Consider the following 457,602-nt stretch of genomic DNA (forward strand, 5'->3'; position numbering starts at 1 on the left):
ATAGTGGACGATCACTACCGCCAGCGTCAGCGGCAACACCACGGTCAGCCAGGCCAGCGCGGCGTCGCGCGGGCGTCCGGTATCGAATGCGTGCTCGGCCCGGTCGCCCAGCACGCGCACGATATCGAAAATCGGATTGTTCCGACCCAAGGCGCGGAACTGTTCGGCAATCAGCGCCAGAAGAATGGAAACGAAAGTCATCGGGTGACGATTAATCGGTGTGCGGCGAAGTGCCGCGGCGGTCCCTTGGCGGTATAGCCAGACGATAGCATAGCGCCCCGGTGGCTTTGCAATACTCGTGTAAGCACTGGTAAGCAAAAAGCTAAAAGCGGTAAAAATACAAAACGCCCGCCGAAGCGGGCGTCAATGCCACGAGGTAGGAAACGGATGAGCCGGTCAGGACAGATCGAAGACCAGCACCTCGGCCCCGCTGCCTTGCGACAGGTTCACGGTTTCCACGTCTTCCAGCTTCGCAGCGTCGCCAGCCTCGAGCACCTGGCCGTTCACGCTGATACGCCCACGTGCCACGTGGACATAGGCGCGACGGCCCGGCGCCAACGACAGCGTGGCAGCTTCATCGCCATCGAACAGGCCAGCGTACAGGCGCACATCCTGATGGATCACCACCGAGCCTTCGGCGCCGTCCGGGCTACCCACCAGGCGCAGGCGACCGCGCTTGTCGGCGGCTTCGAAGCGCTTCTCCTCGTAGCCGGGTTCGATGCCGGTCTCGTTCGGCATGATCCAGATCTGCAGGAAATGCGTCGTATCGTGCGCCGCGTGGTTGTATTCCGAATGACGCACGCCCGTGCCGGCGCTCATGCGCTGCACATCGCCCGGACGGATCACGCTGCCGTTGCCCATGCTGTCCTTGTGGGCCAGCTCGCCTTCAAGCACATAGCTGATGATCTCCATGTCCCGGTGCCCATGGGTGCCGAAGCCCATGCCCGGCGCCACGCGGTCCTCGTTGATCACGCGCAGCGACCTGAACTGGACATGGCGTGGGTCGTAGTAATCAGCAAATGAGAAGCTGTGGTACGACTTGAGCCAGCCATGGTCCGCATACCCACGTTCTTCAGATTTACGGATTTCAATCATTTTGATGGCCCTCCTTGTGGCCTGGCTATCGACCCAGGTGGCTAGATCCATATGGGTCGTGGCGTTTCGATGCTAGGCAGTTTAGGGCAGCGGGAGTATATTGGCGGGCACAGCATTAGAAGCAGTCGTTCAGAAAATCTGAATATGCCCCTATCCTTGGAATCCCTCGAAGTCCTTGACGCCATCGAGCGCAAGGGCAGCTTTGCCGCCGCCGCCCACGAGATGGGCAAGGTGCCCTCCGCCCTGACGTATGTCGTCCGCAAGCTCGAGGAAGATCTCGACGTGCTGCTGTTCGACCGGCGCCGCCATCGCGCCGAGCTGACACCAGCTGGCCGGGCGCTGCTTGACGAGGGCCGCCACCTGCTGCGCGCGGCCGACGACCTGGAGCGACGCATCAAGCGGCTGGCCACCGGCTGGGAAGCCAGCCTGAACATCACCGTCGACGACCTCGTCAATTTCCGCGCCCTGCTGCCCGTGATCCAGGATTTCTACGCCGAGAACACTGCCACGCGCCTGCGCTTTTCCAAAGAGGTGCTGGGCGGCGCCTGGGATGCGCTGGTCAGCAATCGCGCGGACCTGATCATCGGCGGTGCCTACGAGGCGCCAAGCACGCAGGGCTTCCAGGTGCGTGCCCTTGGTGCCATGCCATTTGTGTTCGCGGTGGCCGCGCACCATCCGCTGGCCGCCGTCGAAGGGCCACTCACGACGATCGAGATTGCCAAGCACCGCATCGTGGCCGTGGGCGATACGTCGCGCAACCTGCCCGCGCGCACCCACGGTGTGCTGGCCGGCCAGGATGTGCTGGTGGTGCCCACCATGCGCGACAAGCTCGAAGCGCAGATCCGCGGTCTGGGCTGCGGCTGGCTGCCCGCGCCGCTGGCCCAACCGCATATCGAGAGCGGCGTGCTGCAGGCCCGGGAGACCGTGGAGGTACGCGCCCCCGGAAACTTCAAGGTAGCCTGGCGGACGAACACACGCGGCAAGGCGCTGCAGTGGTGGACGAACAAACTCGAGGACCCTCGGCTGGCACAGGCGCTATTGCTTCAGCCGCCGCACTCTCCGCTAGATCAGACCGACTGAAACAGACCGACTGCCACAGAGCGACTGAATCCCGCAGTTCCATGTCACAACGCTACCGGGGCCGCTTCGCGCCCTCCCCCACTGGCCCGCTCCATCTGGGCTCCCTGGTTACCGCGCTGGCGAGTTGGCTGGACGCGCGCGCCCATGGCGGCGACTGGCTGGTGCGGATCGAGGACATCGACTACCCGCGCTGCGTCAGGGACGCCGACAATGACATCCTGCGCACACTCGACGCACTTGGCCTGCACCCCGATGAACCGCCGGTCTGGCAAAGCCGTCGCGAAGGCCTCTACGCGGAGGCGCTGCGCCAGCTCGACGCCGCCGGCTATCTCTATCCGTGCGGCTGCACGCGCAAGGAAATCGCCGATTCGCTCGTGCACGTGCGTGAACGGCATCAGACACTCGGCTACCCGGGCACTTGCCGCAATGGCCTGCATGGCAAGCTGCCACGTGCCTGGCGCGTGCGCGTGCCAGATGGCCCGGCGGCAACGATCTGCTTTGACGACCGCTGGCAAGGCCGCCAATGCCAGAACCTGGAAACGGAACTCGGGGATTTCGTACTGAGACGGGCCGATGGGCTATGGGCCTATCAGCTTGCGGTTGTGGTCGATGACGCCGCGCAGGGCATCACGCATATCGTGCGTGGAGCGGACCTGCTGGATTCGACACCGCGACAGATCCACCTCGAGCATTTGCTGGGCTTGCCGACGCCGGACTATCTGCACGTGCCGGTGGTGGTCAACGCAGTCGGAGAGAAATTGAGCAAGCAGAGCGGCGCGCAAGCGCTCGATGCTTCGGCGCCGCTCGATGCGCTCCGCACTGCGGGAACGCATCTTGGCATCGTGAACCAGGAGACGACCGTGGCCGCCTGGCTGGCGACCGCTACCGGTCAGTGGCTGGAACGGCTACGCGCCGTTCAGGACTTGCGCGGCACGCCGCCGAGCAGCGCGGCCACGGGGCGCTTGGGCGCCTGACGTCCACGCGTCAGCGCGGCGGCCAGTTGTTCCTCGGTCTTCGGTGCCGGCGTGTAGCTGCCCGACGGCTCGTACGGACGCGAGAAGAACGGATCGTCCGACGGACGGAACGCCTGGCGACCATTCGGCTCGGTACGGCGGCGGCGCTGCTGCTCCTCGCCCTCGCCATTGTCGCGAACGCGGCGAACTTCCGTACGCGCGCGGCGACGATCGCTGTCTTCCTGACGCGCACGCTCGCCGGTCGGATCGAAGCCGTCCAGCGAGCCGCGTGGAATGCTGCGCTTGATCAGCTTCTCGATGTCGGCCAGCAGACGGTCGTCATTGCCCGGCACGAAGATCGAAAGCGCGTCGCCGCTGGCGCCAGCACGGCCTGTGCGGCCGATGCGGTGCACGTAGTCTTCGGCACTGAACGGCAGGTCGAAGTTGATCACGCAGGGCATGGCGGGAATGTCCAAACCACGGGCCGCCACATCGGTGGCCACCAGCGCGTCGATCGTGCCATTCTTGAAACCGTCGAGCGTCTGCATACGCTCGGTCTGCGTCTTGTCGCCGTGAATCGCGGCGGCGTTGATGCCCTCGCGCTCCAGATGACGCGCCAGACGCGAGCAACCAATCTTGCTATTGACGAAAACGATGCACTGGCGCGACTGTTGTTCGTTGGCGCGCTGCTTGAGCAGATGCACCACGGCGGCCTGCTTGTGGCCATCCTGCACCTGATACACCACCTGACGCACGTTCTCGTTGGTCGAGTTGCTGCGCGCCACTTCGATCGTCACCGGCTGCTTCAGGTAGCTGGAGGCCAGCTTCTTGATTTCGGGCGAGAACGTGGCCGAGAACAGCAGCGTCTGGCGCTGCGCCGGCAGCAGGTTAATGATGCGCTGCAGGTCGGGCAGGAAGCCCATGTCGAGCATGCGGTCGGCTTCGTCGAGCACCAGCATCTGCACCTGCGACAGGTTCACCGACTTCTGCTGCACGTGATCGAGCAGACGGCCCGGCGTGGCCACGAGGATTTCCACGCCACGGCGCAGCGCATCGGTCTGCGGGTTCATGTCGACGCCACCGAAGACCACCGTGCTGCGCAGATCAGTGTGCTTGGCATACCGGGCGACGTTGTCGTAGACCTGATCGGCCAGTTCGCGCGTCGGCGTCAGCATCAGCGCGCGCACCGGGTGACGCGCCGGAGAGGCACTCGCGTTGGCGAGCGGCAGCAGACGCTGAATGATCGGTAGCGCGAAACCAGCGGTCTTGCCGGTGCCCGTCTGCGCGGCGCCCATCACATCCTTGCCCAGCAACACCACGGGAATCGCCTGCGCCTGAATCGGCGTCGGCTTGGTGTAACCCTGTTCGGTCAAGGCGCGCAGAATGCGCGGATCCAGCCCGAAGCTTTCGAACGTCTGCTCTGCTGCTGGGGCCTGGTCTTGTGTGGTTGTCATCGTCATGGTTGAGGTGTCTGTGCAGGGCGCGAAGCCGTCGCAATCGGACACGCGTCTGGAACTGAGACCGGACAAAGGGTGAATTGCCCGGAAAATCAAAGACTTGGATTCTACCATTACTGCCCGGGCGCGGTCATCCCGGACGCTAGCCAGTATCGGCGCCTGCGATGTCAACAACATGTCACATCCACGCGCGACGATGTTGCCCCGGCTCAAGCGCCGACCATACAACCCAGACAAAGCGTTCCACCACGGACTCCACCATGACCACCACCCCGCTCGCCGAGCCCAGCGATCTGACCCGACGCAGGTTCCTGCGCACTTCCCGGCGCTTTCTGGGCCTGGGCGCCAGTCTGGCGCTGGTGGGACCGGCGGTGCTCGCGGCCCCGGCCGTGGTGTCGAGCGGACGCCCGAACACGCCCGACGGCATCCAGCTTGGCGATCCGTCGGATGACGGGCTGGTGGTCTGGGCACGCGCCGAGCGTCAGTCGCGCATGGTGGTCGAATACGCCGCCGAGCCGGGTTTCCGCAATCCGATGCGCATTTCGGGCCCGCTGGCGACCAGTGAAGCCGACTTCACCGCCCGCACCGTGCTGACCGGCCTGCTGCCGGGTCAGCAATACCACGTGCGCGTCGCATTCGAGAACCCCGAGCAACGCCGTGGCATGGGCGCCTGGACGGAGGGTTCGTTCCGCACCCCGTCCCAGCAGGCCGATCGCCCGATCCGCTTCGTCTGGTCGGGCGATACGGTCGGCCAGGGCTGGGGCATCAACCCCGACCTCGGCGGGATGCGCATCTATGAAGCGATGCGCCAGCGCAACCCGGACTTCTTCATCCACAGCGGCGACACAATCTACGCGGACAGCCCGATCACGGCCGAGCAGAAAGCCGAGGATGGCCGCATCTGGCGCAACCTGGTGACGGAGGAAGTCAGCAAGGTCGCCGAGACGCTGAAGGAGTTCCGCGGCCGTCATCGCTACAACATGATGGACACCAACGTGCGCCGCTTTGCGAGCCAGGTCCCGCAAATCTGGCAGTGGGACGACCACGAGATCACCAACAACTGGTCAGACTCGAAGGATCTCTCCGGCGACGCGCGCTACACGGAAAAAGACGTGCGCGTGCTGGTGGCGCGCGGCAGCCGCGCCTTCCTGGAAAACGCGCCGATGCGCTGGCACCGCCAGGGGCTGGCCGAGCGCGTGCATCGCAAGATCGGCTACGGACCACTGCTCGACGTGTTCGTGCTCGACATGCGCAGTTTCCGCGGTCCAAATGGATATAACCGCGAGACGACCGAAAGCGCGGCCACGGCATTCCTCGGCAATGCGCAACTCGAATGGCTGGTGGCGGAACTGATGGCATCGCAGGCCACCTGGAAGGTCATCGCCGCTGATATGCCGATCGGCCTCGGCGTGCCCGATGGCAAGGACGCACAGGGGCGTCCGCGCTGGGAAGCCATCGCCAACGGCGACGGTCCGGCGCTGGGACGCGAACTGGAAACCGCCCGACTGCTCACGCGCATCCGACAGGCTGGCATCAAGAACGTGGTGTGGGTGACGGCGGACGTGCACTACTGCGCCGCCCACCACTACTCGCCGGAACGCGCGGTGTACAAGGATTTCGATCCGTTCTGGGAATTCGTGGCCGGCCCGCTCAATGCAGGCAGCTTCGGCCCGAACCCGCTCGACAACACGTTCGGGCCGCATGTCGCATTCCAGAAGGCACCCACCGCGCAGAACATGTCGCCGTTTGCCGGCTATCAGTTCTTCGGCGAGGTCAACATCGACCCCGCCTCGCGCGCGCTGACCGTCGATCTGCGTGACCTGAACGGCGTGTCCCAGTATTCGCAGATGCTGCAGGCGCAGGCCTGAGCGTCCTCGCGAAGCCGCCGACCGAAACACCGGGCGGCGGTGTCAATCACCGGTATCAATCGCCGCTATCAATCGCTCTTGATACCGTTGTCCTGAATGACCTTGCCCCACTTCGCGTAGTCATTGCGCATACGCGTGGCGAACTGGTCGGAAGGCAGGTACGAGGCCACAGTGCCGGCGCCCAGCATCTTCTGCTCGACGGTCGGATCGGCCAGCGCCCCCTTGAGCGCGGCCGACAGCTTCGCCACGATCTCCTTGGACGTGCCGGCCGGCGCCAGCAAGCCACCCCACGACGCGGCATCGAATCCCGGGAAGCCCTGCTCCGCCACGGTCTTCACCTCGGGCGCGAAGCTCACGCGCTTGCTCGACCCCACCGCGATTGCACGCAGCTTGCCCGCCTTGATGTGCGGCAGCGCGGCAATCATGTCCGAGAACATCATCGGCACTTGTCCCGCCAGCACATCGGACATGGCCGGCGCGCTGCCCTTGTACGGCACGTGCTGCACGTCGAAGTGACCGAGGTTCTTCAGAAGCTCCGTCGACAGATGGCCGAAGCTGCCATTGCCCGCGCTGGTGTAGTTCATCTGGCCGGGGTTGGCCTTGGCCTTTGCGATGTACTGCTGCAGGTTGGTCACATCGGGCAGCGCGTGCGGATTGACCACCATCACGATCGGCAGCTCATATGCGTTACCGATAGGCGCGAAGTCCTTGAAGATGTCGTAGCCCTTGCGCGGCAGCAGATACGGCGCCAGCAGCGTCGGCGTGGCCAGCATCACGATCGTGTAGCCATCAGGCGTGGCCTTGGCCACGGTCTCGGTGCCGATGGTGCCTGATGCGCCCGGACGATTGTCGATGACGATCGGCTGCTTGAGCGTCTCGCTCATCTTCTGGCCGATGATGCGCGCAGCGGTATCGGTGGGACCACCGGCCGGGAACGGCACAACCAGCCGGATCGGCTTGTCCGGGTAGTTTGCCTGGGCCTGCGCCGTGGCAGGAACGAACGGCAGCAGTGCCGCCACGGCGAGCGTGGACAGCGCCAGGCGGCGATGGGTACGTTGATGACGGTGACTACGGTATTGCACGTTGCTTCCTCCAATTGCTGCCGGCGAACAGGACACGCCGGCCTGCTTTTTCGTTTTTGAGAATCCGTTTCAGAGCTTCATGACGCCGGGCCGGAACAACCGCGCGTCCATCAGGCGCAGGTCATCGGCCACGGCGACCGGCGTGGCGCATTGATCGAGCACGTCGCGTTGCAGGTCCACGCCGGGGGCGATCTCGACCAGCGTCAGGCGAGCATCGCCCTGCGCGTCAGCGCGCATTTCGAACACGGCACGTTCGGTGATGTAGAGCACAGGCACACCGAGCGACGCCACATACGGGCCGTTGAAGCTCAGGTGCGATACCTCGGGCACGATCTTCTTCACACGACCCTCGCGCGCGATCCGCAACTGGTCCTGCTCGACCCGTACCTCGAGGCCGCCGGCTGTCAGCGTGCCCATGAACACCACGGCGCGTGCGCTCTGGGTGATGTTGATAAAGCCGCCAACGCCAGCGATCAACGCGCCCTCGCCTTCCCCGAACTTGCTCACGTTGACGTTGCCGTGCCCGTCGAGTTCGGCCAGACCGAGAATCGCAAGGTCGATGCCGCCGCCTTCGTAGAAGTCGAACTGCGCGGGCTGGTCGACCACCGCTTCGGGATAGGCCGACGCGCCGAAGCTCAGTCCATCCGCCGGCGTGCCGCCGATCGGACCGGCTTCCACGGTCAGCGTGAAACCGCCCAGGCCGGCCTGATGCGCCAGCGCGCCAACCGCGGCGGGCATCCCGACACCCAGGTTCACCACGCGCGGTTTGCGTGCCGCAAGCTCCATGACGGCGCGCCGCTGCACAATCGTGCGCGCATCGAGTTGCGCCGACGCATCTGGCAACACCTCGGCTTCCTTCGCCCGCTCCGCGGCCTCGGCGGCTTCACCGCGCCACGGCCTGACATAGGCTTCGTTGTAGGCCTCGGCAAACGTCATCAGGTGATGCCCTGGCTGTTCACTGACCACCACGTAGTCCACCAGAATGCCCGGCACGTGGATGGCCTGCAGGGTCTCGTGGTAGTCGACCACCGACTCCACCTGGGCGATCACGATGCCGCCCGAGTTGTGCGCGGCTTGCGCCATCGCCAGCAGTTCGTGGTGGAAGGCCTCGCGATGCGTGCTGAGATTGCCGCGCGTGTCGGACGCCGTGCAGCGGATCAGCGCGCAATCGATGCGGAAGCTCGGATAGAACAGATATTCGTCGCCACGGAAGTCGACCGCCTCTACCCAGTTCGCCGTACCGGCGGCAATGGCATCGCGGGCACGCTGGTTGACCGCGCCACCGTGGTAACGCGCGTCCTTCTCGACACGAGGATCGACGAACGTATGCAGACCGATCTTGGTCAGTACGCCGGGCTTGCCGCCTGCGATGGCCCGATAGAGGTGCGTGAGCACGCCCTGTGGCAGGTTGAAGCCTTCGCACTGCTCGGTCATCGCCAGCGTGGCCAGCCGCGTGGCGGAGCGCCAGTGACCGCCGACGACCGCGCGGGTCATGCCGACGTTACCGAAATGGTTCACACCACGGGCGCCCCGGTCGCCCTGCCCGGCCGAATACACCAGCGTCAGGTCTCGTGGCAGGGCCTCGCGCAAGAAGCGCTGCTCGAGCGCCTCGGTCACCCCTTCGGCGTGCCCCGCCCCGACAAACCCGGCGCTAGCCACGGTCCAGCCGCTCTGCACGAGCGCGGCCGCCTGCGCGGTGGTGATCACCTTCATCGCTGTCTCCTGGTTCTTCTGGTTTTTTCTGGCGTTTCCGGACTGTCCTGCCATCGTGGTTTTCGCCGAACCACGTTTTGCGAACATTTGTTCGGAAAACGCATATCATACGGATCGGCAGCCCGGACGCAAGCCCGGTTTGACCCTCGGATACCTTTCATTGATTTCCACGCCAATGCCTGACGACCACGCTCCGGAGATCCCGAAGAAGGAAGAACTGCTCGACTCGCTGACCAAGGGGCTTGCCCTGTTGCGGCTGTACGCCAGCGGCGTGGAGCGTCTGACGATGCAGGAGGTGGCGGACGAACTCGACGTCACCCGCGCGGCCGCGCGCCGGCTGCTGCTGACGCTGGCGCACAACGGCTACCTGGCCCAGGAAGGCCGGCAGTTCGCCCTGACACCAAAAGTGATGGATCTGGGCTACGCGTACTTTGCGTCGATGAACCTGCCGCAACTGGCCCGGCCCTACTTGCAGGCACTCTGCGCCGAAGTCGGCGAAAGCTGCTCGGTCGGGATGCTCGACCAGGAATCCGTGGTGCTGGTCGCGCGCGAGGAACCCAGCCAGCTACTGCGCGTGGACATGGCGATCGGGCGCCGGATGCCGGCATATGCACACTCGCTCGGCCGCGTGCTGCTGGCGGGGCTCGACGCCGAAGCGCTCGACGCCTATCTCGCGCAAGCTGAACTCAGGCAACTGACGCCATTCACGATCAGTTCGCGCCCCGCGCTGGCGCGCAAGCTCGAAGCGGTGCGCGCCGACGGCTTCTGCACGTTGATCAGTGAATTGGCGGATGGCTTCGCCGGCATCTCGGTGCCGCTGCATGACCAGACCGGCAAGACCGCGGCTGGCCTCGGTTTGAGCATGGTGCTGGGCAGCCGCGATCAGGCTTATCTCGAGAAACACTACCTGCCGCCTCTGCGACGCACGGCGGCGCAGATCGAGTCCATCCTGAAAGCACGCTGACGGCACACTGCCCACGCGCAAACGCCCCGAAAGGAAAAAGCCCCGCTGGCCGGGGAGGTCGCGGGGCTGAAGTGGTAGCGGGGCAAGGATCCAGTCGCCCCAAGGGCTATCTTGGTGGAAGACCTGCGGCTCGGCATCACCCGAATGTGGGGAAAAGCGTGGGGTAACGCACCTAACTTCCGCGAAAAATCATGCGTGCGGCAGATCCTGGAACGGAGCGAACCGTTCGACCGCCGACGTGAACGCCGCCAGCACCGGATGCCGCGCTGGGTCGACCTTTCCGGGCAACATGGCCTGCGTGAACGTCCAGACCACGGCAGCAGTCAGCCCTACCTGATCGAGCGCGCGGGCGTCGGCCGGCACCGGCATCTTGGCGATCTCCTGCTCCAGCAGTTCAAACGCGGCCGCGCGCTGGCCGTCGATCCGTTCCAGCCAGGGCTCATGCTGCTTGGCCTCGGGCCGAAGGTTGTGCTCGTAGACGTTCTGGACAACCTTTTCGCAGGCCGCCAACGCCAGGCCAATCGTGCGCAGCGCGTGCTGGCGATCCGCCAGACCCGCGGGCATCAGGCTGCGGCCAGCCAGCGTTTCCGCGTAGTCGATGATCAGCGTCGAATCCATCAGCACAACGCCGTTATCGCAAACCAGCGACGGCGCCTTGACCACCGGGTTGATCGCGCGGAACTGGTCGAAGGTACGGAATACCGAAACCGATTCATGCGTGAACGGCAGGTCGAGCAGGCGCAGCGCGATGGCGACGCGGCGTACGTAGGGAGAATCGAGCATCCCGATCAGTCTCATTTCCTTGGCTCCGGTGGCTGGGTGACGCGGAGATTTCCGCGCCGGGACGCATACGATAGCGCAGCCCAGACGCACATGCAGCGTGCCGCACGTGACAGCCCATGACCGCGTCACTCAAGTAACCTAATGATCATTTCGATCACTTCAATGATTGAACTAGTCAAAAAATCGCATTTCCCCTACACTCCGCACCTGAATTGATCGATTCAATCAATTCATTGATCAAAACACACAGGCTGCCGCGCACCCCAGGCGCGGCTGGAGACGAACATGCAGATTCATATCAAGCGCGCCATCGAGCGCGTGCCGGGCGGCATGATGATCGTGCCGTTGCTGATCGGTTCACTGGTTGCCACCTTCGCGCCTGACGGCCCGAAGTTCTTCGGGTCATTCACTAACGCGCTGTTCACCGGCGCTCTGCCGATCCTGGCGGTGTTCTATGTCTGCATGGGCGCCAGCATCAACATCAAGGCCACCCCATACATCGTCAAGAAAGGCGGCGTGCTGTTCGCCACCAAGGTAGGCACGGCGATGCTGCTGGGCGTGATCCTCGGCCACTTCCTCGGCGAGTCGCCGATCAGCGCGGGCATGTTCGCCGGCCTCTCCACGCTGGCCGTGGTGGCCGCGATGAACGACACCAACGGCGGCTTGTACATGGCGCTGATGGGTCAGTACGGCCGGCCCGAGGACGTCGGCGCCTACTCGATCATGTCGCTGGAATCGGGTCCGTTCCTGACCATGGTGACGCTGGGCGTGGCTGGTCTTTCGGCATTCCCCTGGCCGACACTGGTTGGCAGTATCCTGCCGCTGATGCTGGGCATGCTGCTCGGTAACCTCGATCGCGAGATGCGCGACTTCCTCAGCAAGGCCGTTCCCGTGATGATTCCGTTCTTCGCGCTGGCGCTGGGCGCGGGCCTCGATCTGCACAAGGTCTGGCAGGCCGGCATGCTCGGCCTCGGCCTGGGTGTGGCAGTGGTGGTGGTCACCGGCTTCGCGCTGTATATCGCGGACCGCCTGAGCGGCGGCACGGGTGTGGCGGGCGTTGCGGCGGCAAGCACCGCGGGCAATGCCGCGGCGGTACCCACGCTGGTGGCGGCAGCCAACCCCGCCTATACCGAAGCAGCCAAGAGCGCCACGATCCTGGTGGCCGCATGTGTGGTCGTGACCGCCGTGCTGACGCCGCTGGTCACCGCATTCGTGGCACGCCGGGTAGCCAATCGCACCAGCGCGGCCGTGGCCAGGACCACCGCATGACCTGGCTGATCATCGCCGACGACCTGTCCGGCGCCGCTGACTGCGCAATCGGCTTTGCCGCGCACGGCGCGCGCGCGGTGGTCACACTCGACGTGGCCGATTCCGTCGGCATCGCCGATGCAGAAATCGTGGCGGCTGATGTCGATAGCCGCCGCATGACGCCCGAAGATGCCACCACGAGCAACATCGACGCCTGGCATCGCGGCGACGGCCGGCACCGGCGGCTGTACAAGAAAATCGACTCGACCCTGCGCGGTAACTGGGCCGCCGAAACGGTGGCATTGCAACCGCTGGCGGGGCTGGCGATCATCGCGCCAGCGTTCCCCGCGACAGGGCGCACCACACGCGGCGGCCGTATGTTCGTCAACGGCCAGCCATTGGAAGACACCGACATCTGGCGCCTGGAAGGCCTGAACGGTCACGCTGACATGGTGGCGCTGCTCGCCGCGCGCGGACTGGCCACGGCGCTACTGCCGCTCGACGTCGTTCGGGCAGGCGCGCCGGCCGTGCTCGCCGAGTTGCGTGCGCGACAGGCGGACGGCATCGCGGCCGTTGTCTGCGACGCCGAAACCGAACAGGATCTCGTGACCCTGGCCGACGCCTCGAATCAGCTCGACACGCCGGCGTACTGGGTCGGCTCCGGCGGACTGGCGCGCTCGCTGTCCACCGTGGCGCAGGTCACGCGCGCGGAGACGACATCTCCGGTCACGTATCACCAGGGACCGGTGCTGACGATGGTCGGCAGCATGTCGGGCATTTCCGGCAAGCAAGCCGCCTACCTGTGCGAGCGGGCGCGAATGGAAGCCCTGGTCGTGGCGCCGCAGACGCTACGCGATGGCCCGGGCCATCCTGCATGGACCACCACGCGGCAATCGATCACGAACTGCCTGAGCGCCGGCCGCGACCTGCTGCTCAGCATCGGCCGCGACGATGCATTCGACCCGGCCGAAGGGCCGCGGCTGTCGACCGCGCTCGCGCAACTGGCTCTGCCCTCCTTCGAACATGTTGGCGGATTGATCGCCACCGGCGGCGAAACCGCGCGCGCCATGCTCGGCGCGGCCGGTATTGCGGCGCTGGCATTGCGGCACGAGGTCGAACCCGGCGTGCCGCTGTCCGACACCATTGAATCCCTCCCTGGCGCGCCGGCGCGCCGCGTGGCCACCAAGGCCGGTGCATTCGGCACCGAAGCTGCGTTGTGGCTGGCGTGGCAAGCCATGCGCCAGAACTGAACCGCCCCACGAAACGGGATAAAGACAAACATGAGCGACTACATTCCTGTCATCGGCATCACGATGGGTGATGCCACGGGCATCGGGCCCGAAGTCATCGTCAAGAGCCTGGCCCACGAAACCGTCTACGCCCAATGCCGCCCGCTGGTTATCGGCGATGCGCGCCGTCTCGAGCAGGCAGGCAGGCTCGTCAACTCGGCACTCAAGATCCGCGCGATCCAGTCGCCCGAGGAAGCACGCTTCGAGCCGGGCACGATCGATTGCATCGACCTGGGCCTGATCCCCGAAGACCTGCCGTTCGGCAAACTGTCTGCCGTGGCGGGCGACGCGGCGTTCCGCTACATCGAGCGCGCGGTCAGACTGGCGCAGGAAGAAAAGATCGATGCGATCTGCACCGCGCCGCTGAACAAGGAAGCCCTGCACGCGGGCGGCCACAAGTTTCCGGGCCACACCGAGATGCTGGCGCACCTGACCGGCACGCCCGAAGTCTCGATGATGCTCGTCGCGCCGAAGCTGCGCGTGATTCACGTCACCACGCACATCGGCCTGCTTGATGCCATCCGCAAGATCGAACCCGGTCTGGTACAGCGCACGATCGAGCGCGGCCAGGTGACGCTGCAGCGCGCGGGCATCGCTGCCCCGCGCATCGGCGTCTGCGGCATCAACCCGCACGCTGGCGAGAACGGCCTGTTCGGTCACGGCGAGGAAGAGCAGAAGATCATTCCGGCCGTGGAAGCGCTGCGCGCGCGCGGCTGGGACGTGGAAGGCCCGCTGCCGGCCGATACACTGTTCTACCGCGCCGGCCGTGGCGATTTCGACCTCGTGGTGGCCATGTATCACGATCAGGGCCATGGCCCGGTCAAGGTGCTTGGCCTGGAAGCCGGCGTGAACATCACCGTGGGCCTGCCAGTCATCCGCACGTCGGTGGACCACGGCACCGCGTTCGACATCGCCGGCAAGGGCATCGCCGACGAACGCAGCCTGCTGGAAGCATTGCGCCAGGGCGCGGAGCTGGCTACCCGCCGCGCGTGAGCAGGACGGCGGCCCTGCCGCCCTGCCACACAGCTTGAGCCAGCCACCGCTGCGGTAAGATCGGGGATCGTTTTCGATCCCCTTTTCTCTTTTCCCATCCATGAAAGCCGCCGACCGCCGCCGCGCCATCCTCGAACTCGTACTGTCCGGCGAGGATGCCAACGTTGAACGGTTGACCAGCAACCTCGGCGTATCCGAAGCAACGGTGCGCCGCGACCTCACCGCGCTGGCACGCGAAGGGCGCATCGTACGCACCTACGGCGGTGCCGCACCGCTGATGCAGATCGGCGGACACGAACCCGAGGCTTCGCTCGAGGAACGCAAGGCACTGCAACGCGACCAGAAAGAGTCGATCGCGCGCATGGCGGCGACCTTTGTCGACGACGGTGATGCCGTGCTGCTCGATAGCGGCACCACGGCGGCCGCGCTGGCCCGGATGCTCGCCGCGCGTTCAGACCTGCATGTCTACACGACGAACCTGCTCGTGGTCACCGCCCTGGTCGGCCTGCCCGAAGTCCGCGTCACGCTGATCGGCGGCGATGTGCGGCCGTCGAGCATGGGCACGTTCGGCCCGCTGGCACAGTTGGCGCTGTCGCGCATCAGCGTCGACAAGGCATTCCTGGGCGCCGACGGTGTCGTGGCTGGCGTGGGCCTGTGCGAGGCCAGCGCCGAACAGGCTTATCTGAAGGAATGCATCATCCGGCAGGCCGCCGAGATCTTCGTGCTGGCCGACTCGACCAAGCTGGGCCGCGCCCGCCAGCAGCACTGGACCCCACTGGAACGCGGATGGACGCTGGTGACGGATGGCGACGCCACCGCCGACCAGCTCGAACCGTTCCGCGCACTGAAGCAGGTGCGCGTGGCGGTCGCGAATTAGCATCGCGCCACCCGCGCTTACGCATCTGCCCTGCGGCGCTCAGCCGCGACGATGCCCGTTGTGCTTGTCGTGGTAGATCTGGCCGCTGGCATGGTTCTCGGCACGATTGATCGAGCGTTGTTCCCCTGCCCCGACATGGCCGTTACGCCCTGCGCGCGCTTCCGCGTGATCGACATGCGCCTGGCCACGCTCGAGTTGCGCCGTCTCCCGGTTGGTCAGCGAGCCATTCTCCACACCATTGCGGACACGCGTCTCCTGGTTGATATTGCGCTGAACGTCGGCCTGCATCCGCTGTGACGACACGCTGTCGGGGTTGCCGACCTTGCCGTTGTGCGTGTCACGCGAAATATCCTGGCTCACGCGGTTCTGCGCGTTCTGGATGCGTGCCTGCTCCTGCGGCGAAAGCCTGCCGTTCTGCAGCGAATTGGCTTCCATGCGATCGACCTTCGACTCCTGCTTCTCCAGGCTCGACGCCTCTCGCGTGGTCAGCGTGCCCGACTTCAGGCCATTCTCGATGCGCTGCTGCTGGTTGACGTCACGCTGGGTGTCGTAGGTCACCGCGCCGGTTTGCGCGCTGGCGATACCCGAGAGGGTGGCTGCGATCAGGCCAGCAAGAAGAACGGAATTGCGCTTCATGATTGATTCCTCCACATACGTTGTCAGGGTGTTCGGGCCGTCGTTTCTGATGGGGACGTCGCCCTTGCCTGCATTAATGCGGCAACTCCGCAGGCAGACGACGCCCGGTCTGTAAGCTGTGTTACGGCGCATTTCGCGCAGCGTGACGAACGACTGCATGTCCGTTCGTGCAGACAAGGTCCTCGCAACCATGAATGCCATAATCGCCTCTCACAGGGCCGTACGACGCAAAGGTGAACGATGAAGCTGGCTGTGGTGACCTATGGAACCGAAGGCGACACGCGCCCGCTCGCGGCGCTTGCCCGGGCGTTGATCGACGCGGGTCATGAGGTGCATCTGCTGGCTGATGCCTCGACGCTGCATTCGGCCGAGGCACTCGACGTCCCGGCCTCTGCACTCACGGGCGATATCCGCAAGGCGCTGGCGCCGGGGCAGGCACTGTCAAACGCGGTCTATCGCACGGGCGGATTCCAGGACACGAGTCGTGCGTTGGCTGCCATCGCCAATGCCAGCACGCCGGCCTGGATGCGCGAGGTCGCCGAGGCATCGGAGGGTTGCGATGCGTTGATCATCTCCGGGCTGACCGCCTTTGTCGGCCTTTCCGTGGCCGAGTATCGCGGCATCCCAGCCATCGGTACCGGACTGATCCCCATCACGCCGACCGCGGACTTCGCTTCGCCCTTCCTGCCACCGGGCAAGGTGCCGCGATGGCTCAATCGCGCCAGCCACCGCCTGGTGAACGAACTGCTCTGGCAGGCATTCAAGAAATCCACCAACGCCGCGCGGGCCGATGTCTGCGGCCTGCCCGCACGCAAGCATGTCTGGAGCGATCATCCGATGCTCTACGGCGTGTCGCCAAGCCTGCTGCCACGCCCACGGGACTGGGCTGCGAACGCATCCGTCTGCGGGCAATGGAGCGCCGCAGCGACCCACTGGATGCCGCCTCCAGCGCTCGAGGCATTCCTCGCGGCGGGCGAAGCGCCCATCTACATCGGCTTCGGCAGCATGGCCGGGTTCGATCATGCGGCAACGACCGATGCGCTGATCACTGCCATCGCTGGCCGGCGCGCGCTGTTCTATCCGGGCTGGAGCGGCATTGATGGGGCGTCATTGCCGAAGAACTTCTTCGTCGTGGGCGAGACCCCGCATCATTGGCTCTTCCCCCGGACGTCGATGGCGATTCATCACGCCGGATCGGGTACCTCGCATTCGGCGGCGCGGGCCGGCATACCGTCGGTGGCGGTGCCGTTCGCGGGCGATCAGTTCTTCTGGGCGCAGCGGCTACGGGACGCCGGCGTGGCCGGCGATCCGGTTCCAGGCAAACGGCTGCGGGCTTCCATGCTGGCGCAGGCGATTGCATTCGCACAACGGCCAGAGGTGCGTGATCGCGCCCGGGCACTTGGCGAACGCATGGCGCAGGAGGATGGATTGGTTGCGGCTGTTGGCACCATCGAACGTCTGGTAGCGGCCAGTCTGTGATCCGGCCCCGCGCGCTACGTCCAGCCCGATGCCGGCGATTGCCAATAGCGTGCAGCGGGACACGACGTCCCGCTGCACGCATGATGACCGCGGTATCCAGCAGCGGTCATCATCAGGCTATAGCGAACACGCGAGGTTGACCGAGAGACCGCCCCAGCCCGTTGCCTGGTTGTTGTCGAGCTGTACCTGCAGCTTGTCGCCATGTGCTATCGCACCTGCCGGAGCCTGCACGCTGCAGTTCTGCTGACCATTGCTGATCTTGCAATTCAACCCGCTGACCGGTGCGTACGTCGCGGAAGCGCCAGAGCCCGTGACCTTGAACACAGCCAGGTTCAACACGCCCGTAGGTTTGCCAAGCGTCGTGGCCGTCAGGCTAACGCTTTTACAGTCGTACGGGATCGTGACACCAAAATCGCTCGGCAAGGCCACCGCGCCGCCGTCGCCAGTCATGACATACGCGCCACGGCTCAAGGTGTCGGGCACGTTGAAGTTGCCGCTGTAGACGGTGCCGGTGGTCATGGTGATACCGGTGCCAGGCCACTTGCCCCCCGTCTTGGGACCGTAGAGGGTGAACGTTGTGGTATCGAGATAGAAGTCGCCGTCGACCCCGATGCTGTCGGACGGAGCGCCGCTCCCGGACAGGATGTGGCCGCCGGTGTCGGAACCGCTGCCCGCACCAGTGCCAGTACCGCTGCCGCTGCCGCTGGAACCCTGGTTGATCAGCGATACGCCCGCCGGCCAGACGCCATTGGCCTTCGGCCCGTAGATCGTCCAGGTACTGGTGTCGAGATAGAAGTCGCCATTGTTGCCAATGGTGTTGCCGGGAGCGCCGCTGCCAGACAGCACGGCGCTGCCGTTGGTGCCAGGCGCGCCGGGGTTTCCGCTCGGGCCAGCCGGCCCCACCAGCGAAGTACCCGGTGGCCACGTGCCATTGGCCTTGGGCCCGAACAACGTGGACGTTGCGGTGTTGATGTAAAAGTCCCCGTTATTGCCAACGCTGTCGGTCGGGTCGACCGAGCCAGAAAGAATGGTGTTGCCGGCTGCGCCGGTATTTCCGGTGGCGCCCGCCGCGCCCTTGGTGCCATTCACACCTGCGGGCCCCGCCAGAGACACGCCCGTCGGCCACACGCCATTGGCCTTGGGCCCAAAGATCATCCAGGTGGCGGTATTGATATAGAAGTCCCCATCGTTGCCGACATTCGGACCAGGATCCGTGATGCCTGACAGAAGCGTATTGCGCTGGACGGTCGGAGACTGCGTTGTCGGCGTGGTCGGCGTGGTCGCCTGCGTTCCCGTGCTCGAGGTGGTGGCACTCGTTGGCGTGGAATCGCCCCCTCCTCCGCAACCCGCCAACGCGATGGTCAGGCAAGCAAAGGACACTGCAGTCAGCTTCGCAGGATATGTCATACGGCTCCCCCTTGTTCTGATTTCCCTGTACGCGTTGTTCGATGGCTCGCCATGAGCGCGACAACCGTATGGCTACCGTATCCCCTGGCGTTACGTTGGAAAATCAACTGATCGTATGAGGCGCGGAGGGGTAGACTGACGTCCAGGTGGGTTGGCTACCGGACGTCTTGGTGGGCGACTTCGTCGCTTGATTTTGGGGAGGCAGGCAAATGACGAACATCTGTAGAAAGCTCGGCGCGCTGGTCATTGCGATGGTTGTCATCCCGGCGCCGGGATTGGCTGGCGCCACGGAGCAGGCGCAACAACGCCGCGCTGGTCGCGACGTCCGCCAGGACACCCGCCAGGGCTCGCGCGACACCAAACAGGATTGCCGCGCAGCGAATCAGAAGAGCAACTCGCAATGCCGGCAGGACAAGCGGGACACCAAGCAGCAAGGGCGACAGACCGCCCGCGACATCAAGTACTGAAAGACTGAACACACCCGTTTCTGACCAGTCAGGGGCTCCGGCACGACCGCAGCCCCCGGCCCTCCTTTTGCCGGCGTGACCTGAAGCCGGAAGATCCCCCGCGACGCCCAACCACACGGTCTCTTGCCCGGATCGGGGGATTTCTCGTTTGTCTTTTCTGCGATTGGCTGTATAGTTCTTCGACATATCGTAATACATAACCAGAAGGAGACAATCATGAACAGGAGTTTCCGAGTCCGGCTGCGACCGCTGCTGGCAACGCTGGCACTAGCGCCGGCGCTTTCATTCGCGCAAGACAAGTTCCCGAGCAGGCCTATCACCTGGATCGTGCCGTTCACCCCGGGAGGCATCACCGATACGGCATCGCGCACCATCGCCAAGAAGATGTCGGAAACGTTGAAGCAGTCGGTGGTGGTGGAAAACCGCCCCGGTGCGGGCGGCATGGTCGGCACGGAAGTGGCGGCCCGCGCGCCGGCCGACGGCTACACGTGGATATACGGTACGCAGGGCACGATGGCGGCCAACCTGGCGCTGTACAGCAAGGTGCGCTACGACCCGTTGAAGGATTTCGCCCCGGTCCACGCGCTCTCCGAAACTTCCACGATCATGGTCGTGAACGCCTCGCGCCCGTACAAGACGGTCAAGGAGCTGGTGGAGTACGCGAAGCAGCATCCGGGCAAGGTCAACTTCGGTTCGGCGGGCGCCGGCACCGGCACGCATCTGAGCGCAGAGTTGTTCCAGGCCAGCGCCGGCATAAAGCTGACCCACATTCCTTACAAGGGCAGCTCGCCGGCCATCAACGACCTGCTGGGCGGCACGGTGGACGTGATGTTCGACTATCCCAGCATCGTGCTGCCGTTTATCCAGAGCGGCAAGCTGCGCGCGCTCGCCACGACCGGCAAGGATCGCCTGGAGCTGCTGCCGAACGTGCCCACCATTGCCGAATCGGGATTCGCCATGGCGCAGGCCAGCAGCTGGTCCGGCATCCTGGTGCCAGCCGGCACACCGCCTCAGACCGTGGCGCTGATTTCGAAGGCAACGGAGGAAGCGCTGCGCGACCCCGAGGTACGCAAGTCGATCGAGCCTTACGGCAGCATGCCGATGTACGGTCTCTCCGAAGCCAAGTTCGGCAGCTTCATCCAGGCCGAAATCGTGAAGTGGGGGGATGTGGTCAAGAAGTCCGGCGCCAAGCTGGACTGACCATCGGGGCATCAGCAAGGACATCATCGTGGGGCGCGGGCAAGGCCTGCGCCCCACGTGACGTCAGGCCATGTTCAGGCCATGCCTTCCAGCGTCACGGGGAATCCGGGCAGCGGCCCGTCTTCCGTCTCCGTGATCCGCGCACCCGATCTGTGACGGGCTTGCGCGACAGCCTCCACCGCATCCAGCACCGGGAACACCGGCAGGTCCGCATTCGCCAGCCGCGCCATCAGCGTATCGGCGTCATACTCCGCCACGCGCTCGGCTAGGCGCGCATTGATCGTCTCCGCATTCGCGGTCCTCGCGGCGTGGTCCACGCAACACGCATCATTGGCGGCAAACAGACCCAGCACGTCATTCAGACCTCGCCAGAAATGCTCTTCCAGCGCGGCGATGGTCAGATAGCGACCATCCCTGCAACGGAACACGCCATAGGCTGGCTTACCGCCCAGCATCGCTCGCTGTGCGTCAGCCGTAGTTGCGGCCTTCTGGCGGAACAGCCCCAGCCTTGGCGCCATCCAGTGCAGAACGCTATCGGCGAGCGCCGCATCCAGATACTGGCCTCGTCCACTCCCTGTGCGCTGGTAGAGCGCGGCCAGCAGCGCGGATAGCGCCATGGAGGCCCCGGCCAGATCCGCGATCGGCAGCATGGCTTGGTGCACCGGAGGACCACCGGGCGTGCCCGTCAGCGACAGCGCGCCCGCCGCAGCAAGATAGTTGATGTCGTGCCCTGGCAGCAGCGCATGGGGACCGTCCTGTCCAAACCCGGTCAGCGACAGGTAGATCAGCCGGGGAAACTGCTCGCGGAGGCTCTCGTAGTCCAGCCCGAGCCGACGCATCGCGCCCGGGCGATAGGACTCGATCAGGATGTCCGCCTGCGCGATCTGCGCCCGCACCTCGGCCAGTCCGCTGTCGCTCTTCAAGTCGCAATACAGGCTGTGTTTGCCACGGTTGAGCGCTGCGAACAGCCCCGGCGCCAGACGCCGGGCATTGTCGCCGTGCGGTGGGCGCTCGATCTTCACCACCTCGGCACCCATCTCGAGGAGCGTCTGCGTCAGGAACGGGCCGGGGAGCAGTTCGGTCAGGTCGACGACGCGCACGCCCGCGAGTGGCGGCGCTGCGGCTGCATTCGCCGCAGGGGCCGCGGGGGCCGCAAGGGTGGCACCGGACGTGCTCATTTTCCACCCTCCCCTTGCTCCATCACGATCACCGCATCGAGCGGCAATGCGCCCTCTCCCGCAACGCCGACCCATACCGGATTCAGATCCATCTCGACCAGATGGTCACCATGCGCGACGACAAAGTCCGACACTTTCACCAGCAGCGCAGTCAGCGCGGCGATGTCGCGCCGTGGCTTGCCTCGCGCGCCATCGAGCAGCGGGAAGCAGCGCACCTCGCGAATCATGGCCTCGGCCTCCGTGGCCGACAGCGGTAGCATCCGGCGCGATACGTCCTTGAAGACTTCCACGTAGATCCCGCCGAGACCGAAGGTCAGGATGTGGCCGAACACCGGATCGCGCGACACGCCAATCAGGATCTCCAGTCCACCCGGCGCGGCCATGTGTTCCAACAGAATCCCGTCGATACGCGCATCGGGCATATTGCGCTTGACCGACGTGTGAATGCTCTCCCATGCCGCTTCGAGTCCCGCATCATCGTGAATGCCGACCACCACACCGCCGACATCCGACTTGTGCTGAATCTGCTCGCTCACCACCTTGGCCACCAGCGGATACCCCACCTCGCGCGCCAGCAAACGCGCCTGCGCCAGCGTGGCCGCCACGCGGGACACCGGAATAGCGATGCCGGCCGCACGCAGCATCGCCTTGCCCTCGGGCTCTGACAGGGCCCGCGTCGGCACATCGGCGACGGGCCGCGCTGCAGTCTGCATCAGCGGCTTGAAGTCGATATCGGCGCGGGCGCGCCAGTCCGCGTAACCCATCCAGCGCTCCACGGCCTTGACCGCCTTGCTGATGCTGCGCACGGGCGCCAGGCCTGCATCGGCAAACACCTTGTAGGCCCCGCCCTGACGCTCGCTCATCCAGATCGGCAACATCGGCACCGGACTCTCTTTCTGCACGTCGGCCGTGATATCGGCAGCGAGCTTGGTGATGTCGCCATACTCGAGCGCCTGCGGCAAAAGTACCAGCGACACGCTCGGGTCATTGCAGACCGCCTGCAGGCACGTGCGCGCCAGCTCCGGCTTTGCCATCACCGCGGTGGTGGTGTCGATGGGGTTGTCGATTGCGGCATACGACGGCAGCGCGTCGCGCAGCACGGCAAGCGTCTCCGGCGCGAACTCCGCCAGTTTCAATCCGGCATTGCCGACCATGTCGGCGCACAGTGCCGCCGTGCCGCCCGATCCCGAATAGATGGCCAGCGCGCCGCCCTGACGCGGCATGCCGCGCGCGAACAGCCAGGCGGTGTCGATCAATTCGTCGATGTCATCCACCTCCACCACGCCAAGCTGCGCGAACACGGCGCTGTTGACCTCCGCCGAGCCGGTGATCGACGCCGTGTGCGACTGCGCCGCCTTGCGGCCGTACTCGGAGCGTCCCACCTTCAGCACCACCACCGGCTTGCCCTTGCGCGCCGCGTGCTGCACGGCGGCGACGAACTTGCGGCCATCGTTGACGCCTTCGAGCAGCGTGGCGATGACCTTGATATCCGGCGCGTCGGCCATGTAGTGGATGAAGTCGCTCACCTGCAAATCGACCTCGTTGCCGCTGGAACTCCAGAGCGCCACGCCGATGCCACGGTCCATCGCCTGCAGCACATTGCGGCCCAGGCCGCCACCCTGCGTGGCCAGCCCGACCGGCCCGCCGCGAAGATCGTGCCGGAACGATGGCGAGAACGTGAAGCCGAGACGCTCCGTGATATTGGTCAGGCCCGGGCAATTCGGTCCGTAGATGCGCATGCCCGTGCGCGCCACGATCTCCTTCATGGTCTGCTCGGCGGCCTTGCCTTCCTCGCCGGCTTCGCCGAAGCCCGAGGTCAGAATAATCGCGAAGCGCACCCCTTTCTCGCCGCATTGTTCAAGCACCGCGAGCACGTGCTCGGCGGGCACCGCTACCAGAGCGGTGTCGGGCACTGACGGCAGCGAGGCCACATCGGGCCATGCCTTGCGCCCTGCCACTTCCGGCTTGGTCGCGTTGACCAGATAGACGTCGCCTTTGAAGTCGGAATGGTCCATCAGATTCTCGAGTGCGCGCGCGCCAATGCTGCCGCTGCGGTCGCTGGCCCCAACCAGGGCGATGGAACGCGGGCTGACGAGCCGCGACAGGTCTTGGTATGTCTCCATATTTGTTCTCTCGATGCGGAAGTCTGTGGAGCCCGATGAAGCGCCGATGTGCTGACGCACTGGTTCACCGCTACGCCGGGCGGAAAAGGTGACAGCTGTGCCGATCAGGCAATCGCCGACATGCCCAGAATCTCGCGACCGACGATCAAGGTCTGCACCTCCGTGGTCCCCTCGGGAATGGTGCCGCCGCGCGTGTCGCGGAAGATGCGTTCGATCGGATAATCGGTGGCGTAACCCAGACCGCCATGCACCTGCAGCGCCATGCTGGCTACTTCGTGCGCGGCCTCGGTCGCATACAGCTTGGCGATCGACGCTGAGACACGCGTGTCCTCGCCACGGTCGAGTGCCATCGCGGCGCGATACCCGAGCGCGCGAGCGGCTTCCACCCGGATCGTCATGTCCACGATCATCTTCTGCACGAGCTGAAAGCTGCCGATGGCACGACCGAACTGCGTGCGCGTCTTGGCGTAGTCCGTAGCCAGATCGAGCGCGCACTGCGCCGCGCCCACAGCGCCCATCGCGATATTGACGCGCGCGCCATCCAGGCCCTGCAGCATACGCTTGAGCGCGCCGCCTTCCTCGCCGAGCAGGTTCTCGCGCGGCACACGCACGTTGTCGAAACCGAGCTCGGCGGTGCCGGTACTGCGCAGCACCATGGTGTCCACGCGACGCACCTCGTAGGGGCTGACCTCGCGCTCCACCAGGAACGTCGACAGCTGGCCTTCGCAGTTGTCGCTATAGGTGCGCGCCACCACGATGCCGAAGTCGGCAAACGCGCCGTTGGTGATCCAGAGCTTGCGGCCGTTGAGCACGTAGTGGTCGCCCTTCAGGTCGGCGCGCGTCTGGATCTGCGCGATATTGGAACCGGTGCCAGGCTCGCTGATCGCTGTGAACACCTTGCGCTCGCAGGCCAGCAACGGATCGAGGAAACGGGTCTTCTGGTCCGGCGTGCCGACTGCGGCAAGCTTGGCGATCGGGCCGTTAGTGATGTTCAGGATGGTGCGCAGCGAAAGCCAGGCATAGCCGGCCTCTTCCATCATCATCGCCCAAGTGAGCTGGTCCAGCCCCATCCCGCCCTGTTCCTCTGACAGGCGCCCGCCGATGTAGCCGAACTGCGCCAGCCCCTTCAAGATCTCGAACGGAAAGGTCTTCTCCTGATCATGCCGGCTGATCAGCGGAGCAACCTCCGCCTGCATGAATCGGCGAATGTTGTCGCGCAGCAGTCGCTGCTCTGGCGTGGCTTCGAAAAACATGGATGTCTCCTGTAATAGTCCGGTTGGGAAATGCATCCGGCGCCAGCGGCATCATCGCCAGGCACCGTCGAAACAAAGCCGGCCACAGGAGCGGTCCCATGTGCCGGCCTAATCCTTCTGGGCGGTCGGGAAAACCAGATCCCGCGCTGCCTCGATCACCTCCAGGTACTCGTCCTTGCGGCGATTGAATCGTTCGGTGGGGCCCGCCAACGAGATCGCGAACGGCTCGTCGCCGATCCGCCCGGCCACCGCGATGGCCGTCACCCCTTCTCCTCCCTCGTCCTCGACCCACGCCCAGCCGCGCTCGCGCACTTCGGCGACCTGCTTTTCCAGCGCGACCGGATTGACTTCCGTCTTCGGCCCCAGCTTGGGCAGCGCGCGCAGGCGCAACTGCCGCGCGGCGTCTTCCGGCGGCAGCACCGCCAGCAACGCCTTGCCGAGCGCCGTGGCGTGCAAGGCCAGGCGCTTGCCAACGCGCAGTACGTAACGCAGTTCGTAGCGACTTTCCTGGAAGCCAGTCACCCGCACGTAGGCGCCATCCAGCCGGCCGCATAGCGAGGTCTCGCCCGTCTTGCCAGTGAGGAACTCCGTGGCCTCGGCCGCCACGGCGGCCAGCGGATCGTTGCCCGCAATGGCCTCGCAGATCGAATGGAGCCGCATCGTGGGATAGAAGCGGCGCGTGCGCGCGGTACGCATCAGGTACCCCGTCTCGGTCAGCGTATGCAGCAGGTCCGAGCAACTGCTCTCCGGCAGGTCGAGCAGGCGCGCAAGTTCCGAATTGGAGAGCTCGCGCTTCTCGCGCGAGAACACCTCGAAGACGGCAAGGCTGCGCGCGGCAGCAGGAACAAAGCTAGGCATGGGTTCTCCGAAATCTCGTATTGAAAGGGCAACATCCGCCCAAACCGCACAGTCTACGAGATTTCGTACGCGTTTCCGTGTTTGACAGGTGACATGACTACGATATACTGGATACTAATCCGACCTATCGTAGTTGTGCAAGATAAAGATCGGCCGATGGCACCCGCGACGGCGCGTCGACGTACAAGGCACCCGCGCACCGATGGGCAAACAGACACTGAAGAGGAGACACGATGCAGACTGCGGAATCCCGCTCGCCTGAAACACAAGCAGCGCCAAGCCTGGCCGTCCTGCGCTGCGGCGCATGTGGCAAGCCCACCTATCCCGCTTCCGCCTATGGCTGCCAGTACTGCGGCGCCGAGCCCGAGCGCGGCACGGTGGAACAAATGCCGGCGCGAGGCACGCTGCGCAATTACGTGACTGTCCATGCGCCGCTGGTGCGCGACATGCCGCCGCCGTTCGTCGTCGGCGAGGTCGACTTTGCGGAAGGCATTCGCGAAGAGGTCCTGCTCGACGTCGCCAGCGAAGCGGAGCTGGCCCCGGGCATGACGGTTCAGGGCGTGATCCGCGCCGACGCTCCGTGCGGCGACCGCTATCCGCTGCGCTTCGTACCCGCCAGCCAGGAGGTGCAACGATGAACCGCCTGCTGCAGCAAACCTCGGTCTATGTCATCGGCGTCGGCCTGCATCCGTACCAGTTCGCGTCGGATACCCCTTATGTCAGCCTCGGTCTGCGTGCGATGCGCGAGGCGCTGTCGGACGCCGGCATCGCCTGGCCCGAGGTGCAGAGCGCCTACGTGGGCACCTCGGCAATCGGCATGGCAACGGGACGCGTGATGTTCCGCCACCTGGGCTCTACCGGCCTGGCCGTGACACAGGTGGAAAGCGCCTCGGCATCGGGCTGCTCGGCGTTCCGCCAGGCGTGCCTGGAAGTGGCAAGCGGCGTCTCGGACGTGGTGGTGGCAATCGGCGTCGACAAGTTCGGCGATGGCCGCAAGGCGGCCGACAAGGACGGCCTGCCGCACCTTGCGCCCACCGCGACCATGCCGCCCGTGAAGTTCGCGCTGATGGCGCATGAATACCTGCGCCAGCACGGGCTGAAGCCCGAAGCGATGGCGCGCGTCGCGGTAAAGAACCATGGCAACGCTGCGCTCAACCCATATGCGCAGTTCCGCAAGGCTCGTACGCTCGAGCAGGTCATGGCTTCGCCCAAGGTGGTGGGTGACCTGACGGTGCAGCAGTGCTGCCCGCGTGGCGATGGCGCCGCAGCCGTGATCGTGGTGTCCGAGGCCGCGATCAAGCGGCTCGGCCTGGACAAGCGCCGCGCCGTGCGCGTGCTGGCATCGGTGGCGAACAGCGAAGAACTGGAACACGGCGATTCGTCTGCAGCCGTCGACATGGTGCGCAAGTCCACCGCGATGGCGTACGAGCAGGCCGGCGTCGGCCCCCGCGACCTGAACCTGGTGGAGTTGCACGAGGCCTTTTCGATCGAGGAATTGGTCTACACCGAAGCGATGGACCTGTGCGCGCCCGGAGAAGGCGCGGCATGGCTCGAACGCGGCGCTTCCGCCATTGGCGGCGAATGCGCGGTCAATGCTTCGGGTGGCCTGCTCGGCATGGGCCACCCGACCGGCCCGACCGGCATCGGGCAGATCGCCGAAATCACGCGCCAGATTCGCGGCGAGGCACACGGACGGCAGCACCCCGGCGCACGCCTGGGGCTCGCCCACATGATCGGGCTCGGCTCGGTGGCCTTCGCGCACATCCTGGCAGCATCGCACTGACCGTGCGGATGCGCCTGCCGCGAGCACGGCTGGCGCATCCGTCGCGCACATCATTCCAGGCAAGGAGACAAGGATGCAATTCGAAACCCTGTTGTACGAAGTGGTCGACGGCGTGGCCATCATCCGGCTAAACCGCCCGGATCGCATGAACACACTCGGCGGCACCATGAAACCCGATCTCGCCCGCGCGTTCTTCGAGTTGGCCCGTGATGACACCAGCGTTCGCTGTGTAGTGCTGACCGGCACCGGCGATAGAGCATTCTGCGCGGGCGCCGACATCAAGGAACGCGCCGGCGGCACGGCCCACCCCGCCGACTACTACGTCACGCAGCAACGCACGCACGAGCTGTTCCGTGGCATCGAGGAATTCGAGAAACCGGTGATCGCCGCCATCAATGGCGTAGCGCTCGGCGGCGGCCTGGAACTGGCCCTGTGCGCCGACATCCGCCTGGCCGCCAGATCGGCACGATTCGGCCTGCCAGAGATCAAGCTCGGCGTCATTCCCGCGGCGGGCGGCACGCAGCGCCTGCCGCGCGTGGTGGGTCCGGCCATCGCCAAGGAACTGATCTTTACCAGCGAACTGATCAACGCCGACGCCGCGAAAGACATCCGCCTGGTGAACCGTGTGATCGACGACGACAAGCTGATGGATGCGGCACTGACGATGGCCAGGCGCATCGCCGCGCAACCACCGCTGGCCGTGCGCTTCGCCAAGCGGTCGGTCAACCTGGGCATGCAGGGCTCGGTCGACATGGGCCTGCAGTTCGAATGCTACGGCGCGGCCATGGTGATGGACAGCGAGGACAGGAAGGAAGGGATGCGCGCATTCGTCGAGAAGCGCGAGCCCCGGTTCGTCGGGCGCTAGTCCGCACGCGAACGGCATCGAAACACGGAACATCGAAAACTGGAGGAGTACGGAATGGAACTGCATCTGCAAGGCAAGGTGGCATTGGTAACTGGAGGCGGACAAGGCGTAGGCCGACGCATCTGCCTGGAACTCGCCGGCGAAGGCGTCAAGGTGGTGATCAACGACTACTTCCTGGAGCGCGCGCAGGCGGTGCAAAAGGAGATCGAAGCAGCGGGCGGCCAGGCATTGGCCGTGCAGGCAGATATCGGCGACTCGGAACAGGTGGAACGCATGTTCGCGGCGGCGCGTGAACGCTTCGGCGACGTCGATATCCTGGTGAACAACGCCGGCGTGACCGTGGCGCGTCGCACCAAGGGCGGTATGCCCCCAACGTTCATGGAAATGCCGGTGGAAGACTGGAAGGAAGTCGTCGACCTGAACATCTACGGCGTGATGAACTGCTGCCACAGCGCCCTGCCCGGCATGCAACGCAAGGGCGGCGGCAAGATTGTCAACATCATGTCCGAAGCCGGACGCGTCGGCGAGGCACGCCTGGCGGTCTACTCGGGCGCCAAGGCCGCCATGCTGGGCTTCGCGAAGGCGATCGCGCAGGAGCACGGCCGTGACTGCATCAACGTGAACACCATCGCACTGGGCGCGGTGTCGCACGAGGGGATCGCCAACGGCCCGCTGCATCCGTCGTCCACCCCCGAGACCGACGATCGCCTCAAGAAAATGCTCGGCGCCTACCCGATCGCACGCGGGCTCGGCAGGCTGTCACGGCCCGAGGACATCTCGGGCGTGGTGGCTTTCCTGGCATCGGATCGCGCGGCCTTCATCACCGGCCAGAGCCTTGGTGTGAGTGGCGGCTACGTGATGCTCTGAAGCCAACCTCTTTGGCACACACACATCCTGACGCCCGACCGAGGAGAACACATGAGTCCGGCAGCATCCGGCCACGCGGCCGAACGCATCTTCCAGACGCGCCTGGCGGCGCTGCTGGATATCCGTTATCCGATCCTGCTGGGCGGCATGCAACTCCTCGGCACGTCCGATGTGGTGGCAGCGGTGGTCAACGCGGGAGCGATGGGGTTCATCACCGCGCGCTCCTTCCCGACCCTCGAGGCCTTTCGCGCCGACCTGCGCCGTTGCCGCACGCTGACCCGGGGCAGGCCCTTTGGTGTCAACGTCACGCTCTCGGCTCGCGAGGATCGGAACCAGTTGGCCGCTGCATGGATCGACGTGGCGCTGGACGAAGGCGTGCGCGTGTTCGAGAGCGCGGGCATGTCACCCGAGCGACTCGTCGCGCCGATCCATGCTGGCGGTGGCCTGCTGATCCACAAGTGCCCAAGCGTGCGCCACGCGGTCACAGCGCAGCGGCTTGGCGTGGACGCCGTCGCGCTGGTCGGACTCGAGGAAGGGGGACACCCTGGTGCCAACCAGTTGTCGGCCTTCGTCAATGGCGCGTTTGCGCTGGAGCGTGTGGAGATCCCGCTCGTGATCGGCGGCGGCATCGGCAGCGGCCGTCAGATCGCGGCCGCGCTGGCGCTTGGCGCCGATGGCGTGGTGATGGGCAGCCGCTTCATGGTGGCAGCGGAGATCGCCACCCATCGCGCACTAAAGGAACGCATCGTCGCCGCCGACGAGCACTGTTCGATTGCGATCCTACGCAGCCTGAACGATACCTGGCGCGTGCTCGACAACGCTGCCGCGCGCGAGGTGCAACGCCTCGAAGCCGAAGGCGCCCGCTCGCACGCGGCATTCGGCGACCTCATCCTGTCGTCGCGCACCCAGGAACGCGTGTACCTGGGCGGCGATACCGACGCCGGCATCGTCTCGCTCGGCCCGGCCGGCGGGTTCGCCGACGCGATCGAATCGGCGGGAAAGATCGTCGAGAGGTTGGTGGAAGGGGCGTGTGCGGCGTGGGAGGTGATGACAGGGCGGGTGGAACGGGCGTGGGCTTGAGTCCTTGATCGACAGTTTTGGTCGATCTACCGCCAGAAACAGGCCAGAAACAGAAAAGGGGTTACGGCAGAAACCGTAACCCCTTCGCATTTACAACATCAGTGGTGGGCCTCCCGTGAGTCGAACACGGCACCAACGGATTATGAGTCCGCTGCTCTAACCAGGCATGAGCTAGAGGCCCTTGAAAGGCGTTAGTTGCCTTCCAGGAAGCTCTTCAGCTTGTCGGAGCGGCTCGGGTGGCGCAGCTTGCGCAGTGCCTTTGCCTCGATCTGGCGGATACGTTCGCGCGTCACGTCGAACTGCTTGCCGACTTCCTCGAGCGTGTGGTCGGTGCTCATTTCGATGCCGAAACGCATGCGCAGCACCTTGGCTTCGCGCGGCGTCAGGCTGTCGAGCACGTCCTTGACCACGTCGCGCATGGAGCCATCCAGCGCAGCCTCGGCCGGGGCCAGCGTGTTCGTGTCTTCGATGAAGTCGCCCAGATGCGAATCGTCGTCGTCACCGATCGGCGTTTCCATGGAGATCGGTTCCTTGGCGATCTTCATGATCTTGCGGATCTTGTCCTCGGGCATCTCCATCTTCTCAGCCAGCGTTGCCGGATCCGGCTCGTTGCCGGTTTCCTGCAGGATCTGGCGCGAGATCCGGTTCATCTTGTTGATCGTTTCGATCATGTGAACCGGAATACGGATGGTACGAGCCTGGTCGGCGATCGAGCGCGTGATGGCCTGGCGAATCCACCACGTGGCGTACGTGGAGAACTTGTAGCCGCGACGGTATTCGAACTTGTCCACCGCCTTCATCAGGCCGATGTTGCCTTCCTGGATCAGATCCAGGAACTGCAGGCCGCGGTTCGTGTACTTCTTCGCGATCGAGATCACCAGACGCAGGTTGGCCTCGGTCATTTCACGCTTGGCTTCGCGGGCGCGCTTCTCGCCTTCGGACATCTTGCGATTGACGTCCTTCAGTTCCTTCAGCGGCAGCACCACGCGCGACTGCAGGTCGATCAGCTTCTGCTGCAGCTCGTGCACGGCCGGCACGTTACGCTCGACGATCGTGCTGTACGACTTGTTGTCGGCCACGATGGTCTGGATCCAGTCCAGGTTCGTCTCGTTGCCCGGGAAACGGGCCACGAAGTCGGCGCGCGGCATGCCGCACTTGTCGACGACGATATTCAGGATGGCGCGTTCCAGCTTGCGCACTTCGTCCACCTGGCCACGCAGCGTGTCGCACAGACGCTCGACGTTACGCGCGGTGAAGCGAATGCTCATCAGTTCGGCCTGGATAGCTTCCTGGGCCTTCACGTACGGCTTCGACTTGTAGCCTTCCTTTTCGAAGGCACGGCGCATCTTGTCGAACTGCTCGGCGATCACGCGGAATTTTTCCAGCGCGGCAACCTTCAGTTCCTCGAGCTGGCGAGCCGACGCACCGGCGCCACCGCCGCTTTCGTCGTCTTCCTCTTCGCCGTCGTCGCCGTCTTCGTCCGAATCCTCGTCCTCGTCATCGGCGGCTACCGCCTGGGCCGGGGAGTTGTCCTGGACTTCCTCTGCGTTCGGGTCGATCAGGCCATCGACGAACTCGTCGATCTTGATCTCTTCGTTCGCCACGCGCTCGGCGCTGGCCAGGATTTCGGAGATCGTGACCGGGCAGGCCGAGATCGCCATCACCATGTCCTTCAGGCCCGCTTCGATGCGCTTGGCGATTTCGATTTCGCCTTCGCGCGTCAGCAGTTCCACGGTACCCATTTCACGCATGTACATGCGGACCGGGTCGGTGGTGCGGCCGAATTCGGAGTCCACGGTCGACAGGGCGGCTTCGGCTTCTTCCTCGGCCTCTTCCTCGCTCGTGGCGGACGGTGCGTTGTCGTTGAGCAGCAGCGTCTCGGCATCCGGCGCCTGTTCGTAGACGGCGATACCGATGTCGTTCAGCGTGGCGACCAGCGTGTCGATCGTTTCCGAATCGACCATGTCGTCCGGCAGGTGATCGTTGATTTCCGCATAAGTCAGGTAGCCACGCGATTTGCCGAGCTTGATCAGCGCCTTGAGCTTCTGGCGACGGATCTCGAGCTCTTCCTCGCTACCAGCCTGATTCGACGAGGCAAATTCCTTGAGCAGCGCCTTTTCCTTGGCCTTGCGGTCCTTGGCTTTCTGCTTTTCGGTCTTGGGCGCAGCGGCAGGGGTAGCCGGCGCGTCGTTGTCGTAAAACTCTTCAGTCACGTCTTCGATGGTGCTGTCGTCTTGCTGCATCTCGGCCTTGGGCTTGCGGCCACGCTTCTTCGGCTCCGGCTTGACGGCCGGAGCGGCGGGACGCTCGGATGCAACGGGTGCGGGAGTCGCGGCACGGGCCTTGGGCGTCGCGGTAGCGGTGGTGCCTGCCTTGGCGCCTCCACTCCGTGTGCCGGCCGTCGTTGCCGCACGCTTGCTCTCGACTTCGGTATTCTGCTGTTTCGCCACGGTGATACTCTTGCCTTTCACTGGTGCAGCGGCGCTCTTGCCGCTTGTATTGGCGCTCTTGCCGCTCTCGCGTGCCGAAGTCGAGGGCTTTGTATTTTCGGATGTGCGATTCCTGGCGGAAGTGGATCCGGCGGGCGCAGTTGCGCTCCGCGCGGATTTTGCTGGCGCAGACCGGGCTGATGTCGTCCTGACTGACGCGGTCGATGTCTTCGCCGCCGTTGTTTTCACGGACGCCTTGCCGCTCCCTGATTGGGGAGCTTTGGAGGGCGCCTTCACGGCTACCCCTTCGGTTGCTTTGGCCTTTGCCATTGGCACGCTCACTTTCGCCAGTAATGGGAAGAAAGATTTCGCAATCCAAACCGGGCATTGTAGCACGTCACCAACCCCCGGCTTCCTGTCAGGTTGTGTTTTCACCTGAAAAATCAAGGCTTAAGCAGTTTGGCCGCCAATTTTTCCATCGGTTCTGGCCACGTGCTCAACTGCTCACGCCGAAAATCGGTTCAACTATCCTCCATGGCGGCGGGCCGCCAGCCCATTTGCCTGCGCCGCTGCACTTCGCGCGATAGCCAGAGATATCGCGCCTTGGTCTCTTCGTCAGCCGTGCCCGCGCTCACCATGGCCTCGAGCGCCTTCTGCTCGCGCTCCAGCGGCTCGGCCAGCAACTTGTGGACGGCGCCGTCGAACTCATGCGTCGCCGGCTCCTCTTCGATTTCCTCGCGCAGTACCGCCGTGCGTGCGCTCGCGTAGACATCGGCGTAGGGCGTCTGCGCCAACTGCTCGCTGAAGGCCGCAAAGTTCACCTCACCCTGAATGCCATCGCAAGCGGACACCAAGTAGCCCAGCGCCTCGGATCCGGAGTGCTGGGGGTCCAGCAGCAATGCGCGCGCGTCCCCGTCGAGCCGGGCCGCCAGCGACGGGTAGCACATCAGCAACTGGATCACGCGCTGCTCGAGCCCGGTCGGCGCCTGACGCCGCGCGCGCGGGCGCGGCTGGGCGAAACGACCAACCCGCGAGGAATCGCTGCCCAGGCCGCAAATCGCCTCGATCTCGGCCGGCGTGGTGCTTGTGGTATCGGCAAGTTCGCGCACGATCTGCAGTCGCAAGCCACCGGCGGGCATCGCCTGAAGCAGCGGCTTGGCCTCGTACTGCGCGCGGGCACGGCCCTCGGGCTGGCGCAGATCCTGATCTTCCGTGACGATTTGCAGCAAGAAGCGCGACAAAGGCATCGCGTTCTGAACCTGGCGCGCGAACGCGTCAGTTCCCTCCTCGCGGACATAGCTATCCGGGTCGTGTTCGGCCGGCAGAAAAAGGAAGCGGATCGTCTTGTTATCCGCCACGTGCGGCAGGCAGGCTTCCAACGCGCGGCGCGCGGCACGGCGGCCAGCGGCGTCACCGTCGAACGAGAAGACCACGGCGTCGGTCTGGCGCATCAGCTTCTGCACATGAACTGGCGTGCAGGCCGTGCCGAGTGTGGCGACGGCATTGGCAAACCCGAGCTGGGCCAGCGCGACCACATCCATGTAGCCTTCTACCACCAGCACGTAGCCATTTTCGCGGATTGCGTGACGCGCCTCGAACAGACCGTAGAGCTCCGTTCCCTTGCTGAAGAGCGGCGTTTCCGGTGAATTCAGGTACTTTGGCTCGCCCTGCCCCATCACGCGGCCGCCAAACCCGATCACATTGCCCTTCGTATTGCGAATCGGGAACATGATGCGATCGCGGAAGCGGTCGTACCGACGCGGCTTGCCATCGGCGTCGCGCTTCTCCTGGGACTCGATCAGCAGCCCGGCCTCCACCAGCGGACCGGCGATGGCGTCATCGCGATAGCTTCCGAACACGGTCTCCAGCCCTTGCCAGTCGTCCGGCGCGTAGCCAAGACCGAAGTGAGCGGCAATCTCGCCGGTCAGGCCACGGCCCTTGAGGTACTGGATGGCCTGCGGGGCACCGCGCAACTGCTTCTTGTAGAAGTCGGTGGCACGCGTCATGGCATCGGTCAGCGCCAACGACCTGGCCTGCTGCTCTGCCCGCTGGGCGGGTGGCAGACTATTGCGCTCCTCCGGCACGGACAGGCCGACCGACTGGGCCAGCTCACGCACCGCGTCGGGGTAGGACTGCCCCGAGTACTCCATCAGGAACCCGATGGCGGATCCATGTGCGCCGCAGCCGAAGCAGTGATAGAACTGCTTGGTCGGCGATACGGTAAAGGACGGGGACTTCTCGTTATGGAACGGGCACAGGCCCATGAAGTTGGCGCCGCCCTTCTTCAACTGCACGTACTTGCCCACCACATCGACAATGTCGACGCGGTTGAGCAGGTCCTGAATAAAGGATTGCGGAATCACCCGACTGACCGTCCTGATGGCACGGACTGCCGGGCAAAACGCCGGCGGCCGTTTCGAAGTTTTCTGGAATACGTGACCGGGGCGTCGCCCGGCGGCTATCGAATCATTGTAGTGCAGATGCAACGCGCCACTTGGGATTGCTAACATCTACGCGCAATTTTCATCAACGCGCAGACAACATCACGCATTACATCCGCTGATGGCAATGATTCTGACCGATGAGAGGCTTACTTCGGCGCAAGCGCGGCCTTCACGAGCGCGGAAACTGCGGTCATGTCGGCACGGCCAGCCAGGCGGGCCTTCACCAGGCCCATGACCTTGCCCATATCCTGCGGACCGGCTGCGCCGCTTTCGGTCACGGCCTTCTGAACCTCGGCAGCCACTTCCGCGTCGGAGAGCTGTGCCGGCATATAGGCTACCAGCACGTCAAGTTCGGCCTTCTCCTTCGCAACCAGATCATCGCGACCGGCCTGCTCGAACTGGGAGATAGAGTCCTTGCGCTGCTTGATCATCTTGTCGATCACGGCGGTGATGCCAGCGTCGTCCAGTTCGATGCGTTCGTCCACCTCGCGCTGCTTGATGGCCGCCAGCAGCAGGCGGACGGTGCCGAGACGCTCGGCTTCACGGGCACGCATGGCGGCCTTCATGTCATCGTTGATGCGGGCTTTGAGGGACATGGCAATCTTCCGAAAAGTTGGATTACGCGCCAGCGACGGACGCGGGCGGGGCAAACCCGACCATAACGCAAAAACCCGCCGGAGCCATGCTCACAGCGGGTTTCGTGCTGACGCTAAGACGCGGTCAGTATAGCTTCTTCGGCAGCATCTGGCTGCGCAGGCGCTTGTAATTGCGCTTGACGGCAGCGTCGCGCTTGCGTTTGCGTTCGGCGGTGGGCTTCTCGTAAAACTCCCGCGCCCGCAGTTCGGGGAGCAGGCCATTCTTCTCGATGGTGCGCTTGAAGCGACGCAGCGCGACTTCAAACGGTTCATTTTCCTTAAGGCGAATCGTCGTCATATGGCGGCCGAAATGCAATGAGAAAACCGGGTGGGATTGCGCCGGCACCCCGCCGGCGGCTTTACGAGAGCGACGATTCTAGCGCAAGGTCTGCCAAGCTGCACGTAAGGGCCGGCACCCGGGCCAACACGAGGGCCGACACGAGGGCCGACACGTGCCGCCTACGTAACAGCGCCTGCGCCACGAGCCGCCTCGGCCACGGCCTCCCCGGCCGCCACCGCCGATGCCCAGGCCCACTGGAAGTTGTAGCCGCCGAGCCATCCGGTCACGTCCACGACCTCGCCAATGAAATAAAGTCCGTCGACTTCGCGCGCCATCATCGTGGTCGACGACAGTCCGCGCGTATCGACACCACCCAGTGTCACTTCGGCCTTCTTGTAGCCCTCGGTGCCGGACGGCACCAGCCGCCAGCGATTAAGCGATTCGCCGAGCTGGCGCAGTGCCTTATCCGGCATATCGGCCACGGATTGCGTGCCTTGCAGCCCCACCGCCGCGCACCATGCGTCTGCCAGCCGCGACGGCAGACGCTCGCCCAGGAGATTGTTCAGATGCTTGCGGCTGCTCTTCTTGTGCCCGATCAACCACGCGGCGGCGTCCTCGCCATCGAACAGGTCAATCTCGATCGGCGTGCCGGGGCGCCAGTAGCTGGAGATCTGCAGGACCGCCGGTCCGGACAAGCCCCGATGCGTCCACAGCAGGTCTTCCTTGAACGCGCCTGCGGTCTTGCCGCTGCCGGTGGATATATCGACTTCCATCGACACCCCCGCCAACGGCACGAACGGCTGCCACGCCTGGCCATCGAACGTCAGCGGTACCAGGGCCGGTCGCGTGTCGATGATTTTCAGGCCGAACTGACGGGCGATGGCATAGCCGAAGTCCGTTGCGCCGATCTTCGGGATCGACAGCCCACCGGTAGCCACCACCAGCGCGCCGACTCGCACCGTGCCCTGGGATGTCAGCAACAGATAGTCGGCACCCTCGCGGCGGACCTCATGGATGCTGCAGCCGGTCTGCCAGCGCACGCCGCCAGCCTCGCACTCGGCGCGCAGCAGGTTGATCACGTCCTCGGCGCTGTCATTGCAGAACAGTTGGCCGCGATGCTTCTCGTGCCAACCGATGTCGTAGCGGCGCATCAGCGCCAGGAAATCTTGCGGCGTGTAGCGCGCCAGCGCCGAGCGGCAGAAATGGGGGTTGGACGACAAATAGTTGGCCGGGCTGGCCTGGAGATTCGTGAAATTGCACCGCCCGCCGCCGGAAATACGGATCTTCTCCGCCAGCTTCGTGGCGTGGTCGATCAACACCACGCGCGCGCCGCGCTGCCCGGCCACGGCGGCACACATCATGCCGGCCGCTCCCGCGCCCAGCACCGCCACATCGAACCGGTCTTGTCTGCCCTGAGTCATGCCACCCCTTCAACGAAGCCCGGATTGTATCGAAATGCGGGCCCGCGAGCGCGCCAGGCCCCGGTGTGCTACCCTGCTGGCCTTCAGATTTTGCCGGCACGATCGCTGCAGATGACTGCACGGGCGCTGCCAGCCGCACCAGAAACGCCATGCTTGTCCTCGGTATCGAATCCTCCTGTGACGAAACCGGGCTGGCCCTCTACGACACCGAGGCCGGCCTGCTCGCGCACGCGCTGCACTCGCAGATCGCCATGCATCGCGAATACGGCGGCGTGGTGCCCGAACTCGCATCACGCGACCATATCCGGCGCGTGCTGCCGCTATTGCAGCAGGTACTGGACGATGCAGGCCGCACGCGCGCGGACATCGACGCCATCGCTTACACGCAGGGCCCCGGACTTGCCGGCGCGCTGCTGGTGGGCGCATCGGTGGCCAATGCGCTGGGCTTCGCGCTCGGTGTGCCGATGATCGGCGTGCACCATCTGGAAGGCCATCTGCTCTCGCCACTGCTGACGAGTGCCCCGCCGCCGTTCCCGTTCGTGGCGCTGCTGGTGTCTGGTGGGCACACCCAGCTCATGGAAGTAAAGGGCATCGGCGACTACAAGCTACTCGGCGAAACGCTCGACGACGCCGCCGGCGAAGCATTCGACAAGACCGCCAAGCTGCTGGGCCTCGGGTATCCGGGCGGCCCGGAAGTGTCGCGGCTGGCCGAATTCGGCAACCCCGGCGCCTTCGAACTGCCCCGGCCGATGCTGCATTCTGGCAATCTCGATTTCTCGTTCGCTGGCCTCAAGACCGCCGTGCTGACGCAGACACGCAAGCTCAGCAATGCCTGCGAGCAGGACCGCGCCAATCTGGCGCGCGCGTTCGTCGATGCGATCGTCGACGTACTGGCCGCCAAGTCGTTCGCCGCGCTCAAGCAGACCGGCGACAAGCGTCTCGTGGTTGCGGGCGGCGTGGGCGCGAATCGGCAACTGCGCGAACGGCTCAATGAGATGGGCAAGCGCCGCAAGGTCGAGGTGTTCTACCCCGATCTGGCGTTCTGCACCGACAATGGCGCGATGATCGCGTTCGCCGGCGCGATGCGCCTGAAGGCCGCGCCAGAGCTTGCCCGGCACGGCTACGACTATGGCGTGACGCCACGGTGGGATCTGGCCGATATCCGCCTGCCCGAGGCCCGGACTTCGTAGAAAAGCGCTAATCGAGCTGACATCCAGACACATGGCGGTCACGGGACCACCGAACAATTTGCGATTCCTGCATCACATAACAAGGAAGGGAACGCAAAGTGGATCGCCGCAAATTTCTGCAATGGGGAAGTTTCGTCACCGTGACGGTGGCCACCACCGGCCTGGCCGGCTGCGGTGGTGACGACAACGCCTCGCCCGCCACCCCCTCGACCAATCCGCCCACGACGCCGCCCGCCAGCGAGCCGGGCAACACGTTCACGTTCCAGCAAGGCGTGGCATCCGGCGACCCGAAACCCGATAGCGTCGTGCTCTGGACGCGCGTGGACGGCAACAACGGCAGCAAGCCCGTCAACGTGCAACTGCAGGTGTCGACACAGGCGGACTTCAGCACGCTGATCGTCAACAGCACACTGGCTGCCTCGCCTGACTGGGACTACACGCTGCGCAACAAGGTGACGGGCCTGTCCGCCGGCACCACGTACTACTACCGTTTCCAGGTTGGCAATCAGACCAGTCCCGTGGGCCGCACCAAGACCGCGCCCGCCGCCGGCACGCCACTGTCGCAACTGAAGTTCGCCTTCATCACCTGCCAGGACTGGAGCGTGAATCACTGGGCCGGCATGGAGGAGCTTGTCAACGAAGACCTCGATTTCGTGGTCCACATGGGCGACTACATCTACGAGACCGTCGGCGCGGCGTTCCAGACCGGCAAGGTGGAAACGCGCCACGCACAATTGACGCTGCCCAATGGCACGCTGCGCGACGATGGCGCCCACTACGCGACCACGATCGACGACTATCGCTACCTCTACAAGTCATATCGCAGCGATCCGCGTCTGCAGGCGCTGCACGCGCGCTTTCCCGTGATCGCAATCTGGGACGACCACGAATTCTCCGACGACTGTTGGCAGGACCATCAGACCTATACCGCCGCTGACGATGCCACGCCGCGCACCGCGCGCCGGCGCGCGGCGAACCAGGCGTGGTTCGAGTTCATGCCAGCCGACGTCAGCTTCGACCAGGCGGATACGTCGTTCCACAACATCCAGATCTACCGTTCGTTCACGTTCGGCAACCTGGCCACGCTGGTGATGACGGACGAGCGGCTCTATCGCGCCGATCATGTGATTCCGGAACAGGCGGCGGGCAGCGAAATCGGCAGCCGCTACTTCGTGCCGAAGACCACGCTGGCCGCGCTGGAGGGCAGCAAGCTGGCCGCCGCTGGTGGCGCGCTGACGCCGGTGTCGATACTTGGCGACACCCAACGCGGCTGGTGGCAACAGCAGATAGGCAATGCCACGACCACGTGGAAGCTGTGGGGCAACGAGGTCTCGTTGCTACGCATGCAGATTGACGGGGCGCTGGCGGTCGGATCGTTGCTGGCCGACGCCGTGATCGCGCAAATTCCCGCGCTGGGATCGCAGAAGCGGCCCCTGACCGGCGCCATTGCGCAGGATCTGAAGGACGCAAAGGCCGCCAACAGCTACCAGGCACCGGCCTTTACCCAGTTGCGCGGCCTGCTGGCGGGACTGACCGTGCCCGCGCTCCAGATCAACGCCATCGTGGCCGCGCTGACCAGTGGTCTGCCGCCTGCGATGCTGATCGACCAGTTCATTCTCAACGCCGACCAGTGGGATGGCTACAACGCCGAGCGCAAGGCCATGATGGCCTTCCTGAAGATGCAGCGCATCAGCAATGTGGTGGCGCTGACCGGCGACATCCACGCGTTCTTCGCGGGCCCGGTCATGGACGACTACGACGCCGCGACGCCAGTCCCGGTCATGGTGGATCTGGTCACGGCGGGTCTGTCGAGCAACTCGTTCCAGAGCTACTTCAAGAGCGTGGTAGACAGCGACGCAGCATTCGCGGACGCAAAACCGCTGGTCTACACGACCGATGGCAACGGGGCGATGGTGAACACGTTCAACACGACGCTGACGTCGTTTAATCCGTGGCTGACGTATGTGAACTCCGACGCGCAGGGTTACGCGGTGGTGACGCTGGCGGCTTCGAAGCTGAGTTGCAGCTTTCACAAGCTCAAGCCAATCGCGGACGGCGTGGCCCCGGCGATGCCGGCGACAGCCAGTGTGCAGGTGGTGGAGGTTGCGGCGGGAACGCCTGCGGTGACGCTGGCCTGATACCAGTTTGATGCGGCAATGCGCCCCTCTCCCACACGTGGGCGAGGGGCGAAAAACTAGCGACTGTTACTGATGCCGCTTGTCGTGCTCGATCACAGCATAGGCGCTGTGATTGTGGATCGATTCGAAATTCTCGGCTTCCAGCGTGTATGCGACGATACGATCGTCGGCGTTCAGCCGCATCGCGATATCGCGCACCAGGTCTTCCACGAACTTCGGATTCTCGTAGGCACGCTCGGTCACGAACTTCTCGTCGGGGCGCTTGAGCAGGCCCCACAGTTCGCACGATGCCTCTTCCTCGGCCATGCGCACCAGCGCCTCGACATCGAGGTCACCGGCAAGCTCCACGCGCATCGTGATATGCGAGCGCTGGTTGTGCGCGCCGTACTGCGAGATCTTCTTCGAGCACGGGCACAGGCTCGTCACCGGCACCAGAGCGGTCATGAACATGCGTGTCTGGCCGTCACGCGCCTCGGCCACGAGCGTGACTTCGTAGTCCAGCAACGACTGCACGCCCGACACCGGCGCGGTCTTCGTGATGAAGTACGGGAACGACACTTCGATACGGCCCGCATCGGCTTCCAGGCGAACCAGCATGTCGTCGACCAGCGCGCGGAAAGCGGCCAGGTCCAGTGGCGCGCGGTTTTCCTCGAGCAGCGCCACGAAGCGCGACATGTGCGTGCCCTTCTGGTCGGCCGGCAGGCGCACGTCCATATTGAACGTACCGACCGTGCCCACTGCGCCGGCAGGCGTCTTCAGCGTCAGCGGATATCGCACACCCTTCACGCCGACGCGCTGGATCACGATCTGGCGGGTATCGACGCTCGACTGTACGTCGGGCATGACGAAGGCGGGATTGATGTCATTCATCTACGGTTTCCTCCAGGAGGCCGACAAAGGGGGCGCGGCCGTCCTTACGGTCGCGGCGATTTCGCAGAACATCTCTACGCCGCGCAACGAGTGTGAAACGACGGGTCCAGGCTGGATGGGGGCGCCGGCCCGCAGCTGCGAACACAAAAACGGAAAGGCGATTTTACGGGATATTGGCCAGTCATGTTTCTGCCCGCCGTGAATCCGCATATTTCATGCGGATAATGCCGCCGCGCTGCAGAAAAATGCCATTCCCGCGCGCCCAAAAACAAACCGGCGCGGGGTTGCCGCGCCGGTTTTCAGTACCGCGTATGACCTGTGTCGAATGGCGTCAGGCCACGCTCGCCACCTTGACCGGTTGCGCCGTCAGGCTGAAGCGCTCGCGCACCGAACGCTCGATGCCGGCCGCATCGAGGCCGCACAGCGACAGCAGATGCGCCGGATCGCCATGGTCGATGAACTTGTCGGGCAGGCCCAGCACCAACGTCGGCAGTTCGATACCCGCCTCGGCCAGCGCCTCGAGCACGGCGCTACCGGCACCGCCCATCGTGGCGCCCTCTTCCACCGTGACCAGGAAGTCGTGATTGGCGGCCAGTTGTTTGACCAGCTCCACATCGAGCGGCTTCACGAAACGCATGTTGGCCACCGTGGCATCGAGTTGCTCAGCCGCGGTCAGGGCCGGATGCACCATCGAACCGAACGCCATGATCGCCACACGCTGACCTGCGCGGGCATGGCCTTCGCGGCGGATCTCGCCCTTGCCCACCGGCAGCGCGGTCAGTTCGGGCTGCGTGGCCACGCCGACGCCGGCGCCGCGCGGATAGCGCACGGCGGTCGGGCAGTCCTGCTGGAACGCGGTCGTCAGCAACTGACGGCACTCGTTCTCGTCTGCCGGCACCATCACCATCATGTTCGGGATGCAGCGCAGGAACGGGATGTCGTACACACCGGCGTGCGTGGCACCATCGGCGCCCACCAGACCAGCGCGGTCCAGCGCGAACACCACTGGCAGGTTCTGCAGCGCCACGTCGTGAATAAGCTGGTCGTAACCACGTTGCAGGAACGTCGAGTAGATCGCCACAACCGGCTTCAGGCCCTCACAGGCCAGGCCGCCGGCGAAGGTCACCGCGTGCTGCTCTGCGATACCGACGTCGTAGTAGCGGTCCGGGAAGCGCTTTTCGAACTCGACCATGCCCGAGCCTTCGCGCATGGCCGGCGTCACGCCGATCAGACGCTTGTCGGCGGCGGCCATGTCGCACAGCCACTCGCCAAACACCTGCGTGTAGGTCTTGCGCGACGGCTTGGCCGACGGACGGATACCCTCGGCCGGATTGAACTTGCCCGGGCCGTGGTAGAGGATCGGATCGGCCTCGGCCAGCTTGTAGCCCTGGCCCTTCTTGGTCACCACGTGCAGGAACTGCGGGCCGTGGCCTTCCAGCGCGCGCTGGCGGATGTTCTGCAGCGTCGGGACCAGCGACTCGAGGTCGTGGCCGTCGATCGGGCCGACGTAGTCGAAACCGAATTCTTCGAACAGCGTGGCCGGCACGACCATGCCCTTGGCATGTTCTTCCAGGCGCTTGGCGAATTCGAGCACCGGCGGCGCCACCGACAGCACCTTCTCGATGCCCTTCTTGGTGGCCGCGTAGAACTGGCCCGACATCAGGCGCGCCAGGTGCTTGTTCAACATGCCCACCGGCGGGGAGATCGACATGTCGTTGTCGTTCAGCACCACCAGCATCGGCAGGTCCTTGTAGACGCCCGCATTGTTCATGGCTTCGAAAGCCATGCCGGCGGTCATCGCGCCATCGCCGATCACGGCAATACCCACGCGCTTCTCGCCCCGGGTACGGGCACCGAGCGCCATGCCCAGCGCCGCGGAAATCGACGTCGACGAATGCGCAGTACCGAAAGTGTCGTACTCGCTCTCGGCACGGCGCGGGAAGCCGGAGATGCCACCGTACTGGCGCAGCGTCGACATGCGGTCGCGGCGGCCAGTCAGGATCTTGTGGGGATAGCTCTGGTGACCCACGTCCCAGACCACGCGATCGTTCGGTGTGTCGAAGACATAGTGCAGCGCGATCGTCAGCTCCACCGTGCCGAGGTTGGACGACAGGTGCCCGCCGGTTTGCGAGACCGATTCGAGCACGTAGGCGCGGAGTTCCTCGGCCAGCGTGTCGAGCTGGCGACGGTCCAGCTTGCGCAGGTCCGCGGGGTCGTCGATTTTATTGAGCAGCGTGTAGGTCATGGTGTCCGTTCGGCCGCCGGATTCTGTGCGTCCGGCTTTTCAGTTCAGTTTGAGCGCAGCACGATCAGGTCGGCCAGTTCGGCGAGCCGGCCAGCGCGTGTGCCGAATCCCTCCAGCGCCTCGTGGGCGTCGGTGCGAAGCTGGGCAGCCAGCTCGCGTGCGGCATCCAGGCCAAGCAGCGATACGTAGGTCGGCTTGTCGTTCGCGGCATCCTTGCCCGCCGTCTTGCCAAGCGTTGCCGTGTCGGCAGTGACGTCGAGAATATCGTCCACGACCTGGAACGCCAATCCCACGGCCGCGGCATATCGATCAAGCGCCACAAGGCCGGCCTGGTCGATGTTTCCGCACAACGCACCCATGCGCACGCTGGCGCGCAACAGGGCGCCGGTCTTCATGCGGTGCATGCCTTCGAGCGCCTCGCGGGTCATGGCCTTGCCAACGTTCTGGAGGTCGATGGCTTGTCCACCGCACATGCCTATCGAGCCCGATGCCACGGCCAGTTCCGCCACCACTTTCAGGCGCGCTTCCGCAGCCAGAGCCGGGGTCTGGGCCAGCACGATAAACGCCTGGCTCTGCAGCGCGTCACCGACCAGCAGGGCCGTGGCCTCGTCATAGGCCTTGTGGACCGTGGGGCGTCCGCGGCGCAGATCGTCGTCGTCCATGCAGGGCATGTCGTCGTGGACCAGCGAATAGGCGTGAATCATCTCGACGGCGCATGCTGCGGCGTCGCAGGCCTCGGGTGTCGCACCGACCACCTCGCCCGCAGCGTGCACTAACAGGGGGCGCACACGCTTGCCACCGCCGAGCACAGCATAGCGCATCGCCTCATGGAGGGTGTATGGAATTGTGTCCGTGGAAGGTAGGGCCGCTTCCAAAGCGGCTTCGGTGCGGGCGCCCTGCGCCCGCATCCAAGTGGCGAAATCGCTCATTCGAAATCTGCGCTGTTGCTGTCTGCGTTGTTCTGGGTGCGCGACTCGCCGGCTAGCGGCTTCAGTGCGTCACCTTCGAGTACCTTGACCTGCTGCGCCACGCGCTCCAGGCTCTGCTGGCAAAAGCGCACCAGCTCGGCACCACGGCGGTAGGCGGCAAGCGATGCCTCGAGCGGCAGATCGCCGCTTTCCATGCTCGCCACCAGCGTTTCCAGCTCGGCCATCGCGGCCTCATAGGAAGCCGGCGGCACGCTGGCGGCCGGCGTATCTTCAGGCTGGACCGGGGCGGTCGTGGTTCTTGGCATGTCAGGCCTTCATCAGGGGAATCCGGGATTTTACGCCAATCCTGAGCTTGGTCGCAGAATCGCCTGACCGGCGCAATAGCCACACCGACCACATGGATATCTGCCTAGCACCGGGTTTTGACAGGGAAGTGACGTGTGCGGCCGGGTCGTCATTCGGAATGCGCCCGAAAGGGCACCTCCATGACGACCCGGGTCGACTTTTTCGCTAAAAAGGCAAAAAAATCAGGCCCTTAACTTTTTGGCTCGGGTACAATCCCGGGCTCGTCAGCGAGTTCCGCGCCGTTGCGTCCGCACCAACATGACCGCTCATACGCGGTGTGTCGGCGGGCACATTTTCCCCATCACCAACCCCGGGGAACCTGGCCGGATCCGGCTCGTCTGACACGGTTTCCCAAATCGATTCATATTTCGATGGTTGGGTTGTTCACTGCTTTCGCCTGTTATAGGGAGTGGGGATAATGTCCAATCTCAGCACCGCGCTCAAGCTGGCGCCGGCTGATTCGCAGTTGCCCGTAAATGTCTACTTTGACGAGGCACTGCATCAACAAGAACTGGAACTGCTGTTCAAGAATGGCCCCGGCTACGTCGGCCACGAACTGATGGTGCCGGAGACCGGCGACTTTCAGACGCTGGCCGCCGAGGACGAAGGCCGTATGCTGGTGCGCAACCCTGACGGCATCGAGCTGCTGTCGAACGTGTGCCGCCATCGCCAAGCCATCATGCTCAACGGCCGCGGCAATGCCAGGAACATCGTCTGCCCGCTGCATCGCTGGACATACGACCTCAAGGGTGGCCTGCTCGGCGCGCCGCACTTCGAGAAGCAGCCCTGCACGCACCTGAACCGCTCGCCGCTGCAGAACTGGAACGGCCTGCTGTTTGAGGGCAAGCGCGACGTGCGCGCCGACCTGGCAAAGCTCGGCGTGGCGCAGGACCTGAACTTCGACGGTTACAAGCTCGACCACGTGGAAGTCCACGACTGTGATTACAACTGGAAGACCTTCATCGAGGTCTATCTGGAGGACTATCACGTCGTGCCGTTCCACCCGGGCTTGGGCAGCTTTGTCTCCTGCGACGACCTCAAGTGGGAATTCGGCGACTGGCATAGCGTGCAGACCGTGGGCCTGCATGCTGGCCTGAAGCGCCCGGGCAGCCCTACGTACGAGAAGTGGCACGAGGCTGTGTTGCGCTTCAACAACGGGCAACTGCCGAAGCACGGCGCGATCTGGCTGACCTACTTCCCCAACATCATGGTGGAGTGGTACCCGAATGTGCTGTGCATTTCGACGCTGCACCCGTTGGGCCCGCGCAAGACGCGCAATATCGTCGAGTTCTACTACCCCGAGGAAATCGCGCTGTTCGAACGCGAGTTCGTCGAGGCCGAGCGCGCTGCCTATATGGAAACGTGCATCGAGGACGACGAGATCGCCGAGCGAATGGACGCCGGCCGCCTGGCGCTGATGAAGCGCGGTATCAGCGAGACCGGCCCCTACCAGTCTCCGATGGAAGACGGCATGCAGCACTTCCACGAGTGGTACCGCCGCGTGATGGACTACAGCAGATAACAGGCGTGCGCTGATCGCCCGTTATCGGTGGATGCCAGCAAACGGACCGCGAGAGCGGTCCGTTTGCATTGGTGCGGCCGCCGGAGCACTGCTAGAATCCGTCTCTTATTCGTTGCTTTTACAACGGTTTGCCCGCCTTTGGCGCCGTGTCGACACCGGCACACGCCTCCGTTCCGCCCCCTCGCCCTCACCCGCCATCATGCAATCGCTCTGGATGTTGTTCGCCGCCTTCTCGTTCTCGTTGATGGGGGTGGGTGTCAAGCTGGCGGCCGAGTTCTACACCACGGGCGAGATCGTCTTCTATCGCAGCCTCATCGGCGTGACGATCATGTGGATCATGCTGGCCTCGCGCGGAGTGCCGGTGAGCACGCCGCACATGGCCACTCACATCAAGCGCAGCGTGTTCGGCGTGACCGCGCTGCTGCTCTGGTTCACCTCGATCTCGATGCTGCCGCTGGCCACGGCCATGACGCTCAATTACATGTCGCCGGTCTGGATCGCGCTGATCCTCGGCGCCAGCGCCGCGCTTGCCGGCACGGCCGGGGCGGCGGACCGCAAGCTGATCGGCGCGATCCTGCTGTCGTTTGCGGGCGTGATCTGTCTGCTGCAACCCTCGGTTGGCCAGGACCAACTCACTGGCGGCCTGATCGGCCTGATCTCGGGCGTGTTCACGGCGCTGGCCTATGTCGAAGTGCGCCAACTCGGCCAACTGGGCGAGCCGGAAGGCCGCATCGTGTTCTATTTCTCGGCCGTGGGGCTGGTTTGCGGCCTGGTCTGGATGCTCTTTACCGGCGTGAGCCCGCACACGTGGCATAGCGCGGGCCTGCTCCTGGCGATCGGCATCCTCGCCACGCTTGGCCAGACGTCGATGACGCGCGCCTACAAGCGCGGCAACACGTTGCTGACCGCCAACCTGCAGTACGCGGGCATCGTGTTTTCCAGCCTGTGGGGCATCCTGGTGTGGAGCGACAAGCTCAACTGGATCTCGTGGCTAGGCATGGCACTGATCGTAGCCAGCGGCATCGCCACCACGCTCACGCGCGCACGCGCCACAGACAAACACCCCACGCCGGCCACCCCGGTCAAGTCACTCGAGGCCGAGGTGCATCCGGAGGTGTAGGCCGGTGTAGCATTGGCGGCATGTTCCGACACGCAACGCAGACAGGACTTTCATGCCGACTCCGCTGATCACCGCCACCGAACTCGACCAACTGCGCGCCGCCGGCAAGCCGCGCGTAGTCGTCTTCGACTGCTCGTTCGACCTGACCAACCCCGCCGCCGGCCGCGATAGCTATCAACAAGGCCATATCCCCGGCGCGTATTACCTCCACCTCGACAACGAACTCTCCGGACCGAAGACGGGCCTCAGCGGTCGCCACCCGCTGCCTGATGCCGAACTGTTCGCAGCGCGCCTGCGCGTGCTGGGCGTCGATGACGATACGCTGGTCGTGGCCTATGACGGACAAGGCAGCATGTATGCCGCACGGCTCTGGTGGATGCTGCGCTGGATCGGCCATGCCGCGGCGCTCGTGCTCGATGGCGGACGCAATGCGTGGGTGGCGGCCGGGTTGCCGCTGGAGCATGGCGCAACGGCCGAGCCGGAGATCGGCGGTAACCTGATGCGCCGTGCGTCGCTGGTGAAGACCGTGGATGCCGACGCGCTGGTGGCGAACCTGAGCCAGCCTTCGCTGCTGGTCGTCGATGCCCGCGCCGCGGACCGCTTCCGCGGCGAAAACGAAACGCTCGACCCGGTGGGCGGCCATATTCCCGGCGCCGCCAATCGTTTCTTCAAGGACAACCTGACGGCTGACGGCTACTTCAAGCCGGCCGATCAATTGCGCGCCGACTTCGGACAGGTGTTCACGGGCAAGGCCCCGGCGCAGACGGTGATGCAGTGCGGCTCGGGCGTCACGGCCTGCCACAATCTTCTGGCATTGGAAGTCGCCGGCCTGACCGGCGCGGCGCTCTATCCGGGCTCATGGAGCGAGTGGTGCGCTGACCCGAAGCGGCCAGTCGCCACCGGCAGCTAAGCCGGAATTCCCGCCAGCGACATCAGTTCGATGTCACCCCGGCGGCGGTGCGCGAGTGGCGATGCCCGTGTTGCTCGTGCACGCCATTCGTGATGAAAACGATGGCCGCAATGCCGGCCGCCACCAACACCACCTGCACCGCCGACTCCTTGAGTCGCGGCTTGCGCTGCATCTGCGGCATCAGATCGCTCACGGCAATGTAGAGGAAGCTGCTCGACGCGATCACCAGCACGTACGGAATCCAGCCCGTGAGCTGGTCGAGCAGAAAATATCCGACCAGCCCGCCGATGATGGCCGCCAGGCTCGACAGCAGGTTGAACGCAAACGCGCGCGCCTTCGAGAACCCGGCATTCAGCAGCACGATGAAGTCGCCCACTTCCTGCGGGATTTCGTGTGCGGCGATCGCCAGCGCAGTGACGATGCCGATATGCGGATTGGCAAGGAATGCGGCAGCAATCACGATGCCGTCGGCAAAGTTGTGGAAGGTATCGCCCACCAGGATCGTCAGGCCGCTGCGCCCCGCTTCCTCGCGGTCATGCCCGTGATGGTGATGATGCCCGTCGCCCTCGTGGTGATGCGAATGACGCAGCAGCGAGATCTTCTCCAGCAGGAAGAAGCCGAGAAGTCCCGCCAGCAATGTGCCGAACAGCGCACGCGTATCAGCACCGGATTCGAAGGCCTCGGGCAGCGAATGCAGCAGCGCGGTGGCCAGCAGCACCCCGACTGAAAAGCTCACCATGCGCTCCACCACGCGCGACGCGACGGTCAGCGAGAGCAGCGCCGCGCCAAAAATGCTGCCGACGCCCGAGATCGTCGCGGCCAGCAGGATGTACAGAAGCGTGGAATGGATGATGGGCTCCCCGGAACCGGTGTCCGCCCGGAGTCGGGCAGGCGCCACCGATTAACGCAACAATGTTGCAAAAACGTGAAAGCGGCATTGTACGTACGTCCGCACAGTCTTTGCAATGACCGTAACGCCGGAAGGGCCAGATGGACATGATGGCCCTTCCGGCGAGTCAGGTCAGGCGACCTTGTGTTGACGGAGCCAGTCGAGACAGCGTTGCCAGCCGTCCTTGGCAGCCGACTCGACATAGCTGGCGCGATAGTCGGCGTTGAACGCGTGCCCGGCTTCCGGGTAGACCACGAACCGCGACGCCTTGGCGTTCGGATTGGAAGAAGCGGCCAGCGCAGCCTTCATCCGTTCCACTTGCTCCTGCGTAATGCCAGTGTCCTTGCCGCCATACAGACCCAGCACCGGCGCATCGAGTTCGTTGACGATATCGACCGAATTGCGCGGCTTGAGCGCTGTCGGCTCGCCTACAAGCTGCCCGTACCACGCCACACCGGCCTTCACGCGATTGTTGTGTGCCGTGTAAAGCCACGTAATGCGACCTCCCCAGCAGAACCCGGTAATGGCCAGACGGCTCAGGTCGCCACCGTTGGCGCCGGCCCAGGTCACGCAGGCGTCGAGATCGCCCATCACTTGGGCGTCGGGCACCTTCTGGATGATATTGGCCTGCAACTCCTGGATCGTGCCGTAGCTGCTCGGGTCGCCCTGACGCGCGAACAGCTCGGGCGCGATCGCCAGATAGCCCAGCTTGGCGAAGCGGCGGCAGATATCCGCGATGTGTTCGTGCACACCGAAGATCTCGCTGATCACCAGCACCACCGGCAGGTTTGTCTTGCCTTCGGGCTGTGCGCGGTAGACCGGCATCTTGAAACCATTCGACTCGACCGTAACCTCGCCAGCCGTCAGGCCCTTGAAATCAGTCTTGATGGTCGTGGCGTGGACCGGCAGCACGGCGGCCGCGAAAGCCGATCCGAGTGCGGTCTTGACGAAACTGCGGCGGTCGAACGTCTGACCGGGAACGAGGCTTTCGACTTCGGGCTTCAGCATGGGGCGGTCTCCTTGATCACGGGAAATCAGGTAAGTGATGCAGACATCGCCGCCAATTCTAAGCAATCCTGGACCAAGTGGGGCCGGCGGCACGCATCCCGCGCGGCGCCGGCCTCCGCCCGCTGCGCCTAGTGCAGCTTCACGCGCGGGCTGGTCTTGCTGCGCAGCCAGTGCGTGATGGTGTCCAGCCCCATGCCAATGGCCCCATGCAGCGCCAGTACATGCATCCGGTACAGCGACGTGTACATGAAGCGCGCGAACAGCCCCTCGATGAACATCGAACCACCGATCAGGCCACCCATCAGACTGCCCACGGCGCTGAAGTGGCCCAACGACACCAGCGAGCCGAAGTCCTTGAAGCCGAACTTCGGCAGCGGCTTGCCAGCCAGCCGCGCGCGAATCGCGTCATAGAGGAATGTTGCCTGCTGGTGCGCGGCCTGAGCGCGCGGCGGCACTGTGGTCTGCTTCTCGGGCCACGGCGCGGCAGCGCAATCGCCGAACGCGAAGATGTCCGGATCCGTCTCGCACTGCAGCGTCGGGCCCACGACGATCTGGCCCATCTTGCTGACCGGCAGGCCGAGCGTGCGCAGCACACCCGGCGCGGTAATACCCGCCGCCCACACCGTCAGATCGGCATCGACATGCTTGCCGCTGGCAGTCAGCACGGCGTCCTTCGTGACTTCGGTCACGCGCTCCGAAGTGAACACGTCGACATCGAGCTTGCGCAGCAGCTTGGTTGTCTCGGCCGATACACGCTCCGTCAGCGCCGGCAGGATGCGCGGGCCCGCCTCGACGATATGGATGCGTACGTCGCGACGCGGATCGAGCTGGTGCAGCCCGTACGCATTGAGCACGTGCGCTGTATTGCGCAACTCCGCTGACAGTTCCACCCCCGTCGCGCCGGCGCCGATGATCGCCACGTCGACCCGTGGGCGGCCATCCTCCCCGACTCGGCCCCGGCCGTTCTGCGCGCGCACGCACGCGGCAATCAGCTTGCGCCGGAAGCGCTCTGCCTGATCGACCGTATCGAGCGCGATCGCGTTCTCGGCTGCTCCAGGCACACCGAAGAAATGCGTGACGCAACCGATGGCGAGCACGAGCGTGTCATACGGCAATTCCCGGGCAGGCAGCAATTCCGCGCCATCCTGATCGAGGCACGCCGCCACCTTCACAAGCTTGCGCTCCCGGTCGATGCCGGTCAGTTCGCCTTGCTGGAACTCGAAGTAGTGCCAACGCGCCTGGGCCACGTACTCGAGCTGATGCGTGTTCGGGTCCATGCTGCCCGCCGCCACCTCGTGCAGCAGCGGCTTCCAGATGTGCGTGGGCGAGCGGTCGACCAGCGTCACCTGCGCCGTGCCGGACTTGCCAAGCTTGTCGCCCAACCGCGTGACAAGCTCGAGCCCGCCGGCTCCGCCACCGACCACGATGATCCGGTGTGCCTGCTTCTCCGATCGTGCCACCGTGCGGGGCTGAGTACTTACGGTTGCCGCCTCCCTCTGCGTGCTGTCCTCTTTGTCGTATGCGTGACTCATGGTCTACCCGATGTTTTCAATTTGAAAACCGGCAGGCCTCGTCGGCGACTTTCTATTGTCGTCTTGCGCCGCGAAGCCGATGTTCTTGCAGCATTTCTTGATGTACCGCAAATGCGTTCATTGTTGCCAGTGTGCTGCAGAGCAGCACCCCTGACAAGCCTTCCGCAGTCGCTTCAATCAGTACTCTTATGCATACATCGGCATCGCGTTGAGGACATCCTATTCGCGAGGATCAGTGGGCCTCTTCCCAGTTCGCGCCACTACCCACTTCGGCAACCAGCGGCACATTGAGGGTGGCCACCGCGCACATCAGCTCGGGCAGCTTCACGCGGACAAGTTCGAGTTCGGCCTGCGGCACTTCGAGCACCAGTTCATCATGCACCTGCATGATCTGGCGCGTGCCGAGACGCTCGCCTTCGAGCCAGTCCTGCACGGCGATCATCGACAGCTTGATCAGATCGGCCGCGGTGCCCTGCATCGGCGCGTTGATGGCCGCGCGTTCTGCGGCCTGACGGCGCGGGCCATTGCCGCCGTTGATGTCCGGCAGCCAGAGGCGGCGGCCGAACACAGTCTCGACATAGCCCTGCTCGCGCGCCGTCTGGCGCGTCTGCTCCATGTAGTGCGCCACGCCGGGGTAACGCATGAAGTAGCGGTCGATATAGTGCTTGGCCGCCTCGCGCTCGATGCCAAGGTTGCTGGCCAGGCCGAACGCGCTCATGCCATAGATCAGACCGAAGTTGATCACCTTCGCATAGCGGCGCTGCTCGCTGCTGACGGCCTCGCGCTCGACGCCAAAGATTTCGCCAGCCGTGGCACGGTGAATATCCTCGCCATTGGCGAACGCGCGCAGCAGGTTCTCGTCGCCCGAGATATGCGCCATGATGCGCAGTTCGATCTGCGAATAGTCGGCCGAGACGATCACGTTGCCGGGCGCGGCGATGAACGCCTCGCGAATGCGGCGACCTTCCTCGGTGCGCACCGGAATGTTCTGCAGGTTCGGATCGGTCGATGCGAGGCGACCCGTCACCGCAGTGGCCTGCCCGTAGCTCGTATGCACGCGCCCGGTATTCGGGTTGACCATCTTCGGCAGCTTGTCCGTGTAGGTGGACTTCAGCTTCGACAGGCCCCGGTAGTCCAGCAGCAGCTTGGGCAGCGGATAGTCGTCCGCCAGCTTCTGCAGCACCTCTTCATCGGTCGACGGCGCGCCGCTGGCGGTCTTCTTGACCACCGGCAGCTTCATCTGGTTGAACAGGATCTCGCCGATCTGCTTCGGCGATCCGAGATTGAACGGCTGGCCCGCCGCATCGTGCGCGGCACGCTCGAGGTCCATCATGCGTAGACCCAGCTCGGCGCTCTGCGCGGCCAGGCGGTCGGCATCGATCAGCACGCCGTTGCGCTCGATCTTCTGCAGCACCACCGAGACCGGGATCTCAATCTGTTCGTAGACGTACTTCAGCCCTTCCGATGCCTCGAGCTGCGGCTGCATCTTGCGATGCAGGCGCAGTGTCACGTCGGCATCCTCGGCCGCATATTCGGTGGCGCGCGGCAGGTCGATCTGGTCGAAGCCGATCTGGTTCGCGCCCTTGCCACAAACTTCCTCGTACGTGATCGTCTTCAGGCTCAGCAAGCGCTCGGCCAGGCTGTCCATGCCGTGATTGCGGTACGAAGCCAGCACATAGCTTTCCAGCATCGTGTCATGCGCGATGCCGCGCAGCGCTACGCCGTGGTTGGCAAACACGTGCGAGTCGTACTTCAGGTGCTGACCGAGCTTCGGACGCGCCGGATCCTCGAGCCATCCGCGCATACGCTCGAGCACGTACTCGCGCGAGAGCTGGCCATGGTTCTCGAGACCCGCGACGTCCGGGCCGCGATGCGCCACGGGAATATAGGCAGCCGCGCCCGGCTCGACGGACAGCGAGATGCCGACGAGCTGCGCCAGCATCGGATCGAGCGAGGTCGTTTCGGTATCGATGGCGACGATCGGCGCATCGGCGATCTTGCGCAGCCATTCATCGAGCGCGGCCTCGGTGGTCACGGTCTCGTAGCGGATCTCGGCCGGGGGCACATCTTCGGCTGGGGCGTCGGCTTGCGCCGGCGCATCGAACAGCCCACCCTGCGCCGGCGCGGCCTTCGGCACCGCGCGCGCTGCCGCGCGTGCGTTCGGCAGCGACTCACCGGTTGCCTCGCGCAGCCACGACTTGAATCCGTAGCGCTGGAAGAACGCGATCAGCTTTTCCTTGTCTTCGCCAAGGTCGTGCAGCGCCTGGAAATCGGCAACGGCACCGCTCAGGTCGCAATCGGTCTTGACCGTGACCAGTTCCCGCGCGCGCGGGAGCCATTCGAGCGTGTTGCGCAGATTCTCGCCTACCACGCCCTTGATCTTCTCGGCGTTACCCATGATGTCGTCCAGCGTGCCGTATTCGGTCAGCCATTTGACCGCGGTCTTCGGACCGACCTTCGGCACGCCGGGCACGTTGTCCACGGCGTCACCGATCAGCGACAGGTAGTCGACGATGCGCTCGGGCGGCACGCCAAACTTCGCCACCACGCCCGGCGGGTCGAGAACCTCGCCGCTCATGGTGTTGACCAACGTGACGGTGTCATTGACGAGCTGCGCAAGATCCTTGTCGCCCGTAGAAACGACCGTGTTCACGCCCTGCTGCGACGCCTGGAGCGCGAGCGTGCCGATCACGTCGTCGGCCTCCACGCCTTCCACGACCACGATCGGCCAGCCAAGCGCGCGCACGGCCTCGTGGATCGGCTCGATCTGCTTCGCGAGGTCCTCGGGCATCGACGGGCGATGCTCCTTGTATGCCGGATACATGTCATCCCGGAACGTCTTGCCCTTGGCGTCGAACACACAGGCGATATACTGTGCCGGGTAATCATTGCGCAGCTTGCGCAGCATATTGATCATGCCGTAGATTGCCCCCGTGGGCAGACCTTCGCCATTCCTCAGGTCCGGCAGAGCGTGATACGCGCGATATAGATAGCTCGATCCATCGACGAGCAAGAGTGTTTTTGGACTATCCGACATTCCCATGGACTCAAAATTGACTGGTGCCCCCGCAGGCGGTGCTGACGCCGCCCCCCTTGCCGCTACAGACACTGCTGACGTTGCCGGTAACAAGGCAGACCAGCGGGCCGAGAAAACGGCCGCACATGCTGCTGCCATTGCCGCCATGGCCGATGCCGCCGAGGCAGGCAAAGGCCCCGACGAGCAGGAGGCTGCCGCACGCGATGCGGCAGCGCGCTCGAATCCGCGCAAGATGATTCCAAGCCTGCGCGCGCTGGCCGACGAAGACCGCGCCACTGCGAAAAAGGCGCGCGCCTCGTGGCAAATGTTCACGATTATGGCAGAGTTCATCGAGGCGACCGAGTACCTTTCGGAGATCCGCCCGGCCGTCTCGATCTACGGCAGCGCGCGCCTGCGCGAGGACTCGCCTTACTACCAGAAGACCATCGAAATCGCCCGTCTGTTCTCGGATGCCGGCTTTGCCGTCATCTCCGGCGGCGGCCCCGGCATCATGGAAGCGGCCAACAAGGGCGCGCACGCGGGCAAGTCCGCCAGTGTCGGCCTGAATATCGAATTGCCCCACGAGCAGCAGGGCAATCCGTACCAGGACATCGCCATGCGGTTCCGCCACTTCTTCACGCGCAAGGTCACGTTCGTGAAGAATTCGGATGCATTCATCGTCATGCCAGGCGGCTTCGGCACCCTGGACGAACTGGCCGAAGTGCTGACGCTGGTACAAACCGGCAAGTCTCGTTCCGTGCCCGTGGTGATGTACGGCAGCCGCTTCTGGAAGGGCCTGCTCGACTGGTTCCGTTTCACGCTGCTGCCGATGGGCCTGATCGCCGAGCACGACCTGGACCTGATGAAGATCGTCGACGAGCCACAGGAAGTGCTCGAAGCCGTCTACGAGTACTACGAAAAGCGCGGCGGAGAGCATCCGATTCCGCCCAAGGAAGAAATGTTCTATCTGTAAGGCATGGACGCCCGTCGGCGAAGCTGGCGGGTGGACGCTAGGGCACGAGAGCGGCCCGGAACCGACAGGAATTGCTAGAATGGAAGCATTCTCCTGCCGGATCCGGCACCGTCGGGTCCTTGCAGGCCAAATCCGCGTCGCTGGGCTGCCGGCCCGCACGCACAGGAGCCCCAGATGACTTCCCCTTCGCATACGGGTGCCAGGCTCGCCAATGTCCCGACGGCCATTGGCCGTCATGGCTACCTTCTTGCGCTTGCCGCAGCCGCGCTTGCACTGACTGTGACCACCCATGCCGTGGCCCAGGACAACGCGGAAAGCAATGCGCTGACCCAGCAGGAACTGAACGAAATCAACAACCAACCGATCGCCCCTGCCGCGAAGAGCGAGATCAACAAACCGCGCGAGCCGAGCTTCGTGCTGCGCGAGCGCGATGGCACGCAGGTGACCGAGTACCGCAACAAGGGTCGGGCCACCGATATCCAGGTTCAGTCCGGTTTCGGCACCAAGTACGAAATGAGCAAGCCCGAAGACAGCTCGCCCAAGATTCGTGACCATGACGTGAACCGCGTGCCGTCCGTGAACCTGAAGTTCTGATACGGCAGCCTTTCCCGTTATCCTGATTGTCTTTTTACCCACGATCCTCGCCGGGCGCCCGCGCCTGGCGAAGGTCGCGCCGGCCCTCCGGCAGTGATGCCGCGGCGGCGAACCGCCATTGCCATCCGCCCTCGGTTCGTCGCGTCCCGAATTGCACCAACAGAACAGTATGGCCGTTTTCACCACGGTCTCGCAGGACGAGATCGCCCGCTGGCTGCTTGACTATGACCTTGGCGAAGTGCGCGCGCTGCGCGGCATTGCCTCGGGCATCGAGAACAGCAACTTTTTCCTGACCATGGAGCAGGATGGCGTCACACGTGAGTACGTACTGACGATCTTTGAACGGCTGCAATTCGACCAGCTGCCGTATTACCTGCACCTGATGGACCATCTGGCACGACACGGCATCTGCGTGCCGGCGCCGATGCCAGCCCGCGACGGCGAGATCCTGCGCGAACTGAAGGGCAAGCCGGCGACCATCGTCACGCGCCTGCCCGGCGCCTCGCAACTTGCGCCGCAGCCCGACCATTGCGCCGAAGTCGGTGCAATGCTGGCGCGCATGCATATCGCCGGCCAGGACTATCCACGCAAGCAGCCGAATCTGCGCAGCCTGGCATGGTGGCAGCAAACCACCCCGGAAATCACACCTTTCCTCGATGCCGCGCAGCGCAAGCTGCTGACCGAGGAAATCGCGCACCAGACCGCGTTTTTCGGCAGCGGTGACTACGCCGCGCTGCAGGGTGGCCCTTGCCACTGCGACCTGTTCCGCGACAACGCGCTGTTCGACACTGACAGCGCCGGCAACCACCGGCTCGGCGGCTTCTTCGATTTCTACTTTGCCGGCGACGACAAATGGCTGTTCGACCTGGCCGTCACCGTCAACGACTGGTGCATCGACCTCGCGACCGGCACCATCGACATGGAACGTGCGCAGGCCATGCTGCGGGCTTATCATGCGGTCAGGCCCCTGACGGCAGTGGAGGCGGCGCACTGGCAAGATATGCTGCGCGCTGGCGCACTGCGCTTCTGGGTATCGCGCCTGTGGGATTTCTACCTGCCGCGCGAGGCCGATATGCTCCAGCCGCACGATCCGACCCACTTCGAACGCATCCTGCGCCGCCGCATCGACGACGCCGCAGCGCTCCCCTGGATCTGATTCGCCATGCAACTACTGGAAGTTTCCGCCAAGGAAGGCTACGTCTGGTTCCGCCAGGGCATCTGGCTGTTCCGCAAGAACCCGCTGGCATTCCTGATGCTGTTGTTCATCTATCTGATTGCCGCGCAATTGGCGATCTTCGTGCCGCTGTTCGGCATCATCGCGCTGCTGGTGTTCACCCCGGGCCTGTCCGTGGGCGTGATGACCGCCTGCCGCGACGTCATCCAGAACAAGCGCGTGTTGCCCACGGTATTGCTGTCGGGCTTCCGCACGAACGGGAAACAGGCCACCCGCAACCTGCTTGTGCTGGGTGGTATCTACGCGGTGCTGGTGTTCGCGCTGAGCTTCATCGCCACGGCCGTGGTCGACATCAGTGCACTGGCGCCGATGGTGCTCAAGGGCGAGGAGCCCTCCGGCGAAGCGGTACGGCAACTGTATTACGCGCTGCTGATCGGCGCGCTGCTGTACACGCCGGTGGCAATGATGTTCTGGTTCGCGCCGATGCTTGCCGCCTGGCATGGCGTGCCGCCCGTCAAGGCGCTGTTCTTCAGCTGGACCGCCTGCTGGCGCAACCGTGGCGCGTTCTTCACCTACGCCCTGCTGTTCGCGCTGCTGCTGGTGGTGGTGCCACTGTTCCTCGAGGCAGTGTTCGCCTCGATCGGCGCGGATACCGTACTGTCGTTCCTGATCACGCCGTACTCGCTGCTGATGCTGGCGATCCTCTACTGCTCGTTCTACGCGACGTACCGCGGCTGCTTCAACATCGCGCCGCCGGGTGAGACGGCAAACGATAGCGTAGCGCAGTCCTGACCCTCTTTTCTCCCCGCTTCCATATGCGGAAGTGGGGAGAAAATCCCCTCCTCAATCAATCGCGTCCAGCTTCGCCACCGACAGCGCCAGCCACTTGGTGCCGTGACGCTTGAAGTCGATGTTCGCGCGCGCATCGGCGCCCTCGCCTTCCAGCGCCTTGATCTTGCCTTCCCCGAACTTGTTGTGGAACACGCTCTGGCCCACGCGGAATCCAGTGGCCGCGGCGCGCTTCTCTTCGGCGTAGTTCTTGCCGGTGTCCATGCCGCCGGTCGGCTTGACGCCGGTATAGGGCACGTCCTCGGCACGCTTGAACCAGTCACGGCCCCAAGCGCTTTCGCGCTCAGATGACTGGCGTCCGCTACCTGAGCCATAGGCACCATAGGCCTGGCCCTGCGGAGTGATCCACTTCAGCGAAGCCTCGGGAAGCTCCTCGAAGAAGCGCGACCGCACGTGATAGCGCATCTGGCCGTGCAGCACGCGGCTTTGGGCGAACGACAGATAGAGCCGTGCCCGCGCGCGCGTGATGGCCACATACATCAGGCGGCGTTCTTCCTCCAGACCGTCGGCTTCCATCGCGCTGTTCTCGTGCGGGAACAGGCCTTCCTCGAGCCCGGTGATAAACACCACATTGAACTCGAGCCCCTTGGCCGCGTGCACGGTCATCATTTGCACCGCATCCTGGCCGGCCTGCGCCTGGTTGTCCCCCGCCTCCAGTGATGCATGGGTCAGGAACGCCACCAGCGGCGTCATCACCACCGGCAACTGTTCGGGGTCCAGCACCTGCTGGTCCTGTTCGCCCTGCGCCAGCGCCGGCATGGCATCGCGGTTCGCCGGCAGCATGCGGCCCAGCGCCTCGAGCCCGTAGCCTTCCTCGACCACGAATGCCTGCGCGGCCGTCACCAGTTCCTGCAAGTTCTCGATGCGGTCCTGGCCTTCCTTCTCGGTCTGGTAATGCGTCATCAGGCCGCTGGTGTTGGTCACGTACTCGACCGTTTGCGCCAGCGTCATCCGGCTGGTCTCGGCACGCATCTGCTCGATCAGCCGGATAAAGGCGCCCAACGAGCTGCCGGCCTTGCCAGGCACGTAGGCCACGGCTTCGGCCAGTGAACAGTTGTACTGCCGCGCTGCGTCCTGCAGCACTTCGAGCGACTTCGCGCCGATGCCGCGCGTGGGGAAATTGACCACCCGCCCGAATGCGGCGTCATTGCGAGGGTTCTCGATCAACTGCAGGTAGGCCAGCGCGTGCTTCACTTCGGCGCGCTCGAAGAAGCGCAGGCCGCCGTACACCCGGTACGGGATACCCGACGAGAACAGCGCGTGTTCGATGACCCGCGACTGCGCATTGCTGCGATAGAGGATCGCGATCTCCGAGCGCGACATGCCCTGCGCGATCTGGTCGCGGATTTCCTCGACGATCCACGAGGCTTCCTGGCCGTCCGAACCTGCCTGGAACACGCGCACCGGCTCGCCGTGCCCGGCGTCGGTGCGCAGGTTCTTGCCCAGTCGGCGCGCATTGTGCGAGATCAGGTGGTTGGCCGAATCGAGAATATGCCCGTGCGAGCGGTAGTTCTGCTCGAGCTTGATCAGGTGGCGAACGCGGAATTCCTGCTCGAAGTCGCGCATATTGCCGACGTTGGCGCCACGGAACGCGTAGATGCTCTGGTCATCGTCGCCCACGGCGAACACTGCCGCGGCATTGCCCGAGCCGTAGCCGGCAAGCAGCTTGAGCCACTGGTACTGCAGCACGTTGGTGTCCTGGAACTCGTCGACGAGCACATGGCGGAAACGGTGCTGGTAGTGCTGGCGGATCGCGTCGTTGTAACGCAGCAGTTCGTAGCAGCGCAGCAACAGTTCGGCGAAGTCGACCACGCCCTCGCGCTGGCACTGCTCGTCGTAGGCCGCGTACAGGTCGACGAAGCGACGATTGAAATCGTCATTGGCTTCGACGTCGGCCGGGCGCAGGCCCTGCTCCTTGGCGTTGTTGATGAAGTACTGGAGATTCTTGGGTGGGTACTTTTCGTCGTCGACATTCAGCCCCTTGAGCAGCCGCTTGATCGCCGAAAGCTGGTCCTGGGAGTCCAGGATGGCAAATGTCTGGGGCAAGCCGGCGTCACGGAAATGCGCACGCAGCATCCGGTTGCAGAGGCCATGGAACGTGCCGATCCACATGCCCCGGGTGTTGATCGGCAACATCGACGACAGCCGGGTCTGCATCTCCTTGGCGGCCTTGTTCGTGAAGGTCACCGCCAGGATGCCGGCCGGGGACACACGGCCGTTCTGGATCAGCCACGCGATCCGCGTGGTCAGCACACGGGTCTTGCCACTGCCCGCACCGGCCAGGATCAGGGCCGGCTCGTCAGGTAATGTGACGGCGGCGAGTTGTTCAGCGTTGAGATTGGCGAGCAGACTGGACATCGGAGCGGGGCCGGAAGGATAGGCCGCAATTATACCGATGGCCCCCGTCGCGTCCTGGCAGCAACGACAGCATCCACTCGCCCGGACCACCTTCCGGCGCCGAAATGCGCACCGGGACCCCGCCTCCCCTATAATTTGATGTTTTCCCGGCCCAATGCCGCGGCGCGCCGATCCGCCTGCCGGCCAGAGCCCTGACCCGCACACCTCGACATCCCAGCATGACCGCAGAAGACCAGTCCCTAGCCAAGAGCTTCGAACCCGCCGCCATCGAGGCGAAATGGGGCCCAGAATGGGAGCGGCGCGGCATTGCCCAGCCCACGTTCGACGCCAATCGCCCCGATTTCGCCATCCAGCTGCCGCCGCCCAATGTGACCGGCACGCTGCACATGGGCCATGCGTTCAACCAGACAATCATGGACGGCCTGACCCGCCATGCACGTATGCGCGGCGCCAACACGCTGTGGGTGCCGGGCACCGACCACGCCGGCATCGCCACGCAGATCGTCGTGGAACGCCAGCTCGAGGCGCAAGGTGTATCGCGCCACGACCTGGGCCGCGCCAAGTTCACCGAGAAGGTCTGGGAGTGGAAGGAAGAATCGGGCTCGACGATCACGCGCCAGGTGCGCCGCATGGGCGCGTCGATCGACTGGACGCGCGAGTACTTCACGATGTCGCCCGAGATGTCGAAGGCCGTGACCGAGGTGTTCGTCCGCCTGCATGAGCAAGGCCTGATCTACCGTGGCAAGCGGCTGGTGAACTGGGATCCGGTGCTTGGCACTGCCGTGTCCGACCTGGAAGTCGACAGCGTCGAGGAAGACGGTTCGCTGTGGCACATCCATTACCCGCTGGCCGAGCCGGACACCGTACGCGGCTTGACCCACCTGACCGTGGCTACCACCCGTCCCGAGACGATGCTCGGCGACACGGCGGTGATGGTGCACCCAGAGGATGAGCGCTACGCCCACCTGATCGGCAAATTCGTACATCTGCCGCTGACCGATCGCAAGATCCCGGTCATCGCCGACGAATACGTGGACCGCGAGTTCGGCACCGGTGTGGTCAAGGTGACCCCGGGCCACGACTTCAACGACTACGCCGTGGGTCAGCGCCACAACCTGCCGCAACTGTCGATCCTGACGCTCGACGCGAAGATCGTCGCCGATGCGCCGGCCGCCTACGCCGGCATGGATCGCTTCGACGCGCGCAAGAAGATGGTGGCAGACCTTGAGGCGCAGGGCCTGCTGGGCGAGGTCAAGAAGCACAAGCTGATGGTGCCGCGCAGCGAGCGCACCAGCAGCGTGATCGAACCGATGCTGACGGACCAGTGGTTCGTGGCCATGAGCAAGCCGGCCCCGGAAGGCACATTCAACCCGGGTCGCTCGATCGCCGAAGTCGCGCTCGAGGCCGTGCAGAGCGGCGAGATCAAGCTCGTGCCGGAAAACTGGATCAGCACGTACAACCAGTGGCTGTCGAACATCCAGGACTGGTGTATCAGCCGCCAGCTCTGGTGGGGCCACCAGATTCCCGCCTGGTACGACGATGCCGGCAACTGTTTCGTGGCGCGCACCGAAGAGGAGGCACGCGCGAAGGCCCAGGCCGCCGGCAGCACCGGCGCGCTGCGCCGCGAGGAAGACGTGCTCGACACGTGGTTCTCGTCCGCGCTGGTTCCGTTCTCGTCGCTGGGCTGGCCCGAGAACACGCCCGAGATCCAGCACTTCCTGCCGTCGTCGGTGCTCGTGACCGGCTACGACATCATCTTCTTCTGGGTGGCGCGCATGGTCATGATGACCAAGCACTTCACCGGCAAGGTGCCGTTCCACACCGTGTACGTGCACGGCCTGGTGCGGGACTCCGAAGGCAAGAAGATGAGCAAGTCCGAGGGCAACACGCTCGATCCGGTGGACCTGATCGACGGTATCGCGCTCGAACCGCTGCTCAAGAAGCGCACCACCGGCCTGCGTCGTCCGAAGGATGCGCCGAAGATCGAATCGAAGACGAAGAAGGAATTCCCGGACGGCATTCCCGCATTCGGCGCCGACGCGCTGCGCTTCACGTTTGCGTCGCTGGCCACGCTGGGTCGCAACATCAACTTCGACACCGGCCGTTGCGAGGGCTATCGCAACTTCTGCAACAAGCTCTGGAACGCCACGCGTTTCGTGCTGATGAACACCGAGGGCCATGACTGCGGCATGGGCCCGTGCAACAACGATTGCGGCCCGGACGGCTACCTGCACTTCTCGCAGGCCGACCGCTGGATCGTATCGCTGCTGCAGCGCGTGGAAGCGGAAGTCGAGAAGGGCTTCGCCGAGTACCGCTTCGACAACATCGCCAGTGCGATCTACAAGTTCGTCTGGGACGAATACTGCGACTGGTACCTGGAGATGGCCAAGGTCCAGATCCAGACCGGGACCGAAGCCCAGCAACGCGCCACGCGCCGCACGCTGCTGCGCGTGCTGGAAACGGTGCTGCGCCTGGCCCACCCGATCATCCCGTTCATCACCGAGGAACTGTGGCAGAAGGTGGCCCCGCTGGCCGGCCGTGCCAAGGGCGATGGCAGCGAGTCGATCGCCACGCAGGATTACCCGCTGAGCGCCGCGGCCAAGATCGACGAAGCCGCCGAAGCCTGGGTGGCCCGCCTCAAGTCGGTGGTCGACGCCTGCCGCAACCTGCGCGGCGAGATGAATATCTCGCCGGCCCAGCGCATCCCGCTCTATGCTCAAGGAGACAGCGCGTTCCTGAAGGAAGCGGCGGCGCAAATCCAGGCGCTGGCGAAACTTTCCGAGGTCAAGGTGTTCGAAGACGAGGCCACGCTGCAGAAGGAAGGCGCCGGCGCCCCTGTGGCGATCGCCGACGGCAACCACCTGCTTCTCAAGATCGAGATCGACGTGGCTGCTGAACGCGTGCGCCTGGGCAAGGAGATCGACCGTATCTCCGGCGAAATCGGCAAATGCCGTGGCAAGCTGTCCAACGAGAGCTTCGTCGCCAAGGCACCGCCGGCCGTCGTGGCTCAGGAAACGCAGCGTTTGTCCGATTTCGAACAGACGCTGGTCAAGCTTCAGGATCAACTACAGCGATTGCCTGCCTGAGCGTAAAAAGTGCTTCCCCGGTTTCGTGCCGACTGCAGCGTCGGACGGAACCGGACAGACGGCACCCCTACCGTTACGGCACGGTATCACTCCGGATAAACAAGGAAGGCTGAAATGGAAAACCGCGTCACCAAGGCCGTCTTTCCCGTTGCAGGGCTAGGCACCCGGTTTCTGCCCGCCACCAAGGCGAGCCCCAAGGAAATGCTGCCCGTGGTCGACAAGCCACTGATCCAGTACGCCGTGGAAGAAGCCATGGCCGCAGGCATTACCGAGATGATCTTCGTCACCGGGCGCTCCAAGCGCGCCATCGAGGATCACTTCGACAAGGCTTACGAACTGGAAGCGGAACTCGAGGCCAAGAACAAACAGGCACTGCTCGATGTGGTGCGTTCGATCAAGCCAGCGAACGTCGAGTGCTATTACGTGCGCCAGCCCGAGGCACTGGGTCTGGGCCACGCGGTGCTTTGCGCCGCCAAGCTCGTGGGCGACACGCCGTTTGCCGTGATGCTCGCCGACGACTTGCTCGACGGTGGCAAGGACCTGCCCGTGATGAAGCAGATGGTGGATATCTACAACCACTACAACTGCTCGGTACTCGGCGTGGAAGAGATCGCGCCCGAGCAAAGCCGCTCGTATGGCGTGATCGACGGCCGCGAGTGGGACGACCGCGTGATCAAGATGTCCGCCATCGTCGAGAAGCCGGCACCCGAGAAGGCACCGTCGAACCTGGGCGTGGTGGGTCGCTACATTCTCACCCCGCGCATCTTCGACCATATCCGCGAGCTTAAGCCGGGCGCCGGCGGCGAGATCCAGCTCACCGACGCCATCCAGTCGATGCTCGACCAGGAACAGGTGCTGGCCTATCGCTACAAAGGCGTGCGGTACGACTGCGGCAGCAAGCTCGGCTATCTGAAGGCGACCGTCGAATTCGCCCTCAGGCACCCCGAGGTGCGCGACGAGTTCAGCGCCTATCTGTCGCAGCGCTGCACCAGCCCGTCAAGCGTACCCGCCTGACATCCGCCTGAAAAAACGAAGCCGCCCCGGAAGAGGCGGCTTCGGCAGGAAGGCAGAAAAAAACCCCGCTTTGTTACCGAAGCGGGGTTTTTCTTTATTCCGGGGCGGTCAGAAACCGATCGCCGCGCTGCCGACATCCACACGCACCTTGTCGCGATCTAGCAGCCGGCCGGCGTGCCGGGCATAGTCCTGCGCCCATTCCGGATGGGTGGCAAAGCGATTCTCGCCAGAGAACTTCGCCACGTTCAGGATCTTGTCGATCACCAGAACCTTGCCGACCGGACTCGACGCCTGGCAATCCAGCTCGGCGTATTCGCGGTCAAACCAGCGCCAGGCGGCATCCTCGGTCACCGCGGCGAGTTCACTGTCGCCCAGCGTGAATTCAAATTCCTTGCCACTGCCGAACACTACGGTCAGGGTACGCGCCATTGCCGGTTCTCCGAAAATCTCCGAGGATGAGGCCCCTATTGTAGTGACTTGCCGCCGGATCGGGGCGGGCGGAAGAACTAGGCCGTTGGAACAAACCGTTGCCGACCGTTGCCTTGTACACACACCCCTACTGGCATCTGTGGTTTCCTTGCGACGCATCAATGCGCTTTGGATTATGCTGTCAGACATGGCCATTACACGACAGGACCTCGAATCGGACAGGCTGCGCACATCATTGTGCAGCACGCCGGTCGCGTCCTCGTTGTTGCCAGAAGCCGATGTGGAGCGTTCGCTCTGCGACGCGCTCGGCGCCCGGCCCGAGACACCCGGCCTGAACGGCGATGTCTGGCTGTTTGGCTATGGTTCCCTGATCTGGAATCCGATGGTGGTCCATACGGATCGCAGGCTGGCCACCGTGCATGGCTACCATCGCGGCTTCTATCTCTATTCCCGCATCAATCGGGGCACGTGGGACAATCCGGGCCTCGTGCTCGGCCTGGATCGTGGCGGTTGCTGCACCGGTATGGTATTCCGCATCCCCGGGCACGTGATCGAGCAGGAATTCCGCGTGCTGTGGCGCCGCGAGATGCTGACCGGCGCCTATCATCCGCGCTGGCTGCGCGTGAGGGTCGGCAACGCGCCGGATGCACCCGAGCAGCGGGCGCTGGCCTTTGTCATGAACCGCGAGCATTCGGCCTACGCTGGCCGCCTGCCCGACGAGCGCGTGGTGGCCTGCCTGCGCCATGCCTGCGGCCTGTATGGCCCGGCGCGCGAGTATCTCCAGCAAACCCTGCTTGGCCTGACAACGAATGGCGTGGACGATCCGTACCTGGGACGCCTGTGGCGCCAGCTCCAGGAAAGCGATGCCGCCGAAACCAACGGCGCCGCAACGCGGGCGAGTGTCGCCAGCGCTGACGCTGCCGAGTCTATTATCCAGCCGCACGAAACTGTCTGATCGATCCTGTCACCTGCCAACATGACGCGCTCCCAGACCCGTCCCCGCCGCCAGGCACTTGCCGAGATACTCGGGCTGATGGGATTACTGGTCGCTGGGGGGTTGCTGGCCGGCCAGGGCGGGCAGACGCTGGCCCGCTCGGTGGGTGGACTGGGCGGCGCATCCGCGCCGATGCCTTCTCGCCCGTGGCACGGCAGCAATCACACACCCCTGCCGTCGCGCGGGGACGGCATGGCCGCCCTCGACCACAACCTGATCACGGCAGCCAGTATCGGCGACCTCGACCTGGTCAATCGGCTGCTCAAGGCCGGCGCATCGGCCCAGGCCACGGACGAACGCGGACGTACCGCTCTGCTCGCGGCGGTCTACAACCGTCGGGGCGATGTCATGCTGGTGCTGATTCAGGCTGGGGCGGACGTCAACCGCAAAGACGATGAAGGCAACAGCCCATTCCTGCTGGCCGCGGCCACCAACCAGATCGACGTGGTACGGCTGGCCCTGTCGCACGGCGCGGATCTGAACAGCACCGATCGCTACGATGGCACGGCGCTGATCGCCGCCAGTCAGCACGGCAATGTGGAAATCGTGAAGCTGCTGATTAGCGCAGGCGTGCCGGTGGACCGGGTGAACCAGCTGGGTTGGACGGCACTGCTGGAAGCCATCATCCTCGGCGACGGCAGTTCGCGCTACGAGGACATCGTCCAGGCATTGCTGGACGCCGGGGCCGATGCCAACCTGGCCGACCGCGAAGGCGTCACGCCCTCGCGCCATGCGCGGGAGCGTGGCTACAAGACGATGGTGCGGATGCTGATGCGGGCCCGCGGCCACTGAGTTTCCAGTGCCGCGGGGTGTAACGCCTCACCGGCTCAGCCAGCCTGACGCACGTTTTCCGTTTCCTGCAGCTGGCGCCACATCACCTTGCCGGTGCCGGACTTCGGCAGGGCATCGACGAACTCGACCACGCGCGGATACTTGTACGCGGCCATGTGCTCCTTGGCCCATTCGATGATGTCTTCCGGCTGGGTCTTGCCCTTGGCATCCGCGCGCAGCACCACCACCGCCTTCACCGTTTCGCCGCGATAGGCATCGCGCGTGCCAATGATGCAGGCTTCCTGCACGGCCGGATGCTTGTACAGCAGGTTTTCCACTTCCGCCGGCCACACCTTGAAGCCAGAGGCATTGATCATGCGCTTCAGACGATCGGTGATGAAGAAGTAGCCTTCCTCGTCCATGCGGCCGAGGTCGCCGGTGCGGAAGTACGTCTGGCCTTCGAACTCGATGAACGCATCGCGCGTGGCGTCAGGCTTGCCCCAGTAACCCTTGAACACCTGCGGACCGCGCACGATGATCTCGCCCACCTCGTTCGGCGCCAGTTCCTTCAGCGTGACCGGATCGACCACGCGCGCGTCGGTGTTGAACGTCGGCACGCCCAGGCATTGCAGCTTCGGCCGGTCGGCCGGGTTGCTGTGCGTCGGCGCCATCGTTTCCGACAGGCCGTAACCTTCCAGATAGTTCAGGCCGAACTGAGTCTTCAGGCGCTCCGCCACGGCCTGCGGCATCGCCGCGCCGCCTCCGCCGATATAGCGCAGGCTGCTCATGTCGAACGACGCCAGGTTCGGGCTGCCCAGGAAGTCGATCACCATGGTCGGGATATTGGTCCAGTGCGTGACCTGGTAGCGGGAGATCAGGTGGCCAGCCACTTCGCGATCCCAACGCGGCAGCATCACCACCGTCGCGCCGCTGTAGATCGGACCATTCATGCCGTACTGCATCCCCGTCACGTGGAACAGCGGCAGCACCGACAGGATCACCGATTCCGCGCCGCTGCCCGACCACGTCGAGCCGCCGACGATGTTGTGCATCACCGAGCGATGGGTATGAATACAACCTTTCGGGAAGCCGGTGGTGCCAGAGGTGTACGGCATCACGGCCATGTCATCCGGTCCGGCGGTATGCGGGCCTGGCTTCAGGCCGGCGGCAAGCGCCTTGGCCCACGGCGTGGCGTTGTCCGGCAGCGGATGCTCGGCGGTGAGCCAAGCCGGCGGTGCGTCCTCCGGATGCACGTGGGTCGGCGGCAGGGCATCGGTGTATTGGGTCACGAGCAGATGCTGGAGGCGCTCATCGGCTGACAGTTCGGCATCGGCCTGCATCACGCCAGCGGCCAGATCCGCCGTACAGATGGCCACGCGCGCCTGGCCGTCGGTCACGTAATGCTTGAACTCCTCGGACCGGTTCATCGGATTGACCGGTACCACCACGGCATCGGCACGCAGGATCGCGTAGTAGCTGATGATGAACTGCGGGCAGTTCTGCATGTAGAGCAACACACGATCGCCCTTCTTCACCCCTGCCTTCTGCTGCAGCCAGCCTGCCAGCGCGGTGGCTTGCGCCTCCAGTTCACGGAACGTGATCGCATTGCCAAAATAGCGGATCGCCGCCTTGTCCGCATAACGGTGCGCCGAGACTTCGAGGTTGTACCAGAGCGAAGTCTCCGGCAGCACGATGCTCGTCGGCACCCGTTTGGGCCAGAACTGGAAATGGGGGCGAACGGACGGCGTTGTGGTCATGGTGTCTCCTGCGGACGGTCGGGCGTCGACCGGATTTCTGGAATCGCTAGCGTCGCGAGGTAGGCCTCGCGTATCGGTCAAGCAATATAACTGAACGACCGTTCTATTTTCAACAGGATGTTTTCCCGCCCCTCCCGTACGTGGGGTTGCTGAGGTTGTTTTCGGCGCTTACGCCCTCACAATAAGAAGGTCAGGCCGTACCCGACGGCCCTTTCAATTCCGAGGTGCAGAACAATGAGCGACGTCACCCTGCAGAACTTTGAAGCCGATGTCATTGAGATGTCGCGCCAGGTCCCCGTGCTGGTCGACTTCTGGGCGCCGTGGTGCGGCCCGTGCCGCACGTTGGGACCGATGCTGGAAAAGCTGGAGGCGGAATCTGGCGGCAAGTGGCGGCTGGCAAAGGTCAACGTCGACGAAAACCAGGAACTCGCCGCCCATTTCGGCGTGCGCAGCATTCCGCATGTGGTGGCATTTGCCGACGGGCAGGCCGTCGACCAGTTCATCGGCGTGCTACCGGAATCGCAACTACGGGAATTCCTGGATCGCCTGACGCCGAATCCGGGCGAGTTGGCGCTGCGCGAAGCCGTCGAACTTGCCGCCGCTGGCGACCGCGAAGCCGCGCAGGCATCGTTCCAGGCCGCACTGGCCTACGATCCGGGCGCAGACACCGCACGCCTGACGTACATCGGGTTCCTGCTGGACGGCAACAAGATCGCCGATGCGGAAACCGAGTTCGGCCTGCTCTCTCCGCGCGCCGCGCAGGAAGATGCGTATGCCGCGCTGCAAACGCGCCTTGAAGCCATGAAGGGAGTGGGCGATCTGCCCGATGGCGCCGATCTGAAGGCGCGGGTGGCGGCGAATCCGGCCGATCTGCCAGCGCGACTGGATCTGGCGCATGTACTGATCGCCCGTCGCGAGTACGAAGCCGCGCTTGAGCAACTGCTGGAAATCGTGCGGAGCGACCGCTGGTTCGAAGACGACGTTGGCCGCAAGACCATGCTCTCGGTGTTCGAGCTCATGGGCGACGACCCGGCGGTATCACGGTGGCGCCGCCAACTCGCCACCGTCCTGAACTGAATTTGAGGTAGCTGACGGTCCAGTCGGACCGTCAGGCCGCAGGTGCCTCGACCAGCGAGAAGCCGTTGGCTTTCATGTGCTCCACCATCATCGTATCCATCGACTTCACGTGATTGTCGAACCAACCCGACAACTCACCCGTCAGGCGTCGACCCAGCGACAGCGCGCCCTTGCCCGGACCCTCTGGGTCAGCCCGTTCCTCCACGATCTTGTCGCGCACGGCCTTGGCCACGGACATCACGCCCTGATGCTCGTTGCTGTGGCAGAAGCGCGGGCCGAACTGCATCGCTTCCATCCACTGCTCCTCCTGCTCGAAGTGGTGGCGCGTATGCTCGATCCACTCCTCGAAAGCGGCCAGGAAACCGGCATCGTCGGCTTTTTCCATGGCCGCGAGCAACTGGAGGAATTCGGCGTGCGTGGCATCGGTGACGGGCTCGCCAAGGCGCAGATCGTCGGGCAGGCCCTCGGCCGAGAGGCCGGCGTAGGGGTCGGCGTAGGAGTCGGTATTGGTCATGGAACCGCAGGATAAGGAAGCCGTGAACAGTCGGCAAGCATACCCATTCCGCACCAGTCTGGTCTGATTTCCCGCAAACGGCGCTACAAATGACGTTATCCTTGCGACTCATGCCTCACGCTGGACACGTGCAATGCCACGATTGATTTTCTTCTGCGGCCATGCCGGTACCGGTAAGACCACCCTAGCCCACAAGCTGATCGGCCCGCTGATGCAGGCCACCGGCGAACCCTTCTGCCTGCTGGACAAGGACACGCTCTACGGCCGCTACAGCGCCGCCGCGATGCGGGCGATCACTGGCGATCCGAACGATCGCGACAGCCCCGCCTATCTCGACAACCTGCGGGACCCCGAATACGAAGGCCTGCTCGATACCGCTCGTGAAAACCTGATGCTCGGTATCAGCGTGATCGTGGTCGGCCCGCTCTCGCGCGAAATCCGTGCACATCAGCTCACCGACCCCTCGTGGCTGCGTGTACCCGAAGGCACGCAGACCCATGTCGTCTGGGTGCACCTGCCCGAAAGCGAAGCCCAGGCCCGGATCGTCCGGCGCGGCAACCCCAACGACGCCTACAAGCTTGCCCACTGGGACGCCTATCGCACGCGCCGCTTCCTGCCCGAGCCGGCCGAATATCCCGAATTGATCTACTTCGACAACGTCGCGCCCCAAGAGGCGGACGTCAATCGGCTGCTCGCGGCATTAGCCGCCTGAGGCAATTGCCCCGATCACAGCCGAAGCGGCCACAAAGCCGAACACGGCAGTCACTGCCACCGAGGAGCCAAAACCCGCGCAGGCCAGCCCCTGCGGGCCCTGGCGTGGCGCGGGCGGCACCTCGTCGATCTCGCACGCCTGCTGTTCGGGTTCGGGGTAGCGCAGCGGTTCGTCCGAGTAGACCGCCTGGATGCCGAACTTCTTCTTTGGATCACGCGGAAAGCCCCACTGGCGCCGCAGGTTGCCACGAACCTTGGCCAGCAGCGGGTCCTGGATCGTACGGGCCAGGTCCTCGATGCGCACGCGCGTCGGGTCGAGCTGGCCGCCCGCCCCGCCACACGTGATCACGCGAGCGTCCTCACGGCGCGCCCACCCGAGGATCGCGGTCTTGACCTTCACGGCGTCAATAGCGTCGATCACGTAGTCAAACCCCGACAACAGGGCCTGCACGTTGTCCTCGGTCACGAAGTCGTCCACGGCCGTCACGCGGCAGCGCGGATTGATCGCCACGATACGTTCGGCCATCGCGTCCACCTTGGAACGGCCATAGGCGTCGCCCAGTGCATGGATCTGTCGGTTGGTATTCGATGCCGCGATATGGTCCAGGTCGATCAGCGTCAGGCGGCCCACGGCGTTTCGGGCCAATGCCTCCGCTGCCCAGCTTCCCACCCCGCCGATGCCGATCACGCAGACGTTGGCCGTTTCGAGCCGCGCCAGGCCTTCGGCGCCATACAGGCGCGCGACGCCGCCAAAGCGGCGATGATAATCATCGTCCTCGGGGCTTTCGTGAGACAACGGCGCAGGCAAGTCCTGCGCCGCGAGAGGCGTGGGGGTAAGGGTCATGCGTTCTTGTTGCTGTGTCTGCCGGCACCGGCTGCCGACGAACCGTGCCGGCATTTTATGCCAGCCGCCGCCTCCGGGTCGGCGCCAGGATTCTGAAAGTCAGTCAAAGGCGGACAAACGCATTGGCATTGCCTCCCTACAATAGGCATAGTGGTTGATCCGCCGCATGGCTGACACCAGGAGATAACGTTCCCATGCCCGCCTCGCACCGCCGCCGCAAGATTGCTCTCTGGAGCCTGTTCACGCCACTGGCGCTGATCGCGCTGGTGGTCGTCGTCGTCCTGACCTTCGACTGGAACCGCATCAAGCCGTGGCTCAACGACAAGGTCACACAGGCCATCGGCCGGCCATTCGCCATCAACGGTGACCTGACGGTGACCTGGAGACGTGCCGAGGGCGAGGCCGGCTGGCGCGCGCTGGTGCCGTGGCCCCGCCTGTCGGCCAAGGACATCACGGTCGGCAACCCGGACTGGGCCAAGCAGCCGAGCCTCGCCACCATCCGCGAGCTGATCTTTATCCTGCGGCCAGCCCCGCTGCTGACGCACGAGATCAGCGTGCCTACGATCGTGGTGGACAGCCCCGCGGTCTGGCTCGAACGCCTGGCCGACCGCCGTAACAACTGGACATTCGATACCGGACCGGAAACCGGCGAGTCGCCGTGGCATCTCGATGTTGGCGAAATCGTGCTGGAACGCGGCAACCTGTCCCTGAACGATGGCGCGGAGAAGATCGAGTTGCAGGCCACACTCGACACGATCGGCGACCAGCCACTCTACGATCAGGAACGCGACGGCGCGCTCGCCCCGTCCGCTGACGCCTCGGCGGCTTCCGCGCCCGCGGGCGCGTCAAACAAGACGGAAAGCAAACCCGAGAGCCGTTATGGCATCCGCTGGAAGGTCGTCGGCCATTACAACCAGGCCACGATCAATGCGACGGGCAAGGCCGGCACGGCGCTGAGCCTGCGCGACACCCGCAAGCCTTTCCCGCTCCAGGCCGACGTACGCGTCGGCGGCACGCGGGCCCGAATCGAGGGAACGCTGACCAATCCGGCGGAACTGGGTGCGCTGGACGTGAGTCTGGTGCTGTCCGGCGACAACATGGCGCGGCTCTACGCGCTGACCGGCGTGGTGCTGCCATCCACGCCGCCGTACGAAACACGCGGCCGGCTGGTGGCCACACTCAAGAAAGGCGCATCGTCCTATACATACCGAAACTTCACGGGCAAGGTTGGCAGCAGTGACCTCGGTGGCACGCTGACGTTCGCGCAGCGCGCGCCACGACCGTTGCTGTCCGGTGAGCTGGTGTCGAAACAGCTGCTATTCACCGATCTCGCGCCGATCATCGGCGCCGAGGCCAAGCCCGGCCAGGCCGCCGCGGAAAGCACGGTCAAGCAGCCCGCAAACAAGGTACTGCCCGTGGCACCCTTTCATACCGAGCGCTGGGATGCCATCGATGCCGATGTGACATTCACGGGAGAGCGCATCGTTCGCGACGAAACGCTGCCGATCACGAAACTGACCACGCACGTCAAGCTGACCGATGGCGTGTTGCGGCTCGATCCCCTCAATTTCGGCCTGGCCGGCGGCAACCTCGTCTCGACGATCCAGCTCGATGGCAAGCGCGAGCCGATGGCTGCCATGGTCGACATGCACGCACGCCATCTGCAGATCCGGCAGCTCTTCCCGAAGATCGAGTCGATGCACGCGAGCGTTGGCGAGGTCAATGGCGGTGCCAGGCTGACCGCCACCGGCAACTCGGTCGCGGCGCTGCTCGGCTCGGCGAACGGCGAAGCCCGGTTGCTGGTCGAGAATGGCACGGTCAGCAAGTTCATCCTGGAGGCAATCGGCCTGAACGTCGGCAGTGTGGTGATTTCGAAGCTCTTCGGCGACAAGCCGGTGCAGATCAACTGCGGCGTCAGCGCGTTCGGCATCACCAATGGCGTGGCCCAAGCGCAGACATTTGTGCTCGACACGCAGGATGCCGTGATCACGACCGAAGGCGCGATCGACTTCAAGGACGAGGAACTGGCCCTGACGATTCATCCCGATTCCAAGGGATTGCGCATCCTCTCGCTGCGCTCGCCGCTCTACGTCGGCGGAACATTCAAGAAGCCGTCCGTCAGTCCGAACTACGCCATCCTGGCGCTGCGCGCCGGCAGCGCGCTGGCGCTGGCATTTACGGCGCCTGTCGCACTGGTGGTCCCCCTGCTCGACATCTCGCCGGCAGAGGACAGCCAGTGCGGCAAGCTGCTGGCGAACCTGAAAAAGCGGCCTGTCATTGCCACGCCGCCGGGCAAGCCCGGTCCAAAGAACCGGCAGCCCGCATCCACCCCATCTGTCCCCGCTGCACCGCACAATCTGTCGCGTCCTACCAACGATGCGCAGCTCTTCCAGGGGGGCTGAAGGCCGGCCATGGGTTACGCATGGCTTCCACGCAACAGATCGCTGAAAGAATCTGTTGCGGATTTGCACTTCCCCCCCTTCACCAACGTTGTGCATGACCGACGTCAGTCGCATAATCAAACGGCCATTGACTAAGCAAGCATTTAACACAATGGCGAACAACGGTTGCCGTTGCTGGTCCAGTCCAGCCATTGACGACCTTGTCTGGTGCGGCCTCGCGCCGCACTGGTTTTTCTTTCGCGCGTCTTATCGCCTGGGCCCCTGAATCGTTGCCGGCGGCGCGAACCACCCCATTGCCACCGCGCCCCCATGACGTTGCCCCACGCCGCCGTCCCCCCGATCAGTTGGCTGATCGCGCTGACGGTGTGCAACCATTTGGCGTTCAACGCCAGTCGCGTCGTCGTTTCCCTCTTTGCCATCTCGCTGAAGGCGTCCACCGTGACGCTGGGCATCCTCATGTCGCTCTACGCGCTATTGCCGATGTTCCTGGCAATTCGCGCCGGCAAGCGCATTGACGAGATCGGGCCACGCCTGCCGATGACGGCGGGCTCGCTGATGGTGGTGGCCGGCACGCTGCTGCCAGCGGTCTGGCATGACATCGCCTCGCTGTACGGTGCCTGCGCGCTGATCGGCGTGGGCTTCATGCTCGTGCAGGTGGCCATGCAACTGCTAATCGGTCAGGTATCGACCAACGAAACCCGCCTGCGCAACTACACGCTACACGCACTGGGCCTGTCCATCTCGGGCACGCTGGGTCCCGTGGCGATGGGCTATATGATCGAGCACGCCGGATACCGTGCGGCATTCTGCGTGCTGGTGGCCATCGCGCTGGTCGGCCAGGCTGGCCTGCAGTACGTGCGTCCGCGCCTGCCGGCGCAAGGCGGCAACGCAGGCAGGATCGCCATCGAGGACGGCTCGCGCCGGTCGACGCTGGATCTGCTGCAGCACCCCGAGTTGCGTGCGGTGTTCATCGCCAGCGCCGTGCTTTCGGCCGCGTGGGATCTCCACGCGTTCCTGATTCCGATCCAGGGCACGCATATCGGCCTGTCTCCGTCGTCGATCGGCTGGGTACTCGGTGCGTTCTCGATCGCCACGCTGGCGATCCGCGTGGCCATGCCGATGGTGTCGCGCCACTTTTCCGAATGGCGGATCATCCGCCTGGCGCTGACCGTGGGCGCGATGGCATATCTGGTCTACCCGTTCGTGTCGCACTTCTGGCTCATGTGCAGCCTGGCATTCGTGCTCGGCCTCGCGCTGGGCAGCGCCCAGCCGAACGTCATGAACATCCTGCACACGGTGTCGCCGTCGGGCCGCGCCGGCGAGGCGCTTGGCCTGCGTTCGGCGGTACTGAACACGAGCCAGGTGGTGTGGCCGCTGACCTTTGGCGTGGTCGGCACGGCGCTTGGCATGTTGCCGATCTTCCTGTCGATGGCCGGCGCGATGGGCATGGCGGGTTACTACTCGCGCAAACAGTCGCGCAAGATCGCCCTGCCCGACTAAGCACCCTCGGCGCCCCGAGGTGCCCTAAGCGCGTTGCGGCAACGCAAATGCAGCGTGCAGCGCATTCGCTATACTCGAAGTACGCATATCCGCGCGATTCGTGCGCGGAACGCAAACCTTCCTGATACGCGACATGACCCAACTCGCAGACCTGCGCCGCAACTACATGCTGAGCGCGCTTTCCGAAACCGACGTCGCTCCCGACCCGATTCGCCAGTTCCAGTCGTGGTTCGACGAAGCCATGCAAGCCAAGCTGCCTGAGCCGAACGCCATGACGCTGGCCACCGTGGGCGCCGACGGCCAGCCGTCCGCGCGCATCGTGCTGCTCAAGGGCATGGATGCCGACGGCTTCACATTCTTCACCAATTACGAAAGCCGCAAGGGCGTTGACCTGCTGGCCAACCCGCGCGCGGCTCTGTTGTTCCATTGGGTGCAGCTCGAGCGGCAGATCCGCGTCGAAGGCATCGTCGAGAAGGTCGAGGATGCGGAGAGCGACGCCTACTACGCGTCGCGGCCGCTCGGTTCACGCCTGGGTGCCTGGGCATCCGAACAGAGCCGCGAGGTTGCTGGCCGCGACGTGATCGAAGCGCGCGAAGCGGATTTCCGCAACAAGTTCGGCGAGAACCCGCCGCGCCCGCCGCACTGGGGCGGCTACAGGCTCAAACCGACTTGGATCGAGTTCTGGCAAGGCCGCCCTTCGCGCCTGCACGATCGAATCGCCTATCGCCAGAACGCTGATGGAAACTGGCAAATCGTGAGGCTCTCGCCCTGACGCCATCAGCGTCTGCGAGGTCTGATAGACATTTGTCCAATGAAGGACCTGCACTGCACAATTTCAAAAATTGGCGTAAAGTTTGACGGTTGCTGCACCGGCTATGCACCGGTGCGCACCCCAAGGCCAGCGCTGCGTATGAACGCGCAGTGATCGCAGCAGACCGTGGGGCATTCGTTCGAGAGGGATAACCAACCAATCGGGAGAAAGCCGCATGTTTTTCAAGCAGACCCTGGACAAGCAACTCGATAGCTGGATTGCCGATGTGCGCGAGCACTCGAATTTGCCCGTCAAGCTCCGACTCTGGAATGGCAGTGAATATCAGCTCGGCAGCTTTGACAGACCCGCCGTCACGCTGACCGTGCGCGAAGCCTCCGCGCTGCCGTTCTTGCTAGTACCCAGCCTGGACAATCTCAGTGAAGCGTATGTCCAGGAGAAGATCGACCTCGATGGGCGCCTGGCCGACATCATCAAGGTGGGATACGGTCTCTCCGCCGCCGCCGCACGCCGTGCGGGCGGCGTGCTGAACAAGGTGGCGCAGCATTTCACGCACACCAAGGCCGAGGACAAGGCGTCGATCCAGTATCACTACGACGTTTCCAACGACTTCTACAAGCTCTGGCTCGATCCGAACATGGTCTATTCATGTGCGTACTTCGAGAACGGCAACGAAGACCTGGCCACCGCGCAGATCAAGAAGATCGACCATATCCTGACCAAGATCCGCTTGGAACCTGGGCAGACGCTGCTCGACATCGGTTGCGGCTGGGGCGCGCTGGTGCTGCGGGCCGCGCAAAAGTTTGGCGCCAGGTGCGTGGGCATCACGCTGTCACAGAACCAGTTCGATCTGGCGACCGCGCGCGTGAGGGCTGCGGGCCTGCAGGACCGCATCGAGATCCGCCTGCAGGACTATCGCGACATCAGCGGGCAATTCGACCGCATCACGAGCGTCGGCATGTTCGAACACGTCGGCAAGGATAACTTGCCGGGTTATTTCGCCCGTATGCGCGACCTGCTGGCCGAAGGTGGCGTGGCGATGAACCACGGCATTACCGCCACCGACCCAGACAGCGGCGAGATACCGATGGACGGTTCGGGCTTCATGGATCGCTATGTGTTCCCGCAGGGCGAGCTGCCGCATATCGGCATGGTGCTGACCACGATGCAGAAGGGCGGCCTCGAAGCCTTCGACGTGGAACTGCTGCGCCGCCACTATGCGCAGACGCTGCGTCACTGGGCGGAGAATTTCGAGACCAATGCCGATACCATCCGCGAGATGGTCGGCGAGAAGAAATTCCGCATCTGGCGCATCTATCTGGCGGGCTGCTCACATGCATTCACAAGCGGGAAGATGTCGATCTACCAGGTGGTATGCCAGAAGGCCGATCGCAATGCCGACACATTCCCGACGTCGCGGCGTTATATTTACGCGTCTCCGATCGGTACGCCTTCCTGACGCTTGACTGAGAACCTCGACCTATTCGGCGATGCCCCGGCATCGCCGCCCGTTGCGAAGTCCACTGCCCGACCTGCGGCGGGCGATCCCGAAAATAAGAAGCCCGTTGGCAAGATCGTCCAGCCTTGGACGCCCGACGCCGCGTTGCAGGCGCTCGCGAAGCAACTGCCGCCAAACCTCTACTTCGGCACCTCGTCCTGGTCCTATCCCGGCTGGCACGGCATTACCTACGACGGCCAGTACACCGAGAGCCTGCTGTCACGCAAAGGTCTGCGTGCCTGTGGCCAGCATCCGCTGCTGCGCGCGGCTGGCATCGACCGCGGTTTCTACGGCCCGATTCCATTGGCCGATTACCTGAACTACGCCTCGCAGGTGCCCGAAGACTTCCGCTTTCTGGTCAAGGCGCCCGCCAGCGTGTGCGACGCATGGCTGCGCGGCCCCGATGGCGCCGGTCGGCTGCAGAACGCCGCGTTCCTCAATGCCGAGATCGCAATCCGCGACTTCATCGAGCCGGCCACGAGCGGGCTCGGCCCGCGCTGCGGCCCCCTGCTGTTCCAGCTTTCGCCGCTGGCTGGCATGGCTGACGACGGCCCCGCTTTCCTGGCACGGCTCGACGCGTTCCTTGCCGAACTGCCCGCGCTGGACCGCGCGGTGACGCCAAATGCCTGCTATGCGGTGGAGATCCGTGACGCGGCGCTGCTGACGCCACGCTACATCCGTATGCTGCGCGAGCGCGGCGTGCGTTTCTGCCTGGCCGCGCGTGACCGTCTGCCACCCGTGCAACGTCAGGCTGCGGCGCAGGCATTGATGGACGATGGCGCGCCCGGCCCGCTGGTCTTGCGCTGGATGCTGCGCGAAGGCCGGTCCTATTCGATGGCCGAGCAGGCATTCTCGCCATTCGACAAGCTCGTGGACGAAGATGCCGAAACGCGCCACGCCATCGCTGACGTGGTTGTGCGCACGCTGCGCGCCGGCCAGCCCGCCCATGTCATCGTCAGCAATAACGCCGAAGGCTGCGCGCCGTTGAGCATCGCGCGGCTCGCTGAGGTAATCGCCGGGAAGCTGGCGACCTAGCGCCGCATCCGGTGCGAGAAATCGCGCCTGAATTTCGTCAGCTTCGGCGAAATCACGAATGCGCAATACCCTTGCGCCGGGTGCTCCTGGTAGTAGTTCTGGTGGCTGGCCTCGGCGGGCCAGTAGGGTTGCTCCGGCTCCACCTGTGTCACGATCGGCGCATCGTAGACATGCTCGGCAGCCAGCTTGCCAATCACATACTCGGCGACCGCGCGCTGCGCCTCCGAGTGCGTGAAGATGCTGGAACGGTACTGTGTGCCGACATCGTTGCCCTGCCGGTTCAGTTGCGTCGGATCGTGGATCGAAAAGAAGATTTCAAGGATCTCGCGATAGTTGATCGCGGACGGGTCGAATGTCACCCGCACCACTTCGGCGTGCCCGGTATCTCCCGCGCAAACCTCGTGATAGGTGGGCTGGCTGACGTGCCCACCCGTGTATCCCGATTCCACCGCGCGCACACCGGCGACCTGTTGGTAGACCGCCTCCAGACACCAGAAGCAGCCGCCACCGAGCGTGGCGATTTCAAGGCCATGGTCCATTTGCTCGTCCCCCTTCCAGTCGCGGACGCCACGCTGGCTCGCGCAGGCGTCCTGTCTAGGATAAGCACTTGGCGCGCTTGCTGCCGACTTTAAAGCGCCCGGACGGCTTCCAACGTCACTTCAGCGGTGATTGGCTGGACTCCGCTACAATCGCAGGCAACGTTGGCTCGCCTGCTTTGTGCGAAAAACCACTGAAAACATCGCAAACGCGGATTAGGTTGATACGCGTTGAATGCATGGCGGCCATCCCGATATGAAGATCATGGATTTGTGTGAAGCCCGAGACATGGGCATACCCGAGGCCGAGACCCCAATCATGGCGCGCAAGGCCACCGCCCCCGATTTCGATAGCCAGCATTTCAAGCGGGCGCTGTCGCAGTTCGCCACCGGCGTGACCGTGATCACGACGCGCGCGGCCGGCCACCCGCACGCCAACGGCGCACCGTTCGTCGGCATCACCGCGAGTTCGTTCAACTCGGTATCGCTCGATCCGCCGCTGGTGCTGTGGAGCATGGCAACCCGCGCCAACAGCCTGCCGATGTTCCGCGACGGCTCGCACTACATCATCAACGTGCTGGCGGCATCGCAGCTCGACCTCTGCCAGCGCTTCGCCACGCTCAAAGGCGACCGGTTCGCCGGCGTCGACTATCGTCTTTCCGCCACCGGATTGCCCATCCTTGCCAACGCGCTGGCATGGTTCGAATGTCACAACCGCAGCCGCTATGACGAAGGCGACCACGTGATTTTCGTCGGCGAGGTCGAACGTTGCGGCATATTCGATACCGGCGGACAGCCGCTGGTATTCCAGGGCGCCCAGTTCTCCACGCTTTCGCCGCTCGACCGCTAGGCTAGCCGCCCGCTTCCTTCACGATCGCCAGCGGCGATCCGTCGGTCTTGATCCGCTGCAGGACGATGTTCGAGCGGATATCCATGACACCCGGCGTGCGATAGAGCCGGTTCACAATGAAGTCCGAGTAGTGCTTCAGGTTGCGCGCCTGAACACGCAGGATGTAGTTGCTGTCCCCCGTGATCACATAGGCCGTGAGCACTTCCGGCCACGTCTGCACGACCGCGTTGAACGTGTCGTGCCACCCCTCCACGTCGTGCCGCATCGATACCTGCACGATGGCCTCGATCTCCAGCCCGAGCTTTTCGGCGTCGAACCACGCGTGGTAGCCGCCGATTACGCCACTCTCTTCCAGCAACCGCACGCGCCGCAGGCACGCCGACGGCGACAGCGCCACGCGGTCGGCCAGATCCTGGTTGCTGATGCGGCCGTTCTCCTGCAGGCACGTCAGGATGCGCAAATCGATCGAATCAAGGTTCATTTCGCAAAATCCACGAATTTCTAGAATTGATACGCAATTTTATGCGAAAGAAGGCCAAATCGACGGCCCATTTCGCAAGGCTTTTTTCGGGTAGTTTGACTATGATGCCCACACACACCGCGCCCGAAAAAAAGCGCAGACGCGAGACACCATGCCCCAAGCCCCCCAACTCCACGACGGTCGCCGCATCTGGGATATTTCCCCAGCCGTTTCGCCCGCCACGCCGGTCTGGCCTGGCGACACACCGTTCCAGCATGACCCGGCCTGGCAACTCGACGAGCATTGCCCGGTGAATGTCGGCCGCATCACGATGTCGCCGCACACCGGCGCCCATGCCGACGCCCCGCTGCACTACGCGGCGGATGGCGCGCCGATCGGAGCCGTCCCGCTGGACGCCTAACTGGGCCCGTGCCGGGTGATCCACTGTATTGGCGCAGCACCGCGCGTGGAGCCGCAGCACATCGCGCACGCATTGGCCGGCACGCCACCGCGCGTGCTCTTGCGCACCTACGCGCAGGCGCCGCAAGGCAAATGGGATTCCGCTTTCTGCGCCGTGGCGCCGGAGACGATCTCGCTGCTGGCCCGCCATGGCGTCCGGCTGATCGGCATCGACACGCCGTCGCTCGATCCCGAAACCTCGAAGACGATGGACGCGCACCACGCCGTGCGTGACCACCAGCTTGCCATTCTGGAAGGCATCGTCCTCGACGAGGTGCCGGCCGGCGACTACGAACTGATCGCGCTGCCGCTGCGCCTGGCCACGCTTGATGCGAGCCCGGTGCGCGCCGTGCTGCGCGAGCTCCCCTGACATTCACGAACCGATTTCGAACGGACGAAGACCGCATGACAACGCTGACCCGAGCACACTGCCAGACGCTGGACCGGGATGACCCGCTCCGCGCACTGCGCGAACAGTTCGCCCTGCCCGAGGGCGTGATCTACCTCGATGGCAACTCGCTGGGCGCACGCCCGCGCGCCGCCGCCGCGCGCGCCGCGGAAGTCGTGAGCGAGGAATGGGGCAATGGCCTGATCCGCAGCTGGAATACCGCGGGCTGGTTCGACCTGCCGCGCCGCCTGGGCAACCTGCTGGCTCCGCTGATCGGCGCCGGCAATGACGAGGTAGTGGTCACTGACACGACATCGATCAACCTGTTCAAGGTGCTGGCGGCCGCGCTGCGCGTGCAGCGCCAGCGCGATCCGGCCCGGCGCGTGATCGTGTCGGAGGCCAGCAACTTCCCGACTGATCTCTATATCGCCCAAGGCCTGGCCGATCTGCTGCAGCAAGGCTATGAAGTCCGGCTGGTCAACAGCCCGGACGAGATCGACGCCGCCGTAGGCGCTGACACCGCCGTGCTGATGCTCACGCACGTCAACTACAAGACTGGCGAGATGCTCGACATGGCCGGCCTGACCGAACTGGCGCACGCACGCGGCGTGCTGACCGTTTGGGATCTGGCCCACTCGGCCGGCGCCGTGCCCGTGGCGCTCAATGTGGCCAAGGCCGATTACGCGATCGGCTGCACTTACAAGTACCTGAACGGCGGCCCGGGCTCCCCGGCTTTCGTCTGGGTAGCACCCGCGCTGCGCGACCAGTTCTGGCAGCCGCTGTCGGGCTGGTGGGGCCACGGCGCGCCGTTCGCGATGTCGCCGCAGTACGAACCGGCGCAGGGCATCGGCCGCTTCCTGTGTGGCACGCAGCCGATGACGTCGCTGGCCATGGTCGAATGCGGCCTGGATATCTTCGCGCAGACCAGCATGACCGCGCTGCGCGCCAAGTCGCTGAAGCTGACCGATCTGTTTATCGAACTGGTCGAGGCCCGCTGCGCCACGCACCCGCTCTCGCTGGTCACACCGCGCGACCACACGAAGCGCGGCAGCCAGGTCAGCTTCGCGCACCCCGACGCCTACGCGCTGGTAGCCGCGCTGATCGAGCGTGGCGTCATTGGCGACTATCGCGAGCCGGGCATCGCCCGCTTCGGCTTCACGCCGCTCTACACGAGCTTTACTGAAGTGTGGGACGCCGTCGAGATCATCCGCGACGTGCTCGACAGCGGCGTCTATCGTGACGCGCGCTTTGCCGTGCGGACGGCGGTGACCTGAGCGGGAGTCGATCATGAGCGAATTCAAGGGATGCCCGATGGGGCACGGAGCCGCCCCGCAAAACGGTGATGGCGGTGATAGCGGTGATACCGGCAATGGCTGGCACGGCGCGCAAATGGATTTCGCGCGCGACATGAGCTATGGGGACTACCTGGGCCTGGACCAGATCCTGAGCGCCCAGCATCCGCTGTCTCCGGATCACAACGAGATGCTGTTCATCGTCCAGCACCAGACCACCGAACTCTGGATGAAGCTGATGCTGCACGAGCTGCGCGCGGCGCGTGATGGCGTCAAGTCGGATCAGCTTCAGCCGGCATTCAAAATGCTGGCGCGCGTCTCGCGCATCATGGATCAGCTCGTGCAGGCGTGGAACGTGCTGGCGACGATGACGCCGCCCGAGTACTCGGCGATGCGCCCATACCTGGGGGCATCGTCCGGCTTCCAGTCATACCAGTATCGCGAGATCGAGTTCATCCTCGGCAACAAGAACGCAGCCATGCTGCGTCCGCACGCGCATCGGCCCGAACATCTCGAACTGGTGGAGACCGCGCTGCATACGCCGTCGATGTACGACGAGGCCATCCGGCTGATGGCCCGCCGCGGCTTCCAGATCGACCCCGAGGTGGTGGAACGCGACTGGACTCAGCCGACGCAGTACAACGCATCGGTGGAAGCGGCCTGGCTCGAGGTCTACCGCAACCCGTCGGCCCACTGGGAGCTCTACGAACTCGGCGAGAAGTTCGTCGATCTGGAAGACGCGTTCCGGCAATGGCGCTTCCGCCACGTGACCACAGTCGAGCGCGTAATCGGATTCAAGCGCGGCACCGGCGGCACCGAAGGCGTCAGCTATCTGCGCAGGATGCTGGACGTGGTGCTGTTTCCGGAACTGTGGAAACTGCGGACAGACCTGTAGTACCTGCTGGTTTGCTCCCCTCCCCCCAATTCATGGGCGAGGGGAGCGCATAGCTGCGGCACTCAGACTTGTCGCCCGGCCGGGTCCGACAGCCGCGTGGCCAACGCCTGCAACGCAGGCGCCAGCTTCTCCCGAAACACCTCCTCGCCGACGGCGCCATACGATGCGCTGCAGCTGAGCATGTGCAAATCCTTCTCCCCCACCGGACGAAACGCCACCGCGCACGCGTGAATGGCGGGATGCCAGTCACGGAACGACGCCGCATAGCCGTCGCGCTCCGCCGTCGCCAATGCCGCGCGCGTCAGTGCTTCCTGTGCCTTCCATTGTTCCGGGAACGCCTGCGCGAACTCGGCCAGCACGCGATCGCGCCGGGCCTGCGGCAGCGCAGCCAGATAAGCCCGCCCCATCGAACTCGATACCAGCGACAGGCGCGATCCCACGCCCAGGCCGAGCATCGCGCCCGCGTCGTTCCGGATCGACTCCAGGTAGATGACTTCCAGCCGCTCGCGCTTGCCCAGCGACACAGACACGCCGTGCTGCTGCGCGAATGCCAGCATGTGCGGACGCGCCAGCGCCACCACGCCGGAGGCCGACAGGTACGAGAACCCGAGTGCCAGCACGCCGGCATCGAGCGCATACTTGCCCAGGCTGTCGTCATAGCGAAGGTAGCCAAGCTGCACCAGCGTGCCGGCCAGGCGGCTGACCGTCGCCTTCGGGAAGCCGGTGCGGCGCACGAAATCCTGATTGCCGAGCATGGTCTCCCCCGTGCGGAAACAGCGCAGCAACTCCAGTCCGCGCGCCAGCGCAGTAACGAAGTTCGGATCGCTTTCGCGTTCACGCGGGGCCGGCTCCGCGGCTGGCGCGACGGATTCGGATGAAATGTCCAAGGCGAAACTCCAGATGGGGTTGGTCGATTGCCGAACGCAAATCTCCGGGGCGCGAGATTTCCCCTGTTGCGCCGCGGATCGGTTCGGCTATACTAGCTCATCGGAACAAGGTTCCGCAATGCGGAACTTAAGAAATTCCACCCGATTTCCATTTCGTGTCGTTTTTCCCGGATTGTGTGAAGGCTACAGGCCTTCCTCGCCACACCAAAGAAGGAGACCTCCATGGCTGCCAACGCCGAATTCAACTGGGCTGACCCGCTGTTGCTCGACCAGCAACTGACCGCCGACGAACGCATGGTGCGTGACGCCGCCGCGGCTTACTGCCAGGACAAGCTGATGCCGCGCGTGCTGCAGTCCTTCCGTAACGAGAAGACCGATGTGGAGATCTTCCGCGAGATGGGCGAACTGGGCCTGCTCGGCCCGACCATCCCCGAGCAGTACGGCGGCCCCGGCCTGAACTACGTCAGCTACGGCCTGATCGCGCGTGAAGTGGAGCGCGTGGATTCGGGCTACCGCTCGATGATGAGCGTGCAGTCGTCGCTGGTCATGGTCCCGATCTACGAGTTCGGCACCGAAGCCCAGAAGCAGAAGTACCTGCCCAAGCTGGCCACCGGCGAGTGGATTGGCTGCTTCGGCCTGACCGAACCGAACCATGGCTCGGACCCGGGCTCGATGGTCACGCGCGCCAAGAAGGTGGCTGGCGGCTACGAGCTGACCGGCGCCAAGATGTGGATCACCAACTCGCCGATCGCCGACGTGTTCGTGGTGTGGGCCAAGCTGATGGGCGACGATGGCAAGGAAGCCATCCGCGGTTTCATCCTGGAAAAGGGCTGGAAGGGTCTGTCGGCCCCGGCCATCCACGGCAAGGTTGGCCTGCGCACGTCGATCACCGGTGAAATCGTGCTGGACCAGGTATTCGTGCCGGAAGAGAACATCATGCCGGGCGTCAGCGGCCTGAAGGGTCCGTTCACCTGCCTGAACTCGGCCCGATATGGCATTGCCTGGGGTGCGCTCGGTGCTGCCGAATTCTGCTGGCATACCGCACGCCAGTACACGCTGGACCGCAAGCAGTTCGGCCGCCCGCTGGCCGCCACCCAGCTGGTGCAGAAGAAGCTGGCCGACATGCAGACCGAGATCACGCTGGGCCTGCAAGGCTGCCTGCGCCTGGGCCGCATGAAGGACGAAGGCACGGCCGCGGTGGAAATCACCTCGATCATGAAGCGCAACTCGTGCGGCAAGTCGCTCGACATCGCCCGCGTGGCGCGTGACATGCTCGGCGGCAACGGTATTTCCGACGAGTTCGGCGTGATCCGCCACGTGGTCAACCTCGAGGTGGTCAACACCTACGAAGGCACGCACGACATCCACGCGCTGATCCTGGGTCGCGCGCAAACTGGCCTCCAGGCATTCTTCTGAAGCTGGAAGCATGAAAAAAGCCCGGTCTTGAGTCATCAAGCCGGGCGGAAGCACACTACCAAGGAGACGACGGGCAAGCCCGCCGTTTTACGACATCATTAGAAAGGTCAGTGGCACTGAACCGGGCCCGGGGGCAAACCCCGGGCCCGGTTTTTTCACTTGTTGGGCTGCGGCGTCAGACGCAGGTACGGACGTACGGCCTTGTAACCCTTCGGGAATTTCTGGCGGATGACCTCTTCGTCCTTCAGCGAGGGCACGATCACCACGTCGTCGCCGTCCTGCCAGTTGCCCGGCGTGGCCACGCTGTGATTGTCGGTGAGCTGCAGCGAATCGATGACGCGCAGGATCTCGTTGAAGTTGCGGCCGGTGCTGGCAGGGTATGTAATGATCAGGCGGACCTTCTTCTTCGGGTCGATCACGAACAGCGAACGCACCGTCAGGGTTTCGTTGGCGTTCGGGTGAATCATGTCGTATAGCTCGGACACCTTGCGGTCACCGTCGGCCAGGATCGGGAAGTTGACCGTGGTCGACTGGGTGTCGTTGATGTCCTGGATCCAGCCGTGATGCGATTCCACACTATCCACCGACAGGGCGATCGCCTTGACGTTGCGCTTTGCGAACTCTTCTTTCAGCCGGGCGGTCAGGCCCAGTTCGGTCGTGCACACCGGGGTGTAGTCCGCCGGATGCGAAAACAGGACACCCCAGCCATCGCCGAGCCAATCATGGAAGCGGATGCGGCCTTCGCTCGATTCCTGTTCAAAATCCGGTGCGATATCGCCAAGACGCAGTGCCATCGGGGGTCTCCTGAAACAACAGTAAATAAACGTAAGGAATGACGTGCAAACACAGGGAACCGAGCTTAGTTGGATTGCCTTCCAACCCAAACGAATATAAAGTCACTACAAAATCACTCGAAGTCATAAAGACTTGCGGTGACCACGCTTTGACGTCCCCCTGCCCTGGCGCACTACGGCCGAAACAAGGGCGTGGCAAGTGACAGCAGTATGGATTTGCGGATTCAGGCTTGAAACGATGGCAGGCCGCCACATATGCTACTTGGACGACAAGAAACGCCACAAGCCAGGGCTGGCAAGGCAAAATGTCACTACTTGAACCAACCGCCCGCAAACAGGAGAAACTAATGAGCGATGTCAAGACCGTTCTGTCCGATGCCGAGGAACTGCTGAAGCAAGCGGCCTCGACCACCGGGGAAAAAGCTGCCGAACTGCGCGAGCGTGGCATGGGCCTGCTGAAGCAAGCCAAGGAAAAGGCCCAGGATCTGCAAGATGCCGTGGTCACCAAGAGCAAGGCCGCCGCACGCGCCACCGATGACTACGTGCATGACCACCCGTGGCGCGCCGTGGGCGTGGCAGCCGGTGTGGGCCTGCTGATCGGTCTGCTGCTGAACCGCAAGTAATACCTATCGCAGCACGGCGTCCTGGCCGCGCATCTGCGCCGGACGCCTTGGCCCGAGGCCCGGTCCGCGGCACTGCCCGCCGCACCGGGACCTTTTCATTGCAGATGCCGCCACTGCGGGCGCATCGATCCTTCGCCGGAGCCGCATGAGCGAATCCCCTTCCCCCAAGTTCCTGGAGTCCGTTCGCAACCTCGCCAGCTCCGTGGTGTCGATGCTCCAGACGCGCCTGGAACTGGCCAGTGTGGAATTGGCCGAGGAGCGCGGCCGGCTGATGAAGGTTGCGCTGCTGGCGTGCTTCGGACTCGTCTTCTTCAGCATGGCGCTGATGACGTTCACGCTGCTGGTCGCCATCGTATTCTGGGAAACCTACCGCTGGCAGGCCCTCGGCATCATCATCCTGGCCTACCTCGCCTGCGCCGCGATCTGCCTGTTGCTGGCGCGCCGCATGGTCCGACGCGCGCCGCCGCTGTTCGAAGCCACGCTGGCCGAGCTCGACAAAGACAGGGAGATGCTGCGCCGATGACCACGCCCGCCGACGATTCGACCAACCTGGGCCAGCGCCACGAGCATGCGCGTCCGGTCCGATTCTCCAAGGAAGTCCGGCTGCCGCTGGAGATCCGCAAGGAACTGCTGATCACCCGCGCGGCGCTGGAACGCTACGACGCCGTGCAGGCGCTGCACAACGTCAAGGGCGGCGTACGCCGGATGACCAGCCTCGGCAACTGGCTGCCAAACCTGACCCACACACCCGGCTGGCTCAAACTGCTGGGTCTGACGCGCGAATATCCGATGGTCAGCACGGCGATCACGCTGGCGCTACCGCTGCTGCGGCGCACACCGATCGGCCGTGTCGCCTGGAAGGTCTCGAAGCTTGGGGTCGTGGCCGGCGCCGGTTATTGGGCCATCAAGACCTGGCAGTCCGTGCGGGGCGTACCGGCGAATGCTGGCACATCAAAAGCGCCTACGCCAACCGCACCGACCGAGGTCGTCGACACCGGCTTCCGCGATCCGCTGGTGAAATCTCCACCGGCAACCTCCACCCCACCCCAATCCTGACTAGCTGACCTCCACGCGATTGCGTCCGGCACGCTTGGCCCGATAACAGGCCACATCGGCGGCGCCGAGCGCGTCTTCCGTGTTGGAGGTCCGCTCATCGAGCCGGATCAGCCCCACGCTGACGGCGACCGAGAACACATGCCCCCGGCAGATAAAGCGGAACGCAGCAATCGCCTGACGCAGGGATTCCGCCACCCGTTCGCCATCACTCGGCAAGCAGTGTTCGAGCAGCACCGCGAATTCGTCGCCACCCAACCGCGCCAGCGTATCGCTACGGCGTAGCTGCTGGCGCATGAGATCGGCGATCTGGCAGAGCAGTTCGTCTCCGGCGGCATGGCCACACGTATCATTGACAGCCTTGAACCGATCCAGGTCGAGGTACATCAGCGTGTGCGTGCACCCCTCCTGCCGGGCCCGCAAGATTGCCGTTTCGAGCCTGCGCTCGAACTCGGGCCGATTCACCAGCCCGGTCAACGGATCATGGCTGGCTTCATAGGCCAGCTGGGCCGCCTGCGCGCGTTCCAGGCTGACGTCGTGGAGCACGACCACCACGCCGATGGCCTGCCCAACCTTGTCCCGGATCAGCGCCACGGAAGGTTTGACGACCACTCTCGCCGAAGACTCGCCCGCCGAACGCCGGCTCAGCACCGTGACAGTCTGGCTCGGCCACGTCCCGGCCAGCGCAGCGCGCGTGGCACTAGATCGGTCACCAGATCGCATGTAACTTCATCGGTCAGCGGACAAACCTGAGGCAGGAAACAACCGGCGGCTTCGGCCTCGGTCCAGCCCGTCATCGCCTCGGCCACCGGGTTGAGCGAGTCAATCCGTCCCCAGACATCGGTCGTGATCACTGCCTCGCCAATTGCCTGGAGCGTGACCTGCGCCCGCTCCTTTTCCGTATGCAATTGCGCCTCGAAGCGCTTCCGGTCCGAGATGTCGCTGAGCGAGCCTGCCATGCGCACGGCCTTGCCAACCGCGCTGCGCACCATGCGGCCCCGCGCCCGCGTCCAAAGATATCCCCCTGCCTTCTTCCGTAGTCGCAGCTCGATGTCATACGGGGTGCCCTTGCGCATGTGCCCCGACAGGCGGCGCCCCAGCTCGGTGACGTCATCGGGATGGGTCAGTGCCATCAAGGTCTCGACCGCGTGCGGGAGTTCGTTGGCGCGATAGCCGAGCATTTCCGCGCACCGAGGGGAAAAATAGAGTTCTCCGCGATGCGGATGCCAGTCCCACAGGCCGTCGTTGCTGCCGGCCACCGCCAGTTGCAGGCGTTCCTCACTGGTCGACAGTGCGGCGCGTAGCTGCCGCTCCTTGATCATCATGCTGCGTGACACCCACGTGACCCACGCAAGCAACGTCACCGCCACCGCAATCGAGCTCCACGTCAGCAGCGCGCGCACGCGCCGCGAAGCTCTGCCTAGAGTCGAGGAGAATGCCGCCTCCTGGGGTGTCAGCCGATTGTCGATATCGACGATCTCGCGCCGGATAGGCGCCACGCAGCGGGCATCGCAGTCGCCAGCACGAAAGCGCCCGCGCAATGTCCGGGACAGCGTGTCGAGCCGGGCGATATCGACATCGGCTGCCGCCCAGATCTCGATAGCTTCGTCGATCTCCGCGACGCCGCGGAACGTGCGGTAGAGCCGGATCATTCCGGAGATGTCGTCGGTATGATTGCCGCCGATCAGCAGCCCTTCGACCGCCCGCGTATGGTCATAGCGCGAATGCTTTTCCAGTTCGATACGCGCCTGACGATCGCCAAGCGGCACGGCGATGGCAGCAAGGTATGCGTCGTAATCGGTATCGAGCTGGCTGCGGGAATAGTTGAGCAAATGCAGGACCGCCGCCTTCTGTCCCTTGGTCCAGAGGCTTTCCCCGGCGACGAAGCTGCGCGCGGCAGATAGCACATCCACGCTGGCAATGCAGAACAAGGCCAGCGCCACAACCACCGGAACGAACGGCCAGATGAGGCTCGACACTTGCTCACCGGCCGGCAGACTACCTTCACCAGCTCGCCGCATTGGAGACTTCCCGTGCCGGACGTTCCGGCACCATCAAACGACTGCGCCGCACCAGATGCGGCACGGCGCAATCATTGTCAGCGAGCCCGCCCGGGGTGTCTCTACCTCAGACTGGGTAATTGAAACGGTTCAACCGCCATGTCAGCCCATCAACACCATAACCAGCATGACGCCATTGACGACGGCGAGCGCGCCGAGGACGAACGTCGCATGTGACATGTGATGCAACCGGTCGGCCAGCAACCGAACCGATGTTGGCGCCACGTTGCGACCCCTGCCGTGTGCCAGTACCCAGGCACACATGCAGAGAACGGCCACCGGCAGGATCAGCCAGGCGAGCACCCAGGGCGGAACGTCACGCGTCGCACGTGCTTGGACGACGGATGTCGCAAGCGTCACTGGCTCATTACGGACAGGGGGCGAGAGCGCCGGGGGCGGCTCCGTCGGCGCAACGGACAATGCCTTGATCGCTGGCGACAACATCGGCGCCGGCGCGGGTACCGGTGCAGGTGCAGGTGCGGCAGTCGGCGGACGGTTCGCCGTCGAAGCCATGGTCCTCGCGGCCGCGGGATGCTCGACAGGTCGCCGAGCAGGCATTCGCCGCCAGTCCGCGAACACCTCGTCGACGCACGTGACCGTCTCGCAGGCGTTGCGCTTCCTGCGCCAGGCCGCGAGATCGGCCGTGCTCAGCGTGCCCGCGTGCAGCATCCGCTGCTGGTCCGCGTAGATGCGTTCGTAGGCAACGTTGAGCATCGCGTACTCGCAGATCAGCCGCTCGCCAGAGGCCAGCCGGGCAGCCGGGCGCGCGCAGTAACTGACCGACGGATCGACACATCGGACGGTACTGGCCTGGTAGTTAGGCGGACAGACGATCTCGGACGCCCGCGCGCTGCTGATGGCTGCGAGGCCCAGGGCAAGAAGAATGGCCAGCCGGCCTGCGAGCCGCTTCATGACATCCTCTCATCGGTCCTTCGCCATGTTGCTTGCGACGACCAGCCTGGAGATATCCGGATTAAATACCATGATCGACTGCGAGCCAAAGCCCGAGACGCTGCCACGCAAGTAGCGCGCGATTGCCGCAACGATCACTTGTGACGTTGCCTGCCCAGCAAGCTCCCGGCCATCGTTGGCACACGGACGCCGATCACGCCGATCACGCCGATCACGCCCGAAGCGCCATCACACCCGAAGCGCCATCAGCGGCGATGCAATCGGACTCGCACCCCATTGCCCGAGCGGACAGTGACGCGCCCCACCACCTTGGGCACGTGCGTGGGGTCCGCATCCACCCGATAACGGCGCACGATGCTGGCCAGGATCAGCACGGAGCCCAGGTCCCACGATGTCGCTTTGATAACAACCATATTTGCCGCGAAGGGTGCCCGCACCGTCCGCCGCACCAAGCCACGCGCCTCACCGTTGGCACTTCGTTGACAGCGCCAAAACAAAAAGGGCCTGTGACTTTCGCCACAGGCCCTTTGTAATGCTGGTGGGTCGTGCGTGACTCGAACACGCGACCAACGGATTAAAAGTCTCTTGCGCTTCTAGTGCGCCCCGCGCCAGCCCTAGTGTTATACCGGCCCAGCGGGGGACATAGTATTTTGACTAGGCTTCCTTTATGAAAACCTCAGTCATGATAGACCCTGTCGATGTAGGCTCGGACGACCCTCATACTCGCTGGTGACAGGGTGAATATAGATGTAGAACTGCTTTGATAGACCGGCTAAAGACCGGAGAGCCTCGACCATCCGACACGGTCGGGCGAAGGACTTCCTATGGTCTGCTCGTCAAGACGATCAAGCAACCATGCATTTTTGTACTAGTTTGGACCCAGCACGCGACCGGACGAGGGCTACTCGTCATCTTCCAGGACCTCTACCACGTCAAGCTTCCTGGAATACGCGGTAGCATTGCCGCCGGCCAGCACCAGCGGGTAGTACCCCTTCCCGTTGCTTGCCTTCGCCGCATATCCTAACTCGCTCAGGGCCGCGCCAAACTTGTTGTTGGCGAGAGGTTGGTGGCCGCCCTCCTGGCAAAACGCCTTATAGCTGGCGTACACATCACTTTTAAGCGTCTTCTTTCCAGCGACCACCTTCGTACATTCAGTGAGGAAGACCTCTACCGGATTCGACTGCAGCTTGTAGCTGGAAACGAACGCACGACTCGAAGGGACGTCCGTGAAGCGCTTCTGCTCACGGAAACGCTTCAGCCCAGCAAGTGCCCAAGCCAAAATGCCGCTAAGCTCGTTCTTGAGCTTTTCCGGCAGTTCGCGATCCATTTCCTCCACCGACAGTTGCCGGTTAAAGCGAAGGATGGTCAAGCGCCGAAAGAATCCATGCGAGGTATCCCCGACGTCCGGCAGTGCATTGCCAGCCGCCACGATACGGGCGTAGGCCCGGAAGCTGAATCCGTCCTTACCCTTCTTCTCGGCATAGATCTCGTCTCCACCGACGATCGACTTGATGGTCGCCTCATCGATTCTTCGCGAGCCCGAAATCTCCGGGCAGAAGTTGGCGAGTTTCCCCTGCAGTACAGCCTTCTTAAAGTCTTGCCCAAGACTATCCAACGGCACGGACGAATGGTTATCCGCGCCTAGCAACGATTGCATGACCTCAATCACCACACTCTTGCCATTCGCCCCGCTGCCGATCATCCACAGCATCATCTGAGCCTCCGTACTCGGCACGAGGAGATAACCCATGAACTCTTGCAGAAACAGCTTTTTCTCGCTGCCATCGGCGTCACCGGCAAAAGTCTCGTCCAGGAAACGTTGCCACAGCGGACAAACATCGTCCTCGTGATACTGAATATCCAGCAGGTTCCTGTGCCAGTAGTCAGGGGCATGAGGCATCTGACTGCCAGTCGCAATATCGAGAACAGCGTTCTGAAGGCACAGCGTGAGTGGTTTCGGATCAGGAAACTTCACCAGGCTTGTCCTGGCCTTAAGGGCGTCGATCAGGCTATTTACCGCCCCTGGGTTAGGCAGCAGTGCTGCATACGGTGAATCGTCGTTTGTCAGCTTTTGCTTCAGACTCCAGTTGTCAACCTCTTGCCAGTAGCCATCCCGGTATTCGTAGAAAACATCCCGCACGAAAACCAAGCCGTCAGGAAACTCCGTCTCGACAACCTGTGTAGCCAAGGTATAGAGGTTCTTCTCGTCTTCCTCGCTACTAACTACGCGCTTCCCTTTCGTCGTCGCCTTAGTCATCGTCACTGGTGGCAGCGATTCAAGGTCAAGCTCACTGCCGTCGGCATTGATGCGTGTAAAGTGCATCTCTTTAGTGCCTGGCGGGCACGTTGGAAAATAGTAGACTTGATTCGGATTCTTACTAACCGGGTCATACTCTAAGCCAATATGCTGACCTAATCGTGTTACAGCAGTTTTGTACTCGCTCGGCGGGATCGGCTTACTCGGCACTACGATGGCGCGCAACTTCGGCTTCTCAATCGTGTGTCTGTGTGTAGTATAAAGAACCGATTGGTAGGACTTCAGTTGCCTCCAAAGCGTTTCTGGATCATCTGGCCCGAGATTGTCATAGTCAAGAATAATCAGACGAACCTCTTTGATGTTCTTCAGCACCCGAGAGGCACCCACCGGATAAACGCTACCATTGAAGACGAATCCACCCTTTTTTTCTTTCTCTTCGCGCTCATCCTCTTTAAACGTTTCAACTAAGGTCTCAAAACTACATTCATCGCCATCAAAATTCTTCACTTGATGGATGTTTTCAAAAAAAGATAAATATGGCATAAAGTCTTTTTCATCAAAAAGAACCCGCCGAAGCGGGCTCCAGTTAGCTGTGTTAGCTTACTCTTTCCCCAACGGGGAACGATGTGAAGCCTTAGTTTCGATTTGTCATCGTTGATGGATCATTTGTAGATCTCGGCATGAGGGAGATAGTACTCATTCGCAAACTGCGCGAACGTTAGCTCTTCGTCCTTTTTCTGTTTCTCTGCCTTAGGATCGACACTACGATCCACATCGGCGCGATACTGGAGGGCTGTTTTCCGAGCCTCCTCTACGCCGATAGCAGGATACTCGCCAATGCGGATATCTGCGCGCCCATGGCGGGAACGCTTACAGGTGGTATCCCCATTTATCGACTCCGATCTGCGCCATTGCTTCTCCCAGATTTTTGGCGTTTTGTATGTTCCTTATGTTCCGGGAAAGCGACAGAGTTGTTTTCCACTATTGGTGGTTGCGCTTCCGACTTTGCCTCTACTTCTGCGGCAAGCGGAATGCCGGTTAAGGCAAGCATCTCCTGCTTCCAGGCCCGCCAGTCCCCAGCGACCAAATGTTGGTGGATGCTGTTGGTTGCTGCGATGAGCAACTTTTCGGCCCGGAGGACCGCAACGAGAAAACCTGCGTTATTTGCAGATCGTCCCACAAACGCACCACCTAGTAACTTGGATGGAAATGGTTGGTCTGCCTGGATATTTTTCACACAAGCCACCGCCTTTTCGAAGTCGATTTTCTCGCTAGAAAAATAACCACGGCTTGTATTACCCACGATGCGTAACCAAACAACTTGACGATTCATATCCGTCAATACTTCGTAATCAATGCTGCCGGTGGAGCGTTGTCCGACCTTGTGAGCTTCCGCCGACTTGAGCAGCAGCAGATCACTTGAGCCTTGCTCGGTCATAATCACCTCTATGTGCAATAAAAAATCCCCGATGTCCGGCCTGGACATCGGGGATCTGGAATAAGGAAAAAGGCAAGCTTGCGCCGACTGCTTAGCGCTGGTAACTGAAATGCACGCCGAACGATAGCTCTTTGGGAAGAACTGCTGCCTTGAAAGAGCGAGTTAGAGAGCCAGGACGAATGTCAATTACGCTACCGCCACTTCGGCTTTCCCGGCTACGGCTCTTGCGACGCGGCTGACCGGGAGTAATGATTCGAATAGTTGACATGAGTGAAGTAAAGAATAACAAAGAAAAACCCCAACACCCGATGAGAACGTTGGGGTAGCTGGCGAAGCCGCAATTGGCATCACATGAATAATATGTGCCAGCAAATGACTTTGTTACGCCTTCCTCTTGCACAAATCTGCTCCTGAGACCACAGCGCGGGCAGCCATCGAGGCACCGCCCCAAACGAACTGTCACGCCAGCGCGCCTTGCCACTGGTCATCAGAATTATCAAACATAAAAATAGTTCACCCAATTCGATGTGCCACCTCATCGGCCGAAATTATGTTTGATAAAAAATGATTATGCACACCTACCAATACGAGCTAGTCGACCCAAAATGTCGATCGTCAATTAACCTAGCAGAGCATGCGAAAGATATCGCTCACGCCTTCTACTTCGTTCAATTTCAAATCTCTGATCTACGATTCTATAGGGACCGCTTTAAATTCTCAGTCCAATCCCCATTGACTCCAGCGGATGCCCGCTCCATGGGGCGGCACATTGCCTCATGCGCAAAGAAACTCGCACAGGCAGCCACACGCGTTTATAACCAGAAAAAATCTCAAGACCCGAAATTTGCACAAAGCAAACAACTATTCAAGAGGCGAAAATAAACACACCCCACTCAAAAGAACGTCTATTTTGAAAAGAACATGCAACCACTTTACCCCTGTATCACTTTCATGAGTGATACAGGGACTATTAGCTGCGCAAGGAAGCCTATTATTGGCGAGAAACTCATTAAGCTAAAATCTAATCTTAGCCACTAGCTTGCTAATTGAGTTACCGCCAAAACCTCCGAAAATGGAGTTAGCAGCGCCTCCTTCAGCAACTGCGGCGCCTTGAGGCCAGCCTTCTCGAAGGTTTCGAGCGTGAAATTCGTAAAGGCCGGTTCTACCTCGCGCATTTTCTTAATTGCAGCAGGATCCAAAGCAAGCAGCTCACGTACAACCTGTGCAGCTGCACGATAGGTCTGACTGCTTGTCATGTTCCTTCGCCCGAAGACTCGTTCTGTGTAGTCTTCGGAAAACACCGTTGCCGCACCTTCTTCGATCACTGGCGCCATGACCCCAGGGTTCGGAGCTAGCAGGTGAACAACCTCATGAGCAAGCTGGTAGCACGCAATTGCTCCATCAAGCAAGGCGTTCGGCGCCAGCTGAATGAGAACGTGGCGGCGGCCGTCATGATTCATTGGGTACCAAATTTGCGGCTGCGGACCTGGCCCGAATTCGACACCAAGGATCGTCCACGATAGATCTCTTCTACCGAAAAGGCCCTCCGCCTCACAAAGCATCTCGCTTAGGCGCGTCGGCAGGGTCCATGTATAACCACTGCTATCTGCCAAACGACCCGCCATAAAGTAATCTTGATTCTTAGCTTCACCTTCTACCCTAGTTATACCCATCGATCATTTCGCAGATGGAACTTACTAGGGCTTCCTCTTCTGTCTCAATATCGGGAGTGCCGAGATTAATAAAATATTGAAAATTGGAATCTCAGCGACGGTACCAAGGCACTGCAGCCCTCGCTGTTGTGGCCCTCTGGAAGGCAGGATAAATACTGCAGCTGCTGATTGATATGATGCTGCATATGCGATGACCTGATTAAGGTCTCCCCGCTCAACGATATTCTTCACTTCCTTGTATTTCATATCGATGACTAGATTTCTCGGGATGGAGGGTATTGAATACTTCTCCACAAGAACATCTGGGGTAGCCTGAACCGTACTTTTTACTTGATTTTCGAGGCCACTGTCTTTCAGCAATTGCTTCTTACCACCCAAGGCACCATCGATATTTCCATCAAATACGCGAACGTCGTCTCGCCTTATGTTGACTTGTTGCAGCAGCGTTAGCACATATTTCTCGAAAGCCTCGTCCAAGTCGAGAAGCAAAGTTGGAAGCAAAACAGAGTGTTGGTCGGAAAGAAAAGCCAACCCACTCTTTTCTATTAGCATCTTTGCCAACACAATTGCGGTCTTATAATATTCCCGAGTAGACGGCAATTGCTCAACATCATCCACCAAGGGATCGATCAACACAGAGTGAACATCGACATCAGACACAGAGGAAAAATAATCAACACAAACTGACAGCCTTGCCTTTCTTCTTCTATCATGCAAGAATTCATCACGGTCCGCTAGCTGCAATAACACAGCCTTGATAAAACGGTTAGGACCGTTATCGGCCGTCCGGTCGTCCCACTGGTATGCTAGTGACTGCTGATTCCTGCTTCGCAAACGAATCGTAGCCGCGAAATTCAATCGTCCACGCGGGGTGAAGCCATCTTCATGTATTACACGATACTGCTTTAACAAGCCGAATCGATGAATCTCCTCAACCCAATCGAGAAACCGATCCACCAGAAAAGTTTCAATAGGCTCGGAAGCCCTCGTGTGGTGACCATAGGCCCGCTGAAATGACTCCAGCACATAGGGCTTATGATTCGATGAATATAGAATTCTTTCCAAATTGACCAGCGGAACCTTTGGTCGAACATCCAAGGTCAACTGATCGTTAATGGGGATAACACCGATATATCCACCTGCCTGGAAGATCGGAACACCTTTCTTCCATCGCACACTGATGTAATCCCTCTCCAATACGGCCGGATAGATGCGGAGAGCAATTCCATCAATGATCAGCGCAGCCGGAATATCGATGGTCTCGTATTCCTTAACGATTAAAGTAGTAACGCTGCTCATGACTATTCAGCCATGATAGCCTGCCACCCGTTTCGAATTCGCTCCAACTCCTCTGGACTACGTTTCAAAATCCTCTCGAAATGAAACGAAAGCTGATTGTCCCAAAGTCGCTTCAACGAGTCATCGTTTTGTGCAGTGAGAAAATATGCATGACCGATTCGACAGAGTGGATTGACGTGCCGATACAGCGTCTGAAAAAAACGCATCACTCGCAATCGACGCTCTTCGGTTAAGGCTGAGCGAGAAAGAATGATCTCAAGCGCTTGCGGATCTGGCTCAATCGAGATTCGGGCAAATCGCCTCTCCAATGCCAGATCCATTTCCTCCACGCCACGATCCCACGGATTCATGGTCGCTAGCATAATGAGATTATTAGGAATTGATGTAGTACGTCCAGATGCAAGCTGGAAGCTCAACCCCCGCTTGGATTTTTCGAGGTACGTAAGTGCCTCTCCGAATACGCGTACCACATCCGTTCGACTCAACTCATCAATAACGAGTACGACCGGGCCATCGACCTCGCTGGCTCTACGGCAAGCCTGAAGAAACACCTTGTCTTTAGGCGCAAATCCTCCACTGCTTGTCGGTACAAACGACTCCATAAAGTCTTCGTACTGATAACCGGGGTGAAATTGCACATAGAATACTCGAGCCTCGTCGTCTTCTACAAACAGCCTCGCAATTTCACGTGCATAGCGACTTTTCCCGGTACCAGGAGGCCCACTAAAAACGACGCCAGCAAAGCCATCAGCCAGCAAAGCCTCTGTAAGGAGATATTTCTCGTCGCTCTCATCCAACTCTGGCCCCGTCACACTACTATTTAGCGCATCGGCTTCAGCCTCAGAATTCGCTGGAGATGCGAATCCCATCTCAGCTGCGCTTAAAGAGCGAACTTTTTCAAGTTTTTCCAGCATATCAGCCTGCCAACGGGGAGAAAATATCTTCCATATTGCTCAAAATTTCGTGCGATTCGATGAAAAGGGCATTAAATTGCTCAACCTCTTCGTTCTTCTGCTCCCGATAACCAAACTCATCGCGGAAGATTTTGACTAAATCTTGGGCCGTCGCGTTTTCACCTGCAAAACGGAAATCGCGGTATAGAAAAACTGCCAAAGCTACAGCCGAAATTTTTTCTCCGAATAGCATCCCAGTTTTTGCATGCTCCCAATGCTGCGGAACAAGTTGGAATTCGGCTACTCTCCCCCCGTTCGAGAACGTACAGACTTTCCTAAGGGGAGATTGCGCCCGAATAGAACTGGGCGCATAGGAGCCAGCGACGTTGCTATTGAACCATGTTGGTTCTTCGCGTGTCTCGGAGTCGCTAAATGGCAATAGATAGGGCTTTTTGGCCGTTCCGTCAGAAACCGCTAAATAGCCCTCAAAAAAACCTTTGAAGCTAGGTTTGAGGCTTACATGCTCGCCGCTCGCTCTAGCACTCTCTTTTAGACAGAGATACCCAGCGAAAGACGGGTGTATCCTATTCTTGCAAAGCGAGGCGAGAGCTATCTGAACGGCTTCTACGCTTAACACTAACTGGTTTGACGGCACGGTCGACATTTTCTAGGGATTCTGCATCGGCACCCCATACATGATCGTCCGTTTTCGGAGCCAGATCAACACCGATGGCCGATCTCCCCATTTCCAGCGCCGTTGACAGCGTCGTACCCGTGCCCATAAATGGATCGAGAACAACCCCAGGTTTGAGCTTCCCTTTGCATGAGCATGTCGTCCAGCCAACAGTTTGCTTCTTTGCGAACGTGAATTCGCGGAAGTAGCCACCCAAGACCTCTTTAGCTTCTGCAGCCAATCGCTGTACTTCTCGCGAGTTCCGACCGGTACCGGTTTGAACACGTAGGGCCTTGCCCGCATCTGAGATACCGGTGGCCTGCACGGCTGCGATATGGGCATCGGTCAATCCGGCTTCGCGTGCAATTTCCATCGCGCGCCGAGCTTGCGGCCTGCTCTCATCCAGCACTGCCGTACGTTGGACCACGCGCTCGGGAATGTGACCGCACTTTGGGCACGTTGCTATGGGGCAAGCCAACAGGATCGCCCTTCGGACAATCTCATTCGGGAACGGCGCTAGGTGATCGCCCATGTTGCGCCGAAGGGGAATATTCCACACGTCACCCGGATTGGCACCATTGCCATTCGCTTCTGCATAGCCGGCCAAATCGTAAAAATACTTGGCAGAACTGACGAAGTGAATGATGTACTCATGCCGATTGGCAAGGCGATTCTTTGCAGGTTCGGGCATACCGCTTTCCTTTGCCCAGATAATTCGATTTCGAACCAACCACCCGTCGTCAATAGCAGCAGCCTCCAAGCGCCCCGGCACCCCTGCAAGAGTGCGCGCCATATAGGAATCCCCAACATTGAGAAATATGGAGCCCGACGGCTTAAGTACACGTCGCCACTCTCTCATGCATTCGATCATGTTCGCGACGTAGGCTGCAGGCGTGGACTCCTGGCCAATTTGCCCATCGAAACCGTAGTCCCGCTTCTTCCAGTATGGGGGAGAAGTCACAATCAGATCGACAGAGGCATCAGGGACTGGGATGTGCCTCGCATCAGAGTGATAACGGAGCAGCTCGGGGGCCGAGACGTTCGAGAAAACTGAGGACTCTGGTTTGGTGGTCATCAAGACGAGAACCTAAGCGACGGAGGGTGGGGCGCCGCATTCTGCACTTGAACAGGCGCGGGCAAGCGGGAGAAATTATAGCTAGTCACGTGCCGCTCGTCGAGCCCCACTGCAACAGCGTTGGCGGCTGCGATTGCATCGCTCCACGGGAACAGGAGGCGACCTGCAATGGACCGGAAAAGCAAAAAGGCCCGTGGCATTCACCACAGGCCTTTCGCTTGATACTGGTGGGTCGTGCGTGACTCGAACACGCGACCAACGGATTAAAAGTCCGCTGCTCTACCGACTGAGCTAACGACCCGCAAAAACTGAATCGGCGATTATAGGGATGCTCCTACCGACTGTCAAGCCTGACGACTCGCCCGTCGCTTCAGGCCATGCGTTCGAGCCGCCAGATCTGGTACTTGAACGCCAGCACTGCCCCGACGATGATCGCGGCGAAGGCGATGAACGAGCCGACTGCCAACGTCGACACGCCCGACAGCCCCTGCCCCACGGTGCAGCCCAGCGCCGTGACGCCGCCAGCGCCCATCAGGATACCCCCGACCATATGGTTGGCCACATCCTCGGCATTGCCGAATCCCTCCCAACGGAACGTGCGCGAGACCAACGCATAGGCTGCCGCGCCAGCGATTACGCCAAACACGCTGACAATGCCGATCGTCAGCACCTTGCTCTTGTCGCTGAACATCATCAGCCAGTCGAGGGTGTACGCATACGGCGCCACGAAGCTCAAGCTTTCCATGCGACCGCTGTTGCTGGCCACGAACAGCTCCTCGAGCGTGTTCGGGTCCTCGGACACATAGCCGATATGGCCCGATACGTACCACATGCCGACGATGATCAACCCAACCGCCAGCCCGCCCAGCAGGTTGTCGAACGTGCGAAAGCCATTGCCGAGCAGCGCCCAGATAACCAGCACGGCGCCGATCACCACACCCAGTGCCAGTTGCAGCGTGCCGCGCGCCAGGCCGGTGCCGTGCGCGATGAGCGACGGCAGATCCTGCGTCGCCGGCAGTGTGACAGCCACGGTATCGACGGTACTCACGCGCACCACGCCGAACAGGCCGCGCAACGTCATATAGGCCGAGAGCCCCAGGAAGACGAACACCACCAGCGACTTCAGGTTGCCGGCGCCAATCCGCACAAGCGTCTTGCTGCCGCAGCCCGACGCCAGCACCATGCCGAAGCCGAACATCAAGCCGCCCACTGCCGTAGACAGCCAGCCGAGCCTGGCCGAGGTGTAGATCGTCTTGGTCGGGTCGATCAGGCCAGCCCAAGCCAGCACGCCAGTGCCAATCATCGCCACGCCAATGGCCATGATCCACATACGCATGCGGCTCCAGTCACCGATGTTGACGATGTCCGAGACGGCGCCCATCGTGCAGAAATGCGTGCGCTGCAGGATCGCGCCAAACAGGAAGGTCAGGACGAAGGTGCTCAGCAGCACGGTGCGCATAAGCGCTGGGATATCGATATCGGGCATGTCGGACCGGGGGTGGCTCGTGGATTTCTGTCTGGAGGGGGCACTCTGGCGGCACCCCTCTCTTCTTTAATCAGTTGGGGGTCTGGTAACGGGTCGGGTCGGGCACGCCGGCGGCCTCGAAGCCGGCCCGGCGAATCCGGCACGAATCGCACACGCCGCACGCGCGGCCATCGTCATCGGCCTTGTAGCACGAGACGGTCAGGCCGTAGTCGACGCCGAGCTTCACGCCAGCGAGAATGATCTCGGCCTTGGTCATGTCGATGATCGGAGCATGCACGTGAAAGCGATCGCCTTCCACGCCAGCCTTCGTGGCCAGGTTGGCCAGCGTCTCATAGGCAGCGACATATTCGGGCCGGCAGTCCGGATAGCCGGAGTAGTCGACGGCATTCGCGCCGAAAAACAGGTCGCGTCCGCCGATTGCCTCGGCCCAGCCAAGCGCCAGCGACAGCATGATCGTATTGCGCGCCGGCACGTAAGTGATCGGAATTCCGCCTGCGGCGCCGTCGGTGGGCACGTCGAGCGCGTCATCGGTCAGGGCTGAGCCACCGAAACGGCGCAGGTCGAGGTCGATGATTTCGTGGCGCTTCGCGCCAAGTTCGGCCGCCACGCGTTTGGCAGCTTCAAGCTCGGACGAATGGCGCTGGCCATAGCGCATGGACAGCGCATAGGTTTCGAAGCCGGCCGCGTTGGCCATGGCGAGGACGGTGGCGGAATCAAGGCCGCCGGAAAGCAGAACGATGGCGCGTTTGGTCATGATGGTTGCGCGCGGAACAAGCGCGCTGTAATACGCCCGGATTGGGCGAAGCGCGTATTTTAGCGCGGCGGCCGGATCAACAGGATCAGGCGCGGCTGATGGCCTGAATCCCACGGCGATTGATATGCGGCAGCCCAAAGAAAAAGGCCCGCTCGCGCGGACCCTTTCCTGGACTACATACCGGTATCGGTTACTTCAGCGTCTTCAGCCGGTTGCTCGCGGCCTGGGCGCCTTCAGTCCCCGGATATTTCGCCACCACGGCTTCCAGTGTCTTCTTGGCCGCGGCCTTCTGGCCAGACTCGAACTGGTTGTTGGCGATGGCGATCATGGCGTCCGGCGCCTTCGGGTGCGTCGGGAAGTTCTTCACCATGGTATCCAGCACGTAGGTCGACCCCTTGTAGTCGCGCTGCGCGTAGAGCGAATTGCCGAGCCAGAACTGCGCCAGCGGCAAGTACGGGCTTTGCGGATACTTCTTCGCAAACGCCGAGAAGGCATTGCCCGCGCCCTTGAAGTCGCCCGACTGGAACTGCTTCAGCGCAGCGTCGTACTCCGGCTTCTCGGTCGGCTGGGCGATGCCCTCGCGCCCTTCCACGGTCACCTGCTGCGGCTCGAATTTCTTCAGGCGCGCATCCAGGTCAGCGTAGTAATCCTTCTGCTGCTTCTGCAGCGTATCCACCGTGTTTTGCAGCACTTCATTCTGACCGCGCAGTCGGGCGACCTCTTGGCGCAGACCTTCGAGCTGGTTCTGCGCGTCGAGCAGGGTCCGGCTGTTCTGGTCGATGCGCTGGGATGCCGTGGCCTGGAAACCGTTGAACTGGTCCCGGATCTGGATCACCGCACGGCGCGCCTCGTCGTCGTCAAAGACGCCGGCGTGCGCGGGAATGGCTGCCAGCAGGCCACCGCCGGATACAGCGGCAAGCCATAGCAGCGTGGAAACGCGAGCATTCATGAAGAATTATCCGTGGATCAGTAAACGATATCGGCGCGACGGTTCTCGGCCCACGAGGCATCATCGTGACCGGTTGCCTTCGGCTTTTCCTTGCCCAGGCTCACAGCTTCCATCTGCGAGTCAGGCACACCCATCGCAGCCAGCGAACGGCGCACGGCTTCGGCACGCTTCTGGCCCAGTGCCAGGTTGTACTCGCTGGTGCCACGCTCGTCGGTGTTGCCCTGGATCAGGATCTTGCGGCTCTTGTTGCTGCCCAGGTACTGCGAGTGGGCTTGCAGCATGCCTTGGTAGTCCTGCTTCACGGAGTAGCTGTCGAAATCGAAGTACACGCTGCGCTTGGCCAGCGGGCCGTTCGGGTCGTTCAGCGGGTCACGCGAAACATCGACCGGCGCCACATTGCGTGCGTCGGTGGTCGCGCCGGTGCCGGCGCCGGACTTCGATGCGTCGTCGAGCTTCACACCCGAGCTGCAGGCGCCCAGAGCCAGCAGAGCGGCAATGGCGAGCGATTTGGTCATCATTTGGGACATGGCGAGAGACTCCTCTTTTTTACTGCATGAAAGGCCCCCAGGACGGCTCTCGAACAGCGCCGGACTGGAGAGACAGAACCTGCTTGGTGCGTCCGTCCGTGGAGACTGCCGCCAGTACGGAGCGGCCGCCCACGCGGGTGGCATAGAGAATGTACTTGCCGTTGGCCGCGAAGCTCGGGGATTCATCGTTGGTCGTATCGGTGAGCGACGTCACATCACCGTTCGACAGGTCCTGTAGTTGCAGCCTGAAGCCACCGCTGCGCGAAATGTAGGCCAGGTACTTGCCGTCCGGCGATATACGCGGGCTGACGTTGTAGCTGCCCTTGAAGGTCACGCGCTGCGCTGCGCCGGATTCCTCGCCAGACGCCGGCATACGGTAGATCTGCGGCGCGCCGCCGCGATCGCTGGTGAAATAAATGCTACGGCCATCCGGGGAGAACTGCGGCTCCGTATCGATGGCGCTGCTGCGGGTCAGGCGACGCAGGCCTGAGCCATCGGCGTTGACCTGGTAGATCTGCGTGTTGCCGTCGCGGGAGAGCGACACGGCCAGGTGCTGGCCATCGGGCGACCAGGACGGCGCGCTGTTGTTGCCCTTCTGATTCGACACCACAACACGCTTGCCCGTTGCCAGGTCATGCACGTAGACCACCGGCTTCTTGGCTTCGAACGAGACGTAGGCCACGCGGCGACCATCGGGCGACCACGCGGGGGAGATGATCGGTTCGGTGCTGGTCAGCGCGATCTGGGCGTTCTGGCCATCCGAATCGGAGATCAGAAGCTGGTAGCGATTGCCCACCTTCGACACATACGACAGGCGCGTCGCAAACACGCCGCGCTCGCCGAGCAGCTTCTCGTAGATGTAGTCGGCGATCTTGTGCGCGGTCACGCGGAGCTGGCCCTGCGTGACGGTGAATGCCAGACCGCCAAGGCTCTGCCCCTTGGCGGTGTCGTACAGGCGGAAACGCACCTCGTACTGGCCATTGCTGGTCGGCGTCACGCTGCCGGCCACGAACGCGTCGGCGCCCTTCGCCTTCCAGCTGCCCAGGTCCACCTGGGCCGATTCGGCCACGGTCGCACCTGCGGGGTCGACGTTGCGGAAGCGTCCGCTGTTCGTCAGGTCGCTGCGGATGATGGCGGTCAGGTTCTGCGGGGCCTGGGCCTCGCCCTGGAAGTTGGCGGTCGCTACCGGGAACTGGTTCGAGCCGACTCCGGTGATCTCCACGTTCAGTTGCGCGTGCGCCGCGCCCGCCGACATCAATGCCGCAGCCAGCCACGCCATCAAGGCATGGCGACTCTGGTCGCGGGTGGGATTGGCGTTCTGGCGTCGGGATAGCCAGTTGGGGGCCCAAAGCTTTCGCATGCTGCTCCTCAGTCGATTTCAGGTTTCATCGTTGCGGCGGCACAGCAAACACGGCGAGACGGGCGACATGCGGCTTGGCATGGCCCCACAAGCGTACGTATTGCACGCTGCCGGCCGCGTCAGGCAACCATTCATGGTAGCGGTGGGACCTAACGCCCACGATGAAGGTTGCATTATGTTGCAAAACATGGCGTTATCGACACGGTTCGCCCGCTCAATCCTTCGGTTTGAACGTAATCGTGAAGTTTGCGGGTGCCTTGCCGTCCTCATCGCGCGGCAGCGGATCGGAGCGCTGCACTGCACGCAGCACGGCGTTGTCCCAGTCCGAATTACCGCTCGACCTGGTCAGTCGCGCCGACAGCAGCGAACCATCCGGCGCCAGTGAGACCGACACCACGGCTGCGGGATTGCCCTCGACATCGCCACCAAAAATGATGTTCGGCTTCACACGGCGACGCACGCGGTCGGCGTAGCCCGGCGAAGCCTTGCCTCCCGATCCGGCGCCCGAACCCGCGGCGCTGCCGACGCCACCGCCGGACGAAACGCCGCCACCGGCCATTGCCTGCAGGCGGGCCAGTTCGCTCTTGCGCTGGGCATTGGCCGCGGCGTCACGCTTGGCCTTGGCATCGGCGTCGGCCTTCGCCTTGGCTTTCTGCTCGGCATCGGCCTTCGCCTTGGCATCCGCGTCAGCCTTGGCCTTCGCCTTCTGATCAGCCTCCGCCTTCGCCTTGGCGTCCGCGGCTTCCTTGCGTTCCTGGTCGGCCTTCTTCTTCGCGTCTTCCTTGCGCTGCGCCTCGATCTGCTGCTGACGCAGGTCTTCCTTGCGCTGGGCTTCCTTCTTTTCCTGGTCTTTCTTTTCCTGTTCCTTCTTCGCCTGGTCCTTGCGCTCCTGCTCCTTGCGCGCGGCCTCCTGCTTCGCCGCTTCGCGCTCGGCGGCCTCTTCGGCCTGCTTGCGCTTCTGGCGTTCCAGGGCGATATCGGCCGCTTCCTCGACCTTGCTGCGCACGGCAGGCTCAGGCGGCGTGGGACGCGGCAGTTCCACCGGGCGCGGCGGAGGTGGTGGTGCAGGCGCGACGTCCGGCACCTCTTCCCAAAGCTCCGCCTCGGCACCCACCGGCGTGCTGCTCTGCCAGTGCACGCCGTAGTACAGCACGATGCCGAGCAGCAGATGCATCACCAGCGCCAACAGGAACGAGCGAAGCGTGCCGCGTTCCTTGACTGGCTGGTACGGATAGGCGGCGGCTTCCACCGCGCGCGCGGGCCGTTGATGCGGATGACGGGACGAAAGGCTGGCCACTTTGAGTTGCGACGTTGGGGCGCTTACTTGGACTTCACCATCAGGCCGACGCGCTTGACGCCATCGGCCTTCAACACGGACATCACGTCGAGCACGGCTTCGTACTTGACGGAGCGGTCGGCGGCGATCACCACCGGCTGGTCCGGATTTTCATTCTGACGCTGGCGCACGAAATCGATCAGGCCGCGCTTGTCGAGCTTGCGCTCGAACGCGTTGCCGGCGTTGTCCTTGCCACGCGCGGTCAGCTCGCCGTCCTCGTGCACGGTGACGATGATCGGCGGCGTCTGTTGCTGCGGTGTGGCATTGGCCACTGACGGCAGGTCCACCACGGCCGGGTTCACGATTGGTGCTGCCACCATGAAGATAACGAGCAGCACGAGCATCACGTCGATATACGGCACGACGTTGATTTCCGCACTGGCCCGACGGCGTGATCCGCCGCGGCGCTGAATGGCTGCCATGACTGGTGCTCCCCCGCTCTCGGTTTAACGCGTCTGGCGCTGAAGGATGTTCAGGAATTCTTCCATGAAGCTTTCGAACCGGATGGCCAGACGGTCGATTTCCGTGGCATACCGGTTGTAGGCGATCACGGCCGGGATAGCTGCAAACAGGCCGATCGCGGTGGCCACGAGTGCCTCGGCGATACCGGGCGCCACTGACGCGAGAGTCGCTTGCTGCACATTCGACAGGCCGCGGAATGCGTTCATGATCCCCCAGACCGTGCCGAACAAGCCGATATAAGGGCTGACCGAACCGACCGACGCCAGGAACGGCAGGTGGGATTCGAGCACGTCCATTTCACGCTGGTACGCGGCGCGCATCGCGCGACGGGCGGCGTCGAGCAGCGCGCCGGCCTCATTGCCGCGTTCGCGTGCCTTCAGGAACTCGCCCATGCCCGATTCGAAGATCCGTTCCAGGGCGCCGGTGTTGTGACGATTGTTGACCGCACTGTTATAGAGCGCCTGCAGGTCGCCGCCTGCCCAGAAATCGCGCTCGAAGCCCTCGGTCTGCGTGCGCGCGGCGCGCAGTGCCAGGTGCTTGCGGAAAATGTAGGTCCACGAGAACAGGGACATCACCAGCAGCAGGGCCATGACGGCCTGTGCCAGCAGACTGGCGTGAAGTACCAGCGAAATGATCGACAGGTCTTGCGTGACGGTCACTGGATTCATCGAGCGTTTTTGATAGTGGCGAGAACAGGGGCAGGAATCGGGGTCGGCCGGAACGTGCTTTTATCGACACATCCGACTCGAATTTGGCCGGCGGCCAGCATCAGCTCGCCACGCCAGGCTTCCTGGGCAAATTGGACCGACGCCGGTCCGACGCGTTCGATATGCGTACGGATCTCGAGCTGGTCGTCCAGCCGGGCGGGCGCATTGTATTCCACAGTGGTGCTGCGGACGATGAAGACCACGCCGGACGAATCCGCGAGGCTCTGCTGTTCGACGCCGAGCGAGCGCAGCCATTCGGTCCTGGCCCGTTCGAAGAATTTGAGGTAGTTGGCGTAGAACACCACGCCGCCTGCGTCGGTATCTTCCCAATACACGCGCAGCGGCCATACGAAATTTGGCATGGCGGGCATTGTAACGGAGTGCACTGGTAAACCCGTGTGTGACTTTGCAACAGCAAGTTGCGAGCCAATCCTCGCCAGGCCTTGCCGGATCAGGGCCGGGCGCACATCCGGGCCGGCCATCGTCTTGCAGCAAGCCGCTTGCTCGCGTAAACTCTGCGGCAACCATTCCACCTTGCGCGACTGGCGAAGTCAGTGGGTACTACCACGAGGAAGCGCAAGTTCATTGGGCGTGATATTCGATGCGCCTGCCGCTCGCCTGGGCAGCGAATGGGAAGCAGGGTGCGCCCTGCACCGGCTGGTCGCGTTTTCGCGCCCCCGGTGCTGGACGCCAGTGCCTTCCCCGCGCGCCCTAATACGCGAAAATCCCGCAATACAGAGTAGCGTCGACAGGCATCCGGTTTTCGTACCGGCCGTGCCATCCGCTCTCCCTTTTAAACAGACGAGTCACGCCATGTTTGAACGTAGCCGCTTCACGATCGAGCAGATCGACCCCGAAGTCTTTGCCGCGATCCAGAAGGAAAACCAGCGTCAGGAAGACCACATCGAACTGATCGCTTCCGAGAACTACACCTCGCCGGCCGTGATGGCCGCCCAGGGTTCGCAGCTCACCAACAAGTACGCCGAAGGCTATCCCGGCAAGCGCTACTACGGCGGTTGCGAGTACGTGGACGTGGTGGAGCAGCTCGCCATCGACCGCGTGAAGCAACTGTTTGGCGCCGAAGCCGCCAACGTGCAGCCGAACTCGGGCTCGCAGGCCAACCAGGGCGTGTTCTTCGCCATGCTCAAGCCGGGCGACACGATCATGGGCATGAGCCTGGCCGAAGGCGGTCACCTGACCCACGGCATGGCGCTGAACATGAGCGGCAAGTGGTTCAACGTGGTCAGCTACGGCCTGAACGCGCAGGAAGACATCGACTACGACGCGCTTGAAAAGCTGGCCCACGAGAAGAAGCCGAAGCTGATCATCGCCGGCGCATCGGCTTTCGCGCTGCGCATCGACTTCGAACGCATCGCCAAGGTTGCCAAGGCTGTTGGTGCCTACTTCATGGTGGACATGGCCCACTATGCCGGCCTGATCGCCGCCGGTGTGTACCCGAACCCGGTGCCGCACGCCGACTTCGTGACCACCACCACCCACAAGAGCCTGCGTGGCCCGCGCGGTGGCGTGATCCTGATGAAGGCCGAGCATGAGAAGGCCATCAACTCGGCCATCTTCCCGGGCATCCAGGGTGGTCCGCTGATGCACGTGATTGCCGGCAAGGCCGTGGCCTTCAAGGAAGCGCTGCAGCCGGACTTCAAGGCGTATCAGGAACAGGTGGTCAAGAACGCCGCCGCACTGGCCGAAACGCTGATCGCCCGCGGTCTGCGCATCGTATCGGGCCGTACGGAAAGCCACGTGATGCTGGTGGACCTGCGCGCCAAGAAGATCACCGGCAAGGAAGCCGAGAAGATCCTCGGCGACGCCCATATCACGGTGAACAAGAACGCGATCCCGAACGATCCGGAAAAGCCGTTCGTCACCTCGGGCATCCGCCTGGGCTCGCCGGCCATGACCACGCGCGGCTTCAAGGAAGAAGAAGCCCGCCAGGTGGCCAACCTGATCGCCGACGTGCTGGACAACCCGCACGATGAGGCCAACATCGCCGCCGTGCGCGAACAGGTTGCCGCACTGACCCGTCGCTTCCCGGTCTACGGCTGATTCGCCAGTCGATCGCGTTATAGTTAGCGCACACGAACGGCGCTGCCACCTCTGAGGTGGCAGCGCCGTTTCAACAACCAGCACGACCGCAACAGAAATCGAAGATGCAAAATGCGGTCAGGCTCTTACTTTCAGGTGGTCAGGCATGAAATGCCCCTTCTGCGGTCATTCCAGCACTCAGGTTCTTGACAGCCGCGTCTCGGAAGATGGCGATACCGTGCGCCGCCGACGCCGCTGTGAAGCCTGCGACCGCCGCTTCACCACCTACGAGCGGATCGAGCTGTTCTTTCCCGCCATCGTCAAGAAAAATGGCTCGCGCGTGGACTACGCGCGTGCCAAGCTCAAGGATTCGATGCGGCTGGCACTGCGCAAGCGGCCAGTTTCCGCCGAGGCCATCGACGAAGCGATCACTCGCATCGAAGAAAAACTGCTGGCTCTGGGCGAGAAGGAGATCCCGAGCAGCCAGGTCGGCGAACTGGTCATGCGTGAGCTTCGCAAGCTCGACAAGATCGCCTATATCCGCTTTGCCTCCGTGTATCGCAGCTTCGAGGACGTTTCCGAATTCCGGGAAATGCTCGACGAATTCTCGTCATCTACCCCACGAAAGGGGTAATAAGGACCGCAAAAAAGCTGGCTGATCACCACTTGCCGCTCTTGGCTAGAGACAGGCAAGCGAGCGCGCGTGCAAGTCCGCCTCATGGCGCGTGCGCAAACCCGGACCTCTAAAGCCCAACTTGCGTGATGCCACGCCCTTGGCGACTCTGGCACTCCCTCAGATGTTTCCGGGCTCGACTCGGAAACACACTGACACCAATCCTCCACAGCCAGACACGTCCTGACACCATCCCCGCCGTTATCGTGGCCTTCCGTTCCAATCGAACCGATATGCCATGGTTGCCCGCCTTCACCCCTGTTCCCCTTCATTGACTTCGTGCCGAGGTCACGTCCTGTTCGAAGCATTGCTGAGCCTGGCCTTCGTCGGCCTGGGCGCGATACCGCTGGGGATGCTCGGCACGGTCTCGCTGCGCTGGACCGGTGAACAGGAACGCCTGACCACCGCTCTGATGCGGGCCGCTGAACTGGCCGAAGCAAGTGCAATGGCATTGCAGCCACCCGGCAGCGACGCGCTCCCGATCCCACTTTGCAGATTGGCCGAGCAGAAAGAGCGTTGCGCGCCAGACAAACGCCTCGCGATCGCAACCATCGAGAGCCGTTCTCCGACGGATGCAGCCGGAGTCGCCACCATGCCTACCCGGCTGGCATTGTGGGTCGCGCCATGAGGGCAAGATCGCAGCATCACGGCTTCACCTTGGTGGGCATGATGATCGGTGTCGCGCTTGGCGCGATTGCAATGCTCGCTGCGCTGACCATGTGGCAGGTCATGCGCGACGCCTATGCCAGTGTGGCAGACGGGATCGAGATCGAAGAGCGCGGCCAGCGCGCATTGGCCATCATCGCCCATGCGATCCGGCATGCGGGCTGGATTCCCGCGCATGTTGCACTGGAGCCCGCACACCCCGCCCCACAGGCGCCGCTTGAAGGCCGTGACGATTGTGGTGCGCCGTCGATCGACGACGGGATGGAATGTGGGCGACGCGGCGTCCGCGGCAGCGATGCACTGCTCGTGCGATTTTCCGGCAGCGGTCGCGCAACCGATCCAAGCCTGGCCGACGGCACGATGACTGACTGCAGTGGCTACGCGCTGCCCGCAAGAACAGTTGGCGACGGCATCGCACCGCCGGCACACCATGCCGCGACCAACGTCTTCTATATCGGCAAGGGTAGCGACGGCGTTCCCCAGTTGCTGTGCCGTTACCCGCGCCGCAGCGACAACCGCGCGCAGGCACACGCCTACACATCCGGCACCCTTGTGCGCGGCGTCGAGTCGATGCAATTGCGTTTCGGCATGGTCGATGAGGGCGATGGCCAAGGCGAGAGTGAGCGCGTCTCCGCTCTGCTTGACGCTCAAGACGTGGCGCGACAGCGACAACTCGCCTGGCATCACGTGCGAGCGGTACAGGTCACGCTCGTCGTCCAGGGACAGCGCCCGACTGTCAGTCGCGCGCCGAGACAACGAACCCTCACCACGACTGTTCGTCTACGCAATCCGTCTCGATGCCGGGAAGCCCTATGCTGAACCTCCGCGCACATTCCGGTGCGGCGCTGCTGGCGTTCCTCTCCACCCTGCTGCTGATGATGGCTAGCATCGGCGCCGCCGCCGCGCACCTGCTGTTTGCCGGGCGAAGCATGACGAGCCAGTGGCTGGACCGCGAGATTGCATTCCGCGCGGCCGAGGTGGCGCTACTCGACGCGGAAGCGGATCTCATCGCCGCCATCGCGGAGGTCGGCGGCGAGCGACTGGCGTCATGGCCAACGCCCGGAACGTGTGGGACGGGAGCACAACGCGGACTGTGCATGGCCGATGGCGACATGACGGCATGGATGCCTTGGCTCGAGGGCAATTTGCCGGCAGATCTCGGCATCGATGCCGGTACGTTCACGGGTATCACCATGCCAATCCTGCCCGCCGATGTCATCGGAGCGACTACGGCACCTCGTTACGTGATCGAACCCCTTGAGGATCGAACTGGCCTGACAGCCGACGCCTGGCCGCGCTTTCGCATCACGGCGTTGGGCTTTGGGCGCGACACCGGCGTCCGAGCACTGCTCCAGACGGAGTTCCAGCCGTGATGCACCATCGCACATGCTTCGGCGGCATCGTCATCCTGGTACTTTGGCTGAGCATGACCGCCCCCAGCCATGGCTCCACGACCGGTCAGCTTCCGCTCAGCTATCGCATCTCGGCAGGCAGTTTTCCATGGACCGGCCGGCTCCATGCAGTCGTCTTCCGCACCGCGCGCATCCACACTTCCACCGTGCTCACGAAATGGGAGGCGGGCGCCGAGCTCGACTGGCGCGATACCGCTTCGCGCAGGCTATACCTCGGTGGCGATCACCTTGTGCCACTCCATTGGCACACCATTGACGCCGACGCCCAGGCAGTACTTCGCACCCCCGAGCCCAGTGGCAATGGCACGAGGCGACTTGCATGGTTGCGAGGCGACAGGACGGACGCCACACTTCGCCCGCGCGACACGCGATTGGCCAGCGGCGCCGGCGCCCGCGTGCGCGTTGTGGCAGCCCCAGCCTGGCTGCCGATGCAACCGGGACACGCCCAATTTCGCCTGCGTCACGCAAGCCGCCCGGTCACCGTCTGGATCGGTACGCGCGACGGCATCGTGCATGGCTTCGATGCCGTGACCGGCAAGGAGCTTGCAGGATTCCTCCCGCGCGCCGCGCTAGCTGGTTCCGCCGCCCTCACCGTACCGGGTGGCGCCATGCCCGTGGCGCCTTGCCCGCGCCCGGACAGCATCGACGCGGATCCATCCGGAGTCTGGCGGACGCTGTTGTTGTGCGGCATCCCGTCGACGGACAGGCAGCCGGCCGCCGTGTTCGCCCTGGATGTCTCGTCACCGGAAAGCGAAGCGCCGATCCGGCTGCTCTGGGAGATTCCTGCTTCCGAGACGTTGCCATTGACAGGCCAGGGCCCGATACGCGCACTCATGTGGATCGAACACGGCGCACGTCGCTGGGCCGCGCTGACCATTGTCACCGCGGCGCCGGAAGCCAGCTCACCTGCCGGGATTGCCTTGCTGCCGCTTGACCGGCCCATCGTGAATGGACTCCCATCCGGCACAGTGCCAAGGCTATATCTGCCCTCGACCGGATGCGGTGCCGACACCACCGGGACCCGGCTGCTCGCAGCCAGCGTACTTGCCAACGCAAGTGGCCACGCTCGTGCCGCCTACGTCGTCGACGACACGGGCAGACTTTGGCGATTCGGACTCGATCACCTTGGCGCGACGCAGCAGGCGGAGTCAGCACGATGCCTGCATCGTCAGCGCGGAAGTGCCACCGCCGAGGCACCAATCGTCATGCATCCGTCCAGCGGACCGCTCGTCATCTACGCGGGCGGTGGCGAGCTTTCCGCAATTCCCGATGGGCGCGGTCCGCGCGGCACCCCCTCGCGGATCGACGCCAGCGTGTCAGGCGATGGCGTGATCTTCCGAACGGGCCAGCCCCAATTGGACACCGGCGCGAATGGCTGGACTCTTGCACTCCCCCATCCTGGGGAATCGATCACGACGCTGGACGACGTTGGCCCTGCGCATCTGAGCTTCACCACGCTAACACCCGACGGGCGCACTCGCAGCTACCTGATCGAAGCGGCCAGCGGAGAGTCGGTCATGCAAACGGCCCCGGACGGCACGCTCGTGCGCGCCGTAACCGGTGTGCCGTTCGATGACCGGTTCGGCACACCAATCGCCGTGGCATCGCCAACCTCGAACGGCGGGCCGGTCGTGCCCGGCAGCTCGACCTTCGACACATTCGAACTCGGCATCTGGCAGGTCGACGGCAACACCGCGCATCTCGCGCAGAACACGCACTATCGGCGCCGGCGCGGACGCCTTGGCTGGCGCGAACTGATCCGGACCGAGCCATGAACCTCGCTCAACTCGCTCACCCTAGAAGCATCAGTGGCCGCCAAACCGGCTTCAGTCTTGCCGAACTACTGGTGACCCTGCTGATCGCCGCAATCCTGTCGATGCTGGCGATGCCCGCATGGCGGCATCATCTGGAACGCGCGTGGCGCGTACAGGCACGGGCCGAGCTGGTTTCCGCGATGCTCGCACTCGAGCGGCACGCCCTGCTCACCACCTCGTTCGCCAGCACACCGGGCGCGGCGACACCAGCCGGCCAGTGGCCGCGTCCCGTACCGCCCCCACCAGCCCGCACGCGCCACTGGCTGACTGCCACAAGCTGTGCCGGACTCGATCTGTCGCGTTGTGTGGAGATACGCGCCACGCCAGTGCATGTGGACAAAGCGTGTGGCACGCTGGTCCTGCGCAGCAATGGCGAGTGGCTCTCCATGCCCACGGCGGACGCCGCCGCCATTCCGTTGCCTTGGGAGTGCTGACATGCGAACCACAGGCCACGCGTCCCGAAACGCCAAACGCGGCGCCACCTTGCCCGAACTGCTGATCTCGTTGGCCATCAGCGCGATCCTGGCCATCGCCGCGTGGCCGGTGCTTCGCAACCTGACTGCGGAGCAGACGGTGGCCCATGCCGCGGACCGGCTGGCCGCGTCACTGGCGCTGGCACGCACAATCGCGGCCAGTCGCCGCGTTGAAGTGCGTATCGGCCCCCTGGCAGGCGCCCACACGCTGGATGGCGGCTGGCAGTTGGACAGTGACATGGAGCCTTCGCTCGCGGTCGTCAGAGCCAGCGACCCGTGCCTGCGGATCACGCTCCGCAGCACGGCGGGCCCTGCCGGCGCACAAAGCCTGCGCTTGACACCTGTGGGATACTCACGGTCTGAGCAAGGCGGCTTTCTGGCCGCCACGTTCCAGTTGCGCTGCCACCGCGCGCAGCGACAGGTCCGGCTCGGTGCCCAGGGGCGCATCCGGATCTGCCGGCCCGGCATCGATGTCGATTGCGACTGACCGGACCGGATTCCCGACAAACCCTTTGGCCAGAATCCCACGCCATGTTTTCCGCCGCTGACTACACCGCCATGGAACAGGCCCTCGCGCTCGCCGCGCGTGGCATGTTCACCACCACGCCGAACCCTCGTGTCGGCTGCGTGCTGATGAAGGACGGGGTGGTCATCGGGGAAGGTTACACGCAACCGGCCGGCCAGGATCATGCCGAGATCCAGGCCATGAAGGATGCGATCTCGCGCGGCCATGATCCCGCTGGCGCCACCGCCTACGTCACGCTGGAACCGTGCAGCCACTTCGGCCGCACGCCACCATGTGCCGACGCGCTGGTACGCGCTGGTATCGCGCGCGTGGTGGCTGCCATGGAAGATCCGAATCCCACCGTATCCGGCCGTGGCCTGCAGCGCTTGCGCGACGCGGGCATCGACGTCCGCTGCGGGCTGCTGGAAAAGGAAGCGCGGGATCTCAATATCGGCTTTATCTCGCGCATGACGCGCGGACTTCCCTGGGTGCGCGTCAAGGTAGCTGCATCCCTCGACGGCGGCACTGCGCTGCACGATGGTACGAGCCAGTGGATCACCGGCCAGCCCGCACGCGACGACGGGCACGCCTGGCGCGCCCGGGCCTGCGCCATCCTGACCGGTATCGGCACCGTCCGCGATGACAATCCGGCACTGACCGTGCGTGCCATCCCGACGCCGCGGCAGCCGCAGCGCGTGCTTGTCGACTCACGGCTTGAAGTGCCGCTCGACGCGCAGATCCTCAACCGCGATACCGGCGACTTCGCCAAACCCGTGCTGGTCTTCTGTGCCATCGAAGACAAGGCCCGCCAGCGCGCGCTCGAGGCACGTGGCGTCGAAGTCGTGGTACTGCCCAATCCGCATGGCAAGGTGGAACTGCGCCGCATGCTGGAAGAACTCGCGCGGCGAGGCATCAACGAACTCCACGTGGAAGCGGGTTTCAAGCTCAACGGCTCACTGATCCGCGAAGGCTGCGCGGACGAACTGCTGGTCTACCTGGCGCCGAAGCTGCTTGGCGACGCGCAGGGCATGTTCAACCTGCCGCCGCTGTCGAAGCTTGAGGACGCGACCGAATTCCGCTGGCACGAAGTGCGCCAGATTGGCGACGATTTGCGCCTGATCGCGCGCCGCGCCGACACCCAACACTGAACGAACACACACATCGAAGAGGCAAGCATGTTTACTGGCATCGTGGCGGCGGTTGGCCGCATCGAATCCGTCTCCCCGCTCGGTGACGTCAACGCAGGCGTGCGCCTGCGCGTGGCGGCCGGCGATCTCGACCTGTCCGACGTCGGCATCGGCGACAGTATCGCCATCCAGGGCGCGTGCATGACCGTGGTAACGCTGGGCGCGGGCCAATTCGACGTCGACGTCTCACGCGAATCGCTCGACAAGACCGTCGGCCTCGACCAGCCAGGCCGCGTCAATCTGGAAAAGGCGCTGCGTCTGGCCGACCGCCTGGGCGGGCACCTGGTGTCGGGTCATGTGGACGGACTTGGCGAGGTCGTTCGCTTTGCACCGGTGGGCGAATCGCATGAGCTCCGTATCCGCGCGCCGCGCGAGCTGGGCCGCTATCTGGCCTACAAGGGATCGGTGGTGGTCAACGGCGTGTCGCTGACCGTCAACAACGTCAGCGATGAAGCCGACGGCTGCGTGTTCTCGATCAACCTGATTCCGCATACCGTGGAAGTCACCACGCTCAACGAGCTGGCACCGGGCAAGCGCGTGAACCTCGAGATCGACCTGATCGCGCGGTACGTGGAACGAATGCTGTCGGCATCCGCCGACGCGGGACAACCGCTGGTCTGACAATCGATGGCGCCGGTAGCTGCCGGCGCCTCCTCCCGGCGCGCACCCGACGTCCACCGGCGCAATACAGAACGGCCACTGGCAATTCGATTGCCAGTGGCCGTTCGCTCTTGCTGCGCTGCGTAAGGCTCAGACCTTGATGTCGATGTTCTGACCCAGATGCGGCGGATTGCTGCCGGCCGATCCAACACCGGGCATGGATTGCAGCAGTTGGGCCACGCCCTGCGACTGCAGGTCGAGCGTCTTGCGTAGCATCGTGAGGCCTACGGGATCACTACCTGGGTCTGAGGCGTTCAGCGAACTGACGATGGAATTGATCATTGGGTTCTGCCTGATTCAAGTTTGACAAGTGCGGCACGGCAGGCGCGAACACTTGCGCCATTCAGCCGCATCCATGTTTTCGGCAGAATTCCGGCATGACTTGAGCGGGGATCTATGAGCGCGGGTCATTGAGCGCGGGTCTTTTACTCGTCGCCCTTCTCGCCCACCGTCTCCGCAGCCTTGCGCGTGGCAATCCAGTCGCCAATCGCCCGCATGACCACCTGTTCGCGTCCCACGAAGCCATGCTGGGAGAACGCCTCGCAAGGCTCTCCACGCGCGCCCTTCGACCCCAGCACCGTGATCAATGGAATGTTTCCACGCCGGGCCACGATACTCCGGTACTGCGTCAGCGGACACGGGTCATCTTGATGGTGGACAAACAGCTGATCGACATGCGTCGCCGTCCAGTCGAAGTTCCACATCGGCAGGCCGTGCGCATTGCGATTGCGGCCTGCGCGTGGGTCAGTAATAGTGGACGTGTGCACCGCGCCGTCGATGCGGCCGTCGAGCTTGCGCGCCAGGAAGGCGCTCGACACGGTGCCATAGCTCGTGCCGATCAGGTAGACCTTGCCAATGCCAAGGTCCGCCTTGAGCTTGTCGATCGCCGCGCCAACGTCGACTGCATACTGGTCCGACGTCCGGTAGTCGTCATCGCAGTTGCTCCAGCGGTCCTTCGGGCAGTCGACCATCACCGTCATCACCTGATCGCTCACCAGATGCCGGCGCGCGCGCACCAAGAAGTTGCCGCGAAGCTGATAGACCGGCGCCCCGTTCTGGACTTCGACCCGCAATACGCCGGGATAGCCCGGAAACAGCAGCGCCGCCGTCGAAGGACTGGAACCGGGCTTCTTGCTGACCACCAGACTCAGTTCTGTGCCGCGCGGCAGGCTTACCGTCGTGACGCTCTCCTCGAGCACGGGTTCCTGCGCCATCGTGCGAGGACTCAGGAAGACACCCAGACACAGCGCGACGATCGTCATTACGTATCTCATGTTCTCCCCCCTCTCCGCTCAGTGCGCTCGATGCGCTCGGTGCGCATTCGCTCCGGTCAGGCCGCCCCTGACGGCGCAAACCTCGGCGCGCCCGCCACGTCCAGCGCCCCATCCTCCTGGGCGATGAACACGCCGCGCGCCACGTTGTGTGGGTGCCGCGACGCTTCCGCGATGCTCAGCACCGGCGCATAGCAAACGTCAGTGCCGCCAAGCAGCGCGTCCCAGTGCGCGCGCGGCTCGCTCGCGAAGAGCCTGGTGAAACGCTGCTTCAACGCAGGCCAGGCCGCGTGGTCATACTGCGCGGCGGGATCGACGTCGGTCATGCCGAGCCGCTCAAGCAACAACGCATAGAACTGCGGCTCCAGCGCACCGATCGTGATGAATCCACCATCGGCACAGCCATACACATCATAGAACGGCGATTGATGGAACGGGCTGGGTGTGGGGCCATCGAGCTGGCCGTTATTGCGCACCCACACCGCGATGCTGCCGAGCATCGCCACCATGTCGACGATGGCGCCATCGACCACACGCCCGCGCCCCGAGGCACGGGCGTCAAGCAGGGCGCAGACGACACCAAACGCCAGCCCCAGCGCGCCGCCCGCATCGCCGACCACGGTGGGCGGGATCATCGGCGCCTCGCCCGGGCGGGCCGACAGCGACAACATGCCCGTCAGCGCCACGTAGTTGAGGTCGTGTCCGGCGGTCTGCGCGAGCGGGCCGGACTGGCCCCACCCCGTCATGCGCCCATAGACCAGCTTTGGATTGCGGGCGGCGCAGTCGGCCGGGCCCAGGCCCAGCCGCTCCATCACACCCGGACGGTTACCTTCGATCAAGGCATCGGCGCCGTCCACCAACCGCGTTGCCTCGGCCAGATCGTCGGGCTGTTTCAGATCGAGTGGCACGATGACCTTGCCGCGCCGCAGCGGGCTGGGCTTGTCACCACCTAGCTGGTCGGCCACGGCCACCCGCTGGCGCCGCGCGATGACCGTCACCTCCGCCCCCATGTCGGCCAGCATCCGGCCCGCCAGCGGCCCAGGGCCGATTCCTTCAAATTCGACAATGCGGATGCCCTGCAGCGGCGGTGTCATGCGCGATCTCCTTGGATGGCAAAAGTCATGGCTTCAGGTATGACGCTTAGCGCACCCCGATGCAACCGGGACCAACCCGGATGCGGTGGCGTCGCGGCGCCCGGGGCCAGAGCGGGCCCGCCATGCACGGCTTGGCGTACAATAGCGGCCTTGATTTCGCCGGCATCGTCGCATCCCGCCGCCGGCCCTGCCCGCCAAAAAGCATCCCGCTCGCCATTCATACGTCGCCCCAATCATGACTATCTCTCGTATCGAAGACATCATTGCCGACATTCGTGCCGGCCGCATGGTCATCCTTGTGGACGAGGAAGATCGTGAAAACGAGGGCGACCTTGTCCTGGCGGCCGATTTCGTGACGCCGGAAGCGATCAACTTCATGGCCAAGTACGGCCGCGGCCTGATCTGCCTGACGCTGACCGCCGAACGCTGCCGCCAGCTTGAGCTGTATCCGATGGTGTCACGCAACGGCACTGTGCATGGCACCAACTTCACGGTATCCATCGAAGCCGCCGAAGGCGTGACCACCGGCATCTCGGCAGCCGACCGTTCCCGCACTGTCCAGGCCGCCGTGGCCCGTGACGCCCGCGCGAGCGACCTGGTGCAGCCCGGTCACATCTTCCCGCTGACAGCCCAGCCTGGCGGCGTGCTGATCCGCGCCGGCCATACCGAGGCTGGCTGCGACCTTGGCACCCTGGCTGGCCTGACGCCCGCCGCGGTGATCTGCGAAATCATGAAGGACGACGGTACGATGGCCCGGCTGCCGGACCTGATCGAGTTCGCGCGCGAGCACGACCTCAAGATCGGAACGATCGCCGACCTGATCCACTACCGCAGCCGCACCGAAAGCATCATCGAACGGGTGGGCGAGCGCGACATGCAAACGCCGTGGGGCACGTTCCACAGCGTGCTGTATCGCGACAAGCCGTCCGGCCGCGCCCATGTGGCGTTGGTCAAGGGCAAGCCCCAGCCGGACCGCGAGACACTGGTGCGTGTGCACGAGCCGTTGTCGGTGCTCGACCTGCTGGAAGCCGGCCACACCACCCATTCGTGGAGCCTGCCCGCCGCGCTCGAAGTGCTGCATGGCGCCGAACATGGCGTGATGGTGCTGCTGAACTGCGGCGACTCGCCGGAAATGCTGTTCGAGCAGTTCGCCGCGCTGGATGCTCCGGAGAACCGTCCGCGCCGCAAGCCGGACCTGCGCACCTACGGCGTGGGCGCGCAGATCCTGCGCGACATCGGCGTGGGCAAGATGCGCGTGCTGGGTTCGCCGCAGAAGATGCCGAGCATGACCGGTTACGAACTCGAGATCGTTGGCTGCCAGCCGATGAGCGGCGAGTCGAATCGCGGCTGACCGGGAACGGATCGTACCGATTGACCCGGCAGCGGCGCATCCGCGCGGCTGCCTGACCGAATCACTGGAGAAATAACAATGGATCACGGCTTCTACGAGAGCAACCTCGACGGTGAAGGCCTGCGTATCGGCATCGTGCAGGCACGCTTCAACGAGCCCGTCTGCGACGAACTGCGCGAGGCCTGCATGGCAGAACTGAAAAAGCTGGGCGTCGAAGGCGAAGACACGCTGCTGGTGACCGTGCCGGGCGCACTGGAAGTGCCGCTGGCGCTGCAGAAAATGGCCGAAAGCGGCCAGTTCGACGCGCTGGTCGCGCTGGGCGCGGTGGTGCGTGGCGAAACGTATCACTTCGAGTTGGTCTCGAATGAATCCGGCGCCGGTATCACCCGCGTGGGCCTCGATTTCAACGTGCCCATCGCCAACGGCATCCTGACCGTCGACACCGACGCCCAGGCCCATGCCCGCACCCGCGAGAAGGGCCGCGATTGCGCCCGCGCCGCAGTGGAAATGGCCAACCTGGTGGTCGCGCTCGATTCGCTGCGCGAGCATGGCGCAGAAGACGCAGAAGACGAGGAAGATGATGAGTGACGCGCCCGACACCGGCGACAAGGGCGAGGCAGCCGGCAAGCCGGCTGGCGCCAAGCCCCGCACCGAGCCGAAGGCACCGCCGAAGAGCGCGCGTCGCCGTTCGCGCGAGCTGGCCTTGCAGGGCCTGTACCAGTGGCTGCTGAATCGCAACGATATCGGTGCCATCCAGGCTCATCTGCACGATGCCCAAGGCTTTAACAAGGCCGACCGCGAGCACTTCGACGCCCTGCTGGGTGGCGCCGTGCGCGAGGAAGCACGTCTGACGGCGGCCTTCGAGCCGTTCCTGGACCGCACGGTCGACGAACTGTCGCCGGTCGAGCGCGCCGCGCTGCTGGTTGGCAGCTACGAACTCGTGCACTGCCTGGACATTCCGTACAAGGTCGTGATCAACGAAGCTGTCGAACTGACCAAGACCTTCGGCGGCGTGGAAGGCTACAAGTACGTCAACGGCGTGCTCGACAAGCTGGCCGCGCAGGTGCGGGCGCCAGAAGTATCAGCTCGACGTTAATTCGCGCATTTAAAACAGATGTTGCATTTCGGTGCGCGGCATTCGAATATGCTCAGCACCGGCAAAACACCCGCCCCGGCGGGTGTTTTCGTTTGGTCACCCGATGTTCGGCGGGCGCAACCGATGACGATGCGCCATGCCATCCCTTCTCTGACTCTCTGACGGGCCAGTCCCGATTGCCATGGATCTTCAGCGCCTTGCCACCGCTTCCCGCCTCGCCAACATCGACGCCTTCCACGTGATGGAGTTGGCCAAGCAGGCCGCCGAACTCGAACGCGCCGGGCGCCACATCATCCATATGGGTATCGGCGAGCCCGACTTCACGGCTGCCGCGCCGGTCATTCACGCTGCCGAAGCCGCGATGCGCCGCGGTGTCACCCAGTACACGGGCGCGCTTGGCATCCACGCGCTGCGTGAAGCCATCGCTGGCTACTACAAGACGTCCTATGGAATCGATGTCCCGGCCCGACGCGTGATTGTCACGGCCGGCGCCTCGGGCGCGCTGTTGCTGGCCTGCGCCGTACTCGTCGAGATCGGCGCCGAGGTGTTGATGCCGGACCCGAGCTACCCCTGCAACCGGCATTTCGTGGCGGCATTCGATGGCCACGCGAAGATGATCCCGAGCGGCCCGGAAGAACGTTTCCAGCTCACGGCGGCCCAGGTGATCGAGCACTGGGGCGAGAACACGCGGGGCGTGCTGCTGGCATCGCCGTCGAACCCGACCGGCACGTCGATCCTGCCCGACGAACTCAAGGCCATCCTGGCCGAGGTCCGCAAGCGCCAGGGCTTCGCAATCCTCGACGAGATTTACCAGGGGCTGTCGTACGACGCACCGCCGGTCTCGGCGCTCTCGCTCGACGACAATGTCGTGACCGTTAACAGCTTCTCGAAGTACTTCAACATGACCGGCTGGCGCCTGGGCTGGCTCGTGGTGCCCGACTCGCTGGTGCCGGCATTCGAAAAGGTCGCGCAGAACCTGTTCATCTGCGCGTCGGCCGTGGCCCAGCACGCCGCGCTGGCCTGCTTCACGCCCGAGGCACTGGCGATCTATGACGAGCGCAAGGCGGAATTCCGCCGCCGCCGCGATGCCATCGTTCCCGCCCTCGAAGCACTCGGTCTGCGCGTGCCGGTCAAGCCAGACGGCGCGTTCTACGTCTACGCCAACTGCCGCCACGTCAATCATCCCGCCGCCGGCAACGCCGACCGTCTGACACAGGCCATCCTGCACGATGCCGGCGTGGTCATGGTGCCTGGCACGGACTTCGGCCCGCATACGGCCAACGACTACATCCGGATTTCATACGCGACGTCCATGCAGAACATCGAGGAGGCGATGCAGCGATTGCATCATTTCCTGCGGTAGAGGTAGAGGTAGCGCCTGCGCGGATTGCCTGGATTGCTCACCTTTTCACAGGCATCAAACGAAAAAGGCACCCCAAGGGGTGCCTTTTTCATGAGCGACGAGAATCCGCTGCTCAAGCCGACTGGGCCGTATTGCCGGACGCCTCGAGCTTCTCGGTGCCTTGATGATGCTCGGCCTGCGTCTTGGTATCGGAAACGCCCGGTGCCTTCTCCGTGTTCGGCAGACCCAGCAGGGCACGCAGACGCGCGCGCTCGGCCAGCACCTTGGCGCCATAGCCGCCGTCGGTATTGGTCGTGGCACCCACGTAGTACTTCAGCCCGCCTTCGATCGAACCGGCACGCGCGATGCAATCCTTGAGCACCAGCGCGCCAATCTTGATGTTGGCGTACGGATTCAGCGCGGCGGACACGCCGCCCACGGCCTCGTACTTGTCCTGGTGAACCTTCGTCATGACCTGCATCAGGCCCTGCGCGCCAACGCCACTTTCCGCGTACGGATTGAAGCTCGACTCGATCGCGATCACGCCCAGGATCAGCAGCGGATCGATACCGACCTCGCGACCCGTCATATAGGCGGCCTTCACGAGCTGCGCAGTCGCCTGCGTCGCCACGCGGTACTTGCGGGCGATGTACTCGGCCACGGCAGCCTGCTCACGCGCGGAGCCGAGCGCAGCCGTGTTGCGGGCGTCCAGCGCCACGCGCTGGACCGGAATCTGCGCGGCCAGATGCGCCACGGACGGCACCTTGCCGGCAGCCGTCTGGCTCCATTCGTCCACGCCCGACACGGTCGGCAGGCCCGAACTGCCATGGCTGGCCACGGCGGCCACCAGGCGCGACGCGGCCACATCCGCCGACATGGGCGGCACATGGCTGATCGAATCCTTCGACACGGCGGCATCCACCAGCACGGCAGGGGCTTCGTTGCCTGCCAGCGCACCGGCGAGCGAGGTCCGCCATTGCTGGCTGACGGTCAAGGTGACCGCTGCGGCCACCGACAGCACCCCGAGACTGTTCAGGGTGTACTTCAAAGTTGTGCGGCCACCGCGCAGCAACGCGCGGCCTGCCACCGGATGGGCCAGTCGCACTTGCAGTGCGCGGCTCACACCGGGAACCGGTTGTCTAAAGCGGACCTGCAATGCCCGCCCGATACCGGGAAGATGAAGGGTTTTCCAACCGCTCATGCTTACCTCCATCCGCTGCCCGCTGCGCGCGCCTGACAACTGCGCGAGCCCGATCTCAACGTACTCAAGTAAGGATGCTGCGCCACCTAGCAGGGGTGTCCAGCATCTGTTGGCGGGCGCTCCCCATGCGCCCAACGAGAAACAGGGTACGAACCTGGGGAGCCGCACCCTGCCACTAAGCACTCATTCATGCCCCGGCATCCCGCCAGGGTGATCGTCGATCGGGCTACTCCCGGCAGCCTCGTGATCGCAATCAATTGAGGTGTTGTATTCGCAGCGATTTGGCAAGCGTCCTATTGACAGAGGACGAAAAGCCATGTTGCGGCGCAACACTTCGAAGAGCAGACCGGATTGTAGGAACGCTTTTATAACCCGTCAAGCATAACAAATTGCGATAGCACTACTTTTATATATATGTAACAACGACCTCCGGGCGGCCGTCAGCGCACCCGCAAACCCGGAATCATAAGCCGGGCCTAGTATTGCTCCCCCTTCCCCACCTGACCGGCCTCGCAGTTTATTTACAATTTCAACTCGCGCGCCGGCACGATTTTTTTGCGCCTTTGCGATGGCGTGTGTATCGTCACACACATTGGAAACGTCGCGCCATGACCCCTCGCGACACCGCACCCCAAATCGATTTCACTATGCAATACAAAGACTTGCGCGATTTTATGAGCCAGCTCGAGCAGCGTGGCGAGCTGAAACGCGTGGCAGCACCGGTGTCTCCGAACCTCGAAATGACCGAGATCTGCGACCGCCTGCTGCGCGCGAACGGCCCGGCCGTCCTGTTCGAGCAACCCCGCCGTGACAATGGCGATATCTATAAGGTGCCTGTCCTGGCAAATCTGTTCGGCACGACACAGAGGGTGGCGCAGGGCATGGGCGCATCGTCGCTTGAGGATCTTCGCGACATCGGCCGCGTGCTCTCGGTCCTCAAGGAACCGGAGCCGCCGCGCGGCCTGCGTGAAGCCGGCAAACTGTTTACGCTGGCCAAATCCGTATGGGACATGGCGCCCAAGCGCGTGAGCAGCCCCGCGTGTCAGGAGATCGTCTGGGAAGGCAACGACGTCGATCTCGCGCGCCTGCCAATCCAGACTTGCTGGCCCGGCGATGCAGCACCACTCATTACATGGGGCCTGGTCGTGACGAAGGGCCCGCACAAGAAGCGCCAGAACCTGGGCATCTATCGCCAGCAGGTCATCAGCCGTAACCAGGTCATCATGCGCTGGCTCGCCCACCGTGGCGGTGCGCTCGATTTCCGCGAGCACGCGCTGGCCAACCCGGGCAAGCCGTTCCCGATCGCCGTGGCGCTGGGCGCCGATCCGGCCACGATCCTCGGGGCCGTCACGCCCGTGCCCGACACACTCTCCGAGTACCAATTCGCCGGCCTGCTGCGCGGCAGCCGCACCGCGCTGGCCAGCTGTATCACGCCTACGCTGTCCGAACTGTCGGTGCCCGCATCGGCGGAGATCATCCTCGAGGGCCACATCCAGCCCGATCCGAACCACCCGTCCGGCTACCAGCACGCGCTGGAAGGCCCGTATGGCGATCACACCGGCTATTACAACGAGCAGGACTGGTTCCCGGTCTTCACGATCGATCGCATCACGATGCGGCGCGACCCGATCTACCACTCCACCTATACGGGCAAGCCGCCCGACGAGCCGGCCGTGCTCGGCGTGGCGCTGAATGAGGTGTTCGTGCCGCTGCTGCAGAAGCAGTTTCCCGAGATCACCGACTTCTACCTGCCGCCGGAGGGCTGCAGCTACCGCATGGCACTGGTCCGCATGAAGAAGCAGTACGCCGGCCACGCCAAGCGCGTGATGTTCGGCGTGTGGAGCTTCCTGCGCCAGTTCATGTATACGAAGTTCATCGTCGTGGTGGATGACGACATCGACGTTCGTGACTGGAAGGAAGTGATCTGGGCGATCACCACGCGAGTGGACCCGACCCGCGACACGGTGATGGTCGACAACACGCCGATCGACTACCTCGACTTTGCCTCGCCGGTCTCGGGCCTGGGATCGAAGATGGGTATCGACGCCACCGACAAGTGGCCCGGCGAAACCACGCGCGAATGGGGCACCCCGATCACCATGGCCCCGGAGATCAAGGCCCGCGTGGATCAGATGTGGGGCTCGCTGTTCGAGGAAGGCCCCGGCAAGTAGCGCGATTGCTCGCTATCATCGCTTTTTGACCGGCAATCCAAGACAACACTCTCATGGCCCGCGCAGACGGGCTCCGGAGGAGACAAATGACGCTTGCAACCCAGGCCGGACAGCCGGCATGGACGCCGTCCGCGGCATTCACCGAAAGCAGCCATCTGGCCGCCTATATGAAGTGGTTGCGCGGCGCGCGCGGCCTCGACTTCCGTGACTACGCCAGCCTCTGGCAATGGTCGGTCACCGACATCGAAGCGTTCTGGCAGACCATCGTCGATTACTTCGACGTACGCTTCGACACACCCGCGCAGCGTGTACTGGATCGCCGCACCATGCCGGGCGCGCGCTGGTTCGAGGGCGCGACGCTCAACTACGCGCAGCAGATCTTCCGCCACGCCGGCACCGGCCTGGCACGCCAGCGCACCGCCATTCGCCATGCCGGCGAGGCGCAACCGCTAGCCGATATCAGTTGGGACACGCTGGAATCACAAGTCGCCTCGGTTGCCCACGCCTTGCGCCAGATGGGCGTCACGCGCGGCGACCGCGTGGCTGGCTACCTGCCCAACGTGCCGGAAACGATCGTCGCATTCCTGGCAACTGTCAGCGTGGGCGCGATCTGGTCGGGCTGCGCGCCGGACATGGGCCAGGTGGCTGTGATCGACCGCTTCCGCCAGATCGAACCCAAGGTGTTGATCGCCGTCGATGGCTACCGATACGGCGGCAAGACGTACGATCGAGCGCCTGTGGTCGCCGATCTGGTTGCCGCGCTGCCCTCGCTGACCGACCTCGTGATCGTGCCGTCGATCGGCAGCAACGTCACGCCCGAGCCACATGCCCGGCGCCACACCTGGAGCGACGTGCTGGCGCACGACGTGCCGCTCGAGATCACGCCGGTCCCATTCGATCATCCGTTGTGGATCGTCTATTCGTCCGGCACCACCGGTATGCCAAAGCCAATCGTCCACGGGCACGGCGGCATTGTGATCGAGCAGCTCAAGCTGATGGCATTCCACAACAACCTGGGCACAGATGATGTGTTTCACTGGTACAGCAGCAGCGGCTGGATCATGTGGAATGCGCAGGTAGCTGGCCTGCTGCTGGGCACCACCATCGCGCTCTACGACGGCAACCCGGCGTGGCCCGATGCCGGCGTGCTCTGGCGATTCGTGGATCAGGCGCGTGTGACGATGTTCGGCGCCGGCGCCGCATTCTTCACCAATTGCATGAAGGCGGGCGTAGAACCGGCGGAGATCGCCGATCTGTCACGCCTGCGCGGTCTGGGCTCGACGGGATCGCCGCTGCCGGAGGAAGCGTACGACTGGATCTACGGGCATGTGCGCGCCGACATCTGGCTGGCGCCGATGTCCGGCGGTACCGACTTCGCCGGATCGTTCGTGGCCGGATGCCCCCTGCTGCCGGTCTATCAGGGCGAAATGCAGTGCCGTTGCCTGGGCGCCAAGGTCGAAGCCTTTGACGACAACGGCAAGCCACTGATCGACGAGGTGGGCGAACTGGTCTGCACCGAGCCGATGCCATCCATGCCGCTGTTCCTGTGGGGCGATGCCGACGGCAAGCGTTACCGCGACAGCTACTTCGACACCTATCCGAACGCGTGGCGCCACGGCGACTGGATTCGCATCACACCGCGCGGCGGCGCCATCATCTACGGTCGCTCCGATGCGACGATCAACCGATACGGCATCCGCATGGGCACGAGCGAGCTGTATCGCGTGGTGGAAGAGTTGCCCGAAGTGCTCGACAGCATGGTGGTCGATCTCGAATACCTCGGCCGCGAATCGTATATGCCACTGTTCGTGGTGCTGCGAGAGGGCATGGCGCTGGACGATGCCCTGCGCGACACCCTGCGCGCGCGCATTCGCGTTGCGCTGTCGTCGCGGCACGTGCCAAACGAGATCCTGCAGGTGCCCGGCGTGCCGCGCACGCTCTCGGGCAAAAAGATGGAAGTGCCGATCAAGAAGCTGCTGCTCGGTCATGCACCCGAGAAGATCGCCAACCGCGATGCCATGGCGAATCCCGAGTGCCTGACGTGGTATTTCGCGTATGCGGAGGACTACCTGACGCGCGCGGCGCAGCCGGCGTAAGGCGCTACGTCAGAACTCGACGTCGAGTTCGCTGATCTCGTCGGGCTCCTCGCGGGCGGCATGGATCCATTCCTGCATCTCGGGCATGGCCAGGATCGTCTTGCAGAACTCGACTAGCGGCGCATCGAGCTTCACGCCGTACGTGATGAAACGCGTCACCACCGGCGCGTACATCGCATCGGCAATGGTGCGGCGCTTGCCGAACAGGTAAGGACCGCCGTAGCGTTGCAGGCACTCCGCCCAGATCGCGGTAATGCGGTCGATATCGGCCTGCGCGCGCGACCAGACCTTCAGCCCCGGGAAATGCCCCTTCAGGTTCATTGGCAGCGCCGCGCGCATGGCGGCAAAGCCGGAGTGCATTTCGCCGCAGATCGCGCGGCAGTGGGCGCGCGCGACCAGATCGTCCGGCAACAGCTTCGCCTTTGGCCGGATCTCGTTGAGGTACTCCGCAATCGCCATCGTGTCCCAGACGGTCACGCCCTCATGGCGCAAGCACGGCACCAGGATCGACGGCGACAGCAGCAGGATCTCCGCCCGCGCGGCCGGGTCATCCGGCGGCACCAGCACCTCCTCGAATTCAAGCCCCGCAAACCGGGCCAGCAACCATCCACGCAGTGACCAGGACGAATACGTCTTGCTGCTGATCGTCAGCGTCGTCTTCGACATCGTGCCTCCTCTGCCCCCGGGGGCATTGTGCGATGTTCGCTTGCAGTATCGGCGGCGAGCGGACCATATGCCAGCACGCACCCGCGCGGTGCGTGCCGCCGGCGCGTCCGGCACCAGTGCGAGGCCGCCTGTCGTCGCCGCTACGGGGCCGCTCCGCCACTCCGCACCCTTTGCGTGCCCTCACCCACCAAGCCAGACAAAATTTGCAAACGGCGTGCCAACATCGACGCCCGTGGCATATATATTGCGGCAATGGGGCTCGACGGACGTGGGGGGACCGAGCCATGCTCTACCAGACCTATCAGCTCTACGCGGATATGATGCAGCCGGCCTGCTCGCTGGCCGACATCGCCTCCACGCTCATCTCCGGATACCGTCGCGCCGACAACAGCGAGACGCTGCGCGCGCTACGCGCCTGGTGCGAAGTGCTGGCGCTGGCACGTCTGACTCACTACCGCCCTCCTTTCGGCATCGACCGCGTGCGTATCAATGGTCGCGGCGAGTATGTGCCCGTGACCGAAGAAATCGTCATACGTACGCCGTTCTGCACATTGCTGCGTTTTCGCCGCGAGGGCGCGCCCCAGCAACCGCGTGTGCTGCTGGTGGCGCCGATGTCCGGCCACTTTGCCACGCTGCTGCGCGGTACCGTGGAAACGATGCTCCGCGACCATGACGTCTACATTACCGACTGGCATAACCCCCGTGACATCCCGCTCGTCTGTGGCCGATTCGGCTTCGACGAATTCGTGCATCACCTGATCACGTTCCTCCACGTATTGGGTGGCAACACGCATGTCGTGGCCGTGTGCCAGCCGACCGTGGCCGCGCTGGCGGCCGCCGCGCTGATGGCCGAGGACGGCGACCCGGCGCAGCCGCCGAGCCTGACGTTGATGGCGGGCCCGATCGATGCGCGCGTAAATCCCACCCGCGTCAACGCGCTGGCTACCAGCCGCCCGATCGAGTGGTTCGAAAACACGCTGATCGGATACGTGCCGCTGCGTTTCGCCGGCGCGCTGCGACGCGTGTACCCGGGCTTCGTCCAGCTCATCGCGTTCATGAGCATGAACCGCGAGCGCCACGAACAGGCGCTGCGTGATCTGTATGACCTGCGTGCGCGCGGCGAGCATGGCAAGGCCGACGAAATCCAGACGTTCTATAGCGAGTACTTCGCGACCATGGACCTGACGGCCGAGTTCTATCTTGAGACCATCAGCCTGGTCTTCCAGCGCTTTTTGCTGGCCCAGAAACTGCTCGACGTGGCGGGCCGGCGCGTTTCGACCGACGCGATCCACCGCACCACCCTGCTGACCGTGGAAGGAGAGCGCGACGACATCTGCGCGATCGGCCAGACCATGGCCGCGCAGGACCTCTGCGCCAGCCTGCGCCCGTACATGCGGATGCACCACATCCAGACCGGCGTGGGCCACTACGGCGTGTTCAACGGCAAACGCTGGGAATCGCAGGTCTACCCGCTGCTGCGAGAGACCATCCACATGAGCGACGAGATGTTTGGCTGAGCGATGGCGCCTGAATGGGCCGACGAAATGAGCCGACGCCATGGGCCAAAGAGGCAGGGTGCTAACCTTCGGTTCTCCCCTTATCTTCCGCAGTCGACATGCCCACCACCTCCACGCAGCGATACCAGGGTCAGGATCTTCTCAGGATCGGTAACGACCACAGCTATCTGCTGCTGGCCCCCGAGCATGGTGGCCGGCTGGTGCGTTGGGTCCATCATGGGCAGGACATCCTGTTCTGGCCCGATGACGCCGACTGGTCGCGCGTTGCCAAGATCCGTGGTGGTAACCCGTTGCTGTTTCCGTTTATCGGACGCCATTTCGTCGACGGCGAAGCGGGCAAGTGGCGCGACCCCGACGGTACTGTGCACAGCCTGCCCCAGCACGGTTTCGCCCGCGATCTGCCGTTCACGGTGACCGCGCACTCGGACTCGTCCATCAGCCTGACATTGACGTCATCCGACGCCACCCACGCGGGATATCCCTACGATTTCGCGTTCGCCGTCACCTATCGCCTGACGACCAATGGGCTCGAGGTCACGCTCACCACACGCAATCTAGGCAGCCGCCCCCTGCCCTATTACGCGGGCCACCACTTCTACTTCGCCCTGCCACACGAGCAACGCGCGGAAAGCCGCCTGTCGATGCCACCGTCCGCACGTGTTCGCCAGAAGGAAGATGGAAGCCTCACCGGCACCGAACCTGGCGATAGCACCTACTCCGTCGCCGATCCGCGGCTGCAGGACACCTTTCACCTCCTCCAGGCAGCGGGGTCCGTTTGTCTCGCGATGCCATCCCGCACGATTGATATAGAACTGGTCACGGAAGGGGAAAGTGGCACGCCCTGGTATGCGGTCACCACATGGACCGAACACAATGCATCCGACTTCTATTGCGTGGAGCCATGGCTCGGCCTGCCGAACGCAATCGCCCACGGGCAAGGACTGCGCTGGCTCAACGCCAACACTGAAGCCCACGCGACCTGCAGGCTGGACGTGAAACCCTGAGCCAATCGCATCAGAAGAGTGGCATTTGGACGCACACTGAATGGCCCCTCGGCGCACATTTGACGCGAGGATCTGGCGGTGATTACCGAAGCAGGTGCTCGAAATCGAGTCCGCCAAGCAGCACGGTGGGGTCGGCTTGCGTGCGCGAATTGAAATCGATCTGCCGCGCGTCCTGCCACGCATTGAGCTTGCCCGGCAAGGCGCCCAGGTATTCGGCAAACCGCTGATCGCCACCCGAGGCAAACAAGCGGTCGACTTCGTAGCTATCCCACGACAAGGTGATATCGAGCGGGCACGCGTAGCGCCCGCCACCAGCACGCGCCACGGCCCAGATACGAAGCCGCGCGGGTTGGTCTGCCGACGTGTGAGGAACCAGTTCGACATTCAGCGTGCCATGGAATATCGATTGCACGCGCTCGGCGATGCGGGGCAGAAACTCCGCGTTGAAGCGATGGGCAGGAATCGGATGCACGGGAGCGGGGGCGCTTGCGTAGAGGTAGGCGGTATTGTGCGCTGGGTTGGCCGTGACAGTAAGATTTTTGACGAGGACAAGATTGAGTCGCGAACTGGGCGAGATCATGCCCGGCAAAGACGGGCTGCTGAAGGATCTCCTGACGGCCATGTTCCACCCTACCCTTGTGCGCGGACGCTTGAACGGCCTGGCTGGAGCAGCCCCCCAAGGACACAGGACCGCCCTCCTCCCATCCGATAGCCACCATGCATGCGCCGCAAACGACACTTCATTACGGGCCGATGCCGCCCCCCTGACACCCTTGCCGAATACGAGCGCCTGCAGCCTGGAATCGCCCAACGAATCTTCGAGTTGGCCGAACGGCAGACAATCTATCGACAGGCGCCAGATGAAAAAGGCCAGCTTGCAGATATCGCCGCCCGAAATGCTGAGATCGAGCTTGCGCGCCGGCACCTCCGGGGATCACAAATCAATGCGCGGCTGGGATACCTGCTCGGCTGGACGATAGGTGCCGGCTGCGTGCTGAAGGACTATCAACTGCGCGGCCATGGATCGGGGCGCGGCCGCCATCGCGGCATTTGTATGGGTGCTGATTGGCAGCAACATTCGTGCAATCCGACCTTCCGGAGGCGGGCGACCGAAAGACGCCGAATGCTAGGTACGGCTCGGGCTGGCCTCTCGGCCCTGTCATGCTACAATCCGCCCCCAGTAAGCCATAGCGGGCGTCGTATAATGGCCATTACCTTAGCTTCCCAAGCTAAAGACGTGGGTTCGATTCCCATCGCCCGCTCCACTCTCACTACGCAAGCCGCCTCTGGCACCCGGTCAAAACGATGATCGGCGATCCGCCCGGCGGCTTTTTGTTGCCATGCTTCCCCAAGACACGAACACCGATCCGCTGCCGGGCGACGATGCCGAAAGCGCTTCTGGAAAGTCCGCCGACGCCTCCCAAGGCACCCCCAACCCGGGCGACGAAGTCGCGCATCCGCGCAGAATCCGCTCGTTCGTCAGGCGTGCCGGGCGCACCTCGACCGGACAGCAGCGGGCGATGGACGAACTGGGACCGACCTATATCGTTCCCTACCAGCCCGAACCGCTGGACTGGACGGCCACATTCGGACGCGAGGCGCCCTCGATCCTCGAAATCGGATTTGGCATGGGCGAGACGACGGCGCATATCGCCGGCCTCCGGTCACAGGACAACTTCCTGGGCTGCGAGGTGCATGAACCCGGCGTTGGCGCCCTGCTCAAGCTGATCGGAGAGCGTGGCCTTCAGAACGTGCGCATCATGCAGCACGACGCCGTCGAAGTCGCCGCGCACATGCTCACCGAGAACTCGCTCGATGGCGTGCATATCTACTTTCCCGACCCGTGGCACAAGAAGCGCCACAACAAGCGTCGGCTGGTGCAACCGCCACTGGTGAAGCTGCTGGCCAGCCGGCTCAAGCCGGGGGGCTACATTCACTGCGCGACCGATTGGGAAGAGTACGCCCACCAGATGGTGGAAGTGCTATCCGGCGAGCCGGCCCTCGAAAACACCTCGAAGGCCGATGGCGGATTCGCGGAACGGCCCGATTACCGGCCCGTGACCAAGTTCGAGAAGCGCGGCCTGCGCCTTGGCCATGGCGTGTGGGACGTCGTATTCCGGAAGAAGTAAGCGGATATCGACCGTCGAATCGCAACAAAGCAAAAGAGGGGCAATCGCCCCTCTTTGCATTTCCGATGCCGGGACAAGCCCGGCAGCGATCAGGCGTGCCAGGAAATGACCCCGGTCCACGCGGTCAGGAGCACGATGATGCCAAAGGCGATGCGGTACCACGCGAATGGCTTGAAATCATGCGTGGCCACGAAACGCAGCAGCCAGCGTACGCACAGGAACGCCGACAGGAACGCGAAAACAAAACCCACCGCGAAGATGCCGAGATCGTCAGCAGACAACAGCGCGCGCGCCTTGTAGAGTTCGTAGACCGTGGCGCCGAAGATCACCGGAATCGCCAGGAAGAACGAGAACTCCGTGGCTACCTGGCGCGACAGACCGAACAGCATACCGCCGATGATCGTCGCACCGGAGCGCGAGGTACCGGGCACCAGCGCGAAGCACTGGGCCAGGCCCACCTTCAGCGCATCGCGCCAGTTCAGGTCGTCCACCGATTCGATGCGCGGCGCGCCCGCCTTGGCGGCCTCCAGCAACGCATTGCCTTGTGGGGCCGACACCGTGCCACGACGCGCCTCGCGCCATTCGGCCAGCAGGATCACGACGCCACCGATAATGAACGCCGTCGCCACGGTGATCGGGTTGAACAGATGGGCCTTGATCCATTTGCCGAAGACCAGGGCCAGCACGATGGCCGGTATCGTGGCCACGATCACGTTGACCGCAAAGCGCTGCGATTTGACATCGCTGGCCAGGCCGCTGATCACGGTGCCGATGCGCTGTCGGAATTCCCAGCAAACGGCCAGGATGGCGCCGAACTGGATCACGATCTCGAAAATCTTGCCCTTCTCGTCGTTGAAATCGAGCAACTGACCCGCAAGGATCAGGTGGCCAGTACTGGAGATGGGAAGGAATTCGGTCAGTCCTTCGACAATGCCAAGGATGACGGCTTTCAGGGCGAGTGCAATATCCATGCGGAATCAGGAGAGGGAGGCGCGAAAAGTCTGCGCAAGACCCGCCGGTATGGGCGCGGGCACGAGCATTATTGTTGATTCGGATTTATGGCCGATTAATCTTGACGTTGATACCGTCCGGCAGGACCGTGATTGTACCGGGCTCGACGTTAGTGCCGGCCAGCCGAAGCTGTTCCGGCTTGAACGTATAGAGCGGATAGCCCTGCAGCAACTGCTCCGAGAGAATACCGCCAAGCGCATTGAGCTGGCGAGAAAACTGGCTTGGCAGCCCCTGCACGTCGAACTGTTTGACCTCGGGGTCCTGCAGGACCAGGGACCGCGTTGGCTGGTCGTACCGCAGGGCGCTGTCAAGCGCGAAGCGCCCCGTCAGCGGCTGCCGGAAGAACAGGCGATTGTCGATCGTCGCATCGAATGCCACCGTCACGCGATTGCGCGTGGCGTCGAGCATGAGCTGCGGATTGGCAAGCTGGATATCGAACAGCTCCATATACCGCTTGTTGAACGGAAATTTCTTCTCCAGCGCCGCCTGCAACTGGCTTTGCGAGAAGGTGTATTCGTTGCGGAACACACTACATCCACCCAGCCATCCGGCCGTGGCGAGCGCCGCGACACCCGCAGCCGCCAGCCAGCGCCGGCGCGTTGTGCCAATCATCGATTTACCTCCGTCAAGCATGGCCACCATCCGAACGGGATGCCGGCGCAGTCATCGCTTCCAGCCGCGTCAGCCACAGCAGCGCCGCCTCACGCGACTCGCCGCACATCTCATGCGAGGGACGCAGCCCGCCGCAGAAATCCGGCCTCTCGGGCCGCCCAAACACCGCGCAACGCATGTCGGGCAGCAACTGGGCGCATGCCTGCCCCGCGGCCTTGCCAGCGGGCATTCCCGGCAGCGGGGAGGTGATCGACGGCGCGATGCAGCAGGCGCCACAGCCTTCGCGGCAGGTCAAAGCGGATTGGCACGTCATGGTGAAGATTTCTGCGGCAACTGCCGAAAAACAGCATATGAAGCCGATCAGACCTAAGAAAGCCGCAATTGTGCCCCAGGCGGGCGCTGGCACCTGAAACAAAGGGCAACTTCGACCGCGTGAGACAAGTGAGTCACTTTCCAACAAGCTGCGCCTTGTTCATATTGTCTGCTTGACCATACGTAAGCGCCCCCCTACATTACTGACCCATAGGTTATTAATATCGGTCCCCGCGAGGCCTTGCTCCGCCCGAGGGCCCTGCCATTCCCGCACACCGTGACCGCCGCCCTGCCAAAGAAAGACCCTGATACCCGGCGCTGGAGCCGGCGCAAGGCTGCCCGCCCCCAGGAACTGGTTGCCGCGGCGCTGGACCTCTTCGTCGAGCGCGGCTACGCGGCAACACGACTCGAGGATGTCGCCGCCGCCGCGGGCGTATCCAAGGGCACGGTCTATCTCTACTTCGCCAACAAGGAAGAGCTGTTCAAGACCGTGGTCCGGGAGAACATGGTGCCGGCGCTCGTGCGCGGCACGGACTTGGTCGATCGCTACGAGGGCTCCACTCCCGAGTTATTGCGCGAATTGCTGCTTGGCTGGTGGGGCCTGATCGGCGCCACGCCCGTGGCCGGCCTGACCAAGCTGATCATGGCCGAATCGCATAATTTCCCCGATATCGCCCAGTTCTACCAGGACGAGGTCATGGGCCCCGGCGACGAACTGTTCGCACGTGTGCTGGCCCGTGGCGTGGCGCGCGGCGAGTTCCGCGCCGCGCCGGCAAACCCTACCACCACGCTGATCTGCGCCCCACTGGTATTCCTGATGCTCTGGCGGAGCGCCTTTGGACAACTGGACTGCCGGGTCATCGACCCTGAGGCGTTCGTCGACCAGTTGCTCCAGGTACTGCTGTTCGGCCTGACTACCGGGCCATCGCGCGATATGCCGCTACCGCCGGTCCAGGGCCCATACATATGGGAAAGGATCCGCGACGAGCTGCTGGCCGAGCGCGCGGCGGACCTGGCGCCACCTGCGGAGACAGGCCGATGACCGACCTTGTCGCCCGCAAGGTGACGTCTCAACACCGCCGTGGCGCAAACGCATCCCGCCGCTCGCTTCTAATGTTTTGTAAACATGCCATTCGGGTGCGAGAGGGTAAAATAGTGGGCTTTTGCGTAACTTCCCGGCAGGCTGCGGCTTCGGCACCCGTCGGGACGTCACTCGGCATCAACCGCAACGACAGCGCTGACGGCGGCATCACCCGCTAACCGGCAAGCGCAACCCCGCAAGCATTTGGAAGGAAAGGCAAGATGGATCTCGAAAAAGCCCGCTTCAACATGATCGAACAGCAAATCCGCCCATGGGACGTGCTGGACCAGGAAATCCTGGACCTGCTGGCCGTGGTCAAGCGTGAGCAGTTCGTACCGCAGGCCTACGCCGCATTGGCTTTCGTCGACATGGAGATTCCGCTGCCGTGCGGCGAGAACATGCTGCCCCCGCGCGTCGAGGCCCGTCTTCTGCAGGACCTGAACGTGCGCAAGCATGAGAACGTGCTCGAAATTGGCGCGGGCTCCGGCTACATGGCCGCCCTGCTGGCCAACCGCGCCCGTCACGTGCTCACCGTGGACGTTCATCCCGAACTGGTTGCCCTGGCTCGCCAGAACCTGGCCAACGCCGGCATCACCAACGTTGACGTGGCAGAAGGCAATGCCGCCGAAGGCTGGGCGGTCGCCGCGCCGTACGACGTGATCTGCATCTCGGCGTCCGTGCCGGAAATTCCGAGCGCGATCCTGTCCCAGGTGAAGGTCGGCGGCCGTATCGCTGCCATCGTCGGCTCGGCCCCGGTCATGGAAGCCCGCATCATCACGCGCGCCTCCGAGACCGAGTACCAGGTTGTCGACCTGTTCGAGACGCTGGCCAAGCCGCTGGAAGGCGCCGTCCAGCCGTCGCGCTTCAAGTTCTGATCAGACGCCAGATATGCAAGTCATTACCGCTCCCGAACTCGCCCAATGGCTGGCGGATGCCGGCCGCGCGAAACCGGTGCTGCTCGACGTACGCGAGGACATCGAGATCCGGACCGCCGCAATGCCCGACATCACGCATATCCCGATGGGCCAGATTCCTGGCCGGCTGAATGAACTCGACGAAGACGCCGAAATCGTCTGCATTTGTCACCACGGCGCGCGCAGCATGCAGGTGGCGAACTTCCTCGAGCGCCAGGGTTATGCCAAGGTCTACAACCTGACCGGCGGCATTCACGCTTGGTCGACGCAGGTCGACCCGTCCGTCCCGCAGTACTGACCCGGGAACCGGCCCCGGGACGGCAACGCCGCCCGGGACCATCCCGCCCTGCAGCACCTCCGCAGTCCTTGCCGTACCACCCGTCGATGTAACCGAACATTGGCCGCGCCGCGTCGCAGGCCGCGCTGGAGATGTCATGAGTTTTCCGCTTTCCGCCGTGCCCGGTGCGGCCAGGAGATCCCTGCCGCTCGCGGCTGCTCTTGTGGCCATGCTGCACTTGCCGGCCGCGGAGTCAGCCGATCTGCTGCAGGTGTATCGCGATGCGCAATCCAATGACGCCCAGTTCGCCAGCGCACGCGCGCAGCTCGTCGCCACGCGCGAGAAGCTGCCCCAGGCGCGCTCGGGCCTGTTGCCGCAGGTCTTTGGCACGGCAGGCGCGCAGCGGACCCAGGCCGACTACAGCTCGCCGGTCGACGTCACCCGCTATTTCAATGCCAACACCTGGCAGTTGCAGCTTACACAGCCGCTGTTCCGCTGGGATCGCTGGGAAACCTACAAGCAGGGAGAACTGGCCGCACTGGCGGGCGAGATCACCTTCCAGCAGGCACAGCTCGACCTGATCACACGTGCCTCGCAGGCGTACTTCGATGTGTTGGCCGCGCAGGACAACCTCTACCTGGCGGGTGCCCAGAAGAAGGCCATTGGCGAGCAACTCGAGCAGGCCAAGCGCAATTTCGAGGTAGGCACCGCCACCATTACCGACGCCAACGATGCCCAGGCGCGCTACGACCTGGCCACCTCCACGGAGATTGCTTCGCAAAGCGCGCTCGAGGTGTCCCGCGCCACGCTGCAACAGATCACCGGCAAATCCGTCGACGAACTGATGGGACTGCGCTCCGAAGCGGCGATTCCGGGCCCGGCGCCGGCCGATGTCAACGCATGGGCGGCGCAGGCCGAACAGGCCAATCCGCAAGTCAGCCTGGCCGGATACAACCTCGAAACGGCGCAGCGCGAAACGAACAAGGCCAAGGCAGGCCACCTGCCTTCCGTCGACCTCGTCGCTTCATACGGTTACACCAACGCCCAGGGCACGGCCACGCAGCTCAGTAACGTAGGCAGCCGCTACAACTCGGGCGTGGTGGGCGTCCAGTTGAGCATCCCGATCTTCACCGGTGGCCAGATCCAGTCGCGCGTGCGCGAAACCCTGGCGCTTGCCGACAAGGCCGCAAGCGATCTCGAGTTCGCGCGCCGTACCGCCGCGCAGACCGCCCGGCAGACCTACTCGGGTGTGTACAACGGGCTCGCGCAGGTCAAGGCGCTCGAGGCAGCGGAACGCTCGGCGCAAAGCGCAGTGGAATCGAACCAGCTTGGCTATGAAGTGGGCGTGCGCATCAATATCGACGTGCTGAACGCGGAGGCGCAACTGTTCCAGACCCGCCGCGACCTGGCCAAGGCGCGCTACGACACGATCATGAATGGCATGCGCCTGAAGGCTTCCACCGGCGCGCTGTCGGAAGACGACGTGGTGCAGATCAACACGCTGCTGACGTCGGCGCCGGGAGCGATGTACAAGTTGCCGGGGAAAACAAGAGTGGGTGCCATGCCCGCGCACAAGCCGGCACGCGGTGAACGCGGCCGACGTGAAAGCATGGCTCAGGGTGTTACGCCACGGTCCTGACCGCCGGCAAGGTCAGACGGCGTCGGTCCGCGCCGAATGCGCCTCGCGCCCGGCCATCCCCAACAGCAGGCCGATGAGCCCCGCGTAGAAAACGACGTTGGCCTGGTGGGCCATTGTTACCTGGGTGAGGCCGCTGATCAGGGACGCCATCACCACGCCCAATCCAGCTCCGCCCAGACTCACGCCTTGCGGATTGCCCAGGGAGCGGGCCGCCCGCAAGGCTCGGGCAAACAGCACTGCCGGCACCAGGAACAAGCCAAGCATGACCATCAACCCGGGGATACCGGTGGTGGAAGCCGCCTCCACGATATCGTTGTGCGCATGTTCGAGCACGCATGCCAACGATTTCGTTTCGTGGCAGAACTCAGAGGCATGGAGAATCCGGGCGAACTGCCCCACACCGACTCCGGTCCAGGGATGCTCGCTGAAGTACTGCAGGCCGATATGCCAGATCTTCAGGCGCACGCCAACTGACGTTTCGATGTTACCTTGCCGATACATCTGGATCTCCGACACGGCGTCATCTACGCGTTTGGAGACTGGGCTATCCGGCACCATGTACGCGCCAATGGCAAGCGTTGCAACCGCGCAAACGGCCACGATGAGCATCCGCACGCTGAAACGCCGGTAGCGGATCATCAGCATCGGCACCGATGTCACGAGCATTGCCACCACAGCGCCTCGCGTGCCATTCAGCATGAGGATCATGGTACCGAGCAGAAGGTTGACCCAGGCTTCCATATGCGTACCACGGCTATCGCCCGGGCGCGCGAAACCCACCAAGGCGAGTGCCGCGATCATGTTCGCGAAGGCGATGGCCTGGATCCATGCCGAAGGCCGATCAATGTTCAAGGCAAACTTCTGATAACCAACGATCAACAGCGCCAGAAACAGCCCCACTGTGATCCCTCGCCAGAGCCATGCGGGATTGGGCGCCGCGCGCACGATCACCCAGCACGTCAGAATGGCCAGCAGCGTTCGCGAAGGATTGTCGATAACGTTCCACGGTGTGTGGAAGTAAAGCTTCGAGCCGACGTAGACAAGCATGAAGGCCAGCACGGCAATGGCCAGCGGTGTCATGACCTTGGAATACTCGCGCCAAGCTCGCCCCATGCCGCGCCAGCCGAGCAGTGCCAGTACGCCGACCCCCGCCAGGAACACGCCCGCGCCTCGCGGCACGCACAGGATCAACACGGGAAAGGCGAAGACGAGGACGGTAGCCATCCTCGACAGGAGCTTGTTGCTATCGGTCATAGTGGGATACTTGATGCGCCGGTATCGCCACTGTGCCGTGGCGCTTCTGAAATCAGGCCGGATTCTATCTGATCAGGCGCCCCGCCCCTCAGCAGGCGCCTCATCCGACCGGCCCTGAGCCAATCACTTTGCCCGCGAGCGCTCTTCCACATCCAGCAATTGCCAGCGGATCGACGAGGCATCGGCAGGTGGATTCGGCACCTGATACTCCCGCACGCGCAGCTTGTAGCTGACGCCGGGCTCGAAATCGAGCCCCTCGATCGCCCCGTACCAGAGCTGCCAAGGGGCATCGGGCGACTCGCGCCAGCGATAGCACTGCATCTTGCCCACGCCCGAGCATTCCACGCGCTGCGAATCGATATAGACGATCTTTTCCTTGCCAGATGCCGCATCGATCTTCGCACCGCGCCGGCCCACGCCTTCACGCTCGACGAACTGCAGCAGATCGCCATCGGCCGTCTTCCAGACGATCTGCCGCCCCATGGAACCCGCCGACGGCTGCGTGCCGACCGTGGTGAACGGCGACGACATCGCCTTGAGCAGCGCCGATTCGAGCTCCATGCGCGGCCCCGGGCAAGCCATTCGCGTGCCGGCGATGCGATCAAAGCGAATGCCGGTGCTGGTCTTGCCGTAGCCGCCCGTGAAGCGGTTGCAGCCGCTGGTGCCGCTTACCGTGCCTTGTGGGGAATCGATGCCGTCGTTGAAGTCGAAGATGATCGGCTGACCATTGTCGCCGTGGGGAATATCGCGCAGCGTGCCATCGGGACGCTGCCACCGCACGAGTTCCCAACGGCTCGGACCGCTCGAGCGCGTTTCACTGAGGCTGGTATTGGCCGATGGCGTATCGGGAGGTTGGCCGCTAGCGCAAGCTGACATGATGGTGGCGGAAGCAAGGGCCAAAATCATGGCCAGGGGACGAAGAATCTTTTGCATGGGTCGACTCCTTTGCTTGAAACGCCCGCGGCCCGAATGCTTGCGCCCTTCTCGCCGTATGGGAGACATACGGGAGCGAACGCAAGCGCTTGAAGAGCCTCAGGCAACACTCAGTCTAGTGGAACGCCGCTTACGCCGCATCAGCGCAACACCGGCGCCAGCGCGCCCAGCGTGCGTGCCGTCGCGCCACGATGGAGGCCGGCGAAGGTCAGCGCGTGCTCGCGCATGTCCGCAAGCCGCGTTGCGTCACCGAGGATGGCAGCAGCGGCAACCATCAGTTCGTCCGCATCGGCCACGCGCTGGCACGCGCCCGCGGCAATGGCGTCCTCGGTCGCCTGCGCGAAGTTGAACGTGTGTGGCCCCATCAGCACCGGCGTGCCCACGGCGCAGGCCTCGATCAGGTTCTGACCGCCGAGCGGGATCAGGCTGCCGCCGATATACGCGATGTCCGAGGCCGCGTAGTACATCGCCATCTCGCCCATCGAATCACCAAGCACGACGTCGGCGGTAATCGGCGCCGACAATTGCTCAATATCGAGCGCGCTGCGCCGCTGCACGCTGAAGCCGGCGCGCGTCGCCATCGCGGCCACCTCGTCAAAGCGCTGCGGATGGCGCGGCACCAGCAGCAATGCGGGGCGATCCGTGCCCGGCCAGCGCGAGAATGCCTCCAGGATCAACGGCTCCTCGCCCTCGCGCGTGCTCGCTGCCGCCAGCACATGCCGGTTGCCGAAAGCCTGCCGCAGAAGCTGTCCGCGTGCCACGCCGGCCTCGGGCGGTTGCATATCGAACTTCAGGTTGCCCGTGACCTGCACCGACTTCACGCCCAACGCGCGATAGCGTTCCGCGTCACCAGCGGTCTGGGCCAGCACCATCGTGAAGTCGTTGTACAGCGCTGCGGCGGCACCGCCGAATCGCGCGGTACGCCGATAGCTGCGCGGCGACAGACGAGCGTTGACCAGGAACAGTGGCACGCCCATGCGACGCGTGACGTGCACCAGGTTCGGCCAGACTTCCGTTTCCATGATCAGGCCGGCATCCGGCTGGAAGTAGGCAAGAAAGCGTCGGACCAGCCAGGGCAGGTCATACGGCAGGTAGCACTGCTGCACGCGTGGGTTGGCACCGTAGAGCTGCGCGCCAGTCTGACGACCGGTCGGCGTCATGTGCGTCAGCAGCAGCCGGTGCCGCGGATACGCCGCCAGCAGCGCGTCGATCAGCGGTTGCGCCGCCCGCGTTTCTCCAACGGACACCGCGTGGACCCACAGCCATGGGCCGGCGGCCGATAGATCGCCATAGCGCCCCAGCCGCTCGCCAACATGCTGGATGTAGCCCGACTCCTTGCGCGAACGCCAGACCAGCCGCAGCAACGCCAGTGGCAAGATCAGCAGCCACAGCAACGAATAGACGAAACGCAGCATCAGGCAGTCACTCCGCGCACGCGGATCGCCGCATCATGGACTTCGTCGACGGTCGGCACGATGCCATCGTCACCGACATTGGCAATGCGGTCGGACCAGTAGCCTTCAGTTTTCCAGCGCCATGTGGCCGTGTAGATCTCGACGGTCGGACGGCACAGGGCAGCGGCGATATGCACGAGCCCCGTGTCGACGCCGATGACCACCTCGGCGCGATTGATCAGCCCGAATCCCTGCATGACCGAGAAGCGCGGCAAGACGCGCGCGCCGGGAATACCCGCTGCCAGCGCCTCGGCGTCGCGGCGCTCCGCCTCACTGCCCCACGGCAGCAGCACAGTCAGCCCCTCCGCTTCGAGCCTCCGCCCCAGCGCGTGCCAGTTCTCCACCGCCCAGCGCTTCTTCGCGCCAGCCGTTGCATGGAAGCAGACCGCGTAACGTGCGGGCAGGTCCGCCCACAACGGATCATCGACGCTCAACGTATTGGCCGCGGGGCCGAAGAAGCGTGGCGGCTCGGGCGGGGTAATGCCGGTCAGCGCGGCGCCAAGCAGACGCGAGCGCCGCACCGAGTGAGTCTGGCGCGGCACCTTGACAGGGGCCGTGTAGAACAACCGGGCGGCTGGCTCGTAGCCCGATCCCTGCGTGGCATTGCCCAGGCCGATCACCGGCGCCCCGGCCACACGCGCGGCGGTGCGTGCCACGATGGCGGTCTTCAGGAGCCCCTGTGTCTCGAGCACGGCGTCATAGGGCCTCGCCCGGATAGCATCGCGCAGCGCGCCAATCTCCGCCCAGGTCTCGCCGCGCCAGAAGCGCTTGCGCCAGCGGCGCAGCGCGAACGGAATCACGCGGCCCACATCGGGCAGCAGCCGCACCAGATCGACATAACCTTCCTCGACCACCCAGTCGATCTCGGCATCGGGCCAGCGCGCGCGCAGATCGTGCACGAGCGGCATGTTGTGCACCACGTCGCCCAGCGACGACACCTTGACGATCAGGATACGAGGCCGCGCGGGCAGCCCAAACGGAGACACCGCCGCTTGCGGCGACGGTGTCTCCTGGTTCGATACCTGCACGACGTCAGAACGGGAGCTTCGCATCCGGTTTCTCAGCCAGAATCACACGCTTGAATTCGGCCTGGATACGGGCCAGCGCGGCATCGTTGTCGGCCTCGAAACGCATCACCACCACCGGCGTGGTGTTGGACGGACGCGCCAGGCCAAAGCCGTCCGGATACTCGACGCGAACGCCGTCGATCGTGATGACTTCCTTCGCGCCGTCGAACTTCGCATTGGCGCGGATCTTGTCGAGCAGCGTGAACGCCTCGCCCTCGGCGCACTTGAGCTGCAGCTCGGGTGTGCAATTCGAGTTCGGCAGTGCGTTGAGCACGGCGCTGGCGTCGGCGTGGCGCGACAGGATCTCGAGCAGCCGCGCGCCCGTGTACAGGCCATCGTCGAAGCCGTACCAGCGATCCTTGAAGAACACGTGGCCGCTCATCTCGCCGGCGATCGGCGCGCCCGTTTCCTTGAGTTTGGCCTTGACCAGCGAATGGCCCGTCTTCCACATCAGCGGTTCGCCGCCGTGCTGGCGGATCCACGGTGCCAGCTTGCCCGTGCATTTGACGTCGTAGATCACCTGCGCGCCGGGATTGCGCGAGAGGATCTCCTCCGCGAATAGCATCAGTTGCCGGTCCGGGAAGATGACCTGCCCGTCCTTGGTGACCACCCCCAGGCGGTCGCCGTCACCATCGAATGCCAGACCCAGCTCGCAATCCGTATCGCGCAGGCACTGGATCAGGTCCTGCAGGTTCTCCACGTGGGCGGGATCGGGATGGTGGTTCGGGAAATGGCCGTCGACATCGCAGAACAGTTCGGTCACTTCGCAACCGAGCGCGCGGAACAGGTCGCCCACGAACGCGCCGGCCACGCCGTTGCCGGCATCGAGCGCGATCTTCATGGGGCGCGCCAGCTTCACATCGCCGACGATGCGATCCAGGTATTGCTGGCGCACATCGACGAGCTTGTAGCCGCCGTTACCCTTGGCGAAGTTGCCCGCCTCGATGCGTTGGCGCAGCGCCTGGATCTGCTCACCGTAGATCGCCTTGCCGCCGAGCACCATCTTGAAACCGTTGTAGTCGGGCGGGTTGTGGCTGCCCGTGACCATGATGCCGGACGTGGCGCGGCGGCCGTCCAGCTCGATATTGGTGCCGAAGTAGACCATCGGTGTGGCAACCATGCCCAGATCGATCACGTCGAGCCCGGCGGCGCGAAGGCCTTCGACGAGCCCTCCCAGCAGATCGGGCCCGGACAGGCGGCCGTCACGGCCGACCACCACCGCCCGCTCGCCCTGCTCGGCGGCGGCGGAGCCAAAAGAGAGGCCGATGAGGCGGGCCACTTCGGGGGTCAGCGTCTTGCCGACGATGCCACGGATGTCGTAGGCCTTGAAGATCGAAGGTTCAATTTGCATATGGCTTCCCATGTCTGAAGTTCACGGTGCGATACCGACCGGCAACAGCTAGCCGGACGGGGCGCGGGCAGGGCGCCAAAAACTCGTATTGTGCCGGATTGCGAAGTCAGCGCCAGTTTATAATCCCTCGATCACCCAAACCCGGGCGATCCGTGCGCCACGCCACGGATCTGGCAACGCCCGTTCTTGGCCATGTGCGGGGCGCTTGCCAGTGCTTCTTTACCAACTTTTTCCCGCGTTCGTGCAGAACCTGCCCTCCCCCCGGCCCCGCGTCGCGTACGTCATTACCAATACCGAGATTGGCGGGGCGCAGTCGCATGTCGCAGACCTGCTGCGCGCACTGCGCGGCCGGATCGACGCCACCGTACTGGCGGGCGGGGATGGTCCCCTGTTCGCAACCGCGCAGGCCGCTGGCGCCGAAACCGTCCGGCTCTCGCTGCTCGACAATGCCATGTCGGTAGGCAAGGCCATCGCGACACTTCGCCAACTGAAAGCCGCCCTGCGCCACGCGGCGCCGGACCTGATTCACGTCCATAGCGCCAAGGCAGGCGCGCTGGGGCGGATTGCCGCGTGGATGCTCGGGGTGCCCGTTGTCTACACGGTCCACGGCTTCGCCTTCAAGCCAGCGGCTCCGCTGCACCGGCGCATGGCCGCACGCATCGCGGAGTGGTGCCTTGCGCCGTTGACCACGCGGCTGATCTGCGTGGCCGACTCGGAGCGTGCCCTGGCCGCGGCGCTGCCGTTGCCGGCAGCACGTGTCAGCGTGATCCACAACGGTATTCCCGATACCGAGGCTCGCGCGGAACCAGGTGGGCCGCTACGCCGCATCGTCATGGTGGCGCGCTTCGCCGCGCCGAAACGCCCGGACCTCGTCATCCGGGCCTTTGCCCGTGCGAACCTGACCGATTGTGAACTGGTGATCGCCGGCGATGGCCCCACCCGCGACGCCATGCGCCAGCTTGCCGATGAGCTGGCGCCCGGGCGTATCCGCCTGCCAGGAAACGTCGACGACATCGCCAGCCTGCTCGCCTCGGCACAGATCTTCGTGTTGGCCTCCGATCATGAGGGACTGCCGGTCTCGATTCTCGAGGCGATGCGGGCCGGGCTCCCGGTGATCGCATCGGATTTGCCCGGTATTCGGGAGGAATTCGGCAAGGCGCAGGCTGGCCTGCTGGTGCCTGGCGATGATGAAGCTGCGATGGCCGAAGCCTTGAGCACCCTTGCCCGCGCCCCCGCCAAGCGGACGGCTATGGGCCAATCGGCCCGGGCGCGCTGGAGCGATGCGTTCGGCGTTGACACCATGGCCGACGCCACCTGGCAGGTTTACCAGCGTGTGCTCGGGCCTGGGCAGACAGCCGCGATGCCGGCCGGGGGAGCCTGAGATGAGCAACAAGCAAGCCCGCCTCACCCATTCCCAGCGAAGCCCGGCCGCGAACACGCGCGGCTCCGAAACCGTGCGTCGCGCCAGCCGGATGCTGTCCTGGGCCTTGGTCGGCCTGGTGCTGTTCGGCATCAATACCGTGGCGGCAGAATACCTGCACCACTCGGGTATCGTGACCTACGTGTTCACGCGCACCCTGCTGTGGGCGATCGTCCCCTACCTGTGTACGTTCGTGCTGCTGCATCGGTCGTTGCATCTTCCGGCAATCGAAGGCAACAGCCTTGTCGGCATGTCGGCGACGCTGCCTTTCGGCCTGCTGCTGATCGTCTTCGCCGCGTTCCATATCGAGTATTCCCGCGGCGCCCTGCTGGTCGGCTATATCACGACGCTGGTGTGGAGCGGCATCGGCTACCGGCGCTTCGTGCAGAACTACGTGCCGGTGTTCGGCTATACCGATCCGCGCACGCTCGAACAGCTTGAAGAAGTCCTGGCCATGCCCGGCGCCACGCCACCTACCCCCACCCGTTTCGAGTTCATCCATGCCATCGAGGATGCCGTCCATTGCGATGGCCTGATGCTGGACCGATCCGCCACGGCGGACCCTGAGCGGACGCGTGCGCTGGCGCGCCTGAAGCTCAGCCATGTGCGCATGTATTCGGTGGAACGGGTTGGCGAGATGCTCACGGGCCGCGTTGGCCTCGATCACATCGACGAGAATTTCCTCGACGACTATGCGCGCCACTATCTCTATGGATACGTGAAGCGCCTGGTGGACATCGCCGCCGTGCTTTGCCTGGCGCCCCTGGCGTTGCCGCTCTCCGCGCTGACGGCGCTGGCGATCCGGCTGGAATCCACGGGGCCGGTCCTGTTCCGGCAGGCGCGTGTGGGCCGCTTCGGCGAACCATTCACGATGCTCAAATTCCGCAGCATGAGCGTGCAGCCCGACGCCACCGCCCAGTTCGCGCAACGCCACGATCCGCGCGTGACACGCGTGGGCCGCGTGATCCGCAAGTACCGTCTGGACGAACTGCCGCAGCTCTGGAACGTGCTGACCGGCGACATGAGCCTGATTGGGCCACGCCCGGAACAGGTGCCAATGGTCGACATGTTCGCCGATACCATTGCCTACTACCCTTACCGCCATCTGGTTCGCCCCGGCCTGTCGGGATGGGCCCAAGTTCAGCAGGGCTACGTCGGCACGCACGCGGAAACGGTCACCAAGCTCAGCTACGACCTCTACTACGTCAAGCACTGCTCCTTCGCACTCGACCTGCTGATTGCCGTCAAAACCGTGCGCACGCTGCTGACCGGGTACGGAGCGCGTTGATGGCAGGCACGACCGGGGATACCTCACCCACCGGCGCTCCGATGCGCATCCTGCTGGTTACCACCGGCCTGAAGATGGGCGGCGCCGAGCACCAGGTAGTGGCGCTGGCACACGCGTTTCTGGCGCAGGGTCAGGCGGTGGCCATCCTGAGCCTGTCACCGGGCCGCGAGATCGACGTGCCCGCCGATGCGCACGTCCTCGAACTGAACATGAGCAAGACGCCGGCCGGCATGGCACGGGCGCTCTGGCAGGCACGCGGACTGGTCAAGTCGTGGCGGCCGGACGTGATTCACGCGCACATGATTCACGCCAACGTCTTCACGCGCCTGCTGACTCGAATCGTCCAGTGCCCGCCGGTGGTCTGTACCGCGCACAGCTTTCGCGAAGGCGGCCGACTGCGGATGATCGCGTATCGGCTGACCGACCGATGGAGCGCGCTGACGACCCACGTCAGCGAGGACGGGCGCGAAGGCATGGTCGCCTCGGGTGCCGTGCAAGCCGACCGCATTGCGGTGATGCCGAATGGCATCGACATCGAACGGTTTCGGCCCTCGGCGGCGTTGCGGGGCACCACGCGCGCGCGTCTGGGCATCAGCGCTGGAACAAGGCTGGCCCTGAATGTCGGGCGACTGGTTCCGGAGAAGGCACAAGCGCTTCTGCTGCGCGCCTTCGCGCAGATCGACCCCGCCACGCTTCCGCTCCATCTGCTGATCGCCGGTGGCGGCCCACTCCATCAGGCCCTGGCCGAGCAGATCACGGCGCTGAACCTGAGTTCGCGCGTCACGCTGCTGGGGCCACGCAGCGACGTGCCCGCCCTGCTCAACGCAGCGGATACGTTCGTGCTCTCTTCCGACATTGAAGGACTGCCGATGGTGCTGGTGGAAGCGCTGGCCAGCGGCTGCCCTGTGGTAGCCACCGATGCACCCGGCGTTCGAGAAGTCGTGCAGGACCAGGGGACCATCGTGCCGCGCGACGACGCGACAGCGCTGGCCGTCGCGCTGGATGCAGCGCTGCGCCACGGGCGAGGTTCGTCCGCGGACGAAGCCGCACGCCGGGCGGCAATGATCGCCAGGTTCTCGATCGACGCGGTGGCGCAACGCTGGCTGGAGATCTACACCGGCCTCGCCGGCACAACCCCCTGCCCCCGTGTGGAGGCTGCCTGATGCGGCGGCGCGTGGCGGGCAATCTGCTCTGGATGCTGGCCGAACGCGGCTTCCAGATCGGCATCGGCATTGCCGTGGTGGCCATGCTGGCGCGCGCGCTTGGACCGGCAGGGTTCGCGCACTTCCAGTACGCGCAGTCGATCGTGCTGATCGCCGCATCCTTCGCACTGGTCTGCGGCGCTGAAGTCGTGGTGCCGAGGCTCGTGGCCTCGCCGGCACCGGCCACGCAGCACGCGCTGCTTGCGCACGCCTTCGTGCTGCGTCTGGCCGGCGGTGCTATCGGGTACCTGCTGATGTGTGCCTATCTTGGCATCACCTCCCCGGGCCCAGAGGTATGGCACGCAGCGCTGTGGCTGGGCATCGCCATTCTCCTGCGCGAGCCGTTTGGCGTGGTGACCGCCTGGATGCAGTCCCACACCAACAACCGACCCGGCACGCTATTCAGCCTGGCCGCGCTGGCAGTCAAGGCTATCCTCGTGGGAAGCCTGTTTGCCGCCGGCGTTCACAAGATCACCGGCTACGCCGCCGCTTTCGCCATCGAGGCGATCATTCTGGCTGTGCTGCTGACGAGTTACTACTTCGTGCGCGTGCATGACCGCGACTTCGCCTGGCAAGCCACGCAGGCGCGAGAACTGATCACGAGCGGCGCCCTGTTCTGGATCAGCTTCATCCTGATGATGGGCGCGCGCCGCGTGGACCAACTTGTACTCCAGCCAGCGGTGCCACCCGCCGACTTTGGCGCCTACGCCGCGTGCATGCAGATCCTCGACAACTTCACGATGGTGGCAAGCATTCTGGTGGCTGGCATCGCGCCGGCCTATGTCTATGCGAAAGCCGCCTATGCGGAAGCACATGCCAACATCGGCCGCATCGCGCTGGGCATCGCCGCGCTGGGCCTTGTCGGCGGCATGGCCATCGCTGGCTGCGCGCCCTGGATCGTGCGGCTGCTCTACGGCAACGCGTTCGACGCCACCGTGACACTGCTACGCGTGGCGGCCGTGGCTTCGACACTCGTGTTCGCCGACGTCGCGCTCACGCTGCTTGCGGTCTATCTGCGCAGGCCGCGCTGGGTCGCCACCAAATGGGCGCTGGTGTTCGGCGCCACGCTGGCCTTCGATCTCATCGTCATCCCGCGCTACGGCAGTTGGGGAGCGATCGCGGGCTATGCATTGGGCAACGGCGTGGCCGTGCTGGTCGGCCTGACCCTGTGGTGGCGGCACCGACCGGCGCCCGAGGTGGCATCCATATGAGTACGCCGCTGCCGACCGTCTGCTTCCTGACCGGGACGCTGAATGCTTTTGCTGGCGCGGAACGCATGACCGCGGTCATCGCCAATGCGCTCGCAGAACGCGGCTATCGCGTGCTCGTGCTGAGCCTGTGGGACCGGACCAGCGTGTTCCCGCTGCATGAGGGCGTGGAGCACCACGCGTTGTTCGAGCAGCGACCGTCGTTCAAGCGTGCCTACGTTTCCACCGTGCTCGGAATTCGACGCTTCGTACGGGAACAAGGTATCGACGTGCTGATCGAGGTCGACACCATGCTCACCCTATTCACGCTGCCGGCGACGTCAGGCATGAAGGTGCGAAGGATTGCATGGGAACACTGTCACTTTGATGAGGATCTGGGGAGAAAGGCGCGAAGGGTGGCGCGGTGGTTGGCGGCTAAGACGAGCAGCGCCGTTGTGGTGTTGACGGAGCGGGACAGGCAGCGATGGCTAAATGCTCTCGGTCAGCACTGTCGGATTGCAACCATTGGCAATCCGTTGCCTTTTGCATTTCCCGCGGAGCCCGCTCAACGCGGAAGCCGGATTGTGCTGGCGGTAGGCCGGCTCGTGCGGGCGAAAGGCTTCGATGTTCTACTCGATGCCTGGGCCCGCGTGGCACCGGCGCACCCGGATTGGCGACTGGTCATCGTCGGGGAAGGCGAAGAACGGGACGCACTGGAGGCGCAGATAAGAAGCCTTGCGCTCGGCCATTGCGTCGACTTGCCCGGCGCCAGCTCGGAGATCGCCAGCTACTATGGCGAAGCCTCGATCTTCTGTCTCAGTTCGCGCTATGAAGGATTCGGCCTGGTGCTCATGGAAGCGATGGCATTTGGATTGCCAGTGGTGTCGACGAATTGCGAAGCCGGGCCCAAGGCGTTGATTCGGGACGGAGTGAATGGACTTCAGGTACCGGCTGAAGACGCGCTAGCGCTCGGTGCGGCATTATCGCGACTGATGCAGGAGAAGCATCTGTGCGAGGCGCTTTCGTCGCGGGCTCGGGATGATGCACGCCGCTACGAAATCGACGCCATTTGCCCGCTGTGGCAAAACCTGCTGGGTGATATACAGACTGTGTAACTATTGGTAGCATTTCAAAACATGACCGCCGAGGGGTTGGCGGCAGTAGTCGCGCTAGAATGGTGAAACTCTAAGAGTCCCCCACTGCACGCCACAAATGCCCATTGCAAACTCGAATGCTTCCCCGGACGCTTGGCGCCTCCCCCCTAAATCCATAAAGTCGATTGGCTTGGCAGGCGTAATCGGCGCATTGTGCGGGTTCGCGGTGTTTCATTTTGTTCCACCCCGCTGGACCGCCAGAATCACCGTGCAGGTTGGGCAGATATCGAGCCCCGAGGGTGGTGCCGTGACAAGCCGGCTGGTGGAAAATCAGCTGACGGCGGTGGATCGCTACAATCTGCCCTCATCCCGCCTGAAGGTGCTCAACGAGCTTGGGCTGCCGGCGAGCAGTGAGAGCAAGGAATCCAGGCTGATTTTCGAGACATTGCTCGGATCGCCAGGCAAAGGCCCCAATCTGATCAATTTGCAGGTTTCCGCCTACTCAAGGGAACAGGCAATGGCCGTCATGAGCTCTTCTGTCAAATTGCTTGCCGCGGAGCATCAAAAGTTGTTCGCACCGTCGATTAGCAGAATGAGCGGCGATCTCGCCAATCTGACAGACAAACTGAAGGCCGCGGAGAGGGATTATGCCAATAGCTATGCCTGGCTGGTGGCAAATTCAAAACAGAAAAATGATCCCATTAACAGTGTGCGGGATGTGCAGTTGACCAATTTGACTATGCTTGCCGACAGGCAGTCAATTGAATTGCGGCACAGGATTATGCAATTTCAGGAGGCTCTGGACCCCACATCGAGCTATCCGACGCGACCAATGGGGGAGATTTTCGCGCCCGACCGCCCCAGCACCCCCGGCTGGACGGTATTTGTCGCAGCCGGCGCCGTCTTTGGTCTGGCACTGGGAACCCTGCTGGTCGTCCAGCGGTTGGCAAGTCAGGCGAGGAAGCCGGACCTCTGAACCAGGCAGATCGTGAAGCGCCCGGCGCCGCGTCGGCACGCGCGACGCGGCACACCAAGCTGGTTTCGCGCACCAAAGCGCGCGAAACCAGCGGATTCCACGACTCCCCTTACACCAGCAAGGCGTTCGCAGCCTTGCCCTCTGCCTGCGGACCATATCCGTGGACCTGACGGCCCAGGATTTCCTTGATCTGCTTCTCGTCGCTCTGCTCGGCCGCCACACGCATGGATGCAAGCACGGGCGCAAATTCCGGCCACGGCACGTAATCCTCTCGCGCCTTCATGATCCGCTCATGGGCCGTACCTTCGGGGTTATCGCCGATCAGCAATTCTTCATAGAGCTTCTCGCCGGGGCGCAGACCTGTCACGCGGATCTCGATATCGCCATCCGGATGCTGATCGTCGCACACCGTCATGCCAGAAAGCTGAACCATGCGTCGCGCCAGATCCATGATCTTGACAGGCTGGCCCATGTCCAGAACGAACACCTCGCCGCCATGGGCCATGGCGCCAGCCTGCAGCACCAGTTGGGCAGCCTCCGGGATAGTCATGAAGTAACGCGTCACCTTCTCGTGGGTCACGGTCAACGGCCCGCCTTCCAGCAATTGACGTCTGAACAGAGGGACAACGCTTCCGCTGCTGCCTAGCACATTGCCAAATCGCACCATCGCGAAAACTGTGCGATTCGGCACAGCCTCCTCGCTCTCAACATCGAGCAGTCCAAAGTCGACCGATTGCCGGGCTGCCATTGCCTGCAACACCAGCTCCGCCATGCGCTTGGAAGCACCCATTACATTAGTGGGTCGAACCGCCTTGTCCGTGGACACCAGCACGAAGTACTCAGCCTGGCTTTCCATAGCGGCGCGTGCCATGTTCAGCGTACCGAACACGTTGTTCATGACCCCTTCCGCCGCGTTGCACTCGACCAACGGCACATGCTTGTATGCGGCGGCGTGATAAACCGTGGCAGGTCGATACAGCCCGCAGATCTCGCGCAAACGCCTCAAATTGACCACACTGGCCAGTAGCGGAACAACCTCGGTTTGCAGGCGATGCTCGTCGCGCAAGCGCTCAAGCTCTTGGTGAATCGAATACAACCCAAACTCGTTGTGTTCGACCAGCACCAGCCGACGCGGCCGCTCCAGCATGATCTGGCGACATAGTTCACTGCCGATGCTGCCGCCTGCCCCGGTCACGAGCACCGTCTTGTCAGCAAGGTTCTTCGCCAACAATGCCGCATCGGGTGGCACCGGTGCGCGGCCAAGCAAGTCCTCGATATCGAGTTCCTGCAGATCGCGTATCGTCACACGGCCCGATGCCAGATCCACCATACCAGGCAGCGTTCGAACGTGCACGGGCAGCGCGCGCAGCTTGTCGATTACGGCGTTGCGCTGGGCGCGGCCCATGGATGGAATCGCAAGCAGGATGTCGGTGACACCCATACGCTCGACAGCTTCAGGCACGTCATCCGGACCGAAGATATCGAGCCCGTTGATCGTACGGCCGATCTTGGCCCGATCATCATCGATGAACCCCAACAGCACAAACTGATGCGTAACGGCAAGCGCCGAAGCAGTTTGCACGCCCGCGTCGCCGGCACCATAGATCAACAACCGTCCTTCGTGCGCACGCACCTTCGCCGCCGTCCCCGCTAGCCAGAAGCGCGCCAGAGCACGACTCGCCCCAACCAGCAACAGGAACAGCATCGGCTGGATCAGGCCAATGCTGCGCGGTACACCATCGAGCTTCAAGAGAAGCAGCGCACTGAAGAACAATACGCCATAGAGACCCACGGCCTTCGCAGTGCTAGCAAGCGCGGCCATTCCTGTGTACCGAAAGATCGCTCTGTACAAACCCATTCGAACGAAGATCGGGAAGGCCAGCAAAGGCGAGAGAAAATAGACGTACTCCTGCTGCAGGATTGGCAGTCCCGTTTGGTCTATGCGCAGATAGAACGCCACCCAGACGGATACCAGCGCCAGGATCAAATCCAGCGCAACGACAACCACGCGCTTGGCCGACCGGGGCAGCGCGAGTAGCGGAACCGTAAGATTCTTCACCGGCTGGCCCGCCCGAGGACGTCAGTCAGCACACGGCATGTCTTTGCAATCTCATCCTTGGTCAAGGTGGGATGTACAAGGAACATCAGGCTGTCCTCGCCCATTGCGCGTGCGATCGGTAGCCGCTCGGCCGGTCGCCAGCCAGTATCGTCAAACGCCTTTTCAAGGTAGACCTCGGAACAAGAGCCCTGATAACAGGGCACGTCGGCATCGACAATCGTCTGAATGATTCGGTCACGCGTCCAGCCTTCCGCCAAGTGGTCAGGTCGGACATACACATAGCATTTGTATTGCGCGTGGGTGCTGCTCGCCGGAGCGACAGGCACACGCACGGCAGAGAATGGTTTGCAGGCCGAATGAATTGCCTCGGCGTGTTCAGTCCGTCGAGCGGTCCACTCCGTCATGCGGCGCAGTTGAATACGTCCGATTACGGCCTGCATCTCCAGCATTCGCCAGTTGGTGCCGAAGGTCTCATGCAACCAGCGAAACCCCGGTGCGTGCTCACGCTCGTACACCGCCTCAAAGCTCTTGCCGTGGTCCTTGTACGCCCACATCTCGCGCCAGAGCGCTTCATCATTGAGCGTCACCATGCCACCTTCACCACCCGTGGTCATGATCTTGTCCTGGCAGAAGCTCCATGCACCGACGTGTCCGATCGATCCGACACTACGCCCCTTGTAGCGAGCGCCGTGTGCCTGTGCACAATCCTCGATGACCTTCAATCCATGGCGGGCCGCCAACTCCATGATGGGATCCATGTCGCATGGCCACCCCGCAAGGTGCACGCAGATCACTGCTTTGGTGCGCGGCGTCAGGACTCTCGCAATGGTCTCCGCCGAAAGGTTTCCGCTTTCCGGATCGACATCGGCGAAAACCGGAATCGCACCAGCGTTGACTACGCAGGACGCGCTGGCGATGAACGTGCGCGGTGTGACGATGACTTCATCGCCAGGCCCGATTCCAAGCCCCTTTAGCGCCAAGTCCAAAGCCAATGTGCCATTACTGAGCGCGATGGCGTGGCGTGTACCCGTCCATGCGGCAAACTCTTTCTCGAACTCGCGACATTCCGTGCCGGTCCAATAGTTCACCTTATTAGAGAGCAACACCTGCTGGACTGCGTCCGCCTCTTCCTTGGTGAAACTAGGCCACGGAGAAAATGAAGTGTTCAGCATAAGTAGAATTAGAAATCAGATGATATTTTCTTCAACTGTATTATAGGTTCCCAAGAGTCGCCTAGACTCTCTGCTCCCGTGCGGGACAACCCATCACTGTCACGCCATCTCGAACTGGTCTCACAACTACAGCACCTGCACCAACAATTGCATCAGAACCTACCGTGATACCCTGTTTTATCGAAGCACCAACAGCAATCCATGAACATTTTCCAACACTTACGCTTCCGCTTAGATGCGCTCCCGGGCTGACATGTACTCCATTATCCAATATGCAGTCATGATCTATGGTGGCATCAGTGTTTACAATGCCTCCGTCACCAACATCAGCATTGATAACAACCCCTGCCATCGCAATGCTTCCAATACCTAAGCGTGCAAATTGACTTATGTACGCACGCGGATGTATGACAGTGGCTATCGGTATGCCAGCAGCAAGCAAGGCTTGGTGCTTCGCCCATCGCACACGACAATTTCCTATCGAGACAAATGCGGCATCGAATACTTGCGCATATGCAAGTAAGGCCGAAAAATCACCGACCACCTGCCAGCGGCCATTCATATTAATATTGGGCCAAGCATCATCAAAAAAATGACGCTTTCCCAACCAGCCTCCAATCCTGCGTCGGCTACAACTTTGCCATGGCCGCTGGCGCCAAAGAGGGCGAATCGTTTATTCATTCTTCCCCGTGAACTTCGGCATTGTCGCCTCTCCAGGAGCACTAACGCCTTCGCGCCCCAGCACCTTCCAGACAGTCAACCACAAGATTTTCAAATCCAGCCAGACAGAACGATTATCAACATACCATACATCAAGCTCGAATTTCTCTTCCCAGTTTAATGCATTACGCCCATTTACCTGCGCCCACCCGGTTACCCCCGGTCGTACGTCATGTCTTCGAGCCTGTTCTGGGGTATACAGCGGCAAATACTCCATCAACAGTGGACGCGGGCCAACAAGACTCATGTCGCCCTTGAATACATTCCAAAGCTCCGGCAACTCGTCCAGACTACTTGCACGCAGGAGACTTCCGAATGGAGTAATTCGCTCCGCATCCGGCAACAAATTCCCGTCGGGCCCACGCTGATCAGTCATGGTACGAAACTTGATCATCTGAAAAGGTCTTCCGTTAAGACCAGGCCGGACCTGTCTGAAGAAAACGGGGCCACCGAGCCGAGTGCGAATCACACACGTCAGAATCAAAATCGGCACGCCCAGCAGCACAAGCGCCAGTGCAGACAATGTCACATCCAAAAATCTCTTCATTTTGATTCCCAAACAGCCCCAATACCGTACCAGCGTAGTTTCCCAATGAGCTTACTAAATATCACTCTGGCAGCGACACACTTCATATATCGCACGACACCCGTGGTACGAACTCATCAAAATGACGTGGGCTGGTTTCCCAACCATCCAACAAGTAATATATCCAGCGGCTTAGCTCATGTATTCAGCAATTTCGAGTAGAACTCAATCATTCTATCCCAATGTTGGCTCCGCTCGAAACGCTCATGGATACGCGCCCTCGCTCTAACCCCCATCTCCCTCAGCACACTCAAGGGTGACTCCATCGCACTCTTCATTACGCGTCCCAGGCTCACAGCATCTCTGGGAGGCACCAACCACCCATTAAAACCATCCTCGATCACCTCATTGCAACCATTTATGTCAGTTGCAATAACGGGTAATTCCATTGAACCAGCCTGAAGGATAACATTTGGAAAACCCTCGCGATAACTCGGCAGTACCAGCACATCCGCCAGCATCAACGCCGGCCGGATATCGTCCATGAATCCCAAGTGATGTATTCGCTGATCGGATGCAATCATCTCCAACGTATTTTCATCGACCGGCGCGGTTTCATCTATCGCCCCAACGAGGATTAATATAGCATTCTTTGGGAGCACAGAAAAAGCTGACACCAGCTCCGCTACGCCTTTGTCTCTGTTCAATCTACCCACAAAGCAAAAGACAAAATCACGATCCTCTATCGCCAACTTAACCTTTAGATCCGATGCTCCAGCAGCAATACCGGATAGCGCAGGTGAAAAATAACTGGTATCAACCCCTGCAATATTACCGCTTCCAATCACACACAATGGTTTTCGAGTAATTCCGAACTTCTCAAGATCTCGTTTTACCCCGAGCCCCTCTGGTACAATCCGCGTTGAACAAAAGCAGATCAGCCTATCGACCCAGATTAATATTCGCTGCTTGATCCCATGCGCAGTAGGAAATATTAATCCGGTAAACGTATGTACCCTGACAGGCACACGGCACAACCAAGCTGCCAGCATCGTGACCAATCCGGCTTTCGGTGTATATGAATGTACGAGCTGCGGCCTCACTTCACGCAACACCTGGATCATGCGGACGATAGATTTAATGTCTCCTAGTGGATTAATCCCACGAGCCATTGGTACGCTTAAGACACGTAGGCCCTCAGCTGTCTCTACTTTTGCCAACATGTCAGCTGGACTTGTTGCCAAAGTCACCTGAAAACGACTAGCCAAATATCCAGGTTGCCCCCTTAAAATGGTGGCGAAGGTTTCTGGCACTGTCGTGGAAATCAAGATCTTCGGTGCCATCTCGTGCAACTGCTGCACCTCGCTATTACCACGATGCTCGTGGCACTCTTCCAGATCAGACTTCATTGTTTGCCTCCCTTGCACCACAGGCAGGATCGGCAGTACCAGTTCTGGCAACTCGCTGTAGTATCTCAACCAATCTTGGACCAGTTTTCTGGACGCAGAATCTGTCTTCAACCAGCTGACGACCCGCTCGGCCCATATCCTGACGAAGCGATGTGCTTAACAGTAGTTTATCCAGCGCCGATCTCCACTCTTCGGCAGAATTTGCCACATACCCATTGACTCCTTGGCGAACTATTTCCGTGTTGACTCCAACACCCGACGCCACAACTGGCAAGCCACAAGCCATGTATTGAATCAGCTTGTAGCCACATTTTCCCCGCTCCCAGGGAGAGTCCAGCAATGGCATGATTCCGATGTCGCACTCGCCGATGAGTTCTACTTCTGACTCTTCCGACCAGGAGATTGACTCAACACATACTCCTGGGATGTTCAACGCATCGCCACCAATAACGCGGAGCACAAATTTATGGCTCCGCGCCAACTCTTGGAGGGACTCAGCCACCAGTTGCAGATAACGTACCGTGGAAGGCGATCCAATCCAGACAATATATTGAACGTCTTTCGATGATCTGGCTGCCTCTGCAAGACTGTAACGGTCGAGATCGATGACAGTGGGCACGATTTCCACAGCCCGTGCACCTGCCGACCGTGCCCTCAGCGCTAGATACTCATTTCCAGCCGTAATCATGGTGGCGCCCTCCATCAGACCATCAAGACGGCGGCCATAGAAACGTCTGACCCAGGCGTTGGCATGTAGATCGTAATTGTGAAATACCGCATCATCATAATCGAGTACATACGGAGTACCACGTAAGAGCGCCGCCTCTACCCATAGCGGTGCCCACTGCAATGCTTCCTTCTCAATCCATATTACATCGTACTCACGGCGACTTAATAATACTCGGCAGCGCTCCGAATATGCGCGCAGAAGTTGACCAATACTATAGTGACCACACTCGTAGCGCTTTTGAAGCAAGTCATCCGACAATAATGCCTGAACGGTGACGTTAAGGCCTGCGCTCTTCAACCACGGAATATATTGGAAGAAACGAAGGCGCGACGAAGCTCCCAGGCGCCCATATTTGGTCAGCACGAGCACGTTTGCCATCTCCAACTCTCCGCAAATCGAATCAAAGTTCCGTAAAATCATCTCAATCAGAATCTTTCGAGCAAGACGGTATTCATCGTGAGCACATCATAAAGTGGCCATGCTCTCGCGTACCTTGCCCAAACGGTCCAAATATCTCATACCAATTCGAGATCTGCGATTCTGGCAGAAAGTGCCGCAAGCATTAGCATAAAAACACCTTTTTGGCTTGCATGTCAGAGATGAGCAAACCTGCTCACCGCCTCGATGCCCTCAAGATCTGAGGAAGCGAACGGAGCAACATGCCGTAGCCACGCAGCGTATTACCAACATCTTGCATGCCGCCACGCGCGGCGGAGAATACCGTGCGTGTTATCGGTTCTGGCAGAATCGTCACCACAAGGAGGGCCCAAGCCGCAACACGCGAAAAATGCTTGAATCCGTATAGCAGTCTACTGCGCAGCGAATAGAAAAGCCGAGTCGCCTTGATCTGCCGCGACGTACCACCTCCCGCGTGAAACGCCTGTGCGTCGGCCAAAAATACGATCCGGCCGCCAGCCTGCTTTACGCGTAGGGAAAGATCCAGATCCTCCAGATAGACGAAGAATCTCTCGTCGAAACCACCAAGCCTCTCAAAGACGCTGCGGCGAATCAGATAGAAAGCGCCAATCACATGGTCAACATCGCGAGTCGACGCATGATCCCAGTCGCTCATATGAAGCCTCTGGCCACGCAGCCACGGAAGCCTATCCAGGCCAAATGCGGCAGCAGAGAACATTGCTGGGGAAGGGAAACGTGCACAAGCACGTTGAACATGGCCGGTTTCGTCGATCAGCTGAATGCCAGTCACTGACACAGCCGCGTTCTCCGATCGTTGCATGAACGCCAGTGGTATCGATAGGGAATTCTCATAAACTCGGGTATCCGGATTCAGCAGAAGCACGAATTCTGCGCGCCCCACTCCTGCCCCCTGATTACACGCTGCGCCGAACCCCCTATTCTCGGCATTACGAATCAGGTGGACCGGGAAACCCCAGTCATCGCGCTCGGCCACAAGGTCCAACGAGTCGTCTACGGACGCATTATCAACAATGGCTACTGACGCAATCGAATTCGCAGCGAACTGACGCAGGCTCATCATTGCATCCAGCAACTGACGTCCCGAAGACCAGTTCACGATAACAATATCAATATTATTCATCCCTGCAATAATGGATCGTAGACCATCATAGCATAGAAGTTTAGCACACCGCTCCCCCCGCAAATATGGCAGCCAAAAGTTGAATAACTTTCGATTCGGAACTGAAAGCTCTTAGTATATAAATCAACACAAAAACAGAAAGCAGTTCCCGAAATCGCGCTACCACGATTTGGAACTCCAACATCGAAAAATATCTTGCCACACTCAACAGCATACCTATTGCGGCATACTACATGCACACATCATTCTGGCGCCAGAGATATACCGCAAAGCCCATCGGCACCATATTGAACATGAATGGCAGAGGTACAATAGTTCTTGAGACTTCCGCATTCAGATAGGTGGCAAGCACCGGAAAAATCGATTGGAACTCCGAGAACAGCTGCTGCCTAAACAACGCACCTGCGACAAACACACCTAAAATAAGCAACAAGGCGAGCCTGAAATCCAGTCGCCCGAGCACATAAACTGCCAACAGAATGACAGCTGGATAGTGAAATGTTACGGCTAGACAAAGCAGCAGAACTTCCGAAAATACCAGCCGCCGCACCCAGAATTATGGCTATGACCACTAGGAAACCAAGTCCAGCCGCCTGCTCCGCTCGTCCGTGCGCTTTCTCGCTCACTTTGCCTGCCTCACCAGAATTTTCATGCCGGATGCGTCGAAACACATGCGCAAAGACCATGCGGCGGCAGCTCCGGTTACTCCGAATAGTTTGGTCAGAGCCACCAGCGCGCACAAATAGAGAGGCACTTCTACCAAATGGAGCATCGCAGTCGCACGCGTCCTTCTCTTTGCTTGAAGTAGCGCGAAGTACATCGATCCAATGGCATTGGCCAGCACGCCAATGCAGAGAATCCGACCGACCATCACCGATGCCGGATCCGCAGGATGGCGAAGCCACAGAGTGAGCAAACCTGGAAGGATGATCGCCAAGATTATCAGGCCAATCGCCATCGCCCCTGAGACTCGCAGTAGCCATCGGCGAAACAGCAGGGCTGCGCCATCAGGATCATTAACCAGCATGCGGCTGATCGCAGGGAACGCAACGGTAGTTACTGCACCCGAGAGAATCAGCGTCTGCACAGTCACTTCATACGGAATGACATATGTCGTCACCGCAGCGGCACCTAGAATTGCAGCAATCAGGAACCGATCAGCTTGGGTCATCAATGGACCCAGGATGCTGCTTACCGTGTACCAGCCACCAAACTGGAACAGCTGATGCGCGAGCTTGCGCGAATATGTACCGCGAGTGTCACCGGATGACAGACACTGCAGCGCAAAAATACGATAGAACCAGAGCGCAATCGCTCGCGAGACCACGAGGCTTGCAATAAGCAAATCCACTCGGGTAGAGAAGAGCGCAATCAGGTATGGGATGCCGAAATTCGCCGCACCAAGCAAAATACGCAGCACACTGATATTTCTGAAGCTCAGATAGGCTTCACTTACACCACGATATGTCGCACTCACGGCCTGCATCGGCAGAGCGAGGCCAAGCATCAGGACGGCCGATCGGATCTCTGCTTGTGGCACATCATTCGCATGCACCAGCTCGCCAACTCCTAATATGGCGCTGACTATGATCAGCACCATGCCGATGCCACCAGTCACCAACGTCAGACGCGTGGCTGTAGCTACGACGTGTGGAATAACTGCCTCCTGACCTCCGCTGCGCAGCGCTGCCACGCGTTGGGTAGTCGCCCGGCCAATACCCAGGTCAAGAGCTCCCGCGTAGCCGATGAGGCCCCATGCCAGTGCAAGCAAGCCGAATCGCTGACTCCCTAGCCCGGAAAGGAGGTGAGGAACGGTCACTGCTGCAATCAGCAGCGGCAGCCCAAGGCCAAACAAATTCCATGAGATATGTGAGGCACGCATCTATGTCACATTTGCGCCCCACGCCAATCGTGAGACACAGAACGCAGAAACTAACATCGGACAAGCATCGCTGAGCAATGCTCGTACCCGGTCCAAACAATTGTCCGCTTGGACCACGATTCAGCCATCAGCCATAGCCGCCTTGCAGCCGTTCGCCAATGACGGATTGCTACTGATCCAATACCCCCATCTGGCATGACAACCCATATTCGGGGTCACTCGAACAGTTCAGCCGAGGAAAGACTCACGCCTGCCTGATCTTTGGCGGACAACAGAGGGACGACATTCATTTGCGGCCATTCAATGCCGATTTCCGGATCGTTCCATGCAATGGTCCGCTCGAACTGCGGAGCGTAATAATCAGTTGTCTTATAAAGGAAATCAGCAGATTCCGACAACACCACGAATCCATGTGCAAACCCGGGCGGCACCCAGAATTGGCGATGATTATCTTCGCTGAGCTCCACGCCAACCCATTTACCAAAGGTCGCGGACTGCTTTCGAATATCCACCGCCACGTCGAACACCCGTCCACGCACTACCCGCACGAGCTTGCCTTGCGGCTGCTGGATTTGATAGTGCAGGCCACGCAGTACGCCCTTGGCGCTGCGGCTGTGGTTGTCTTGCACGAACTCCAGATCCAGGCCAGTAGCTTCCCCAAACGCCTTCTGATTGAAGCTCTCAAAGAAAAACCCCCGGGCATCACCGAACACCTTCGGCTCGATGATCATCACGTCCGGAATGGCGGTACGAGTAACGGTCAAACTCATTTGATTGTTTCCGAAATGATGTGCTGAAGATACTTGCCGTAAGCGTTCTTTAGCAGTGGCTTCGCCAGACGCTCAACCTGCTCGGCGGAAATCCACTTGCTCCGATAGGCAATCTCCTCCGGACAAGCCACCATCAGTCCCTGACGGTTCTGCAGCGTGGCTATGAAGCTCGCTGCCTCGAGCAACGAGTCGTGGGTGCCGGTATCGAGCCATGCGTAACCGCGTCCCATGATCTCGACCTCAAGCTGCGACATTTCCAGATAGCGCTTGTTGACATCCGTAATCTCGAGTTCGCCCCGCGCTGACGGCTTGATCTCGGCGGCAATATCACAAACCTGGTTGTCGTAGAAATACAGGCCGGTCACGGCATAGTGCGAGCGAGGCTTCGCTGGTTTTTCCTCGAGCGACACCGCGCGAAAGTTTTCATCGAACTCCACCACGCCATAGCGCTCGGGGTCGTGCACGTGATAGGCAAAGACCGTCGCGCCCTGCTGCTGTGCTGACGAACGCTCGAGCTGACGAACCAGGTCGTGTCCGTGGAAGATGTTATCCCCCAGGATCAACGTCGACGGGTCGTTACCGATGAAATCGCGCCCAATGATGAACGCCTGGGCAAGCCCATCCGGCGACGGTTGCACCGCGTATTGCAGATTGATGCCCCAATTGCTGCCATCACCAAGCATTTCCGAGAAGCGAGGCGTGTCTTCCGGCGTGGAGATGATAAGGACGTCCCGAATCCCGGCCAGCATCAGCGTGGACAGCGGATAGTAAATCATCGGCTTGTCGTACACGGGCAGCAGTTGTTTGGACACCGACCGCGTGATGGGATAGAGCCGAGTGCCGGAACCGCCGGCCAGAATAATGCCTTTGCGCATGGTACAAGTGGTCAGGAAAGGATCTGATCGAGAAGAAGGTCAATGCCCTCCGCCCAGTCAGGAAGGTGAATATTGAATGTGTCCCGCAGCTTGCCGGTATCCAGCCGTGAGTTGGCTGGGCGCGGCGCGGGCAGCGGATACTGCGAAGCTGGAATTGGTTCGATGCGGGTGGGATCGACCTTCATCTCCACGCCCTTGGCTGCGGCTCTTGACAGCACGTGAGTGGCATATCCGTGCCAGGTAGTTTCCCCCCCGGCTGCCAGGTGATACACACCAGTGGGAAATGCTTCGCGGCCTGGGGCATGGAGCCAGTGGCGCGCGACGATTTGCGCAGTCACATCCGCAATCAGGGAAGCGGTTGTCGGGGCGCCGAACTGATCCGCAATTACCCTCAGGCTGTCTCGCTCGCGTGCCAGCCTGAGCATGGTCTTCGCAAAGTTCCCGCCGTGCGCACCAGCCACCCAACAGGTGCGCAGCACAAGCGATGCCGCACCAGTAGCTGCAACTACTTGCTCGCCGGCCAGTTTGCTCTTGCCATACACCGATTGCGGATTAACTGCATCACCTTCCAGATAGGCGCCATCCTTGGTGCCATCGAAAACGTAGTCGGTCGAGTAATGGACGAACAGACTGCCCAGGCGGCGTGCCTCCTCCGCAAGGACCCCAGGCGCCACGCCATTTACCGCGAACGCCGCCTCTGCTTCGGTTTCGGCCTTGTCTACGGCAGTGTATGCCGCTGGATTGACGATGACGTCTGGCCGAATCGAGCGAACCAGTTCGCGCAATGCATCCGGTCGAGTCAGGTCAAATTGGCTTCGGTCCAGCGCCACGACCCGGCCCAGCGGCGCCAGACTGCGACGCAGTTCGAAGCCGACCTGGCCATTGCTTCCTGTTACAAGAAGCGTGGGGGCTCTCTGTGCTTCACGCAGCATATTGCTTCGCTACCCAGTTGCGGTACTCACCGGAGATCACGTCCTGAACCCAGGGCTGATTGTCCAGGTACCACTGGACAGTCTTGCGCAGTCCGCTTTCGAAAGTTTCGGCCGGCTTCCAACCCAGTTCCCGCTCCAGCTTGCGTGCATCGATCGCGTAGCGGCGATCGTGCCCGGGCCGGTCTTTCACGAAATTGATCTGGTCGCTGTAGGAACCAGCCGCCTTGGGCTTGAGTTGATCGAGCAAGCTGCAGATTGTGTGCACGACGTCCAGGTTGGTCATTTCGTTCCAGCCGCCGACGTTATACGTTTCACCCACGCGGCCGCGCGCCAACACCTCGCGAATGGCGCTGCAGTGATCCCCGACGTATAGCCAGTCGCGCACGTTCTGGCCATCGCCATAGACTGGCAGCGGCTTGCCCGAAAGCGCGTTGGTGATCATCAGCGGGATCAGCTTCTCGGGGAAGTGGTACGGACCGTAGTTGTTGGAGCAGTTGGTCGTCAGGACCGGCAGGCCGTAAGTGTGATGGTAGGCGCGGACGAGATGGTCGGACGCAGCCTTCGACGCCGAGTAAGGGCTGTTCGGCGCGTACGCGGTCGTCTCGGAGAACTGCGGATCGGCCGGGCCGAGTGAGCCGAATACCTCGTCGGTGGAAACATGCAGGAAGCGGAACGCCGCCTTGGCTTCGGCGTCCAGGCCGTTCCAATAGGCACGCACTGCCTCGAGCAGCGTGAACGTGCCGACGATATTGGTCTGGATGAACTCTGCGGGGCCGTGGATGGATCGATCAACGTGGCTCTCCGCGGCGAAATGCACGATCGCACGCGGCTTGTGCTCGGCCAGCAAGCGATCAAGTGCGTCCCGATCGCAGATATCCGTTTGCGAGAATACGTGACGGGAATCGCCGTCCAGCGACGCCAGAGTCTTGCGGTTACCCGCATATGTCAGCTTGTCGACATTTACGACGCTGTCTGCGCCTGGCTGGGCCAGCCAGTTCAGCACGAAATTGGCGCCGATGAACCCCGCTCCGCCTGTGACAAGAATGTGCGACAAATCTCTACTCCCTTTACCTATCAGTGTGTCCGCGTTCCCAACAATACTCGCCGCGCCGCCCTCTCCTCATGGGAAGCCGGTCGTTATTTTTAAGTTTTTCTTGAAGTGGCGGTATTCTATCTGACCCGCAGGCGGCTCCCGAGGCTCCCGTCCAACTTTTTGTAGCGTGGTGTAACCATCCATTCATTTTCCTGGGAAACCCATGCTAAATGTCTGCAAACCCATGCAATATCCTTTAGCCACAGATCGCGACTTATACGCCACTCCAGTAGCAATTGGCGACCTCCAAGGCTGCGCGCCCTCGTTTTTTGAACTACTGGAACAGTTACCGCAAGATGCGCCGCTGCGTTTGGTGGGGGATCTGGTCAACCGCGGCCCGGCTTCGCTGGAAACCCTTCGCACGATCATTTCCATGGGGGATCGGGTGCGAACCGTCCTGGGTAATCATGATATCCATCTGCTTGCCGTAGCCGCCGGCGTCCGCAAGTCCGGCAAATCAGACACATTAAATGACATTCTTGGAGCACCTGATAGTGTCGAATTAATCACATGGCTACGCCATCAACCGCTGGCGATCCGCGAAGATGACTACCTGATTGTTCATGCAGGTGTCTTGCCCCAATGGACCGCGGAACAGGTAACCAAGCTCGCGCGGGAGGTCGAGGCCGAATTGCAGGGGCCGAACTGGAAGGCATTTCTGGCCGGGATATTTGGAAATGCCGCCGATCGCTGGCGCGACAACCTGACCGGCATCGAGCGTCACCGCGTCATCATCAATGCGCTCACCCGACTGCGCTACTGCACCGCGGATGGCGTCATGGATCTGAAGACCAAGGAAGGACTGGACAATGCGCCGGCAGGTGTCATGCCCTGGTTCGAAGTCCCGGACCGGCGCACGAGCGATGTCACCGTGGTGTGCGGTCACTGGTCCACGCTTGGCCTGGTGATGCGCCCGAATCTGATCGCGCTCGATACGGGCTGCGTCTGGGGCGGCAAACTAACCGCCGTGCAAATGGCAGAGCAACCTGAACTGCGTAAGGTCGTTCAGATCGATTGTCCACAATGTCAAGATCCTCTGGCCTGAGGAACGCGTCCGGCGGCCAGGGGCATTGGAACAGCGGCTCTTAGAGTTGCATGCCCGGATCGGCGAGTCCGCTGATGGCGCGCTTGCCGTTTTTTGCCTGCACCCACCCTAGCACCGCAATCGCCATCGCTGCAAAAGTGCCGCCGAGTACCACGGAAAGGAGCAGCATCAGACCAATCGCCGGTCCGGAGCGGTGGTCAGGCAGTGACGGCCCCGATGTAAAACGCGTATTCATCAGATGCTTCGTCTGCAGTGTCTCCGCAAGCAGATCAATCTTGTTGACGACTTCACGCGTTCGATCATCGTCAAGACGTACGTCCTTGAAAGTTTCCGCGCGCAAGGCCTTAAAGCCCTCAAACAGCTCGCTCCCCGACTTCACGGAGGGATTGAGCTTCTCGGCGCCTGCATAGAACTTGAGCCGCAGATCATTCTGCGCTTCGTCGCGTTCCAGCGATGCCAGCTCATTGCGGATATCCACAATGCTCGACTCCACGCCCACAAGCTGCATCGTCGGAGACAAATAACGCGCGCCGTCGGTGTCGGAGGATAGCAACTGTCGCGACTCGTACTTCGACGCCTCGGGATACTTGGCGGCGATTTCCTTCAGCGCACTGAGCTTGCGTGCGGCCTCTTCGAGTTCTAGGCGCTTAGCGATCAGCTTGTTATCGAGCTTCTGCTTCTCTGCCCTGACTTCCCCGGCTCGCTGATGGATGTTGTCAAGCAAGTCCTGACGAAGCATCGTGTCCTTGAGGTAGTCACCCATCAGACTCACGCGTGCCGCGGCATCGTCCGGCGTCGCACCGGCAAAAGTCACGGAGAAACCCAGGATGTTGGAATCCAGGGGGGTTTTTAAATCGGTGAGGAACCTGAGGTCGTCCTTCGTATAAGGCAGGACAACCTTCACTTGCCTTTGCATAAGCCCCGGGCCAATGGCATGTGCCAGGTACACCGCGTTCGGGGAGTCCATCAGCTTATTGGCCCGCAGGAAACGCTGGAAGCTTTCCTTGTCCTCAAAGGTCGCACGCTGGGCATTGAATTCCGTCAGAGGCCGGGACGCCCGCAGGAAGCCCTCGCTCTGATAGTGGCGAAGAAGGTATGACATCAAGGCAAACAGTGCCAGTGAAGCCAGAGCCGTCGTCAACAGGAACGGTCTCCTGTTTGCGGAGATCCGGCGGACGATCGACTTTGCCACTGGCGACCAATTCACCGCCTGACCAAACTCTTCCTTCTGACCCATCACAAAACCCTGTATCGCTTCTCGCCGAAACCCCAAACTATCGACTGCCGCCAACCAATCTCGCGACGCGCCACTAGCAGCGAAATCAAGTCTCAACAATAAGATTTCAGCGAAGAATTACAAAACGTAACAATACACGAAGTGCATCGACAGGGTTTTCATCTATTTACCCCTCAACAGAAGGGTTGGTGGAATCAAAATTTACCTTTGGCCGGCACGAGTCAGTGGCCTGCGGCAGGCGCGGCGACCGACGTCAGGACCGGCGGCGTTGCCGCGACTGGCAGGGAATGAAATGCCTCGGCAGCACCGTGGGCCGCCTCATGCGCGCCCTCCACCAGATGCGTCACCACCTCCCGCGCCGACTCCGCCAGCTCCCTTCGTCCGGCTGATGCAGCATGCAACTGCGGCCCGATCACCAGCCTCGCCTTGATCGGTGGCGACTTGAGAATAGCGTTCAGGCACTGCACCAGCGATATGTCGTCGATGTAGGCCGGTGCCAGCGTCGGCTTGCCAGTTGCCGCGTCCAGGTAGGACAACCCTACCGGCTGCACCGGCAGTTTCCCGGCCACTGGCGCCTGCATCAAATTCGCGTGAAACGGCAGCACCTTGCTGCCATCGGTGGTCGTGCCCTCGGGGAACACGCACACCAGGTCGCCTTGCTGCATCACTTCGGTGATGTGGTGGAGCACTCGGTGCGCGTCGCGCTTGCGGGCGCGCTCGATAAAGATCGTGCCGGTCTTGTCGCACAGCCAGCCAACTACGGGCCAGTTGCGGATCTCCGACTTGGCGACGAAGCGCACGGGCTGCCAGCTATGGATGACATAGATGTCGAGCCACGAGATATGGTTCGACACCAGCATTGCGCCTTTGGGGGCCGCCTGCCCTGGCGCCAGGCCCAAGACTTCCACCTCGATGCCGCAGATGGCCAGGAGCTTGCGGGACCATGCTCGGATCAGACGTTCGCGCAGACGCGCGCTCGCCCACGGAAAGACAGTGGCACAGAACAGCACCCCACGCAGCAGGTGAAATGTCAGCCGCGCCTTGCGTAACCAGATCATCGTCGACCCCGTGTTGCCTCGATGGCGCCCGGCCTGTCAGCGCTGTTCGTAGACGACCTGGCCGCAGACCAGCGTCGTACGCACACGCCCTTCCATCTCGTAGCCGAGCCACGGCGAGTTCTTGCCCTGACTCTTCAACACGCTGCGCTCCACCTTCCAGAGCTGCTTCGGGTCGAACACGCACACGTCGGCCATGCTGCCCGTGGTCAGCGATCCCACATTCAGGCCGATAACCCGCGCGGGTTCGCTGGTAATGCGAGCCAGCGCGCGCACGAGCGGCACCTTGTGCTCGCTGGCCCAGCGCAGCGTCAGCGGCAGCAGCAGTTCCAGGCCTGTAGCGCCCGGCGAGGCCTCGGCGAAAGGCAGGAGTTTTTCGTCGTCGTCCACCGGGGTGTGATCCGAGCAGAGTGCGTCGATGGTGCCGTCGGCCAGCGCGGCAACGATTGCGTCGCGATCGCGAGCGCCGCGCAGCGGCGGCGTGAAGCGCATCTGGCTATTGAAGAAGCCGATATCCATGTCGGTCAGCGACACGTGATGGATGTTCACGTCGCACGTGACCGGCAGGCCTTCCTTGCGTGCCTGACGCACGAGTTCCAGCCCGGCAGCCGACGACAAGCGGCACAGGTGCACGCGTGCGCCAGTGGCACGTATCAATTCGAAGATCGTGTGCAGACGCACGGTTTCGGCGATGACGGACACGCCCGACAGACCCAGGCGCGACGCCACGGCACCACTCGCGGCAACGCCTCCGCCGAGGAATGGATCCTCTGGACGCAGCCACAGCGTGAAGCCGAACGTCTGCGCGTACTGCATCGCGCGCTGGAGCACCTTGGTGTCATGGATGGGCGCCTCGGCCTGGCTGAAGCCGACACAGCCTGCCTCCGTCAACTGGCCCATCTCGGTCAGCGCGTCGCCCTTCAGGCCGACGGTCAGGGCACCCAGCGGGTACACATGCGTCTGGTTGAGCTTGTGAGCGCGGAACTTGAGCATCTCCACCAGCCCCGGCTCATCGAGTACCGGGTCGGTGTCAGGCGGGCAGACCAGGCTGGTCACGCCACCGGCAGTGGCGGCGGCCAGTTCGGATTCCAGCGTCGCCTTGTATTCGTAGCCCGGCTCGCGCAGGCGGGCGGACAGGTCGACCAGCCCCGGGCACACGATCATGCCGCGTGCGTCGATGGTCTTGTTGGCATGGAAGTCAGTGGGCGCGCGGCCCACGCCCACAATCTTGCCGGCGGCGATGTACAGGTCCTGTTCGGCGTCGACGTTCGCGGCCGGGTCGATCAGGCGGCCACCCTGGATATGGATCTTCATGTTCTGTCGGTGTGTGCTGTTCGTTGTATCCGGGGTCCGGCTCAATCGTTATTACCTGCCACGATGCCCATCACGGCCATGCGCACGGCGATGCCGAACGTCACCTGGTTCAGGATCACCGATTGCGGACCGTCTGCCACGGCGGAGTCGATCTCCACGCCGCGGTTCATCGGGCCCGGGTGCATCACGATGGCATCAGGCTTGGCCAGCGCCAGGCGCTCCGGGGTCAGCCCGTAGGCCTTGAAGTACTCCTGCGCCGACGGCAGCAGCGCGCCGGTCATCCGCTCGTTCTGCAGGCGCAGCATGATCACCACGTCCACACCCTTCAGGCCCTCTTCCATGTTGTGGAAGACCCGCACACCCATCTGCTCCAGCCCGGACGGCAGCAGCGTGCGCGGCCCGATCGCGCGGACTTCCGGCACGCCCAGCGTGGTCAGCGCGTGGATGTCCGAGCGCGCCACGCGCGAGTGCAGGATGTCGCCGACGATCGCCACCGTCAGGTTCGTGAAGTCCTTCTTGAAATGCCGGATCGTGTACATGTCCAGCAGGCCCTGCGTCGGGTGCGCGTGGCGGCCATCGCCGGCGTTGATCACGTGCACGTGCGGGGCCACGTGTTCGGCGATCAGGTAAGGCGCGCCGGAACTGGCGTGGCGCACCACGAACATGTCGGCCGACATCGCCGACAGGTTGTTGATCGTATCGAGCAGCGATTCGCCCTTGCTCGTGGACGACGCATTGATATTCAGGTTCAGCACGTCCGCCGACAGCCGCTTGGCCGCGATCTCGAACGTAGTGCGAGTCCGTGTGGAGTTCTCGAAGAACAGATTGAACACGCTCTTGCCGCGCAGCAGTGGCACCTTCTTGACCTCGCGGTCGGAGTCGGAGAGCGATACGAACTGGCTGGCGGTATCGAGAATGTGCGTGATCATGTCACGCGACAGCCCCTCGATCGACAGCAGGTGCTTCAGTTCGCCGTTCTTGGTGAGCTGCGGGTTGCGAAACGTCTTGGTCATGGCAGGTCGGGCGCGGGTTCTATCTGTGTGGTACTTGCGTGCTTGCGGGTTCAGCTACGGACTTCAGTGGCAAAGGCAAAGCGGGTGTCCGCACCCTCGCCCTGGCGCGACAGCACCAGGGTCTTGTCCTGGGGCAGCGCGACGGTAACAGCGGCAAATTCGGCGGCGATCGGCAACTCCCGGCCACCGCGATCAGCCAGCACGGCCAGCGCCACGCGGGCCGGACGGCCGTAGTCGAACAGTTCGTTGACGGCGGCACGAATCGTGCGCCCCGTGGCCAGCACGTCGTCGATCAGCAGAATATTGCGGTCTTCCACCTCAAACGGGAGCGTGGTCGACTGCGCCTGGCTGTGCAGGCCCTTCTTGGCATAGTCGTCACGGTGAAAGGCCACGTTGATCACGCCGTGCCCGCCCAACTGCAGGTCGGACGCCAGCCGCTCGGCGATCCAGGCGCCTCCGGAGTAGATCCCCGCGACGGACCAGCGCGCACGCTCGCTGGAGGGCATCAGGGCTTGGGCCTGGTCGCGCAGCGCGTGATACAGCGCCTCGGCGTCGGGTGTAGAGGTCTGGGTCATAGCGGGAGTTCGTCGAAATACTGTTGCAGGATGATCCGGGCTGCCTCGGCGTCGAGCGCGCCTCGCTTGGCGCCAGCCATGGCGGCGGCGCGCGAGGAGTAGCGTTCGTCCACCCATTCCACGGGCAGATTGAAGCGTCCGTTCAACTGGTTTCCAAAGCGGCGCGCAAGCCGCATCGAGGGCTGTTCTTCGTCATCGGGGCCAGCTTCCGGATTGACCGGCATCCCGACCACGAGTCGCACCGGCGTCCACTGGCGAATCAGTTCGCCAACGGCGTCGAAGCGGGCCTCGACCGTCACATTCGGAAGGATCGTAAGTGCGCTGGCTTGCCGGGTGATGAAATTACCGAGCGCCACGCCGATTTTTTTCTCGCCATAGTCGAAGGCGAGCACCGTGCCGTCGCGGGGCGTCTCGCGCCCCAGCTGGTCAGGCATGTCCCGCGTCACCCGAAAGCATCGAGATGTCGATGCCGAGCAGGCGAATGGCCGCTGCAAAACGCTCCTCGGGGGGCACGCTGAAAATGATCTCGGGATCGGCCTGAACGGTGAGCCAGCCATTGCGGCTCAGTTCGTCCTCGAGCTGGCCGGCGCCCCACCCCGCGTAACCCAGCGTGAGCAGAAACCGGTGCGGGCCGCTGCCGTTGGCCACGGCTTCGAGCACGTCCTTGGAGGTGGTCATTTCCAGCCCACCGGGCACCGCCAGCGACGACACATAGATGCCGACCGGGTCATGCAGCACGAAGCCGCGTTCGGTCTGCACCGGGCCGCCGAAGTAGACCGGCTGGTGGGCAACTGGCTGGATTTCGAGCTTGAGATCGATCTTGTCGAAGAGCGTGGCCATGTCGATGTCGATCGGCCGGTTGATCACCAGGCCGAGCGCGCCGCGCTCGTTGTGCTCGCAAAGATAGACGACGGAACCTGAAAACGTCGGATCGGCCATGCCGGGCATGGCAATCAGGAACTGATTGGTGAGATTGATTGGAGCTTCGGACGTCGCCATGGCTTGCATTCTACCAAATCACCGCTGCGACTTCCCGTAAAACTTCGGCGTCCGGCGACATGCTGCAACGCAGCATTCGTTGCTACCTCAACGCGCTCCGTCGCGCAGCGCGGCCAGGTCTTCCGGCGTGAGCCAGCGCCATTCTCCGGGGCCCAGCGCGGGGTCGAGCACGAGTCCGCCGATCGCGCTGCGATGCAACGCGGTCACGTGGTTACCCACCGCAGCGACCATCCGCTTGACCTGATGGTACTTGCCCTGCAGCAGTGTCAGACGCAGGCTGCGCTCGCCGGTCGCTTCGCACGCATCGGCGGCAATCGGCGCCGGTTCGTCGTCGAGCTTCACGCCAGTGCGCAACGCTTCCACCTGTTCCGGCGTAACCGGGTCGAAGGTCGTCACTTCGTAAATCTTCGGCACCTGCTTCTTCGGCGAGGTCTGGGCGTGGATGAACTGACCGTCGTCGGTCAGCAGCAGCAATCCGGTGGTGTCGTGATCGAGCCGCCCCACAGCCTGGACCTCCCGCTGGCGCAGCGGTACCGGCAGCAGGTTGTACACACTTGGATGATGGCGCGGACGCTGGGAGCATTCGTAGCCCGTCGGCTTGTTCAGCATCACGTAGGCCTTGGTGCACGCCAGCCACTCCTCGCCGTCGACCATCAGGCGCAGCCCGTCCACCTCGAAACGCGCACCCGGGTCCTCGCAGAGTTCACCGTTGACCTCGACCAGCCCGGCCGCCACCAGATCGCCGCAATAGCGGCGGGTGCCGAAGCCTTGGGATTGCAGGATGCGGTCGAGTGTCGTGGCCATGGGAATATCTTTCTGCTGCTTGGATGGGACTGCTGGAGTTCCGGTTGCTATGTTAGGTTACGGCGATGTCTGGATCGCCCTCCCCCGAATCTGAAGCCGACGCCGCGCGCCTGCCTTACCGGATCGACCGGAATTTTACCCGCGGCCTGGTCTGGCTCCGGCGCGACTTGCGCACCGATGACAACGCGGCGCTGCATTATGCCCTCAAGCACTGCCGGCAGGTATGGTGCGTTTTCGTGTTCGACCGGGAAATCCTGGCGCCGCTGCTGGCGCGGGGGCTGCATGCCGATCGCCGCGTCGAGTTTATCCTGCGTTCGCTGGAGCCATTGCGCCGGGCGCTGGAAGATTCGGGCGGCGGCCTGATCGTGCTCGACGGCACCGCGCGGCAGGCAATTCCGAGGCTGGCCGCAGAGCTTGAAGTGGAGGCCGTCTTCGCCAACCATGATTACGAGCCGGCCGCCAACGATCGCGACGAAGCCGTGCGCCGGACACTAGCCGCCGACAGCCGGGTGCTGCTCACGTTCAAGGACCAGGTCATCTTCGAACGCGACGAGATCCTGACTGGCCAAGGCCGCCCCTTCAGCGTATTCACGCCCTACAAGAACGCCTGGCTGCGCACGGTGCGGCCGTTCGACCTGCGGCCATATCCGATCGAAAAGCACCAGGAAACGCTTGCACCTGTTCCGCAACGGTACCGGGGGCAATTGCCAACGCTGGCCGACCTCGGCTTCACTGCCACCAACCTGGCGGGGATCGCCATGCCCACGGGCAGTGACGGCGCTCACGCGCTGTTCGACGAATTCCTGTCCCGCATTGGCGACTACGGCCGTCGGCGCGATTTTCCGGCTGTGCGGGGACCAAGCTATCTCTCGGTCCACCTGCGCTTCGGCACGATCTCGATCCGCACACTCGCCCGCGCCGCGCATGACACCATGCTGCGCGGCGGTGCCGCGAGCGAAGGCGCGACCGTCTGGCTCTCGGAACTGATCTGGCGCGACTTCTATTTCATGATCTTGCATCACCATCCGCGCGTGGCGGAAGGTAAGTCGTTTCACGCCGAATACGATGGGCTGCGGTGGATCGCGCCGGCCACCGGCGACCGGTACTTCGCAGCCTGGTGCGACGCGCGGACCGGCTATCCGCTGATCGACGCGGCGATGCTCCAGATCCGCCAGAGCGGCTACATGCACAACCGCCTGCGCATGGTGACCGCCAGCTTCCTGGTCAAGGACCTGGGCGTGGATTGGCGCCGTGGCGAACAGTACTTCGCCGACCAGCTCAACGATTTCGACCTTGCGGCCAACAACGGCGGCTGGCAGTGGGCGGCCTCGACGGGCTGCGACGCGCAACCGTACTTCCGCATCTTCAATCCGGTCACGCAGTCGGAGAAATTCGATCCGCAGGGGCAGTTCATCCGGAGATACCTGCCGATGCTGGCTGCGCTGCCCGACAGGTACATCCATGCGCCGTGGACGGCACCCAATGAGGTGCTACGGGCAGCGGGAGTGACACTTGGAAAAGACTATCCACGCCCGATCGTTCAACACGATGTGGCGCGGAAGGAAACGCTTGAGCGGTACGGTGTAGTGAAGAGCGCGAAAGCGTGAGCATATGAGCACTTCGGTCCCACCTCGACCAATGGCGCGGGAAAGGGCAGTGGCATAATCGCGCCTTTCCCCCCGACTGATCAAATGGACCTCTACTCGATCTGGCCCAGTGCTGCCGTCATCGCCCTCTGCCTCGCCCTGGTCTGGCCAAAACGGTTGTGGAGGTTTCTGGATGATCCGCCGTCGGGGCAAGGGCAACGCTATGTCACCGTGGATGGATTGCGAGGATTCCTTGCACTCGCGGTGGTCTTGCATCATTGCGTCATCAGCTATGGATTCCACCAGACCGGGGAATGGAAGCTGCCGCCTTCGTCCTTTTACTCGATCATCGGCCAGGTTGGGGTTTCGATCTTCTTCATGATCACGGCGTTCCTGTTCTGGGGACGCCTATTAGATCAAGGGAAGCGGCTCGACTGGTTCGCGCTGTACGTCAACCGCTTCCTGCGCATTGCGCCACTCTATTGGGTGGTGGTCGCACTGATGCTGCTGGTGGTCGCCATCAAGACGGGTTTCACGCTGGCGGTGCCCCCTTCGGAACTGGTAAAGCAGGTCTTCCAGTGGGCGCTGCCGGCCATCGTGAGGGGAATGCCGCCGGTCAATGGCTATCAGCAGACCTCCACGATCACGGCGGGGGTCACATGGACCCTCTACTACGAGTGGATGTTCTACTTCTCCCTCCCGTTCCTTGCGATTGCGGCGATCAAGCGCTCGCCGCTGGCTTTCGTACCGGCGTGTATCTGGATCGTCTTCGTCATGCCGGAAACGCTGTCCAGTGCGTTTGCCCGTAACCTTGTGGCGATGTTTGTCATGGGCATGGTGGCGGCAAGCCTGGTGCGGCGCTCACCAGGTTTCCGTGGCGATAGCGTGCTGAAATCGGCCATCGCTGTCGCCCTGCTGGCGTTTCCGCTCCTGACCAGGTCCACTGCCTACGAATCGGTATCCATCCTATCCTTGGGCGCGTTTTTCATCCTGGTCAGCAGCGGGGCTTCGTTGTTCGGACTGCTTGCATCAAGAAGCGCCGTTCGCCTGGGCAGCGTGAGCTACGGAATTTATCTCCTCCAGGGGATCGTCATTACCGTGCTCCATTCGCCGCGCGTCCTGGGCGCGTTTGCCTGCAAGGGGCCGGAGCAGTTCTGGCTGACAACCATCGCTGTTGGACTTGTGCTGGTGTGCGTCGCCGCAGCGTCCTATCACTTCGTCGAAAGGCCGTGCATCCGCTTGGGCAAGAAAATCGGGAAAGCTCCCGAGTCCGCGCGACAGACACACGTCGAAATGGGTGACGGCACGCCTTCCGACAAGGCACGGTGCTAATGGCGAAGCCCGTTTTCACTCTGCCACCTGCCCCACACACCCAGGCAGGCGTGGCTGCCAGTCGAGAGGCCGCTCCTCTGCCTCATCAAGCCGCCAGCATCGCACCTTCACGATAGTGCCGCTGCGCATCTTCGGCGCGGTCGGTTTCCTCGAACAGCCGGGCCAGCGCCAGATGCGCGCGAATGCAGATGCGGCGTTGCGCGTCGCGATCCGCATACTTCAGGGTGCGTTCGAAGTTCGATTGCGCCTTGCCCCAGAGCTGTTCGCCCAGGCACAGCACGCCAAGCGTGTAGTACAGGTCGGCATCGGTCGGGTGATCAACCAGCCATTTCTCGGCCTGCTGGATCTGCGGCAGCGCCTTGCCCGGCTCCGCGCAGTCGGCGTACCGCTGCACCAGCCGGCTGTCCCAGTTGACCTTGAGTGCTTCCTCGACGATGCGGCGTGCCTCGTTCTGCTTGTCCAGCGACGAGAAATAGCGTGCCCCCAGTTCGGCAATGCGCACCGCGTGGCGTTCATCGGCCGTCAGCGAGCGCCAGAAATGAAACAGCGCCTCGGCGTCGTGGCGGCGCTCCTCGAGCATCGCTTCCACGGCCATTTGCTTCAGGCGCAGCGCCAGCACCGGATGCAGCGCGTTGCGCTTCTCCAGCGAGCGTGCCAGTCGCAGGACCTCGCTCCAGTTCTTCAGATGCTGATGCGCGCGCAGCGCGATACGCTGCACGTGGATCTGGCGGCCACCCTTTTCCTGCAACTGGGCGATCGTTGCCAAGGCACCCTCGGCGTCGCGCGCGTCGACCAGCAGTTCGGCCATCGAGACCAGTCGCGCCTGTTCGCGCTCGGGGTCGGTGACCTGCGCCATCCAGGCATCGCGGCGCTCCGACTCCTGCATCCGGTGCGCGGCACGGGCGCCCACCAGCGCGGCGGTTTGCGCCTGCTCTGGCCACGCCTGGGCCTCGTGGGCAGCGCGTTCGGCACGGGCAAAACGTCCCGCGAACAGATTTTCGATCGACTCGCGCATGGCCGCCTGCGCCTTGCTCATGCGGCTGCGCTCGCGATAGGCGGCGGCACGCTTCGGCATCTCCGACAAGTGCCGGAAGGTCGAAAGCACCGTCCAGACGATGAAGAAGGCCAGTAGCAGCAACGCCAGCGTCAGGTTCAGCGACATTTCCACCCGGTACGGCGGGTAGAACAGCACCACATTGCTCTGGTTGAACTGTGTAAACAGTGCCAGGCCGACGGCGCCGCCGAATAAAACAGCTACCCAGAAAAGGAGTCGCATGACGGCTACTCCTTCTTCAGGGCATGCAACGCGCCGAGGCTCTCCGCCATCGTCGGCAGGGATACCGTCACCGCGCTGGCCTGGGCCTGCTTGAGCATCGTCAGCACGCCCTGCACGCGGCGCGAACGGGTATCGCAATAGCGCGCGATCATGCCCTGCGCGGCGGCGAGGTCGTTCCGGAAGACCGGTTCGTTGCGCGACAGTAGCGCCAGCCGCGCATTGAGCAGGCGCAGCTTGATGTTCTCGCGCAGGAACCAGCCCTGGTCACCCGAGAGCAGTAGCGCGTTGGTGTCATCGACCTTGCGCACGCGGATCACCTGACCAAGCTCGTCAAGCACGTACGTCCACAGTCGCGACACCATATTGCCACCCGTCGCGCTGGCAGCCGCGGGCGTCGAGGCGCCCTTCGGCGCGGCCGGTGCCGGCTTGTTGCCCTCGCCAGGCGTGCGGTCGAGCATCCGCTCGCCCGACAGCAGCGGCAATGAATCGATCTGGTTGATCGCCTCGTCAAGCTTGATCGCCGCCCCGGTCAGGTCGGTATCCGGCACGGCCTTCATCCGACCGATATCGCGCGCAATAGCGCGGCGAAGCTGGTTGTATTGCGGCTTGTCCGAGCGCGCCAGGCGCGCGTCGGCGCTTTGCAGCGCGGCCAGCGCCACCTGCACGTTGCCGGTGAGCTGAAGCTGCTGGCCGGCGTTGGTCAGCAACTGCTGGATTTCGGCGATTTCCCAGTCGTCGCGGTTGCGCATCAGGTCCTGATAGACCTGTTCCAGCGCGGCCTGCTTGTCGCGCGTCTCCGTGATTTGGCCGTCGAGTGCGCCCACCTTGCCCTGCAACGCCTTGACCGTCTCCTGCGCATCGCGCGACAGCACCCGCGTTTCCTGCACCAGCGTGTCCGCGCTCTGCTGGCGGCGCGCCAGTTCCTGGGTCAGATGCTCGACCCGCATCTGCAACCACCAGAAGCCCCCGGCAACGGCGACCACCAGCACGGCGACGAGCAGCCACCATGGATTCATTCGGCGCGCGGGTGTCACAAATGCGCCGGACATGCCGGAACTACCGGGGTTACCGCCCGGATTCGGCGAGGGGGACGTGGTGTCTGTCGTCACGCGTTCGACTTTGGTTGACGTGGGTTCCTTGGGTGCCATTGGCGCCGGTGTCGGCTCCGGTTCCGGCTGCACGACCACCGGAGCGGGTGCAGGCGATACGGGGGCGGGCGCTGGCGTGGCCGGCCCAGCATAGGCTTCGCCCCATTGCGTGCATGCGGCCAGCAGCCCGGCATCTCCGGGCGCGGCGGGCAGCACGTGGGCAAATCCCAGCGACTGGGCCTGCGCGGCAATTCTCGCATGTGGTGCGATGCACTGCATCTGCTTCAGACGTTCGTGTTCCTGAGGCGACAGATGCAAACGCGCCAGCCCGTCCAGGTTGCGCACGGCTTCCGAACTGGTCAGCAGCCACGCGTACGGCGGCGCATCGGGCTTGAGGCTGTCGCGCACGGCCTGCCATTGCATGCCGCTCGGCTCGGGCAGCGTGCGGCTGTAGGCTTCCACGGCTTCGACGGACGCGCCGGCGTCGCGCAGACGATCGGCCAGCCATTCGCGCCCGCCGCTGCCACGGATGATCAGGACCTTGCGGCCGGCAAACGCGCCCGGCGAGGTGTCGAGTTCGGACCAGAGCGCCTCTGAATCGAAGCGCGCTGCGTCGCCGGCCGTGTCATTACCCTGCGCGCCAGCAGGCGCGATCACGCGATACGCGGGCGGGGTGATACCCCGTTCCGCCAGCGCAACCACGCTCGATGGCCCCACCACGGCCACCGGCACGCTTTCCGGCCACCGGGCTCCGCCCGGGGCGTTCTGGACCTGAGCAAGGGTGTCCAGTCCATAGGACACCGCGTTCGGGCTCACGAACACCACCAGCGCGTAGTCCTCGATCCGGCCAAGCTCGGCGCGCAGCGGCACGTCATCGGCCGCGGGCCCGATCGCCAGCAGCGGAAAACTGAGCACGTCGAGACCCGCGGCCTGTAACGCTTCGGTCAGTTGCCGGGACTGCCCGGCGGGTCGTGTTACTACGACGGTCGGGCGAGGCATTGCGGGTTCCTCAAGCAGGTCCGGCGGCGGAGTCCGTGGAAAGCGCGGCCAGCACGCCGTCCGCGCCCTGGGCCAGCAGATCGCCCGCGACGGCGGTTCCGAGCGCTTCGGCGTCGGCTACCGTAGCGACGGGTCCCGTGGCATGGGCACGCACCTGACGCGAACCGTCGGGCAGCGCCACGAAGGCGTCGAGTTGAAGACTGGCGTCACGCCAGCGCGCGTGCGCGGCCAGCGGCACCTGGCACGAGCCGCCCAGGCGGCGTGAGACGGCCCGTTCGGCCGATACGGCGAGCAGCGTGGGCAGATGGTTCAGCGGCGCCAGCCATTCGGCCAGTTCGGGACGATCCGCACGGATCTCGATGCCCAGGGCGCCTTGTCCGGCCGCCGGCAGCGAGCTTTCCGGCGCAATCAGCGCGCGGATGCGATCGCCCAGGCCCAGTCGCTTGAGCCCGGCCGCAGCCAGGATGATGGCGCCGTACTCGCCACGGTCCAGCTTGCCCAGGCGCGTATCCAGATTTCCCCGGAGTGGCTTGATCACCAGATGCGGAAAGCGACTGCGCAGCGCGGCTTCGCGGCGCAGGCTCGAAGTGCCCACCACGGTTCCGGCCGGCATCTCTTCGAGCGAGGCGAATTGCGCCGAAACCAGCGCATCGCGCGGGTCCTCGCGCTCCATCACCGCCGTCAGCGTGAAGCCTTCGGGCAGCTCCATCGGCACATCCTTGAGCGAGTGAACGGCCAGGTCGGCGCGTCCCTCGGACATGGCGACCTCCAGCTCCTTCACGAACAGGCCCTTGCCGCCTACCTTGGACAAGGTCCTATCGAGAATTTGATCACCCCTTGTCGTCATGCCGAGAATGGACACATCGCAGGAGGGATAGTATTGTTGCAACGCAGCACGAACATGTTCAGCCTGCCACATCGCCAGCCGGCTTTCGCGCGAGGCGATGACCAGCTTGTGCGGCATGCTGCTTGACACTGCAGCGGACGAAGAAGACGGATTGGCGGGTGCTTGCATCCGCGCATGTTAGCACGCAGGCTGGTAGCCTCAGGCCCCTGATAAGCCGTAAAAGTACGATCCGGCAAGGCTTTGCGGCCGGTCAATATAGAAAAGCTACGAAGCGATAAAGAGGAGATTGTTGATGACGCAGCCTGCTGCGCGCCCCACCGGCCGTTCACGCTCTACCGGCCGCAAGTCTGTTACGCCAGCCTCAGGCCAGCTTGACCCCGAAGGCGCATCCCCCAAGACCCCGAAAGCCACGAAACCCCGCACCAAAGCGGCAGCCAGGCCAAAGCTCGCTGTCGTGGCCGCCAAGGGCGCCGCCCCAACCGCCGCGGCCACCACTATCCCCGCCCGCCGCACCGCCGACAAGGACCTGCCGCTGCGCGAGGACATCCGCTTCCTCGGCCGCCTGCTGGGCGACTGCGTGCGCGAGCAGGAAGGCGATGCCGCGTTCGACCTGGTCGAGACGATTCGCCAGACCGCAGTGCGCTTCCGGCGCGAGAACGACCGCGCCGCCGGCACCGAACTCGACCGCCTGCTGAAACGCCTGTCGCGCGACCAGACCAATTCGGTGGTGCGCGCCTTCAGCTACTTCTCGCATCTGGCCAATATCGCCGAAGACCAGCACCACAACCGCCGCCGCCGGGTGCACGCACTGGCCGGATCGCCGCCGCAGCCGGGCAGTCTGTCGCGCGCGCTGCAGGCCATTGACGCCGCCGGCGTGACTGGCAAGCAACTTCGCGAATTCCTTGACGACGCGCTGATCATGCCGGTGCTGACCGCGCACCCGACCGAAGTCCAGCGCAAGAGCATCCTGGACGCGGAGCGCGAGATCGCGCGCCTGCTGGCCGAGCGCGACCTGCCAATGACCACCCGCGAGCGCGACCACAACACGGCCCAGCTCCGCGCACGCGTGACCACGCTGTGGCAGACCCGCATGTTGCGGAACACGCGCTTGATGGTGGTCGATGAAATCGAGAACGCGCTCTCGTACTACCGCACCACGTTCCTCCAGGGAATTCCGCGCCTGATGGCCGAGCTGGAGGAAGACATCGCCGAAGTCTTCCCGCGCCGTTCCAAGACCGGCGCCACGCCCGCGCCGCTGGCGCCGTTCCTGCAGATGGGCTCGTGGATCGGCGGCGACCGCGACGGCAACCCCAACGTCACGGCCGAAACCCTCGAGCACGCGGCGCGCCAGCAAGCCACCCTGCTGTTCGACTGGTACCTCGATGAACTGCACGCGCTGGGCGCCGAGCTGCCGCTGTCGTCGCTGATGGTCGATGCCAGCCCCGAACTGCTGGCGCTGGCCGAAGCCTCACCGGACCACTCCGAACACCGTGCGGACGAACCCTACCGCCGCGCGCTGATCGGTATGTACGCGCGCCTGGCCGCCACCTCGCAGTTGCTGACTGGCCATGTCGCGCAACGCCATCCGGTGGCCGACGTCGCCCCCTATGAGAACGCCGAAGCATTCGCGGCCGACGTGCAGATCGTGGTCGATTCGCTACGCACCCATCATGGTGAGGCGTTGGCGCGCGGCCGCGTCGACGCGCTGGTGCGCGCGATCGCGGTCTTCGGCTTCCACCTGGCCTCGATCGACATGCGTCAGGTATCTGACGTGCACGAGGCCGTGATCGCCGAACTGTTCGCGACGGCCGGCATCGAGTCCGACTACGCTGCGCTGCCGGAAGCACGCAAGCTGGAGCTGCTGCTGGCTGAACTGCGCCAGCCGCGCCTGCTGACGCTGCCGTGGCACGACTACTCGGAACAGACACGCAGCGAACTGGCGATCTTCGCGATGGCCCGCGACCTGCGCGCCCGCTATGGCGCCCGCATCGCGCGCAACTACATCATCTCGCACACCGAGACGCTGTCCGACCTTATCGAGGTGATGCTGCTGCAGAAGGAAGCCGGCATGTTGCGCGGCACGCTGGGCAGCAAGACCGATCCGGCGCGCATGGAGCTGATGGTCATCCCGCTGTTCGAAACCATCGAGGATTTGCGCAATGCGGCCGGCATCATGGAGTCGCTGCTGGATCTGCCGGGCTTCGATTCGGTGATCGCCCACCATGGCGTCGAGCAGGAAGTGATGCTCGGCTATTCGGATTCGAACAAGGATGGCGGTTTCCTGACGTCGAACTGGGAGCTCTACAAGGCCGAACTGGCGCTGGTGAAGCTGTTCGAGGAACGCCGTGTGAAGCTGCGCCTGTTCCATGGCCGGGGCGGCACGGTGGGTCGCGGCGGTGGCCCGACCTATCAGGCCATCCTGTCGCAGCCACCCGGCACCGTGAACGGCCAGATCCGCCTGACGGAACAGGGCGAAATCATCAACAGCAAGTTCGCGAATGCCGAGATCGGCCGGCGCAACCTGGAAACGGTGATCGCTGCCACGCTGGAAGCATCGCTGCTGCCCACCCAGAACGCGCCGAAGGACCTGGCGACGTTCGAAGGCGTCATGCAACAGCTGTCCGACCATGCGTTCTCCGCGTACCGTGACCTGGTCTACGAGACCCCGGGCTTCAAGGACTACTTCTTCGCCACGACCCCGATCACCGAGATCGCGGACCTGAACCTCGGATCGCGGCCGGCATCGCGCAAGCTGATGGACAAGAAGCACCGCCGCATCGAAGACCTGCGGGCGATTCCATGGGGCTTCTCGTGGGGCCAGTGCCGTCTGCTGCTGCCGGGCTGGTTCGGTTTCGGCAGTGCCGTGCAGGCCCTGCTGGACGCCGCGCCGGACGAGAAGTCGCGCAAGGCCACGGTGGCCACGCTGAAGCGGATGGTGAAGTCGTGGCCGTTCTTCAGCACGCTGCTATCGAACATGGATATGGTGCTGGCCAAGACCGACCTGGCCGTGGCGTCACGCTACGCGGGGCTGTGCGAGGACACCGCGCTGCGCAAGGCCGTGTTCTCACGCATCAGTGCCGAATGGCACCTGACCAGTGACATGCTCGGACTGATCACCGGCCGGCAGGAACGACTGGCTGACAACCCGCTGCTGGCGCGCTCGATCAAGAACCGCTTTGCCTACCTGGATCCGCTGAACCACCTGCAGGTGGAACTGCTCAAGCGGTACCGGGCCGGCAAGGATGGCGACGACGTGCGCGTGCGACGCGGGATCCACCTGACGATCAACGGGGTGGCGGCCGGGTTGCGTAATAGCGGTTGATCCGTCGCTGACATGTGCCGTATCCGCCGGTTTTCTCCCTTCTCTCGCAAGCGGGAGAAGGGGCGGGGGAGAGGGTGCGGCGGCCCTGAATGCGGCTAACGTGCCTTGCACGGCCTGCCCTCTCCCCTGACTCCTCTCCCACGTGCGGGAGGGGGGAACCGGTCCGCAGCAGTTCTGCCCGCCGCTGGCGATATAATCGCCGTTTCCGTTTTCCCGCCCTGCCCCGCCATGACCTCCCAACTAGCCAAGAAAGGCGAAGCCTGGTCCGCCCGCTTCTCCGAACCGATGTCCGATCTGGTGAAGCGTTACACCGCGTCGGTCTTCTTCGACAAGCGCCTGGCGCTGTTCGACATCCAGGGCTCGCTGGCCCATGCGGCCATGCTGGCAAAGCAGGGCATCATCGCCGAAGCCGACCGCGCCGAGATCGAGCGCGGCATGACGCAGATCCGTGGTGAGATCGAGTCCGGCGCGTTCGAGTGGAAGCTGGACCTCGAAGACGTGCACCTGAACATCGAGGCGCGCCTGACCGCCCTCGTGGGCGACGCCGGCAAGCGCCTGCACACGGGCCGTTCGCGTAACGACCAGGTGGCCACCGACATCCGCCTGTGGCTGCGCAGCGAGATCGACAGCATCGTCGGCCTGCTGGGCGACCTGCGCGGCGCGCTGCTCGACCTGGCCGAGAAGAACGCCGACACGATCCTGCCCGGCTTCACCCACCTGCAGGTGGCCCAACCGGTCACGTTCGGCCATCACCTCATGGCCTATGTGGAAATGTTTACGCGCGATGCCGAGCGCATGGCCGATTGCCGCCGCCGCGTGAATCGCCTGCCGCTGGGTGCCGCCGCGCTGGCCGGCACCAGCTACCCGATCGACCGCGAGTTCGTGGCCACACAACTGGGCTTTGACGGCGTGTGCCGCAACTCGCTCGACGCCGTGTCCGACCGCGACTTCGCGATCGAATTCCTGGCCGCCGCATCGCTGATCATGACGCACGTCTCGCGCTTCTCTGAAGAACTAGTGATCTGGATGAGCCCGCGCGTCGGCTTCATCGACATCGCCGACCGCTTCTGCACCGGCAGCTCGATCATGCCGCAGAAAAAGAACCCGGACGTGCCCGAACTGGCCCGCGGCAAGACTGGCCGCGTGTACGGCCACCTGACCGGTCTGCTGACGCTGATGAAGGGCCAGCCGCTGGCGTACAACAAGGACAACCAGGAAGACAAGGAGCCGCTGTTCGATACGGTCGATACCGTGGTCGATACGCTGCGTATCTTCGCCGACATGGTGCCCGGCATCAGCGTCAAGCCGGACAACATGCGCGCCGCCGCGCTGCAGGGCTACGCCACCGCCACCGACCTGGCCGATTACCTGGTCAAGCGCGGCCTGCCGTTCCGCGACGCGCACGAGGCCGTGGCCCACGCCGTGCGCGCCTGCGACGACCGCCACTGCGACCTGGCCGACCTGACTGTCGAGCAACTGCGCGAAGTCTCGGGTCTGGGCGACAAGGCCTCGCTGATTGGCGACGACGTACACAGCGTGCTGACGCTCGAAGGCTCGGTGGCATCGCGCAACCATATCGGCGGCACCGCGCCGGATCAGGTACGCGCCGCCATCGCCGCCGCACGCAAGGCGCTGTAAGTTTCGCGTAAGTCTCTGTCGTAAAAAAGCCGCTGTGCCGTCAGGCCAGCGGCTTTTTTGTTTCCCGTTTTCTCCGCCCGGCCAAGCGCGGGAAAGGACAGAAAGAGAAGAAAACCCACGCCATGTCCGCCTGTTAGGACAATCCCCTAGCGCCCTTACAAATTGTGACAGATACACTATTTGGCGCAAAAACCGGGGAGACAACCCATGAATTACTTGCTTGGTCTGTCACGACAGATCGACAGGTTGAATCAGCATACGGGCAGGCTTGCAAACATCATGATCCTGCTGTCGTGTCTGATCAGCGCAGGTAACGCCCTGCTCCGCTACGGCTTCAACCTCAGCGACAACTGGCCACTGGAGTTGCAGTGGTACATGTTTGCCATTGCCGTGATGTTCGGTGCGTCGTACACGTTCCAGCGCAATGAGCACGTGCGTGTGGATCTGATCTACGGCAACGTGTCCGAGCGCGCACAGCACTGGATCGACATCTTCGGCATCGTCGTCTTCCTGCTGCCTTCCACGATCCTGTTCACGTGGCTGTCGTGGGAATCGCTGTTCCTGCCTTCGTGGCGCATCCTCGAGCAATCGGGCAATTCGGGCGGCCTGCCCCGTTATCCGATCAAGCTCGTCGTGCCCATCGGTTTTGCCCTGCTCACGCTGCAGGGGATTTCCGAACTGATCAAGCGCTTCGCCGCCCTGCAGGGCCTGCTGCGCATCGAATCGAAATACGAAAGGCCGGTGCAATAATGATTCCATTGGAATATATGCCGCCGCTCATGTTCGGCGGCTTGGTGGTATTTATGCTGATCGGGTTCCCGGTCGCATTCTCGCTGTCGGCCGTGGGTCTGGCCTTCGGCTTCCTGGCCATCGAATGGGGCTACTTCCCCGTGCAGTTCCTGCAGGCCGTGCCAAGCCGCGTGTTCGGCAGCGTGCTGTCCAACGAACTGCTGCTGGCGATTCCGTTCTTCACCTTCATGGGCGCGATCCTGGAGAAATGCGGACTCGCGGAGGACATGCTCGACTCGATGGGCCAGTTGTTCGGCCCGGTTCGTGGCGGCCTGGGCTACTCGGTCATCATCGTCGGCTTCATCCTGGGCGCGATCACCGGCACGGTGGCGGCGCAGGTGATCGCCATGGCCATGATCTCGCTGCCCGTGATGATGCGCTACCGCTACAACATGAAGTACGCCACGGGCGTGCTGGCCGCATCGGGCACGATCACCCAGCTGGTGCCGCCGTCGCTGGTGCTGGTGGTGCTGGCCGACCAGTTGAAGACCCCGGCCGGTAGCGCCGACGTCGGCAGCATGTACCTGGGCGCGTGGGGCCCGTCGGTGATCCAGATCGCGCTGTTCGCGCTCTACACCTTCGTGCTGACCCGCATCAAACCAGACTGGCTGCCGCCGGTGCCGGAAGAAGCGCGCACGCTGCGCGGCTGGGCGCTGTGGCGTACCTGCCTGCGCGGCATCATCCCCTGCGCCGTGCTGATCTTCCTGGTGCTCGGCACGATCATGCTCGGCATCGCCACGCCGACCGAGTCCGGAGCGATGGGCGCGGTTGGCGCGCTGGTGCTGGCCGTGATCCGCGACAAGGGCTTCAACAAGATCGACCGCAACATCTATCGGCTGGGCCTGTTGGCAACGCTGGTGGCCGCTGCGGTGGGCGTCTTCGCATTCGGCTCGCATGCGTTCCGCATCCCGCTGGCGATTGCCTACCTTGTGGTGTTGTGGCTCCTGATCCGCGCCGGCCAGCTTACCGACCTGCGGCTGCTGATCGTGGATGCCTACCAATCCACCGCGCGCATCACCGCCATGGTCGTGTTCATCCTGATTGGATCCACCTGCTTCTCGGTGGTGTTCCAGGGCGTGGACGGCGGCGCATGGGTGGAACACCTGTTCACCTCGCTACCGGGCGGCTGGATCGGCTTCCTGATCGTGGTGAACCTGTTCATCTTCTTCCTGGCGTTCTTCCTCGACTTCTTCGAGATCGCGTTCATCGTCGTGCCGATGCTGGCGCCGGTTGCGGTCAAGGTGCTGGCCCCGGTGGTAGCCGATTCGATGGGCGGCAACCCCGAAGCCGCCGCCACGGCCGCGCTGGTCTGGTTCGGCGTGATGCTGTGCGTGAACATGCAGACGTCGTTCATGCACCCGCCGTTCGGCTTCGCGCTGTTCTACCTGCGCGGCATCGCCCCGAAGGAAGTCAAGAGCTCGGACATCTACTGGGGTGCCCTGCCGTGGGTGGGCCTGCAGCTCGTCATGGTGCTGCTGGTGATGTTCTGGCCGGGCATGGTGACTGGCCTGCTCGACAAGGGATCGCTCAAACACAGTAATTCCGCCGAGGTCAGTATCCCGCTTGGCGGACAGGACGATGGCAAGCCCGGGGGGGCGTCCTCGCCCGGCACGCTGGAGTTGCCGAGCGGCGGCGACTCGAGTGAACCGGTGGCGCCTTCGTTCCAGTTCGAGAAAAGCAAGTAGCTGGATTGAAGTGGGGTTGGAGGGTGATGCGCTGACCCTCTCCCTCTCCCCACAGATCACGCAAGACACAAAAAACCCCCGGCCTCACGGCACGGGGGTTTTTGTTTGGATCGAATGAAGCCTTGCTGTGAAGCCTTACTGCTTCACGCAATCCACGAAGTACGCCTTCTGGCCATCGACCTCGTCCTCGACCAGGCCGTGGATGTCGGTCTCGAAGCCCGGGAAGAGCTTGTTGAACTCGCGCGCGAACTTCAGGTACTTCACGATCGTGCGGTTGAAGCGCTCGCCCGGGATCAGCAGCGGAATGCCCGGCGGGTACGGCGTCAGCAGGATCGCGGTCACGCGGCCTTCCAGTTCGTCGACGGGCACGCGCTCGATTTCGCGATGCGCCATCATCGCCCAGGCATCCGACGGCTTCATCGCCGGCTCCATGTCCGACAGGTACATCTCGGTGGTCACGCGCGCCACATCGTTGGCCTTGTAGACGCTGTGGATCGCGTCGCACAGATCACGCAGGCCCAGCCGCTCGTACTGCGGGTGCTTGCCCACGAACTCGGGCAGCACGCGCCACAGCGGCTGGTTCTGGTCGTAGTCGTCCTTGAACTGCTGCAGCTCGGTCACCAGCGAGTTCCAGCGGCCCTTGGTGATGCCGATCGTGAACATGATGAAGAACGAGTACAGACCCGTCTTCTCGATGATGATGCCGTGCTCGGCCAGGTACTTCGTGACGATTGCCGCCGGGATGCCGCGCTCGCTGAACTCGCCGTCCACGTCGAGGCCCGGGGTGATGATCGTGGCCTTGATCGGATCCAGCAGGTTGAAACCATCGGCCAGATCGCCGAAGCCATGCCAGCGCTCGTTGGCCTTGAGCATCCACTCTTCGCGGTCAGGAATGCCGTCTTCGGCCAGCGCGTCCGGGCCCCACACCTTGAACCACCAGTCGCCATTGTTGGCGACGTCGTAGTCGGCTTCCACCTTGCGCACGGCACGGCGGAAGTCCAGCGCTTCCTGGATGCTTTCCTCGACCAGCGCGGTGCCGCCCGGCGCTTCCATCATCGCCGCGGCCACGTCGCACGAGGCAATGATCGAGTACTGCGGGCTCGTCGAGGTGTGCATCAGATACGCCTCGTTGAAGCGGTAGCGATCCAGCTTGCGCGTTTCCGAATCCTGCACGAGGATCTGCGAGGCCTGCGACAGGCCGGCCAGCAGCTTGTGCGTGGACTGCGTGGCGAACACCAGCGCGTCCTTGCTGCGCGGACGGTCACGGCCGATCGCGTGCATGTCGCGATAGAAATCGTGGAACGCCGCGTGCGGCAGCCATGCCTCGTCGAAATGCAGCGTGTCGATTTCCGACGTCAGCATTTCCTTGATCTGCTCGGCGTTGTACAGCACGCCGTCGTACGTACCCTGCGTGATCGTCAGGATGCGCGGCTTCTGGTTCTTCGCCTTGCTCGCGAACGGATGGTTCTCGATCTTCCTGCGGATCGTCTCCGGGTCGAACTCGCTCTTCGGAATCGGGCCGATGATGCCGTAGTGGTTGCGCGTCGGCATCAGGAACACCGGAATTGCGCCCGTCATCATGATCGCGTGCAGGATCGACTTGTGGCAGTTACGGTCCACCACCACGATGTCGCCCGGCGCCACGTTGGCGTGCCAGACCATCTTGTTCGACGTCGACGTGCCGTTGGTCACGAAGAACATGTGGTCGGAATTGAAGATGCGCGCGGCGTTGCGCTCCGACGCCGCCACCGGGCCGGTGTGGTCCAGCAGCTGGCCAAGTTCCTCGACCGCGTTGCAGACGTCGGCGCGCAGCATGTTCTCGCCGAAGAACTGGTGGAACACCTGGCCCACCGGGCTCTTCAGGAACGCCACGCCGCCCGAGTGCCCCGGGCAGTGCCACGAGTACGAGCTGTCCTGCGCGTAGTCGATCAGCGCCTTGAAGAACGGCGGGGCCAGCGAATCCAGGTAGACCTTGGCTTCGCGGATGATGTGGCGCGCCACGAATTCGGGGGTGTCCTCGAACATGTGGATGAAGCCGTGCAGCTCGCGCAGGATGTCGTTCGGAATATGGCGCGACGTGCGCGTCTCGCCATACAGGAAGATCGGCAGATCCGTGTTGCGGCGACGCACTTCGGTCACGAACGCGCGCAGCTTCTCGATGGCGGCCGCTTCGGGCTGATCGTCGGCGCGCACGAACTCGTCGTCGTCGATCGACACGATGAACGTGGATGCCCGGCTGGACTGCTGGGCGAACGACGTCAAGTCGCCATAGCTGGTCAGACCCATCACTTCCATGCCTTCATTCTCGATGGCCTCGGCCAACGCGCGAATGCCCGAGCCGGAGATGTTCTCGGAGCGGAAGTCTTCATCGATGATGATGACGGGGAAGCGGAATTTCATCGGGCATCCTTGATGAGCGTGCTTGGAAAGAACTTGAGCCACATGGCCGGCGGGGAGTTCCCCGCAAACGGCGGCATGTGGCTCTTTCGTCAGGTCTGACGCCTGACCGGTTCATGGCCGGCGGCGCCCCCGGCGACGGACGCCGGCATTGTAATGCGATCAGGTCTTCGGCAGTGTGACACCCTGCTGGCCCTGGTACTTGCCGCCACGGTCGGCATACGAGGTCTCGCAGATCTCGTCGCTCTCGAAGAACAGCACCTGCGCGCAGCCTTCGCCGGCATAGATCTTGGCGGGCAGCGGCGTGGTGTTGGAGAACTCAAGCGTCACATAGCCTTCCCACTCGGGTTCGAACGGCGTCACGTTGACGATGATGCCGCAGCGGGCATAGGTGCTCTTGCCCAGGCAGATCGTCAGCACGCTGCGCGGAATCCGGAAGTATTCCATCGTGCGGGCCAGCGCGAACGAGTTCGGCGGGATGATGCAGACATCGCCCTTGAAGTCCACGAACGACTTCTCGTCGAAGTTCTTCGGATCGACGATCGTGCTGTTGATGTTCGTGAAGATCTTGAATTCGTCGGCGCAGCGGATGTCGTAGCCGTAGCTCGACGTGCCATAGGACACGATCTTGCGGCCGTCCGACTCCCGTACCTGGCCGGGCTCGAACGGTTCGATCATGCCGTGCTGCTCCGCCATGCGGCGGATCCACTTGTCGGATTTGATGCTCATAAAGGCGTGGGCGGAAAAGTCGGGCGGCGGGCTGCCGCTGGATTGGGGCGCATTGTACAACCAATCGCTTCTGGCGCTCTTGTTCCGGCTTCTGTTGCGATCTGGTGCCGCGCAGCGGAATTCCTAGACCGCCGGTACCAGCGCTTCGGTCGGTGTGTGGCGGAACCGCTCCCGCCCTGTGTAGAGCAGGAAATGCTTGCCGGTGCAGCGCGCGAATAGCGTCATTCCGACACGCTTGGCCATCTGGTAACCCATTTGCGTCACACCCGAACGCGATAACAGGAACGGAATGCCCATCTGGGCGCCCTTGATGACCATTTCCGACGTCAGTCGGCCCGTGGTGTAGAAAATCTTGTCGGCGCCGCTCATGTCCTCGAGCCACATCCACCCGGCGATGGCATCCACGGCGTTGTGGCGGCCCACGTCCTCGACGAAGGTCAGCAACTCGCTGCCCCGGAACAAGGCGCAGCCGTGAACCGAGCCGGCCTGCTTGTAGACCGATTGCTGAAGCCGGATGGTATCGACGATCGCGTACAGCGTTTCCTGGTCGAGCCGGGCGTCCGGGGGCAGCGCGATGGTGTCGACCTCGTCCATCAGCGAACCGAACACCGTGCCCTGCCCACAGCCCGTGGTCACCACGCGGCGCGCGGTGCGCTCCTCGATGCGATCGACCCCCGAACGGGTGGTCACTGCCACCGACTCGGTTTCCCAGTCCACCTGGACCGAAGCAATCTGCTCGATCGACTCCACCAGTCGCTGATTGCGCAGATAACCCAGGACGAGATGCTCCGGCGCGCCGCCCAGCGTCATCAGCGTGACCAGTTCGCGTTTGTCCAGATAGACCGTCAGCGGGCGCTCGCCTGGCAGCCAGGCCGGACGTTCCCTGCCTTGCTCGTCGAGGACAGCCACCTCTTCGATCAGGGGTACGCTGGCATGGGTCAGTTCGGGGCGCAGTGACATGTGGGAGGCGGGCTGGCCCTTCCGAAGGTCGGGCCAGCTACAGCGGATGCTATCTGGAGGGATCAGGAGGCGGCGATCACACCGCAGGCGATGCGGCCGCCCGAGTTGCCGGTGGGCTGGGTGCGATAGTCGTCGGCATCCTTGTGGACAACGACGGCGCGGCCAACCACGCTGTTCGGGCCGGGTGCCACGGTCACGTCCGGCATGATGAACTGCACGCGCGCGTTGCCGCTGGAGTCCGCGACGAGGTTGTTCATGTCGCCGGCATGATGATCGGGCATCGTCATCTGGCCATGCGGCTTGCCTGCCGGGTTGAAGTGCCCACCCGCGCTCATCGCGTCGGGCGCGGAGCAGTCACCCTTCTCGTGGATATGGAAGCCATGTGTCGTGCCTGGCGGCAGGCCGGTCACCGATACCACCACCATCACGCCACCGCCCGCCTGCTGGTCGAACGTGACGCGTCCCGCGGTATTCGTGCCGCTCTTGGGGCTCAGCGCTGCGGCGGCCTTCGTGGACGCGCTGGTTGCCGCCGTGCCACTGCTGCTACTGCTGCTGGACGAACCCCAGCCCCAGCTCGAGCAACCCGCCACAGCCAGTGCGGCAGCGCCCATCGTCAAACCGAAAAGTACACGTTTCATGCCGAGCCCTCCTCTTGCGGTTAAAAGCCCGGGCGATTGTACGCCTGACCTGCACATACGACTGCCGCAAACTGCAACGCCGTGCCAATGCACATGATCAAGCCTGCCCCGGACGCTGGCGGCTACGGCCCGCGTCCTCCGGCGGTGTGGAACGCTGCGCGGGGATCTTGCCGGCCTTGATATCGTCGTACCAGTGCTCGTGGTGCTCCTGGGCCCAGGCCTCGTCCACGTAGCCATCGCGCATGGCGCGGTAGGCGCCTTCCATGCCGATCGTGCCCATGTAGATATGGCCGCAGGCCAGCGCGATCATCAGCACCGCGGCGATCGCGTGGATGACGTTGGCGATCTGCATCGTGGCGCGGTAGTACTCCAGGCCCGGCACGATCATGTCGAGCACCCACCCCGACGCAGACAGGATCAGCCCAAAAAAGACCAGTCCGACCCAGAACCAGAGCTTTTCGCCGGCGTTGAAACGGTGACTCGGCACGTGGCTGCCCGTGAGCAGCCCCCCTGCCCGCGCGATCCACGTCAGGTCGTCGCGGCTGGGCAGGTTGTCGCGCACGAAGAGCACGAAGGCAACGACGATCGCAACCGTGAACACCGGCCCGCTCAGGTTATGCAGGTTCTTGAGGATGTACGTGAGCCATCCGAACAGCGTATGGCCGAAGATCGGCAGCAGGACGTGCTTGCCAAACAGGATCACGAGGCCCGAGATCGCCAGGATCGAGAACGAGATCGCCATGGTCCAGTGCACGATGCGTTCCAGCGGCGTGAAGCGTTCGATCATGCGGCCCGTGCGCGGTGTCTTGAGCGGAATCGTGCCCCGCCAGGCGAAGAACGCCAGGATCGCCAGCGGCACGATCAACACCAGCCAGCCACCCCACACCGTGATCACGCCATTGCGGAACAGACGCCACTTCTGACCCGTGCGCTGGATCAGCACACCAGCTTCCTTGGCCGGCAGGCTGCTGTAGTTCGGCTGGTCGGAGTTCGCCTCGCGCCAGACCGGCGCATTGTTGCCCGGCTGCGTCTGCGAACGCTCCTGCTGCGCACGCGCCTCGGCGGCCATGTCGCGGCGCGGCACATTGAAGATGTTCTCGCTCGCAATGCCCGCGAACGGCTGCGCGGGGTGCGTGGCCGGGTTGTTTGCGTTATCGGACTGTGTGGCGGACTGCGTGGCGGACTGTTGCGCCTGCGGTGCCGAAGCTGGCGCCTGCGCGAACGCGCCGGCCATCGCCAGCGTCATCAGCGCGCCGGCTAGCCACCGTCCTGTACGTGAAAGCCGCGTCATAAGCCCTCCTTGCCGGCGCTCACGGCGTCTTGTTGTACTCGTTCTGGTACTGGTTGCGCTCATGGATCTGGCGCACCCAGCTATCCCTGTCACCCGGCGTCCATCCCTTGGCGACGAACGGATCGCCGGGGGCGCCCTGCCAGGCCGGCGTATCCGATTTCTTGAACGAAGCGGTCGATGTCTGCGCCTTCTCGCCGCAGCCGGCGATCAGCAGGCCCGCAAGGCTCAGGGCAATCAGTAGCGCGCGGTTCATGATGCGCTCCCCTCGCTGGCTGGCGCGGCAGGCGCCGTGGGTGCGGCACCCGGCGCCGCGGGCGGCGTGCCCGCTGCCGGCTGCGCCTTGACGCCGCCATAGGCGGTGCCCCAGCCGAAGACGTCGCCGCCCTTGCCGCGCTTGATCACGCGATTGCGCAGGATGTCGGCAATCACGTCGCCATCGCCGCCGAGCAGCGCCTTGGTCGAACACATTTCCGCGCACAGCGGCAGCTTGCCTTCGGCCAGGCGGTTGCGACCGTACTTCTCGAACTCTGCCTCGCTGCCGTTGGCTTCCGGGCCGCCGTTGCAGAACGTGCACTTGTCCATCTTGCCGCGCACGCCGAAGGTACCTTCGCTAGGGAACTGCGGCGCGCCGAATGGGCAGGCGTACGAGCAGTAACCGCAGCCGATGCAAACATCCTTGTCGTGCAGCACCACGCCGTCCTCGGTGCGATAGAAGCAATCGACCGGACAGACCGCCATGCACGGCGCATCGGAGCAATGCATGCACGCCACCGAGATCGACTTTTCCGCGCCGACCACGCCGTCGTTGACCGTCACCACGCGGCGCCGGTTCACACCCCAGGGCACCTCGTGCTCGTTCTTGCAGGCGGTGACGCAGCTGTTGCACTCGATGCAACGCTCGGCATCACAGATGAATTTCATGCGGGCCATTTGCGTCTCCGTCCTTATGCGAACCGCTCGATCTGGCAAACGGTGGTCTTGGTTTCCTGCATCATCGTCACCGAGTCATAGCCGTAGGTGGTGGCGGTGTTCACCGCCTCCCCGCGCACGATCGGCATGGCGCCCTCCGGGTAGTAGGGCTTGAGATCCTTGCCCTGCCACCAGCCAGAGAAATGGAACGGGATGAACGCCGTATCCACGCCCACGCGCTCGGTCACCAGCGCGCGCACCTTGATCCTGGCGCCGGTCGGCGTCTTGACCCAGCAGTAGTCACCGTTGCGGATGCCGCGTTCCGATGCCGCCTTCGGGTTGATCTCGACGAAGTTCTCCTGCTGCAATTCGGCCAGCCACGGGTTCGAGCGCGTTTCCTCGCCACCGCCCTCGTACTCGACCAGACGGCCGGAGGTCAGGATGATCGGGAATTTCTCGTAGACCTTGTTCTCGATGTTGCGCTGCTGCACGGTCTTGTAGAGCGTGGGCAGGCGCCAGAAGGCCATCTTGTCGTCGTGGGTCGGGTACTTGGCGACCATGTCCGGGCGCGTCGAGTACAGCGGCTCGCGGTGTTGCGGGATCGGGTCCGGGAAGTTCCAGACCACGGCCCGCGCGCGGGCGTTGCCGAACGGGTGGCAGCCGTGGTTCTTCATCACCACGCGCTGGATGCCGCCCGACAGGTCGGTCTTCCAGTTCTTGCCATCGGCCGCCTTCTTTTCGGCGTCGGTCAGTTCGTCCCACCACCCGAGCTTCTTGAGCAGCACCGCGTCGAATTCCGGATACCCGGTAGTGATGTCCGCGCCCAGCGAGTGCGATCCGTCGGCCGCCAGCAGGCTCACGCCGTCACGCTCCACACCGAAGTTGGCGCGGAAATTGCCGCCGCCGTCCATCACGTTCCTGCTGGTGTCGTAGAGGTTGGGCGAGCCCGGGTGCTTCAGCTCCGGCGTGCCGTAGCACGGCCATGGCAGGCCGAAGTAATCACCGGTGATGTCATAGCCGGTGACCGGGTCCTTGCCCCCCTTGCAGCGCAACGAGCGCACATCGAACATGTGCATGTTGCGCATGTGGGCCTTCAGCCGCTCGGGTGACTGGCCCGTGTAGCCGATGGTCCAGTTGCCGGCGTTGATCTCGCGCAGGATCGATTCGGTCTCGGGCTCCCGCCACGTGCGCCCGGCGCGCTTGACCTCAACCAGCTTGTAGTTCTTCGACAGTTCGTTGGCAAAGCCCAGCTTCTCGGCGAACGCCTGCATGATCGCGTGGTCGGGCATCGACTCGAACAGCGGCTCGATCACCTTCTCACGCCATTGCAGCGAACGGTTCGACGCCGTGCACGAACCCGAGGTCTCGAACTGGGTGCAGGCCGGCAGCAGGTACACGGCACGGTTCGGGTTGGGGGTATCGCCTTCGGTCGCCGGCATGTTGGCCATGGCGGCCGTGGCCGACGGATACGGGTCGATCACGACCAGCAGGTCGAGCTTGTCGAGCGCGCGCTTCATCTCCAGGCCGCGCGTCTGCGAGTTCGGCGCATGGCCCCAGAAGAACACGCCACGCACGTTGTGGTCCTGGTCGATCAGTTCCGGCTTCTCGGTGACGATGTCGATCCAGCGCGACACCGTGGTGCCGGACTTCTCCATCATCGCCTGCGAGGCGAACTGCTTCTTGATCCATTCGTAGTCCACGCCCCAGACCGCCGCGAAGTGCTTCCACGCGCCGGCAGCCAGGCCGTAGTAGCCCGGCAGCGAATCCGGGTTCGGCCCCACGTCGGTGGCGCCCTGCACGTTGTCGTGACCACGGAAGATGTTGGCGCCGCCGCCCGACACACCGATGTTGCCGAGCGCCAGTTGCACGATACACGACGCACGCACGATGGCGTTGCCGATCGTGTGCTGCGTCTGGCCCATGCACCAGACCAGCGTGGACGGACGGTTCTTCGCCATCGTCTCGGCCACGTACCGGACTTCGGCCTCGGGCACGCCGCAGACTTCCTCGACCTTGTCCGGCGTCCACTTGGCCAGCACTTCCTCCTTGACCTTGTCCATGCCGTAGACGCGGTCGGACAGGTACTTCTTGTCTTCCCAGCCGTTCTGGAAGATGTGGTACAGCACGCCGAACAGGAACGCGATATCGGTGCCCGAGCGGATACGGACGTAGTGATCGGACTTGGCCGCCGTGCGCGTATAGCGCGGGTCGACCACGATCACCTTGCAGCCGCTCTCCTTGGCGTGGAGCAGGTGGAGCATCGACACCGGATGCGCCTCGGCCGCATTCGAACCGATATACAGCGCCGCCTTGGCGTTCTGCATGTCGTTGTACGAATTGGTCATCGCACCGTAGCCCCAGGTGTTCGCCACGCCGGCCACGGTGGTCGAGTGGCAGATGCGCGCCTGGTGGTCGGTATTGTTGGTGCCGAAGAACGAGACCCACTTGCGCAGCAGGTAGGACTGCTCGTTGCTGTGCTTGGACGAGCCGATGAAGAACAACGAATCCGGTCCGGTTTCCTGGCGGATCTGCTTGAGCTTCGCGCTGATCTCGTCGAGCGCCTGATCCCAGGAGATGCGCTGGTACTTGCCGTTGACCAGCTTCATCGGGTACTTCAGCCGGTATTCGCCGTGACCATGCTCGCGCAGCGCGGCGCCCTTGGCGCAATGCGCGCCCAGGTTGATCGGCGAATCGAACACAGGCTCCTGCCGCACCCACACGCCGTTCTGCACCACCGCGTCGACCGCGCAACCCACCGAGCAATGGCCGCAGACAGTGCGGCGCACGACAATATCGCCCTTGCCGCCTGCGCCGCCCTTGCCGTCGTCGGCATCGGCGCGACGCATCATCGTCAGTTGCGTGGCGGCCAGCCCCGCGCCCACGCCGATGCCCGAACGCTTGAGGAAGCTGCGACGGTCCATGGTCGGCATGGCGCCGGCCAGGCCTGCGGCAAGGCGCGCGGACAGACGTCCGGATGACTGGGACTGGGACTGGGATTGCGAACTGGAATCAGCGAGCCGGCTGGTGAGCCGGCCGGTCTGGCCGTGGTCCGCGCGATGGTTGGCGCCGTCGTTCGCGCCGTTGTTCGCACGTTTGCGGGTCAGGGGGGTCATGGCTTGCCTCGATCAGAGCGGTTGGCGTGTGCGACAACTCGGGCGCGCGCCAGCACGCCCGGGGCAACATGCCTAAACCAGCGTGGTCCGGTAGTACTTGCGGATATGTGCGGAGACCCGGTAGCCATCACTGCCCGGCGCGGGATCGGCGGGCTCGGCCTTAGCGGCGACGGCCTCGGCAAGCGCGGGCTGTCCGCGCGTGGCCACAACGGCGGCGCCGGCTGCGGCAACCACGCCGGCACCCGCCAGAAAGGTGCGACGTGCGACCCGGGGTTGTTTATCTTCCATGAGGACTCCTCGGCTATGCCGTACCGATGGATGATTTATTTATGACGTGTTTTGCATATTCTAGTTGCAACACCACCGAATGACCACGCGCGCGGCCGCAAAATCGGTAAATATCGGACAAACCCCGACCGCGCCCCCGCTCAGTGCATCTCGAGCGCGACAGCCTCGACGCTGCAAAACGCGCGTAACAGTCCTGCGGCACTGCGGTAGAAGCGGGCCCGCGGATGGTTCTCTAGGGCGTCACACAACCGGTCCACCCAAGGCTGCAGATGCCGGGCGAAGAAGCGTTGCTGCTCGCCGAGATTCGACACCGCGAGATCATCGCCGGCCACGAGATAGCGCATCACCTCGCACAGCGCGGCCACGTGATCCTCGGTTTCGCTGACGTTATCGTGCCGCGTGAGCCCGTAGCGGGCCAGATCGTCACGCAATGCCACCAATGGCCGCTCGTTGAGAAAGCCGGCCTGATAGAACGAGCCGTAGAGAAAGATCTCCTGCTTGCCGACGCCGACGAACAACTGCGCGTACTCGTCCGCGGCTTCCACGGCGGTCGTGATCGATGCTGCGTCGCACAACGTATTCCACGCGCGACCGAGCACGGTATCGGCATCTGCACCTGACGCGCGATTGGCCGCGATATGGTGCAACAGCGTCGCATCGGGCGCCTGATAGAACAGCGTGGCCAGCAGACCATAAAGATCGGCGCGCGCGGTGTCCTCGGGATCGGGCTCGCCGTGCGCCGGTGTCTGGGCGGTAAGCTGAATCGGCTGGAAATCGCTCATATCGTGATGCATCCCTTCCGTTTATCCCTTCTGTAGCGCGCTATCCCGTGCGCTGCCTTATTGCAGCGTCGCGCCCGTGGCGGCGCCGCTATCCTTTTCCACCATGTCGATGACCCGGCAGTCGCTGCACATCTTCAGCCGCTCAGCCGCCGCGCCGGCAAACGCCGGGTGGCCAGCCAGTCGGACCAGCATGGATTCCACCATCTGCGCCGTGCCAAATGGCTTGCCGCAACGGACGCAATGGAACGGCTGGGTCTCGTTGAGCGTGACGGGCCGGCGCGCGGCATCGCCCGCCAGCAAGCGTGGCACCAGCGTGATCGCGTCCTCGGGGCAAGTCTTCTCGCACAGCCCGCACTGCACGCAGTTGCGCTCGACAAAGGCCAGCACGGGCCGCTCGGCGTTGTCGCGCAGTGCCTGCGTCGGACACGCGCCCACGCAGGCCATGCACAGGGTGCAGCGGGCGGTGTCGACCTGCACGGCCCCAAGCGGCGCGCCCGCAGGCAGCGCCATCGTTTCGGCGGGCACCGGAGCATTGCGCGCCAGGTGATCCACAACGAAATCCAGGGTCTCGCGCTTGGCCAGCGCGGCGCGGAATCCCGCGACGGGCAGCGGGCTCAGCGGTTCGGCCGGCGTGGAAATCGCGCCCAGCCCCACATCGAGCCCGGCAACGTCGCTCGCCTCGACCAGCGCCAGCCGCTGGCCACGATAGCCGAAGCCTTCCAGGATCGTCCGGGCCACGGCCATCTGCTCAAGCAGCGCCGCACGGTATTGCGGCGCTTCGTCGCCAGTCAGCAGCACGGCCACGCCGCCCGCACCCCAGCACAGGGCAGCCAGCCACAACTCGATGCCCGTCGAGGCCGGATGGAATGCCGAAACCGGAATTACGTTCGGCGGCACGCCCCGTGCCTGGCCGGCCCGCGCGGCGCGACCCAGCGCGAGGATGGCTGACGTACCGTGCTCCGCGCCGTGGATCAGCAATACGGCATCACGGCCGCCGGCACGGCTGTAAGTGGTCACCAGCGTGCGCAGGCGTTCGCCAAACGTCTCCGGGCCAGGGTAGCCATAGCTGATGGCACCGCTCGGGCAAACCGTCGTGCACGCGCCGCAGCCCATGCACAGGTTCGGCGTGACCTCGATACGGCCCTTGCCGTCGCGCCAGTGCGAACTGATCGCCTGCGTCGAACAGATGTCGATGCAAGCCGTGCAGCCCGTGGTCTGGTTGCGGCCGTGGGCGCAGACGCTTTCCTTGTAGCGGAAGAACTTCGGCTTCTCGAATTCGCCGACCAACTGCTGCGCGGTTAGTGCCAGCGCGTACTGGCGCGCCACGTCACCCCCCGCATGCAGATAGCCTTGCGGCGGCTGATGCATCGTGAAAGCCGGTGAATCGTTGAGATCGAAAACGATGTCGAACCGGCCCGATTCGGTCGCAGCCGGGCGATCGAAATCGATAGCCGCCGCCGCGCCGCACGCTTTCACGCATTCGCGATGATCTCGGCAACGGTCGAGGTCGATCTGGTAGCTGAAGTCGATCGCCTGCTCGGGGCACGCCGCAATGCAGGCGTTGCAGCGCGTGCAGAGATCCAGGTCGATCGGATTGCTCTTGCCGGCACCGGTCTCCCAGGTGGCAGTGAACGTGCCCAGCCAGCCGGTCAGCGACGCGAGCCTGCCACTGTGAACCGGCCACGCGCGATCCGCCGGGTTCGCGCCGCTACCCACCACGCCGTCGGCCTGGCCCAGCAGCACGGTCACATCGAGCCCCGCCTCACTGAGGCGACCCGCCCACGGCAGTGCGCGAGCGGCAGGTCCCATGATCAGTACCGTGCCTTCGGAGCGGTAATCGACCGTGGCCACCGGATCGGGATCGGGCAACGCCGCCACCGCAAGCAGCGCGGCAATCTTGGCGTTGGCCGTGGCCGGATCGCGCCGCGCCCCGGCCGACCATCCACCGGTCTCGCGAATGTTGACGAAGCGGACCGGCGCGGTCATCACACCTTGCTCACTGGCCGTTTGCGCGGCCACTTCGGTGAACAGCGGGCTTTCCTGCGTGCACGCGACGATCACGTCGTCCGTGCCATCGAGCGCCTTCCGGAAATCGCCAATCTCGCGGCGGCACAGCAGGCGATGCACCTTCAGCGGCGCGGTGCCCTGCGTCGCATCCTGGTTACCGCCACTGGCTTTGGCCAGCGCCGCGCCGTCGAGCGGCATGGTGTCATTGCAATTGCAGATCAGCGTCGGCATTTGGACTTGCGCAGCGGCCGATGCGCGCCTTCTCGTCGCGGAAGGATCATGCGTCGGCGGATTTGTGGGAGTGGCCTATTCTAGGCCCGTGCCGGGTCAGCGGCTACGCGTGTTTGTCCGCAGCGGGATCTTCGTCCGGCTCGGACGAGGCCGTGGGCTCCTCGACCATTGCTGCCTGCAGACCCTGCCCGGGTTGAGGTGCCTGCGAAGCCGCCGCGTCATCCACGGCCTTTCCTGCCTTGCCCGCCTCTTCGACTTCCGCGACGTCTTCGGCCTCCTCGACCGGATCGAAAAGCCCCAGCGTCTCCGACTGCCGCAGCCTGCGCAGGATCTCGGGCGGGATCGGGTCGGGCTTGCTGTAGTCGTCGATGTAAGTGTCCAGCCCGTCCATCACGTTGAAGTGCGGATCGGCGAACAAGGTCTTCAATGCCGCACGTTTGACGGACTCGTCGACCCCCTGTGCCACGAAGCGGGCGATGTTATCGCCCGGGCGTAGCACGGCCACGTCCGCAAGCGTCGGCATGGGTACAGCGGATGCGGCGGGCGTTGGAACAGCCGCTGTCACATCCGGCGATGTCGCGGTGGAAGACGGCAACACAGCCGGCGGCTGTACCTGTTCCTGTACCTGTTCCTCCGGCACGGGCTTGCCCTCGCGGACCGCCGCCTTGCGGCGCGACCAGCGGGACAGGAAGGAGCTATCGCCGTCGCTCATCGCAATCCCTCAATAGCGCGCACGTTCTTCGGGCGCCTTGAAAGATTCCGGCCGGCGCCGCTTCTTGGGTTCGGGCCGATAGTGCTGGTCCGTGAACGCCTGGAGCCACGCGCGTTGCTCCGGCTCCAGCGGCACGTTCTCGACGTTCTCGCCTGCGTCGAGCCAGCGCCCCGCCTCGTTATACGACAGGCTCACCGTAACCGGCACCGGGCGCGTCTCGCCATCCTCGTCGGGCTCCTCGGCCATGCGCCAGAGCACGAACCAGCATGGCGCGGTGGAGGTCAGGTTCAGGTAGTAGCCCTCGCCCTCGTCGCGGTACAGCGTGACCGCATAGCCGGGATGCGCCCAGTGCTCACCGTGCTCGTCCGCGTCGAGCCGCTTCGGCGCCGTGCCGAACTCGCCGAGATCCGGCAGCACGGCATCGAGCTCCCACTTCCAGGGTTGCCAGCGGTTGGTCAGCGCAACGCGGCGCATGACCACCGCCATCGTCACCGACGGCCTGCCAGCGGGCAAGGCTTCCGGCTCGGGAACAGCGGGTTGGTCCACGGCGGACTCCGGTGAAGGTCAGGTGTTCTGAACGACGATGCTCGGGAACTTGTTGCTCATGTCGCGCGTCTTGTCGGCAACCTTGATCGCCACCTTGCGCGCCACTTCGCGGTAGATCGTCGAGATCGGGCTGTCCGGTTCGGCCACGACGGTCGGGCGTCCGGAGTCGGCCTGCTCGCGGATCGACAGGTTCAGCGGCAGGCTGCCCAGGAGGTCCACGCCATACTCGGTGCTCATCCGCTCCGCGCCGCCTTCGCCGAAGATGTGTTCGACATGGCCACAGTTCGGGCAGCAGTAGACCGCCATGTTCTCGACGATGCCGAGAATCGGAATGCCGACCTTCTCGAACATCTTCAGGCCCTTGCGGGCATCGAGCAGGGCGATGTCCTGCGGGGTCGTCACGATCACGGCGCCCGTGACGGGCACCTTCTGCGACAACGTGAGCTGGATGTCGCCGGTGCCCGGGGGCATGTCGACGATCAGGTAGTCCAGGTCGTGCCAGTTGGTCTGGCGCAGCAGTTGTTCCAGGGCCGACGTGACCATCGGGCCGCGCCATACCATCGGATTGTCCTGTTCGATCAGGAAACCGATCGAGTTGGCCTGCAGGCCATGACCCTCCATTGGCTCCATGGTCTGGCCATCGGTCGACTCGGGTCGGCCGTCGATACCCAGCATCATCGGCAGGCTCGGGCCGTAGATATCGGCGTCCAGCATGCCGACGCGCGCGCCTTCGGCGGCCAGCGCCAGCGCCAGGTTCACGGCGGTGGTGGACTTGCCCACCCCGCCCTTGCCAGAGGCCACGGCGATCACATTGCGCACGCCCGGCAGCAGCTTGACGCCGCGCTGCACCGCGTGGGCGACGATCTTCATCGACATCGCCACGCTGACGTTGGTTACGCCCGGCAGATTGCGCAGGGCGCCGATCACGAGCTTGCGGATGGGCTCGAACTGGCTCTTGCCGGGGTATCCGAGCTCCACTTCCACGGAAACGTCACCGCCATCGACCCGCACGTTACGCGCCGAGCGCGTGGACACGAGGTCCTTGCCCGTGTTGGGGTCGATCACGGTCCGCAGGACTTCGGTTACCTGTTCAATGGTGAGACTCAAGACAGACTCCGCTTCTAATATGGATATGTGGGGTTGAGGCACGCAATGCTAACAAAGTCGCCCACACGATATGGTCTTGTGGCCCGCGCCGCCGGGAAACCCCTTTGCCGAGTGCGGAATTACAGACAATTACATCTCTCACAGTCTCGGGCTTGTGCACGCGCCGCCATATGCCTATTGTAGTGCGCCAATCTTGGGATCCCGCGTGCCGACAGGCGGTATGCGGGATCGTCCTGAGTGTTTTTGATTGCATCATGAAAGTTGTACTGCCAGTGGGCGGCATTACGCGCCAGGCGTTAACATGCAGGATGGCTTTGGCAAAACATTTACGGGAATCACCAGAAGGAGAAAGCATGAATTTCAAGCTCGTCACCGTCTCGCTCGTCGCGGCTGCGGCCCTGGCGGGTTGCGCCACCGAACAACAGACCAATACGGCGGTCGGCACCGGAGTCGGTGCGGCGGTAGGCGCGGGGATCGGTAACCTGATCGGCGGCAACACCACTGGCACGCTGGTCGGCGCGGCAGTGGGCGGCGCGCTCGGCGGCGCCACCGGTTACAACTGGAATGCTATCCGCGGCAAGCTGAACAAGGACACCGCGGGCACCGGCACCCAGATCACCGAGCAGCCGGACGGCTCCCTGAAGGTCAACATCCCGAGCCAGGTCACGTTCGACACGGACAGCTCGACGATCAAGCCGTCGTTCCGCAACGTGCTCGACCAGGTGGCCCAGACGCTAGCGCAGCATCAGGACGTGTCGGCCAACGTCGTTGGCCATACGGACAGCACCGGCAACCCGCAATACAACATGCAGCTCTCGCAACGCCGCGCCCAGAGCGTGGCTGGCTACCTGGGTGACCGTGGCGTCGCCCGGACCCGCCTGAGCGCCGAAGGCCGGGGCCAAACCCAGCCCGTCGCGGACAATTCGACCGAGGCTGGCCGTGCCCAAAATCGTCGCGTCGAAATTTTCTTGAAACCAATTTCTGGGTGACCAGTCATAGAGTTCAGGTACCGCTTGCCACCGTTGCTGGCTCGCGATGGGTGGCTGACCTCCCGGGCGGTACCTGATTTCTCCTCCTTTTCCGTTGTGGAAAGCTGCGCCGGTGACTAACCGGCGCTTTTTTTTGCCCATTTGCCTCGTGAATTAACGGTTTCCGGGCTGTTTTCGGCGATATTCGCCCCAATTCGGCCCAAGTTCGCCCCCCGTTCGCGCCCAATCCACACGCAAACCGCGCACCGACGCGGGGCAATTGCTAAAATAGCGCCTTTACCCCCGTGCCTCCTGCCGGTCACCGCCGGCGCTCCTGGCGCAAAACCCCTCTGAACGGCTCTTTTCATGACAGCACGCCGCATCCTCGTCACTTCCGCCCTGCCATATGCCAACGGCCAGATCCATATCGGCCACCTGGTGGAGTACATCCAGACCGACATCTGGGTGCGCTTCCAGCGCATGATGGGCAACGAGGTCTATTACGTGGGCGCCGATGACACCCACGGCACCCCGGTCATGCTGCGCGCCGAAAAGGAAGGCATCACCCCGAAGCAGCTGATCGACCGCGTCTGGACCGAACACAAGCGCGACTTCGACAACTTCCTGGTGTCGTTCGACAACTACTACAGCACCGACGCCGAAGAAAACCGCCAGCTTTGCGAGAAGATCTACCTGGCCCTGAAGGCCGAGGATCTGATTACCGAGCGCGACGTCGAGCAGTTCTACGACCCGGTCAAGAACATGTTCCTGCCGGATCGCTTCATCAAGGGCGAGTGCCCGAAGTGCGGCGCCAAGGACCAGTACGGCGATTCGTGTGAAGTTTGCGGCACAACCTATGTCCCGACGGATCTGAAGAATCCGTACTCGGTGGTTTCCGGGGCAACGCCGGTGCGCAAGTCGTCGACGCACTTCTTCTTCAAGCTTTCCGACCCGCGCTGCGAAACGTTCCTGCGCGAGTGGGTGGCCGATCTGGCCCAGCCTGAAGCCAGCAACAAGATGCAGGAATGGCTGGGTGCCGAAGGCGAAGCCTCGACGCTGTCCGATTGGGACATCTCGCGCGACGCCCCGTACTTCGGCTTCGAGATCCCCGGCGCGCCGGGCAAGTATTTCTACGTGTGGCTCGATGCCCCGATCGGCTACTACGCGAGCTTCAAGAACCTCGCCGAGAAGCGCGGCATCGATTTCGACGCCTGGGTCGGCCCGCACTCGACGGCAGAGCAGTACCACTTCATCGGCAAGGACATCCTGTACTTCCACACGCTGTTCTGGCCGGCGATGCTCCGCTTCTCGGGCTATCGCACCCCGACCAACGTGTTCGCGCACGGCTTCCTGACCGTCGACGGCGCCAAGATGAGCAAGTCGCGTGGCACGTTCATCACCGCGCAGAGCTATACCGATACCGGCATGAACCCGGAATGGCTGCGCTACTACTTCGCCGCCAAGCTCAATGCGAGCATGGAAGACCTGGACCTGAACCTGGACGACTTCGTCGCCCGCGTGAACAGCGACCTGATCGGCAAGTACGTGAACATCGCCAGCCGCGCCGCCGGCTTCCTGGTCAAGCGCTTCGACGGCAAGGTGAACGAGGCCGCGCTGGCCAACCCGCTGCTGGAGCAACTGCGCCAGGCCGCACCGCAACTGGCCCAGTACTATGAAGGCCGCGAGTACAGCAAGGCACTGCGTCTGGTGATGGAACTGACCGACGCGGTCAACGCGTTCGTCGACACCAACAAGCCGTGGGAACTGGCCAAGGACGAAAGCAAGCGCGATGCGCTGCACGCCGCCTGCTCGGTGTCGCTGGAAGCCTTCCGCCTGCTGACGATCTATCTGAAGCCGGTAGTGCCGACCATGGCCGCTGGCGTCGAGCGTTTCCTGAACGTCGATCCGCTCGACTGGCGCGCCATCGACAAGCAGCTTTCCGCCGACCGACCGGTGCAGCCGTACCAGCACCTGATGACGCGCGTGGATGTCAAACAGATCGATGCGCTGTTGGCAGCAAACCGCGACTCGCTGCAGGCTGCAGCGCCGGCCGCCGAAGCTGGCGCAGCAGGCGCCTCGGCCATCGAGCCGGTTGCCGACACGATCACGATCGACGACTTCGCGAAGATCGACCTGCGCGTGGCGAAGATCGTGGCGTGCGACAAGGTCGAAGGTTCGAACAAGCTGCTGCAGTTGACGCTGGACCTGGGCGAAGGCAAGACGCGCAACGTGTTCTCGGGCATCCAGTCGGCCTACACGCCCGAGCAACTCGTGGGCAAGCTGACCGTGGTGGTGGCCAACCTGGCACCGCGCAAGATGAAGTTCGGCATGTCCGAAGGCATGGTCCTGGCTGCATCGGCCGCGGATGAAAAGGCCAACCCGGGTCTGTACATCCTCGAACCGCACAGCGGCGCCGTGCCCGGCATGCGTATCCGCTAACCGGTAGCCGCCTCCCGGCCCGCGTGCCGGCGGTCTCCCCGATCGCCGGCACCACCTCCCCCCTCAGACCTGGTTAGCCGCCACCCATCTTCGAAGGATCGTCACTTCGCGACGTCGTGGTAACGATGCCGTCGTTGTTGAAGTGGACGTTGAAGAACGCGCGTTCGGTCGGGTTCTCATACCAGCGGTATCCCCACACCTCTTCCTGCTTCAGCGCGAACGCCTCGACCTTGGTCGGCTTGCCGAGCATCCGTCGGATCTGGTCCTTGTTCATGCCGGGCCGCACCTGCGAGAACGACTCGGCGGACAGCACCTGTTCGATCTTGCGCACGGTACCGTCCGGGCCCGTCGTCACCATCCAGGTGGTGGTGCCTTCCGGGCCACGCGGGTACTCCAGCCGGCGTCCGCCGTCTGCCTCTTCCCACACGATCTCGGGCTTGCCGGCCTGACGGCGCACATCTTCCTCGGTGGACTTGCCGATCTCGATGCCCTTGAACAGCAGGCTGTCGGGCTTCACGCTGTTCCACGTGCCGCGCGCGGCGTCGCCGGCCTTCTTCATGGCTTCGTCGACCTTCTGCTGGTCGCAACCAAACAGGGCAAGCAGGCTGGCTATCAGTCCCATGGCGGCAAGGCGTCGGCGTGACGCGTCAGTGAGTCGGAGTTTCATGGATGTCATTGCTGGGTAGCGTCGTCCTGGGCTTCGGCGGGCTTGCCCGTATCGGGAGCTGAGGCTGCGGCGGCCGCCGCGGCCGATGCGGCTGCCGCCGATGCTGCCTCGGCGGCGCGCCTGCCGGAGCCGCCACCGCCGGAGAACAGGTTACCCCAGTTGTTGAAGCGCCGGTTGAACAGCACCGAGAGCCCGTTGATCGAACCGCCCTTGGCAAGCAACGACCATCGTTGCGAGAAGGCCCAGGTCAGCTTGACCACGTTGGATGCCGATGTCAGGCTCTGTTCGTAGCCCACCGATATCTTGTCGGTCACGGCCTTGCCGACGCTCACCACCTGCGTGTCGCTCAGGCCAGCCGTGCTCGGTCCGATCGAGAATTCATCGATGCCGAAGTGCGACACCACGTTTTTGCCGGCCTTGCCGCCAATCATGCCGAGCGCCGCACCGCCGAGCGCCCCGCCGCTCAGTTGCTTCTGCTGGCTCGCCCCGGCGCCCTCGGCGCCGTAGCCGAACATCAGCCATGACAACTTGTCCTCGTCAGGCACGTTCGGCTCCGATACCAGCCGCACGCGCGGCAACCGCACCGTTCCCGTCACCTCGACACCGGCCTCCACCTCCTGGTTGCGGCGCATCGCGCGGATATTCATGCCCGGGTTGTCTACCGCGCCGTTGAAGTTGATATAGCCGTACTCGATTTCCAGCTTGCGGCCGAAGGCCTCATAAGTGCCGGTTACCACGCGAACCGTGCCGGTGGCGCGCATTGGCGTCAGCGGTTCGCTGCGCACGCCAAGCTGGCCGGCCAGCAAAAGGTCGGCGCCGGCGCCACGGAAGCGGAAGTTGTCACCCAGATCCACGGCAAGATCGATCAACGGGCTGAAACGACTGGCTGGCTTGGTCTCGGGTGCCTGCGTGGCGGCCGTCTTCACTTCGCGCTGGTCGCGCCTGCGCACCACCACGACATCGTCGCCAAGCACCGGTGCGCCGGCCTTGGGCAGGTCGAACAGGCCTCGGTCGACGCGGAACTTGCCGCGAATCGCGATCTTCCGATTCTCGTTGGCAATGCCGGCTTCGCCGGACACGATCAGCGTGCGCTCGGGGCTGGCGAACAACTGCAGCTTGTCGGCCACGATCTTGGCCGTCAGGTTCGGATCAGCCTCGCCGAGCTTGACCGCGCCTGTCGCCGTCACCGTGCCGTCGCCACCACGGAAGCGCACCTGCTTGAGTTCCACCGTGTTCTGGTCCAGCGCGATCTGCACCACGCCATCCGTCAGGCGGATGCCCAGGTCGTATAGCGTGACGGCGATGTCGCTGCCATCGACCGTCCCGGTCAGCAACGGACTGCCGACCGAGCCGCCCAGGCGCACCGCGGCAGCAATCTTGCCGTCGTACGCGAACTGCGGCCCGCTCAGGGCCTCCAGCGATTTCAGGCGTGGAATGTCGGCGGTCACCGTGCCAGCCAGCGTGGACGCCGACCCAATCGTCAGCAGACCCTGCTCGCTGATCAGCCCCGCCGACGCATCGACGTCGAGCTTGCCGATCCGCTGCGAGGTGGTGCCGCCACGCAGCGTCATGCGATTGCCGACGAACTCCGCCCGCAGCGCGGTTTCGCCCAGGCCGAGCGTGGCCCAGCCGCGACCCGCATTGACCGAAACGTCGCCGCTGCGGCGGCGGATTTCGGCAAACCCGGTCGCGGTCTCGGCGAGGTTCAGGTTCCACTTGCCGTCGAGCACGAGATCCGACCGGATCGGTGGCGGCTCGCCCGTCAGCGCCTGCAACACCTCCAGCACATGGGCCACCTGCACGCCGTCAAGGTTGCCCTGCGTGTGGATGCGCCCGTGATCAAACTCGAATCCGTCGATACTCAGCGTCGAGCGGTCCAGCACCAGCCGGGTCTGGCCGAGCCGGATGTGCTGGTCCGCCACCAGCAACTGCGTCGGCGCGGCCAGTCTGAGATTGACGGTGCCGCGTTCCTCCAAGGTGTGAATCGTGCCGTTCCAGCCCTGATCGCCCCGCCATGCGCCCTGCCCGGCCAGTGTCAGTTGCATGGGGTGCCCATGCAGCGAGCCGGCGGCCTTCACGTCGAAGGTGTGATTGACTTGCGTGCCGGAAAGGTTGGCGTCGAGCGTGCGGAGGCTGGCCTGCGGGCCACTGTAGTCACGCGCGCTAAGCTGCGCCGACAGCGTGCCATCGAGCCCACCACGCAGTTCCGCATGGCCGCTGGCGCTCGCCACCTTGTGCGGGCCGATGACCAGCGACTGGGCGCTGTAGTCGCCAACGATCTCGGGGCGCTTGAGCGTGCCCGTGATCTCGGCATCAAGCTTCGCCCGGCCCGCCACACCGAACTTGAGCCGATCGAGTTGCGGCGCGTCGACGTTGACCTTGAGCCGGTCTCCACGCGCGCCAAAGCTGCCACTCAGGTTGACCTGGTTACCGGCCATCAGCAGCGACGCCTCGCTGGGCAACAGGCGTTCGCCTTCGAGCCGCACCTTGCCGCTGCCGGTCATCGGCAGTCCTGCGTACTCGCTCTCCTTGAGCCCGAAATCGACCGCCACGCGCAACACCTTCGCCAGCGATCCGCTCGTCGAGAAATCCGCATTGATGCGCCCGGGCGCCACCTTGGCCAGCCGCGCGGGGTCGAAGTCGGCCAGTTTGCCCTTGAAGCTGAACGCCTGCTCGTCCTTGAGGCCGAGCTTGCCGTCGGCGGTCAGCGTTCCGCTGCCGAGCCCGGCTCGCAGTGTGGATAGCGTCACCGCATCCTTGTCGACGCTCGCGTTGGCAAAGAGCTTGATGTCGCCGCCCGACACATCCAGGGCCACACTCTGGCGTCCTGGTTCGAGGCGCAGGCTCACGGGGCCGGACAAACTCGTCGGCATCAGGCTCGTGTAGAGCGCGGCCACGTCAAGCCGGCGCACATCGAGGTCGAAGCCGCCGCGCCCATCATGCAACGATCCCTTGCCGACGATCTCGGCCTTGCCCAGCAGCGCGATGCGAAGGTCGCTCAGAATCTGCGTCGCCTCGCTGAGTTCGACGCGGGCCTGCACGCTCTGGACAGGCAGGCGTTCCTTGTCTAGCGGCCCTGGTTCGAGGTTGTTCACGGTCACTTCGCCCGCCACGGTCAGCGGTGCGGTCGCGCTTGACGCGGGCTTCGCGGACGCGCCGCTGGCTGGTGGCGGTGAAGCAGATGCAGATGCAGATGCAGGGGCAGGGGCAGAAGCTGAAGCACGGGCGGCTGGCGCTGACACGGAAGCAGCCGGGGCCACCGGACGCAGGTCCGCATGGACACTCAGATTCGCCTGCGGCGCGGTCGCACTGAACAGTCGTGGATTGATGCGCTCGCCGTCCACCATCAGATGCGTGAATGGCACCTCGCCAAACGGCGTCACATCGGCACTGGCACGGGCACGTATCCGGTCGCCGTTAGCTTCGACCTGCGCGTGCAGCGTCTCCAGCGAGCCATCGACACGCGCGGTCATCTCATACGACTCATCCTGCCAGCGGCCCTCCGCCAACGCCTCGACGGTCAGCGCGAACGGCTTGCGGCCGGCGATCTGACCGTTCGCCTGCAACTTGCCGTACGGTGTGACCAGTCGATCGATCACGATGCGGTGACGCTGCCCGTCCGAATGCACCGCGCCCGACAAGCCCGACAGCACCAGCGGACTCGACGTAGCGGGCGGGCCCTGCAGCAGCGACAGTTCGCCCAGCGTGAGGGTGTCGATATCGATCGCGAGCGGCAACTCGAGCGTCGCCGGCATTTGCGCGGGCGGCGTGTTGGGTTCGGAAGCCGGCAGTCGGGCGTCGATCTTGCCCACGCGCAGCCATTCCACATGCAGCCGCATCGGCGACCATGTCATCTTCCATCTGCTGTCGATACGGTCAATCGCGACGCGCGTGTCGCCGCTGGCGTACACCACGTCATGCAGACGCAGCCCGCTCGCCACGGTGCCACCATCGAACTGCCCGGCCAGCATTCCAGCCGACAGCCGCGTGGCCAGCCCCCAGAGGTGGCGCGTACCGGTTTCGTTATGCAGCGCGAACGCGGCCGCGCCGATAACCGCGATCGCCAGGAACACCAGCAGGCCGACGATCCATGCCAGCACACGCCACACGCGGCGGCGAGGACGTAGTGGTCGCGGCGCATTCGGCGTCTCGCGCGGGACAGGGGGCATGTCCGGGATACTCATCAGAACGCCACTCCCAATGAGATATGCGGACGGAACTGCTTCTGCTGGATGCCGTAACCGACATCGAGCTGCACCGGGCCCACCGGGCTGCGCCAGCGCGCGCCCACGCCGACGCCGTTATAGATCGTGACACCCTTGATGCTGTTCGACGCTGTACCCGCGTCCCAGAACACGGCGAAACCCCAGTCCGGCTTGAACCAGTGCTGGTATTCGAGGCTGCCGGTGCCCAAGTAGCGCGCCGGCACCACGGCGGCGCCCTCGGGCGTGCCGATCGACTGGAAGCTGTAGCCGCGGATCGAGTCGGTACCACCGGCCCGGAACCGCAGCGACGCCGGCACCTGCGCCGGATCGGCCTTGGTCAGATCCGCGCCGAGTTCCAGGCGGGCCACGAACAGGTCGCGGTTGCCCACGGGCATGTACTGCCGGATACGGCCATAGAGACGCAGGAACGTGGCATCGCTCAGGAAGCCCTTGCCCGCCACGCCGATCTGCGTGCTGATCACGTTGCCCCGGCGCGGAAACACGGGGTTGTCCACATCGCGGCGCGTCCAGGCGAACGCCGGCACCAGTGCCTTGGAGATCTGCGCCGGTTCCCCGAACGGCAACAGGTTGTCGTAGTAGAAATCCAGCGAGAACGTGGTGTCGTACTTGTCGCGCGAGCGCGAGCGCTTCAGACCCGCGCGCCAGCTCGTCAGATCGGTGCTTTCGACGTCGATCGTGCGTTCGTAGCTGCCGTAGATACTGTTGCGGAAGGTACGCGTGTCGGGCGGCATCGCCGTTTCCAGATAGGCGTACTGGCGCTTCTGTTCGATGCTGAGTTGGGAGTCAAATACCCACGCGCGATTGAACAGGTTGTAATAGGAGTACCGCCCGCTCACCTGCGCGCCAGTGTCAGTCGTGTAACCGACGCCGGTATTGAGGCGATGCAGCGGTTGCTCGCGCACCCGCACGCGCACCGGGGTCGTGATGGTATCGGGCTGCGTGGCCTTGGTGGTCTTGGTGGTCGTCGTCGCGCCATCGGCCTCGGTCGCGGCATCGGAGGCTGTCCCTGCTTCGCCCTTGGCCTCGGCCACGGCATCGGCCGGCTCCACCAGGTCGACCTGCACGTTCGAGAAATAAGGCTGGTTCTGGACCGCGCGCTGCAGTTCGAGCAGCCGCTCCACGCGATATGGCTCACCAACGTTCAGCGGGTTCACGTTGCGGACGATCTGCTCCGGATAGCGGCGTGTGCCCTCGACCACCAGCGGACCGAGGATATAGGCAGGCCCGCTCTCATACCGGGCGGACAGATCGGCGGCCTGTTCGTCGGGTTCGACCCGCGCGCGCGACGCGGCCAGCTTCGCACCATAGTAGCTGCGGCTCTGCAGCGTCACGAGCGCGTCTTCCTTGGCCTTGTCCCAGGTGGACTGCCGGAACGGTTCGCCAACGGGCAATCCCCACTTGGCGCGCATCTGCTCCACCTGCTCAGGCGACTGCGTGGCGGCCGGGCCGGTCACCTGCACATCCACGGCGCGGATCAGCGTGCGCGCGCCGGGATCGACCGAAATGTGGACCACCCGTTTGTCGCCCTCACCTTCCACGGTGGCCTTGGTCACCGGATCGAACCAGCCCTCGGTGGACGCGAACTGACGCACCTGGTCGTCCACGGTCTCCACCATGTACTGGAACTGGTCGTCGGAAATGTCGGTGCGATCGGTGTAGCGGGCCAGATCGAGGTGTTCCTGCAGGATGCCCTTGAGCGCATCCGGCGCGTCGATCTCCACCTTGTAGGCCGCCTTGGCGGCATGGCCGAGGGGCGCGTGCAGGGCCAGCAGGAACGTCAGGACGAGCCCGGCCAGACGCGCAACCCGCCCGGCACTCCGGTGGCTAGTCGGCGTCCTGCCAGCAGCGACCATTCCGGCCAGGTGGCCCAAGTCAATCCTCATCCTGTCGGTGTCTACCCGCAAAGTCGCTATTTGACCACACCGCCGCAAGAGCCACGTCAGTCCGACACCAAATTTCAAAATTCTTTTAGCGGCCTCCAATACGGTAAAATCCAGCCCCAACATCCCCAACGCCGCCCAGAGGGCACAAGGTTTCACCATGGCCATGTACGAATCGGATATCACCCAGTTCCTGAAGACGCTCAAGCAGGAGCGCCCGTCCCTGGACGCTGAACAGCGCGAAGGCCGTGCCCTGCTGTGGGACAAGGCCCCGATCGATCTGGAGGAGCGCGCTCGCGCCGACGCGTCGCGCGTGGCCCAGAAGCCGTACGTGTACGCCTCCGAGAACTGATCTCCCCGCCGGGACGCCCCCGATGCACCCAAGCGATCCGCAGGAACAGGCCGCGCAGGAAAAGCTGAGCCTGCCGGTCGAACTGCCCAGCGTAGCTGGTGCCGGTTCCGCCACCAGCGCCGCCGACATGGTCGACGGCCTGGCGTTCGCGCGCCTGTATGGCGAGCCGCTGTTCAAGCTGCCGCAGGACCTGTACATCCCGCCAGACGCGCTCGAGGTGTTCCTGGAGGCCTTCGAAGGCCCGCTGGACCTGCTGCTGTACCTGATCCGCAAGCAGAACTTCAACGTGCTGGACATCCCGATGGCCCAGGTGACGCGTCAGTATCTCTCGTACATCGAGCAGATCCGCAAGCGCAACCTGGAACTGGCCGCCGAATACCTGCTGATGGCGGCGATGCTCATCGAGATCAAGTCCCGCATGCTGCTGCCGGTGAAGAAGGCCGACAGCGACGAGGAAGCCGAGGATCCGCGTGCGGAACTGGTGCGGCGTCTGCTGGAATACGAGCAGATGAAGCTGGCCGCCCAGCGCCTGGACACGGTGCCGCAGCTCGGCCGCGACTTCCTGCGCTCGCAGGTATTCATCGAGCAAAGCCTGGCGCCCCGCTTCCCCGACGTGGAAACGCTGGACCTGCAGTCCGCCTGGGCCGACGTGCTCAGACGCGCCAAGCTGAACCAGCACCACAAGATCTCGCGCGAGGAACTGTCCGTGCGCGAGCACATGAGCCAGATCCTGCGCCGGCTGCAGCACGCGCGCTTCATGGAATTCAGCGAACTGTTCGAAGATGCGATCCGGTCCGGCAAGGGGGTGCCCGTGGTAGTGGTGAACTTCATCGCCATGCTCGAGCTCTCGCGCGAATCGCTGGTCGAGATCACGCAGGCCGAGCCGTTCGCGCCAATCTATGTGCGATTGGCGTACACGCCCGCGTAGACTTACCCGGATATCGGACAATACGAAGGGCGTCGCGCGGCCTGAAGCCGCGATGATGCTCTACAATCCGCCGACAGCCCGGCCGACGTCTGCCATGAGAGCCAGGCACGGGTGAAGTCCGACTTCGGGACGCTCCCCTACCACGACCGCACACGACATTCATGAAAGTCATCTCCTCCATCCAGGCGCTGCGGGACCAGTTGCGCGGACAGAACCGCGTCGCTTTCGTCCCGACCATGGGTAACCTGCACGAAGGCCACCTGTCGCTGATGCGGCTGGCCCGCCAGCATGGAGACCCCGTGGTGGCGTCGATCTTCGTCAACCGCCTGCAGTTCGGCCCGAACGAGGACTTCGACAAATACCCGCGCACGCTGCAGGACGACATCGAGAAGCTGCAGAGCGAAGGCGTCTACGTACTGTTCGCGCCGACCGAGTCGGACATGTATCCGGTGCCGCAGGAGTACCGCGTGGACCCGCCGCATGACCTGGGTGACATCCTCGAAGGTGAATTCCGCCCGGGCTTCTTCAAAGGCGTCTGCACGGTGGTGATGAAGCTGTTCTGCTGCGTGCAGCCGCGCGTGGCGGTGTTCGGCAAGAAGGACTACCAGCAGTTGATGATCGTGCGCCGCATGGCCAAGCAGTTCGCGCTGCCGGTGGACATCATTCCGGCCGAAACCATCCGAGCCGAGGATGGGCTGGCCCTCTCGTCGCGCAACCGCTACCTCGGCGAGACCGAGCGCGCCGAGGCGCCGGTGCTCTACAAGACGCTGCACGAAGTGCGTGACACCGTGCTGGGCGGCGATGGCGTGGACCTGCTGGCCGTCGAGGCCGACGCGCTGGCCCGCCTGCAGGCCCGTGGCTGGAAGCCCGACTATGTGTCGATTCGCAAACAGGACAACCTGCAGCCCCCGACCCGCGAGGAATTCGCGGCCGGCGCCCCGCTGGTGGTGCTGACGGCGGCCAAGCTCGGCGCTACCCGGTTGATCGACAACCTGGAGATCTGAGCGCGAATCTGAACGCAAGAGCGATCCGACCCCGCAACAAAAAAAGCCTGCGCACTTGCCGCAGGCTTTTTGCTTCTTGAACTGCTTCTTGAACGGCTGAACCCTCAGGCCCGCCGCAGCCGTTCGCGCTCCAGATGCCGGCGATGGCCGCTGCGGCGCTTCCACCAGATCAGCACGCCGGTCACCGCGAATGCCAGCGGCACCAGACCGAACACGGTGATGAACGCGCGCCCCCAAGAGCCAAACGCCTCGCCCGTGTGCAGCGGGAACAGCCAGTTGATGATGGTATCGCCAGACGCCGCGTTGCGTGGATCGCGCACGGCCAGCGGGCGGCCGGTGTAGGCGTCGAGCCAGAGCCGCGTGGCCCCGGTATCGGCACGTACCTCGCCTTCCTGGCGCAGGCGTACCTCATAGGCGTCGCCGGGCTTGCGCGGCAAGCTGATGCGCGTCACTGCCGCATCCGGGAACTGCTTCTGCGCCGCTGTCATCGCCTGAGCCGGCGTGATGGCATGCGTGCCCTCCGGGGCCGGATCCGAAACCGGCTTGATCTGCGGGCTCAGCGTCGCAACGCTGGCGATGATCGGCGTGACCCACTTCGGCAGGTTCAGGTACCAGCCGGAAAACGCGATGGTCGCCAGGATCGGCGCCACGAAGATCCCGCCCGCACGATGGCTCGTGTAGATGAACCGCGACCATGAGCCGCCGTGCGTGATGCGCACCGACTGCTTCAGCGAGCGCCACTTGAACTTGGGCCACCACAGCACCACGCCCAGCAGCACGCTGATGAACAGCATCATGCCGGTCACGCCGGTGATCGTCTTGCCCGTATCGCCGGACAGCAGGTAGCGGTGGAGATGGAAGACCGTAGGCATCAGTGCCTGCCGCGACAGCCCCGGCACGCCCCACAGTCGCTCGCCCTTTACGGCCAGCGTGATCGGGTCGATCATCACCTGGCGGAAGCGTCCGGGGCCGGCCTCGGGCCCCTTTATCGGGTAGTACGCTACGAACACGTCGTGCTCGTCGGTGGGCAACATCAGCAGGTTCGGCTTGCCGAAGTGAGGATCGGCCATCAGCTTCGCGGTCACGGACTCCACCGTGGCGGCCCCCACCGGGATGCGTGTGGCGGATACGGCCTGCAGCAGGTCCGGATTCAGCCACTTGTCGATCTCGTCACGCCATGAGATGGCGGTGCCGGTCAGGCCCATCAGGATGAAGAGCACGCCAAAGACCAGGCCAATATATAGGTGCAGTTTTACGAAAAACGTGCGCAAACGACCGGAGAGCATTGTAGGATTTGTAGATGCTTGTACGAGGCGCGCAAGGCACTTCAGAAAACAATCCGAATGCCGCCTGGCGCAAGCCTTCGCAAATGCAAATGCGAAAGATTCGCGATTCTAGCAGCGCAAACCCGTCACCGCCCCATGACGCCCAGTTCCATGCCCCATCAGATCGAACTTGTTCAGGCGACGCCAGCCGACGTAGCGCTGATTGCCACCATGCACGCCGAGAGTTGGCGCGACACCTATGCCGGCCTGATACCCACCGAGTATCTCGAACAGCACACGCCGGCGGAGCGCCTCGCCACTTGGCGCGCGCGGCTGGTGGACGGCGCGGAGGCACCGCTGGAAGTCAATATCCTGCTTGTGGATGGTCAGGCCGCCGGTTTCGCGTGTCTGATGCCGCTGGCGGAGCCGGGCTACGGCATTTATCTGGATAACCTGCATGTGCGCAAAACGTATCACGGACACGGCTACGGCAAGCTGCTGCTCGCGCATTGGGCCGACTACACGGCGCGCCGGTGGCCCGGCAAGCCGCTGTTCCTGTACGTGCTGGACGGCAACACATCGGCGCGGGAGTTCTACCGGCGCCTGGGAGGCGTAGAGTCGGACAGCTTCGACGACCCGTTTCCGGGGACCGACATCATGGTAACGATCCGCCGCGTGACCTGGAACGAGGTGCCAGTACTGGTCAGCCGACTGCAGCCGGCCCCTCGGTAACGACGCCACCCTTGCCGTCGAGCCAGCGCAGGATCGGCTGCCATTGTTCCCAGTCACGCGCCACGCGCGACGGCGCCACGTCCCACAGCGTCAGGCCGTGCGCGGCCAGTTGGACGTAGTTCTGCGTATCGCGCAGGTAGCCAAGCACCGGTAGGCCCAATCCTTCGACAAAGCGCTGGAGTTGCTCTGCTGCGCGGGTACGCACGTCCACGCGCATACCGATCACGCCTACCGGCACCTCGCCGTGCCGCACGCGCTTGTCACCAGCCAGCTTGGCCAGGAAGTCCTGCGTGGCCAGGATGTCGAACATGGACGGCTGCAGGGGCACCACGACGCGGTGCGCCAGTTTCATGACATCAGAGTAGCGCCAGCCATGCAGGCCGGCGGGCGTGTCCAGCACCACGTGCGTGGTGCCCTTCGGAGGGCGGGCGATATTGTCGGCGTCGATGTCCCAGGTCGAGATCGGCGGCGCCGATTCAGGCCGCAGGTTCAGCCAGGCGCGTGACGACTGCTGACGATCGGTATCGCCCAGCATCACGGCGTGCCCATGGCGGGCGAAGTATCCGGCAAGGTTGGTGGCCAGCGTGGTCTTGCCCACACCCCCCTTTGGATTGGCGATCACGACTACCGGCATGAAAGTCCTCCAATGTCCGATTGGGTGCCATGAACGACAACAAGACTCTCGACTTCACCGGGCGCACGGCGTCATGGCAGGCCGCCCCGACTCTCCGACAACTCCGCAAGTGTAGCGTGCCGCCCGGGCTAACGACCCAGCGGCGCGAACAGCGCCCCCAGATCGAGATTGGCGGCGAGGCTGTCGGCCAGCCTGTCGAGCGACGCCTCGCGCAGCGCATCGAGGTCGACGCCTTCAGCCTGACCGAGCCCGGCCCAGCGCAGCAGCGCGCCGCACGCGGCGGGATCGTCGAACAGGCCGTGGACGTAGGTCGCCAGTACCTGACCATCGTCGGATCGGGCGCCGTCCGGTCTGTCACCCTCAAGCCACAGCGCTGGCCGGGCCAGCGCCGGGCCCTCGGTAACCCCGAGGTGAATCTCGTAGCCGCGCACCGTCGCGTCATTGCCATCGGCAAGCCGCCCCGCCACGCGCCGTAACTGCTTTTCTGGCGCCAGCGTGGTTTCGAAATCGAGCAGCGCGAGGCCGTCGCTCGTGCCCGCGGGCCCCTCCCTTCCATCAGGGTCGTGAATGCTCCGCCCCAGCATCTGCATGCCACCACAGATGCCGATCAGCTTGCCGCCATAACGCAGGTGCCGCCGCAACGCGCGATCCCAGCCATTGGCACGCAGGAAGGCCAGATCCGCGCGCACGCTCTTGCTGCCCGGCAGGATCACGAGATCCGCAGGCGGAATCGGCATCCCCGGGCCGATGAACTGGAGATCGACGCCCGGGTGGGCTCGCAGCGCGTCAAAATCTGTATGGTTCGAAATCCGCGGCAGCACCGGGACGATCACACGTAGCACTTCGCTCCCGCCCGCCTGCCCGGCCACCTGGGCGCTGACGATCGCATCCTCGGCATCGAGGTGCAGGCCATGCAGATACGGCAGCACCCCGAACACGGGTTTGCCGGTACGCGCTGTGAGCCAGTCCAGCCCGGGTTCGAGCAGCGCGATATCGCCGCGGAAGCGGTTGATGATGAAACCGGTCACGCGCGTGCGCTCCGTCTCGGACAGGCAATCGAGCGTGCCGACCAGGTGCGCGAACACGCCGCCCCGGTCGATATCGGCCACGATCACCACCGGGCAGTCCACGCGCTCCGCGAACCCCATGTTGGCGATATCGCGATCGCGCAGGTTCACTTCCGCCGGACTGCCCGCGCCCTCCACCAGCACCACGTCGTACGCCTGCGCCAGCCGCTCATGGCTTTCCAGCACAGCGGCCATCGCCCGTGGCTTGTAGTCGTGATAGGCACGCGCGTCCAGATCCATCCGCGCGCGGCCATGGATGATGACCTGCGCGCCGGTATCGCTACTGGGTTTGAGCAGGACGGGATTCATGTCGGTATGGGGCGCCAGTCCGGCAGCCTGCGCCTGCAGCGCCTGCGCCCGGCCGATTTCGCCACCATCGACGGTCACCGCGCTGTTCAGCGCCATGTTCTGCGGCTTGAACGGCGCCACCGGCACCCCGGCCCGCGCCAGCACCCGGCAAAGGCCGGCCACGACGGTGCTCTTGCCCGCGTCGGAAGTGGTGCCCTGGATCATCAGGGTGCCGTGCAGGGCACGCCCAGCCGGGAGGAAATCGGTTCGGGAAGCAGGTTCGTCGCGCATCGCGCGATTATCGCAGCATCGTCCTGGCGCGCGGGAGGTCTGGCGCACCAGTCTGCAAGATCGATGCGGACGGCTACAATACGTCGCATGAAGACCAAGGCCATCGCCCAGGCACTCAACATCTCGCCCTCCGCCGAACCAGCATCGGCGGGCGCCACCGTGGCCGGCGAGCCGGAAGCCCGGCCCACCCATGAGCCGCACGCGAGCATGTCGATGCCGCGCCAGTTGACGCTCGTGATCGGCGGTGCGCGATCGGGCAAGAGCCATTTCGCGGAGCAGCTCGCCACGGACCATGCGGCACTGACACGTGGCCCGGTCACCTATATCGCCACGGCGCGCCACGATGTCGATTCCACCGACGAAGAGATGGAATTGCGCATAGCGCTGCATCGCGCGCGCCGGCCGGCTGACTGGACCCTCGTGGAAGAGCCGGTGCATCTGGCCGACGCGCTCTACGGCCATGCCCGTCACGACGGTTGCATTCTGGTGGACTGCGTGACGCTGTGGCTCAACAACCTGATCTTCAGCGAAAGCCGCGACTATCCCGAGCACGGTGTCATCACGCCGCCACCGGCCTTCACCGAGGAGATCGACGCGCTGATGACCGCGCTGCCGATGCTGCCGGGCCACGTGATCCTCGTCACCAACGAAATCGGCTTCGGCGTGGTGCCGATGGGCGCCATCACGCGCTTCTATGTCGACGAGCTTGGCCGCCTGAACCAGAAGCTCGCCGCGGCCGCCGATCGCGTGCGTCTGCTTGTGGCCGGCATTCCCGTCGCCGTCAAGGACGCGCCCATCGCATGATCATGCTGTCCTGGCCGGCCTGCGTGGCGGCTGCGATCGCCGGCGTTCTGCTGGATCGCTGGCTGGGCGAGCCGCGCCGCTGGCATCCGCTGGTCGGCTTTGGCCGCTTGGCCACGGCCGTCGCCAATCGCCTCAATCGTCCCGAACGTGGCGCGCTACGCCAGCGCGTGGCGGGCCTGATTGCGTGGGCGGTGGTCGTGCTCGTGCCGGCCGCCATCGCGGTGTGGCTGATCTCGCTGGCGCAGGCCGTGCATCCCGCGCTGGCCTGGGTGCTCCATGCAGTGGCGCTCTATGCGGCGCTTGGCGCCCGCAGCCTCTCTCAACACATCGCTCCGATCGCCGGCGCCCTGACACGCGGCGACCTGTACGCCGCGCGCCGGCTTACCGCATGCATCGTCTCGCGTGACACCGAGGATGCCGACGCCGAGGCGCTGGCCCGCGCCGCGTGCGAATCGGCGCTGGAGAACGGCAACGATGCGATCTTCGGCGCGCTGTTCTGGTTCCTGATCGGCGGCGCGCCGGCCGTGATCGTGTTCCGTCTGGCCAATACGCTGGACGCGATGTGGGGCTATCGCACGCCACGCTGGCTGATGTTCGGCTGGGCGGCGGCACGCATCGACGACGTACTCAATTTCGTTCCGGCGCGACTGACCGCGCTCTCCTATGCATCGCTCGGCGCAACGGCGCAGGCGCTGCGCTGCTGGCGCACCCAGGCACGCGCGTGGTCGAGCCCCAATGCCGGTCCGGTGATGGCGGCCGGCGCGGGCGCCGTGGGCGTGGCTTTGGGCGGCGGCGCGCGCTATCACGGCGAGTGGGAAGAGCGACCGCCGCTCGGCGCCGGTGACGCGCCCGCGGCCATCCACATCCGCGCCTGTCTTCGGCTGGTGCAGCGCGCGGTGTGGCTGTGGCTCGGTCTGGCGATGCTGAGCGTGCCGCTGGTCGACCTGCTCGCCGGACTGCTGGAGCGCACGCCATGACCCACGCACCGATCCGCCACGGCGGCAACCTGCTCGCCGCCGTGCGCCGCTATGGCCGCCCGGCGGAAACGTGGCTCGACCTGTCGACCGGCATCAATCCCGACGGCTATCCGGTGCCCCTCCTACCCGCTGACGCCTGGCAGCGCCTGCCACAGGACGATGATGGCCTGGCGGGCATCGCCGCGCAGGCCTATGGCGCCGCGCACGCGCTGCCCGTGGCCGGCTCGCAGGCCGCCATCCGCACCCTGCCGCGACTGCTGCGCCCGGGGCGCGTCGGCATCGCCGCGCTCGGCTACAGCGAATACGCGCCGGCCTTCGCACAGGCAGGACACACCGTCACTCCGCTGGACGAGGCCGACTTCCAGCGTGCGGATCTGGCCGATGCGCTCGATCACCTCGTCGTCGTCAATCCGAACAACCCGACGGCCCGGCTGTTGCCCATCGACACCCTGCGGCACTGGCATGAGCGACTGGCATCGCGCGGCGGCACGCTGATCGTCGACGAGGCTTTTATCGATTGCACCGGTGCGGCATCGCTGGCCGGAAGCAGCGCGGCACCGGGACTGATCGTGCTGCGTTCGCTTGGCAAGTTCTATGGTCTCGCGGGTGTGCGCTGCGGCTTCGTGCTGGCACAGCCGGCCCTGCTCGACGCCCTGGCCGATCAGCTTGGCCACTGGACCGTGTCGGGCCCGGCACGCGCCGTGGCACGCATCGCGCTGACCGACACCGCGTGGCAGGCCGCCACACGCACATCGCTGAGCGCGGCAGGACAACGACTGGCGATACTGCTGCGCGACCATGGCCTGTCGCCCGTGTCGCAGCCATTGTTCAGCTGGGTGCCCGACGCGCGGGCCGGCAGCCTGCATGAAGCCCTGGCTCGGCAAGGCGTCTGGACACGCCTGTTCGACGCAGCCGGCGGATGCCCGAGCAGCCTGCGCTTTGGCTTGCCACCTAACGACGACGCGGCATGGCAACGGCTGGATGCCGCGCTTGGCCACGCACGCCACGCACTCCCTTCCCTGACCTGAATTCCGATGAAAGCCTTCTACGTAGCGAGTGCAGCAAGTGCCCTGCTGATTGCCGCCATGCCGGCGCATGCCGCGGTCTCCGTGGTCGACGATGCGGGCGAGACCGTCACGCTGGCGCAGCCGGCACGCCGCATCGTCTCTCTGGCGCCGCACGTGACCGAACTGATCTTCGCAGCGGGCGGCGGCGACCGCATCGTCGGCACAGTCAGCTACAGCGACTACCCGCCGCAGGCGCGCGATATTCCGCGCGTGGGTGACAACAAGGCGCTCGATCTCGAACGGATCGCCGCGCTCAAACCCGACCTCATCGTGGTCTGGCGCCACGGTAACGCGCAGAAGCAGACCGACCGCCTGCGCGCGCTCGGCATGCCGCTGTTCTTCAGCGAGCCACGCAAGCTCGATGGCATCGCCGACAATCTGGAAAAGCTCGGCACGCTGATGGGCACCACGCCCGTGGCCCACCGCGCCGCTACCGATTTCCGCCAGCAGGTAAGCACGCTGCGCAAAACCTACGCGGGCCGCCCGCCCGTGACCGTGTTCTATCAGGTCTGGCAGCAGCCGCTGATGACGCTGAACGGCGAGCACATGGTCAGCGACCTGCTCGCGCTATGCGGCGGTCGCAACCTGTTCGGGAAGGAAGCGGCACTGGTGCCAACGGTCTCGGTCGAAGCCGTGGTCGCGGGCAACCCCGAGGTCATGCTGACCGCCGGTATGGGCGCCACGCGATCCGACAAGCCGCTCGCGGACTTTGCGATGTGGGAGAAGTGGAAGCAGGTTACGGCCGTGGCACGCAACAACCTGTTCGTGATTGACGGCGATCTGGTCAATCGCGCTGGCCCGCGCGTGGCCCAGGGCGCGGCGGAGATTTGCAAGGACCTGGACGTGGCGAGGTCACGGCGGCCAGGCTGATGCTGGCGCGCTACGCCTTGGCGCTCCGGTTCCACCACCCCAGTCGGGCCTGCCGCTTCCCCAGGTGGAAGTGACAGGTCGCCCCGAACTCAAGCTCCCACTGCAGCGTCTGGGACAGCGTCAGCCCAAGCCAGTGCGCGGCCAGCATCCGCATCGGCCCCGCATGGGAGACGGCCCAGAGGCAATCGCCCGAGCTTGCGTCGAGCGTGTCAGCCCACGCCGTCACTCGTGCCATCACCTGCTGCGCGCTTTCGCCACCGTGCGGGCACGCGCCCATCAGGTCCGCCGCCCACAGGTCAAGCGCATCGCGCGGAATCTCGCTCCACGCCTTGCCTTCCCACGCGCCAAAATCAAGCTCTCGCAGCCGGGGCTCGATTTCGCGGACGGGCATCTCGACATGCGCGGACAGTAGCGCCGCGGTCTCCGTCGCACGCACCGCCGGACTCGTCACCAGACGTGAGGGCGGCAAATCGCCGAGCAAGCGTACGATCCGCTCCGGCGCCGGACTGACCGGCTGCGCCAGTTTCAGATCGAGCGCGCCGTAGCAAACGCCCGGCGCCACATCGGGCCGGACATGCCGGATCAGGACCACTTCCATGCCGCCGCCACCAGGTAGATCGACAATTCGGCAAGCTGCTGCGCCATACCGAGGCAGTCGCCGGTATAGCCGCCGATACGACGCACGAAGTACGCACCCAGCGCGGCACGCACCACGGCCAGCACCAGAATCGCCACGCCCGCGAATAGCGGCGACAGCCACAACAGCGGCACGACGCCGCACGCCAGCGCGAAAACCAGTCCGACACCAAACAGGCGCTGCGCCACCGGCTTGGCCTTGCCCTCGGCACGCACATAGTCATGCGTGGCCAGGAACGTGATCGCCATCGCGCGGCTGGCTCCATGCGCCGCCACCAGCAACACCAGCAGCACCATCGCACCGCCCGATTCCGCCACCGATACCAGCAGTTGCCACTTCAGCAACAGCGCCACCACAATGGCGATCGCGCCAAACGCGCCCACGCGCGAGTCGTGCATGATCCTCAGCACATCCTCGCGGCGATAGCCACCACCGAAGGCATCGACGCAATCCGCCAGGCCATCCTCGTGAAACGCGCCGGTGAACAGCAACGTGGCCGCCATGCCGAGCACGATCGCCACCGACGGGGACCAGAACGACAGCGCGCCCCATGTCACCAGCGCGCCGAAGGCGCCAACGATCAACCCCACCAGCGGGAAGTAGCGCGACGCGGCATTCAGGAAGTGCGGCTCGAACCCCACCCAGCTCGCCAGCCGCGCCGGCAACGGCACGCGCGTGAAGTAGCCGACGGCAGTGAGAAAGAAGCGGAGTTCGTTGGCCATCATGGCGCCTCAGGTCGCTTCAGGTCGCCGACGCGTTGCTGACGCCCGCGCCGCTGAACGTGGCCATTTCCCGCAGGAACGCCACCGCCGAAGCCACCAGCGGCCATGCCAGCGCTGCCCCGGTACCCTCGCCCAGCCGCAGGTCCAGTGCCAGCAGCGGCTCGGCCTTGAATTCGGCCAGCAGCGCGCGGTGCCCCTGCTCGTGCGAGCAGTGCGAGAACACGCAGTACTGCAGTACGTTCGGGTCAATGCGCGCGGCCACGAGCAACGCCGCCGACGCAATGAAGCCATCCACCAGAATCACCATGCGGCTGGCCGCAGCCGCCAGGTATGCGCCGGTCATCGCGGCGATCTCGAAGCCACCGAACGTGGCCAGCACATCGAGCGGATCGGTGACGTCCGCGTGCCTGGCCAGCGCCCGCGAGAGGACGTCATGCTTGCGTGCCACGCCCGCATCGTCGAGGCCTGTGCCACGGCCAATGCATGCCTCCAACGGCAAGCCGGTCAGGCGGCTCATCACGCAGGCCGCGGCCGACGTGTTGGCGATGCCCATCTCGCCGAAGCCGATCACATTGGTACCTTGCTGGCCGTGCCGCAGCACGCGTGCGATGCCGGCATTGATCGCCGCGCCGGCCTGCTCCGGCGTCATGGCTGGCTCTTCGACAAAGTTGCGCGTGCCGTTGGCCACGCGGCAGTTCACGAGGCTCGGCGAGGCCGGCAGCGGCGCGCGCACGCCCACATCCACCACCTCGAGCGCCAACCCGTGAAGGCGGGTGAAGACGTTGATCGCCGCGCCGCCATTCAGGAAGTTCAGCACCATCTGCGCCGTGACCTCCGCCGGAAATGCGCTGACGCCCGTGTCCGCCACACCGTGGTCGCCGGCAAACACGATGATTGCCGGGCGAGTCAGATCAGGAACGGTCTCGCCACGGATCAGCCCGATCTGCATGGCCAGCGTCTCGAGCCGGCCCAGCGAGCCGGGCGGCTTGGTCTTGTCGTCGATTGCGGCCTGCAGCGCGGCGCGCAGCGATGCGTCGAGCGGCGCGATCGGTGGCAGGGTCAATGCGTAGTCTGAAATTGCAGTTGCCATGGTGCTGATTCGAATAACGCGAATTACATTTCCACGCCCGGCTGGGCCTTGATGCCCTGCTCGAACGCGTGCTTGACCGGTGTCATGTCGGTTACGGTATCGGCGGCCTCGATCAGCGCGGACGGTGCGCCTCGACCTGTGATGACCACGTGCTGCTTCGGCGGACGCGCGCGCAGATCGGCGATGACGGTATCGAGATCAAGATAGTGCAGCTTCAGCGCAATGTTGAGTTCGTCGAACAGGATCAGGTCGAACGACGGATCGCGCAGCATCCGGCGCGCCACCTCCCATGCGGCCTCTGCCTTGGCCACGTCACGCGCGCGGTCCTGGGTTTCCCACGTGTAGCCTTCGCCCATCACGTGGAACTCGCACTCCTCCGGAAAGCGCCGCAGGAACATTTCCTCGCCGCTCGGGAACGCACCCTTGATGAACTGGACCACGCCGGTACGCATGCCATGACCCATGGCGCGCACCACCATGCCGAAGCCGGAGCTCGACTTGCCCTTGCCATTGCCCGTGGTGATCACGATCACGCCGCGCTCGTTCTGCGCCGCGGCGATCTTGGAATCGACCACCTCCTTCTTGCGGACCATGCGTGCCTTGTGACGGGCATCGCGGCCGGCGTCATCGTTGGTATTCGGGGTATCGCTCATGTCTGATTTCCATCTGGGATCAGCGCGGTATGGGTGCCGTCGCTGATGCTGATAATCGGGGTACGCAGCGCATGGGAGCACTGCGCGGGAGTCAGGACCTCGTGCGCCGGGCCGTGCAGCGCGTGACCATCCTCGGCCATCAGCAGCGCGTGGGTGGCATAGCGATGCGCGAGGGTCAGGTCATGCACGATCACGACAACTGCGTGGCGGCCCGATCGGGTCAGGCGCTGCAGCAGGTCGAGCACCATGATCTGGTGCCGCAGGTCCAGGTGCGCCACGGGTTCGTCCAGGAGCAGCAGCGGCGCCTGCTGCGCCAGCGCGGCAGCCAGCGACACGCGCTGGCGTTCGCCACCGGACAGTGTCAGCACGTCGCGGCCACGCAGTGGCTCGAGATCGAGCGCGTCGATGACATCATCCACGATCCGGTCATCGTCACGCTGGCCCCAGCCCCAGCCGCTCAGATGCGGATGCCGACCGATGCGCACGGCATCCTCGACCAGCATCGAGAACGTATCGTGCACAGCCTGGGGCAAATAGGCCCGCTGCCGCGCCAGCGTGGCAGGGGCGATCTGCGTGACCGCAATTTCGTCGACCTCGGCCGCGCCGCTGTCGGGCGCGCGCAGACCGGCCAGCACGCCCATCAGCGTGGACTTGCCGACCCCGTTCGGGCCGACGATGCACCAGAGCTGCCCCGCGCCGATCGACATCGAGAGGCCATCGAGCAGCACGCGGCTCCCGGCGTGCAGGCCGAGTTGCCGCAGGGTCAACTGCGGACAGTCTGTGAGCGGCTCGGACCAATGGCTCATCGCGGTCTCCGCAGCAGCAGGTAGAGGAAGGTCGGCACGCCCAGCAGCGCCGTGATGACGCCCACCGGCAGTTGCGTGGGGGCAACCACGGTACGCGCGATCAGGTCGGCAGCCATCAGCAAGGTGCCGCCCAGCAGCACTGATGCCGGCAGCAGCAGGCGCTGGTCGTTCCCCCAGGCCAGGCGCACCATGTGTGGCACCACCAGGCCGACGAAGCCAATCGACCCGGCCGTCGTGATGGCGGCGGCAATCGAAATGGAGGAAATCAGGAAGGTAGCCAGGCGCACGCGGCCAACGCGAACACCCAGCGATTGCGCCACGGTCTCACCCAGCAGCATCACGTTGAGCGCCCGCGCCATCGGCATGGCCAGCAGCAGTGCGGCGATCAAGGTGGCCAACGCCGCGCCATAGGCGGCCGTGCCACCGAGGTCACCGGTCAGCCAGAACAACATGCCGCGCAGGCGCGATTCCGGCGCGATGGCGAGGATCAGCGTGATCAGCGCGCCCCACCCCGCGGCCAGGATGACACCGGTCAGCAGCAACCGCGCGCCGGCCTCCTGGTGTCCGCCCTGCACTTTTGGGTTGAGCAGGTCACGGCGGGCAAGCGTGGCGACGAGCAGCATGGACACCAGCGCGCCACCCGCCGCGCTGGTGTGCACGATCCATTGCGGAAGCATCAGCAGCATCGACAGCAGCGCACCCGTGGACGCCCCGCCGGAGACGCCGAGCACGTAGGGTTCGGCCAGCGGATTGCGCAACAACACCTGCATCAATGCGCCGGAAAGCGCCAGCAGCCCGCCACAGGCAAACGCGGCGGCGGCACGTGGCAGCCGTAGTTCGCGGACGATGGCGCCTGCGGTGCCATCGTCCGCGCCGCTCAGCGCCTGCCAGAGTTGCCCGGCATCGAGCGACACGCTGCCGATCGCCAGCGACAGGCCGAAGACGGCCAGCCCTGCCAGCGCGAGGACACCCCAGACGATCAGCGCGCGCCGCAGCTCAGCCATGGCTCCCCGCGCGCGGCATCACTTCTGACGCCATCCCAGCGTGATGAAGCCGGCCCTGCCCTGCGTGTTGTAGGGGTAGGCCAGCTGGTAGTTCTTGTCGAACAGGTTTTCCACTCGGGCGGCGACGAACCATTGTTTGTCGATGTTGTAGCGGGCGTTCAGGTTGACGATACCGTACCCGCCCAGCGTGCGCGAACCGCTGTCGAGTCGCGCCGAGGATACCAGCCATTCACCGCCGAAACGCCAGTTTCCGAAATTCCGGCCCACGTCGAACGACGCATGGCGCCGGGCACGCCGCAGAAGCTGCGTATTGTTGGTCTCATCCAGCGGATTCTGGAACGTCACGCTGGCGCCCACGTCAGTGCCCCACAGGCTGGCGCGCCACGATGCCTCGATCCCCTGCACCTTGGCCTTGTTGACGTTCTGCGCCAGGTAGAGGCCGCTGGGCTGCAACGCGGAGACGATCAGGTCGTTGTAGCGCGTCTCGAACGCGGTCACGCGCAGCAGGCCGGTCGACGCCGTCTCCACCTGCACCCCCACCTCCGCCGACTTGGCGCGCTCGGGCTGCAGGTTCGGCTGGCCGTAGTACGGGTAGTAGAGCTCGTTGAACGTCGGCGCGCGGAACGCATTGCTGACGTTGGCAAGCAACTTGACCGCGCTGGTCAGGTAGTAGCCGTAGCCGGCGAAGAAGCTGCCCTGGTCGCCGAAATCGGAATAGTGGTCGTTACGGCCGTTCAACTGGATCTGGTGCTTGCCGATACGCCCCTCGTAGCCGCCATAGACCGAAAACACATTGCGCGACGGCGCGTTGTACGAGCTCGAAGCCAGCTCCTGCTGCAGCCAGTCCGTGCCAAACATCAGCGTATGGTCGGGTGTCAGCGCGTACTCGTTCTGCCAGTTGAACTGGCGGGTGCGCGTGCTGAACAGGCTGTCGAACAGGCCGTTGATCGTGCCTTCGCTGCGGTCTTCGCTTTGCGCAACCTTGAAATGCGTGGTCCAGTCAGATAGCACCTTGCCGTTGACGAACGCGGACAGCGTGTAGAGCTTGCTATCCATGCGGTAGTCGTCGGTCGGCTTGCCGTAGGCGTTGTCGTAGGAAAGCTGGCTGTTCGAGTAGTAGGTCGCGACGCCAGCGTCCCAGTCCTGCGTGAACTGGTGCTTGATCTGGCCCGAGATGCTCTTGTTCTCGTACGGGTTGTTGGCCGGATTCGGGCCGATACCGCGCGCGGCGCTCTTCGGATTGTCGGCGTTCCACTGCGCCGCATTGATGGCCGAGAAGCCATCGGTCTTGTACATCGAGCCGGTGACGTTGAACGAGGTGGCACCGATCTGGCCACCGTAACCCACCGTGCCCTGGCGGGTATTGTTGCTGCCGTACTCCACCTGCGCGTTGGCGGCAGGCGCCTGGCCCGCGCCACTCTTGGTGAAGATCTGCACCACGCCACCAACGGCGTCGGAGCCATAGAGCGCCGAGACGTTGCCGCGCACCACTTCGATATGGTCGATCTGGTCGGGCAAGATATTGGCGATCTGCGCATTACCGTTGCTGACGCCGGAAATCCGCACGCCGTCGATCATGATCAGCACCTGGTTCGAATTGGCGCCGCGCATGAACAGCGAGGTATTGGTACCCATGCCGCCGTTGGTCGAGAACTCCACGCCCGCCTGGTTGCGCAGTAGCGAGCGCAGGTCCGGAGCCTGTGAGTTGACGATGTCTTCCTGGGTGACCACCGTGGTGTGCGGCAGGGCCTCGGTCACCGACTGCGCGGTTCGGGAGGCGGTGACGACTACGGGCGCCAGCGTCTGCCCGCTGGCCGCCTGCGCGGCGGCCGGTGCGGCTGCCGGTGCGGAAGCGGGAGCGGGACCATTGGCCGATGCGCTGGCCGGCGTGGTGGTCGACGACTCATCTGGCGTCGCGTCCTGCGCGAAGACCGATGCGGACGGAAAAAGGGCGATGGCCGCCAGGATGGCGGGCATGGAGGGGCGAACCGACGGCTTCAGCGCGGCGGTCGACCTGGATAGCGTGGAACGCATGAGCAGGGATGGAAGAGAACGGCCAGGCCCGTTCCCCCGCGGGCCATATGGCGATGGGGTATGCCACCTTCGGCGCGGCATACCCTCGTTCTGCAGGCCGGTATCCGGGCTGACGACATCAGGCTGGCCGCCTTCCCGATCAGATCGTGACGATTCAGATTCAGTGGCGTTTGGCCGGCCCTGCGAGCCGCTCGTGGCGGGCGTTCGCGGTCGCTTACCGTTGCGGGGGCAGCACAGGTTGGCCTGCCCCGATATGGATTTCGGCGCCCGGCTCCCTGTTTCCCGTTGAACTGCAGCCCTGTAAGAGCAGGGCGCGAGCACCTGGAACGGGGGCGAGTGTATGGAGTTTCAACTTTGGCGTCAATGCAGCGGGTCAAGCTGCCGATAACCGAGATTTGATATCTGGAGACGGGCCAATCGTTACAGAACGATGCAACTTCGTGGCGCCTCGGGCGTCTTAACCGGCTCGCTGGGTGTGGCCGAGCCGCCTGCATCGGCTAGAATCCCGAAACCTGACCTTCACTCCTACCGGACACGACAGGCACTATGCTCAACGAACTCGAACAACTGGCCGCCAAGATCGGGCGCGTGCTGCATCAAGCAGACACCCTGGCGGCGGAAAACCAGCGGCTGCGTGCGGAGATCGAGCGTCTGCAAGCCGAGGCGAGCCAGTTGCGCGCGGATCGCGAAGCCATGGCAGCCGACCGCGAACTGCTCAATATCAAGATCGAGGAAGCCCAGCTTCGCATCCAATCGATTCTCGACAAGCTGCCCACGGCCAGTGACGCGCGCCAGCTCGACCTGCTCGGCGACGGCAAGCGCGCTACATCTGAAGGTACGCAGCAGGCCCCCGGAGAACACGCATGAGCAACAAGCAAGTGGAAGTGAACATCGCCGGCCAACCGTATCGCTTCGCGATCGCACCGGACAACGAGGCCGCGCTGCTGGAAGCCGTGGCATTGGTCGACGACAAGATGAACAAGCTCAAGGGCACCGTCGCCGCGAAGGGTGTGGAGCGGGTGGCCGTGATGGCGGCGATCAGCATTGCGTCGGACCTGCTGGCAATGCGCCGCAAGCAGGAAGAAGAAGGCGCGATTCCCGTCGACGCGGTGCGCGCGCGCATTCGCGAACTGAACGAGCGCGCCGACGAAGCACTGCGCCAGTACGCGCACGTCGGCACGCGCTGAGCGGCCTGCTTGCGGTCTGGCTGCGCTCTGTTTCGCTAACCGGAAGAGCCAACCCTTGCATTGCGCGGCCACGGCCCCATCTGCCCGGATGTGAAGCCGATGCCGCGCACGCCGTGCGCGAGTGTTGTGGAAAATGTAACGACGCCGTACGTCCGGCTTGGTATGACTGTCGTCGCGGTGTATAGTGTAGCCACTGCACGGCGCATGCGACCGATGCAGTTGGATGGTCGGGTTATCGCGCCTGGCCGCCGTTTCCATCCCATCCTTAGTTGAAACGGCAAACGTCTGACATCCCGAGCGTATTGCACGCACAGGAACCAAAAGTCAGACGTTTGACAGTTTCCCTGCCTGGTTCGTGAGGGTCATAAACTCCTTGAACCGATATGCATTGCATGGTGCGGGATCATGTCGTATGGGCGAGCGCGTTACCGCATTCATAGTCTGGGCCGAGCTTGGACTCCCTGAGTGGGCGATGTACCCGAAATACGACTTCCGCAGCCACTCTGAACCTCACTTGGGTTCAGGATGCCGACCCAGCGGCCGAGGCGGGGACCCCCTAAAAGGCGGTGGTTTGATAGAACCACCGCCTTTTTCTTTGACTGCTCATAGACGGACCGATCGGTATCACAATGCCCTCCTCCGCCCAGCGTGCCCGCCAGTACTGGCTGATGAAGTCCGAACCGGACGAAGCCAGCATCGATGATCTCGCCCGTGAAGGCACGTTGCCGTGGACCGGGGTTCGCAATTACCAGGCACGCAACTTCATGCGTGACCAGATGCGCATCGGCGACGGCGTCCTGTTCTATCACTCGTCATGCCCGGAACCCGGCATCGCCGGCCTGGCCGAGGTCTGCTCGCAACCCTACCCCGATTCCACGCAGTTCGATCCGAAGAGCGACTATTACGACAGCGCATCGAAGCAGGACAATCCGCGCTGGTCGCTTGTCGACGTGAGCTTCGTCCGCAAGAGCACGCTGATCCCCCTCCAGGCACTGCGTGAGCACGATGCGCTGGCCGACATGGTCGTGCTCCGCCGCGGCAATCGTCTGTCGATCACGCCGGTCACGCCGGCCGAGTGGCGCTATATCACCGAAAAGCTGATGAAGTAAGCACCGCCGCAGCAATGCGGCACTGCGCGTCCAGCAACACTGGGCCGCACCGACGCCGCCGGCGACTTTGATTTGCAGCAACAAGTGCGCGAGACACGCGCGAATGCGTCACGTTCGGGCGAGCCAGGGAACGAACACCGGCCACGTGCGTCTGATAGCCATCACTTTGATCGGGAGAACAATATGAAGAAACTGCTGGCTGCCTCGCTGCTGAGTACAACCGCCGCCATGGCCGCCGCCCAGACGGTTGCACCTCCCTCGGGTGTTCTGTCGCTGTCCGCGCAAGCCGCGACCGAGGTGCCGACCGACGTCGTACACCTGACCCTGGCTGCCGAACAGGAAGGCCCCGAGCCGACGGCCATCTCCAATGCGCTGTCGTCGCGCACGCAGGCCGTGCTGGCACAGGCCAAGCGCACGTCAGGCGTGGAGGCCCAGTCGGGCGGCTTCACGATTCATCCGAATACCGACCGCAATGGCCGCATCAGCACGTGGCGTGGCCGCTCGGAGGTGATCCTGAAGTCGAAGGATTTCGCCGCCGTGTCGAAGCTGGCCGGCGAACTGGCCAGCCAGATGCAGGTGCAGAACATCGCGTTCTCGCTGTCGCGCGAGACACGCCTGGCTGCCGAGCAAAAGCTCGCCGACCAGGCCGTGGCCGCGTTCCGCGACAAGGCACAGGCCACGACAAAGCTGTTCGGCTATAGCGGCTACACGATCCGCGAAGTCTCGCTGAACGAATCCGGCGGTGTCATGCCGATGCCGCGCATGTATGTCGCGAAGGCCATGTCGGATAGCGCTGGCGCGCCGATTCCGGTGGAAGGTGGCAAGAGCCAGGTCACGGTTTCCGTGAACGGCTCGGTGCAGATGGTGAAGTAAGCGGGTCACTCCCCTCTCCCGTGGTGTATAGACCAGGAAACGGGAGAGGGGGCCGAGCCCCTCTCGGCTCAACTCACAGCGCCCCGAACTGCTGGCGCAGCACGTTCTTCTGCACCTTGCCCATCGTATTGCGCGGCAACTCATCGACCACGTGCACACGCTTGGGTACCTTGAAATTGGCGATGCGGCCCTTCAGCGTGCCGATCATGCCAGCCTCATCAATCTCCATGCCCGGCTTGCGTACGACCACGGCAACGACGGCCTCGCCGAAGTCAACATGCGGCACGCCGATCACGGCTGACTCCACCACGCCCGGCATCTCGTCGATAAAGCTCTCGATTTCCTTCGGATACACGTTGTAGCCGCCCGAGATGATCAGGTCCTTACTGCGACCTACGATCGTCAGGTAGTTGTCCGGCACGATGCGTTCGCCTGCCTGGCTGACGATCGCGCCACCAAGGCGGCCCACATCCCCAGTCTTGAACCAGCCATCGGCCGTAAATTCCTCCGCCGTCTTCTCGGGCATCCGCCAGTAGCCCTTGAACACGTTCGGCCCCTTGACCTCAACGTTACCGATCACACCCGGCTCGCACGACTTGCCTTCGCTGCCCGTCACGCGCACCGACACGCCCGGCAGCGGCCTGCCCACGGTGCCACCGATCCGCTCACCCAGTGCCGGGTCATACGGATTCGATACCAGCATCACGGTCTCGCTCATGCCGTAGCGCTCCAGGATCGTGTGGCCGGTGCGCTCGCGGAATGCGTCGAACGTCTCCAGCAGCAGCGGCGCCGAGCCCGAGACGAACAGGCGCATGTTGCTGCACAGTTCCTTGTCGAAACGGGGCTCCTGCAGCATTCGCACGTAGTACGTAGGCACGCCCATCATCACGGTGGTACGCGGCAGGTACTTCAGGATCTGGCCCATGTCGAGCTTCGGCGCCCAGATCATCTTGGCGCCCGCGAGCAGCGCGCCATGCGAGGCCACGAACAGGCCATGCACGTGGAAGATCGGCAGCATGTGCAGCAGCACATCATCGCTGCGCCAGCCCCAATACTCATTCAGCGTTTGCGCGTTCGATGCCAGGTTTCGATGCGTCAGCATCGCGCCCTTGCTGCGGCCGGTGGTGCCCGACGTGTAGAGAATCGCGGCCAGATCGTCGTCCGCGCATTCGACCGTCTCGAACGTGTCAGGCTGCACTGCCGCGCGTTGCAGCAGCGAACCGGTGCGGTTATCGTCGAGCGTGAAAACATGGGCGGTGCCGTGCCGGAACGCCACTTTCGACACCCAGCCGAAGTTGTTGCTGCTGCAGACCACCACGGCAGGCTCGGCGTTGCCGACAAAGTAGTCGATTTCGGCCTCCTGGTACGCGGTGTTCAGCGGCAGATACACATAGCCGGCGCGCAACGTGGCCAGGTACAGGAACAGTGCTTCCGGCGACTTCTCGACCTGCACCGCCACGCGCGAGCCGGCGGGCAGCTTCAGCGCGGTCAGCAGGTTGGCCAGCTTGGCGGTGGCGCGATCGAGGTCGTCCCACGAGTAGTAGAGCCCGTCATGCGTTTCGATGCAGCATGCGGTGCGGTCGGCGGGAAAGCGGGATTCGAACAGGGCGAACAGGTTGGCGTTCATGGTGCGGGACTAGTACGAAACAAGTACGGGACAGGTACGGAATGCTGGGAAAAGCGGACCCGGGGAGCCTTGGCGATACGGTGCGGCCGGTAATGATAGCCCGGCCGCCACCCGGTTACTCTCCAGTGAAATCCGGAGGCCGGTGCGCCAGAAACGCGGCCACGCCCTCGGCATGGTCGCGACTGGTGGCGTAACGGAAATGGGCGTCGAATTCGGCGTCGGTCAGCAGCGTGGGATCTGGCGACAGGCGACGAATCGTCGTCTTGTTGATGCGGGCCGCAAGCGGCGCGCCGGCGCTCAGCCGCTGCACGGTTGCCGTCACTTCGTCGTGCATGGCCGCCGCAGGCACCACTCGCGTGAGCAGCCCCTTGCGCTCAGCCTCCAGTGCATCGAACACACGGCCTTCGAGCAGGATCTCGAGCGTCACCGCCCGCCCCACCAGCGCAAGCAGGCCGCGCAACTCGCCGGGCGCCATCGGAAAGCCGAGCCGGTTGATCGGCACGCCGAAGCGGCTGCCCGCAGCGGCCACGCGCAGGTCGCAATTGCAGGCAATCTCGAGGCCACCGCCAACGCAAACGCCCTCGATGGCGGCCAGCGTCGGATGCGGGCATTCTGAAATCGCCCGCAGCGCCGGTGCGATGATTTCCGTGTGGTAGCGGCGGACAGCCGCCTCGTCTCCGCGCACAGTCGGAAACTCCGCAATGTCGGCGCCGGCGGCGAAGTTGCCGTCGGCACCGCGCACAAGCACGCAGCGCAGCGACATGTCCGCCGCCAGCGTGGCGAATCCGGCGGCCAGCGCCTGCCACATGTCGACCGAGATTGCATTGAGCTTGCCCGGATTCGACAGCGTGACGACGGCCGTCGACCCTTCGCGCGAGAACGTGACGGTGTCGCTCATCAGTCGATCTTCGCGCCCGAGCGCTGCACCACGTCTGCCCAGCGCTTGATCTCGGCGTGCTGGAATTGCGCGAACTGCTCCGGCGTGTACTGCGGGATGTCCGAACCGTTCTGCAGCCAGATCTGCTTCATCTCCGGGTTGTTCAACGCCTTGGTGGTCTCGGCGTAGAGCCTGTCGACGACTTCCTTGGGCGTGCCCTTGGGCGCCCACAGCGCATACCAGGTGGACACGTCGTAGTTGGGCAAACCGGCCTCGGCAGCGGTCGGTACGTTCGGGAACGCCGCGGAACGCGTCTTCGATGCCACGGCCAGCGCCTTGATGCGCCCGGCGCGGATATGTTGCGACGATGAACCAAGGCCATCGAACATCAGATCCACCTGGCCGGCGATCAGGTCCGACAGCGCAGGGCCCGCGCCCTTGTACGGCACGTGGATCAGATCGGTCTGCGTCTGCAGCTTGAACAGCTCGCCCGCCAGATGGTGCGAGGAACCGTTGCCGGCCGAGGCGTAGTTGAGCTTGCCCGGATTGGCCTTGGCATAGGCGATCAGGTCCTTCACGCTGGTGGCCTGCACCTTGCCCGAATTGACCACGATCACCTGTGGCGGCTGGGCAATCACCGTGATGGGAATGAAGTCCTTCTCGATGTCGTAGTCGAGCTTCTTGTAGAAGGACGGTGCGATCGCGTGATGCGCGCCGCCAATGAACAGCGTGTAGCCATCGGGGGCCGCCTTGGCGGCGATGCTCGCGCCAACGGTGCCGCCCGCGCCACCACGATTGTCGATGACGAACTGCTTGCCGAGCTGCTTCGACAACTGCGCGGTAAGCGGCCTCGCAAACGCATCGGTGCCGCCGCCGGCCGGGAACGGCACGATGACGGTGACCGGCTTGCTCGGCCATGTATCGGCCTGCGCGGCCGGTGCGTAAAGACTGGTGACCCCGGTCCCGGCCATCAGGCCAGCCACTGCAAACACGCGTGCAAATGTGGTCAGATTCCGCTGACGACGATTCATGTACTGTCTCCTCTCTCTTCTCTTTGGAAAGTCAATCAAAAGTACGACTTGCTACGACTCATACACCCGACGAAAAATTGCCCTGGCGGTCTCCGTGTCCGCTCCTTTTCGACCCTCGATTACAGAAGCTTTGCCACCGCCCGACTGATGCGGGGATTGCCGTCGCCAAGGCGAGCCAGATTGTCATCCAGCGCATCAGGCACGTAAAGGTAATTGACCATCATGCCGCACGATTGCGCACGCCCTTTGCGCGACATGTCGGCGCCCCAGTTCACGCGCTCCACACATGCGCCGTTGCCGAGGTGAAAGCGCGCCACCGGATCGGCGGGCACGCCCTTGCCACCCTCTCGCACCAGATAGTGCGCGGCCAGTGTCATGGCTGTATCGCGTATCACGGTATCTTCAGTGTCCGCTGACAACGCGCTGAACCATGCCGCGCCATCGGCGGGCACCTCACCATGCTGCTCGCGCCAGCGTGCAAGGCGCTTGACACCGAGCACGCGGTCGATGGACTCACCGTCCCGCTTGCGCAGCCAGTCCGCAAACCCGGGGATCGGCGACAACGTGGCGAACTGCTTGAGCTTGGGATGCTCGCGCTGCAATTCCTCGATCACCCGCTTGAGCAGGAAATTGCCGAAGCTCACGCCGCGCAACCCCGCCTGCGTGTTCGAGATCGAATAGAAGATGGCCCACTTCACGCGCCGCAGGTCTTCCAGCGGTGCGGCTTCATCGAGCAGTGCCTGCACGTTGGCGGCCATCTCGGGCACGAACGCAACCTCGACGAAGATCAGCGGTTCGCGCGGAATGCGGGGGTGGAAGAACGCATAGCAGCGGCGATCCGAATCCAGCCGGTTGCGCAGGTCGGTCCATGACGAGATCTCGTGCACGGCCTCGTAGCGAATCAGCTTCTCGAGCAGCGACGCGGGCGAGTCCCACGTGATCGGCTGCAGTTCGAGCAAGCCCACGTCGAACCAGTTCGAGAACAGCGCCTCCAGGTCCTCATCGAGTTCGCGCAAGCCCGGGATGCGCTTGTGCCAGCGCAGCATGTCCGCGCGCAACTGGATCAGGAAGTGCAGCCCGCAAGCACTGTTGCCACGCTGCCCATGCAGTGCGGCAAAACGCTTGAAAAAACGGATGCGTGCGTTGGACAGCGCCTGCGACAAGCCGGACGCGGTAGCCGGCTGGCCGCCAGCCGCATCGCGGACGGCGGCCACCTCGGCCAGCACGCCGAGCATCGCCTGGCGAAGCGGCTCCACCGCAGCCTCGTATTCGTCCTGCCACGCCTGGGCGGCGGCGTTGGCGGCGACATCGGTCAGCCGCGCGTCGAAGCACTGACGCAACTGGTCGCGCTGACGTTTGGTTGCGCGCGTGGACAGGGCGGGCGTGTCCTGCGCCTTCGCAGGGCCTGCCGCAGTGGCATCCGCATCGCCCTTCCGGTTCCACCAGCGGCCGAAGCGCGATAACAAGGTGTCGGACACGGGCTCGGCGGCATCGAGCGGCGCGCTGACTTTCTGTTGATCTGAGGTGTCGAGGGCGGTCATGGAGATTCCTGCGTAGGGGCGAGCGGATCGATCACAAACCTTCAGTCCTGTCCAGCCAGGCGAAGCTGGCCCGGCGCTACGGCGGGCGGCTCCGGATCGGCACGATCCAGCGCGCTCAACGCGCCGCGCTGGCGCAGCACGTGGGTTTTCATTAGCGCTTCCGCGCCTTCCGGATCGTGTGCCTTCAGCGCCGAGAACACCGACATGTGCTCGGCACACGATTCCTGAATGCGGCCCGGCAGCTTCAGGCTCTTGTGCCGCGACAGGCGCAGCACCTTGCGCAAGTCACTGACCACGCCCGACAGCCAGCGGTTGCCGGCCAGCCGCTGGATCGCCTCATGAATCTGGTAGTTGGTCTCGTAGTAGGCGTCGATATCGCCCGCCGCCGCATGACGGGCCAGCTCGGCATGCAAGCCTTCGAGCGCATCGAGATCGGTCTGGGTGACGTTGCGCGCGGCCTCGTAGGCGCAGCGCCCTTCGAGCAGGGCCATCAGCGGAAAGATTTCGTCGAGATCCTGCTCGGTGAGTGCATTGACGAAACATCCGCGACGCGGCTCCAGCCGCACCAGCCCTTCCGCGGCCAGGACCTTCAGCGCCTCGCGCATTGGCGTGCGCGACGTGCCCAGTGCGGCCGCAAGCGCGACTTCGTCGATCCACGCGCCTGGCAACAGCGTGTGATCGTCGATCATGGCACGCAGCCGATCGGCAACTTCGAGGTAAAGCGCCTGCTGGACGATCCGCATGAAGCCCTTTCGATGACATCACCGAGCGGCGCATACACCGCAATAATTCATAATTATGAATAAGGGCGCGCGCGCCGCAAGGAGTTTCGATGCTGCAAAGCGGCATCAAAGTCGTGAATCGGCCATGCGCCACACGGTGATATCGGATAGTCCCGTGAGATGAGGGCGGTAGACGACGATGGGATGCGGATAGAGGGGATAGAGGTGCGGCGGGCAACGTTCCTGCCTCCCACAGGAAAATTGCCCGCGCCAGAAAGAACCGCTACTGGACAACATCATCGACGCCGGACTGGATGCGCCTGGCGCGCGTGGGTCAGATTTGACATGCTGGCGCTGGCCCAGCGCCTGCCCCCGTTCAAGCACCCAAGCGTGGGTGCAGATCTTCCCGTTTGGCTTTTCCGTCGTTTTCGGTCGCATCCGCGCATCTTTCGTACGCGCTCTCCCTTCGATGCGGCCGTGGACATTTCCTGTCCCGACCTGATTCTTGTAACAGACTGTATAGCGAGGACCATGCCACGCTGGCTAAGTTATTGATTTTATTGAGGCGGACGATCCGAGACTTGTTACAAGTGCCAGATCATGTAACAGGATGTTTCTCCTTCGTTACGACCCCCACTACCCTGCTGGTTGTCGCCAATATGCCGCAGCGAGCGATTAGTGATGGCGGCGGTACGCCGCGATGCGAAAATGCGCCGCACACTGCACGAAAGCCGATGTTCAATCGGTTGCAAATATGAAACATGGGCTGGAAGCGACATCCGGCCCTGTCAAAACTCTCGGAGAGGTCCGGCATGGAAGACAATTTTCAGGGAAGCCACTACATCGGCGACGGAACGCAGGCCGCGCCGCGCAATCTGCCCCTGTCGTTCACTGGCTCGGGGTCCGAGTACTTCCGCATCTGGATCGTCAACGCATTGCTGTCGATCATCACGCTGGGTATCTACTCCGCATGGGCGAAGGTCCGCACGCTGCAGTACTTCTATCGCAATACGCAGCTCGATGGCGCCACGTTCGACTACCACGGCAGTCCAACCGCGATTCTCAAGGGCCGCGCGATCGTTTTCGTCCTGGCCCTGGCGTACAACCTGGCCAGTCATGCATCGCCACTCCTGGCTGTCGGGCTTGCCGTCGTGCTGGCTGCCGTGTTTCCGTTTCTGCTGGTTCGCTCGCTGCGATTCCGCATGGCGAATTCGAGCTACCGCGGTCTGCGTTTCGCCTTCATCGGCAAGGATGCCGAGGGTTATCAGGTCTTTCTGCTCTGGCCGATCCTGACAGTGTTGTCGCTCTATCTGCTGGCGCCGTTCGCGCACCAACGTTTCAAGCGCTACCAGCACAACCACACGCTGTTCGGCACGGCGCCATTCGCATTCGACGCCACGGCCAGCGCCTTCTACGGTGTCTACCTGCGCACCGCAGGCATGGTCGCGATCTTCCTGATCGGCGGCGGTCTGGTGGGCGGCTCGCTGGCCAGCGCGGTTGGGCAATCGAAAGGGGCGGTCGGCGTCGTATTTGGCATGATGATGATCGGCCTGTACTTCGGCCTGATGATGATCGGCCCCTATTTCACGGCTCGGCTGCAGAACCTGGTGTGGAACAACACCACCCTGCTGCCGCACCGCTTTCGCAGTGACGTGCGTGCCGGCAAGCTGTTCTTCATCGTGCTGACCAACTTCATCTTCATTGCACTGACGCTGGGCCTGTTCTATCCATTCGCGCGCGTGCGCTCGACGCGCTATCGCGTGGAAGCGATGACGATGATCGCGGTCGGGCCGCTCGACGAGTTCGTGGCTGGCGAGCAGCAGCACGTTGGCGCGCTCGGTGATGCCGCGGTCGACTGGTACGACATCGACATCGCGCTCTGACAGACACCACCAACGGACACGCCCGAAAACAGTCATGGTTGCCGCGCAATACTTCGACACCCGCTCATCACGCGCGCACGCGGTGGTGCTGATCGTCACGGACGGCGAAGCCATCCTGCAGGATGCGAATGGCGTCGAGTTGCGACGAGCGCCACTCGCATCACTGCGCGTGTCGGAACGCATCAAGCGCGCGCCACGGCTTGTCACGTTCGACGACGGCGCCTATTGCGAGATCGCGGACCAGGCCACGTTCGATGCGATGCTCGCGGCAACCGGGCATCGCGAAGGCCTGGTTTCGCGCGCGCAGAACAGCTGGCGTCTGGCCGGACTGTCGCTACTCGGGCTGGTTGTGTTCGTGGTGTTTTCGTATTACTACCTGCTGCCTTGGACGGCCACGGTGGTGGCGCGATCGGTGCCGCCGTCGATCGAGGCTCAGTTGGGAAAGGCCACCCTCGACAGCCTGGATCAGGGGCTGGTGGAACCTACGAAATTGCCACAGGCCGACCAGCAACGCATTCGCGACAACTTCGCCGCACTGCGCCGCCCGGACGATCCGGGCCACCACTATCAGATCCTGTTCCGCAAGGGCGGGCGGCTTGGCGCCAACGCCGTGGCACTACCGGGCGGCACGATCGTCGTTACCGACGAACTGGTCAAGCTGATTGGCACGGGCGCGGGCATGATGGGTGTACTGGCCCACGAGGCCGGCCACGTGGCCGAGCGCCACGGCCTGCAGCAGGTATTCCAGGCATCGGTGGTCGGCGCGCTGGCGGCGTACATGGTCGGCGATGTTTCGTCGCTGCTGGCCACCGTACCCGCCGCGATGATGTCGATGCGCTATTCGCGCGAGCACGAACGCGAGGCGGATGCCTATGCCGTGAAAATCCTGCGGGACAACCGGCTACCGGCGACCGCGCTGGCCGATGCGCTACAGCAACTCGAGGATGCGCACCGCAAGGGCGACGGCAAGCAGGCTGCCGATGATGAGGAGAGCGGCTTCTTCTCGACCCACCCGCTGACGCGGGAGCGGATCGAAGCCATCAGGAATGGTGGGGAGTGATTGTCTTGCATCCCTCTCCCAATGAGGGAGAGGGATGCAAACCGAGAGTCAGCCTGACGGCCTGACGATCAGCGCGCTGCTGCCGTCGCCCCATTGCCACGACGGTAAGCCCAGACCACCATCACGGCGCCAATCACGATCATCGGCAGGCTCAGCCACTGGCCCATCGACAGCTTGAGCGCCAGCAGGCCCAGGAAGTTATCCGGTTCGCGGGCAAATTCGGCCAGGAAGCGGAACGCGCCATAGCCGATCAGGAACACGCCCGATACCGCGCCCATCGGCCGCGGCTTGCGTGAGAACAGCCACAGGATGATGAACAGCGCCACGCCTTCGCCAGCGAACTGGTAAAGCTGCGACGGATGGCGCGGGATGTTGTCGCCGGCCTGCGGGAAGATCATGCCCCACGGCAGGTCGGTCGGACGCCCCCACAACTCGCCATTGATAAAGTTGCCGATCCGCCCGGCCGCGAGTCCGCACGGAATCATTGGCGCGATGAAGTCGGTCACCTCCATCCAGTGGCGACGGCGCACTTTCGCGAACACCCACATCGCGATCAGCACCCCGAGGAATCCGCCGTGGAACGCCATGCCACCCTCCCAGACCTTGAAGATCTCGAGCGGGTGCGTGAGGTAGTAACCCGGCTTGTAAAACAGCACGTAGCCCAGGCGGCCGCCCAGAATGACCCCGAGTACCCCATAGAACAACATGTCGTCGAGGTCCCGCGCCACCCAGCCACGCGCCGCGATATGTGGCTGGCGGATACGCAGTCGGCCGAACCACAGGAACATGATGAAGCCGGCCAGGTACATCAGGCCGTACCAGCGAATGGCCAGCGGCCCGAGGTGAATGGCGACCGGGTCGAATTGGGGATGAACGAGCATGTCGGATCGAGTGAGTATCGGTAAGTATTCTGGACAGCGCGGAATAGCGGAGTCAGGCCTTTATGCCATTGTCTTGCGTCAGTCCGATGGCGCCGGCGAGGTCCATGGCGATATCGATGAAAGAGCGCAGCACAGGCGCCACGCCAGCCGCGCCTTCACGCCAGACCAGACCGGTTTCGATTTCCGGCCCGGCATCGCGCAACGCCAGATATGACACCCCAGTCCGGCGCAGGTTGCATAGCGATGCGGGCACTAGTGCCACCCCCATGCCGGCGGAGACCAGACTGACGATCGTCTGCATCTGTATCGCCTCCTGGGCAATCATCGGCGTCAACCCATCGCGCGCGTAATAGCCCGTAATGATGTCATAAAACGCTGGCGCGCTTCGGCGCGGGAAGATGATCAGCGGCTCGTGCGCGGCATCGCGCAGGGCCACGGTCTGCGGTGGTGCGCCATCGACCTGCCCCGCCGGACGCCAGCCATCGGGCACGGCCAGCACGAGCGGTTCGCGTACCAGTGGCAAATAGGAGAGCCCGTGCGGCATCACGGTCAGTTGCGGCCGGATGACCAGTCCCGCGTCGATCGTCCCTTCGACCAGCGCCTCGAGCTGGACGTCGCTGGTGGCCTCGCGCAGTTGTAGCTGGACTTCCGGATGCCGGGCCCGGAAATGCCGCAGAAGGTCGGGCAGGATGCCGTAATCGGCCGTGCTGACGAACGCCAGCGCCAGCGAGCCGACCTCCCCCCGCGCGAGCCGCTGGGCCAGCCCGGGCAACGCAGCCGCATCGGCCAGCACGCGGCGCACCTCCGGCAGCCATTGCTGGCCGGCCGGCGTGAGCATTACCGAGCGGCGCGTGCGCACGAACAGCTGGACGCCGATCTCCTCTTCCAGTGCCTGGATCTGCTGCGACAGCGGCGGCTGTGTCATGGCAAGCCGCCGCGCAGCGCGGCCGAAATGCAACTCTTCGGCCACTGTGACGAAATAACGTAGCTGGCGCAGGTCCACGGGGTAATTTGATATTTTTATCGACTCAATAAAGGTCGAATCATATATTTGACACGATAAAACGCAAGCGCCATTCTTCTGACCACAACACGGCCACCCCGCCACCAGCCCCCCCCCGGAGACACCCGCCATGGCTTACAACAAACGTTCCCAGCACATCACGCAAGGCGTGGCGCGCTCCCCCAACCGTTCGATGTACTACGCGCTCGGCTACAAGAAGGAAGACTTCGACAAGCCGATGGTGGGTATCGCCAACGGCCACTCGACGATCACCCCCTGCAACGCCGGCCTGCAGCGCCTGGCGGACGCGGCCGTGGATGCGATCAAGGCCTCGGACGCCAACCCGCAGATCTTCGGCACGCCGACGATCTCCGACGGCATGTCGATGGGCACCGAGGGCATGAAGTACTCGCTGATCTCGCGTGAAGTCATTGCCGACTGCATCGAAACCGCTGCCCAGGGCCAGTGGATGGACGGCGTGGTCGTGATCGGCGGCTGCGACAAGAACATGCCCGGCGGCATGATCGCACTGGCGCGCACCAACGTGCCGGGCATCTACGTCTACGGCGGCACCATCCGCCCGGGTAACTGGAAGGGCAAGGACCTGACCATCGTGTCGTCGTTCGAGGCCGTGGGCGAATTCACCGCCGGCCGCATGAGCGAGGAAGACTTCGAGGGCGTGGAGAAGAACGCCTGCCCGAGCACCGGCTCGTGCGGTGGCATGTACACCGCCAACACAATGAGCTCGTCGTTCGAGGCGCTGGGCATGTCGCTGCTGAATTCGTCGACGATGGCCAACCCGGACCAGGAAAAGGTGGACAGCGCCGCCGAATCGGCCCGCGTGCTGGTGGAAGCCATCAAGAAGGACATCAAGCCGCGCGACATCATCACGCGCAAATCGATCGAGAACGCCGTGACGCTGATCATGGCCACGGGCGGTTCCACCAACGCGGTACTGCATTACCTGGCCATCGCCCACTCGGCCGAAGTGGAATGGACCATCGACGATTTCGAGCGCATCCGCCGCCGCGTGCCGGTGATCTGCAACCTGAAGCCGTCGGGCGCCTACGTGGCCACCGACCTGCACCGCGCCGGTGGCATTCCGCAAGTGATGAAGATCCTGCTGAACGCCGGTCTGCTGCATGGCGACTGCCTGACGATCACGGGCCGCACGCTGGCCGAGGAGCTCGAGCACGTTCCCAATGAGCCGCGTACCGACCAGGACGTGATCCTGCCGATCTCGCAGGCCCTGTACAAGCAAGGCCACCTGGCCATCCTGAAGGGCAACCTCGCCGAGGAAGGCGCAGTGGCCAAAATCACCGGCCTGAAGAACCCGGTCATCACCGGCCCGGCCCGCGTGTTCGAGGACGAACAGAGCGCCATGGAAGCGATCCTGGCGGACAAGATCAACGCTGGCGACATCCTGGTGCTGCGCTACCTTGGCCCGAAGGGCGGCCCGGGCATGCCTGAAATGCTGGCGCCGACTTCGGCGATCATCGGCAAGGGTCTCGGCGAATCGGTTGGTTTCATCACCGACGGCCGCTTCTCGGGGGGCACCTGGGGCATGGTGGTTGGCCACGTTGCGCCGGAAGCCCATGTGGGCGGTACGATTGCACTGGTTCAGGAAGGCGACTCGATCACGATCGACGCGCACCAGCTGCTGCTGCAACTGAATGTGGCCGACGACGAGCTGGCCCGCCGCCGCGCTGCCTGGAAACAGCCGGCGCCGCGCTACACGCGCGGCGTACTGGCGAAGTTCGCGAGGCTGGCCTCCACGGCCAGCAAGGGCGCCGTGACGGACTGATCCGGCGAAAGTAGCCCCCTGCAATGCAAAAGGCCTGCGAGTCCATCGCAGGCCTTTTTGCTTGGGTGCCGATACCGGCGCGGGCCGGTAGCAAGGCCCAGGCCTACATCCCGCCCGGGTCCCGCTCGATTTCCTCCAACGTCGCGTCGAGCCACTCCACCAACCGGGCCTCGAGGGCCTGGGTCAGTTCATTGGCCAGTTGCGCCGTCAGCGGCGCCAGCCTCGATTGCAGCGTGGCTTCGGTATGGGCTTCCACCACCTGCGGCCACTCGGTGCGGAAGCGCATCATCACGCGCGTCAGCAACTCGGTGCGCACCGCACGCAGGTCGTCAGCACCCGGCATGAACGGGGCCGTGTCCACCACGTCGGACGCCGCAGCCGGCGCGTCCTCTCCCGTCGATCCGAAATCGCCGACCGCGGTGACCACGCCAGATTCTGGCATGTCCGCCGTGTCGATCACCGTGGCCTGGGCTGGCGCGGGTGCGGGTGCGGGTGCGGGTGCGGGTGCCGGCGCATCGAACACGGTGTCCGGCAACTCGACCACTTCGGTCAGCAGCGGCACGCTGTCATTGGGATCCAGCCGCGGAATGACCCGCGAAGTCGTGCGTTCGCTCATGCCGCATCTCCCTTGGCCTGGCCAATGTCATGGTGCGTGAGCGGATAGCCGCGCTCACGATAGAAACGATACCGCTCCCGCCCAGAATCCCGGGCTTCAGGCGTGGCGCCGACCACTTCAATCAACCGTTCGAAGCTGGCGAACTGCGCCGGGGCCTCCGGCGCCAGGTTCACCAGCAACTGATGGTGCGGCACGCCGTCGAGCGCGGCGGCCAGGATGATCGGCGTCACCGCCGCATTCGGGCTGTCGACCCCGCAGTGCGGCAGGAAGTCGAGCGGCGAAAACGACCACAGCCGCGCGTCGAGCTGCGCCAGCTGCTGCGGCGCGCCGTGCACCACCACCTTCTGCCCTGCCCCATAGGCCTTGCGAACCAGACGGCAGACATATGTCAGCGTGTCCGGCACATTGCTATGGAAGTCGATGCGCGTCATCCCGGCTACCTTTACCTGATCCTAAAATCCGCCCGATACGCCCGATTAGGCCGCGCGGTCCATCAGGAACTGCGTCAGCAACGGCACCGGACGGCCCGTGGCGCCCTTGGCCGCGCCGCTCTTCCACGCTGTGCCGGCGATGTCGAGGTGGGCCCAGTCGTACTTCTCGGTATAACGCGCCAGGAAGCAGGCCGCGGTCACGCTGCCGGCCGGACGGCCACCGATATTGGCCATATCGGCAAAGTTCGACTTGAGCTGGTCCTGGTAGTCATCGTCCAGCGGCAGACGCCAGGCCGTATCCATGGCCTTGCGGCCGGCACCCAGCAACTGGTCCGCCAGCGCGTCACTGCGGGCGTACAGGCCGCTGTTGACGTGGCCGAGCGCGATGATGCAGGCACCGGTCAGCGTGGCCACGTCGATCACGGCGGCCGGCTTGAAGCGCTCCACGTAAGTCAGCGCGTCGCACAGGATCAGGCGGCCTTCGGCATCGGTATTGAGGATTTCGATGGTCTGGCCGGACATGCTGGTCACTACGTCGCCCGGCTTGGTGGCGATGCCGCTCGGCATGTTCTCGCAAGTCGGCACCACGGCGATCACGTTCTGCTTCAGGCCCATTTCGGCCACGGCCTGGATCGTGCCCAGCACCGATGCCGCGCCGCACATGTCGTACTTCATCTCGTCCATGCCCTCGCCCGGCTTCAGCGAGATGCCACCCGTATCGAACGTGATGCCCTTGCCCACCAGCACCACCGGCGCCTGCTTGGCGCTCGCGCCGTCATAGCGCAGCACGATGAACTGCGGCGGCTCGACGCTGCCCTTGGTCACGGCAAGGAAGGCGCCCATGTTGAGCGCCTCGATCTGCTTGCGACCCAGGATCTCCACCTTGAGCTTGTGGCGCTTGGCGATGCCACGGGCGGTATTGGCCAGATAGGTCGGCGTGCAGATGTTGGACGGCAGGTTGCCCAGATCGCGGGTCAGTTCCATGCCGTTGGCGATGGCAGTGCCACGCACGGCGGCCTGCGAGGCGGCCTTGGCGTCGCCCACGTCCACGGCCAGCACGATCTTGCGCAGCGACGCCTTTTCGTTGGCGCCGGCGCCCCGGGGCGCGCGCTTGAGCTCGGGATGGCGCTCCAGCAGGCGATAACCGGCCTCCCGGACCAGCGTGATCGTGGTGATGATGGCCCAGGCCACGTCGCGCTGCTGCGGTGGCTGCTGAACCAGGCACCAGAGCGCCGAGGCGGCGCGCGTGCCGCCCAGGGCACGCGTGGCCGTGCGCACGGCTTCGGCAAAGGCCTTGTCGTTGAAATCGGCTTCCTTGCCCAGGCCCACCAGCAGCACGCGGGCGGCGCCAACGCCGGCCACCTCGTGCAGCATCAGTTGCGTGCCGCGCTTGCCTTCGAAGTCGCCTTGCTTGACCAGACGCGCCACCAGCCCCTTGGTGGCAACGTCCAGCGCCTTGGCCACGCCGGCCAGACTTTGGCCCTCGAACAGGCCAACCACCAGACAGTCCGTCTTCGTGGCCAAGAAACCATTTTGGCCGGCTTTGCTCAGATCCAGGGCTTTTGTGCTAAATTCCATCGCGCTTCCTTCAAGGGGCTCGTCGAAAAGAAACCCCCATTATCCGCGATTTTCATCCGCGATCCGCCGCCGCCGATCCAGAAAGCTGACAGCCCGCGGTCCTGCCAGTCCATCGGCCCCCGGCGCATCGCCCGCTCCGGCCGGCAGCCGGAAGCGTGTCTTGCATGATCTTCCAACAAGCCCTGCGGCGCGAACTCGCCTACACCGCCGGTGCGGTGTTCCTGGTGATGCTGACGTTCATGCTGACGTCGCTCGTGATCCGTATCCTGGGAATGGCCGCCAATGGCAAGGCCAGCCCCAACGACGTGCTGATGCTCATCGGCCTGGCGACGATCGGCTATCTGTCGATCCTGCTGTCGGCCACGCTGTTCATCTCGACGCTGATCGTCCTGACCCGGTGGTACAAGGACTCCGAGATGGTGGTGTGGTTCTCGTCCGGCGTCTCCCTGCGCGATCTGATCAAGCCGGTGCTGCAGTTCGCCGCGCCGTTCTTCGTCATGGCGCTGCTGCTGGGCCTGTTCGCGTGGCCGTGGGCCAACCAGCAGAGCGCGCTGTTTCGCGACCGCTTCGAGCAGCGCGGCGTGCTCTCGATGATCGCCTCGGGCCGTTTCATCGAGCCGGCCAATGGTAACTACGTGCTGTTTATCGAAGGCATCGACGCCGACATGAAGCACGCGCGCAATGTCTTCGTGGCCAATGCCGAATCGGGCAAGATCGGTGTGGCGCTGGCGCATCAGGGCCAGTTCGAGACAATGCCCAACGGCGACCGTCTGGTGGTTATGGAACATGGCCGCCGCTACGCCGGTATTCCCGGCCAGCTCAATTACCGGATCGTCGAGTTCGACAAGTACGCGGTCAAGGTCGACAACAAGCCGCAGGATGCCGCCGCCGACCTGCCGACCAAGAGCCGCGACACGATCGACCTGATCCGCGACCCGACCCGCGAGAACCTGGGCGAACTGCTCTGGCGGATCTCGCTGCCGATCCTGGCGTTCAACTTCGTGATGATCGCGATCCCGCTGGCCTACGTGAATCCGCGTCTGGGCCGGTACACCCCGCTTGTCTTTGCCGTGCTGATCTACCTGACCTACAGCAACCTGATCAACCTGGCGCAGGCCTGGGTCCGTTCCGGCGCGATGTCGTTCTGGATGGCCATCTGGCCGATCCACCTGGCCGTGTTCCTGTGCGCGCTGGTGATGTTCCGCTACCGCGCCAACCGTAGCCTGGGAGGCTGGCGTGCCGTCTTCGGCCTGCGCCGCAAGACCACCGGGGGCCGCGCATGAGGGTGCTGAGCGTCTACGAGCGCTACTTCGCTCGCCTGATCTATGGGGTTTTCGCCTTCATCCTGTTCGCGGTGCTGGCCCTGTTCGTGTTCTTCGACATGCTTAGCGAGCTGGAAAGCGTCCAGGGCAAGTACACGTCGCTGATCGCGTTCTTCCACGTCATGCTGGAGGCGCCGACGCGTATCTACGAGGTGCTGCCGATCGCGGTGCTGATCAGCGCGATCTACGTCTTCTCGCAACTTGCCAGCCAGTCGGAGTACACGATCTTCCGCGTGGCCGGCCTGAACACGCGGCAGGCGCTGTTCTCGCTGTTCAAGCTGGCGGTGCCGCTGGCGCTGGCCACGTTCATCTTCGGCGAGTTCATCGGCCCGGCAGCCGAACAGTACGCGCAGAAGATCAAGCTCGAGGCAATCGGTGCCACCGTGTCATCGGGCTTCCGCTCGGGCGTCTGGGTCAAGGACCGCGATCGCGAGCCCGAGGAGAAGGGCGCGGGAGAAATCACCCGCTTCGTGAACGTGCAAGGCCTGAGGCCCGACCAGTCGATTACCGGCGTCACGATCTATGAATTCGACAAGGACTACCGCCTGCGCGTGATCCGCGTGGCCAAGGAAGGCAAGTACCAGGGCGGGCAGTCCTGGCAGCTCAACGACGTCAACGAGACTCGCTTCATCGAGCTGCGTGACGGCCAGCCGGCCGCCAATCGTGACGCGCTGGCACCCGACTTCCGCGGCGAGCAGGTGCAGTTCCCGAACATCCTGATGCACTCCGAGCTGACGCCGCAGATCCTGTCGGTGCTGCTGGTGCAGCCGGAGAACATGTCGACGGTCAACCTGTTCCGCTACATCCGCCACCTGCGCGACAACAAGCAGGACACGCAGCGCTACGAAATCGCGTTCTGGAAGAAGGTGGTGTATCCGCTGACGCTGTTCGTGATGGTCGCGCTGGCGCTGCCGTTCGCATACCTCCATGCCCGTGCGGGCGCGGTGGGCGTGAAGGTGTTCGGCGGCATCATGCTGGGCCTGTCGTTCCACCTGTCCAACACGCTGTTCTCGCACGTGGGCCTGCTGCATACCTGGCCGCCGATCGTCTCCGCGCTGGTGCCCGGCACGCTCTACCTGATGATTGCGCTCGGCGCGCTGCGCTGGGTCGATCGCCACTGATCATGGGCGCTGGGCGACAAGGGCTCATCCTGTTCGGGCACGGCGCGCGCGACGCGCGCTGGCGCGATCCGTTCGACCGGCTTCACGAAAAGCTCGTGGCGTTGCTGCCGGACTGTGCGGTTCGACTGGCGTTCCTGGAACTGATGACGCCGTCGCTGGAGGACGCCATCGACGAGCTGGCGGCGGCTGGCGTTGGCGCGATCACGGTCGTGCCGGTGTTCTTCGGCCAGGGTGGGCATCTGCGGCGCGATTTCCCGCTGCTGATCGACGCGTGCCGGGCGAAGTATCCGGGGGTGGAGATTCGCGCTTCGGATGCGGTCGGCGAAGTCGACAGCGTGCTCGATGCCATCGCGGCATATTGCGCGCTGACCCTTTCTCCCGCTCCCGCCCCCGATTCTGGACATTAGCCCGGGACACAAAATGCAAAAAGGCCAGAGTCAATCTCTGGCCTTTTTTCCACCGGGCAAACCGATCACGCGGCGCGTTCGGCTTCCACGTACTCCGTCGCCCTGCTCCCCAGGGCCTCGCCGATCATCAGCAGGCTGGGCTGCACCGGGTCCATCCAGCGTGCCGCCTCGCCTGCCGCCATCTGGCCCAGCGTGAACTGGTGGCTGCGCTGGCGCGGCGTCGTAGCGGCTTCCACTACCCATGCGGGTGTCGACGCCGGCTTGCCGCGAGCGATCAACTGCGTCGCAATGTTCGCCGCCTGATCACGGCCCATGTAGTAGATGATCGTGTCTGCCTTCACATCGGCCTCCACGTCGACGGCATCGGCCGCCTTGGCCTGGGTAGCGAACGCCACGCTGCGCGATACACCACGCTTGGTCAAGGGCCGGCCGATCGCGCTGGCCGCCGCGAGCGCCGCGGTGATGCCGGGCACCACCTCGTACTCGATACCGGCCGCTTCCAGCGCCTGCAACTCCTCGTCGGCGCGGCCAAACAGCATCGGGTCGCCGCCCTTGAGCCGCACCACGCGCTCGTGCTTTGTGGCCAGGTCGACGATCTGGCGATTGATGAAGAGCTGCGCCGTGGAACGCTGGCCGCAGCGCTTGCCCACCTCGACCAGTTCGGCCTGCGGACACCACGCCAGCATCTCGGGCGATACGAGTGCATCGTGCAGCACGACCTGCGCCTCGCCCAACAGTCGTGCGCCGCGCACCGTAATGAGATCGGCCGCGCCGGGACCCGCACCAATCAGGTACACCTTGCCCGTGGCCTTGCCGTGCTGCCTGTCCATCCTGACCCTCGCTGTATGAAGTACCCGACTCAGACGATATCAGGCATACGCACGGATCATGCCCGCCGCCACCGTGTGGTTGGTGGCTTCGTCGATCAGCACGAACGCGCCCGTCGCCGGATTGTCGCCGTATGTATCGCAGACGATCGGCTTCTGCAGCGAGATCTGCACCGAACCGATGTCGTTCAGGTTGATCTCATGGCGGCCGGTTTCGTGCGACAGCGTATGCACATCCAGCACGCGATCCACCGCCGACACGCGCGCGAACACGCTGGCCGTAGTGTGCTTGAGCACGTACTTGCGCGACGGATTCAGCGACTCATCGTCGAACCAGCACAGGTCGGCAGTCAGCTTCTTCGCCGATTCGGCGGCGGTATCGGCCGACACGAACATGTCACCACGCGATACATCAACGTCTTCGGCCAGACGCACCGTGACGGTGTCGCCGGCGCTGGCGGAATCGGCCGATCCATTCGGCGTCAGCACTTCGGCCACCACGGCTTCGCGATTGGCGGGCAGCACGCGCAGCTTCTGGCCCACGCGCACGGTGCCGGCTTCCACACGGCCAGCGTAGCCACGGAAGTCGTCGGCGGCGGAACCGTCCTGGCGAACCACCAGTTGCACCGGGAAGCGCAGCGCGGCATCGCCTACCGGCGCCACATCTTCCACCGGCAGCGATTCCAGCAGCGGCAGCAGCGGCTCGCCCTGGTACCACGGCATGGCGTCGCTGGCATGGACGATGTTGTCGCCACGCAGTGCCGACACCGGCACGTAGGTCACATCCTTCAGGCCCAGTTGCGCGGCCAGTTCGATGTAGGCGGCGCGGATCTCGTTGAAGCGCTGCTCGCTGTAGTCAACCAGGTCCATCTTGTTCACGGCGACGATCACGTGCTGCAGTTCCAGCAACTTCAGGATTGCCGAGTGACGCTTGGTCTGGGCCAGCAGCTCGGCGCGGCCGTCCTTGACCGTGACGCGGGTGGCATCCACCAGCACGATGGCGGCGTGCGCAGTCGAGGCGCCCGTCACCATGTTGCGCGTGTACTGCTCGTGGCCCGGCGTATCGGCAATGATGAACTTGCGGCGCGCGGTCGAGAAATAGCGGTAAGCCACGTCGATCGTGATGCCCTGCTCTCGCTCGGCCTCGAGGCCGTCGGTCAGCAGCGAGAAGTCGATCTGCTCGCCAGCGGTGCGCTTGTTCTTGGCGTTGGCCAGCGCGGTGAGCTGGTCGGACAGCACTGCCTTGCTGTCAAACAACAGACGGCCGATCAGCGTGCTCTTGCCGTCGTCCACGGAGCCCGCGGTGATGAAACGCAGCAGGCCTTGATGTTGGGATTGGTGAGACATTGTCGTATTCCTCTGCTGCGTCGATTTAGAAGTAGCCTTCTTTTTTCCGGCGTTCCATCGACGCTTCGCTCGTCTGGTCGTCCATGCGGGTGGCGCCGCGCTCGGTGATCTCGGTCACCGCGGTCTCCGCGATGATCTCCACCGGCGTGGCCGCGGTGCTAGCCACCGGGCACGTGCAGCTGATGTCGCCCACGGTGCGGAAGCGGACCGACAGCACTTCGCTCACATCGCCATCCTGCTTCGGCGTAATCGGCGTCACCGGCACCAGCAGGCCGTTCTTGCGCACCACTTCGCGCTCGTGCGCGTAGTAGATCGGCGGCAGGGCCAGGTTTTCGCGGGCGATGTACTGCCACACGTCGAGTTCGGTCCAGTTCGAGATCGGAAACACGCGCATCTGCTCGCCTTGGGCCATGCGGGCGTTGTACAGGCTCCACAGTTCCGGGCGTTGGGCCTTCGGGTCCCACTGGCCGAACTCGTCGCGGAACGAGAAGATGCGCTCCTTGGCGCGAGCCTTTTCTTCATCGCGACGGGCACCGCCCATCAGCGCGTCGAACTTGTGCGCCTCGATCGTTTCCAGCAGCGTCACAGCCTGTGCGGCGTTGCGCGAATCGGTTTCCTTGCGCAGGCGCACGGTGCCACGCTTGATCGAATCCTCGACATGGCCCACCACCAGGCGCGCGCCCAGTTCGCCCACACGCTGGTCGCGGAACTGGATCACTTCCGGATAGTTGTGGCCGGTGTCGATGTGGACCAGCGGGAACGGCAGCTCCACCTTGCGGTCGCCCAAGCGGAAGGCCTTGAGCGCCAGATGCAGCATGACAATCGAATCCTTGCCGCCGGAGAACAGCAGCGCCGGGTTGCGGCACTCGGCCACCACCTCGCGGATGATGTAGATCGATTCGGCTTCGAGCCGGTCGAGGTGGTCGTTCTGGACCTGCAGCAGGTGTTCCACGTTGGCGGGGATGCCTGCGCTTGCGATGTCGTTCATGATGCCCATGTCGTTCTCGGCCTCAAATATTCTGTTCAGTGCTTGATGTTCTGTTCGTGGAGCCCGCACTCTTTCGAGTCCTTGCTCTCCCACCACCACCGTCCGGCGCGTACATCCTCGCCGGCCTTGACCGCCCGCGTACAGGGCTCGCAACCGATGCTCGGATAGCCCTTCTCGTGCAGCGCGTTGACCGGGACGTTGTGGCGCGACAGGTACGCCCACACTTCGGCCTCGGTCCAGTCGGCCAGCGGATTGAACTTGGGAATGCCGCGCGACTCGTCCGTTTCCTCGAACGGCAGTTCGGCGCGCGTCACGGCCTGCTCGCGGCGCTGGCCCGTCATCCACGCATCGGCGTGCGAAAGCGCGCGATTGAGCGGTTCCACCTTGCGGATGCCGCAGCAGCTCTTGCGCAGGTCCACGCTGTCGTAGAAGGCATTCAGGCCGTTCTTCTTCAGGTAGTTCTCCACGGCTTCCTGGTCGGGCGTGAACTGCTCGATCGTGTAGCCGTAGTGCGTCTCGACCTTGTCCAGCACAGCAAGCGTTTCGGCGTGCAGGCGGCCGGTGTTCAGCGTGAACACGCGGATGCCGGCGCGCACGGCCGGGCTGCCGCGCAGGATCGCGTCGGTCAGCACCATGTCTTCGGCGGCCAGGCTCGTGGCGAAGCGCGCGCGGAAGAAACGCGCCGCGATTCCGGACAGGCGTTCGGCCAGTTCACGTTCCTTCACTTCGAGCGCCTCGATCGTGCCGGCGTACGCCGGCTTCGTCCACAGCGCTGGGGGGCGCAGCGACGACACCGAACCGTCGACGACTGGGATCTCGGAGATCACGGAGCTCATGCCACGCCCCGGGCGGTCACGTCGGCACGTGCGCGGCGGAACAGCGGCAGCGGCTCGTCCACCGAAGCCTGGTAGGCCACCGTGAACTCGGTGAAGCCCTTCAGCGCGTCGTCGATGTTCTTGTCGGCGCGCACCGCGAAAGTGTCGAAGCCGCAGCGCTTCATGAAGTTGAGCTGATCGCGCAGCACGTCGCCGATCGCGCGCAGCTGGCCTGCCCAGTGGTAGCGCGTGCGCAGCAGATAGGCCGACGAGAAACCGCGGCCATCGCGGAACACCGGGAAGTCCACGGCCACGACCGATACGCGATCGAACAGCGCTTCGGCGTCGCCCGGCTCGTCTTCCGGCGCCAGCCACACGCCGGTGATGGCCTTGTCGCGGCCAGCCAGCAGGGCTTCGTTCGCCTTCCACACCGACAGCGGGAACAGCACGGCGTCGGTGCCTTGCGCGACGGCAGCGATCTTTGCCTCGTCGAGCGGTTCGGTTTCGGTGGCACGCAGCACGGTCCAGCTATCGTCGACGATGACAGGACGGAATTCGGCGGCGTCGCGTTGCAGTTGAATGATCTTTGCCATGTTCGGTAACTCCGTTCGTCAGGCTTCGGCGCGCTCTTCGCGCTGCTTGTCCGCGTACACCCGTTCCTTGAACGGCGCGATGCCAATCCGGCCAACGGTTTCGATAAAGCGCTCGTCGCCAACACGGTTGGCCACGAATGTCTCGATGATGCGCGACACCACATCGGGCATCTCGTGGGCGCTGAACGACGGGCCGATCACCTTGCCCAGCGCCGTGTCATTGCCCTGGGCGCCGCCGATCGTGACCTGGTACCACTCGGCGCCATCCTTGTCGACGCCCAGCACGCCGATGTTGCCGACGTGGTGGTGGCCGCAGGCGTTGATGCAACCCGAGATGTTCAGCGAGATGTCGCCGAGGTCGTAGACGTAGTCGAGGTTGTCGAAGCGCTCCTGGATCGCCAGCGCGATCGGAATCGACTTGGCGTTGGCCAGCGAGCAGAAGTCGCCGCCCGGGCAAGCGATGATGTCGGTCAGCAGGCCGATGTTGGCCGTGGCCAGACCGGCCTTCTTCGCGTCTTCCCACAGCGCGAACAGGTCACGCTTTTTCACATCGGGCAGCACCAGGTTCTGCTCATGCGCCACGCGCAGTTCGCCATAGCCATAGCGATCAGCGAAATCGGCAACCGTGTCCATTTGCGCGGACGTGGCATCGCCCGGGGGCGACACCGGACCCGGCTTGGTCGACAGCGTCACGGATGCATAGCCCGGCACCTTGTGCGCGTGCACGTTGCGGTTGACCCAGCGTGCGAACGCCTTGTTCTCGAGCAGGTGCTTTTCGAACGATGCGTCGGTGTCGGGCAGCTTTTCGTAGGCGGGCGGCTGGAAGTACTGCGCCACGCGATCGAACTCGGCCTGCGTCAGCGTGCCCGGGCCGTCCTTGCTGAACTTCCACTCTTCTTCCACTTCGGCGGCGAACTTCTCGGCGCCGATGGCCTTCACCAAGATCTTGATGCGGGCCTTGTACTTGTTGTCGCGGCGGCCGTAGCGGTTGTACACGCGGATCGCGGACTCCACATAGGTCAGCATGTGCTGCCACGGCAGATCTTCCTTGATGATCGTGCCCAGAATCGGCGTGCGGCCCAGACCTCCACCAGCAAGGATGCGCAGGCGCGTCTCGCCAGCGGCGTTCTTGTACGCATAGATGCCGATATCGTGCATCTGCACCACGGCGCGGTCATCGGCCGACGACGAGATGGCGATCTTGAACTTGCGCGGCAGGAACGCGAATTCGGGCTGGAACGTGCTCCACTGGCGCAGCAGTTCGGCCAGCACGCGCGGGTCCACCGTCTCGTCCGGCGCCACGCCGGCGAACTGGTCGGTGGTGATGTTGCGCACGCAGTTGCCGGAGGTCTGGATGCCGTGCATTTCGACGCTGGCGAGGTCGTCCAGCACGTCGGGCACGCGCTCCAGATCCATCCAGTTGTACTGGATGTTCTGGCGCGTGGAGAAATGGCCGTAGTCGCGGTCGTAGGTGCGGGCGATATGGGCCAGCATGCGCATCTGCTTCGAGGCCAGCAGGCCGTACGGAATCGCCACGCGCAGCATGTAGGCGTGACGCTGCATGTACAGGCCGTTCTGCAGGCGCAGCGGCAGGAATTCTTCCTCGGTCAGCTCATCGGACAGGCGGCGACGCACCTGGTCACGGAACTGGGCAACGCGCTCCTGGACGATACGCTGGTCATATTGATCGTACTGATACATGGTGTGGGTCCGTTCAGTATTCGGTAACTTTAGGGAGGCTGGTCAGGAATGAAGCGAAGCGGTTCTGGCAAGGCCGTGTAACGACGCCTGAATCATTCATAACCGGTCTCATGAAACGAGCTTGATGGCCACGAGCGTCAGCGTCGTGGCAAGTGCGGCGCGCACGATCCGCTCGGGCAGTGCCCGCGACAGTTGCGCACCGAGCCAGATGCCGGGGATCGAGCCCACCAGCAGCGCCAGCAACAAATTCCAGTCGACCGTGCCGAGCCACACGTGGCCCAGCCCTGCCACGGCCGTGAGCGGCACGGCGTAGGCGATATCGGTACCGGCCACTTCGGCCGGTTTCATATGGGGATACAGCAGCAGGATCAGCGTCGCGCCCACGGCGCCGGCACCGATCGACGACACCGTCACCAGCACGCCGATCACGGCGCCCACCAGCACGGTGGCCACCACCTGCTTGCGGCCTTCGAGCTGGAAGCGCGGGTTGCGCGCCAGCCAGGCCAGCATCTGCTTGCGGAACAGCAGCGACAGCACGGTCAGCAGGACCGACACACCGATCGTCACGCGGATCGCGTGGAGCCACTGCGCATTGAGTTCACCCGCGCTCTTGAGCACGAGGATGGCGGCCACGGCGGCCGGCAGGCTGCCCACGCACAGGCGGCGCACCACCTGCCACTGCACATGGCCGTGCGCCCGGTGGGCCAGCGTGCCGAAGCCCTTGGTAATCGAGGCAAACGCCAGGTCAGTGCCCACCGCAGTGGCCGGCGAGAAGCCGAACAGCAGCGTCAGCAGCGGCGTCATGAGCGAACCCCCGCCGACTCCGGTCAGACCGACCAGGAGACCTACCAGCAGACCGGAAACGGTATAGGCAAGGGACATCGGGGGGGATTCTCGAGTTGCCCGGCTTTCCCCTCGTCCGCGTCACCTATACAGGCTGGGGGCTGGACGCAATACGGGCAGGCCGAACGTTTAACAAAGTTCGAGAATCGTAATAAACTCGCCTCATACCTCAAACTAATAAGAAGTTGTTTGTTTATACGGACGCAGTTATATGAACCTTCATCAATTCCGCTTTGTGCGTGAGGCTGTCCGTCAGAATTTCAACTTGACGGAGGCCGCAAAGGCGCTCTATACGTCACAACCCGGCGTTTCCAAGGCGATTATCGAACTGGAAGAGGAGCTAGGTGTCGATATCTTCACACGACACGGCAAACGGATTCGCAGCCTGACCGAACCGGGGCGGCGCATCCTGACCTCGGTAGAGAAGATCCTGCAGGAAGTGGAAAGTCTGAAGCGCGTGGGCAAGGACTACGCGGCACAGGATCAGGGCAACTTCACCATCGCCACCACCCATACCCAGGCCCGTTACGCGCTGCCGCGCGTGATCAGCGAGTTCACCAAGCGCTACCCGAAGGTGCGGCTGTCGATCCAGCAGGGCAATCCGGCGCAGATCGCCGACATGATCTTGCATGACCAGGCCGATCTGGGCATCGCCACCGAGGGCATCTCGGGCGACAAGAGCCTGGTGTCGCTGCCCGGGTACCAGTGGCAGCATATGGTGATTACGCCACCTGACCATCCGCTGCTGGAGAAAAAGCACCTGACGCTGGAAGACCTGGCCACCTTTCCGCTGATCACCTATGACGTGAACTTTGCTGGCCGGCCCAAGATCGACAAGGCATTCGAGTTGCGCCATCTCCAGCCGGACATCGTGCTGGAGGCCATCGACGCCGACGTCATCAAGACGTACGTCGAGGTTGGCCTGGGCGTCGGCATCGTGGCCGGCCTTGCCTACGACCCCGAACGTGACCGCAACCTGCGCGGCATTCCGGCCGGCCACCTGTTTGGCACCAATGTCACCCACCTGGCCGTCAAGCAGGGGGCCTATCTACGCAGCTTCGTCTATACATTCATCGAGTTGTTCTCGCCGACCCTGAACCGCAAGCTGGTGGAACAGGCGATGTCGGGCGACCACGAAGCCTACGAACTCTGAGCATCGCTCGAAGCACCCTGCCCTATATATATGTCAGTCACTGATTCCCTCCCGACGATCCACTGGACCGAAGACGGCGCCGAGCGCAGCGCGATGTGGCGTTCCGAAGCCGGCCTGCCCCCGCCGAAACGCGTGGTGATCGCCGACGACCAGACGCCGGCCGATACCGCGTTCCGTCTGGCCAGTGAAGGCACCGCCCTGCTCTGGCGCGGCGACTTCCAGAATGCGCGCCAGTTACTGCAGGCGATGGCGCGGCGCGTCGATCGCAAGCCGAAGAAGGCGCCAAAGCCGGCCGCCAGCCTCACCGAGGCGTTCCACAAGCACCGGCTCGCCCAGTCGCAGCGGGCCCGCACGCTGGGCATGTTGCTGCTGCCGTTCGAGGCCGGCCACGTGGTGCCGCTGCGCCGCGCGCCCGATGTGCATGAAGCCTGCGAGCAGGTCTACGGCCAATCCGACACGCCGTACGTGGCGTCGATGCGTGAACTGCTCGGCCTGATCGGCGCATTCGAATGGCGCAAGAAAGGCATCGAGATCCCGGCGCTCGGCGAGCGCATCCATCCGTGGTACGGCGTGTTTTCGCCTGTGCGCGGCGAGTACATCGACCTCGTGGCGAAAGAACCGCTGCCATCGGGCACCCTGGCGTTCGACATTGGCACCGGCACCGGCGTGCTCGCGGCGCTGCTGGCCCAGCGTGGCGTGAAACGCGTGGTAGGCACCGACCAGGACGCCCGCGCGCTCGGCAACGCCCGCGCCAACATCGAGCGGCTTGGACTGACGGGCGACGTCGAGATCATCGAAGCCGACCTGTTCCCCGAAGGCCGCGCGCCGCTCGTGGTCTGCAATCCACCGTGGGTACCCGCACGCCCGAGTTCGCCGATCGAGCACGCCGTGTTCGACCCGGACAGCCGGATGCTGCGCGGCTTCCTGAACGGCTTGGCCGCGCATCTGACGCCGGATGGCCAGGGCTGGCTGATCCTGTCGGACTTTGCCGAGCATCTGGGCCTGCGCACGCGCGACGAACTGCTTGGCTGGATCGATGCGGCGGGGCTCAAGGTGCTTGGCCGCTCTGACATCCGCCCGCGCCACCCGAAGGCCGCCGATGCCGACGACCCGCTCTTCGCCGCGCGCAAGGCCGAGATGACGTCGCTGTGGCGACTGGCTGCGAAGTAAGCCACATAGTCGACCCCGAAGCCGTCCCCAAAGCCGTCTCCGAAGTCGTCCTCTTCACGATCCTGTCTCGTCCGGGAGTTCGCCCATGCGTCTGCGCAAGCTGCTGCTGCCAGTGATGTCCATGTTGTCTTTTGGTGTCGCCACGGGGTCGGCCCATGCCGATATCCGCGTCGGCGTCGACCTGTCGACCACAGGCCCCGCCGCCGCGATCGGCATCCCGTCGCGCAACACGGTGCAGATGTGGCCGCAGACGCTTGGCGGCCAGCGCGCGCAGTACATCGTGCTCGACGACGCCACTGACCCGGCTGCTGCCGTGCGCAACGTGCGCAAGCTCATCGCCGAGGACAAGGTCGATGTGATCGTCGGCCCCAACATCACGCCAAACGCGATTGCCGCGCTCGACGCCATTGCCGAGAGCGGGACGCCGATGGTGGCGCTGGCCGCCTCGGCTTCAATCATCGAGCCGGCCGGCGACGCACGGCGCCGCTGGGCATTCAAGATGCCGCAGAACGACGCCCTGATGGCGACGATCCTGACCGAGCACATGACCAACCAGGGCGTGAAGACGGTGGGCTTCATCGGCTTCAACGATGCCTACGGCGAAAGTTGGTGGCGCGAGTTTTCGAAGATGGCCGAGATCCGTCGCCTGCGCGTGGTGGGCAACGAGCGCTTCGGGCGCACCGATACGTCGGTGACCGGGCAGATACTGAAGCTGATGTCGGCGAATCCGGATGCCATCCTGATTGCGGGCTCGGGCACGCCGGCAGTGCTGCCTCAGAAGACACTCGGCGAGCGCGGCTACAAGGGCCGCATCTACCAGACCCACGGCATTGCGTCGTGGGACTTCCTGCGCGTGGGTGGCAAGGACGTCGAGGGCACACTCTTTCCGACCGGGCCAGTGGTGGTAGCGCGGCAGTTGCCCGATAGCCATCCGGTGAAGAAGGTGGCGCTCGATTTCGTCACGCGCTATGAAGCGAAGTACGGCCCGGATACGGTGACGCAGTTTGCTGGCGATGCATGGGGCGCATGGCTGCTGCTCGACGATGCCAGCCGACGCGCGCTCAAGAGCGGCGCGCAGCCAGGCACGCCAGCGTTCCGCGCCGCGCTGCGTGACGCGATCGAATCGACGCACAACCTGACCGTGCCCAATGGCGTGCTCAACCTGAGCGCGCAGGATCATCAAGGTTTCGACCAGCGTGCCCGCGTGATGGGCGTGGTGCGCAATGGCAAGTTCGCCTACGCAGGCGACAAGTAAGACAAGTTCTAGGAAGCATTCATGACCACCGTAGCATTTATTGGCCTTGGCGCGATGGGCGCGCCGATGGTGGGCCACCTGATCCGCGCCGGCCATACCGTGCGCGCCTTCGTGCGCCGACCCGAAGCAGCCGATGCCGCGCGCCAGTTGGGCGCGGAACCGTTCTTCACGCCCGCGGAAGCCGCGCAAGGCGCGGCCGTCGTCTTCACTAACGTGACATCGTCCGAGGACGTGCGCGAAGTGCTGCTCGGCCGGAACGGCGTGGTGGAAGGCGCCGCGCCAGGCACGATCTGCGTCGATCACAGCACCATCTCGCCGATCGTCACGCGCGAGATAGCGCAAGCGCTGGCAGCGTGCGGCATCGAGGCGCTGGACTGTCCGGTATCGGGCGGCACGGTGGGAGCGCAGGCCGCCACGCTGACGATCATGGTCGGCGGCAAGGCCGAGGTGTTGGAAAAGGTGCGTCCGCTGCTGGAGCAGATCGGCAAGACCATCACGCACATTGGCGACAGCGGCGCAGGCCAGGTGGCCAAGCTGTGCAACCAGATCGCTCAGGTGGTCAATATCGAAGGCATCGCCGAAGCCATGCGCTTTGCCGGCGCGCAGGGCGTGGACACTGCCAAGGTGTTCCAGGCAATGTCCACCGGCATGGCCGGCAGCCGTATGCTCGACATGCTCGGCCCGAAGATGGTGACGCGCGATTTCTCCGCTGGCATAGAGTCGCGGCTCCACGCCAAGGATTTCGGACTCGCGGCGGACATCGCCACCGAGATTGGGCTTGAGTTGCCGGCGATGCGCGCCACGTCGGCGCAACTCGGCGAGTTGATGGATCAGGGCTGGGGCAAGGACGATACGTCGTCGCTGCTGAAGGTGCTGGAGCTGAAGGGCTGACGAAAGTCACCCTGTAGGCGAGCGACTGGCGTCCGCTCGCCCTCGGCCCATCCAGCCGTTCAAAACCCCGCGATCATCCCCAGCAGCGCGCGCATCATCGGACTGTCGTCGCGCATCAGGTCATCCATCGCATTGAAATGATGGCGGCCCGGCAGCGCGATCTGCTCACGCACATTGTCAGGCCATGCCGCGTGAATCAGCGCGTTGTGGCGGTGATACTCGCTCGATTCCAGTTCGCCCACCGCCGTGATCAGTGGCGCGCGCGTGGCCGGCAGCATGAAGGCCGGCGACATGCGCGCGACGTCCGAATCCGTAAGCTTCAGATCGGCCTGCAGGAACTCAGTGCGACGCAGCGGCTCCAGATCGTACAAACCGCTGATCGACAGGCCACCCTTGACCAGATCCGCCGGCAGATCGGCACCGACCTGCGGCCACAGGGCCGTCATCAGCATGGTCACCAGATGGCCACCCACCGAATGTCCGGCCAGGAAGATGCGATCCGGGTCATGGCCCAGCGCATCAGCCTGGCGATACAGCCATGCCACTGCTTCCAGTGCCTGACGCACAATCGTTTCAACGGTCACGTCCGGGCACAGCGCGTAGTTGACAACCGCCACCGACACACCGCGCCGAGTCGGCACGCTGGCCACGAAACTGTGATCGCGCTTGTCCAGCGCCCGGTAGTAGCCGCCGTGCAGGAATACCAGCAATGGCGGACGCGTGCCATCCGGCACGTGCATGGCCGGGAAATAGTCGTATGTCTCGGTGGCGACCAGTGACGAATCCACCTCTCCGTAGGACAGATCCTCGAAGTACTCGATCGCACCGGCCCGCGCCAGCGCCGAATCCGCCGCCCAGCGCGCCATGTGTACGGGATTCTCGGGCACGTTCGCGCGATTGTTGTACTGCTGCGCGTAAAACGCGGGGTCCTGCGAAGGGAGTTCAGCCAATGCGGCAAACGTGGCGGCAGGGGCAACATCCAGGGGCGGCTGGACTGACATGGCACTCGGCTCCAGTGGCATCTCGGGGGGCACCGCAAGGCGCGGTTGCGCGCTATCCTACCGCAACTGCCGCCCCTCCCTGACTCCACAGGAATACCAATGGTCGTCAAGCGCCGTCTGCGAGAAGGCCGCGATGGCCAACTCGGCCCGCCCCCCGAAGCGCCAACAGCAACCGGATCGCTCTGCCCGCTATGCGGCCGCAGGTTGCTGGACGACGCCACAACCGACCTGCACCACCCTGTGCCACGCAGCCACGGCGGCCGGGCAGTCGTGCCAATGCACCGCGTCTGCCACCAGAAAATCCACTCGGTCTTCACGGAGGCGGAACTGGCCACGACCTATCACGACTGGAACGCGCTGCGCGCCCATCCAGCCATCGCCGATTTCATCCGCTGGATCGCCCGCAAGCCACCCGGCTTCTACGACCGCAGCCGCGCCACCAACGCCCGGCGCGGACGCTGACACCAAACCCGCCCCGGGTTGTCCGACTGGGCGATTTCCGGCATAATCCGCGATTCATCGCAGTGCGACAGGCATTCTCGCCCGTCGCCAGATACCCAGCCCGGGTGGTGAAACAGGTAGACGCAGGGGACTCAAAATCCCCCGCCGCAAGGCGTGTCGGTTCGAGTCCGACCCCGGGCACCATCGAAAGATCAAAGAGTTACCTCACTTTTTGATACTTTCAGATACTGGCGAATACTTCAAATTTCGCGCCATTTTTTCCCAGTTTTTCCCAACGCTGCCGTTTGACTTGTGCAGTGTCCTTTGCGATACTTTCCCTGCGGCTGCGGGGACGTCACACTCCCCTATCCTGCAGGGAGCCAGATTAACTGCAGGGAACTGCTGAGCGATAGTCAACGTCGGGTTGACTCCCTCGCCGAGCGGAGATGCGGCTGACCTTTATGAGCGATGTAGTAGGAGCTGCCGTCCTTCGACGACAGTAGGGGAAGAAAAGGGCCACGGACCAAGTCTTCCCGCTTCCGATGACCGCTTTCTGAAATCCCCGACTTTTCCTAGCCAAGGGCCCGTGGGCCCGGCCCGGTTGCACCGGGCTGGTGGAAGGAAAAGTCCGTGCCTACATCCCCTGCATTCGCCTACCTGGAATCTATATTTCCGGGCATGGCACTTCTTCCCGTCCTCGAAGCAGGACAGTGCCTCTCCTACGCCCCTCAAACCATCAAGAACAAGGTCCACAACGGAACATTTCCGGTCAAGACCATCCTTGTAGGCGGAAAGCGCGTCGTAAAGAAGACGGATCTCGCGTACTACATCGACGGACTCGGCCAGGATAGGCCCCGGCGCGGCCGACGCACCAAAGCCGAACTTCTCGGCGGGAGCGTTGGCCAATGAGGAGCAATATTGACGCAGGCCCCGCCACGATAGGGAATCCAATCGATTCAGCCCCACGCTTAGGGTCAGCTTGCCAGAAAGGAAACCGAGACGCTCAGTTTACTTCTGAAGCATTGGCTCTCGAGGCTGAAAGTGCCAAAAATGCAGGCGCCATGGGTTTCATGGCCCGCGTGCTTGTGCAAACAACATTACCGCATAGCATCCAGAATGGTCCGCGATATACGCGAAGGAATGGCACGCTAACCGTTTCTATCACAGACCTAAGCGGTGCCGGACTTCCGTACGGCAGCTATCCCCGGCTCCTGCTGATCTGGCTAACCACGGAAGCCTGCAGGACGAAGAACCGGCAGTTGGAGCTAGGCCCATCGCTATCTTCGTTCATGGCCGAGTTGGGATTGATGTCGACCGGCGGCAGATGGGGCACCATTCCAAGACTCAAGGATCAGATGGCGCGCCTGTTCAGCGCTGCCATATCGGCCACAAGCACAAGCGGTGAGTCCACCGCACTCCATCATCACAGTGGGAAGAATCTTCTGGTCGCGGATGACTTTGACCTATGGTGGAGTCCGCACAGCCCAGATCAGACTACCCTCTGGCGATCAACCGTGACATTGTCTGAGGCACTCTTTCAACAAGTCATCGACCGGCCCGTTCCCGTGGACTTGCGAGCAGTCAAGCTACTGAAAAAATCACCAATGGCGCTCGACCTGTATGCCTGGAGCACCTATCGAGTGAGCTACCTCAGACGTTCCACCTTGATTCCCTGGGAATCGATGATGCTTAGCCTTGGTACAGGTTACCCAGAAACAGCGCAGGGCAAGGCTGACTTCAAGCGCAAGTTTGTACAAGCTCTCCGCAAAGTTTCCACGGTCTATCCAGCGCTACGAGCCAGTCCAAATGAGCGTGGCCTGCTGCTGCAACCATCCACAACGCATATTCCCCGGCAATCTAGGTTCGATAAGGGAGGATTTTCGTGCAGAGATTGAAAGAAGTAGAAGGTGTTGCTCGCATTGGCGCCTTATTTGTTGCCGCGTTGGCAAGCATGGCAAGCACAGTCGTTGTGGCCCAGAGTAATAGCAACGACCGCAGCGCCTACGTTCAGCGGGGGCTATCGGCGTTTCAGCCCCAATCCGTGCCAATGCAAGACTGCCAGCGTAGTGCAGCCGACTTCGCCAGTCATGGGCAGTGTGGGCAGGGGGATCTTGCCTGCGTGGCCCGGTTAGAGCACGAGCTGAAAAACACTGTCGAAAAGAACTGCGTCAGGGCGATCGAAGAACTCCGCCCCAAGCCACAACTCTACCCTCTCCCGTAACTGGACAGAGGTGCAGGCAATCGAAGGGGTCCGAATTGAGAAGGCCGTTACAAGCTATCAAATCATTCCTGGCGTCACAGGCATTCGATCGCGCAACGCATCGAGCTGGCGCCTATTTGCTCCTGCTAAGCAATCTGGTCTTGCCCCTAGGCTTGCATAGACTCTGGATGCGGCTACCAGGTTGCTGGTGGTTCCCACTAACCTTTGCACTTGGCGCGATTGGCGCGTGGAACTATTTGGGGAGTAACCACGCCGCTGCGTGGAAGGTGCTGGCTCTGCCGTTTCCCCTGCTGTTCGCTATGGACTTCTGGGCTCTGGCAACTGCGCCTGTACCCCACAGGATCAAGAAATGATCAGGCGCATACTCACTATCGCGCTCGCGCTCGGGCTGACCGCCGGCGTTGCTTATGCTGACTCCCCGACCGGCATGTCGCTCAACCAATTCACCCCGCCGGCAGGCGACACCTCCGTCGACTTCTTGCGAGAGGTATTCGGGAACATCATCGGGCTGATCTCATCCGGCGGGAACGTCAGCGGCGGGCAGAACGACGACGTTCTGGGCGCGATGATGAAGGTCTTCAATGCCGCCGTCCTCTTCCTGGGCATGCTGTTCATCGCTTACACGACCATCAAGGGCACGATCGACTCAGCGCACGACGGAGAGGTTCTCGGCAAGAGCATGAAGTCGCCTTACGTGATCCTGCGCAGCGTCGCCGGCACCGCCCTCCTACTGCCGCTCGGCTCTGGTTACTCGCTGATCCAGATCGGCATACTCTGGCTCGCGCTGCAAGGCGTCGGCGTCGCCGATGCCATCTGGAAGGCCGCGATCGAGCAAATCAACCGGGACAACATGATCTCCCGCCCGATGATCCCGGATTCTCGCCCCCTGGCCGCCAACATCCTCAAATTCGAAGTCTGCGCGGCCGCGATGAACAAACAGTTCCAGGACTCCGGCCGCGGCACCAGAGTTCATCCGGTGCCGTCCACGCAGGTCATGATGAATAGCGGTGAGCTGCTGAACTATGACGTCTTCGATGCGATACCCGTCGTCGGTGCCTACACGACCATCAAGAATCTGTCGAATGCCAAGTACACGGTGAGCAACTACCAGTGGAAAGCCAATGACAATAGCTACGTCAACCCGACGGTCTGCGGCGGAATCTCCTGGAAGCAGTCATGGGAGGCGTCCGAAGGCAACAGCAATACAAAGGTAATCAAAGAGCCGATCATGACTGCACACGCTCAGGCTGTGCAGCGCATGATCCAGGAGCTGCAGCCGACCGCCAACCAGATTGTTGCCGGGCAAAAGCCCACTCCGGGTGCGATTGATACGGCGGCAAACAATTACGAGAATACGCTGCGTGACGCGGCGAAGAACGCCGTATCGCAAACGAACGACCGGGCCCGCAGTGACTTCCTGCAAGCCGCCAAAGATGGGGGCTGGATCTTCGCCGGCACCTGGTACAACCACATCGTCAAGATGAATGACGTGATGCAGTCCACGCTGAACGGGCTACCCACGTCTGAACCAATCGATATCACGGACAAGGAAACGCAGGAGGTCCTGCAGACCTACCAGGATGCGATGGCCACCGCCAACGAGTACACGAAGCATCGGGTCGAGGGCATCCGCCAGGTCTACTACAACCAGACCGACGTGCGCGCGCCCCAGCAAGGCGAGGGCGCGTGGGAGTATGTGAGAAAGCTGATGTCCACCCCGTTCATGGGCGCGATCAATCAGATGACGCAGGAAATCGCCGGCTCGAACCTGAATCACATGAGCCAGATGAAGTCGTTTGGAGATTCAATCGCCGGCACTGGTGAAGCTCTCCTGGTTGGCATGGCCGGCGCGACGGGTGTTGCGAACTCTTGGTTCGCGCAAGGCACGGCGAAGACTGGGTTCGACGCAGCCGCGGTGTTGCAGTTCCTGTCGGGCATGGTGACCACAATCGTGATCGCTTTGTTCTTTTTTGGAGCTGTGCTATCGAGCTATGTCCCTATGATCCCGTTCATCACTTGGATGACCTCGGTGGTGAACTGGTTCGTGCTGGCGCTCGAGTCTGTGATTGCGGGTCCTCTGTTCGCCGTCGCCCACATTCATCCGGACGGCGACGACGCCGTAGGGAAGGCAGGGAACGGCTACATGATGATTCTGTCGCTCGTGATGCGACCGGCACTGATGTTGTTCGGCCTGATCGGAGGCATGCTTCTAACGCAGCCAGTGGTGGGACTGATCAATGTCGCATTTATGACGGTCGTCGCCGGCATCCAGGCCGATTCCATGACCGGCATCGTTTCGTTTTTCGCGTATGTCACCATCTACGTGATCATCATGACCACGGTGGTACACATCGTGTTCTCGCTCATCCACTGGATTCCGGACAATATCCTCCGCTGGCTTGGCGCACATGCTGGTGGCATCGGCTCTGCCGAGCGAGCAGGCGAACAAGGCCACGACATTTTGGTCGGTGGGGTACGCGAGGTTAAACACGGGGCTGGCGGTCTCGGGGGCGGCAGCCAGAAGCGACCAAGTGGTGGCTCGGGAGCGGGTGGTGAGCTCAGACCAAGCGCGTCACCATCAAATAAGGACCTTCTTGGTGACTGACACTGCTGTGGTTGCCAAGGATCAGCGGCAAGCCGCCCGGACATGCTCTCGTTCAACTAGCTTTGGGAAAGGCCGAACCGGGACTAGGGACACTCCGATAGGGAAGGTAGGGACCTGTTCAGGCCGGGCGCAGGCGCACCAAGTCTTCGCTTAGGGACGCCTGCCACCCCTGCTGCGCGCTGGTCTTCATGGCGCGGATCGGCGTGACGGCTTCGCAGACGTAACCAGCTCCTTCGGCTAGCTCGCGAAGGATGTCCCCGACATCGATCAAGACGTCAGCATACCGACTGTCGCCGACGGTCATCAGTACGGCGCCCTCTGGGTTCATCTTGCCCCGCACAGACTTCAAGATCTGCACTAGGTCGGCGAAATACGCGCCGATCATGTCGGGCAGGTGCGGATCCCAGAGTTGAGCACGTCTCTTCGTCAAAGCTTTCACCGTCTGGCGCAGCTTGCGCGAGTCCAGCCCCTCCCAACTCATGTCGCGGTGGATCTGCACGTGCGACCGCAGGGTGGAACTCCGCAGCTCAGTGTTATCGGCCCGGCTCTTCAAATAGCCCAGCACCCACAGTTCGACGTTGTAAATGTCGGTGTAGTCGAAGCTGTTCGGGTACGGCGGCGAAAACAGCGCGACATCGACCTGGCCGACCTTGTCGACTTCCACCCGCGAGTCGCCCCGAAGCAGTCTGTAGCTCTCGCATGCGCGAGCGCCGTGCGCGCTAATATCGAACAGCGCTGCTTGAAACGCCGCCTGGAACGCCACGCTGACGTCGCGTGGGCTTTTCTGGGTGGCCTGCCAGTTGGAACGGTACCGGCGCCCCTTGCCGCTAATCACGACATTGCTCATGTCAATCAGGATGCTTCCGAGCAGCACGCGTAGCAGGCGCTGGTTGACGGGGTTGGTGATTTCGTCGATGGCCTCACGGATCGTCAAAATGCGGCGGAATGTCTCCCGCGGAAAAATCCAGCGATCTTTGAGGCCGGGCTCGACCATGGTGGCTGGCCACGACTCGTAGCGGATCGATCGTAGGGTGGCCGAGCGGGTGCTCATCTTCTTAACGACGCCGGCGAAGTCATCGATCAACGACGCGTGATCGTACTTCGACAGCTTCGCTTCGATCAGATCGGCCAGAAACGGGTTTACCTCGATGGACGTCGATTCGATGCCGAGGAATTGGCATGTAAGCGCTGTTGTCCCCGACCCCCCGAAGCAATCGAGGCATGTCGATGGCCAGAATCCCAGGCAACTGAGCGACTCGGCCACCATCAGCGGCGAGAATGCCTCCTTGAATCGATACCAGCGCTGGAACGGCAGGTTGTGACTAGGCATGTTCGATGATATCGGCACACCATCGACCACATCCTTAAGCCACGACGAGAAATTCCTGCGTTCGGTCGCACCCAGCTCAGGACAGTTCTCCTCGATGAATGTGCTGATGGCGGCTGCTTTCATGTCCCTGAGTCCTCCGGTCTGCTGGGCGACGGCGTAGAGATAGTCTTGCAGTGTGCCGTCCAGTTGAATATTATGAAGACTAATATTCATTCAAGCAAGCGACAGTGTCGCCCAAAAATATGTCATCCGCGACACCCGAAGAAATGGCTGAGACCATCCGCAAAGCTTGGCGGCGAAGGGACATCTCTCAGAAGCAGGTGGAGCGCGATCTGGGCATCCATCAAAGCCAGTTTTCCAAGCTCGTTAACGGCCGATTCAAGGAGGCGAACGGACATGCCAGCCGATTATTTGAATATTCAAAACGCCATGAGGGTACGGCGCAGCTGCAGTCGGGAGAGACGGACACAGAGGCGCTTCGATCGGCCCTAACCGAGCGGCTCATGCGCGCATGGGATGGTACAGATGAGGGCGCTCGGGCACTCGGAGCTATCCTCGACGGCGTTGCGCGCCTGCGGGCACGCAGGTCTCGAAGGACTTGAAGACCACGCCCCTCGCCACACGGTCTCAGTGCGTCTCGCCAGGACGACCGTACCGTGTCCGGGCGACGCGTAACTGTTCAACGCTTGGTGGCTCCCTTATACTTATTCGCCACTTTGGGTTGACGACAAGCGGCCAACGGTGCCCAGGGAGAGACTAGATGATGCCGAACCAGATCCGCGCCTGGAGCGCGATGACGTTGCCTTTCGTAGGAATGCGAGCATGATGGATCTGCCCGTCATCGAGTCCCTGCAAATCAGGAACTATGGCCTATACCCCGGGTTAGAACGCAATGGTGTTTTTGACATCGATCTGGCGCCCGGCTTGACCGTCGTGCTCGGCGCCAACGGCTTGGGCAAGAGTACGCTCGTCAATATCCTCTTCCGGATGCTCACGGGGCCTTGGAACGTGAGTTTGCCCGACGGCAACCTCGGCACTGCCAACCTACGCGCCGTGCCGCTTAGCCCGAAGCTCCGGTCGACGTTTAGCGCGCGGGTCAACGATGCCGCTCGTGATTCCCAAGCTACCATTGTGTTCACCATCGGTACACACAAGTTTGCAGTCACGCGATCGCTGCAGAAGCTCGACTTGGTGGAGTTTTCCGTTGACGACGCGCCCCCCGGCACCGACGAGGAAGACCTAAAGAATGCCGTGCTCGCCGCGTCGAGCATCGACAGCTACGGCGAATGGATCTTCGTTCTGCGCACGATGGTCTTCTTTTTTGAGGATCGCCGGATGCTCGTCTGGGATCCAACGGCTCAACGCCAGTTGCTACGCTGCTTGTTTCTGGAGCCGGCCCAAGCGCGCGATTGGTGGCAAGCGGAGCGGGAAATCCTCGAGCTCGACACGCGCATGCGCAACTTGCACGCGGCGCTGTCTAGGGAGGAGAAAGAGGAGCACAAGAACCACGGCCTTTCCAAGGCGGCACCGGAGGTTCGCGCCGAGCTCACCTCTAAGGAAACGCTGCTGCAGGGCACACTCAACCGCCAAGCCAAACTGCTTGATAGCATCGAGGAACTCGACGAAGCCCGGCGCCGCCATCGCTTGGATGCTTTGCGTGCCGCAGAGACGTTGCATGCCGCCGTACACGAATTGGAACGCGCGCGTCTGGCGGCAGTAGAAGCTCGGTATCCGTCTGCCGATGAATCGATGCGCTATATCTTCTCGCGCTTGATGACTGATGACGTTTGCGGAGTCTGTCAAACGCCAGGCCGGCAGGATAAGCGTCAGCAGATGCTGCATGCAATCGACACCAAGCACTGCGTCCTTTGCGACGCAAAAGTTGAGCCCCTCGCAGGTGAGCCGGTCAACTTGACTGACGAGCGAGTAAGCGCGCTTCGCGCACGCGTGGAGGAAGCCAAGGTGACCGATGCAGCGAGTCGACAGTCGCTCGAGACCTCCACGACTAGTTACTCCACAGCCGCAAAAAGCCTAGTCGAGTTAAATGCGGAGGTTGGAGACCTGACGGGTGACATTGAAGCGCTCGTTCGTCAGCTTCCGCCCGATGAACAGACCGCGCGCAGGCAAAGCGACGACATGACCAAGCTCAAGAAGCGGGTCGATGCAATGAACGCGGAGCTCCAGGTCAAGCGCGAAGCCTTTGCAGGCAAGCTCACGACGTACCGCCGCCAGATCGGCGAATTCGCCTCGGAAGTTAAAGATGCGTTCGACGAGATTGCTCGCGGCTTTTTGCTCGAAGACGTGTCACTGTCGTGGACGCCCGTGCGGATGCCGTTGGGCCAGGCCGGCACCTCTGGAATAGCTCTCACGCCGATCGAGTACCCCTCGTTCAGTATCGAAATGACAGGCGCCAACTTCTCGGCGGTGCAGCGGCGCGATAGCCCTGAGCAGGTCTCCGAGAGCCAGCGTGAGTTCATCGATCTCGCGTTCCGGATGGCCTTGGTGCGCGTCGGCTCCCAGAGTCAGACCTCGACCATCATTATCGATGCGCCGGAGTCATCGCTCGATGCGGTTTTCGTTAATCGCGCGGCAAAGGTACTGGCCTCGTTCGCCAACGCCAACAGCACGAATCGCCTGGTTGTAACCTCAAATTTGGCGGCCGGTAAGCTCATCCCGGCAATGCTCAAAGCTGCGGAGAGTAATCCAAGCGCACGGTTCGACCGGATTGTAGACCTGTTTAACGCCGGTGTTCCGACCCGAGCGATGACCACTCTGCGGGCCGAATACGAAGAGCTCCGAAAGGAGCTGTTCATACAAATCGACGAGAGCATCCAGCATGCCAGCCAAACCTGAGTGGAGGGACTCGCTGGAAGCACGCAAGCGCCCTATTCGGGTGCTTGCGTTGCTTGAAGCGCTGGCTGATGCCTCGATTTTCGAGGCGCCGCTTCGGGTGGTACACGAGCTGGCCTACCTGTCTAACGTGTTGGCACCGGTCTTCGAGCTCGCCCCCTTTAGTGCGAGTCTGCTCAAACGCCAAGGTGGTCCGTACTACCCTGAGCTGCAAGATACGATCGACTTGCTGGTGGGGCGCGGCATGGTATTCGCCTCGGGTATTCGTTACGAGCCAGTGCCCGAGGAAAAGCGCTACCGCTTGCATGCGAATTACCGGATCAACCGCGCGCTGGCGGGCTCCGCGTTAGCCGCTTATCACGAGGTCTATGCCGACACCGGTGAGCCCTTTTTTATTGGCGAGCTCTGTGCCGCTTACAGTATGTTGGCCGACCAGGAATTGGGGCAGGCTTTCCGATTCGATGCTCGCTACGCGGACAAGGACGTCGACAACAACGAGGTGATCGACTTCGGTCAGTGGGTAAGCGCCGCCAGCACGAATTTCTCACGCAACGCGGCCATGTCATTTCGGCCCGGTGAATCGCTGCAACCGGCCGAGCGCATCTTCATGTACATCGAGCACGTGCAAAGGAAGGTTGCTCATGGCGGTTGAAGCGCAACCCATCACTCCGCTCGATCTTGGCGCTTGGCAAGGCGACCGAGCTCAGCTCGCGACGGCGCGGCGTTCCTCGTATGGGGACATCGACGACTTGCCGCTTGAGCTGCGCTTTCAGGTGTACGTCTCGCGAGCCGTCCAAGCGCGTGAGCGCCAAGCGGACGCCGAGACTGCGGGCGCGGCTGCATTCATTCTGGTAACGCCGCAACAGCAGGAGGAGCTCAAGACGGGCCGGTCGTTCGATCGGACTGTCCACACCGGGCGCGTCCGCCTCGCAGCCCGTGTGCACTTTATGACCCATCGCGCGGCGAGCAGTGTATTTGAGGAGTATGTAGGCGACGCCAACGGCGTTTTCGATCGCATTGCCGAACTCCAGTGCGATCGACTACCCGCTTTGATCTACGACCCGAGCTCCGGCAAGTCGACTCTGACCTACTACCCTCGAGGTACACACACGGACGATGGGCTAGTCGAGGTCCAGCTCGATGCAAGCTCCGTGACCGAAGCCGAAATTCTTTCGGTTATCGAGGCGGTGTACCGCACCGAGCTGTGCACGCCGGACAACTCCGGCCCGACGAAGATCTGGCAAAACGCGGGTAAGGGCCATCCGATTGAGGAAGCCGAGCGTACCGTGCAACAGTTCTTGCGTGTGGGACTAGCCGCGCGCTTCCACTGGTGCACGATTCGTGCTGAGCAGTCAGGCAAGCTCGGTCGCACGGATCTTGAGGTTGTCGACGACCGCACTGGCGAGGCGGGCGCCATCACCCACTACGCACTGCTGGAGCTGAAGGTACTGCGCAGCTTCAGCCACTCTGGAACGGCGTATTCGGCCACGGCGACCGACGATGCCGTCTCGAAGGGCGTGAACCAAGCTCATTCCTATGGTGTCAGCAACAACAGCCTGTTGCGTATGCTGTGCTGTTTCGACATGCGAACCGACGACGTTGGCGACACCACTACGTTCGCGCACGTCCAGACCGACGCCATCACCCTGTGCGTCAGCTTGAAGCGATGGTACATGTACCGATCTTCGGAACACATGCGGGATGTCATCGCGCGGAGCCAGATTGAGGCAGCCAACGACTCATTGGCTAGCGGACAACAAGCTGCTCGCCATGACGCAGGGGGTAACAAGAAGTCCAACCCCTAGAAGCTGCGATCGCGAATGAGCTAGCAATCTAGAGGCGCCCGTCACCGTGGTGAGCGCTCAAGATGCATCGCTCGCGGCAAGTCGCTTGATTCAATGTAGTCGAGCGGACGGCGTAGATGCTGAATTTGTCGGTCGAGCCGCCGGTGTCCAACGGCCATTGTTCGTGAGCGCTGCTGTCGAGGTCCTCGACCGCAGGTGGCTTAGGTCGGTCCTGAAGCGATCAGCCATCCCGCAGCATCGGAAGTCGGCTCCTGACCGAACTCGGCCGTCGGGTCGCCGGCCTTCCCCAGAAATTGGCGAGAAACTCTTTTTCGGCAACTACGGCGAGGGCACACAGTCCCTAGGCCTTTCTCAGTGCCCCCGATTTTCGGTCGTACGCATAGCCCCGCTCGGCGTAGGCCGTGGTTCGCGACGCTTCGAGCAGTTCTTTCGCCACTTCCTCCCGCAGCAAAGGGTGGTTTGGGGCCAGCTCTGCCAGGGCTCTTCTGAGTGCACGAACATAGTCGGCACTAACTTTCCGCTCAACATGCTCGTTAAGTTCAGCATTTAAGGCGGCGGACAGACGGCCCTGCAGCTTTTGAGAGTGTGCTTCCCACTCAGCAACAGCCGCACGCCCTTCCCGAACCGCAGCATTTCGAGCCGCCATGCCAGCGGACAAACCATTCGAGTAGTTGCTCATTTCTCTCTCTATCTCAACCGGTTCCCGGGAAGCTCCGCTTCGGGGTTCTCGGGAAGCCTCAGTTCTGACGTTGGCCAGTGAGCGCGACCATCGGTCACGCGACGACCAACGTTGCCTGTTTTCACTGGGTCCGTGTCTCGCATGCGCGGCAATGCAGTAGCTACGGTTGCCGCGTGCGGTTTCGCCTCGATTTTGCCATCAATAGCATCTTGCAGCTCAACCGGCATTCGCCCCGCCTGGATCTCGCGTAGCCAGAATGCCAAATCTTCAATTTCCAGCACGAGCTTCAACCGGACTGCAGTAGCAGTAGAAATTACGCGGTGACATTGCGCGAGATAGGCCGCCCAGTCAAGGGCATTTTCCGATCTGGCCTGTGCAACTGCGCCGCTATGAAGCTTAGCTAAAAGCCCCGTCGGCCGAGCTTTCCGCAATGCGGCTCGACTTGTGGAGGCCTGCAGCTTCGCCTCTCGATACTGATCATCCGCATGACGTTCTGCGAACTCATACTGATCAGTTCGAACAGTGTCTTCCTCGATCTCGGCGACCGGGATCTCGCCATAGTTTGCCCAGTGCTTTGCCAGGTTCGCTTCGGCTTCGGCTTTGAGGATCAGGATCTGCCGAATCAACGGATCGGTCTCCTTAGCCGCAATCCGGACGGCCACGTCGCAGCGATGCTCGGCGAGCGCGATCATGTCATCCGTGGTCGGCTCATAGCCGACCACTCTGATGCCCAGGAGCCGACCTTGAAGCCATGTGCGCCGCCGAAAATCGATCGAGCCCACCGCTTCAACTTCGAGCCAACCCTTCTCACGTGCAAGCTGCAGCGCGGCCTTTATGGCAGCATCCGGTGCCCGATCAAACCGAATTCGATCACCGAGGTCGTGGAAAGCCGCCGCCTGGCTCTTTTTCCAGGTATAGGTCCCATCGTCGAGCCGAATAAACAGCAGGTCGATCGTGCGGTTCCGACGCGCGGGACGCTCGGCTTCGGCCACGTTCACCGCCCTCAAGATCGCTGCAGGTTCGGCTTCTTCCCATGCCTTCGCCAAGGCGGCCAGCTGCTGGATTAGTGGCATGTGTCGGGACGAATCAAAGCCGATTTTCGCGGCCAGCTTCGCCCATTTGTATTTCGAACCGACATCCGAGGCCTTCATGACTGCGCCATCAAGGCGGAAGGAAAATCCGCTCATCCTGCCTGTGCTGGCTAGGTTCGGCAGCAGCTCCAAGCCGTCCGCCTGGCAAGCCTTCACAAAACCTTCAAAGCCACCGACCTGCTGTGCGTGAGCACGAGATTCGATGGATGCGCGAGCACGGTAATTGATGGTCGGCTGCGGCACCGTCCATCACCAATGTTGCGTGCCGTCGGGCAACGCTGATGGACGTGGCGATCTATCGCGGTGGACCGGATGCGGAGCAGCGGCACTGATGTAACAAGGGGCCCGGCGGGCCCCTTGTTACTGGATCAGAAGTCGTTATCTGCGAGATCGCCAAGGCCATCAGGATGCTCCTGCCGATCTTCGGCCAGCCACTGGGCCAAGGCCAATTGATAGTGAGCATGCAGACGGTCGCGCAGATCGTCGAGCAATTCGATCACAGCCCAGGCCTGCGCGGGCGTCCAGTTGGCATCAATGAGCAGGGGCAGCCCCTGGGCGATGCCGGATGGCTGGTGGAAGGTCATGGTGATGTCGTCGTTGTGTTGATGGACGTGGCGGCGATGGCCAACGGCGCCACTCACCGCCTGGCGCGGCGGTTCAGGGTTGCGCTGTAGGTTTCCAGATAGAGCTTCTCGTCGATCTGCGGTAGCTCCCGCTGCGCGGCCTGGGCCAGAAGCTCGCCCGCCAGGTTCATCAGGATGCGGTAATTGCCGGCGGCGTGCTCACACAGGGTCTGGCGCAATGGCATGGTCATCAGGGTGGCGTTGCCGGCGGCGGCCAGCAAGTGGTCCAGGCAGGCCTGCAGCTCGTCGATGCTCGCACTCTCCAGCGCCAGACGGCAGCGGATGCGGCTGCCCAGCGGGATCAGGTCCTCGCGGCTGAACTTCTCCGGCAGGCGAGCGTCGCCGGCAAGCACCACGCACAGCAGCAATTGCGAGTCGAAGCGTGCCTGTGCGAGCAGGCGCAGTTCCGAGAGGGCTGGCACCGCCATCTCCTGGGCTTCATCGATGAGCAGCACGCAGCGGCGGCGGCTGGCCTCCATGTGGGTGAGCCAGCGCTCGCGCAGCGCCTTGAAGCCGCCCCAGCGATTGTGGGGCTTGAGCGGTACGGTAAAGATGTCGCTGAGCTCGCGATAGAAGTCCGCCAGATTGCTCTGTGGGTGAGCGATCGAGCCGACCATCAGATCGGGGACGCGCATGAGGCGCTGATGGAGCAGGCGCAGCGTGACGCTCTTGCCGCAACCGGGGTCGCCATGCACCATGGCGAAGCCGCCTTCGCGGGCCATACCGTTCTCAATGCGCCAGCAGAAGTGATCGAGCTTGGGTGGCACGAACACGGCCTCGACGGGGATGTCCTGGGCGAAGGGGTTGAACTTCAGACCGTACAAGGCCAGCAGGTTGGGTTGATTCATAGCTTGGTGGGTGCGGGTGGGAGATAGGCCGGCGGCAGGCCGGTGGCGGCGTGTTCGGCGAGCAACTGACGCAGCAGCGGCGCAGTGCCAGCCTGCGCGGGTTCCTCGTTAGCAGGCGAGGCACCCTTGGCCGTGAGATGCGCGCGCCGTGCGTCGGCATTGGCAGACTTGTCCAGCGGGAACACGGCGGCCAGGATCGCGCCGATGCGCGCATCGATCAGGTCGACTTGGGAGAGATCCCAGCGCGCGTAGCTCAGGCAGACTTGCTCGAGGTGGCGGTAAGCGCCGGGGATCTCGAAGCGCACGCCGTCCAACGTGAAGGTGCCGTCGGTTCTGCGCTGGCGGCGATGCTGGCGGATACGGAAGGCCCGGCGCAAGGCCAGCGCCTCGGGACTGGGGCGCGAGACGTCGGCACAGGACAGGTAGCGCTGCAGAGGCGTCGCCTCGAGTTCGGCGTGTTCCTTGTGGTGGTATTCCTGCTCGACCCAGGCCTGCGTGGCGAGGTTCAATTGCTCCAGGGTGAGGTGCGACTCACCTTCGAGCATGGCCATCAGCCGGGACTCGAGCTGTCCCCAGAAGCGTTCCTGCTTGGCATTCTGGTATGGGCTGTAGGGCAAGGTAGTCTGGTGCAGGATGCCCAGACTGGCCAGCCCCTCGACGAACTCGTCGGCCATCATGGCTGCGCCGTTATCGGTCATGATGGCCCGCGGCAGCCCTCGCTTCATGATCGCCTGCGAGACGCCGTGCACCAGCGAGGCAGTGGTCTCGTCGAGGAACCACTGCAGGTGGCAGACCAGCCGCGAATGGTCGTCCATAATGCAGAGCAGCAGCGGCTTGTGCCACTGCCCATCGGGGGTGAGCACCTTGCGCGAACCATGGTGGAAGTCCAGGTGCCAGAGCGCGGCCACGTGGTCGACCTCGTAGCTACGCACCTCGCGTGCCTCGCGGCGAGCCGCAGCAGCGATGGCCCCATCCGTGCTCGAGCGCGGGGTTGGCTTGCGCACCAGACCCTGCGCCTTCAGATACCGGCACACCGTGGTGTAGGACGGCAGCGTGTCCGGGCCATCCTTGGTCGCGACGCGCAGGTTGTCGTAATGCAACTGCATGGTCCAGCCGGGGTGCTGACGGTACTGCTCGACCAGCGCTTCGATGATGGCTGGGCTCAGACTGACGAAGTGGCCGCAATCGTCGCGCAGTCGGTTCTTGAGTTGATCGACCGGATCCTGGACGTGACGGGCCCGGTAATACCAGCGTTCGATGGAAGACGCGCCGAACTGAACGTCGGCGCCGGTGATGGGGTGCCGCCAGACCTTGGCGGCCAGTGCCTGGAACGCTTGCTGCAATTCTCCTTTGGCAGGCGGCGAAGCCAGCAAAGGGCCAATGACCGAGAAGCGCAAGCGCGCCCATCGGTTGCGATGATCAATCGATAGTGACATGACTCTCCGTTGGGGGGATAACGGGAGCAGGCTACGGGCAGTGCGGGTGACCCGCCATCGACATGTTCTGCGGGAGATTCCCCTATCTGGCGCATCCCTCAGCCAGCGTGGTCAGGCCGGGCCCAGCAGCAGAAGCAACACCGCGGCCAGACGCTCGTCTTCGCTGTCGTGCTCGACCGATTGCAGCAGGCAGTCGGGATAGATGAACGGCTCGGGCGTTGGCGGGATGAGGCCACGCAGCCACCGACCGACGGGGGTCTTGGGGAAGGTCTCGGTCCACCACTGACGCCAGCGCTTGAGCGTGGCCCAACTGATCGCCGGCAGGCCGTCCAGGCAGGCGCCAGTGGCACGGCTCGATCGCAGTACCAGGACAATGGCCAGCCAGACACGCCGGCCGAGAAAGCGCACCGAATCGGGCGTCATGCGTTTGCGGCATCCGGCACAGCACAGGCTCAGGCGCGTATTGCAGTCCGGGTGTGCTGCCGGTGGGCATCCGCGCGGCTTACGCGGATAGTTGGCACTGTGCAGCACAGAGCCGCAATGGCAGCAGCCCCTGTCTCGCGCCACCTTCATCAAGTCTTCGTCGATCCGGCGCAACAGGGCAAAAAACGCTGGCGTTTGTAGCAAGGCATGGCACACTGCTGAGGTCTCCTTCATTGCTCGACACAATAAAGGCGACATCTTCCCTCAGGCGCGTGCATGCACGCTCCCTGAGGGAACCCCTCCAGCGTCCATCACCGTTCTTGCTCAAATCCCCACGCTTTCGGCATCACGAAAGCTGCTTATGCACACCTGCATGGCCCTATTCAGGATGGACTGCATTCTCTCTTTGAGAGAGGCCTGGCCAGTACGCGCCCTTTTTGCGGCCTCGCCTTTGGTCTTTTTGGGGTGCTCGGGCTCGCTATTTAGCCCAGGCGTCAGCCGCAGCCCGAATTCACGTTCCAGCGTCTGCGTCGATTCGATAGCGACTCGCACATCGTTACGGCCGTGCCACAAGGTGCCATCGAGGCCGATCCGGCTGACGATCAGGTGCACATGGTCGTAATCGGTGTCGCTGTGCCGCACCGCCACCCACATGTGATTGTCCACGGCAAAGCCCATGTTCTGTAGATGGCGCTCACAGACTTTGTGCCATGCGTTGCTATCGAGCCGCTCGCCTTTTGGCAACGCCAGCGAGCAGTGCCAAACTGGATTCTTCACCTCCAGCCGCTGCCGACGCGACGCGGCGAACTCGGCCGCCAATTCGCGTGGGGTCGTACTAGATAGATTGCCGCCAACGATCTCTGCGCGTCCGGGCTGGTCATGCTCGCCCGGACCGAACACGTATTCCAGGACGCCACGAAAGCCGTTGCCGCGCGAAACCTTGGCTTTCATTCGTCGTTGTCCCGCACGCCAATCACTGCGCGCCTCAACATCTGCACTTGGCCGCGCAGCTCCTCCAGGAACTGCGCCGGATAGCCCGTCGCCTGGCCCGCATTGATCGCCGCCTGGTACTGGTTGAGGTTTGCACAGACACGAGCCAAAGACGCCCAGGCCGCGCGATTGATCTCCGGAATATCGGATTTCACCGGCGCGACGATCGCGCGCAACGCGGCCTCCCGGATGTACGTCGCCGGCGGCAAACCAGCCTCGACCGCCTTCTGCTCAACCAGCGCACGCTCGCCCTTGGTCAGCCGGATCGCCAGCACCTTCCGCAAGCCGTCGTCGTGCATCTTCGTCATTTCATCAGACTCCAAAAAGGCCGGGGGGAGCGAAGCGTCCCGGCCAGCCCGCCGCAGGCGCAAGGGAACTGTGGATGGAGCCTGCATAGCAGGCGTAATACACAGTTATACCTTGCTGCTCACCGAGCTATGTCGGCAATATAGGATTGAGCGGCAAAATAAGACAAGGTGGGTCACATTGACGCTATTTGCTATCGATGCCCTGAAATTCGGAGTCACAGTGGCTCTATATGCCGGCATATACGGAGTTGCCGTGTCAATGTGACCCAGAATTGCGGAAAAAATATGCAATATAGGGTCACATTGACGCAGCGAGCGATGCCAATTGGGTCACCTTGACCTTGATCTTCAGCGGTGGACGCCGTTGCGGGCCTCGATCACCCGGCGGGAAAAATTGGATCTTTTTTTGATGTGTAGCTTTTATTTAACACCCATTCCAACACCAGATATTCGGCGCACTACGCATTTGGAAACCATGCGATTTGTAATAGTGATCGAATCGCAGTTCCTTGCTACGTTCTTGTTTCTTTTTGTCTGCGAAGCCAACATCAACGCGAGAGTGCCTCGCTTGCATGACGCCTCCATAGGTCGCAATTAACATATACGTTAATTGATCGAGGCGCGTGACAATGCGCGAAGTACATCAAAAAGCGACCGAGGCCGCTTCGGCGTGGGTCCGCTGCGGGTCAGGGAGTCTGCAACGCAGTGACATCATCCGTTCCATCGAATCGCCCGAAAGGACGTTATGACTGATTTTGAGACTACAACCTGCTACCACTGCGACGCCGAAGGTACGGGGCGGGAACATGTGCCGCCCAAATGCCTGTTCCCGAAGGGAGGCGACTGGTCGAGATTGATGACAGTGCCGTCCTGCGTGACGCACAACAACGCCAACTCGAAGGCAGACGAATACCTGAAGTTCGGCGGTTTCAAGTGCGAAGCGCAACACCCCTTGGTTATTGAACAGGAAGCCGGTCCGTGGGATTGGCCAGAACCTGAGCGAGGACTTGTAGCGGGGAGTGCCAGTTCAGGGTTTTGCGCGGGCGGCCGTTGAGGCTGTCGGCGATGGCGTCAAGTTCCTCCTGCGAGTAGACGGACAGGTCGGTGCCCTTGGGTAAGTACTGGCGCAGCAGACCATTGGTGTTCTCACAGGTGCCGCGCTGCCAGGGGCTGTGCGGGTCGCAGAAGTACACTCGCACGCCAGTGGCGGCGCTCAGTTCGGCGTGCCTGGCCATCTCTCGACCCTGGTCGTAGGTCAGGGTCTGGCGCAGCGGCGCCACCAGGGATTGCAGCTTCCCGGTAAAGCCGGCCAGAGCCGATGCAGCGGTGGCGTCTGGCATCTTGACCAGCAGTACGGCGCGGCTCATGCGCTCAACCAGCACGCCTACGGCGGATTGGTTGCCCGCCCCCTTGATGAGGTCGCCCTCCCAGTGCCCGGGCATCAGCCTGTCGTTCACCTCGGGCGGGCGCACGTGAATGCTGACCATGTCGGGAATCTGGCCGCGCCGGTCGGTTCCACGCGAGCGCGGCAGACGCTTGGTTCGGGCCTGTCGCAAGCAGGCGATGAGCTGGCGGCGCAGCTCACCCCGCGGGTATGCGTAGATGGCGTTGTAGATGGTCTCGTGGGACACGTTGAGGTCGGGTTGGTCAGGAAAGGCCCGCTTGAGCGTAGCGGAGATTTCCTGGGGCGACCACTTCTGATCGAGGAAGTGGCGCACCACGCCCCACAATACGCCATCAGGAGCGAGCTTAGCGACCGGACGGCTGGCCTTGAGGCGTTGCGTACGGCAGGCTTGTGCGCTCATTGCGCCATAGCCGCCACGGGCGGTGGCATTGCGGCGAAGCTCACGCATCAGTGTCGAAGGCGCGCGGCCAAGCCTGCGGGCCATGGCCCGCAGGCTGACATCTTCTGCCTTCCAAATCTCGATGCGCATGCGTTCTTCGGGTTGTAGTTGTTGGTACTTCGTTCTCGTCATTCACCACACCTTACCGAATGGCAAGGTGTTGCACTTCAGATTTGAGGCCGCCTTCTTATTAGGTGCGAGCGCCTCGAACATCCCCAGTGCGATCACGAGCGGCGCAGCTAGGAGCGTCGTCAGGCTTGCGAGAAGGAACAGCAGCAACTTGCATCGCTACGGCGTCCGATGGCACAGCAAGGCGCTGGTGATAGAGAAAGACTTCCCGCTCAATTTCGAACTTCTGAGCGCATGCCTGGAAAAGGTAGCGCGAGCGCTCTATTTCCATCACCACCGTGGACAGCGAAAGCTCTTCGGCAACTTGAAAGTCTGTCCGCTGTTCATTCCCGTCGAGCCACGGGTCACCCCAGAACTCGCATTGGCACTCTCCAAGGTTCGGGCAAAGACGGACCTAGATTTCGAGCAGCTACCTAGGCTCGGCCCGCACCAAGAGATATTCGCGTACCAGGTCATTGAGACACCGAACATCGTCGCCGTCAACATGGAATTCTACGGCGCACACCGGGCGTCGGTGATGGGTGGGGTGCCGGCAGCGGCGCGACCGTCGTCATAATCGATAAGACCGCAGCGATGGAAACGGGCCGATCCGCGTATGGTCATCGTATCGTATCAAATACGATACGAAATACGATACGAAATACGATACGAAATACGATATGGAACCATCAAATTCACCCAGTCAAGTCAGTGCATGCGGCAAAAACAGGGCAGATGCATCAGTTGAACAATCCTTCAGGGTGGTCGATTCACGGCCCAGCCGGATCGTCCCTTCGGGCCGCCGCTCTCCCCGCGCCTGCGCCGCGGGTCCCCGTGCGGCTCGATCCGGGCGCGGCGGCGCGCGCGACGCCGCCCTGGTAATCGACGGCAATGGCTTGCAGGGAAGGGCTCGCATTGACTTTCTATCTCACTAGGGCAAGCCCCTGCGGGGCGCGTCAGGCCCGAAGGGCAAGTCTCGCGAGGAGGCGGTGTGCAACTGCGGGACCCCGGCCAGCGAGCCGGGGCTGTCCACGCGCAAGTGTGGGCAGCGCAGTTGTGCACGGGCGGGCGCGGGTGGACCACAGCGCGCGGCACAAGGTGTGTCGTGATGATCCGAGTGTGCTTGCGATTGCAAAGTGGAGTTATCCACAGCGGCGCGTCCTCTAACTACTAGTTTTTACAGGAAATTATTAAAGGCAGAACTACAGGAGGAACCCCGATGCCCTTGTAGTAGAGTGCCTTGCGGGTAAGTCTTCTGATCGTTTATGCGTGCGCATCTGACCGTTCATGCGTGGCTAGGCAAGTCTCTTCTGACCGTTCATGCGCAATTTACTGACTGTTAATGCGCGAAGAATTTGTGGAAATCGCCGACTTATCCACAGCCGAGGAAGATAGGTCTGCCTCCCTCAATCTTTACCCTCCACCACTATCTCCGTACTACATAAACCGTATTTATTCGTATTATTGCGTATTATAGCGCCGCAAAAATTTCAAAGTTTTAAAATATATATTGACCGCGACTCACGCATTTCATACAGTCGCCGTTGTTACCAGTAACGCGAGAGAAATGAATGGCCAGAACTTCTGCAGAGCGGCAGGCAGCATATCGCTCGCGACGGTTAACAGCAGGAGACAATGGCAACGGAGAGCGTCGCCTAAACATGTGGATAACGACCGAAGCTGACTTGGCGCTAGGGCGATTGGCTAGACGTTACGCAGTAACGAAAAGAGCCATGCTAGAGCGGCTAGTTGTGACTGCGGACGCCGACATTCATAGCCATCTCGATATTGACTCTGCAGAATGGACGGAATACTTCGGCGTTATGAGGTAGCTCGCCAGCTCAATCGCTGCACTGAGAACATTCGCGCCGACACGTCCCGGCTGCAGATGGTGAACGTCTATGGGGCATCTCCCAGAAACGCGCAGCTAGTTTTGAAAGCGGTCTGTGCCAGGCGGCTACCTGGCACAGACCTACCACAACCCACCTGTAAGAGAGGTGCGACATGGCTACTCCCATTATATCTACCACCCTGCTTGAAGATGTGCTGTGCACGGCGGCACCCGACCTAGTCGATGCTCAGCCTGCCGACACCAAAGCACTTGTAGCAGTGTTGCGACCGGCTCTAAATCTTGTCGTTAAATCCCACCGAACCCCGTCTCGGGTGCCAATTGTGATTGCGAGCCAGCGCGCTCGGATCGCCGCATGCTCGACGGCCGTGGCCGCCTTCGACTTGTTTGTGTCAAACATGACGGATGTCTAGGAGAGGCCGATGAACGTGGCGGAGCTAATTGAGATCCTGCGGAGCTATCCGGAGGATGCAAGGGTTGTAGTACAAGGATATGAGTTCGGATTTGACGACATCACGTCGACGGCTCGACAACCTCTGTCTATCGGAGCAAATTTGAATCCGCGCCCCGGTCTCGGAGGTGCCCAAGTGGTTCCAGCGGAATATGGGGCTGGGGCCCATGATTCACCGGTCGCAGGCGAACCTCCGGACGAAATCGCAGTGTATCTAAGAGGGGCGGTTCGACGGTAGCCTCGTCGGACGCGGTCCCTCGTGTGGACATCCGCCCTGGCGGGCGGGACCGCGGGACAAGCCATGCACAGCAGATGGACAACCCTACGGATTGCCCGCGCGCTAGGCACTGCTTGCCCCACTTGCCCCGCGCCCCTATCGTGATGCGACGCTGTTTCCCACCGAGGTCTGCTATGCGCGAATATCAATCCCGAACCATCCAAGAGCTGGCTGCGTGTACCTGTGACCGCTGCCAGCGTCGCCTGACTCCTGATGGGCCTGGCGAATGGCAAGAGCGACTGTCGTTTGAGCACTCCTGCGGTTTCGATTCGGTGTTCGGCGACGGCAATACAGTCAGCCTCGATCTATGCCAGCACTGTGTGCGGGAAGTGCTCGGCCAGTGGCTACGAATCACGCCACCAGCGGACATTGATGTATTCGGGCTGTGGAGGGGCAAAAGAATCGAGAGTGCTTGGGATGCTCCGCCTTCAAGCGAGGAAAGGCCGCGTGAACCTCGCGAGCCGGAGAAGTTCGCCAAGTTTGGGCCAGACTTCATGGCCGAAGGCCGTGGCGAGCACGAGCAAGTTGAGAGGGGGAAAGCAGCTCGCCGATTCAGAGGACTTAAAGGTCGAGTGCGGGTGAAGCACAGCTTTGGTGCGCCATTGTCTATTGGCGGCACAAAGACGCCGAAGAAGCGGCCATGACCCGCGACGGCCTGCAATCTATGGCCTCACCGATCCGACCACCACGCATGCCTATCTCAGATAACGCTGGAATTTACCAAGGTGAATGTATATGGGGAACACAAACACATGGAAGGCCAGGCTTCAAGATGCGGGCAACGGCAGCGTGGACCGAATCTTGGAACTGCCGGATGAGGTCATGGCCGTAATGGGCTGGGGTATCGGCGACGAACTGGAACTAGTCCCGTCGGGGAAAGGCGAAATCCGACTGCGCAAGGTCTGTCCGGCTGAAGAGTCCGACTACAGCCGCCATCTCGGTGTGACATATGCCCTGCTGCTACAACTCCGCGAGGTGACGGCGGAGCGTGACGCCAACAAGCTGACAGAGATTGCCAGCTCCATCGATTGGAGCGCCATTGCGAGCGAGTTTGAGACCGTCGCCGGGCGCTACCGCTCCGCGGTATTTCGGCATGGTCGGCGCATCATCCGCAACCTGCGCCGGCCCTACATGCTTTATCACGACTGCACTGAGCTTGCGATCCAGGTAGATATGCTTAGCAGCGCAATCGAAGACTCCCCATCATTGCGGGCCACTGCAGAAAAGGCTCTAGAAGAGGCCTATCACGCTGTTCTGAGCCGGGAGACGCTGCGTGGTCGTCCACCCCAAGGCGCACCTGCAGCGTCGCCCTGGCCAACCCTCGAAGCACTAATGGAGGCCGCCGAAGACAAGCGGCGACGAGGCCACGCGCTGCAGGCCGCCGCTCATACAGGTTACCTTAACGGTCAGCGCGTTTTTCTAGAGTAATGATTCCGAAACGGGAAGGGGCATGGGGAGCGCCTGAGTCGATGCTCAAACCGTTGAACTGGAGTAACGAAGATAGAAATCCACTCAATCCATAATGAACGCGACTACCAGGAAGCGTTGCAGATCGTATCTGGCCTAGTTGATGTTGACCCGGCACCTGGCTCACCGGATGGAGATCGCCTCGAAGTTCTGGCCACCCTGGTTGAACGCTACGAGGCGGTGCATTTTTCGCTGGACCTTCTCGATGCCTCAACGCTATCGTTCCCGAAGCGATGAGGCTGGCGCTGCTGGTTCGTGCTTCCAGCGATGATCTGAGCCCAGGCCAGCGGGGTGTGCCCACTGTGTCGCGGCCAGCAGGTGATGACCTGTGAGGACCACAACAACCTAAAGAGGTCCTTCGCAAAGTGCGGCACTTTGTGGCTGCCAAGCCCCGCTCGCGGCCCTCGAACAACGCCGGATATCGTGCTTCTAGCGATGGAGGATCTCGCCGCAGGCCTTTCGTGCTTCTACCGATGGGCCTCTCGCAACCCGCTGATGTCGTGTTTCTCCCGATGGTCCAGGCGGGCCTCGGAGGAACGAACGGTGAATGTCTATGGGGCAGAGTGGTTTGCCTGGTGCTGCGCCCTCAACAGCTTCTCACCGAACACGAACGGCAACAGGCCGACAATACTCATGGCATCGTCCAGGGCACGATGATGGGTGCCCGCGATAGTTTGGCCCGCGAGTTGGCAGGCTTTTGCCATGCCCACTTCCTTTCCGATCTTCTGCGCCTTCGCGAATAGCCTCTTCCCGTTTTGGTGTGGTAGCGCAATCGGTTCGGCAATCCGGTACCGGGCGGAGTCTCGCAAAAGCTGCCGGGCATCCCAAGCACCCCAGCTGACCCAGATCGACCCCGGCATCTGGTACCGCTCGACGAACTGGCGCAGCTGCTCTGCCGCCACCGTGAACAACGGGGCATCATCGACGTCGCTTTGACTAATGCCGGTCAGGTTGGTAAAGAACGCGGTGAGCTGGGGATTCACGACCGGTCGAACGAACGACTGAAAGTGATCGAGCACGGTGCCGTTGCCCCGGACCCAGACCGCACCGATTTCTGCCGTCTCCATCTCCCATCCTGCCGCCATGTCCTCCGAGCACGTCGCCTCAAGGTCCACTACCAGCACAGGGGCGTTCATAGCTGCCGCGCCGCCAGGCCCTGAGAACTCGCCGCTTGATTCATTTTCTGAGCTAGCCATTCAGCCCTGAGGTGGCTGTAATTTTTTAGAACCTGCAGCGTCTTGTGCCCCGTGATCGATGCTGCCTCAATACGTCCTAGCCCCAGCTCAAAGAGCCTGCTAGTTGCTTCATGCCGTAAGTCGTGAAATCTGAGCCCTTCAATGGAAGCCCGCTCGCACGCGAACTCCCAGATTGCCCGCAACGCCGCTGTTTTGATTGGGAACACAGGGCCTCCTTTCAGCGGGCGTGGCATCGCACCTAGAATTTCGCACGCGGTAGCATTCAGCGGCACAATTCTCGGCTCTCCGTTTTTAGTGTCATGCAGCATGGCCGTTCCATGCGTGTCGGCGATCCGCAGGTCCTTCCATTCCAGCGCAAGCAATTCCCCTTGGCGCATCGCAGTTTCGATGGCTAACCGAACCAGCGGAACAACAATGGCCGCCTGCCGAGCCTTCGCAAGTTCCCTTAGAAGACGCTGCTCCTCCCCCTCTTCTAAACGTCGCTTTCGAGATTTCCCGTGCGACGGCAACTCAATGTCGGCAACAGGATTTGCAACTGCCATTCGCCAGCGCTTGCGAGCAATAGTGAAGACGTGCGAGAGAAGTGCAACCAGCTTTCGCTTGGTCGCGTCAGAGAGCGGCTGGCCCTGCAATGGCCCTGGCTGGTCTCGCTTCAAATCCTTGAGAAAGGCCGTAACGTCATCTGCGGTAATCCTGTAAAGGCTCATCTTCGCCAGCTTGCTCCGTTTGAGCCGGGTGATCTTGTGCGCCTCCGACTCAGCCGACTTCTTCTTGGCGGATACCTCTTTCTCGTATCTATCCAGGGCCAGCGACAGCGTGGCAGCCTTAACCTCGTGGCGTTTCACCCGTGCATCCAAGACGCGCCGCGCGTCGGGATCGAGTGCCAAGGCAGCACGCTTACTGTTTCTATAGGCTCGGGCCTCATCCAGTGTGTCAAAGGTACCCGTGACGCGGTGGCCATCGACCATGAGTTTGACCTGAAAGGAGTACGGGCCACGCTGGTAGATGCCACTTTCAATCGCCCTGCTTTTTCCCATTTTTTCCCAGAAATTCGATCCACATTTGTGTAAATCATTGTACACAAAGGTTAAGCAGGAAGTAACGCAGGGGACTCAAAATCCCCCGCCGCAAGGCGTGTCGGTTCGAGTCCGACCCCGGGCACCAACTCCCCCATCGATTCCATTGCCAACCTATCCACCGCCAGCGTGGAGGATCCAGGCATGGCGAAACCGACGCTCCAGTCTTCGACCTTGCCCTTGGCATTGTCCGGGTTGCCCCTGGCGCTGGCATCGGTGCTGGAATGACCATCGCTGCCCATCAGGCTCAGGTGCCCCCGGCCCGTGGCGGTCTGGCTACCTTCCCACTTGCCAACCGCGTATAGCCCGCCGGAGGCCGGCTTGTCGCTGTCCCGGTCGAAGCCCTGCTCTTCCACGTACTGCGGCTCACCGAGCCGATCGTGCAGGCTGTGCACGAATACGTAAGACATATCCCGCTGGCGCAAAGGCGCATCCGTTGCTTATTCTTCTACCGTGCGATCGAGCGGGCCCGTCGAAGACCCGCCGGCACGAACAATCCTCGAAAACTGCAACACAGGGAATGAAGATGATCCGACTTACCGCCACAACCGCGGCCGTCGCCTGCGCCGCACTACTGGCTGGCTGCGCCGGCGCCAATATGGATAGCCTCACCCAGGCTGGCACCAGCATGTTCTCGGCCGCCACACTCAGTGATGCCAACGTCAAGCAACTGTCCGACCAGTCCTGCGCCCAGATGGACAAGCAGAACACGCTGGCCACGCCGGACAGCACCTATTCGAAACGGCTCGTGAAAATCATGAGCGGTCTGCAGAACACCGGGCTGCCGCTCGATGCGAAGGTCTACATGACCAAGGATGTCAACGCGTGGGCCATGGCCAATGGTTGCGTGCGGGTCTATAGCGGGCTGATGGACATGATGAGTGACGACGAAGTACGCGGCGTGCTCGGTCACGAGATCGGCCACGTGGCGCTGGGCCATACCAAGTCGGCAATGCAGGTGGCCTATTCCACCGCCGCCGCGCGTGGACTGCTCGGTTCGACGGGCAACGCCACGTTGACCGCGCTGTCGTCGTCGCAGTTGGGCGCGCTCGGCGAGCAGCTCGTCAATGCGCAGTTCTCGCAGCGGCAGGAGAGCCAGGCCGATGACTACTCGTTCGACCTGCTCACCAAGAACGGCGCCAACCGCCAGGCGCTTGTCACGGCATTCCAGAAACTGGCCAAGCTCGATGGCGGCCAGTCGAGCATGCTGAGTTCGCACCCCGGTTCGGCTGCGCGCGCACAGCATATTCAGGACCGGATCGCCAGCGGGAAGTAGTCTCGCGCTCCCAGGCGCGGGAGCGGGTGTGGAGGTTCAGGATGCGACGTACGGCATATTGAACCGCTGGCCCCCGCTCCTCTCCCGCAAGCGGGAGAGGAACGAACACCGCAGGCGCATCAGCGCGCTTCGACAAACGCCAGCATCGTCTCCAGCATCTTGCGGATAGCGGGCTGGATCGCGGCGGCCTTGGCCTCGCTGTACGCGAACGGGTACACCTCTTCCATGTAGGACGACTGCGTCTGCTCAAGCTGGACCGCGTGCACGCCCTGTGCCGGGTTGCCATACTGGCGCGTGATATACCCGCCCTTGAAGCGGCCATTGAGCACCGCGGTATGGTTCGGCACCGCGTCGGCGATCGCGATCAGTTCGGCTGCCAGGCCAGCATCACAGCTCTTGCCATCGGCCGTGCCCAGGTTGAAATCCGGCAGCTTGCCTTCGAAAAAGCGCGGCAGCATCGAGCGGATCGAATGCGCTTCCCAGAGGCCAATCGTCCCATGCTCGGCACGCAGACGCGCCAGCTCTTCCTGCAACGCGTTGTGGTACGGGTGCCAGACTGCGCCACGGCGCAGCGCGACTTCCGCATCGTCCGGCCCGTTCGTGCCATCGGCGTAGATCGGCGTCTTGTCGAACGTATCGACCGGGCACAGGCCCGTGGTGTCCTGGCCCGGGTACAGATTCTGGTTATCGGGCGGGCGGTTCAGGTCGATGACATAGCGCGAGTGCGTGGCCATCAGGATCGACGCGCCCAGTTCGCGCGCGCATTCATAGACGCGATCCATGTGCCAGTCGGTGTCCGGCACGGTGCGGGCCTCTGGCGTCAGGCGCTCGGCCAGTTTCGCGGGAAGATGGGTGCCAACGTGCGGCATCGACACCAGCAGCGGGCGTGTGCCGCGATGCAGGGTGAAAGCGGGGATATCGGTGGTGAAGGACATCGTTGTCTCTGGGGCTTCGGGATTGCAGTCCAGGCTCGGTCGGCCTGGCTCAGTCGGCCAGCAGGCGAGCACGCGCCTCGGCGAACAACCGGCCCGCCTCCGCCTGTTGCGGATGCACGCCATGCTGCACGCGGCACATGCCGCCGGTGCGGACTTCCGCTAGTGTCTCATGTCCGTGGCTGGCAAACACGTGCGTGGCCAACGCGCGCGAGCCGTCCAGGCCAGCCAGCGTCGGATGATTGCCATCCAGCACGACGAAGTCGGCACGCTGGCCCACTGCCAGCCCCGCCACCGGACGCGCCGACGCGCGCGCGCCGCCAGCCACGGCATCGAGCCAGACCAGATCCGCCACCTGCGGATGCCGCGCCGATGCCAGCACATTGCGCCGCTGCATGGCCAAGCGCTGGCCATATTCGAACAGGCGCAGTTCCTCGGCCACGCTCACGCTGGCATGGCTGTCCGAGCCGATGCCCCATGCGCCGTTCTGCGCAAGGTACGGCGCCGCGTCGAACACGCCATCGCCAAGGTTCGCCTCGGTGGTCGGACAGATGCCCGCCACCGCGCCGCTGTGCGCCAGGCGCCGGCGTTCGTCCCAGTCCATGTGCGTGGCATGGACCAGGCACCAGCGCGCATCCACCGGCGCGTGATCGAGCAGCCACTGCACGGGACGCACGCCCGTGGTCGCCAGACATTCATCCACCTCTTTCTGCTGTTCGGCGATGTGGATGTGCACGGGCGCCGTCGCGTCCATCGCGTGCAGGTGCGCGACGGCCTGGGCCAGGCTGTGCGGCGGCACGGCACGCAGAGAATGCGGCGCGAGGCCGAGTCGCGCCCCATAGGCCGCGCAGTGGGGCGCGAGCTTTTCCAGCAGCGCCAGCATCGCATCGGTATCGTTGAGGAAGCGTCGCTGGTCATCCTGCGGAGGCTTTCCGCCGAAGCCCGCTGTCTGATACAGCACCGGCAGCAGCGTCATGCCTATGCCCGCCGTCTGCGCCGCGCGCAACAGCCGCAGCGACATCTCCGCCGGATCGGCATACGGCTTGCCATCGACATCGTGATGAACGTAGTGAAACTCGCACACGCTCGTATAGCCCGCGCTCAGCATCTCGATGTAGAGCTGGGTCGCGATGGCCTCCAGCGCATCGGGTGACAAGCGCAGCGCGAAACGGTACATCAGCGCCCGCCAGCTCCAGAACGAATCGCCACCGGCCGGGTCAGCGGTCTGGCTGACACTGCGGTACTCGGTGAGCCCCGCGAATCCGCGCTGGAACGCATGGGAATGGAGATTCGGCATCCCGGGCAATACCGGGCCTGCCGCTTGCGATTCTCCGGGGGCAGGTGCCACATCCGTCGTGACCGACGTAAGCACCCCGTGGGCGTCCCATTGCAGCCGTACATTGCGTGCCCACCCGCCGGGCAACAACGCGTGCGGCGCAAACAAGCTTGTCACTGCGGTCATCGTTGCCAACCTTCTCCCTTGCGGAATACCCGCCCTCGCCGCACGACGGCGGCGCATGGATTGCGGCCGAACCAGTACGCAAGCTCGGCCGGCGACGCGACCTGCCACAGCACGAAATCGGCGGCGCGATCCACCGCCAGCAGGCCATGCCGGTCGGCCGCGCCGAGCGCGCGCGCCGCGTGTGTCGTCACACCGGCCAGCACCTCGGGCACCGTCATGCGGAATATCGTGCAGCCCATGTTCATCATCAGCAGCAGCGAGGTGGTGGGCGACGTACCTGGATTGTGATCGGTCGAGATCGCCATCGGCACGCCATGCTTGCGCAGCAGCGCCAGCGGCGGCAGTTGCGTATCACGCAGGAAATAGTACGCCCCGGGCAGGAGCACGGCCACGGTACCCGCTTCGGCCATCGCCACCACACCGGCCTCGTCGAGATGCTCGAGGTGATCGGCCGAGATCGCCTTGTGGCGCGCTGCCAGCGCCGCGCCGCCCAGGTTGCTCAGTTGCTCGGCATGGAGCTTGACCGGCAGGCCGTGGCGCGCGGCGGCCTCGAACACGCGCGTGGTCTGCGCGATCGAGAAGCCAATGCCCTCACAGAACGCGTCGACCGCATCGACAAGCCCTTCCGCAGCCAGCGCCGGCAGCATCGTCTCGCAGACCAGCTCGATGTACGCGTCGGCGCGGCCGGCGTACTCGGGTGGCAGCGCATGAGCGCCAAGGAACGTCGTATGGACGGCGACGCCATAGGTCTCGCCAAGCTGGCGCGCCACACGCAACTGCTTGCGTTCAGCTTCCAGCGACAGGCCATAGCCCGACTTGATCTCGATCGCGGTCACGCCTTCCGCGAGCAGCGGCTCGAGCCGCGCGGACGCCTGCGCGAACAGCGTGGCTTCGTCCGCCTCGCGCGTGGCGCGCACCGTGGACACAATGCCGCCTCCCGCGCGCGCAATCTCTTCGTAGCTTGCGCCGGCCAGCCGCATCGCGAACTCGTCGGCACGCTGCCCGCCATAGACCAGATGGGTATGGCAATCGACCAGTCCTGGCGTGATCCACGCGCCGTTGGCGTCGTGCCGCGGCAAATGGCGATATACGTCGGGCAGCGCGGCGAATGCGCCGAGCCATGCGATGCGGCCCTGCTCGACGACGATGGCGCCATCACGAATCGCCTGCGCCGGATCGGCGGCGGGCAGCAGATGGCAGTGATGCCAGACGCCGTCGGCTGACGGCGCTTCGTTGAATTTCATCGGACCGGTTCCTTATGCAAGGCCACGCGCAGACACAGCGCGGACATCTCATCGTGAATCATCGTGACGGCCGGCGCTCCGGGCACCATCACGATGCCGTCGCCAGCCGTCATGTGCTGGCCGTCGCCACAATCCCATGCGCCGCGCAGCACCAGGATCAGCACCGTGGCGTCGGTGGGGTCGGCGGTGAACGCCTGACGCATCAGTCGAACCTCCGCGCGGCAAACGCCGCGACGCGTCATGACATTGAAGTCGCGCGTCGGGCCGTCAACCAGCGTCGCGTGGACGGCGCTATCGCCGGAAAATGCGAACGGCTCGCCGAGGTGCCTGAGCTTGTGGCAAAACGAATCGTCGTGAGCCTGCAGATGCACGCCAGCCCCGTCGATCAGCACGATCTGTCGGTCGATACCCGGAAACGCCGAGAACGGCCCGTCCATGGCGATATCGGCCACGCTGATGCGCCAGTCGAACGTATCCATGCCCGCGCCCGGCGGCCATACGGCGATTTCGCGCGTGGTGCCGCCACCGTTCTTCCACGGCGTCGGCACGATCCTGTCGAGTCCAAACTTCATGTACGGTTCACCATCGGCAGATTCAGTCCCTTTTCCTTCGCGCATTCGATGGCGGATTCGTAGCCGGCATCGGCATGACGCATCACACCGGTGGCAGGATCGTTCCACAGCACGCGTTCGATGCGCTTGGCCGCGGCGTCCGTACCATCGCAAACGATCACCACGCCAGCATGTTGCGAGAAGCCCATGCCAACACCGCCGCCGTGATGCAGGCTGACCCACGTGGCGCCGCCAGCCGTGTTCAGCAGCGCGTTGAGCAGTGGCCAATCAGACACGGCGTCGGAGCCGTCACGCATCGCCTCCGTCTCGCGGTTCGGTGATGCCACCGAGCCGCAGTCGAGGTGATCGCGGCCGATCACGACGGGCGCCTTCAGTTCGCCAGACTTCACCATTTCATTGAAGGCCAGGCCCGCGCGATGGCGCTCGTCGAGACCAACCCAGCAGATGCGCGCGGGCAAGCCCTGGAACGCGATGCGGTCGCGCGCCATGTCGAGCCAGCGGTGCAGGTGCTTGTCCTCCGGGAACAGTTCCTTCATCTTGGCGTCGGTCTTGTAGATATCCTCGGGGTCGCCGGAGAGCGCCACCCAGCGGAACGGCCCCTTGCCGCGGCAAAACAGCGGACGGATATACGCCGGCACGAAGCCGGGGAAATCGAAGGCGTTCTTCACGCCTTCGTCGAACGCCACCTGACGGATGTTGTTGCCGTAGTCGAGCGTGGGCACGCCCATCTGCTGGAACGCGAGCATCGCCTCCACATGCTTGACGATCGACGTACGCGCGGCCGCTTCCACGGCCTTTGGATCGCGCTGGCGCAGGTCCTCCCATTGCGCCACGGTCCAGCCCTCTGGCAGGTAGCCATTGACGAGATCATGGGCGGAAGTCTGGTCGGTGACGATGTCCGGCCGCATACCGCCGGCCTGCGCGCGACGCACCAGTTCCGGCACGATCTCTGCGGCATTGCCGAGCAGCCCCACCGAGATCGCCTGGCCATTTTTCGTGGCCTCGGCAATCATCGCCAGCGCTTCATCGAGCGTGGTGGCCTTCTTGTCGAGATAGCGCGTGCGGATGCGGAAATCGATGCGCGATTCCTGGCATTCGATCGCCAGCACACAAGCACCGGCCAGCACGCCGGCCAGCGGCTGCGCGCCACCCATCCCGCCCAGGCCAGCGGTCAGGATCCACTTGCCGGTCAGGTCGCCGTTGTAGTGCTGGTTGCCTGCTTCGGCAAAGGTCTCGAACGTGCCCTGCACGATGCCCTGCGTGCCGATGTAGATCCACGAGCCAGCAGTCATCTGACCGTACATCATCAGCCCGGCGCGATCGAGTTCGTTGAACTTGTCCCAGTTTGCCCAGTGCGGCACCAGGTTCGAGTTGGCGATCAGCACACGCGGCGCATCGGCATGGGTGCGGAATACCCCGACGGGCTTGCCCGACTGCACGAGCAGCGACTCGTCTTCGCCCAGGCGGCGCAGGCAGTCGAGAATCGCGTCGAAGCACTCCCAGTTGCGCGCGGCCTTGCCAATGCCGCCATAGACCACCAGATCCTGCGGGCGCTCCGCCACGTCGGGGTCGAGGTTGTTCTGGATCATGCGATAGGCGGCTTCGATCAGCCAGTTCTTGCAGTGAAGCTGGCTGCCATGCGGCGCGCGGATCTCCCGCGGGCCACGCAGCGTCTGGGTGAATTGGTGTTCGTTGGCGTTCATGGTCGGTCCCGGGATGGATGAAGGCTGCTCGAATGGAGAATGGAGAATGGACTAGCGGTTCACGAAGCTCATGCGCCGACGTTCGTCGGCAAGATCTCCCGCACGGCGTCAGGCCAGCCCGCGCCCGCATCGCCTTGAACCACCCACTGCTTCATGGCCTCGATGTCCGGCGCGAGATAGCGATCGGCTTCGACGAACGCCACGCGCGCGCGGATACGCGCCAGTTCCTGCTCCACCAGCGGCGACGACTTGAGCGGTCGATGAAATTCGATACCCTGCGCGGCGGCCATCGCCTCGATGCCGACGATCACAGCGGTGTTGGCCGCCATCTCGCCCAGGCGGCGCGCGCCGTAGGTGGCCATCGACACATGGTCCTCCTGGTTGGCCGAAGTGGGCAGGCTGTCCACGCTGGACGGATGGGCCAGCGACTTGTTCTCGGACGCCAACGCCGCGGCCGTGACCTGCGCGATCATGAATCCGGAGTTCAGGCCGCCATCGCGCACCAGGAACGGCGGCAGGCCCGACAGGCCGGTGTCGAGCAGCAGCGCAAGGCGGCGTTCCGAGATTGCGCCGATCTCGGCGATCGCCAGTGCGATGATGTCGGCGGCAAAGGCCACCGACTCCGCGTGGAAGTTGCCGCCGGAGACCACATCACCCTGTTCGGAGAACACCAGCGGATTGTCGGATGCCGCGTTGGCTTCGATGCGCAGGATGCGGGCGGCATGGGTCAGGTTGTCCAGGCACGCGCCCATCACCTGCGGCTGGCAGCGGATCGAGTACGGGTCCTGCACCCGGCCGCACATCTTGTGCGAGTCGACGATCTCGCTGCCATCAAGCATCGCGCGTGCCGCGCCGGCCACGGCGATCTGGCCCGCCTGGCCGCGTGCCGCGTGAATGCGAGCATCGAACGGCTTGACCGATCCCTTGATCGCTTCGAGCGACAGCGCGCCCGCCACCAGTCCGGCCGCGAAGGCGTCCTCCGCGGCGAACAGGCCGGCCAGGGCCAGAGCGGTGGAAACCTGCGTGCCGTTGAGCAGCGCCAGACCTTCCTTCGGGCCCAGCGTGAAGGCGGCGAGCCCCGCATGGACCAGACCCTGCGCAGCCGGCACGCGCTGGCCGTCGACATACACATCGCCCACGCCGATCAGCGTGCAGGACATATGGGCCAGCGGCGCCAGATCGCCCGATGCGCCGACCGAGCCCTTGGCGGGGATGCACGGCGTCACGCCGTGGTTGGCCAGCGCCAGCAGCGCTTCGATCAGTTCGGGGCGCACGCCCGAATGCCCACGCGCGAGGCTGACAGCCTTGATGGCCAGGATCAGCCGCACGGTATCGACGGACAGGTCGGAGCCCGTACCCACGCTGTGCGAGAGCACCAGATTGCGTTGCAGTTCGGCGAGCTTGTCGTGCGCGATGCGCGACTGGGCAAGCTTGCCGAAGCCGGTATTGATGCCATAGACCACCGCGTCGGCGTCGATGATGTCCTGCACGGTGGCCTGCGCGGCACGCACGCCGGCCCACGCCGACTCCGCCATCGCCAGTCGCACTTCGCCACGATGGATGCGGCGCAGGTCATCCAGCGACACGTGGCCGGGGTTCAGCGTCAGGAGCGGTCGGGAATCTTGGGTCATCGTCATTCTCTGCTTGCTTGTCGGTCTTGGATAAAGACCTTGTATGGGCCTGTCTATACAGGTTAGTCGAAAAATAAGCCCGATGACCAGCTGTTGCTGGCCTCAGGCGCAAATATCAGCCGAAGGCAGGATTGCCGTCGGCACGGAAGCGGCTGCCAAGCCGGTAGCGGTTGCCCGGGTGCAGGCAACGCACGAACGTCACCGGCACGCCGTTGGTCCATGTGCGGCGCGTCAGCAGCAGGCACGGCTGCGTCGGGGGCATCTCAAGCTGCGCCGCCTGCTCGGGCGTGGCGGAGATCGCATCGACCACATGCTCCACCTGGTCGTACGGCACATTGCGCAACAGGTATTCGCCGGGCTTGGTGCCGCTGAAATCCTGGTTGATGAAATCTGGCGCCACGCGCGGGTTCACGTAGCGGTCTTCGAGCTGAACTGGCACGCCGTCCTCGCGATGCACACAAACCGAGTGGTACACCGACTCGCCCGTGTGCAACTCCAGTGCGGCGGCGACCTCGATCGGCGCGGAGACGCGCTCCACCAGGATCACGTCGCACGCGTAGTCATGCCCACGCATACGGATCTCGTCCTGCAGGTTGACCACGGAAAGCAGCGTCGACTGCGGCTTCTGCTCGGCCACGAACGTCCCCACACCAGCCACGCGCACCACCCTGCCCTGCTCCGACAATTCGCGCAGCGCGCGATTGACCGTCATCCGCGATACCGAGAAGCGGTTCACGAGCTCCTGCTCGGACGGCACGCGGTCACCGGGTTTCCACACGCCGCTCTGGATCTGGCGCGCGATGTATTCCTTGACCTGCCGATATAGCGCGGCAGGCGCGGTGGCGTTGGTCGGGGTGGGTGCCTGGCTGGCGGACTGGTTCATGGTCTCAATGCTCGGCCGAGGCCATGGCTTCGGCGCGAATCTCCTCGGTCAGCCGTGCCTTCAGCGCGGAGAACTCGGGAGAGGTCTTGATCGTGTAGTGGCGCGGATGGGGGAAGTCCACCGCGATTTCGCTCTTGATCCGACCCGGCCGCGCGGAGAACACCGCCACCCGGTTGGCCATGAAGATGGCCTCGTCGATATCGTGCGTGACGAATAGTACCGTCTTGCGTGCGGACTCCCAGATGCCCAGCAGCAGTTCCTGCATCAGCACACGGGTCTGGTTGTCGAGCGCGCCGAACGGCTCGTCGAGCAGCAGGATCTTCGGATCGTTGGCCAGCGCCCGCGCAATTGCCGTGCGTTGCTGCATCCCGCCGGAGAGCTGCTTCGGATAGTGATGCTCGAAGCCGCGCAGCCCCACGCGCGCCATGAAGAAGTCGCTGCGCTCCTTCTGCGCGGCCTCGCTCATGCCGCGCTCGCGCAGCCCGAAGCGCACGTTCTGCTCGATGGTCAGCCACGGAAACAGCGTGTACGACTGGAACACCATGCCACGGTCCGCGCCCGGGCCGGCCACCGGCTGGCCATCGAGCAGCACGCGGCCCCCGCTGGGCGTATCAAGCCCCGCCACGATGCGCAGCAACGTGGATTTGCCGCAGCCCGATGGGCCGAGGATCGTCACGAAATCGTTGTCGCGTACTTCGAAATCCACGGGCAACAGCGCCTGCGTGGAGCCGCCGCGCGGATTCTCGAACGTGCGGGAGACCTGCTGGATCGACAGCGCGCTCATTTGATCGAACTCCACGGGAACAGGCGCTGGTTGGCCTGCTTGAAGACGAGGTCCGACACCAGCCCGATGCAGCCGATGACGATGATGCCGAAGATGATCTGTCCGGTATTCAGCAGTGCCTGGCTGTCCGTGATCATGTGGCCGATGCCTGACGACGAGCCGATCAGCTCAGCCACGATCACATAGGTCCAGGCCCAGCCGAGCACCAGACGCAGCGTCTCGGCGATATCGGGCGCGGCGCCCGGAATCAGCACGCGCCGCACGATGCCACGCGGCGTGGCGCCCAGCGTGTAGGCCGCTTCCACCAGATCCTTGCGCGCGCCGCCCACCGTCACCGCCACCATCAGCACGATCTGAAAAAACGAGCCGATGAAGATCACCAGCAGCTTCTGCGTCTCGCCGATACCTGCCCACAGGATCAGCAGCGGAATAAACGCCGACGCCGGCAGGTAGCGGCAGAACGAGACGAACGGTTCGAAGAACGCTTCCGCTGCCTTGTACGCGCCCATGAAGATGCCGAGCGGCACGGCCAGCAACGCGGCCAGCACGAACCCGCCCACCACGCGCCACACGGTCATGCCGATATCGCCGATGAAGCCGTACTGCGTGAAGAGCCTCCAGCCTTCATGCGCCATCGTCAGCGGATCGGCCAGGAACGTGCGCGACACGAAGCCGCCCAGCGTGGCGACGGCCCACACCGCGAAGAACGCGACGAAGAACGACATGCCAAGCAGCCAGCGCGCGCGGGGCGATACCGGCACCAGCGGCGACATCCACGGATGGCGCGCGCGCCGCGCGGGCGCGCCCTGCGCCTCGATCGGCGCGGGCACGCGGGCAGCGGCCGCGGTGGTTGGCGTGGAGGCTTGCGACATGGCCGGGGACTCCGTCTTACTTGAGGAAGCGTGCGTCATAGATCGCCGTCACATCCGGCACCTGGCGAATCACGCCGATGTCCATCAGCACGCCGGCGGCTTCCTTGCTGAAGCTGGCCAGCTCACCACTGAAGAACTTGCGGTTGGCGTCCTTGTCCTGCCAACGCAGGTACGCCGCGGATTTCGCGAACTGCTCGCCGGTCTGCTTGACCGCCGCGCCCATGATCTCGTTGGCCTTGTCCGGCTCCTTGCGGATCATCTCGAGCGCTTCGAAATAGCTATCCACCAGCGCCTGCGCGGCCTTGGGATTGTCCTTGAGCCACTTCGGCGCGCAGCCGAGCGTATCGGTCACCATCGGGTAGTCGAGCGTGGTGGCCAGGATCTTGCCCTTGTCCGGGTTCGCGCGCACCGTCGACAGATACGGCTCGTACGTCATCGCGCCGTCGTTCTGGCCGGCCACGAATGCCTGGGCGGCAGCCTGTGGCGACAGCGTGGTCACCTTGACGTCCTTCAGCGTCATGCCGTTTTTCTTGAGCATCCAGGCCAGGCCGAAATACGGCGCGGTGCCGGGCGCGTCGACGCCGATGGTCTTGCCCTTCAGGTCCGCAAAGCTCTTGACGTCGCTGCGCACGGCCAGGCCGTCCGCGCCATAGGACTTGTCGAGCTGCACGATCTGCGTGATCGGCACCCCATTGGCATTCCACGCCACATGCGTTTCCACCGTGGTCGCCGCGCACTGGATCGCACCCGACGCCAGCGCAAGGTGGCGGTCCTTCTGCGGAATCATCTTGATGTCCACGTCAACGCCATGCTTCTTGAAGATGCCGGCCTTGTCGGCCAGTGTCAGCGGCGCGAAGCCGGTCCATCCACTCATGCCGAGCACAACCGGCGTGTTATCCGCATGGGCGGTGGCGGCGGCGGAAGCCGCGAGGGCAAGAATGGCGGTGACTGCGTGGCGTTGCAGCGACATGCGTCGGCTCCAATGGTCGTCAGATGTGGGGGCAGGACCCGTCTCCCGGATCGGGCGGCGCTGACTGCGCTGCCGCCGTGACGGGCAATTTAGCAACGCTGTATATACAAGTCAAACCCGGGGTTTACCTGAGATCAGGCACGCATCTGATTGCCGGAATACCAATAAATATGCGCGATAGCGGTGCGCCGGGATGCTGCGGCGCACCGTTGCCGATCACATCCGGATCCACTGGGATGGCACGCCGCACCATTGCTGTATATACAACAAGCGATGACAAAGGCATACGCAATCGGCGTGCCACCGCGAGATGGCGGGAGCAGATAGGGTCAGCGGTCGAAGAACGACGCGACGGTGGGGTATCGCAGCCGCAGCCGCAGTTCGCGCTTGAGCCGGCGATTGTCGATCCGGCGCGACTCGCTCATGAAGCTCAGCAACGTCGGCTCGATCATCTCGCGCGCCTGCTGCCGCGTGATGCGCGGCGGACGTGGCAGGTCCTTGCGGTCCGCCACGAGGTCGAAGTAGTCGGCCATGCGCAATTCCGTGTCATCACTGGCGTGGACCACGCGCTGCGGGCGGCCACGCCACATCGCCGCGATCATCGTGCGCGCCAGGTCGTCGGCATGGATGTGGCTCGTGTAGACGTCATCCTGCGACGCCAGCGCCGGCGTGCGCTTGTTCAGGCGCGCGATTGGCAGGCGATCCTCGGCATAAATGCCCGGAATCCGGACGATACCGGCACGCCAGCCGGCGTCGCGGCCGAAACGCCGCACCGCCGCCTCCGCGGCGACCCGACGGCGCGCACGCGCGGTCTGGGGGCGCACCGCATCGAATTCCCGCACGCGAGCGCCGCCGCGATCACCGTAGACACCTGTCGTGCTGGCATAGACGAACACCCCGCGCGACTGGTGCCGGCGGGCTGTCTGAAACGCCCGGTGCCAGCCTTGCTCGGGTAGAATGGCGGCCTCGCCAGCGCCGGTGGGGAGCCGGGTGAAGCGTGCTCGACGCCACGCCGTGCGGCGCAACGCGCCTAGCAAACCCTGCGTGCGCGGATCGCCCTCGCCCTGCCCGGGCGGCGGTGCCAGATCGATCACCCGCTCCGCCAGCCGCGACAGACGCGCCAGCGTGGCGGGCCGGTCCAGGTCCGCCACCAGCGGCACCGCGCCGGCTGCGCGAAGCTCGGCCCGGCGTTCTGGTTGTGAAGTGACGGCGAACACGCGCATACGCGCGGACAGCAGGCGCAGGATGCGCGTGCCGACATCGCCGCAACCGACGATCAGCAGGCGCGGACGACCCAGGCGCCGTGCGCCCCGTGGGGAAGACAATGCCGTTCGCGGCGACAGAATTTGGCTCATAGATCCGATTATGGCGTATCAAGTCACCGTAATGCCCAGCGGCCACAAGTTCGAAGTGGCCACCGATGAAACCATCCTTGGCGCGGCCCTGCGCCACAGCATTGGATTGCCCTACGGGTGCAAGAACGGTGCGTGTGGCTCCTGCAAGGGCCGCGTGCTCGAAGGCACGATCCACCAGGGCGACCACGCCGCCGCGGCCCTGACCGCCCAGGAAAAAACGGAAGGCCGCGCGCTGTTCTGCTGCGCCAACGCCACTTCCGACATTACGATCGAATGCCGCGAGGTGCATGGCGCCGGCGATATTCCGATCAAAAAGATCCCCTGCCGCGTGGCCTCGGTGGAGCGCCTGGCCGACGACGTCATCGCCATCAAGCTGCAACTGCCCGCCACCGAGCGCATGCAGTACCTGGCCGGCCAGTACGTGGAATTCCTGCTGCGTGACGGCAAGCGCCGCAGCTACTCGATCGCCACGCCGCCGCACGAGGAAGGCCCGATCGAACTGCATATCCGCCACATGCCTGGCGGCGCGTTCACCGACTACGTATTCGGCGCCAAGGAAGGCGCGCCGGCCATGAAGGAGCGCGACATCCTGCGCTTCGAAGGCCCGCTCGGCAGCTTCTTCCTGCGCGAGGAATCGGACAAGCCGATCATCCTGCTGGCCTCCGGCACCGGCTTCGCCCCGATCAAGGCGATTGTCGAACATGCCGCGTACACGGGCATCACCCGTCCGATGACGCTGTACTGGGGCGGACGCCGTCCGCGCGACCTGTACATGCACGCGCTGTGCGAACAGTGGGCGCGCGACCTCCCGAACTTCAAGTACGTGCCGGTGGTATCCGACGCGCAGGCTGACGACAACTGGACCGGCCGCACCGGCTTCGTTCACCAGGCGGTGATGGCCGACCATCCGGACCTGTCCGGCCACGAGGTCTACGCCTGCGGCGCGCCCGTGATGGTGAACGCCGCGCGCGGCGACTTCTCGGCGCAATGCAAGCTGCACGAGGACGCGTTCTTCGCCGACTCGTTCACGTCAGAAGCAGACCTGCACAAGGGTGGCGCGGCCTGAGGGCATTGCCCCCAGAACGCCACTCGCCGTTCCGCTGACACAACAATGGCACCCGGGCCTGCCAAATTTCGCTTTGACACCCGGGCCCATGCGTCTTATATTGGCCGCCATGAACACCGCCAACTTCATCCGACGCCGCGCTCGTACGTTGCTCCCATTCGGGGTGCCGCGCGGCTGACCGTCAACAGCGTCTGTTCAGGTCAACAAGCCACGGGCAATCCCCGTGGCTTTTTGCTTTTTTCGACTTTTAGTTTCATGCCGACCCCAGGAGTCCGCCATGGCATTTGCTGAGTTTCCCGTCCAATCCCTGATGTACATCACCAACCGGCCCGAACTGGTTTTCACCGAAGGCAAGGGCTCTTGGCTGACGGACCATAACGGCAAGCGCTATCTCGATTTCGTGCAGGGTTGGGCGGTCAACGCACTGGGCCATTCGAACGAAGGCATGATCCAGGCGCTGGAAAAACAGGCGCGCAAGCTGCTCAACCCGAGCCCGGCGTTCTACAACGAGCCGATGCTGAAGCTGGCGCAGCAGCTCACCGATAACAGCTGCTTCGACAAGGTCTTCTTCGCCAACAGCGGCGCGGAAGCCAACGAAGGCGCGATCAAGCTCGCACGCAAGTGGGGCCGCAAGCACAAGAACGGCGCGTACGAGATCATCACGATGGACCACAGCTTCCATGGCCGCACGTTGGCGACCATGAGCGCGTCGGGCAAGGCCGGCTGGGACACGATCTTCGCGCCGCAGGTGCCGGGCTTCCCGAAGGCCGAGCTGAACGACCTGGCTTCGGTGGAAAAGCTGATCACCGACAAGACCGTTGGCATCATGCTCGAGCCGGTGCAGGGCGAAGGCGGCGTGATTCCCGCCACGCGCGAATTCATGCAGGGCCTGCGCGCGCTGGCCGACAAGCACAAGCTGCTGTTCATCGTCGATGAAGTGCAGACCGGCTGCGGCCGCTGCGGCACGCTGTTCGCGTATGAGCTGTCGGGTGTGGAGCCGGACATCATGACGCTCGGCAAGGGCATTGGTGGCGGCGTGCCGCTGTCCGCGCTGCTGTGCAAGGCCGATGTCGCCAGCTTCGAAGCCGGCGACCAGGGCGGCACGTACAACGGCAATCCGCTGATGACGGCCGTGGGCAGCTCGGTCATGGAACAACTGACCGCGCCGGGCTTCCTGGACGACGTGAAGGCCAAGGGCGAGTACCTGCGCGAGCAACTGCTGGTGCTGACGAAGGAATTCGGCCTGGGTGGCGAACGTGGTGAAGGCCTGCTGCGCGCGCTGGTGCTGGGCAAGGACATCGGCCCGCAACTGGTGGAAGAAGCACGCGAAATGTCGCCGGTGGGCCTGCTGCTGAACGCGCCGCGCCCGAACCTGCTGCGCTTCATGCCCGCGCTGAACGTGACCCGCGAAGAGATCGACCAGATGATCGGCATGCTGCGCGAGTTGCTGAAGAAGCTGGCCTGACTTCACGCCATGCAATGAAAAATGCCTCGCTTTCGCGAGGCATTTTTTGTTTGAAGCACCGGGTGTCTGCTCCCCTCTCCCGCAAGCAGGAGACAGGAGCACCACTGGCCTTTTACTCCCCCAGATACGCGGCCCGCACCTTCGGATCGTCGAGCATCTGCTTTGCGTCGCCGCTCATCGTGATCAGTCCAGACTCCATTACGTAGCCGCGATGGGCCGCCTGCAGCGCCAGGCGCGCGTTCTGCTCGACCAGCAGAACGGTCACGCCCTGCGACGACACCGTGCGTACCACCTCAAAGATCTTCTCGACCATGATCGGCGAGAGACCCATCGACGGCTCATCCAGCAACAACAGCTTCGGCTGGCTCATCAGCGCGCGGGCCATGGCCAGCATCTGCTGCTCGCCGCCAGACATCGTGCCGGCAAGCTGGTTGGCACGCTCCTTCAGGCGCGGGAACGTTTCGAACATACGGTCGATGTCGGCCTTGATGCCGGCCTCGTCGTTGCGCGTGTACGCACCCATCTGCAGGTTCTCGGTGATCGTCATGCGCGCGAACACGCCGCGGCCTTCCGGCACCATCGCCAGCCCTTGCTTGAGCAGCGCATAGCTGGGCACGCCCTTGATCGACTTGCCCATGTACTCCACGTCGCCGCCGGCCCAGCCCTGCAGGCCGGTGATGGCCTTCATGGTGGTGGTCTTGCCGGCGCCGTTGGCGCCGATCAGCGTCACGAGTTCGCCGTCTTTAATATCCAGGTCCACGCCCTTGACGGCCTGGATGCCGCCGTAGGCCACCTTCAGGCCCGAGATCTTCAGGATCGTCTGTGTCATTTGCGTCTCTCCCGCCTTAGTGCGCCGCTGCGCCGAGGTAAGCCTCGATCACGGCAGGATTGTTCTGCACTTCGTGCGGCAGGCCCTGCGCGATGACCTTGCCGTAGTCCAGCACGGTGAGGCGGTTGCACAAGCCCATCACAAGCTTGACGTCGTGTTCGATCAACAGGATGGTCTTGCCATCGTTCTTGATCTTCTCCAGCAAGCCACGCAACTCCACCTTCTCGGTGGCGTTCATGCCGGCGGCGGGTTCATCCAGCGCCAGAAGCTTTGGCTCGGTGGCCAGCGCGCGGGCGATCTCCAGACGACGCTGGTGGCCGTACGACAGGTTGCGCGACGTGAAGTTGGCGTACTTGCCGATGCCAACGTACTCGAGCAGATCGTGGGCCATGTCTTCAACGGCCTCTTCTTCCTGACGCACTGCAGGCGGACGGAAGATGGCGCCGAACAGGCCTGCCTTGGTGCGCACGTGCCGGCCCACCATCACGTTTTCCAGCGCGGTCATGTCGCCGAACAGGCGGATGTTCTGGAACGTGCGCGCGATGCCAGCCTTGGCCACTTCGTGCACGGCAGTCGGCTGATACGGCTTGCCGCCCAGCACGAACTCGCCGGAGTCCGGCGTATACAGGCCCGTGATCACATTGAAGAACGTGGTCTTGCCGGCGCCGTTCGGGCCGATAAGCCCATAGATCTCACCCGGATTGATTTGCAGGCCCACATCGGACAGTGCCTGCAGGCCGCCAAAACGTTTGTTGACCCCCTGTACGGACAGGAGGAAATCGGAATTGCTCATGTTGTCCCCCTGTTCAGAAACGACCGACACTGCCGGCACGACGCACAACTGGGCGGTCTTCCTTGCGTGGCGATGGCCACAGGCCGGCCGGGCGATACAGCATCACGCCCACCAGGGCCAGACCGAACAACAACTGGCGCAGCACTTCGGCATCGACAATGACCTGGCCGAAGATGCCGGTCTGGATCGGTTCCGCCACGGCACGCAACAGCTCCTGGAAGCCCACCAGAAGGATGCCGCCCAGGATCACGCCCGGGATGTGGCCCATGCCGCCCAGCACCACAATCGCCAGGACGTAGATCGATTCCCACAACGTGAACGATTCCGGCGAGACGAAGCCCTGGAATGCGCCGAAAGTCGCACCCGATGCACCGCCAAACGAGGCACCCATGGCAAAGGCCAGCAGCTTGATGTTGCGCGTGTTGATACCCATCGCCTTGGCGGCGATTTCGTCTTCGCGGATGGCCACGAAGGCACGGCCGATACGCGAGTTCTGCAATCGCAGGCAGATAAACACGATGACAATGACCAGCGCCACCAGCAGGTAGTAGTACATGAACACCGGTGTGAACTTGAGCCCGAAGATCTCGTGCGACTTCGAGAAGTCGAAACCGAAGATGTGGACCGGGTCCACTGCCGTGATGCCCTTGGGGCCGTTGGTGATGTTCACCGGACGGTCCAGGTTGTTCATGAAGATGCGGACGATCTCGCCGAAGCCCAGTGTCACGATGGCCAGGTAATCCCCGCGTAGCTTCAGCGTTGGCGCACCCAGCAGCACGCCGAACGTGGCCGCCACCACCACCGCGATTGGCAGGACGAACCACATCGACAGGTGCAGTCCGTTAGGGAACAACTGGTGGATCCACTCGAACTGATTGGACAGGTGAGGCGAGCCGAGCAACGCCATCATGTAGGCGCCTACCGCGTAGAACGCGATGTAGCCCAGATCAAGCAGACCGGCAAAGCCGACCACGATGTTCAGGCCCAGCGCCAGCATGATGTAGAGCAGCGCGAAGTCGAGCACGCGCACCCAGTAATTGCCGCCAAAGGTCTGGACGAAGAACGGCGCGCAGAGCGCGACCACCAGGAAGCCGACCAGCGCGGCCAGCGTCTTGGCCGGCACGCGCGACGGCGCCGCCACGGCCGTGGATGGAATCGGAGTATTCATGGATTCTCTCCCCTCAGGCGCGGTCAGCCACACGTTCGCCCATGATGCCGGACGGACGGAACACGAGCACGATGATCAGCACGATGAAGGCGAAAACGTCCTGGTAGTTCGAGCCGAACACACCGTTGGTCAGGTCGCCGATGTAGCCCGCGCCAAGCGCTTCGATCAGGCCCAGCAGCATGCCCCCGACCATTGCGCCAGCCAGGTTGCCGATGCCGCCGAGCACCGCGGCGGTGAACGCCTTCAGGCCCGGGATGAAGCCCATGTAGAAATGGGCATTGCCGTAGTTGGTGGCCATCATGACGCCGGCCAGCGCCGCAAGCGCCGCACCGATCATGAACGTGGCGGAAATCACGAAGTTGGGGTTGACGCCCATCAGGCCCGCCACCTTCTGGTTCTCGGCGGTGGCGCGCATGGCGCGGCCGAGCTTGGTACGGTTCACCAGGGCCAGCAGGCCCGCCATCACCATCACGGCCAGGCCGATGATGACGATTTCCTTGCCGGTGATCGTGGCGCCGGTGGAGCCGATGTCGATCGGGCTCGACGGCAGCAGTTGCGGGAACGTCAGCGGGTTACGCGACCAGATCAGCATCCCCATGGTCTGGAGAATGATCGAGACGCCGATCGCGGTAATAAGCGGGGCCAATCGTGGCGCGTTGCGCAACGGCCGGTAGGCCACGCGTTCGATGGTATAGGCCAGAACTGCACAGACGGGCATGGCGATCAGCGTGGCGATCACCAGCGTCAGCCATTCGGGCAGGCCGGGGGCGAACTTTTGCAGCCCCATGATTGCCGACAAAGCGGTCAGCGCGCCAATCATCAGCACATCGCCGTGCGCGAAGTTGATGATGCCCAGAATGCCGTAGACCATGGTGTAGCCCAGTGCGATCAGCGCGTAGATGCTGCCGAGCACAAGACCGTTCACGATCTGCTGGATAAAGATATCCATGAAAACTCCTGCTTCAGCCCCGATCCGGCCGGCATGGTGTGGATGCCTCGGATGGGACGGTAATGTTGGATAGGTCAGGTGTGGGTGTTGCTCTGCTGGTGTGCCTCCCGCCCTGTTCCACCCTTGGTAAGGATGCTGTCAACACGTTGGCGAGACTAAAAAGAACGGCACCGTAAAAGTGCTCACGGTGCCGTTCGTCCGGGCTGGTAAGCCCTGATTACATCTTCACGACGTCGAGGACGGACTTCTTCTTGTCCTTGTAGTCGTACAGGGTGATGGTGCCCTCCTTCATATCGCCCTTCTCGTCGAAGGCGATGTTGCCGATCACGCCCTTGTAGTTCGTCTTCGGCATCTCGGCCAGGATGGCCGCCGCGTCGGTCGAATTGGCGCGCTTCATCGCGTCGACGATCACCATGACGGCGTCATAGGTGAACGGCGCGTAGATCTGCACCGGCGAGTTGAAACGTGCCTGGTAGCGCTTCTCGAAGTCGGCGCCCTTCTCCATCTTGGACAGTGCCAGACCGGCTTCCGAGCAGATGAGGTTGTCCACCGCATCGCCAGCCAGTTCGGCCACCTTGTCGGTACAAACACCATCGCCGCCAACGATCTTCGCCGTGATGCCCAGTTCCTTGGCCTGCTTGGCGAACGGACCGCCGGTGGCGTCCATGCCACCGTACATGATCACGTCGGGCTTCTTGCCCTTGATCTTGGTCAGAATGGCCTTGAAGTCGGTGGCCTTGTCGTTGGTGGCTTCACGTGCCACCACGTTCACACCATCGGCCTTCGAGGTCTTCTCGAACTCATCGGCCAGGCCCTTGCCGTAGGCGGTGGCATCGTCAACGATGGCCACGGTCTTGGCGTGCAGGGTCTTGGCAGCGTAGTTGGCCAGTGCCGGACCTTGCTGGGCATCCGTCGCCACCACGCGATAGGTGGTCTTGAAGCCCTGCTTGGTGTAGTCGGGGTTGGTCGACGACGGCGAGATCTGGACGATGCCGGCATCGCTGTAGATCTTCGAAGCCGGGATCGACACGCCCGAGTTCAGGTGGCCCACCACGGCCACGACCTTGGCGTCCACCAGCTTCTGGGCCACGGCGGTACCGGTCTTCGGATCGGCCGCGTCGTCTTCGCCAACCAGTTCCAGCTTGATCTTCTTGCCGTTGATGGTCAGGCCATCCTTGTTGACCTCTTCCACGGCCAGGCGGGCGCCGTTCTCGTTGTCCTTGCCAAGGTGGGCAATGCCGCCGGTCAGGGGCGCCGCGTGACCGATCTTGACGATGGTCTCGCCGCCACTCGTGTCGGCTGCCGCCGTGGCAGCGGGTGCCGGTGCGGCCGATTCAACCGGCTTTTCTTCTTTCTTGCCACATGCAGCGACCAGCGCCACAGCGGCCGCGATCGGCAGAATCTTGGCAAACGTGAATTGCATGAGTGATCTCCTAGGATTCACAAAAACAGGGAATAAAACACGCCTCCCGGACGTATTCCCCGAACCGCCTTTGTTTAGTTTCAATTTGAAACGCGCGAATTGTATCCCCTTTCTTTGTAGATGCAATACGCGACGCAACAACCTGAACCTTTTACCCGCCAAATGAGCTAGGGAATTTCCCCAATGCACAAAATGGGGCAATCTCCGCTCAGTTGGCAGACCCGTCACATACCCTTACAAGAATCGTGCCCAGCCCCTGCCCAACCAAGCGGCACCACCGTATAAGCATTGCCGGAGCCACCTATAATCACCAACTATTAATTAGGCATTTCATTTCAAATGCAAGATTGCCTCTCTAATGTGCAGAATATGTCGCCGCCCCAAAATAGGGAAAACCCCAGCATCGGGGATTACCCTGTATTGTCTGCGTGTATAGACACGCGAGAAACGTATTAATAAAGAAACGGCTATTACAGAAGTATTGGACGAGGAACAAATGCGCGGCGGCAACGAACGTGCGGAATGACACCCAAGCACCAATCATGGGCGGGAGAAAGGCGGTGCGGATTGCTGGGGAGGGATTTCGGCGCGGACACGGTCACGCGTACGCGTGAGGTGTCCGGCAGGGACGAGGCAGGCAGGGCGCCCGGCCTCGGGAACTCAGGGCTTCAGGATCAGGACTGGACCGACACGCTGGCCAGGCCGCGCGGCAGCGGGAACGACATGTTCTCTTCCACGCCCTCGAGCGCACGCACGCTCTTGACGCCGAAGGTCCGCAGACGCTCGACGATTGCCTGGGCGAGCGCCTCGGGCGCCGAGGCGCCGGCTGTCAGGCCAATGCGGCGCTTGCCAGTCACCCATTCCGGCTTGAGCTGTTCCGGATCGTCCACCATGTACGCCGGCACGCCCAGACGGTCGGCCAGTTCGCGCAGGCGGTTCGAGTTCGAGCTGTTCGGGCTGCCCACCACGATCACCACTTCCACCTGCGGCACCATGAACTTCACGGCGTCCTGGCGGTTCTGCGTCGCGTAGCAGATGTCCTGCTTCTTCGGCTCGCGGATCTGCGGGAAGCGGACCTTGAGCGCGGCCACGATCTCGGCGGTTTCGTCCACCGACAGCGTGGTCTGCGTGACGTAGGCCAGTTGTTGCGGATCGGCAACGACCAGACGATTCACGTCGTCCACCGATTCCACCAGCAGCATCCCGTGTTCGGATTGGCCCATCGTGCCTTCCACTTCGGGGTGGCCCCGGTGGCCGATCATGATGATCTCGCAACCCTCGCCGCGCATCTTGCCGACTTCCACGTGCACCTTGGTCACCAGCGGGCAGGTGGCATCGAAAACGGTCAGACCTCGCGCTGTGGCGTCGGCGCGCACTTCCTTCGATACGCCATGGGCGCTGAAGATAACCGTCGAGCCCTGCGGCACTTCGTCGAGCTCGTCGACGAAGATCGCGCCTTTCTTGCGCAGGTCGGCCACCACGTAGGCGTTGTGGACGATCTCGTGGCGCACATAGATAGGAGCGCCGAACCGCGACAGCGCGCGTTCGACGATTTCGATCGCACGATCGACGCCCGCGCAGAAGCCGCGCGGCTGCGCCATCAGGATCTCGGCATCGGCAGGGACAGTGGTTTCGGTCATGCTGCGTTCCGTTACAACGGCAGACATCAGAGAATTCCGATCAGCTGGACGTCGAACAGAATTGCCTGTCCGGCCAGCGGGTGGTTGAAATCGAAAAGCGCGGCGGTCTCGCCGTACTCCTTGAGCACGCCGGCGTACTTGCCGCCGCCAGGCGCGTTGAATTCGACAAGGTCGCCCGGCGCGTAGTCTTCCTCGAACGAGCTGTTCTCGCGCAGCGTGGCCAGCGAGACCCATTGCAGCAGTTCGGGATTACGCGGGCCGAACGCCTGTTCGGGGGCCAGGCGATAGAGGGTGCGCTCGCCTTCGGCCATCCCCAGCAGCGCCTGTTCCAGCGTCGGAACGAGTTGACCCTGGCCAAGCAGCAGCGTGGCGGGCTTTTCCTCGAACGTGCTCACCACTTCGGTGCCGTTCTCGAGGGCAATGCTGTAATGAAGCGTCAGGAAGGAGTCTGCCTGGACGGTCTTGCGCGCAGGCGCGGCGTCACGTTCGGCCTGGGCCGCAGTAGATTGCAAAGTCATGGGAGTCAACCGGTCAACAGCCGCCATTGTATGCGACTAGACCATCGGCCGTTGGGCTGCTCGCGCTGGCAACTCGGAAAACCTTGAGGAAACACATCCCGGAAGAGACTGGACAGCACTCGCCGGGGCCGTTACATTGTGGGCCCCGTCGATCTCCGGTCGACGGCAGAACATGACCGGCCCATCCGTCAGCCCATGACGTGACGCAAGCAGCACGATGCAACGGCCCGCTTCCGAATCTGTCGGAAGGCATTGATTCGTCGCTCGTTTCCGGTCTATAATGTTCGTTTCGCTGAAGTACCAATCCGCTGCAGTCCGGGCCCGCGCGCCTTTTGTTGATCTGTTGCGAACATTGTCCACGAATAAGATTTAGGAGTGCTTCATGGCACGCGTCTGTCAAGTGACCGGGAAAGCGCCGATGGTCGGCAACAACGTTTCCCACGCAAACAACAAGACCAAGCGCCGTTTTCTGCCCAACCTGCAGAACCGCCGCTTCTTCGTTGAATCGGAAAACCGCTGGGTGAGCCTGCGCGTCTCGAACGCCGGTCTGCGCCTGATCGACAAGAAAGGCATCGACGCCGTGCTCGCAGACCTGCGCGCACGCGGCGAAGTCTAATTAGGAGTACACCATGGCCAGCAAAGGCGGACGCGACAAGATCAAGCTGGAATCGACCGCAGGTACCGGTCATTTCTACACGACCACCAAGAACAAGCGCACCATGCCGGAAAAGATGGAGATCTCGAAGTTCGATCCCGTCGCCCGTAAGCATGTGCCTTACAAGGAAACCAAGATCAAGTAATTGATCTACGGTCTTCAGCCAAAAGCCCCGCACTAGCGGGGCTTTTTGTTTCTGGGCGGCCGTCCGGCAATCGCCGCCAAACCTTGCCAGCCAAGGGGAAGGTGTAACAGTCTGGTGCAGGTGGGTGTAGACTTGCGAGCTTTCCCCCAACGCTCTTTCGCCCTCGCGCGATCCCTGCACCATGAACTACGACGTCGCGATCGTCGGCAGCGGGCTGGCCGGCCTTACCGTCGCTTTGCAGCTTGCCGATACCCACCGGGTTGTCATCCTCAGCAAACGCGCCATGACAACGGGGGCTAGCGATTGGGCCCAGGGCGGAATCGCCGCGGTGCTCGACTCGGGCGATAGTCACGACGAACACACGCAGGACACGCTGGTTGCAGGTGCAGGACTTTGCGACGAGGATGCGACGCGCTTCATCGTGGAGCATGGCCGCGAAGCGATCCAATGGCTGATCGACCGCGGGGTGCCGTTCACGCGCGACGAACAGGCCGAACTCGGCTTCCACCTCACCCGCGAAGGCGGGCATAGCCGTCGCCGCATCATCCACGTTGCCGACGCCACGGGCCATGCGGTGGTGACCACGCTGGCCGAGCAGGCCCGCCAGCATCCGAACATCACGATCCTCGAAGACCAGTTCGCAGTCGACCTGATCACGTCCGCCAAGCTCGGCTTGCCCGGCAACCGTTGCTATGGCCTGTACGTGCTCGATGCGGAAACGGGCGAAGTGCGCACGCTCACAGCCACGCATACGGTACTGGCCGCCGGCGGCGCGGGCAAGGTCTACCTCTATACGACCAACCCCGATACGGCTACGGGCGACGGCATCGCCATGGCCTGGCGCGCGGGCTGCCGGGTGTCGAACATGGAATTCATCCAGTTCCACCCGACCTGCCTCTATCACCCCTACGCGAAGTCGTTCCTGATCTCGGAAGCCGTGCGCGGCGAAGGCGGCCTGCTGAGGCTGCCGGATGGCACGCGCTTCATGCCCGAGCATGATGCCCGCGCCGAACTGGCGCCGCGTGACGTGGTAGCCCGCGCCATCGACTTCGAAATGAAGAAGCGCGGCCTGGATTGCGTGTATCTCGACATCACGCACCAGCCCGTGTCGTTCCTCAAGGAACACTTCCCGACGATCTACGCCCGCTGCCTGGAACTCGGCATCGATATCGCACGCGAGCCGATTCCCGTGGTGCCGGCCGCGCACTACACCTGTGGTGGCGTGGTCACCGATACGGCGGGCCGCACCGATCTCGGCAATCTCTACGCAGTTGGCGAGACGGGCTGCACGGGCCTGCACGGCGCCAACCGCCTGGCCTCGAACTCGCTGCTCGAATGCATGGTGATCGGCCGTGCCGCGGCTGCGGACATTGCCTCGCAAGGCAAGGCCGACGCGCCGGACATCACGCTGCCGGCCTGGGACGAGAGCCGCGTATCGGATGCCGACGAGGAAGTCGTCGTCTCGCACAACTGGGATGAGCTGCGCCGCCTGATGTGGAACTACGTCGGCATCGTGCGCACCGACAAGCGGCTGGAGCGCGCGCAGCACCGGATCGGCATGCTGCGCGAGGAGATTGCCGAGTACTACGCGAATTTCCGCGTTACTCGCGATCTGTTGGAATTGCGCAACCTGGTGGAAGTGGCGTCGCTGATCGTCGACAGCGCCTACTCGCGCCACGAAAGCCGTGGCCTGCACTACAGCCGTGACTATCCGGAAACGCTGCCGAAGGCGCTGCCTACCGTGCTGCAACCGCTGACGGGCCGCGCGGCAAGCCGCCGGAAGGTCTGAGCCTCCGGCGACAGCCCAGGACCAGGTTCAGCCGACGATGCGCAGCGAGTAATCGGTCGCGCGCACATCCTTGGTGAGGGCGCCGACCGAGATCCGGTCGACGCCGGTTTCGGCGAAACGGCGAATCGTTTCGTAGTTCACTCCGCCCGACACCTCGAGAAGTGCACGCTCACGGTTGATCGCCACGGCCTCTCGCATCATTTCCAGCGAGAAGTTGTCGATCAGCACGGACGTCGCGCCTGCCGCCAGCGCCTCTTCCAGCTCGGCGATCGATTCAACCTCGATCTGGATCGAAGCATCGGTGCCAAGCGCCAGCGCCGCTTCCATCGCCGCCGCGATACCGCCGGCCGCCGCGATGTGGTTCTCCTTGATCAGGATGCCGTCGTATAGCGCCAGGCGCTGGTTCTCTCCGCCTCCGATCCTCACCGCATACTTCTGCGCAAGCCGCAGACCCGGCAGCGTCTTGCGCGTATCGAGCACGCGTGCGCGCGTATCGGCGATCAGATCGGCGTAACGGCGAGTGGCCGACGCCACGCCGGAGAGCAGTTGCAGGAAATTCAGCGATGGCCGCTCGGCGGTCAGCAACGCGCGTGCCGGCCCGGTGATTTCGCAGACCACGTCGTCCGGCGCCAGGCGCGCGCCCTCTTCCTTCTGCCACGTCACCTGCAGCCTCTCGTCGATGGCTTGCATGCAGGCGTCGAACCACGGGCGACCGCACAGCACGGCAGCTTCGCGAACAATCACGCGGGCGTGCACGGGCTTGTCGGCCGGCACCAGCAGACCGGTCAGGTCACCAGCCCCCACATCCTCGGCAATCGCCGCCTTGACGTTGGCGGCCAGCGCCACACGCAGCGCGGGGCCGTAGCTATCGAATACGGAATTCACGCTCATGCCGGGCCAACTCCGCTGAACAGTGCCGATTCCTTGGCGAGATCGGCTGCGGGGCGAACATTGGCTTTCTGCTGCGCGGCGAAATCGAGCATCCGGTTGATACACGTTACGGCGCGTCGTCCGATGTCGGCGTCGACGTGAATTTCGTTGCGGCCGGTCTCGAGGACTTCGGCCAGATTGGTCAGCGCATTCATGGCCATCCACGGGCAATGCGCGCAGCTCTTGCAGGTGGCGCTGTTGCCGGCGGTCGGGGCCTCGATGAACATCTTGCCCGGCGCGGCCATACGCATCTTGTGCAGGATGCCGTTATCGGTGGCAACGATGAACTCGTTGGCGTCCAACTGCTGGGCCGCGGCGATCAGCTGGCTGGTCGAGCCAACCACGTCAGCCTGCGCAACCACGTTGGCCGGCGACTCCGGGTGGACCAGGATCTTGGCCTTCGGATGCTCGCGGCGCAGCAGATCGAGTTCGATACCCTTGAACTCGTCGTGCACCAGGCACGAGCCCTGCCACAACAGCATGTCGGCGCCGGTCTGCTGCTGGATGTAGCTGCCCAGATGCTTGTCCGGCGCCCACAGGATCTTCTCGCCGCGCGCGTGCAGATGCTCGACGATCTTCAGGCCGATGCTCGACGTCACCATCCAGTCGGCGCGCGCCTTCACCGCCGCGCTGGTGTTGGCATAGACCACCACGGTGCGATCCGGGTGCGCATCGCAGAATGCCGAGAAATCGTCGGCCGGGCAGCCCAGGTCCAGCGAGCAGGTGGCGTCCAGATCCGGCATCAGGATGGTCTTCTCGGGGCTCAGGATCTTGGCGGTCTCGCCCATGAATCGTACACCGGCCACCACGAGCGTCTTGGCATCGTGATCGCGCCCGAAGCGGGCCATTTCCAGCGAATCGGACACGCAGCCGCCGGTTTCCTCGGCAAGATCCTGCAGGTCGGCATCGACGTAGTAATGCGCTACCAGCACCGCATTGCGCTCTTTCAGCAACTTGCGAATGCGGGACTTGAGCGCCTGGCGCTCATCGGGTGTCAGCGCCGGGGGCACCTTGGCCCAGGCGTGCGCGACGCAGCTACCACCGGCGGCCGCGTCAGGGTCCGTCAGGTTCGGCTTCTCGAACTCGACGCTCTTGATCGTTTGTGGGGTCATCTCTGCAGTACTCCTCGGCGCACCGTTGGCCGCCGCGCTGTGAACGCGCGGTCTGTGCCATCACATGGAGAAGTTTAGCCAAAAGAAAAGCCCCGCCTGGGGCGGGGCTTTGTAGCCATGACGGGCGCGTCGGCGATTGTATCAGGCGTACCGGCGCAGGCGCAGCGAAAACTCCTGCAGCGCCTGGATGCCGCTGGCTTCGGCGCGATGGCACCAGGCCTGCAGCTGAGCCAGCAGTTGCTCGCGCGTCAGGTTCGAGCGACCCCAGATCACAGCCAGTTCGCGGCGCATTTCCACGAACGTGCTCAGCATCTTGTTTTGCTCGACGATGGTCGCCAATTGCTGACGTTGCGGCGCAGCCAGCTTGGTTTCCTCGCGGTGGAACCACTTGCGGGCCGGCTTGAAGCTCGAGTACTCGGGCGTATTGCCTTCCTTGTGCTTGCGCAGTTCATCCTTGTAGGCGGACTTCAGCGTCTTGGCATAGCGGGCCATCACGTCGTAGCGGTTAGCGATGATCGCTTCCAGCGTGTTGTGATCCACCGGACGAGCCTCCACCAGGCGAGCCTTGGGCGGGATCTTCTTGACCTTGGCCAGGCCCACCGACTGCATCGCGCGGATGTACCACCAACCCACGTCGATCTCATACCACTTGATCGAGAACTTGGCCGACGTCGGGTACGTGTGGTGGTTGTTGTGCAGCTCTTCACCGCCGATGATGAAGCCCCACGGCGACACGTTGGTCGATGCGTCCTCGCAGTCGTAGTTGCGATAGCCCCAGTAGTGGCCCAGGCCGTTGATGATGCCGGCGGCATGGATCGGGATCCAGAGCATCTGCACTGCCCACACGGACATGCCGACCAGGCCGAACAGGGCCAGGTCGATGATCAGCATCAGCGCTACGCCTTGCCAGGAGAAGCGCGAGTACAAATTGCGCTCGATCCAGTCATCGGGCGTGCCGTGGCCGAACTTGGTGATGGTTTCCTTATTCTTGGCCTCGGCGCGATACAGCTCGGCGCCTTCCAGCAGCACCTTGCGGATGCCGCGGGTCTGCGGGCTGTGCGGATCGTCTTCGGTTTCGCACTTGGCGTGGTGCTTGCGGTGAATCGCGGTCCACTCCTTGGTCACCATGCCCGTGGTCATCCACAGCCAGAAACGGAAGAAATGCTGGGCGATCGGATGCAGGTCCAGCGACCGGTGCGCCATGCAGCGGTGCAGGAAAATAGTCACGCCGGCGATCGTGATGTGCGTCATCACGAGCGTGTAGATCACGATCTCCCACCAGGACCAGTTGGCGAGGCCGTTGGCGGCCCAATCAAGAATTGAGTCGAACAAACTGTGTTCTCCGTCTAAAAAACGAGGGATGCAGTGCGGCACTACCATGCAACGCACCAAACGCGCAGAAAAAAGACTGCAAATTCAACGATTGCGATAGCTTTCTGGCGCTGGCGCAATCCTGCGTACGTGGCAGGAGCCGGGCCGAGGCACGAACCGCTGCAATCTGGCGGTTGTCTGGAAGTGGGGCTGACGGGTTGGTCTGCAACCCGCGTTCAGCCCGATATTCTACCGGATCGACGCGGGTCAGACATCCGCTTTTTCCCCGACTTTGAGCGGCTGGCGCGGGAAACGTTCAATCCTGTGCGGCATCCGCCACGACAAGTGGCGTCGCCGGATTCAGCATCCGCACCTCGCGCTGCGGATATGGGATCGAAATGCCATTTTCGTGAAACGCGCGCCAGATGGCCCGATTCATCGCCGACTGCACGCCAAGCTTGCCGTTCTGTGGATCCGCGATGTAGACGGCAGTTTCGTACTCGATGCCGCTGTCAGCAAACATCACAAGGAATGCGGCGGGTGCCGGCGCTTCGAGCACACGTGGCAAATTGCGCACACAATCCTGCAGCAATCCGATCACCATTTCTGGATCGGCGGCATAGTCCGCTTGCACCCGGGTAGCCACGCGCACATTCGTTCCAGAGAACGAATGGTTTTGCACTGACTGGGCCACAAGTTGCTCATTCGGCACAAGCGTCTCGCCGTCGCCATTGCGCACAACGGTGTAGCGCGTGCGAATCTGCGACACGATGCCGGTGTACTTGTCGACCGTGATCTGGTCGCCAAGCTTGACCGAGCGATCGAGCAGGATGATGAAGCCAGATATGTAGTTGCTCGCGATCTTCTGCAGGCCAAGACCGAGGCCGACACCCAGTGCGCCGCCAAACACCGAGAGCACGGTCAGGTCGATGCCCACGAGCGACAGGCTCAGCAGCAACGACACCAGTAACAGCAGCGCCTTCGTGATGCGCGTCAGCACGACCTTCAGGTTCGAATCGAGCGTGGTCGCACGCATCAGGCGCTCTTCCAGCCACGAACCAAACCACATCGCCACCAGCACGGTCAGGAGAATCCAGACCATTGCCATCAGCGAATCGGCCAGGTTGATGTGCTGCTTGCCGCCAATCGAGAACCGCACGTCCCGCATCCACGCGACCACGTCCGGCAGCACGCCAAGCACGTACAAACCCATGGCGATCCACGTCAGGGTCGTCAGTACCTTCTCCACCAGCACAAGCATGCCGTGAAGCTGGCCATGTCCCGATATCACTCGCCGGAGGATGTAGAACGTCACATACAACGAGGTGATGCCGAACAGCGGCACCAGCGCGAGCCGCAGAACGCTGATCGGGATCAGCGATTCCAGCGAGAAAAGCGCCACCAACACCAGCAGCCAGCTGATGAGCGGGAACACCGCACGCTCCAGGCTGACCGCGGCCATGCGCAACGAGAAGCTTGCCGACTGGTGGCGAACCTCCAGCCGCTTGACCACGCGCCGCGACAGCGGCCACGCGATCAGCAGGCAAATGGCCAGTACCCCGATCTGCCAGAAAAACCCCGGACCGCCCGCATCGTGGATCAGGTCCTGCACCATCTTGCCGAACATCGCGTGCGATCGTTTCAGCTCCGCGAGCGTATCGGGGTTCATCAGCGTGCTATCCGCCATCAGCGCGTGCGCTCCAGAACAGCGGCGAAGAAGCCATCGGTCTGATGGATATGCGGATAGAGCGCCAACATGCCGCCTTCCGCCGGCAACTCCGGCACCTCGATCTTCTGCTCGGCCAGCACTTCGCTCACCGGCACAAGTCGGAAATTCTCGTGGGATGCCAGGAAATCACGGATGATTGCCTCGTTTTCGGCCTCCAGCACGCTGCACGTGGCGTACACGACACGGCCGCCGCCCTTCACCAGCTTTGCCGCGGCATCGAGGATGGCCGCTTGCTTCGCAGTGAGTTCCACAACCGATTCCGGCGTCTGACGCCACTTCAGATCGGGATTACGGCGCAGGGTACCCAGGCCGCTGCAAGGCGCGTCCACCAGCACACGATCGATCTTGCCGGCCAGGCGCTTGACCTTGGCATCGCGCTCGGAGTCGATCAGCACCGGGTGCACGTTCGACAGACCACTACGAGCCAGACGCGGCTTCAGATTGGCCAGGCGCTTCTCCGACACATCGAATGCATAGAGCCGCCCAGTCGAGCGCATGGCCACACCCAGCGCCAGCGTCTTGCCGCCAGCGCCCGCGCAGAAGTCAACCACCATCTCGCCGCGACGCGGCGCAAGCAGATGGCACAGCAGTTGACTGCCTTCATCCTGCACTTCCACGCCACCGTTGATGAACAGCGGGAGCTGGTTCAACGCGGGCTTGCCCTTGAGGCGGATGCCAGCCGGCGCCATCGGGGCCAGTTCGGCGGCGATACCGGCAGTCTGGAGTTCGGCCAGTGCCTCTTCACGCGACAGCTTGGCGGTGTTCACGCGCAGGTCGAGCGGCGCGGGCCGCAGCCAGGCATCGCCAAGCGCAGCAGTGAATGCCTCGCCATGACGCGCCACCAGATCGTCATACAGCCACTCGGGCAGGTTGGCGCGCACGCGCGGCGCCAGGCTGGAGCGCTCGATCGTGGTCAGGCGGTCGAGCCAGACAGCTTCGTCGGGATGAAGGAACGGCGAAAGCACATCGCGGCCGAGCGTCGCGGCCAGGCCCAGCAGCCCGAGGCGGCGCGTGGCCGAACCCGTGCCACTTTCGGCAAATTGACCAAATTCGACGCGTCGGCGCAACACTGCAAAAATTGCTTCAGCGATGATGCCTCGGTCGCGATGACCAAGTTTGCTATTTTCGCGGAAGTAATGGCTGACCACCGCGTCGGACGGACGCGCGAACAACAGCACCTTGCCGAGCAGTCGGTCGATATGTTGCAGATGGAAAGCCTGCAGGCCGCCGGGCGTGCGCGGCGCGCCGTCAGCGCCCTGCTGCCGGGCGTTGGGCGACTTGCGGATCGGGCTGGCCTTGCCTTTGCTCGGACGCGAGCGCTGGCGATTGTCTTGGGAAGTTGCGGGATTGCGACTCATGGCTGTTTTCCTGCCGCTTGGGGCGAGATGGCCATGAACCATTGGGGCTCGGCCGGTTGAACTACTTGAACGACACCGTCCTGCACGTGCAGACGGTCTTCGACGAACCAGCGCACGGCGCGCGGGTAAATGACATGTTCGCTATCGAGCAAACGATCGGCCAGCGACTCCGGTGTATCGCCAGGCAGAACATCAAGTGCCGCCTGCAACACGATCGGACCATGATCGAGTTCTGGCGTCACGAAATGCACTGTCGCGCCATGCAGCTTGACGCCCGCCTCCAACGCCTGCTTGTGCGTATGCAACCCGGGGAAGCTCGGCAGCAGCGACGGATGGATGTTGAGCATTCGACCGGCGTAATGCTCAACGAAGCCAGGCGTCAGGATCCGCATGAAGCCTGCCAGCACGATGAGGTCGGGCTGGTAGGCGTCGATGGCGTCCCGCATCGCGGCGTCGAAACTCTCACGTCCGGAAAACTGCTTGTGGTCCACCACACCGGTGGCAATACCGTGGCGCGAGGCGAACTGCAGGCCCGAAGCATCGGGGCGGTTCGACAGTACCGCTGCCACGCGCGCCGGCCATTTCTCGGCGGCGCAGGCCCGGACGATCGCTTCCATGTTGGAGCCACGCCCGGAAATCAATATCACAATATTCTTCATCGCCGCGATTCTACCAAGCTGTGGTCCAAACACTTGCAAACCATGCGCATTAGGTACTTAATTACCGCCAACGCACATGGGGCAACAAAAACAGGCGCGCCCACCAATCCCACTACCCCCGTGTGATGGATTGTGACGCGCAACCCGCTCTGTTAGAGTGGCCCCTACGCCCACGCGCCGCGACACAAAAAGACGGTGACAACAAGGGCGAAACGGGAACTTAGACGCAATACTGTTCAGATAGTATTTTTAAAGCCATAATCCTCATCCATCGAAGCTTCAATGGATGAGGGTGATGGCCAGAACACGCAAGACGCTGCCGTCGAGAGTTGACGTTGCGCATTTGATCAGCGCCGGGGTGCTGGCCAGCGTGTGTCCACGGACGTTGATCGAAGAAGTGTTGGCCGAGACCGGCAAGGCCAGCCAGCGGGAGCGGCTGCTGCCCGCGCCGGCAGTGGTGTATTACGTGATGGCGCTGGCGCTGTGGCGCGAAGCGCCGCTGGAGGAAGTGCTGCGCGTGGTGTGCGAAGGCCTGCAATGGCTCGGCGGCGGCCACACTGAGGCGGTGCAGGCCAGCAAGTCCGCGATCTCGCAGGCGCGCAGCCGGCTGGGCCCCGAGGTCATGCGCCAATTGGCCGATCGGGTGCTGCGCCCGCTGGCCGCGCCGGGGGCGCCAGGGGCGTGGTACCGGGGATTGCGCGTGATGGCCCTGGACGGCAGCTGCATGGACGTGGCCGACGAGGCGGCCAACGCCAAGTTCTTCGGCTACCCGGGCGCCTCGCGCGGCCAAAGCGCCTTCCCGCAGGCGCGCGTTCTGGGCCTGGTGGAATGCGGCACGCACGCGGTGGTGGCAGCCGGCATCGCACCCTACGGCCACAGCGAGCAGGTCATGGCCGCCCAGTTGCTGCCCGCCAAGCTCACGCCCGAGATGCTGGTGCTGGCCGACCGCAACTTCTACGGCTTCAAGCTCTGGCAGACCGCCTGCGCTACGGGCGCCAAGCTGGCCTGGCGGGTCAAATCCAACCTCAAGCTGCCGGTAGAGCAGATGTTGCCCGATGGCTCGTACCTGAGCCGCGTGTTCGACAGCGACGACCGCGCGCGGCGCGCAGGGCAAACGGTGCGTGTGATCGACTACGCGCTCGAGGGCTCGGCCACGCCGGCGCAGGGCAGCTACCGGCTGCTGACCAACCTCCTGGACCCCGATGCGGCGCCGGCCCTGGAGCTGGCCGCGCTGTACCACGAGCGCTGGGAGATCGAGGGGGTGTTCGATGAGTTCAAGACGCATTTGCGCGCCAACAGCACGGTGCTGCGCAGCAAGACGCCCGAGCTGGTGCAGCAGGAGCTGTGGGGGCTGCTGCTGGCGCACTTTGCGATTCGCCAGTTGATGGCGCAGGCGGCCTGGGCGCGCGAACTCGATCCGGATCGCCTGAGCTTCATGCACGCCGTGCGCGTGATCAAGCGCAAGATGCCGCAAGCTGCGGCCGTTTCCCCCTGAGCGTTTGCCTGCCTGGCGCGAGGCCCTGCTGGCCGAGATCGCGCGCGGGCGCTGCGTGAGCAGTCGTGGGCGCCTGAACCCGCGCGGCGTCAAGCGCAAGATGAGCAACTTCAATGTTCGGCATCGCGGCGCAGCGCTCCATTTGCGGCATCAGCCAGTGCCGGTGCTTCGTATCTGAACAGTATTTAACTTAGACGGGAATACGCATGTTGAACGCTGCACCGACTTTGTTGGTGGTCGATGATCATCCTATGGCGCTCTCGGGCACAACCGCCTTCCTGGCGGAAGTGATGCCCGACGTCGCCGTTCATTCCGCTGGCAGCGCCAAGGAAGCCCTTCACTCCCTGAACCAGGGGCTCCGTCCCGATATCGTGCTGCTCGACATCTGGCTGAACGATGGTACTGGCTTCGATGCCATGCAGTCGTTCAAGACCGTGATCCCGGGCGCCCGCTTCATCTTCATGTCGGCGGAGGCCACACCCGAGATCGTGGGACGCGCCCGCGCGCTATCGGCCTGCGGTTTCGTCGGCAAGCATCTGGACGCCAACGCGTTCACTGCGGCCGTGCGCAAGGTCCTGGCCGGCGACACCAGTTTTCCATCCGATGAGGCCTTGTCCGGCCGATCGCAATCGTTCGGCCCCGCCCACGGCATTCCCGTCACGCCGGCCGAACTCGGCCTCACGCCGCGTCAGGGCTCGGTGCTCGCGCTGGTGCTCGAAGGACTGCCGAACAAGGTCATCGCCCGCAAGCTGGGGCTGACCGAGAACACCGTCAAGGAACACGTCTCCGCCATCCTGCAACGGCTGGGCGTGCGCACGCGCATGCAGGTCATGTCGCGCATGGAGCGTTTTCGCCTGCGCCAGTGAGGCAGTGAACATCGCCACGCATGAATGACAACGCCGCCTCAAGGGCGGCGTTGTCATTCATGCGTTCATGCCGTGGGCAACCAGCGGCGCAGCAACATGCGCAGGTTCGCCGGGTCCACCGGTTTCGGCAGGACGAAGTAGCCTGCCTCCTCGGCCGCCTGCAGCGCCGCGGACTTCAGATCGCCCGTCAGCAGCGCGCTGCGTGCCTGAGGCTGCGAGGTCTGCCAGCGCTCCAGCAAATCGAGCCCGTTCTCGTTGCCGGGCAAGCGCAGGTCACAGAAGATAATGTCCGGCTTGAGACCCTTCGCGAAGAGACGGTCGGCCTCTCCCCCGTGCGCGGCACATGCCACGCGAATGCCCCAGGCCTCCATCAAGGCGATCCACGCCTTGCGAATCTGGCTATCGTCATCGACCACCAGCACAGTGCCACGTAAACGATCGTGTCGCGCTTCTTCCGCCTGCGCATTCGCCCGCATCGCCCGAACACTGGCTACGGTCTCCTCGGGCACCGGCGCCAGCGCGAACCAGAATACCGATCCCTTGCCCGGCACCGAGCGCACGCCGTAAGTCCCGCGCATCAGACGCACGCATTCCCGGAAGATCGCGAGCCCCAGACCAAGACCCTGCGACGGATCGCGCTGCGGATTGTGAACCTGGTAGTACGGCGAGAAAATTTCCGGCAGGTGCTCGGGCGTGATGCCCGCACCGGTGTCCCAGACCTCCAGCCGCACGTGCTTGCGGCGCTGTCGTGCGGTTACCAGAATGCCGCCGCGCTTCGTATAGCGCAGCGCGTTCTGCACGAGGTTGAACAGCGCCCGCCGCAGCAGCACCGGCTCGGCCATGGCGAACAGTTCGTCAGGCACGCGTGGCGTCAGCGTCAGACCGCTTTCGCGCGCATCGGCGGCGAACTGGCTCATCACGTCATGGATCAGCGAATTAAGTTCGCATGGCTCCAGCGTTGGTAACACCTTGCGCCCTTCAAGCTTGGACAGGTCAAGCAGGGACCGGAACAGCAGGTCGATGGTCTGCGTCCCGGCGGCCACCTGCTCGACGAGCGGGTGGAGCGAACTCGATTGGTTGCGCGCACGCAACGCTTCGACCAGCATCACCAGGGCATGAACAGGCTGGCGCAGGTCGTGACTCGCGGCCGCCAGGAAGCGGGATTTCTCCTCACTGGCATGAAGTGCCCGTTCCTTCTCTTCCTGAAACTGCTTGGCGAGCCGGCGGCTTTCGGATTCGAGCTGGATGGCCCGCACCAGCGTGTGCTGCAGATTCAGCGAGTGCCGTGCCAGCATCAGCGCGTAGATAGCCAGCAGCAATTGCACATAGGTGCCGTGGCCCGGAAAGGCAAAGTCAGCCAGCAGCACATTCGGCACAAGGATCGGCACGCCGGCAAAGACCAGGTTCGATGGGATGGGCGACTGCGACGTGGCGCCGCCCGCGAGCACACCCAACGTCAGCAGATACAGCACGCTCGAGAACACCACGGACGACGAATACAGATGCAGCAGCGCCGAACTGCCCCAGGTCAGTCCCGTCAGGAACGCAATGGCGCGCATATTGTTCCACCACTTGCGCGTGTGCGCCGAGCGGCTCAACCTACCCATATCGCGCTGGAACCCGAGGTAGAACCACATCCCGCCGATGGTCAGCAGCAGCATGATGGCGCACCAGATCACCAGCGCCACGTGGTTGGCTTCGTTCCAGAACGTGTACGCGGTCAGTCCCGGCAGCAGGGCCGAGGATGCAATGCCCGTGGGGGAGACACGATGAACGGTGACGAGCAGCTTGGCTCGCGTTTCGGTGTCCAGTTGCGGCCCGGGCGGGGGCAGGATCTTGTTGAGCAGCGCGTTCAAGTGTGGCGTGGCACGTAAGGCGACGTTCTTCGTCGCTGCAACTGGCATCAGACAAGTCTGCCGACGTTGCAGAAATCGCGCAATTTTGTTGCAAGTGGGGCATATCATGCCGATTTTTGCGGCGCCGCGCCATTGCGAGGCGCCCCAATAACCCACAAATTTGTCAAAAGCACCACGTTTGTGGGGGGCGTGTGTCGAAAGCGCGCGCCAGACCAGCGTCAAATTGGTCGGCCGGCAGGCTTTTCGGGCGGCAAACCGGTGGTTCGCCTTATAATGCCCCCTTTCGTGCGACACGCACCCTCGTGTCCGGTAGCTCTACGTTAAGAGCATCGACCTTTGTTGAGACAAGGGGAAGGCTTCGGCCAGAACCGTCCAATCTCAACCATTTCTTGCTTTGACAAACCCGGCCGCAAGGCCGGAGCGAGTCCATGTGTTGCGAGGAGGCCAAAGTATCGGCCGACTCAAAGCTTGCTTTCTGCTGGATGGATTTCCAGCCATTGCCCAAAGGCGGGGACGCTTGCCTTTGGGCAGGTGTCTTTGCAGTACGCACTCTCTACGGAGGTGTGGGCGAATATGCGGCGGTAATTTGCTGCGTCTTCGCTACATAGCATTCAAACCGGCCCAGTAGGGTCGGCGCTACGTCTTTGGGATGGAGGCGGGCGCGTCAGCGTCTGTCTTCATCGAGCGCCTGCCAGTATGGAGGCACTGAAGTAATGAAGTGAGGTTTCCGGAGCGTTTAGCTCTGCGCGTTATGGTTCGGTCGAATACACCCGCGAGGGTGCCTCGATAGAGAACCTGCTATGCGACTAGCAGTAGCCTAGGGAGACATGCGTCACGGGTAACTGTGGGGTGTGAAGCTCTCCTGACAACGAAGCCCCCGCAAGGGTGCGTAACTGCCGAGAGGTAGAGACGCAGAGACTCCTAGCAGCAATGGGGTCGAGGAGCCAGGCTGGCTGGTATGGGCAACATATGTGAACTGCTGATAAACACCGTAAGCATTGCAGTGCCAAAGCTGCTGATAGGCACTAACCAAAAGGTATGTGGTCGGTTGTTCCGCTGAAAGTTCGGAACACGTCGCCATTCGGACCACCGGTGAAGAGGCAGGCCCTAACCCAGTCGTGTAATGCGCAGGGAACGTGGTAAGCCCGTATGGCTGCCGGAGCGCGGTATGGCTCCGGCAAGCGAACCGCAAGGAACGCTGTTGGCTGTGCGGGTATGGGAGGTTGGAAAAAGCGAATGCCGGGCTGTAATGGTCCGGATAGGGGTTGAGACATTACCTCACGCGAAAGCGGGCAGACTTCCAACTGGTCTTTCGTCGCAAGACGGCTGACTGAACTCGCTTGTTTAATTTTCTTCCCTTGGGGGGTGATATGCCCCTCAAGGGGCATGTTGTCTCCGTTGTCTTGGGAAGTCCTCAAGATTGGAGAGCAGCATGGAAGCATTGATCCGTGAGGATGAATCTGCGCCCTCCGGCATCCCGCAGCGATGGGGCGACATCAATTGGCGCCGCGTCGAACGGAATGTTCGGGCAATGCAGATTCGAATTGCGAAGGCAACACAGGAAGGGGATTGGCGCAGGGTGAAAACCTTGCAACGGTCCCTGACCCGCTCGTTTTCTGCCAAGGCATCGGCGGTAAGGCGAGTGGCGATGAACCAAGGAGCGCGGACGGCTGGTGTCGACCGCGTTGCGTGGGACTCGCCTGAAGCTCGATGGGAATCCATTGGGAGGTTGAAGCGCCGGGGGTATCGTCCGCTGCCGTTAAGGCGGGTGTACATCCCCAAGGCGAATGGGAAGGAACGCCCCTTGGGCATTCCAACTCTGCACGACCGAGCCATGCAGGCGCTATACCTGCTGGCGCTGGAGCCGGTGTCCGAGGGGACGAGCGATCCGAACTCTTACGGGTTTCGGATTAATCGTTCGACTGCGGATGCCATGTCCCAGCTGTTTGTCTCCTTGTCCAAAAAGGCTTCGGCCCAATGGGTGCTGGAGGCAGACATTAAAGGATGCTTCGACCATATCAGCCACGACTGGCTGGAGCGCAATGTCCCCATGGACAAAGCGATCCTTCGGAAGTGGTTGAAGGCTGGCGTGGTATTTCAAAGCCAGTTTCAGGCGACCGATGCTGGAACACCACAGGGGGGCATCATTTCCCCAACCTTGGCCAACGTGGCACTGAATGGACTGGAACGTGACCTGATGAAGTTCTTACGAACGAAACTCGGGACTGTCCAGGCCAACAGGCTAAAGGTGAATGTCGTGCGGTACGCGGACGACTTCGTGATCACCGGCAATACGCCGGAAGTTTTGGAGCACGAAGTGAAGCCGTGGGTAGAACAGTTCCTAGCAGTACGGGGACTCACTCTTTCCCCGGAGAAAACGCGAATCGTGAACATCGCCGATGGCTTTGACTTCCTTGGGTGGAATTTCCGGAAGTATTCGGGAACGCTGCTCATCAAGCCGAGCAAGAAGAACGCACTAGCGTTCTATCGCAGGGTCAAGGAGGTTATCAGGACACACCATGGGAAAAAGCCGGAGGATCTGATCCGAACGCTGAACCCGATGCTGAGGGGTTGGGCACAGTATCACGGCCCAGTGGTTGCAAAGGCGGCGTTCACCCGAATGGAGCACCTGATCTTCAGGTGTCTATGGAGGTGGGCAAAACGGCGACACCGAGGGAAGAATACCGAGTGGGTGCGGAAGAAGTACTTTGCCTCAATCGGAATGCGGAACTGGGTGTTTGGAACCAACGTTTTGGGTAAGGCTGGCGAACGCTACTGGATGGAGTTGTATTCGATACCGAGTACGCCTATTCGGAGGCACAAGAAGGTTCGAGGGGACTACAACCCCTTCGACCCAGCGCAGGAAATGTATGGCGAAACGCTGCGGCAGGAACGCATGGCAGAAAGCATGTCGTACCGAAAGCAGTGGGCAAAGCTGTTCATGTCCCAGCGGGGCTTATGCGCGGTATGCCAAGGCAAGATAACCAAAGAGACAAGATGGCATGACCATCACATCGAACCACGGGTTTCCGGTGGCTCGGACGCTCTAGGGAATCGAGTTCTGGTGCACCCCGACTGTCATGTCCAAGTTCACTCCTATGGTCAAGTTGCAGTGAAGCCGGTGTTTGATTAACTCATTCATTTTGTAGAGGCTTGAGCCGTATGCGGGGAAACTCGCACGTACGGTTCTTAGGGGGGAGCATTGCCAGTGATGGTATGCTCCTACCCTCCCCAAAAACGCTCGTCCGCCGTCCTCGTGAAAGTCTTCCGCGGTCTGCCCAATGCCGAAAGCCGGGCGCCTTGCGCGCTTACCATCGGCAATTTCGACGGTGTGCATCGCGGCCACCAGTCGTTGCTCGCGCGCGCCCGCGCGGCCGCCGATGCACGCGGCCTGCCGCTGTGCGTGATGACATTCGAGCCGCATCCGCGCGAATTCTTCGCCCCCGAGCACGCTCCCACCCGTATCGCCCTGCTGCGCGACAAGCTCGACGCGCTGCGCCGCAACGGCGTGGATCGCGTGGTGGTGGAGCATTTCAACGCGCATTTCGCCGCCCAGTCGCCTCAGGCTTTCGTCGAGAACGTGCTCTGGCACGGCCTCCACGCCCGATGGGTGCTGGTTGGCGACGACTTCCGCTTCGGCGCCAAGCGCGCCGGCGACTTCTCCTATCTGCAGGAGGCCGGCCGGCAGTTCGGTTTCGACGTCGAGCAGATGGGATCGGTCTCCGAAGGCGGCATCCGCATCTCCAGCTCAGCCGTGCGCCAGGCACTGGCCGGTGGCGACCTGGAACATGCGCGCCGGCTGCTCGGCCACGGCTACGCGATCAGCGGCCACGTAATCCATGGACGCAAGCTCGGCCGTGACCTTGGGTTTCCGACGCTGAACCTGCGGATCTCGCACAAGCGCCCGGCCGTGAACGGCATCTTCGTGGTGCAGGTGCATGGCATTGCCGACCACCCGGTGCCGGGCGTGGCCAGCATCGGCGTGCGGCCGACCGTCGAGGACGCCGGCCGCGTGCTGCTGGAAGTGCACCTCTTCGACTTCAACGAAAACCTGTACGGCAAGCTGATACGGGTGGAATTCATGAAGAAGCTGCGTGACGAGAAGCGCTACGACTCGCTCGAAGCGCTGACCGCGGCCATCGCCAAGGATGCCGCCGACGCACGCGCATTCTTTGGCCAGACCGCGCCGGATGCCGGCCGGCGCGACTTCGCCACCTCCGCCACCGACCGAATTAGCTAGCGGCCGGCAGCGCGCTCGATCCACGAGCCGCGGCCGGGACCCGCCCTGCCTCACCCCGAATGACACGCGCGGTGGTCATGCACGCGCCGCGCCCTACCGAATTGCCTTGAGAATCAACCATGTCCGACGACAAACGCGCCAAGCCTGAAAAAAGCAAGTATCCGGTCAATCTGCTGGATACCCCGTTCCCGATGCGCGGCGATCTGCCCAAGCGCGAGCCGCAATGGGTCAAGCAATGGCAGGACAAGCAGCTCTACAAGAAGATCCGCGCCGCCCGCCATGGCGCCAAGAAATTCGTGCTGCATGACGGCCCGCCGTACGCCAATGGCGATATCCACATCGGCCACGCAGTCAACAAGGTCCTGAAGGACATGATCATCAAGGCGCGTGGCCTGACCGGGTTGGACGCCGTCTACGTGCCGGGCTGGGACTGCCACGGCATGCCGATCGAGATCCAGATCGAAAAGCAGTTCGGCAAGGGTCTCCCGGTGCAGGAAGTCCAGTCGAAGGCGCGCGCCTACGCCACCGAGCAGATCGCCCGCCAGCGCAAGGACTTCGAGCGTCTGGGCGTGCTCGGCGACTGGGAGAACCCGTACCTGACCATGAACTTCAGCAACGAGGCCGACGAGCTTCGCGCGCTGGGCAAGATCATGGAGCGCGGCTACGTGTTCCGCGGCCTGAAGCCGGTCAACTGGTGCTTTGACTGCGGCTCGGCGCTGGCCGAGGCGGAGGTCGAGTACAAGGACAAGGTCGACCTGTCGATCGACGTCGGCTTCCCGTTCGCCGAGACCGACAAGATCGCCCACGCATTCCATGTGCCGCTGGCCCAGCTAGAAGGCAAGCCGGGCTGGATCGTGATCTGGACCACCACCCCGTGGACCATCCCGTCGAACCAGGCGCTGAACATGCACCCGGAGGTGGAATACGCGCTGGTCGACACGCCGCGTGGCTTCCTGATCCTGGCCAAGGATCGCGTCGAAGAACAACTCAAGACCTACGCGCTGGAAGGCACGATCGTCGCCACGGCGCGCGGTGACGCGCTGACCGAAGTGCGCTTCCACCACCCGCTGGCGAAAATGGACGCCGGCTACGTCCGTACCTCGCCGGTCTACCTGGGCGACTACGTGACCACCGACACCGGTACCGGCATCGTCCACTCGGCGCCGGCCTACGGCGTGGAAGACTTCCAGTCGTGCAAGGCGCACGGCATGCCGGATTCGGACATCATCAGCCCCGTGATGGGCGATGGTGTCTACGCCAGCACGCTGCCGCTGTTCGGCGGCCTGTCGATCTGGGATGCCAATCCGAAGATCGTCGAGGTGCTGCGCGAGTCGGGCAACCTGTTCAACTCGCACAAGTACGAGCACAGCTACATGCACTGCTGGCGTCACAAGACGCCGATCATCTACCGCGCCACGTCGCAGTGGTTCGCGGGCATGGACGTGGACCCGGTGGACAACGGCCCGACGCTGCGCGAAACCGCGCTGGCTGGCATCGAGGCTACCGAGTTCTACCCGGCCTGGGGCAAGCAGCGCCTGCACAACATGATCGCCAACCGCCCGGACTGGACGCTCTCGCGCCAGCGCCAGTGGGGCGTGCCGATGGCCTTCTTCGTCCACAAGGAAACGGGCGCCCTGCATCCGCGCACGCCCGAGCTGCTCGAGGAAGTGGCGAAGCTTGTGGAGAAGCACGGCATCGAGGCCTGGCAGACGCTCGACCCGAAGGACCTGCTCGGCGACGAAGCCGCGCAGTACGAGAAGAACCGCGACACGCTCGACGTGTGGTTCGACTCGGGCACCACGCACTGGACGGTGATCCGCGGCTCGCACCGTGACGAGCTGTACGATCCGGCCGCCGACCTGCCGGATGGCCGCCTTGCCGACCTCTACCTGGAAGGCTCGGACCAGCATCGCGGCTGGTTCCACTCGTCGCTGCTGACCGCGTCGATGCTCTATGGCAAGCCGCCCTACAAGGCACTGCTGACGCACGGCTTCACGGTCGACGGCGAAGGCCGGAAGATGTCGAAGTCGGTCGGCAATACAGTGTCGCCGCAGGACATCTCGAACAAGATGGGCGCCGAGATCATCCGCCTGTGGGTGGCATCGACCGACTATTCGGGCGAGCTGTCGATCTCCGACGAAATCCTGAAGCGCGTGGTGGAAGGCTATCGCCGCATCCGCAACACGCTGCGCTTCCTGCTGGCCAACCTGACCGACTACGACCACGCCAAGCACGCGCTGCCGGCGTCGGAATGGCTGGAGATCGACCGCTACGCCGTGGCGCTGACCGATCGCCTGCAGAAGGAGGTGCTGTCGCACTACCAGGCCTACGAGTTCCACCCGGTCGTCGCCAAACTGCAGACGTTCTGCTCCGAGGACCTCGGCGGCTTCTACCTGGACGTATTGAAGGACCGCCTGTACACCACGGCCGCTGACTCGAAGGCTCGCCGTGGCGCGCAGAACGCGCTGTATCACATCACCCAGGCGATGCTGCACTGGATGGCGCCGTTCCTGACGTTCACGGCCGAGGAAGCGTGGCAGATCTTTGCCCACGGCACCGAGCACAAGGACACGATCTTCACGAGCACGTACTATGCGATCCCGTCGGTGGACGACGGCGACACGCTGCTGCAGAAGTGGCACGAGATCCGTACCGTGCGCGCCGAAGTCACGCGCCAGCTCGAAGCCGTGCGCGTGGAAGGCGACATCGGTTCGTCGCTGCAGGCGGAAGTCACGATCGCCGCGGGCGGTCCGGTGCTGGCCGCGCTGCAGAGCCTGGAAGACGACCTGCGCTTCGTGTTGCTGACGTCGGCCGCCAAGGTCACGCCGGCGCCAGAAGGCGGCGACCTGCTGGTGACGGTCACGCCGTCGCAGCACGCCAAGTGCGAGCGTTGCTGGCACTACCGCGCCGACGTGGGCCACAACCCCGAGCATCCGACGATCTGCGGCCGCTGCGACAGCAACCTGTTCGGCGCCGGTGAACACAGGAGCCACGCCTGATGGCATCGTCCACTCGTTCGACGCGTTCGACGCCGGCCCGCGGCAAGAGCAAGGGCGCCAGCGGCAACGTCACGCCGTGGCTGTGGATGGCCTTTGCCCTGCTGGTGGTGATGATCGACCAGTTCTTCAAGGTGGTGATCACGCGCTCGTTCCAGTACGGCGAGTCGCGCCCGATCACCAGCTTCTTCAATCTGGTGCTGGTCTATAACAAGGGTGCCGCGTTCAGCTTCCTGGCAGATGCGGGCGGCTGGCAGCGCTGGTTCTTCACGCTGCTGGGCGTGGTGGTCGGCGCGTTCATCATCTGGCTGCTCTATCGCCATACCGGACAGAAGCTGTTTTGCCTGGCGGTATCACTGATTCTCGGTGGCGCCGTGGGCAATGTGGTCGACCGGATCATCCACGGCCACGTGATCGACTTCCTGGACTTCCATCTGCGTAACACGCATTTCCCGGCATTCAACGTGGCGGACTGCGCGATCACGCTCGGGGCGATCCTGCTGATCGTCGACGAGCTGCGGCGCGTGCGACGTCACTGACGCCTGTCATACGCCCCTCTCCCACAAGCGGGAGAGGGCGCCAGCCAACCATCCCTTCCAGCGCGTCGCCTCTCCCAGCGGTATCATGCGCAGACTCCCGTCTCCCTGAAGAGCTCTCCCCATGGATTTGCGCGGCAAGCACATCGTCCTTGGTCTGACTGGCGGCATCGCCTGCTACAAGTCAGCCGAGCTGGTCCGACTGCTCACCAAGGCTGGCGCCACGGTGCAGGTGGCGATGACCGAAGCGGCAACGCACTTCATCACGCCGGTCACGATGCAGGCGCTCTCCGGACGTCCGGTGTTCCTCTCCCAATGGGACACCCGCATCGACAACAACATGGCGCATATCGACCTCTCGCGAGAGGCAGACGCCATCCTGATCGCGCCAGCATCGACCGATTTCCTCGCCAAGGTGGCCAACGGCCTCTGCGACGACCTGCTGACCACGCTGTGCATCGCGCGTGAATGCCCGCTGCTGGTGGCGCCGGCGATGAACCGGCAGATGTGGGCCGCCGCGCCAACGCAACGCAATGCCGCGCAGCTACGCGCCGATGGGGTCATGATCCTCGGCCCCGGCACGGGCGACCAGGCCTGTGGCGAAATCGGCGATGGGCGGATGCTCGAACCGGAGGAACTCGTCGAAGACCTGATCGCGTTCTTCCAGCCCAAACCGCTGGCTGGCAAGCGCGTGCTGATCACGGCGGGCCCGACGTTCGAAGCGATCGATCCGGTACGCGGCATCACGAACCTGTCCTCAGGCAAGATGGGATTCTCGATCGCGCGCGCCGCACGTGAAGCGGGTGCCGAGGTACTGCTGGTGGCTGGCCCGACCGCGCTCGACACGCCCCGTGGCGTCACACGCACCGATGTGCGCAGCGCCCAGCAGATGCACGACGCGGTCATGGCGCAACTGCGCGATGTCGACGTGTTCGTCGCCGTGGCCGCCGTGGCGGATTGGCGTCCCGCGGAGGTCGCGCAGCAGAAGCTCAAGAAGGCCAACGACACCGACACGCCGACCCTGCAATTCGTGCAGAACCCGGACATCCTGGCTGCCGTGGCCGCCCGTGCCGATGCCCCCTATTGCGTCGGTTTTGCGGCCGAGAGCGAGAACCTGGAGCAATACGGCGAGCAGAAGCGCAAGCGCAAGGGCGTGCCGCTGCTGGTCGGCAATATCGGCCATCGCACGTTCGGTCTCGACGACAACGAGATCGTGCTGTTCGATGCCAACGGCATGACGCGCCTGCCGCGCGCGGACAAGCTCTCGCTGGCGCGCGAGCTTGTCAACGCAATCGGCCAGCGTTTGCCGCGCAAACTCGTGTAATCCCCCGCCCTGCCCGCCATGAGCCAACCCCGCCCCAAGCTGCGCCTGTCCGTGCTCGACCAGAGCCCGGTCATCGCCGGCCATACCGCGCGCGACGCGGTGGCTGCGACCGTCGAACTGGCCCAGATGGCCGACGATCTCGGCTATACCCGCTACTGGTGCGCCGAGCACCACGGTCTGCAAGGCGTCTGCAATCCCGCGCCCGAAGTCATGCTTGCGCGGCTGGGCAGCGCGACGAAGCGCATCCGCGTGGGCTCCGGCGGCGTGATGCTGCCCTACTACAGCCCGTTCAAGGTGGCCGAGCAGTTCCGTATGCTCGAAGCGCTGTTTCCGAACCGCGTCGACCTGGGCGTGGGCCGCGCGCCCGGCGGCGATATGCGCACTGCGCAGGCGGTGGCCATGGGGCAGTACAACCGTGGCGACCAGTTCCCGCAACAGGTGCAGGACCTGGCCTGGCTGCTGCGCGGGGAAGTCCCGCCCGACCATCTGGCCGAAGGGGTGCTGCTGCAGCCGGTGATCGACACCAAACCCGAACTCTGGGTGCTTGGTTCGAGCGATTTCGGCGGCGCGCTGGCCGCCCGTCTCGGGCTGCGATTCGCGTTTGCCCACTTCATCAATGCGCACAGCGGGCATCTGGTTACCCAGCAATATCGCGAAGCGTTCGAGCCTGGCTACGAGGACAAGCCTTACAGCGCCGCGGCTATCTTCGTGATCTGCGCCGATACCGAACAGGAAGCCGCGACGCTGGAACGCGCGGTCGATATCCGCCGGCTGCAGATGGCCTACGGCGTGAACGCGCCCATTCCCTCGCTGGCGCAGGCCGCCGACTTCACGCCGACCGAACGCGACCGGATGATCATCGAGCGCGAACGGCCGCGCACGATCTGTGGCACGCCCGAGCAGGTTGCCGAGCGGATGCTGGCGCTCAAGGACCGGTTCGCGGCGGACGAACTAGTTGTGCTGAGCGTGACGGCCTCCTACAAGGCGCGTCTGCGCACCTATCAGTTGCTGGCCGAGGCATTCGACCTGGCCGCCTGACTCCAGGCCATCCGGCGCGGCGCGGTATGATTCGGCCTTTGGCCAGTCCGTGCTTTTGCCGGACTACCTAGCCCATCTTTCACGCATTGCAGGAAACCGCTTCCATGACTGTAGCCGCCAATCCGACCGTCGAAATCAAGGTGCTCGACGCCCGCCTGAATGACTGGGGCCTGCCCGCCTACCAGAGCGACATGGCCGCAGCCATCGACCTGCACGCTTGCGTGGACGGCCCGGTCACGATCGAGGCCGGCACGCCTGCGCAACTGATTCCGGCCGGTATCGCGGTGCATATGGCCAATCCGTACATGTGCGCCACGATCGTGCCGCGCTCGGGTCTGGGCCACAAGAAGGGGCTCGTACTCGGCAATTCGATCGGTGTGATCGACGCGGATTACCAGGGGCAAATCATGGTCAGCGTGTGGAATCGCAACGCGCCCGGCACCGAACCGATCATGATCCAGCCCGGCGAGCGTATCGCCCAGATGATGTTCGTGCCGGTGCTGCGTCCGGTGTTCACGACGGTGGAAGAATTCTCGGAAGATTCGACGCGTGGTGCCGGTGGCTTCGGGTCGACCGGCGTCGCGCACGCAAAGGCGTAAAGCCAGAGCGGTACTCTCCCTCTCACGCTGTCCTGGAGAGGGAGAAAGATTTCAGCGCTGCTCGAAGATCAGCGCTACACCGTTGGCCTGCATCGCCGGGATCAGCGTGACTTCCGGTGACAGGTCGATAGATTCGACACCCTGCTCGCGCCAGTGAGCGCGCGCGCCAGCCAGGTTGGACGTGGCAAGGCGAATAGCCGCGTAGCCGCGCTCGGCGTGTTGCAATTGCGGTGCGCCAGCGGCAACCGCCAGCGCCTGCGGCGCCACGATCACGAACCTGGCGTCGCCAATGGCGATCGTGGCAGCCTCATCGGTCGCCTCGATGATCGCCCCGCCCGTCAGCACAGCATAGGCCTCGGCCGTCGCGCTCACCTGCTCCGCCTCCACCACCAGATACGTTGCCGCAATGGCCCGAGCGCCATTGGCGTGCGCCATCCATTCTGGGCGCCACAGCAGCTCCGGCGTGCGGTGTTCGCAGACGAAGTAGCGCGCGCCCGGCGCGCCATCAAGTGCCGTGACGCGGAACGTGGCCGGATGCTCGCTGCCATCATCGAGCCGGACGGGGCGTGAGAACTCGATCGGATCGGACGGCTGGAAGCCCGCCGCACGCAGGCGGTCGGCCGTGGCGAACGCATCGCTGCTCTTGCAGGACATGGCCGCGCAGCCACCCCCACGCCGCTGGGCGTCCCAGTAATACTGGCGACTCGGGCTCGGCGCGGTGACGTGCAGCAGTTCCAGGTAATCACGCGCCAGCATGATGCAGTGGTTCTGCGATCCCAGCGTGTGATAGCCGCGCGGCGTCAGCGTGAATCCCAGCGCGCGCCAGTTGGCAACTGCGGCGTCCAGGTCGCCGCAAACCACCACGGCATGATCGAAAGGTTCAGGCAGACCGCTCATTGCTGACTCGACATTTACTCGAACTGGATATTGGCCTTGCGAGCCACCGCCTGCCATTTGTCATGCTCGTGGCGCACCAGGTTGCCAAGGTCGGCAGGTGTGCCAACCGCAATTTCGAAACCCTGAGCCGTCAGCGCCTCAACCACCTTGGGCTGGCGAATCGCGACGCCCAGCGCATCGTGCAGGCGAGTCACTGTATCGGGTTGCATATGAGCCGGGCCGAAAACGCCGATCCACGAGTAGGCCTCGAAGCCCTTGAAGCCCTGCTCGGCCACGGTCGGCACCTGCGGAAGTTGCTTGATGCGGCTCGATCCGGTCACGCCGAGCACCTTGATCGTCTTGGCGGCGATGTGGGCCTGCACGGCGGCGTAGCTGCTGAAGAACAGGTCGACTTCCCCCGCCAGCACGGCTTGCACGGCCGGGCCGCCACCCTTGTAGGGCACGTGGAGGAACTGGACGCCCGCGTCGGTGGCCAGCGCTTCCGCGGCAAGCTGATTCAGGCTGCCGATACCCGACGAGGCATAGCGCACGCCCTTGGGATTGGCGCGGGCCAATTCCACGAGCTCACGCACGTTCGAGGCCGAAAGCGCGGGATTGGCGGCGATCACCAGCGGGAAGCGCACCAGCTGGGAGATCGGCGTGAAATCCTTGAACGTGTCGTACGGCAGGTTCTTGTACGCAAATGGATTGATCGCATGCGTATCGAAAGCCATCAGCAGCGTATTGCCATCTGGCTTGGCGCGCGCCACGGTGCTGCTGGCGATCAGTCCGCCAGCGCCAGGCTTGTTATCGACGACGACGGTCTGGCCGAGTCCACTCTTCAGCCCCGGCTGCAGTTGGCGCGCAACGATGTCCACGCTGCCACCCGGCGGGAACGGCAACACCATGGAAATGGGACGGCCACCCGAGGCAGGTTCTGCCGCGCGGGCAAGGCTGGAGATCGAAGCGACGGGCACGGCACCCATCGGCAAGGTCTTGAGCAGCAGACGGCGCAGCCGCATGCGGTCTGGAGAGGACATCGGTGACTTGAGCTGTGCGGCCACATGGCCGCGTGACAAAAAAGAAAGGGCGACATGCCGCCCGCCCGTATTTTGCCCGATGATCGCTCGCGTTGCAGGCAATGCCTTCGCTGATCGCCCAAAAGCCCACGAAGCTGGAACAATCGCCCAAGAAAAACGGCCGGGAATGACCCGGCCGTTATCCAATTTGCTGATATGTCAGACGCTCAGACTTCTGCGCGCTGCTCGCTTTCCGGCGCCTCGGGCGGCTCCGGATCCGCTTCGGAGAACGTCAGCTTGATCTGGTCGTCATCGTCCAGGTCCACCGCGACCTTGCCGCCGCTGACAAGCTTGCCAAACAGCAGCTCGTCGGCCAGCGCCTTGCGGATCATGTCCTGGATCAGACGCTGCATCGGACGGGCACCCATCAGTGGATCGAAGCCCTTCTTCGCCAGATACTTGCGCAGCTTCTCCGAGAAGCTGGCATCCACCTTCTTCTCGTGCAGTTGCTCTTCCAGCTGCATCAGGAACTTGTCCACCACGCGCAGAATGATTTCCTCATCCAGCGAGCGGAAGCTGATCATTGCATCGAGCCGGTTACGGAACTCGGGCGTGAACATCCGCTTGATATCGGCCATTTCGTCGCCCTGCTCGCGGGCGGTGGTGAAGCCGATCGTGGCACGGTTCATCGTCTCGGCGCCCGCATTGGTGGTCATGATGATGATCACGTTGCGGAAGTCGGCACGGCGACCGTTGTTGTCGGTGAGCGAACCGTGGTCCATGACCTGCAGCAGGATGTTGAAGATATCCGGATGTGCCTTTTCGATCTCGTCGAGCAGGAGCACGCAGTGCGGCTTCTTCGTGACGGCCTCGGTCAGCAGGCCGCCCTGGTCGAAACCGACATAGCCCGGGGGCGCGCCGATCAGGCGGCTCACCGCGTGGCGCTCCATGTATTCGGACATGTCGAAGCGCAGCAACTCAATGCCCATGATGAACGCGAGCTGCTTGGCCACTTCGGTCTTGCCGACGCCGGTCGGGCCCGAGAACAGGAACGAGCCGATCGGCTTGTCGGTCTTGCCCAGGCCAGCACGCGACATCTTGATCGCCGAAGCCAGCGCCTCGATGGCCGGGTCCTGACCGAACACCACCGACTTCAGGTCGCGTTCCAGCGTCTGCAACTTGCTGCGGTCGTCCTGGTTCACGCTTTGCGGCGGGATACGCGCGATGCGCGACACGATGTCCTCGATCTCGGCCTTGCCGATCGTCTTCTTCTGCTTCGACTTCGGCAGGATGCGCTGTGCCGCACCCGCTTCATCGATCACATCGATCGCCTTGTCCGGCAGATGACGGTCCGTGATGAAGCGTGCCGACAGTTCGGCCGCCGCGGTCAGCGCCGAGGCCGCGTATTTGACGCCGTGATGCTCCTCGAAGCGCGACTTCAGGCCACGCAGAATCTGCACGGTCTGGTCTACCGAAGGCTCGACCACGTCGATCTTCTGGAATCGACGCGATAACGCCGCATCCTTCTCGAAGATGCCACGGTACTCGGTGAACGTGGTCGCGCCGATGCACTTGAGCTGCCCCGACGACAGCGCCGGTTTCAGCAGGTTGCTGGCGTCCAGCGTGCCGCCCGATGCGGCGCCCGCGCCGATCAGCGTGTGGATCTCGTCGATGAACAGGATCGCGTTCGGATTGTCCTTGAGCGACTTCAGCACACCCTTGAGGCGCTGCTCGAAGTCGCCACGGTACTTGGTGCCGGCCAGCAGCGCGCCCATGTCGAGCGAGTACACCACGGCCTTTTCCAGGATATCCGGCACCTCGCCCTTGGTGATGCGCCAGGCCAGACCTTCGGCGATCGCCGTCTTGCCCACGCCGGCCTCGCCGGTCAGCAGCGGGTTGTTCTTGCGGCGGCGGCACAGCACCTGGACAACGCGCTCGACTTCGCTTTCGCGGCCGATCAGCGGATCGATCTTGCCGGCCTTGGCCAGCGTGTTCAGGTTCTGGGTGTATTGCTCGAGCGGGCTTTCCTTGCCGTCACCGCCCTCGCCTTCGGCGTTGCCGTCGCCATGCTTGGCGGGCTCGGCCTGATCCTTGCGGATGCCGTGGCTGATGAAATTCACCACGTCCAGGCGCGTGACGCCCTGCTGCTGCAGGTAGTAGACCGCGTGGGAATCCTTCTCGCCGAAGATCGCCACCAGCACGTTTGCGCCAGTCACCTCCTTCTTGCCGTTGGAGGTCGACTGCACATGCATGATGGCGCGCTGGATCACTCGCTGGAAACCGAGTGTCGGCTGTGTGTCCACTTCATCGGTGCCGGGCACGACCGGCGTGTTGTCGGCGATGAAGTTCTTCAGACTAGTGCGCAAGTCCTCGATGTTGGCTGCGCACGCGCGCAGCACCTCGGCCGCCGTGGGGTTGTCGAGCAACGCCAGCAGCAGGTGTTCCACGGTGATGAACTCGTGGCGCGCCTGGCGAGCCTCGACGAAGGCCATGTGCAGGCTCACTTCCAATTCTTGCGCAATCATGCTTCCTCCATCACGCACTGCAGCGGGTGCCCCGCCTGCCGCGCATGGGTTGATACAAGCTCGACTTTGGTCGCCGCGATATCACGCGTATAGATACCACAAACGCCCTTACCTTCCCGGTGGACGGTCAGCATGATCTGCGTCGCCGTTTCCCGGTCCCTGCTGAAATACTGCTGCAGGATCATCACGACGAACTCCATCGGAGTGTAGTCGTCGTTGAGCAGGACCACCTTGTACATCGCCGGCGGCTTGAGCTGCTGCTCCTTCCGTTCGATGACAGTGCCTGTTTCGCGTTGGGGGGTGTTCGCCAGCCGTGTCGCCATGGCTTTTATTCTAACCCTTGTTCACAAGTCTGCAATTTGGGGAACTGGGCTGTTATTCAAGCCCCGCACCCGGTAAATTCTCTGCGTGGCCCGCCACACAAAGGACGTTCGGCGCACGTTGGCGGAGCACGCCGCACACGAGCGGGACGGCTCCCTGGCACCAGTCCGGGGCATTCGGGAAAATCCGTACGCCCCGGCGCCAAAGGTACCACTGGTGGCCGTTTCAATCCCGCCACACCCCGCGCCGAGTGGGGATTCTGCCAGCTTGACAGTATGTAGGTTTGCCGAAAGAATCGTTCGCGCATTCGGGCATGGTCACGCGAGCCAAGCAACAAGGTCAGTCCGGATGATTCCGTGAGCAGGGGAGGCCCACGACCGGCGTCGGTCATGCGCCCGCATGCCAGCATTTGACTGGTAACCGGGCGCCGACCACGCGAATCTCATCGATACGGCGCCTTCTGGCTGCCGGTGCCGCAGGGCGCCGACGCTGGAAGCCCGTCGAAGTGTTTTTCAGCTGGCCATCGGTTTCCCCGCTTGAAATCTGCTTTTTCGTTGGGGGAGTTTATGGCAAGCGGTATCGTCAAATGGTTCAATGACGCCAAGGGTTTCGGCTTTATCAAGCCGGACGACGGCGAGGAAGAACTGTTTGCGCACTTTTCGGCAATTCAGATGTCGGGTTTCAAGACGCTGAAGGAAGGCCAGCGTGTGGTGTTCGAAATCGTGCAAGGCCCGAAGGGCAAGCAAGCTACGAACATCCAGGACGCGAACCAGTAAGAGTGCGCCGCGACCGAACCGGCCGCAGAGCCGCGTCAGTCCGTCAGGATGCTGGGGGGATGTACCCCCGCGGAACGGGATCCAGTGCCACGGTACGGCAATGCCGGCCAGCGGCACGCTGCTTTTGGCGGTACGCCACGCATCCGATGGAGCGCCCGGCCTCGTGCCGGGCGTTCTGCTTTCCGCCCCTCGCCTCACTCCCACCGTCCGTCGATATTCAGACCGCTCACCCGCTGGGCGTCTTCGCGGCTGACTATCCGCAACGCAAGGACCGAAGACCTTGCCCTAATCGAATTTCGCTATCAGGCCAGCGCCGCGACGATCGGGTGATCTCCGTCAGCCAATAGACGTGAAAAAGCCCCGCATCTGCGGGGCTTTCTGTCTCCGGCGGAGTGGCCGTCGCGCTTACATATTGTCGATCATCACCTGACCAAACCCCGAGCACGACACCTGCGTCGCACCTTCTAGCAGCCGGGCGAAGTCGTACGTGACCTTCTTCGACTGGATCGACTTCTCCATCGAGCGGATGATCAGGTCGGCCGCTTCGGTCCAGCCCATGTGGCGCAGCATCATTTCCGCGGAGAGGATTTCCGAACCTGGATTCACGTAGTCCTTGCCTGCATACTTCGGCGCGGTGCCGTGCGTGGCTTCGAACATGGCGACCGAATCGGACATGTTCGCGCCCGGTGCGATGCCGATGCCACCCACCTGGGCGGCCAGGGCGTCGGAGATGTAGTCACCGTTCAGGTTCAGCGTGGCGATCACCGAATATTCAGCTGGACGCAGCAGAATCTGCTGCAGGAATGCGTCGGCGATAGCGTCCTTGACGACGATATCGCGGCCAGTCTTCGGATTCTTGAACTTGCACCACGGGCCGCCATCGACCAGTTCCGCGCCAAATTCCTGCTGCGCGAGTTCATAGCCCCAGTCGCGGAAGCCGCCTTCGGTGAACTTCATGATGTTGCCCTTGTGCACGAGCGTCACCGACGGCTTGTCGTTGTCGATCGCGTACTGGAGCGCCTTGCGCACCAGGCGCTGCGTGCCTTCCTTCGAGACGGGCTTGATGCCGATGCCGGACGTTTCCGGGAAGCGGATCTTCTTCACGCCCATTTCGTTCTGCAGGAAGGCGATCAGCTTCTTCGCGCCTTCGCTTTCGGCTTCCCACTCGATGCCGGCATAGATGTCTTCCGAGTTCTCGCGGAAGATCACCATGTCGGTCTTCTCGGGCTCGCGCACCGGGGACGGCACGCCTTTGAAATAACGCACCGGGCGCAAGCAGACATAGAGATCGAGCTGCTGACGCAGTGCCACGTTCAGCGAGCGGATGCCACCACCGACCGGCGTGGTCAGCGGGCCCTTGATCGACACCACGTATTCCTTGACCACTTCCATGGTCTCTTCCGGCAGCCACACATCCGGGCCATAGACCTTGGTCGACTTCTCGCCCGCGTAGATCTCCATCCACGAGATCTTGCGCTTGCCGCCATACGCCTTGGCCACGGCGGCATCCACCACTTTCAGCATCACCGGGGTGATATCGACACCCGTGCCGTCACCTTCGATGTAGGGAATGATCGGATTATCCGGCACGTTCAGCGAAAGATCGGCGTTGACCTTGATCTTCTCGCCTGCCGGCACCTTGATGTGCTGATACATATTTGTCTCCAACTGCGGATGGGGGTAAGGACAGCACCAGGCCGCAGAGCCCGGCAATGCGATTGTGTCGTGCAAGGCATTGTAACGGGCGAATCGGGTTCGCCACGTGACCGGCCGCGATCACATCTCGCTCGGCATTTCATGTCAGTCTTATATAAGACCCAAGAGCATCCGCATATTATGCATAAACGCCGTGGGCACGCCAAATGATTCGGCGGCTCGTGCATACTTCGCGCCCATGACCCTGATCGCGCTAAACAAACCCTACCAGACCATGAGCCAGTTCTCAGCGCACCCCTCGCGCGCGACGCTGGCTGACTGTGTCGATGTGCCTGGTGTCTATCCTGCCGGCCGGCTCGATGCCGACAGCGAAGGCCTGCTGCTGCTCACCGACGATGGCGCGCTGCAGGCACGCATCGCCGATCCGCGACACAAGCTCGTCAAGACGTACCTCGCTCAGGTGGAAGGTGTTCCAGACGAGGCTGCGCTTGCCACCCTTCGCACCGGCGTGGACCTGGGAGATTTCAAGACGCTGCCAGCAAAGGCGCGCGTCGTCGATGAGCCGGCATGGTTGTGGGAGCGCCATCCTCCGATCCGCTATCGCGCAGCCATTCCCACTACGTGGATCGAGTTGTCGATTCGCGAAGGCAAGAACCGACAGGTGCGCCGCATGACTGCCGCGGTGGGGCTCCCCACGCTTCGACTCGTCCGCATATCTATTGGCAATCTGAAACTGCCGGAGCTGGGACTGATGCCCGGCCAATGGTGCGAAACAGATGTCTCGAGACTAGGACTTTCAAGCGGCAATCCGCATGTTTCGACTGCAAGACCTGAGCGCGCGCCCACATCGGGACCGGCAAGACGCAGTTACAAATTCAAGTAAATATGGCGTCAACGGCCAGCCTTGCCGCTTCGTTTTTTCGAGTGACACGTTCTACTACGCGTCGCACTCACCAAATGCTGGACACAAATTCTCGAGGTACTCGCAAATGAAAAAACTGATCGCTGCCCTGGTTGTTGGTCTGTTCGCTACCGGCGCTTTCGCCCAGGCTTCGGCTCCCGCCGCTGCTGATGCTGCTGCACCGGCCGCCAAGGAAGCCAAGCCCGCGAAGTCCACCAGCAAGAAGCATCACAGCAGCAAGAAGCATAGCTCGAAGAAGACTGAAGCTTCGGCTCCGGCTGCTCAGTAAGGCGGTTCGCGCGCGACTCGCCGGCATCGGTCCGGCGCTCATGCGAAGGGCAGGCACGTTTCGACGGCCTGCCTTTTTTATTGCGCGAACGACTGACGCACGCGCGCTGCGCTATGCTCTCGGCTGCAGTCGACCCTCTCACTTCCGATAACGCCATGCATCGCATGATCAAGACTCTGCTGGCCGCAGGCACCACGGTGCTGGCCACGCTCGCCCACGCACAAAGCGCGCTGCCCGTGATTCCGCTGACCGCTGGCATGTATGCCATCCAGGCGGAGGTGGCAGCCTCGCCCGAGGCGCGCGAACGCGGCCTGATGTTCCGCAAGAACATGCCAGCCAACGCCGGCATGTTGTTCGTGTTCGAGGATAAGGCCGGCCACTGTTTCTGGATGAAGAACACCGACCTGCCGCTGTCGATCGCCTTCCTGGCCGATGACGGCAGCATCGTGAACATCGAGGAAATGAAGCCGCAGACCGAGGACAATCACTGCCCGCGCGCGGCCGTGCGCTACGCGCTGGAAATGAACAAGGGATGGTTTGCCCAGAAGGGCCTCAAGCCGGGCGCGAAGATCGGCGGACTACCTCAGCCGAAGTAGCCTCAATAGCGCTGTAAGGCAGCCCGCGAGTTGGGTGGTTGCGGGCTGCGACGCGCTTAGTCGCGGAAGTTGTTGAAGTCGAGGGGCGCCTCGTTGGCGTCCTTGCGCAGCATGGCGATCACCGCCTGCAGATCGTCGCGCTTGGTGCCCGATACGCGCACCGCATCGCCCTGGATGCTGCCCTGGACCTTGATCTTGCTGTCCTTGATCATGCGCACGATCTTCTTGGCCAGATCACCGGTCACGCCCTTCTTGATCGTGATGACCTGCTTGACCTTGTCGCCGCTGATCTTCTCGACCTTGCCGTAGTCCAGGAAGCGCACGTCCACGTTGCGCTTGGCCATCTTGTTGATCAGGACGTCCTTGACCTGATCCAGCTTGAAATCGTCATCGGCAAAGGCGGTCAGCTCACCCTCCTTCTGCTCGACCCGGGCATCGGAACCCTTGAAGTCGAAACGCGTGGAGATTTCCTTGTTGGCCTGCTCCACGGCGTTCTTCACTTCGACCATATTGGCTTCACACACTACGTCAAACGACGGCATTTCAATTCTCCTGGTATTGCATGGCCGCTGGCACTTAGCGGCGGCCGGTCCGTAACGGTTACGTATAATCGGGCCTGCCTCTCAGTCCGGGGAGGCCATTTCGCCGCTTCGGCGCCCGCTTTTCCCGTCCTTGCATGGCAGATTTCCTCGAATTCTATCCCCTGCGCACCCACAATACATTCGGGTTCGATGCGCGCGCGCGCCTAGCCGTCCATATTCGCAACGAATCGGACCTGGTTTCGGCCCTGTCCGACCATCGGATCGACAATCTGCCCATCGTCGTGCTCGGTGGCGGCAGCAATGTGGTACTGACCGGCGATCTCGATGCATGTGTGCTGCTGATGGAGATCCCCGGGTACGACGTGGCGGAGGATGATGCCAGCTGGCTCGTCACGGCCGGCGCCGGGGAAACCTGGCACGGGCTGGTAAACCGCACGATCGACGAAGGGATGCCTGGCCTGGAAAACCTGGCGCTGATCCCGGGCACGGCCGGCGCCGCCCCGATCCAGAACATTGGCGCATACGGCGTGGAGTTGCGCGAACGTTTCGCCCGGCTACGTGCCTATGACCGGCAATCCGGCGACTTCGTCACGATCGACCTGGACACATGCGCGTTCGGCTACCGGGACAGCCTGTTCAAGCGCGAAGGCCGCGACCGCTACATCATCACGGCGGTCACACTGCGGCTGCCCAAGGCCTGGCAACCGGTACTGAACTACGGCGAGCTGACGCGTGAACTGGAAGGTGTGAGCACGCCCGATGCAGCGCAAGTCCGCGACGCGATCGTTGCGATCCGCTCGCGCAAGCTGCCGGATCCGGCAAAGATCGGCAACGCCGGGAGCTTCTTCAAGAATCCGGTCGTCGACGCCTCGCTGCGCAATGCCCTGCTGGCCGACCACCCTGCCCTCGTCAGCTATCCGCAACCCGATGGCAGCTACAAGCTGGCCGCAGGCTGGTTGATCGACCAGTGTGGATTCAAGGGTGTCGACGACGGCCCGGTGGGCGTCTACGGCAAGCAAGCACTGGTGCTGGTGCACCACGGCGGTGGAACTGGGGCGGCGCTGCTAGCGCTGGCTAACCGCATCGCAGACGCGGTGCAGGCGCACTTCGGGGTCCGGATCGAGCCGGAACCGGTGATTCTGTAGAGGGTGTCTTGCTCCCCTCTCCCACGTTGTGGAAGAGGGGTAAATTCTCGGTACGGCTTAACCGAAGTGGCAGACGTAATCCAGGGTCTCGGTCACTTCGATATCGAAGCTGCTGTTGCCCGGCACGTCAAACTGCTGACCAGCGCCATAGGTCTTCCACTCGTCCGAACCCGCCAGACGCACGCGGCAGACGCCGGCATTGATTTCCATGATTTCTGGCGCACCGGTGTTGAACGTCAGCGCGGCCGGGAAAATGACGCCGAGCGTCTTGCGGGTGCCGTCGGCAAAGGTCACCGTATGGCTAACGCACTTGCCATCGAAATACAGGTTGGCCTTCTTGACCACGGATACGTTGTCGAACTGGCTCATCTCAATCTCCTCGAGTCTTCGGGTTTCATTATTAAATCGGTGGGCGTAAAAAAGGGAGCCTGGACGGCCCCCTTTGATCAGCTCCGGCAGGCGCTTAGTAGCGGCCGCAGAGCAGGTATTCCATCAGCGCCTTCTGCACGTGCAGACGGTTCTCGGCTTCTTCCCACACCACGCTACGCGGGCCGTCGATCACCGCCGCTTCCACTTCCTCGCCACGGTGCGCGGGCAGGCAGTGCATGAACAGGGCGTCGTCCGCGGCGCGATCCATCATCGCGGTCGTCACCATCCAATCCTTGAATGCACGCTTGCGCGCATCGTTCTCGGCCTCGAAGCCCATGCTGGTCCACACATCGGTGGTGACCAGATGCGCGCCCTGGCAGGCGTCGAGCGGATTATCGAACACCTTCACGCGCGATGCGGCCCAGTCCGGCACCATCGCCGGATCGAGCTGATAGCCCGGAGGCGCCGAGAAATGGAACGTGAAATCAAGGCGCTCGGCGGCCTGGATCCAGGTGTAGGCCATGTTGTTGGCATCGCCGATCCACGCCACGGTCTTGCCGGCGATGGTGCCGCGCTGTTCGATGTACGTGAACACGTCGGCCAGTACCTGGCACGGGTGGTATTCGTTGGTGAGCCCGTTGATCACCGGCACGCGCGAGTGCTTGGCGAAGCGGTCGATGATTTCCTGTCCGAACGTGCGGATCATGATGATGTCGACCATGCGCGAGATCACCTGGGCGGCATCCTCGATCGGCTCGCCACGGCCCAGTTGCGAATCGCGGGTGTTCAGGAACACCGCGTGACCGCCGAGCTGGTGGATGCCGGCTTCGAACGACAGGCGCGTGCGCGTGGAATTCTTCTCGAAGATCATGGCCAGCGTGCGGTCATGCAACGGGTGCCACGTTTCGTAGTTCTTGAACTTCGCCTTGAGGATCCGCGCGCGGTCCAGCAGGTACTCGTACTCGTCGGCACTGAGATCGCTGAACTGGAGGTAATGCTTGATCGGGGTTGGGCTCATAAAACAAATAAGGCGGCTCGGTTTGGACACGTGGCCCGGACGCCAGACTGGGCGATCCTTCAGGGCCAGAGCGTGTCGCGGAGCCGCCTTTCGCGTCGCTTACGCAATGTAATTGCAAGAATCATAAGGGATTATTCCTGCTTTGGCGAGCCCGGAGCGCCCGCCGGCGGCACGCGCCCGGGCCGCCATTGACAGGTTTCCGACAGGATTTCCCGCTATGCGCAACTCTTATATAAGATATAATACTCGCTGATTCACGCGGGGCCCGGCATACCCATGCCACCGCCCGCCGCCGGCATCAAAAGTGCCCCCGCCGACACCACCGCCCTGCTGCTCCAGCCCGGAGAGCGAGAACCTTCGCGCTCCGGATGCGTCAAACGGGCGCCCGTTGAAGCGGGTTTACCGTCGAGTCACCAAGCAGATCCCCGCAGTCCCATGACGACCCCCCAAGTTCGCGAATATTTCATCCAAGGTGTGACCAAGGAAGGCAAGACCTTCCGCCCGAGCGACTGGGCTGAGCGACTGTGCGGGGTGATGGCGCAATTTCGCCCCGAGGGCGACACCGGCGACCCTCGCCTGACCTACTCACCGTATGTGCGACCGATGATCGTGGCCGGGGTCAAGAACGTGGTGGTGGACACCCGGCTGCGGGATATCGAGCCCAAGGCGCTCGACTTCGTCCTGAACTTCGCGCGCGACAACAACCTCCAGGTCGTCGAAGCCTGCTCGGTCGGCGACTAAGCGACGGGGTCACGGGTCGCGACAAGCGCGGCCCGGACAGTGCCATCAGGCAAACCTAATAGGAAGCAAGAGGAAGGAAGGCGGATCCGAAGCCGGGATCAGAAGCCGAAAACAAAAAAAGCTCGTCGCAATGACGAGCTTTTTTTGTACCACAGGGTCACCGGAGTGACCCAGGCAGCTATCAGGCAGCCATGGCCTTGATGGCGGCCGACAGGCGCGACTTGTGACGTGCAGCCTTGTTCTTGTGCACGATCTTCTTGTCGGCGATGCTGTCGATCACGACTTGCGACTGCTTGTAGATCTCAGCAGCAGCGGCCTTGTCACCAGCGTCGATAGCCTTGCGAACAGCCTTGACGGCGGTACGCAGGCGCGAGCGCAGGCTGGAGTTGTGGGCGTTCGCGGCGACGGCTTGGCGCGCGCGCTTGCGAGCTTGTGCGGAATTTGCCATGTATCTCTTCCTGAATTCAGAATGCGCGCCCGGGGCGACGCAACAAAATGGGACGCAACAATTAAGTCACATCTGCGACCCGGGATGTTCGGACAAACGAATCCGGAACGCGACTGTCCTTGCGAATCGGCGATTATACACACATCGCAACGGGACAGGCAAGAACAACCAGTACCTGTCGCGCCACGCCCGCCCCTACCCTGCCGTACGGGGCCAAGTCACGGTCGATCCGCAAGGCTGCATCCGTATAATACCCGCCACATGAGCAGTCGCAGCCGCGCAGGAAGCGTGGTGTCGCGGCAACTTTACGGCCGGCCGAGCGTCTCAAACCCGTTTGCCGCCCCGGCGCAGACCGCACGCCGGCCTCACGCTTCCCCGAATTCTCATCTTGAACCTGCTCAAAGCGCTTGCCACCATCAGCAGCCTGACGATGCTCTCCCGCATCACCGGTCTGGTGCGCGAAATCCTGATCGCCCGTGCCTTTGGCGCCTCGGACATGACCGACGCCTTCAATGTGGCGTTCCGCATTCCCAACCTGCTGCGCCGCATTTTTGCCGAAGGCGCGTTCTCGCAGGCCTTCGTGCCGATCCTGAACGAGTACCACGGCAAGCGCGGCCATGACGAGACCATGAGCCTGGTCGATGCCGTGGCCACGGTGATGACCTGGGTGCTGGCCGCAGTATCGCTGCTCGGGGTGATCGGCGCGCCGATCGTCATGACCGTGGTCGCCACCGGCTTCCGTGGTGACTCCGAAACCTACAACGCCGCCGTCTTCATGACGCGCGTGATGTTCCCGTACATTGGCCTGATCTCGATGGTGGCCCTGGCCTCGGGCATCCTGAACACCTGGCGCAACTTCGCCGTGCCGGCGTTCACGCCCGTCCTGCTGAACCTCTGCCTGATCGTGGCCGCCCTGTTCGTGGGCCCGCACATGAGCCAGCCGATCTACGCGCAGGCATGGGGCGTTCTGGTCGGCGGCGTGCTGCAACTGGTGATTCAGGTACCCGCGATGCGCAAGCTCGGCGTGATGCCGCGTGTGTCGCTCAACCTGCGCGCCGCCTGGGCAAACCCTGGCGTGCGCCGCGTGATCACGCAAATGCTGCCGGCGCTGCTGGCCGTATCGGTGGCGCAGATCAGCCTGATCATCAATACCAATATCGCGTCGCGACTCGGAGCCGGCGCGGTGTCGTACATCACCTATGCCGATCGGCTGATGGAATTCCCCACCGCGCTGCTGGGCGTCGCGCTCGGCACGATCCTGCTGCCGAGCCTGTCTCGGGCGAGCGCCGAGGACAATCGCGAGGAATACTCTGGCCTGCTCGACTGGGGCCTGCGCCTGACGTTCCTGCTGGCGCTGCCGTGCGCGGCCGGACTGATGCTGTTCGGCACGCCGATCACGTCCGTGCTGTTCCACTATGGCCGGTTCGACGCCCATGCGGTCGAGATGACGCAGCAGGCATTGACCACCTACGGCGTCGGGCTGCTTGCGCTGATTCTGATCAAGATCCTGACACCGGGCTTCTACGCCCGCCAGGACATCCGGACGCCGGTCAAGATCGCCATTCTCGTGCTGATCATCACGCAGGCATCCAACTATGTGTTCGTGCCGATGCTCCAGCACGCGGGCCTGCCGCTGTCGATCAGCTTTGGCGCCACGGTGAACGCCCTGCTGCTGTTCTATGGCCTGCGCCGCCGCGGCTACTACCACCCGGCGCCGGGCTGGGGCCTGTTCCTGCTGCGACTGGTGGCCGCGATGCTGATCCTGTCGGGCATGCTGCTCTGGTTCGCACGCAACTTCGACTGGATCGCGCTGGGCGCCACCCCGGGGTTGCGCATCGCGCTGATGGGCGCCTGCCTGGTACTTGCGGCGACGGTCTACTTCGGTACACTGTGGCTCATGGGCCTGCGCTACTCCTCCTTCCGGCGCCGCGCGGGCTAGTCAGGAACCCGCCATGACCTCCACGAAAGTCCTGGACTACTTCGCCAGCCTCGTGGCCGACGACGACGCGATCCCGCTCACCGAGACCGCGCTGGCGATCGCCCAGGACGCCTATCCTGACCTGGACCTGCAAGCCGAACTGGCAGCCCTGGATGTTCTGGCCCTGCGCCTGAAGCGCCGGATCGCGGAGGGAACAGCGGCCATCCAGCGCCTGCGCCTGCTCAATCATTTCTTCTATCGCGATCTCGGCTTCGGCCCCAACGCGAACGACTACTACGATCCGGACAACTCATATCTGAACATGGTGCTCAAGCAGCGCCGGGGTATTCCGATCTCGCTGGCCATCCTCTACATGGAACTCGGCCAACAGATCGGCCTGCCGCTCAAGGGTGTTGCCTTCCCCAGCCACTTTCTGGTTCGCATGACGATTCCGGCGGGCGAGGTTGTGCTCGACCCGCTGACTGGCGAGACGCTTTCGAAGGAACAGTTGCAGGAAATGCTCGACCCCTACCTCGAGCGCGAGGGGATCACTAATTCGAGCGAAGTGCCGCTCGGCCTGTTTCTGCAAACGGCCAGCCATCGCGAGATCATCGCGCGGATGCTACGCAACTTGAAGGCGATCTATTTGCAGGAGTCACGCTGGCAGCGGCTGCTGGCGGTGCAGAACCGCCTGGTGATCCTGCTGCCGGACTCGATCGAGGAAGTACGCGACCGGGGGCTGGCGTATGCCAACCTGGAATGCTTCCGCCCGGCACTGGAGGATCTGGAAGCCTATGTCCAGGCCCGCCCGGATGCGGCCGACTCCACGCAGATTCGCGATCGGATGCCAGCCTTGCGGATGATGAGCCGCAGCCTCAACTAACGGCTGCTGGCCCATCCGGCCCTGCTGCGCTCAGGAAGCGCGCGTATCGCGCGCCTTGCCGCGCACCAACTTCCACAACCCGCCGAGCACCAGTGGCACCACGGCCGCGCCGATACCAGCCAGCACGATCAGGTTCAGGTATTGCTTGATGAACGGCAGGTTGCCGAAGAAGTAGCCGGCGAATACCAGGCCGAACACCCAGATCACCGCGCCGATCACATTGAACAGCTGGAATCGCGCGAACGTCATCTGCGACACGCCGGCCACGAACGGCGCGAACGTGCGCACGATCGGGATGAAACGTGCCATCACCAGCGTCTTGCCGCCATGCTTCTCGTAGAACATGTGCGTCTTGAGCAGCGCCTTCTGGTCCAGGAATCGCCACTGGTGATCGAATACCTTCGGCCCGATCCAGCTACCGACCATGTAGTTGACCGTATTGCCGGTCACCGCCGCCAACAGCAGCAGCCCCGCCAGCACCCATTCGTTCATCGCGCCCGTCGCGCACATCGCGCCGGCAATGAACAGCAGCGAGTCACCCGGCAGGAAGGGCAGCACCACCAGCCCCGTCTCGGCAAAGACGATCGCAAACAGGATGCCGTAGACCCAGACGCCATAGTCCTGGACGAACTGTCCGAGGAATTTGTCGACATGGAGAACCATGTCGAGCAGTTGCAATGCGGTATCCAAATTTGTCCCCATTCAATGAAGGTCCACATCATACAAGAGCGCCCGGTTTGATCCGTCACCTGGCGCCCGGAAAAGTGCCCGGACTGTGCCGAATTCGTGTCCTCGCGCACGTATAATCGCCCACATGCCTGCCGAAGCCGACCGTACCCATCCTCGCACCGCCCAACCCAACCGCCCCATTCGCCCGCTGCCGGACCAGCTGATCAGCCAGATCGCCGCCGGTGAAGTGGTGGAACGGCCCGCGTCGGTCGTCAAGGAACTGCTCGAGAACGCACTCGACGCCGGCGCCACGCAACTGGGTATCCGGCTCGAGGAAGGCGGCGTGAGACGCATCGTCATCACCGACAACGGCTGCGGCATCCCCGCCGACGAACTACCCGTCGCGCTGATGCGCCACGCCACCAGCAAGATCGCCTCGCTGGACGAACTCGAATCGGTCCTGACACTGGGCTTCCGCGGCGAGGCGCTGGCCTCGATTGCCTCGGTCTCCCATCTCGTGCTGACCAGCCGCACGGCCACCGCCACGCACGCCACCCAGATCAGCGCGGACACCGGCCATCTGCAACCCGCTTCAGGCGGAGTTGGCACGATGATCGACGTGCAGCACCTGTACTTCAACACGCCAGCCCGTAGAAAGTTCCTGAAATCGGAACAAACCGAGCTGGGGCATTGCCTGGAGATGATCCGCCGCGCCGCGCTGGCACGGCCCGACGTCACGATTTCGGTGCATCACAACGGCAAGCCGCTGGAGCACTGGAATGCCGGCGACGTGGCCACGCGCACGGCGCAGGTGCTCGGCAGCGACTTCGCACGCGCCCGCCTGCCGCTCGACGAACAGGCCGACGCGCTGCACCTCTATGGCTTTGCCGGGCTACCCACTGCATCGCGAGGCCGGCCTGACCAGCAGTATTTCTTCGTCAATGGCCGTTTCGTGCGCGACAAGCTGCTCAACCATGCCGTGCGCAGCGCCTATCAGGACGTGCTGCATGGGGACCGATTCCCATCGTATGTGATCTGCCTGGACCTGCCGCCCGAACTGGTCGACGTGAACGTTCACCCGTCCAAGATCGAGGTTCGCTTCCGCGAATCGCGTGCGGTGCACCAGTTCGTCTATCACGCAGTGCAGCGATGCCTTGCACGCCAGGCCGGCGAGCAAGGCGACAGCCTGCATTCGGAGATCGCCGATGAGGCAGGACGGCCTTCGATGCCTGCGGCCCGCCCAGTCGGCGCGCCGGGTGCGCCGGGAGCCGCGCCGCAGTGGGTCAATTATTCGGCAGGCCGCCAGACCGAGCTTGGTATCGCACAGCCGCGCCAAGCCTATCTGGGCATGGTCCGCGACGCCGCCGGGCAAGGTAGCGCGCGGCCCTGGCAACCGTCGCCGCAGCCGCCCGCATGGCTGGCCGACGCACAGGCGGCACGCGCAGACGAACCGCCGGGCCTGCTCGACCGATTACCGCAGCAACCGCTGCAGCCTTCCACCCTGCCCGCGGCAGGCGAAGGCGACGATGATCATCCGCTCGGTTACGCAGTGGCGCAGTTGCACGGCATCTATGTGCTAGCGCAGAACGCCCGGGGGCTGGTGCTGGTCGATATGCACGCGGCGCACGAGCGCATCCTGTACGAACAGATCAAGACCGCCCTTGAGGCGCGCGAACTGGCGGTGCAGCCGCTACTGATTCCGGTCACGCTGCCGGCCAGTCCGGTGGAAATCGGCGCGGCCGAAGAACACCAGGAAACGCTGCAACTGCTCGGCTTCGACATCAAGCCCGTATCCCCCACGACGCTCGCCGTGCGCGCGATTCCCGCGCTGCTCAAGCAGGCCGATACCGAAGCCTTGGCACGCGACGTGCTGCGCGACCTGCAGGCCTACGGAGGCTCGCGCGTGCTGGCCGAGCGCCAGAATGAATTGCTGGCCACGTTGGCTTGCCACAGCGCCGTGCGCGCCAATCGCAAGCTGACCGTAGAAGAGATGAACGCCTTGCTGCGCCAGATGGAGCAGACCGAGCGCGCCGACCAGTGCAACCACGGCCGCCCGACATGGGTGCAGTTGACGGTTGCGGAACTCGACCGCCTGTTCCTGCGCGGCCAGTAATCTCCCCAGCTTCAAGATGTCCGTACAGTCCCACCCGCCCGTCGTCTGCCTGCTCGGCCCCACCGCATCGGGCAAGACGGCGGCCGCGCTCGAACTGGCCGCACGCACGCCGGTCGAGATCATCAGCCTCGATTCAGCGCTGGTCTATCGCGAGATGGACATCGGCACGGCCAAGCCCACGCACGAGGAACTGGCCAGCGTGCCGCATCACCTGATCGACATCATCGATCCGCTCGAAAGCTATTCGGCGGCGCAGTTCATGACCGACGCCGAGCGGCTGATCGGCGAGATCCGCGCACGCGGCCGCACGCCGCTGATCGTCGGCGGCACGATGCTCTATTACAAGGCGCTAACGCAAGGGCTCAACGACCTGCCTCAGGCCGATGCCACGGTGCGCGCGGAACTCGACGCGCTGGCGGCGGAGCGAGGCTGGCCGGCGCTTCATGCGATGCTGGCCGAGGTCGACCCCATCACGGCGGCGCGGCTCGCGCCCAACGATGCCCAGCGCATCCAGCGCGCGCTGGAGATTCATCGCCTCAGCGGTCAGCCGATGTCCGCGCTGCTGGCACGGCAGGCCGACGCCCGCACGTTCACCGGCGCGGCCGACGCACGCTACCGCGTGATCGCCCTGGAGCCGTCGGACCGCGCCGTGCTGCACGCGCGCATTGCCGACCGCTACGACGCGATGCTCAAGGGCGGGTTGATCGAGGAAGTGGAGCGGCTGCGCGCGCGCGGCGACCTGCACCTGGGTCTGCCGTCAATCCGCTGCGTGGGCTATCGCCAGGTGTGGGAATACCTCGATGGCGACTGCGACTTCGCCACGATGCGTGAGCGCGGCATCGCCGCCACGCGCCAGCTGTGCAAGCGACAGCTGACCTGGTTGCGCAGCACCCCGGAGCGCATTGGCATCGACTGCCTGGCGCCGGACTACGTTGCAAGGGTTGCCGACGCGGCGGGGTGGTGACGGCGTGCGGAGTGGACGATAATCGTCGCTCAAACCTTTTTGGCCTGCTTGCCGCCCGCCCCAGATGACCACGTTCACCATCCGCCCCGCCGCCCCCGCCGATAGCGAGACCCTGTACAACCTGATTTCGGCGCTGGCCGAATACGAGAAGCTCACGCATCTGGTGGAAGCCACGCCGCAGAAGCTCTGCGATGCGCTGTTCGGCGCGCATCCGGGCGCCGAGGTTGTGATTCTCGAAGTGGATACGGAAAGCGGCAAGCTGCCGGTCGGCTTCGCGCTTTTCTTCCACAACTTCTCGACATTCCTGGCCAAGCCGGGGCTCTACCTGGAAGACCTGTTCGTCGACCCGGCATGGCGCGGGCACGGGCTGGGCAAGGCCCTGCTCAAGCACTTGGCGGCGCTGGCCGTGGAGCGCGGCTGCGGCCGCTTCGAATGGTCGGTGCTCGACTGGAACCAGCCGTCGATCGATTTCTACCGCGCGATGGGTGCCGACGTGATGCCGGACTGGCGCATCTGCCGCGTGACGGGCGATGCGCTGACGAAGCTGGGTGCGTGATCCCTGACGCCCAGAAAACAAAAAACCCGGCCTCTCGGCCGGGCTTTTTGTTGGTACGTCAGCAAGGCTGATCAGACCACCACGGTCTGCGCCTGGCCTTCGGCACGCTCGCGGATCTCACCGATCTGCCACACGGCCTCACCGGCCGCCTGCAGGTGGCGGATGGCGCGTTCAGCGTCTTCCTTCGCCACAATCACGACCATGCCGATACCGCAGTTGAACACGCGGTGCATTTCGGCGTCGGCCACGCGGCCTTCTGCCTGCAGCCACTGGAACAGCGGCGGCAGCGTCCAGGCGTCGCGCTGGATCACGGCGGTGACGTTGTCGGCCAGCACGCGCGGCACGTTCTCGGTCAGGCCGCCACCAGTGATGTGGGCCATGCCCTTGACCGGCAGCGTTTCGATCAGCGACAGCAGCGGCTTCACGTAGATGCGCGTCGGCGCCATGATGGCGTCCTGCAGGCGCTGGCCGTGGAAGTCCGCGTCCAGGTTCGGGCGGGCCACGTCAATGATCTTGCGCACCAGCGAGTAGCCGTTCGAATGCGCGCCCGACGAAGCCAGGCCCAGCACCACGTCACCCGGGGTGATCGTGCTGCCGTCGATGATCTTCTTCTTTTCCACGGCGCCGACCGCGAAACCGGCCAGGTCGTATTCGCCGTCCGGGTACATGCTCGGCATTTCAGCGGTTTCGCCGCCGATCAGCGCGCAGCCAGCCAGTTCGCAGCCGTGGGCGATGCCCTTGATCACGGTGGCCGCGGTTTCCACATCCAGCTTGCCGCAGGCAAAGTAGTCGAGGAAGAACAGCGGCTCGGCACCCTGCACGAGGATGTCGTTGACGCTCATTGCCACCAGATCCTGGCCCACCGTGTCATGGCGGTTGAGCTGGAACGCCAGCTTGAGCTTGGTGCCCACGCCGTCGGTGCCAGAAACCAGGACCGGTTCTTGGTACTTCTTCGACAGCTCGAACAGCGCGCCGAAACCGCCGATGCCGGCCATCACGCCTTCGCGCATGGTGCGCTTGGCAAACGGCTTGATTCGATCAACCAGCGCGTCGCCGGCTTCGATGTCAACACCGGCATCGCGGTAGGAAAGGCCTGCCTGGCCGGCGGTCGGGGATGCGCTCATGAGAACCTGCTTGTCTTTGAGGAGGTGAAGTGTGGATTCCGGCGCTCGGCTGACGCGCTTTTCGCCAAATCTGGCGTAGAAGGCGGGCTCGAGTCCAGTAAAATCGCAATTTTAACGGATACAGGCTCCCGGCGACCAGCTATCGCGGTCACTCTCCGTCAGCCGCAGAATCGGGCAAGTAACGCATTCGTCATGTCACCGCGTCAAAAGCAGCTCTCGCTCGAACTGGGCAGCCCGCCGCCGTCCACATTCGAGAATTTCTTCGTGGCCGCCAATCGCGAGTCCGTGCAGCGCCTGCGCGAACTGCCTGGCCTTGTCGCGCGCGAGCAGGCCACGGACCGCCTGATCTACCTGTGGGGCGAGATCGGCTCCGGCCGCACGCACCTGCTGCATGCCGTATGCGACGCCGCGCTGCACACCGGCCTGAATTGCCGGTACCTGAGCCCGCACCACGCCCTGTCCGACTTCATGTTCGATCCGTCGTGCCAGATTTATACGGTCGACGACGTCGAATTGCTCGACGAAGCCCGCCAGATCGCGGTGTTCTCACTGTACAACGAGGTCCGCGCCCATGTGCGGTGCGCGCTCGTGGTGGCCGGGGGCCTGGCGCCGCGGGCCATGCCGGTACGTGAAGATTTGCGCACCCGGCTCGGCTGGGGCCTGGTATACCAGGTGGAATCGCTCTCGGACGAGGACAAGATGGCCGCGCTCCTGCAAGCCGCACGCGAGCGTGGCCTGCAGTTGTCGCCCGAAATCCCGCACTGGCTCGTCACACGCCATTACCGTGACATGCCCAGCCTGATGGCGCTGCTGGACGCACTCGACACCTACTCACTCGAACGCAAACGCGCGGTGACGCTGCCGCTGCTGCGGGAAATGTTCGCCGAATTCCGGGAGTAACCGACGCCCCGCCGGCCTGACTGGCACGAAATCCGCCCGGTCCGGGCTCAGGACACCGCCGGGCTGGCAAGGCCGGCTCCCGGCCCCGACTGCCTGTTGCACTCTCATGTAAAATCGCCGCCCATGAATCTGGCACTGTTTGACCTCGACCACACCCTGATCCCCACCGATAGCGACCATGAGTGGGGCCGCTTCCTAGTTCGCATGGGCGTCGTCGACGAGGAATCGTATCGTCGCAAGAACGATGAGTTCTATAGCCAATACAAGGCTGGCACGCTCGACATCGGGGCATTCCTGCGCTTCGCGCTGGCCCCGCTGGCCGCCAATCCGCGCGACCGCCTGGATCAATGGCGTGTGCGCTTCATGCACGAGGTAATCGAACCCGTCATCACGCCGCAGGCCCGCGCGCTGGTCTACAAGCACCTGGAAGCCGGCGACCTGTGCGCGGTGGTGACTGCCACCAACAGCTTCGTGACGGCCCCGATCGCCCAGGCATTCGGGATCAAGCACCTGATCGCCACCGAGCCTGAGACCATCGACGGCAAGCCGGAAAGCGCCTTCACCGGTGAAGTATTCGGCGTGCCGAGCTTCCGGGAAGGCAAGATCACCCGCGTGGAAAGCTGGCTGAAGGGCCTGGGCGCCCGCTGGGACGACTTCGGCTCGACGACGTTCTACAGCGACTCGGCCAACGACCTGCCCCTGCTCGAGAAAGTCAGCGAGCCGGTGGCCGCCAACCCGGACGATCGCCTGCGCACCCATGCAGCCTCGGCCGGCTGGCGCATCATGGATCTGTTCTGAAGTGATCAAAAAGCTCATCAACCGGCTGCTTGGCAAGCCGGGGCCCAAGCAGCGCCGCACTGGACGCGCCCATGCGGCGCGCGTCGTCGGCGTTGACGAACACCGAATCGACCCGGCGCTGATCTCGCGCAACGCGGTCAAGGTGACCTCCACCCTGCAGCAGGCCGGCTACCAGGCCTTCATCGTGGGTGGCGCCGTGCGCGACCTGCTGCTCGGCATCAAGCCGAAGGACTTCGACGTGGCAACCAATGCCACGCCCGAGCAGGTGCAAGCGCTGTTCCGCCGCTCACGCATCATCGGCCGGCGCTTCCAGATCGTGCACGTCACGTTCTACGGCGGCCGCGAGCAGGAGATCATTGAAGTCTCGACCTTCCGCGCGCTGGTCGATGCCGTCGCCAGCGAGACGCTGCCCGAAGGCCGCCGCCTCAAGCGCGCGGAACTCGACAGCAAGACCCACGCGATCGACGCCAGCGGCCGCGTGCTGCGCGACAACGTCTGGGGCACGCAGGCCGAGGATGCGGAACGCCGCGACTTCACGATCAACGCGATGTACTACGATCCGGCCGCGCAGACCGTGCATGACTACCATCACGGCATGGAAGACATCCGCGCGCGCACGCTGCGCATGATCGGCGACCCGGTCACGCGCTATCGCGAGGACCCCGTGCGCATGTTGCGCGTGGTGCGTTTTGCGGCCAAGACGGGCTTTTCGATCGACGACCACACCCGCGAGCCGATCGTCGGTCTGGCCTCGCTGATCCACAATGTGCCCAGCGCGCGCCTGTTCGACGAAATGCTCAAGCTGCTGATGTCCGGCCATGCGTGGGCCTCGCTGCAGGAACTGCGCAAGGCGGGCCTGCACAAGGGCCTGCTGCCGCTGCTGGACGTCGCGCTGGAACAACCGATGGGCCAGCGCTTCGTGCAACTCGCCCTCGACAACACCGACCGCCGCGTGCAGGCCGGCAAGCCGGTTTCTCCGGGCTTCCTGTTCGCATCGCTGCTCTGGCACCACGTGCTGCAGCGCTGGAACAAGCTGCGCGAGCAAGGCGAGCACCCGATCGCCGCGCTCAACACCGCGATGGATCAGGTGCTGGAAAAGCAGACCGGCCAGCTTGCCATCCAGCGCCGCTTTGTCACCGACATGCGCGATATCTGGGGAATGCAGCCGCGTTTCGAGAAGCGCGTTGGCCGCATGCCGTTCCGCCTGCTGGAATCGCCGCGCTTCCGCGCCGGCTACGATTTCCTGCAACTGCGCTGCGAAGCCGGGGAACAGGCGGCCGAACTGGGCCAGTGGTGGACCGACTTCCAGAACGCGCCCCCCGATGAGCGCGAAGCGATGATCGAGGCCGCGCGCCCGGCCCGTTCCAGGGGTGGCAAGGGTGGCCAGGGCGGCCAGGGTGGACAGAGCGGCGCAAACGAACCGGAAGCTGGCGAAGGCGTGGAAGGTGCGGAAGGCGATGCGCCGGCCCGCAAACGGCGTCGCCGACGCGGTCCGCGGAAATCAGATAAAGTGTCTTCCCGCAGCGAGGCGGATTCGGCAGAAGGAGGTCAGGCCGTCGCACAATCCCGCCGCGCCCAGCCGGAGGAATAACATGACGCTCGCCTTCATCGGCATCGGCGCCAATCTTGGTGATGCACGCCAGGCAGTAAAAGACGCCATCGTGTGCCTGGCCCAGCAGGTCGGCATTACGGTGGTCGCCAAGTCGTCGTTCTATCGCACCGCACCAGTCGACGCCACGGGCGCGGACTACTTCAATGCGGTGGTGAAGATCGAGACGCCGTTCACGGCAGCGCAGCTCCTGCGTATCTGCCACCACATCGAAGACCAGTTCGGCCGGGAACGGCCGTTCCGGAACGCACCGCGCACGCTCGACCTGGATCTGCTGCTGTTCGGCGCGGAGTCGATCAATACCGAAGCGCTGACCGTTCCGCATCCGCGCATCACCGAGCGTGCGTTCGTGCTGGTGCCGCTGGTCGAGCTCGATCCCGCGATCGAGATTCCCGGAGTTGGCCCCGCGGCCGGTTTCCTGCCGGACGTGCAAGAACAGCGCATCGAGAAGTTTTCCTCATGCAAATGCTCGCGCATGAAGGAAGGCGACGGCGCGCGGCCATGAGCGCGCCACGCCGCGGCTGACACATGCTCGATCATCTGCGTCGTATTGTCATCGAAGGCCCGGTCGGCTCCGGCAAGGCCGCGCTGGCCCAACGCCTGGCGCGCCATCTCCAGGCGGCCGAACTCCCCGATGGCGCGCGCAACAACCCCTTCCTCGAACGCTTCTACCGCGAACCACAGCGCTATGCGCTGGCGATGCAGCTCGCCTGCCTGAACCAGCGCGTGACCCAGCTCCAGCAGTGGCATTCGGCGATGCTGGCCGGCCAGCGCATGATCGGCAACTTCCTGTTTGCGCGCGACCGTGTCTACGCTTCGCTGACACTCGAAGCTGACGAACTCGCGCTCTACGACGCGCTGGCGGCACGCCTGCAAGCGCCAGCGCAGCGCGTGGATCTGGTCATCATGCTGCAGGCCACGCCCTCGCTGCTGCGTGAGCGAATCGCGCGGCGCGGCCTGCCCGGCGAGAGCGGTATCGACGAGCAATATCTGCAGCGGCTCACCGATGCCTATGGCGAGTTGTTCCACCGCTACGACGAAGCCCCGGTGCTGATCGTCGATACCGCACATTTCAACCCGGTAGACAACGACGTCGATTTCCGTACACTACTGTCGCGCATCGAGAACATGCGAGGCCGCAGGGCCTTTCTGAATCTCGTAGCGTCCTGAGTCGTCCCGACGCGTCTGTCGAGCCGTTTCCACACGTGAAGCGGCTTTCGCCAGGCAGCACAACACACGAAAAAGACAGCGGTCGACCCTGGCCATCCGATGCACGGGTCCGAACCGATCAACCACGGGTACTGCCATGAGTTACCTCCTCGATCCCTCCCGCAAGACCGTCACCATCCCCAAACTGCAGGCCATGCGTGAAGCCGGCGAAAAGATCGCCATGCTCACCGCCTACGATTCCAGCTTCTCCGCGCTGCTCGATCTCTGCGGCGTGGAAGTGATCCTGGTCGGCGATTCGCTCGGCAACGTGATGCAGGGCCAGCAGACCACGCTGCCCGTCACGCTCGAGCACATGGTCTATCACACCGAATGCGTGTCGCGCGGCAACCAGACCGCGCTGCTCGTATCCGACCTGCCGTTCGGCACGTATCCCACCCCCGAGAAGGCCTTCGAAAGCGCCGCCGCGCTGATGCGTGCTGGCGCGCAGATGGTCAAGCTCGAAGGCGGAGACTGGCTGGCGCCGACGGTGAAGTTCCTGGTCGAGCGCAGCATTCCGGTATGCGCGCATATCGGGCTGACACCGCAATCGGTACACGCGCTCGGCGGCTTCAAGGTGCAGGGCAAGACCGACGAGAGCGCCGCGCAGCTGAAGCGTGACGCGCTGGCGCTGCAGCAAGCCGGCGCGCAGCTGATCGTCATGGAGGCCGTGCCGGCCAAGCTCGCCGCCGAAGTGACGGCGCAACTCTCCATCCCGACCATCGGTATCGGCGCTGGTGTCGATTGCTCGGGCCAGGTGCTGGTGCTGCAGGACATGATCAACATCTACCCGGGCCGCAAGGCCAAGTTCGTACGCAACTTCATGGAGGGACAGCCCTCGATCGAAGCGGCGATCCGCGCCTATGTGGCTGCTGTGAAGGACGGCAGCTTCCCGGCCGTCGAGCACACGTTCTCGGCCTGAACCCCGCGTGGAGATCGGCGCCGCCACGCTCGAAGCATTCCGCCTGCTGGCCAGCGGCAACGGCGCCTTATGGTTCATTGTCTGGACTTCGCTGATGGTGGCCGGGCTGGGACTGGCACTGGCCACGGTGCCGGCCATCGGCGCGGCCTACCTGATCGCCACGCAGCAATTTCCTGGCCGGCGCGCCGTCGTGGTCGTCGCCCAGGCATTTCTCTCGTTCCCGACCGTGCTGGTCGGCCTGATTCTCTACCTGCTGTTCACGCGCCAGGGGCCGCTGGGCGGCTTCTCGCTGTTGTTCACGCCCGCGGGCATGGTGATCGGCCAGGCCGTGATCGCCTTCCCCGTCATCCTGGCGTTCGCGCTATCCACGCTGCAGTCGGCCGATCCACGTCTGCGTGAGACAGCGTGGGTGCTCGGCGCAGGACGCTGGCAGACCTGCATGACCGTGCTGCGCGAGCTGCGTTTCGGCCTGATGGCCGCAGTGGTCGCGGGTTTCGGCCGCGTGATTGCCGAGGTCGGTTCGGCGCTGATGATTGGCGGCAATATCGAAGGCACCACACGCACGATCACCACGGCCATCGCGCTGGAAACGAGCAAGGGCGAGTTCGCCGAAGGCATCGCATTGGGCATCGTGCTCGTGGCACTGGCGCTGATCGTCAATGTGCTGATGGCCTGGTTGCAGGGCGCCGGAGGTTTTCGCCGATGAGGACGCGGACACCTGCCCCGCTGCTGACGGTGCGAGGATTGTCGCGGCGCGTCGGCGCACGCAAGTTGTTCGACATCGCCGAACTGGATTTCCCGCGCGCGACGGCCATCGCGCTGACCGGTGTCAACGGTGCGGGCAAGTCGACGCTGCTGCGGATAGTGGCCGGGCTCGAGCCGGCGCCCGGCGCGACCGCAAGCTGGACCGATGCGGATGGCACCGCGCACACCGTGCCGCTTTCGCCGTTGCCAATGTCGCTACGCCGTCGCATCGCCTACATGCATCAGCATCCATACCTGTTTCGCACCTCAGTGCGCGAGAACATCGCCTATGGCCTGCGTCACCACGGCCTGCCACGCGACGAGATTGATCGGCGGGTGGGCGCGGCGCTGGGCTGGGCCGGCGTGGTGCACGTTCAGGACACTGCGCCCGACAAGCTATCCGGTGGAGAAATCCAGCGTGTGGCACTGGCGCGCGCGAAGGTGCTGGAGCCCGATCTGCTGCTGCTCGACGAGCCGACGTCAAGCCTCGATGGTCACGCGCGCGAACAGGTCATCGCACTGATCGGCGAACTGGCCGCCGAAGGGCGAACCGTCGTAATGGTCTGTCACGACCGCGAGCTGATCAACCTGCCCGGCGTGGTGCGCTGGAAGCTCGGCGAAGGCCGGCTTGATACGCGACACAAGTAGTCGCTGCGGCAGACACCCTAGACACGTTGCTCAGATCAGGCGCGCGCGCAGCGTGCCGCGCAATGCGTTGGCGATAACGATGGCTTCGGCGCGTTGCACCATGTCACGCGTCACGGTGGCTTCCTGCACCGGTCCGTCGATCAATGCGTCCCCTTCTTCGAGCACCACGGCACGCATCACGCCCGGCAGGATGTCCGCCGAGAGTGGCGGTGTCATCCAATGACCATCTACCTTGATGAACACCGAACTGCGGCCGCCTTCGAGCAGTTCGTCGCACGTGTTGAAGAACAGGCTATCGAACCCGCCTGCCCGCTCCGCGGCCTGCCATCCCTGATCGAACACGGCGCGCGCGCTGAGCTTGTGCCGGCGCAGCGGATCGTGAACGGGCAGGCATGTCGGTGCGATCTCGAGCCCCACGACGCCATGCGCGAGCGGAGCCAATGCCCCGCTGGCAAATACCAGCGTGCCGCGCTTGTCCACACTCACGCGCAGGCGCCAGTCGCCATCGCCCAGTCGCGCGGCTTCAGCCTGCACCGCCGCGCGGGCTTCAGGCAAGTCCAGCGCGAAGCCGAACGCCGCCGACGAGTTCGCTAGTCGCTGCAAATGGCGCTCGCGATGTAGCACTGCGCCATCGCGCGCATGCATGGTCTCGAACAACGTGAAGCCGGGGTCATGACCGATCAGGAACCGCGCTTTCCATCCGCATTCGGCGTACTCATCGTCGGCCACGCTGTCGTGCACGATGCCACCGCCCACGCCCATCTCGGCCGCGCGCAGGCCATCGGCCCCGGGCGGCGCCAGCACCAGCGTGCGGATTGCCACAGACATGCCGAAGGCGCCGACGCCTATGACCTCCGTAGTCTTATGCGATGTCGCATCGAGCCAACCGATCGCGCCCGTGTACAACCCACGTGGCGACGTCTCGAGCTCGGCGATGATCTGCATCGTGCGCCGCTTGGGCGCGCCGGTAATCGAGCCGCACGGGAACAGCGCGGCCATCAACGCACCGAACGACGTACCCGGGCGCGCGGTCGCGGTGACTGTCGACGTCATTTGCAACACGCGACCGAACGGTTCGACGACGAAGCGCTCGGGCACCGCCACGCTCCCGGGGATCGCCACGCGACCGAGGTCGTTGCGCAGCAGGTCGACGATCATCACGTTCTCGGCGCGGTTCTTGGCATCGGTGGCCAGTCGTTTCGCGGCGCGCGCATCCTGTTCGGCATCCCCTGAGCGCGGCGCGGTGCCCTTCATTGGACGTGCGACGAGATGTCCGTGGCCATCGTGCTCGACGAACAGTTCGGGCGATAGCGACAGCACCCAACCGCCACCGGGCAGATGCGCAAGCACGCCGAACGGCACCGGCTGTGCCGCGCGCAACGCCGCATAGAACGCCATCGGATCGCCAAACACGCGACAGCGTAGTCGTTGCGTGAAGTTAACCTGATAGGTATCGCCCGCCTCGATGTAATCGTGGATACGCGCGATCGCTTCGGTGTATTGCGTCCGCGTGGTGCTGGCCGTCACGTCGAGCGCGCCCGTCGGGCCTGGTTGTGCGCCTGCGGCTAGCCACTGCGCCACACCTTCCGTATCGAGCCGGCGCAACGTGCGAAACCACAGCACGCGCAGGGCGCCGTCGTGAAACGGCAGCGCATCGCCAACGTGCACGGGTGCGCCAACGATCGCACCACCGAATTCGTAGGGCGCAAAGAACGTGGCGTGCAACCCGTCCCGCCAACCGCTGGCCAGCAGCGTGTCAAGCGCCGATACGTCGGCACCGGCCGCCAGCACGTCCTCCCGGACGAAATCGGTATAGAGGCGCGAAGCCGTCACGCCAGAGCCGGCTGTGGCGTCGTCGAGCAGAACGAAGGGGGGCGAAGGGATGGGTACCACGAAGACTGGATGCGAAAACGCTGCAGTCGGCATTATCGCTGCGTTGGGCATAAAAAAACCGGCCACGCTGGACACGTGGCCGGTTTCATCGTCCTGTCGACGAGTCGATAAGGCGATCAGCTAAAGAAGCTCTTCACCTTGTCGAGCCAGGACTGCTCCTGCGGGCTGTGACGCGAACCGCCCTCGTGCACCGAGCGGTCGAACTGACGCAGTATGTCCTTCTGGGCCTCGGTCAGCTTGACCGGCGTCTCCACGTTCACATGCACATAGAGGTCGCCCGGATATCCCGAGCGCACACCCTTGATGCCCTTGCCGCGCAGGCGGAACGTCTTGCCGGCCTGGGTGCCTTCCGGCACCGGGAAACTGGCCCGGCCGCCCAGCGTCGGCACTTCGATATCGCCGCCCAGCGCCGCCGTAGCGAACGAGATCGGCATCTGGCAGTGCAGGTCGTCGCCGTCGCGCTCGAACACCGGGTGCTGCTTGATATGCACCTCGACGTAGAGATCGCCCGGCGGGCCACCGTTGATGCCCGGCTCGCCGTTGCCCGACGAACGGATACGCATCCCTTCATCGATACCGGCCGGAATCTTGACCTCGAGCGTCTTCTGCGACTTGAGCTTGCCCTGACCGTGGCACTTGGTGCACGGCTTCGGGATGAACTTGCCGCTGCCGTGGCACTTCGGGCAGGTCTGCTGCATCGTGAAGAAGCCCTGCGACACACGCACCTGGCCCACGCCATTACAGGTCGGGCAGGTTTCGACCGACGAACCCGGCTCGGCGCCATTGCCGTGGCAGTGTTCGCAATCGTCCCAGTGCGGCACGCGGATCTGCGCCTCGTGGCCATGCGCGGCCTGCTCCAGCGAGATCTCCATGCTGTAGCGCAGGTCGGCGCCACGGTAGGCCTGCGGGCCGCCGCCACGACGTCCGCCGCCGGCTGCCTGGCCGAAGATGTCGCCGAAGATATCGCCGAACGCTTCCGCGAAGCCACCGCCGCCAAACCCGCCGCCGCCGAATCCACCGGCCATGTTCGGGTCCACGCCAGCGTGGCCGTATTGATCGTAAGCCGCCTTCTTCTCGGGGTCGGAGAGCATCTCGTAGGCCTCCTTGACCTCCTTGAATTTCTCCTCGGCTTCCTTGTTATCCGGATTGCGGTCCGGATGGTGCTTCATCGCGAGCTTGCGATAAGCCTTCTTGATCTCGTCGTCGCTCGCGTTCTTGCCTACCCCGAGCACTTCGTAGTAGTCACGTTTTGCCATGGTGGCTCATACCTGATTGGCCCGACGGAGCGCTTACATGCCCGCCGCGCGATAAGCAAAAAAGCCGAGCGCAGTGTCCGACCGAGGTTTGCACCTGGTGTCAGACAACCGTCGCCCGGCGTCGGGAACGGGTGGCGGCGCCGGCATCACCCGCGCCGCCACCCGCCGTCCCGATTACTTCTTGTCGTTCACTTCCTTGAACTCGGCATCCACGACGTTGTCGTCCTGCGGCTGGGCCTGCTGCTGAGCGCCGCCGGCTGCGCCGGCACCTGCCGCCGCACCTTCACCGGCCTGGGCCTGCATGTCGGCGTAGACCTTCTCGCCCAGCTTCTGGCTGGCTTCGGACAGCGCGTTGACCTTGGCATCGATCTCGGCCTTGTCACCGCCGCGGGCGGCGTCTTCCAGGTCCTTGATCGCGGCTTCGATCTTTTCCTTCTCGCCAGCTTCGAGCTTCTCGCCGTACTCGCCCAGCGCCTTGCGCGTCGAGTGGATCAGCGCGTCGGCCTGGTTGCGGGCATCGGCCAGCTCACGGGCGCGCTTGTCTTCCTCGGCATTGGCTTCGGCATCCTTCACCATGCGCTGGATCTCGTCTTCCGACAGACCCGAGTTCGCCTTGATCGTGATGCGGTTTTCCTTGCCGGTGGCCTTGTCCTTGGCGCCCACATGCAGAATGCCGTTGGCGTCGATGTCGAACGAGACCTCGATCTGCGGCGTGCCACGCGGTGCCGGCGCAATGCCTTCCAGGTTGAACTCGCCCAGCATCTTGTTGCCGGTGGCCATCTCGCGCTCGCCCTGGTACACCTTGATCGTCACGGCCGGCTGATTGTCGTCAGCGGTCGAGAAAACCTGTGCGTGCTTGGTCGGGATGGTCGTGTTCTTGTTGATCATCTTGGTCATCACGCCACCCAGCGTTTCGATGCCCAGCGACAGCGGCGTCACGTCCAGCAGCAGCACGTCGGTACGGTCGCCCGACAGCACCGAACCCTGGATGGCGGCACCCACGGCCACGGCTTCGTCCGGGTTCACGTCCTTGCGGGCTTCCTTGCCGAAGAACTCGCGCACCTGTTCCTGCACCTTCGGCATACGGGTCATGCCGCCGACCAGGATCACGTCATCAATGTCGCTGACCTTGACGCCTGCATCCTTGATCGCGGTACGGCACGGTTCGATCGTGCGGGTGATCAGTTCTTCCACCAGCGCTTCGAGCTTGGCGCGCGTGATCTTCAGGTTCAAGTGCTTCGGACCCGAGGCATCGGCCGTGATGTACGGCAGGTTGATCTCGGTCTGCTGCGAGCTCGACAGTTCGATCTTGGCCTTTTCAGCGGCTTCCTTCAGGCGTTGCAGCGCCAGCACGTCCTTCGACAGATCGACGCCCTGTTCCTTCTTGAACTCGCCGATGATGTAGTCGATGATGCGCTGGTCGAAGTCCTCGCCACCGAGGAACGTGTCGCCGTTGGTCGACAGCACTTCGAACTGCTTTTCGCCATCCACGTCGGCGATTTCGATAATCGAGATGTCGAACGTGCCGCCGCCGAGGTCATACACGGCAATCTTGCGGTCGCCCTTCTCGTTCTTGTCCATGCCGAACGCCAGCGCTGCAGCGGTCGGTTCGTTGATGATGCGCTTGACGTCCAGCCCGGCGATGCGGCCGGCATCCTTGGTTGCCTGGCGCTGCGAGTCGTTGAAGTACGCCGGCACCGTGATCACGGCTTCGGTCACGGGCTCGCCCAGGTAGTCCTCGGCGGTCTTCTTCATCTTGCGCAGCACTTCGGCCGAAACCTGCGGCGGGGCCAGCTTCTGGTCGCGCACGCCAACCCAGGCGTCGCCGTTGTCGGCCTTGACGATCGCGTACGGCATCAGGCCGATGTCCTTCTGGACTTCCTTCTCTTCGAACTTGCGGCCGATCAGGCGCTTCACCGCGTACAGCGTGTTACGCGGGTTGGTGACGGCCTGGCGCTTGGCAGGCGCACCAACCAGGATCTCGCCATCTTCCATGTAGGCGATGATCGACGGCGTGGTGCGTGCGCCTTCGGAGTTCTCGATGACTTTCGGCGTGTTGCCTTCCAGAATGGACACGCAGCTGTTGGTGGTACCGAGGTCGATACCGATGATCTTACCCATAGTGTTCTCTCCTATTGAGCCCTGCTTCTTGAGATCAGGGCTGCAATTCAACCTGAATGCGAAATGTGGCCATCGCGGGCCATTTCAAGGGCGAAATTCGCAAATCCGAGTAAATTTCTCGGAAAAACGAGTCAGGCTAATAAGTGGCTCATACGTAACTATTCAGGACTCCCGCTCACGCTGCCAGAGCACGTCGCTCCCGCCACCCGCGCGGTTCAGCACACGGGCCAGCACGAACAGCAGGTCTGACAGCCTGTTCAGGTACTGGCGCGGCGCCTCGTTGAGCGCTTCGGCGGCGCCCAACTCCACAAGCGCACGTTCCGCCCGGCGGCAGACCGTACGGCAGATGTGGGCCTGCGCGGCGGGCCGGCTTCCGCCCGGCAGGATGAATTCGGCCAACCGTGGCAGGGCGGCATTGTAATGGGCCAGCCAGTCGTCGAGCTGGGCCACCTGGGGTGCCTTGAGCAAGGTATAGCCCGGGATGGAGAGTTCACCACCCAGGTCAAACAGGTCGTGCTGGATATGGAGCAGCGCGGCGCGGACGTCCTCGGGCAGATCCGGTTCGGTCAGCAGCAGGCCGATATGGGAATTCAGCTCATCCACGTCGCCGATCGCGACGATGCGCAGGCTGTTCTTGCCGACCCGGCTGCCATCGCCGAGGCCCGTGGTGCCGGCATCGCCGGTGCGCGTGGCAATTTTGGACAGGCGATTACCCATGCCGGTCTCCTTGTGGTCAGTGTTTTAGAAGTGGCGCAATTATGGACCCTCCGGGGCCGGGCGGCGCGTACCGGGGACGTATGGGAGACGTGGAAGGCGACGTAGAATGGCGGCATTCCCTTGCATACAGAGCTATACGGCCCGAGCCGGAGACCCGCATGAACCACCCCACACCTGCCACCGCCCTGGCGCGCCGGCCGTTCCCATCGGAACTGGCCGATGCCCTCGCCGCCCGCTTCGGCGACCGCTTCACCACCTCGGTCGGCGTGCGCGAGCATCATGGGCGCGACGAATCCCCGTTCCCGCCCGAACTGCCGGACGCCGTGGTCTTTGCCCATAGCACCGAGGAAGTGGCCGAACTGGCGAAGCTCTGCAACACGCATGGCGTGCCGCTGATCCCCTACGGCGCCGGCTCCTCGCTCGAGGGCCACCTGCTGGCCGTGGCCGGCGGTATCAGCCTCGACCTGTCGCAGATGAACCGGGTGCTGGCCGTGCACCCCGAGGATCTGACCGTCACCGTCCAGCCCGGCGTCACGCGCAAACAGCTCAACCAGGAGATCAAGGACACGGGCCTGTTCTTCCCGATCGACCCAGGCGCCGATGCATCGCTGGGTGGCATGTGCGCCACGCGCGCCTCGGGCACCAACGCGGTCCGCTACGGCACCATGCGCGAGAACGTGCTGGCGCTGACCGTGGTCACGGCCGACGGCCGGGTCATCCGCACCGGCACCAATGCGCGCAAGTCGTCGGCGGGCTATGACCTGACGCGCCTGTTTGTCGGCAGCGAAGGCACGCTCGGCATCATCACCGAAGTTACGGTGCGGCTCTATCCGCAGCCGGAAGCGATCTCCGCGGCCGTCTGCGCCTTCCCGAGCATGGGCGACGCCGTGCGTGCCACCATCCAGACGATCCAGCTTGGCGTGCCCGTGGCCCGCGTGGAGTTCGTCGACGCCCTGGCAATCCGTGCGATCAACCGCCATGACAATCTGACCTTGCCGGAAACGCCCCACCTGTTCTTCGAGTTCCATGGCACTGAGGCCGGCGTGCGCGAACAGGCCGAGACCGTGCAGGACATCGCCGCCGAGCACGGCGGCCAGGGCTTCGAATGGGCCACACGGCCCGAGGACCGGTCGCGGCTCTGGAATGCTCGCCACACCGCCTATTTCGCGATGCTCCAGCTGAAGCCGGGCTGCAAATCGGTCACCACCGACGTCTGCGTGCCGATCTCTCGGCTGGCCGACTGCGTGACCGAAACCGAGCGCGATCTGAATGCGTCGTCGCTGCCCTGCCCGATCGTCGGTCACGTCGGGGATGGCAACTTCCACGTGGCGATCCTGGTGGACCCGGACAAGCCCGAGGAAATGGCCGAGGCCGAGGACATCAACCGCCGCATCGTGCAGCGCGCGCTGGCGATGGGCGGCACCTGCACCGGCGAGCACGGCGTGGGCCTGCACAAGATGGGATTTCTGGTGCAGGAGCATGGCGAGGATGCGCTCGACCTGATGCGCGCGATCAAGGATGCGCTCGACCCGAACCACATCCTGAATCCGGGCAAGATCTTCAGCGCCACGCGCTGAGCACGCGGCCATGGCATCGGTTTTCCATCGCGTCCCACCCCTGCACCTGCTGATCGCGTTCGAAGCGGCTGCCCGGCTGGGCAGCTTCGCGCGCGCTGCCGAGGAGCTCTCGGTGACGCCGAGCGCGGTCTCGCACAGGATCAAGAACCTTGAGGAACTCTGGGGCGACGACCTGTTCGTGCGCTCGAACGCCGCGCTGCGGCTGACCGCGGCCGGCACGCGCTACCAGCGCAACGTGCAGGATGCGCTGAAGTCGCTCAACGAACTGGCGCGCCCCGAGTACAACAAGCTGCGCACACGGCTGCGCGTGGCGATTCCGCCGACATTCGGTCGCCAGCACCTGGTGCCGCGCCTGCCCGAGTTCACCGCGCTCTATCCGCATATCGATCTCGAACTGCACCTGGCCGTGCCGTTCCTCGACGTCAAGGCCGAGGACACCGATATCGAGATCCGCTACGGCACCGGCCGCTACCCCGACCTGAAGACCACGAAACTGCTGGTCGAGCCCGTGTTTCCGGCGTGCGGGCGCGAGTACTACGAGCGCGTGAACGGCTTTGCGGTCACCAAACCCGAGGATCTGCACAATCTGACGCTGCTGCGCAGCCCGCTGGAACCGTGGCGGCCGTGGTTCGAAACCGCCTGCCTGGACTGGCCGGAGCCGCAGACTGGCGCGCAGTTCAACGATATCGGCCTGATGCTGGAGGCGATCGTCTCGAACCAGGGCGTGGGACTGGTGCGCCAGCGCATGGCGCGGCAGTGGCTGGCGGCGGGCCAGATGGTGAAGCTGCTCGATATCGAGTCGGTATCGCCACACGGCTACTACATCGTCGAACGCGAGCAGGCGCCGCTGATGCCCGAGGCGCGCTACTTCATCGACTGGCTGCTCGGGCTGGACTGGTAGCGGGCAAGCCACTACGCTGGAAGCGGCTTCGTCCGCGACCTTGGGCATTTGCACCCGGCATGAACCTTTTTGATCGGGTCGTCGTGCCGAATTCACGTGCGCCAGGGCGCTCCCGGCGGGGTGCCTGCGCTATAGTCTGCCGTCCCGGCCCCGGTACGAGCACGCATCCACGCGGGAATCGTGCGCGTCGGCCGGTCCGTCACAGGAGTTGTCATGAACGCCCCGCAAGACGCCCAAACTGTCGCCGGTGAATCCGCGGAGACGCGACGCGCCACGCTGCTGGCCGGCCTCGCCCGCATCCTGCCCGACACGGCCGTGCTGTGGAAGGCCGAGGACACCGTGCCGTACGAATGCGACGGCCTGGCCGCCTATCGCCAGGTTCCAGACGCCGTGGTGCTGCCCGATACCGAGGAGCAGGTCTGCGCGGTGCTGCGCCTGTGCCACGAGCTCGGCGTGCCGGTGGTGCCGCGCGGCTCCGGCACCAGCCTGTCTGGCGGCGCGATGCCGATCGCCGGCGGACTGGTTCTGTCGCTGGCCAAGTTCAAGCGCATCCTGTCGCTCGATCCGTATTCCCGCACGGCGGTGGTTCAGCCCGGCGTGCGCAACCTGGCAATCTCCGACGCTGCCGCCCCGCACAACCTCTACTACGCGCCCGATCCATCCTCGCAGATCGCCTGTTCCATCGGCGGCAACGTGGCCGAGAACTCGGGTGGCGTGCATTGCCTCAAGTACGGCCTGACGGTCCACAACGTGCTGCGCGTGCGCGCGGTGACGATGGAAGGCGAGGTGGTCGTGTTCGGGTCCGAGGCGCCCGACGCGCCGGGCCTCGACCTCCTGGCCGCGATGATCGGCTCCGAGGGCATGCTGGCCGTGGTCACGGAAGTCACCGTGAGGCTCATTCCCAAACCGCAACTCGCGCAGGTCATCATGGCCAGCTTCGATGATGTGGAAAAAGGCGGCAATGCCGTGGCCGACGTGATCGCCGCTGGCATTATCCCGGCCGGGCTGGAGATGATGGACAAGCCCGCCACGGCCGCCGTGGAGGAGTTCGTCAAGGCCGGCTACGACCTCGACGCCGCCGCGATCCTGCTGTGCGAGTCGGATGGCACGCCCGAGGAAGTGGCCGAGGAAATCGCCCGCATGAGCGAGGTGCTGCGCGCATCAGGCGCGACGCGCATCACGGTGTCGCAAAGCGAAGCCGAGCGCCTGCGCTTCTGGAGCGGCCGCAAGAACGCCTTCCCGGCCGCGGGCCGCATCTCGCCCGACTACTACTGCATGGACGGCACGATTCCCCGCAAGCACATCGGCACGCTGCTCAAGCGCATCGAGCAGATGGAGCACAAATACGGGTTGCGCTGCATCAACGTTTTCCATGCGGGCGATGGCAATATGCACCCCCTGATCCTGTTCGATGGCGCCGATCACGACGAGTGGCAGCGCGCGGAGCTGTTCGGGTCGGACATCCTGGAGGCCTGCGTGGAACTCGGCGGCACCGTGACCGGCGAGCACGGTGTGGGCGTGGAAAAACTCAACTCGATGTGCGTGCAGTTCTCCCCGTCCGAGCGCGACGCGTTCTTCGGGGTCAAGGCCGCATTCGATCCCGCCCGGCTGCTGAACCCGGACAAGGCAATCCCCACGCTTGCGCGCTGCGCCGAATACGGCAAGATGCACGTCAAGCGCGGCCTGCTGCCGCATCCGGACCTGCCGCGTTTCTGACACTATCCAGACGGGAAGGCGCGAGAGTCCGCAACCCTTCTCCGCCTTGCACATGTCACGATCCACACGATCCGATCAAAACGCGCGCATTCGTCAACGGCTCGGCCAACCCGAGTCGGGATGGCGCCAGCGCTGGTACACGATCATCTTCGAAGCGGACACGCGCCCGGGCCGCACGTTCGACATCGTGCTGCTGGTGGCCATCATCGCCAGCGTAGCCGTGGTCATGCTCGACAGCATCCAGGCCATTCACGCGCGCCTGGGCACGGTGTTCACCGCGCTCGAGTGGCTGTTCACGCTGCTGTTCACGACCGAATACATCATGCGGCTGAGCGTCGTGCGGCGCCCGCTGCGCTACGTCTTCAGCTTCTACGGCATCATCGACTTCTTGTCGATCATTCCGACCTGGGCGTCGTTCTTCGTGCCGGAACTCGCCTTCCTGATCGACGTGCGCCTGCTGAGGCTGCTGCGTGTCTTCCGGATTCTCAAGCTGACGGTCTATTTCGAGGAAGCCGAGATCCTCATGCTCGCGCTGTCCAACAGCCGCCGCAAGATCTTCGTGTTCCTGGGCACCGTATTCATCATCACGGTAATCCTGGGCACGATCATGTACGTGGTGGAAGGCCCCACGCACGGCTTCACGAGCATCCCGGTCAGCATGTACTGGGCCATCGTCACGCTTACCACCACGGGCTTCGGCGACATGGTGCCGAAGACGCCGATCGGTCAGTTCATTACGTCGATCACGATCCTGCTCGGCTACGGAATCATCGCGTTTCCGACTGGCATCGTTGGCGCGGAACTGGCTGCAAGCATCATCCGGCGCCCGCTGACCACGCGCTCGTGCGAACACTGCCTGACCGAAGGCCACGAGCCCGACGCCACGTTCTGCAAGCACTGTGGCACCGCGTTGCCAGAGTATCGAACCGAACTGGCCACCGACCGACGCGGCGACGACGGTAGCCGATCCCGCTGACGCCCCCCAATTCCCAATTACGACAACGTCCTCATGCAAGCCACTCTCGACGCCTTTCGCGATGCGATCCGCCAAGCCGGCGACACCCGCACACCGCTGCGCCTGCGCGGTGGCGGCAGCAAGGACTTCTATGGCCAGGCGCTGGCCGGCACCGTGCTCGATACGCGGGCCTATCGCGGCATCGTCGAATACGATCCCGCCGAACTCGTGATCACGGCACGCTGCGGCACGCCGCTGGCCGAGATCGAGGACGCGGTGGCGCAGAAGCGCCAGATGCTGGCCTTCGAGCCGCCGCATTTCGCGCTGCGCGGCCAGGCCAGCACGGCCACGATCGGCGGCGCGGTGGCGGCCGGGTTGTCCGGTCCTCGCCGTCAGTCCGCGGGAGCGCTGCGCGACTTCGTGCTGGGCGCGCAATTGATGGACGGCCACGGCGAGATCATGAACTTCGGTGGCCAGGTGATGAAGAACGTGGCCGGCTATGACGTGTCGCGCCTGCTGGCCGGCTCGCTCGGCACGCTCGGCCTGATTCTCGAGGTCTCGCTGAAGGTGCTGCCCGTGCCATTCGATGACGCCACGTTGCGCTTCGCGATGGACCAGGCCGAGGCGATCGACCAGCTCAACAAATGGGGCGGCCAGCCGTTGCCGATCGCGGCGTCGGCGTGGCACGACGGATTCCTGCATGTGCGACTCAGCGGCGCGACCGCCGCAGTTTGCGCCGCGCGTGACAACCTGGGCGGCGAGGTCGTCGACGCCAGCCACGCCCAGCAGTTGTGGATGGTCTTGCGCGAACAGACGCACGCGTTCTTCTCCCCAGCAAACGATACGGGCCGCGCCCTGTGGCGCATCGCCGTACCGACGGTCTGCAAGCCGCTGGACCTGCCCGGCGCTCAGCTCGTGGAATGGGGTGGCGGCCAGCGCTGGTGGATCGCTCCGGATGACAGCGCCGCATCGGCGGATCGGGTACGCGCCGCAGCGCAGGCAGCCGGTGGTCACGCCACGCTGTTCCGCAATGGCGACAAGTCCGTTGGCGTGTTCACGCCGCTGTCATCGCCGCTGGCCGCGATCCACAAGCGGCTCAAGGACACCTTCGACCCTGCGGGCATTTTCAATCCGCAGCGCATGTACAACGGACTCTGAGTCCGCAGGCAACCCCATAGCGACCTTCGCGACCACAGCGACCCCATATCATGCAAACCACACTGGCCGATTTCCTGCGCAACACGCCCGAGGGCGAAGAGGCGAAATCCATCGTCGGCAAATGCGTGCACTGCGGTTTCTGCACGGCCACGTGCCCGACCTACCAGTTGCTCGGCGACGAACTCGACGGGCCGCGCGGCCGCATCTACCTGATGAAGCAGGTGCTCGAGGGCAACCCCGTCACGGAAAGCACGCGCCTGCATCTGGATCGCTGCCTGACCTGCCGCAATTGCGAATCCACCTGCCCGTCTGGCGTGACCTATGGCCACCTGGTGGACATCGGCCGCAAGATCGTTGATGACCGGCTGGAGGCGCAAGGCATCAAGCGCCCGGCCAAGGAACGCATCGTGCGCTGGGTGCTGCGCGAAGGCCTGACGCGCCCAGCGCTGTTCGGCCCCGCACTGAGACTCGGCCAGATCGTGCGCCCCTGGCTGCCGCAGATGCTGCGCAACAAGGTACCCGCGAGCGAGCCCGTGGCGGGCACCTGGCCGCGCACCGAGCATCCCCGCAAAATGCTGTTGCTCGACGGCTGCGTGCAACCGGCCATGTCGCCCAACATCAATGCCGCCACGGCACGTGTGTTCGACAAACTCGGCGTACAACTGGTGGTGGCGCGGGAAGCCGGTTGTTGTGGCGCCATCCGCTTCCACAATGGCGACCATCCAGGCGGGCTCGACAATATGCGCGCGAACATCGACGCATGGTGGCCGCATATCGAGGCCGGAGCCGAAGCGATCGTCATGACCGCGTCGGGCTGCGGCGCGATGGTCAAGGACTACGGCCACCTGCTGCGCAACGATCCGACGTACGCATCGCGCGCCGCGCGTGTATCGGCCATGACACGCGACTTGTCGGAGCTGCTGCCCGACTTTACCGATGAACTGCACCGCCTGGCCGGCGCCGTGCCGCGCGATAGCCGCCGCGTGGCGTGGCATCCGCCGTGCACGCTGCAGCACGGGCAACAGATCCGCGGCAAGGTCGAAGCGCTGCTGACCCGCTTGGGTGTGGACGTGCGCCTCTGCGCGGACAGCCACCTGTGCTGCGGCTCCGCCGGCACCTACTCGGTGCTGCAGCCCGAACTGTCGTACAAGCTGCGCGACGACAAACTCGCCAAGCTGCAGGCCACCTCGCCGGAATCCATCGTCACGGCCAATATCGGCTGCATCACGCATCTGCAAAGCGGCACGGAAACGCCGGTGATGCACTGGGTCGAGCTGGTGGACCGGATGCTGGCGCCGGTGGTGGCGGCGCAGGCGGCCTAAGCCGCGGGTGATGGCGGTCCCCCTCTCCCGCGAATGGGCGAGGGGAGCAGGAAGCCAACGGCAGCACTGACGTCCGGCTTGCACGCATCTTGTACGGGAGTACCATGTCGGCACATTTCGTCTCCCTACGCGCCCCATGCTTCAGACGTTTGCCATCCTGCTGGTCTTTCAGACCGTGGGCGAGGTGATCAGCTACGCGCTGCACCTGCCCGTGCCGGGTCCCGTGATCGGCATGCTCCTGCTGTTCGGCTGGCTGGTCTTCGACAACCGGTTGCTGCCCGTCGTCCAGAACTCCGCGAATGAACTGCTCAAGCACCTGTCGCTGCTGTTCGTGCCGGCCGGCGTCGGCATCATGGTGCACGCCAACCGAATCGGCAGCGAATGGCTCCCCATCGTCATCGCATTGGTGGTTTCCACCTGGGTGGCCATCGCGGTCACGGCGCTGGTCACGCGCGCGCTGATGCGCAAGCCTCCTGCCGACACTCCTGTCGACACGTCGGCGGACACGGGAGCACAGCCATGATGTCGCCACGCCTGAACGAAATCTGGGTCTACCTGGCAGCGAGTCCGCTGATCGGGCTCACCGCCACGTTGATCGCCTACGTGTTCGCGTTCCGCATCTACGAGCGCGCGCGTTTCTCGCCGCTGGCCAATCCGGTGATGATCTCGGTGGCGATCCTGGTGACCGTGCTGACCGTCACGGGTACGCCGTACAAGACCTACTTCGACGGCGCGCAGTTCGTGCACTTCCTGCTCGGCCCCGCGACGGTGGCGCTGGCCGTGCCGCTCTACACGCAATTGCCGAAGCTGCGCACCAACGTGTTCCCCCTGCTGTGTGGCCTGGTAGCCGGTTCGTTCGCGGCCGTCGTGTCGGCGGTGGGCATCGCCTACGCACTCGGCGCGACGCCTGACGTGATTCGATCGCTTGCGCCGAAATCGGTGACCATCCCGATTGCGATGGGGGTATCGGAAAAGATCGGTGGCCTGCCCTCGCTGACTGCGGTGCTGGTCATGGCAACCGGCATCATCGGCGCCGTCACCGCCACCGGCCTGCTTAACCTGCTGCGCGTGCGGGACTACACGGTGCGCGGCTTCGCCACGGGCGTGGCCGCGCACGGCATCGGCACGGCACGGGCATTCCAGGTCAGCCAGGAAGCCGGGGCCTTCTCGGCACTCGGGATGGGGCTGAATGGCGTACTGACGGCCATCATGGTGCCGGTGCTGGCGGCCTGGATGCCGCATTGACACCCCTGACACGCTCCTGACAGTACGCTGTCAGGAGCCCGCGCGCATGATCCGTTCTCCCAACTTCGTAACGAGGAGAGCCAAGATGTCCACCCCCAACACCACCCTGGTCAACTGGCTGGAAATCCCGGTGACCGACATGCAGCGCGCGGTCCAGTTCTATGAAGCCGTGTTCGAGCATCCGCTGCGCCGCGAGACAATGGGTAAAGTCGATATGGCCGTGTTCACCCACGGCGACGGATCGGGCGCGCTGGTCCAGGGCGACCAGTACCGCGCGAGCGCGTTCTATGGCCCGGTGCCGTACCTGAACGCCCCGCAACTTGACGACGTGCTGGCACGTGTCAGCCACGCCGGCGGCCATACGCTCGAAGGGCCGGTCAACCTGCCTGACAACCTTGGGCGCTACGCGCATATCAAGGACAGCGAGGGCAACCGGATCGGCCTGCACGAGCCGGGCACCCACTGACGAGGAAAGTGAGCACCCCGTGAGCCGACGCGCCGACCGCCTGTTCCAGATCGTCCAGGTCCTGCGAGGCCGCCGCCTGACCACGGCGGCGCTGCTGGCCCAGCGCCTGGGCGTTTCCGAACGCACTGTCTATCGGGATATCCAGGCGCTGTCGCTCTCGGGCGTGCCGGTTGAAGGCGAGGCCGGCATTGGCTACCGGCTGCGGCCCGACTACGACGTGCCGCCACTGATGTTCACGTCGATGGAAGTCGAGGCCATGGTGGCCGGGTTGCGGCTGCTCAAGGCCTGGGGCGGCGGCGCGCTGGCCGCCGCCGCCGATCCCTCGCTCGAAAAACTGATGGCCGCCCTACCGCCGCAACGGCGCGTGGCCGCGCAGCAGAGCCGCATTTTCGCGCCCGAGTACGTCAACCAGCCCGCCGTGCGCGAGGCTTTCGACATCGTGCATACGGCCATCGGCGCGCAACGCCTGCTGCGGATCGACTACAGCGACGCGCAGCAACGCGAAAGCGTGCGCGTGGTGCAACCACTGGGCCTGTTCTTCTGGGGTAATGTCTGGCTGCTGGCGGCGTGGTGCACGACGCGCTCCGACTACCGCAGCTTCCGGCTGGACCGCTGCCGCGCCCTGACGATGCTCGACGAGCATTTCCTCGAGACGTCAGAGCGTTCGCTCAACGGATTCCTCCGCACCATCCATTCCGACACGCAGGGATAGTCGGGCACGGAGCCCGCCGGCTTATCTCACGCCGGTTGTTCGGCGAGCAGCGACTCGATGTCTGCGCGGATTTCCTCGGGCTTGGTTGTGGACGCATAACGCTTGAAGACGGTACCGTCGCGGCGCAGCAGGAACTTGGTGAAATTCCACTTGATCGCCTGGGTACCGAGGAACCCCCGCTTCTCCGACGTCAGCCACTTGTAGAGCGGATGCGCGTCCGCGCCGTTCACGTCGATTTTCTCGAACATCGGGAACGTGACGTGAAATCGGGATTCGCAAAACGCGCCAATTTGTTCGGCGTCACCAGGCTCCTGCTTGCCAAACTGGTTGCAGGGAAAGCCAAGCACGTCGAAGCCGCGCGCCTGATAGGACGCCTGCAGCGTCTGCAGGCCCGCGTATTGCGGCGTGAAGCCACATTCGCTCGCGGTGTTGACGATCAGCAGCACCTTGCCGCGGTAGTCGGCCAGCGGCTGAGGCTGGCCGGACAGCGAATTGGCTTCGAACTGGTACACATTGCTCATCGTGGTCTCCTGCGGTGTATGGGGGCAGTACAGGCCGTGAGAATACCGCGTCCGCTCAGATCACGTTCAGGTGTTCGGTGCCGGCGCCGAGATCGTTGTCGCGATGGCGTTTGCTGTGGAGTTTGATCATCAGGCGCAGGTCGTTGAGCGAGTCAGCGTTCTTGAGCGCGTCTTCGTACGTGATCTTCTCCGTCTCGTAGAGTTCGAACAGCGCTTGGTCGAACGAGATCATGCCCTGCTCGCGCGACTTCTTGATGACTTCCTTGAGCTCGTGAATCTCGCCCTTGAAGATCAGGTCAGCCACTAGCGGCGTGCCGATCATGATCTCCACCGCCGGCACGCGGCCCTTGCGGCCGGCACGCGGCAGCAGGCGCTGCGAAATCATCGCCTTCAGGTTCAGCGACAGGTCGATCAGAAGCTGCTGGCGCTTTTCCTCTGGGAAGAAGTTGACGATACGGTCGATCGCCTGATTGGCGTTGTTCGCGTGCAGCGTGGCCAGGCAAAGGTGGCCCGTTTCCGCGTACTGCATCGCGTATTCCATCGTGTCGCGATCGCGGATTTCGCCGATCAGGATCACGTCCGGCGCCTGGCGCAGCGTGTTCTTGAGCGCGACGTGCCACGACTCGGTGTCGATCCCCACCTCGCGCTGCGTGACGATGCAGTTCTGATGCGCGTGGACGTATTCGATCGGGTCCTCGATCGTGATGATGTGGCCGTACGAATGCGCGTTGCGGTGGTCGAGCATGGCCGCCAGCGAGGTCGACTTGCCCGAGCCAGTGGCGCCGGTGACGATCACCAGACCGCGCTTGGACATCACGATCTCATGCAGCGTCGGCGGCAGGTCCAGGTCTTCGACCGATGGAATGCGGGTGTTGATGGTCCGCAGCACCATGCCCGCGCGGCCTTGCTGGATGAAGGCCGAGACACGGAAACGTCCGACGTCCGGCACGGCGATCGCGAAATTGCATTCGCGGGTGTCCTCGAACTCCTTGGTCTGGCGCTCGTTCATGATCGAGCACACCAGGGTAAGCGCGTGGGTCGGGTTCAACGGCTGCTGGGAAACCGGCGTGATCTTGCCGTCGACCTTGACGGCCGGAGGAAATTCCGCAGTGATGAACAGATCGGAGCCACGGTTCTTGACCATCAGCCCCAGCATTTCGTTGATGTACTTTGCAGCGGATTCGCGGTCGAGCATGGTCATTCCCTTCCCCCTTAACCCATGAAGGCGTCGGGATTTTTCGCAATCGCCCGCGCGTCGCTGTAGTTGATCATGCCCCGCTTGATCAGGTCGCTCAGGCACTGGTCCAGCGTCTGCATGCCCAGGCCGCTCGACGTCTGCATCATCGAGTACATCTGCGCGATCTTGTTTTCGCGGATCAGGTGGCGAATCGCAGGCGTGGCGATCATGATTTCATGTGCCGCCGTCCGACCGTTGCCGTCGCGTGTCTTGAGCAGCGTCTGCGAGATCACGGCCTCGAGCGACTCCGACAGCATGGTTCGCACCATGTCCTTTTCTTCCGGCGGGAACACGTCGACCACACGGTCAATCGTCTTGGCGGCCGAACTCGTGTGCAGCGTGGCGAAAACCAGGTGACCGGTTTCCGCGGCGGTCAGCGCCAGGCGGATCGTTTCCAGGTCACGCAATTCGCCCACCAGAACCACGTCCGGGTCCTCGCGCAGTGCCGAGCGCAGCGCGTTGGCGAACGAATGGGTGTGAGGGCCAAGCTCGCGCTGGTTGATCAGACTCTTCTTGGACTGATGCACGAATTCGATTGGATCCTCCACCGTGAGGATGTGACCCATGTCGTTGTCGTTGCGATGGTCGACCATCGCGGCGAGCGTGGTCGACTTGCCCGAGCCCGTGGGCCCGGTGACCAGCACCAGGCCACGCGGCTTCATGCACAGATCGGCGAACACGGCGGGCGCGCGCAGGTCCTCGAGCGTCAGGACCTTCGACGGAATTGTCCGGAACACCGCGGCCGCGCCGCGCTGGGTGGTATAGGCGTTGACCCGGAAACGGGACAGACCAGAGATCTCGAAGGAGAAATCGACCTCAAGGCGCTCTTCATAAGACTTGCGCTGAACGTCGCTCATGATGTCGTACACCATGGCGTGGACGTCCTTGTGCGTCATTGCCGCGACGTTGATGCGGCGCATATCCCCGTGAATACGCACCATCGGCGGCATGTCAGCCGAGAGGTGGAGATCGGATGCCTTGTTCTTGACCGCAAAAGCCAATAGCTGCGCGATGTCCATCTATAATGACCCCACCCTAAAAGACTGCTTTTTGTTGTACTTCTTTGGTATGTTCGCCGGATTATGTCTGTAATCGCCGCCAACTTGCAAGCCGTGAAGAATGACATCGCGGCGGCTGCACAACAAGCCAGCCGGGACCCTTCCGGGGTGACCCTGCTGGCCGTCTCCAAGACCGTCTCACCCGATCGCGTGCGCGAGGCCTTCGAGGCCGGACAGCCAGCGTTTGGCGAGAACTACGTGCAGGAAGGTCTGGACAAGATCGCCGCGCTGGGCGATCTGCGCAGCCGCATCGCGTGGCACTTCATCGGCCCGCTGCAAAGCAACAAGACCCGCCCCGTGGCCGAGCAGTTCGACTGGGTCCATGCCATCGACCGCCTGAAGATCGCGGAGCGGCTGTCAGCGCAGCGGCCGGCGGATCTGGCGCCCCTGCAGGTCTGCATTCAGGTCAATATCAGCAACGAAGACACCAAGAGTGGCGTGCTTCCCGAGGAAGTGCTGGCGCTGGCGCGCGCCGTGGCCGCATTGCCGAACCTGCGATTGCGCGGCCTGATGGCGATTCCCGCGCCGGCAGCGGACCTGGCCGCTCAGCGCGTGCCATTTGCCGCGCTGCGCCGGTTGCTCGAGGAACTGCGACAGTCCGGACTGGATGTGGATACGCTCTCGATGGGGATGTCCGCCGACATGCCCGCTGCCATCGCCGAGGGCGCCACGATGGTGCGGATCGGCACCGCGATATTCGGCGCGCGAGGCTGACGGCACCCGTCGCTTCACACCCTCCCCGCTCAACAGATTCATCAACGCCAGCCGACATGCGTCGTGCCGGCAGACAGGAACCATGATGCTCGACTCCCTTACTTTCGGCTTCCTCGGCGGCGGCAATATGGCCTCGGCCCTGATCGGTGGCCTGGTAGCCCGTGGCGTGCCAGCCAACGCGATTCGCGTGGTCGATCCGTTCGAAGACGCCCGCCAACGCCTGGCCACGACGCTTGGCGTACAGACACTGGCTGCACCGGACGCCGCGTTTGGCGCCAGCAACGTGATCGTGCTGGCGGTCAAGCCGCAGCAGTTCAAGGACGCCGTGGGCGCCCTGGCTCCACAGTTGAAGAACAGCCTGATCATCAGCGTGGCGGCTGGCATCCGGCTTCAGGACATGCAGCGCTGGCTGGGCACCAACCGCCTTGTCCGCGCGATGCCCAATACGCCCGCGCTGGCCGGCATGGGGATGACCGGACTGGCCGCCGCCCCGGGTCTGTCCGACGAAGACCGCGCCATCGCCAAGGCCGTGGCCGAGGCCGTCGGCCAGTGCGTGTGGGTCGAGGGCGACGACCAGATCGACGCCGTGACGGCGATTTCCGGCAGCGGCCCGGCCTACGTGTTCTATTTCGTCGAGGCGATGGAGCGTGCCGCCATCGAGATGGGTCTGTCCGCCGAGCAGGGTCGCAAGCTGGCCGTCGAAACGTTCCGCGGGGCCGCCGCGCTGGCAGCGGAGTCGTCCGAACCAGTATCGACGCTGCGTGAGCGTGTCACCTCGAAAGGCGGCACGACCTATGCCGCGCTGACCTCGATGGACGCCAGCGGCATCCAGGACGCCTTCGTTCGCGCCATGCTGGCCGCCGCCGCGCGGGGCCGCGAGATGGGAGCGGAGTTCGGGAAGGACTAAGAAAAAACCGGGGCCTGGCCCCGGTTTCTTACTTCAGCAGATACGCCACGAACGTCCCGGCGAACACGCAGGCACCCAGCCAGTTGTTGTGCCGGAAGGCCGCGAAACACTTCATGCGGTCGCGCTCGCGAATCAGCGTGTAGTGATAGCCCGCCATCCCCGCGGCTGCCACCAGGCCGGCATAGTACGGCCAGCCCAGTCCGAGCAGCGATCCTGCCCAGGCCATCAAACCCAGGAAGACGGCGTAGCAGATCATGATCGCGGCCACGTCGAACCGGCCAAACGTGATCGCCGACGTCTTCATGCCCAGCAGCAGGTCGTCATCGCGATCGACCATCGCGTATGCGGTGTCATAGGCAATCGCCCAGAACACATTGGCCAGCAGCATCAGCCAGGCCACGAACGGCACCTGATCCTGGATCGCCGCGAAGGCCATCGGGATGCCGAAGCCGAATGCGATACCCAGGTACGCTTGCGGGATCGCGAAAAACCGCTTGAAGAACGGATAGGTTCCCGCCAGGACGGCGGCCACCACGGCCAGCCATTTGGTCAGCGCATTCAACGGCAGAATCAGCGCCAGCGCGATCAGCGCCAGCACCGCCGCCACGGCCAGCGCTTCCCAGCTGGCAATCAGCCCGGCGGTCAGCGGCCGCTCCTTCGTGCGTTTCACGTGCTTGTCAAAATCGCGGTCGGCCCAATCGTTCATGGCGCAACCGGCCGAACGCATCAGGAACGTGCCAGCGAAGAAGATCCAGAACAGGGTCCATCCCGGCGGCCCGCCGGCGGCCATCCACATGGCCCAGAGCGTGGGCCATAGCAACAGCAGCGTGCCAATCGGCTTGTCGATGCGAACCAGGCGCGCGTATAGCGCCAGACGGCTCGGGTGGGCGGGGGCGGTGGAGGGATGGGACATGGCGGCGTACTTCTGGCAAGACTCAAACAAAAACGCGCCGCGGCCAGTTGGACCGTGACGCGTTGGCCCGGTTGCCGCAAGCGACGTGGCAACCGGTGACTGGCATGACGGGGATCAGGCCAGCAGCGAACGCAGCATCCACGCAGTCTTCTCGTGCGTCTGCATGCGCTGGGTCAGCAGGTCCGCCGACGGTTCGTCGCCAGCGGCATCGATCGCCGGGAACAGCGAGCGCGCGGTGCGCACCACAGCTTCCTGGCCTTCCACGAGCTTGCGGATCATCTCGGTGGCTTCGGGCACGCCCTCTTCCTCGGCGATCGAGGACAACTTGGCGTATTCCTTGTAGGTGCCCGGGGCCGGATAGCCCAATGCGCGGATACGCTCGGCGATTGCGTCCACGGCCAGCGCCAGCTCGTTGTACTGCGTCTCGAACATCAGATGCAGCGTGTTGAACATCGGACCCGTCACGTTCCAGTGGAAGTTGTGGGTCTTGAGGTAGAGGGTGTACGTATCTGCCAGCAGCTTGCAAAGGCCTTCCGCGATCTTCTTGCGGTCCTTGTCCGAGATACCGATGTTCACGCTCATCTCATTCTTCTTTGCCATGGTCGTTCAGCTCCATTTTGTTCAAGCCACGAGGATCGGCGCCCCAAAGTGACGCCGGCGGACAGTGGCCATTATCGCACCAGGACTACGCCACAAGGGAAGAAAGCCCCCTTGCGGCATCGAGGAACATCGCCATCGCGCCGAGCGCGACGATTGCCATGCCGATTTCCTTGCGTACCACCTTGCGGCGCAGGCGAGAGGCTTCACCACGGCCGGCGTCGCGCGCTTGCACGCGGAGTTGGCGAAAGCCTGATACGAAAAGATTGAGCATTGCCATGATGTCACTCCATAGTCCATCGCGTTTCTGGACGGGTTCCCGGAACCCGATGGAAGAAGTGTATTAGGCGACTATTGAATCGTCTATTCGATAAATTTCATATATCGAATAGACGATACCTATGCTTGCAGAAGGGATATGGCCCGGCGGTCAGGCCGGGATGGGATTCAGGCCGCGACGGCCTCGACCGTCTCCGTGTCGCCGAGCCTGCGCACGCCGGGCAGTTCGCACGCGGCCACCGCGTTGGCCAGCGCTTCCATGGCGGGAAGCCGCGTGAAGCTCTTGCGCCAGGCCAGCACCACGCGGCGGTCCGGCACGGGCTCGGCAAACGGCACGTAGGACAGCATGTCGTTGTGCGGCTTGAGGTCGGGCACCGAGGTGCGCGGCAGCACGGTGATACCAACACCGCTGGCCACCATATGACGGATGGTCTCGAGCGACGAACCTTCGAACGTCTTCTGGATGCCGTCGGCCGCCTGCGAGAAGCGCGACAGTTCCGGACACACGCTCAGCACGTGATCGCGGAAACAATGGCCGCTGCCGAGCAGCAGCATGGTCTGCTGCTTCAGTTCGTCCGGATCCACCTTGGTCTGCTGGGAAAGCTGGTGCCCGCGCGGCACGGCCACCACGAACGGCTCGTCATACAGCGGACGCACCGTCAGGCCGGAGTCCGGGAACGGCTCGGCCATGATCGCGCAGTCGATTTCGCCCTGCTTGAGCAGTTCGATCAGCTTGTTCGTGTAGTTCTCCTGCAGCATCAGCGGCATCTGCGGCACGGTCTCGATCATCTGCTTGACCAGTGCCGGCAGCAGGTACGGCCCGATCGTGTAGATCACGCCCAATCGCAGCGGCCCGGCCAGCGGGTCCTTGCCCTGCTTGGCGATCTCACGAATCGCCATGGTCTGCTCAAGCACACGCTGCGCCTGCGCGACGATCTGCTCGCCGATGGCCGTCACCGACACCTCGGAGGTGCCCCGCTCGAAGATCTGCACGGTCAGCTCGTCCTCCAGCTTCTTGATGGCGACCGACAGGGTCGGCTGCGACACGAAGCAGGCCTCGGCAGCCCGGCCGAAATGGCGCTCGCGCGCCACGGCGACGATGTACTTGAGTTCGGTGAGCGTCATGATCAATCAATTCCGGTTAGGCGATAGATTTTAGCTTCGATTCCCGTCCTTGTCAGATCGACAGGCAAAAGAAGCTGATTCGCCACTTTCAGACCTCTCCAATATGGCGAAGGCACGACATCAGGCCTTCAGGAAGTGCTCCCGGCCACCCAGCCAGCGCGACAGATGCGCCTCCACCGCTTCCGGGTACCGTTCCAACATCAGCTCGGCGGCCTCCTGGGCGTAATCGACGAGCCAGGCATCGGTTTCGAGGTCGGCGAATCGCAGCATCGCCTCGCCCGACTGCCGGGCACCCAGGAATTCACCGGGGCCGCGAATCTGCAGGTCGCGCCGTGCGATCTCGAAGCCGTCGGTGGTTTCGCGCATCGTCGCCAGCCGCTCGCGCGCTGTGGGCGACAGCGGCGCCTGGTACATCAGCAGGCAGACCGACTCGGCGCTTCCCCGCCCCACGCGCCCCCTTAACTGGTGGAGTTGCGCCAGCCCGAAACGTTCGGCGTGTTCGATCACCATCAGCGATGCATTGGGAACGTCGACGCCCACTTCGATCACGGTGGTGGCCACCAGCACCTGCAGCCGGTTGGCGGTGAAATCGTCCATCACGGCGGCCTTCTCGGCCGGTGGCAGCCGCCCGTGAACCAGCCCGACACGCAGATCGGGCAGCGCCGCAACCAGCGTTTCGTACGTCTCGACTGCCGTCTGGAGCTGCAGCGCCTCGCTTTCCTCGATCAGCGGACACACCCAGTAGACCTGGCGCCCTTCGGCGGCCGCATGGTGCACGCGCTCGATCACCTCGTCGCGGCGCGCGTCATTGACCAGCCGCGTGACGATTGGCGTGCGGCCGGGCGGCAATTCGTCGATCACCGACACATCGAGGTCGGCGTAGTAGGTCATCGCCAGCGTGCGCGGGATCGGCGTGGCCGACATCATGAGCTGGTGCGGCACCACTTTTTCCTCCGCCGGTCGCGCCGGCTCGCCCGGCTGGTCCGCTTCCCCGGCCTTGCCACGCAGCGCCAGCCGCTGGGCAACGCCGAAGCGATGCTGCTCGTCGACCACGGCCAGACCGAGCCGGGCGAACCGAACGGTGTCCTGGATCAGCGCATGGGTGCCGATCACGAGCTTCGCCTCGCCTGATTCGGCGCGCGCCACGGCCTCGCGCTTCTCCTTCGCCTTCAGACTGCCCGCCAACCAGACCACAGGCACGCCAAGCGGTTCGAGCCATGCGGACAACTTGCGGAAATGCTGCTCGGCCAGGATTTCGGTCGGCGCCATCAACGCGGCCTGATAGCCGGCGTCGATCGCCTGGCACGCGGCCAGCGCGGCGACGATCGTCTTGCCGCTGCCCACGTCGCCCTGTAGCAGACGATGCATGGGGTGCGGACGGGCCATGTCGGCGGCGATTTCCTCGACCACCCGCTGCTGCGCGCCCGTCAGGCGGAACGGCAGCGCGCCAAGGAAGCTGGTCAGCAAGCCACCCGCACGGCGCGGCATCGACGGCGCGTTCTTCTCCTTGCGCGCGGCCTGCGAGCGGCGCAGCGAAATCTGCTGCGCGAGCAGTTCATCGAACTTGATCCGCACCCACGCCGGATGCGAGCGATCGGCCAGCGCGGCCTCGCTTTCCTGCTGTGGCGGGTTGTGCAGCAGGCGCAGGCAATCGATCAGCGGCGGCAGCTTCAACTGCGCCAGCGGCCCGCGCAGCACCGCCTGGGGCAGGGTTTCCGGCATCGGCGTGCGCTGCATCGCCCCGCCGATGGCCTTGCGCAGGTAAGCCTGAGAAATCCCGGCGGTGGCCGGATAGACCGGCGTCAGGCGGTCCGGCAACGGCTCGCCCGGCGTCACCGCCCGCACGGTTGGATGGACCATCTCGGCGCCAAAGAAGCCGCCGCGAATCTCGCCGCGCACGCGCAGACGCGTGCCTTCGGCCATCTGCTTGGTCTGGCCGCCGTAGAAATTGAGGAAACGCAGCGTCAGTTCGCCGGTTTCATCGGCCACCTTGACCACAAGCTGGCGGCGCGGGCGGAACGTCACCTCGTTCGAGATCACTTCGCCTTCGATCTGCGCCGGCAGGCCAATACCCGCACGGTGGATCGCGTCGCGGATCGGCTCGAGCGTGGTTTCGTCCTCGTAGCGGAGCGGCAGGTGCAGCACGAGGTCGACACTGCGTCGCAGGCCGAGCTTGGCCAGCCGCGCTGCGGCCGTGGACGGCTTGGCATCGGCAGCCTTGGCGGATTTCCTGGCGGCGGAGGCGGGTTCGTCGATCGGTTCGGTGGCGGAGCCTGGCATCAGCGCGGGAATATGGGCGGCAACATGGGCAAGCAGGCGAAGCCTGGCGCCCAAGCCTTACAATGTCGGATTCGCCGATTTTACCCATGCCGTACCGATCACCGCGGTAGCACGCCCACAAAGCTTGCCGCCGTGCACGGTTTTGGCCGTTGTATCCAGCCATGTTGACCCTGTCCGATTTCGATTTTCCGCTGCCGCCCGAACTGATCGCGCAGTCCGCCCTGCCTGACCGCAGCGCCAGCCGTCTGCTGGTGGTGGAGCGGACCGCCCCCGAGGACACGTCCGAGGCGGTGCGGCTGGTCGACCGCGCCTTCAGCGACATCCTTGAATATCTGAATCCGGACGACCTGCTCGTGTTCAACGACACGCGCGTGATCAAGGCCCGTTTTTTCGGCCACAAGCCGAGCGGCGGCCGGATCGAAGTGCTGGTGGAACGGGTGGTCGATACCCACACGGTGCTGGCCCAGGTGCGCGCGTCGAAGACGCCTGTCGAGGGCAGCCTGCTGCACCTGGCGGATGACGCCTTCGCAGTGACCGTGGGCCCCCGCGTCGACCAGTTCTTCACACTGCGCTTTCCCGAGCCCGCGCTCGACCTGATCGAACGTTACGGCCGCCTGCCGCTGCCGCCGTACATCACCCACGACCCCGACGCCTACGACGAAACGCGCTACCAGACCGTCTACGCGCGCAACCCCGGCGCGGTGGCCGCGCCCACGGCCGGATTGCACTTCGACGACGCCCTGTTCGCCCGGCTGGACGCCGCCGGCATCCGCCGCGCCTTCCTGACGCTGCACGTTGGCGCGGGCACGTTCCAGCCCGTGCGTACCGAAAACCTGTCCGAGCACAAGATGCATTCGGAGTGGTATGCCATCTCGCCCGAACTGGCGGATGCCGTGCGCGAGACCCGCGCGCGTGGCGGACGCGTGATCGCCGTCGGCACCACGTCGCTGCGCGCGCTGGAATCGGCCGCCGCCGAAGATGGCACGCTGGAGGCGGGCAGCGGCGATACTGACATCTTCATCACGCCCGGCTACGCCTTCCGCATCGTCGACGCGCTGATCACCAACTTCCATCTGCCCAAGTCCACGCTGCTGATGCTGGTCTCCGCGCTGGCCGGCGTGGAGGCGATTCGCGACGCCTACCGTCATGCCGTGGACGCGCGCTACCGCTTCTTCAGCTACGGCGACGCCATGCTGCTCACCCGCCGCGACCGCCGCGCCTGACCGCCCCCGAGAACACACCATGCTCAATTTCGAACTGCTGACCACTGATGGCAACGCCCGCCGTGGCCGCGTCACGCTGAACCACGGCGTTGTGGAAACGCCGATCTTCATGCCCGTAGGCACCTACGGGTCGGTCAAGGCAATGTCGCCGCTCGAACTCAACGAGATCGGCGCGCAAATCATCCTCGGCAATACGTTCCACCTGTGGCTGCGCCCGGGGCTCGACGTCGTTGACACCCACGCCGGCCTGCACAAGTTCATCGGCTGGGACAAGCCGATCCTGACCGATTCGGGCGGTTTTCAGGTGTTTTCGCTGGGAGAACTGCGCAAGATCACCGAGGAAGGTGTCACGTTCGCATCGCCGGTCAATGGCGACAAGCTGTTCCTGTCGCCCGAGATCTCGATGCAGATCCAGCGCACGCTGAACTCAGACATCGTGATGCAATTCGACGAGTGCACGCCGTACGAGATCGACGGCCGTCCCGCCACGCACGACGAGGCCGCCCGCTCCATGCGGATGAGCCTGCGCTGGGCCAAGCGTTCGCGCGACGAGTTCGACCATCTGGCCAATCCCAACGCGCTGTTCGGCATCGTGCAGGGCGGCATGTTCGAGGACCTGCGCGACGAATCACTGGCGGGCCTGTCGGAACTGGACTTCCATGGTTACGCGATCGGCGGCCTGTCGGTTGGTGAGCCGAAGGAAGACATGATGCGGGTGCTGGAGCACGTTGGTCCCCGCTTGCCGGCGCACAAGCCGCACTATCTGATGGGCGTTGGCACGCCCGAGGACCTGGTGGCCGGCGTGGCGCACGGCGTCGACATGTTCGACTGCGTGATGCCGACCCGCAACGCCCGCAACGGCTGGCTGTTCACGCGCTTTGGTGACGTGAAGATCCGCAACGCGGCGCACCGCAACGACCCGCGCCCGCTGGACGAACAGTGCGGCTGCTACACCTGCCGTAACTTCTCCCGGGCCTACCTGCACCACCTGCACCGCGTGGGCGAAATCCTTGGCGCGCGCCTGAACACGATCCACAACCTCTATTACTACCTGGAACTGATGCGCGAGATGCGCACGGCCATCGAAGAGCACCGCTTCGAGGCATTCCGCCGCCAGTTCGCCGAAAATCGCGCGCGCGGCACACGCTGAGTGTCTCTCGGACCGGGCCGGCTGAGAACTTTCGGCGCGGCCAAGGTCGAATAGCTGGCCTGAAATCGGCCGCTTCGGGGTGGCTTTCCGCATCCTCCGCAAAGTACGCGGAACGCACCCCGAACAAACCCGCAATTCGCCCTAGAATGCCAAGGCGGGACAATGACCGGGTGATAGAATGCCCGATTCCCTGATTGAACTTTGTGACGGAGAAGTAACGTGTTTATCTCTAACGCTTTTGCCCAGACTGCTGGTATCGGCGGCGGCGCCGGTGGCCTGATGAGCTTTCTGCCGATCATCCTGATGTTCGCGGTGCTGTGGTTCATCATGATCCGCCCGCAGATGAAGCGCCAGAAGGAAACCAAGGCAATGATGGAAGCGCTGGCCAAGAACGACGAAGTCGTGACGGCGGGCGGCATCCTGGGCCGCGTCACCAAGGTCAACGAGAACTACGTGACCCTGGAAGTGGCCGAAGGTACGGAAATCACCGTGCAGAAGAATGCGGTGACCACTGTGCTGCCGAAGGGCTCGCTGAAGTCGCTCTGATCCGGCACGTTTTCCGCCTGAATCAGGCATGGACGTGGCGCACGACGCCTCCGACCATGCCCTGCGCAGCCGCCTGAATCCGCACAGGGGTCCCGTCCGGACCCTCCTACGGGTTGCCAGGCGGCTGTTTGCCAACCGGTCCGGCCGATCCGGCGCGCGATGCGCGCGATTATCGACCACGCCAACCGCAATGACTGGCCAACGATGAATCGTTATCCGATTTGGAAATACATCGTGATTCTGGTGGCTCTGGCCATCGGCATCACCTACACCATGCCGAACTTCTTCGGCGAGGCGCCCGCCGTCCAGGTATCGTCGGCCAAGGCCACGGTCAAGGTCGACCTGTCCATGCAGAAGCATGTCGAGGAGATCCTGGCGCAGAACCAGCTGCAGCCTGACGGGGTGTTCTTCGACGTGTCCGGCCAGTCCGGCTCGGTCAAGGCGCGCTTCCGCACCACTGACGAGCAGCTCAAGGCCAAGGACGTGCTGTCGCGCTCGCTGAACCCCGACGCGAACGATGCGACCTATGTCGTGGCGCTGAACCTGCTGTCCGGTTCGCCGCGCTGGCTGACCGCGCTGCACGCGCTGCCCATGTACCTGGGTCTGGATCTGCGCGGTGGCGTGCACTTCCTGCTACAGGTGGACATGAAGGGCGCCGTCGACAAGAAGCTCGACAGCCTGGCCGGCGATGCGCGCACGCTGCTGCGCGACAAGAACATCCGCCACGGCGGCATTGACCGTGACGGCGAGCGTCTGACCGTGCGCTTCAGCAATGGCGACGACGCGGAACGCGCGCGCGGCATCCTGGCCGACAACCTGCGCGAGCTGGCCTTCACGATGGACGGCACGAACATCGTCGGCACGTTCACGGAAGCCGCCCGCAAGACCGTGCAGGACGGCGCCGTCAAGCAGAACATCACCACCCTGCACAATCGTGTGAACGAACTTGGCGTGGCAGAGCCGGTGATCCAGCAGCAAGGCTCCGACCGCATTGTGGTGCAGCTGCCGGGCGTGCAGGACACCGCCAAGGCCAAGGACATCATCGGCCGTACCGCCACGCTCGAGGCGCGCCTGGCCGATCCGGATGTGCGCAACCCGCGCCCGGGTGACCCCGTGCCGTTCGGCGACGAGCTGTTCACGCAAGGCAACAGCGCCCCGGTGCTGCTGCGCAAGCAGGTGATCTTCACCGGCGACCGTATCGAAAGCGCCTCGGCCGGTTTCGACCAGAACCAGCGCCCGTCCGTCAACATCAAGCTCGACGCCCAAGGCGGCCGCATGCTGCGTGACGTGTCGCGGGAGAACATTGGCAAGCCGATGGGCATCGTCCTGTTCGAGAAGGGCAAGGGCGAAGTGCTGACTGTGGCGACGATCCAGTCCGAGCTTGGCTCGAGCTTCCAGATCACCGGTTCTTACTCGACCGAAGCCGCCAACGACCTGGCCCTGCTGCTGCGCGCCGGCTCGCTGGCCGCCCCGATGGAAATCATCGAGGAACGCACAATCGGCCCGTCGCTGGGCGCGGACAACATCCAGAAGGGCTTTGACTCGGTGGCCTACGGCTTCGCCGCGATCGCCGTCTTCATGGTGCTGTACTACATGCTGTTCGGCGTGTTCTCCGTGATCGCGCTGGGCGTGAACCTGCTGCTGCTGGTGGCGGTGCTGTCGATGCTGCAGGCCACGCTGACGCTGCCTGGCATCGCCGCTATCGCGCTGGTGCTCGGCATGGCCATCGACGCGAACGTGCTGATCAACGAGCGGATCCGCGAGGAACTGCGCGCGGGCGCATCGCCGCAGATGTCGATCGCCATCGGCTTCGAGCGTGCCTGGGCCACGATTCTCGACTCGAACGTGACCACGCTGATCGCTGGCCTGGCGCTGCTGGCCTTTGGCTCGGGCCCGGTGCGCGGCTTTGCCGTGGTGCACTGCCTGGGCATTCTGACCTCGATGTTCTCGGCGGTGTTCTTCAACCGCGGCCTGGTCAACCTTTGGTACGGCCGCAAGAAGAAGCTCCAGGGCTTGGCCATCGGTCAGATCTGGAAGCCGGACACCACCGACACCCCGGTCGCCAAGTAAGCCAGGACACATCAGGAACCCATCATGGAATTTTTCCGCATCAAGCGCGACATTCCGTTCATGAAGCACGCGTTGATCTTCAACGTGGTGTCCTTCCTGACGTTTGCCGCCGCTGTTTTCTTCCTCTGGCACAAGGGCCTGCACCTGTCGATCGAATTCACCGGCGGCACGGTGATGGAGGTCAACTACCAGCAGGCCGTCGATCTCGAGAAGGTCCGTGGCCAGGTCAGCAAGCTCGGCTACTCCGATGTGCAGGTGCAGAATTTCGGCACCTCGCGCGACGTGATGATCCGCCTGCCGCTGCAGAAGGGCCCGGACGGCAAGCAGGTGACCTCCGCGCAGCAGAGCGAGCAGGTCATGGGCGCGCTGACGGCGGCCTCGCCTGACGTCAAGCTGCAACGCGTGGAGTTCGTCGGCCCGCAGGTGGGCAAGGAACTGGCCACGGACGGCCTGCTGGCCCTGCTGTGCGTGGTGGCCGGTATCGTGATCTACCTGTCGTTCCGCTTCGAATGGAAGTTCGCGGTCGCCGGTATCATCGCCAACCTGCACGATGTGGTGATCATCCTGGGCTTCTTCGCCTTCTTCCAGTGGGAGTTCTCGCTCTCGGTGCTGGCGGCGATCCTGGCGGTGCTCGGCTACTCCGTGAACGAGTCGGTGGTGATTTTCGACCGGATCCGCGAAGCCTTCCGCAAGTACCGCAAGATGACTACGCATGAAGTCATCGACCACGCGATCACCAGCACGATGTCGCGGACCATCATCACCCACGGCTCGACCGAAATGATGGTGCTGTCGATGTTCTTCTTCGGCGGCCCGACGCTGCACTACTTCGCCCTGGCCCTGACTGTGGGTATTCTGTTCGGTATCTACTCGTCGGTGTTCGTGGCCGCGGCGCTGGCGATGTGGCTCGGCGTGAAGCGCGAAGACCTCGTCAAGGGCGACAAGAAAGGCGGCGACGTAACCGACCGCAACGACCCGAACTTCGGCGCGCAAGCTTGACGCGGCGCTCGGGTTGAACGAAAAAGGCACCTTCGGGTGCCTTTTTCGTTTGGCGAGGAGTCCGGGACTGCCATACCCGTCAGCACCCGTGGCAAAAAGCGCTGTGCGAGGGAACGAACTCGCCCGCAAACCCACCCTTGGCTGAATGACCGTCAAGCCAAATTGGACATTGCGTCAATCACCATTGTGATTGTTCTAATTATTTATGCGGGCAAGAATGTCCGATTAACCACAAGCAGATGATCGCCACGTCACGGCATACGTGAATGGCGGAGGCAGGAGACAAGCCATGCAGCAGACCATTGAACCATCCAAGGACACCGAACTGCCTCTCGACGGCGTGCGCGTGCTTGACCTGTCCCGCGTCTTCGCTGGCCCGCTGTGCGGGCAAGTCCTGGCCGACTTCGGTGCCGAGGTGGTCAAGGTGGAACATCCCGGCCGTGGCGATGACACCCGTGATTGGGGGATGCGCATTGGCAAGACGGAGACGACTTACTACAACAGCATGAACCGCAACAAGCGGTCCATCACGCTGGATCTGCAGAGCAAGGAAGGCGTGCAGATCGTCTACGAACTGCTGCCGAAGTTCGACGTCGTCATCCACAACTTCAAGACGGGCGGCGCCGAGAAGCTGGGCCTGGGCTACGAGCAGCTCAAGGCCATCAAGCCTGACCTCATCTACTGCGCCATTTCTGGATACGACACCAGCGGCCCGGAAGCGAAACGCCCCGGCTACGACCTCGTCATCCAGGGCGAGGCCGGCCTCATGGCGCTCAATGGCGAGGCCGATCAGCCGCCGTTGAAATTCGGCGTTGCGGTCGTCGACCTCATGACCGGCATGTATGCGGCACAAGCCGTACTGGCCGCCCTCTTCCGCCGCGAGCGAAAGGGCCTGGGCCAACTGATCGAGATGGCGCTGTACGACTGCGGCGTGATGGTGACGGGCTACTACGGCCTGGATGCCATGCTGCTGGGGCGCGACCCGGCACGCTACGGGAACGCCCATCCGTCCATCGTGCCCTACGGCATGTTCGAGGCTGCCGATGGTCCACTGATCATCGCGGTGGGAAACAACAACCAGTTCGACAAGTTCTGCCGCCAGGTCATCGAGCGCCCCGATATCGTCGAGGATCCACGCTACGCCACGAACGTCGAGCGCGCGAAGAACCGCGTCACCCTGACACCGCTGATCACGGGTCTGATCCATGCGTTTCCCCGCGACCTTCTGCTGGAACGCATGACCGCTTGCGGTATCCCGTGCGGCAGGGTGGCCGGGCTGCACGAGGCACTGACCAGCGAACGGACTCGCAGGGGTGGGCTGATGCGTGAGATGCCGCATCCGGTGGCAGGCACGACGCATGTATTTGCGCCGCCGTACCGTCTGGACGGAAAGCGCCCGCCGATTCGCAATGCACCGCCGACGCTTGGCGAGGGCACGCGCGCGGTATTGCAGAGTCTTCTGGATATGAGTGACGCGCAACTGCAAGAACTGCAGGCGCTCGGCGTTCTCACACTGCCCGAGGCACCTGCCAACTCCTGAGTCTTCTCCGCCCGCCGGCATGGTCCGCGCAGGACCGCCCGGCGAAGGGGACAGGCATTGGAAGCCGTTTCAAGACGATTGTGGCGTCGTTGCGGGGCCTTGCCAGAGCTGCTTCGCGTCATCGCGAAACAGCGTGTTGGAGAAAGACATTCGATGACCGCGCCGGCTCGCGCGGCATCGATTCAGGCCCCCTCCCCCCGCGTTTGCGGAGAGGGAGCCACTACGCTCACGTACGCTTAGGCTTCCGTCAACTGCTCGATCCACACGGCCAGCCGGTCCTTGGCGAACGACTCAGTCCGCGTTGTCGCGCGTGCCGTGATCGCGTCGCCTTCGCGCTGCAGTTGCAGCGCCCCACCAGCCTCTTCCAGCCACAGCAGCGCCGCCAGCCATGCCGCGTGCTCGTCGGATACAGCATCGGCCACGGGTCTTGCCACGAACTCACCGAGCGCGTCCGGCGCGGCCCACGTGACGACATCGCCGTCGCGGCGTACCGCTGCACCCAGCACTTCCGCCAGCACCGCCGTCGCGTCACCAGCGCCACGACCAGCCAGTCGCGCGCGGAACTCTGCCAGCTTCGTGCCAACCGCATGGCCGTACACGCCGCAGCGCTGGCTTTCCGCGCCGACCAGATCCGCATAGTCCAGACGCTGCCAGTCGGGCTCGGCATTGCGCGCACCCGCCAGCGACGTGCCAGCCAGATAGGTCTCCACCGGCTGGAATCGCCCCGGGCCGATCAGGCTGGCGCAGATCGCGTGGACCATGCCAACGCGCGTGGCCACGGTCTGCTTCTGCAGCACCATGAGCTTTTCACGCACCAGTTGATCACGCTCCCTGCGCAGACCAGACAACTCCAGCGCCTGCTTCATCTCCATGCGCAGCGCGGTAATGTCCCACGGCTTCTTGATGTAGCGATGGATCTGGCCCTGGTTCACGGCCTCGACGGTCTGGTCGAGTTCCGAGTACGCCGTGGTCAGAATCCGTACGATATGCGGATAGCGCTCGCGCGCGTAACGCAGCAACTCGTTGCCATATTCGCCCGGCATGCGTTGGTCGGACACCAGCACGGCCAGGCTGTCGCCATGGGCGTCGAGCAGCGCCTTGCCTTCTTCAACGGATCCCCCGGTCACCACCGGGGCAAGCTGGCCAATGGCGCGCTGGAAATACTTGACGGCCGTGGCCTCGTCATCGACGAACAGAATTGCCGGGGGTGCCTGCGTGGTATTCGGTTCGCTCATCGATCACTCCTGTTCATACGATTCTTCATATTGGGGAAATCGAGGGTTACGGTGGTGCCTGCGCCCGAAGCCGAAGCGATCCGGATGCCGCCACCAAAAGATTGCATGACGCGGTTACAGAAGATCATGCCCATCCCGCTGCCGCCCGCCGAGGCGTGCGTGGTGACGGGGTCGACGAGCAGACGATCCATCACCTCCGGCGGAATGCCGGGCCCGTTGTCCGCGATGCGGATTTCCGGCCGATCTCCAGCCACCACGACAAAGCGCAGCGACGGGTTGTCCACATCGGCCAGCGCGCGCAGCGCATTGCTCATCACCGACGACAGCACCAGCGCCACGCAGTTCGGCAGCGTCGGCACGGGAAAATCGTCGTGCAACTCGACTTGCACCCAGTTACGTTGGTTATCGGCAAACGGATAGCTATCCAGCAGGGATGCCACCAATGCCCCCGCACTGACGTCATTGCCCGGACCCGGCTTCGGCTTGGCACCGCCCGCGCTGCTGCGCACGGACTGCAGGAACGACGACAGCACTGCAAGGCAGTACTGGGCGTTGTCATGCATGGCACCGGCCGCGCGGCCGATCTCGGCATTACGCTGCTGGTTGTACTCGCCAGCCACGCGCGCCTCGATCCCGCGTGCGAAGTTGGCAATCGCCGCCAGCGGCGTATTCAGTTCATGGGCCAGAAAGGCCAGCGTCTCGTCGATCGCCATCAGCCTTTGCTGACGCACCGCGCGTTCGCGATAACGCTCTCCGGCCAGGCGCAGCACCTCGCGCACATCGGTCACGGTGATCGGCTTCTCGAGAATCTTGAAGACTTCGCCGCTATTGACGGTCTCGAGCAGCATGTCCTTGTCGGCATAGGCCGTGACCAGTATCCGCACGATCTGCGGATACTCCAGCGCCACCTGTCGCAGCAGGTCGCCACCATCGCGGCCCGGCATCCGATAGTCGGTGACCAGCACCGAGATCTTCGCTTGATGCTCCTGCAGGATGGCTATCGCCTCATCCGCGCCGGTGGCGGAAAGTACTTCGTGTTCGCTGCCGGCCGCGCGCGCGAAATACTTGCACGCCATCTCCTCGTCATCGACGTAGAGAATGGTCGCGCGCGGCTGGCTCGTATCGGTCGTCACGGCTTACTCCGCACGCGGCAGGTCGAAGCTGAAGGCGGCCCACTGGCCCACTTCGCTCTCGGCATACAGCACGCCGCCATGACGTTCGATCACGGCGTAGCTGATCGACAGGCCAAGACCCAGGCCCTGGCCCACTTCCCGCGTGGTGAAGAACGGCTCGAACACGCGGGCGAGATGCTCCTGCGCGATGCCAGGACCGTTGTCGCGCACGGTCACGCGCAGGCGTTTGTCCTCCCACCGCACCGTCGTATGGATCGCCGGATTCTGCGTACCCGCCTTGCGCATCGCCAGCGCGGCGTTCGAGAACAGGTTGATCAGCACGCCGATGATCGCGGCCTCGTCGCCAAGGACGAGGGTGTCGTCTGGCATCTCGCGCGTCATCTTGACCCCACGCAGTTCGTGCGCAGTCAGCCGTTGCGACGAATCAAGTGCCTTCTCGAACAGGAACGGGGTGCCTTCCACCTCGGCGCCCGGCTTGCGGTAGGCGAATGTCTTGAGGTCGGAGACGATATGCTGGATGCGCTGCATACCCTGTTTGGCATCGACCAGACACTCCTGGATGCCCGGTTCGGACTTCGCGGCCGGTTCCTCCATGGCCACTTCGATCGCCATCAGGCAGAAGTTGACCGGATTGTTCACCTCGTGCAGCAGGCCCGCCGCCAACGTGCCGATGGCCGCCATCTTCTCCTGCTGAAGCATCTGGCCCTTGATGTCGACCAGCTTGCGATTGATGACCTCGAGCTCCGCGTTCTTGTCCGCCACCTCGGCCTTCAAGCGGAACAGCATGAAGCGCGCGCGTTCATTGAAGAACGTGTACACGCCACTCGCTGCCGCGGCAAACAGCAGGAACAGCGAATTGACGATGAACGTCCCCACGGGCTCGATGCCGCCCGGGTGCAGCAGGCACGCGGCGGCATAAAGCACATACGACAGGACGCCGAACACCAGGTTTTGCCACAGCCCAAACGGCAAGGCGATGCCCGAGGCGAAGATCGCGAGATTCAGCCCGACGTAGTACGGCGATTCGACGCCTTCGGTCTGCGAGATCATCCAGGCGATCATGATCTGCGGCAGCAGCAGCCACGTCATGGTGAGCCACGGCGCGAAGCGGCGGCCAGCCTGGCTGTAGAGCGCGACCACCACGCCTGCGATCAGCAGCGAAACGACGATGCGCGCCGCAGCGAATGGCACTTGCCACTGCGGATACTGGCCGTAGTCGAGCCCAACCCCGAGCAGCACCAGCACGATAGCCGTGTACGCGCCGCCCCGGCTGAATGCCAGGCGGAAATCGGCCAGTTCGGACTGGTATCCGGCGTATAGCTTGTTCGAACTCATCGCCTTCGCCGGTTGGGCGGCCGAATCCTCAACGGATAGCGGCTTCGGCGAAGACATTGACGCCGGTTTCATCGACATAGAGTCGGTGGGCATGCGAGTTCTCCGGCAACAGCGAGGCCATACCGGCCTCGTCGCGATAGATCAGGTACCACTCCAGCAGATGCTCCATCCCGAACTTCTCGGGGTTGTCGGAGTGGACGTTGGTAACGAGCAGATGACCGCCCGGCCTCGTGCGCGAGGCGAAGTACGACAGCAGGCGCGAGCAGACCTTGTCGGAGAGATAGTCGAACAGACCGGCGCAATACACGGCGTCGAATTCGCGCACGCTCGGGTCGTCCGCGGTGATGCGACGCTTGAGCAGGTCGTGCACGGACTGGTGCACCATCTCGACCGATACCTTGTGCCCGGCCGACGCGGCGGACCGTTCGATCGAACCCCGCGTGTACTCGAGCGTCTCCGCGCTGAAGTCCACGAGCTGGAACGACAGCAGCTCCGGATTCGCATACTCCCGTACGAAGCGCTGGATCTCGAACGCGGGGCCGCAGCCGACGTTGAGCACGCGGAACGGGCGGCCCTCGGCACGTGCGCGTTCGGCCTGGCGCGTCAGGAAATCGACCAGCAGGTCGATTCGGTTGCGGTGCGCGGTGGCCACGGCCGCCTTCAGGAACGCCGTGTTGACGATCTGGAAGTAAGTGGTGGGCCCCTGCTGCGGATCACTGAGGATCTGGTTCACCATTTCATAGTCGCCGGCATAACCGAGCGGCTTGGTGAACGTACGATAGACGAACGGCGCGCGCAGCAGCAGCGGGTGCAGCGCGGCCTGCGCATAGGTGCGGTGGACCGGCGCCAGTTCGGGATCGACGCGTTGCGCCTCGTCCTCGAGCCAGTCCAGATAGACCTTCACCTTGCCCATCAGCGGCGTGGCCAGTTCGTAGAACACGTCCTCGCGCAGGCGTCCTTCCCGCTTCGGCAGCGACTCGGTCAGGTCCACCTGCTCGACCCATCGGGAGACTTCCGAGAGATACGCGCGCATCTCGTTGACCACGATCTGGTAGTCGCGCCGGATATTGAAACGTGTGTCCCAATCCTGCACGAACAGCTCGGCCTCGCGCGCCACCGATTTGGGCGCATCGTTGACGTCGGTGAGCTCGCGCCACTCGTCGATCAGCGTCAGGGACACCACCGCGGTCAGGCCGGTATTCACCAGACTCATGACCACGGCCTTGCCCAGGTACGCATTTTTCGCGCCCATGCGCACGCTCAGTTCGCTCAATACCTCGCTGACCTGAACGATGGAATAAGGATTGTAGATTTCCATCACCAGCGACTTGCGCTGGAGATTGATGATCGTGCCTCGCACCTGCTCGCCCTGCGAGTTGCGGAAGCTAACTACCGGATCGATTTGGGTTTTGGAGTACACGGTATCGCGCCAGGGGAAATCCGAAAAACGCTGCGCACCGTGGCGCCAATGGGCACCGGCCGGGTACAGCTCAGGCAAGGGGCCTTGCGGCGGACAACCAACTCAGGGAATGCAGCCAATGCTCATAGCGATGCGCGTGACCTGTTGCGGGGACGGGCTCGATCGGCGCAGGCCGATGCGAACGCCGTCCCGGGGGTGGGACTGCGGCGAACCATTGTACTGTGGCTGCCCGAAACCGTACAACTGTGCACCTGCGGTATTTGAGTAGGGTATGCAATCCCCAAAAAAAATGAGCCAGCACATGGCTGGCTCATTCAGATGGGGCCGGAAATGTCCCCTTGTACGTTCATCGCTACTGCAGCAGGCTCAGTCCGCCTTGACGGCTTCCACCTGGATGGCAAGCTTCACGTCCTGCTTGAAGCCGTACTTGACGCCGTAGTCGATGCCGAAATCGGCGCGGTTGATCTGGGCCACGGCATCGGCGCCGCAGGCTTCACGCTTGAGCATCGGGTGCTGCATGCACTTGAACTCGCGAATTTCCAGCTTGACCGGCTTCGACACGCCGTGCAGCGTCAGCACGCCGTCGACTTCGGTCGGGACATCGCCCTTGAACTTGGAGAACTTGCCCTTGTACGTGGCTTCCGGGAAGGCCTGCACGTCGAACATTTCGGGGCCCTTTGCGTGCTCGTTGAGCTTGCCGTTACCGAAATCGATCGACGACGCGTCGATCTTGATATCCACGGAGCCCGTCTTGCCGGCACGGTCCAGCGTCACGACGCCCGACGACTTCTCGAACTTGCCGCGCCACGTCGACAGACCGCCCATGTGGTCAGCCTCGAAGCTCGGGTAGGTGTGGGTCGGATCGATGTTGTACGTCGACGCATTGGCCAGTGCGGTACCGGCGGCGAGCGTGGCGGAAGCAGCCGCGACAGCGGCGAAAAGGGTGCGCATCTTCATATAAGGTCTCCCGTCTGGGGGTTGGATAGGAAGGTCTGATAAAACCGGCAAAAGGATGACTTCAGGTGAAACGGGCGGTCCGGGGACCGCTGGCGCCTCACCCCTTCTTGACCGGGGTAACGATACGGAACTTGATCTGCACGTCGTCGGCGACCACGGAAGTGTCCTTCCATTCGCCGTCGCCGATGTTGAACACTGTGCGCTTGATCGGCAGCACGCCTTCGAAGACCTGGCCGCCGGCGTCCTGCTTGTACGAAGCCGGCACCACCACGTCCACGGTCTTGCCCTTGATGGTCAGCTTGCCGGCAACGTCATACTTGCCCGCAGCGCCAGCCTTGATGCTGGTGGACTGGAAAACGGCTTTCGGAAATTTCGCAGCGTCGAACCATTCGCGACCCTTGACCTCCTTGGTCGTTTCCGCGTCGCCGATCTCGAAGCTCGACACGTCGATCTCGACCTTGGCCGCCGACGTTGCCAGCTTGGCGGGATCGAAGTCGACCGTGGCGTCGAACTTCTTGAACTTGCCCTCCATCGGCACGCCGATCTGGCGAGCGGTTGCGGTGACCGAGCTCTTGGCGGTGTCGATCTGGGCCCAGCCGATATTGGCGGCCAGCCCGGCGGTGACCAGTGCGGCCGACACGAGCATCACGCCAGGGCGAGACATGCGTTTCATCTTTGACTCCAGTGCGAATAGATGGATCAAGCGGTTAGCGCAGGAACGGGATCATGCGTCCGAGCGTGCCATCGCGGTCGATCACCTGGTGCTTGATCGCGGCGGCTGCGTGGACGACGACGATCGCCGCCATCAGGTAATTCAGCCAGATATGGGCAAACTTCAGGATCGGCTTGAGCGTGTCGCTGGCCTCGATCAGCGGCGGCAGCTTCCACAGGCCCAGGTACACCACGGGCACGCCCGCCGAGGAGCTGTAGAGATAGCCCGTAATCGGCACGATCAGGATCAGCAGGTACAGCAAATGATGCGCGCCAGCGGCAGCCTTGGCCTGCCAGGCCGGCGTGCCGGGCGCCACGGGCGGCGCGGCATGGGTGGCGCGCCAGATCACGCGCAGCACGGCCACGATGAAGATCGTCACGCCAATCCACTTGTGCCACGAGAACAACTTCAGCTTGGTCGGCGTCAGGCCGGGAATCCCAGTCATATAGAGGCCCAGGCCGAACGCTGCGAAGATGCCGAAGGCGATCAGCCAGTGCAGACCGATGGCGGTGGCCGTGTATCCGGCGGGCCGGCCGGCCGGAATGGAGCCTTTGGAACTCATGTCTATCAATCCCTTCGTTGATGCATTCGTTGTGCGCGCGACGTGAATGTTGCAGATCCGGCCAGTCCCGTCGCAGCGAATCCTCGCATTATTGGGGCCCGCCCATTAGCTGGGAATGGCCGAACTTCATTAAGTTGTTCAAATCATTTGAAGCGACCAGATGTCGCACCCGCCGCAATGCCGGTGATCGTAACCCGCCATCCGGGTCACATGTGGCGGCAATTGGCCGCACGGCGGTAATTTCTGCCTCAACCCTGGCGACCGGCAACAACAAAAAGGGCTGGCACCAGGCCAGCCCTTTTGTTTCCTGACGCGTCTCGAGCGTCAGATGCGATTCGCCAGTTCCACCGCGCGGCCGATGTAGCTGGCGGGCGTCATCGCCAGCAGCAGCGCCTTGGCATCGTCGGGAATCGCCAGACCCTGCACGAAGGTCTGGAGCGCCTCGCGCGAGATGCCCTTGCCGCGGGTCAGCTCCTTCAATTGCTCGTACGGATTGGGCACGCCAAAGCGGCGCATCACGGTCTGCACCGGCTCCGCCAGCACTTCCCAGCAGTTGTCGAGGTCTTCGTTGAGGCGTTCGGGATTGGTTTCCAGCTTGCCCAGGCCACGCAGGCAGGCCTCGTAAGCCAGCAGGCTGTAACCAAACGCCACACCCATGTTGCGCAGCACGGTCGAATCGGTCAGGTCACGCTGCCAGCGGGACACAGGCAGCTTCTCGGACAGGTGGCGCAGCACGGCGTTGGCCAGGCCGACATTGCCCTCCGAGTTTTCGAAGTCGATCGGGTTGACCTTGTGCGGCATGGTCGACGAGCCGATCTCGCCAGCCTTGGTCTTCTGCTTGAAGTAGCCCACCGAGATATAGCCCCAGACGTCGCGGTTCAGGTCCAGCAGGATCGTGTTGGCGCGGGCGACGGCATCGAACAGCTCGGCCATGTAGTCGTGCGGTTCGATCTGGATCGTGTACGGGTTGAACGTCAGGCCCAGGCGCGTCTCGATCACCTGCTTCGAGAACGACTCCCAGTCGAACGTCGGATAGGCGGACAGGTGCGCGTTGTAGTTACCCACGGCGCCATTCATCTTGCCGAGCAGTTCCACGCGTTCCACACGCTCGATGGCGCGGGCCAGACGCGCGGCCACGTTGGCCATTTCCTTGCCGAGCGTGGTCGGGCTGGCCGGCTGGCCGTGCGTACGCGACAGCATCGGCTGGGCGGCGTTCAGCTTCGCCAGTTCGACCAGACGCGCATGCACGCGCTTGAGCGCCGGCACGATCACGCCGTCGCGGGCGCCCTTGAGCATCATGCCGTGCGACGTGTTGTTGATGTCTTCCGACGTGCAGGCGAAGTGAATGAACTCGCTGGCGGCCTCGAGCTCCGCGTTGCCCTTGACCTGCTCCTTGAGCCAGTACTCGACGGCCTTCACGTCGTGGTTCGTGACGGCCTCGATTTCCTTGATCCGGGCGGCGTCGGCCTCGGTGAAATTCTCCACCAGCGACAGCAGCTTTGCCTCCGATGCGGCCGAGAACTTCGGCACGTCCGGCAGGCCGGCCTGGGCCAGCGCGATCAGCCAGTTGACCTCCACCTTGACGCGGTTGCGCATGAAGGCCGCCTCGGACAGCCACTCGCGCAATGCATCGGCTTTGGCGGCATAGCGGCCATCGATGGGAGACAGGGCGGTAAGCGGCGAAAGGGAAGACGTGGACATGCTGGCAACCAGAAGTAAGGGAGGTATGGGCGCGTTCCGCACATGGCGGGTGCGGGGGCGAGGCACGTGCGAAGCGATCAATGCGCCGCACGGCGCGATTTGTGCGATCACCGGGCAACGTTGGCGTGCACGGGGCCGCGGAAAGCGTAACGCGCGATTTTATCATCGGACCATGGCGCTGTGCTGCACGCCATGACCAATGTCCCGCCATCCGTGCGCCAGGCCGCATTGGTGGCGCATCCGGCGCCCGGCGCGGGTATACTCGCGCTCGCTCATCCATTAGCCTGTTATGAAGTGCATCGGGCAAGCGGCCCGTCTGCCAGCGTGGAAATCCGCCTGCCAAGGAGCGCCGATGCACTTCATAACAAGCTCAAGGGGAGAACATGAAGCTGTATGCGTCCCAAACCAGTCCGTACGCGCGGAAAGTGCGCGTGGTGCTGGCGGAGAAGAAAATTGACTACGAGATGATCGAGGAGAACGTCTGGTCGCCAGACACCACGATCGGTCGGTTCAATCCGCTCGGCAAAGTGCCCTGCCTAGTCATGGAAGACGGCGGCGCGGTCTTCGATTCGCGCGTGATCGCCGAGTATGCCGACACGCTCTCGCCAGTCAGCCGCCTGATTCCGCAGGGCAGCCGTGAGAGGCTGGAAGTCCGCTGCTGGGAAGCCCTGGCCGATGGCCTGCTGGACGCCGCACTGCTGGCGCGCCTGGAGGTCACGCAGCGCAAGGAAAGCGAACGCAGCGAAAGCTGGGTGCAGCGCCAGCGCAGCAAGATCGACGCCGCGCTGACGGCGATGTCGACCGGCCTGGCCGACAAGACCTGGTGCACCGGCACCCACTACACGCTGGCCGACGTGGCCGTTGGCTGCGCGCTGGCATACCTGGACTTCCGTTTCCCGGACATCGCATGGCGCGACCGCCATCCGAATCTGGTGGCGTTCCAGGAGAAGATCGAAAAACGCCAGTCGTTTATCGACACCGAGCCGCCGCGAGGCTGATCGCCCTCACACGGCTGTCTGCATGTGATCTTGCACGGCGCTTCACACCAGGTGTGAAGCGCCGTGTTGCATTCAGGTGCCGCCCAATCTGCCGGCACCCTTCCCGCCTTACTGGATAATCCCGCCACCCAGGCAGACATCCCCGTCATACAGCACGGCCGACTGCCCCGGCGTCACCGCCCACTGCGGCTCCGCGAACGACAGCTTCAACGCATCGCCTTCGGCTGCCACCACCCTGCAAGGGGCATCGCTCTGCCGATACCGCGTCTTGGCGGCCATCGTGGCACCCGCCGCTGGCGGCTCTCCGGCCACCCATGACAGATCCGCAGCGTTCAGTTCCGACGTCAGCAGCCACGGATGATCGTGGCCCTGCACCACGTAGAGCGTGTTGCTGGCCATGTCCTTGCGCGCCACGTACCAGGCATCGCCACTGCCATCACGGCTGCCGCCCAGGCCGATGCCCTTGCGCTGGCCCAGCGTGTAGAACGCCAGGCCGATGTGTTCGCCCACCACCTTGCCTTCGGGTGTCTTCATCGGGCCCGGTTGGGTCGGCAGATAGCGGTTCAGGAAGTCGCGGAACGGACGTTCACCGATAAAGCAGATACCGGTGGAGTCCTTCTTCTTCGCGTTCGGCAGGCCGATTTCCGCGGCGATTTCGCGCACGCGTGTCTTCGGGATCTCGCCTAGCGGAAACAGCGTGCGCGAGAGCTGTGCCTGGTTCAGGCGGTGCAGGAAGTAACTCTGGTCCTTGGTGTGATCGAACGCCTTGAGCAATTCAAACTTGCCGTTGGCCGCCTGTCGCACGCGCGCGTAGTGGCCCGTGGCAATCGTATTGGCGCCCAGCGACATCGCGTGATCGAGGAAGGCCTTGAACTTGATCTCGGCGTTGCACAGCACGTCCGGATTCGGCGTGCGGCCGGCAGAGTATTCGCGCAGGAAATCGGCGAACACGCGGTCCTTGTACTCGGCGGCGAAGTTGACGGCTTCCACGTCCACGCCGATCACGTCGGCCACGGACGCCACGTCGAGCCAGTCCTGGCGCGTCGAGCAGTATTCGCTGTCGTCATCGTCTTCCCAGTTCTTCATGAACAAGCCGATGACTTCATAACCCTGCTGCTTCAGCAACCATGCGGTGACCGACGAATCGACGCCACCGGACAAGCCCACCACCACGCGCTTGCCGCTCATGATGCCGCTCCTGCCTGCGCCGGCGGATTCGTCGGCGCGGCGGTGTCGCCCGGCGCGATCGACGCGGCCACGGTGCTCGGATGCGTATGGATCATGTCGAGCGCGAAGCGTTTGCCGGCCAGGTAGTCGTCGACGCAAGCCATCAGCAGCGGCGAGCGATGGCGCTCGGGGCAGCCACGCAGTTCCTCGGCGGTCATCCACACGGTACGGACGATGCCGGTATCCAACTGGCGCCCGGCATCGAGTGTGCCGATATCACCGGTAAAGGCGAAGCGGATATAGGTGGTGTCGCCCTGGTCGCGCGACGAACGGCCGCGGCTCGTGTAGACGCCCAGTAGCGCGCGCGGTTCGAACGAATGCGCGGTTTCCTCGAGCGTTTCGCGCACGACGGCGCGAATCAGGCTCTCGCCCGCTTCCAGATGGCCGGCGGGCTGGTTCAGACGCAGACCATCCGCGGTTTCCTCTTCCACCAGCAGGAAGCGGCCGCCCCGTTCGATAACGGCGGCTACTGTGACGCTGGCATTCCAATCACGTGACATGGTGCACATTTTTTAAGCAATCCGGCATTTTACCGGTTGCCGTGCGAACGTGCATCGCGCGAAGGTTCTTTTGGTCCACCTCGGCCCGTATATCTGCCGGTTCCCCCCCCCGCAGGTCAGCGCCCGCTCAGGCGGCTTCCCGCGCGACGACAGGCGGCAGCAGCGCAATCGCCGCGTCGAGCCTCGCCACAAGTGACTTCGACGCCGGCATCAGCGGTCGACGTACCTCCGGACGCGCCAGACCACACAGCGCCAGCGCCGCCTTCACCGGGGCTGGGTTGGGCTCGTCGAACAGCATTCCGATCAGCGGCGACAGTTGCCGGAACAGCGCGCGCGCCGCTTCCTCGCGCCCTGTGCGCGCAAGTTGAATCAGCCGCACGAACAGATCGGGCCGGATATGGGCCGAGGCCGGCACGATTCCCGCGCCACCGCGCAGCAGATGGTCGAGCATGGCAGCGTCATCGCCGCAGAACACGTCAAGGCGATCCTGCCCTGCCAGCGCGCGCATTCCCGCCGCATCGCACTCCTTGAGCGCCACGATCTGCGGATGCGCGGCCAAACGCCACGTGAGGTCAGGCGAGATCGTGCAGCCCGTGCGCTTCGGCACGTTGTACAACATCAGCGGTCTGGCCGTATGACTGGCGACGCTGCGCAAATGCCACGCGATCCCTTCATCGGACACGCGCAAGTAGTACGGTGGCGGCACGAGATAGCCAGCAAGATCAAGCCGTTCGAGCCGACGCACCTGCTCGCAGACCGCATGGGTTGCCACGCCGCCAACCCCGGCGATCACGGGCACGGTGCCTTGCACGGCCTCGAGGGTGGCGGCGGCGACCTGAAGGCGCTCCACGTCGGTCAGCAGGCCACCCTCCCCGGTCGTGCCGAGCACGATCAAACCGTCGACGCCAGCATCCGCGTAGTGCGCGGCAAGCCGTTGCACGCCGTCGAAATCCACCTGGCCGTGATGCAGCGGCGTGACCATCGGCAGCCATAGCCCATCGACGATGCGCGGGCGAGCGAACTCAATGCGTGGCATGGTCGTCTCCGAGCATCGTCGTCACGCCAAACTCGGCGGCGGGCAGCGCGGCCATGATGGCGTGCATGGCTGCCTCGCGGTCTTCGCGCTCCACCTCCACGTGCAGCGTGGTCTCGCCGTGGCGATGATCCACCTCCACCACATAGACGCGCGCAAGATTGCCGATAGCACGATGCAATGTCTGGCGCAGCATGAAGACCTGCGCCGATGACACGGCAAGCCGCAGGCGAATCCACTGCACGTTCGAAGCGATCCGGCGTCGGGGCACCGACGCATAGGCCACGGCGAGATTCGAAGACTGTCGCATGTCGCGATGATCCGCGTCTGGCGGACCGTCTGTTGAACATGACACCCATGCTAGGGATAGCGATCTCAATTTGGCGCAACATTCCGCGAGCGGGTCATCAACATCACGTAAAGATGAAGGGGCTCAGAACGTCTTGGTGATCGATGCCCACGCCGCTGCCTTGCCGAGATATCGCCCACGATTGGCGCTGGTGTAGAACGACGCCTTCGCGTTGGTATCCACATAGGCCACTGCCAGCGAGAAGCCCTTGCCCAGGTCCTTGGTCAGGCCGAGTTTCCAGTCCGTGTACGACGCATCGCTGTGATGGGCCACGCCCTGGTAGCCCACGTGCGCATTGAACGTGAGACCCCAGACGTTCAGCGGCACATTCGCCGACAGGTCGACGTAGTAACTGTTCTTGCTGTCGTCAATACCGAACAGATTGGTCACCGCATGCGAGTACTTCAGGAACACCGGGCCATAGCCGATGCCTGCGTACAGCTCCGTGGTGTACGGGCGCGTAGTGGTGTACCCACCTGGGTAGTAGTACTCCAGCACGCCGACGTCGTAGTTGAACTCGAGGTCCGACAGCTTGAAGGTGTTCCTGAAGCCACCGTAGAAATCCATTTCCACGGGCGATGACACCGACGAATCGGCGTCCTCAAGCCAGCTGATACTCGAGTTCCAGTTGCCGACGTAGAAGCCGCTGGCGTGGGAATAGTCGAATCCACCCTGGATGGCCGGGCGCAGATTGGTCTGGCTGATGCCGCGATAGCGGTAGTCGGATACCAGCGACACATTGGCCGTGAACGTATGGGGCGTGGAAGGTTCGGCCACGGGCGCAGAGGCTTCCTGCGCAAAGGCCGGCGAAAACGGCATGGCGAACAGCACGGCAGCGGCCAAGCCCGCCGGCGCCGAAGTAAGCAGACGTGTTGCGATCATGAGGAATCAGTTGTGCGTTTGGAGAGACGCCTCGAAAGAGACGTGAACGCCACGATACGCAGCCGCGCGTCAAATCGGCATCAAGAATGGGCAGGCCACTGAAGCAAATCCATCAAGGTGAATTGCGAAGCAATCGCCGCTCGATGAAAGAAGTCATTTCATGAGGCGCAAGAATGAGTCTCTGTGACGCCACAAATCCCCGACCGGCCAGTCACCACCGAATGTAAGTTTCGGGTAAGCTGCGCAAAAAATGGTGCGCCGCACGCGGTACACCAAGGGCGAGGACGTCTGCCCGACCAATCAGATACGACGCCATCAAAAGGAGAAATGGACGATGCATATCGGCATCCCGCTCGAGACGCGGGCAGGTGAGGCGCGAGTCGCCGCCACCCCGGAGACCGTCAAGAAGTACGTTGCGCAGGGCCATCAGGTAACGGTGCAAGCCGGCGCCGGTATCCGCGCCAGTATTCCCGACGCAGCGTTCGAAGCGGCAGGCGCGCGCATCGGCTCCGCGGCCGATGCGCTCGGCGCGGAACTCCTGCTGAAGGTCCGCGCGCCGGACGATGCCGAACGTGCCCAGATCAAGCCGGGTGCCGTGCTGGTCGGCATGCTCAATCCCTTCGATATCGAAAACAACGCGCGCATGGCCAGCGCCGCGATCACGGCGTTCGCGCTCGAAGCCGCGCCGCGTACCACGCGCGCGCAGAGCATGGACGTGCTGTCCTCGCAGGCCAACATCGCCGGCTACAAGGCCGTGCTGGAGGCCGCGCACCACTACCAGCGCTTCATGCCGATGCTGATGACGGCAGCGGGCACGGTAAAGGCCGCGCGCGTGCTGATCCTCGGCGCTGGCGTGGCGGGCCTGCAGGCCATCGCCACGGCCAAGCGACTGGGCGCCGTGATCGAAGCCTCCGATGTGCGCCCCGCCGTGAAGGAGCAGATCGAATCGCTCGGCGCGAAATTCCTCGACGTGCCGTTCCTGACTGACGAAGAGCGCGAGATCGCGCAAGGCGTGGGCGGCTATGCCCGCCCGATGCCCGCCGACTGGATGCGGCGCCAGGCCGAACTGGTGCACCAGCGTGCCACGCAGGCCGACATCGTCATCACCACCGCGCTGATCCCGGGCCGCCGCGCGCCGGTGCTGCTGCAGGAAGAGACTGTCAAGCAGATGAAGCCCGGCTCGGTCGTCGTCGACCTCGCCGCAGCACAGGGCGGCAACTGCCCGCTGACCGTCGCCGACGAAGTGGTCGAGCGCCACGGCGTCACCCTGATCGGTCACACGAACCTTGCCGGCATGGTTGCCGCCGATGCGTCCGCGCTGTACGCGCGCAACGTGCTGGACTTCCTCAAGCTGATCATCGACAAGGATGCCCGCTATACGCTGAATCTCGAGGACGACATCGTTGCCGCCTGCCTGATGTGCAAGGACGGCCAGGTCATCCGCGAGGCAGCCTGATCCGACACCGGCGCCAGGCCATCACGCCCTGGCGCCCGTCCGCCGATGACCTTGCAGCGGCGCGGGGAGCCATCCGCACTGCAACCCGCCATCGGCGGACCCAGATCTCGCAGCCTCGATCCGACGCAACGCGAAGCGAAGCGCATCAGCAAGTATTCAAAAGCAACGGAGGAGAAGTCGATGGAGATGGTTAACCACACGGTGATCAACCTGATCATCTTTGTGCTGGCGATCTACGTGGGATACCACGTGGTCTGGACGGTGACGCCCGCGCTGCACACCCCGCTCATGGCCGTGACCAATGCGATCTCGGCCATCATCATCGTCGGCGCCATGCTGGCGGCCGGCCTCACCGAAGGCGGCGTAGGCCGCGTCATGGGCACGGTGGCCGTGGCACTGGCCGCGGTGAACGTGTTCGGTGGCTTCCTGGTGACCCAGCGCATGCTGGAGATGTTCAAGAAGAAGGAACCGAAGGCGAAGGCTGACAACAAGGGAGGTGCGTGATGGAAGTCATCAGCATGAACCTTGTGACGCTGCTGTACCTGGTGGCATCGGTCTGCTTCATCCAGGCGCTGAAAGGCCTCTCTCACCCGGCATCGGCCCGCAAGGGCAATGCGTTCGGCATGATCGGCATGGCCATCGCCGTGGTGACCACGCTGGCGCTGATCGTCAAGATCAAGCACGAGTTCCTGGCGGTAGGCGCGGCGCAGTCGTCGGTTGGTACGGGTCTGGCGCTGATCTTCGGCGCGCTGGTGGTCGGCGGCGGCATCGGCGCCTATGTGGCGAAGAAGGTCGAAATGACCAAGATGCCCGAGCTGGTGGCCGCGATGCACTCGCTGATCGGTCTGGCCGCCGTGTTCATCGCCGTGGCCGCCGTGGCGGAGCCCGCCGCGTTCGGCATCACGCCGGCTGGCTCGCACCTGATCCCGCTCGGCAACCGCATCGAACTGTTCATCGGCTGCTTCGTCGGTGCGATTACGTTCTCCGGTTCGGTGATCGCATTCGGCAAGCTGTCTGGCCGCTACAAGTTCCGGCTGTTCCAGGGCGCGCCGGTGGTGTTCCCGGGCCAGCACTGGCTGAACCTGCTGCTGGCCATCGGCATGATCGGCTTCGGCGTGATCTTCTTCCTGTCGCAGTCGTGGCTGCCGTTCCTGATCATGCTGGCCATCGCGTTCGTGCTTGGCGTGCTGATCATCATTCCGATCGGCGGCGCCGACATGCCCGTGGTGGTGTCGATGCTGAACTCGTACTCGGGCTGGGCAGCGGCCGGCATCGGCTTCTCGCTGAACAACCCGATGCTGATCATCGCGGGCTCGCTGGTGGGCTCATCCGGCGCGATCCTCTCGTACATCATGTGCAAGGCGATGAACCGCTCGTTCTTCAACGTGATCCTGGGCGGCTTCGGCGCGGATGCATCGGCCGGCGCAACGGCGGGCGCGCAGGCGCAGCGCAATGTGAAGTCCGGATCGGCGGATGACGCGGCCTTCGTGATGAGCAATGCGGAAACCGTGATCATCGTGCCCGGCTACGGCCTGGCTGTGGCCCGTGCCCAGCATGCGCTTAAAGAATTGACCGAGAAGCTGACCGAGCACGGCGTGACGGTGAAGTATGCGATCCACCCCGTGGCGGGCCGGATGCCAGGTCACATGAACGTGCTGCTGGCCGAAGCCGAGGTGCCGTACGACCAGGTCTTCGAGATGGAGGACATCAACAGCGAGTTTGGCCAGGCCGACGTGGTGCTGGTGCTAGGCGCCAACGACGTGGTCAATCCGGCCGCCAAGACCGACCCGAAATCGCCGATCGCCGGGATGCCGATACTGGAGGCGTACAAGGCCAAGACGATCATTGTGAACAAGCGTTCGATGGCAGCCGGCTACGCGGGTCTGGACAACGAACTGTTCTACATGGACAAGACGATGATGGTGTTCGGCGACGCCAAGAAGGTGGTCGAGGACATGTTCAAGGCGGTCGACTAATCTGCCGTTAAGCTTCCGAGCGGCGGCAGGTCCGCGAAGTGAATAAAACAACGCGCAGACCTGAAATCAACGAAATCGAACGAGTGCGGCCGGCAACCAACGCCGGCCGTTTCGTTTTCCGGATTTCGATTCCTGCGCGCGGGTTCGGCGCTATACTCGCCTAGCCCCGGCCTCCCACGCAGACCATCCACCGCCGATGGCAGATTTGATCGCACCATGACATTCAGTTCGCATGACAGGAATCTGTCGGTCTTCCATCACCCCGTGCTGACGGTGCTGGTGGACGACAGCAAATCGTTCATCGACAGCCTGGCGTTCCAGATGGATGCGTCCCGCGCGGTGGTCAGCTTCACCGACCCGCGCGAGGCACTCGCATGGATTCGAGAAGCGTATGCCACACGGCACCCGGCGTTCCTGCCGGTGCACGTCACCCATGATGACCTGACTTTCCTGTCCGAGCGCCGCACGGTGCAGCTCGACGTCGATCGCATTCATCGCCAGATTCACGATGTGAAGCGCTTCCTGCAGCCCGGCGTGATCGTTGTCGACTACTCGATGCCCCAGATGGACGGTCTCGAGTTCTGCCAGGCACTGGAAGGCCTGCCCTGCAAGACCATCCTGCTGACCGGCACGGCCGACGAAAGCATCGCTGTGCAGGGCTTCAACCACGGATTGATCGACCGCTACGTAAAGAAGCACGATCCGAACATGGTGGCGCGGCTCAACGAGGAAATCGACGCACTCCAGCAGCAGTATTTCGCTTCGATCTCGCGCACGCTGCGCGACCTGCTGACCCGCCATTCGTACTCGTTCCTGTCCGACCCGGCGATGGCCGACCGCGTGCGCCAGACGGCCGCGCGCTATGGCTTTGTCGAGTACTACCTGTATCCAAATCCGGTGGGCATGCTGCTGCTGACCGCCCAGGGTCATGCCACGCTGATGGTGATCGAAACGCGCGCGGGGCTGATGAGCCAGGTGGAGTCTGCAGAGGCCTACGAGGCGCCGGCCGCGCTGATCGAAGGCCTGCGCGAAGGTCGCATCGTGCCGTTCTTCTGGCCCGGCAACGGCATGTACACGCCGGCCTGCGTGGACTGGGAACAGTACTGCCTGCCCGCCGAGCGTTGCGAAGGTCACGAAGAGTACTTCTACGCGCTGTTCGACCTGCCCCGCCACATGCTGCAGGAACCCGTGGTCAGCCTGCAGAGCTTTCTGGCGGAATTCACGCGGAATCCGGAATTGATGACGGGGCGGAACAAGCGCGACTGATTCGACAACATTGGAAGCACCAATTGTTGTCGCCCCTCCCCCACACGCGGGAGAGAGGCTTAGAGCCATCGCTCAATCCTTCTTCTGTTCCCGATTCCCGCCCCGCACCATATCGAACCGGAACAACCTGCACTCGATATTGCCGTTGTAGAGCGGCGTGCGGCGCGATTCTTTCAGGCGTAGTCGCTTCGGCATCGTCAGATCGCCAGTGAATACCCACGCCTGCCAGCCCGAGAAACTCTGCTTCAGCGTCGTCGCAAACGCCGCGGCGAACTGGTTGGCGGCGGCTTCCTCGGCCTCGTCGCGTGGCGCGTCCTCCATGGCTCCCCGGCGATCGCCACGCACGGCAATCCGCTCGCCGTAGGGCGGGTTCATCAGCATTAGCCCTGCGTCGGCAAAAGGCGGCTGGACGAAGCGCGCATCCACCTGTTTCAGTTGCACATCGCCCGGCAGGCCGGCGCGTTGCCAGTTGGCCTGGGTCATCGACAGCATGTCCGTGGAAATATCCGACCCGGCGATCTTCAGATTCGTGACGCGGCCGGCAGCTTGCTCACGCGCGCGCTGTGCATCGGCACGCAGCGCCTGCCATGCCTTGGTGTCGCAGCCCTTCAGCCACTCGAACGCAAATGTGCGAGCGGCGCCCGGCGCGAGGCCCAGCGCCACCTGCGCGGCCTCGACGAGGAACGTGCCGCTGCCGCACATCGGATCGAAGAACGGACGATCGGTCTGACCCGCCGTCCAGCCGGCCAGACGCAGAATGCCGGCGGCCAGGTTCTCCTTGAGCGGCGCCTCGCCCTTTTCCATACGCCAGCCGCGCTTGAACAGCGGCTCGCCGGTGGTGTCGAGATAGACGGTGCAATCGGTTTCGGTCAGGTGCGCGTAGATGCGGACATCCGGGCTCACCGTATCGACGCTGGGACGCGCACCCAGCCGCTCGCGCATTGCGTCGCAGACGCCGTCCTTGACGCGCAGCGCCGTGAAATTCAGGCTGCGCAGCGGCGACTTGTGCGCCGTGACATCGACACGCAGCGTCTCGTCTGGCGAGAACCACTGTTCCCAGCGCTGCTGGCGCACCAGCGAGTAGATGTCGTCCTCGTGCCGGTATCCACGCTGCGCCACGCGCAGCAGCACACGGCTGGCGATGCGCGAGTGGAGGTTGACGGCATAGGCGGCCGCCATCTCCCCCGAGAACGTCACACCGCCCGGCACCTCCCGATGCACTTCGAACGGCGCGGCGGCCACCACGGCCGGATACCGCGCGATTTCGCGTAGTTCCTCGGCAAGGGCGGGTTCCAGGCCGCGCGGGCAAGGAACAAAGAAAGCTTGGGTCATGGCGTGAAAATCCTGCAAACAAAAACGTCCGCCATGGCGGACGGAAGGTATCGGTGACCGTCCCCCGATCAGCCCGCTGCGAGCGCGCGGTCGAGGAAATCGAGTCGGTCCTGGCCCCAGTATGGCTGGCCGTCATAAACGAACCACGGCGCGCCGAACACGTTGGCGGAGATAGCGTCCTGGGTGTTCTGCGCATATGCGGCCTGCACCGCCTGCCCCTCGCTGGCCTTGAGCAGGCTCGCGCCGTCGAGACCGCATTCCTCGGCGATTAGCGAAAGCGTGGCGGCATCGGCGATATTGCGCTGCTCGGCCCACACCGCGCGCGAGATCGCGCCGGTCAGTTCCAGCGCGCGCGCCGTGCCGTTGGCCAGTTGGGCGGCGATGATCAGGCGTGCCGCGGTATCACCTGAAACCGGGAAGAACGTTGGGTGCAAGTTGAGCGGGATGCCAAGGAACTTGCTCCAGCGTTCCAGTTCGACCAGCCGGTAAGCCTGACGCTGTGGCGGGCGCTGCGCCAGTGGCAGGCCGCCCGACACCGCGAAAACCTTGCCGATATCGCAGGGCTTCAGCAGCACCTGGGCCTTGTGACGGTTGGCAATCTCGACAAAGCGCGCGTGCCCCAGATAGACAAACGGGGAAGGCGGCGCCAGAAAATACTCGACCTGCTTGCTCATCACGACCTCACGGTAGAACGGATTGGAACGTCAGCTTAAAACGGCTTTACGACAACCAGGATGACAACCGCCAGCAATACCAGCACCGGCAGTTCGTTGAACCAGCGGTAGAAGGTGTGCGAGCGCGTGTTGGCGCCGCGTTCGAATTTGCGCAGGAGCACGCCGCAACCGTGGTGGTAGCCGATCAGCACCAGCACCAGCGCCAGCTTGGCATGCATCCACCCCTGCCCCGCGCCACGGCCGATGCCATAGCCCAGGAACAGCCAGAGGCCGAATACGACAGCCGGAACGGCCAGCATCGTCATGAAGCGGAACAGCTTGCGCGCCATCAGCAGCAGGCGTTTCACGCTGGCCGCATCGGTCTCCATCGCCAGATTGACGAAAATGCGCGGCAGGTAGAACAACCCCGCGAACCACGAAGTCACGAACAGGATATGGAACGCCTTGACCCAGAGCATGTGCTGATCCGCCTCCGGTTACGTACGAATCTCGCCGTGACCGAACACGACGTACTTGAGCGAGGTCAGCCCCTCCAGGCCCACCGGGCCGCGAGCGTGGAGCTTGTCGTTGGAGATGCCGATCTCCGCGCCGAGGCCGTACTCGAAGCCGTCGGCAAAGCGCGTCGAGGCATTGATCATCACGCTGGCCGAATCGACTTCACGCAGAAAACGCATCCCGGTGGTGTAGTTCTCGGTGATGATCGAATCGGTATGCGCCGACCCGTAGGTGTTGATGTGCGCGATGGCGGCGTCCAGTCCGTCCACCGTGCGGATCGCCAGCACCGGCGCCAGGTACTCGAGACGCCAGTCCTCCTCGGTGGCGTCGACCAGGCCCGAGAAGCCGGCGGCTTCCAGCGTGGCGCGCGTTGCCGGGCAGACGCGCAACTCGACACCTTTTTCCTGGTAGATACGGCACAGCGGCGGCAGCGCCTTCGCAGCTATCTCGCGCGACACGAGCAGCGTTTCCATCGTGTTGCACGGTGCGTAGCGCTGCGTCTTGGCGTTGTCGCACACGCGCACGGCCTTTTCCAGGTCGGCGTCGTCATCGATATAGACGTGGCAGATGCCGTCCAGGTGCTTGATCATCGGCACGCGCGCCTCTTCCATCAAGCGGGCGATCAGGCTCTTGCCGCCGCGCGGCACGATCACGTCGACATACTCGGTCATCGTGATCAGGCGACCAACCGCGGCGCGATCCGTGGTTTCGATCACCTGCACGGCTTCGGAGGGCAGCCCCGCCGCGGCCAGTCCCTCGGCCACGAGCGCGGCCAGGGCGGTATTCGATTCGATCGCCTCGGAGCCGCCACGCAAAATCGTAGAGTTGCCCGACTTCAGGCACAGCGCCGCCGCATCGATGGTCACGTTCGGACGCGATTCATAGATGATGCCGATCACGCCGAGCGGCACGCGCATCTGGCCCACCTGAATGCCGGTGGGACGGAACTTCATGTTCGAGATTTCGCCGATCGGGTCCGCCAGCGCGGCTATCTGCTCGAGGCCGGCTGCCATCGTGGCGATCGCCTTGTCCGACAGTGTCAGGCGATCAATGAAGGCGGCGTCCTGGCCGTTGGTGCGGGCGCGTTCGACGTCGCGGGCGTTGACGGCCTTGAGCTTGTCCGCATCGCGGCGGATGGCCGCGGCAATCGTCAGCAGCGCACGGTTCTTGTCGGCCGTGGAAGCGCGCGCCATGGCGCGCGATGCCGCGCGGGCCTGCTGGCCAACGCGGGTCATGTAAGCGTGGAGATCGAACTCGGTCATGATGGTGTCCGGGCCTGTGCCCGGTCTGCTATGAGTGCCGCGATGTCGATGCGCCGGCGCGGCTGCCGGCGATTGTTCTGGTTCGGTGGTCCGGTCACCTGTCCGGACCCCGGGGGCCCGGAGGCCTCATGCGGGTCTGGCGATCATCAGCGCAAGCTGCATCAGGCCGTCCCATGGCTCGGCTGGTAACGCACCGGCCGCTCCGCCAGCGCCTGGCAGGTCGGACAGGCCCTTGACCTGCCGGTCCAGCCGCGCGGCCATGGCAAGCGCGGCTTCCAGTTGCGGCATCGACAGCCGTTGCGCGGCCTGTGGTACGAGCCGCTCGCGCGGGCCCCAGACGCGCAGTTCGCGCATCAGCACGCCCGCCGGCTTGCCGCCCGCCAAGCCTTGCCGGACCTTGGATAATACGCGAATTTCCTCGGTCAGCGCCCACAGCACCAGCACCGTAGCCTCGCCCTCGCCACGCAGCCCTTCGAGCATACGCACCAGGCGCGGCACGTCGCCGCCGAGCATGGCTTCGGACAGTTTGAACACGTCGTAGCGGGCCACGTTCAGCACCGCGTCCTGAACCTGGTCGAAGGTCAGCGCGCCGGGCGGATAAAGCAGGCCGAGCTTCTGGATTTCCTGATGCGCGGCCAGCAGGTTGCCCTCGACCTTTTCGGCGATGAACTGCAGCGCGCGCCGCCCTGGCTCGCCCGGCTCCACCCGCTGCTGCTGCAGGCCGAGTCGTTCGCCCACCCAGGCGGGCAGCCGCGTGCGGTCCACGGCATCGACCTTGATCGACACCCCCGCCGACTCCAATGCCTGGAACCAGGCCGATTTCGTCGTGGCGAAATCCAGGCGCGGCAGTGTGACCAGCATCACCACATCCGGCGACGGCTGGGCGGCCACGGCGCGCAACGCCTCGCCGCCGTCCTTGCCCGGCTTGCCCGATGGAATACGCAACTCGACGATCTTGCGGTCGCCGAACAGCGACATCGACTGCTGGGCCTCGATGACCTGCCCCCACTGGAAGCCACGTTCGGCCACCAGCACGTCGCGTTCGGAGAAACCGGCCTCTCGCGCAGCGCGGCGCAGGCGATCTACCGCCTCCAGCACCAGCAGGTGCTCGTCGCCGTGAACGACGTAAAGCGGCGCCAGGCCCTTGGCCTGCGCCTGCCTCAGATGTGCCTCGAGTCCGTCGAGCTTGAGCTGCATTGTCGCCCTATGTTTCCTGTGTCGGCCTGAGTCGCGCCGATACCCGGCGCGTCAGATCGTCTTGACCGAGGCCAGCCGGCGCATGAGCTGATTCACAACATCGCGCTGCATGTCGCGATAGAGCTGCTGCTCTTCGTAATCCTTGGCCAGCGTGTTGGCTTCGTTGTACGTCAGGTCGCGCGTCAGCAGCAGCGTCGACGGTGGGATCAGCTCCTTGCCACTGGCATCGCGCAGGCGGAAGGTAAAGCGGTAGGTCAGACGGTATTCCCGCACCACACCCTCGGTGGTAATCGAGAGGATCGACTTGGCCCGCGTATCGGCCAGCACGTCGAGCAGTGCGTCCGCTTCCTTCGGGTCGGTAACGATCTGCGTGTCCGAGCCATTGCGGATGTTGCGGCGCAAATCCGCACCCATCAGCGAATTCGCGGGAATGCCGATGTAGAGCCGCTTGAACGCAAAATCGGCGTTACCGCGCATATGGAAGCCGCAGCCACCCAGCAATGCCGCCGCCGCTGCCGCGGCGCCGATGGCGAAGAAACCGCGGCGTCCCATGTTCGGTCGATCCATTCGTTATCCCTGTCTGCTGATTCCAGTCCGCGTGCTTCAGAGCACGACGTTGACGAGACGGCCCGGCACCACCACGATCTTCTTCGGTGCGGCACCGGCGGCGAACTTGGCCACGATCTCGCTGGCGGCCGCGGTGGCCTCGATCGCGGCGCGGTCAGCATCGGCCGGCACCGTCAGGCTGCCACGCACCTTGCCGTTGACCTGCAGCACCAGTTCGATCTCGCTGCGCACCAGCGCGGCTTCGTCGACTTGCGGCCATGCGGCGTCGAGAATGTCGACCGTCTCAGCGGCGTAGCCGAGTTCCTGCCACAGCCCGTGGGCGATGTGCGGCACCACCGGGTACAGCACGCGCAGCAGCACGCTGAAGCCTTCACGGCGCCCGGCCGGCGAAGCGGTCTTCGCATCTTCCAGCGCGTTCAGCATCTTCATCGTGGCGGACACCACGGTGTTGTACTGGATGCGCTCGTAATCGTAGTTGGCCTGCTTGAGCACGGTGTGGATCTCGCGGCGCAGCGCGGCGTCATCGGCCGTCGGCGCGGTGCCGGCGCCATCGCGGATCGCCTGGGCGTTCGCGTAGCCGTAGTTCCACACACGGCGCAGGAAGCGCGACGCGCCCTCCACGCCCGAACCGCTCCATTCGAGTTGCTGCTCTGGCGGCGCGGCGAACATCACGAACAGGCGTGCGGTATCGGCGCCGTACTGGTCGATCAGCGCTTGCGGGTCGATGCCGTTGTTCTTCGACTTCGACATCTTCTCGATGCCGCCAATCACCACCGGCTGACCGTCGGCCTTCGCCGTGGCGCCAGCCGGGCGGCCACGCTCGTCGGTCTGCACGTCCACATCGGCCGGGTTGTACCAGGTCTTCTTGCCGGAGGCGTCCTCGCGATAGAACGTCTCGTTGAGCACCATACCCTGCGTGAGCAGGTTCGTGAACGGCTCGTCGAACTTGACCAGGCCCATGTCGCGCATGACCTTGGTCCAGAAGCGTGCGTACAACAGGTGCAGAATCGCGTGTTCGATACCGCCGATGTACTGGTCCATCGGCATCCAGTAATCGTTGCGCGCATCGACCATCGTGCCAGCGTCGGGGCACGTATAGCGCATGTAATACCAGCACGAGTCGATGAACGTATCCATCGTATCGGTCTCGCGGCGCGCCGGCTTGCCGCACGACGGGCAGGTGCACTCCAGGAAACGCGGGTCCTTGGCCAGCGGGTTGCCCGTGCCGTCCGGCACGAGGTCCTCGGGCAGCACCACCGGCAGATCCTTCTCCGGCACCGGCACCACACCGCAGCTGTCGCAGTGGATCAGCGGAATCGGCGTGCCCCAGTAACGCTGGCGCGAGATGCCCCAGTCGCGCAGGCGCCAGGTCACCTTCTTCTCGCCCAGGCCCTTGGCGGCCAGATCGGCGGCGATGGCGTCGACGGCGGCCTTGTAGCCGAGACCGTCGTACTTGCCGCTATGGATGCAGAGGCCGTGTTCCTTGTCGCCGTACCACTCGAGCCACGCGTCGGTCGAATAGGCCTGACCCTTGACGTCGATGACCTGCTTGATCGGCAGGTTGTACTTGAGCGCAAACGCGAAGTCGCGCTCGTCATGAGCCGGCACGCCCATCACGGCGCCGTCGCCATAGGTCATCAGCACGTAGTTGCCGACCCAGACGTCGACCTGTTCGCCGGTCAGCGGGTGCGTGACCTTGAGGCCGGTCGGCATCCCCTTCTTCTCCATGGTCGCCATGTCGGCTTCCATGACGGAACCGTGCTTGCATTCCTCGATGAACGCGGCCAGCGCCGGGTTGCTTTCGGCGGCGTGCGTGGCCAGCGGATGCTCGGCGGCCACGGCGCAGAACGTCACGCCCATAATCGTGTCGGCACGCGTGGTGAACACGTAGAGCTTGCCGTCGTTGATCAGCTTGCCATCCGCGCCCTTGATCTCATGCGGGAAGGCGAATCGCACACCTTCACTGCGGCCGATCCAGTTCTGCTGCATGATCTTGACGCGCTCGGGCCAGCCGAGGCCTTCGAGGTCGCCAAGCAATTCCTGCGCGTAATCGGTGATGCGCAGGTAGTACATCGGGATTTCACGCTTTTCGACCACTGCGCCCGAACGCCAGCCACGGCCGTCGATAACCTGCTCGTTGGCCAGCACGGTCTGGTCCACCGGATCCCAGTTCACGGTACCGGTCTTGCGATAGGCGATGCCCTTTTCCAGCATCTTCAGGAACAGCCACTGGTTCCAGCGGTAGTACTCGGGGCTGCAGGTCGCCACTTCGCGCGACCAGTCGATCGCCAGGCCCATCGACTGCATCTGCTTCTTCATGTAAGCGATGTTGTCGTAGGTCCAGGCGGCCGGTGCCACGCCGTTGTTCAGCGCGGCGTTCTCCGCCGGCATCCCGAACGCATCCCAGCCCATCGGCATCAGCACGTTACGGCCGTTCATGCGCAGGTAGCGCGCCATCACGTCGTTGATCGTGTAGTTGCGCACGTGGCCCATGTGGAGCTTGCCCGACGGGTAGGGCAGCATCGAACAGGCGTAGAACTTGGACTTTTCCTTGCCGTCGGGCCCGACCGCGTGCTCCGACACCTTGTAGGCATCGATCGCTTTCCAGTGCTGCTGGGCGGCTTGTTCAACGGCGGACGGAAGATATTTGTCTTGCATGGTCGGGACGACGGTCTGGGCAGCGGTCCGCGGGCGACTGGCGCGCCGGGCGACCGGGGGGATCGGAAATGCGAAAGAGACGATTATAACCGTGGCGTATGTCCGCCACGGCTCGCACGGAAAGGCTGGAACGGCCCGCCTCTGGGCCGCGCCGGGCGTGCTTGCGGGCTTACTTCAGGCCCAGCACATCCTGCATGTCAAACATGCCGCTCGGCTTGTCGGCCAGGAAACGCGCCGCACGCACAGCACCATCGGCATACGACTGGCGGCTGGACGACTTGTGGCTGATCTCGATGCGCTCGCCGATGCCGGCGAACATCACCGTGTGATCGCCGACGATATCGCCGCCACGGACCGTCGCGAAGCCAATCGACTTCGCGTCGCGCGGGCCAGTATGGCCTTCGCGCGCGTAGACCGCGCATTCGTCGAGATCGCGGCCGATGGCCTTGGCGACCACTTCGCCCATCGCCAGCGCCGTGCCCGACGGCGCGTCGACCTTGTGGCGATGGTGCGCTTCGATGATCTCGATGTCGTAGCCCGTGGAAAGCAGCTTGGCCGCCACTTCCAGCAGCTTGAACGTGGCATTGACGCCGACGCTCATGTTCGCGGCAAACACCACGCCGATCGACTTGGCGGCATCGGCCAGTGCCTGCTTGCCGGCGGCATCGAAACCGGTGGTACCAATCACCATCTTCTTGCCGAGGCGCTTGGCCACCGCCAGGTGCGCCAGCGTGCCCTCGGGGCGGGTGAAATCAATCAGGCAATCGGCGGCCGAGAGCACGGCCTCGATGTCAGAGGAGATCTTGATGCCCGTCTCGCGGCCCAGAAACAGCCCGGCATCCTGGCCCAGCGCCGCAGCACCTGGCACGTCGAGCGCGCCGGCCAGCGTCACGCCGTCGGTATTGAGCACCGTTTCGATCAACATGCGACCCATGCGGCCGGAAGCCCCTGCAATGGCGATTTTCATGATTGGGTATGTCGGAATGAAAACCGTCCGGCATTCGACCGGACGGCTTGGGTGTCTGAAATGGACTCGCCGCCGCGTTTAGCTGGCAGGTTTGGCCGGAACGTCCGAAGCCGCGCTGGCTGGCGCCTCGGCCGGCTTTTGCTGAGCTGCCTCGGCGGCAGCAGGTGCCACGGCTGCCGGCGCGGCTGCCGGTTCGCTCGCTGCCGCGACGGGCATGGCAGCCGGCGCCGATGCCGGCATTGCCGCCGGCGCGGATGCTGGCGCTGGCTCGCCGCCAAAGACAATCTTGCCTGGCGTCTGATTCTTCTGCGCCGCCTTCATGCCGTCAATTTCGGCGATAAGCTCGTATTCGGACGGCAACTCGTTGCCCACCCACCGCACAAGCTTGTCACCCTCGAAGTACACGGTGAACTGGCGCGATTGCACGACCGGCCGGCTGCCGCGACGGAAAGAGAAGTAATAGTCCCATCGATCCGCGTGAAAGACGTCCGTCAGCAGCGGGGTGCCGAGCAGGAAGCGCACCTGATCGCGCGTCATGCCTTCGCGCAATTGCGACACGGCCTCGCGCGACACGAAGTTGCCCTGGACGATGTTGATCCGATACGGCGTGATGGCATCGGCCACCTTGCGCGAGGTGCTGTCGTAGGCGGAACAGGCACCGGCCAGCAGTGCCGCCGCCAGCAGGGAAGACACCAGCGCGGGGCGCATGGCGGACGAACGGAATGAACGCATGTATCTCGCTTCCAGACGGGAATGGGTAGATACCGGCACCGGCACACCCCAAAGACTGCGGAGGCATCCGGCACGGCCAGGCGCATTCTGGTCACTCCGCGGAGAGCGGCGTGTACGCGTCATGGCACCGGGGCGACATTTGCCGCCAAAACCCTTATGATTCAACTATCCAGACATTGTACTCTAGGGAGTCACGCCCATGCCGAGTCCGGCGGACCTCAAAAATATCGGCCTCAAGGCGACCGTCCCCCGCCTGAAGATCCTTGAGATCTTCCAGACCAGCGAACAGCGCCATCTAAGCGCGGAAGATGTCTATCGCATCCTGCTCAACGAGCATATGGATATCGGCCTCGCCACGGTCTATCGCGTTCTCACGCAGTTCGAACAGGCTGGCCTGCTCTCGCGGAACAACTTCGAGTCGGGCAAGGCGATTTTCGAACTGAACGAAGGCAAGCACCACGATCACCTGGTGTGCCTGGATTGCGGGCGCGTCGAGGAATTTTTCGATGCTGATATCGAACAGCGGCAACAGAGCATCGCCCGCGAGCGCGGCTTTGCACTACAGGAACATGCCCTGTCGCTCTATGGCAACTGCACCAAGGACGATTGCCCCCACAGACCGAGACGATAACCCCGCTGCGGTACCCGCCCAGCAGCAGGCAATAAAAAACCGGCGCCAAGGCGCCGGTTTTTTATTGGGTCGACACAGCGTTATTCCTGCGTCAGATCCTGCTCGGCCACGACGCGCAGGCTACGCGGCACGGCAGCGGCTGCCGCAGGCAGGCCCAGAAACTCGCCAACCACCTGACGGAAGAGACCACGTGCCCAAACCAGCATCGGATGGGTATTGCGGCTGCGGTGCCAGAACATATTCAGGCCCAGCATCGTATTGAGCTCCGCCGGCAGCGGGTAGGCCTTCAGGCCATACGTTTCACAGGCCATGTCCTTGGTCAGCGCGTTGACCGTGAAGATCATGTCGGTCTGGGAAGCCAGTTCGGCCTGGGCGCGCCACGAATGAACGGTCAGCGTGGCATTCCGCTTCAGGCCCCGCTGCTGCAGCGCGTAGTCCAACGGAATCAGTGCCGGTGCCGGACGGCCCGCGCCACCGGAATGCGCCATAAAGATATGGCTGCAGTCGAGGTATTGCTCGAGCGTGCAATCGTTCTTCAGGAGCGGATGATTCTTGCGTGCGCAAACCCACAGGTTCAGCGACGTCACCACTTCCTCAACGATTTCGGGATGGCGGGTCGGGAACGGCGAAAAGGCCAGATCGAGTTCGTTTGCACGCATCGACGCGACGTCGGCTTCCCACGAATGCGATTCGACCAGGCGGATATGCAGGTCCGGAGCCAGTTGCTTGATGCGCAGGACAAAGCGGTTGAAAACCGTGTCACCAAGTTCGGCGGCAAAACCGATATTCAGCGTGCCGGTGGCGATGGCCGGATCGAAATTATCGGCATCCCCCTCGTTGATCGACGACCAGAGGTCGAGCATGTCCCGGATCTTCGGGCCCAGTTCCAGCGCGCGCGGCGTTGGCGTGAGACCATGAGGCACCCGAATGAAAAGGGGATCGTCGAAGATTTCGCGCAGTCGGCCGAGCGAGTGAGAAACGGCCGGCGCGGTCATGTGCATCTTTTCCGCCACATAAGTGGCGTTACGCTTGCTGAGCAACTCGGTGAAGATCACGAGCAGCTTGGTATCCACGTTCACCATGATCAGGCCCGGTTTGTTATGTCTTACGCTTCGATGGCCCCACCACTTTCACTGGCTGCACATCAGACATTAATAGATCCTTCCGAGTGTAAGAGAAAATAACAGGAGCGAAAAGCAAATTCAGCATTTCTCGCATTACTGAACGCGAACTTTCGCGGATTTTTGACAGCTTTGAGACAGATAATGTCAAAAATCGCCGTTCATTGAATTCCATGACCCGCTATAGTGCCTGAAGGCGTCCCAATTCTGCCTCGCAGCCCGCCCCGTCTTGTTTCAGATCAAACCATGGCTTCCCACCGACTCGACGTTGATCTCGCCAAAGCCTATCGCCTGCTGAATCACGGTCCGACCGTTCTGGTCAGTGCCGCGCACAATGGACAACGCAATATCATGGCGGCGGCATGGGCCATGCCGCTCGATTTCGCGCCGCCGAAGGTGGCCGTGGTGCTGGACAAGTCCACCTGGACGCGCCAGTTGCTTGAAGCAAGCGGCGAATTCGCGTTGCAGGTTCCCACCGCCGCCCAGGTCGATATCACGCAGGCACTGGGCTCCAGTTCGGGACGGGCCCTGACGGAAAAGCAAGGCATCGACAAGTTCGCCGCGTACGGCTTGCAGACCTTCGCTGGCAGCGTGATCGGCGCTCCGCTGCTCGAAGGCTGCGCGGCGTGGCTGGAATGCAGGCTATTGCCCGAACCCGCGATCCAGAACAGCTACGATCTGTTTCTCGGCGAAGTGGTCGCAGCCCACGCCGACGGCCGCGTCTTCAGCAATGGCCGCTGGCACTTTACCGGCCAAGACGACCTGCGCACGATCCACCATGTCGCGGGTGGCCACTTCCTCGTCGATGGCGATGCTATCGATGCGCGGCCGCTAACGCCACCAGTCACCCCACCTGCCGCCTGAGCAACAAAAAACGCGCCCGAGGGCGCGTTTTTTGTTCAGCGAGGATGGCTTACTTGGCCACGACGCGTGCCATTTCCAGGCACTTGTTCGAATAGCCCCACTCGTTGTCGTACCAGCTCACGACCTTGATGAACGTGCCGTCCAGCGCGATACCGGCTTCAGCATCGAAAATCGAGGTGCGGGCATCACCGCGGAAGTCCGTGGCCACAACCTTGTCTTCGGTGTAGCCCAGCACGCCCTTCAGCGCGCCCTGGCTCTGGGCCTTCATCTCGGCGCAGATTTCTTCGTACTTGGCCGGGTTTTCCAGTTCGACGGTCAGGTCGACCACCGAAACGTCCGAGGTCGGCACGCGGAACGACATACCGGTCAGCTTCTTGTTCAGCTGCGGAATCACCACGCCAACGGCCTTGGCGGCGCCAGTCGACGACGGGATGATGTTTTCCAGGATGCCACGGCCACCGCGCCAGTCCTTGTTCGACGGACCATCCACGGTCTTCTGCGTGGCGGTGGCAGCGTGCACGGTCGTCATCAGGCCGCGCTTGATGCCCCACTTGTCGTTCAGGACCTTTGCCACCGGGGCCAGGCAGTTGGTCGTGCAGCTTGCGTTCGAGATGATCGCTTCGCCCTTGTACGTCTCGTGGTTCACGCCGAACACGAACATCGGGGTGTCGTCCTTCGACGGGGCCGACATGATCACCTTCTTGGCGCCCGCGTCGATGTGCTTCTGCGCGCCTTCCTTCGTCAGGAAGATGCCGGTCGACTCGATCACCACGTCGGCGCCGACTTCGCCCCACTTCAGCTCGGACGGATCCTTGACGGCGGTCAGGCGGATCTTCTTGCCGTTGACCACGAGCGTGTTGCCTTCCACCGACACTTCGCCGTCGAAGCGGCCGTGGACCGAGTCGTACTTCAGCATGTACGCCAGGTAGTCCGGTTCCAGCAGGTCGTTGATGGCGACGACTTCAATGTCCTTGAAGTTCGCGGCGGCGGCGCGGAACACCATGCGCCCGATGCGGCCAAAGCCGTTGATGCCGATCTTGATGGTCATGTCTATCTCCTAGAGTGCAATCGCGATAAAGCTGGGGCCGGCGCCGCAGCCGGCGCCTCGCGCCGGCATACCGCGCTGGCGAGAATTACTGGGCGAGCGTGGCGCGCACCGTATCGGCCACGTTTTCCACGGTGAAGCCGAAGTGCTTGAACAGCACGCCTGCCGGGGCCGATTCGCCGAACGTGTCGATACCGACGACGGCCTGAACCTGGTACTTCCACCAGAAATCGGTGACGCCCGCTTCCACGGCGATGCGCGGCACGCCTGCCGGCAGCACGCTGGCCTTGTAGGCGGCGTCCTGCTTGTCAAAGACGGAGGTCGACGGAACCGACACCACGCGCACGTGCACGCCTTCCACGGCCAGCGCATCGGCGGCGCCCACGGCCAGGCCGACTTCCGAGCCGGTGGCGATAATCACGGCATCCGGGCGCTTCTTGCGCGGATTCGTGCCATCGCGCAGCACGTAGCCACCGCGCGCGATATTGGCGCGCGTGACATCGTCACGCTTCTGGAACGGCAAGTTCTGGCGGCTGAAAATCAGGCAGCTCGGACCGTTCTCGCGGCGGATCGACTGCGCCCAGGCCACTGCAGTCTCGGTGGTGTCGGCGGTACGCCAGACATCCATGTTCGGGATCAGACGCAGGCTGGCCACGTGCTCGATCGACTGGTGGGTCGGACCGTCTTCGCCCAGGCCGATCGAATCATGCGTGAACACAAACAGCGAGCGGATCTTCATCAGCGCGGCCATGCGCAACGCGTTGCGACTGTAGTCCGAGAACGTCAGGAACGTGGCGCCGTAGGGGATGTAGCCACCATGCAGCGCGATGCCGTTCATGATCGCGCTCATGCCGAACTCACGCACACCGTAGTTGATGTGGTTGCCCCACGAGTCGAAGCGAACGGCCTGCGTGCCCGACCAGTTGGTCAGGTTCGAACCGGTCAGGTCGGCCGAGCCGCCCAGCAGTTCCGGCAGTACCGGCGCCAGTGCCTCGATCGAGTTCTGGCTGGCCTTGCGGGTAGCGATCGTCTCGGCCTTCTCCTCGCACTTGGCGATGTAGGCGTCCACGGCCGCATCGAACGCGCCCGGCAGCTCGCCGCGCACGCGGCGCTTGAACTCACCGGCTTCGTACGGATGCACTTCGGCGTAGGCGTCGAACAGTGCGTCCCAGGCCTTTTCCAGCGCGTGGCCGTTCGGCTTCGCGTCCCAGGCGAGGTACGCGTCCTGCGGCACTTCGAACGGGGCGTGGGTCCAGCCCAGCGCTTCGCGGGTGGCCAGCACTTCGGCGCCGCCCAGCGGCGCGCCATGCACGTCGTGGCCGCCGGCCTTGTTCGGCGCACCCTTGCCGATGACGGTGCGGCAGCAGATCAGGGTCGGCTTGTCGCTGGCCTTGGCCAGCGCGATGGCGTTGTCGACGGCAGCCACGTCGTGGCCGTCCACGGCGCGGATCACGTTCCAGCCATAGGCTTCGAAACGCTTCGGCGTATCGTCGGCAAACCAGTGCACCACGTCGCCATCGATGGAGATGCCGTTGTCATCCCAGAAGCCGATCAGCTTGTTCAGCTTGAGCGTGCCGGCCAGCGAGCAGGCTTCATGGCTGATGCCTTCCATCAGGCAGCCATCGCCCATGAACACGTACGTGTGGTGGTTGACGATGTCGAAACCCGGGCGGTTGAATTCCTCGCCCAGCAGGCGCTCGGCCAGCGCCATGCCGACGGCATTGGTGATGCCCTGGCCCAGCGGGCCGGTCGTGGTTTCCACGCCCGGGGTAATGCCATACTCCGGGTGGCCGGCGGTCTTGCTGTGCAACTGGCGGAAGTTCTTCAGTTCCTCGATCGGCAGGTCATAGCCGGTCAGGTGCAGCAGCGCGTAGATCAGCATCGATCCGTGGCCGTTGGACAGCACGAAGCGGTCGCGGTCAGGCCAGTGCGGATTGACGGGGTTATGCTTCAGATGCCGGCCCCACAGCGCCACGGCCATATCGGCCATACCCATCGGCGCACCGGGGTGACCGGAGTTGGCTTGCTGGACAGCGTCCATGGCAAGCACGCGGATGGCATCCGCCATCAGTTTGACGGGTTGGTTGGCGTAAGGACTTGTGGCGGGATGGGCGAGGGCAGACATGCGAGAACCTGACGGCGGGAAAACCGCAATTTTAGCAGAAGCAGGGGGAATTCCCGGGACGGATCCGGCACTCCGAAGGGGGACTCAGGCCTGGACCGAATGGTTGATACCCGGCGTCGGCACCACGCTAGGCGAAATCACATTGCTAGCGGCCGCGTGCAGCCCCTATCAGCAGATAGAAATCGGGGAAAGCGCACATTTTGGCCGGATCTTCCGGCTCGATGGCCGCGTGATGAGCACCGAAGCCGACGCCTGGATCCAGCACGAGCTGATGGTGGCCCCAATGGCGGCCACCCATGGCGCGCCGCGCAGCGCGCTGGTGGTGGGCGGCGGCGACGGCGGATCGGCATTCGAACTGCTGCGTATCCCCACCATGCGAGAGGTAGTGGTGGCCGAACTCGACGGCGAGGTGGTGCGGCTGGCGCGCGAGTGGTTGCGCGGCATCCACCAGGGCGCGCTCGACGAACCAGGCGACCCGCGCCTGAGCCTGGCGATCGGCGAAGGACTCGGCCTGATGGAAGCCTTCGCGCGCGCCGGACGCCAGTTCGACCTGATCGTCTATGACCTGACCGAAGCTGACGACGGCAGCCCCGCCGCCGCCCTGTTCTCCCCGCATGGCCTGCATACCGCGCGCCGCTGCCTGGCGCCCGGCGGCGCGATGTCGCTGCACCTGGGGCCCCCGCTGCATCGGCCGGAAACGGCGCGGCGGCTGCTGGCACGGCTACGGCATGTGTTCCGGCATGTCGCGCCACTGACGACCTTCGTCCCGGCCTATGGCGCGCTGTGGGGCATTGCGCTGGCCAGCGACGCGCTCGATATCGCCGCGCAGCCCGCTGACAAGATCGCAACGCGTCTGCAGCAGTGGCAACTCGAACACAAGCTGCGGGCCTATCACGCGTACCTGCACCCTGCCCTGTTCGTCCATCCGCGGCACGTGCAGGCGATCTTCGACAGCGGCAGCCGTCCCGCGTAACATGCACGGACGCGCCTCGCGCCACGCAGCGCGGGGACGAGATTCGTTCCATCCGGGAGATCATCATGTCCAGACCGCCCAACACGCCCTGGCTTACGCCCTATCTGACGGTCGCCAGCGGTCGCGCCGCACTGGATTTCTATGCGCGGGCTTTCGGCTTTGCGGCCGGCCATGTCGTCGATGAAAACGGCGTGCCCATGCACGCCGAGATGCATTACGAAGGCCAACTGGTGGTCATGTTTGCGCCCGAGGGCGCGTGGGGCAGCACGGCACGCACACCCCGGTCGCTAGGCGTGGAAGCCCCGCAAACGTTCTATGTCTACTGCGGCGACGTGGATGCGATGTACCAAAGGGCCTTGGCCGCCGGCGCCGCAAGCGTCACGCCGCCTGCCGACCAGTTCTGGGGCGACCGGTACTGCATGGTCGAAGATCCCGATGGCTACCGCTGGGGCTTTGCGACGCCGCTGCCCAAGACCCCGGATTCCAAACCCACTCCCTGATGCCACCCAGATTTTTTGTCGATGCGGCGCTCGCCGCGGACACCGTATTGGAATTACCCGACGCCGTCGTGCGCCATGTCCAGGTGTTGCGCCTGGCGCCCGGTGACGCCATCACCCTGTTCAACGGTCAGGGCGGGAGCCACCCGGCCACGCTGACCGAGATCGGCAAGCGCCACGCTAGTGCGACGCTTGGCACCCACGACGCCTCGGAAGCCGAAACCCCGTTCGCCGTCACGCTCGCCCAGGGGCTTGCCGGGGGCGACAAGATGGACTGGCTGATCGAGAAGGCAGTGGAACTCGGTGTATCCGCCATCCAGCCACTTCAGGCTGCCAGATCCGTCGTCCGGCTTTCCGGCGAGCGCGCCACCAAGCGCCAGGCGCACTGGCAGGCACTGATCGAGGCCGCCTGCGAACAATGCGGCCGTAATCGCTTGCCGGCGTTGGCGCCCGTGGCTAACTTGGAGTCATGGCTGACCAGCGTGCCGGCCACTGCTGCAAGGCTGGCGCTCTCGCCACGCGCATCGGCATCGCTGCCCGAACTGGCGCAAGCCGAGCGCGAGGCATGGCGCGCCGGCGGCGTGACGTTGCTGATCGGGCCCGAGGGCGGCTTGTCGCCGGAAGAAGAAGATCGCGCACGCCGAGCCGGTTTTATCGGCGTGTCATTGGGACCGCGCATTCTGCGAACGGAAACCGCCGGGCTGACCTGCCTGGCGACACTGAACGCCATCCTTGGCGGGTTTTGACCTAGAAGGAGTCAAACATGGGACTACTCGATAGCGTGCTGGGCGGTGTGCTCGGCCAACTGGGCGGCGGCCAGCACGGCGAACAGGCCGGAGGCGGCCTGAATCCCAAGATGATGATGGCGCTGGGCCTGCTGGCGATGATGGCAATGCGCCACAAAGGTCAGGAGGCAGACGGTGGCGCGGCGTCCGCCGGTGCGGATGCGGGTGCCGGTGGCCTGGGCGGCCTCGGTGGACTTGGTGGCGTGCTGGGCGGATTGCTTGGTGGCGCTGGCGCTGCCGGTGGCGGTGCCTCGGCCGCGGGTGGACTGGATCTCGGCTCGCTGCTCGGCGGCCTGCTTGGCGGTCAAGGCGGCGCGGGCGATTCGGCGCAAGCAATGGGTGCCGCCGCAGGCGGCATCGGCGCCTTGCGAGACGTCCTGGCGCAAGCGGGTCTGGGTCAACAGGTCGATTCGTGGATTGGCACGGGCGCGAACCAGGCCGTGAGCGCGTCGGATTTGTCTTCCGCGCTGGGCGGTACGGGTGCGCTCCAGTCGCTCGCGGAGAAAACCGGGCTGTCGGCCGACGACGTGGCTTCAAGCCTCAGCGAAGGCCTGCCCGAGGTGATCGACCGGCTGACGCCGCATGGAGCGGTACCGCCGGCTGCGTAACATCGGCACCGCAAACAAAAATGCCCGCTTTTACAGCGGGCATTTTTTTGACCGGAACACGGCGCCGATCGTGCGCCTGGAGCACCGCCAGATCCGTTCAGGCGAACGAGTAGAACACCCGGAACTGCACCTTGCGCTCGCCCCAGAACTCGGCGGCATCGCGGAACACGTCGAGCAGTACCTCGCGCGCTTCCTTGTCGAACTTCTGCGCGATCGGCAGGCCTTCCAGCACGATCACAAAGCCCGGTTGCGGTCCGGCCTTGTAAATCATGTCCGTCAGGCAATCGGACAATGCATCGAAATTCTTGCCGAAATGCTTCGGGAAGGTGAATTCGGTGGCAATGCGCTCGAGGATCTCGGCCTTGCTGGCGCAATCCGCGCAGTTCGCATAGAGGAAGTGCTGATTCAGTGCGGCGGCTGCCTGGGCCAGCTCCGGCACGCGGAACGCGCGGATCGACTGGACGATGTTTGGACGCACCGTCTTGAACAGGTTCATGGCTCCCTCATTGGTGCCGTTGTCATCGCAAGCCACCATGGCGGGCGCGCATGCGGGCGGAAGTCGATGCGGCAGATCCTGGCGCGGCATCATCAGCACATTGTCGTATAGGTTCTGGGCCTGATGGTGGGCCCTTTGCCAGCCATCTCCGGCGCCGCGCTCCTCGCGGGCGGCAAGGGCGTCGCCCAATCCGAAAATGTCAGTCATCATTTGGTTATCCGTTTGAAGCTGTTGTAGTGGTCTTCCGTGTAATAACAGTCGTTGGCGGCGCGTTGATCACCACCGCAAACGATCCGCTTGGCTCCCCGGTTCCGGCTATTGCTGTTCTTGACGGTGTACTCGCGGTAATACCCGCGAGATTGCTGCGGCAGGCTGCGCTCGTAGTTGCCAAAGCGCGAACCGTCCTTGTCATACGGGAACGGCCCACCGGCCTCGATACGCTCCAGCGTCTGCCGTGCCTCGTTGGGCAGTTGCTGTGCGGCGATGGTTCCCACCACCCCCTGCACGTCGTCGGGCGACTGCCTGGCCATGGCGCCTTGCGGCGCCAAAGTCAGCGCGATGGATATCGCCGCGCCCGCCAGCACGTGGCCCAGGCTTCGGGCCAGGCTCAGGGACTGCCAATGTGACTGCCGCTGCGACTGACTCGACAAAATCCGGGAACCCACGTTATCGAAAAGTTGGCGAAATGTTATTTGCGGGTCACTCCGGCACCTGTTAATCACCCCTCGCAGGCCCGGCGCACGCTTCAGGCGAACGCCCGCATTCAAAGGCGTAAGGTTACGCGCATGTCCATCATTAATCAATCCCCGCGCCTTTGCCCGCCAGTTTTCTTCAATTGTTTCAACATGTTATCGATATGTGTGCGCATACTAACCTCACAAGCAGCGAGATCACGCGGGCATGAAAAATGTCCGCTGTCAAGTCTTTGATGTAGACGGACAGTTCCGTAAAAGGTCTTATGGAATAACAGGTTAGTCCATATTTTGGTCGCTACGCATCCTTGCTGATTTGCGAGCTAGGTGCCACATAGGCGCTTTGCAGTGGCAAACGTAAGGATGTCTCAGCGAGCAAAGTCGCATCATCAAAGTTTCGGTCTATCACCATCTTCCTACAGAAGGCAGTTCGAGAAGGGCGTTTATCGTGTTTGCCCCCCCAATCTGCCAATCGATAGCTCGCACCGTCGAAGCCGATGATGCGGGCGATCCATTTCGATGTGGCACTTGCGCCTGCGTCCGGTGATGTTGGCCGCGTGTGTCCTGTGCCAATGGGATCGCGCCCATGGGGCGCTTGCGCAACGCGAAGGCTGAGGCGGGCGGTAGGATGCTCTCGAAGCGTTCGCCCCAACGAGGTCTGCTTCTATGGGGCATGCCAGTGCAAGCGACTGCTGGAGGCGCAGTAATCACATGGGAGCCGTGTCGATGGGTTGTTCAGGCTCGGCACGCGAGCAGTACTGCTCTACCCACTTCACGGACTGAGCGATGCCTCCGAATGGAAAGAAATGCAGGCTCACCTTTCCATGTGCTTCGGTCAGGCGGGTGGTCAGACGATCCACAAAGAGATCCGGGCCTGCTATGCCGAACAGCTTGCTGATCGAGATGCCGTACTTGGACAACATCGACGCGCATGCGCTAACGCCACACAAGGCGGCATAGCGCGCCAGCACCGCCACGCCTGCAGGGCCCGGCACGCCCACGCGTACGGGATGTTCGACGCCACGCCCGCGCAGGGCTTCCAGCCAGGCCAGCACGATGTCGGCATCGAAGGCAAATTGCGTGACGATCAAGGGCGCCATGCCGCGCCCTTCGATGCAGCGACACTTGTGTTCGAGCACTTTCCAACGATCAGATGTGCTCATGACCGGATGGCCCTCGGGATGGCCACCCACGCCGACCATCTGAATGCCCGAGCGCTCGAACACGCCTGATTCGATCAGTGAGGAGCTGTCGGCAAACGGCCCCAGCGGGGTGGACGGATCTCCAGCGATCACGAAGCAACGCTTGACGCCGGCTTCCGCGACCGCGCGCTGGATGAACGACTCCAGTTTTGCGAACGAGGCGATACGGCGTGCAGCGAGGTGAGGCATGGGCTCAAAGCCGAGTCCGCGAACGGCCTGCGCTGCGGCCAGTCGCGCGTCGTTGTCCTGGTTCGCCAGGTAGGGAATGGAAATGGTTGACCCGGGCAATACACGCGGCGCCGCTGCGGTCAGCGCAGAGATATCCTTCGCGTTGACCTCTAACGAATAGGCGTCGGTGATGTTGCCGATGGGCTTGGACTTGTCGGAATGAAGCAAGGGGCTTGCCATATCTGGCGACTGTTGGGAGAGTTCCGACCCGCCAGCGCTGATCGGGTCGGTTGGAAGCCATGGAGCGGCATCGCTCACCCGGCAAGGCGCGTCAATCTTTGGGGGGCTGTTCGTCACCGTAGAACGTCACGCCGAGCTGGATGCGCTCGCGGCCGCTTTCCACGCGGTGGCGGTTCGTGTCGCGCAGCGAGTAGACGCAGCCGCAGTATTCCTGTTGGTAGAAGTTCTCGCGCTTGCTGATCTCGATCATGCGCGCCGAGCCGCCGCCCTTGCGCCAGTTGTATTCCCAGTACATCAGGCCAGAGTACTTGGCCGCCGCACGCACGCCGCAGTCATTGATCTGCTGCATGTTCTTCCAGCGCGAGATGCCCAGGGAACTGGTGATCACCGGAAAGCCGTGCTCATGCGCATACAGCGCCGTGCGCTCGAAACGCATGTCGAAGCACATGGTGCAGCGCACGCCGCGTTCGGGCTCGTGCTCCATGCCCTTGGCGCGCTCGAACCAGTTGTCCCGGTCGTAGTCCGCATCGACGAAGGGCACGCCGAACTGCTCCGCGAAGCGGATGTTCTCGTTCTTGCGCAGCTCGTATTCCTTGAGCGGATGAATGTTGGGGTTGTAGAAAAAGATGGTGTAGTCAATGCCCGAGGCCAGCATGGCCTCCATGACCTCGCCTGAGCACGGCGCGCAGCACGAATGCAGCAGCACCTTGTCGTGGCCTCCGGGCAGCGCAAGCGCTTTGCGTTCGACGGTGGTGTTCATCCCTTGGCTCCTTGGGCAATAGCGGTGGTGGCAGTTGCAGGCTGGCGGGCCAGTTCGACGAAGGCCCGCACGTAGTCAATGGCGGTATCCGCCTCGCGTGCGCCCAGGAAGATCTGCTTGGCAATACCGCGCGCGCCCAGCCGCACAGGCACCACGTCCATCCTGGCCGCATATTCCTCGACCAGCCAGCGCGGCAGCGCGGCGACACCGCGGCCGCTGGCCACCATCTGCACCATGATGTCGGTGGTTTCGATGGCTTTGTGGCGCTTGGGCGTCACGCCGGCCGGCAACAGGAACTGGCTGTAGATGTCCAGGCGTTCGATGTCCACGGGGTAACTGATGAGCACTTCCCGGGTCAGCTGCTGGGGCTTCACGTAGGCCGTAGAAGCCAGGGGGTGGTCTTTGGCCACGACCAGCACCTGCTCGTAGTCGAACACGGGTTCGAACTTCAGCCCCGGCTTGAACAGCGTGTTGATTTCCACCCAGAAGTGACCCACTAGCCCCCGGTGGGGGTGCGGATAAAAACTTGGACTGGTTTTATGCGGCTAGGCCAAGTTTGTGCCGGTATTCCACAGGACTTAAACGTCCCAGAGATACCTTGATACGTTTTTCGTTGTACCAACGAATGTACGCATCGACAGCTTCAATGAACTGCTCAATCGTTGTTGATTGCCAGTTGTTGGGATAGAACAGCTCCATCTTTAGCCTTCCAAAAAAGCCTTCGCACGCAGCGTTGTCTGGTGAGCACCCTTTGCGAGACATCGAGCGAGTCAACTTTGCATCATGGACCCTCGAGAGCCAGCCTGGCCAGCGGTAGTGAGCTCCACGATCAGAATGAATCACAGGGCGGCTCTCGCTGCCTTGAACAGCATCAATGGCCGCATCCAGCATTGTGTTGACGAGATGTGCGTTGGGATGAGTCCCAATCGACCAGCTCACCACCAGCCCGTCAAAGCAATCAATGACTGGCGACAGGTAAACCTTGCCAGCAGGAATCTGGAGTTCAGTAATGTCGGTGAGCCACTTCTCATTGGGCGCAGCGGCACGGAAGTCTCGATTGATGAGGTTTTGCGGGGCGGCACCTATCTCTCCAAGGTAGGAGTTATATCTGCGGCGTTTGGGCTTGGCCACGATCAACCCCTCCTGCTTCATCAGCCGACGAACCACCTTCTCTGAGATGCCCGTGCACTCCTTGAGCAGAGATGCCTGCACCCTGCGATATCCATAGCAACGGTAGTTGTTGTCGAAGATCTCTGTGATGCTTCGGCGTAAATCAACGTATTTGTCAGCCAGCTTCAGCCGAGCACGATGGTAAAAATACGAGCTTCTAGCAAGGCCAACAAGAGAAAGCAGTTCTGGCAATTCATACTGCCCGTGCAACGCTTCAACCAGCACAGCCTTATCTTTGTTTGCCAGCCTATGCAGATCAATGTCAGCCCCATTTTTTAAGATTTCATGGGCCTGCTTGAGAAGCTCACGTTCTATCTTCAGCCGCCGAACATCCTGGCGCAATGATTCAACTTGGCGCCTGAGTGCTGCTTCATCCAACACTGGCGATCGCTTTGGACTGTGTTTCATTGAGGCTGGGGCACAAGGGCCAAGCAACTGATTTTTCCAGTTGTACAAGGTCCCCCTACACACCCCTAACTTGTCCGCAATCTGCTGTGCACTTGATCGACGGGCACACAGCTGCACCACGCCCTCACACATCAAGGCATCAGGCTTTGTAGCCGGCCAAGATCTGCCTACTCTCGATTTGCAGGTGTCAGGGCAGTCTTGCCGAACCCACGCAGTCAACGTTCCTCGACCCGGATAACCCAAAGCCCTCATCGTTGCAGCAATACAGCGATCATGGGCGAGGTAATGAGCAATAGCCACCTGCCTTTGCTGCAGCGAATATTTTGGTGCTCTTGGAGCTTGGCTTGCTGGCAAATCCTGATGCTTCAGGTAGTGCTGATACCAGCCTTTCAATGCGTTCTTGGTTGGGTACCCCAACTGGCGAATCGTGGCTCTGACACGCAAGCCAAGCTTGATGTAAAGCGCAACTGCACGAATCCTGTCTGCGTATGAGTACATGAACTACCTCCCCTGGTAGTCCAAGTTTTTGTCCGCATCCCCGGCGGGTCAGTTCTGCGTGGAAATCAACAGCCTAGATTCATTGAGATGCATCAAAGCAGTCTATCGGCGACAACGCACCTCGTCGTCTGCGTGAACTCTAAGGCAGACCCTAAAGGGGCGAGGGAGACACTTTCGGCGGTGCATCTCAACACTCTGCGCAGTGCGGTTGTATTAGACCTAGGGTTCAGCCGTGCAGTCCAAGAACTCGCAAAGCAGCGTCACCTCTACTACGAGCCGAATGTAATGACCTCAGCTGAAACGTCCTGGGTTGAAACCACTATCAGAGGCCAAGAACGATCAGTGTTGTAGCCTGACCCCTCGAAGTATCTGGTGTTTGCCATGCGCCCATTTGGGCTTACCCCATGAGCTGCGCCGTGCAGAGAACATCATCGCTAAACCACTTCGATGATGACTCAAGTCATTTCCCCTTGGCGAGCAGGATGGCATCACACGGGCAGGTTGCACCCAGCCATAGGACATAGGCTCTGAAGCCGCGCCCATTTCAGCTGGCGTGCAAACCGCCGAGCAACCATACCTATGCTGCCGCGCTGGCCTCGACAGCAACATCACTCAAACTCTCGCCCCTGAGTGAGCGGACTAGGTTCTCAGCAGCCCGCATTTCAATTTCGAACCGTACGCGTCTCACAGCCGAGCCGATGTGGGGAGTGAGTACTGTTCTGGCGTTGTTGGTCAATCCCGGATGAATTTCGCGAGGTCTGTCTGGAAGTAGCCAATCTTCCATCTCATAGACGTCAGCGGCGTACGCGCCAAGTTGCTCATTCGCCAAGGCATCGACAACCGCCCTTTCGTCGACCACAGACCCCCTACCCACGTTTACAAGGATCTGGCCCTTTTTCGATAGTTGAAGCATCCTGGAGTCAACCAGGTGGCGCGTATCGCTAACAAGAGGCACTGCCAGGAACACATAGTCCGATGTGCTGACAGCCTCATCAAGCGTGACCAGTTCGACCTGATCTAGACGCACACTTGGGTCTACACCAAGCAGCCGCGCGCAGCCAAAGCCCGCGAGTCGCGCCAATATGGCCTGCCCAACTTTTCCGAGACCGATCACGCTGGCCACCGACCCATGAAGCCCGGTTCCGTATAGAGCTGGCCTCCACCCAGAGTAGCCTGCTCTTGTAGCGGCGTCACCCTGAAGCACGTTCCTGCCAGCAGCAATAGCCAATCCGATGGCCAGCTCGGCTGTGGGCTCTGTGAGGAGGTCAGGAACAAAGGTGACGCTCACCCCGGCTTGTGCGCAAGCCCTCAGGTCGAAGTTGTCGTACCCCTTGAGTGCACAGGAGATGGTCTTGAGCCTGGGAGCGTTCAGCAGCGACTCTTTGGTCACACTGTCTGTCATGAAGGCCATCATGGCATCAGCATCCACGAGGTACTCCCTGAGCTGGCTGGGGCTCCAGGGGTCAGGCCCTGGATTCATGATGACCTCACCCTCAGCCTGGAGCTTCCTTAGAACCTCTTCATGAACTGGCTGCGTTACGACGATTTTCCGATGATTCATTTTTCGATTTACTTGAGACGCTTTCGCAGCATCGATCCAATGCTGTCAACCACGAGGACACAGGCAAGAATCGACAGAAGGATGGCTGAGACCTCGTCATACTTGACAAGGCGAAGTGCTGCCATCAGCTCGAAGCCGATGCCACCTGCACCGACAATGCCAAGTACTGCGGAGGCCCTGAAGTGGTACTCCCAGCGATAGATGGTTATGTCTGCCAACTGTGGAAGGACTTGGGGGATAACGGCATGCGAGATGACCTGAAAGCGGCTTGCGCCTACCGCAGCAGCTGCTTCAAGTGGCTTCGGATCCACGTGCTCAATGGCTTCCGCGTAAAACTTTGCGACCATTCCCGTGGAATGCAACGCTAGTGCGAGCACCCCAGGTAGAGCACCAAACCCTACGGCTGCCACGAACAGAATGCCAAGAATGATTTCTGGCACGGACCGGAATGCCGCCAGGATGACTCTGGCCACTCTTCCCACCAAAGGATTGGGGGTGGTGTTTGGAGCCGCCAGGAGCGCCAGCGGAAGTGAAAGCACGATAGTCAGTGCTGTGCCGGCAATCGACATCGCCAAGGTGTCCCTCAGCGGGATGACCCAGTGCTCCCAGCGGTCGAAGTTGGGAGGGACCATCTCAGATGAGAGCTGCTTGACAGCCGGGGCGCCTTCGATGAACCGCTGTGCATCGAAGAACCCCGTGACGTACAGGGCTACAAGGCAAACCAGAAGGACGAACGCTGTATTGCGCAGTCCAATGAACTGCTCCCGCTTGTCGCGACTGATGATGTTCTCGAATGCAGCCGAGGTCATTGCATACGGCCCAAATCAAGCTTCAGGATGGTTGCGGTATCCCTAAGGACGTCATATGCAGCGTCATCAGTGGCGGCAAACGCCTGGACACGAAACGCCTTGAGCACCTCAGCATCCTTCATGTCCAGAAAGGCAGAGCGGATGGCAGCTTTGAGCTCAGGCTTGAGGTCCCCCTGCATGACGACCGGATAGTTTGGAATGGGAGCAGAAAGGTCAAGCTGAACAATCTTCGTGGCATCAATGCTTCCTCGAGCGATGAGGTTGTCCAGAATCGGCTTGGACAGAGCCCCGGCTGGAATCTGACCCGACTGCACCGCACGTGCGACCGCGTCATGTGCCCCAAGGTGAACTGGCCGATAGTCCTTCTCACCATCAAGCTTGTACTTCTTGAGCAGGTGTGCACGTGGTGCAAGGTGGCTTGATGTGGACGCCTGGTCGCCAAATCCGAAGGGCTTGCCGCGCACGTCTTCAAGCGTTTTCACCGGCCCTCCGGCCGTTGCGATGAGGACCGACTGGTATGTGGGCGACCCACGTTCAACGCCCACCGCAAAGGGCTCAATCCCGGACGCCTTAGATTTGGCCAAAACGTACGAAAACGGTCCAAAGTACGCTACCTCAATCCGACCGAACCGCATTGCCTCGATCATCGAGGAGTAATCGGTAGTCACCACAATCTCAACATCCTTCTTGAGCTGCTGTTCAAGATAGCGCTTAAGAGGCTGCGCGTTCTGGATGATGCTGGCAGCGTTCTCATCTGGAAGAAGGGCGACACGAAGCTTTGATGGATCCTTTCCCTGCGCATGAGCCCACAGAGGAAGGAGTGCAGCAAAAGAAGCTGCGCTGACAACAAGAGAGAAGTTACGGCGATTCAGCATGGCAAGAGCTCCTTGGTTTGACTGGATTGAAGAGTTCGGGGGCTATCAGTGGACGCACTCGTGTTGGAAGCGTTGGACTGCTTTGCATAGAGGTTCCGCGCAACATCAGGACTCAGCTGCTCTGCCCTACCCTCGAATACAACAGCTCCCTGGCGGAGCCCAATGATTCGGTCTGCAAACGAGCGCGCGAGCTCCACCTGGTGAAGACTCACGATTGCGGTGAGGTGGTCCTTTTTGCAGATCTCATGCAACAAGGTGAGCACGCTATGTGCGGTTGCCGGGTCCAGGCTGGCAACAGGCTCATCGGCCAGCAGGATTCGTGGCTTCTGTATTAGCGCCCTAGCTATGCCTACGCGCTGCTGCTGCCCCCCAGACAAGGCATCAGCCCGGGAGAGCGCCTTTTCGAGCAGCCCGACACGCTCAATCACTGTGAGCGCCTCCAGCTTGTCCTTCTTGCTCCACGGCCATAGCGAAGCGAATGCACCCCTGTCACCGAGCTTTCCCATCAGAACATTCCTGAGGACCGACTGACGTCCAATCAGATGATGCTGCTGGAAAACCATCCCACAGCGCTTGCGGTGCTCTCTCAGCGTCTTTGCGTTGACTACCCCACCTGCCAGGCCAGGTATCGATACCTCGCCTTTTGTGGGCAGCACCAGTCCATTGATGCTTCGTAACAAGGTGGACTTCCCTGCGCCCGAGGCGCCCAGAAGCACCAAAAACTCTCCCTGCTTCACATCCAGACTCGTCGGGTGCAAGGCCACGGTCGAGTCAACGTAGCGGACGGAAACTCCCTTGAGACTCAGAACGTCTCGGTCCTTCTCCAACTTCATGTTGTTACCTTTGCAAGTTTCTGCCTGCGAGCAGCGCGAGAGCGCTTATGACGCACATTTGCCGCAGAAAGAAGTTCGATACGGCTAGGCATGCGTGCAGTTTGTTCGTGGAACGTGTCATCAATATGAAACTTGCACCCCGAAAAATAGGGGTATCTATAGATAACACCTATGTCTGGACTCACGCTACTTGCGGCTTTGAAAGCCTTTGATGCGACGGCAAGGGCCGGAAGCATGACTGCTGCTGCGAAGCTGCTTGATCTACAGCAGCCCACCATCTCAGCGCATATTCAGCGCCTGGAGAATGAGTACGGCGTGGAGCTTTTTCTTCGTCAAGGCCGCCGGCTTGAGCTGACTACCTTTGGCAGGACTCTGCTGGACTACACGCGGCGGGCATTCAGCGGCGAGGAAGATGCGCACGCCCTTTTGGCAGCAGCCAAAAACCGATTCGTCGGGCGTCTTGTGATTCACGCGATCGGCCCGTACAACGTAGTCCCTGTTCTGAAGGCCTTCGGGAGCCGCCATCCCCAGGTCGAGGTCTCTGTCCGTGTAGGCGACTCCCGCTCAATCACGGAAAAGCTCCTCGACTACCAGGGTGATGTCGGCGTGGTCCTCAATCACGCCGAGCACCCCGAACTCCATTGCATGCCATACAGGTCACAGCGCCTGGTGGTCTTTGCGAACCGAGAGCACGCCCTAGCCCGGTGCGGTGAGATAGTGCTCAAGGACCTTCAGAGCCAGCGCTTCGTCATACGTGAGGAAGGTTCAACGACAAGAAGAGTCTTCGAGAGCGAGCTAATTGCCCGCAATATCAACATCCAGGTTGCGCTGGAGATGGGAAGCCGGGAGGCTGTCCGCGAGGCAGTCGCACAAGGAATAGGACTAGGCGTCGTTGCCGAGACAGCCTATGTTCCAGATCCGCGTCTTGTGAAGCTGAAGATTCTGGATACAGCAATGGCCACCCACGTCGACTTCATCTGTCGTCGCGAACGACAGAACGCTCCGCTGATAGCAACGATTTTCGACTTGGCAAAAGAGGTGAGAAGAGGCCTGGCCTAAAGATTCACGAACTTGGCGACAGGGCCCGAGTGGATCATTCATGCCAAGCCTATCGTTAGCAGCCATGCTGTCAGTCAAACAGGCCTAGATGGCTGCGCCTGTGGGAAGTGACTCCGTTGGATCCACTCTTACTCTTCGTCGTAGCCAATACCGTTGGACCATCGACAAGCTCCCTGTACAGCTTGTATCTTGGAGCGACGTACGGAGTTAGGGGAGCGCTTGGCTACACGCTCGGCACCAGTCTTGGCTTCTCCATCGTCGTCACTACCAGCTCCGTGCTAGTCGCGGTTGCCTATGAGATTCCTGCTGGCGGGCAATTTGGCCTAAAGCTGTTCGCGTCTGGCTATACCGCGTGGATTGCAAGCAAGTGCTTGCGTACTGCCTGGACGTCCAGCCGTGATTCCACCAAGGCTCTTGCCTTCACCAAGCTTGGGGCCTATGACGGTGCCATTCAGCAACTCGCAAACCCACGAGGGTGGGCCCTCGCCACTGTCTCAGTGGTCGGGTTCTCCGACGCCCAAGTCCCACCGTTGATGGAGGGGTCGTCTCAGAAAACGGAAAATAAAGCACGCTAAGCCGGTGGCAGCGGTCGCAATGGCCTGAACTTCCCCGCACCGACCTTGGCACTGCTGCGCCATAGGTAATCGCCGGTCAGGTTGATATGCTCCCACCCCAGCGGGGACAGATATTGCAGCAACGTGTCGTCCAGCGCCTTGCCGTGGGCACGCAAAGCACTGGTGGCACGCTCCAGATAGACCGTGTTCCACAACACGATGGCCGCCGTCACCAGATTGAGGCCGCTGGCCCGGTAGCGCTGCTGCTCAAAACTGCGGTCGCGGATTTCACCCAATCGGTAGAAGAAGACCGCCCTGGCCAGCGCGTTGCGCGCCTCGCCCTTATTCAGCCCCGCATGGACGCGGCGGCGCAGCTCCACGCTTTGCAGCCAATCCAGAATGAACAGCGTGCGCTCGATGCGCCCCAGCTCGCGCAGGGCGACGGCCAAGCCGTTTTGGCGCGGATAGCTGCCGAGCTTGCGCAGCATCAGCGAGGCCGTCACCGTGCCCTGCTTGATCGAAGTGGCCAGCCGTAGGATTTCATCCCAATGAGCGCGAATAGCCTTGATGTTCAGCCTGTCGCTGCTAATCATCGGCTTGAGTGCATCGTAGGCAGTATCGCCCTTGGGAATGAACAGCTTGGTGTCGCCCAGGTCGCGGATGCGCGGCGCGAACCGGAATCCCAGAAAGTGCATCAGGCCGAACACATGATCGGTGAAGCCCGCCGTGTCGGTGTAGTGTTCCTCGATACGCAAGTCAGACTCGTGGTACAGCAGGCCATCGAGCACATAGGTCGAGTCGCGCAAGCCGACGTTGACCACCTTGGCGCTGAAGGGCGCGTATTGGTCGGAGATATGGGTATAGAACGTCCGCCCAGGGCTACTTCCATACTTCGGATTGATATGCCCGGTGCTCTCTGCCTTGCTGCCGGTTCGGAAGTTCTGGCCGTCCGACGATGACGTGGTGCCGTCGCCCCAGTTTCCGGCGAAGGGTTGTCGAAACTGTGCGTTCACCAGCTCGGCCAGCGCCGTCGAATAGGTTTCGTCGCGAACGTGCCAGGCTTGCAGCCAAGACAGCTTGGCGTAGGTGGTGCCAGGGCAGGACTCGGCCATCTTGGTGAGCCCAAGATTGATACCATCAGCCAGAATCGTCGTCATCAGCAAGGTTTTGTCCTTGGCCGTGTCGCCGGTCTTCAGGTGTGTGAAGTGGCGCGTGAAGCCCGTCCATTCATCGACCTCCATCAGCAACTCGGTGATCTTGAGGTGCGGCAGCAACATCGCCGACTGGTCAATCAAGGCTTGCGCGGCGTCTGGCACCGCTGCGTCCAGCGGCGTGATCTTCAGGCCCGATGCAGTGGTGATGATGGCATCCGGTAAGTCGTTGGTCGCCGCCATGCGGTTGACTGTGGCGAGTTGCGCCTCCAATAATTCCAGTCGGTCATGCAGATATTGGTCGCAGTCGGTGGCCACGGCCAGTGGCAATTCGCTGGCCAGCTTCAGGGTGGCGAACTTCTCGATCGGCACCAGGTATTCGTCGAAGTCCTTGAACTGGCGCGAACCCTGCACCCAAACATCACCAGAGCGCAGTGCGTTCTTCAGCTCCGACAGGGCGCATAACTCGTAGTAACGCCGGTCAATACCCTCGTCGGTCAGAACCAGCTTTGCCCAGCGCGGCTTGATGAATACGGTTGGCGCATCGGCGGGCACCTTGCGCGCGCTGTCGCTGTTCATGCCGCGCAGCACGTCGATGGCATCGAGCACACCCTTGGCGGTGGGCGCGGCGCGCAGTTTGAGCACGTCCAGGAACTGCGGCGCATAGCGGCGCAGCGTGGCGTAACTCTCGCCGATATGGTGCAGGAAATCAAAATCGGCAGGCCGCGCCAGCGTTTGCGCCTCGGTGACGTTGGCGGCGAAGGTGTCCCACGGCATGACCGCTTCGATGGCGGCGAACGGATCGCCGCCGCTTTGTTTGGCTTCAATCAGCGCCTGACCGATGCGCCCATACATCCGCACCTTGTCGTTGATCGCCTTGCCGGAAGCCTGGAACTGCTGTTGATGCTTGTTCTTGGCCGCATTGAACAGCTTGCCGATGATGCGGTCGTGAAGGTCGATGATTTCATCAGTGACGGTGGCCATGCCCTCGATGGCCAGTGCTACCAAGGTGGCGTAACGCCGCTGCGACTCGAACTTGGCCAGGTCGGCGGGCGTCATCTGGCCGCCCTCGCGGGCGATCTTGAGCAAGCGGTTTTGGTGTACCTGCCGTTCGATGCCAGCAGGTAGTGTCATTTTCAGAAGACGACTGCACCAATTGTCAGGAGTCGATAACACTACATCGGCGAGAGCGAAAACTTCCCGGCTCAGTGCGAGCTAAGTCTGCCTGCGTACCTTCTCCACTGTGCAAATCCCTGCACTCTTCTGGAGAAGCATCATGTACCGCTATACCAAACTTTCCCTTCTGGCCGTCGCCATCGCTGCAACCGGCGCGGTCGCCTACGCCGCCAATGGCGGTATGGAAAACGACGCACTGGCAATCAGCAAGGCCAAGATTCCCCTCACTCAGGCGGTCACCGTCGCCGAGCAGCACGCCAATGGCAAGGCGTCACGCGCCGAGTACGAGAACTCGAAGCAAGGCTGGGTCTACGACGTGGAAGTCGTCAGCGGGGCCAAGGTCTTCGATGTCCGGGTCGATGCCGACAAGGGCACGGTCATCTCGTCTACCGAGGACAAGGCGGATCACGATGATGACCACGACAAGCGGGACTGACTCCCGACAGTATGGCCGGATCGTTTCCCTCGGAGGCGATCCGGCCCGGAGACCTCATGGAATCACTCAACCATACATTTTTTCTCTGGCTCAACGCACCGGAGCATCCCAGTGCTTTGGCTCTGACGTTGGCCACCTTCTTTGCCGAACAGCTCATCTGGGCGGTTCCACTCCTGATCGGCATCGGCTGGCTTCGCGGCGGCGAGCCTACCCGCAAGACGATGCTCGTTGCTAGCGCATCGGGATTGCTGGGCCTGCTCATCAACCAGATCATCGGCCTGGCTTGGTTGCATCCTCGACCTTTCATGATCGGCCTGGGTCACACCCTCATCCCTCATGTTGCCGATTCGTCTTTCCCAAGCGATCACCTGACGCTGTGGTGGGCGGTTGCCTTCAGCCTCGCGCTGCAACGAGGCCCACGAATTGCAGGCGTGACTTTGGCTTTGCTGGGCGTTCCCATTGCCTGGGCGCGCATCTACCTTGGAGTGCACTTCCCATTCGACATGCTCGGGGCCATCGCCGTTGCTGCAATCTGTGCCTGGCTGACGTTACGTGAAGCACACTGGTATCTATTGCCAAGTTATCAACTTTCCACCGGAATCCATCGGCGGCTTTTCAGCGGGTTGATCGCGCTTGGATGGGTGCGCGAGTGAGCCTATGGGCGGGCTAAGTCAGCATGTTCAAACTGCTGGCAAACCATTTCACCCCCGGCAGGAGAACACCATGAACAAATTGCCCACGAGCAGCACCACTGGCTGGCTCAATAAAGTCCCGGAAGTCGCGCTGTCGTTCTGGATCATCAAGATCATGTCCACCACGGTGGGCGAGACGGGAGCCGATTTCCTGGCGGTCAACGCAGGGTGGGGGCAAGGCGTGACTCGAACCGTCATGGCTGCCCTGTTGGCGGCCGCCTTGTTCATGCAGTTGCGCACCCGACGCTATACCCCTTGGATTTACTGGCTGACGGTGGTACTGGTCAGCGTGGTCGGCACCCAGATCACCGATCTGCTGACCGATGGCCTTGGCGTCAGCCTGTACATCAGCACCTCGGCGTTCGCCGTTGCGCTCGCCGCGATCTTCTTCGTCTGGTATCGGATCGAGCGCACCCTGTCCATTCACGACATTGTGACGCGCAGCCGGGAGCTGTTCTATTGGGCTGCCATCCTCTGCACGTTCGCGCTGGGCACGGCTGCTGGCGATTTGGCGACCGAGGCATTGGGCTTGGGCTTTACCTGGGGCGCGGTGGCGTTCGGTGTGCTGATTGGCATCACCTATACCGCCTGGCGCATGGGCGGCAACGCCGTTCTGACCTTCTGGATCGCCTACATATTGACCCGCCCCTTCGGGGCCGCACTCGGCGACTTGCTGACTCAGGCCAAGACCTATGGCGGCCTTGGCATGGGTGCCATGTGGACAAGCGCCTTGTTCCTCACGGTGATCGTCATGCTGGTGGCCGTCGCGCAGATCGGCATGAATGGACGCCGCTCGGCCCAGCTCGTCGAATAACCATCTTCGCTCTACACAAGGAGAAAAACATGCTCATAAAGCACTCAATCGCTCGCCCTGTTGCCGCCATTTCGGCCGCCGTGCTCGTGGTCCTCGCGGCTGGTTGTTCCAAATCTGCCGATCAGAACAACGCAAGCTCGGCATCAACTACACCGGCCCAGACTGTCTCGGCCTTGCAAGTCAAAACTGCATCCAAGCTGGGCGACCTGTCGGCCTTCCGCAGCATCGCCACTGATGTCGCCGCCATCGTTGACAAGGGCGATCTGCCTGCTGCCAAGTCACGCATCAAGGACTTGGAAGTCGCATGGGATTCGGCCGAAGCCGGACTCAAACCGCGCGCGGCAGATGACTGGCATCTGCTCGACAAGGCCATCGACAAGTCGCTTGCGACGCTTCGCGCAGACACGCCAAGCCAGGCTGACTGCAAGGCTGCGATGGATGCCCTGCTGAAAACCTTTAACACGCTCGAAGGAAAGTGAGCGCGCCCCATGAAAACATCCACTGAACACGCGCTGGCCAAGGTGCCCGAAGTCACGCTGGGCTTCTGGCTCATCAAGATTGCCGCCACGACGCTCGGTGAAACTGGCGGTGATGCGGTTTCGATGTCCATGAACCTGGGCTACCTGGTCGGTACAGCCATCTTCGCGGCGATCTTCCTGGCTGCCGTCGTCGCGCAGGTCAAGGCCAAAGGCTTCCATCCCTTCCTGTACTGGACAACCATCATCGCCACGACCACGGTCGGCACGACATTGGCCGATTTTGCGGATCGATCGCTGGGAATCGGGTACGCTGGAGGTTCGAGCTTGCTGCTGGCCTTGCTGCTCGGCTCGCTCTTCGTCTGGCATCGCACCCTCGGCTCCGTGTCGGTGAGCACGGTCAGCTCGCCCAAGGCAGAAGCCTTCTACTGGCTGACGATCATGTTCTCCCAAACGCTGGGCACCGCGTTAGGCGACTGGACAGCCGACACGGCGGGCTTGGGCTACACGGGTGCGGCCGTCGTGTTCGGCGGGCTGCTCGCGCTGGTCGTGGCAGCCTACTACTGGACGAGCGTGTCCCGCACGCTGCTGTTCTGGGCGGCGTTCATCCTGACTCGCCCGCTGGGTGCCGTGGTCGGGGATTTTCTGGACAAGCCACTGAGCGCGGGTGGTCTGGCGTTGAGCCGCTATTCGGCATCGGCCGCACTGTTGGCCTTCATGCTGACTGCGATCCTGCTGTTCAGGCAGAGAGCAGCCAGGACGGCAC

417 protein-coding genes, 5 tRNA genes, 1 other RNA gene, 6 pseudogenes and 2 riboswitches (2 of these 431 only partly in view) are annotated in these 457,602 nt (G+C 63.5%); of the genes and pseudogenes, 191 read left to right on the forward strand and 238 right to left on the reverse strand.

Going from position 1 to position 457,602, the window contains the following annotated elements; all coding sequences use genetic code 11:
- Both RMET_RS12955 and RMET_RS12960 read right to left on the reverse strand, forming a co-directional pair.
- A protein-coding gene (locus RMET_RS12955; protein ID WP_011517158.1) for a CobD/CbiB family protein crosses the window boundary here: on the reverse strand, positions 1-201 show its start. It extends 780 nt beyond the left edge of the window; only the first 201 of its 981 coding nucleotides appear in the window; its start codon is at positions 199-201; the stop codon falls past the left edge of the window.
- Positions 202-396: 195 nt separating this feature from the next.
- A complete protein-coding gene (locus tag RMET_RS12960; protein ID WP_011517159.1) occupies positions 397-1,095 on the reverse strand; it encodes a pirin family protein in 699 nt (232 codons plus the stop codon).
- 144 nt (positions 1,096-1,239) lie between these two features.
- Here RMET_RS12960 and RMET_RS12965 point away from each other — a divergent pair, with 144 nt between their 5' ends.
- Both RMET_RS12965 and gluQRS read left to right on the forward strand, forming a co-directional pair.
- On the forward strand, positions 1,240-2,175 hold the full coding sequence (locus RMET_RS12965; RefSeq protein WP_017513153.1) for a LysR family transcriptional regulator: 936 nt from the start codon (positions 1,240-1,242) through the stop codon (positions 2,173-2,175).
- A 41-nt stretch (positions 2,176-2,216) separates the two neighbouring features.
- Entirely contained in the window at positions 2,217-3,149 is a 933-nt protein-coding gene (gene gluQRS, locus RMET_RS12970) for a tRNA glutamyl-Q(34) synthetase GluQRS (RefSeq protein ID WP_011517161.1), read from the forward strand.
- On the opposite strand, the gene RMET_RS12975 is transcribed toward gluQRS, so the two are convergent.
- Entirely contained in the window at positions 3,092-4,588 is a 1,497-nt protein-coding gene (locus RMET_RS12975; RefSeq protein ID WP_029307339.1) for a DEAD/DEAH box helicase, read from the reverse strand. The genes gluQRS and RMET_RS12975 overlap by 58 nt on opposite strands.
- Before the next feature lie 257 nt (positions 4,589-4,845).
- On the opposite strand from RMET_RS12975, the gene RMET_RS12980 reads away from it, so the two are divergent.
- Positions 4,846-6,453, forward strand: coding sequence for an alkaline phosphatase D family protein (locus RMET_RS12980; protein ID WP_029309725.1), 1,608 nt, complete (start codon positions 4,846-4,848; stop codon positions 6,451-6,453).
- Positions 6,454-6,521: 68 nt separating this feature from the next.
- Here RMET_RS12980 and RMET_RS12985 read toward each other — a convergent pair whose 3' ends face one another.
- Positions 6,522-7,535 (reverse strand): Bug family tripartite tricarboxylate transporter substrate binding protein, encoded by a 1,014-nt coding sequence (locus tag RMET_RS12985; protein ID WP_011517164.1) that lies wholly within the window; start codon positions 7,533-7,535, stop codon positions 6,522-6,524.
- 69 nt (positions 7,536-7,604) lie between these two features.
- Positions 7,605-9,248, reverse strand: coding sequence for an acyl CoA:acetate/3-ketoacid CoA transferase (locus RMET_RS12990; RefSeq protein WP_011517165.1), 1,644 nt, complete (start codon positions 9,246-9,248; stop codon positions 7,605-7,607).
- A 175-nt stretch (positions 9,249-9,423) separates the two neighbouring features.
- Here RMET_RS12990 and RMET_RS12995 point away from each other — a divergent pair, with 175 nt between their 5' ends.
- Complete coding sequence (locus RMET_RS12995; RefSeq protein WP_029307337.1) at positions 9,424-10,212, forward strand: IclR family transcriptional regulator domain-containing protein; 789 nt, start codon at positions 9,424-9,426, stop codon at positions 10,210-10,212.
- Between the two features lie 189 nt (positions 10,213-10,401).
- Here RMET_RS12995 and RMET_RS13000 read toward each other — a convergent pair whose 3' ends face one another.
- Positions 10,402-11,010, reverse strand: a complete 609-nt coding sequence (locus RMET_RS13000) for a glutathione S-transferase (protein ID WP_011517167.1) — start codon at positions 11,008-11,010, stop codon at positions 10,402-10,404.
- A gap of 270 nt (positions 11,011-11,280) precedes the next feature.
- Between RMET_RS13000 and RMET_RS13005 the strand changes: the two genes are divergently transcribed.
- From RMET_RS13005 to RMET_RS13020, 4 genes are all read left to right on the forward strand, one after another.
- A complete protein-coding gene (locus RMET_RS13005; protein ID WP_008649893.1) occupies positions 11,281-12,264 on the forward strand; it encodes a 2-keto-3-deoxygluconate permease in 984 nt (327 codons plus the stop codon).
- Positions 12,261-13,493, forward strand: coding sequence for a four-carbon acid sugar kinase family protein (locus RMET_RS13010; RefSeq protein WP_011517168.1), 1,233 nt, complete (start codon positions 12,261-12,263; stop codon positions 13,491-13,493). The genes RMET_RS13005 and RMET_RS13010 overlap by 4 nt, the downstream gene beginning before the upstream one ends.
- A gap of 30 nt (positions 13,494-13,523) precedes the next feature.
- Positions 13,524-14,525, forward strand: coding sequence for a 4-hydroxythreonine-4-phosphate dehydrogenase PdxA (gene pdxA, locus RMET_RS13015; protein WP_011517169.1), 1,002 nt, complete (start codon positions 13,524-13,526; stop codon positions 14,523-14,525).
- Between the two features lie 100 nt (positions 14,526-14,625).
- Positions 14,626-15,402 (forward strand): DeoR/GlpR family DNA-binding transcription regulator, encoded by a 777-nt coding sequence (locus tag RMET_RS13020; protein WP_011517170.1) that lies wholly within the window; start codon positions 14,626-14,628, stop codon positions 15,400-15,402.
- A gap of 39 nt (positions 15,403-15,441) precedes the next feature.
- On the opposite strand, the gene RMET_RS13025 is transcribed toward RMET_RS13020, so the two are convergent.
- Entirely contained in the window at positions 15,442-16,038 is a 597-nt protein-coding gene (locus tag RMET_RS13025; RefSeq protein ID WP_035820460.1) for a hypothetical protein, read from the reverse strand.
- A 240-nt stretch (positions 16,039-16,278) separates the two neighbouring features.
- On the opposite strand from RMET_RS13025, the gene RMET_RS13030 reads away from it, so the two are divergent.
- Positions 16,279-17,517: a glycosyltransferase gene (locus tag RMET_RS13030; protein ID WP_011517172.1), complete on the forward strand. Its 1,239-nt coding sequence runs from the start codon at positions 16,279-16,281 to the stop codon at positions 17,515-17,517.
- A 117-nt stretch (positions 17,518-17,634) separates the two neighbouring features.
- On the opposite strand, the gene RMET_RS13035 is transcribed toward RMET_RS13030, so the two are convergent.
- Positions 17,635-18,924 carry a hypothetical protein gene (locus RMET_RS13035; protein ID WP_011517173.1) on the reverse strand — a complete coding sequence of 430 codons (1,290 nt, stop codon included), beginning with the start codon at positions 18,922-18,924 and terminating at the stop codon, positions 17,635-17,637.
- Between the two features lie 209 nt (positions 18,925-19,133).
- Here RMET_RS13035 and RMET_RS13040 point away from each other — a divergent pair, with 209 nt between their 5' ends.
- Positions 19,134-19,391, forward strand: a complete 258-nt coding sequence (locus RMET_RS13040) for a hypothetical protein (protein ID WP_011517175.1) — start codon at positions 19,134-19,136, stop codon at positions 19,389-19,391.
- Positions 19,392-19,607: 216 nt separating this feature from the next.
- A complete protein-coding gene (locus RMET_RS13045; protein ID WP_011517176.1) occupies positions 19,608-20,591 on the forward strand; it encodes a Bug family tripartite tricarboxylate transporter substrate binding protein in 984 nt (327 codons plus the stop codon).
- Between the two features lie 74 nt (positions 20,592-20,665).
- Here the strand turns inward: RMET_RS13045 and RMET_RS13050 are convergent, their stop codons facing one another.
- The 4 genes from RMET_RS13050 to RMET_RS13065 form a co-directional block, all read right to left on the reverse strand.
- A complete protein-coding gene (locus RMET_RS13050; protein WP_011517177.1) occupies positions 20,666-21,769 on the reverse strand; it encodes a CaiB/BaiF CoA transferase family protein in 1,104 nt (367 codons plus the stop codon).
- On the reverse strand, positions 21,766-23,892 hold the full coding sequence (locus tag RMET_RS13055) for an acetate--CoA ligase family protein (protein WP_011517178.1): 2,127 nt from the start codon (positions 23,890-23,892) through the stop codon (positions 21,766-21,768). Before RMET_RS13055 ends, RMET_RS13050 begins: the two co-directional genes overlap by 4 nt.
- Before the next feature lie 104 nt (positions 23,893-23,996).
- Positions 23,997-25,145 (reverse strand): acyl-CoA dehydrogenase family protein, encoded by a 1,149-nt coding sequence (locus tag RMET_RS13060; protein ID WP_011517179.1) that lies wholly within the window; start codon positions 25,143-25,145, stop codon positions 23,997-23,999.
- 108 nt (positions 25,146-25,253) lie between these two features.
- Complete coding sequence (locus tag RMET_RS13065; protein WP_011517180.1) at positions 25,254-26,003, reverse strand: IclR family transcriptional regulator; 750 nt, start codon at positions 26,001-26,003, stop codon at positions 25,254-25,256.
- A gap of 233 nt (positions 26,004-26,236) precedes the next feature.
- Between RMET_RS13065 and RMET_RS13070 the strand changes: the two genes are divergently transcribed.
- The 5 genes from RMET_RS13070 to RMET_RS13090 all read left to right on the forward strand — a co-directional run bounded on the left by RMET_RS13070 (position 26,237) and on the right by RMET_RS13090 (position 30,598).
- Positions 26,237-26,641 carry a Zn-ribbon domain-containing OB-fold protein gene (locus RMET_RS13070; protein ID WP_011517181.1) on the forward strand — a complete coding sequence of 135 codons (405 nt, stop codon included), beginning with the start codon at positions 26,237-26,239 and terminating at the stop codon, positions 26,639-26,641.
- Entirely contained in the window at positions 26,638-27,786 is a 1,149-nt protein-coding gene (locus RMET_RS13075) for a thiolase family protein (protein WP_011517182.1), read from the forward strand. Before RMET_RS13070 ends, RMET_RS13075 begins: the two co-directional genes overlap by 4 nt.
- Before the next feature lie 73 nt (positions 27,787-27,859).
- Positions 27,860-28,651 (forward strand): enoyl-CoA hydratase/isomerase family protein, encoded by a 792-nt coding sequence (locus RMET_RS13080; RefSeq protein ID WP_011517183.1) that lies wholly within the window; start codon positions 27,860-27,862, stop codon positions 28,649-28,651.
- 54 nt (positions 28,652-28,705) lie between these two features.
- On the forward strand, positions 28,706-29,518 hold the full coding sequence (locus tag RMET_RS13085) for an SDR family NAD(P)-dependent oxidoreductase (RefSeq protein WP_011517184.1): 813 nt from the start codon (positions 28,706-28,708) through the stop codon (positions 29,516-29,518).
- 51 nt (positions 29,519-29,569) lie between these two features.
- The gene (locus tag RMET_RS13090; RefSeq protein WP_011517185.1) at positions 29,570-30,598 is read left to right on the forward strand and encodes an NAD(P)H-dependent flavin oxidoreductase; all 1,029 of its coding nucleotides are present in this window, start codon (positions 29,570-29,572) and stop codon (positions 30,596-30,598) included.
- Positions 30,599-30,700: 102 nt separating this feature from the next.
- Here the strand turns inward: RMET_RS13090 and RMET_RS13095 are convergent.
- A tRNA-Ile gene (locus RMET_RS13095) sits at positions 30,701-30,779 on the reverse strand.
- A 10-nt stretch (positions 30,780-30,789) separates the two neighbouring features.
- The gene (gene rpoD / locus RMET_RS13100) at positions 30,790-33,069 is read right to left on the reverse strand and encodes an RNA polymerase sigma factor RpoD (RefSeq protein ID WP_029309727.1); all 2,280 of its coding nucleotides are present in this window, start codon (positions 33,067-33,069) and stop codon (positions 30,790-30,792) included.
- Between rpoD and RMET_RS33430 the strand changes: the two genes are divergently transcribed.
- A complete protein-coding gene (locus RMET_RS33430) occupies positions 33,059-33,466 on the forward strand; it encodes a hypothetical protein (protein ID WP_224445210.1) in 408 nt (135 codons plus the stop codon). The two genes, rpoD and RMET_RS33430, sit on opposite strands and share 11 nt — an antisense overlap.
- Before the next feature lie 82 nt (positions 33,467-33,548).
- On the opposite strand, the gene dnaG is transcribed toward RMET_RS33430, so the two are convergent.
- The 4 genes from dnaG to RMET_RS13125 all read right to left on the reverse strand — a co-directional run bounded on the left by dnaG (position 33,549) and on the right by RMET_RS13125 (position 37,807).
- Positions 33,549-35,390: a DNA primase gene (gene dnaG / locus RMET_RS13110; protein WP_011517187.1), complete on the reverse strand. Its 1,842-nt coding sequence runs from the start codon at positions 35,388-35,390 to the stop codon at positions 33,549-33,551.
- Between the two features lie 227 nt (positions 35,391-35,617).
- Positions 35,618-36,067: a GatB/YqeY domain-containing protein gene (locus tag RMET_RS13115; RefSeq protein WP_011517189.1), complete on the reverse strand. Its 450-nt coding sequence runs from the start codon at positions 36,065-36,067 to the stop codon at positions 35,618-35,620.
- Positions 36,068-36,191: 124 nt separating this feature from the next.
- Positions 36,192-36,404 (reverse strand): 30S ribosomal protein S21, encoded by a 213-nt coding sequence (gene rpsU / locus RMET_RS13120; protein WP_008649856.1) that lies wholly within the window; start codon positions 36,402-36,404, stop codon positions 36,192-36,194.
- A 161-nt stretch (positions 36,405-36,565) separates the two neighbouring features.
- Positions 36,566-37,807 (reverse strand): BaiN/RdsA family NAD(P)/FAD-dependent oxidoreductase, encoded by a 1,242-nt coding sequence (locus RMET_RS13125; RefSeq protein WP_029309728.1) that lies wholly within the window; start codon positions 37,805-37,807, stop codon positions 36,566-36,568.
- Between the two features lie 149 nt (positions 37,808-37,956).
- Here RMET_RS13125 and tsaD point away from each other — a divergent pair, with 149 nt between their 5' ends.
- Together tsaD and RMET_RS13135 are read left to right on the forward strand one after the other, a co-directional pair.
- Positions 37,957-38,997: a tRNA (adenosine(37)-N6)-threonylcarbamoyltransferase complex transferase subunit TsaD gene (tsaD, locus tag RMET_RS13130; RefSeq protein WP_008649849.1), complete on the forward strand. Its 1,041-nt coding sequence runs from the start codon at positions 37,957-37,959 to the stop codon at positions 38,995-38,997.
- Between the two features lie 98 nt (positions 38,998-39,095).
- On the forward strand, positions 39,096-41,135 hold the full coding sequence (locus tag RMET_RS13135) for an alkaline phosphatase D family protein (RefSeq protein ID WP_011517193.1): 2,040 nt from the start codon (positions 39,096-39,098) through the stop codon (positions 41,133-41,135).
- Positions 41,136-41,201: 66 nt separating this feature from the next.
- Here RMET_RS13135 and folE2 read toward each other — a convergent pair whose 3' ends face one another.
- The 4 genes from folE2 to RMET_RS13155 all read right to left on the reverse strand — a co-directional run bounded on the left by folE2 (position 41,202) and on the right by RMET_RS13155 (position 45,484).
- Complete coding sequence (folE2, locus tag RMET_RS13140) at positions 41,202-42,005, reverse strand: GTP cyclohydrolase FolE2 (RefSeq protein WP_008649847.1); 804 nt, start codon at positions 42,003-42,005, stop codon at positions 41,202-41,204.
- 331 nt (positions 42,006-42,336) lie between these two features.
- Positions 42,337-44,250, reverse strand: a complete 1,914-nt coding sequence (dxs, locus tag RMET_RS13145) for a 1-deoxy-D-xylulose-5-phosphate synthase (RefSeq protein ID WP_011517195.1) — start codon at positions 44,248-44,250, stop codon at positions 42,337-42,339.
- A 44-nt stretch (positions 44,251-44,294) separates the two neighbouring features.
- A complete protein-coding gene (locus tag RMET_RS13150; RefSeq protein ID WP_011517196.1) occupies positions 44,295-45,179 on the reverse strand; it encodes a polyprenyl synthetase family protein in 885 nt (294 codons plus the stop codon).
- Positions 45,176-45,484, reverse strand: a complete 309-nt coding sequence (locus RMET_RS13155; protein ID WP_008649843.1) for an exodeoxyribonuclease VII small subunit — start codon at positions 45,482-45,484, stop codon at positions 45,176-45,178. Before RMET_RS13155 ends, RMET_RS13150 begins: the two co-directional genes overlap by 4 nt.
- Positions 45,485-45,942: 458 nt before the next feature.
- Between RMET_RS13155 and RMET_RS13160 the strand changes: the two genes are divergently transcribed.
- The 3 genes from RMET_RS13160 (at position 45,943) to RMET_RS13170 (ending at position 49,076) form a co-directional block, all read left to right on the forward strand.
- Positions 45,943-47,046 carry an aromatic ring-hydroxylating oxygenase subunit alpha gene (locus RMET_RS13160; protein WP_011517197.1) on the forward strand — a complete coding sequence of 368 codons (1,104 nt, stop codon included), beginning with the start codon at positions 45,943-45,945 and terminating at the stop codon, positions 47,044-47,046.
- 199 nt (positions 47,047-47,245) lie between these two features.
- Entirely contained in the window at positions 47,246-48,166 is a 921-nt protein-coding gene (locus tag RMET_RS13165; protein ID WP_008649840.1) for a DMT family transporter, read from the forward strand.
- A 52-nt stretch (positions 48,167-48,218) separates the two neighbouring features.
- The gene (locus tag RMET_RS13170; protein WP_011517198.1) at positions 48,219-49,076 is read left to right on the forward strand and encodes a sulfurtransferase; all 858 of its coding nucleotides are present in this window, start codon (positions 48,219-48,221) and stop codon (positions 49,074-49,076) included.
- A gap of 22 nt (positions 49,077-49,098) precedes the next feature.
- Here the strand turns inward: RMET_RS13170 and RMET_RS13175 are convergent, their stop codons facing one another.
- From RMET_RS13175 to polA, 4 genes are all read right to left on the reverse strand, one after another.
- Positions 49,099-49,974: a ZIP family metal transporter gene (locus tag RMET_RS13175; RefSeq protein ID WP_011517199.1), complete on the reverse strand. Its 876-nt coding sequence runs from the start codon at positions 49,972-49,974 to the stop codon at positions 49,099-49,101.
- Positions 49,975-50,097: 123 nt separating this feature from the next.
- Positions 50,098-50,973 (reverse strand): dienelactone hydrolase family protein, encoded by an 876-nt coding sequence (locus RMET_RS13180; RefSeq protein ID WP_011517200.1) that lies wholly within the window; start codon positions 50,971-50,973, stop codon positions 50,098-50,100.
- A gap of 128 nt (positions 50,974-51,101) precedes the next feature.
- Positions 51,102-52,505 carry an NAD(P)/FAD-dependent oxidoreductase gene (locus RMET_RS13185; protein WP_011517201.1) on the reverse strand — a complete coding sequence of 468 codons (1,404 nt, stop codon included), beginning with the start codon at positions 52,503-52,505 and terminating at the stop codon, positions 51,102-51,104.
- A gap of 232 nt (positions 52,506-52,737) precedes the next feature.
- Positions 52,738-55,542: a DNA polymerase I gene (gene polA, locus RMET_RS13190; protein WP_011517202.1), complete on the reverse strand. Its 2,805-nt coding sequence runs from the start codon at positions 55,540-55,542 to the stop codon at positions 52,738-52,740.
- A 145-nt stretch (positions 55,543-55,687) separates the two neighbouring features.
- On the opposite strand from polA, the gene RMET_RS13195 reads away from it, so the two are divergent.
- The 4 genes from RMET_RS13195 (at position 55,688) to RMET_RS13210 (ending at position 59,054) form a co-directional block, all read left to right on the forward strand.
- Entirely contained in the window at positions 55,688-56,494 is an 807-nt protein-coding gene (locus RMET_RS13195) for an LOG family protein (RefSeq protein WP_017514685.1), read from the forward strand.
- A 174-nt stretch (positions 56,495-56,668) separates the two neighbouring features.
- Positions 56,669-57,088 (forward strand): DUF2782 domain-containing protein, encoded by a 420-nt coding sequence (locus RMET_RS13200; protein ID WP_008649820.1) that lies wholly within the window; start codon positions 56,669-56,671, stop codon positions 57,086-57,088.
- 169 nt (positions 57,089-57,257) lie between these two features.
- Positions 57,258-58,244 carry a homoserine kinase gene (locus tag RMET_RS13205; protein WP_011517203.1) on the forward strand — a complete coding sequence of 329 codons (987 nt, stop codon included), beginning with the start codon at positions 57,258-57,260 and terminating at the stop codon, positions 58,242-58,244.
- A 6-nt stretch (positions 58,245-58,250) separates the two neighbouring features.
- Complete coding sequence (locus RMET_RS13210; RefSeq protein ID WP_011517204.1) at positions 58,251-59,054, forward strand: BPSS1780 family membrane protein; 804 nt, start codon at positions 58,251-58,253, stop codon at positions 59,052-59,054.
- Between the two features lie 51 nt (positions 59,055-59,105).
- Here RMET_RS13210 and RMET_RS13215 read toward each other — a convergent pair whose 3' ends face one another.
- A complete protein-coding gene (locus RMET_RS13215; protein WP_011517205.1) occupies positions 59,106-61,469 on the reverse strand; it encodes a UvrD-helicase domain-containing protein in 2,364 nt (787 codons plus the stop codon).
- A gap of 218 nt (positions 61,470-61,687) precedes the next feature.
- Between RMET_RS13215 and RMET_RS13220 the strand changes: the two genes are divergently transcribed.
- Complete coding sequence (locus RMET_RS13220) at positions 61,688-64,555, forward strand: valine--tRNA ligase (protein ID WP_011517206.1); 2,868 nt, start codon at positions 61,688-61,690, stop codon at positions 64,553-64,555.
- A gap of 114 nt (positions 64,556-64,669) precedes the next feature.
- Positions 64,670-65,569 carry a UTP--glucose-1-phosphate uridylyltransferase GalU gene (gene galU / locus RMET_RS13225; RefSeq protein ID WP_011517207.1) on the forward strand — a complete coding sequence of 300 codons (900 nt, stop codon included), beginning with the start codon at positions 64,670-64,672 and terminating at the stop codon, positions 65,567-65,569.
- A 108-nt stretch (positions 65,570-65,677) separates the two neighbouring features.
- Here the strand turns inward: galU and RMET_RS13230 are convergent, their stop codons facing one another.
- On the reverse strand, positions 65,678-65,998 hold the full coding sequence (locus RMET_RS13230) for a hypothetical protein (RefSeq protein WP_008649808.1): 321 nt from the start codon (positions 65,996-65,998) through the stop codon (positions 65,678-65,680).
- 187 nt (positions 65,999-66,185) lie between these two features.
- On the opposite strand from RMET_RS13230, the gene RMET_RS13235 reads away from it, so the two are divergent.
- Together RMET_RS13235 and RMET_RS13240 are read left to right on the forward strand one after the other, a co-directional pair.
- Positions 66,186-66,953, forward strand: coding sequence for a gamma-glutamylcyclotransferase (locus RMET_RS13235; protein WP_008649807.1), 768 nt, complete (start codon positions 66,186-66,188; stop codon positions 66,951-66,953).
- Positions 66,954-66,974: 21 nt separating this feature from the next.
- Complete coding sequence (locus tag RMET_RS13240) at positions 66,975-67,784, forward strand: ankyrin repeat domain-containing protein (RefSeq protein WP_011517210.1); 810 nt, start codon at positions 66,975-66,977, stop codon at positions 67,782-67,784.
- A gap of 35 nt (positions 67,785-67,819) precedes the next feature.
- Here the strand turns inward: RMET_RS13240 and RMET_RS13245 are convergent, their stop codons facing one another.
- The gene (locus RMET_RS13245) at positions 67,820-69,520 is read right to left on the reverse strand and encodes a long-chain fatty acid--CoA ligase (protein WP_011517211.1); all 1,701 of its coding nucleotides are present in this window, start codon (positions 69,518-69,520) and stop codon (positions 67,820-67,822) included.
- 234 nt (positions 69,521-69,754) lie between these two features.
- Between RMET_RS13245 and trxA the strand changes: the two genes are divergently transcribed.
- Entirely contained in the window at positions 69,755-70,597 is an 843-nt protein-coding gene (trxA, locus tag RMET_RS13250) for a thioredoxin (protein WP_011517212.1), read from the forward strand.
- Between the two features lie 31 nt (positions 70,598-70,628).
- Here the strand turns inward: trxA and RMET_RS13255 are convergent, their stop codons facing one another.
- Positions 70,629-71,111, reverse strand: a complete 483-nt coding sequence (locus tag RMET_RS13255) for a bacteriohemerythrin (RefSeq protein WP_011517213.1) — start codon at positions 71,109-71,111, stop codon at positions 70,629-70,631.
- Between the two features lie 133 nt (positions 71,112-71,244).
- Between RMET_RS13255 and RMET_RS13260 the strand changes: the two genes are divergently transcribed.
- Positions 71,245-71,823 carry an AAA family ATPase gene (locus RMET_RS13260; protein WP_011517214.1) on the forward strand — a complete coding sequence of 193 codons (579 nt, stop codon included), beginning with the start codon at positions 71,245-71,247 and terminating at the stop codon, positions 71,821-71,823.
- Here the strand turns inward: RMET_RS13260 and tcdA are convergent.
- Positions 71,812-72,666 carry a tRNA cyclic N6-threonylcarbamoyladenosine(37) synthase TcdA gene (gene tcdA, locus RMET_RS13265; RefSeq protein WP_029309731.1) on the reverse strand — a complete coding sequence of 285 codons (855 nt, stop codon included), beginning with the start codon at positions 72,664-72,666 and terminating at the stop codon, positions 71,812-71,814. The genes RMET_RS13260 and tcdA overlap by 12 nt on opposite strands.
- 194 nt (positions 72,667-72,860) lie before the next feature.
- Here tcdA and RMET_RS13270 point away from each other — a divergent pair, with 194 nt between their 5' ends.
- From RMET_RS13270 to RMET_RS13295, 5 genes are all read left to right on the forward strand, one after another.
- Positions 72,861-75,068, forward strand: coding sequence for an AsmA family protein (locus tag RMET_RS13270; protein ID WP_011517216.1), 2,208 nt, complete (start codon positions 72,861-72,863; stop codon positions 75,066-75,068).
- Positions 75,069-75,377: 309 nt separating this feature from the next.
- Positions 75,378-76,568, forward strand: coding sequence for an MFS transporter (locus RMET_RS13275; protein WP_011517217.1), 1,191 nt, complete (start codon positions 75,378-75,380; stop codon positions 76,566-76,568).
- A 133-nt stretch (positions 76,569-76,701) separates the two neighbouring features.
- Complete coding sequence (gene pdxH, locus RMET_RS13280; RefSeq protein WP_011517218.1) at positions 76,702-77,340, forward strand: pyridoxamine 5'-phosphate oxidase; 639 nt, start codon at positions 76,702-76,704, stop codon at positions 77,338-77,340.
- Positions 77,341-77,554: 214 nt separating this feature from the next.
- Positions 77,555-78,796, forward strand: coding sequence for an SAM-dependent methyltransferase (locus RMET_RS13290; protein ID WP_008646259.1), 1,242 nt, complete (start codon positions 77,555-77,557; stop codon positions 78,794-78,796).
- A gap of 3 nt (positions 78,797-78,799) precedes the next feature.
- Positions 78,800-79,870 carry a DUF72 domain-containing protein gene (locus RMET_RS13295; RefSeq protein WP_011517219.1) on the forward strand — a complete coding sequence of 357 codons (1,071 nt, stop codon included), beginning with the start codon at positions 78,800-78,802 and terminating at the stop codon, positions 79,868-79,870.
- On the opposite strand, the gene msrA is transcribed toward RMET_RS13295, so the two are convergent.
- Positions 79,867-80,409 (reverse strand): peptide-methionine (S)-S-oxide reductase MsrA, encoded by a 543-nt coding sequence (msrA, locus tag RMET_RS13300; protein ID WP_011517220.1) that lies wholly within the window; start codon positions 80,407-80,409, stop codon positions 79,867-79,869. The genes RMET_RS13295 and msrA overlap by 4 nt on opposite strands.
- A 286-nt stretch (positions 80,410-80,695) precedes the next feature.
- Here msrA and RMET_RS13305 point away from each other — a divergent pair, with 286 nt between their 5' ends.
- Entirely contained in the window at positions 80,696-81,256 is a 561-nt protein-coding gene (locus RMET_RS13305; protein ID WP_024569952.1) for a flavin reductase family protein, read from the forward strand.
- A 1-nt stretch (position 81,257) separates the two neighbouring features.
- On the opposite strand, the gene RMET_RS13310 is transcribed toward RMET_RS13305, so the two are convergent.
- Positions 81,258-81,737, reverse strand: coding sequence for an Lrp/AsnC family transcriptional regulator (locus tag RMET_RS13310; protein ID WP_011517222.1), 480 nt, complete (start codon positions 81,735-81,737; stop codon positions 81,258-81,260).
- A gap of 151 nt (positions 81,738-81,888) precedes the next feature.
- Here RMET_RS13310 and kynB point away from each other — a divergent pair.
- From kynB to kynA, 3 genes and pseudogenes are all read left to right on the forward strand, one after another.
- Positions 81,889-82,545, forward strand: a pseudogene (kynB, locus tag RMET_RS13315) (arylformamidase).
- Between the two features lie 35 nt (positions 82,546-82,580).
- Positions 82,581-83,837: a kynureninase gene (kynU, locus tag RMET_RS13320; protein WP_011517224.1), complete on the forward strand. Its 1,257-nt coding sequence runs from the start codon at positions 82,581-82,583 to the stop codon at positions 83,835-83,837.
- 13 nt (positions 83,838-83,850) lie between these two features.
- On the forward strand, positions 83,851-84,750 hold the full coding sequence (gene kynA, locus RMET_RS13325; RefSeq protein WP_011517225.1) for a tryptophan 2,3-dioxygenase: 900 nt from the start codon (positions 83,851-83,853) through the stop codon (positions 84,748-84,750).
- A 62-nt stretch (positions 84,751-84,812) separates the two neighbouring features.
- Here the strand turns inward: kynA and RMET_RS13330 are convergent, their stop codons facing one another.
- Positions 84,813-85,637 (reverse strand): IclR family transcriptional regulator, encoded by an 825-nt coding sequence (locus RMET_RS13330; RefSeq protein WP_011517226.1) that lies wholly within the window; start codon positions 85,635-85,637, stop codon positions 84,813-84,815.
- Positions 85,638-85,859: 222 nt separating this feature from the next.
- Here RMET_RS13330 and RMET_RS13335 point away from each other — a divergent pair, with 222 nt between their 5' ends.
- Entirely contained in the window at positions 85,860-87,053 is a 1,194-nt protein-coding gene (locus tag RMET_RS13335) for an acyl-CoA dehydrogenase (protein WP_008642309.1), read from the forward strand.
- A gap of 155 nt (positions 87,054-87,208) precedes the next feature.
- On the opposite strand, the gene RMET_RS13340 is transcribed toward RMET_RS13335, so the two are convergent.
- Complete coding sequence (locus tag RMET_RS13340) at positions 87,209-87,847, reverse strand: peroxiredoxin (RefSeq protein WP_011517227.1); 639 nt, start codon at positions 87,845-87,847, stop codon at positions 87,209-87,211.
- A 305-nt stretch (positions 87,848-88,152) separates the two neighbouring features.
- On the opposite strand from RMET_RS13340, the gene RMET_RS13345 reads away from it, so the two are divergent.
- The 3 genes from RMET_RS13345 (at position 88,153) to RMET_RS13355 (ending at position 89,526) form a co-directional block, all read left to right on the forward strand.
- Positions 88,153-88,470, forward strand: coding sequence for a DUF883 family protein (locus RMET_RS13345; protein ID WP_029307306.1), 318 nt, complete (start codon positions 88,153-88,155; stop codon positions 88,468-88,470).
- Between the two features lie 145 nt (positions 88,471-88,615).
- A complete protein-coding gene (locus RMET_RS13350) occupies positions 88,616-88,993 on the forward strand; it encodes a phage holin family protein (protein WP_008642301.1) in 378 nt (125 codons plus the stop codon).
- Positions 88,990-89,526: a DUF3318 domain-containing protein gene (locus RMET_RS13355; RefSeq protein ID WP_011517229.1), complete on the forward strand. Its 537-nt coding sequence runs from the start codon at positions 88,990-88,992 to the stop codon at positions 89,524-89,526. The genes RMET_RS13350 and RMET_RS13355 overlap by 4 nt, the downstream gene beginning before the upstream one ends.
- Here RMET_RS13355 and RMET_RS34175 read toward each other — a convergent pair whose 3' ends face one another.
- The 23 genes from RMET_RS34175 to ybgC all read right to left on the reverse strand — a co-directional run bounded on the left by RMET_RS34175 (position 89,527) and on the right by ybgC (position 109,746).
- Entirely contained in the window at positions 89,527-90,246 is a 720-nt protein-coding gene (locus RMET_RS34175; RefSeq protein WP_011517230.1) for a GGDEF domain-containing protein, read from the reverse strand.
- Positions 90,168-91,502 carry a PAS domain-containing protein gene (locus RMET_RS34180; protein ID WP_049799752.1) on the reverse strand — a complete coding sequence of 445 codons (1,335 nt, stop codon included), beginning with the start codon at positions 91,500-91,502 and terminating at the stop codon, positions 90,168-90,170. The genes RMET_RS34175 and RMET_RS34180 overlap by 79 nt, the downstream gene beginning before the upstream one ends.
- A 183-nt stretch (positions 91,503-91,685) precedes the next feature.
- Positions 91,686-92,495 (reverse strand): hypothetical protein, encoded by an 810-nt coding sequence (locus RMET_RS13370; protein ID WP_011517232.1) that lies wholly within the window; start codon positions 92,493-92,495, stop codon positions 91,686-91,688.
- 245 nt (positions 92,496-92,740) lie between these two features.
- Positions 92,741-92,908: a hypothetical protein gene (locus RMET_RS33575; protein ID WP_155877852.1), complete on the reverse strand. Its 168-nt coding sequence runs from the start codon at positions 92,906-92,908 to the stop codon at positions 92,741-92,743.
- Positions 92,909-93,031: 123 nt separating this feature from the next.
- Positions 93,032-93,100, reverse strand: a tRNA-Lys gene (locus RMET_RS33580).
- Between the two features lie 296 nt (positions 93,101-93,396).
- Positions 93,397-95,295, reverse strand: coding sequence for a DNA primase family protein (locus RMET_RS13375; protein WP_011517235.1), 1,899 nt, complete (start codon positions 95,293-95,295; stop codon positions 93,397-93,399).
- A 119-nt stretch (positions 95,296-95,414) separates the two neighbouring features.
- Positions 95,415-95,678 (reverse strand): integrase arm-type DNA-binding domain-containing protein, encoded by a 264-nt coding sequence (locus tag RMET_RS34510; protein ID WP_082219900.1) that lies wholly within the window; start codon positions 95,676-95,678, stop codon positions 95,415-95,417.
- Positions 95,642-96,238: a hypothetical protein gene (locus RMET_RS31765; protein ID WP_011517237.1), complete on the reverse strand. Its 597-nt coding sequence runs from the start codon at positions 96,236-96,238 to the stop codon at positions 95,642-95,644. Before RMET_RS31765 ends, RMET_RS34510 begins: the two co-directional genes overlap by 37 nt.
- Before the next feature lie 986 nt (positions 96,239-97,224).
- A complete protein-coding gene (locus tag RMET_RS33585; RefSeq protein ID WP_155877851.1) occupies positions 97,225-97,650 on the reverse strand; it encodes a hypothetical protein in 426 nt (141 codons plus the stop codon).
- 237 nt (positions 97,651-97,887) lie between these two features.
- Positions 97,888-99,162 (reverse strand): 5-methylcytosine restriction system specificity protein McrC, encoded by a 1,275-nt coding sequence (locus RMET_RS13390; protein WP_011517241.1) that lies wholly within the window; start codon positions 99,160-99,162, stop codon positions 97,888-97,890.
- Positions 99,163-99,164: 2 nt separating this feature from the next.
- Complete coding sequence (locus tag RMET_RS13395) at positions 99,165-100,076, reverse strand: McrB family protein (RefSeq protein WP_011517242.1); 912 nt, start codon at positions 100,074-100,076, stop codon at positions 99,165-99,167.
- Between the two features lies 1 nt (position 100,077).
- Complete coding sequence (locus RMET_RS33590) at positions 100,078-100,719, reverse strand: hypothetical protein (protein ID WP_152560164.1); 642 nt, start codon at positions 100,717-100,719, stop codon at positions 100,078-100,080.
- On the reverse strand, positions 100,640-101,803 hold the full coding sequence (locus tag RMET_RS32295; RefSeq protein ID WP_080710327.1) for a DNA-methyltransferase: 1,164 nt from the start codon (positions 101,801-101,803) through the stop codon (positions 100,640-100,642). The genes RMET_RS33590 and RMET_RS32295 overlap by 80 nt, the downstream gene beginning before the upstream one ends.
- A 225-nt stretch (positions 101,804-102,028) precedes the next feature.
- Positions 102,029-102,104, reverse strand: a tRNA-Lys gene (locus RMET_RS13405).
- 69 nt (positions 102,105-102,173) lie between these two features.
- On the reverse strand, positions 102,174-103,289 hold the full coding sequence (locus RMET_RS13410; RefSeq protein WP_011517246.1) for a YeeE/YedE family protein: 1,116 nt from the start codon (positions 103,287-103,289) through the stop codon (positions 102,174-102,176).
- A 70-nt stretch (positions 103,290-103,359) separates the two neighbouring features.
- Positions 103,360-104,043 (reverse strand): 7-cyano-7-deazaguanine synthase QueC, encoded by a 684-nt coding sequence (gene queC, locus RMET_RS13415; protein ID WP_011517247.1) that lies wholly within the window; start codon positions 104,041-104,043, stop codon positions 103,360-103,362.
- Between the two features lie 190 nt (positions 104,044-104,233).
- Complete coding sequence (gene ybgF / locus RMET_RS13420) at positions 104,234-104,992, reverse strand: tol-pal system protein YbgF (RefSeq protein ID WP_008642274.1); 759 nt, start codon at positions 104,990-104,992, stop codon at positions 104,234-104,236.
- A 17-nt stretch (positions 104,993-105,009) separates the two neighbouring features.
- Positions 105,010-105,519, reverse strand: a complete 510-nt coding sequence (gene pal, locus RMET_RS13425; RefSeq protein WP_011517248.1) for a peptidoglycan-associated lipoprotein Pal — start codon at positions 105,517-105,519, stop codon at positions 105,010-105,012.
- A 19-nt stretch (positions 105,520-105,538) separates the two neighbouring features.
- Complete coding sequence (gene tolB, locus RMET_RS13430) at positions 105,539-106,879, reverse strand: Tol-Pal system beta propeller repeat protein TolB (RefSeq protein WP_011517249.1); 1,341 nt, start codon at positions 106,877-106,879, stop codon at positions 105,539-105,541.
- Between the two features lie 214 nt (positions 106,880-107,093).
- Complete coding sequence (gene tolA / locus RMET_RS13435; RefSeq protein WP_011517250.1) at positions 107,094-108,176, reverse strand: cell envelope integrity protein TolA; 1,083 nt, start codon at positions 108,174-108,176, stop codon at positions 107,094-107,096.
- A 23-nt stretch (positions 108,177-108,199) separates the two neighbouring features.
- A complete protein-coding gene (tolR, locus tag RMET_RS13440) occupies positions 108,200-108,637 on the reverse strand; it encodes a protein TolR (protein WP_011517251.1) in 438 nt (145 codons plus the stop codon).
- 24 nt (positions 108,638-108,661) lie between these two features.
- Positions 108,662-109,345 (reverse strand): protein TolQ, encoded by a 684-nt coding sequence (tolQ, locus tag RMET_RS13445; protein ID WP_011517252.1) that lies wholly within the window; start codon positions 109,343-109,345, stop codon positions 108,662-108,664.
- Positions 109,342-109,746: a tol-pal system-associated acyl-CoA thioesterase gene (gene ybgC, locus RMET_RS13450; RefSeq protein ID WP_008642267.1), complete on the reverse strand. Its 405-nt coding sequence runs from the start codon at positions 109,744-109,746 to the stop codon at positions 109,342-109,344. Before ybgC ends, tolQ begins: the two co-directional genes overlap by 4 nt.
- A gap of 166 nt (positions 109,747-109,912) precedes the next feature.
- Positions 109,913-110,015, forward strand: a riboswitch (ZMP/ZTP riboswitch).
- A 182-nt stretch (positions 110,016-110,197) separates the two neighbouring features.
- Here ybgC and glyA point away from each other — a divergent pair.
- The 10 genes from glyA (at position 110,198) to RMET_RS13500 (ending at position 118,775) form a co-directional block, all read left to right on the forward strand.
- Positions 110,198-111,445, forward strand: coding sequence for a serine hydroxymethyltransferase (gene glyA / locus RMET_RS13455; RefSeq protein WP_029307301.1), 1,248 nt, complete (start codon positions 110,198-110,200; stop codon positions 111,443-111,445).
- 145 nt (positions 111,446-111,590) lie between these two features.
- Positions 111,591-112,058 carry a transcriptional regulator NrdR gene (gene nrdR / locus RMET_RS13460; RefSeq protein ID WP_011517254.1) on the forward strand — a complete coding sequence of 156 codons (468 nt, stop codon included), beginning with the start codon at positions 111,591-111,593 and terminating at the stop codon, positions 112,056-112,058.
- Between the two features lie 277 nt (positions 112,059-112,335).
- Positions 112,336-112,725 carry a hypothetical protein gene (locus tag RMET_RS13465; protein WP_011517255.1) on the forward strand — a complete coding sequence of 130 codons (390 nt, stop codon included), beginning with the start codon at positions 112,336-112,338 and terminating at the stop codon, positions 112,723-112,725.
- Entirely contained in the window at positions 112,722-113,582 is an 861-nt protein-coding gene (locus RMET_RS13470) for a PilW family protein (protein WP_011517256.1), read from the forward strand. The genes RMET_RS13465 and RMET_RS13470 overlap by 4 nt, the downstream gene beginning before the upstream one ends.
- On the forward strand, positions 113,576-114,136 hold the full coding sequence (locus RMET_RS13475; protein ID WP_011517257.1) for a pilus assembly protein: 561 nt from the start codon (positions 113,576-113,578) through the stop codon (positions 114,134-114,136). The genes RMET_RS13470 and RMET_RS13475 overlap by 7 nt, the downstream gene beginning before the upstream one ends.
- Positions 114,136-115,950, forward strand: a complete 1,815-nt coding sequence (locus RMET_RS13480) for a pilus assembly protein (protein WP_011517258.1) — start codon at positions 114,136-114,138, stop codon at positions 115,948-115,950. Before RMET_RS13475 ends, RMET_RS13480 begins: the two co-directional genes overlap by 1 nt.
- Positions 115,947-116,423: a type IV pilin protein gene (locus tag RMET_RS13485; RefSeq protein WP_011517259.1), complete on the forward strand. Its 477-nt coding sequence runs from the start codon at positions 115,947-115,949 to the stop codon at positions 116,421-116,423. Before RMET_RS13480 ends, RMET_RS13485 begins: the two co-directional genes overlap by 4 nt.
- Before the next feature lies 1 nt (position 116,424).
- Positions 116,425-116,949 (forward strand): GspH/FimT family protein, encoded by a 525-nt coding sequence (locus RMET_RS13490; RefSeq protein ID WP_011517260.1) that lies wholly within the window; start codon positions 116,425-116,427, stop codon positions 116,947-116,949.
- Between the two features lie 44 nt (positions 116,950-116,993).
- Entirely contained in the window at positions 116,994-118,115 is a 1,122-nt protein-coding gene (ribD, locus tag RMET_RS13495) for a bifunctional diaminohydroxyphosphoribosylaminopyrimidine deaminase/5-amino-6-(5-phosphoribosylamino)uracil reductase RibD (protein ID WP_011517261.1), read from the forward strand.
- Positions 118,116-118,142: 27 nt separating this feature from the next.
- Positions 118,143-118,775: a riboflavin synthase gene (locus RMET_RS13500; protein ID WP_011517262.1), complete on the forward strand. Its 633-nt coding sequence runs from the start codon at positions 118,143-118,145 to the stop codon at positions 118,773-118,775.
- Between the two features lie 129 nt (positions 118,776-118,904).
- Here RMET_RS13500 and RMET_RS13505 read toward each other — a convergent pair whose 3' ends face one another.
- From RMET_RS13505 to RMET_RS13515, 3 genes are all read right to left on the reverse strand, one after another.
- Positions 118,905-119,096 (reverse strand): YjfB family protein, encoded by a 192-nt coding sequence (locus RMET_RS13505; RefSeq protein ID WP_011517263.1) that lies wholly within the window; start codon positions 119,094-119,096, stop codon positions 118,905-118,907.
- 143 nt (positions 119,097-119,239) lie between these two features.
- Complete coding sequence (locus RMET_RS13510) at positions 119,240-120,088, reverse strand: alpha/beta fold hydrolase (protein ID WP_011517264.1); 849 nt, start codon at positions 120,086-120,088, stop codon at positions 119,240-119,242.
- Positions 120,089-120,144: 56 nt separating this feature from the next.
- Positions 120,145-121,179, reverse strand: coding sequence for a CaiB/BaiF CoA transferase family protein (locus RMET_RS13515; RefSeq protein ID WP_011517265.1), 1,035 nt, complete (start codon positions 121,177-121,179; stop codon positions 120,145-120,147).
- Between the two features lie 235 nt (positions 121,180-121,414).
- On the opposite strand from RMET_RS13515, the gene ribBA reads away from it, so the two are divergent.
- The 4 genes from ribBA (at position 121,415) to RMET_RS13535 (ending at position 124,989) form a co-directional block, all read left to right on the forward strand.
- Positions 121,415-122,530, forward strand: a complete 1,116-nt coding sequence (gene ribBA / locus RMET_RS13520) for a bifunctional 3,4-dihydroxy-2-butanone-4-phosphate synthase/GTP cyclohydrolase II (RefSeq protein WP_011517266.1) — start codon at positions 121,415-121,417, stop codon at positions 122,528-122,530.
- A gap of 78 nt (positions 122,531-122,608) precedes the next feature.
- Positions 122,609-123,118: a 6,7-dimethyl-8-ribityllumazine synthase gene (ribH, locus tag RMET_RS13525; RefSeq protein ID WP_011517267.1), complete on the forward strand. Its 510-nt coding sequence runs from the start codon at positions 122,609-122,611 to the stop codon at positions 123,116-123,118.
- Entirely contained in the window at positions 123,111-123,626 is a 516-nt protein-coding gene (nusB, locus tag RMET_RS13530; RefSeq protein ID WP_008642244.1) for a transcription antitermination factor NusB, read from the forward strand. The genes ribH and nusB overlap by 8 nt, the downstream gene beginning before the upstream one ends.
- 181 nt (positions 123,627-123,807) lie before the next feature.
- Positions 123,808-124,989, forward strand: coding sequence for a pyridoxal phosphate-dependent aminotransferase (locus tag RMET_RS13535; RefSeq protein WP_011517268.1), 1,182 nt, complete (start codon positions 123,808-123,810; stop codon positions 124,987-124,989).
- 112 nt (positions 124,990-125,101) lie between these two features.
- Here RMET_RS13535 and RMET_RS13540 read toward each other — a convergent pair whose 3' ends face one another.
- On the reverse strand, positions 125,102-126,169 hold the full coding sequence (locus RMET_RS13540) for a lytic transglycosylase domain-containing protein (protein ID WP_011517269.1): 1,068 nt from the start codon (positions 126,167-126,169) through the stop codon (positions 125,102-125,104).
- Between the two features lie 647 nt (positions 126,170-126,816).
- Here RMET_RS13540 and ubiD point away from each other — a divergent pair.
- Both ubiD and RMET_RS13550 read left to right on the forward strand, forming a co-directional pair.
- Positions 126,817-128,340 carry a 4-hydroxy-3-polyprenylbenzoate decarboxylase gene (ubiD, locus tag RMET_RS13545; RefSeq protein ID WP_029309737.1) on the forward strand — a complete coding sequence of 508 codons (1,524 nt, stop codon included), beginning with the start codon at positions 126,817-126,819 and terminating at the stop codon, positions 128,338-128,340.
- Between the two features lie 86 nt (positions 128,341-128,426).
- Positions 128,427-130,436, forward strand: a complete 2,010-nt coding sequence (locus RMET_RS13550; RefSeq protein ID WP_011517271.1) for an acetoacetate--CoA ligase — start codon at positions 128,427-128,429, stop codon at positions 130,434-130,436.
- A gap of 9 nt (positions 130,437-130,445) precedes the next feature.
- Here the strand turns inward: RMET_RS13550 and RMET_RS13555 are convergent, their stop codons facing one another.
- Positions 130,446-131,102, reverse strand: coding sequence for a glutathione S-transferase family protein (locus RMET_RS13555; protein WP_008642239.1), 657 nt, complete (start codon positions 131,100-131,102; stop codon positions 130,446-130,448).
- A 284-nt stretch (positions 131,103-131,386) separates the two neighbouring features.
- On the opposite strand from RMET_RS13555, the gene RMET_RS13560 reads away from it, so the two are divergent.
- Positions 131,387-132,619 (forward strand): polyhydroxyalkanoate depolymerase, encoded by a 1,233-nt coding sequence (locus RMET_RS13560; protein ID WP_011517272.1) that lies wholly within the window; start codon positions 131,387-131,389, stop codon positions 132,617-132,619.
- Positions 132,620-132,717: 98 nt separating this feature from the next.
- Positions 132,718-133,623: an aldose epimerase family protein gene (locus RMET_RS13565; RefSeq protein WP_011517273.1), complete on the forward strand. Its 906-nt coding sequence runs from the start codon at positions 132,718-132,720 to the stop codon at positions 133,621-133,623.
- 82 nt (positions 133,624-133,705) lie between these two features.
- Here RMET_RS13565 and RMET_RS13570 read toward each other — a convergent pair whose 3' ends face one another.
- The gene (locus RMET_RS13570; protein WP_011517274.1) at positions 133,706-134,095 is read right to left on the reverse strand and encodes a DUF5594 family protein; all 390 of its coding nucleotides are present in this window, start codon (positions 134,093-134,095) and stop codon (positions 133,706-133,708) included.
- A 249-nt stretch (positions 134,096-134,344) separates the two neighbouring features.
- Here RMET_RS13570 and RMET_RS34515 point away from each other — a divergent pair.
- The 3 genes and pseudogenes from RMET_RS34515 to trmB all read left to right on the forward strand — a co-directional run.
- Positions 134,345-134,485: pseudogene (locus RMET_RS34515) on the forward strand (DUF2335 domain-containing protein); the annotation flags it as partial.
- Between the two features lie 328 nt (positions 134,486-134,813).
- Positions 134,814-134,888: transfer RNA gene (locus tag RMET_RS13575), tRNA-Gly, on the forward strand.
- A gap of 75 nt (positions 134,889-134,963) precedes the next feature.
- Positions 134,964-135,752: a tRNA (guanosine(46)-N7)-methyltransferase TrmB gene (gene trmB / locus RMET_RS13580; RefSeq protein WP_011517275.1), complete on the forward strand. Its 789-nt coding sequence runs from the start codon at positions 134,964-134,966 to the stop codon at positions 135,750-135,752.
- A gap of 89 nt (positions 135,753-135,841) precedes the next feature.
- On the opposite strand, the gene RMET_RS13585 is transcribed toward trmB, so the two are convergent.
- The 3 genes from RMET_RS13585 to RMET_RS13595 all read right to left on the reverse strand — a co-directional run bounded on the left by RMET_RS13585 (position 135,842) and on the right by RMET_RS13595 (position 137,688).
- The gene (locus RMET_RS13585; RefSeq protein WP_011517276.1) at positions 135,842-136,723 is read right to left on the reverse strand and encodes an undecaprenyl-diphosphate phosphatase; all 882 of its coding nucleotides are present in this window, start codon (positions 136,721-136,723) and stop codon (positions 135,842-135,844) included.
- An 85-nt stretch (positions 136,724-136,808) separates the two neighbouring features.
- Entirely contained in the window at positions 136,809-137,375 is a 567-nt protein-coding gene (locus RMET_RS13590; protein ID WP_011517278.1) for a DUF1439 domain-containing protein, read from the reverse strand.
- A gap of 13 nt (positions 137,376-137,388) precedes the next feature.
- The gene (locus RMET_RS13595; protein ID WP_011517279.1) at positions 137,389-137,688 is read right to left on the reverse strand and encodes a YkgJ family cysteine cluster protein; all 300 of its coding nucleotides are present in this window, start codon (positions 137,686-137,688) and stop codon (positions 137,389-137,391) included.
- 276 nt (positions 137,689-137,964) lie between these two features.
- On the opposite strand from RMET_RS13595, the gene RMET_RS13600 reads away from it, so the two are divergent.
- The 5 genes from RMET_RS13600 (at position 137,965) to RMET_RS13615 (ending at position 141,598) form a co-directional block, all read left to right on the forward strand.
- On the forward strand, positions 137,965-138,729 hold the full coding sequence (locus RMET_RS13600) for a TetR/AcrR family transcriptional regulator (RefSeq protein WP_029309738.1): 765 nt from the start codon (positions 137,965-137,967) through the stop codon (positions 138,727-138,729).
- A complete protein-coding gene (locus RMET_RS33595) occupies positions 138,726-138,947 on the forward strand; it encodes a hypothetical protein (protein ID WP_157139109.1) in 222 nt (73 codons plus the stop codon). The genes RMET_RS13600 and RMET_RS33595 overlap by 4 nt, the downstream gene beginning before the upstream one ends.
- A 42-nt stretch (positions 138,948-138,989) precedes the next feature.
- Complete coding sequence (locus tag RMET_RS13605) at positions 138,990-139,643, forward strand: protein-L-isoaspartate O-methyltransferase family protein (RefSeq protein WP_011517281.1); 654 nt, start codon at positions 138,990-138,992, stop codon at positions 139,641-139,643.
- A 13-nt stretch (positions 139,644-139,656) separates the two neighbouring features.
- Positions 139,657-139,980 carry a rhodanese-like domain-containing protein gene (locus tag RMET_RS13610; protein ID WP_011517282.1) on the forward strand — a complete coding sequence of 108 codons (324 nt, stop codon included), beginning with the start codon at positions 139,657-139,659 and terminating at the stop codon, positions 139,978-139,980.
- Between the two features lie 136 nt (positions 139,981-140,116).
- A complete protein-coding gene (locus tag RMET_RS13615; RefSeq protein ID WP_011517283.1) occupies positions 140,117-141,598 on the forward strand; it encodes a TolC family outer membrane protein in 1,482 nt (493 codons plus the stop codon).
- 12 nt (positions 141,599-141,610) lie between these two features.
- Here the strand turns inward: RMET_RS13615 and RMET_RS13620 are convergent, their stop codons facing one another.
- The 5 genes from RMET_RS13620 to RMET_RS13640 form a co-directional block, all read right to left on the reverse strand.
- Positions 141,611-142,852, reverse strand: coding sequence for an O-antigen ligase family protein (locus RMET_RS13620; RefSeq protein WP_011517284.1), 1,242 nt, complete (start codon positions 142,850-142,852; stop codon positions 141,611-141,613).
- A 123-nt stretch (positions 142,853-142,975) separates the two neighbouring features.
- Positions 142,976-143,785, reverse strand: coding sequence for an META and DUF4377 domain-containing protein (locus RMET_RS13625; protein ID WP_011517285.1), 810 nt, complete (start codon positions 143,783-143,785; stop codon positions 142,976-142,978).
- A gap of 140 nt (positions 143,786-143,925) precedes the next feature.
- A complete protein-coding gene (gene waaA / locus RMET_RS13630) occupies positions 143,926-145,200 on the reverse strand; it encodes a lipid IV(A) 3-deoxy-D-manno-octulosonic acid transferase (protein WP_011517286.1) in 1,275 nt (424 codons plus the stop codon).
- Positions 145,200-146,291 (reverse strand): lipopolysaccharide heptosyltransferase I, encoded by a 1,092-nt coding sequence (gene waaC / locus RMET_RS13635; protein WP_011517287.1) that lies wholly within the window; start codon positions 146,289-146,291, stop codon positions 145,200-145,202. Before waaC ends, waaA begins: the two co-directional genes overlap by 1 nt.
- Positions 146,272-147,657: a phosphomannomutase/phosphoglucomutase gene (locus RMET_RS13640; protein WP_011517288.1), complete on the reverse strand. Its 1,386-nt coding sequence runs from the start codon at positions 147,655-147,657 to the stop codon at positions 146,272-146,274. Before RMET_RS13640 ends, waaC begins: the two co-directional genes overlap by 20 nt.
- A gap of 211 nt (positions 147,658-147,868) precedes the next feature.
- Here RMET_RS13640 and RMET_RS13645 point away from each other — a divergent pair, with 211 nt between their 5' ends.
- The 6 genes from RMET_RS13645 (at position 147,869) to RMET_RS13670 (ending at position 154,824) form a co-directional block, all read left to right on the forward strand.
- Positions 147,869-149,038, forward strand: coding sequence for a glycosyltransferase family 4 protein (locus RMET_RS13645; protein ID WP_011517289.1), 1,170 nt, complete (start codon positions 147,869-147,871; stop codon positions 149,036-149,038).
- A gap of 1 nt (position 149,039) precedes the next feature.
- Complete coding sequence (locus RMET_RS13650) at positions 149,040-150,365, forward strand: exopolysaccharide biosynthesis polyprenyl glycosylphosphotransferase (RefSeq protein ID WP_011517290.1); 1,326 nt, start codon at positions 149,040-149,042, stop codon at positions 150,363-150,365.
- On the forward strand, positions 150,365-151,528 hold the full coding sequence (locus tag RMET_RS13655; protein ID WP_011517291.1) for a glycosyltransferase: 1,164 nt from the start codon (positions 150,365-150,367) through the stop codon (positions 151,526-151,528). Before RMET_RS13650 ends, RMET_RS13655 begins: the two co-directional genes overlap by 1 nt.
- Entirely contained in the window at positions 151,528-152,778 is a 1,251-nt protein-coding gene (locus tag RMET_RS13660; RefSeq protein ID WP_011517292.1) for a lipopolysaccharide biosynthesis protein, read from the forward strand. Before RMET_RS13655 ends, RMET_RS13660 begins: the two co-directional genes overlap by 1 nt.
- Positions 152,775-153,869, forward strand: coding sequence for a glycosyltransferase family 4 protein (locus RMET_RS13665; RefSeq protein WP_011517293.1), 1,095 nt, complete (start codon positions 152,775-152,777; stop codon positions 153,867-153,869). Before RMET_RS13660 ends, RMET_RS13665 begins: the two co-directional genes overlap by 4 nt.
- Before the next feature lie 169 nt (positions 153,870-154,038).
- On the forward strand, positions 154,039-154,824 hold the full coding sequence (locus tag RMET_RS13670) for a GumC domain-containing protein (RefSeq protein WP_157139110.1): 786 nt from the start codon (positions 154,039-154,041) through the stop codon (positions 154,822-154,824).
- A gap of 109 nt (positions 154,825-154,933) precedes the next feature.
- Here RMET_RS13670 and RMET_RS13675 read toward each other — a convergent pair whose 3' ends face one another.
- The 13 genes from RMET_RS13675 to rfbB form a co-directional block, all read right to left on the reverse strand.
- Positions 154,934-156,883 carry a polysaccharide biosynthesis protein gene (locus RMET_RS13675; protein WP_011517296.1) on the reverse strand — a complete coding sequence of 650 codons (1,950 nt, stop codon included), beginning with the start codon at positions 156,881-156,883 and terminating at the stop codon, positions 154,934-154,936.
- The gene (locus RMET_RS13680) at positions 156,880-158,055 is read right to left on the reverse strand and encodes a DegT/DnrJ/EryC1/StrS family aminotransferase (protein ID WP_011517297.1); all 1,176 of its coding nucleotides are present in this window, start codon (positions 158,053-158,055) and stop codon (positions 156,880-156,882) included. The genes RMET_RS13675 and RMET_RS13680 overlap by 4 nt, the downstream gene beginning before the upstream one ends.
- A gap of 61 nt (positions 158,056-158,116) precedes the next feature.
- Positions 158,117-158,662 (reverse strand): acetyltransferase, encoded by a 546-nt coding sequence (locus RMET_RS32305; protein ID WP_011517298.1) that lies wholly within the window; start codon positions 158,660-158,662, stop codon positions 158,117-158,119.
- Between the two features lie 66 nt (positions 158,663-158,728).
- Positions 158,729-159,322 (reverse strand): sugar transferase, encoded by a 594-nt coding sequence (locus RMET_RS13685; protein WP_011517299.1) that lies wholly within the window; start codon positions 159,320-159,322, stop codon positions 158,729-158,731.
- Positions 159,323-159,498: 176 nt separating this feature from the next.
- Positions 159,499-160,710 carry a glycosyltransferase family 4 protein gene (locus RMET_RS13690; RefSeq protein WP_011517300.1) on the reverse strand — a complete coding sequence of 404 codons (1,212 nt, stop codon included), beginning with the start codon at positions 160,708-160,710 and terminating at the stop codon, positions 159,499-159,501.
- Positions 160,700-161,818 carry a glycosyltransferase family 4 protein gene (locus RMET_RS32310; RefSeq protein WP_011517301.1) on the reverse strand — a complete coding sequence of 373 codons (1,119 nt, stop codon included), beginning with the start codon at positions 161,816-161,818 and terminating at the stop codon, positions 160,700-160,702. Before RMET_RS32310 ends, RMET_RS13690 begins: the two co-directional genes overlap by 11 nt.
- 235 nt (positions 161,819-162,053) lie before the next feature.
- Positions 162,054-162,998 (reverse strand): glycosyltransferase family 2 protein, encoded by a 945-nt coding sequence (locus RMET_RS13695; protein WP_035820503.1) that lies wholly within the window; start codon positions 162,996-162,998, stop codon positions 162,054-162,056.
- Positions 162,999-163,227: 229 nt separating this feature from the next.
- Positions 163,228-163,548, reverse strand: a complete 321-nt coding sequence (locus RMET_RS13700) for an EpsG family protein (protein ID WP_011517304.1) — start codon at positions 163,546-163,548, stop codon at positions 163,228-163,230.
- A gap of 72 nt (positions 163,549-163,620) precedes the next feature.
- On the reverse strand, positions 163,621-164,880 hold the full coding sequence (locus tag RMET_RS13705) for an oligosaccharide flippase family protein (protein WP_011517305.1): 1,260 nt from the start codon (positions 164,878-164,880) through the stop codon (positions 163,621-163,623).
- Between the two features lie 215 nt (positions 164,881-165,095).
- Complete coding sequence (gene rfbC / locus RMET_RS13710; protein ID WP_011517306.1) at positions 165,096-165,650, reverse strand: dTDP-4-dehydrorhamnose 3,5-epimerase; 555 nt, start codon at positions 165,648-165,650, stop codon at positions 165,096-165,098.
- Positions 165,647-166,525 carry a glucose-1-phosphate thymidylyltransferase RfbA gene (gene rfbA, locus RMET_RS13715; protein ID WP_011517307.1) on the reverse strand — a complete coding sequence of 293 codons (879 nt, stop codon included), beginning with the start codon at positions 166,523-166,525 and terminating at the stop codon, positions 165,647-165,649. Before rfbA ends, rfbC begins: the two co-directional genes overlap by 4 nt.
- Positions 166,526-166,536: 11 nt before the next feature.
- A complete protein-coding gene (gene rfbD, locus RMET_RS13720) occupies positions 166,537-167,457 on the reverse strand; it encodes a dTDP-4-dehydrorhamnose reductase (protein ID WP_011517308.1) in 921 nt (306 codons plus the stop codon).
- A complete protein-coding gene (gene rfbB / locus RMET_RS13725) occupies positions 167,447-168,511 on the reverse strand; it encodes a dTDP-glucose 4,6-dehydratase (RefSeq protein ID WP_011517309.1) in 1,065 nt (354 codons plus the stop codon). The genes rfbD and rfbB overlap by 11 nt, the downstream gene beginning before the upstream one ends.
- Before the next feature lie 223 nt (positions 168,512-168,734).
- On the opposite strand from rfbB, the gene RMET_RS13730 reads away from it, so the two are divergent.
- On the forward strand, positions 168,735-169,595 hold the full coding sequence (locus tag RMET_RS13730; protein ID WP_029309741.1) for a symmetrical bis(5'-nucleosyl)-tetraphosphatase: 861 nt from the start codon (positions 168,735-168,737) through the stop codon (positions 169,593-169,595).
- Between the two features lie 40 nt (positions 169,596-169,635).
- Here the strand turns inward: RMET_RS13730 and RMET_RS13735 are convergent, their stop codons facing one another.
- The 8 genes from RMET_RS13735 to RMET_RS13770 form a co-directional block, all read right to left on the reverse strand.
- On the reverse strand, positions 169,636-170,832 hold the full coding sequence (locus tag RMET_RS13735; RefSeq protein ID WP_011517311.1) for a hypothetical protein: 1,197 nt from the start codon (positions 170,830-170,832) through the stop codon (positions 169,636-169,638).
- A 221-nt stretch (positions 170,833-171,053) separates the two neighbouring features.
- The gene (locus RMET_RS13740) at positions 171,054-171,890 is read right to left on the reverse strand and encodes a lysophospholipid acyltransferase family protein (protein ID WP_011517312.1); all 837 of its coding nucleotides are present in this window, start codon (positions 171,888-171,890) and stop codon (positions 171,054-171,056) included.
- A gap of 36 nt (positions 171,891-171,926) precedes the next feature.
- Positions 171,927-173,201 (reverse strand): dihydroorotase, encoded by a 1,275-nt coding sequence (locus RMET_RS13745; RefSeq protein ID WP_035820506.1) that lies wholly within the window; start codon positions 173,199-173,201, stop codon positions 171,927-171,929.
- 41 nt (positions 173,202-173,242) lie between these two features.
- Positions 173,243-174,214, reverse strand: a complete 972-nt coding sequence (locus RMET_RS13750) for an aspartate carbamoyltransferase catalytic subunit (RefSeq protein WP_008646281.1) — start codon at positions 174,212-174,214, stop codon at positions 173,243-173,245.
- Positions 174,215-174,264: 50 nt separating this feature from the next.
- Positions 174,265-174,789, reverse strand: coding sequence for a bifunctional pyr operon transcriptional regulator/uracil phosphoribosyltransferase PyrR (pyrR, locus tag RMET_RS13755; protein ID WP_011517314.1), 525 nt, complete (start codon positions 174,787-174,789; stop codon positions 174,265-174,267).
- Positions 174,786-175,223 carry a Holliday junction resolvase RuvX gene (gene ruvX / locus RMET_RS13760; RefSeq protein WP_029307246.1) on the reverse strand — a complete coding sequence of 146 codons (438 nt, stop codon included), beginning with the start codon at positions 175,221-175,223 and terminating at the stop codon, positions 174,786-174,788. The genes pyrR and ruvX overlap by 4 nt, the downstream gene beginning before the upstream one ends.
- On the reverse strand, positions 175,216-175,788 hold the full coding sequence (locus RMET_RS13765) for a YqgE/AlgH family protein (protein ID WP_008646285.1): 573 nt from the start codon (positions 175,786-175,788) through the stop codon (positions 175,216-175,218). Before RMET_RS13765 ends, ruvX begins: the two co-directional genes overlap by 8 nt.
- 87 nt (positions 175,789-175,875) lie before the next feature.
- A complete protein-coding gene (locus RMET_RS13770) occupies positions 175,876-176,592 on the reverse strand; it encodes a pseudouridine synthase (RefSeq protein WP_011517317.1) in 717 nt (238 codons plus the stop codon).
- A gap of 65 nt (positions 176,593-176,657) precedes the next feature.
- Here RMET_RS13770 and RMET_RS13775 point away from each other — a divergent pair, with 65 nt between their 5' ends.
- On the forward strand, positions 176,658-178,199 hold the full coding sequence (locus tag RMET_RS13775) for a cryptochrome/photolyase family protein (RefSeq protein WP_011517318.1): 1,542 nt from the start codon (positions 176,658-176,660) through the stop codon (positions 178,197-178,199).
- A gap of 84 nt (positions 178,200-178,283) precedes the next feature.
- The gene (locus tag RMET_RS13780) at positions 178,284-179,510 is read left to right on the forward strand and encodes an acyltransferase family protein (RefSeq protein ID WP_011517319.1); all 1,227 of its coding nucleotides are present in this window, start codon (positions 178,284-178,286) and stop codon (positions 179,508-179,510) included.
- Between the two features lie 85 nt (positions 179,511-179,595).
- Here RMET_RS13780 and RMET_RS13785 read toward each other — a convergent pair whose 3' ends face one another.
- From RMET_RS13785 to hemC, 3 genes are read right to left on the reverse strand one after another with little or no spacing between them, the layout of a single operon-like run.
- On the reverse strand, positions 179,596-180,786 hold the full coding sequence (locus tag RMET_RS13785; RefSeq protein WP_011517320.1) for a heme biosynthesis protein HemY: 1,191 nt from the start codon (positions 180,784-180,786) through the stop codon (positions 179,596-179,598).
- A 5-nt stretch (positions 180,787-180,791) separates the two neighbouring features.
- Positions 180,792-182,873: a fused uroporphyrinogen-III synthase HemD/membrane protein HemX gene (hemDX, locus tag RMET_RS13790; protein ID WP_011517321.1), complete on the reverse strand. Its 2,082-nt coding sequence runs from the start codon at positions 182,871-182,873 to the stop codon at positions 180,792-180,794.
- A 10-nt stretch (positions 182,874-182,883) separates the two neighbouring features.
- Positions 182,884-183,888 (reverse strand): hydroxymethylbilane synthase, encoded by a 1,005-nt coding sequence (gene hemC / locus RMET_RS13795; RefSeq protein ID WP_011517322.1) that lies wholly within the window; start codon positions 183,886-183,888, stop codon positions 182,884-182,886.
- Between the two features lie 124 nt (positions 183,889-184,012).
- On the opposite strand from hemC, the gene ppc reads away from it, so the two are divergent.
- The 4 genes from ppc (at position 184,013) to RMET_RS13815 (ending at position 191,154) form a co-directional block, all read left to right on the forward strand.
- Positions 184,013-187,042, forward strand: a complete 3,030-nt coding sequence (gene ppc / locus RMET_RS13800; protein WP_011517323.1) for a phosphoenolpyruvate carboxylase — start codon at positions 184,013-184,015, stop codon at positions 187,040-187,042.
- 228 nt (positions 187,043-187,270) lie between these two features.
- A complete protein-coding gene (gene argH / locus RMET_RS13805) occupies positions 187,271-188,680 on the forward strand; it encodes an argininosuccinate lyase (RefSeq protein WP_011517324.1) in 1,410 nt (469 codons plus the stop codon).
- 207 nt (positions 188,681-188,887) lie between these two features.
- Positions 188,888-189,430 (forward strand): TRAP transporter small permease subunit, encoded by a 543-nt coding sequence (locus RMET_RS13810; protein ID WP_011517326.1) that lies wholly within the window; start codon positions 188,888-188,890, stop codon positions 189,428-189,430.
- On the forward strand, positions 189,430-191,154 hold the full coding sequence (locus RMET_RS13815; protein WP_008646294.1) for a TRAP transporter large permease: 1,725 nt from the start codon (positions 189,430-189,432) through the stop codon (positions 191,152-191,154). The genes RMET_RS13810 and RMET_RS13815 overlap by 1 nt, the downstream gene beginning before the upstream one ends.
- Before the next feature lie 135 nt (positions 191,155-191,289).
- Here RMET_RS13815 and RMET_RS13820 read toward each other — a convergent pair whose 3' ends face one another.
- The 14 genes from RMET_RS13820 to apbC form a co-directional block, all read right to left on the reverse strand.
- Entirely contained in the window at positions 191,290-193,554 is a 2,265-nt protein-coding gene (locus RMET_RS13820) for an arginine/lysine/ornithine decarboxylase (RefSeq protein WP_008646295.1), read from the reverse strand.
- A gap of 159 nt (positions 193,555-193,713) precedes the next feature.
- A complete protein-coding gene (gene dcd / locus RMET_RS13825; RefSeq protein ID WP_008646296.1) occupies positions 193,714-194,280 on the reverse strand; it encodes a dCTP deaminase in 567 nt (188 codons plus the stop codon).
- 123 nt (positions 194,281-194,403) lie between these two features.
- Positions 194,404-195,240, reverse strand: a complete 837-nt coding sequence (locus RMET_RS13830) for a formate dehydrogenase accessory sulfurtransferase FdhD (RefSeq protein ID WP_011517327.1) — start codon at positions 195,238-195,240, stop codon at positions 194,404-194,406.
- 62 nt (positions 195,241-195,302) lie between these two features.
- Positions 195,303-195,878, reverse strand: a complete 576-nt coding sequence (locus tag RMET_RS13835) for a superoxide dismutase family protein (RefSeq protein WP_011517328.1) — start codon at positions 195,876-195,878, stop codon at positions 195,303-195,305.
- A gap of 97 nt (positions 195,879-195,975) precedes the next feature.
- A complete protein-coding gene (locus RMET_RS13840) occupies positions 195,976-197,169 on the reverse strand; it encodes a formate dehydrogenase subunit gamma (RefSeq protein ID WP_011517330.1) in 1,194 nt (397 codons plus the stop codon).
- A gap of 19 nt (positions 197,170-197,188) precedes the next feature.
- On the reverse strand, positions 197,189-197,422 hold the full coding sequence (locus tag RMET_RS13845; protein ID WP_011517331.1) for a hypothetical protein: 234 nt from the start codon (positions 197,420-197,422) through the stop codon (positions 197,189-197,191).
- Entirely contained in the window at positions 197,419-198,099 is a 681-nt protein-coding gene (gene fdh3B / locus RMET_RS13850; protein ID WP_011517332.1) for a formate dehydrogenase FDH3 subunit beta, read from the reverse strand. Before fdh3B ends, RMET_RS13845 begins: the two co-directional genes overlap by 4 nt.
- Before the next feature lie 14 nt (positions 198,100-198,113).
- Positions 198,114-201,191 carry a molybdopterin-dependent oxidoreductase gene (locus tag RMET_RS13855; protein WP_011517333.1) on the reverse strand — a complete coding sequence of 1,026 codons (3,078 nt, stop codon included), beginning with the start codon at positions 201,189-201,191 and terminating at the stop codon, positions 198,114-198,116.
- A gap of 72 nt (positions 201,192-201,263) precedes the next feature.
- Entirely contained in the window at positions 201,264-201,479 is a 216-nt protein-coding gene (locus tag RMET_RS13860) for a hypothetical protein (RefSeq protein WP_008651781.1), read from the reverse strand.
- 140 nt (positions 201,480-201,619) lie between these two features.
- A complete protein-coding gene (locus tag RMET_RS13865; protein WP_029309742.1) occupies positions 201,620-202,261 on the reverse strand; it encodes a TorD/DmsD family molecular chaperone in 642 nt (213 codons plus the stop codon).
- A gap of 57 nt (positions 202,262-202,318) precedes the next feature.
- A complete protein-coding gene (locus tag RMET_RS13870) occupies positions 202,319-204,499 on the reverse strand; it encodes a 4Fe-4S dicluster domain-containing protein (protein WP_011517335.1) in 2,181 nt (726 codons plus the stop codon).
- Positions 204,500-204,602: 103 nt separating this feature from the next.
- Positions 204,603-205,211 (reverse strand): DUF3306 domain-containing protein, encoded by a 609-nt coding sequence (locus RMET_RS13875; RefSeq protein WP_011517336.1) that lies wholly within the window; start codon positions 205,209-205,211, stop codon positions 204,603-204,605.
- A 9-nt stretch (positions 205,212-205,220) separates the two neighbouring features.
- Positions 205,221-205,757, reverse strand: coding sequence for a DUF3305 domain-containing protein (locus RMET_RS13880; RefSeq protein ID WP_011517337.1), 537 nt, complete (start codon positions 205,755-205,757; stop codon positions 205,221-205,223).
- Positions 205,758-205,775: 18 nt separating this feature from the next.
- Entirely contained in the window at positions 205,776-206,864 is a 1,089-nt protein-coding gene (gene apbC, locus RMET_RS13885; RefSeq protein ID WP_008651774.1) for an iron-sulfur cluster carrier protein ApbC, read from the reverse strand.
- A 353-nt stretch (positions 206,865-207,217) separates the two neighbouring features.
- On the opposite strand from apbC, the gene RMET_RS13890 reads away from it, so the two are divergent.
- On the forward strand, positions 207,218-207,853 hold the full coding sequence (locus RMET_RS13890; RefSeq protein WP_008651772.1) for an OmpA family protein: 636 nt from the start codon (positions 207,218-207,220) through the stop codon (positions 207,851-207,853).
- Between the two features lie 345 nt (positions 207,854-208,198).
- Positions 208,199-210,271: a methionine--tRNA ligase gene (gene metG, locus RMET_RS13895; protein ID WP_011517339.1), complete on the forward strand. Its 2,073-nt coding sequence runs from the start codon at positions 208,199-208,201 to the stop codon at positions 210,269-210,271.
- Between the two features lie 73 nt (positions 210,272-210,344).
- On the opposite strand, the gene bamE is transcribed toward metG, so the two are convergent.
- Genes bamE through RMET_RS13910 form a run of 3 tightly spaced genes read right to left on the reverse strand, consistent with a single transcriptional unit; the run spans position 210,345 to position 217,047 of the window.
- Positions 210,345-210,893 (reverse strand): outer membrane protein assembly factor BamE domain-containing protein, encoded by a 549-nt coding sequence (gene bamE / locus RMET_RS13900; RefSeq protein WP_008651770.1) that lies wholly within the window; start codon positions 210,891-210,893, stop codon positions 210,345-210,347.
- Between the two features lie 50 nt (positions 210,894-210,943).
- Positions 210,944-215,122, reverse strand: a complete 4,179-nt coding sequence (locus RMET_RS13905) for a translocation/assembly module TamB domain-containing protein (protein ID WP_011517341.1) — start codon at positions 215,120-215,122, stop codon at positions 210,944-210,946.
- Complete coding sequence (locus RMET_RS13910) at positions 215,122-217,047, reverse strand: autotransporter assembly complex protein TamA (RefSeq protein ID WP_029309744.1); 1,926 nt, start codon at positions 217,045-217,047, stop codon at positions 215,122-215,124. The genes RMET_RS13905 and RMET_RS13910 overlap by 1 nt, the downstream gene beginning before the upstream one ends.
- 157 nt (positions 217,048-217,204) lie before the next feature.
- Between RMET_RS13910 and RMET_RS13915 the strand changes: the two genes are divergently transcribed.
- The 3 genes from RMET_RS13915 (at position 217,205) to panC (ending at position 219,328) form a co-directional block, all read left to right on the forward strand.
- The gene (locus tag RMET_RS13915) at positions 217,205-217,396 is read left to right on the forward strand and encodes a DUF3460 family protein (RefSeq protein ID WP_011517343.1); all 192 of its coding nucleotides are present in this window, start codon (positions 217,205-217,207) and stop codon (positions 217,394-217,396) included.
- Positions 217,397-217,418: 22 nt separating this feature from the next.
- Positions 217,419-218,324, forward strand: a complete 906-nt coding sequence (locus tag RMET_RS13920) for a segregation and condensation protein A (RefSeq protein ID WP_011517344.1) — start codon at positions 217,419-217,421, stop codon at positions 218,322-218,324.
- 161 nt (positions 218,325-218,485) lie between these two features.
- Complete coding sequence (panC, locus tag RMET_RS13925) at positions 218,486-219,328, forward strand: pantoate--beta-alanine ligase (protein ID WP_011517345.1); 843 nt, start codon at positions 218,486-218,488, stop codon at positions 219,326-219,328.
- Between the two features lie 104 nt (positions 219,329-219,432).
- Here panC and RMET_RS13930 read toward each other — a convergent pair whose 3' ends face one another.
- Positions 219,433-220,614 (reverse strand): PepSY-associated TM helix domain-containing protein, encoded by a 1,182-nt coding sequence (locus RMET_RS13930; RefSeq protein ID WP_011517346.1) that lies wholly within the window; start codon positions 220,612-220,614, stop codon positions 219,433-219,435.
- Between the two features lie 135 nt (positions 220,615-220,749).
- Between RMET_RS13930 and RMET_RS13935 the strand changes: the two genes are divergently transcribed.
- Positions 220,750-221,325, forward strand: a complete 576-nt coding sequence (locus RMET_RS13935; protein WP_011517347.1) for a GNAT family N-acetyltransferase — start codon at positions 220,750-220,752, stop codon at positions 221,323-221,325.
- Here RMET_RS13935 and RMET_RS13940 read toward each other — a convergent pair.
- Both RMET_RS13940 and RMET_RS13945 read right to left on the reverse strand, forming a co-directional pair.
- Positions 221,297-221,959 carry a ParA family protein gene (locus tag RMET_RS13940; protein WP_011517348.1) on the reverse strand — a complete coding sequence of 221 codons (663 nt, stop codon included), beginning with the start codon at positions 221,957-221,959 and terminating at the stop codon, positions 221,297-221,299. The two genes, RMET_RS13935 and RMET_RS13940, sit on opposite strands and share 29 nt — an antisense overlap.
- A 128-nt stretch (positions 221,960-222,087) precedes the next feature.
- The gene (locus RMET_RS13945) at positions 222,088-223,539 is read right to left on the reverse strand and encodes a cobyric acid synthase (RefSeq protein WP_029309746.1); all 1,452 of its coding nucleotides are present in this window, start codon (positions 223,537-223,539) and stop codon (positions 222,088-222,090) included.
- A 279-nt stretch (positions 223,540-223,818) separates the two neighbouring features.
- On the opposite strand from RMET_RS13945, the gene cobU reads away from it, so the two are divergent.
- The 4 genes from cobU to RMET_RS13965 are packed head-to-tail and all read left to right on the forward strand — an operon-like array spanning position 223,819 to position 227,323.
- Complete coding sequence (cobU, locus tag RMET_RS13950; RefSeq protein ID WP_024569062.1) at positions 223,819-224,409, forward strand: bifunctional adenosylcobinamide kinase/adenosylcobinamide-phosphate guanylyltransferase; 591 nt, start codon at positions 223,819-223,821, stop codon at positions 224,407-224,409.
- Entirely contained in the window at positions 224,406-225,386 is a 981-nt protein-coding gene (gene cbiB, locus RMET_RS13955; RefSeq protein WP_011517351.1) for an adenosylcobinamide-phosphate synthase CbiB, read from the forward strand. The genes cobU and cbiB overlap by 4 nt, the downstream gene beginning before the upstream one ends.
- Entirely contained in the window at positions 225,383-226,414 is a 1,032-nt protein-coding gene (cobD, locus tag RMET_RS13960; protein ID WP_011517352.1) for a threonine-phosphate decarboxylase CobD, read from the forward strand. The genes cbiB and cobD overlap by 4 nt, the downstream gene beginning before the upstream one ends.
- Before the next feature lie 6 nt (positions 226,415-226,420).
- Positions 226,421-227,323, forward strand: coding sequence for a cobalamin-binding protein (locus RMET_RS13965; protein WP_011517353.1), 903 nt, complete (start codon positions 226,421-226,423; stop codon positions 227,321-227,323).
- 10 nt (positions 227,324-227,333) lie between these two features.
- Here RMET_RS13965 and cobC read toward each other — a convergent pair whose 3' ends face one another.
- From cobC to RMET_RS14000, 7 genes are read right to left on the reverse strand one after another with little or no spacing between them, the layout of a single operon-like run.
- Positions 227,334-227,921: an alpha-ribazole phosphatase family protein gene (gene cobC / locus RMET_RS13970; protein ID WP_011517354.1), complete on the reverse strand. Its 588-nt coding sequence runs from the start codon at positions 227,919-227,921 to the stop codon at positions 227,334-227,336.
- Entirely contained in the window at positions 227,906-228,685 is a 780-nt protein-coding gene (locus RMET_RS13975; RefSeq protein WP_011517355.1) for an adenosylcobinamide-GDP ribazoletransferase, read from the reverse strand. Before RMET_RS13975 ends, cobC begins: the two co-directional genes overlap by 16 nt.
- 16 nt (positions 228,686-228,701) lie before the next feature.
- Complete coding sequence (cobT, locus tag RMET_RS13980) at positions 228,702-229,772, reverse strand: nicotinate-nucleotide--dimethylbenzimidazole phosphoribosyltransferase (RefSeq protein ID WP_011517356.1); 1,071 nt, start codon at positions 229,770-229,772, stop codon at positions 228,702-228,704.
- Positions 229,773-229,795: 23 nt separating this feature from the next.
- Complete coding sequence (gene cobO / locus RMET_RS13985; RefSeq protein ID WP_011517357.1) at positions 229,796-230,425, reverse strand: cob(I)yrinic acid a,c-diamide adenosyltransferase; 630 nt, start codon at positions 230,423-230,425, stop codon at positions 229,796-229,798.
- Positions 230,422-231,231 carry an ABC transporter ATP-binding protein gene (locus tag RMET_RS13990; protein ID WP_011517358.1) on the reverse strand — a complete coding sequence of 270 codons (810 nt, stop codon included), beginning with the start codon at positions 231,229-231,231 and terminating at the stop codon, positions 230,422-230,424. Before RMET_RS13990 ends, cobO begins: the two co-directional genes overlap by 4 nt.
- Positions 231,228-232,235 (reverse strand): FecCD family ABC transporter permease, encoded by a 1,008-nt coding sequence (locus RMET_RS13995; RefSeq protein WP_011517359.1) that lies wholly within the window; start codon positions 232,233-232,235, stop codon positions 231,228-231,230. Before RMET_RS13995 ends, RMET_RS13990 begins: the two co-directional genes overlap by 4 nt.
- A gap of 18 nt (positions 232,236-232,253) precedes the next feature.
- Positions 232,254-234,212 carry a TonB-dependent receptor plug domain-containing protein gene (locus tag RMET_RS14000; RefSeq protein WP_029309748.1) on the reverse strand — a complete coding sequence of 653 codons (1,959 nt, stop codon included), beginning with the start codon at positions 234,210-234,212 and terminating at the stop codon, positions 232,254-232,256.
- Positions 234,213-234,347: 135 nt separating this feature from the next.
- Positions 234,348-234,609: riboswitch (cobalamin riboswitch) on the reverse strand.
- A gap of 206 nt (positions 234,610-234,815) precedes the next feature.
- Here RMET_RS14000 and RMET_RS14005 point away from each other — a divergent pair.
- The 5 genes from RMET_RS14005 (at position 234,816) to RMET_RS14020 (ending at position 237,438) form a co-directional block, all read left to right on the forward strand.
- Complete coding sequence (locus RMET_RS14005; protein WP_008644078.1) at positions 234,816-235,136, forward strand: hypothetical protein; 321 nt, start codon at positions 234,816-234,818, stop codon at positions 235,134-235,136.
- On the forward strand, positions 235,133-235,456 hold the full coding sequence (locus tag RMET_RS14010) for a cell division protein ZapA (RefSeq protein WP_008644084.1): 324 nt from the start codon (positions 235,133-235,135) through the stop codon (positions 235,454-235,456). The genes RMET_RS14005 and RMET_RS14010 overlap by 4 nt, the downstream gene beginning before the upstream one ends.
- Positions 235,457-235,794: 338 nt before the next feature.
- A non-coding RNA gene (gene ssrS, locus RMET_RS32315) (6S RNA) lies at positions 235,795-236,012 on the forward strand.
- A gap of 73 nt (positions 236,013-236,085) precedes the next feature.
- Positions 236,086-236,565, forward strand: coding sequence for an EVE domain-containing protein (locus RMET_RS14015; RefSeq protein ID WP_008644085.1), 480 nt, complete (start codon positions 236,086-236,088; stop codon positions 236,563-236,565).
- A gap of 183 nt (positions 236,566-236,748) precedes the next feature.
- Positions 236,749-237,438, forward strand: coding sequence for an SIMPL domain-containing protein (locus tag RMET_RS14020; protein ID WP_011517361.1), 690 nt, complete (start codon positions 236,749-236,751; stop codon positions 237,436-237,438).
- 73 nt (positions 237,439-237,511) lie between these two features.
- Here RMET_RS14020 and RMET_RS14025 read toward each other — a convergent pair whose 3' ends face one another.
- The 5 genes from RMET_RS14025 to RMET_RS14045 all read right to left on the reverse strand — a co-directional run bounded on the left by RMET_RS14025 (position 237,512) and on the right by RMET_RS14045 (position 243,257).
- A complete protein-coding gene (locus tag RMET_RS14025; RefSeq protein ID WP_011517362.1) occupies positions 237,512-239,065 on the reverse strand; it encodes a malonate--CoA ligase in 1,554 nt (517 codons plus the stop codon).
- Positions 239,066-239,180: 115 nt separating this feature from the next.
- On the reverse strand, positions 239,181-239,963 hold the full coding sequence (locus RMET_RS14030) for an enoyl-CoA hydratase/isomerase family protein (protein WP_011517363.1): 783 nt from the start codon (positions 239,961-239,963) through the stop codon (positions 239,181-239,183).
- Positions 239,963-240,973, reverse strand: a complete 1,011-nt coding sequence (locus RMET_RS14035) for a Bug family tripartite tricarboxylate transporter substrate binding protein (RefSeq protein ID WP_011517364.1) — start codon at positions 240,971-240,973, stop codon at positions 239,963-239,965. The genes RMET_RS14030 and RMET_RS14035 overlap by 1 nt, the downstream gene beginning before the upstream one ends.
- Before the next feature lie 119 nt (positions 240,974-241,092).
- On the reverse strand, positions 241,093-242,514 hold the full coding sequence (locus RMET_RS14040; protein WP_011517365.1) for a malonyl-CoA decarboxylase domain-containing protein: 1,422 nt from the start codon (positions 242,512-242,514) through the stop codon (positions 241,093-241,095).
- 41 nt (positions 242,515-242,555) lie between these two features.
- A complete protein-coding gene (locus RMET_RS14045; protein ID WP_011517366.1) occupies positions 242,556-243,257 on the reverse strand; it encodes a GntR family transcriptional regulator in 702 nt (233 codons plus the stop codon).
- Positions 243,258-244,048: 791 nt separating this feature from the next.
- On the opposite strand from RMET_RS14045, the gene RMET_RS14050 reads away from it, so the two are divergent.
- Both RMET_RS14050 and RMET_RS14055 read left to right on the forward strand, forming a co-directional pair.
- On the forward strand, positions 244,049-245,119 hold the full coding sequence (locus tag RMET_RS14050) for a YjgN family protein (RefSeq protein WP_011517369.1): 1,071 nt from the start codon (positions 244,049-244,051) through the stop codon (positions 245,117-245,119).
- Positions 245,120-245,153: 34 nt separating this feature from the next.
- Entirely contained in the window at positions 245,154-246,179 is a 1,026-nt protein-coding gene (locus tag RMET_RS14055; RefSeq protein ID WP_011517370.1) for a M48 family metallopeptidase, read from the forward strand.
- Positions 246,180-246,247: 68 nt separating this feature from the next.
- Here the strand turns inward: RMET_RS14055 and lgt are convergent, their stop codons facing one another.
- Together lgt and RMET_RS14065 are read right to left on the reverse strand one after the other, a co-directional pair.
- Complete coding sequence (lgt, locus tag RMET_RS14060) at positions 246,248-247,060, reverse strand: prolipoprotein diacylglyceryl transferase (RefSeq protein WP_011517371.1); 813 nt, start codon at positions 247,058-247,060, stop codon at positions 246,248-246,250.
- Positions 247,061-247,112: 52 nt separating this feature from the next.
- A complete protein-coding gene (locus tag RMET_RS14065; RefSeq protein ID WP_011517372.1) occupies positions 247,113-248,063 on the reverse strand; it encodes a LysR family transcriptional regulator in 951 nt (316 codons plus the stop codon).
- A 130-nt stretch (positions 248,064-248,193) separates the two neighbouring features.
- Between RMET_RS14065 and ilvD the strand changes: the two genes are divergently transcribed.
- Positions 248,194-249,867, forward strand: a complete 1,674-nt coding sequence (gene ilvD, locus RMET_RS14070) for a dihydroxy-acid dehydratase (RefSeq protein WP_011517373.1) — start codon at positions 248,194-248,196, stop codon at positions 249,865-249,867.
- Positions 249,868-249,970: 103 nt separating this feature from the next.
- On the opposite strand, the gene RMET_RS14075 is transcribed toward ilvD, so the two are convergent.
- The 3 genes from RMET_RS14075 to RMET_RS14085 are packed head-to-tail and all read right to left on the reverse strand — an operon-like array spanning position 249,971 to position 252,492.
- On the reverse strand, positions 249,971-250,483 hold the full coding sequence (locus RMET_RS14075) for a hypothetical protein (protein WP_011517374.1): 513 nt from the start codon (positions 250,481-250,483) through the stop codon (positions 249,971-249,973).
- Positions 250,480-250,914, reverse strand: a complete 435-nt coding sequence (locus tag RMET_RS14080; RefSeq protein WP_011517375.1) for a DNA polymerase III subunit chi — start codon at positions 250,912-250,914, stop codon at positions 250,480-250,482. Before RMET_RS14080 ends, RMET_RS14075 begins: the two co-directional genes overlap by 4 nt.
- A 45-nt stretch (positions 250,915-250,959) precedes the next feature.
- A complete protein-coding gene (locus RMET_RS14085; RefSeq protein WP_011517376.1) occupies positions 250,960-252,492 on the reverse strand; it encodes a leucyl aminopeptidase in 1,533 nt (510 codons plus the stop codon).
- Between the two features lie 164 nt (positions 252,493-252,656).
- Between RMET_RS14085 and lptF the strand changes: the two genes are divergently transcribed.
- The 3 genes from lptF to RMET_RS14100 are packed head-to-tail and all read left to right on the forward strand — an operon-like array spanning position 252,657 to position 255,342.
- Positions 252,657-253,775, forward strand: a complete 1,119-nt coding sequence (lptF, locus tag RMET_RS14090) for an LPS export ABC transporter permease LptF (protein WP_011517377.1) — start codon at positions 252,657-252,659, stop codon at positions 253,773-253,775.
- On the forward strand, positions 253,772-254,935 hold the full coding sequence (gene lptG / locus RMET_RS14095; protein ID WP_011517378.1) for an LPS export ABC transporter permease LptG: 1,164 nt from the start codon (positions 253,772-253,774) through the stop codon (positions 254,933-254,935). The genes lptF and lptG overlap by 4 nt, the downstream gene beginning before the upstream one ends.
- Before the next feature lie 2 nt (positions 254,936-254,937).
- Positions 254,938-255,342, forward strand: a complete 405-nt coding sequence (locus RMET_RS14100; RefSeq protein WP_011517379.1) for a sirohydrochlorin chelatase — start codon at positions 254,938-254,940, stop codon at positions 255,340-255,342.
- A 65-nt stretch (positions 255,343-255,407) separates the two neighbouring features.
- On the opposite strand, the gene cobA is transcribed toward RMET_RS14100, so the two are convergent.
- From cobA to RMET_RS14135, 7 genes are all read right to left on the reverse strand, one after another.
- Complete coding sequence (cobA, locus tag RMET_RS14105; RefSeq protein WP_011517380.1) at positions 255,408-256,172, reverse strand: uroporphyrinogen-III C-methyltransferase; 765 nt, start codon at positions 256,170-256,172, stop codon at positions 255,408-255,410.
- A gap of 39 nt (positions 256,173-256,211) precedes the next feature.
- Complete coding sequence (locus tag RMET_RS14110) at positions 256,212-257,516, reverse strand: sulfate adenylyltransferase subunit 1 (RefSeq protein WP_008644107.1); 1,305 nt, start codon at positions 257,514-257,516, stop codon at positions 256,212-256,214.
- Positions 257,517-257,541: 25 nt separating this feature from the next.
- Positions 257,542-258,513 carry a sulfate adenylyltransferase subunit CysD gene (cysD, locus tag RMET_RS14115; RefSeq protein WP_011517381.1) on the reverse strand — a complete coding sequence of 324 codons (972 nt, stop codon included), beginning with the start codon at positions 258,511-258,513 and terminating at the stop codon, positions 257,542-257,544.
- Between the two features lie 26 nt (positions 258,514-258,539).
- Positions 258,540-259,340 (reverse strand): phosphoadenylyl-sulfate reductase, encoded by an 801-nt coding sequence (locus tag RMET_RS14120; RefSeq protein ID WP_011517382.1) that lies wholly within the window; start codon positions 259,338-259,340, stop codon positions 258,540-258,542.
- Complete coding sequence (locus RMET_RS14125) at positions 259,337-259,912, reverse strand: DUF934 domain-containing protein (RefSeq protein ID WP_011517383.1); 576 nt, start codon at positions 259,910-259,912, stop codon at positions 259,337-259,339. Before RMET_RS14125 ends, RMET_RS14120 begins: the two co-directional genes overlap by 4 nt.
- An 18-nt stretch (positions 259,913-259,930) precedes the next feature.
- Positions 259,931-261,613 carry a nitrite/sulfite reductase gene (locus RMET_RS14130; RefSeq protein ID WP_008644114.1) on the reverse strand — a complete coding sequence of 561 codons (1,683 nt, stop codon included), beginning with the start codon at positions 261,611-261,613 and terminating at the stop codon, positions 259,931-259,933.
- A 108-nt stretch (positions 261,614-261,721) separates the two neighbouring features.
- Positions 261,722-262,495 carry a sulfite exporter TauE/SafE family protein gene (locus tag RMET_RS14135; RefSeq protein ID WP_008644115.1) on the reverse strand — a complete coding sequence of 258 codons (774 nt, stop codon included), beginning with the start codon at positions 262,493-262,495 and terminating at the stop codon, positions 261,722-261,724.
- Positions 262,496-262,667: 172 nt separating this feature from the next.
- Here RMET_RS14135 and RMET_RS14140 point away from each other — a divergent pair, with 172 nt between their 5' ends.
- From RMET_RS14140 to RMET_RS14155, 4 genes are all read left to right on the forward strand, one after another.
- Positions 262,668-263,609: a CysB family HTH-type transcriptional regulator gene (locus RMET_RS14140; protein ID WP_011517384.1), complete on the forward strand. Its 942-nt coding sequence runs from the start codon at positions 262,668-262,670 to the stop codon at positions 263,607-263,609.
- Positions 263,610-263,639: 30 nt separating this feature from the next.
- Entirely contained in the window at positions 263,640-264,779 is a 1,140-nt protein-coding gene (locus RMET_RS14145) for a methyltransferase (RefSeq protein WP_011517385.1), read from the forward strand.
- Positions 264,780-264,864: 85 nt separating this feature from the next.
- Positions 264,865-266,034, forward strand: coding sequence for an ABC transporter substrate-binding protein (locus RMET_RS14150; RefSeq protein ID WP_011517386.1), 1,170 nt, complete (start codon positions 264,865-264,867; stop codon positions 266,032-266,034).
- A 21-nt stretch (positions 266,035-266,055) separates the two neighbouring features.
- The gene (locus RMET_RS14155) at positions 266,056-266,925 is read left to right on the forward strand and encodes an NAD(P)-dependent oxidoreductase (protein WP_011517387.1); all 870 of its coding nucleotides are present in this window, start codon (positions 266,056-266,058) and stop codon (positions 266,923-266,925) included.
- Positions 266,926-266,984: 59 nt separating this feature from the next.
- Here the strand turns inward: RMET_RS14155 and RMET_RS14160 are convergent, their stop codons facing one another.
- Positions 266,985-267,926, reverse strand: a complete 942-nt coding sequence (locus tag RMET_RS14160; protein WP_011517388.1) for an alpha/beta hydrolase — start codon at positions 267,924-267,926, stop codon at positions 266,985-266,987.
- A 99-nt stretch (positions 267,927-268,025) separates the two neighbouring features.
- Between RMET_RS14160 and RMET_RS14165 the strand changes: the two genes are divergently transcribed.
- The 5 genes from RMET_RS14165 (at position 268,026) to RMET_RS14185 (ending at position 273,193) form a co-directional block, all read left to right on the forward strand.
- Positions 268,026-268,388: an HNH endonuclease family protein gene (locus RMET_RS14165; protein ID WP_011517389.1), complete on the forward strand. Its 363-nt coding sequence runs from the start codon at positions 268,026-268,028 to the stop codon at positions 268,386-268,388.
- Between the two features lie 98 nt (positions 268,389-268,486).
- A tRNA-Leu gene (locus tag RMET_RS14170) sits at positions 268,487-268,571 on the forward strand.
- Between the two features lie 426 nt (positions 268,572-268,997).
- The gene (locus RMET_RS14175; RefSeq protein ID WP_011517390.1) at positions 268,998-269,276 is read left to right on the forward strand and encodes a hypothetical protein; all 279 of its coding nucleotides are present in this window, start codon (positions 268,998-269,000) and stop codon (positions 269,274-269,276) included.
- A gap of 152 nt (positions 269,277-269,428) precedes the next feature.
- A complete protein-coding gene (locus tag RMET_RS32320) occupies positions 269,429-270,262 on the forward strand; it encodes a replication protein RepA (protein ID WP_196776401.1) in 834 nt (277 codons plus the stop codon).
- Between the two features lie 675 nt (positions 270,263-270,937).
- Positions 270,938-273,193: a DotA/TraY family protein gene (locus RMET_RS14185; protein ID WP_011517394.1), complete on the forward strand. Its 2,256-nt coding sequence runs from the start codon at positions 270,938-270,940 to the stop codon at positions 273,191-273,193.
- A 118-nt stretch (positions 273,194-273,311) separates the two neighbouring features.
- Here RMET_RS14185 and RMET_RS14190 read toward each other — a convergent pair whose 3' ends face one another.
- The gene (locus RMET_RS14190; protein WP_011517395.1) at positions 273,312-274,736 is read right to left on the reverse strand and encodes a putative superfamily S-adenosyl-L-methionine-dependent methyltransferase; all 1,425 of its coding nucleotides are present in this window, start codon (positions 274,734-274,736) and stop codon (positions 273,312-273,314) included.
- A gap of 53 nt (positions 274,737-274,789) precedes the next feature.
- On the opposite strand from RMET_RS14190, the gene RMET_RS34520 reads away from it, so the two are divergent.
- The 4 genes from RMET_RS34520 (at position 274,790) to RMET_RS14210 (ending at position 279,178) form a co-directional block, all read left to right on the forward strand.
- A complete protein-coding gene (locus RMET_RS34520) occupies positions 274,790-275,125 on the forward strand; it encodes a helix-turn-helix domain-containing protein (RefSeq protein WP_029309934.1) in 336 nt (111 codons plus the stop codon).
- A 220-nt stretch (positions 275,126-275,345) separates the two neighbouring features.
- Complete coding sequence (locus RMET_RS14200) at positions 275,346-277,376, forward strand: AAA family ATPase (RefSeq protein ID WP_011517397.1); 2,031 nt, start codon at positions 275,346-275,348, stop codon at positions 277,374-277,376.
- Positions 277,360-278,025 (forward strand): hypothetical protein, encoded by a 666-nt coding sequence (locus tag RMET_RS14205; RefSeq protein WP_011517398.1) that lies wholly within the window; start codon positions 277,360-277,362, stop codon positions 278,023-278,025. The genes RMET_RS14200 and RMET_RS14205 overlap by 17 nt, the downstream gene beginning before the upstream one ends.
- Complete coding sequence (locus RMET_RS14210; protein ID WP_011517399.1) at positions 278,015-279,178, forward strand: hypothetical protein; 1,164 nt, start codon at positions 278,015-278,017, stop codon at positions 279,176-279,178. Before RMET_RS14205 ends, RMET_RS14210 begins: the two co-directional genes overlap by 11 nt.
- Before the next feature lie 340 nt (positions 279,179-279,518).
- On the opposite strand, the gene RMET_RS33600 is transcribed toward RMET_RS14210, so the two are convergent.
- The 9 genes from RMET_RS33600 to RMET_RS14250 form a co-directional block, all read right to left on the reverse strand.
- On the reverse strand, positions 279,519-279,857 hold the full coding sequence (locus tag RMET_RS33600) for a hypothetical protein (protein WP_152560223.1): 339 nt from the start codon (positions 279,855-279,857) through the stop codon (positions 279,519-279,521).
- Positions 279,858-279,865: 8 nt separating this feature from the next.
- On the reverse strand, positions 279,866-281,191 hold the full coding sequence (locus RMET_RS14215) for an LPD7 domain-containing protein (RefSeq protein ID WP_155877850.1): 1,326 nt from the start codon (positions 281,189-281,191) through the stop codon (positions 279,866-279,868).
- Positions 281,192-281,316: 125 nt separating this feature from the next.
- Positions 281,317-281,532 (reverse strand): hypothetical protein, encoded by a 216-nt coding sequence (locus RMET_RS14220; RefSeq protein ID WP_011229369.1) that lies wholly within the window; start codon positions 281,530-281,532, stop codon positions 281,317-281,319.
- A 53-nt stretch (positions 281,533-281,585) separates the two neighbouring features.
- Positions 281,586-282,419: an ExeA family protein gene (locus RMET_RS14225; RefSeq protein WP_008651548.1), complete on the reverse strand. Its 834-nt coding sequence runs from the start codon at positions 282,417-282,419 to the stop codon at positions 281,586-281,588.
- Positions 282,416-283,855: an IS481 family transposase gene (locus RMET_RS14230; protein WP_008651549.1), complete on the reverse strand. Its 1,440-nt coding sequence runs from the start codon at positions 283,853-283,855 to the stop codon at positions 282,416-282,418. The genes RMET_RS14225 and RMET_RS14230 overlap by 4 nt, the downstream gene beginning before the upstream one ends.
- A 111-nt stretch (positions 283,856-283,966) precedes the next feature.
- Entirely contained in the window at positions 283,967-284,512 is a 546-nt protein-coding gene (locus tag RMET_RS32325) for a transposase (RefSeq protein ID WP_124682078.1), read from the reverse strand.
- 90 nt (positions 284,513-284,602) lie between these two features.
- Entirely contained in the window at positions 284,603-285,229 is a 627-nt protein-coding gene (locus RMET_RS14240) for a relaxase/mobilization nuclease domain-containing protein (protein WP_029310335.1), read from the reverse strand.
- A complete protein-coding gene (locus tag RMET_RS14245; protein ID WP_011517401.1) occupies positions 285,226-285,576 on the reverse strand; it encodes a plasmid mobilization protein in 351 nt (116 codons plus the stop codon). Before RMET_RS14245 ends, RMET_RS14240 begins: the two co-directional genes overlap by 4 nt.
- 956 nt (positions 285,577-286,532) lie before the next feature.
- Positions 286,533-287,552: an IS30-like element IS1086 family transposase gene (locus tag RMET_RS14250; RefSeq protein WP_011239917.1), complete on the reverse strand. Its 1,020-nt coding sequence runs from the start codon at positions 287,550-287,552 to the stop codon at positions 286,533-286,535.
- Positions 287,553-287,700: 148 nt separating this feature from the next.
- Here RMET_RS14250 and RMET_RS14255 point away from each other — a divergent pair, with 148 nt between their 5' ends.
- The 3 genes and pseudogenes from RMET_RS14255 to RMET_RS33965 all read left to right on the forward strand — a co-directional run bounded on the left by RMET_RS14255 (position 287,701) and on the right by RMET_RS33965 (position 291,533).
- Entirely contained in the window at positions 287,701-288,105 is a 405-nt protein-coding gene (locus RMET_RS14255; RefSeq protein ID WP_011517403.1) for a hypothetical protein, read from the forward strand.
- A 2,434-nt stretch (positions 288,106-290,539) separates the two neighbouring features.
- A pseudogene (locus tag RMET_RS34525) lies at positions 290,540-290,638 on the forward strand (AbrB family transcriptional regulator); the annotation flags it as partial.
- Positions 290,639-290,840: 202 nt separating this feature from the next.
- A complete protein-coding gene (locus RMET_RS33965; RefSeq protein WP_011517405.1) occupies positions 290,841-291,533 on the forward strand; it encodes a hypothetical protein in 693 nt (230 codons plus the stop codon).
- Positions 291,534-292,123: 590 nt separating this feature from the next.
- Here the strand turns inward: RMET_RS33965 and RMET_RS14270 are convergent.
- The 3 genes from RMET_RS14270 to RMET_RS33970 form a co-directional block, all read right to left on the reverse strand.
- The gene (locus RMET_RS14270; protein WP_011517406.1) at positions 292,124-292,708 is read right to left on the reverse strand and encodes a 3'-5' exonuclease; all 585 of its coding nucleotides are present in this window, start codon (positions 292,706-292,708) and stop codon (positions 292,124-292,126) included.
- On the reverse strand, positions 292,705-293,736 hold the full coding sequence (locus tag RMET_RS14275) for a site-specific integrase (protein ID WP_157139111.1): 1,032 nt from the start codon (positions 293,734-293,736) through the stop codon (positions 292,705-292,707). The genes RMET_RS14270 and RMET_RS14275 overlap by 4 nt, the downstream gene beginning before the upstream one ends.
- Before the next feature lie 119 nt (positions 293,737-293,855).
- Positions 293,856-294,254 (reverse strand): hypothetical protein, encoded by a 399-nt coding sequence (locus RMET_RS33970; protein ID WP_196776400.1) that lies wholly within the window; start codon positions 294,252-294,254, stop codon positions 293,856-293,858.
- Between the two features lie 116 nt (positions 294,255-294,370).
- Here RMET_RS33970 and loiP point away from each other — a divergent pair, with 116 nt between their 5' ends.
- Positions 294,371-295,120, forward strand: a complete 750-nt coding sequence (loiP, locus tag RMET_RS14285) for a metalloprotease LoiP (protein ID WP_011517408.1) — start codon at positions 294,371-294,373, stop codon at positions 295,118-295,120.
- 119 nt (positions 295,121-295,239) lie between these two features.
- Here loiP and hutG read toward each other — a convergent pair whose 3' ends face one another.
- The 11 genes from hutG to RMET_RS14340 all read right to left on the reverse strand — a co-directional run bounded on the left by hutG (position 295,240) and on the right by RMET_RS14340 (position 307,528).
- The gene (gene hutG / locus RMET_RS14290; protein ID WP_008644124.1) at positions 295,240-296,055 is read right to left on the reverse strand and encodes an N-formylglutamate deformylase; all 816 of its coding nucleotides are present in this window, start codon (positions 296,053-296,055) and stop codon (positions 295,240-295,242) included.
- A gap of 49 nt (positions 296,056-296,104) precedes the next feature.
- Positions 296,105-297,514, reverse strand: a complete 1,410-nt coding sequence (locus tag RMET_RS14295) for a formimidoylglutamate deiminase (RefSeq protein ID WP_011517409.1) — start codon at positions 297,512-297,514, stop codon at positions 296,105-296,107.
- Entirely contained in the window at positions 297,511-298,758 is a 1,248-nt protein-coding gene (hutI, locus tag RMET_RS14300) for an imidazolonepropionase (RefSeq protein ID WP_011517410.1), read from the reverse strand. The genes RMET_RS14295 and hutI overlap by 4 nt, the downstream gene beginning before the upstream one ends.
- A complete protein-coding gene (locus tag RMET_RS14305) occupies positions 298,755-299,330 on the reverse strand; it encodes a HutD/Ves family protein (RefSeq protein WP_011517411.1) in 576 nt (191 codons plus the stop codon). Before RMET_RS14305 ends, hutI begins: the two co-directional genes overlap by 4 nt.
- Positions 299,327-301,033: a urocanate hydratase gene (gene hutU / locus RMET_RS14310; protein WP_011517412.1), complete on the reverse strand. Its 1,707-nt coding sequence runs from the start codon at positions 301,031-301,033 to the stop codon at positions 299,327-299,329. Before hutU ends, RMET_RS14305 begins: the two co-directional genes overlap by 4 nt.
- A gap of 68 nt (positions 301,034-301,101) precedes the next feature.
- Positions 301,102-302,670, reverse strand: a complete 1,569-nt coding sequence (gene hutH, locus RMET_RS14315) for a histidine ammonia-lyase (protein WP_011517413.1) — start codon at positions 302,668-302,670, stop codon at positions 301,102-301,104.
- A gap of 109 nt (positions 302,671-302,779) precedes the next feature.
- Complete coding sequence (gene hutC, locus RMET_RS14320) at positions 302,780-303,547, reverse strand: histidine utilization repressor (RefSeq protein ID WP_011517414.1); 768 nt, start codon at positions 303,545-303,547, stop codon at positions 302,780-302,782.
- Positions 303,548-303,551: 4 nt separating this feature from the next.
- Positions 303,552-304,331, reverse strand: a complete 780-nt coding sequence (locus RMET_RS14325) for an ABC transporter ATP-binding protein (protein ID WP_008644773.1) — start codon at positions 304,329-304,331, stop codon at positions 303,552-303,554.
- Positions 304,328-305,203 carry an ABC transporter permease gene (locus RMET_RS14330; RefSeq protein ID WP_011517415.1) on the reverse strand — a complete coding sequence of 292 codons (876 nt, stop codon included), beginning with the start codon at positions 305,201-305,203 and terminating at the stop codon, positions 304,328-304,330. Before RMET_RS14330 ends, RMET_RS14325 begins: the two co-directional genes overlap by 4 nt.
- Before the next feature lie 16 nt (positions 305,204-305,219).
- Positions 305,220-306,173, reverse strand: coding sequence for an ABC transporter substrate-binding protein (locus RMET_RS14335; protein WP_011517416.1), 954 nt, complete (start codon positions 306,171-306,173; stop codon positions 305,220-305,222).
- Positions 306,174-306,502: 329 nt separating this feature from the next.
- On the reverse strand, positions 306,503-307,528 hold the full coding sequence (locus tag RMET_RS14340) for an NAD-dependent epimerase/dehydratase family protein (RefSeq protein WP_029310124.1): 1,026 nt from the start codon (positions 307,526-307,528) through the stop codon (positions 306,503-306,505).
- A gap of 10 nt (positions 307,529-307,538) precedes the next feature.
- On the opposite strand from RMET_RS14340, the gene RMET_RS14345 reads away from it, so the two are divergent.
- Positions 307,539-308,594: a CDP-6-deoxy-delta-3,4-glucoseen reductase gene (locus tag RMET_RS14345; protein ID WP_011517418.1), complete on the forward strand. Its 1,056-nt coding sequence runs from the start codon at positions 307,539-307,541 to the stop codon at positions 308,592-308,594.
- A 277-nt stretch (positions 308,595-308,871) separates the two neighbouring features.
- A complete protein-coding gene (locus tag RMET_RS14350) occupies positions 308,872-310,059 on the forward strand; it encodes an acetylornithine transaminase (protein ID WP_008644896.1) in 1,188 nt (395 codons plus the stop codon).
- Positions 310,060-310,171: 112 nt separating this feature from the next.
- On the opposite strand, the gene RMET_RS14355 is transcribed toward RMET_RS14350, so the two are convergent.
- The 7 genes from RMET_RS14355 to RMET_RS14385 form a co-directional block, all read right to left on the reverse strand.
- Positions 310,172-310,888: an ABC transporter ATP-binding protein gene (locus RMET_RS14355; protein WP_011517419.1), complete on the reverse strand. Its 717-nt coding sequence runs from the start codon at positions 310,886-310,888 to the stop codon at positions 310,172-310,174.
- A gap of 16 nt (positions 310,889-310,904) precedes the next feature.
- On the reverse strand, positions 310,905-311,681 hold the full coding sequence (locus RMET_RS14360) for an ABC transporter ATP-binding protein (protein WP_011517420.1): 777 nt from the start codon (positions 311,679-311,681) through the stop codon (positions 310,905-310,907).
- 13 nt (positions 311,682-311,694) lie between these two features.
- Positions 311,695-312,849 (reverse strand): ABC transporter permease subunit, encoded by a 1,155-nt coding sequence (locus RMET_RS14365; RefSeq protein ID WP_008644903.1) that lies wholly within the window; start codon positions 312,847-312,849, stop codon positions 311,695-311,697.
- Positions 312,850-312,862: 13 nt separating this feature from the next.
- Positions 312,863-313,798 carry a branched-chain amino acid ABC transporter permease gene (locus tag RMET_RS14370; RefSeq protein ID WP_008644904.1) on the reverse strand — a complete coding sequence of 312 codons (936 nt, stop codon included), beginning with the start codon at positions 313,796-313,798 and terminating at the stop codon, positions 312,863-312,865.
- A gap of 217 nt (positions 313,799-314,015) precedes the next feature.
- Positions 314,016-315,221 carry a branched-chain amino acid ABC transporter substrate-binding protein gene (locus RMET_RS14375; protein ID WP_011517421.1) on the reverse strand — a complete coding sequence of 402 codons (1,206 nt, stop codon included), beginning with the start codon at positions 315,219-315,221 and terminating at the stop codon, positions 314,016-314,018.
- Between the two features lie 674 nt (positions 315,222-315,895).
- On the reverse strand, positions 315,896-316,888 hold the full coding sequence (gene ispH / locus RMET_RS14380) for a 4-hydroxy-3-methylbut-2-enyl diphosphate reductase (RefSeq protein WP_011517422.1): 993 nt from the start codon (positions 316,886-316,888) through the stop codon (positions 315,896-315,898).
- Positions 316,888-317,379 carry an FKBP-type peptidyl-prolyl cis-trans isomerase gene (locus RMET_RS14385; RefSeq protein ID WP_008644907.1) on the reverse strand — a complete coding sequence of 164 codons (492 nt, stop codon included), beginning with the start codon at positions 317,377-317,379 and terminating at the stop codon, positions 316,888-316,890. Before RMET_RS14385 ends, ispH begins: the two co-directional genes overlap by 1 nt.
- A gap of 382 nt (positions 317,380-317,761) precedes the next feature.
- Here RMET_RS14385 and rpmB point away from each other — a divergent pair, with 382 nt between their 5' ends.
- From rpmB to nadB, 3 genes are all read left to right on the forward strand, one after another.
- Positions 317,762-317,995: a 50S ribosomal protein L28 gene (gene rpmB / locus RMET_RS14390; protein WP_008644908.1), complete on the forward strand. Its 234-nt coding sequence runs from the start codon at positions 317,762-317,764 to the stop codon at positions 317,993-317,995.
- Positions 317,996-318,008: 13 nt separating this feature from the next.
- Positions 318,009-318,179 carry a 50S ribosomal protein L33 gene (gene rpmG / locus RMET_RS14395; protein ID WP_008644909.1) on the forward strand — a complete coding sequence of 57 codons (171 nt, stop codon included), beginning with the start codon at positions 318,009-318,011 and terminating at the stop codon, positions 318,177-318,179.
- 181 nt (positions 318,180-318,360) lie between these two features.
- Positions 318,361-319,968: an L-aspartate oxidase gene (gene nadB, locus RMET_RS14400; protein ID WP_011517424.1), complete on the forward strand. Its 1,608-nt coding sequence runs from the start codon at positions 318,361-318,363 to the stop codon at positions 319,966-319,968.
- A 27-nt stretch (positions 319,969-319,995) separates the two neighbouring features.
- On the opposite strand, the gene nadC is transcribed toward nadB, so the two are convergent.
- From nadC to purN, 6 genes are all read right to left on the reverse strand, one after another.
- Entirely contained in the window at positions 319,996-320,859 is an 864-nt protein-coding gene (gene nadC / locus RMET_RS14405) for a carboxylating nicotinate-nucleotide diphosphorylase (RefSeq protein WP_011517425.1), read from the reverse strand.
- Positions 320,856-322,010, reverse strand: a complete 1,155-nt coding sequence (nadA, locus tag RMET_RS14410; RefSeq protein WP_011517426.1) for a quinolinate synthase NadA — start codon at positions 322,008-322,010, stop codon at positions 320,856-320,858. The genes nadC and nadA overlap by 4 nt, the downstream gene beginning before the upstream one ends.
- Before the next feature lie 141 nt (positions 322,011-322,151).
- Entirely contained in the window at positions 322,152-323,342 is a 1,191-nt protein-coding gene (locus RMET_RS14415) for a DesA family fatty acid desaturase (RefSeq protein WP_029310125.1), read from the reverse strand.
- Positions 323,343-323,637: 295 nt separating this feature from the next.
- Positions 323,638-325,008 carry a mechanosensitive ion channel family protein gene (locus RMET_RS14420; RefSeq protein WP_011517428.1) on the reverse strand — a complete coding sequence of 457 codons (1,371 nt, stop codon included), beginning with the start codon at positions 325,006-325,008 and terminating at the stop codon, positions 323,638-323,640.
- A complete protein-coding gene (locus tag RMET_RS14425; protein ID WP_011517429.1) occupies positions 325,008-326,408 on the reverse strand; it encodes an RsmB/NOP family class I SAM-dependent RNA methyltransferase in 1,401 nt (466 codons plus the stop codon). Before RMET_RS14425 ends, RMET_RS14420 begins: the two co-directional genes overlap by 1 nt.
- Positions 326,405-327,067: a phosphoribosylglycinamide formyltransferase gene (purN, locus tag RMET_RS14430; protein ID WP_011517430.1), complete on the reverse strand. Its 663-nt coding sequence runs from the start codon at positions 327,065-327,067 to the stop codon at positions 326,405-326,407. Before purN ends, RMET_RS14425 begins: the two co-directional genes overlap by 4 nt.
- A gap of 286 nt (positions 327,068-327,353) precedes the next feature.
- On the opposite strand from purN, the gene RMET_RS14435 reads away from it, so the two are divergent.
- Together RMET_RS14435 and RMET_RS14440 are read left to right on the forward strand one after the other, a co-directional pair.
- Positions 327,354-328,562, forward strand: coding sequence for an IS4-like element ISBvi1 family transposase (locus tag RMET_RS14435; RefSeq protein WP_011517431.1), 1,209 nt, complete (start codon positions 327,354-327,356; stop codon positions 328,560-328,562).
- 206 nt (positions 328,563-328,768) lie between these two features.
- On the forward strand, positions 328,769-329,428 hold the full coding sequence (locus RMET_RS14440) for a response regulator (protein WP_011517433.1): 660 nt from the start codon (positions 328,769-328,771) through the stop codon (positions 329,426-329,428).
- A 65-nt stretch (positions 329,429-329,493) separates the two neighbouring features.
- On the opposite strand, the gene RMET_RS14445 is transcribed toward RMET_RS14440, so the two are convergent.
- A complete protein-coding gene (locus RMET_RS14445) occupies positions 329,494-331,332 on the reverse strand; it encodes an ATP-binding response regulator (protein WP_029310195.1) in 1,839 nt (612 codons plus the stop codon).
- A 1,384-nt stretch (positions 331,333-332,716) separates the two neighbouring features.
- Between RMET_RS14445 and ltrA the strand changes: the two genes are divergently transcribed.
- The 7 genes from ltrA to dut all read left to right on the forward strand — a co-directional run bounded on the left by ltrA (position 332,717) and on the right by dut (position 342,017).
- The gene (ltrA, locus tag RMET_RS14450) at positions 332,717-334,417 is read left to right on the forward strand and encodes a group II intron reverse transcriptase/maturase (RefSeq protein ID WP_011517436.1); all 1,701 of its coding nucleotides are present in this window, start codon (positions 332,717-332,719) and stop codon (positions 334,415-334,417) included.
- Between the two features lie 123 nt (positions 334,418-334,540).
- Positions 334,541-335,524, forward strand: a complete 984-nt coding sequence (locus RMET_RS14455) for a bifunctional riboflavin kinase/FAD synthetase (RefSeq protein WP_017511836.1) — start codon at positions 334,541-334,543, stop codon at positions 335,522-335,524.
- 119 nt (positions 335,525-335,643) lie between these two features.
- Positions 335,644-338,523: an isoleucine--tRNA ligase gene (ileS, locus tag RMET_RS14460; RefSeq protein WP_011517438.1), complete on the forward strand. Its 2,880-nt coding sequence runs from the start codon at positions 335,644-335,646 to the stop codon at positions 338,521-338,523.
- Positions 338,523-339,059, forward strand: coding sequence for a signal peptidase II (lspA, locus tag RMET_RS14465; RefSeq protein ID WP_011517439.1), 537 nt, complete (start codon positions 338,523-338,525; stop codon positions 339,057-339,059). The genes ileS and lspA overlap by 1 nt, the downstream gene beginning before the upstream one ends.
- A gap of 121 nt (positions 339,060-339,180) precedes the next feature.
- Complete coding sequence (gene coaBC / locus RMET_RS14470) at positions 339,181-340,380, forward strand: bifunctional phosphopantothenoylcysteine decarboxylase/phosphopantothenate--cysteine ligase CoaBC (protein WP_011517440.1); 1,200 nt, start codon at positions 339,181-339,183, stop codon at positions 340,378-340,380.
- Positions 340,381-340,398: 18 nt separating this feature from the next.
- Positions 340,399-341,418 (forward strand): LLM class flavin-dependent oxidoreductase, encoded by a 1,020-nt coding sequence (locus tag RMET_RS14475; protein WP_011517441.1) that lies wholly within the window; start codon positions 340,399-340,401, stop codon positions 341,416-341,418.
- Between the two features lie 104 nt (positions 341,419-341,522).
- Positions 341,523-342,017: a dUTP diphosphatase gene (gene dut, locus RMET_RS14480; RefSeq protein WP_011517442.1), complete on the forward strand. Its 495-nt coding sequence runs from the start codon at positions 341,523-341,525 to the stop codon at positions 342,015-342,017.
- A 51-nt stretch (positions 342,018-342,068) separates the two neighbouring features.
- Here the strand turns inward: dut and RMET_RS14485 are convergent, their stop codons facing one another.
- From RMET_RS14485 to clpS, 4 genes are all read right to left on the reverse strand, one after another.
- On the reverse strand, positions 342,069-342,914 hold the full coding sequence (locus RMET_RS14485; protein ID WP_011517443.1) for a VOC family protein: 846 nt from the start codon (positions 342,912-342,914) through the stop codon (positions 342,069-342,071).
- 14 nt (positions 342,915-342,928) lie between these two features.
- Positions 342,929-343,933, reverse strand: a complete 1,005-nt coding sequence (locus RMET_RS14490; RefSeq protein WP_011517444.1) for a tripartite tricarboxylate transporter substrate binding protein — start codon at positions 343,931-343,933, stop codon at positions 342,929-342,931.
- A 206-nt stretch (positions 343,934-344,139) separates the two neighbouring features.
- Complete coding sequence (gene clpA / locus RMET_RS14495) at positions 344,140-346,437, reverse strand: ATP-dependent Clp protease ATP-binding subunit ClpA (RefSeq protein WP_008644941.1); 2,298 nt, start codon at positions 346,435-346,437, stop codon at positions 344,140-344,142.
- Positions 346,434-346,760, reverse strand: coding sequence for an ATP-dependent Clp protease adapter ClpS (gene clpS / locus RMET_RS14500; protein WP_008644942.1), 327 nt, complete (start codon positions 346,758-346,760; stop codon positions 346,434-346,436). Before clpS ends, clpA begins: the two co-directional genes overlap by 4 nt.
- A gap of 564 nt (positions 346,761-347,324) precedes the next feature.
- Here clpS and RMET_RS14505 point away from each other — a divergent pair.
- Positions 347,325-347,534: a cold-shock protein gene (locus tag RMET_RS14505; protein ID WP_008644945.1), complete on the forward strand. Its 210-nt coding sequence runs from the start codon at positions 347,325-347,327 to the stop codon at positions 347,532-347,534.
- A 405-nt stretch (positions 347,535-347,939) separates the two neighbouring features.
- On the opposite strand, the gene icd is transcribed toward RMET_RS14505, so the two are convergent.
- Positions 347,940-349,190: an NADP-dependent isocitrate dehydrogenase gene (gene icd / locus RMET_RS14510; protein ID WP_011517445.1), complete on the reverse strand. Its 1,251-nt coding sequence runs from the start codon at positions 349,188-349,190 to the stop codon at positions 347,940-347,942.
- Between the two features lie 238 nt (positions 349,191-349,428).
- Here icd and RMET_RS14515 point away from each other — a divergent pair, with 238 nt between their 5' ends.
- The 3 genes from RMET_RS14515 to RMET_RS14525 all read left to right on the forward strand — a co-directional run bounded on the left by RMET_RS14515 (position 349,429) and on the right by RMET_RS14525 (position 350,976).
- Positions 349,429-350,073 (forward strand): pseudouridine synthase, encoded by a 645-nt coding sequence (locus tag RMET_RS14515; protein ID WP_011517446.1) that lies wholly within the window; start codon positions 349,429-349,431, stop codon positions 350,071-350,073.
- 106 nt (positions 350,074-350,179) lie between these two features.
- Entirely contained in the window at positions 350,180-350,380 is a 201-nt protein-coding gene (locus RMET_RS14520; protein WP_008644951.1) for a hypothetical protein, read from the forward strand.
- A 155-nt stretch (positions 350,381-350,535) separates the two neighbouring features.
- Positions 350,536-350,976: a DUF192 domain-containing protein gene (locus RMET_RS14525; RefSeq protein ID WP_008644952.1), complete on the forward strand. Its 441-nt coding sequence runs from the start codon at positions 350,536-350,538 to the stop codon at positions 350,974-350,976.
- Positions 350,977-351,032: 56 nt separating this feature from the next.
- On the opposite strand, the gene RMET_RS14530 is transcribed toward RMET_RS14525, so the two are convergent.
- The gene (locus RMET_RS14530) at positions 351,033-351,518 is read right to left on the reverse strand and encodes a YajQ family cyclic di-GMP-binding protein (RefSeq protein WP_011517448.1); all 486 of its coding nucleotides are present in this window, start codon (positions 351,516-351,518) and stop codon (positions 351,033-351,035) included.
- 134 nt (positions 351,519-351,652) lie between these two features.
- Between RMET_RS14530 and murB the strand changes: the two genes are divergently transcribed.
- Complete coding sequence (murB, locus tag RMET_RS14535; RefSeq protein WP_011517449.1) at positions 351,653-352,663, forward strand: UDP-N-acetylmuramate dehydrogenase; 1,011 nt, start codon at positions 351,653-351,655, stop codon at positions 352,661-352,663.
- 57 nt (positions 352,664-352,720) lie between these two features.
- Here the strand turns inward: murB and ppnP are convergent, their stop codons facing one another.
- Positions 352,721-353,032, reverse strand: a complete 312-nt coding sequence (gene ppnP, locus RMET_RS14540) for a pyrimidine/purine nucleoside phosphorylase (protein WP_008644958.1) — start codon at positions 353,030-353,032, stop codon at positions 352,721-352,723.
- 94 nt (positions 353,033-353,126) lie between these two features.
- Positions 353,127-354,050, reverse strand: coding sequence for an ornithine carbamoyltransferase (gene argF / locus RMET_RS14545; protein ID WP_011517450.1), 924 nt, complete (start codon positions 354,048-354,050; stop codon positions 353,127-353,129).
- 435 nt (positions 354,051-354,485) lie between these two features.
- On the opposite strand from argF, the gene RMET_RS14550 reads away from it, so the two are divergent.
- On the forward strand, positions 354,486-354,791 hold the full coding sequence (locus tag RMET_RS14550) for a DUF3579 domain-containing protein (protein ID WP_029307183.1): 306 nt from the start codon (positions 354,486-354,488) through the stop codon (positions 354,789-354,791).
- 181 nt (positions 354,792-354,972) lie between these two features.
- Here RMET_RS14550 and rpsT read toward each other — a convergent pair whose 3' ends face one another.
- Positions 354,973-355,239 (reverse strand): 30S ribosomal protein S20, encoded by a 267-nt coding sequence (rpsT, locus tag RMET_RS14555; RefSeq protein WP_008644962.1) that lies wholly within the window; start codon positions 355,237-355,239, stop codon positions 354,973-354,975.
- A 388-nt stretch (positions 355,240-355,627) separates the two neighbouring features.
- On the opposite strand from rpsT, the gene murJ reads away from it, so the two are divergent.
- Positions 355,628-357,178 carry a murein biosynthesis integral membrane protein MurJ gene (gene murJ, locus RMET_RS14560; protein WP_008644966.1) on the forward strand — a complete coding sequence of 517 codons (1,551 nt, stop codon included), beginning with the start codon at positions 355,628-355,630 and terminating at the stop codon, positions 357,176-357,178.
- Positions 357,179-357,191: 13 nt separating this feature from the next.
- The gene (locus tag RMET_RS14565; protein ID WP_011517453.1) at positions 357,192-358,040 is read left to right on the forward strand and encodes a SirB1 family protein; all 849 of its coding nucleotides are present in this window, start codon (positions 357,192-357,194) and stop codon (positions 358,038-358,040) included.
- Positions 358,041-358,070: 30 nt separating this feature from the next.
- Here RMET_RS14565 and RMET_RS14570 read toward each other — a convergent pair whose 3' ends face one another.
- Complete coding sequence (locus RMET_RS14570) at positions 358,071-358,718, reverse strand: VTT domain-containing protein (RefSeq protein ID WP_029310040.1); 648 nt, start codon at positions 358,716-358,718, stop codon at positions 358,071-358,073.
- Positions 358,719-358,854: 136 nt separating this feature from the next.
- On the opposite strand from RMET_RS14570, the gene mutL reads away from it, so the two are divergent.
- The 3 genes from mutL (at position 358,855) to RMET_RS14585 (ending at position 362,342) form a co-directional block, all read left to right on the forward strand.
- Entirely contained in the window at positions 358,855-360,822 is a 1,968-nt protein-coding gene (gene mutL / locus RMET_RS14575) for a DNA mismatch repair endonuclease MutL (protein WP_011517455.1), read from the forward strand.
- A gap of 16 nt (positions 360,823-360,838) precedes the next feature.
- Positions 360,839-361,786, forward strand: coding sequence for a tRNA (adenosine(37)-N6)-dimethylallyltransferase MiaA (miaA, locus tag RMET_RS14580; RefSeq protein WP_011517456.1), 948 nt, complete (start codon positions 360,839-360,841; stop codon positions 361,784-361,786).
- Between the two features lie 64 nt (positions 361,787-361,850).
- Positions 361,851-362,342: a GNAT family N-acetyltransferase gene (locus RMET_RS14585; protein ID WP_011517457.1), complete on the forward strand. Its 492-nt coding sequence runs from the start codon at positions 361,851-361,853 to the stop codon at positions 362,340-362,342.
- Between the two features lie 71 nt (positions 362,343-362,413).
- On the opposite strand, the gene purM is transcribed toward RMET_RS14585, so the two are convergent.
- Positions 362,414-363,466, reverse strand: coding sequence for a phosphoribosylformylglycinamidine cyclo-ligase (gene purM, locus RMET_RS14590; protein WP_008641981.1), 1,053 nt, complete (start codon positions 363,464-363,466; stop codon positions 362,414-362,416).
- A 192-nt stretch (positions 363,467-363,658) separates the two neighbouring features.
- On the opposite strand from purM, the gene hda reads away from it, so the two are divergent.
- From hda to RMET_RS14630, 8 genes are all read left to right on the forward strand, one after another.
- On the forward strand, positions 363,659-364,366 hold the full coding sequence (hda, locus tag RMET_RS14595; protein WP_011517458.1) for a DnaA regulatory inactivator Hda: 708 nt from the start codon (positions 363,659-363,661) through the stop codon (positions 364,364-364,366).
- A 123-nt stretch (positions 364,367-364,489) separates the two neighbouring features.
- Complete coding sequence (locus RMET_RS14600) at positions 364,490-365,164, forward strand: histidinol-phosphatase (protein WP_011517459.1); 675 nt, start codon at positions 364,490-364,492, stop codon at positions 365,162-365,164.
- Between the two features lies 1 nt (position 365,165).
- Complete coding sequence (gene pcnB, locus RMET_RS14605; protein WP_011517460.1) at positions 365,166-366,755, forward strand: polynucleotide adenylyltransferase PcnB; 1,590 nt, start codon at positions 365,166-365,168, stop codon at positions 366,753-366,755.
- A gap of 1 nt (position 366,756) precedes the next feature.
- Positions 366,757-367,278, forward strand: a complete 522-nt coding sequence (gene folK, locus RMET_RS14610; protein WP_011517461.1) for a 2-amino-4-hydroxy-6-hydroxymethyldihydropteridine diphosphokinase — start codon at positions 366,757-366,759, stop codon at positions 367,276-367,278.
- A gap of 23 nt (positions 367,279-367,301) precedes the next feature.
- Positions 367,302-367,943: a deoxynucleoside kinase gene (locus tag RMET_RS14615; protein ID WP_011517462.1), complete on the forward strand. Its 642-nt coding sequence runs from the start codon at positions 367,302-367,304 to the stop codon at positions 367,941-367,943.
- Positions 367,944-368,079: 136 nt separating this feature from the next.
- Positions 368,080-368,901: a 3-methyl-2-oxobutanoate hydroxymethyltransferase gene (gene panB / locus RMET_RS14620; protein WP_011517463.1), complete on the forward strand. Its 822-nt coding sequence runs from the start codon at positions 368,080-368,082 to the stop codon at positions 368,899-368,901.
- Positions 368,902-368,908: 7 nt separating this feature from the next.
- On the forward strand, positions 368,909-369,607 hold the full coding sequence (locus tag RMET_RS14625; RefSeq protein ID WP_011517464.1) for an ABC transporter permease: 699 nt from the start codon (positions 368,909-368,911) through the stop codon (positions 369,605-369,607).
- On the forward strand, positions 369,604-370,293 hold the full coding sequence (locus RMET_RS14630; protein ID WP_011517465.1) for an ATP-binding cassette domain-containing protein: 690 nt from the start codon (positions 369,604-369,606) through the stop codon (positions 370,291-370,293). The genes RMET_RS14625 and RMET_RS14630 overlap by 4 nt, the downstream gene beginning before the upstream one ends.
- Before the next feature lie 30 nt (positions 370,294-370,323).
- Here the strand turns inward: RMET_RS14630 and pabB are convergent, their stop codons facing one another.
- The 4 genes from pabB to RMET_RS14650 form a co-directional block, all read right to left on the reverse strand.
- On the reverse strand, positions 370,324-372,219 hold the full coding sequence (gene pabB / locus RMET_RS14635) for an aminodeoxychorismate synthase component I (RefSeq protein WP_049799786.1): 1,896 nt from the start codon (positions 372,217-372,219) through the stop codon (positions 370,324-370,326).
- 83 nt (positions 372,220-372,302) lie between these two features.
- Positions 372,303-373,442, reverse strand: a complete 1,140-nt coding sequence (gene dnaJ, locus RMET_RS14640) for a molecular chaperone DnaJ (RefSeq protein ID WP_008641963.1) — start codon at positions 373,440-373,442, stop codon at positions 372,303-372,305.
- Between the two features lie 174 nt (positions 373,443-373,616).
- A complete protein-coding gene (gene dnaK / locus RMET_RS14645) occupies positions 373,617-375,563 on the reverse strand; it encodes a molecular chaperone DnaK (protein WP_011517467.1) in 1,947 nt (648 codons plus the stop codon).
- Positions 375,564-375,725: 162 nt separating this feature from the next.
- Complete coding sequence (locus RMET_RS14650) at positions 375,726-376,280, reverse strand: cob(I)yrinic acid a,c-diamide adenosyltransferase (protein WP_011517468.1); 555 nt, start codon at positions 376,278-376,280, stop codon at positions 375,726-375,728.
- A 158-nt stretch (positions 376,281-376,438) separates the two neighbouring features.
- On the opposite strand from RMET_RS14650, the gene RMET_RS14655 reads away from it, so the two are divergent.
- The 10 genes from RMET_RS14655 (at position 376,439) to RMET_RS14700 (ending at position 386,332) form a co-directional block, all read left to right on the forward strand.
- Positions 376,439-377,857: an FAD-binding oxidoreductase gene (locus RMET_RS14655; protein WP_029307175.1), complete on the forward strand. Its 1,419-nt coding sequence runs from the start codon at positions 376,439-376,441 to the stop codon at positions 377,855-377,857.
- A gap of 10 nt (positions 377,858-377,867) precedes the next feature.
- On the forward strand, positions 377,868-378,758 hold the full coding sequence (locus tag RMET_RS14660) for a LysR substrate-binding domain-containing protein (RefSeq protein WP_011517470.1): 891 nt from the start codon (positions 377,868-377,870) through the stop codon (positions 378,756-378,758).
- 213 nt (positions 378,759-378,971) lie between these two features.
- Complete coding sequence (locus tag RMET_RS14665; protein ID WP_011517471.1) at positions 378,972-380,474, forward strand: FAD-linked oxidase C-terminal domain-containing protein; 1,503 nt, start codon at positions 378,972-378,974, stop codon at positions 380,472-380,474.
- Between the two features lie 52 nt (positions 380,475-380,526).
- Positions 380,527-381,450: an ion transporter gene (locus tag RMET_RS14670; RefSeq protein WP_011517472.1), complete on the forward strand. Its 924-nt coding sequence runs from the start codon at positions 380,527-380,529 to the stop codon at positions 381,448-381,450.
- Between the two features lie 33 nt (positions 381,451-381,483).
- Positions 381,484-382,587, forward strand: coding sequence for a glycolate oxidase subunit GlcE (glcE, locus tag RMET_RS14675; RefSeq protein ID WP_011517473.1), 1,104 nt, complete (start codon positions 381,484-381,486; stop codon positions 382,585-382,587).
- A 50-nt stretch (positions 382,588-382,637) separates the two neighbouring features.
- On the forward strand, positions 382,638-383,909 hold the full coding sequence (gene glcF / locus RMET_RS14680; RefSeq protein WP_011517474.1) for a glycolate oxidase subunit GlcF: 1,272 nt from the start codon (positions 382,638-382,640) through the stop codon (positions 383,907-383,909).
- Between the two features lie 136 nt (positions 383,910-384,045).
- Positions 384,046-384,432, forward strand: coding sequence for a CidA/LrgA family protein (locus RMET_RS14685; protein WP_008641946.1), 387 nt, complete (start codon positions 384,046-384,048; stop codon positions 384,430-384,432).
- Positions 384,429-385,154 carry an LrgB family protein gene (locus tag RMET_RS14690; RefSeq protein WP_008641945.1) on the forward strand — a complete coding sequence of 242 codons (726 nt, stop codon included), beginning with the start codon at positions 384,429-384,431 and terminating at the stop codon, positions 385,152-385,154. Before RMET_RS14685 ends, RMET_RS14690 begins: the two co-directional genes overlap by 4 nt.
- A gap of 85 nt (positions 385,155-385,239) precedes the next feature.
- A complete protein-coding gene (locus RMET_RS14695; protein WP_017514351.1) occupies positions 385,240-385,620 on the forward strand; it encodes a VOC family protein in 381 nt (126 codons plus the stop codon).
- A 19-nt stretch (positions 385,621-385,639) separates the two neighbouring features.
- On the forward strand, positions 385,640-386,332 hold the full coding sequence (locus RMET_RS14700; RefSeq protein WP_011517476.1) for a helix-turn-helix transcriptional regulator: 693 nt from the start codon (positions 385,640-385,642) through the stop codon (positions 386,330-386,332).
- A 26-nt stretch (positions 386,333-386,358) separates the two neighbouring features.
- On the opposite strand, the gene RMET_RS14705 is transcribed toward RMET_RS14700, so the two are convergent.
- Genes RMET_RS14705 through RMET_RS14715 form a run of 3 tightly spaced genes read right to left on the reverse strand, consistent with a single transcriptional unit; the run spans position 386,359 to position 389,109 of the window.
- The gene (locus RMET_RS14705) at positions 386,359-386,853 is read right to left on the reverse strand and encodes a glutathione peroxidase (RefSeq protein WP_008641942.1); all 495 of its coding nucleotides are present in this window, start codon (positions 386,851-386,853) and stop codon (positions 386,359-386,361) included.
- Between the two features lie 55 nt (positions 386,854-386,908).
- Positions 386,909-388,048 carry a PilT/PilU family type 4a pilus ATPase gene (locus tag RMET_RS14710; protein WP_029307174.1) on the reverse strand — a complete coding sequence of 380 codons (1,140 nt, stop codon included), beginning with the start codon at positions 388,046-388,048 and terminating at the stop codon, positions 386,909-386,911.
- 17 nt (positions 388,049-388,065) lie between these two features.
- The gene (locus RMET_RS14715) at positions 388,066-389,109 is read right to left on the reverse strand and encodes a type IV pilus twitching motility protein PilT (RefSeq protein WP_008641940.1); all 1,044 of its coding nucleotides are present in this window, start codon (positions 389,107-389,109) and stop codon (positions 388,066-388,068) included.
- A gap of 63 nt (positions 389,110-389,172) precedes the next feature.
- Here RMET_RS14715 and RMET_RS14720 point away from each other — a divergent pair, with 63 nt between their 5' ends.
- Positions 389,173-389,862 carry a YggS family pyridoxal phosphate-dependent enzyme gene (locus tag RMET_RS14720; RefSeq protein ID WP_011517478.1) on the forward strand — a complete coding sequence of 230 codons (690 nt, stop codon included), beginning with the start codon at positions 389,173-389,175 and terminating at the stop codon, positions 389,860-389,862.
- Between the two features lie 85 nt (positions 389,863-389,947).
- A complete protein-coding gene (proC, locus tag RMET_RS14725) occupies positions 389,948-390,769 on the forward strand; it encodes a pyrroline-5-carboxylate reductase (protein WP_011517479.1) in 822 nt (273 codons plus the stop codon).
- Between the two features lie 28 nt (positions 390,770-390,797).
- Here the strand turns inward: proC and ubiA are convergent, their stop codons facing one another.
- The 5 genes from ubiA to recG all read right to left on the reverse strand — a co-directional run bounded on the left by ubiA (position 390,798) and on the right by recG (position 395,963).
- The gene (gene ubiA, locus RMET_RS14730; RefSeq protein WP_011517480.1) at positions 390,798-391,682 is read right to left on the reverse strand and encodes a 4-hydroxybenzoate octaprenyltransferase; all 885 of its coding nucleotides are present in this window, start codon (positions 391,680-391,682) and stop codon (positions 390,798-390,800) included.
- Between the two features lie 114 nt (positions 391,683-391,796).
- Positions 391,797-392,282, reverse strand: a complete 486-nt coding sequence (locus RMET_RS14735; protein ID WP_008641932.1) for a Dps family protein — start codon at positions 392,280-392,282, stop codon at positions 391,797-391,799.
- Between the two features lie 85 nt (positions 392,283-392,367).
- Positions 392,368-392,559: a hypothetical protein gene (locus RMET_RS14740; RefSeq protein WP_029307173.1), complete on the reverse strand. Its 192-nt coding sequence runs from the start codon at positions 392,557-392,559 to the stop codon at positions 392,368-392,370.
- A 167-nt stretch (positions 392,560-392,726) separates the two neighbouring features.
- A complete protein-coding gene (locus RMET_RS14745) occupies positions 392,727-393,683 on the reverse strand; it encodes a LysR substrate-binding domain-containing protein (RefSeq protein WP_011517481.1) in 957 nt (318 codons plus the stop codon).
- 120 nt (positions 393,684-393,803) lie between these two features.
- On the reverse strand, positions 393,804-395,963 hold the full coding sequence (gene recG / locus RMET_RS14750; protein WP_029307172.1) for an ATP-dependent DNA helicase RecG: 2,160 nt from the start codon (positions 395,961-395,963) through the stop codon (positions 393,804-393,806).
- A gap of 161 nt (positions 395,964-396,124) precedes the next feature.
- Here recG and queA point away from each other — a divergent pair, with 161 nt between their 5' ends.
- From queA to RMET_RS14780, 6 genes are all read left to right on the forward strand, one after another.
- The gene (gene queA / locus RMET_RS14755; protein WP_011517483.1) at positions 396,125-397,186 is read left to right on the forward strand and encodes a tRNA preQ1(34) S-adenosylmethionine ribosyltransferase-isomerase QueA; all 1,062 of its coding nucleotides are present in this window, start codon (positions 396,125-396,127) and stop codon (positions 397,184-397,186) included.
- Between the two features lie 19 nt (positions 397,187-397,205).
- Positions 397,206-398,336 (forward strand): tRNA guanosine(34) transglycosylase Tgt, encoded by a 1,131-nt coding sequence (gene tgt / locus RMET_RS14760; protein ID WP_008641921.1) that lies wholly within the window; start codon positions 397,206-397,208, stop codon positions 398,334-398,336.
- Between the two features lie 219 nt (positions 398,337-398,555).
- Positions 398,556-398,882, forward strand: a complete 327-nt coding sequence (yajC, locus tag RMET_RS14765) for a preprotein translocase subunit YajC (protein WP_011517484.1) — start codon at positions 398,556-398,558, stop codon at positions 398,880-398,882.
- Between the two features lie 204 nt (positions 398,883-399,086).
- Positions 399,087-400,952 (forward strand): protein translocase subunit SecD, encoded by a 1,866-nt coding sequence (gene secD, locus RMET_RS14770; RefSeq protein ID WP_029310041.1) that lies wholly within the window; start codon positions 399,087-399,089, stop codon positions 400,950-400,952.
- A 24-nt stretch (positions 400,953-400,976) separates the two neighbouring features.
- Positions 400,977-401,951, forward strand: a complete 975-nt coding sequence (gene secF, locus RMET_RS14775; protein WP_011517487.1) for a protein translocase subunit SecF — start codon at positions 400,977-400,979, stop codon at positions 401,949-401,951.
- 289 nt (positions 401,952-402,240) lie between these two features.
- Positions 402,241-403,491 carry a CaiB/BaiF CoA transferase family protein gene (locus RMET_RS14780; protein WP_011517488.1) on the forward strand — a complete coding sequence of 417 codons (1,251 nt, stop codon included), beginning with the start codon at positions 402,241-402,243 and terminating at the stop codon, positions 403,489-403,491.
- A 236-nt stretch (positions 403,492-403,727) separates the two neighbouring features.
- On the opposite strand, the gene RMET_RS14785 is transcribed toward RMET_RS14780, so the two are convergent.
- The 8 genes from RMET_RS14785 to purB form a co-directional block, all read right to left on the reverse strand.
- Positions 403,728-404,726 carry a response regulator gene (locus RMET_RS14785; RefSeq protein WP_011517489.1) on the reverse strand — a complete coding sequence of 333 codons (999 nt, stop codon included), beginning with the start codon at positions 404,724-404,726 and terminating at the stop codon, positions 403,728-403,730.
- The gene (locus RMET_RS14790; protein WP_011517490.1) at positions 404,723-405,859 is read right to left on the reverse strand and encodes a hybrid sensor histidine kinase/response regulator; all 1,137 of its coding nucleotides are present in this window, start codon (positions 405,857-405,859) and stop codon (positions 404,723-404,725) included. Before RMET_RS14790 ends, RMET_RS14785 begins: the two co-directional genes overlap by 4 nt.
- A 3-nt stretch (positions 405,860-405,862) precedes the next feature.
- Positions 405,863-407,194 (reverse strand): sensor histidine kinase, encoded by a 1,332-nt coding sequence (locus RMET_RS14795; RefSeq protein WP_029307170.1) that lies wholly within the window; start codon positions 407,192-407,194, stop codon positions 405,863-405,865.
- Between the two features lie 28 nt (positions 407,195-407,222).
- On the reverse strand, positions 407,223-408,614 hold the full coding sequence (locus RMET_RS14800) for a class I SAM-dependent methyltransferase (RefSeq protein WP_008641906.1): 1,392 nt from the start codon (positions 408,612-408,614) through the stop codon (positions 407,223-407,225).
- Positions 408,615-408,980: 366 nt separating this feature from the next.
- The gene (locus tag RMET_RS14805) at positions 408,981-409,571 is read right to left on the reverse strand and encodes a YceI family protein (protein ID WP_011517493.1); all 591 of its coding nucleotides are present in this window, start codon (positions 409,569-409,571) and stop codon (positions 408,981-408,983) included.
- A 97-nt stretch (positions 409,572-409,668) separates the two neighbouring features.
- Positions 409,669-410,244 carry a YceI family protein gene (locus tag RMET_RS14810; RefSeq protein ID WP_008641904.1) on the reverse strand — a complete coding sequence of 192 codons (576 nt, stop codon included), beginning with the start codon at positions 410,242-410,244 and terminating at the stop codon, positions 409,669-409,671.
- Positions 410,245-410,278: 34 nt separating this feature from the next.
- Positions 410,279-410,845 (reverse strand): cytochrome b, encoded by a 567-nt coding sequence (locus tag RMET_RS14815; RefSeq protein ID WP_011517494.1) that lies wholly within the window; start codon positions 410,843-410,845, stop codon positions 410,279-410,281.
- 324 nt (positions 410,846-411,169) lie between these two features.
- Positions 411,170-412,546, reverse strand: a complete 1,377-nt coding sequence (gene purB / locus RMET_RS14820; protein WP_008641901.1) for an adenylosuccinate lyase — start codon at positions 412,544-412,546, stop codon at positions 411,170-411,172.
- 383 nt (positions 412,547-412,929) lie between these two features.
- On the opposite strand from purB, the gene RMET_RS14825 reads away from it, so the two are divergent.
- Complete coding sequence (locus RMET_RS14825; protein ID WP_011517495.1) at positions 412,930-413,544, forward strand: glutathione S-transferase; 615 nt, start codon at positions 412,930-412,932, stop codon at positions 413,542-413,544.
- 108 nt (positions 413,545-413,652) lie between these two features.
- Here RMET_RS14825 and mnmA read toward each other — a convergent pair whose 3' ends face one another.
- From mnmA to RMET_RS14850, 5 genes are all read right to left on the reverse strand, one after another.
- Positions 413,653-414,732, reverse strand: coding sequence for a tRNA 2-thiouridine(34) synthase MnmA (gene mnmA / locus RMET_RS14830; RefSeq protein ID WP_011517496.1), 1,080 nt, complete (start codon positions 414,730-414,732; stop codon positions 413,653-413,655).
- Positions 414,729-415,280, reverse strand: coding sequence for an NUDIX hydrolase (locus RMET_RS14835; RefSeq protein ID WP_008641895.1), 552 nt, complete (start codon positions 415,278-415,280; stop codon positions 414,729-414,731). Before RMET_RS14835 ends, mnmA begins: the two co-directional genes overlap by 4 nt.
- Before the next feature lie 118 nt (positions 415,281-415,398).
- On the reverse strand, positions 415,399-416,307 hold the full coding sequence (dapA, locus tag RMET_RS14840; RefSeq protein ID WP_029307169.1) for a 4-hydroxy-tetrahydrodipicolinate synthase: 909 nt from the start codon (positions 416,305-416,307) through the stop codon (positions 415,399-415,401).
- Complete coding sequence (locus RMET_RS14845) at positions 416,294-416,614, reverse strand: hypothetical protein (protein ID WP_011517497.1); 321 nt, start codon at positions 416,612-416,614, stop codon at positions 416,294-416,296. The genes dapA and RMET_RS14845 overlap by 14 nt, the downstream gene beginning before the upstream one ends.
- A gap of 123 nt (positions 416,615-416,737) precedes the next feature.
- Positions 416,738-417,535: a TorF family putative porin gene (locus RMET_RS14850; RefSeq protein ID WP_011517498.1), complete on the reverse strand. Its 798-nt coding sequence runs from the start codon at positions 417,533-417,535 to the stop codon at positions 416,738-416,740.
- Positions 417,536-417,869: 334 nt separating this feature from the next.
- Here RMET_RS14850 and RMET_RS14855 point away from each other — a divergent pair, with 334 nt between their 5' ends.
- The 4 genes from RMET_RS14855 to RMET_RS14870 all read left to right on the forward strand — a co-directional run bounded on the left by RMET_RS14855 (position 417,870) and on the right by RMET_RS14870 (position 422,233).
- Positions 417,870-418,991: a Re/Si-specific NAD(P)(+) transhydrogenase subunit alpha gene (locus RMET_RS14855; protein WP_029307168.1), complete on the forward strand. Its 1,122-nt coding sequence runs from the start codon at positions 417,870-417,872 to the stop codon at positions 418,989-418,991.
- A gap of 180 nt (positions 418,992-419,171) precedes the next feature.
- Positions 419,172-419,495, forward strand: coding sequence for an NAD(P) transhydrogenase subunit alpha part 2 (locus RMET_RS14860; RefSeq protein ID WP_008641884.1), 324 nt, complete (start codon positions 419,172-419,174; stop codon positions 419,493-419,495).
- Positions 419,495-420,967, forward strand: a complete 1,473-nt coding sequence (locus RMET_RS14865) for an NAD(P)(+) transhydrogenase (Re/Si-specific) subunit beta (RefSeq protein ID WP_011517500.1) — start codon at positions 419,495-419,497, stop codon at positions 420,965-420,967. The genes RMET_RS14860 and RMET_RS14865 overlap by 1 nt, the downstream gene beginning before the upstream one ends.
- Positions 420,968-421,183: 216 nt before the next feature.
- Positions 421,184-422,233 (forward strand): response regulator, encoded by a 1,050-nt coding sequence (locus RMET_RS14870; protein ID WP_011517502.1) that lies wholly within the window; start codon positions 421,184-421,186, stop codon positions 422,231-422,233.
- Positions 422,234-422,305: 72 nt separating this feature from the next.
- Here the strand turns inward: RMET_RS14870 and RMET_RS14875 are convergent, their stop codons facing one another.
- From RMET_RS14875 to RMET_RS14915, 9 genes are all read right to left on the reverse strand, one after another.
- The gene (locus tag RMET_RS14875) at positions 422,306-423,565 is read right to left on the reverse strand and encodes a THUMP domain-containing class I SAM-dependent RNA methyltransferase (RefSeq protein ID WP_011517503.1); all 1,260 of its coding nucleotides are present in this window, start codon (positions 423,563-423,565) and stop codon (positions 422,306-422,308) included.
- 68 nt (positions 423,566-423,633) lie between these two features.
- Entirely contained in the window at positions 423,634-424,239 is a 606-nt protein-coding gene (locus tag RMET_RS14880; protein WP_011517504.1) for a 2-hydroxychromene-2-carboxylate isomerase, read from the reverse strand.
- A gap of 35 nt (positions 424,240-424,274) precedes the next feature.
- On the reverse strand, positions 424,275-424,697 hold the full coding sequence (locus RMET_RS14885) for a CopD family protein (protein ID WP_011517505.1): 423 nt from the start codon (positions 424,695-424,697) through the stop codon (positions 424,275-424,277).
- Positions 424,698-424,715: 18 nt separating this feature from the next.
- Entirely contained in the window at positions 424,716-425,996 is a 1,281-nt protein-coding gene (locus RMET_RS14890) for a glutamate-5-semialdehyde dehydrogenase (protein WP_011517506.1), read from the reverse strand.
- A 126-nt stretch (positions 425,997-426,122) separates the two neighbouring features.
- Complete coding sequence (holA, locus tag RMET_RS14895) at positions 426,123-427,193, reverse strand: DNA polymerase III subunit delta (RefSeq protein ID WP_011517507.1); 1,071 nt, start codon at positions 427,191-427,193, stop codon at positions 426,123-426,125.
- A gap of 51 nt (positions 427,194-427,244) precedes the next feature.
- Complete coding sequence (locus RMET_RS14900; RefSeq protein ID WP_008641875.1) at positions 427,245-427,760, reverse strand: LPS-assembly lipoprotein LptE; 516 nt, start codon at positions 427,758-427,760, stop codon at positions 427,245-427,247.
- Between the two features lie 36 nt (positions 427,761-427,796).
- Positions 427,797-430,418: a leucine--tRNA ligase gene (leuS, locus tag RMET_RS14905; RefSeq protein ID WP_011517508.1), complete on the reverse strand. Its 2,622-nt coding sequence runs from the start codon at positions 430,416-430,418 to the stop codon at positions 427,797-427,799.
- 169 nt (positions 430,419-430,587) lie between these two features.
- Positions 430,588-431,385 (reverse strand): 4-hydroxy-tetrahydrodipicolinate reductase, encoded by a 798-nt coding sequence (gene dapB, locus RMET_RS14910; RefSeq protein ID WP_011517509.1) that lies wholly within the window; start codon positions 431,383-431,385, stop codon positions 430,588-430,590.
- A gap of 78 nt (positions 431,386-431,463) precedes the next feature.
- On the reverse strand, positions 431,464-432,117 hold the full coding sequence (locus RMET_RS14915) for an outer membrane protein assembly factor BamE (protein WP_029307167.1): 654 nt from the start codon (positions 432,115-432,117) through the stop codon (positions 431,464-431,466).
- A 199-nt stretch (positions 432,118-432,316) separates the two neighbouring features.
- Here RMET_RS14915 and fur point away from each other — a divergent pair, with 199 nt between their 5' ends.
- Positions 432,317-432,748: a ferric iron uptake transcriptional regulator gene (gene fur / locus RMET_RS14920; RefSeq protein ID WP_008648581.1), complete on the forward strand. Its 432-nt coding sequence runs from the start codon at positions 432,317-432,319 to the stop codon at positions 432,746-432,748.
- Positions 432,749-432,828: 80 nt separating this feature from the next.
- On the opposite strand, the gene RMET_RS14925 is transcribed toward fur, so the two are convergent.
- Entirely contained in the window at positions 432,829-433,830 is a 1,002-nt protein-coding gene (locus RMET_RS14925) for a LysR family transcriptional regulator (protein ID WP_011517511.1), read from the reverse strand.
- A gap of 285 nt (positions 433,831-434,115) precedes the next feature.
- Between RMET_RS14925 and RMET_RS14930 the strand changes: the two genes are divergently transcribed.
- Entirely contained in the window at positions 434,116-434,733 is a 618-nt protein-coding gene (locus RMET_RS14930; protein ID WP_011517513.1) for a flavin reductase family protein, read from the forward strand.
- 49 nt (positions 434,734-434,782) lie between these two features.
- Here the strand turns inward: RMET_RS14930 and gap are convergent, their stop codons facing one another.
- The gene (gene gap / locus RMET_RS14935; RefSeq protein WP_008648578.1) at positions 434,783-435,781 is read right to left on the reverse strand and encodes a type I glyceraldehyde-3-phosphate dehydrogenase; all 999 of its coding nucleotides are present in this window, start codon (positions 435,779-435,781) and stop codon (positions 434,783-434,785) included.
- A gap of 85 nt (positions 435,782-435,866) precedes the next feature.
- A complete protein-coding gene (gene tkt / locus RMET_RS14940; RefSeq protein WP_029307166.1) occupies positions 435,867-437,903 on the reverse strand; it encodes a transketolase in 2,037 nt (678 codons plus the stop codon).
- Between tkt and RMET_RS34595 the strand changes: the two are divergent.
- The 5 genes and pseudogenes from RMET_RS34595 to RMET_RS14960 all read left to right on the forward strand — a co-directional run.
- Positions 437,902-438,135 (forward strand): annotated as a pseudogene (locus RMET_RS34595) (spermidine synthase); the annotation flags it as partial. The gene tkt and the pseudogene RMET_RS34595 overlap by 2 nt on opposite strands.
- A complete protein-coding gene (locus RMET_RS14945; protein WP_445707569.1) occupies positions 438,136-438,876 on the forward strand; it encodes a spermine/spermidine synthase domain-containing protein in 741 nt (246 codons plus the stop codon). It abuts the pseudogene before it with no gap.
- Positions 438,877-438,941: 65 nt separating this feature from the next.
- On the forward strand, positions 438,942-439,376 hold the full coding sequence (locus RMET_RS14950; protein WP_011517516.1) for a VOC family protein: 435 nt from the start codon (positions 438,942-438,944) through the stop codon (positions 439,374-439,376).
- The gene (locus tag RMET_RS14955) at positions 439,376-440,119 is read left to right on the forward strand and encodes a 16S rRNA (uracil(1498)-N(3))-methyltransferase (protein WP_011517517.1); all 744 of its coding nucleotides are present in this window, start codon (positions 439,376-439,378) and stop codon (positions 440,117-440,119) included. Before RMET_RS14950 ends, RMET_RS14955 begins: the two co-directional genes overlap by 1 nt.
- 17 nt (positions 440,120-440,136) lie before the next feature.
- Positions 440,137-440,766, forward strand: coding sequence for a YidB family protein (locus RMET_RS14960; RefSeq protein ID WP_011517518.1), 630 nt, complete (start codon positions 440,137-440,139; stop codon positions 440,764-440,766).
- 97 nt (positions 440,767-440,863) lie between these two features.
- Here the strand turns inward: RMET_RS14960 and RMET_RS14965 are convergent, their stop codons facing one another.
- From RMET_RS14965 to phnC, 10 genes and pseudogenes are all read right to left on the reverse strand, one after another.
- Positions 440,864-441,472, reverse strand: coding sequence for a barstar family protein (locus tag RMET_RS14965; protein ID WP_011517519.1), 609 nt, complete (start codon positions 441,470-441,472; stop codon positions 440,864-440,866).
- A complete protein-coding gene (locus RMET_RS14970) occupies positions 441,469-441,846 on the reverse strand; it encodes a guanyl-specific ribonuclease (RefSeq protein ID WP_017511794.1) in 378 nt (125 codons plus the stop codon). The genes RMET_RS14965 and RMET_RS14970 overlap by 4 nt, the downstream gene beginning before the upstream one ends.
- 815 nt (positions 441,847-442,661) lie before the next feature.
- A complete protein-coding gene (locus tag RMET_RS14975) occupies positions 442,662-443,552 on the reverse strand; it encodes a methylenetetrahydrofolate reductase (RefSeq protein ID WP_227472608.1) in 891 nt (296 codons plus the stop codon).
- A gap of 103 nt (positions 443,553-443,655) precedes the next feature.
- On the reverse strand, positions 443,656-444,324 hold the full coding sequence (locus RMET_RS14980; protein WP_003056085.1) for an epoxyqueuosine reductase QueH: 669 nt from the start codon (positions 444,322-444,324) through the stop codon (positions 443,656-443,658).
- Positions 444,321-444,791, reverse strand: a pseudogene (locus tag RMET_RS14985) (LysR substrate-binding domain-containing protein); the annotation flags it as partial. The pseudogene RMET_RS14985 and the gene RMET_RS14980, both read right to left, overlap by 4 nt.
- A gap of 70 nt (positions 444,792-444,861) precedes the next feature.
- Positions 444,862-446,400, reverse strand: coding sequence for an IS3 family transposase (locus RMET_RS14990; protein ID WP_003056089.1), 1,539 nt, complete (start codon positions 446,398-446,400; stop codon positions 444,862-444,864).
- Between the two features lie 577 nt (positions 446,401-446,977).
- Positions 446,978-447,961 (reverse strand): NAD(P)-dependent oxidoreductase, encoded by a 984-nt coding sequence (locus tag RMET_RS14995; protein ID WP_011517523.1) that lies wholly within the window; start codon positions 447,959-447,961, stop codon positions 446,978-446,980.
- An 8-nt stretch (positions 447,962-447,969) separates the two neighbouring features.
- The gene (gene phnE / locus RMET_RS15000; protein WP_003056093.1) at positions 447,970-448,770 is read right to left on the reverse strand and encodes a phosphonate ABC transporter, permease protein PhnE; all 801 of its coding nucleotides are present in this window, start codon (positions 448,768-448,770) and stop codon (positions 447,970-447,972) included.
- A complete protein-coding gene (gene phnD, locus RMET_RS15005) occupies positions 448,767-449,645 on the reverse strand; it encodes a phosphate/phosphite/phosphonate ABC transporter substrate-binding protein (protein ID WP_003056094.1) in 879 nt (292 codons plus the stop codon). Before phnD ends, phnE begins: the two co-directional genes overlap by 4 nt.
- Entirely contained in the window at positions 449,639-450,478 is an 840-nt protein-coding gene (phnC, locus tag RMET_RS15010; protein WP_003056095.1) for a phosphonate ABC transporter ATP-binding protein, read from the reverse strand. Before phnC ends, phnD begins: the two co-directional genes overlap by 7 nt.
- A gap of 171 nt (positions 450,479-450,649) precedes the next feature.
- Between phnC and RMET_RS15015 the strand changes: the two genes are divergently transcribed.
- Entirely contained in the window at positions 450,650-451,537 is an 888-nt protein-coding gene (locus RMET_RS15015) for a LysR substrate-binding domain-containing protein (protein WP_027011074.1), read from the forward strand.
- 571 nt (positions 451,538-452,108) lie between these two features.
- Here the strand turns inward: RMET_RS15015 and RMET_RS15025 are convergent.
- A pseudogene (locus tag RMET_RS15025) lies at positions 452,109-454,376 on the reverse strand (Tn3 family transposase); the annotation flags it as partial.
- Between the two features lie 142 nt (positions 454,377-454,518).
- On the opposite strand from RMET_RS15025, the gene RMET_RS15030 reads away from it, so the two are divergent.
- The 5 genes from RMET_RS15030 to RMET_RS15050 all read left to right on the forward strand — a co-directional run.
- Positions 454,519-454,854: a PepSY domain-containing protein gene (locus RMET_RS15030; protein ID WP_011517525.1), complete on the forward strand. Its 336-nt coding sequence runs from the start codon at positions 454,519-454,521 to the stop codon at positions 454,852-454,854.
- Positions 454,855-454,910: 56 nt separating this feature from the next.
- Entirely contained in the window at positions 454,911-455,507 is a 597-nt protein-coding gene (locus RMET_RS15035) for an undecaprenyl-diphosphatase (protein WP_011517526.1), read from the forward strand.
- 70 nt (positions 455,508-455,577) lie between these two features.
- Positions 455,578-456,360, forward strand: a complete 783-nt coding sequence (locus tag RMET_RS15040) for a COG4705 family protein (protein ID WP_005797951.1) — start codon at positions 455,578-455,580, stop codon at positions 456,358-456,360.
- Between the two features lie 29 nt (positions 456,361-456,389).
- Positions 456,390-456,839, forward strand: a complete 450-nt coding sequence (locus RMET_RS15045; RefSeq protein ID WP_005797953.1) for a hypothetical protein — start codon at positions 456,390-456,392, stop codon at positions 456,837-456,839.
- Positions 456,840-456,848: 9 nt separating this feature from the next.
- A protein-coding gene (locus RMET_RS15050; RefSeq protein WP_005797954.1) for a COG4705 family protein crosses the window boundary here: on the forward strand, positions 456,849-457,602 show its 5' portion. It continues 5 nt past the right edge of the window; the window shows 754 of its 759 coding nt (coding positions 1-754); its start codon is at positions 456,849-456,851; the stop codon falls past the right edge of the window.

Source organism: Cupriavidus metallidurans CH34 (genome assembly GCF_000196015.1).
Taxonomy (GTDB): Bacteria; Pseudomonadota; Gammaproteobacteria; order Burkholderiales; family Burkholderiaceae; genus Cupriavidus; species Cupriavidus metallidurans.

What these genes read in the sequence shown, in the direction of transcription:
- RMET_RS12960 (WP_011517159.1), bottom strand. Translation starts at nt 1,095, where the DNA reads ATGATTGAAATCCGTAAATCTGAAGAACGTGGGTATGCGGACCATGGC.
- RMET_RS12965 (WP_017513153.1), top strand. Translation starts at nt 1,240, where the DNA reads ATGCCCCTATCCTTGGAATCCCTCGAAGTCCTTGACGCCATCGAGCGC.
- gluQRS (WP_011517161.1), top strand. Translation starts at nt 2,217, where the DNA reads ATGTCACAACGCTACCGGGGCCGCTTCGCGCCCTCCCCCACTGGCCCG.
- RMET_RS12975 (WP_029307339.1), bottom strand. Translation starts at nt 4,588, where the DNA reads ATGACGATGACAACCACACAAGACCAGGCCCCAGCAGCAGAGCAGACG.
- RMET_RS12980 (WP_029309725.1), top strand. Translation starts at nt 4,846, where the DNA reads ATGACCACCACCCCGCTCGCCGAGCCCAGCGATCTGACCCGACGCAGG.
- RMET_RS12990 (WP_011517165.1), bottom strand. Translation starts at nt 9,248, where the DNA reads ATGAAGGTGATCACCACCGCGCAGGCGGCCGCGCTCGTGCAGAGCGGC.
- RMET_RS12995 (WP_029307337.1), top strand. Translation starts at nt 9,424, where the DNA reads ATGCCTGACGACCACGCTCCGGAGATCCCGAAGAAGGAAGAACTGCTC.
- RMET_RS13000 (WP_011517167.1), bottom strand. Translation starts at nt 11,010, where the DNA reads ATGAGACTGATCGGGATGCTCGATTCTCCCTACGTACGCCGCGTCGCC.
- RMET_RS13005 (WP_008649893.1), top strand. Translation starts at nt 11,281, where the DNA reads ATGCAGATTCATATCAAGCGCGCCATCGAGCGCGTGCCGGGCGGCATG.
- RMET_RS13010 (WP_011517168.1), top strand. Translation starts at nt 12,261, where the DNA reads ATGACCTGGCTGATCATCGCCGACGACCTGTCCGGCGCCGCTGACTGC.
- pdxA (WP_011517169.1), top strand. Translation starts at nt 13,524, where the DNA reads ATGAGCGACTACATTCCTGTCATCGGCATCACGATGGGTGATGCCACG.
- RMET_RS13020 (WP_011517170.1), top strand. Translation starts at nt 14,626, where the DNA reads ATGAAAGCCGCCGACCGCCGCCGCGCCATCCTCGAACTCGTACTGTCC.
- RMET_RS13025 (WP_035820460.1), bottom strand. Translation starts at nt 16,038, where the DNA reads ATGAAGCGCAATTCCGTTCTTCTTGCTGGCCTGATCGCAGCCACCCTC.
- RMET_RS13030 (WP_011517172.1), top strand. Translation starts at nt 16,279, where the DNA reads ATGAAGCTGGCTGTGGTGACCTATGGAACCGAAGGCGACACGCGCCCG.
- RMET_RS13035 (WP_011517173.1), bottom strand. Translation starts at nt 18,924, where the DNA reads ATGACATATCCTGCGAAGCTGACTGCAGTGTCCTTTGCTTGCCTGACC.
- RMET_RS13040 (WP_011517175.1), top strand. Translation starts at nt 19,134, where the DNA reads ATGACGAACATCTGTAGAAAGCTCGGCGCGCTGGTCATTGCGATGGTT.
- RMET_RS13045 (WP_011517176.1), top strand. Translation starts at nt 19,608, where the DNA reads ATGAACAGGAGTTTCCGAGTCCGGCTGCGACCGCTGCTGGCAACGCTG.
- RMET_RS13050 (WP_011517177.1), bottom strand. Translation starts at nt 21,769, where the DNA reads ATGAGCACGTCCGGTGCCACCCTTGCGGCCCCCGCGGCCCCTGCGGCG.
- RMET_RS13055 (WP_011517178.1), bottom strand. Translation starts at nt 23,892, where the DNA reads ATGGAGACATACCAAGACCTGTCGCGGCTCGTCAGCCCGCGTTCCATC.
- RMET_RS13060 (WP_011517179.1), bottom strand. Translation starts at nt 25,145, where the DNA reads ATGTTTTTCGAAGCCACGCCAGAGCAGCGACTGCTGCGCGACAACATT.
- RMET_RS13065 (WP_011517180.1), bottom strand. Translation starts at nt 26,003, where the DNA reads ATGCCTAGCTTTGTTCCTGCTGCCGCGCGCAGCCTTGCCGTCTTCGAG.
- RMET_RS13070 (WP_011517181.1), top strand. Translation starts at nt 26,237, where the DNA reads ATGCAGACTGCGGAATCCCGCTCGCCTGAAACACAAGCAGCGCCAAGC.
- RMET_RS13075 (WP_011517182.1), top strand. Translation starts at nt 26,638, where the DNA reads ATGAACCGCCTGCTGCAGCAAACCTCGGTCTATGTCATCGGCGTCGGC.
- RMET_RS13080 (WP_011517183.1), top strand. Translation starts at nt 27,860, where the DNA reads ATGCAATTCGAAACCCTGTTGTACGAAGTGGTCGACGGCGTGGCCATC.
- RMET_RS13085 (WP_011517184.1), top strand. Translation starts at nt 28,706, where the DNA reads ATGGAACTGCATCTGCAAGGCAAGGTGGCATTGGTAACTGGAGGCGGA.
- RMET_RS13090 (WP_011517185.1), top strand. Translation starts at nt 29,570, where the DNA reads ATGAGTCCGGCAGCATCCGGCCACGCGGCCGAACGCATCTTCCAGACG.
- RMET_RS13115 (WP_011517189.1), bottom strand. Translation starts at nt 36,067, where the DNA reads ATGTCCCTCAAAGCCCGCATCAACGATGACATGAAGGCCGCCATGCGT.
- rpsU (WP_008649856.1), bottom strand. Translation starts at nt 36,404, where the DNA reads ATGACGACGATTCGCCTTAAGGAAAATGAACCGTTTGAAGTCGCGCTG.
- RMET_RS13125 (WP_029309728.1), bottom strand. Translation starts at nt 37,807, where the DNA reads ATGACTCAGGGCAGACAAGACCGGTTCGATGTGGCGGTGCTGGGCGCG.
- tsaD (WP_008649849.1), top strand. Translation starts at nt 37,957, where the DNA reads ATGCTTGTCCTCGGTATCGAATCCTCCTGTGACGAAACCGGGCTGGCC.
- folE2 (WP_008649847.1), bottom strand. Translation starts at nt 42,005, where the DNA reads ATGAATGACATCAATCCCGCCTTCGTCATGCCCGACGTACAGTCGAGC.
- dxs (WP_011517195.1), bottom strand. Translation starts at nt 44,250, where the DNA reads ATGACCTACACGCTGCTCAATAAAATCGACGACCCCGCGGACCTGCGC.
- RMET_RS13150 (WP_011517196.1), bottom strand. Translation starts at nt 45,179, where the DNA reads ATGAGCGATTTCGCCACTTGGATGCGGGCGCAGGGCGCCCGCACCGAA.
- RMET_RS13155 (WP_008649843.1), bottom strand. Translation starts at nt 45,484, where the DNA reads ATGCCAAGAACCACGACCGCCCCGGTCCAGCCTGAAGATACGCCGGCC.
- RMET_RS13160 (WP_011517197.1), top strand. Translation starts at nt 45,943, where the DNA reads ATGTCCAATCTCAGCACCGCGCTCAAGCTGGCGCCGGCTGATTCGCAG.
- RMET_RS13165 (WP_008649840.1), top strand. Translation starts at nt 47,246, where the DNA reads ATGCAATCGCTCTGGATGTTGTTCGCCGCCTTCTCGTTCTCGTTGATG.
- RMET_RS13170 (WP_011517198.1), top strand. Translation starts at nt 48,219, where the DNA reads ATGCCGACTCCGCTGATCACCGCCACCGAACTCGACCAACTGCGCGCC.
- RMET_RS13180 (WP_011517200.1), bottom strand. Translation starts at nt 50,973, where the DNA reads ATGCTGAAGCCCGAAGTCGAAAGCCTCGTTCCCGGTCAGACGTTCGAC.
- RMET_RS13185 (WP_011517201.1), bottom strand. Translation starts at nt 52,505, where the DNA reads ATGAGTCACGCATACGACAAAGAGGACAGCACGCAGAGGGAGGCGGCA.
- polA (WP_011517202.1), bottom strand. Translation starts at nt 55,542, where the DNA reads ATGTCGGATAGTCCAAAAACACTCTTGCTCGTCGATGGATCGAGCTAT.
- RMET_RS13195 (WP_017514685.1), top strand. Translation starts at nt 55,688, where the DNA reads ATGGCCGATGCCGCCGAGGCAGGCAAAGGCCCCGACGAGCAGGAGGCT.
- RMET_RS13200 (WP_008649820.1), top strand. Translation starts at nt 56,669, where the DNA reads ATGACTTCCCCTTCGCATACGGGTGCCAGGCTCGCCAATGTCCCGACG.
- RMET_RS13205 (WP_011517203.1), top strand. Translation starts at nt 57,258, where the DNA reads ATGGCCGTTTTCACCACGGTCTCGCAGGACGAGATCGCCCGCTGGCTG.
- RMET_RS13210 (WP_011517204.1), top strand. Translation starts at nt 58,251, where the DNA reads ATGCAACTACTGGAAGTTTCCGCCAAGGAAGGCTACGTCTGGTTCCGC.
- RMET_RS13215 (WP_011517205.1), bottom strand. Translation starts at nt 61,469, where the DNA reads ATGTCCAGTCTGCTCGCCAATCTCAACGCTGAACAACTCGCCGCCGTC.
- RMET_RS13220 (WP_011517206.1), top strand. Translation starts at nt 61,688, where the DNA reads ATGACCGCAGAAGACCAGTCCCTAGCCAAGAGCTTCGAACCCGCCGCC.
- galU (WP_011517207.1), top strand. Translation starts at nt 64,670, where the DNA reads ATGGAAAACCGCGTCACCAAGGCCGTCTTTCCCGTTGCAGGGCTAGGC.
- RMET_RS13230 (WP_008649808.1), bottom strand. Translation starts at nt 65,998, where the DNA reads ATGGCGCGTACCCTGACCGTAGTGTTCGGCAGTGGCAAGGAATTTGAA.
- RMET_RS13235 (WP_008649807.1), top strand. Translation starts at nt 66,186, where the DNA reads ATGGCCATTACACGACAGGACCTCGAATCGGACAGGCTGCGCACATCA.
- RMET_RS13240 (WP_011517210.1), top strand. Translation starts at nt 66,975, where the DNA reads ATGACGCGCTCCCAGACCCGTCCCCGCCGCCAGGCACTTGCCGAGATA.
- RMET_RS13245 (WP_011517211.1), bottom strand. Translation starts at nt 69,520, where the DNA reads ATGACCACAACGCCGTCCGTTCGCCCCCATTTCCAGTTCTGGCCCAAA.
- trxA (WP_011517212.1), top strand. Translation starts at nt 69,755, where the DNA reads ATGAGCGACGTCACCCTGCAGAACTTTGAAGCCGATGTCATTGAGATG.
- RMET_RS13255 (WP_011517213.1), bottom strand. Translation starts at nt 71,111, where the DNA reads ATGACCAATACCGACTCCTACGCCGACCCCTACGCCGGCCTCTCGGCC.
- RMET_RS13260 (WP_011517214.1), top strand. Translation starts at nt 71,245, where the DNA reads ATGCCACGATTGATTTTCTTCTGCGGCCATGCCGGTACCGGTAAGACC.
- tcdA (WP_029309731.1), bottom strand. Translation starts at nt 72,666, where the DNA reads ATGACCCTTACCCCCACGCCTCTCGCGGCGCAGGACTTGCCTGCGCCG.
- RMET_RS13270 (WP_011517216.1), top strand. Translation starts at nt 72,861, where the DNA reads ATGCCCGCCTCGCACCGCCGCCGCAAGATTGCTCTCTGGAGCCTGTTC.
- RMET_RS13275 (WP_011517217.1), top strand. Translation starts at nt 75,378, where the DNA reads ATGACGTTGCCCCACGCCGCCGTCCCCCCGATCAGTTGGCTGATCGCG.
- pdxH (WP_011517218.1), top strand. Translation starts at nt 76,702, where the DNA reads ATGACCCAACTCGCAGACCTGCGCCGCAACTACATGCTGAGCGCGCTT.
- RMET_RS13290 (WP_008646259.1), top strand. Translation starts at nt 77,555, where the DNA reads ATGTTTTTCAAGCAGACCCTGGACAAGCAACTCGATAGCTGGATTGCC.
- msrA (WP_011517220.1), bottom strand. Translation starts at nt 80,409, where the DNA reads ATGGACCATGGCCTTGAAATCGCCACGCTCGGTGGCGGCTGCTTCTGG.
- RMET_RS13305 (WP_024569952.1), top strand. Translation starts at nt 80,696, where the DNA reads ATGGGCATACCCGAGGCCGAGACCCCAATCATGGCGCGCAAGGCCACC.
- RMET_RS13310 (WP_011517222.1), bottom strand. Translation starts at nt 81,737, where the DNA reads ATGAACCTTGATTCGATCGATTTGCGCATCCTGACGTGCCTGCAGGAG.
- kynU (WP_011517224.1), top strand. Translation starts at nt 82,581, where the DNA reads ATGACAACGCTGACCCGAGCACACTGCCAGACGCTGGACCGGGATGAC.
- kynA (WP_011517225.1), top strand. Translation starts at nt 83,851, where the DNA reads ATGAGCGAATTCAAGGGATGCCCGATGGGGCACGGAGCCGCCCCGCAA.
- RMET_RS13335 (WP_008642309.1), top strand. Translation starts at nt 85,860, where the DNA reads ATGGCTGCCAACGCCGAATTCAACTGGGCTGACCCGCTGTTGCTCGAC.
- RMET_RS13340 (WP_011517227.1), bottom strand. Translation starts at nt 87,847, where the DNA reads ATGGCACTGCGTCTTGGCGATATCGCACCGGATTTTGAACAGGAATCG.
- RMET_RS13345 (WP_029307306.1), top strand. Translation starts at nt 88,153, where the DNA reads ATGTCACTACTTGAACCAACCGCCCGCAAACAGGAGAAACTAATGAGC.
- RMET_RS13350 (WP_008642301.1), top strand. Translation starts at nt 88,616, where the DNA reads ATGAGCGAATCCCCTTCCCCCAAGTTCCTGGAGTCCGTTCGCAACCTC.
- RMET_RS13355 (WP_011517229.1), top strand. Translation starts at nt 88,990, where the DNA reads ATGACCACGCCCGCCGACGATTCGACCAACCTGGGCCAGCGCCACGAG.
- RMET_RS34175 (WP_011517230.1), bottom strand. Translation starts at nt 90,246, where the DNA reads ATGCGATCTGGTGACCGATCTAGTGCCACGCGCGCTGCGCTGGCCGGG.
- RMET_RS13370 (WP_011517232.1), bottom strand. Translation starts at nt 92,495, where the DNA reads ATGAAGCGGCTCGCAGGCCGGCTGGCCATTCTTCTTGCCCTGGGCCTC.
- RMET_RS33575 (WP_155877852.1), bottom strand. Translation starts at nt 92,908, where the DNA reads ATGGTTGTTATCAAAGCGACATCGTGGGACCTGGGCTCCGTGCTGATC.
- RMET_RS13375 (WP_011517235.1), bottom strand. Translation starts at nt 95,295, where the DNA reads ATGCCATATTTATCTTTTTTTGAAAACATCCATCAAGTGAAGAATTTT.
- RMET_RS31765 (WP_011517237.1), bottom strand. Translation starts at nt 96,238, where the DNA reads ATGTCCAGGCCGGACATCGGGGATTTTTTATTGCACATAGAGGTGATT.
- RMET_RS33585 (WP_155877851.1), bottom strand. Translation starts at nt 97,650, where the DNA reads ATGAATCATGACGGCCGCCGCCACGTTCTCATTCAGCTGGCGCCGAAC.
- RMET_RS13390 (WP_011517241.1), bottom strand. Translation starts at nt 99,162, where the DNA reads ATGAGCAGCGTTACTACTTTAATCGTTAAGGAATACGAGACCATCGAT.
- RMET_RS13395 (WP_011517242.1), bottom strand. Translation starts at nt 100,076, where the DNA reads ATGCTGGAAAAACTTGAAAAAGTTCGCTCTTTAAGCGCAGCTGAGATG.
- RMET_RS33590 (WP_152560164.1), bottom strand. Translation starts at nt 100,719, where the DNA reads ATGTCGACCGTGCCGTCAAACCAGTTAGTGTTAAGCGTAGAAGCCGTT.
- RMET_RS32295 (WP_080710327.1), bottom strand. Translation starts at nt 101,803, where the DNA reads ATGACCACCAAACCAGAGTCCTCAGTTTTCTCGAACGTCTCGGCCCCC.
- RMET_RS13410 (WP_011517246.1), bottom strand. Translation starts at nt 103,289, where the DNA reads ATGCCCGATATCGATATCCCAGCGCTTATGCGCACCGTGCTGCTGAGC.
- queC (WP_011517247.1), bottom strand. Translation starts at nt 104,043, where the DNA reads ATGACCAAACGCGCCATCGTTCTGCTTTCCGGCGGCCTTGATTCCGCC.
- ybgF (WP_008642274.1), bottom strand. Translation starts at nt 104,992, where the DNA reads ATGAATGCTCGCGTTTCCACGCTGCTATGGCTTGCCGCTGTATCCGGC.
- pal (WP_011517248.1), bottom strand. Translation starts at nt 105,519, where the DNA reads ATGTCCCAAATGATGACCAAATCGCTCGCCATTGCCGCTCTGCTGGCT.
- tolB (WP_011517249.1), bottom strand. Translation starts at nt 106,879, where the DNA reads ATGCGAAAGCTTTGGGCCCCCAACTGGCTATCCCGACGCCAGAACGCC.
- tolR (WP_011517251.1), bottom strand. Translation starts at nt 108,637, where the DNA reads ATGGCAGCCATTCAGCGCCGCGGCGGATCACGCCGTCGGGCCAGTGCG.
- tolQ (WP_011517252.1), bottom strand. Translation starts at nt 109,345, where the DNA reads ATGAATCCAGTGACCGTCACGCAAGACCTGTCGATCATTTCGCTGGTA.
- ybgC (WP_008642267.1), bottom strand. Translation starts at nt 109,746, where the DNA reads ATGCCAAATTTCGTATGGCCGCTGCGCGTGTATTGGGAAGATACCGAC.
- glyA (WP_029307301.1), top strand. Translation starts at nt 110,198, where the DNA reads ATGTTTGAACGTAGCCGCTTCACGATCGAGCAGATCGACCCCGAAGTC.
- nrdR (WP_011517254.1), top strand. Translation starts at nt 111,591, where the DNA reads ATGAAATGCCCCTTCTGCGGTCATTCCAGCACTCAGGTTCTTGACAGC.
- RMET_RS13465 (WP_011517255.1), top strand. Translation starts at nt 112,336, where the DNA reads ATGGTTGCCCGCCTTCACCCCTGTTCCCCTTCATTGACTTCGTGCCGA.
- RMET_RS13470 (WP_011517256.1), top strand. Translation starts at nt 112,722, where the DNA reads ATGAGGGCAAGATCGCAGCATCACGGCTTCACCTTGGTGGGCATGATG.
- RMET_RS13475 (WP_011517257.1), top strand. Translation starts at nt 113,576, where the DNA reads ATGCTGAACCTCCGCGCACATTCCGGTGCGGCGCTGCTGGCGTTCCTC.
- RMET_RS13480 (WP_011517258.1), top strand. Translation starts at nt 114,136, where the DNA reads ATGCACCATCGCACATGCTTCGGCGGCATCGTCATCCTGGTACTTTGG.
- RMET_RS13485 (WP_011517259.1), top strand. Translation starts at nt 115,947, where the DNA reads ATGAACCTCGCTCAACTCGCTCACCCTAGAAGCATCAGTGGCCGCCAA.
- RMET_RS13490 (WP_011517260.1), top strand. Translation starts at nt 116,425, where the DNA reads ATGCGAACCACAGGCCACGCGTCCCGAAACGCCAAACGCGGCGCCACC.
- ribD (WP_011517261.1), top strand. Translation starts at nt 116,994, where the DNA reads ATGTTTTCCGCCGCTGACTACACCGCCATGGAACAGGCCCTCGCGCTC.
- RMET_RS13500 (WP_011517262.1), top strand. Translation starts at nt 118,143, where the DNA reads ATGTTTACTGGCATCGTGGCGGCGGTTGGCCGCATCGAATCCGTCTCC.
- RMET_RS13505 (WP_011517263.1), bottom strand. Translation starts at nt 119,096, where the DNA reads ATGATCAATTCCATCGTCAGTTCGCTGAACGCCTCAGACCCAGGTAGT.
- RMET_RS13510 (WP_011517264.1), bottom strand. Translation starts at nt 120,088, where the DNA reads ATGAGATACGTAATGACGATCGTCGCGCTGTGTCTGGGTGTCTTCCTG.
- RMET_RS13515 (WP_011517265.1), bottom strand. Translation starts at nt 121,179, where the DNA reads ATGACACCGCCGCTGCAGGGCATCCGCATTGTCGAATTTGAAGGAATC.
- ribBA (WP_011517266.1), top strand. Translation starts at nt 121,415, where the DNA reads ATGACTATCTCTCGTATCGAAGACATCATTGCCGACATTCGTGCCGGC.
- ribH (WP_011517267.1), top strand. Translation starts at nt 122,609, where the DNA reads ATGGATCACGGCTTCTACGAGAGCAACCTCGACGGTGAAGGCCTGCGT.
- nusB (WP_008642244.1), top strand. Translation starts at nt 123,111, where the DNA reads ATGAGTGACGCGCCCGACACCGGCGACAAGGGCGAGGCAGCCGGCAAG.
- RMET_RS13535 (WP_011517268.1), top strand. Translation starts at nt 123,808, where the DNA reads ATGGATCTTCAGCGCCTTGCCACCGCTTCCCGCCTCGCCAACATCGAC.
- RMET_RS13540 (WP_011517269.1), bottom strand. Translation starts at nt 126,169, where the DNA reads ATGAGCGGTTGGAAAACCCTTCATCTTCCCGGTATCGGGCGGGCATTG.
- ubiD (WP_029309737.1), top strand. Translation starts at nt 126,817, where the DNA reads ATGCAATACAAAGACTTGCGCGATTTTATGAGCCAGCTCGAGCAGCGT.
- RMET_RS13550 (WP_011517271.1), top strand. Translation starts at nt 128,427, where the DNA reads ATGACGCTTGCAACCCAGGCCGGACAGCCGGCATGGACGCCGTCCGCG.
- RMET_RS13555 (WP_008642239.1), bottom strand. Translation starts at nt 131,102, where the DNA reads ATGTCGAAGACGACGCTGACGATCAGCAGCAAGACGTATTCGTCCTGG.
- RMET_RS13560 (WP_011517272.1), top strand. Translation starts at nt 131,387, where the DNA reads ATGCTCTACCAGACCTATCAGCTCTACGCGGATATGATGCAGCCGGCC.
- RMET_RS13565 (WP_011517273.1), top strand. Translation starts at nt 132,718, where the DNA reads ATGCCCACCACCTCCACGCAGCGATACCAGGGTCAGGATCTTCTCAGG.
- trmB (WP_011517275.1), top strand. Translation starts at nt 134,964, where the DNA reads ATGCTTCCCCAAGACACGAACACCGATCCGCTGCCGGGCGACGATGCC.
- RMET_RS13585 (WP_011517276.1), bottom strand. Translation starts at nt 136,723, where the DNA reads ATGGATATTGCACTCGCCCTGAAAGCCGTCATCCTTGGCATTGTCGAA.
- RMET_RS13590 (WP_011517278.1), bottom strand. Translation starts at nt 137,375, where the DNA reads ATGATTGGCACAACGCGCCGGCGCTGGCTGGCGGCTGCGGGTGTCGCG.
- RMET_RS13595 (WP_011517279.1), bottom strand. Translation starts at nt 137,688, where the DNA reads ATGACGTGCCAATCCGCTTTGACCTGCCGCGAAGGCTGTGGCGCCTGC.
- RMET_RS33595 (WP_157139109.1), top strand. Translation starts at nt 138,726, where the DNA reads ATGACCGACCTTGTCGCCCGCAAGGTGACGTCTCAACACCGCCGTGGC.
- RMET_RS13605 (WP_011517281.1), top strand. Translation starts at nt 138,990, where the DNA reads ATGGATCTCGAAAAAGCCCGCTTCAACATGATCGAACAGCAAATCCGC.
- RMET_RS13610 (WP_011517282.1), top strand. Translation starts at nt 139,657, where the DNA reads ATGCAAGTCATTACCGCTCCCGAACTCGCCCAATGGCTGGCGGATGCC.
- RMET_RS13615 (WP_011517283.1), top strand. Translation starts at nt 140,117, where the DNA reads ATGAGTTTTCCGCTTTCCGCCGTGCCCGGTGCGGCCAGGAGATCCCTG.
- RMET_RS13620 (WP_011517284.1), bottom strand. Translation starts at nt 142,852, where the DNA reads ATGACCGATAGCAACAAGCTCCTGTCGAGGATGGCTACCGTCCTCGTC.
- RMET_RS13625 (WP_011517285.1), bottom strand. Translation starts at nt 143,785, where the DNA reads ATGCAAAAGATTCTTCGTCCCCTGGCCATGATTTTGGCCCTTGCTTCC.
- waaA (WP_011517286.1), bottom strand. Translation starts at nt 145,200, where the DNA reads ATGCTGCGTTTCGTCTATTCGTTGCTGTGGCTGCTGATCTTGCCACTG.
- waaC (WP_011517287.1), bottom strand. Translation starts at nt 146,291, where the DNA reads ATGCGAAGCTCCCGTTCTGACGTCGTGCAGGTATCGAACCAGGAGACA.
- RMET_RS13640 (WP_011517288.1), bottom strand. Translation starts at nt 147,657, where the DNA reads ATGCAAATTGAACCTTCGATCTTCAAGGCCTACGACATCCGTGGCATC.
- RMET_RS13650 (WP_011517290.1), top strand. Translation starts at nt 149,040, where the DNA reads ATGAGCAACAAGCAAGCCCGCCTCACCCATTCCCAGCGAAGCCCGGCC.
- RMET_RS13655 (WP_011517291.1), top strand. Translation starts at nt 150,365, where the DNA reads ATGGCAGGCACGACCGGGGATACCTCACCCACCGGCGCTCCGATGCGC.
- RMET_RS13660 (WP_011517292.1), top strand. Translation starts at nt 151,528, where the DNA reads ATGCGGCGGCGCGTGGCGGGCAATCTGCTCTGGATGCTGGCCGAACGC.
- RMET_RS13665 (WP_011517293.1), top strand. Translation starts at nt 152,775, where the DNA reads ATGAGTACGCCGCTGCCGACCGTCTGCTTCCTGACCGGGACGCTGAAT.
- RMET_RS13680 (WP_011517297.1), bottom strand. Translation starts at nt 158,055, where the DNA reads ATGCTGAACACTTCATTTTCTCCGTGGCCTAGTTTCACCAAGGAAGAG.
- RMET_RS13685 (WP_011517299.1), bottom strand. Translation starts at nt 159,322, where the DNA reads ATGAAGAGATTTTTGGATGTGACATTGTCTGCACTGGCGCTTGTGCTG.
- RMET_RS13690 (WP_011517300.1), bottom strand. Translation starts at nt 160,710, where the DNA reads ATGAAGTCTGATCTGGAAGAGTGCCACGAGCATCGTGGTAATAGCGAG.
- RMET_RS32310 (WP_011517301.1), bottom strand. Translation starts at nt 161,818, where the DNA reads ATGGCAAACGTGCTCGTGCTGACCAAATATGGGCGCCTGGGAGCTTCG.
- RMET_RS13695 (WP_035820503.1), bottom strand. Translation starts at nt 162,998, where the DNA reads ATGAATAATATTGATATTGTTATCGTGAACTGGTCTTCGGGACGTCAG.
- RMET_RS13705 (WP_011517305.1), bottom strand. Translation starts at nt 164,880, where the DNA reads ATGCGTGCCTCACATATCTCATGGAATTTGTTTGGCCTTGGGCTGCCG.
- rfbC (WP_011517306.1), bottom strand. Translation starts at nt 165,650, where the DNA reads ATGAGTTTGACCGTTACTCGTACCGCCATTCCGGACGTGATGATCATC.
- rfbA (WP_011517307.1), bottom strand. Translation starts at nt 166,525, where the DNA reads ATGCGCAAAGGCATTATTCTGGCCGGCGGTTCCGGCACTCGGCTCTAT.
- rfbD (WP_011517308.1), bottom strand. Translation starts at nt 167,457, where the DNA reads ATGCTGCGTGAAGCACAGAGAGCCCCCACGCTTCTTGTAACAGGAAGC.
- RMET_RS13730 (WP_029309741.1), top strand. Translation starts at nt 168,735, where the DNA reads ATGCAATATCCTTTAGCCACAGATCGCGACTTATACGCCACTCCAGTA.
- RMET_RS13735 (WP_011517311.1), bottom strand. Translation starts at nt 170,832, where the DNA reads ATGGGTCAGAAGGAAGAGTTTGGTCAGGCGGTGAATTGGTCGCCAGTG.
- RMET_RS13740 (WP_011517312.1), bottom strand. Translation starts at nt 171,890, where the DNA reads ATGATCTGGTTACGCAAGGCGCGGCTGACATTTCACCTGCTGCGTGGG.
- RMET_RS13745 (WP_035820506.1), bottom strand. Translation starts at nt 173,201, where the DNA reads ATGAAGATCCATATCCAGGGTGGCCGCCTGATCGACCCGGCCGCGAAC.
- RMET_RS13750 (WP_008646281.1), bottom strand. Translation starts at nt 174,214, where the DNA reads ATGACCAAGACGTTTCGCAACCCGCAGCTCACCAAGAACGGCGAACTG.
- pyrR (WP_011517314.1), bottom strand. Translation starts at nt 174,789, where the DNA reads ATGACCCAGACCTCTACACCCGACGCCGAGGCGCTGTATCACGCGCTG.
- ruvX (WP_029307246.1), bottom strand. Translation starts at nt 175,223, where the DNA reads ATGCCTGACCAGCTGGGGCGCGAGACGCCCCGCGACGGCACGGTGCTC.
- RMET_RS13765 (WP_008646285.1), bottom strand. Translation starts at nt 175,788, where the DNA reads ATGGCGACGTCCGAAGCTCCAATCAATCTCACCAATCAGTTCCTGATT.
- RMET_RS13770 (WP_011517317.1), bottom strand. Translation starts at nt 176,592, where the DNA reads ATGGCCACGACACTCGACCGCATCCTGCAATCCCAAGGCTTCGGCACC.
- RMET_RS13775 (WP_011517318.1), top strand. Translation starts at nt 176,658, where the DNA reads ATGTCTGGATCGCCCTCCCCCGAATCTGAAGCCGACGCCGCGCGCCTG.
- RMET_RS13780 (WP_011517319.1), top strand. Translation starts at nt 178,284, where the DNA reads ATGGACCTCTACTCGATCTGGCCCAGTGCTGCCGTCATCGCCCTCTGC.
- RMET_RS13785 (WP_011517320.1), bottom strand. Translation starts at nt 180,786, where the DNA reads ATGCGACTCCTTTTCTGGGTAGCTGTTTTATTCGGCGGCGCCGTCGGC.
- hemDX (WP_011517321.1), bottom strand. Translation starts at nt 182,873, where the DNA reads ATGCCTCGCCCGACCGTCGTAGTAACACGACCCGCCGGGCAGTCCCGG.
- hemC (WP_011517322.1), bottom strand. Translation starts at nt 183,888, where the DNA reads ATGCAAGCACCCGCCAATCCGTCTTCTTCGTCCGCTGCAGTGTCAAGC.
- ppc (WP_011517323.1), top strand. Translation starts at nt 184,013, where the DNA reads ATGACGCAGCCTGCTGCGCGCCCCACCGGCCGTTCACGCTCTACCGGC.
- argH (WP_011517324.1), top strand. Translation starts at nt 187,271, where the DNA reads ATGACCTCCCAACTAGCCAAGAAAGGCGAAGCCTGGTCCGCCCGCTTC.
- RMET_RS13810 (WP_011517326.1), top strand. Translation starts at nt 188,888, where the DNA reads ATGAATTACTTGCTTGGTCTGTCACGACAGATCGACAGGTTGAATCAG.
- RMET_RS13815 (WP_008646294.1), top strand. Translation starts at nt 189,430, where the DNA reads ATGATTCCATTGGAATATATGCCGCCGCTCATGTTCGGCGGCTTGGTG.
- RMET_RS13820 (WP_008646295.1), bottom strand. Translation starts at nt 193,554, where the DNA reads ATGAAATTCCGCTTCCCCGTCATCATCATCGATGAAGACTTCCGCTCC.
- dcd (WP_008646296.1), bottom strand. Translation starts at nt 194,280, where the DNA reads ATGAGCATCAAATCCGACAAGTGGATCCGCCGCATGGCGGAGCAGCAC.
- RMET_RS13830 (WP_011517327.1), bottom strand. Translation starts at nt 195,240, where the DNA reads ATGTCACTGCGCCCCGAACTGACCCATGCCAGCGTACCCCTGATCGAA.
- RMET_RS13835 (WP_011517328.1), bottom strand. Translation starts at nt 195,878, where the DNA reads ATGAAACGTGTACTTTTCGGTTTGACGATGGGCGCTGCCGCACTGGCT.
- RMET_RS13840 (WP_011517330.1), bottom strand. Translation starts at nt 197,169, where the DNA reads ATGACGCGGCTTTCACGTACAGGACGGTGGCTAGCCGGCGCGCTGATG.
- RMET_RS13845 (WP_011517331.1), bottom strand. Translation starts at nt 197,422, where the DNA reads ATGAACCGCGCGCTACTGATTGCCCTGAGCCTTGCGGGCCTGCTGATC.
- fdh3B (WP_011517332.1), bottom strand. Translation starts at nt 198,099, where the DNA reads ATGGCCCGCATGAAATTCATCTGTGATGCCGAGCGTTGCATCGAGTGC.
- RMET_RS13855 (WP_011517333.1), bottom strand. Translation starts at nt 201,191, where the DNA reads ATGACCCCCCTGACCCGCAAACGTGCGAACAACGGCGCGAACGACGGC.
- RMET_RS13860 (WP_008651781.1), bottom strand. Translation starts at nt 201,479, where the DNA reads ATGGAAGATAAACAACCCCGGGTCGCACGTCGCACCTTTCTGGCGGGT.
- RMET_RS13865 (WP_029309742.1), bottom strand. Translation starts at nt 202,261, where the DNA reads ATGAGCGATTTCCAGCCGATTCAGCTTACCGCCCAGACACCGGCGCAC.
- RMET_RS13870 (WP_011517335.1), bottom strand. Translation starts at nt 204,499, where the DNA reads ATGCCGACGCTGATCTGCAATTGCAATGACACCATGCCGCTCGACGGC.
- RMET_RS13875 (WP_011517336.1), bottom strand. Translation starts at nt 205,211, where the DNA reads ATGAGCGACGGCGATAGCTCCTTCCTGTCCCGCTGGTCGCGCCGCAAG.
- RMET_RS13890 (WP_008651772.1), top strand. Translation starts at nt 207,218, where the DNA reads ATGAATTTCAAGCTCGTCACCGTCTCGCTCGTCGCGGCTGCGGCCCTG.
- metG (WP_011517339.1), top strand. Translation starts at nt 208,199, where the DNA reads ATGACAGCACGCCGCATCCTCGTCACTTCCGCCCTGCCATATGCCAAC.
- bamE (WP_008651770.1), bottom strand. Translation starts at nt 210,893, where the DNA reads ATGGGACTGATAGCCAGCCTGCTTGCCCTGTTTGGTTGCGACCAGCAG.
- RMET_RS13905 (WP_011517341.1), bottom strand. Translation starts at nt 215,122, where the DNA reads ATGAGTATCCCGGACATGCCCCCTGTCCCGCGCGAGACGCCGAATGCG.
- RMET_RS13910 (WP_029309744.1), bottom strand. Translation starts at nt 217,047, where the DNA reads ATGAGGATTGACTTGGGCCACCTGGCCGGAATGGTCGCTGCTGGCAGG.
- RMET_RS13915 (WP_011517343.1), top strand. Translation starts at nt 217,205, where the DNA reads ATGGCCATGTACGAATCGGATATCACCCAGTTCCTGAAGACGCTCAAG.
- RMET_RS13920 (WP_011517344.1), top strand. Translation starts at nt 217,419, where the DNA reads ATGCACCCAAGCGATCCGCAGGAACAGGCCGCGCAGGAAAAGCTGAGC.
- panC (WP_011517345.1), top strand. Translation starts at nt 218,486, where the DNA reads ATGAAAGTCATCTCCTCCATCCAGGCGCTGCGGGACCAGTTGCGCGGA.
- RMET_RS13930 (WP_011517346.1), bottom strand. Translation starts at nt 220,614, where the DNA reads ATGCTCTCCGGTCGTTTGCGCACGTTTTTCGTAAAACTGCACCTATAT.
- RMET_RS13935 (WP_011517347.1), top strand. Translation starts at nt 220,750, where the DNA reads ATGACGCCCAGTTCCATGCCCCATCAGATCGAACTTGTTCAGGCGACG.
- RMET_RS13940 (WP_011517348.1), bottom strand. Translation starts at nt 221,959, where the DNA reads ATGCCGGTAGTCGTGATCGCCAATCCAAAGGGGGGTGTGGGCAAGACC.
- RMET_RS13945 (WP_029309746.1), bottom strand. Translation starts at nt 223,539, where the DNA reads ATGATCCAGGGCACCACTTCCGACGCGGGCAAGAGCACCGTCGTGGCC.
- cobU (WP_024569062.1), top strand. Translation starts at nt 223,819, where the DNA reads ATGCCGCGCCAGTTGACGCTCGTGATCGGCGGTGCGCGATCGGGCAAG.
- cbiB (WP_011517351.1), top strand. Translation starts at nt 224,406, where the DNA reads ATGATCATGCTGTCCTGGCCGGCCTGCGTGGCGGCTGCGATCGCCGGC.
- cobD (WP_011517352.1), top strand. Translation starts at nt 225,383, where the DNA reads ATGACCCACGCACCGATCCGCCACGGCGGCAACCTGCTCGCCGCCGTG.
- RMET_RS13965 (WP_011517353.1), top strand. Translation starts at nt 226,421, where the DNA reads ATGAAAGCCTTCTACGTAGCGAGTGCAGCAAGTGCCCTGCTGATTGCC.
- cobC (WP_011517354.1), bottom strand. Translation starts at nt 227,921, where the DNA reads ATGGAAGTGGTCCTGATCCGGCATGTCCGGCCCGATGTGGCGCCGGGC.
- RMET_RS13975 (WP_011517355.1), bottom strand. Translation starts at nt 228,685, where the DNA reads ATGATGGCCAACGAACTCCGCTTCTTTCTCACTGCCGTCGGCTACTTC.
- cobT (WP_011517356.1), bottom strand. Translation starts at nt 229,772, where the DNA reads ATGGCAACTGCAATTTCAGACTACGCATTGACCCTGCCACCGATCGCG.
- cobO (WP_011517357.1), bottom strand. Translation starts at nt 230,425, where the DNA reads ATGAGCGATACCCCGAATACCAACGATGACGCCGGCCGCGATGCCCGT.
- RMET_RS13990 (WP_011517358.1), bottom strand. Translation starts at nt 231,231, where the DNA reads ATGAGCCATTGGTCCGAGCCGCTCACAGACTGTCCGCAGTTGACCCTG.
- RMET_RS13995 (WP_011517359.1), bottom strand. Translation starts at nt 232,235, where the DNA reads ATGGCTGAGCTGCGGCGCGCGCTGATCGTCTGGGGTGTCCTCGCGCTG.
- RMET_RS14000 (WP_029309748.1), bottom strand. Translation starts at nt 234,212, where the DNA reads ATGCCCGCCATCCTGGCGGCCATCGCCCTTTTTCCGTCCGCATCGGTC.
- RMET_RS14005 (WP_008644078.1), top strand. Translation starts at nt 234,816, where the DNA reads ATGCTCAACGAACTCGAACAACTGGCCGCCAAGATCGGGCGCGTGCTG.
- RMET_RS14010 (WP_008644084.1), top strand. Translation starts at nt 235,133, where the DNA reads ATGAGCAACAAGCAAGTGGAAGTGAACATCGCCGGCCAACCGTATCGC.
- RMET_RS14015 (WP_008644085.1), top strand. Translation starts at nt 236,086, where the DNA reads ATGCCCTCCTCCGCCCAGCGTGCCCGCCAGTACTGGCTGATGAAGTCC.
- RMET_RS14020 (WP_011517361.1), top strand. Translation starts at nt 236,749, where the DNA reads ATGAAGAAACTGCTGGCTGCCTCGCTGCTGAGTACAACCGCCGCCATG.
- RMET_RS14025 (WP_011517362.1), bottom strand. Translation starts at nt 239,065, where the DNA reads ATGAACGCCAACCTGTTCGCCCTGTTCGAATCCCGCTTTCCCGCCGAC.
- RMET_RS14030 (WP_011517363.1), bottom strand. Translation starts at nt 239,963, where the DNA reads ATGAGCGACACCGTCACGTTCTCGCGCGAAGGGTCGACGGCCGTCGTC.
- RMET_RS14035 (WP_011517364.1), bottom strand. Translation starts at nt 240,973, where the DNA reads ATGAATCGTCGTCAGCGGAATCTGACCACATTTGCACGCGTGTTTGCA.
- RMET_RS14040 (WP_011517365.1), bottom strand. Translation starts at nt 242,514, where the DNA reads ATGACCGCCCTCGACACCTCAGATCAACAGAAAGTCAGCGCGCCGCTC.
- RMET_RS14045 (WP_011517366.1), bottom strand. Translation starts at nt 243,257, where the DNA reads ATGCGGATCGTCCAGCAGGCGCTTTACCTCGAAGTTGCCGATCGGCTG.
- RMET_RS14050 (WP_011517369.1), top strand. Translation starts at nt 244,049, where the DNA reads ATGGAAGACAATTTTCAGGGAAGCCACTACATCGGCGACGGAACGCAG.
- RMET_RS14055 (WP_011517370.1), top strand. Translation starts at nt 245,154, where the DNA reads ATGGTTGCCGCGCAATACTTCGACACCCGCTCATCACGCGCGCACGCG.
- lgt (WP_011517371.1), bottom strand. Translation starts at nt 247,060, where the DNA reads ATGCTCGTTCATCCCCAATTCGACCCGGTCGCCATTCACCTCGGGCCG.
- ilvD (WP_011517373.1), top strand. Translation starts at nt 248,194, where the DNA reads ATGGCTTACAACAAACGTTCCCAGCACATCACGCAAGGCGTGGCGCGC.
- RMET_RS14075 (WP_011517374.1), bottom strand. Translation starts at nt 250,483, where the DNA reads ATGAGCGAACGCACGACTTCGCGGGTCATTCCGCGGCTGGATCCCAAT.
- RMET_RS14080 (WP_011517375.1), bottom strand. Translation starts at nt 250,914, where the DNA reads ATGACGCGCATCGACTTCCATAGCAATGTGCCGGACACGCTGACATAT.
- RMET_RS14085 (WP_011517376.1), bottom strand. Translation starts at nt 252,492, where the DNA reads ATGGAATTTAGCACAAAAGCCCTGGATCTGAGCAAAGCCGGCCAAAAT.
- lptF (WP_011517377.1), top strand. Translation starts at nt 252,657, where the DNA reads ATGATCTTCCAACAAGCCCTGCGGCGCGAACTCGCCTACACCGCCGGT.
- lptG (WP_011517378.1), top strand. Translation starts at nt 253,772, where the DNA reads ATGAGGGTGCTGAGCGTCTACGAGCGCTACTTCGCTCGCCTGATCTAT.
- RMET_RS14100 (WP_011517379.1), top strand. Translation starts at nt 254,938, where the DNA reads ATGGGCGCTGGGCGACAAGGGCTCATCCTGTTCGGGCACGGCGCGCGC.
- cobA (WP_011517380.1), bottom strand. Translation starts at nt 256,172, where the DNA reads ATGGACAGGCAGCACGGCAAGGCCACGGGCAAGGTGTACCTGATTGGT.
- RMET_RS14110 (WP_008644107.1), bottom strand. Translation starts at nt 257,516, where the DNA reads ATGTCTCACCAATCCCAACATCAAGGCCTGCTGCGTTTCATCACCGCG.
- cysD (WP_011517381.1), bottom strand. Translation starts at nt 258,513, where the DNA reads ATGGGCATCATGAACGACATCGCAAGCGCAGGCATCCCCGCCAACGTG.
- RMET_RS14120 (WP_011517382.1), bottom strand. Translation starts at nt 259,340, where the DNA reads ATGAGCTCCGTGATCTCCGAGATCCCAGTCGTCGACGGTTCGGTGTCG.
- RMET_RS14125 (WP_011517383.1), bottom strand. Translation starts at nt 259,912, where the DNA reads ATGGCAAAGATCATTCAACTGCAACGCGACGCCGCCGAATTCCGTCCT.
- RMET_RS14130 (WP_008644114.1), bottom strand. Translation starts at nt 261,613, where the DNA reads ATGTATCAGTACGATCAATATGACCAGCGTATCGTCCAGGAGCGCGTT.
- RMET_RS14135 (WP_008644115.1), bottom strand. Translation starts at nt 262,495, where the DNA reads ATGTCCCTTGCCTATACCGTTTCCGGTCTGCTGGTAGGTCTCCTGGTC.
- RMET_RS14140 (WP_011517384.1), top strand. Translation starts at nt 262,668, where the DNA reads ATGAACCTTCATCAATTCCGCTTTGTGCGTGAGGCTGTCCGTCAGAAT.
- RMET_RS14145 (WP_011517385.1), top strand. Translation starts at nt 263,640, where the DNA reads ATGTCAGTCACTGATTCCCTCCCGACGATCCACTGGACCGAAGACGGC.
- RMET_RS14150 (WP_011517386.1), top strand. Translation starts at nt 264,865, where the DNA reads ATGCGTCTGCGCAAGCTGCTGCTGCCAGTGATGTCCATGTTGTCTTTT.
- RMET_RS14155 (WP_011517387.1), top strand. Translation starts at nt 266,056, where the DNA reads ATGACCACCGTAGCATTTATTGGCCTTGGCGCGATGGGCGCGCCGATG.
- RMET_RS14160 (WP_011517388.1), bottom strand. Translation starts at nt 267,926, where the DNA reads ATGTCAGTCCAGCCGCCCCTGGATGTTGCCCCTGCCGCCACGTTTGCC.
- RMET_RS14165 (WP_011517389.1), top strand. Translation starts at nt 268,026, where the DNA reads ATGGTCGTCAAGCGCCGTCTGCGAGAAGGCCGCGATGGCCAACTCGGC.
- RMET_RS32320 (WP_196776401.1), top strand. Translation starts at nt 269,429, where the DNA reads ATGGGTTTCATGGCCCGCGTGCTTGTGCAAACAACATTACCGCATAGC.
- RMET_RS14185 (WP_011517394.1), top strand. Translation starts at nt 270,938, where the DNA reads ATGATCAGGCGCATACTCACTATCGCGCTCGCGCTCGGGCTGACCGCC.
- RMET_RS14190 (WP_011517395.1), bottom strand. Translation starts at nt 274,736, where the DNA reads ATGAATATTAGTCTTCATAATATTCAACTGGACGGCACACTGCAAGAC.
- RMET_RS34520 (WP_029309934.1), top strand. Translation starts at nt 274,790, where the DNA reads ATGGCTGAGACCATCCGCAAAGCTTGGCGGCGAAGGGACATCTCTCAG.
- RMET_RS14200 (WP_011517397.1), top strand. Translation starts at nt 275,346, where the DNA reads ATGATGGATCTGCCCGTCATCGAGTCCCTGCAAATCAGGAACTATGGC.
- RMET_RS14205 (WP_011517398.1), top strand. Translation starts at nt 277,360, where the DNA reads ATGCCAGCCAAACCTGAGTGGAGGGACTCGCTGGAAGCACGCAAGCGC.
- RMET_RS14210 (WP_011517399.1), top strand. Translation starts at nt 278,015, where the DNA reads ATGGCGGTTGAAGCGCAACCCATCACTCCGCTCGATCTTGGCGCTTGG.
- RMET_RS33600 (WP_152560223.1), bottom strand. Translation starts at nt 279,857, where the DNA reads ATGAGCAACTACTCGAATGGTTTGTCCGCTGGCATGGCGGCTCGAAAT.
- RMET_RS14220 (WP_011229369.1), bottom strand. Translation starts at nt 281,532, where the DNA reads ATGACCTTCCACCAGCCATCCGGCATCGCCCAGGGGCTGCCCCTGCTC.
- RMET_RS14225 (WP_008651548.1), bottom strand. Translation starts at nt 282,419, where the DNA reads ATGAATCAACCCAACCTGCTGGCCTTGTACGGTCTGAAGTTCAACCCC.
- RMET_RS14230 (WP_008651549.1), bottom strand. Translation starts at nt 283,855, where the DNA reads ATGTCACTATCGATTGATCATCGCAACCGATGGGCGCGCTTGCGCTTC.
- RMET_RS32325 (WP_124682078.1), bottom strand. Translation starts at nt 284,512, where the DNA reads ATGAAGGAGACCTCAGCAGTGTGCCATGCCTTGCTACAAACGCCAGCG.
- RMET_RS14240 (WP_029310335.1), bottom strand. Translation starts at nt 285,229, where the DNA reads ATGAAAGCCAAGGTTTCGCGCGGCAACGGCTTTCGTGGCGTCCTGGAA.
- RMET_RS14245 (WP_011517401.1), bottom strand. Translation starts at nt 285,576, where the DNA reads ATGACGAAGATGCACGACGACGGCTTGCGGAAGGTGCTGGCGATCCGG.
- RMET_RS14250 (WP_011239917.1), bottom strand. Translation starts at nt 287,552, where the DNA reads ATGACGAGAACGAAGTACCAACAACTACAACCCGAAGAACGCATGCGC.
- RMET_RS33965 (WP_011517405.1), top strand. Translation starts at nt 290,841, where the DNA reads ATGGGGAACACAAACACATGGAAGGCCAGGCTTCAAGATGCGGGCAAC.
- RMET_RS14270 (WP_011517406.1), bottom strand. Translation starts at nt 292,708, where the DNA reads ATGAACGCCCCTGTGCTGGTAGTGGACCTTGAGGCGACGTGCTCGGAG.
- RMET_RS14275 (WP_157139111.1), bottom strand. Translation starts at nt 293,736, where the DNA reads ATGGTCGATGGCCACCGCGTCACGGGTACCTTTGACACACTGGATGAG.
- RMET_RS33970 (WP_196776400.1), bottom strand. Translation starts at nt 294,254, where the DNA reads ATGTCTTACGTATTCGTGCACAGCCTGCACGATCGGCTCGGTGAGCCG.
- loiP (WP_011517408.1), top strand. Translation starts at nt 294,371, where the DNA reads ATGATCCGACTTACCGCCACAACCGCGGCCGTCGCCTGCGCCGCACTA.
- hutG (WP_008644124.1), bottom strand. Translation starts at nt 296,055, where the DNA reads ATGTCCTTCACCACCGATATCCCCGCTTTCACCCTGCATCGCGGCACA.
- RMET_RS14295 (WP_011517409.1), bottom strand. Translation starts at nt 297,514, where the DNA reads ATGACCGCAGTGACAAGCTTGTTTGCGCCGCACGCGTTGTTGCCCGGC.
- hutI (WP_011517410.1), bottom strand. Translation starts at nt 298,758, where the DNA reads ATGAAATTCAACGAAGCGCCGTCAGCCGACGGCGTCTGGCATCACTGC.
- RMET_RS14305 (WP_011517411.1), bottom strand. Translation starts at nt 299,330, where the DNA reads ATGAAGTTTGGACTCGACAGGATCGTGCCGACGCCGTGGAAGAACGGT.
- hutU (WP_011517412.1), bottom strand. Translation starts at nt 301,033, where the DNA reads ATGAACGCCAACGAACACCAATTCACCCAGACGCTGCGTGGCCCGCGG.
- hutH (WP_011517413.1), bottom strand. Translation starts at nt 302,670, where the DNA reads ATGACGATGACCCAAGATTCCCGACCGCTCCTGACGCTGAACCCCGGC.
- hutC (WP_011517414.1), bottom strand. Translation starts at nt 303,547, where the DNA reads ATGAACCAGTCCGCCAGCCAGGCACCCACCCCGACCAACGCCACCGCG.
- RMET_RS14325 (WP_008644773.1), bottom strand. Translation starts at nt 304,331, where the DNA reads ATGAGCGCGCTGTCGATCCAGCAGGTCTCCCGCACGTTCGAGAATCCG.
- RMET_RS14330 (WP_011517415.1), bottom strand. Translation starts at nt 305,203, where the DNA reads ATGTCGCAAGCCTCCACGCCAACCACCGCGGCCGCTGCCCGCGTGCCC.
- RMET_RS14335 (WP_011517416.1), bottom strand. Translation starts at nt 306,173, where the DNA reads ATGTCGCTGCAACGCCACGCAGTCACCGCCATTCTTGCCCTCGCGGCT.
- RMET_RS14340 (WP_029310124.1), bottom strand. Translation starts at nt 307,528, where the DNA reads ATGAGCCAAATTCTGTCGCCGCGAACGGCATTGTCTTCCCCACGGGGC.
- RMET_RS14345 (WP_011517418.1), top strand. Translation starts at nt 307,539, where the DNA reads ATGGCGTATCAAGTCACCGTAATGCCCAGCGGCCACAAGTTCGAAGTG.
- RMET_RS14350 (WP_008644896.1), top strand. Translation starts at nt 308,872, where the DNA reads ATGGCATTTGCTGAGTTTCCCGTCCAATCCCTGATGTACATCACCAAC.
- RMET_RS14355 (WP_011517419.1), bottom strand. Translation starts at nt 310,888, where the DNA reads ATGACACAGACGATCCTGAAGATCTCGGGCCTGAAGGTGGCCTACGGC.
- RMET_RS14360 (WP_011517420.1), bottom strand. Translation starts at nt 311,681, where the DNA reads ATGAGCAATTCCGATTTCCTCCTGTCCGTACAGGGGGTCAACAAACGT.
- RMET_RS14365 (WP_008644903.1), bottom strand. Translation starts at nt 312,849, where the DNA reads ATGAATACTCCGATTCCATCCACGGCCGTGGCGGCGCCGTCGCGCGTG.
- RMET_RS14370 (WP_008644904.1), bottom strand. Translation starts at nt 313,798, where the DNA reads ATGGATATCTTTATCCAGCAGATCGTGAACGGTCTTGTGCTCGGCAGC.
- RMET_RS14375 (WP_011517421.1), bottom strand. Translation starts at nt 315,221, where the DNA reads ATGCAATTCACGTTTGCCAAGATTCTGCCGATCGCGGCCGCTGTGGCG.
- ispH (WP_011517422.1), bottom strand. Translation starts at nt 316,888, where the DNA reads ATGTCTGCCGTTGTAACGGAACGCAGCATGACCGAAACCACTGTCCCT.
- RMET_RS14385 (WP_008644907.1), bottom strand. Translation starts at nt 317,379, where the DNA reads ATGACTTTGCAATCTACTGCGGCCCAGGCCGAACGTGACGCCGCGCCT.
- rpmB (WP_008644908.1), top strand. Translation starts at nt 317,762, where the DNA reads ATGGCACGCGTCTGTCAAGTGACCGGGAAAGCGCCGATGGTCGGCAAC.
- rpmG (WP_008644909.1), top strand. Translation starts at nt 318,009, where the DNA reads ATGGCCAGCAAAGGCGGACGCGACAAGATCAAGCTGGAATCGACCGCA.
- nadB (WP_011517424.1), top strand. Translation starts at nt 318,361, where the DNA reads ATGAACTACGACGTCGCGATCGTCGGCAGCGGGCTGGCCGGCCTTACC.
- nadC (WP_011517425.1), bottom strand. Translation starts at nt 320,859, where the DNA reads ATGAGCGTGAATTCCGTATTCGATAGCTACGGCCCCGCGCTGCGTGTG.
- nadA (WP_011517426.1), bottom strand. Translation starts at nt 322,010, where the DNA reads ATGACCCCACAAACGATCAAGAGCGTCGAGTTCGAGAAGCCGAACCTG.
- RMET_RS14420 (WP_011517428.1), bottom strand. Translation starts at nt 325,008, where the DNA reads ATGGCGGATAGCACGCTGATGAACCCCGATACGCTCGCGGAGCTGAAA.
- RMET_RS14425 (WP_011517429.1), bottom strand. Translation starts at nt 326,408, where the DNA reads ATGAGTCGCAATCCCGCAACTTCCCAAGACAATCGCCAGCGCTCGCGT.
- purN (WP_011517430.1), bottom strand. Translation starts at nt 327,067, where the DNA reads ATGAAGAATATTGTGATATTGATTTCCGGGCGTGGCTCCAACATGGAA.
- RMET_RS14435 (WP_011517431.1), top strand. Translation starts at nt 327,354, where the DNA reads ATGAGGGTGATGGCCAGAACACGCAAGACGCTGCCGTCGAGAGTTGAC.
- RMET_RS14440 (WP_011517433.1), top strand. Translation starts at nt 328,769, where the DNA reads ATGTTGAACGCTGCACCGACTTTGTTGGTGGTCGATGATCATCCTATG.
- RMET_RS14445 (WP_029310195.1), bottom strand. Translation starts at nt 331,332, where the DNA reads ATGCCAGTTGCAGCGACGAAGAACGTCGCCTTACGTGCCACGCCACAC.
- ltrA (WP_011517436.1), top strand. Translation starts at nt 332,717, where the DNA reads ATGGAAGCATTGATCCGTGAGGATGAATCTGCGCCCTCCGGCATCCCG.
- ileS (WP_011517438.1), top strand. Translation starts at nt 335,644, where the DNA reads ATGTCCGACGACAAACGCGCCAAGCCTGAAAAAAGCAAGTATCCGGTC.
- lspA (WP_011517439.1), top strand. Translation starts at nt 338,523, where the DNA reads ATGGCATCGTCCACTCGTTCGACGCGTTCGACGCCGGCCCGCGGCAAG.
- coaBC (WP_011517440.1), top strand. Translation starts at nt 339,181, where the DNA reads ATGGATTTGCGCGGCAAGCACATCGTCCTTGGTCTGACTGGCGGCATC.
- RMET_RS14475 (WP_011517441.1), top strand. Translation starts at nt 340,399, where the DNA reads ATGAGCCAACCCCGCCCCAAGCTGCGCCTGTCCGTGCTCGACCAGAGC.
- dut (WP_011517442.1), top strand. Translation starts at nt 341,523, where the DNA reads ATGACTGTAGCCGCCAATCCGACCGTCGAAATCAAGGTGCTCGACGCC.
- RMET_RS14485 (WP_011517443.1), bottom strand. Translation starts at nt 342,914, where the DNA reads ATGAGCGGTCTGCCTGAACCTTTCGATCATGCCGTGGTGGTTTGCGGC.
- RMET_RS14490 (WP_011517444.1), bottom strand. Translation starts at nt 343,933, where the DNA reads ATGTCCTCTCCAGACCGCATGCGGCTGCGCCGTCTGCTGCTCAAGACC.
- clpA (WP_008644941.1), bottom strand. Translation starts at nt 346,437, where the DNA reads ATGATTGCGCAAGAATTGGAAGTGAGCCTGCACATGGCCTTCGTCGAG.
- clpS (WP_008644942.1), bottom strand. Translation starts at nt 346,760, where the DNA reads ATGGCGACACGGCTGGCGAACACCCCCCAACGCGAAACAGGCACTGTC.
- RMET_RS14505 (WP_008644945.1), top strand. Translation starts at nt 347,325, where the DNA reads ATGGCAAGCGGTATCGTCAAATGGTTCAATGACGCCAAGGGTTTCGGC.
- icd (WP_011517445.1), bottom strand. Translation starts at nt 349,190, where the DNA reads ATGTATCAGCACATCAAGGTGCCGGCAGGCGAGAAGATCAAGGTCAAC.
- RMET_RS14515 (WP_011517446.1), top strand. Translation starts at nt 349,429, where the DNA reads ATGACCCTGATCGCGCTAAACAAACCCTACCAGACCATGAGCCAGTTC.
- RMET_RS14520 (WP_008644951.1), top strand. Translation starts at nt 350,180, where the DNA reads ATGAAAAAACTGATCGCTGCCCTGGTTGTTGGTCTGTTCGCTACCGGC.
- RMET_RS14525 (WP_008644952.1), top strand. Translation starts at nt 350,536, where the DNA reads ATGCATCGCATGATCAAGACTCTGCTGGCCGCAGGCACCACGGTGCTG.
- RMET_RS14530 (WP_011517448.1), bottom strand. Translation starts at nt 351,518, where the DNA reads ATGCCGTCGTTTGACGTAGTGTGTGAAGCCAATATGGTCGAAGTGAAG.
- murB (WP_011517449.1), top strand. Translation starts at nt 351,653, where the DNA reads ATGGCAGATTTCCTCGAATTCTATCCCCTGCGCACCCACAATACATTC.
- ppnP (WP_008644958.1), bottom strand. Translation starts at nt 353,032, where the DNA reads ATGAGCCAGTTCGACAACGTATCCGTGGTCAAGAAGGCCAACCTGTAT.
- argF (WP_011517450.1), bottom strand. Translation starts at nt 354,050, where the DNA reads ATGAGCCCAACCCCGATCAAGCATTACCTCCAGTTCAGCGATCTCAGT.
- RMET_RS14550 (WP_029307183.1), top strand. Translation starts at nt 354,486, where the DNA reads ATGACGACCCCCCAAGTTCGCGAATATTTCATCCAAGGTGTGACCAAG.
- rpsT (WP_008644962.1), bottom strand. Translation starts at nt 355,239, where the DNA reads ATGGCAAATTCCGCACAAGCTCGCAAGCGCGCGCGCCAAGCCGTCGCC.
- RMET_RS14565 (WP_011517453.1), top strand. Translation starts at nt 357,192, where the DNA reads ATGACCTCCACGAAAGTCCTGGACTACTTCGCCAGCCTCGTGGCCGAC.
- mutL (WP_011517455.1), top strand. Translation starts at nt 358,855, where the DNA reads ATGCCTGCCGAAGCCGACCGTACCCATCCTCGCACCGCCCAACCCAAC.
- miaA (WP_011517456.1), top strand. Translation starts at nt 360,839, where the DNA reads ATGTCCGTACAGTCCCACCCGCCCGTCGTCTGCCTGCTCGGCCCCACC.
- RMET_RS14585 (WP_011517457.1), top strand. Translation starts at nt 361,851, where the DNA reads ATGACCACGTTCACCATCCGCCCCGCCGCCCCCGCCGATAGCGAGACC.
- purM (WP_008641981.1), bottom strand. Translation starts at nt 363,466, where the DNA reads ATGAGCGCATCCCCGACCGCCGGCCAGGCAGGCCTTTCCTACCGCGAT.
- hda (WP_011517458.1), top strand. Translation starts at nt 363,659, where the DNA reads ATGTCACCGCGTCAAAAGCAGCTCTCGCTCGAACTGGGCAGCCCGCCG.
- RMET_RS14600 (WP_011517459.1), top strand. Translation starts at nt 364,490, where the DNA reads ATGAATCTGGCACTGTTTGACCTCGACCACACCCTGATCCCCACCGAT.
- folK (WP_011517461.1), top strand. Translation starts at nt 366,757, where the DNA reads ATGACGCTCGCCTTCATCGGCATCGGCGCCAATCTTGGTGATGCACGC.
- RMET_RS14615 (WP_011517462.1), top strand. Translation starts at nt 367,302, where the DNA reads ATGCTCGATCATCTGCGTCGTATTGTCATCGAAGGCCCGGTCGGCTCC.
- panB (WP_011517463.1), top strand. Translation starts at nt 368,080, where the DNA reads ATGAGTTACCTCCTCGATCCCTCCCGCAAGACCGTCACCATCCCCAAA.
- RMET_RS14630 (WP_011517465.1), top strand. Translation starts at nt 369,604, where the DNA reads ATGAGGACGCGGACACCTGCCCCGCTGCTGACGGTGCGAGGATTGTCG.
- pabB (WP_049799786.1), bottom strand. Translation starts at nt 372,219, where the DNA reads ATGCCGACTGCAGCGTTTTCGCATCCAGTCTTCGTGGTACCCATCCCT.
- dnaJ (WP_008641963.1), bottom strand. Translation starts at nt 373,442, where the DNA reads ATGGCAAAACGTGACTACTACGAAGTGCTCGGGGTAGGCAAGAACGCG.
- dnaK (WP_011517467.1), bottom strand. Translation starts at nt 375,563, where the DNA reads ATGGGTAAGATCATCGGTATCGACCTCGGTACCACCAACAGCTGCGTG.
- RMET_RS14650 (WP_011517468.1), bottom strand. Translation starts at nt 376,280, where the DNA reads ATGGGTAATCGCCTGTCCAAAATTGCCACGCGCACCGGCGATGCCGGC.
- RMET_RS14655 (WP_029307175.1), top strand. Translation starts at nt 376,439, where the DNA reads ATGAACCACCCCACACCTGCCACCGCCCTGGCGCGCCGGCCGTTCCCA.
- RMET_RS14660 (WP_011517470.1), top strand. Translation starts at nt 377,868, where the DNA reads ATGGCATCGGTTTTCCATCGCGTCCCACCCCTGCACCTGCTGATCGCG.
- RMET_RS14665 (WP_011517471.1), top strand. Translation starts at nt 378,972, where the DNA reads ATGAACGCCCCGCAAGACGCCCAAACTGTCGCCGGTGAATCCGCGGAG.
- RMET_RS14670 (WP_011517472.1), top strand. Translation starts at nt 380,527, where the DNA reads ATGTCACGATCCACACGATCCGATCAAAACGCGCGCATTCGTCAACGG.
- glcE (WP_011517473.1), top strand. Translation starts at nt 381,484, where the DNA reads ATGCAAGCCACTCTCGACGCCTTTCGCGATGCGATCCGCCAAGCCGGC.
- glcF (WP_011517474.1), top strand. Translation starts at nt 382,638, where the DNA reads ATGCAAACCACACTGGCCGATTTCCTGCGCAACACGCCCGAGGGCGAA.
- RMET_RS14685 (WP_008641946.1), top strand. Translation starts at nt 384,046, where the DNA reads ATGCTTCAGACGTTTGCCATCCTGCTGGTCTTTCAGACCGTGGGCGAG.
- RMET_RS14690 (WP_008641945.1), top strand. Translation starts at nt 384,429, where the DNA reads ATGATGTCGCCACGCCTGAACGAAATCTGGGTCTACCTGGCAGCGAGT.
- RMET_RS14695 (WP_017514351.1), top strand. Translation starts at nt 385,240, where the DNA reads ATGTCCACCCCCAACACCACCCTGGTCAACTGGCTGGAAATCCCGGTG.
- RMET_RS14705 (WP_008641942.1), bottom strand. Translation starts at nt 386,853, where the DNA reads ATGAGCAATGTGTACCAGTTCGAAGCCAATTCGCTGTCCGGCCAGCCT.
- RMET_RS14710 (WP_029307174.1), bottom strand. Translation starts at nt 388,048, where the DNA reads ATGCTCGACCGCGAATCCGCTGCAAAGTACATCAACGAAATGCTGGGG.
- RMET_RS14715 (WP_008641940.1), bottom strand. Translation starts at nt 389,109, where the DNA reads ATGGACATCGCGCAGCTATTGGCTTTTGCGGTCAAGAACAAGGCATCC.
- RMET_RS14720 (WP_011517478.1), top strand. Translation starts at nt 389,173, where the DNA reads ATGTCTGTAATCGCCGCCAACTTGCAAGCCGTGAAGAATGACATCGCG.
- proC (WP_011517479.1), top strand. Translation starts at nt 389,948, where the DNA reads ATGCTCGACTCCCTTACTTTCGGCTTCCTCGGCGGCGGCAATATGGCC.
- ubiA (WP_011517480.1), bottom strand. Translation starts at nt 391,682, where the DNA reads ATGTCCCATCCCTCCACCGCCCCCGCCCACCCGAGCCGTCTGGCGCTA.
- RMET_RS14735 (WP_008641932.1), bottom strand. Translation starts at nt 392,282, where the DNA reads ATGGCAAAGAAGAATGAGATGAGCGTGAACATCGGTATCTCGGACAAG.
- RMET_RS14740 (WP_029307173.1), bottom strand. Translation starts at nt 392,559, where the DNA reads ATGGCAATGCTCAATCTTTTCGTATCAGGCTTTCGCCAACTCCGCGTG.
- RMET_RS14745 (WP_011517481.1), bottom strand. Translation starts at nt 393,683, where the DNA reads ATGACGCTCACCGAACTCAAGTACATCGTCGCCGTGGCGCGCGAGCGC.
- recG (WP_029307172.1), bottom strand. Translation starts at nt 395,963, where the DNA reads ATGCCAGGCTCCGCCACCGAACCGATCGACGAACCCGCCTCCGCCGCC.
- queA (WP_011517483.1), top strand. Translation starts at nt 396,125, where the DNA reads ATGTTGACCCTGTCCGATTTCGATTTTCCGCTGCCGCCCGAACTGATC.
- tgt (WP_008641921.1), top strand. Translation starts at nt 397,206, where the DNA reads ATGCTCAATTTCGAACTGCTGACCACTGATGGCAACGCCCGCCGTGGC.
- secD (WP_029310041.1), top strand. Translation starts at nt 399,087, where the DNA reads ATGAATCGTTATCCGATTTGGAAATACATCGTGATTCTGGTGGCTCTG.
- secF (WP_011517487.1), top strand. Translation starts at nt 400,977, where the DNA reads ATGGAATTTTTCCGCATCAAGCGCGACATTCCGTTCATGAAGCACGCG.
- RMET_RS14780 (WP_011517488.1), top strand. Translation starts at nt 402,241, where the DNA reads ATGCAGCAGACCATTGAACCATCCAAGGACACCGAACTGCCTCTCGAC.
- RMET_RS14785 (WP_011517489.1), bottom strand. Translation starts at nt 404,726, where the DNA reads ATGAGCGAACCGAATACCACGCAGGCACCCCCGGCAATTCTGTTCGTC.
- RMET_RS14795 (WP_029307170.1), bottom strand. Translation starts at nt 407,194, where the DNA reads ATGAGTTCGAACAAGCTATACGCCGGATACCAGTCCGAACTGGCCGAT.
- RMET_RS14805 (WP_011517493.1), bottom strand. Translation starts at nt 409,571, where the DNA reads ATGAAGATGCGCACCCTTTTCGCCGCTGTCGCGGCTGCTTCCGCCACG.
- RMET_RS14810 (WP_008641904.1), bottom strand. Translation starts at nt 410,244, where the DNA reads ATGAAACGCATGTCTCGCCCTGGCGTGATGCTCGTGTCGGCCGCACTG.
- RMET_RS14815 (WP_011517494.1), bottom strand. Translation starts at nt 410,845, where the DNA reads ATGAGTTCCAAAGGCTCCATTCCGGCCGGCCGGCCCGCCGGATACACG.
- purB (WP_008641901.1), bottom strand. Translation starts at nt 412,546, where the DNA reads ATGTCCACGTCTTCCCTTTCGCCGCTTACCGCCCTGTCTCCCATCGAT.
- RMET_RS14825 (WP_011517495.1), top strand. Translation starts at nt 412,930, where the DNA reads ATGAAGCTGTATGCGTCCCAAACCAGTCCGTACGCGCGGAAAGTGCGC.
- mnmA (WP_011517496.1), bottom strand. Translation starts at nt 414,732, where the DNA reads ATGAGCGGCAAGCGCGTGGTGGTGGGCTTGTCCGGTGGCGTCGATTCG.
- RMET_RS14835 (WP_008641895.1), bottom strand. Translation starts at nt 415,280, where the DNA reads ATGTGCACCATGTCACGTGATTGGAATGCCAGCGTCACAGTAGCCGCC.
- dapA (WP_029307169.1), bottom strand. Translation starts at nt 416,307, where the DNA reads ATGCCACGCATTGAGTTCGCTCGCCCGCGCATCGTCGATGGGCTATGG.
- RMET_RS14845 (WP_011517497.1), bottom strand. Translation starts at nt 416,614, where the DNA reads ATGCGACAGTCTTCGAATCTCGCCGTGGCCTATGCGTCGGTGCCCCGA.
- RMET_RS14850 (WP_011517498.1), bottom strand. Translation starts at nt 417,535, where the DNA reads ATGATCGCAACACGTCTGCTTACTTCGGCGCCGGCGGGCTTGGCCGCT.
- RMET_RS14855 (WP_029307168.1), top strand. Translation starts at nt 417,870, where the DNA reads ATGCATATCGGCATCCCGCTCGAGACGCGGGCAGGTGAGGCGCGAGTC.
- RMET_RS14860 (WP_008641884.1), top strand. Translation starts at nt 419,172, where the DNA reads ATGGAGATGGTTAACCACACGGTGATCAACCTGATCATCTTTGTGCTG.
- RMET_RS14865 (WP_011517500.1), top strand. Translation starts at nt 419,495, where the DNA reads ATGGAAGTCATCAGCATGAACCTTGTGACGCTGCTGTACCTGGTGGCA.
- RMET_RS14870 (WP_011517502.1), top strand. Translation starts at nt 421,184, where the DNA reads ATGACATTCAGTTCGCATGACAGGAATCTGTCGGTCTTCCATCACCCC.
- RMET_RS14875 (WP_011517503.1), bottom strand. Translation starts at nt 423,565, where the DNA reads ATGACCCAAGCTTTCTTTGTTCCTTGCCCGCGCGGCCTGGAACCCGCC.
- RMET_RS14880 (WP_011517504.1), bottom strand. Translation starts at nt 424,239, where the DNA reads ATGAGCAAGCAGGTCGAGTATTTTCTGGCGCCGCCTTCCCCGTTTGTC.
- RMET_RS14885 (WP_011517505.1), bottom strand. Translation starts at nt 424,697, where the DNA reads ATGCTCTGGGTCAAGGCGTTCCATATCCTGTTCGTGACTTCGTGGTTC.
- RMET_RS14890 (WP_011517506.1), bottom strand. Translation starts at nt 425,996, where the DNA reads ATGACCGAGTTCGATCTCCACGCTTACATGACCCGCGTTGGCCAGCAG.
- holA (WP_011517507.1), bottom strand. Translation starts at nt 427,193, where the DNA reads ATGCAGCTCAAGCTCGACGGACTCGAGGCACATCTGAGGCAGGCGCAG.
- RMET_RS14900 (WP_008641875.1), bottom strand. Translation starts at nt 427,760, where the DNA reads ATGGATCGACCGAACATGGGACGCCGCGGTTTCTTCGCCATCGGCGCC.
- leuS (WP_011517508.1), bottom strand. Translation starts at nt 430,418, where the DNA reads ATGCAAGACAAATATCTTCCGTCCGCCGTTGAACAAGCCGCCCAGCAG.
- dapB (WP_011517509.1), bottom strand. Translation starts at nt 431,385, where the DNA reads ATGAAAATCGCCATTGCAGGGGCTTCCGGCCGCATGGGTCGCATGTTG.
- RMET_RS14915 (WP_029307167.1), bottom strand. Translation starts at nt 432,117, where the DNA reads ATGCGTTCATTCCGTTCGTCCGCCATGCGCCCCGCGCTGGTGTCTTCC.
- fur (WP_008648581.1), top strand. Translation starts at nt 432,317, where the DNA reads ATGCCGAGTCCGGCGGACCTCAAAAATATCGGCCTCAAGGCGACCGTC.
- RMET_RS14925 (WP_011517511.1), bottom strand. Translation starts at nt 433,830, where the DNA reads ATGGTGAACGTGGATACCAAGCTGCTCGTGATCTTCACCGAGTTGCTC.
- RMET_RS14930 (WP_011517513.1), top strand. Translation starts at nt 434,116, where the DNA reads ATGGCTTCCCACCGACTCGACGTTGATCTCGCCAAAGCCTATCGCCTG.
- gap (WP_008648578.1), bottom strand. Translation starts at nt 435,781, where the DNA reads ATGACCATCAAGATCGGCATCAACGGCTTTGGCCGCATCGGGCGCATG.
- tkt (WP_029307166.1), bottom strand. Translation starts at nt 437,903, where the DNA reads ATGTCTGCCCTCGCCCATCCCGCCACAAGTCCTTACGCCAACCAACCC.
- RMET_RS14945 (WP_445707569.1), top strand. Translation starts at nt 438,136, where the DNA reads ATGAGCACCGAAGCCGACGCCTGGATCCAGCACGAGCTGATGGTGGCC.
- RMET_RS14950 (WP_011517516.1), top strand. Translation starts at nt 438,942, where the DNA reads ATGTCCAGACCGCCCAACACGCCCTGGCTTACGCCCTATCTGACGGTC.
- RMET_RS14955 (WP_011517517.1), top strand. Translation starts at nt 439,376, where the DNA reads ATGCCACCCAGATTTTTTGTCGATGCGGCGCTCGCCGCGGACACCGTA.
- RMET_RS14960 (WP_011517518.1), top strand. Translation starts at nt 440,137, where the DNA reads ATGGGACTACTCGATAGCGTGCTGGGCGGTGTGCTCGGCCAACTGGGC.
- RMET_RS14965 (WP_011517519.1), bottom strand. Translation starts at nt 441,472, where the DNA reads ATGATGACTGACATTTTCGGATTGGGCGACGCCCTTGCCGCCCGCGAG.
- RMET_RS14980 (WP_003056085.1), bottom strand. Translation starts at nt 444,324, where the DNA reads ATGAACACCACCGTCGAACGCAAAGCGCTTGCGCTGCCCGGAGGCCAC.
- RMET_RS14990 (WP_003056089.1), bottom strand. Translation starts at nt 446,400, where the DNA reads ATGTACTCATACGCAGACAGGATTCGTGCAGTTGCGCTTTACATCAAG.
- RMET_RS14995 (WP_011517523.1), bottom strand. Translation starts at nt 447,961, where the DNA reads ATGAATCATCGGAAAATCGTCGTAACGCAGCCAGTTCATGAAGAGGTT.
- phnE (WP_003056093.1), bottom strand. Translation starts at nt 448,770, where the DNA reads ATGACCTCGGCTGCATTCGAGAACATCATCAGTCGCGACAAGCGGGAG.
- phnD (WP_003056094.1), bottom strand. Translation starts at nt 449,645, where the DNA reads ATGCTGAATCGCCGTAACTTCTCTCTTGTTGTCAGCGCAGCTTCTTTT.
- phnC (WP_003056095.1), bottom strand. Translation starts at nt 450,478, where the DNA reads ATGAAGTTGGAGAAGGACCGAGACGTTCTGAGTCTCAAGGGAGTTTCC.
- RMET_RS15015 (WP_027011074.1), top strand. Translation starts at nt 450,650, where the DNA reads ATGTCTGGACTCACGCTACTTGCGGCTTTGAAAGCCTTTGATGCGACG.
- RMET_RS15030 (WP_011517525.1), top strand. Translation starts at nt 454,519, where the DNA reads ATGTACCGCTATACCAAACTTTCCCTTCTGGCCGTCGCCATCGCTGCA.
- RMET_RS15035 (WP_011517526.1), top strand. Translation starts at nt 454,911, where the DNA reads ATGGAATCACTCAACCATACATTTTTTCTCTGGCTCAACGCACCGGAG.
- RMET_RS15040 (WP_005797951.1), top strand. Translation starts at nt 455,578, where the DNA reads ATGAACAAATTGCCCACGAGCAGCACCACTGGCTGGCTCAATAAAGTC.
- RMET_RS15045 (WP_005797953.1), top strand. Translation starts at nt 456,390, where the DNA reads ATGCTCATAAAGCACTCAATCGCTCGCCCTGTTGCCGCCATTTCGGCC.